Origin of the sequence: Allohoeflea poritis, assembly GCF_027889715.1 — a bacterium.
Classification (GTDB): Bacteria; Pseudomonadota; Alphaproteobacteria; order Rhizobiales; family Rhizobiaceae; genus Hoeflea_A; species Hoeflea_A poritis.
In genome coordinates, this window is sequence record NZ_JAPJZH010000001.1 from 228,542 (window position 1) to 602,168 (window position 373,627).

General features: G+C 59.5%; 382 protein-coding genes, 1 tRNA gene, 1 pseudogene and 4 riboswitches (1 of these 388 only partly in view). Of the genes and pseudogenes, 166 read left to right on the plus strand and 218 right to left on the minus strand.

The annotated features are described in order from the left end of the window. On the minus strand, positions 1-897 hold the start of the coding sequence (gyrA, locus tag OOZ53_RS01115) for a DNA gyrase subunit A (protein WP_425499074.1). Its footprint begins 1,872 nt before the window's first position; only the first 897 of its 2,769 coding nucleotides appear in the window; its start codon is at positions 895-897; the stop codon falls past the left edge of the window. 348 nt (positions 898-1,245) lie between these two features. Here gyrA and OOZ53_RS01120 point away from each other — a divergent pair, with 348 nt between their 5' ends. Beyond that, complete coding sequence (locus OOZ53_RS01120; protein WP_271087437.1) at positions 1,246-1,881, plus strand: MarC family protein; 636 nt, start codon at positions 1,246-1,248, stop codon at positions 1,879-1,881. A gap of 8 nt (positions 1,882-1,889) precedes the next feature. Here OOZ53_RS01120 and OOZ53_RS01125 read toward each other — a convergent pair whose 3' ends face one another. From OOZ53_RS01125 to OOZ53_RS01135, 3 genes are all read right to left on the minus strand, one after another. Next, positions 1,890-2,840 carry an AEC family transporter gene (locus OOZ53_RS01125; protein ID WP_271087438.1) on the minus strand — a complete coding sequence of 317 codons (951 nt, stop codon included), beginning with the start codon at positions 2,838-2,840 and terminating at the stop codon, positions 1,890-1,892. Positions 2,841-2,910: 70 nt separating this feature from the next. Then, positions 2,911-3,300 (minus strand): hypothetical protein, encoded by a 390-nt coding sequence (locus OOZ53_RS01130; RefSeq protein WP_271087439.1) that lies wholly within the window; start codon positions 3,298-3,300, stop codon positions 2,911-2,913. 98 nt (positions 3,301-3,398) lie between these two features. Then, the gene (locus tag OOZ53_RS01135) at positions 3,399-3,878 is read right to left on the minus strand and encodes a single-stranded DNA-binding protein (RefSeq protein ID WP_271087440.1); all 480 of its coding nucleotides are present in this window, start codon (positions 3,876-3,878) and stop codon (positions 3,399-3,401) included. A 321-nt stretch (positions 3,879-4,199) separates the two neighbouring features. Here OOZ53_RS01135 and uvrA point away from each other — a divergent pair, with 321 nt between their 5' ends. The 3 genes from uvrA to OOZ53_RS01150 all read left to right on the plus strand — a co-directional run bounded on the left by uvrA (position 4,200) and on the right by OOZ53_RS01150 (position 8,641). Beyond that, positions 4,200-7,118 carry an excinuclease ABC subunit UvrA gene (gene uvrA / locus OOZ53_RS01140; RefSeq protein WP_271087441.1) on the plus strand — a complete coding sequence of 973 codons (2,919 nt, stop codon included), beginning with the start codon at positions 4,200-4,202 and terminating at the stop codon, positions 7,116-7,118. A gap of 20 nt (positions 7,119-7,138) precedes the next feature. Continuing rightward, positions 7,139-7,945, plus strand: a complete 807-nt coding sequence (locus tag OOZ53_RS01145; protein ID WP_271087442.1) for a DUF72 domain-containing protein — start codon at positions 7,139-7,141, stop codon at positions 7,943-7,945. A gap of 69 nt (positions 7,946-8,014) precedes the next feature. Beyond that, on the plus strand, positions 8,015-8,641 hold the full coding sequence (locus OOZ53_RS01150; RefSeq protein ID WP_271087443.1) for an HAD-IA family hydrolase: 627 nt from the start codon (positions 8,015-8,017) through the stop codon (positions 8,639-8,641). A gap of 45 nt (positions 8,642-8,686) precedes the next feature. Here OOZ53_RS01150 and OOZ53_RS01155 read toward each other — a convergent pair whose 3' ends face one another. Both OOZ53_RS01155 and OOZ53_RS01160 read right to left on the minus strand, forming a co-directional pair. Then, positions 8,687-9,025, minus strand: a complete 339-nt coding sequence (locus tag OOZ53_RS01155) for a cupin domain-containing protein (RefSeq protein WP_271087444.1) — start codon at positions 9,023-9,025, stop codon at positions 8,687-8,689. Positions 9,026-9,065: 40 nt separating this feature from the next. Continuing rightward, positions 9,066-10,568 (minus strand): NAD(P)H-hydrate dehydratase, encoded by a 1,503-nt coding sequence (locus OOZ53_RS01160; protein WP_271087445.1) that lies wholly within the window; start codon positions 10,566-10,568, stop codon positions 9,066-9,068. 345 nt (positions 10,569-10,913) lie between these two features. Between OOZ53_RS01160 and OOZ53_RS01165 the strand changes: the two genes are divergently transcribed. Further along, positions 10,914-11,252 carry a P-II family nitrogen regulator gene (locus tag OOZ53_RS01165; protein WP_136661117.1) on the plus strand — a complete coding sequence of 113 codons (339 nt, stop codon included), beginning with the start codon at positions 10,914-10,916 and terminating at the stop codon, positions 11,250-11,252. A gap of 58 nt (positions 11,253-11,310) precedes the next feature. After that, a complete protein-coding gene (glnA, locus tag OOZ53_RS01170) occupies positions 11,311-12,720 on the plus strand; it encodes a type I glutamate--ammonia ligase (RefSeq protein WP_271087446.1) in 1,410 nt (469 codons plus the stop codon). 51 nt (positions 12,721-12,771) lie between these two features. Here the strand turns inward: glnA and OOZ53_RS01175 are convergent, their stop codons facing one another. Continuing rightward, a complete protein-coding gene (locus tag OOZ53_RS01175; protein WP_271087447.1) occupies positions 12,772-13,614 on the minus strand; it encodes an alpha/beta hydrolase in 843 nt (280 codons plus the stop codon). A 190-nt stretch (positions 13,615-13,804) separates the two neighbouring features. Beyond that, positions 13,805-13,901, plus strand: a riboswitch (glycine riboswitch). A 150-nt stretch (positions 13,902-14,051) separates the two neighbouring features. Here OOZ53_RS01175 and gcvT point away from each other — a divergent pair. Genes gcvT through gcvP form a run of 3 tightly spaced genes read left to right on the plus strand, consistent with a single transcriptional unit; the run spans position 14,052 to position 18,373 of the window. Beyond that, a complete protein-coding gene (gene gcvT, locus OOZ53_RS01180; protein WP_271087449.1) occupies positions 14,052-15,152 on the plus strand; it encodes a glycine cleavage system aminomethyltransferase GcvT in 1,101 nt (366 codons plus the stop codon). A 3-nt stretch (positions 15,153-15,155) separates the two neighbouring features. Beyond that, on the plus strand, positions 15,156-15,524 hold the full coding sequence (gene gcvH, locus OOZ53_RS01185) for a glycine cleavage system protein GcvH (protein WP_271087450.1): 369 nt from the start codon (positions 15,156-15,158) through the stop codon (positions 15,522-15,524). Positions 15,525-15,535: 11 nt separating this feature from the next. Next, on the plus strand, positions 15,536-18,373 hold the full coding sequence (gene gcvP / locus OOZ53_RS01190; protein ID WP_271087451.1) for an aminomethyl-transferring glycine dehydrogenase: 2,838 nt from the start codon (positions 15,536-15,538) through the stop codon (positions 18,371-18,373). Between the two features lie 25 nt (positions 18,374-18,398). On the opposite strand, the gene lpxB is transcribed toward gcvP, so the two are convergent. The 15 genes from lpxB to OOZ53_RS01265 form a co-directional block, all read right to left on the minus strand. Continuing rightward, entirely contained in the window at positions 18,399-19,598 is a 1,200-nt protein-coding gene (gene lpxB / locus OOZ53_RS01195; RefSeq protein ID WP_271087452.1) for a lipid-A-disaccharide synthase, read from the minus strand. After that, positions 19,595-20,494, minus strand: a complete 900-nt coding sequence (locus OOZ53_RS01200; protein ID WP_271087453.1) for an LpxI family protein — start codon at positions 20,492-20,494, stop codon at positions 19,595-19,597. The genes lpxB and OOZ53_RS01200 overlap by 4 nt, the downstream gene beginning before the upstream one ends. Before the next feature lie 5 nt (positions 20,495-20,499). Beyond that, on the minus strand, positions 20,500-21,312 hold the full coding sequence (gene lpxA / locus OOZ53_RS01205; RefSeq protein ID WP_271087454.1) for an acyl-ACP--UDP-N-acetylglucosamine O-acyltransferase: 813 nt from the start codon (positions 21,310-21,312) through the stop codon (positions 20,500-20,502). After that, positions 21,312-21,788, minus strand: a complete 477-nt coding sequence (gene fabZ, locus OOZ53_RS01210; protein ID WP_271087831.1) for a 3-hydroxyacyl-ACP dehydratase FabZ — start codon at positions 21,786-21,788, stop codon at positions 21,312-21,314. The genes lpxA and fabZ overlap by 1 nt, the downstream gene beginning before the upstream one ends. 67 nt (positions 21,789-21,855) lie before the next feature. Continuing rightward, positions 21,856-22,845: a UDP-3-O-(3-hydroxymyristoyl)glucosamine N-acyltransferase gene (gene lpxD, locus OOZ53_RS01215; RefSeq protein WP_271087455.1), complete on the minus strand. Its 990-nt coding sequence runs from the start codon at positions 22,843-22,845 to the stop codon at positions 21,856-21,858. 99 nt (positions 22,846-22,944) lie between these two features. After that, positions 22,945-25,269, minus strand: a complete 2,325-nt coding sequence (bamA, locus tag OOZ53_RS01220) for an outer membrane protein assembly factor BamA (protein WP_271087456.1) — start codon at positions 25,267-25,269, stop codon at positions 22,945-22,947. 247 nt (positions 25,270-25,516) lie between these two features. Further along, positions 25,517-26,650, minus strand: a complete 1,134-nt coding sequence (rseP, locus tag OOZ53_RS01225; RefSeq protein ID WP_271087457.1) for an RIP metalloprotease RseP — start codon at positions 26,648-26,650, stop codon at positions 25,517-25,519. A gap of 23 nt (positions 26,651-26,673) precedes the next feature. Then, positions 26,674-27,513 carry a phosphatidate cytidylyltransferase gene (locus OOZ53_RS01230; protein ID WP_271087458.1) on the minus strand — a complete coding sequence of 280 codons (840 nt, stop codon included), beginning with the start codon at positions 27,511-27,513 and terminating at the stop codon, positions 26,674-26,676. Beyond that, positions 27,513-28,208, minus strand: a complete 696-nt coding sequence (locus OOZ53_RS01235; RefSeq protein ID WP_425499077.1) for an isoprenyl transferase — start codon at positions 28,206-28,208, stop codon at positions 27,513-27,515. Before OOZ53_RS01235 ends, OOZ53_RS01230 begins: the two co-directional genes overlap by 1 nt. A gap of 88 nt (positions 28,209-28,296) precedes the next feature. Next, positions 28,297-28,857, minus strand: coding sequence for a ribosome recycling factor (gene frr, locus OOZ53_RS01240; RefSeq protein WP_271087460.1), 561 nt, complete (start codon positions 28,855-28,857; stop codon positions 28,297-28,299). 131 nt (positions 28,858-28,988) lie between these two features. Continuing rightward, positions 28,989-29,711, minus strand: a complete 723-nt coding sequence (pyrH, locus tag OOZ53_RS01245; protein ID WP_271087461.1) for a UMP kinase — start codon at positions 29,709-29,711, stop codon at positions 28,989-28,991. Between the two features lie 93 nt (positions 29,712-29,804). After that, positions 29,805-30,728 (minus strand): translation elongation factor Ts, encoded by a 924-nt coding sequence (gene tsf, locus OOZ53_RS01250; RefSeq protein ID WP_271087462.1) that lies wholly within the window; start codon positions 30,726-30,728, stop codon positions 29,805-29,807. Positions 30,729-30,836: 108 nt separating this feature from the next. Then, complete coding sequence (rpsB, locus tag OOZ53_RS01255) at positions 30,837-31,736, minus strand: 30S ribosomal protein S2 (RefSeq protein ID WP_271087463.1); 900 nt, start codon at positions 31,734-31,736, stop codon at positions 30,837-30,839. A gap of 249 nt (positions 31,737-31,985) precedes the next feature. Further along, the gene (locus OOZ53_RS01260) at positions 31,986-32,444 is read right to left on the minus strand and encodes an NUDIX hydrolase (RefSeq protein WP_271087465.1); all 459 of its coding nucleotides are present in this window, start codon (positions 32,442-32,444) and stop codon (positions 31,986-31,988) included. Between the two features lie 181 nt (positions 32,445-32,625). Beyond that, a complete protein-coding gene (locus OOZ53_RS01265; protein ID WP_271087466.1) occupies positions 32,626-33,441 on the minus strand; it encodes a cell envelope integrity EipB family protein in 816 nt (271 codons plus the stop codon). A gap of 133 nt (positions 33,442-33,574) precedes the next feature. Between OOZ53_RS01265 and OOZ53_RS01270 the strand changes: the two genes are divergently transcribed. From OOZ53_RS01270 to OOZ53_RS01290, 5 genes are all read left to right on the plus strand, one after another. Further along, positions 33,575-34,048 carry a RidA family protein gene (locus OOZ53_RS01270; protein ID WP_271087469.1) on the plus strand — a complete coding sequence of 158 codons (474 nt, stop codon included), beginning with the start codon at positions 33,575-33,577 and terminating at the stop codon, positions 34,046-34,048. Positions 34,049-34,054: 6 nt separating this feature from the next. Next, positions 34,055-34,807, plus strand: a complete 753-nt coding sequence (locus tag OOZ53_RS01275) for a glycerophosphodiester phosphodiesterase family protein (protein WP_271087470.1) — start codon at positions 34,055-34,057, stop codon at positions 34,805-34,807. After that, on the plus strand, positions 34,800-36,014 hold the full coding sequence (locus OOZ53_RS01280) for a GNAT family N-acetyltransferase (RefSeq protein WP_271087471.1): 1,215 nt from the start codon (positions 34,800-34,802) through the stop codon (positions 36,012-36,014). The genes OOZ53_RS01275 and OOZ53_RS01280 overlap by 8 nt, the downstream gene beginning before the upstream one ends. A gap of 43 nt (positions 36,015-36,057) precedes the next feature. Continuing rightward, positions 36,058-36,564, plus strand: a complete 507-nt coding sequence (locus OOZ53_RS01285; RefSeq protein ID WP_271087473.1) for a CAP domain-containing protein — start codon at positions 36,058-36,060, stop codon at positions 36,562-36,564. A 131-nt stretch (positions 36,565-36,695) separates the two neighbouring features. Further along, positions 36,696-37,463, plus strand: coding sequence for a YHYH protein (locus OOZ53_RS01290; protein ID WP_271087475.1), 768 nt, complete (start codon positions 36,696-36,698; stop codon positions 37,461-37,463). A gap of 36 nt (positions 37,464-37,499) precedes the next feature. Here OOZ53_RS01290 and OOZ53_RS01295 read toward each other — a convergent pair whose 3' ends face one another. The 6 genes from OOZ53_RS01295 to OOZ53_RS01320 form a co-directional block, all read right to left on the minus strand. Then, complete coding sequence (locus OOZ53_RS01295; protein WP_271087476.1) at positions 37,500-37,763, minus strand: hypothetical protein; 264 nt, start codon at positions 37,761-37,763, stop codon at positions 37,500-37,502. Continuing rightward, the gene (locus OOZ53_RS01300; protein ID WP_271087477.1) at positions 37,763-38,119 is read right to left on the minus strand and encodes a hypothetical protein; all 357 of its coding nucleotides are present in this window, start codon (positions 38,117-38,119) and stop codon (positions 37,763-37,765) included. The genes OOZ53_RS01295 and OOZ53_RS01300 overlap by 1 nt, the downstream gene beginning before the upstream one ends. Continuing rightward, the gene (locus tag OOZ53_RS01305; protein WP_271087478.1) at positions 38,116-38,478 is read right to left on the minus strand and encodes a hypothetical protein; all 363 of its coding nucleotides are present in this window, start codon (positions 38,476-38,478) and stop codon (positions 38,116-38,118) included. The genes OOZ53_RS01300 and OOZ53_RS01305 overlap by 4 nt, the downstream gene beginning before the upstream one ends. Before the next feature lies 1 nt (position 38,479). Further along, the gene (locus OOZ53_RS01310) at positions 38,480-38,686 is read right to left on the minus strand and encodes a hypothetical protein (protein ID WP_271087479.1); all 207 of its coding nucleotides are present in this window, start codon (positions 38,684-38,686) and stop codon (positions 38,480-38,482) included. Continuing rightward, the gene (locus OOZ53_RS01315) at positions 38,683-39,459 is read right to left on the minus strand and encodes a glycoside hydrolase family 19 protein (RefSeq protein WP_271087480.1); all 777 of its coding nucleotides are present in this window, start codon (positions 39,457-39,459) and stop codon (positions 38,683-38,685) included. Before OOZ53_RS01315 ends, OOZ53_RS01310 begins: the two co-directional genes overlap by 4 nt. 66 nt (positions 39,460-39,525) lie before the next feature. Beyond that, complete coding sequence (locus tag OOZ53_RS01320) at positions 39,526-40,416, minus strand: hypothetical protein (RefSeq protein WP_271087481.1); 891 nt, start codon at positions 40,414-40,416, stop codon at positions 39,526-39,528. A gap of 197 nt (positions 40,417-40,613) precedes the next feature. On the opposite strand from OOZ53_RS01320, the gene OOZ53_RS01325 reads away from it, so the two are divergent. Beyond that, entirely contained in the window at positions 40,614-41,588 is a 975-nt protein-coding gene (locus OOZ53_RS01325; protein ID WP_271087482.1) for a nodulation protein NodZ, read from the plus strand. Positions 41,589-41,597: 9 nt separating this feature from the next. Here the strand turns inward: OOZ53_RS01325 and OOZ53_RS01330 are convergent, their stop codons facing one another. Further along, positions 41,598-42,410, minus strand: coding sequence for a glycosyltransferase family 25 protein (locus OOZ53_RS01330; RefSeq protein ID WP_333780579.1), 813 nt, complete (start codon positions 42,408-42,410; stop codon positions 41,598-41,600). A 366-nt stretch (positions 42,411-42,776) separates the two neighbouring features. On the opposite strand from OOZ53_RS01330, the gene OOZ53_RS01335 reads away from it, so the two are divergent. Beyond that, positions 42,777-42,992, plus strand: coding sequence for a hypothetical protein (locus OOZ53_RS01335; protein WP_271087483.1), 216 nt, complete (start codon positions 42,777-42,779; stop codon positions 42,990-42,992). Between the two features lie 229 nt (positions 42,993-43,221). Here the strand turns inward: OOZ53_RS01335 and OOZ53_RS01340 are convergent, their stop codons facing one another. The 16 genes from OOZ53_RS01340 to OOZ53_RS01415 form a co-directional block, all read right to left on the minus strand. Continuing rightward, positions 43,222-44,121 carry a class I SAM-dependent methyltransferase gene (locus OOZ53_RS01340; RefSeq protein WP_271087484.1) on the minus strand — a complete coding sequence of 300 codons (900 nt, stop codon included), beginning with the start codon at positions 44,119-44,121 and terminating at the stop codon, positions 43,222-43,224. A gap of 46 nt (positions 44,122-44,167) precedes the next feature. Continuing rightward, on the minus strand, positions 44,168-44,491 hold the full coding sequence (locus tag OOZ53_RS01345) for a hypothetical protein (protein ID WP_271087485.1): 324 nt from the start codon (positions 44,489-44,491) through the stop codon (positions 44,168-44,170). Between the two features lie 8 nt (positions 44,492-44,499). After that, positions 44,500-46,326 (minus strand): hypothetical protein, encoded by a 1,827-nt coding sequence (locus OOZ53_RS01350; protein ID WP_271087486.1) that lies wholly within the window; start codon positions 46,324-46,326, stop codon positions 44,500-44,502. 1,907 nt (positions 46,327-48,233) lie between these two features. Further along, positions 48,234-49,121 carry a hypothetical protein gene (locus OOZ53_RS01355; protein ID WP_271087487.1) on the minus strand — a complete coding sequence of 296 codons (888 nt, stop codon included), beginning with the start codon at positions 49,119-49,121 and terminating at the stop codon, positions 48,234-48,236. After that, entirely contained in the window at positions 49,121-50,506 is a 1,386-nt protein-coding gene (locus tag OOZ53_RS01360; protein ID WP_271087489.1) for a hypothetical protein, read from the minus strand. Before OOZ53_RS01360 ends, OOZ53_RS01355 begins: the two co-directional genes overlap by 1 nt. Before the next feature lie 13 nt (positions 50,507-50,519). Beyond that, positions 50,520-50,942 carry a hypothetical protein gene (locus OOZ53_RS01365; RefSeq protein ID WP_271087490.1) on the minus strand — a complete coding sequence of 141 codons (423 nt, stop codon included), beginning with the start codon at positions 50,940-50,942 and terminating at the stop codon, positions 50,520-50,522. A 1-nt stretch (position 50,943) separates the two neighbouring features. Beyond that, positions 50,944-53,427: a phage tail protein gene (locus tag OOZ53_RS01370; RefSeq protein ID WP_271087491.1), complete on the minus strand. Its 2,484-nt coding sequence runs from the start codon at positions 53,425-53,427 to the stop codon at positions 50,944-50,946. After that, the gene (locus OOZ53_RS01375; RefSeq protein ID WP_271087492.1) at positions 53,424-54,011 is read right to left on the minus strand and encodes a phage connector family protein; all 588 of its coding nucleotides are present in this window, start codon (positions 54,009-54,011) and stop codon (positions 53,424-53,426) included. Before OOZ53_RS01375 ends, OOZ53_RS01370 begins: the two co-directional genes overlap by 4 nt. Positions 54,012-54,020: 9 nt before the next feature. Further along, entirely contained in the window at positions 54,021-54,287 is a 267-nt protein-coding gene (locus OOZ53_RS01380) for a spike base protein, RCAP_Rcc01079 family (protein ID WP_271087494.1), read from the minus strand. Then, complete coding sequence (locus OOZ53_RS01385; RefSeq protein WP_271087495.1) at positions 54,284-54,511, minus strand: hypothetical protein; 228 nt, start codon at positions 54,509-54,511, stop codon at positions 54,284-54,286. The genes OOZ53_RS01380 and OOZ53_RS01385 overlap by 4 nt, the downstream gene beginning before the upstream one ends. Positions 54,512-54,561: 50 nt before the next feature. Further along, complete coding sequence (locus OOZ53_RS01390; RefSeq protein ID WP_271087496.1) at positions 54,562-55,587, minus strand: major capsid protein; 1,026 nt, start codon at positions 55,585-55,587, stop codon at positions 54,562-54,564. A 42-nt stretch (positions 55,588-55,629) separates the two neighbouring features. After that, positions 55,630-56,073, minus strand: coding sequence for a hypothetical protein (locus OOZ53_RS01395; protein ID WP_271087497.1), 444 nt, complete (start codon positions 56,071-56,073; stop codon positions 55,630-55,632). 379 nt (positions 56,074-56,452) lie between these two features. After that, positions 56,453-57,253 (minus strand): hypothetical protein, encoded by an 801-nt coding sequence (locus OOZ53_RS01400; RefSeq protein WP_271087498.1) that lies wholly within the window; start codon positions 57,251-57,253, stop codon positions 56,453-56,455. 13 nt (positions 57,254-57,266) lie between these two features. Beyond that, a complete protein-coding gene (locus OOZ53_RS01405; protein ID WP_271087499.1) occupies positions 57,267-57,680 on the minus strand; it encodes a hypothetical protein in 414 nt (137 codons plus the stop codon). Between the two features lie 630 nt (positions 57,681-58,310). Next, on the minus strand, positions 58,311-58,526 hold the full coding sequence (locus tag OOZ53_RS01410) for a hypothetical protein (protein WP_271087500.1): 216 nt from the start codon (positions 58,524-58,526) through the stop codon (positions 58,311-58,313). A 6-nt stretch (positions 58,527-58,532) separates the two neighbouring features. After that, entirely contained in the window at positions 58,533-59,063 is a 531-nt protein-coding gene (locus OOZ53_RS01415) for a phage tail tip lysozyme (protein ID WP_271087501.1), read from the minus strand. 10 nt (positions 59,064-59,073) lie between these two features. Here OOZ53_RS01415 and OOZ53_RS01420 point away from each other — a divergent pair, with 10 nt between their 5' ends. Then, on the plus strand, positions 59,074-59,415 hold the full coding sequence (locus tag OOZ53_RS01420) for a hypothetical protein (protein WP_271087502.1): 342 nt from the start codon (positions 59,074-59,076) through the stop codon (positions 59,413-59,415). Between the two features lie 74 nt (positions 59,416-59,489). On the opposite strand, the gene OOZ53_RS01425 is transcribed toward OOZ53_RS01420, so the two are convergent. The 9 genes from OOZ53_RS01425 to OOZ53_RS01465 all read right to left on the minus strand — a co-directional run bounded on the left by OOZ53_RS01425 (position 59,490) and on the right by OOZ53_RS01465 (position 66,459). Next, entirely contained in the window at positions 59,490-59,984 is a 495-nt protein-coding gene (locus tag OOZ53_RS01425; protein WP_271087503.1) for a hypothetical protein, read from the minus strand. A gap of 277 nt (positions 59,985-60,261) precedes the next feature. Further along, positions 60,262-61,131, minus strand: coding sequence for a hypothetical protein (locus tag OOZ53_RS01430; protein ID WP_271087504.1), 870 nt, complete (start codon positions 61,129-61,131; stop codon positions 60,262-60,264). 78 nt (positions 61,132-61,209) lie between these two features. Then, positions 61,210-61,686 carry a hypothetical protein gene (locus OOZ53_RS01435; RefSeq protein ID WP_271087505.1) on the minus strand — a complete coding sequence of 159 codons (477 nt, stop codon included), beginning with the start codon at positions 61,684-61,686 and terminating at the stop codon, positions 61,210-61,212. 298 nt (positions 61,687-61,984) lie between these two features. Then, positions 61,985-62,896: a hypothetical protein gene (locus tag OOZ53_RS01440; protein WP_271087506.1), complete on the minus strand. Its 912-nt coding sequence runs from the start codon at positions 62,894-62,896 to the stop codon at positions 61,985-61,987. 67 nt (positions 62,897-62,963) lie between these two features. Next, positions 62,964-63,428, minus strand: coding sequence for a hypothetical protein (locus OOZ53_RS01445; protein WP_271087507.1), 465 nt, complete (start codon positions 63,426-63,428; stop codon positions 62,964-62,966). Positions 63,429-63,529: 101 nt separating this feature from the next. Then, positions 63,530-64,048, minus strand: coding sequence for a hypothetical protein (locus tag OOZ53_RS01450; protein ID WP_271087508.1), 519 nt, complete (start codon positions 64,046-64,048; stop codon positions 63,530-63,532). 309 nt (positions 64,049-64,357) lie between these two features. Continuing rightward, positions 64,358-65,302: a hypothetical protein gene (locus tag OOZ53_RS01455; protein WP_271087509.1), complete on the minus strand. Its 945-nt coding sequence runs from the start codon at positions 65,300-65,302 to the stop codon at positions 64,358-64,360. 73 nt (positions 65,303-65,375) lie between these two features. Further along, positions 65,376-65,879 carry a hypothetical protein gene (locus OOZ53_RS01460; protein WP_271087510.1) on the minus strand — a complete coding sequence of 168 codons (504 nt, stop codon included), beginning with the start codon at positions 65,877-65,879 and terminating at the stop codon, positions 65,376-65,378. Between the two features lie 61 nt (positions 65,880-65,940). Continuing rightward, complete coding sequence (locus tag OOZ53_RS01465) at positions 65,941-66,459, minus strand: hypothetical protein (RefSeq protein WP_271087511.1); 519 nt, start codon at positions 66,457-66,459, stop codon at positions 65,941-65,943. Between the two features lie 804 nt (positions 66,460-67,263). On the opposite strand from OOZ53_RS01465, the gene OOZ53_RS01475 reads away from it, so the two are divergent. The 3 genes from OOZ53_RS01475 (at position 67,264) to OOZ53_RS01485 (ending at position 69,294) form a co-directional block, all read left to right on the plus strand. Next, the gene (locus tag OOZ53_RS01475; RefSeq protein WP_271087512.1) at positions 67,264-68,421 is read left to right on the plus strand and encodes a patatin-like phospholipase family protein; all 1,158 of its coding nucleotides are present in this window, start codon (positions 67,264-67,266) and stop codon (positions 68,419-68,421) included. A gap of 396 nt (positions 68,422-68,817) precedes the next feature. Next, on the plus strand, positions 68,818-68,946 hold the full coding sequence (locus OOZ53_RS01480; protein WP_271087513.1) for a hypothetical protein: 129 nt from the start codon (positions 68,818-68,820) through the stop codon (positions 68,944-68,946). A 225-nt stretch (positions 68,947-69,171) separates the two neighbouring features. After that, positions 69,172-69,294 carry a hypothetical protein gene (locus OOZ53_RS01485; protein WP_271087514.1) on the plus strand — a complete coding sequence of 41 codons (123 nt, stop codon included), beginning with the start codon at positions 69,172-69,174 and terminating at the stop codon, positions 69,292-69,294. A 285-nt stretch (positions 69,295-69,579) separates the two neighbouring features. Here OOZ53_RS01485 and OOZ53_RS01490 read toward each other — a convergent pair whose 3' ends face one another. The 9 genes from OOZ53_RS01490 to OOZ53_RS01530 form a co-directional block, all read right to left on the minus strand. Beyond that, a complete protein-coding gene (locus OOZ53_RS01490) occupies positions 69,580-69,879 on the minus strand; it encodes a hypothetical protein (RefSeq protein WP_271087515.1) in 300 nt (99 codons plus the stop codon). Beyond that, positions 69,876-70,166 carry a hypothetical protein gene (locus OOZ53_RS01495; protein WP_271087516.1) on the minus strand — a complete coding sequence of 97 codons (291 nt, stop codon included), beginning with the start codon at positions 70,164-70,166 and terminating at the stop codon, positions 69,876-69,878. Before OOZ53_RS01495 ends, OOZ53_RS01490 begins: the two co-directional genes overlap by 4 nt. A gap of 101 nt (positions 70,167-70,267) precedes the next feature. Beyond that, positions 70,268-70,615: a hypothetical protein gene (locus OOZ53_RS01500; protein WP_271087517.1), complete on the minus strand. Its 348-nt coding sequence runs from the start codon at positions 70,613-70,615 to the stop codon at positions 70,268-70,270. Further along, positions 70,612-72,351: a portal protein gene (locus OOZ53_RS01505; protein ID WP_271087519.1), complete on the minus strand. Its 1,740-nt coding sequence runs from the start codon at positions 72,349-72,351 to the stop codon at positions 70,612-70,614. The genes OOZ53_RS01500 and OOZ53_RS01505 overlap by 4 nt, the downstream gene beginning before the upstream one ends. Next, entirely contained in the window at positions 72,348-72,560 is a 213-nt protein-coding gene (locus tag OOZ53_RS01510; protein ID WP_271087521.1) for a hypothetical protein, read from the minus strand. Before OOZ53_RS01510 ends, OOZ53_RS01505 begins: the two co-directional genes overlap by 4 nt. A 317-nt stretch (positions 72,561-72,877) precedes the next feature. Next, positions 72,878-73,567, minus strand: coding sequence for a hypothetical protein (locus tag OOZ53_RS01515; RefSeq protein ID WP_271087522.1), 690 nt, complete (start codon positions 73,565-73,567; stop codon positions 72,878-72,880). After that, on the minus strand, positions 73,560-74,294 hold the full coding sequence (locus tag OOZ53_RS01520) for an ankyrin repeat domain-containing protein (RefSeq protein WP_271087523.1): 735 nt from the start codon (positions 74,292-74,294) through the stop codon (positions 73,560-73,562). The genes OOZ53_RS01515 and OOZ53_RS01520 overlap by 8 nt, the downstream gene beginning before the upstream one ends. Before the next feature lie 219 nt (positions 74,295-74,513). Continuing rightward, complete coding sequence (locus tag OOZ53_RS01525) at positions 74,514-74,855, minus strand: hypothetical protein (protein ID WP_271087524.1); 342 nt, start codon at positions 74,853-74,855, stop codon at positions 74,514-74,516. Positions 74,856-75,048: 193 nt separating this feature from the next. Next, complete coding sequence (locus tag OOZ53_RS01530; protein WP_271087525.1) at positions 75,049-75,471, minus strand: hypothetical protein; 423 nt, start codon at positions 75,469-75,471, stop codon at positions 75,049-75,051. A gap of 83 nt (positions 75,472-75,554) precedes the next feature. On the opposite strand from OOZ53_RS01530, the gene OOZ53_RS01535 reads away from it, so the two are divergent. Further along, positions 75,555-75,773: a hypothetical protein gene (locus tag OOZ53_RS01535; RefSeq protein ID WP_271087526.1), complete on the plus strand. Its 219-nt coding sequence runs from the start codon at positions 75,555-75,557 to the stop codon at positions 75,771-75,773. A 137-nt stretch (positions 75,774-75,910) separates the two neighbouring features. Here the strand turns inward: OOZ53_RS01535 and OOZ53_RS01540 are convergent, their stop codons facing one another. From OOZ53_RS01540 to OOZ53_RS01575, 8 genes are all read right to left on the minus strand, one after another. Beyond that, positions 75,911-76,252 (minus strand): hypothetical protein, encoded by a 342-nt coding sequence (locus tag OOZ53_RS01540; protein ID WP_271087527.1) that lies wholly within the window; start codon positions 76,250-76,252, stop codon positions 75,911-75,913. A gap of 118 nt (positions 76,253-76,370) precedes the next feature. Then, positions 76,371-76,697, minus strand: a complete 327-nt coding sequence (locus OOZ53_RS01545; protein ID WP_271087528.1) for a hypothetical protein — start codon at positions 76,695-76,697, stop codon at positions 76,371-76,373. 78 nt (positions 76,698-76,775) lie between these two features. Beyond that, on the minus strand, positions 76,776-77,315 hold the full coding sequence (locus OOZ53_RS01550; RefSeq protein ID WP_271087529.1) for a hypothetical protein: 540 nt from the start codon (positions 77,313-77,315) through the stop codon (positions 76,776-76,778). After that, positions 77,315-78,598: a PBSX family phage terminase large subunit gene (locus OOZ53_RS01555; RefSeq protein ID WP_271087530.1), complete on the minus strand. Its 1,284-nt coding sequence runs from the start codon at positions 78,596-78,598 to the stop codon at positions 77,315-77,317. The genes OOZ53_RS01550 and OOZ53_RS01555 overlap by 1 nt, the downstream gene beginning before the upstream one ends. A gap of 21 nt (positions 78,599-78,619) precedes the next feature. Then, complete coding sequence (locus OOZ53_RS01560; protein ID WP_271087531.1) at positions 78,620-78,919, minus strand: hypothetical protein; 300 nt, start codon at positions 78,917-78,919, stop codon at positions 78,620-78,622. Between the two features lie 29 nt (positions 78,920-78,948). Beyond that, a complete protein-coding gene (locus OOZ53_RS01565; RefSeq protein WP_271087532.1) occupies positions 78,949-79,671 on the minus strand; it encodes a hypothetical protein in 723 nt (240 codons plus the stop codon). Between the two features lie 64 nt (positions 79,672-79,735). Beyond that, entirely contained in the window at positions 79,736-80,689 is a 954-nt protein-coding gene (locus tag OOZ53_RS01570; protein WP_271087533.1) for a hypothetical protein, read from the minus strand. A 255-nt stretch (positions 80,690-80,944) separates the two neighbouring features. After that, positions 80,945-81,772 carry an isocitrate lyase/PEP mutase family protein gene (locus tag OOZ53_RS01575; protein WP_271087534.1) on the minus strand — a complete coding sequence of 276 codons (828 nt, stop codon included), beginning with the start codon at positions 81,770-81,772 and terminating at the stop codon, positions 80,945-80,947. Between the two features lie 253 nt (positions 81,773-82,025). Between OOZ53_RS01575 and OOZ53_RS01580 the strand changes: the two genes are divergently transcribed. The 3 genes from OOZ53_RS01580 (at position 82,026) to OOZ53_RS01590 (ending at position 84,203) form a co-directional block, all read left to right on the plus strand. Continuing rightward, positions 82,026-82,673, plus strand: a complete 648-nt coding sequence (locus OOZ53_RS01580; RefSeq protein ID WP_271087535.1) for a hypothetical protein — start codon at positions 82,026-82,028, stop codon at positions 82,671-82,673. After that, positions 82,670-83,665 carry a hypothetical protein gene (locus tag OOZ53_RS01585; protein ID WP_271087537.1) on the plus strand — a complete coding sequence of 332 codons (996 nt, stop codon included), beginning with the start codon at positions 82,670-82,672 and terminating at the stop codon, positions 83,663-83,665. The genes OOZ53_RS01580 and OOZ53_RS01585 overlap by 4 nt, the downstream gene beginning before the upstream one ends. Before the next feature lie 160 nt (positions 83,666-83,825). Beyond that, positions 83,826-84,203: an iron chaperone gene (locus OOZ53_RS01590; protein WP_271087538.1), complete on the plus strand. Its 378-nt coding sequence runs from the start codon at positions 83,826-83,828 to the stop codon at positions 84,201-84,203. Between the two features lie 145 nt (positions 84,204-84,348). Here the strand turns inward: OOZ53_RS01590 and OOZ53_RS01595 are convergent, their stop codons facing one another. The 7 genes from OOZ53_RS01595 to OOZ53_RS01625 all read right to left on the minus strand — a co-directional run bounded on the left by OOZ53_RS01595 (position 84,349) and on the right by OOZ53_RS01625 (position 90,825). Next, positions 84,349-84,765 (minus strand): VOC family protein, encoded by a 417-nt coding sequence (locus tag OOZ53_RS01595; protein WP_271087539.1) that lies wholly within the window; start codon positions 84,763-84,765, stop codon positions 84,349-84,351. A gap of 299 nt (positions 84,766-85,064) precedes the next feature. After that, entirely contained in the window at positions 85,065-86,375 is a 1,311-nt protein-coding gene (locus OOZ53_RS01600) for a TRAP transporter large permease (protein ID WP_271087540.1), read from the minus strand. Then, positions 86,375-86,914: a TRAP transporter small permease gene (locus OOZ53_RS01605; RefSeq protein WP_271087541.1), complete on the minus strand. Its 540-nt coding sequence runs from the start codon at positions 86,912-86,914 to the stop codon at positions 86,375-86,377. The genes OOZ53_RS01600 and OOZ53_RS01605 overlap by 1 nt, the downstream gene beginning before the upstream one ends. A 29-nt stretch (positions 86,915-86,943) precedes the next feature. Beyond that, positions 86,944-87,957, minus strand: a complete 1,014-nt coding sequence (dctP, locus tag OOZ53_RS01610) for a TRAP transporter substrate-binding protein DctP (RefSeq protein WP_271087542.1) — start codon at positions 87,955-87,957, stop codon at positions 86,944-86,946. A 68-nt stretch (positions 87,958-88,025) separates the two neighbouring features. Then, complete coding sequence (gene leuD / locus OOZ53_RS01615) at positions 88,026-88,643, minus strand: 3-isopropylmalate dehydratase small subunit (RefSeq protein ID WP_271087543.1); 618 nt, start codon at positions 88,641-88,643, stop codon at positions 88,026-88,028. Further along, a complete protein-coding gene (leuC, locus tag OOZ53_RS01620) occupies positions 88,640-90,034 on the minus strand; it encodes a 3-isopropylmalate dehydratase large subunit (RefSeq protein ID WP_271087544.1) in 1,395 nt (464 codons plus the stop codon). The genes leuD and leuC overlap by 4 nt, the downstream gene beginning before the upstream one ends. After that, on the minus strand, positions 90,031-90,825 hold the full coding sequence (locus OOZ53_RS01625) for a GntR family transcriptional regulator (protein WP_271087545.1): 795 nt from the start codon (positions 90,823-90,825) through the stop codon (positions 90,031-90,033). The genes leuC and OOZ53_RS01625 overlap by 4 nt, the downstream gene beginning before the upstream one ends. Positions 90,826-90,969: 144 nt before the next feature. Between OOZ53_RS01625 and OOZ53_RS01630 the strand changes: the two genes are divergently transcribed. The 6 genes from OOZ53_RS01630 to OOZ53_RS01655 are packed head-to-tail and all read left to right on the plus strand — an operon-like array spanning position 90,970 to position 98,134. Next, a complete protein-coding gene (locus tag OOZ53_RS01630; RefSeq protein WP_271087546.1) occupies positions 90,970-91,530 on the plus strand; it encodes a tautomerase family protein in 561 nt (186 codons plus the stop codon). Then, positions 91,527-93,221 (plus strand): hydantoinase B/oxoprolinase family protein, encoded by a 1,695-nt coding sequence (locus OOZ53_RS01635; protein WP_271087548.1) that lies wholly within the window; start codon positions 91,527-91,529, stop codon positions 93,219-93,221. Before OOZ53_RS01630 ends, OOZ53_RS01635 begins: the two co-directional genes overlap by 4 nt. Continuing rightward, positions 93,218-95,275, plus strand: coding sequence for a hydantoinase/oxoprolinase family protein (locus tag OOZ53_RS01640; protein ID WP_271087549.1), 2,058 nt, complete (start codon positions 93,218-93,220; stop codon positions 95,273-95,275). Before OOZ53_RS01635 ends, OOZ53_RS01640 begins: the two co-directional genes overlap by 4 nt. 1 nt (position 95,276) lies before the next feature. After that, entirely contained in the window at positions 95,277-95,882 is a 606-nt protein-coding gene (locus OOZ53_RS01645; protein ID WP_271087550.1) for a cysteine hydrolase family protein, read from the plus strand. After that, positions 95,879-96,739, plus strand: coding sequence for an isocitrate lyase/PEP mutase family protein (locus OOZ53_RS01650; RefSeq protein ID WP_271087551.1), 861 nt, complete (start codon positions 95,879-95,881; stop codon positions 96,737-96,739). Before OOZ53_RS01645 ends, OOZ53_RS01650 begins: the two co-directional genes overlap by 4 nt. A 3-nt stretch (positions 96,740-96,742) precedes the next feature. Then, complete coding sequence (locus OOZ53_RS01655) at positions 96,743-98,134, plus strand: FAD-dependent oxidoreductase (protein ID WP_271087552.1); 1,392 nt, start codon at positions 96,743-96,745, stop codon at positions 98,132-98,134. A gap of 83 nt (positions 98,135-98,217) precedes the next feature. Here the strand turns inward: OOZ53_RS01655 and OOZ53_RS01660 are convergent, their stop codons facing one another. Beyond that, complete coding sequence (locus tag OOZ53_RS01660; protein ID WP_271087553.1) at positions 98,218-99,330, minus strand: AI-2E family transporter; 1,113 nt, start codon at positions 99,328-99,330, stop codon at positions 98,218-98,220. A gap of 255 nt (positions 99,331-99,585) precedes the next feature. Here OOZ53_RS01660 and OOZ53_RS01665 point away from each other — a divergent pair, with 255 nt between their 5' ends. Further along, the gene (locus OOZ53_RS01665) at positions 99,586-100,311 is read left to right on the plus strand and encodes an SH3 domain-containing protein (RefSeq protein WP_271087554.1); all 726 of its coding nucleotides are present in this window, start codon (positions 99,586-99,588) and stop codon (positions 100,309-100,311) included. Between the two features lie 264 nt (positions 100,312-100,575). Beyond that, the gene (locus OOZ53_RS01670; protein WP_271087556.1) at positions 100,576-101,667 is read left to right on the plus strand and encodes a Glu/Leu/Phe/Val dehydrogenase dimerization domain-containing protein; all 1,092 of its coding nucleotides are present in this window, start codon (positions 100,576-100,578) and stop codon (positions 101,665-101,667) included. A 104-nt stretch (positions 101,668-101,771) separates the two neighbouring features. Here the strand turns inward: OOZ53_RS01670 and OOZ53_RS01675 are convergent, their stop codons facing one another. Then, positions 101,772-102,191 (minus strand): Ros/MucR family transcriptional regulator, encoded by a 420-nt coding sequence (locus tag OOZ53_RS01675; protein WP_271087834.1) that lies wholly within the window; start codon positions 102,189-102,191, stop codon positions 101,772-101,774. Positions 102,192-102,709: 518 nt separating this feature from the next. After that, on the minus strand, positions 102,710-103,696 hold the full coding sequence (locus OOZ53_RS01680; RefSeq protein ID WP_271087557.1) for an AraC family transcriptional regulator: 987 nt from the start codon (positions 103,694-103,696) through the stop codon (positions 102,710-102,712). Positions 103,697-103,805: 109 nt separating this feature from the next. Between OOZ53_RS01680 and OOZ53_RS01685 the strand changes: the two genes are divergently transcribed. Continuing rightward, positions 103,806-104,258: a cupin domain-containing protein gene (locus OOZ53_RS01685; protein WP_271087558.1), complete on the plus strand. Its 453-nt coding sequence runs from the start codon at positions 103,806-103,808 to the stop codon at positions 104,256-104,258. 98 nt (positions 104,259-104,356) lie between these two features. Continuing rightward, positions 104,357-105,844, plus strand: a complete 1,488-nt coding sequence (locus OOZ53_RS01690; RefSeq protein WP_271087559.1) for a flavin-containing monooxygenase — start codon at positions 104,357-104,359, stop codon at positions 105,842-105,844. Positions 105,845-105,907: 63 nt separating this feature from the next. Here OOZ53_RS01690 and OOZ53_RS01695 read toward each other — a convergent pair whose 3' ends face one another. The 12 genes from OOZ53_RS01695 to OOZ53_RS01750 form a co-directional block, all read right to left on the minus strand. Next, the gene (locus OOZ53_RS01695; RefSeq protein WP_271087560.1) at positions 105,908-106,798 is read right to left on the minus strand and encodes a DMT family transporter; all 891 of its coding nucleotides are present in this window, start codon (positions 106,796-106,798) and stop codon (positions 105,908-105,910) included. Between the two features lie 170 nt (positions 106,799-106,968). Beyond that, entirely contained in the window at positions 106,969-107,610 is a 642-nt protein-coding gene (locus tag OOZ53_RS01700) for a hypothetical protein (RefSeq protein ID WP_271087561.1), read from the minus strand. 179 nt (positions 107,611-107,789) lie between these two features. After that, positions 107,790-110,114: a hypothetical protein gene (locus tag OOZ53_RS01705; RefSeq protein WP_271087562.1), complete on the minus strand. Its 2,325-nt coding sequence runs from the start codon at positions 110,112-110,114 to the stop codon at positions 107,790-107,792. Beyond that, positions 110,111-110,587 (minus strand): hypothetical protein, encoded by a 477-nt coding sequence (locus OOZ53_RS01710; protein ID WP_271087563.1) that lies wholly within the window; start codon positions 110,585-110,587, stop codon positions 110,111-110,113. The genes OOZ53_RS01705 and OOZ53_RS01710 overlap by 4 nt, the downstream gene beginning before the upstream one ends. 78 nt (positions 110,588-110,665) lie before the next feature. Next, positions 110,666-111,142: a hypothetical protein gene (locus OOZ53_RS01715; RefSeq protein ID WP_271087564.1), complete on the minus strand. Its 477-nt coding sequence runs from the start codon at positions 111,140-111,142 to the stop codon at positions 110,666-110,668. Positions 111,143-111,218: 76 nt separating this feature from the next. Next, positions 111,219-111,695: a hypothetical protein gene (locus OOZ53_RS01720; RefSeq protein ID WP_271087565.1), complete on the minus strand. Its 477-nt coding sequence runs from the start codon at positions 111,693-111,695 to the stop codon at positions 111,219-111,221. 137 nt (positions 111,696-111,832) lie between these two features. Then, complete coding sequence (locus OOZ53_RS01725) at positions 111,833-112,411, minus strand: DUF6362 family protein (RefSeq protein WP_271087566.1); 579 nt, start codon at positions 112,409-112,411, stop codon at positions 111,833-111,835. A 76-nt stretch (positions 112,412-112,487) separates the two neighbouring features. Beyond that, positions 112,488-113,582 carry an ABC transporter ATP-binding protein gene (locus OOZ53_RS01730; RefSeq protein WP_271087568.1) on the minus strand — a complete coding sequence of 365 codons (1,095 nt, stop codon included), beginning with the start codon at positions 113,580-113,582 and terminating at the stop codon, positions 112,488-112,490. 25 nt (positions 113,583-113,607) lie between these two features. Then, entirely contained in the window at positions 113,608-115,257 is a 1,650-nt protein-coding gene (gene bglA / locus OOZ53_RS01735; RefSeq protein ID WP_271087569.1) for a beta-galactosidase BglA, read from the minus strand. 24 nt (positions 115,258-115,281) lie between these two features. Further along, entirely contained in the window at positions 115,282-116,433 is a 1,152-nt protein-coding gene (locus tag OOZ53_RS01740) for a carbohydrate ABC transporter permease (protein ID WP_271087570.1), read from the minus strand. A 1-nt stretch (position 116,434) separates the two neighbouring features. Beyond that, entirely contained in the window at positions 116,435-117,445 is a 1,011-nt protein-coding gene (locus OOZ53_RS01745; protein WP_271087571.1) for a carbohydrate ABC transporter permease, read from the minus strand. A 157-nt stretch (positions 117,446-117,602) separates the two neighbouring features. Further along, positions 117,603-118,970 (minus strand): ABC transporter substrate-binding protein, encoded by a 1,368-nt coding sequence (locus tag OOZ53_RS01750; protein ID WP_271087572.1) that lies wholly within the window; start codon positions 118,968-118,970, stop codon positions 117,603-117,605. A 320-nt stretch (positions 118,971-119,290) separates the two neighbouring features. Between OOZ53_RS01750 and OOZ53_RS01755 the strand changes: the two genes are divergently transcribed. Continuing rightward, complete coding sequence (locus OOZ53_RS01755) at positions 119,291-120,319, plus strand: substrate-binding domain-containing protein (RefSeq protein WP_271087573.1); 1,029 nt, start codon at positions 119,291-119,293, stop codon at positions 120,317-120,319. A 1,166-nt stretch (positions 120,320-121,485) separates the two neighbouring features. Beyond that, the gene (locus OOZ53_RS01760) at positions 121,486-122,553 is read left to right on the plus strand and encodes an NAD-binding protein (RefSeq protein WP_271087574.1); all 1,068 of its coding nucleotides are present in this window, start codon (positions 121,486-121,488) and stop codon (positions 122,551-122,553) included. Between the two features lie 30 nt (positions 122,554-122,583). Here OOZ53_RS01760 and OOZ53_RS01765 read toward each other — a convergent pair whose 3' ends face one another. The 7 genes from OOZ53_RS01765 to OOZ53_RS01795 all read right to left on the minus strand — a co-directional run bounded on the left by OOZ53_RS01765 (position 122,584) and on the right by OOZ53_RS01795 (position 128,476). Further along, a complete protein-coding gene (locus OOZ53_RS01765; protein WP_271087575.1) occupies positions 122,584-123,393 on the minus strand; it encodes a class II glutamine amidotransferase in 810 nt (269 codons plus the stop codon). A gap of 87 nt (positions 123,394-123,480) precedes the next feature. Then, a complete protein-coding gene (locus OOZ53_RS01770) occupies positions 123,481-124,812 on the minus strand; it encodes a nucleotidyltransferase family protein (protein ID WP_271087576.1) in 1,332 nt (443 codons plus the stop codon). 147 nt (positions 124,813-124,959) lie between these two features. After that, on the minus strand, positions 124,960-125,646 hold the full coding sequence (locus OOZ53_RS01775; protein WP_271087577.1) for a glycosyltransferase family A protein: 687 nt from the start codon (positions 125,644-125,646) through the stop codon (positions 124,960-124,962). Beyond that, positions 125,637-126,392 carry a glycosyltransferase family 2 protein gene (locus OOZ53_RS01780; protein WP_271087578.1) on the minus strand — a complete coding sequence of 252 codons (756 nt, stop codon included), beginning with the start codon at positions 126,390-126,392 and terminating at the stop codon, positions 125,637-125,639. Before OOZ53_RS01780 ends, OOZ53_RS01775 begins: the two co-directional genes overlap by 10 nt. After that, entirely contained in the window at positions 126,389-127,444 is a 1,056-nt protein-coding gene (locus OOZ53_RS01785; protein WP_271087579.1) for a serine kinase, read from the minus strand. Before OOZ53_RS01785 ends, OOZ53_RS01780 begins: the two co-directional genes overlap by 4 nt. Next, positions 127,431-127,886: a PqqD family protein gene (locus OOZ53_RS01790; protein ID WP_271087580.1), complete on the minus strand. Its 456-nt coding sequence runs from the start codon at positions 127,884-127,886 to the stop codon at positions 127,431-127,433. Before OOZ53_RS01790 ends, OOZ53_RS01785 begins: the two co-directional genes overlap by 14 nt. Positions 127,887-127,948: 62 nt before the next feature. Then, positions 127,949-128,476: a hypothetical protein gene (locus OOZ53_RS01795; protein WP_271087581.1), complete on the minus strand. Its 528-nt coding sequence runs from the start codon at positions 128,474-128,476 to the stop codon at positions 127,949-127,951. Between the two features lie 63 nt (positions 128,477-128,539). Here OOZ53_RS01795 and OOZ53_RS01800 point away from each other — a divergent pair, with 63 nt between their 5' ends. From OOZ53_RS01800 to OOZ53_RS01815, 4 genes are all read left to right on the plus strand, one after another. Continuing rightward, the gene (locus OOZ53_RS01800; protein ID WP_271087582.1) at positions 128,540-128,839 is read left to right on the plus strand and encodes an O-fucosyltransferase family protein; all 300 of its coding nucleotides are present in this window, start codon (positions 128,540-128,542) and stop codon (positions 128,837-128,839) included. Positions 128,840-129,226: 387 nt separating this feature from the next. Next, entirely contained in the window at positions 129,227-129,844 is a 618-nt protein-coding gene (locus OOZ53_RS01805; RefSeq protein ID WP_425499094.1) for a HupE/UreJ family protein, read from the plus strand. Between the two features lie 34 nt (positions 129,845-129,878). Then, positions 129,879-130,448 carry a HupE/UreJ family protein gene (locus OOZ53_RS01810; protein ID WP_271087584.1) on the plus strand — a complete coding sequence of 190 codons (570 nt, stop codon included), beginning with the start codon at positions 129,879-129,881 and terminating at the stop codon, positions 130,446-130,448. Positions 130,449-130,642: 194 nt separating this feature from the next. Further along, entirely contained in the window at positions 130,643-131,056 is a 414-nt protein-coding gene (locus OOZ53_RS01815; protein ID WP_271087585.1) for an SRPBCC family protein, read from the plus strand. Positions 131,057-131,058: 2 nt separating this feature from the next. Here the strand turns inward: OOZ53_RS01815 and OOZ53_RS01820 are convergent, their stop codons facing one another. The 3 genes from OOZ53_RS01820 to OOZ53_RS01830 form a co-directional block, all read right to left on the minus strand. Next, on the minus strand, positions 131,059-132,375 hold the full coding sequence (locus OOZ53_RS01820; protein ID WP_271087586.1) for an aspartate aminotransferase family protein: 1,317 nt from the start codon (positions 132,373-132,375) through the stop codon (positions 131,059-131,061). A 209-nt stretch (positions 132,376-132,584) separates the two neighbouring features. Further along, complete coding sequence (locus OOZ53_RS01825; protein WP_271087587.1) at positions 132,585-133,100, minus strand: arsenate reductase ArsC; 516 nt, start codon at positions 133,098-133,100, stop codon at positions 132,585-132,587. Positions 133,101-133,111: 11 nt separating this feature from the next. Further along, positions 133,112-133,444 (minus strand): ArsR/SmtB family transcription factor, encoded by a 333-nt coding sequence (locus OOZ53_RS01830; protein WP_271087588.1) that lies wholly within the window; start codon positions 133,442-133,444, stop codon positions 133,112-133,114. A gap of 159 nt (positions 133,445-133,603) precedes the next feature. Between OOZ53_RS01830 and OOZ53_RS01835 the strand changes: the two genes are divergently transcribed. The 3 genes from OOZ53_RS01835 to OOZ53_RS01845 all read left to right on the plus strand — a co-directional run bounded on the left by OOZ53_RS01835 (position 133,604) and on the right by OOZ53_RS01845 (position 136,556). Continuing rightward, the gene (locus OOZ53_RS01835; RefSeq protein ID WP_271087589.1) at positions 133,604-134,326 is read left to right on the plus strand and encodes a glutathione S-transferase family protein; all 723 of its coding nucleotides are present in this window, start codon (positions 133,604-133,606) and stop codon (positions 134,324-134,326) included. Positions 134,327-134,443: 117 nt separating this feature from the next. Beyond that, on the plus strand, positions 134,444-135,637 hold the full coding sequence (locus OOZ53_RS01840) for a phytanoyl-CoA dioxygenase family protein (protein WP_271087590.1): 1,194 nt from the start codon (positions 134,444-134,446) through the stop codon (positions 135,635-135,637). Between the two features lie 37 nt (positions 135,638-135,674). Next, a complete protein-coding gene (locus tag OOZ53_RS01845; RefSeq protein WP_271087591.1) occupies positions 135,675-136,556 on the plus strand; it encodes a DMT family transporter in 882 nt (293 codons plus the stop codon). Between the two features lie 24 nt (positions 136,557-136,580). Here the strand turns inward: OOZ53_RS01845 and OOZ53_RS01850 are convergent, their stop codons facing one another. Next, positions 136,581-138,011: an MATE family efflux transporter gene (locus tag OOZ53_RS01850; RefSeq protein WP_271087592.1), complete on the minus strand. Its 1,431-nt coding sequence runs from the start codon at positions 138,009-138,011 to the stop codon at positions 136,581-136,583. A 201-nt stretch (positions 138,012-138,212) separates the two neighbouring features. Here OOZ53_RS01850 and OOZ53_RS01855 point away from each other — a divergent pair, with 201 nt between their 5' ends. After that, a complete protein-coding gene (locus OOZ53_RS01855) occupies positions 138,213-138,827 on the plus strand; it encodes a TetR/AcrR family transcriptional regulator (protein ID WP_271087593.1) in 615 nt (204 codons plus the stop codon). Positions 138,828-138,856: 29 nt separating this feature from the next. Here the strand turns inward: OOZ53_RS01855 and OOZ53_RS01860 are convergent, their stop codons facing one another. Continuing rightward, positions 138,857-140,428 (minus strand): hypothetical protein, encoded by a 1,572-nt coding sequence (locus tag OOZ53_RS01860; protein WP_271087594.1) that lies wholly within the window; start codon positions 140,426-140,428, stop codon positions 138,857-138,859. A gap of 222 nt (positions 140,429-140,650) precedes the next feature. On the opposite strand from OOZ53_RS01860, the gene nrtS reads away from it, so the two are divergent. The 4 genes from nrtS to OOZ53_RS01880 all read left to right on the plus strand — a co-directional run bounded on the left by nrtS (position 140,651) and on the right by OOZ53_RS01880 (position 145,985). Further along, the gene (nrtS, locus tag OOZ53_RS01865; RefSeq protein ID WP_271087595.1) at positions 140,651-140,881 is read left to right on the plus strand and encodes a nitrate/nitrite transporter NrtS; all 231 of its coding nucleotides are present in this window, start codon (positions 140,651-140,653) and stop codon (positions 140,879-140,881) included. 769 nt (positions 140,882-141,650) lie between these two features. Continuing rightward, the gene (locus OOZ53_RS01870) at positions 141,651-143,837 is read left to right on the plus strand and encodes a tetratricopeptide repeat protein (protein WP_271087596.1); all 2,187 of its coding nucleotides are present in this window, start codon (positions 141,651-141,653) and stop codon (positions 143,835-143,837) included. Positions 143,838-143,895: 58 nt separating this feature from the next. After that, positions 143,896-144,744, plus strand: coding sequence for an alpha/beta fold hydrolase (locus OOZ53_RS01875; RefSeq protein ID WP_271087597.1), 849 nt, complete (start codon positions 143,896-143,898; stop codon positions 144,742-144,744). An 80-nt stretch (positions 144,745-144,824) separates the two neighbouring features. Beyond that, positions 144,825-145,985, plus strand: coding sequence for a DUF3616 domain-containing protein (locus tag OOZ53_RS01880; protein WP_271087598.1), 1,161 nt, complete (start codon positions 144,825-144,827; stop codon positions 145,983-145,985). A 30-nt stretch (positions 145,986-146,015) separates the two neighbouring features. Here OOZ53_RS01880 and OOZ53_RS01885 read toward each other — a convergent pair whose 3' ends face one another. Then, positions 146,016-146,192, minus strand: a complete 177-nt coding sequence (locus OOZ53_RS01885; protein WP_271087599.1) for a lysozyme inhibitor LprI family protein — start codon at positions 146,190-146,192, stop codon at positions 146,016-146,018. 529 nt (positions 146,193-146,721) lie between these two features. Here OOZ53_RS01885 and OOZ53_RS01890 point away from each other — a divergent pair. Further along, positions 146,722-147,984: a hypothetical protein gene (locus OOZ53_RS01890; protein WP_271087600.1), complete on the plus strand. Its 1,263-nt coding sequence runs from the start codon at positions 146,722-146,724 to the stop codon at positions 147,982-147,984. 36 nt (positions 147,985-148,020) lie between these two features. Here the strand turns inward: OOZ53_RS01890 and OOZ53_RS01895 are convergent, their stop codons facing one another. The 13 genes and pseudogenes from OOZ53_RS01895 to OOZ53_RS01955 form a co-directional block, all read right to left on the minus strand. Beyond that, positions 148,021-148,449 (minus strand): GFA family protein, encoded by a 429-nt coding sequence (locus OOZ53_RS01895; protein WP_271087601.1) that lies wholly within the window; start codon positions 148,447-148,449, stop codon positions 148,021-148,023. Between the two features lie 23 nt (positions 148,450-148,472). Then, positions 148,473-148,700: a hypothetical protein gene (locus tag OOZ53_RS01900; protein WP_271087602.1), complete on the minus strand. Its 228-nt coding sequence runs from the start codon at positions 148,698-148,700 to the stop codon at positions 148,473-148,475. Between the two features lie 257 nt (positions 148,701-148,957). Next, the gene (locus tag OOZ53_RS01905; RefSeq protein ID WP_271087603.1) at positions 148,958-149,416 is read right to left on the minus strand and encodes a GNAT family N-acetyltransferase; all 459 of its coding nucleotides are present in this window, start codon (positions 149,414-149,416) and stop codon (positions 148,958-148,960) included. 90 nt (positions 149,417-149,506) lie between these two features. After that, complete coding sequence (gene kce, locus OOZ53_RS01910; RefSeq protein WP_271087604.1) at positions 149,507-150,445, minus strand: 3,5-dioxohexanoate:acetyl-CoA acetone transferase; 939 nt, start codon at positions 150,443-150,445, stop codon at positions 149,507-149,509. Continuing rightward, a pseudogene (locus OOZ53_RS01915) lies at positions 150,426-151,498 on the minus strand (branched-chain amino acid ABC transporter permease). Before OOZ53_RS01915 ends, kce begins: the two are co-directional and overlap by 20 nt. Continuing rightward, the gene (locus tag OOZ53_RS01920; protein ID WP_271087605.1) at positions 151,495-152,361 is read right to left on the minus strand and encodes a branched-chain amino acid ABC transporter permease; all 867 of its coding nucleotides are present in this window, start codon (positions 152,359-152,361) and stop codon (positions 151,495-151,497) included. The pseudogene OOZ53_RS01915 and the gene OOZ53_RS01920 overlap by 4 nt, the downstream one beginning before the upstream one ends. Positions 152,362-152,364: 3 nt before the next feature. After that, complete coding sequence (locus OOZ53_RS01925) at positions 152,365-153,069, minus strand: ABC transporter ATP-binding protein (protein WP_271087606.1); 705 nt, start codon at positions 153,067-153,069, stop codon at positions 152,365-152,367. Next, positions 153,062-153,790, minus strand: a complete 729-nt coding sequence (locus tag OOZ53_RS01930) for an ABC transporter ATP-binding protein (protein WP_271087607.1) — start codon at positions 153,788-153,790, stop codon at positions 153,062-153,064. The genes OOZ53_RS01925 and OOZ53_RS01930 overlap by 8 nt, the downstream gene beginning before the upstream one ends. A gap of 104 nt (positions 153,791-153,894) precedes the next feature. After that, positions 153,895-155,178 carry an ABC transporter substrate-binding protein gene (locus tag OOZ53_RS01935; protein WP_271087608.1) on the minus strand — a complete coding sequence of 428 codons (1,284 nt, stop codon included), beginning with the start codon at positions 155,176-155,178 and terminating at the stop codon, positions 153,895-153,897. Between the two features lie 43 nt (positions 155,179-155,221). Next, positions 155,222-156,145 carry a 3-hydroxyacyl-CoA dehydrogenase family protein gene (locus OOZ53_RS01940; RefSeq protein WP_271087609.1) on the minus strand — a complete coding sequence of 308 codons (924 nt, stop codon included), beginning with the start codon at positions 156,143-156,145 and terminating at the stop codon, positions 155,222-155,224. A 3-nt stretch (positions 156,146-156,148) separates the two neighbouring features. Continuing rightward, complete coding sequence (locus tag OOZ53_RS01945) at positions 156,149-156,946, minus strand: SDR family NAD(P)-dependent oxidoreductase (protein ID WP_271087610.1); 798 nt, start codon at positions 156,944-156,946, stop codon at positions 156,149-156,151. Then, positions 156,943-157,305 (minus strand): cupin domain-containing protein, encoded by a 363-nt coding sequence (locus OOZ53_RS01950; RefSeq protein WP_271087611.1) that lies wholly within the window; start codon positions 157,303-157,305, stop codon positions 156,943-156,945. Before OOZ53_RS01950 ends, OOZ53_RS01945 begins: the two co-directional genes overlap by 4 nt. Beyond that, positions 157,305-158,144: a cyclase family protein gene (locus OOZ53_RS01955; RefSeq protein WP_271087612.1), complete on the minus strand. Its 840-nt coding sequence runs from the start codon at positions 158,142-158,144 to the stop codon at positions 157,305-157,307. Before OOZ53_RS01955 ends, OOZ53_RS01950 begins: the two co-directional genes overlap by 1 nt. Positions 158,145-158,310: 166 nt before the next feature. Here OOZ53_RS01955 and OOZ53_RS01960 point away from each other — a divergent pair, with 166 nt between their 5' ends. Next, positions 158,311-159,072 carry an IclR family transcriptional regulator gene (locus OOZ53_RS01960; protein ID WP_271087613.1) on the plus strand — a complete coding sequence of 254 codons (762 nt, stop codon included), beginning with the start codon at positions 158,311-158,313 and terminating at the stop codon, positions 159,070-159,072. A 15-nt stretch (positions 159,073-159,087) separates the two neighbouring features. Here OOZ53_RS01960 and OOZ53_RS01965 read toward each other — a convergent pair whose 3' ends face one another. Next, on the minus strand, positions 159,088-159,789 hold the full coding sequence (locus OOZ53_RS01965) for a glutathione S-transferase family protein (protein ID WP_271087614.1): 702 nt from the start codon (positions 159,787-159,789) through the stop codon (positions 159,088-159,090). A 101-nt stretch (positions 159,790-159,890) separates the two neighbouring features. Beyond that, positions 159,891-160,799: a GlxA family transcriptional regulator gene (locus OOZ53_RS01970; RefSeq protein ID WP_271087615.1), complete on the minus strand. Its 909-nt coding sequence runs from the start codon at positions 160,797-160,799 to the stop codon at positions 159,891-159,893. A 108-nt stretch (positions 160,800-160,907) separates the two neighbouring features. On the opposite strand from OOZ53_RS01970, the gene bcoG reads away from it, so the two are divergent. The 6 genes from bcoG (at position 160,908) to OOZ53_RS02000 (ending at position 168,227) form a co-directional block, all read left to right on the plus strand. Continuing rightward, on the plus strand, positions 160,908-161,816 hold the full coding sequence (gene bcoG, locus OOZ53_RS01975) for a 3-dehydrocarnitine:acetyl-CoA trimethylamine transferase BcoG (protein WP_271087616.1): 909 nt from the start codon (positions 160,908-160,910) through the stop codon (positions 161,814-161,816). Further along, on the plus strand, positions 161,813-163,279 hold the full coding sequence (locus OOZ53_RS01980) for a carnitine 3-dehydrogenase (RefSeq protein ID WP_271087617.1): 1,467 nt from the start codon (positions 161,813-161,815) through the stop codon (positions 163,277-163,279). Before bcoG ends, OOZ53_RS01980 begins: the two co-directional genes overlap by 4 nt. Continuing rightward, the gene (locus OOZ53_RS01985; protein WP_271087618.1) at positions 163,276-164,436 is read left to right on the plus strand and encodes an acyl-CoA dehydrogenase family protein; all 1,161 of its coding nucleotides are present in this window, start codon (positions 163,276-163,278) and stop codon (positions 164,434-164,436) included. Before OOZ53_RS01980 ends, OOZ53_RS01985 begins: the two co-directional genes overlap by 4 nt. Before the next feature lie 3 nt (positions 164,437-164,439). Then, on the plus strand, positions 164,440-166,467 hold the full coding sequence (locus OOZ53_RS01990; protein ID WP_271087619.1) for an acetate--CoA ligase family protein: 2,028 nt from the start codon (positions 164,440-164,442) through the stop codon (positions 166,465-166,467). Further along, positions 166,460-167,245 (plus strand): carnitinyl-CoA dehydratase, encoded by a 786-nt coding sequence (locus OOZ53_RS01995; RefSeq protein ID WP_271087620.1) that lies wholly within the window; start codon positions 166,460-166,462, stop codon positions 167,243-167,245. Before OOZ53_RS01990 ends, OOZ53_RS01995 begins: the two co-directional genes overlap by 8 nt. A gap of 97 nt (positions 167,246-167,342) precedes the next feature. Beyond that, positions 167,343-168,227 carry a DMT family transporter gene (locus OOZ53_RS02000; protein ID WP_271087621.1) on the plus strand — a complete coding sequence of 295 codons (885 nt, stop codon included), beginning with the start codon at positions 167,343-167,345 and terminating at the stop codon, positions 168,225-168,227. 49 nt (positions 168,228-168,276) lie between these two features. Here OOZ53_RS02000 and OOZ53_RS02005 read toward each other — a convergent pair whose 3' ends face one another. From OOZ53_RS02005 to OOZ53_RS02015, 3 genes are all read right to left on the minus strand, one after another. After that, positions 168,277-168,738, minus strand: a complete 462-nt coding sequence (locus tag OOZ53_RS02005; protein WP_271087622.1) for a hypothetical protein — start codon at positions 168,736-168,738, stop codon at positions 168,277-168,279. Further along, entirely contained in the window at positions 168,735-169,148 is a 414-nt protein-coding gene (locus OOZ53_RS02010; protein ID WP_271087623.1) for a hypothetical protein, read from the minus strand. The genes OOZ53_RS02005 and OOZ53_RS02010 overlap by 4 nt, the downstream gene beginning before the upstream one ends. 61 nt (positions 169,149-169,209) lie before the next feature. Next, positions 169,210-169,518, minus strand: a complete 309-nt coding sequence (locus tag OOZ53_RS02015; RefSeq protein WP_271087624.1) for a hypothetical protein — start codon at positions 169,516-169,518, stop codon at positions 169,210-169,212. A gap of 158 nt (positions 169,519-169,676) precedes the next feature. Between OOZ53_RS02015 and OOZ53_RS02020 the strand changes: the two genes are divergently transcribed. The 3 genes from OOZ53_RS02020 to OOZ53_RS02030 all read left to right on the plus strand — a co-directional run bounded on the left by OOZ53_RS02020 (position 169,677) and on the right by OOZ53_RS02030 (position 172,308). Further along, positions 169,677-170,450 (plus strand): LexA family transcriptional regulator, encoded by a 774-nt coding sequence (locus tag OOZ53_RS02020; RefSeq protein WP_271087625.1) that lies wholly within the window; start codon positions 169,677-169,679, stop codon positions 170,448-170,450. Positions 170,451-170,486: 36 nt separating this feature from the next. Continuing rightward, a complete protein-coding gene (locus tag OOZ53_RS02025) occupies positions 170,487-171,287 on the plus strand; it encodes an aminoglycoside phosphotransferase family protein (RefSeq protein ID WP_425499095.1) in 801 nt (266 codons plus the stop codon). Positions 171,288-171,420: 133 nt separating this feature from the next. After that, positions 171,421-172,308 (plus strand): DMT family transporter, encoded by an 888-nt coding sequence (locus OOZ53_RS02030; protein ID WP_271087627.1) that lies wholly within the window; start codon positions 171,421-171,423, stop codon positions 172,306-172,308. 12 nt (positions 172,309-172,320) lie between these two features. Here the strand turns inward: OOZ53_RS02030 and OOZ53_RS02035 are convergent, their stop codons facing one another. The 7 genes from OOZ53_RS02035 to OOZ53_RS02065 all read right to left on the minus strand — a co-directional run bounded on the left by OOZ53_RS02035 (position 172,321) and on the right by OOZ53_RS02065 (position 179,192). After that, positions 172,321-173,253: a fatty acid desaturase family protein gene (locus OOZ53_RS02035; protein ID WP_271087628.1), complete on the minus strand. Its 933-nt coding sequence runs from the start codon at positions 173,251-173,253 to the stop codon at positions 172,321-172,323. Next, positions 173,250-173,669: an ester cyclase gene (locus tag OOZ53_RS02040; RefSeq protein WP_271087629.1), complete on the minus strand. Its 420-nt coding sequence runs from the start codon at positions 173,667-173,669 to the stop codon at positions 173,250-173,252. The genes OOZ53_RS02035 and OOZ53_RS02040 overlap by 4 nt, the downstream gene beginning before the upstream one ends. Before the next feature lie 33 nt (positions 173,670-173,702). Continuing rightward, positions 173,703-175,262, minus strand: coding sequence for a trimethylamine methyltransferase family protein (locus OOZ53_RS02045; protein WP_271087630.1), 1,560 nt, complete (start codon positions 175,260-175,262; stop codon positions 173,703-173,705). A gap of 20 nt (positions 175,263-175,282) precedes the next feature. After that, positions 175,283-176,317, minus strand: a complete 1,035-nt coding sequence (gene tdh, locus OOZ53_RS02050) for an L-threonine 3-dehydrogenase (protein WP_271087631.1) — start codon at positions 176,315-176,317, stop codon at positions 175,283-175,285. Between the two features lie 12 nt (positions 176,318-176,329). Beyond that, positions 176,330-177,532 (minus strand): glycine C-acetyltransferase, encoded by a 1,203-nt coding sequence (locus OOZ53_RS02055; RefSeq protein WP_271087632.1) that lies wholly within the window; start codon positions 177,530-177,532, stop codon positions 176,330-176,332. An 87-nt stretch (positions 177,533-177,619) separates the two neighbouring features. Next, entirely contained in the window at positions 177,620-178,210 is a 591-nt protein-coding gene (locus OOZ53_RS02060; RefSeq protein ID WP_271087633.1) for a helix-turn-helix domain-containing protein, read from the minus strand. Between the two features lie 79 nt (positions 178,211-178,289). Then, a complete protein-coding gene (locus OOZ53_RS02065) occupies positions 178,290-179,192 on the minus strand; it encodes a LysR family transcriptional regulator (protein ID WP_271087634.1) in 903 nt (300 codons plus the stop codon). A 198-nt stretch (positions 179,193-179,390) separates the two neighbouring features. On the opposite strand from OOZ53_RS02065, the gene OOZ53_RS02070 reads away from it, so the two are divergent. The 3 genes from OOZ53_RS02070 (at position 179,391) to OOZ53_RS02080 (ending at position 182,216) form a co-directional block, all read left to right on the plus strand. Continuing rightward, a complete protein-coding gene (locus tag OOZ53_RS02070; RefSeq protein ID WP_271087635.1) occupies positions 179,391-179,822 on the plus strand; it encodes a c-type cytochrome in 432 nt (143 codons plus the stop codon). Positions 179,823-180,008: 186 nt separating this feature from the next. Then, positions 180,009-181,148: a zinc ABC transporter substrate-binding protein gene (locus tag OOZ53_RS02075; RefSeq protein ID WP_271087636.1), complete on the plus strand. Its 1,140-nt coding sequence runs from the start codon at positions 180,009-180,011 to the stop codon at positions 181,146-181,148. Positions 181,149-181,271: 123 nt separating this feature from the next. After that, complete coding sequence (locus OOZ53_RS02080; RefSeq protein ID WP_271087637.1) at positions 181,272-182,216, plus strand: alpha/beta fold hydrolase; 945 nt, start codon at positions 181,272-181,274, stop codon at positions 182,214-182,216. A 22-nt stretch (positions 182,217-182,238) separates the two neighbouring features. Here the strand turns inward: OOZ53_RS02080 and OOZ53_RS02085 are convergent, their stop codons facing one another. The 11 genes from OOZ53_RS02085 to OOZ53_RS02135 all read right to left on the minus strand — a co-directional run bounded on the left by OOZ53_RS02085 (position 182,239) and on the right by OOZ53_RS02135 (position 192,772). Continuing rightward, complete coding sequence (locus tag OOZ53_RS02085) at positions 182,239-183,198, minus strand: TAXI family TRAP transporter solute-binding subunit (protein WP_271087638.1); 960 nt, start codon at positions 183,196-183,198, stop codon at positions 182,239-182,241. Positions 183,199-183,406: 208 nt separating this feature from the next. Further along, a complete protein-coding gene (locus OOZ53_RS02090; protein ID WP_271087639.1) occupies positions 183,407-183,841 on the minus strand; it encodes a PaaI family thioesterase in 435 nt (144 codons plus the stop codon). A gap of 29 nt (positions 183,842-183,870) precedes the next feature. Continuing rightward, positions 183,871-184,815 carry a 2-hydroxyacid dehydrogenase gene (locus OOZ53_RS02095; RefSeq protein ID WP_271087640.1) on the minus strand — a complete coding sequence of 315 codons (945 nt, stop codon included), beginning with the start codon at positions 184,813-184,815 and terminating at the stop codon, positions 183,871-183,873. Between the two features lie 68 nt (positions 184,816-184,883). Continuing rightward, positions 184,884-185,789 carry a hypothetical protein gene (locus tag OOZ53_RS02100; RefSeq protein WP_271087641.1) on the minus strand — a complete coding sequence of 302 codons (906 nt, stop codon included), beginning with the start codon at positions 185,787-185,789 and terminating at the stop codon, positions 184,884-184,886. 10 nt (positions 185,790-185,799) lie between these two features. After that, positions 185,800-186,225: a periplasmic heavy metal sensor gene (locus tag OOZ53_RS02105; RefSeq protein WP_271087642.1), complete on the minus strand. Its 426-nt coding sequence runs from the start codon at positions 186,223-186,225 to the stop codon at positions 185,800-185,802. Between the two features lie 3 nt (positions 186,226-186,228). Then, entirely contained in the window at positions 186,229-186,663 is a 435-nt protein-coding gene (locus OOZ53_RS02110; protein ID WP_271087643.1) for a hypothetical protein, read from the minus strand. Beyond that, positions 186,656-187,246 carry an RNA polymerase sigma factor gene (locus OOZ53_RS02115; RefSeq protein ID WP_271087644.1) on the minus strand — a complete coding sequence of 197 codons (591 nt, stop codon included), beginning with the start codon at positions 187,244-187,246 and terminating at the stop codon, positions 186,656-186,658. Before OOZ53_RS02115 ends, OOZ53_RS02110 begins: the two co-directional genes overlap by 8 nt. Positions 187,247-187,330: 84 nt before the next feature. After that, complete coding sequence (locus OOZ53_RS02120) at positions 187,331-190,444, minus strand: efflux RND transporter permease subunit (protein WP_271087645.1); 3,114 nt, start codon at positions 190,442-190,444, stop codon at positions 187,331-187,333. A gap of 5 nt (positions 190,445-190,449) precedes the next feature. After that, a complete protein-coding gene (locus OOZ53_RS02125; protein WP_271087646.1) occupies positions 190,450-191,556 on the minus strand; it encodes an efflux RND transporter periplasmic adaptor subunit in 1,107 nt (368 codons plus the stop codon). A gap of 97 nt (positions 191,557-191,653) precedes the next feature. Next, positions 191,654-192,040: an SH3 domain-containing protein gene (locus tag OOZ53_RS02130; protein WP_271087647.1), complete on the minus strand. Its 387-nt coding sequence runs from the start codon at positions 192,038-192,040 to the stop codon at positions 191,654-191,656. Positions 192,041-192,139: 99 nt separating this feature from the next. After that, positions 192,140-192,772 (minus strand): LysE family translocator, encoded by a 633-nt coding sequence (locus OOZ53_RS02135; RefSeq protein WP_271087648.1) that lies wholly within the window; start codon positions 192,770-192,772, stop codon positions 192,140-192,142. A 106-nt stretch (positions 192,773-192,878) separates the two neighbouring features. On the opposite strand from OOZ53_RS02135, the gene OOZ53_RS02140 reads away from it, so the two are divergent. The 8 genes from OOZ53_RS02140 (at position 192,879) to OOZ53_RS02175 (ending at position 199,227) form a co-directional block, all read left to right on the plus strand. Continuing rightward, on the plus strand, positions 192,879-193,538 hold the full coding sequence (locus OOZ53_RS02140) for a class I SAM-dependent DNA methyltransferase (RefSeq protein WP_271087649.1): 660 nt from the start codon (positions 192,879-192,881) through the stop codon (positions 193,536-193,538). An 88-nt stretch (positions 193,539-193,626) separates the two neighbouring features. Next, on the plus strand, positions 193,627-194,019 hold the full coding sequence (locus OOZ53_RS02145; protein WP_271087650.1) for an MAPEG family protein: 393 nt from the start codon (positions 193,627-193,629) through the stop codon (positions 194,017-194,019). A 326-nt stretch (positions 194,020-194,345) separates the two neighbouring features. Then, positions 194,346-194,446: riboswitch (guanidine-I (ykkC/yxkD leader) on the plus strand. Between the two features lie 124 nt (positions 194,447-194,570). Continuing rightward, the gene (locus tag OOZ53_RS02150) at positions 194,571-195,641 is read left to right on the plus strand and encodes a putative urea ABC transporter substrate-binding protein (RefSeq protein ID WP_271087651.1); all 1,071 of its coding nucleotides are present in this window, start codon (positions 194,571-194,573) and stop codon (positions 195,639-195,641) included. Between the two features lie 62 nt (positions 195,642-195,703). Further along, complete coding sequence (locus OOZ53_RS02155; protein ID WP_271087652.1) at positions 195,704-196,525, plus strand: ABC transporter permease; 822 nt, start codon at positions 195,704-195,706, stop codon at positions 196,523-196,525. Beyond that, the gene (locus tag OOZ53_RS02160) at positions 196,522-197,319 is read left to right on the plus strand and encodes an ATP-binding cassette domain-containing protein (protein ID WP_271087653.1); all 798 of its coding nucleotides are present in this window, start codon (positions 196,522-196,524) and stop codon (positions 197,317-197,319) included. The genes OOZ53_RS02155 and OOZ53_RS02160 overlap by 4 nt, the downstream gene beginning before the upstream one ends. Next, complete coding sequence (gene speB, locus OOZ53_RS02165) at positions 197,316-198,554, plus strand: agmatinase (RefSeq protein WP_271087654.1); 1,239 nt, start codon at positions 197,316-197,318, stop codon at positions 198,552-198,554. Before OOZ53_RS02160 ends, speB begins: the two co-directional genes overlap by 4 nt. A 4-nt stretch (positions 198,555-198,558) precedes the next feature. Further along, complete coding sequence (locus OOZ53_RS02170; RefSeq protein WP_271087655.1) at positions 198,559-198,996, plus strand: hypothetical protein; 438 nt, start codon at positions 198,559-198,561, stop codon at positions 198,994-198,996. A 3-nt stretch (positions 198,997-198,999) separates the two neighbouring features. Continuing rightward, the gene (locus tag OOZ53_RS02175; RefSeq protein ID WP_271087656.1) at positions 199,000-199,227 is read left to right on the plus strand and encodes a hypothetical protein; all 228 of its coding nucleotides are present in this window, start codon (positions 199,000-199,002) and stop codon (positions 199,225-199,227) included. A gap of 16 nt (positions 199,228-199,243) precedes the next feature. Here OOZ53_RS02175 and OOZ53_RS02180 read toward each other — a convergent pair whose 3' ends face one another. Beyond that, entirely contained in the window at positions 199,244-199,798 is a 555-nt protein-coding gene (locus OOZ53_RS02180) for a sugar O-acetyltransferase (RefSeq protein ID WP_271087657.1), read from the minus strand. A 113-nt stretch (positions 199,799-199,911) separates the two neighbouring features. Here OOZ53_RS02180 and OOZ53_RS02185 point away from each other — a divergent pair, with 113 nt between their 5' ends. Beyond that, complete coding sequence (locus OOZ53_RS02185; protein WP_271087658.1) at positions 199,912-200,496, plus strand: NAD(P)H-dependent oxidoreductase; 585 nt, start codon at positions 199,912-199,914, stop codon at positions 200,494-200,496. A gap of 15 nt (positions 200,497-200,511) precedes the next feature. Here OOZ53_RS02185 and OOZ53_RS02190 read toward each other — a convergent pair whose 3' ends face one another. Next, on the minus strand, positions 200,512-201,108 hold the full coding sequence (locus OOZ53_RS02190) for a LysE family translocator (RefSeq protein ID WP_271087659.1): 597 nt from the start codon (positions 201,106-201,108) through the stop codon (positions 200,512-200,514). Positions 201,109-201,178: 70 nt separating this feature from the next. Between OOZ53_RS02190 and OOZ53_RS02195 the strand changes: the two genes are divergently transcribed. Next, positions 201,179-201,985, plus strand: a complete 807-nt coding sequence (locus OOZ53_RS02195) for an AraC family transcriptional regulator (protein ID WP_271087660.1) — start codon at positions 201,179-201,181, stop codon at positions 201,983-201,985. An 18-nt stretch (positions 201,986-202,003) separates the two neighbouring features. On the opposite strand, the gene OOZ53_RS02200 is transcribed toward OOZ53_RS02195, so the two are convergent. Continuing rightward, positions 202,004-202,780: a VOC family protein gene (locus OOZ53_RS02200; RefSeq protein WP_271087661.1), complete on the minus strand. Its 777-nt coding sequence runs from the start codon at positions 202,778-202,780 to the stop codon at positions 202,004-202,006. Then, positions 202,773-204,068 (minus strand): chromate efflux transporter, encoded by a 1,296-nt coding sequence (gene chrA / locus OOZ53_RS02205; RefSeq protein WP_271087662.1) that lies wholly within the window; start codon positions 204,066-204,068, stop codon positions 202,773-202,775. The genes OOZ53_RS02200 and chrA overlap by 8 nt, the downstream gene beginning before the upstream one ends. Before the next feature lie 154 nt (positions 204,069-204,222). Here chrA and OOZ53_RS02210 point away from each other — a divergent pair, with 154 nt between their 5' ends. From OOZ53_RS02210 to OOZ53_RS02270, 13 genes are all read left to right on the plus strand, one after another. Then, the gene (locus tag OOZ53_RS02210; RefSeq protein ID WP_271087663.1) at positions 204,223-204,864 is read left to right on the plus strand and encodes a LysE family translocator; all 642 of its coding nucleotides are present in this window, start codon (positions 204,223-204,225) and stop codon (positions 204,862-204,864) included. A 17-nt stretch (positions 204,865-204,881) separates the two neighbouring features. Further along, entirely contained in the window at positions 204,882-205,391 is a 510-nt protein-coding gene (locus tag OOZ53_RS02215; RefSeq protein ID WP_271087664.1) for a GNAT family N-acetyltransferase, read from the plus strand. Positions 205,392-205,540: 149 nt separating this feature from the next. After that, positions 205,541-206,296, plus strand: coding sequence for a class II aldolase/adducin family protein (locus tag OOZ53_RS02220; protein ID WP_271087665.1), 756 nt, complete (start codon positions 205,541-205,543; stop codon positions 206,294-206,296). A gap of 259 nt (positions 206,297-206,555) precedes the next feature. Then, entirely contained in the window at positions 206,556-207,056 is a 501-nt protein-coding gene (locus tag OOZ53_RS02225) for an RrF2 family transcriptional regulator (protein ID WP_271087666.1), read from the plus strand. Further along, a complete protein-coding gene (locus OOZ53_RS02230) occupies positions 207,053-207,994 on the plus strand; it encodes an NAD-dependent epimerase/dehydratase family protein (protein WP_271087667.1) in 942 nt (313 codons plus the stop codon). The genes OOZ53_RS02225 and OOZ53_RS02230 overlap by 4 nt, the downstream gene beginning before the upstream one ends. A 96-nt stretch (positions 207,995-208,090) precedes the next feature. Next, positions 208,091-209,014 carry a bifunctional helix-turn-helix transcriptional regulator/GNAT family N-acetyltransferase gene (locus OOZ53_RS02235; protein WP_271087668.1) on the plus strand — a complete coding sequence of 308 codons (924 nt, stop codon included), beginning with the start codon at positions 208,091-208,093 and terminating at the stop codon, positions 209,012-209,014. 97 nt (positions 209,015-209,111) lie between these two features. Beyond that, positions 209,112-210,044 carry a VOC family protein gene (locus OOZ53_RS02240; RefSeq protein ID WP_271087669.1) on the plus strand — a complete coding sequence of 311 codons (933 nt, stop codon included), beginning with the start codon at positions 209,112-209,114 and terminating at the stop codon, positions 210,042-210,044. 89 nt (positions 210,045-210,133) lie between these two features. Continuing rightward, on the plus strand, positions 210,134-210,853 hold the full coding sequence (locus OOZ53_RS02245; protein WP_271087670.1) for a hypothetical protein: 720 nt from the start codon (positions 210,134-210,136) through the stop codon (positions 210,851-210,853). A 196-nt stretch (positions 210,854-211,049) separates the two neighbouring features. Then, complete coding sequence (locus tag OOZ53_RS02250) at positions 211,050-212,735, plus strand: L,D-transpeptidase scaffold domain-containing protein (RefSeq protein WP_271087671.1); 1,686 nt, start codon at positions 211,050-211,052, stop codon at positions 212,733-212,735. Between the two features lie 138 nt (positions 212,736-212,873). After that, positions 212,874-213,890 (plus strand): hypothetical protein, encoded by a 1,017-nt coding sequence (locus OOZ53_RS02255; RefSeq protein WP_271087672.1) that lies wholly within the window; start codon positions 212,874-212,876, stop codon positions 213,888-213,890. A gap of 144 nt (positions 213,891-214,034) precedes the next feature. Further along, complete coding sequence (gene blaOXA / locus OOZ53_RS02260) at positions 214,035-214,835, plus strand: class D beta-lactamase (RefSeq protein ID WP_271087673.1); 801 nt, start codon at positions 214,035-214,037, stop codon at positions 214,833-214,835. A gap of 164 nt (positions 214,836-214,999) precedes the next feature. Then, positions 215,000-216,193: an MFS transporter gene (locus OOZ53_RS02265; RefSeq protein ID WP_271087674.1), complete on the plus strand. Its 1,194-nt coding sequence runs from the start codon at positions 215,000-215,002 to the stop codon at positions 216,191-216,193. Positions 216,194-216,299: 106 nt separating this feature from the next. Beyond that, complete coding sequence (locus tag OOZ53_RS02270; RefSeq protein ID WP_271087675.1) at positions 216,300-216,959, plus strand: cupin domain-containing protein; 660 nt, start codon at positions 216,300-216,302, stop codon at positions 216,957-216,959. A 24-nt stretch (positions 216,960-216,983) separates the two neighbouring features. Here OOZ53_RS02270 and OOZ53_RS02275 read toward each other — a convergent pair whose 3' ends face one another. Further along, positions 216,984-217,919, minus strand: a complete 936-nt coding sequence (locus tag OOZ53_RS02275) for an alpha/beta hydrolase (RefSeq protein WP_271087676.1) — start codon at positions 217,917-217,919, stop codon at positions 216,984-216,986. A gap of 161 nt (positions 217,920-218,080) precedes the next feature. On the opposite strand from OOZ53_RS02275, the gene OOZ53_RS02280 reads away from it, so the two are divergent. The 3 genes from OOZ53_RS02280 to OOZ53_RS02290 all read left to right on the plus strand — a co-directional run bounded on the left by OOZ53_RS02280 (position 218,081) and on the right by OOZ53_RS02290 (position 220,213). Further along, positions 218,081-219,028: an AraC family transcriptional regulator gene (locus OOZ53_RS02280; RefSeq protein WP_271087677.1), complete on the plus strand. Its 948-nt coding sequence runs from the start codon at positions 218,081-218,083 to the stop codon at positions 219,026-219,028. Between the two features lie 158 nt (positions 219,029-219,186). Continuing rightward, positions 219,187-219,504, plus strand: coding sequence for a hypothetical protein (locus OOZ53_RS02285; RefSeq protein WP_271087678.1), 318 nt, complete (start codon positions 219,187-219,189; stop codon positions 219,502-219,504). A 127-nt stretch (positions 219,505-219,631) separates the two neighbouring features. Further along, complete coding sequence (locus OOZ53_RS02290) at positions 219,632-220,213, plus strand: hypothetical protein (protein WP_271087679.1); 582 nt, start codon at positions 219,632-219,634, stop codon at positions 220,211-220,213. A 19-nt stretch (positions 220,214-220,232) separates the two neighbouring features. Here OOZ53_RS02290 and OOZ53_RS02295 read toward each other — a convergent pair whose 3' ends face one another. Beyond that, a complete protein-coding gene (locus OOZ53_RS02295) occupies positions 220,233-220,904 on the minus strand; it encodes a GntR family transcriptional regulator (protein ID WP_271087680.1) in 672 nt (223 codons plus the stop codon). A gap of 280 nt (positions 220,905-221,184) precedes the next feature. On the opposite strand from OOZ53_RS02295, the gene OOZ53_RS02300 reads away from it, so the two are divergent. The 3 genes from OOZ53_RS02300 to OOZ53_RS02310 all read left to right on the plus strand — a co-directional run bounded on the left by OOZ53_RS02300 (position 221,185) and on the right by OOZ53_RS02310 (position 224,702). After that, positions 221,185-222,078: a dihydrodipicolinate synthase family protein gene (locus tag OOZ53_RS02300; protein WP_271087681.1), complete on the plus strand. Its 894-nt coding sequence runs from the start codon at positions 221,185-221,187 to the stop codon at positions 222,076-222,078. A 69-nt stretch (positions 222,079-222,147) separates the two neighbouring features. Continuing rightward, positions 222,148-223,407, plus strand: coding sequence for an NAD(P)/FAD-dependent oxidoreductase (locus tag OOZ53_RS02305; RefSeq protein WP_271087682.1), 1,260 nt, complete (start codon positions 222,148-222,150; stop codon positions 223,405-223,407). Between the two features lie 686 nt (positions 223,408-224,093). After that, positions 224,094-224,702 carry an NUDIX domain-containing protein gene (locus OOZ53_RS02310; protein WP_271087683.1) on the plus strand — a complete coding sequence of 203 codons (609 nt, stop codon included), beginning with the start codon at positions 224,094-224,096 and terminating at the stop codon, positions 224,700-224,702. Here the strand turns inward: OOZ53_RS02310 and pip are convergent. Both pip and OOZ53_RS02320 read right to left on the minus strand, forming a co-directional pair. Continuing rightward, positions 224,690-225,640, minus strand: a complete 951-nt coding sequence (pip, locus tag OOZ53_RS02315; RefSeq protein WP_271087684.1) for a prolyl aminopeptidase — start codon at positions 225,638-225,640, stop codon at positions 224,690-224,692. The genes OOZ53_RS02310 and pip overlap by 13 nt on opposite strands. Positions 225,641-225,788: 148 nt before the next feature. Beyond that, positions 225,789-226,268 carry a hypothetical protein gene (locus tag OOZ53_RS02320; RefSeq protein WP_271087685.1) on the minus strand — a complete coding sequence of 160 codons (480 nt, stop codon included), beginning with the start codon at positions 226,266-226,268 and terminating at the stop codon, positions 225,789-225,791. A 271-nt stretch (positions 226,269-226,539) separates the two neighbouring features. Between OOZ53_RS02320 and OOZ53_RS02325 the strand changes: the two genes are divergently transcribed. Next, complete coding sequence (locus tag OOZ53_RS02325; RefSeq protein ID WP_271087686.1) at positions 226,540-227,781, plus strand: MFS transporter; 1,242 nt, start codon at positions 226,540-226,542, stop codon at positions 227,779-227,781. A gap of 5 nt (positions 227,782-227,786) precedes the next feature. Here OOZ53_RS02325 and OOZ53_RS02330 read toward each other — a convergent pair whose 3' ends face one another. Beyond that, complete coding sequence (locus OOZ53_RS02330; protein WP_271087687.1) at positions 227,787-229,202, minus strand: amidase family protein; 1,416 nt, start codon at positions 229,200-229,202, stop codon at positions 227,787-227,789. Between the two features lie 199 nt (positions 229,203-229,401). On the opposite strand from OOZ53_RS02330, the gene OOZ53_RS02335 reads away from it, so the two are divergent. The 6 genes from OOZ53_RS02335 to OOZ53_RS02360 all read left to right on the plus strand — a co-directional run bounded on the left by OOZ53_RS02335 (position 229,402) and on the right by OOZ53_RS02360 (position 235,374). After that, entirely contained in the window at positions 229,402-229,863 is a 462-nt protein-coding gene (locus tag OOZ53_RS02335; RefSeq protein ID WP_271087688.1) for an Lrp/AsnC family transcriptional regulator, read from the plus strand. Between the two features lie 117 nt (positions 229,864-229,980). After that, positions 229,981-231,441: an aminotransferase class V-fold PLP-dependent enzyme gene (locus OOZ53_RS02340; RefSeq protein WP_271087689.1), complete on the plus strand. Its 1,461-nt coding sequence runs from the start codon at positions 229,981-229,983 to the stop codon at positions 231,439-231,441. 64 nt (positions 231,442-231,505) lie between these two features. Next, positions 231,506-232,507, plus strand: coding sequence for a TRAP transporter substrate-binding protein DctP (dctP, locus tag OOZ53_RS02345; protein ID WP_271087690.1), 1,002 nt, complete (start codon positions 231,506-231,508; stop codon positions 232,505-232,507). Between the two features lie 12 nt (positions 232,508-232,519). Then, positions 232,520-233,044, plus strand: a complete 525-nt coding sequence (locus tag OOZ53_RS02350; protein ID WP_271087691.1) for a TRAP transporter small permease — start codon at positions 232,520-232,522, stop codon at positions 233,042-233,044. Then, positions 233,041-234,333, plus strand: a complete 1,293-nt coding sequence (locus tag OOZ53_RS02355; RefSeq protein ID WP_271087692.1) for a TRAP transporter large permease — start codon at positions 233,041-233,043, stop codon at positions 234,331-234,333. Before OOZ53_RS02350 ends, OOZ53_RS02355 begins: the two co-directional genes overlap by 4 nt. A gap of 144 nt (positions 234,334-234,477) precedes the next feature. Beyond that, positions 234,478-235,374 (plus strand): cation diffusion facilitator family transporter, encoded by an 897-nt coding sequence (locus OOZ53_RS02360; protein ID WP_271087693.1) that lies wholly within the window; start codon positions 234,478-234,480, stop codon positions 235,372-235,374. Here the strand turns inward: OOZ53_RS02360 and OOZ53_RS02365 are convergent. Further along, positions 235,371-235,775 carry a MerR family transcriptional regulator gene (locus OOZ53_RS02365; protein ID WP_271087694.1) on the minus strand — a complete coding sequence of 135 codons (405 nt, stop codon included), beginning with the start codon at positions 235,773-235,775 and terminating at the stop codon, positions 235,371-235,373. The two genes, OOZ53_RS02360 and OOZ53_RS02365, sit on opposite strands and share 4 nt — an antisense overlap. An 81-nt stretch (positions 235,776-235,856) precedes the next feature. Between OOZ53_RS02365 and OOZ53_RS02370 the strand changes: the two genes are divergently transcribed. Together OOZ53_RS02370 and OOZ53_RS02375 are read left to right on the plus strand one after the other, a co-directional pair. Then, a complete protein-coding gene (locus OOZ53_RS02370) occupies positions 235,857-236,186 on the plus strand; it encodes a hypothetical protein (RefSeq protein WP_271087695.1) in 330 nt (109 codons plus the stop codon). 4 nt (positions 236,187-236,190) lie between these two features. Continuing rightward, positions 236,191-236,415 carry a GDCCVxC domain-containing (seleno)protein gene (locus OOZ53_RS02375; protein ID WP_271087696.1) on the plus strand — a complete coding sequence of 75 codons (225 nt, stop codon included), beginning with the start codon at positions 236,191-236,193 and terminating at the stop codon, positions 236,413-236,415. Positions 236,416-236,433: 18 nt separating this feature from the next. On the opposite strand, the gene OOZ53_RS02380 is transcribed toward OOZ53_RS02375, so the two are convergent. The 5 genes from OOZ53_RS02380 to OOZ53_RS02400 are packed head-to-tail and all read right to left on the minus strand — an operon-like array spanning position 236,434 to position 241,962. Continuing rightward, positions 236,434-237,426, minus strand: coding sequence for an ABC transporter ATP-binding protein (locus tag OOZ53_RS02380; RefSeq protein WP_271087697.1), 993 nt, complete (start codon positions 237,424-237,426; stop codon positions 236,434-236,436). Beyond that, positions 237,423-238,400 carry an ABC transporter ATP-binding protein gene (locus OOZ53_RS02385; RefSeq protein WP_271087698.1) on the minus strand — a complete coding sequence of 326 codons (978 nt, stop codon included), beginning with the start codon at positions 238,398-238,400 and terminating at the stop codon, positions 237,423-237,425. The genes OOZ53_RS02380 and OOZ53_RS02385 overlap by 4 nt, the downstream gene beginning before the upstream one ends. A gap of 4 nt (positions 238,401-238,404) precedes the next feature. Beyond that, positions 238,405-239,346: an ABC transporter permease gene (locus OOZ53_RS02390; RefSeq protein ID WP_271087699.1), complete on the minus strand. Its 942-nt coding sequence runs from the start codon at positions 239,344-239,346 to the stop codon at positions 238,405-238,407. After that, entirely contained in the window at positions 239,343-240,320 is a 978-nt protein-coding gene (locus OOZ53_RS02395) for an ABC transporter permease (protein WP_271087700.1), read from the minus strand. Before OOZ53_RS02395 ends, OOZ53_RS02390 begins: the two co-directional genes overlap by 4 nt. Positions 240,321-240,369: 49 nt before the next feature. Then, complete coding sequence (locus tag OOZ53_RS02400; RefSeq protein WP_271087701.1) at positions 240,370-241,962, minus strand: ABC transporter substrate-binding protein; 1,593 nt, start codon at positions 241,960-241,962, stop codon at positions 240,370-240,372. Positions 241,963-242,301: 339 nt separating this feature from the next. Between OOZ53_RS02400 and OOZ53_RS02405 the strand changes: the two genes are divergently transcribed. After that, positions 242,302-242,733 (plus strand): DUF4345 domain-containing protein, encoded by a 432-nt coding sequence (locus OOZ53_RS02405; protein ID WP_271087702.1) that lies wholly within the window; start codon positions 242,302-242,304, stop codon positions 242,731-242,733. 13 nt (positions 242,734-242,746) lie between these two features. On the opposite strand, the gene OOZ53_RS02410 is transcribed toward OOZ53_RS02405, so the two are convergent. The 3 genes from OOZ53_RS02410 to OOZ53_RS02420 form a co-directional block, all read right to left on the minus strand. Continuing rightward, positions 242,747-243,061, minus strand: coding sequence for a DMT family transporter (locus OOZ53_RS02410; protein WP_271087703.1), 315 nt, complete (start codon positions 243,059-243,061; stop codon positions 242,747-242,749). Positions 243,062-243,174: 113 nt separating this feature from the next. After that, the gene (locus OOZ53_RS02415) at positions 243,175-243,822 is read right to left on the minus strand and encodes a glutathione S-transferase family protein (RefSeq protein WP_271087704.1); all 648 of its coding nucleotides are present in this window, start codon (positions 243,820-243,822) and stop codon (positions 243,175-243,177) included. A 50-nt stretch (positions 243,823-243,872) separates the two neighbouring features. Next, positions 243,873-244,868, minus strand: coding sequence for an agmatine deiminase family protein (locus OOZ53_RS02420; protein WP_333780581.1), 996 nt, complete (start codon positions 244,866-244,868; stop codon positions 243,873-243,875). A 229-nt stretch (positions 244,869-245,097) separates the two neighbouring features. On the opposite strand from OOZ53_RS02420, the gene OOZ53_RS02425 reads away from it, so the two are divergent. Both OOZ53_RS02425 and OOZ53_RS02430 read left to right on the plus strand, forming a co-directional pair. Beyond that, a complete protein-coding gene (locus OOZ53_RS02425) occupies positions 245,098-246,051 on the plus strand; it encodes an MBL fold metallo-hydrolase (RefSeq protein ID WP_271087706.1) in 954 nt (317 codons plus the stop codon). Positions 246,052-246,202: 151 nt separating this feature from the next. After that, complete coding sequence (locus tag OOZ53_RS02430) at positions 246,203-247,135, plus strand: pirin family protein (RefSeq protein WP_271087707.1); 933 nt, start codon at positions 246,203-246,205, stop codon at positions 247,133-247,135. Between the two features lie 129 nt (positions 247,136-247,264). Here the strand turns inward: OOZ53_RS02430 and OOZ53_RS02435 are convergent, their stop codons facing one another. Next, positions 247,265-247,888 carry an NADPH-dependent F420 reductase gene (locus OOZ53_RS02435; RefSeq protein WP_271087708.1) on the minus strand — a complete coding sequence of 208 codons (624 nt, stop codon included), beginning with the start codon at positions 247,886-247,888 and terminating at the stop codon, positions 247,265-247,267. 76 nt (positions 247,889-247,964) lie between these two features. On the opposite strand from OOZ53_RS02435, the gene OOZ53_RS02440 reads away from it, so the two are divergent. Next, positions 247,965-248,936, plus strand: a complete 972-nt coding sequence (locus tag OOZ53_RS02440; RefSeq protein WP_271087709.1) for a LysR family transcriptional regulator — start codon at positions 247,965-247,967, stop codon at positions 248,934-248,936. Between the two features lie 201 nt (positions 248,937-249,137). On the opposite strand, the gene OOZ53_RS02445 is transcribed toward OOZ53_RS02440, so the two are convergent. The 3 genes from OOZ53_RS02445 to OOZ53_RS02455 all read right to left on the minus strand — a co-directional run bounded on the left by OOZ53_RS02445 (position 249,138) and on the right by OOZ53_RS02455 (position 251,105). Next, entirely contained in the window at positions 249,138-249,734 is a 597-nt protein-coding gene (locus OOZ53_RS02445; protein WP_271087710.1) for an H-type lectin domain-containing protein, read from the minus strand. A gap of 439 nt (positions 249,735-250,173) precedes the next feature. Next, entirely contained in the window at positions 250,174-250,383 is a 210-nt protein-coding gene (locus OOZ53_RS02450; RefSeq protein WP_271087711.1) for a hypothetical protein, read from the minus strand. Positions 250,384-250,619: 236 nt separating this feature from the next. Then, positions 250,620-251,105, minus strand: a complete 486-nt coding sequence (locus OOZ53_RS02455; RefSeq protein WP_271087712.1) for a MarR family winged helix-turn-helix transcriptional regulator — start codon at positions 251,103-251,105, stop codon at positions 250,620-250,622. Between the two features lie 115 nt (positions 251,106-251,220). Between OOZ53_RS02455 and OOZ53_RS02460 the strand changes: the two genes are divergently transcribed. Beyond that, complete coding sequence (locus OOZ53_RS02460) at positions 251,221-252,489, plus strand: flavin-dependent oxidoreductase (RefSeq protein ID WP_271087713.1); 1,269 nt, start codon at positions 251,221-251,223, stop codon at positions 252,487-252,489. A 16-nt stretch (positions 252,490-252,505) separates the two neighbouring features. Here OOZ53_RS02460 and OOZ53_RS02465 read toward each other — a convergent pair whose 3' ends face one another. Further along, a complete protein-coding gene (locus OOZ53_RS02465; protein WP_271087714.1) occupies positions 252,506-254,020 on the minus strand; it encodes a malonate--CoA ligase in 1,515 nt (504 codons plus the stop codon). Continuing rightward, positions 254,013-255,353, minus strand: a complete 1,341-nt coding sequence (locus OOZ53_RS02470) for a malonyl-CoA decarboxylase (protein ID WP_271087715.1) — start codon at positions 255,351-255,353, stop codon at positions 254,013-254,015. Before OOZ53_RS02470 ends, OOZ53_RS02465 begins: the two co-directional genes overlap by 8 nt. Before the next feature lie 201 nt (positions 255,354-255,554). Here OOZ53_RS02470 and OOZ53_RS02475 point away from each other — a divergent pair, with 201 nt between their 5' ends. After that, entirely contained in the window at positions 255,555-256,223 is a 669-nt protein-coding gene (locus OOZ53_RS02475; RefSeq protein ID WP_271087716.1) for a GntR family transcriptional regulator, read from the plus strand. Between the two features lie 6 nt (positions 256,224-256,229). Here the strand turns inward: OOZ53_RS02475 and OOZ53_RS02480 are convergent, their stop codons facing one another. The 7 genes from OOZ53_RS02480 to OOZ53_RS02510 all read right to left on the minus strand — a co-directional run bounded on the left by OOZ53_RS02480 (position 256,230) and on the right by OOZ53_RS02510 (position 264,138). Beyond that, positions 256,230-257,294, minus strand: coding sequence for an ABC transporter ATP-binding protein (locus OOZ53_RS02480; RefSeq protein WP_271087717.1), 1,065 nt, complete (start codon positions 257,292-257,294; stop codon positions 256,230-256,232). 13 nt (positions 257,295-257,307) lie between these two features. After that, on the minus strand, positions 257,308-258,591 hold the full coding sequence (locus tag OOZ53_RS02485) for an MGH1-like glycoside hydrolase domain-containing protein (RefSeq protein ID WP_271087718.1): 1,284 nt from the start codon (positions 258,589-258,591) through the stop codon (positions 257,308-257,310). Positions 258,592-258,594: 3 nt separating this feature from the next. Further along, complete coding sequence (locus OOZ53_RS02490) at positions 258,595-259,827, minus strand: carbohydrate ABC transporter permease (RefSeq protein ID WP_271087719.1); 1,233 nt, start codon at positions 259,825-259,827, stop codon at positions 258,595-258,597. Further along, a complete protein-coding gene (locus OOZ53_RS02495) occupies positions 259,824-261,107 on the minus strand; it encodes a carbohydrate ABC transporter permease (protein ID WP_271087720.1) in 1,284 nt (427 codons plus the stop codon). Before OOZ53_RS02495 ends, OOZ53_RS02490 begins: the two co-directional genes overlap by 4 nt. A 59-nt stretch (positions 261,108-261,166) precedes the next feature. After that, positions 261,167-262,510, minus strand: coding sequence for an ABC transporter substrate-binding protein (locus tag OOZ53_RS02500; RefSeq protein ID WP_271087721.1), 1,344 nt, complete (start codon positions 262,508-262,510; stop codon positions 261,167-261,169). 31 nt (positions 262,511-262,541) lie between these two features. After that, the gene (locus OOZ53_RS02505; RefSeq protein ID WP_271087722.1) at positions 262,542-263,573 is read right to left on the minus strand and encodes a LacI family DNA-binding transcriptional regulator; all 1,032 of its coding nucleotides are present in this window, start codon (positions 263,571-263,573) and stop codon (positions 262,542-262,544) included. Positions 263,574-263,691: 118 nt separating this feature from the next. After that, entirely contained in the window at positions 263,692-264,138 is a 447-nt protein-coding gene (locus OOZ53_RS02510; protein ID WP_271087723.1) for a DUF4396 domain-containing protein, read from the minus strand. 71 nt (positions 264,139-264,209) lie between these two features. Here OOZ53_RS02510 and cueR point away from each other — a divergent pair, with 71 nt between their 5' ends. The 7 genes from cueR (at position 264,210) to OOZ53_RS02545 (ending at position 270,059) form a co-directional block, all read left to right on the plus strand. Then, positions 264,210-264,623 (plus strand): Cu(I)-responsive transcriptional regulator, encoded by a 414-nt coding sequence (cueR, locus tag OOZ53_RS02515; RefSeq protein ID WP_271087724.1) that lies wholly within the window; start codon positions 264,210-264,212, stop codon positions 264,621-264,623. Positions 264,624-264,720: 97 nt separating this feature from the next. Further along, a complete protein-coding gene (locus tag OOZ53_RS02520; RefSeq protein WP_271087725.1) occupies positions 264,721-265,767 on the plus strand; it encodes a permease in 1,047 nt (348 codons plus the stop codon). A gap of 341 nt (positions 265,768-266,108) precedes the next feature. Then, entirely contained in the window at positions 266,109-267,341 is a 1,233-nt protein-coding gene (locus tag OOZ53_RS02525) for an MFS transporter (protein ID WP_271087726.1), read from the plus strand. Between the two features lie 189 nt (positions 267,342-267,530). Beyond that, positions 267,531-268,754: a sodium/glutamate symporter gene (gene gltS, locus OOZ53_RS02530; RefSeq protein WP_425499086.1), complete on the plus strand. Its 1,224-nt coding sequence runs from the start codon at positions 267,531-267,533 to the stop codon at positions 268,752-268,754. A gap of 122 nt (positions 268,755-268,876) precedes the next feature. Beyond that, entirely contained in the window at positions 268,877-269,209 is a 333-nt protein-coding gene (locus OOZ53_RS02535; RefSeq protein WP_271087727.1) for an ArsR/SmtB family transcription factor, read from the plus strand. Beyond that, a complete protein-coding gene (locus OOZ53_RS02540) occupies positions 269,202-269,627 on the plus strand; it encodes an SRPBCC family protein (RefSeq protein WP_271087728.1) in 426 nt (141 codons plus the stop codon). Before OOZ53_RS02535 ends, OOZ53_RS02540 begins: the two co-directional genes overlap by 8 nt. A gap of 126 nt (positions 269,628-269,753) precedes the next feature. Further along, the gene (locus OOZ53_RS02545; protein ID WP_271087729.1) at positions 269,754-270,059 is read left to right on the plus strand and encodes a hypothetical protein; all 306 of its coding nucleotides are present in this window, start codon (positions 269,754-269,756) and stop codon (positions 270,057-270,059) included. Positions 270,060-270,070: 11 nt separating this feature from the next. Here OOZ53_RS02545 and OOZ53_RS02550 read toward each other — a convergent pair whose 3' ends face one another. The 3 genes from OOZ53_RS02550 to OOZ53_RS02560 form a co-directional block, all read right to left on the minus strand. Further along, the gene (locus tag OOZ53_RS02550) at positions 270,071-270,736 is read right to left on the minus strand and encodes a tetratricopeptide repeat protein (RefSeq protein WP_271087730.1); all 666 of its coding nucleotides are present in this window, start codon (positions 270,734-270,736) and stop codon (positions 270,071-270,073) included. A gap of 4 nt (positions 270,737-270,740) precedes the next feature. Further along, positions 270,741-271,307 (minus strand): hypothetical protein, encoded by a 567-nt coding sequence (locus tag OOZ53_RS02555; protein WP_271087731.1) that lies wholly within the window; start codon positions 271,305-271,307, stop codon positions 270,741-270,743. A 231-nt stretch (positions 271,308-271,538) separates the two neighbouring features. Further along, positions 271,539-272,462: a LysR family transcriptional regulator gene (locus OOZ53_RS02560; RefSeq protein ID WP_271087732.1), complete on the minus strand. Its 924-nt coding sequence runs from the start codon at positions 272,460-272,462 to the stop codon at positions 271,539-271,541. Between the two features lie 116 nt (positions 272,463-272,578). Here OOZ53_RS02560 and OOZ53_RS02565 point away from each other — a divergent pair, with 116 nt between their 5' ends. Then, positions 272,579-273,010, plus strand: a complete 432-nt coding sequence (locus OOZ53_RS02565; protein WP_271087733.1) for a VOC family protein — start codon at positions 272,579-272,581, stop codon at positions 273,008-273,010. Between the two features lie 23 nt (positions 273,011-273,033). Continuing rightward, complete coding sequence (locus OOZ53_RS02570; RefSeq protein WP_271087734.1) at positions 273,034-273,792, plus strand: hydrolase; 759 nt, start codon at positions 273,034-273,036, stop codon at positions 273,790-273,792. Between the two features lie 70 nt (positions 273,793-273,862). Here the strand turns inward: OOZ53_RS02570 and OOZ53_RS02575 are convergent, their stop codons facing one another. Beyond that, positions 273,863-274,525, minus strand: coding sequence for a peroxiredoxin (locus OOZ53_RS02575; RefSeq protein ID WP_271087735.1), 663 nt, complete (start codon positions 274,523-274,525; stop codon positions 273,863-273,865). Between the two features lie 237 nt (positions 274,526-274,762). On the opposite strand from OOZ53_RS02575, the gene OOZ53_RS02580 reads away from it, so the two are divergent. Continuing rightward, positions 274,763-274,978, plus strand: a complete 216-nt coding sequence (locus OOZ53_RS02580; RefSeq protein WP_271087736.1) for a hypothetical protein — start codon at positions 274,763-274,765, stop codon at positions 274,976-274,978. Positions 274,979-275,036: 58 nt separating this feature from the next. Here OOZ53_RS02580 and OOZ53_RS02585 read toward each other — a convergent pair whose 3' ends face one another. Further along, on the minus strand, positions 275,037-275,672 hold the full coding sequence (locus OOZ53_RS02585) for a cation efflux transmembrane domain-containing protein (RefSeq protein ID WP_271087737.1): 636 nt from the start codon (positions 275,670-275,672) through the stop codon (positions 275,037-275,039). Positions 275,673-275,745: 73 nt separating this feature from the next. Between OOZ53_RS02585 and OOZ53_RS02590 the strand changes: the two genes are divergently transcribed. Continuing rightward, positions 275,746-276,159, plus strand: coding sequence for a MerR family transcriptional regulator (locus tag OOZ53_RS02590; protein WP_271087738.1), 414 nt, complete (start codon positions 275,746-275,748; stop codon positions 276,157-276,159). Position 276,160: 1 nt separating this feature from the next. After that, positions 276,161-276,472 (plus strand): cupin domain-containing protein, encoded by a 312-nt coding sequence (locus OOZ53_RS02595; protein ID WP_271087739.1) that lies wholly within the window; start codon positions 276,161-276,163, stop codon positions 276,470-276,472. Positions 276,473-276,507: 35 nt separating this feature from the next. Here the strand turns inward: OOZ53_RS02595 and OOZ53_RS02600 are convergent, their stop codons facing one another. Next, positions 276,508-276,849 carry an antibiotic biosynthesis monooxygenase family protein gene (locus OOZ53_RS02600; RefSeq protein WP_271087740.1) on the minus strand — a complete coding sequence of 114 codons (342 nt, stop codon included), beginning with the start codon at positions 276,847-276,849 and terminating at the stop codon, positions 276,508-276,510. Positions 276,850-277,869: 1,020 nt separating this feature from the next. On the opposite strand from OOZ53_RS02600, the gene OOZ53_RS02605 reads away from it, so the two are divergent. The 3 genes from OOZ53_RS02605 (at position 277,870) to OOZ53_RS02615 (ending at position 281,323) form a co-directional block, all read left to right on the plus strand. Then, entirely contained in the window at positions 277,870-278,790 is a 921-nt protein-coding gene (locus OOZ53_RS02605; RefSeq protein ID WP_271087741.1) for a LysR family transcriptional regulator, read from the plus strand. Between the two features lie 151 nt (positions 278,791-278,941). After that, on the plus strand, positions 278,942-280,324 hold the full coding sequence (locus tag OOZ53_RS02610) for an aminotransferase family protein (protein WP_271087742.1): 1,383 nt from the start codon (positions 278,942-278,944) through the stop codon (positions 280,322-280,324). 615 nt (positions 280,325-280,939) lie between these two features. Continuing rightward, positions 280,940-281,323 carry a glyoxalase superfamily protein gene (locus tag OOZ53_RS02615; RefSeq protein WP_271087743.1) on the plus strand — a complete coding sequence of 128 codons (384 nt, stop codon included), beginning with the start codon at positions 280,940-280,942 and terminating at the stop codon, positions 281,321-281,323. Between the two features lie 16 nt (positions 281,324-281,339). Here the strand turns inward: OOZ53_RS02615 and OOZ53_RS02620 are convergent, their stop codons facing one another. From OOZ53_RS02620 to OOZ53_RS02645, 6 genes are all read right to left on the minus strand, one after another. Then, positions 281,340-282,074 carry a proteasome-type protease gene (locus OOZ53_RS02620; RefSeq protein ID WP_271087744.1) on the minus strand — a complete coding sequence of 245 codons (735 nt, stop codon included), beginning with the start codon at positions 282,072-282,074 and terminating at the stop codon, positions 281,340-281,342. Positions 282,075-282,083: 9 nt separating this feature from the next. Next, positions 282,084-282,893 (minus strand): transglutaminase family protein, encoded by an 810-nt coding sequence (locus tag OOZ53_RS02625; protein ID WP_271087745.1) that lies wholly within the window; start codon positions 282,891-282,893, stop codon positions 282,084-282,086. Positions 282,894-282,905: 12 nt separating this feature from the next. Next, positions 282,906-283,829: an alpha-E domain-containing protein gene (locus tag OOZ53_RS02630; protein WP_271087746.1), complete on the minus strand. Its 924-nt coding sequence runs from the start codon at positions 283,827-283,829 to the stop codon at positions 282,906-282,908. A gap of 4 nt (positions 283,830-283,833) precedes the next feature. After that, positions 283,834-285,225 carry a circularly permuted type 2 ATP-grasp protein gene (locus OOZ53_RS02635; RefSeq protein WP_271087836.1) on the minus strand — a complete coding sequence of 464 codons (1,392 nt, stop codon included), beginning with the start codon at positions 285,223-285,225 and terminating at the stop codon, positions 283,834-283,836. A 176-nt stretch (positions 285,226-285,401) separates the two neighbouring features. Beyond that, on the minus strand, positions 285,402-288,635 hold the full coding sequence (locus OOZ53_RS02640; protein ID WP_271087747.1) for a 2Fe-2S iron-sulfur cluster-binding protein: 3,234 nt from the start codon (positions 288,633-288,635) through the stop codon (positions 285,402-285,404). Positions 288,636-288,640: 5 nt separating this feature from the next. Then, positions 288,641-289,090 (minus strand): MarR family winged helix-turn-helix transcriptional regulator, encoded by a 450-nt coding sequence (locus OOZ53_RS02645; protein ID WP_271087748.1) that lies wholly within the window; start codon positions 289,088-289,090, stop codon positions 288,641-288,643. Between the two features lie 171 nt (positions 289,091-289,261). Between OOZ53_RS02645 and OOZ53_RS02650 the strand changes: the two genes are divergently transcribed. The 3 genes from OOZ53_RS02650 to OOZ53_RS02660 are packed head-to-tail and all read left to right on the plus strand — an operon-like array spanning position 289,262 to position 292,879. Further along, complete coding sequence (locus tag OOZ53_RS02650; RefSeq protein WP_271087749.1) at positions 289,262-290,224, plus strand: 2-hydroxyacid dehydrogenase; 963 nt, start codon at positions 289,262-289,264, stop codon at positions 290,222-290,224. Positions 290,225-290,267: 43 nt separating this feature from the next. Beyond that, complete coding sequence (locus OOZ53_RS02655) at positions 290,268-291,557, plus strand: hypothetical protein (protein ID WP_271087750.1); 1,290 nt, start codon at positions 290,268-290,270, stop codon at positions 291,555-291,557. Between the two features lie 29 nt (positions 291,558-291,586). Continuing rightward, complete coding sequence (locus OOZ53_RS02660) at positions 291,587-292,879, plus strand: hypothetical protein (RefSeq protein WP_271087751.1); 1,293 nt, start codon at positions 291,587-291,589, stop codon at positions 292,877-292,879. Positions 292,880-292,885: 6 nt separating this feature from the next. On the opposite strand, the gene OOZ53_RS02665 is transcribed toward OOZ53_RS02660, so the two are convergent. After that, the gene (locus OOZ53_RS02665; protein WP_271087752.1) at positions 292,886-294,463 is read right to left on the minus strand and encodes an FMN-binding glutamate synthase family protein; all 1,578 of its coding nucleotides are present in this window, start codon (positions 294,461-294,463) and stop codon (positions 292,886-292,888) included. Positions 294,464-294,788: 325 nt separating this feature from the next. Here OOZ53_RS02665 and OOZ53_RS02670 point away from each other — a divergent pair, with 325 nt between their 5' ends. Beyond that, the gene (locus OOZ53_RS02670) at positions 294,789-295,331 is read left to right on the plus strand and encodes a DUF992 domain-containing protein (protein ID WP_271087753.1); all 543 of its coding nucleotides are present in this window, start codon (positions 294,789-294,791) and stop codon (positions 295,329-295,331) included. Positions 295,332-295,446: 115 nt separating this feature from the next. Further along, positions 295,447-297,846, plus strand: coding sequence for a heavy metal translocating P-type ATPase (locus tag OOZ53_RS02675; protein WP_271087754.1), 2,400 nt, complete (start codon positions 295,447-295,449; stop codon positions 297,844-297,846). A 30-nt stretch (positions 297,847-297,876) separates the two neighbouring features. On the opposite strand, the gene OOZ53_RS02680 is transcribed toward OOZ53_RS02675, so the two are convergent. Continuing rightward, entirely contained in the window at positions 297,877-298,410 is a 534-nt protein-coding gene (locus OOZ53_RS02680; RefSeq protein ID WP_271087755.1) for a PadR family transcriptional regulator, read from the minus strand. A 99-nt stretch (positions 298,411-298,509) separates the two neighbouring features. Between OOZ53_RS02680 and OOZ53_RS02685 the strand changes: the two genes are divergently transcribed. Both OOZ53_RS02685 and OOZ53_RS02690 read left to right on the plus strand, forming a co-directional pair. After that, positions 298,510-298,950: a nuclear transport factor 2 family protein gene (locus tag OOZ53_RS02685; RefSeq protein ID WP_271087756.1), complete on the plus strand. Its 441-nt coding sequence runs from the start codon at positions 298,510-298,512 to the stop codon at positions 298,948-298,950. Between the two features lie 37 nt (positions 298,951-298,987). Then, the gene (locus OOZ53_RS02690) at positions 298,988-301,021 is read left to right on the plus strand and encodes an NADPH-dependent 2,4-dienoyl-CoA reductase (protein ID WP_271087757.1); all 2,034 of its coding nucleotides are present in this window, start codon (positions 298,988-298,990) and stop codon (positions 301,019-301,021) included. A gap of 39 nt (positions 301,022-301,060) precedes the next feature. Here the strand turns inward: OOZ53_RS02690 and OOZ53_RS02695 are convergent, their stop codons facing one another. After that, positions 301,061-301,495, minus strand: a complete 435-nt coding sequence (locus tag OOZ53_RS02695) for a glyoxalase superfamily protein (RefSeq protein ID WP_271087758.1) — start codon at positions 301,493-301,495, stop codon at positions 301,061-301,063. 277 nt (positions 301,496-301,772) lie between these two features. Between OOZ53_RS02695 and OOZ53_RS02700 the strand changes: the two genes are divergently transcribed. Continuing rightward, positions 301,773-303,074 carry a glycosyltransferase gene (locus OOZ53_RS02700; protein WP_271087759.1) on the plus strand — a complete coding sequence of 434 codons (1,302 nt, stop codon included), beginning with the start codon at positions 301,773-301,775 and terminating at the stop codon, positions 303,072-303,074. On the opposite strand, the gene OOZ53_RS02705 is transcribed toward OOZ53_RS02700, so the two are convergent. After that, entirely contained in the window at positions 303,061-303,435 is a 375-nt protein-coding gene (locus OOZ53_RS02705) for a VOC family protein (protein ID WP_271087760.1), read from the minus strand. The two genes, OOZ53_RS02700 and OOZ53_RS02705, sit on opposite strands and share 14 nt — an antisense overlap. A gap of 299 nt (positions 303,436-303,734) precedes the next feature. Between OOZ53_RS02705 and OOZ53_RS02710 the strand changes: the two genes are divergently transcribed. Next, complete coding sequence (locus OOZ53_RS02710; RefSeq protein WP_271087761.1) at positions 303,735-304,715, plus strand: threonine ammonia-lyase; 981 nt, start codon at positions 303,735-303,737, stop codon at positions 304,713-304,715. Here the strand turns inward: OOZ53_RS02710 and OOZ53_RS02715 are convergent. The 4 genes from OOZ53_RS02715 to OOZ53_RS02730 are packed head-to-tail and all read right to left on the minus strand — an operon-like array spanning position 304,698 to position 307,284. After that, complete coding sequence (locus OOZ53_RS02715; protein ID WP_271087762.1) at positions 304,698-305,333, minus strand: thiamine phosphate synthase; 636 nt, start codon at positions 305,331-305,333, stop codon at positions 304,698-304,700. The two genes, OOZ53_RS02710 and OOZ53_RS02715, sit on opposite strands and share 18 nt — an antisense overlap. After that, positions 305,330-306,115, minus strand: coding sequence for a thiazole synthase (locus OOZ53_RS02720; protein ID WP_271087763.1), 786 nt, complete (start codon positions 306,113-306,115; stop codon positions 305,330-305,332). Before OOZ53_RS02720 ends, OOZ53_RS02715 begins: the two co-directional genes overlap by 4 nt. Before the next feature lies 1 nt (position 306,116). Then, entirely contained in the window at positions 306,117-306,314 is a 198-nt protein-coding gene (gene thiS / locus OOZ53_RS02725) for a sulfur carrier protein ThiS (RefSeq protein WP_271087837.1), read from the minus strand. 1 nt (position 306,315) lies between these two features. Continuing rightward, positions 306,316-307,284 carry an FAD-dependent oxidoreductase gene (locus OOZ53_RS02730; RefSeq protein WP_271087764.1) on the minus strand — a complete coding sequence of 323 codons (969 nt, stop codon included), beginning with the start codon at positions 307,282-307,284 and terminating at the stop codon, positions 306,316-306,318. A 157-nt stretch (positions 307,285-307,441) separates the two neighbouring features. After that, a riboswitch (TPP riboswitch) is annotated at positions 307,442-307,556 on the minus strand. Between the two features lie 224 nt (positions 307,557-307,780). Between OOZ53_RS02730 and OOZ53_RS02735 the strand changes: the two genes are divergently transcribed. Together OOZ53_RS02735 and OOZ53_RS02740 are read left to right on the plus strand one after the other, a co-directional pair. Next, positions 307,781-308,554: a ferredoxin--NADP reductase gene (locus tag OOZ53_RS02735; protein WP_271087765.1), complete on the plus strand. Its 774-nt coding sequence runs from the start codon at positions 307,781-307,783 to the stop codon at positions 308,552-308,554. Positions 308,555-308,743: 189 nt separating this feature from the next. Further along, on the plus strand, positions 308,744-309,982 hold the full coding sequence (locus OOZ53_RS02740) for a serine hydrolase domain-containing protein (RefSeq protein WP_271087766.1): 1,239 nt from the start codon (positions 308,744-308,746) through the stop codon (positions 309,980-309,982). On the opposite strand, the gene OOZ53_RS02745 is transcribed toward OOZ53_RS02740, so the two are convergent. The 4 genes from OOZ53_RS02745 to OOZ53_RS02760 form a co-directional block, all read right to left on the minus strand. Then, positions 309,948-310,811: an alpha-1,2-fucosyltransferase gene (locus tag OOZ53_RS02745; RefSeq protein ID WP_271087767.1), complete on the minus strand. Its 864-nt coding sequence runs from the start codon at positions 310,809-310,811 to the stop codon at positions 309,948-309,950. The genes OOZ53_RS02740 and OOZ53_RS02745 overlap by 35 nt on opposite strands. A gap of 16 nt (positions 310,812-310,827) precedes the next feature. Beyond that, a complete protein-coding gene (locus OOZ53_RS02750) occupies positions 310,828-311,604 on the minus strand; it encodes a hypothetical protein (RefSeq protein ID WP_271087768.1) in 777 nt (258 codons plus the stop codon). A 130-nt stretch (positions 311,605-311,734) separates the two neighbouring features. After that, positions 311,735-313,141, minus strand: a complete 1,407-nt coding sequence (locus OOZ53_RS02755) for an ATP-binding protein (RefSeq protein WP_271087769.1) — start codon at positions 313,139-313,141, stop codon at positions 311,735-311,737. Next, a complete protein-coding gene (locus OOZ53_RS02760; RefSeq protein WP_271087770.1) occupies positions 313,138-313,866 on the minus strand; it encodes a response regulator in 729 nt (242 codons plus the stop codon). The genes OOZ53_RS02755 and OOZ53_RS02760 overlap by 4 nt, the downstream gene beginning before the upstream one ends. A 211-nt stretch (positions 313,867-314,077) precedes the next feature. On the opposite strand from OOZ53_RS02760, the gene OOZ53_RS02765 reads away from it, so the two are divergent. Continuing rightward, complete coding sequence (locus OOZ53_RS02765; protein WP_271087771.1) at positions 314,078-315,094, plus strand: EF-hand domain-containing protein; 1,017 nt, start codon at positions 314,078-314,080, stop codon at positions 315,092-315,094. Between the two features lie 67 nt (positions 315,095-315,161). Here the strand turns inward: OOZ53_RS02765 and OOZ53_RS02770 are convergent, their stop codons facing one another. Continuing rightward, complete coding sequence (locus OOZ53_RS02770) at positions 315,162-316,388, minus strand: ROK family transcriptional regulator (protein WP_271087838.1); 1,227 nt, start codon at positions 316,386-316,388, stop codon at positions 315,162-315,164. Positions 316,389-316,783: 395 nt separating this feature from the next. Here OOZ53_RS02770 and OOZ53_RS02775 point away from each other — a divergent pair, with 395 nt between their 5' ends. From OOZ53_RS02775 to OOZ53_RS02850, 16 genes are all read left to right on the plus strand, one after another. After that, positions 316,784-317,809 carry a sugar ABC transporter substrate-binding protein gene (locus OOZ53_RS02775; protein WP_271087772.1) on the plus strand — a complete coding sequence of 342 codons (1,026 nt, stop codon included), beginning with the start codon at positions 316,784-316,786 and terminating at the stop codon, positions 317,807-317,809. Positions 317,810-317,980: 171 nt separating this feature from the next. Further along, positions 317,981-319,057, plus strand: a complete 1,077-nt coding sequence (locus OOZ53_RS02780) for an ABC transporter permease (protein ID WP_271087773.1) — start codon at positions 317,981-317,983, stop codon at positions 319,055-319,057. Further along, positions 319,054-319,830: an ATP-binding cassette domain-containing protein gene (locus tag OOZ53_RS02785; protein WP_271087774.1), complete on the plus strand. Its 777-nt coding sequence runs from the start codon at positions 319,054-319,056 to the stop codon at positions 319,828-319,830. The genes OOZ53_RS02780 and OOZ53_RS02785 overlap by 4 nt, the downstream gene beginning before the upstream one ends. Continuing rightward, positions 319,827-320,477, plus strand: coding sequence for a nucleoside triphosphate hydrolase (locus OOZ53_RS02790; RefSeq protein WP_271087775.1), 651 nt, complete (start codon positions 319,827-319,829; stop codon positions 320,475-320,477). The genes OOZ53_RS02785 and OOZ53_RS02790 overlap by 4 nt, the downstream gene beginning before the upstream one ends. Before the next feature lie 301 nt (positions 320,478-320,778). Further along, the gene (locus OOZ53_RS02795; RefSeq protein WP_271087776.1) at positions 320,779-322,020 is read left to right on the plus strand and encodes an ABC transporter substrate-binding protein; all 1,242 of its coding nucleotides are present in this window, start codon (positions 320,779-320,781) and stop codon (positions 322,018-322,020) included. A gap of 69 nt (positions 322,021-322,089) precedes the next feature. After that, positions 322,090-322,980 carry a carbohydrate ABC transporter permease gene (locus OOZ53_RS02800; RefSeq protein ID WP_271087777.1) on the plus strand — a complete coding sequence of 297 codons (891 nt, stop codon included), beginning with the start codon at positions 322,090-322,092 and terminating at the stop codon, positions 322,978-322,980. A gap of 13 nt (positions 322,981-322,993) precedes the next feature. Next, complete coding sequence (locus OOZ53_RS02805) at positions 322,994-323,872, plus strand: carbohydrate ABC transporter permease (RefSeq protein WP_425499096.1); 879 nt, start codon at positions 322,994-322,996, stop codon at positions 323,870-323,872. 4 nt (positions 323,873-323,876) lie between these two features. Next, the gene (locus tag OOZ53_RS02810; protein ID WP_271087779.1) at positions 323,877-324,977 is read left to right on the plus strand and encodes an ABC transporter ATP-binding protein; all 1,101 of its coding nucleotides are present in this window, start codon (positions 323,877-323,879) and stop codon (positions 324,975-324,977) included. Positions 324,978-325,006: 29 nt separating this feature from the next. Beyond that, complete coding sequence (locus OOZ53_RS02815; protein ID WP_271087780.1) at positions 325,007-325,771, plus strand: sugar phosphate isomerase/epimerase family protein; 765 nt, start codon at positions 325,007-325,009, stop codon at positions 325,769-325,771. Then, positions 325,764-326,897: a Gfo/Idh/MocA family protein gene (locus OOZ53_RS02820; protein ID WP_271087781.1), complete on the plus strand. Its 1,134-nt coding sequence runs from the start codon at positions 325,764-325,766 to the stop codon at positions 326,895-326,897. Before OOZ53_RS02815 ends, OOZ53_RS02820 begins: the two co-directional genes overlap by 8 nt. 29 nt (positions 326,898-326,926) lie before the next feature. Continuing rightward, a complete protein-coding gene (locus OOZ53_RS02825; RefSeq protein ID WP_271087782.1) occupies positions 326,927-327,982 on the plus strand; it encodes a sugar phosphate isomerase/epimerase family protein in 1,056 nt (351 codons plus the stop codon). Between the two features lie 8 nt (positions 327,983-327,990). Beyond that, positions 327,991-329,166: a Gfo/Idh/MocA family protein gene (locus tag OOZ53_RS02830; RefSeq protein ID WP_271087783.1), complete on the plus strand. Its 1,176-nt coding sequence runs from the start codon at positions 327,991-327,993 to the stop codon at positions 329,164-329,166. Between the two features lie 195 nt (positions 329,167-329,361). Beyond that, positions 329,362-330,312: an AEC family transporter gene (locus OOZ53_RS02835; protein ID WP_271087784.1), complete on the plus strand. Its 951-nt coding sequence runs from the start codon at positions 329,362-329,364 to the stop codon at positions 330,310-330,312. A gap of 276 nt (positions 330,313-330,588) precedes the next feature. Further along, entirely contained in the window at positions 330,589-332,913 is a 2,325-nt protein-coding gene (locus OOZ53_RS02840) for a methyl-accepting chemotaxis protein (protein WP_271087785.1), read from the plus strand. A 301-nt stretch (positions 332,914-333,214) separates the two neighbouring features. Continuing rightward, positions 333,215-335,287 (plus strand): putative bifunctional diguanylate cyclase/phosphodiesterase, encoded by a 2,073-nt coding sequence (locus OOZ53_RS02845; protein WP_271087786.1) that lies wholly within the window; start codon positions 333,215-333,217, stop codon positions 335,285-335,287. Between the two features lie 57 nt (positions 335,288-335,344). Continuing rightward, the gene (locus OOZ53_RS02850) at positions 335,345-336,514 is read left to right on the plus strand and encodes an amidohydrolase (protein WP_271087787.1); all 1,170 of its coding nucleotides are present in this window, start codon (positions 335,345-335,347) and stop codon (positions 336,512-336,514) included. Here OOZ53_RS02850 and OOZ53_RS02855 read toward each other — a convergent pair. The 6 genes from OOZ53_RS02855 to bhcA form a co-directional block, all read right to left on the minus strand. Continuing rightward, entirely contained in the window at positions 336,500-337,171 is a 672-nt protein-coding gene (locus tag OOZ53_RS02855) for a DNA-3-methyladenine glycosylase I (protein WP_271087788.1), read from the minus strand. The two genes, OOZ53_RS02850 and OOZ53_RS02855, sit on opposite strands and share 15 nt — an antisense overlap. A 13-nt stretch (positions 337,172-337,184) precedes the next feature. Beyond that, complete coding sequence (locus tag OOZ53_RS02860; protein ID WP_271087789.1) at positions 337,185-337,616, minus strand: DUF427 domain-containing protein; 432 nt, start codon at positions 337,614-337,616, stop codon at positions 337,185-337,187. 355 nt (positions 337,617-337,971) lie between these two features. Further along, a complete protein-coding gene (bhcD, locus tag OOZ53_RS02865) occupies positions 337,972-338,937 on the minus strand; it encodes an iminosuccinate reductase BhcD (RefSeq protein WP_271087790.1) in 966 nt (321 codons plus the stop codon). Between the two features lie 70 nt (positions 338,938-339,007). Next, positions 339,008-340,156, minus strand: coding sequence for a DSD1 family PLP-dependent enzyme (locus OOZ53_RS02870; RefSeq protein WP_271087791.1), 1,149 nt, complete (start codon positions 340,154-340,156; stop codon positions 339,008-339,010). 1 nt (position 340,157) lies between these two features. Next, entirely contained in the window at positions 340,158-341,138 is a 981-nt protein-coding gene (gene bhcB, locus OOZ53_RS02875) for a beta-hydroxyaspartate dehydratase BhcB (protein WP_271087792.1), read from the minus strand. 10 nt (positions 341,139-341,148) lie between these two features. Next, complete coding sequence (bhcA, locus tag OOZ53_RS02880; RefSeq protein WP_271087793.1) at positions 341,149-342,348, minus strand: L-aspartate--glyoxylate aminotransferase BhcA; 1,200 nt, start codon at positions 342,346-342,348, stop codon at positions 341,149-341,151. A gap of 194 nt (positions 342,349-342,542) precedes the next feature. Between bhcA and bhcR the strand changes: the two genes are divergently transcribed. Beyond that, positions 342,543-343,370, plus strand: coding sequence for an HTH-type transcriptional regulator BhcR (bhcR, locus tag OOZ53_RS02885; protein ID WP_271087794.1), 828 nt, complete (start codon positions 342,543-342,545; stop codon positions 343,368-343,370). A 63-nt stretch (positions 343,371-343,433) separates the two neighbouring features. On the opposite strand, the gene OOZ53_RS02890 is transcribed toward bhcR, so the two are convergent. Together OOZ53_RS02890 and OOZ53_RS02895 are read right to left on the minus strand one after the other, a co-directional pair. Next, positions 343,434-343,724, minus strand: a complete 291-nt coding sequence (locus OOZ53_RS02890; protein ID WP_271087795.1) for a DUF1330 domain-containing protein — start codon at positions 343,722-343,724, stop codon at positions 343,434-343,436. A gap of 64 nt (positions 343,725-343,788) precedes the next feature. Next, positions 343,789-344,610, minus strand: coding sequence for an AraC family transcriptional regulator (locus tag OOZ53_RS02895; RefSeq protein WP_271087796.1), 822 nt, complete (start codon positions 344,608-344,610; stop codon positions 343,789-343,791). An 86-nt stretch (positions 344,611-344,696) separates the two neighbouring features. On the opposite strand from OOZ53_RS02895, the gene OOZ53_RS02900 reads away from it, so the two are divergent. Further along, positions 344,697-345,953 (plus strand): MFS transporter, encoded by a 1,257-nt coding sequence (locus OOZ53_RS02900; protein ID WP_271087797.1) that lies wholly within the window; start codon positions 344,697-344,699, stop codon positions 345,951-345,953. A gap of 21 nt (positions 345,954-345,974) precedes the next feature. Here the strand turns inward: OOZ53_RS02900 and OOZ53_RS02905 are convergent, their stop codons facing one another. Continuing rightward, complete coding sequence (locus OOZ53_RS02905; RefSeq protein WP_271087798.1) at positions 345,975-347,468, minus strand: S8 family serine peptidase; 1,494 nt, start codon at positions 347,466-347,468, stop codon at positions 345,975-345,977. A gap of 107 nt (positions 347,469-347,575) precedes the next feature. Here OOZ53_RS02905 and OOZ53_RS02910 point away from each other — a divergent pair, with 107 nt between their 5' ends. Next, entirely contained in the window at positions 347,576-348,103 is a 528-nt protein-coding gene (locus OOZ53_RS02910; protein ID WP_271087799.1) for a sigma-70 family RNA polymerase sigma factor, read from the plus strand. Positions 348,104-348,105: 2 nt separating this feature from the next. Next, positions 348,106-348,852: an anti-sigma factor gene (locus tag OOZ53_RS02915; RefSeq protein WP_271087800.1), complete on the plus strand. Its 747-nt coding sequence runs from the start codon at positions 348,106-348,108 to the stop codon at positions 348,850-348,852. A gap of 54 nt (positions 348,853-348,906) precedes the next feature. Here OOZ53_RS02915 and OOZ53_RS02920 read toward each other — a convergent pair whose 3' ends face one another. Both OOZ53_RS02920 and OOZ53_RS02925 read right to left on the minus strand, forming a co-directional pair. Next, positions 348,907-350,493: an ABC transporter transmembrane domain-containing protein gene (locus OOZ53_RS02920; RefSeq protein ID WP_271087801.1), complete on the minus strand. Its 1,587-nt coding sequence runs from the start codon at positions 350,491-350,493 to the stop codon at positions 348,907-348,909. Between the two features lies 1 nt (position 350,494). Then, on the minus strand, positions 350,495-351,568 hold the full coding sequence (locus OOZ53_RS02925; protein WP_271087802.1) for a P-loop NTPase family protein: 1,074 nt from the start codon (positions 351,566-351,568) through the stop codon (positions 350,495-350,497). 328 nt (positions 351,569-351,896) lie between these two features. Here OOZ53_RS02925 and OOZ53_RS02930 point away from each other — a divergent pair, with 328 nt between their 5' ends. Next, the gene (locus tag OOZ53_RS02930; RefSeq protein ID WP_271087803.1) at positions 351,897-352,424 is read left to right on the plus strand and encodes a flavodoxin domain-containing protein; all 528 of its coding nucleotides are present in this window, start codon (positions 351,897-351,899) and stop codon (positions 352,422-352,424) included. A 49-nt stretch (positions 352,425-352,473) separates the two neighbouring features. On the opposite strand, the gene OOZ53_RS02935 is transcribed toward OOZ53_RS02930, so the two are convergent. The 3 genes from OOZ53_RS02935 to OOZ53_RS02945 all read right to left on the minus strand — a co-directional run bounded on the left by OOZ53_RS02935 (position 352,474) and on the right by OOZ53_RS02945 (position 356,728). Beyond that, complete coding sequence (locus tag OOZ53_RS02935) at positions 352,474-354,690, minus strand: methyl-accepting chemotaxis protein (RefSeq protein ID WP_271087804.1); 2,217 nt, start codon at positions 354,688-354,690, stop codon at positions 352,474-352,476. A 425-nt stretch (positions 354,691-355,115) separates the two neighbouring features. Further along, on the minus strand, positions 355,116-355,850 hold the full coding sequence (locus tag OOZ53_RS02940) for a DUF2306 domain-containing protein (protein WP_271087805.1): 735 nt from the start codon (positions 355,848-355,850) through the stop codon (positions 355,116-355,118). Between the two features lie 56 nt (positions 355,851-355,906). After that, positions 355,907-356,728, minus strand: coding sequence for a DUF1194 domain-containing protein (locus OOZ53_RS02945; protein WP_271087807.1), 822 nt, complete (start codon positions 356,726-356,728; stop codon positions 355,907-355,909). 223 nt (positions 356,729-356,951) lie between these two features. Here OOZ53_RS02945 and OOZ53_RS02950 point away from each other — a divergent pair, with 223 nt between their 5' ends. Then, positions 356,952-357,356: a VOC family protein gene (locus tag OOZ53_RS02950; RefSeq protein WP_271087808.1), complete on the plus strand. Its 405-nt coding sequence runs from the start codon at positions 356,952-356,954 to the stop codon at positions 357,354-357,356. Between the two features lie 273 nt (positions 357,357-357,629). Here OOZ53_RS02950 and OOZ53_RS02955 read toward each other — a convergent pair whose 3' ends face one another. After that, positions 357,630-358,550 carry a hydrogen peroxide-inducible genes activator gene (locus OOZ53_RS02955; RefSeq protein WP_271087809.1) on the minus strand — a complete coding sequence of 307 codons (921 nt, stop codon included), beginning with the start codon at positions 358,548-358,550 and terminating at the stop codon, positions 357,630-357,632. A gap of 279 nt (positions 358,551-358,829) precedes the next feature. Between OOZ53_RS02955 and OOZ53_RS02960 the strand changes: the two genes are divergently transcribed. The 5 genes from OOZ53_RS02960 (at position 358,830) to deoD (ending at position 363,941) form a co-directional block, all read left to right on the plus strand. Further along, a complete protein-coding gene (locus tag OOZ53_RS02960; protein WP_271087810.1) occupies positions 358,830-359,777 on the plus strand; it encodes a sodium-dependent bicarbonate transport family permease in 948 nt (315 codons plus the stop codon). A 2-nt stretch (positions 359,778-359,779) separates the two neighbouring features. Further along, the gene (locus OOZ53_RS02965) at positions 359,780-360,112 is read left to right on the plus strand and encodes a P-II family nitrogen regulator (RefSeq protein ID WP_271087811.1); all 333 of its coding nucleotides are present in this window, start codon (positions 359,780-359,782) and stop codon (positions 360,110-360,112) included. A gap of 125 nt (positions 360,113-360,237) precedes the next feature. Then, complete coding sequence (locus OOZ53_RS02970; protein WP_271087812.1) at positions 360,238-360,990, plus strand: tellurite resistance TerB family protein; 753 nt, start codon at positions 360,238-360,240, stop codon at positions 360,988-360,990. Positions 360,991-361,126: 136 nt separating this feature from the next. After that, a riboswitch (TPP riboswitch) is annotated at positions 361,127-361,247 on the plus strand. A gap of 76 nt (positions 361,248-361,323) precedes the next feature. Next, entirely contained in the window at positions 361,324-363,126 is a 1,803-nt protein-coding gene (gene thiC / locus OOZ53_RS02975) for a phosphomethylpyrimidine synthase ThiC (RefSeq protein WP_271087813.1), read from the plus strand. Positions 363,127-363,233: 107 nt separating this feature from the next. Continuing rightward, positions 363,234-363,941, plus strand: coding sequence for a purine-nucleoside phosphorylase (gene deoD / locus OOZ53_RS02980; protein WP_271087814.1), 708 nt, complete (start codon positions 363,234-363,236; stop codon positions 363,939-363,941). 90 nt (positions 363,942-364,031) lie between these two features. Here deoD and OOZ53_RS02985 read toward each other — a convergent pair whose 3' ends face one another. Then, a complete protein-coding gene (locus OOZ53_RS02985) occupies positions 364,032-364,838 on the minus strand; it encodes a DUF2189 domain-containing protein (RefSeq protein ID WP_271087815.1) in 807 nt (268 codons plus the stop codon). A 785-nt stretch (positions 364,839-365,623) separates the two neighbouring features. On the opposite strand from OOZ53_RS02985, the gene OOZ53_RS02990 reads away from it, so the two are divergent. Next, entirely contained in the window at positions 365,624-366,091 is a 468-nt protein-coding gene (locus OOZ53_RS02990; RefSeq protein WP_271087816.1) for a GlcG/HbpS family heme-binding protein, read from the plus strand. Positions 366,092-366,215: 124 nt separating this feature from the next. Further along, entirely contained in the window at positions 366,216-367,346 is a 1,131-nt protein-coding gene (locus OOZ53_RS02995; RefSeq protein WP_271087817.1) for a DNA alkylation repair protein, read from the plus strand. A 53-nt stretch (positions 367,347-367,399) separates the two neighbouring features. Here OOZ53_RS02995 and OOZ53_RS03000 read toward each other — a convergent pair whose 3' ends face one another. Genes OOZ53_RS03000 through OOZ53_RS03010 form a run of 3 tightly spaced genes read right to left on the minus strand, consistent with a single transcriptional unit; the run spans position 367,400 to position 370,174 of the window. Beyond that, positions 367,400-368,671, minus strand: coding sequence for a TRAP transporter large permease (locus OOZ53_RS03000; RefSeq protein WP_271087818.1), 1,272 nt, complete (start codon positions 368,669-368,671; stop codon positions 367,400-367,402). Continuing rightward, the gene (locus OOZ53_RS03005) at positions 368,668-369,171 is read right to left on the minus strand and encodes a TRAP transporter small permease (protein ID WP_271087819.1); all 504 of its coding nucleotides are present in this window, start codon (positions 369,169-369,171) and stop codon (positions 368,668-368,670) included. Before OOZ53_RS03005 ends, OOZ53_RS03000 begins: the two co-directional genes overlap by 4 nt. A gap of 4 nt (positions 369,172-369,175) precedes the next feature. Beyond that, on the minus strand, positions 369,176-370,174 hold the full coding sequence (locus OOZ53_RS03010) for a TRAP transporter substrate-binding protein (RefSeq protein ID WP_271087820.1): 999 nt from the start codon (positions 370,172-370,174) through the stop codon (positions 369,176-369,178). Positions 370,175-370,376: 202 nt separating this feature from the next. Between OOZ53_RS03010 and OOZ53_RS03015 the strand changes: the two genes are divergently transcribed. From OOZ53_RS03015 to OOZ53_RS03025, 3 genes are all read left to right on the plus strand, one after another. Then, on the plus strand, positions 370,377-371,513 hold the full coding sequence (locus OOZ53_RS03015) for an SMP-30/gluconolactonase/LRE family protein (RefSeq protein WP_271087821.1): 1,137 nt from the start codon (positions 370,377-370,379) through the stop codon (positions 371,511-371,513). Positions 371,514-371,647: 134 nt separating this feature from the next. Further along, a complete protein-coding gene (locus tag OOZ53_RS03020) occupies positions 371,648-372,067 on the plus strand; it encodes a hypothetical protein (protein ID WP_271087822.1) in 420 nt (139 codons plus the stop codon). 140 nt (positions 372,068-372,207) lie between these two features. Next, positions 372,208-372,417 (plus strand): hypothetical protein, encoded by a 210-nt coding sequence (locus tag OOZ53_RS03025; RefSeq protein ID WP_271087823.1) that lies wholly within the window; start codon positions 372,208-372,210, stop codon positions 372,415-372,417. A gap of 12 nt (positions 372,418-372,429) precedes the next feature. Here the strand turns inward: OOZ53_RS03025 and OOZ53_RS03030 are convergent, their stop codons facing one another. Further along, on the minus strand, positions 372,430-373,197 hold the full coding sequence (locus OOZ53_RS03030; protein ID WP_271087824.1) for an isocitrate lyase/PEP mutase family protein: 768 nt from the start codon (positions 373,195-373,197) through the stop codon (positions 372,430-372,432). A 266-nt stretch (positions 373,198-373,463) separates the two neighbouring features. On the opposite strand from OOZ53_RS03030, the gene OOZ53_RS03035 reads away from it, so the two are divergent. Next, positions 373,464-373,540, plus strand: a tRNA-Pro gene (locus tag OOZ53_RS03035). The last annotated feature ends 87 nt before the right edge of the window (positions 373,541-373,627 follow it).

A 373,627-nucleotide genomic window follows, 5' to 3' on the forward strand; every position in this document is an offset into this window, starting at 1 on the left:
ATCGGAGATGCCCTCGACGCGCTTCTCGCGCACGAGTTCGGCCATCTTCTCGATCATCGATGCCTTGTTCACCTGATAGGGTATTTCGGTGACGATCAGCGCCTCGCGTTCGCCGCGTATCTGTTCCACGTCGACGCGCCCGCGCATCATCACCGAGCCGCGGCCGGTGTCGTAGGCGGAACGGATGCCGGACCGTCCGAGGATCAGGCCGCCGGTCGGGAAATCCGGTCCGGGAATGATTTGCATCAGATCGGCAAGCTCAATCGACGGATTATCGATCAGGGCGATGCAACCATCGATGACCTCGCCGAGATTGTGCGGCGGGATGTTTGTCGCCATGCCGACGGCGATACCACCGGCTCCATTGACCAGGAGATTCGGGAAGCGTGCGGGGATGACGCGCGGTTCCTTGGCGGAGGCGTCGTAGTTCTCCTGGAAATCGACCGTGTCCTTGTCGATATCCTCGAGCAGCTCGTGGGCCACCTTGGCCAGGCGCGATTCCGTATACCGCATCGCGGCCGGCGGATCGCCGTCAATGGAGCCGAAATTGCCCTGCCCGTCGATGAGCGGCACGCGCATGGAGAAATCCTGCGCCATGCGTACCATGGCATCGTAGATCGCCTGGTCACCATGGGGGTGATATTTACCCATGACGTCACCGATGATGCGGGACGACTTCACATATTTGCGGTTCCAGTGAAAACCGCCTTCATGCATGGCGTACAAGATGCGCCGGTGAACCGGTTTCAGGCCGTCGCGCACATCCGGCAGCGCACGGCTGACGATAACGCTCATCGCGTAATCGAGATAAGAGCGCTGCATCTCCTCCATAATGGAGATCGGTTCGATGCCCGAAGGGTCGGATGGCGGAGTCAGGGAGTTATCGTGTTCAGACAAGAATTATGTCCGTTATATTTCATGGAATCAGCTGCGCTTCTTATAGACGATCAGTCCGGCAAAAGCCAACTGTGAAACGACAATTCTGAATTCATTTTCTGTATATTTATCAGATAGTTATAGGTGCAAATTTTCGTCACATGATATAAATGCGCGCCGATTTGGGCACGGGACCGAAAAATGCGCCGATTCGGCACCGGAGCACATCTCCCGACACCCGTTCCAGCGAGCTGGCGGTTCGTGTAATCTGTGGCAAATTCAGCCATCAGGCCGGTCCGGTTTGGCGGCGGTCAAAGGCTGTGATATCGGGCAATGGACCATTGTTTCGGCAACGGGATTTAAACTGCAATGGCCTCCTATGACGCTTTGCTCAATGCGTTCGTGACACTCCTGGTGATGCTGGACCCACCGGGAAACGCGCCGCTGTTTCTCGCGCTTACGGTCGGCATGAGCCGCGCCGATCGGATTCAGGTGGCCTTGAGAGGCTGCATAACCGCTTTCATTATTCTGACCGTCTTCGCGATCGCCGGCGCAGGTATTCTGAAGGTCATCGGCATCACCATACCGGCCTTTCGGGTTGCCGGCGGCCTGCTTTTATTCTGGATCGCCTTCGAAATGGTTTTCGAAAAGCGCCAGGAACGCCGCGAGGCAAGCGCCAAGAAGGTCGTCACCAAGGACCATATCCGAGACATCGCTGCGTTTCCGCTGGCAATTCCCCTGATCGCGGGCCCCGGGTCCATATCCGCCACGGTGCTGCTCTCATCGACCTATTCCACGCCGGTGGAGCGTATCGAACTGATCGCCATCCTGTTTGTGGTGATCGCCATCCTGTTTGCCGCATTCGTCATTGCCGGACGGCTCGACCGTCTGCTCGGCGAAAGCGGACGCGCGATCCTTACCCGGCTGCTTGGTGTGCTTCTGGCGGCGTTGGCAGTCCAGTTTGTCGCGGATGGTGTGAAGGCGCTTGCGGGCACATCGGGCTGAAAAGCTACTCAAATGCCCAATGAAAGAATCAGGGGAAGCAGAAGCAGACTGATCAGATATGTGGCGATGACCAGGCTCGACGCGACAACACCGTCGCATCCGTAACGGGCGGCGACGATTGCCGCGATCGCCCCGGAAGGCATAGCTGCCTCGATAAACAGCAATTGCCGATCGATTTCCGGCAACTGGAATAGATATCCGATCAGCAGGGCAACGATGGGCTCCAGAAGCAGTTTGAGCACGACAACCAGCACGACGAGCGGCAGCAGGTTGCGCAGGTTGACCGGCCGGAGCATGAGGCCGATAGAAAATGCCACAAGCACGTCCATGGAACCGCCCACGACCGCGAGCAGGTTGAAAAGCACACTGGCGGGAGCGGCGTGCGGATCAACTCCAAGACGCGAAACGGCGATCCCCAGTACCGCTGCGAGGATGACCGGCGCTTTCAAGAGGCTCGCTGCCGAATGGAGAAAGTCGTGCCGGCTGTCCGGTTCTTCTCCATAGTAGCGGGCAAAGGCCACGCCGAAGGTAAAGAGCGGCACGACGACGCCGAATTCACCCATGGTGACAACTTTCGCCATGATCGACTCGCCGCCGCCGAAAGCATGGCGGATCAGCAGATATCCGAGCGTCGACGAACTGCCGACGCCGGCAACCAAAACAAATGAACCGAGCACCGGGGGTGCCAGCCCGATCGCGGTACCCGTGACCCAGGCAAAAAGCGAGACCGTCGCGACCGTCGCAAACATCAGTATGGCGGGAAAAATCTGATCGACCGAGAACGGATCCAGGCTCAGCGAGGTGAACACGAGGGCAGGCAACGCGAAGTCGGTCACCAGCCGGGCAAAAACTTTTTCCTCGCCCCGCCCAATCGTGAACCGGGCGCGCAAGACAATGGCGATGACGGCGAGACCGATCAGTACAAGAAAGTCTTCAATTGTACGCTCGGTCAGAGTCAAACGTGTCGCCAGCCCGGTTCAGATATTTGTTTCCTAGCACAAAACCGGGGAAGTCGGACTCGCTACAGACCTAGTTGCCAAGATCGACGGTCATTTCCTTGCCGCCAAGGCCATGGACGCTGTCATTGCCGCGGATGATCACCGACGTAACGCCATCCGGGATAGCGACACCTGACAGCGAGCGTGTAAACGGCTGCTCGTTTACATGAGGATGCGCAAGCACGCGCTTGCCGTAGACCGTTCCATCCGGGCCGACCACATCCCAGCGGTCGGCATAATGGTCCCAGCCTTCGTCATCATGCAGCAAAGTGACTGAAAACCGCCACTTTCCGTCGGATTGGCGTTCCGCATCCACAGCCACGACGTCGACCTCTCCGGCCGAAACCAATGATGCGGATGAAAAAACTGCCGCGGTCAGAATGAGTCGAACGTATTGCCTTGCGAGCGACAAGCCGGACATGCGCACCTCCTGTTCGTCAGGCCGCCATCATGCATGCCCGGCAAGTTTAGGGAAATCACATGCGCGCGAGGCAGGTGGCAATGAAAAGTCCGCGTGGGTCAGAACGGGATCTCGTCGTCCATATCGCGTGAAAAGCCGCCTTCCTGCGCCGGCGCCGGCTGACCGTAATCCTGTTGATTGTCGCCAAATCCACCACCACCACCGCCGCCGCCGGCGCCACCTTCCGAACGGCCGTCGAGCATGGTGAGCGCGGAGTTGAAGCCCTGCAACACCACTTCAGTGGAATAACGGTCCTGTCCGCTCTGGTCCTGCCACTTTCGGGTCTGAAGCTGGCCCTCGATGTAGATCTTCGAACCTTTTCTCAGATATTGCTCGGCGATCTTGCAAAGACCCTCGTTGAAGATCACGACACGGTGCCACTCCGTCTTTTCCCGGCGCTCGCCGGTGTTGCGGTCACGCCAGCTCTCCGAAGTCGCGACCCGCAGATTGGCGATCGGCCGGCCATCCTGTGTCCGGCGGATTTCCGGATCCGCACCCAAATTGCCCACCAAAATCACCTTGTTGACACTGCCTGCCATCTTCCATCCTCACAAATCCGGGCATGCCGCCATCTGCCGAAAAGCCTATGCCCTCTTCAATCCGGCGCGACAATAAACCATCAGGACCGCCCGTGTCCGCTGTCAAAAAACTATCCACAGGAGGTTTTTTGTTCACATTATGTTCTAGTTGCACTATTGTGTCTTGTCAAATGATTCAGCATGGGTCATGTGTGTGTGGCAATGTGGCGTGCGTATCTCGACTTGGCGCGGATCGGCCCTAGATTCTGCATCGCATCCAATCCACGAATTGCTGTCTGAACGGCGCGGCGCGCATCATCGATCCGATTGCGGAAGGGGACCATGAGCGAACTCAAGACCATCTCGATCCGCGGTGCGCGCGAGCACAATCTGAAGAGTGTCGATCTCGACCTGCCGCGCAATACGCTGATCGTCATGACGGGGCTTTCAGGCTCCGGGAAATCCTCGCTCGCCTTCGATACGATCTACGCGGAGGGCCAGCGCCGCTACGTGGAAAGCCTCTCGGCCTATGCCCGCCAGTTCCTGGAAATGATGCAGAAGCCCGATGTCGACCAGATCGACGGGCTTTCGCCGGCCATCTCCATCGAGCAGAAGACAACCTCGCGCAATCCGCGTTCGACGGTCGGCACCGTGACTGAGATATACGACTACCTGCGCCTGTTATTTGCGCGTGTCGGTATCCCCTACTCACCGGCAACGGGGCTGCCGATCGAGAGCCAGACCGTCAGCCAGATGGTCGACCGGGTCATGGCTCTGAAAGAAGGCACGCGGCTCTACATCCTGGCGCCGCTGGTGCGCGGCCGGAAAGGCGAATACCGCAAGGAACTGGCCGAGCTCATGAAAAAGGGCTTCCAGCGGGTCAAGATTGACGGTGCCTATTACGAGATTGCCGACGCGCCGGCGCTGGACAAGAAATACAAGCACGATATCGACGTGGTCGTGGACCGCGTCGTGGTTCGCGAGGATCTGGCGACGCGGCTGGCGGACAGTCTAGAGACATGCCTGCGCCTTGCCGACGGACTAGCGGTGGCGGAAATGGCCGACAAACCGCTGCCGGAAGAAGAGACCTCCGGCGGCAGCGCCAACAAGTCGAAGAACGAGACCCACGAGCGGCTGGTGTTTTCCGAAAAGTTTGCCTGCCCGGTTTCCGGCTTCACCATCCCGGAAATCGAGCCACGGCTGTTTTCGTTCAACAACCCGTTCGGCGCGTGCCCGACATGCGACGGGCTCGGCACACAGCAGAAGATCGATCCGGCGCTGATCGTTCCCGAGCCCGGACGCACATTGCGGGACGGCGCCATCGCCCCCTGGGCCAAATCGAGCTCGCCCTATTACGGCCAGACACTTGAGGCGCTCGGCCGGCATTTCGATTTCAAGCTCGGCGACCGTTTCAACGAACTGTCGGACGCCGCGCAGGACGCGATCCTCAACGGCACCAAGGACAGGATCGATTTCCACTATGACGACGGTCTGCGTTCCTACAAGACATCGAAGACCTTCGAGGGCATCATTCCGAACCTGGAACGGCGCTGGAAGGAAACGGACTCGTCCTGGGCACGCGAGGAAATCGAGCGCTATATGGCGGCAGCCCCCTGCCCCAGCTGCGGCGGCTACCGGCTGAAACCCGAGGCGATGGCGGTCAAGATCGACAACCTGCATGTCGGCAATGTTACGGAGATGTCGATCCGTGAGGCCGGAGATTGGTTCGACGGGCTGGCGGATCGCCTGACCGACAAGCAGAACGAGATCGCCGGCCGTATCTTCAAGGAGATCAAGGATCGGCTGAAGTTCCTCAACGATGTCGGGCTGGACTATCTGACCCTGTCGCGCAATTCGGGAACCCTGTCCGGCGGCGAGAGCCAGCGCATCCGCCTCGCCTCGCAGATCGGCTCAGGTCTGACCGGCGTGCTTTACGTTCTGGACGAGCCGTCGATCGGCTTGCACCAGCGCGACAATGCGCGGCTTCTGACAACGCTGAAGCATCTGCGCGACATCGGCAATACGGTGATCGTGGTCGAACATGACGAGGACGCGATCCTGACCGCGGACCATGTGGTCGATATCGGACCGGCGGCCGGCATCCATGGTGGCGAGATTGTTGCCCAGGGCACGCCACAGGACGTCATGGCTTCGCCGACCTCGTTGACAGGGCAGTATCTTTCCGGCGTTCAGGAGGTCGCGGTCCCGGCCGAACGCCGCAAGATCGACAAGAAGCGCCAGATTACTGTCGTCGGCGCGAGCGCCAACAACCTCAAGAACATTACGGCAAGTATTCCGCTGGGCGTCTTCACTGCGGTTACAGGCGTTTCGGGTGGCGGCAAATCGACCTTCCTGATCGAAACGCTGTACAAGGCGGCGGCGCGGCGGATCATGGGCGCGCGCGACAATCCGGCCGCGCATGAACGCATCGACGGCCTGCAGCATATCGACAAGGTCATCGATATCGATCAGTCGCCAATCGGCCGCACGCCGCGTTCCAACCCGGCGACCTATACGGGCGCATTCACGCCGATCCGAGACTGGTTCTCGGGATTGCCCGAGGCGAAGGCGCGCGGTTACCAGCCGGGGCGCTTTTCGTTCAATGTGAAGGGCGGACGCTGCGAAGCCTGCCAGGGCGACGGCGTCATCAAGATCGAGATGCACTTCCTTCCGGATGTCTATGTGACCTGCGATGTCTGCCACGGACAACGCTACAATCGCGAAACGCTGGAAGTCACCTTCAAGGGCAAGTCGATTGCCGACGTTCTGGAGATGACCGTCGAGGAAGGCTGCGAGTTCTTCTCGGCCGTACCGGCTGTGCGCGACAAACTAACGACGCTGCGGCGGGTCGGTCTCGGCTATATCAAGATCGGCCAGCAGGCAACGACACTCTCCGGCGGCGAGGCGCAGCGCGTAAAACTTGCCAAGGAGCTTTCGAAACGCTCCACCGGCCGGACGCTCTATATTCTGGATGAACCGACGACCGGCCTGCATTTCCACGATGTCGCGAAGCTGCTCGACGTGCTGCACGAGATCGTCAACCAGGGCAATTCGGTCGTCGTGATCGAACACAATCTCGAGGTTATCAAAACCGCTGACTACATCATCGATCTGGGCCCCGAGGGCGGCGACGGGGGCGGCGAAATCGTGGCGACCGGCACACCGGAACAGGTCGTGGAGGAAGAGCGCTCTTATACCGGGCAATTCCTCAAAGACCTTTTGCAAAGACGGCCATCCAAGAACATCGAAGCCGCGGAATAACTTTTGCGAGGGACCTTGTAATGGCGCACACCGGCACGATCAGAACTGGTATTGGCGGATGGACCTTCGCTCCATGGCGGGGCACTTTCTATCCGAAAGGTGTGCGACAGAAGGACGAGTTGCACTATGCCAGCCGCCAACTCGCGACAATCGAAATCAACGGCACCTATTACGGCACGCAGAAACCGGAAACTTTCGCCAAATGGGCAAAGGACGTACCAGAAGGCTTTGTGTTTTCGGTCAAGGGCAACCGGTTCGTAACGAACCGGCGTGTGCTCACGGAAGGCGAAGAGTCGATGGAACGGTTCCTCGGCTCGGGCATAACCGAACTGGGCGATCATCTCGGCCCCCTTCTGTGGCAGTTCGCGCCGACGAAGAAATTCGATCCTGACGATTTCGGCGCGTTCCTGTCCATGCTGCCGCAATCGCGGGACGGAATTGCTCTGAAACATGCGGTTGAGGTGCGGCACGAAAGCTTCTCGTCTCCAGAATTCGTGGAGCTGGCGTCACGGCATGGAGCAGCCATCGTCTATGCGGAACATCTGAAATATCCCGAGATCGCAGATGTCACGGCACCTTTTGTCTACGCACGTCTGCAGAAAGGGCAGGATGACATTCCGACAGCCTACCCGGCCGAGGCGCTGGACCTTTGGGGACAGCGCGCAAGGAGATGGGCCGAAGGCGGCACGCCGGACGGGCTTTCCTATGCGGACCCGGATCGCTCGGCCGAGGTCACTGCACGTGACGTCTTCGTTTACTTCATCCATGAGGGGAAGGTTCGTGCGCCGCAGGCCGCGCTGGCGTTGCAGGAACGGTGTGCGACTTAGGAAGCGGACCCTCGAAACGCCTGTTTCACACGCTGCTTCTGCGTTGCTTGTGAAGGAACCAGATAAAGAATGCTCCAGCTCGATCGCGCCTATTCAGCCGTTCTGTTCGATATGGATGGAACGCTTCTGGATTCCCGGGCCGTGCTCGAGCGTGTCATGACAGACTGGGCCGTCGCCAACGAAATCGACCCCATAGCCTTGCTTGCGGTTTCACATGGCCGGCGAACCATTGACGTGGTTCGAGACCATGCGAAAGCCGGCATGGACTGCGAGGCCGAAGCCATAAAAATCGAAGAGGCGGAAGCCAGCGATGTCCGAGGCATCGTGGCAATCCCGGGCGCAGTGGACCTGTTGAGCCGATTGCCGCCAAAGCGCTGGGCCATCGTAACGTCCGCCGGCCGTGATCTCGCTGCCCGCCGGCTGGAAGCAGCCGGCCTGCTCGTTCCCGAGGTGCTGGTGACCGCAGAAGATATCGAACGGGGGAAACCTGATCCTTCCGGTTTCATCCTGGCCGCGGAAAGGCTTGGTACGAAAGCCGAAGAATGTCTGGTCTTTGAAGACGCGCCCGCGGGCATTCAAGCAGGACTGAACGCGGGAAGCGACGTGATCGCCATAGGATTTGCCAATCCGGATGATGCGGAGCCTGTTTGTCCGCTCATTGAAGATTTCCGTGAAATCGACTTCAGACTGAGCTGAAAATGGTGTCGCGCCGCATGTTGCCAAGGTCCTGAACCAGTGCGGTCAGCCGGCTGCCTCATAGTGAACCGCCAACCAGACCGTTGGCGGGCTTTCCTGTGTCCAGGTCACGCGGTGGCGGCAATGGGCCGGCAGGTGGATCCAGTCCCCTGCCCCTAATCGACGCTCATCGTCCTCGCCCTCGATCTTGAGGCGCGCGGCGCCGGCAATCACGACCACCCATTCGTCGTCGTCCTGGTCATACCATTCGCCTTCTGCGGTCACCTGCCCCGTCGACACAATGCGCTCGATGCGCATGCCCGGCCCCATCGCGAGCGTATCGAAGATTTCATCTTGAGCCGTCCCTTCGGGAAGGTCGCTGAGCAGATTTCCGGTCTTCCGCATCCGATATCCTCTCGCATGAGCGGCACAAAGAGTAACCCGCCTATTCGAACAGTACGCTAGGCGATAGAATACCATCCGCCAGATCATCGGCCGTCAGACCCTCGCCCAGTTCCATCCCGGCCTCGCCGTGCATATAGGCGGCAATCGCCGCAGCCTCGAAGGCCGGGACATGCTGAACCAGCAAAGCGCCGATGATCCCCGCCAGACAGTCACCGGAGCCGGCCGTCGCCAGCCATGGAGGCGCGTTGACATTGATCACCGCACGACCGTCGGGCGCAGCAATCACGGTGTCCGCTCCCTTGTAAAGAACGACAGCGCCCGAACGGTCCGCAGCCATTCGTGCGCGATCGACCTTTGAAAGCTCGGTGTCCGCCGCAAGATCAGGAAACAGCCGCGAAAACTCACCGGCATGGGGCGTCAGAATGACCGGCGCGGCGCCATCGGCAATCGCTGAGAACAGATCTTCGGCATTGTCCTTGAATGAGGTCAGGCCATCGGCATCCAGAACCAACGCACGATCAGTGGAAATGATCGTGCGCGCAAACCCACAGGTCTTTTCGCCGACACCGAATCCCGGCCCCAACACAAACCCGTTCATGCGCTGGTCTTGAAGCAATGCGTCAAGATCCTCGTCGCTGGAGACGTTTCGCAGCATGATGGCGGTCAGATGTGCCGCATTCGATGCAATAGCCGATGCGGGAGCAAGGACGGTGACCAGCCCGGCGCCGGCGCGGAGCGCCGAATGGGCGGCAAGCCGCGCGGCGCCGGTGTGGGAAAACGCACCGCTGAAGACGCCAAGGTGGCCCTTGCTGTATTTGTGCCCTGACAGTTTTGGTTCGGGAATCCTGTCGGACCAGATCTCCGGCGTGTTGAGCCAGAGATTCTGATCATGCGCGTCGATTTCACGCTGAGGAATACCGATATCGATGAGATGGACGTCACCGCAATAATCCGCGCCGGGCACGAGAAAGTGGCCCGGCTTGTAGGTCGCGAAGGTGACCGTATGTTCAGCTGAAAGCGCGACGCCCTGGACCTCGCCCGTTCTGCCGGAGACTCCGGACGGAAGATCGGCGGCGACGACCGGCAGTTCCGACGAGACAACCGTCATCATGGCCTCGGCGACCGCGCCCTCGACCGGACGGTCCAGCCCGGCGCCGAAAAGCGCATCGATGACGATTTCACTATCCCGCCAGTCCAGATCGGCCAACGAATGGATGGGTCCTTGCCAGTCGTCGCGCGCCGTTGCCGCGTCGCCCTTCAATCGTTCCGGATCCACCGAAGAATAGAGCCGCACAGGCATGCCGGCCTCGGCCAGGCCACGCGCCGCTACATAGCCGTCCCCGCCATTGTTGCCGGGGCCGCACAGCACGATGGCGCCGGTCGCTTCCGGATAATGCTCGAGCACGCACGCGGAAATTGCCGCGCCGGCGATAAGCATCAAGCGGTATCCATCAATGCCGGACTGGATGGCCGCGCGGTCCACCTCGCCCATCGCCTTTGGCGTCAGGATCGGATGGTGGCCGCGTATCTCGGAAACTGTCATGGTGCGCCCGCCTGATTGCGATTCACGTTGTCAGCGACAATACCAACGATGGAAAAATCTTGAACCGTCATCGCAGATTCGAGGTGATTATTTGATGTGCAATTGCCTAATTCTTATGCATTCATGGAAGGCTAAATTTTAGGCAGCCTTGCGCAATCGGAGTCATGTGGCATCCCCAAGGTTTTGAATCTTACCGCTTTTGCATCCGAAATTGCCGAAAACCGCCGGGCAACAAAAAAAGTACGGAGTTTGCGCCGGCGAATATCAAACTGGCACGGCATATGCATTGGCGTGTGAAGGTGGAGATAATTCCGCATTGTGGATCTAGCAGCGAGACATTCTCTGATGAAAAAGATCGAAGCAATCATCAAACCTTTCAAGCTCGACGAGGTGAAGGAAGCTCTTCAGGAAGTCGGCCTGCAGGGTATTACCGTGACCGAAGCCAAGGGTTTCGGCCGACAGAAGGGCCACACCGAGCTTTATCGCGGCGCTGAATACGTCGTCGACTTTCTGCCCAAGGTGAAGGTCGAGATCGTTCTTGCGGACGATACGGTCGACGCGGCCATCGAAGCCATCCGGAACGCTGCCCAGACGGGCCGTATCGGCGACGGCAAGATATTCGTCTCCAATGTCGAAGAAGTCATTCGCATCCGCACCGGCGAGACCGGTGTCGATGCCATCTAATCGGCACCGAACCTCACCGGTGCCCGACCACAACCACTCTGGAAACTAGGAAGATTAAATGACCAGTGCCTCTGATGTTCTCAAGCAGATCAAAGACAATGACGTGAAATTCGTCGACCTCCGCTTCACCGATCCGCGCGGCAAGATGCAGCACGTGACGATGGATGCGGCCGTGGTCGATGAGGACATGTTCGCCGACGGCATCATGTTCGACGGTTCCTCGATCGCCGGCTGGAAGGCCATCAATGAATCCGACATGGTCCTGATGCCCGACACGGACACGGTCCACACCGATCCGTTCTTCGCCCAGTCCACCCTCGCAATCATGTGCGACATCCTCGATCCGATCTCGGGCGAGCCCTACAATCGCGATCCACGCGGAACGGCGAAAAAGGCGGAAGCCTTTCTGCAGGCATCGGGCATCGGCGACACGGTCTATGTCGGCCCGGAAGCCGAGTTCTTCGTTTTCGACGATGTGCGCTTCACCGTCGACCCCTACAACACCGGCTTTATCCTGGACAGCTCGGAACTGCCGTCCAACAGCGGTTCGGAATATGAAGTGGGCAACCTGGCGCACCGTCCGCGCACCAAGGGCGGCTACTTCCCGGTCCCGCCGGTCGACAGCGCCCAGGATATGCGCTCCGAAATGCTGACGGTCATGGCCGAGATGGGCCTGACGGTTGAAAAGCACCACCACGAGGTGGGCGCCGCCCAGCACGAACTCGGCATCATGTTCGACACAATGACCCGCAACGCCGACAAGCTTCAGATCTACAAATATGTCGTCCACCAGGTCGCCAATGCCTATGGCAAGACGGCAACATTCATGCCGAAGCCGGTCTATGGCGACAACGGCACGGGCATGCATGTGCATCAGTCGATCTGGAAAGGCGGCAAGCCGACCTTCGCCGGCGACGAATATGCCGGCCTGTCGGAGACCTGCCTCTATTATATCGGCGGTATCATCAAACACGCCAAGGCCCTGAATGCACTGACCAACCCGTCGACCAACTCCTACAAGCGATTGGTTCCGGGTTATGAAGCGCCCGTGCTTCTGGCCTACTCCGCGCGCAACCGCTCGGCATCCTGCCGCATTCCATTCGGCACCTCGCCGAAGTCGAAGCGCGTCGAAGTCCGCTTCCCGGACCCGGCGGCCAACCCCTACCTTGCTTTCGCGGCCATGCTGATGGCCGGCCTCGACGGCATCAAGAACAAGCTGCATCCGGGCGATGCGATGGACAAGGATCTTTACGACCTGCCGCCGCAGGAACTGAAGGAAATCCCGACCGTTTCGGCATCGCTGCGCGAAGCCGTCGAAACGCTCGATGCAGACCGCGCGTTCCTGACACAGGGCGGCGTCTTCTCCGACGACCAGATCGACGCCTATATCGAGCTGAAGATGGAAGAAGTCATCCGCTTCGAACACACGCCGCACCCGGTCGAGTTCGACATGTACTATTCTGTCTGATCAGCAGACACACGAAATGGAAGAAGCCGGGCATATTGCCCGGCTTTTTTGTTACCCGGAACTTGAGAACATCCAGTTCAGCGTCTCGCGCCAGTCGACCATTCGGATCGGCGTTCCATGACTGCCGCTCTGAAACAGGACAAAGCGGATCGGATAAATCCCATCCGATGATGCGTAACGGATGCGTTCGTAGAGCGCGTGCTGCCCACGCCAGTCATAGACACTGTCGCGGCTGCCATGGGCGAGCAGCACCGGAACGCCCGCATGGAACGCGGCACTGCGCACAAATGTCTCGTCCACGGTGCCGCCGAGGATAACGATCCCGGCCAGGCGAGACGAAATACCCGGATCATTGCCGCCTCTCCAGCAAAGGGTGCTGCCCATTGACCCGCACGCCAGGACGACCGGTGCGTTCGGCGCGGAATGCCGGATATAGGTCACCAGCGTCTTAAGATGTTCGAGGCCCTTGCCGTCGAAACTCGGGATCGTCGGTGCATAGTAGACGCCGCCATTCCTGACGGTCAGGTTCTTCAGCCGGTTGAAATTACCGCCGAAAGTCCAGTCCTTCACGCCGAGGCGCCGGTCTCCACCGCGGCCATGAATGAAAATAACAGCAAATTTCGCCTTCCTGGTCGGGCCGACCTCATAGGCTTCCACGGCGGTATCGCCAGAGCGGATCGTGACGGTTCTTTGTTGGCGCTTTGGCCGCATCGAGACATAGTGCCTGTGAGCCCGCACCTCCGGCACCTGGTCCCTTTTGTCGATGTCGCGTTCCTTGCGGTAGTCGATTTTCAGAAAGGCACCGCCGTCGCGGCTTTCCAGCACCGACGGGTAGGAGAACAGTTTGTCCTTGTGGGGTCTGAGCGAGATCGATTCGCCGGCTGCCGATGTCATCAGGACCGCAAGGGCGAAAATCACGACTGTTGGTCGCAGGACATTCATCTCGTTACATGTTCACCCGTGTGAAAATCATCGAATCGATAACAGTCTAGTCAATGATCGGTGAATTTCTGGGACAATAGATGACAATGCACGGATATTCCACTAATCTGGCGCGGCCAGCTGGTGTTTCTCGGAGCACCGGATGACGTTTGCGGGAGAGAGCTCGGGTCCGCCGGATCCGTGGCCGCCGAAGGGGAAAATGCCCATAATCTCTCAGGCAAAAGGACCGTAGACAGATAGGCACTCTGGAAAGTCGGGACAGCCGTCCCGCGCCGAAGGTGTAAGCGTAACCGACAGAGTTCCGGTTGCGCGAGTCTCTCAGGCTCCAGACAGAGGGGCGCTAACTCCGCGCGAAAGCGCGGATATGCGCAACCATGTTTGGAGCCAGAATGGAAAAACAGCTACCACTCAAGCAGTTGCATGTTGCCGCCGGCGCCCGGTTCGGGCCGTTTGCCGGCTATGACATGCCGATTTCCTATCCGCTTGGCGTCATGAAGGAACATCTTCACACGCGGCAAGCGGCCGGACTTTTCGACATATCGCACATGTCTCATATCGAGGTCTGCGGTCCTCAGGCCGCGGATCTCATAGCGCGCGTTTGTCCCTATAACGCTTCGGCACAACCGCTGAGGACGGGACGCTACACCTATATGCTCAATGACCGGGCCGGCATGATTGACGACCTGATCGTCAGCCGTCTCGGCGACGAGCGTTTCCTCGTCGTGGCCAACGGCGCTTGCGCTGAAAAGGACCTGGCGCATCTGCAACAGGCTTCCGCTCAGTTCGATGCGAGCGTCACACATATCCCGCGAGTCTTCCTGGCGCTGCAGGGACCAAAATCGGCGGAGGCGCTGGCAAAACTCATCCCGTCCAGCGGCACACTTGTCTTCATGCAGGTAACGGAGCTGGATGACGGAACGTTTCTGTCCCGGTCGGGCTACACCGGGGAAGACGGATTCGAGATCGGGCTTTCGCCCGACAGCGCCGAGGCATTTGCCAAACAGCTTGCGGGGGACCCGCAGGTGGAATGGATCGGGCTGGGCGCCCGTGACAGCCTGCGCATCGAGGCGGGCCTGCCCCTTTACGGGCAGGACATGGATGAGGACACCGATCCCGCAACCGCCGGCCTGATCTGGGCCGTACCGAAAGAATTGCGGTCCGGCGGCAGTTATATCGGCGCCGAGGCGCTTTCCGATATTCTTGACAATGGCGTCAACCAAAAACGCGTTGGCCTGAAACCGCAGGGCCGCGCACCGGTTCGCGGCGGCTCGGTGCTGTTTGCCGGTGAAGCGCCGGATGCCGCCGAAATCGGCCTTGTTACATCCGGCGGCTTCGGGCCGTCCTGCGAACATCCGGTGACGATCGGCCGGATCGACAAATTGGCAGGTTCTGCCGGAGACATCGTTTTTGCCGAGGTCCGCGGCAAGCGACATGCCTGCAGCATCGAAAAATTACCCTTTGTAGAACACAACTATTTCCGAGGAGGCTAACCCATGGCGACAACCTATTTCACGGAAGATCATGAATGGATCCGCGTTGATGGCGACGAAGCAGTCGTCGGAATTACCGATCACGCACAGGAACAGTTGGGAGATATCGTTTTTGTCGAGCTGCCCGAAGCGGGTCAAAAGGTCAACAAGGGCGATGCGGTCATCGTCGTTGAATCCGTCAAGGCGGCATCCGACGTCTATGCGCCGGTTGCCGGCGAAGTCACGGCGGTCAACGACACGCTGGAGGGCGAGCCGGGACTGATCAACGACGCCGCGCAATCGGACGGCTGGCTCATGAAACTCAAGCTCGACGATGCGTCGCAGCTCGAGGGGCTGATGGACGAAGCCGCCTACAAGGCGATGGTTGGCTAACGGAGATTGTCATGACAGTTCACAACCGCAAGGCGCCTGCCGACAGCAGGGATGAGATCCTGCCCTTTGTGGCACGGCACAACGGACCTGGACCGGAAGATGTCCGCACAATGCTGGCGGCCATTGGCGTTCCGTCCGTCGACACGCTGATCAGCCAGACCCTGCCCGAGGCCATCCGTTTTGACGGAACACTGGATCTTCCACCTGCGGCGGACGAGCATGATGCGCTTGCCGAGTTGCGCGCCAAGATCGAGGAAAATGTGGAAGCGCGGTCCTTCATCGGACAGGGCTATTACGGTTGCCGGGTACCGGCCGTCATCCAACGCAACCTTTTCGAAAACCCTGCCTGGTACACGGCCTACACGCCCTATCAGCCGGAAATCAGCCAGGGCCGGCTGGAAATGCTGTTCAATTTCCAGACGCTGGTCAGCGAGCTGACCGGCCTTCCCGTGGCCAATGCATCGCTGCTGGACGAAGCAACGGCCGTCGCGGAAGCAGCAGGCATGGCCTATCGGCATCACCGCATGAAGCGCCATACCATTTCGGTTCACAACCGGCTTCATCCACAGTCGCGCACCGTGCTGGAAACCCGCATGGCACCGCTCGACATCAAGGTGAAAGACGGCGATCCGGACGAGGACACAGCGGCCGTGGTGTTTTCCTGGCCGGACACGTTGGGCGGTTTCGAAGATCCGGCCGAAGTCGTCAAGAAGGCCAAGGATGCGGGCGCGCTCGTCATCGTGGTGACCGACCCGCTCGCGCTGACCTTGCTTCAGCCGCCTGGCGAATGGGGCGCCGACATCGTTGTCGGCTCGGCTCAGCGCTTCGGCGTGCCCATGGGTTTTGGGGGACCGCATGCCGCCTATATCGGCGTTGCGGAAAGCCTGACGCGCATCATGCCGGGCCGCCTTGTCGGGCAGTCCGTCGATGCGAAGGGAAATCCGGCATACCGGCTGGCGCTGCAGACCCGGGAACAGCATATTCGCCGCGACAAGGCGACATCGAATATCTGCACCGCCCAGGCATTGCTTGCCAATATGGCGGCCGCCTATGCGATCTGGCACGGCTCCGAGGGCCTGCGGGCCATTGCGACGCGGGTGTCTCAATATGCCGATCGATTTGCAGGCAGCCTCAAGGCCGGCGGCTATACGATTGCCAATGACCGTTTCTTCGACACGCTGGCTATCGGGGTAAATGGCACAGCACATGATCTGGAGAAGAAGGCGCGCGCCGCCGGCTACCTGATCCGGGTTATCGACGAGGACACGGTCGGCGTTTCATTCGACGAGACGGCAAGCGACCAGGATTTCACGGAACTCTGCACAATATTCGGTGTCAGCGAAGACCCGGCCGGGGGCAAGACACACCTCCCCGCCGGGCTGCGAACATCGCCTTTCCTGACCCAGGGTGTGTTTCACTCCATCAGGTCGGAAACCGACATGATGCGCTATCTCCGGGTTCTGGCGGACAAGGATCTCGCCCTCGACCGGGCGATGATCCCGCTTGGATCGTGCACCATGAAGCTCAACGCGGCAGCGGAACTCGCGCCCGTCTCATGGCGCAAGATCGGCAACATTCATCCCTTCGCACCGGCGGAACACGTGACAGGCTATCGCAAGATGGTATCCGAGCTTGAGGACTGGCTGTGCCAGATCACGGGCTTTGCGGCCGTCAGCCTTCAGCCGAATGCGGGAAGCCAGGGTGAGTTTGCCGGGCTTACCGCGATAAGGCGCTACCATGAATCGCGCGGCGAAGGCCATCGCGATGTCTGCCTCATCCCCTCCTCGGCGCACGGAACCAATCCGGCCAGCGCCTCGATGTCGGGGCTGCGGATCGTCGTCGTGAAATGCACGGATGGCGGTGATGTCGATCTGGAGGATCTGAAGGCAAAGGCCAGCGAGAACAGTGCGAATCTTGCTGCGCTGATGATCACCTATCCGTCGACCCACGGCGTGTTCGAGCAGAAGATCAAGGATATCTGCGATATGGTCCACCAGCATGGCGGGCAGGTCTATTTCGACGGCGCCAACCTGAATGCCATGGTAGGGCTGTCGCGGCCTTTCGAAATCGGCGCCGACGTCTGCCACATGAACCTGCACAAGACGTTCTGCATTCCCCATGGCGGCGGCGGGCCCGGCATCGGGCCCATCGGCGTCTCGGAGCACCTGAAGCCATTCCTTCCCGGAAATCCGCTGGAAGACGGCAGCGGGGCCGTGGCGGCGGCGGCGTTTGGAAGCGCCTCGATCCTGCCGATCTCGTGGATGTATATCCGCATGATGGGCGCCGACGGGCTGAAGGCGGCATCGGAAATGGCAATCCTGTCAGCCAATTACCTGGCTGCGCGGCTTGGCAAGGCGTTCGACATACTCTATCGCGGCGACAACGGCCGTGTTGCGCATGAGTGCATCATCGACACACGTCCGTTCAAGGAGACAGCCAATGTCAATGTCGAGGATATTGCAAAGCGTCTGATCGACTATGGCTTCCATGCTCCGACCATGTCCTGGCCGGTAGCCGGAACGCTGATGGTTGAGCCGACGGAGTCTGAACCGCTGGCGGAACTCGACCGTTTCTGCGATGCCATGATCGCGATCCATGCGGAAATCATGCGTATCGAGCATGGCGAATGGAGCACGGACGACAATCCGCTGGTCAACGCGCCGCATACGGCCGAGATGGCCATTGCCGGCAAGTGGACGCACGGTTACGACACCATGCTTGCGGTCGCGCCGGGCGGTGCGGCGCAACTGACATCCAAATACTGGCCGCCGGTTGCCCGGGTCGACAATGTCTATGGCGACCGCAATCTCGTATGCACCTGTCCGCCGATCGAGCAATTGGCCAGCTGACGCGGGACCGCGGAGGCGGAAGTCTTCAGCCTTCGCGGTTCTTTTCCACGAGTTCAAGCACGACGCCCGCCGCAATTTCCGCCGGCGGGCGGCTGGCGCGCATGGTGCGGCGGACATAGTCGAAACCGTGCAGCATCTCGTGGCGTTCCGGGGACAGATGGAGCAGCCGCTCCAATCGACGTGCGATCAGGCCGGGCCGGATCATCTCCTGCATATATTCATTGATCAGGGGATAGTCGGCTATGAAATTCGGCAATGCCGCCGTCCAGGCCGTGATGCGGTGGACGATGAGTTTCGATAGCGCATCGACCCGATAGGCCGAGATACAGGGCACACCGATGAGAGCCAGTTCCAGAAGAACTGTCCCTGATGCCGCCAGCGCCACGTCCGCCTCTTCGAATGCCTGCCATTTTTCCTCGGCGGTCGCAGTGACGCGGACCGGTATCTGCCAGTCCGCGACCGCAGCCCTGACACGCTCCTCCAGACGCGGCAATGTCGGAATCTGGAACCGGACCTGTGGCATGCGCTCGGCCAGAACATGCGCCGTTTCCCTGAAGTCCGGAAGCAGCCTTTTGAGTTCTCCGCCACGTGACCCGGGAAGGATCAGGCACAAGGGAGCCTCCGATACCGGCTGTGACTGCGAAATACTGTGGGAACGCCGCGCCATCTGGCCGGTTGCCGCCGCAAGCAGAGAAGCGTCCGAGGCAAGCCGGTGACCGACATAGGTCAATGGCGGTCCGCCAAGCTTCGATACGACATCCGCCTCGAAGGGAAATATCGACAGCACGTGATCGACATAGTCCCGCATCCTGGGCGCCCGCTCCGGCTTCCACGCCCACACGGTCGGGCAGACATAATTGACGATCGGGAGGTTTGGCAGCACCTTGCGCACCCTGGACGCGACACGATGGGTGAATTCGGGACTGTCAATGATGACAAGCACATCCGGCTTCGCGGCTATGATCGCGTTGGTGGCTTTACGCAGATGGCCGAGCAGTCTGGGAAGCTGCGCTACGATCTGTCCGACACCGATGATCGAAAGATCGTTGTAGTCGAACAGGGATACGAGGCCCTGGGCGGTCATCGCCTCGCCGCCAACGCCCACCAGATCGATGGGCCGATCTCCGTTGGCGTTCAACGCGGCGATCAGGTCCGCGCCAAGGAGGTCGCCGGATGGTTCCCCGGCGATAATGGCCAGTTTGAGAGGCGGTGGAAGCTCCTTCATGTTGAGCTGTCCGTCGAGAGAGTGGCCGGGTTTTCCCGATCAATGCCGACGACGAACAAGCCGCGCCGATCGGCTTCCTCGATGACGGTTTCCCGTTCGAGAACAAACGCCCTGCCCGCATCGACAGCGATGCCCGAAAGCCCTGCGACGTCAGCGTTGCGGACCGTATCCGGACCGATCGAAGGCAGATCCGCGCGCAGGTCCTGTTGCGGCTTGCACAGTTTCACAAGGACACCCTTGCGCGTCGCGGAGATGCGCCCGTTTGCGCGCATCTCCGCGACCCGCGCCAGCATACCGTCCGTTCCCTCGGCCCCCTCCAGCGCCACGATGCGCCCGCCGACCGCCACCGCACCCTGGCCGACATCCAGCGCGCCGAGCGCATTGGCTGCCGCGCAGGCGGCGGTGATGTTCTTCACGTCATTGGCGCCGGGTTTGCGCTGCGTGATCGCTCCGTATTCGGCGAGCAGACCCGGAACGACCTCCTGGGCACCGACAACACGACAGCCGGCGGCTTCGATTATGGTGATGACCATGCGCAACAGCTTATCGTCGCCGCCGCTCGACAAGGCTCTCAGGATTGCCGGAAGGAAACGGACAAGGCGCAACGGTCCGCGCAGTTCAAGGAGTTCGGGGCGCCGGTTGACGCCACCCGACATGACAACCCGGTCAATCTTCTTTTCCTTGAGCAAGGCGTGGATCCGCGCGGCATCTCCCAGCCCGACGCTCACCTGTTCGAACTCTGGCGGAATGTCGTTCGCCTCTCCCACGAGGCCGATGATGAAGGGATCGTCTCCCTGGTCCCGCGCCGCCCTTGCAATATCGAGCGGCAGGCGCCCCCGGCCGGCGATGATGGCCAGGCGTGCCTCGTTCCGCTGCGACCGGCCGTCGGGCTTCATGGCGTCTACGCCCTTTTTTCCTTTGCCGCAGAAGCAAGTCCGCGATGGCTTTCACCATCCATGAATGAAAACAGATCCGCAAGAGCCGGAACGTTGTCGAATTCGTGCCGGATGGCCTCCAGATTTTGCCGCACAGTACCCTCGCCATGGAAAATCCGCTTGAAGGCACGCCGAACCGTATGGATTTCGGCCTTGCTCATCCCGGAACGCGACATGCCGATAACATTCAAGCCTCCGAGGATGCCGGGATTGCCGTTGAGCATGCCATAGGGAATCACATCCAGCGAACAGGCTGCAAGGCCGCCTACGAAAGCATGGTGGCCCACGCGGCAAAACTGATGTACCGCAGCGCCACCGCCCATGATAACACGGTCACCGACCGTCACATGTCCGCCCAGCATGACGTTATTGGACAAAATGACATGGCTTCCGACATGGCAATCGTGGGCCACATGAGAATATGCGAGGAACATTGAGTGATTGCCGACGGACGTCACGCCACCGGCGTCGGGCATGCCCGTGTGCATGGTGACACCCTCGCGGATTAGGCAATCCGTTCCGATGCGCAGTTCAGTCTCTTCGCCCTTGTAGTTGACGTTTTGCGGCTCCGCACCGAGAGCAGCGCCATGAAAGACGGCGGTGCGTTCGCCGATTGCGGTCTTTCCCGTGACGACCACGTGACTCATGAGCCGAACACCATTGTCGAGCGTCACATCCTTGCCGACGAAGCAGAAGGGTCCGATCCATACATTCTCGCCGATGCGGGCGCCATCTTCGATGACGGATGATGGATGTATGCTGGCTGATGCAGCGATCATTAAGCGGTACCTTCCTGTTCGTCTTTCACCAGCATCGCGCCCACATCTGCTTCGGCTACTTTTGTGCCATCGACGATGGCCTCACAATGAAATTTCCAGATGGTCCCGCGCTGTTTCAGCTTCTTGACGTGATATTCGACGCGGTCACCTGGAACGACCGGTTTTCGAAAGCGCGCGTTGTCGATCGTCATGAAGTACACGACGCTCGCTTTCGATTCCTGGGTGCGGGCGCAGATCGCACCTGCAGTCTGCGCCATGCCTTCAATCAGAAGCACACCCGGCATCACCGGATTATCGGGAAAATGTCCCGTAAAGTGCGGTTCATTGACGGTTACATTCTTGATGCCGACAGCGGAATTGTCCGCATCGATGTCGACAATCCTGTCAACCAGCAAAAACGGATAGCGATGCGGCAGCAGTCGCATAATCTCCGAAAGATCGACACTTTCCAGTACGGAGCTATTCTCGTCACTCATTTGCCGTACCCTTTTTCTTCCCTTTCTCGCCAAAAGGCTTTGCGTTCAATTCAGCAGATACTTTCGGTCACGCTCGGGCAGGACCAGCCGGATTCCCGCTCCACCTCGCGCCGGCCGGCACATCACCAGCCACTGTACTCATACTTGCTATCATCGCCTCGTCACCGATATTCAAGTGGCTGCCCACCCCTGTATTGCCTCCGATAACCACCCGGTCTCCGATCGATACATTGCCGGAAATACCAGCTTGACCGACAATTGTGCACAGGCGTCCGACACGCACGTTTTGACCTATGCGCACGAGGCTGTCGATCCTGGTTCCCTCGCCGACCACAGTATCGTCCAACGTTCCCCGTTCGACGGTCGTATTGGCGCCTATTTCAACGTTGTCCTGCACAATGACGCGTCCGATCTGCACAATACTATTCCCGCCCGAACCGCTTTGCCCACCGGACAAACCGCCGTGACCGATCCTCGCACCGCAATGCAGGATGACACCGTTGCCAATGAGGGCGTTCTGTACGCTCACACCGGAGCCGATGTAGCAGTTTTTGCCGACACAGCATCCAGGTCCAACAACAGAGCCCGATCCGACTATTGTTCCGGCACCGAGTCTCGCGTCGGCGCCGATGACCGACCCGGCCTCGACCGTCACCTCTTGTTCCAGATGGGCCTGTGGATCGATGGCGGCTTCCGGCGAAATCCCCTTAACGCCCATCGGCGGGACCGGCCGCAGCGCGTCCGGATATAGCAGCGCGGCTGCAAGTGCAAATGCAGCCGGAACATCATCCGCGATCAATGCCGAACAACCGGAAGGCACATGCACACGGAACCGGTCTGGACAGATTACGGCCGATGCTCTTGTGGCGGAAAGCAGATCCGGATGTGTGTCTGAGCCAATAGCTGAAACGTCACCCACCGAGGCTGTGGAAAGCGAAGCGGCTCCGGAGATGATCGTGCTATTGGATGCCGGTTCGGATTGCCGCGCTCCGATCGCGTCGGCAAGCTCGGATATACTGACTCCACTGTGGCGGGGGAAAAAGCGACTATCTACCATCTCTACAACAATTCAGGGCCCGTCATTCTGTGACAGGCCCTGCCGCTGGGTCGTGAACCGGGCGCTAGATACGCTGGATACCGGCCGATATGTCTACGATCAGAACCGTCCGGCCGTACCGAAGCGGAACACCTGTGTTTCGTCAAAGGACTCTTTGGCGACCGGGAAACCGAAATCAAGCCGGAACGGTCCGAATGGCGAAGACCATATAAGGCTGGTGCCGACCGATGCACGCCACTGCATGTCCAATCCGTTGACGACCGCGCCGCCCAGATTCAGGTCGTTGCCATAGAGGGTCGCGGCATCCGCAAAGACCGCTCCGCGCAGGCCAAAGTCGCGCGGAAGAACCGGTATCGGGAAACCGACTTCGGCAGTGGCATTGAAGTAGGTCGTGCCGCCAAGCGCATCCCCATTGGTATCGCGCGGACCAATACCCTGGCTTTCGAAGCCACGGATGGTCTCGCCACCGATAAAGAGCTGGTCAAATACCCGTAGATTGCCCGAAGTCGATGCGACATATCCGCCACCGACGCTAACCAGACCGATGATGTCGCCGTAGTCGGACAACGGACGGTAGTAGCTGCCTTTTGCGGTCACCTTGACGAACTGTGCATCACCGCCCAACCCGGCAAATTCACCGGTCATGCGGGCAAAGATACCTTCGCGCGGCAGCCTCTTGTCGTCAATCGTATCGTAGATGATCGAGCTCGAAATAGACGACTTGATCCAGGGGCTGTTGTCGATCGCATCCTGAATGGGCGCGGAGAAGCTCGCACCTGCTTCCGGATTGTATTCTTCCTGCGAATAGTTGTACGCAAGGACTGTCCTTACCCGATCCGTAATCGGCGCGGCCACGCGGAAGGTTACGCCCAGCGTCTCGATATCGTAGCCGTTTTGGGAGGTGTCCTCGGTTTTCGCAACATCAAAGCCCGCTGCCAGCCTATAGCCAAGGAAATAGGGCTCGGTGAAGGAGAACGTATAGGTTCTAGTATTCTCACCACCGCCCACGGCGACCTTGATGAACTGGCCGCGACCAAGGAAGTTGCGCTCCGATATCCCCAGCTCGGCTGTTGCGCCCGAAGAACCGGTCGAGTAGCCGGCACCGATGGAGAATTCACCCGTTGCCTGATCGCGAACGTCAACGACTATGACGACCCGGTCCGGTTCCGAGCCGGGCTGCGTGGTGATGTTGACCGACTGGAAATAGCCCAGCGCCTCGAGGCGTTTCTTCGCGCGGCGGATCAACACCTGATTGAAGGCGTCGCCTTCGCTTATGTCGAACTCGCGACGAATGACATAGTCGGCGGTGCGGGTGTTGCCGCGTATCTCGATGCGTTCGACATAGGCCCGCTGCCCCTGATCGATCAGGTAGGTAACCGAAATTGTCCGATTGACGAAATCGCGGTTTCCGCGCGGGGTAACCTGTGCAAATGGGTATCCATCCGCTGCCGCAGCTTCGGAAATGGATATGATGGATTCCTCCACCTTCTCAGCGCTGTAGACCGCGCCTTTCCGGCTGGCCAGATGCCGCTTGACACGTTCGGCGTCGATGCCGGCCACTGTGCTTTCGACTTCGATGTCACCGAAGGAGTAGCGCTCGCCCTCGTCCAGAGTGATGGTAATCACATAATCGTTGCTCTCGGGATCGAGATCGGCCGAAGTCGAAATGATTCGGAAATCCGCAAAGCCGCGATTGTAGTAGAACCGCCGCAGCAATTCTTCATCTGCCTGAAGCTTGTCAGGATCGTAGACGTCCTTTCGCGAAAGGAAGGAAAGGAAACCCGACCGCTTGGTGGCAATGACATCGGCCAGACGGCCATTGGAATAATATTTGTTGCCGACGAAGTTGATCGTCGCGATCTTGGTGCGTCCGCCTTCGTTTATTTCGAAGGCGACATTGACCCTGCCGCCGCTCAGATTGACAACCTGAGTGGATACTGTCGCCTCGCTGCGGCCGATGCGGTCATAGGCTTCCTTAATCGCTTCCGCATCATATTCGACAGTCGTTTCACTGTACGGCCCAAGCGGTTTGGACTGGACAAGCGCCTCAAGCTGCTTGTCCTTTATCTTCTTGTTTCCGTTGAAAACAACCTGGTTGATGATCAGGTTCTCATCAACGGTCACGATCAGGCGGTTTCCACGCCGATCGATTGTGACATCCGAGAACAGACCCGTGGCGAACAGGCGCTTCACGGACTCATCAATATCGGAGTTGTTGAAATTGACGCCGGGCCTGATGGTGATGTTGCCCCGGATCGTCTCCGAGTCAACGCGCTGGTTTCCCCGAACCTCGATCACGCTGACCACAGCGGCCTGTGCGGCCACCGTCGAGCCGAAAAAGGCTACCCCCGCCCCGCTCACGACAACACACATTGCGAGCGTTAGCGCGGTTACCGCGCCCAGTAACTTTGAACCGGCCTTCATTGGCGTCGTTTACCCTTTATCCCAATGTCCCCAGAGCGAACCGAAAGGCGATTCCTGCCTCCCCGCCGTTTTACAGTGTTTTGAGCCACAAGCAAGCCATTGAGTTGATTTCTGTTTACTATCTGTCAACAAGTGGCGAAATCGCAACGTACACACCGAAAAACATCTAACAAAATGTTACGAAGTTTTACGCCTGCGCGAGCGACTCAAAACTATTCGTCTAATAATAACAGAAACATGGCGATTGCTAGCCGAATAACATTGTAACGTCGTTCCAGGTGGCAAAAAGCATCAACATCAATACCAGGCTGAGACCAATCTTGAATGCCACTTCCTGGGCTTTTTCGCCAACCGGTTTCCCCCGGATTATCTCGATCGCATAGAACACAAGATGGCCGCCATCGAGCATTGGAATCGGCAGCAGATTCAGGAAACCGATGGATACCGAAAGCACTGCAGCCAATTGTAGCAGCGCGCCGACGCCAAGCGTCGCCACCTGACCGGAAACCTGCGCAACCCTGATGGGCCCGCCAAGCTGATCCGCTTTCTCGCGCCCGATGATAATATTGCCGATATAGCCAACCGATCTTGCAACGATGAACCAGCTCTCTCCAACGGCCGCTCCAACCGCCTGTAGCGGGTTCAGTTCCTGTCTGCGGAAATTTGCGACGGATGAGTCGGTGACCACGCCGATAAGGCCGACCTCCATCTTGTTGCCGAACTGGTCTTCGATCTCGGAACGCTGCGGCACTATGGGCACATCAAATGTGCTGCCGCCACGGTCGACCGTCAGGACAATCTCGACTTCGGGCCGGGGCGAAACATAGCGTCGAATATCCTCGAATGTGGCTACAGGCTTGCCGTCGATCGCGGCGATAATGTCGCCCGGCAGCAACCCGGCTTCCTCAGCGGCGCTGGCCGGTTGGACCTGTGCGACGACGGGGTCGGCTACCGGCCTGCCGTAGATGCTGAACATCACGGCAAATATGACGATGGCCAATATAAAGTTTGCCACTGGACCCGCGGCGACCGTAGCGACGCGCTTCCAAACATTCGCACCCAGGAATGATTGTTCGCGCTCCGAGTCAGACATTCCGGAAACAGCATCGAAGTCGGGAGCACTTGCGGCGTTTTCATCGCCATAGAACTTGACATATCCGCCCAGCGGGATGGCCGAGAGCTTCCATCGGGTTCCGTGTTTGTCGTTGAAACCGACAATCTCCGGTCCGAAGCCTACCGAGAAGGTCAGGATGCGGATGCCGCACCAGCGCCCGACCAGATAGTGCCCCATCTCGTGAACAAACACGACTAGGGTCAGCACGATCAGGAACGGCACGATGTAGCCGACCAGAAAGCCGTAGATAGATGCCAGATATTCCATGCTATGCGTCCGTCGCTAATATTTCAGGGGCCAAGCAGTTGCAAAGCGATACCGTTGCCTTCACCCGGCGACATTTCATTGCCGGGCAGCATTGCCCCGATGACATACGCTGCAAAGGCCGCAAAGATAACGCTGTCAACGCGATCCATCACACCGCCGTGCCCCGGTATTATCGCACCGGAATCCTTTACGCCAAATTGTCTTTTGAAATTGGATTCGAACAGGTCACCGACTTGTCCGGCCAGAGACAACAGCACTGCGAGCAAGGCGGCCCACACGATTCTCGTATCGGTCATAATCTTGGCAGCGACAACGCCGGCTACAACGCCGCCCACCAGACCACTGGCAAAGCCAGACCAAGTTTTCTTCGGTGACATTCTCGGCGCCAGTTTCGGGCCGCCGAAGCGGCGCCCACCGAAATAGGCAAAGGTGTCTGTTGCCCATACGACGGCAAACAGGAAAATCACCACGGCAAATCCATATGTGTGCGAATCCCGCAATTCGGCAAATGCCACCCCCGAAAAACCCGCATAGATCAATCCGGCTGCGGGCCAACCATCCAATCCATTCAGGGATCGCATCAGCAGGCAAAGGGCGGCGCCCGCCGCTGCAAGGGCCAGGCCAAGGCTGCCCCAACCTGCCAGAATGCACAGTCCCGTCGCGGCAATGGTGCAGGCGCCAATCGCCCACACCGCAGTGCTCAGCGACTTTGTCTGCACGATCCGAAACCACTCGAAGAAAACAAGCGCCATGAAGACGGTCGCGAGCAATTTGAAACCGAGGCCGCCGAACCAGGTAACGGCTAGAACCGCAAGCCCCAGCGTGACGCCAGATGCTATGCGGACCAGTAATTCTCTGCTCATCAGGAGCCCAGAGCCAGGTCTTGCTCGGCCACCGCGCCAAAGCGCCGTTTGCGACCTGCATATTGCCGTAGCGCCTCCTCAAAATCGGCGCGGCCGAAATCAGGCCAGAGGCATGGCAGGAAAACGAATTCCGCATAAGCGGCCTGCCAAATCAGAAAATTCGAGATACGCTGCTCGCCGCTGGTGCGAATGACCAGATCCGGATCGGGCACATCGGATGTGTCCAGTGCCCTGCTAAGGGCGTCCTCATTGATGCTGGACGGATCGATCTCTCCGCGCGCCGCCTGGATCGCAAGCAGTCGTGCTGCGCGGGTGATGTCATCCCGGCCTCCGTAATTAAATGCGATGATGAGCTCCTGCGCGCGGTTCTCGCGCGTCAATTCCTCCGCTTCTGTCAACAGCGACAGGATATCGGATTTGAGCGATTTCCGGTCGCCAATGACGCGGACACGCACATTCTCGCGATGTAGTTCCGCAAGATCGCGGCGCACAAAGATCTTGAGCAGGTTCATCAGATCATTGACTTCGTTCTGTGGCCGCCGCCAATTCTCCGACGAGAACGCAAACAAAGTCAGATATTTGATGCCCAACTCTCCGGCGGACTTCACAGCCTGCCGAACCGCCTCGACACCCTTTCGGTGACCGGATGTGCGCGCCTGGCCGCGTTGCTGGGCCCATCGTCCGTTACCATCCATTATGATGGCCACATGTTGAGGCGTGTTCAACGATCGACCTCTGCTTGATCCTTCTAGACGGAAAGGTGTCACGGAATCACGTGACACACTAAACCTGCATGATTTCCGCTTCTTTGTCACTGAGCAGCCGATCGACTTCAGCAATCATCTCGTCGGTCAACTTCTGCACCTCATCGGCCTGAGTATGACTCTCGTCCTTGCTGAGGTCCCCGTCCTTTTCAGCTTTCTTGAGCGTATCCATACCATCCCTGCGCACATGTCTGATGGCAATGCGGCCATTTTCCGCATAGTTGTGCGCCACTTTCACCAGTTCCTTGCGGCGTTCCTCGTTGAGCTCCGGCAAAGGAATACGCAACGTACTGCCATCGGTGACAGGATTGAGGCCAAGGTTGGATTCGCGAATGGCCTTTTCAACCGCCGCCACCATCGACTTGTCCCAGACGGATACCGTGATCATGCGCGGTTCAGGCACCGAAATGTTCGCAACCTGATTCAGGGGCATCTTAGAGCCGTAGGCGTCAACCGAAACCGGATCAAGGACATTTGCCGACGCCCTGCCCGTCCGCAAGGCGGATATGTCGCTTTTGAATGCCGAAATAGCGCCCTCCATCCGGCGCCTTAGGTCGGCAAAATCTGCACCATCACTCATGATCTGATCGTCTCCACTTTACTCCGAGTCGGCCGCAGCCGCCCGATAATACACCCAACAGGCCTAACAGTCCTGTCCGAACAAGTACAGAATGGCACAACAGGCCCCTATCGCAGGTGTACGAACAAACGTCAGCTGTCATTGACGACAGTCGCGCGCCCCGCGCCGTTCAGGATCGCGGTGAACCCTCCCTTTTCGTGGATCGAAAACACGATAATCGGAATCGCGTTTTCCCTGGCAAGGGCGACGGCGGCAACATCCATGACGGCCAGCCCCTTTTCCAGAACCTCGTCATGGGTCAGTGTTTCGTAGCGCTCAGCCTGCGGGTTCGTTTTCGGATCGTCGGAATAGATACCGTCGACCTGTGTGCCCTTGAAAATCGCTTGCGCGCCCATTTCAGCGGCGCGCAGGGCTGCTGCCGAGTCGGTGGTGAAAAACGGATTGCCGGTACCGCCCGCGAATATGACGACCCGCCCCTTTTCCAGATGGTGCAGTGCTGCGCGCTGCGAGAAACTCTGACAGATTTCCGGCATGGCTATGGCCGACAGGACTTCGGTCGCCACGCCAAGCTTGCGCAGCGATGTTGCAAGTGCCAGCGCGTTTATCACCGTCGCCAGCATGCCCATGTGATCGCCCGTTACGCGATCGCCACCCTTGGACGCAACGGCGACACCCCGGAAAATATTGCCGCCTCCGACGACGACGCCGACTTCGACACCCATCGTATGCGCCTCGGCTATATCAGCTGCGATGCGGTCGGCGACAGCGACATCAATGCCGAAGCCCTGTTCGCCCATCAGGGCTTCTCCGGAGGCTTTTAGAAGAACACGCTGGTAGGTGGGCTTTTGTGACATGGTCGATCCGTCGTTGAACTGAAAGCCGGATACACGAAGGGCACCGCGTTGTCACGCGATGCCCCGGCATTTTCACCTGTTATTGAGGCTTAATCAGCCATTGGCGGCTGCAGCAACCTCTGCAGCGAAATCGCTCTCTTCCTTTTCGACACCTTCGCCGAGCTGGAAGCGGACAAATCCGGCGACGGTGATCGGTGCCCCGGCATCGGCCTCGGCCTGTTTCACCGCGGCTTCCACGGTCAGATCAGGATTGATGACGAAGCTCTGAGACATGAGCGCAACTTCCTCGAAGAATTTGCGCATACGGCCCTCAACCATTTTTTCGATGATGTTGTCCGGCTTGCCGGATTCACGTGCTTGTTCGATGAAGATCGCGCGCTCGCGGTCGGCGACATCGGCATCGACATCGGCAGACGTTACGGCAAGCGGATTGGTGGCTGCGACGTGCATGGCAACCTGTTTGCCGATTGCCGCCAATGTGTTGGCGTCGCCCGATGATTTGAGCGCAACCAGCACGCCCAGCTTGCCAAGGCCTGTCGCGACGGAGTTGTGAATGTAACTGGCAACGACGCCCTCATCTACGGAAAGTGACTGGCTGCGGCGCAGGTTCATGTTTTCGCCAATTGTGGCGACCGCGTCGGTGATGCTGTCAGCAACTGATTTACCGGTCGCAGGGTATGTCGCGGCGGCCACGGCTTCCACCGTTCCGTCCGTGGACAAAGCGACCTCGGCCACACCGCGCACGAGATCCTGAAACGCATCGTTTCGTGCAACGAAATCGGTTTCCGAGTTGATCTCGACAACCACGGCCTTGTTGCCATCGGCGGCAACGCCCACCAGACCTTCGGCCGCTGTGCGACCGGATTTCTTGTCCGCCTTCGCGATGCCCTTGGCACGCAGCCAGTCGATGGCCGCTTCCATGTCGCCGTTGTTTTCGGCCAGCGCCTTTTTGCAGTCCATCATGCCTGCGCCGGACTTTTCGCGCAGTTCCTTAACCTGAGATGCAGAAATGCTCATCTTTGCCTCTTGCAAGAGTGCGGCGCACCGAACGCCGGTGCACCGAGTTATCATGGTTCCAATACAGATTCACATGACATTTGAATGACATGACACAGTTCGGATGCCTTACGAGGCCGGAGTTTCCTCAGCCGCGGCTTCCTTTTTCTCTGCGGCAGCTTCCTCGGACGGAGCCTCCTCTGCGGGCGCTTCCTCGACCACTGGTTCCTTGACCTCTGCTTCTTCCGCAGCAGGTTCAGCGGTCTCTTCCGCTGCCGCTTCAAGGGCCGGCTCTACCGGGGCTTCTTCCGATGCGCCGATGTCGACACCTGCGGAACCCTGCTGGCGGGCAATGCCGTCGATTGCGGCTTTTGCCACCAGGTCGCAATAGAGTGCTATGGCGCGGGCGGCGTCATCATTGCCCGGTACCGGATAGTCGATCGGATCCGGATCGCAGTTGGAATCGACAATTGCCACAACTGGAATGCCGAGACGCTTTGCCTCCTGAATGGCAATCGCTTCCTTGTTGGTGTCGATGATGAACATCAGGTCCGGCGTGCCGCCCATGTCGCGGATACCGCCCAGGGCCCGTTCCAGCTTGTCGCGCTCACGCTCGAGGTTGAGGCGTTCTTTCTTGGTGAAGCCCTGTGCCTCGGCGGCCAGCAGCTCGTCGAGCTTGCGCAGACGCTGAATGGAATGGGAAATGGTTTTCCAGTTGGTCAGCATGCCGCCCAGCCAGCGGGCGTTGACATAATATTGCGCACTGCGCTTTGCGGCATCGGCGATCAATTCGGACGCCTGCCTCTTGGTGCCGACGAACAGGACGCGTCCACCGCCCGCGACGGTATCGCTCACAAGCTGAAGCGCCTGCGACAGCATCGGGACCGTCTGACCGAGATCGATGATATGGACATTGTTGCGGTCACCGAAAATGTACTGCTTCATTTTCGGGTTCCAGCGGTGAGTCTGGTGACCAAAGTGAACACCAGCCTCAAGCAGCTGGCGCATGCTGAAATCAGGCAATGCCATGCCTTTTCTCCTTTTCCGGTTGTACCTCCGTGGTGCGTCAGCAGTTTTCCTGCCACCGGCGGACTTGCCCGGATTTCTCCCGCACAAGCCCATGCTCCACGTGTGGAATGGGCGGTTCCCTACATGCGACCGCGAAAAATATCAAGAGGGTGACAGAAAATCGGATCTGTCCCGACCAACGCGGTACCGCGTTTGATAGCTCTGCACGGATTTTCTTGCGCGGCAGCCCGGCGCGCTAAAATTGCGAGCCTAAGGAGTAAAAGCGCGAATCAGAGACCGAAGTTCCGGTTCGTCGACCAGCGTGGCTGCCTTTTTCTGGCTGAACCAGTGACGCTCCCGCTGATCTTTTTCGAGATAATCATCCTCCAGCCGGTCGACTTCCAGAGGGTAGACCTCGACATCGCACTGCAAAGACAAACCGCTATCAAGCAGCTTGCAGTACTCGTAGCTGCCGACAGGCTTCTTGCGGATCTCACCAATGACGCCCGCTTCCTCGCGTGCTTCCTGTGCCGCTGTTGCGGCTTTCGAAAGGCTCTTGATTGCCCAGCCCTTGGGAAGGATCCAGCGTCCGGTCCCTCGGCTGGTGATCAGCAGTATTTCAATCTTCTTGCCCCGCGCTCTGTGACACAGCGCGGCAAATTGCTGCGGCGCGGGCGCTCGATCCCTCAGATCAGCTTTTTCGTCTGCGGTTCTCTTGTTTTTCGTCAACGAAGACATTTTCTATCCATCGCAAGGTGGACTGCGGCCCTCGCTAATATACCGCATCGTCCGTGCACACACGTCAAAACCGCGTTCAACTTGCGGTGAACGTCAGCTCCATTTCCGGAAACCCGGCGTTTTGATGATTCGTATGCCTTATTTTGACTGATTTTGGAGCACGGTCAAATCGTCAACAGCCGTCGCCGTCAAATGTCTCCAAAGAAGAAAGCGTGCCTCTTAGCGCAAATTCTCCGTAATCCATGATCAAATCTCTCGTAATACCATTCTCGTATAACTTGAAAGAAATTCGATATACTGGTGTTTCTTCATCTTTTTTTGTCTCGTCAAAGTAAGCGATGGTAACCGGCCATGTAGGCAGGTTGGCAAATTCGCCCGTCGCATCTTTTTCCTGTTCGTCCACCGTTGCTACGCGCGGCGAACCGACAACGCTGGTCGTCAACATGACCTTGCTGCCCTCGTCGGAGCCATCGAACAGGTGCGACTGGAAAAACCGCTCCCCGTTTTTGGCGCGCTCTATGAGCGAAATCATCTGGGCGGTCGGAAATTGTGCAGGATCCAGTTCCAGTTTGGCCCGTCTCGGTATCGTCAGGTCGACCGATGTTCCCCGGCCGTCCGCCTTGGCGCTTCCACGCACTTCGAGATCAAGCTTCTGATTCACATATGATTTGGTGATGAAACGAAAGGTCTTTTCTTCGACATTCTCATAAGTCGTGGTTTGCTGATCGGTCAGACGCACCGCATTGCCGGTATCGACTTGTGTTACGAACCGGAAGCCGACCGTGTAGCCCGAGCAGGCGGAACCATTGAATTCGTAAACCATGCGTCCGAACATGGATTCGATCCCGGACCGTTCCGACGCGTCCTGCAACTCGAGATCATAAACCGCGCGGTGGGAAACAAGCGATTCCGCCGCGCCGGCATGGGCCTTTCCCGCCAGAACCAGCCCTAAAATGAGCAATGCAATTGTTCCAAATAACTGTCGCAACCGACATTTCCTTCCGCTGCTCAATGCACCATGTTACGAGGCAATGCGACGAAATGTTGAGACGCCGCCAATATCGACTCTCAACGCCTCGCAGGCCCGATATTATTAGTCAAGACATTAACGGAGTTCAAAGATGTCGGAGACGATCGCCTCACGCCTTGCTGCGCTTGGCATAGAATTGCCTGAAGCCGCGGCGCCGGCCGCAAACTATGTTCCCTACACCATTGTCGGCACGACGCTGTACATTTCCGGGCAGTTGCCGCTGCAAGGCGGAACTGTCATGCAAACCGGGCACCTGGCAAGTGACGCAGACATAGAGAGGGGGCAGGAAGCCGCACGGCTGTGTGCCATCAACATTCTGGCACAGGCCAAGTCGGCGCTCGGCGGCGACCTTGAGGGGATCGGGCGATTGGCAAAAATCCAGGGCTTTGTTGCGTCAGCGCCCGGCTTCGACAAGCAGCATCTGGTCATCAACGGTGCGTCGGATCTTCTTGTCGACGTGCTGGGCGAACGCGGCATACACGCCAGGGCGGCCGTCGGCATGGCAGCGCTTCCGCTCAACGCGTCCGTAGAGGTGGACGCCATTTTCGCAATCGGCCGGGATTAGAGGAAGATGCCGCATCGTTGGATCACGAAGAGGCCGATCGCCCATCGCGGCTATCACGACATGAACAATGCTGTTTGGGAGAACACGCCATCCGCCTTTGCACGCGCAATCGACGCGGACTTTCCGATCGAGTGCGATCTGCAGCTTTCGTCGGATGACGTTGCCATTGTCTTTCACGACTACGACACAAAGAGGCTTTGCGGCGTGGATGGCACAGTGCGGGAGATGACGGCAGAAGCGCTGACCGCCCTGCATATCGGCGGAACCAAGGACAGTGTGCCAACATTTCGCCAGTTGCTGGAACAGGTTGGCGGTAGGGTCGGACTGGTTGTCGAAATCAAGTCACCCGCACCGGAGGATATCGAAGCCTTTACCAATGCGGTTCTTCATGACCTGGAGGGCTATGATGGGGCAGTTGTTCTGATGTCCTTTGACACGGCATTGCTTGAGGCGCTGGCGGACAGCGGCACCAAGTGGCCGATCGGACTGGTAGCGGCCGAGTTCAATGAGGCGGAAAGACGGAAAAACGAAGCAGCTCTGAAACTGCCGATCAGTTTCATTTCGTTTTGTGTCGATCATGTGCCAAGCGACTTCATAACGCTGGCGCGCGACAAAGGCCTGACGGTTATCTCCTGGACAGTGAGAGATGCGGCCTCGGAAAAAATCGCGGCCGAACATACAGATCAGATAACCTTTGAAGGCTTCGATCCGATGGACTTGTCAGCCGGATCGGAGGCTTTAGATAAGGCGAATGACTAACCCGAAGGACATCGTTGATCAGACGGCCGATTGTGGTGATATCGACGAGTTCCGTATAAGGGTTGTCAATTCATTCAATGACATAGACCAGCTTCAGTGGTCGCGGCTGCAATATGCACGGTCGACGGAGGGGCAGCCCTACAACCCTTTTGTCAGCTATGACTATCTGTCTGCATTGGAATTTGCCGGATGCGCGACCGCACAGACCGGGTGGCTGGGACAACATCTTCTGCTGGAATCAGCATCGGGCACATTGCTCGGCGCCCTGCCCTGCTACGTCAAGAGCCACAGCCAGGGGGAATATGTTTTCGATCACGGATGGGCCGATGCGTTCGAGCGGGCTGGTGGCAGCTACTATCCGAAACTCCAGGCATCGATTCCCTTCACGCCGGCAACAGGCCCCCGCCTCCTGTTTACAAGAGAAAATCAGGGGGATGTCGTTCGATCGGCCCTTGCGGATGGGCTGCGAACGCTGACGGACAGGCTGTCTCTTTCCTCCGCGCATGTGACCTTTGTGCCCGAAAGTGAAATGGAACACTTTTCCGAGGCCGGATATCTGGAGCGTACGGATCAGCAGTTTCATTTTCGCAATGACGGTTACGAGAGTTATGCCGATTTTCTCGCCACGCTCGCGTCCAGAAAGCGAAAAGCGCTGAAACGGGAACGCCGGGGCGCACTGGAGAACGACATAACCATCGACTGGCTTACCGGCTCAGACCTTAACGAGGCTGTTTGGGACAGCTTCTACGCGTTCTACATGGACACAGGTTCCAGAAAATGGGGTCGCCCCTATCTGAACAGGGATTTCTTTTTGCGCATTTCGGAGACTATGTCCCGGGATATCCTGCTCATCATGGCGCGGCGCGGAAGCCGTTATGTCGCGGGCGCCATCAATTTCATCGGATCCGATACGCTTTTCGGCCGGCATTGGGGATGTATCGAAGATCATCCGTTTTTGCATTTTGAAGTGTGCTATCATCAGGCGATCGATTTCGCCATTGCACGAGGATTGCAGACCGTCGAGGCCGGCGCACAGGGCGAGCACAAGCTATCGCGCGGCTATATGCCGGTGACGACCCGTTCCGCCCACTATATCACGCATCCGGGATTGCGGAACGCCGTCGCCGACTATCTGAATCACGAACGCGATGACGTGGAGCGCATCGGCCGTTTGCTGGGCGGGCGCGGCCCTTTTCGCAAAGTGTGAGAGCAGTCGCTCCGCATCGAAACACTTCAGGATGAGGCGCGAGATGGTGAAGAATAAGCAGCGCGCGGCCAGAGTTGAAATTGAAATGATCCACCGGCGCACATTCTTGTCCGGAAGTGGTGGCGCTCTTGTTGTCGCGGTACTTGGCGGGCTCATTTCAACCCCGGCGGAGGCAGCAAACGGGAACATCGTTACCGGGCAGGCTTTGCGCAGCGTCAATGCCTTTCGCAAAGCCAACGGGCGTGGCGCTCTCCAGAGCGATTCCGCGCTCGGCCGGGCAGCGCTCGAACATTCGCTGTCCATGGCTAGGTCAGGCCGGCTGAACCACAGCCGGTTTCAGGCACGATTGAGAAATCACGGCATTCGCGGCGCCGCGGCGGAAAATGTGGCGCGCGGTCAACCCAACGTCGCCTCTGTCGTTGCGTCGTGGCAGGGATCGCGCGGTCATCGGCGCAACATGTTGGGCAATTTCAGCCGCGCCGGCGTTGCCGTGGCGCGTGATCCAGCTTCGGGAAACCGTCCCTTCTGGACGATGATCCTGGCGCGCTGAAGCCAGCGTCCCGCCGCAACTCCAAAATAATTACCGATATGTAATCGGGTCGTAACCCGCACGCCATGCAGCGTTACCCAGAATGACATCCGGATCGCGTTATCGCGCGGGATGTCTTTGGAGAGGGAGCCATGGCAAAGAGATTTCTGATTTTGGTGGCAGGCGCGGGCATGGCGGCCGTTGCCGGTTACGCGACCGCTGCAAGCAACTGGGTGGAAATCAGCGAACGGGGCAATCAGATCTGCATCCGCTCTAATTCCATTCCAAATCACACCACCGGCAGTTTTCCTAACCGCGGCAATCCGCACAGGATCCGGCCGCAAAACATTAATGTTTGCGTAACGGCCTCGCCAAGGAAAACGAACCGTGCGCGCGGTGCGGGCCCGGGTGCGATCGGCATCGCGCTGAATGGCGTGCTGATCCGCCCGGGAACGGCGGACTACTGGGACCCGCGCTCACCGCGCGGCCACAGCCGCGACAGAAGCTCCGGCTGGAATCTGGAAGGCATGGGATCGGCACGCACGCTCGGGATCGATTCCGCCAACGCCCATGTCGACAACCGCGGAACCTATCACTACCACGGCAAGCCGATCAGCGCGCTCAAGACCAGGGGCGGCACGCAGGTGGGGTATGCCGCGGACGGGTTCGAGATCCATTATGTCGGCGGGCGTGCCAAGTCAGGTTATCGGCTGAAAAGCGGTACCCGCCCTTCCGGACCTGGCGGAAAATATGACGGCAGCTACGTCGAAGACTGGGTCTATGTCGGCGGCGCCGGAACGCTCGACCAGTGCAATGGCGGCATGCTGAATGGCAAATATGTTTACTTCGCCACAAACACCTTTCCGTTCTACCCCCGTTGCTTTTTCGGCCGGCCAAGCCGCAGCTTTCGGGGACTTTGAGTTGCCTGTGCCAGCCACCGTTTGGTCTAAAGGCGTCTACTGCTCTACTGCCCGCAATATCCGCCTGAGTGTTTCATTCTGCTGTTGTTGAATGACCTCGATCGCCTTGAGGCGCTCACGGATATCCGCCGAACGTTGCTCAAGCCGGTCAACGCTTTCTTCGACCTCGCCAATATCGGTCGCATTGGCAGACACGTTGCTTTTCAATGTCGCATATCCGGCAACCAGGCTGGCCGCGACCGTACATACCCCCAAAAGTGTGCTCCAGGGCAGTCCTGACGGTTTTATGCCGTCAGCCATCAGACCGGCCTTCCGAACCATTCACGACTATCGCTGCCTCGCGCGACAACACAGACGAGTTTTCTATCCTGACTGTCCATCGAACGGTACAAAAGCAACCATTGGCCTTTTCTGTTGGTGGTCAGTTCCAGTGCGCCTTCACCGTTCTCATGCCGGCCGCGCCACACCCGATTCAGTTCAAGCTGCTCAATCAGCCCTTCGAACGCCTTGTTGTCGAGCCCGCAAACAGGAAGCGGTGCCGCCAGGATCGGATTGTGCTCCTGCGACAAAGCGGAACCTATGGACAACATGTAACCGATCAACGGAAGAAACAGGGCAAACAGGGCCCATCGAGCGTTTACATCGCGCTTTGTCATCGCGTGAACCTCCCAATCAGCGCTTTGCCGCCGTCCACGAGGAACAAAGACGAGATGATCCAGCCGGCCCATTGGTCGAGCGGTGCCGGCAGTGCCGCCACGTTCCACTCGAAGTGAAACAGGCTGTCGGCGACGACCGCCGAGAACCACATACCGAGCGGGATGACAAAGAACAGCTGAAACCACCAGGTGCGGCTGACCAGCAGGTTGGCCTGCACCTTCAGCTGCGTCTCGACAATACTTGCCTTGATCCTCTCGCGCTCAGTTTCGTTGTTCACCTTGTGGTCAACAGTGTCGAGAACGCGATCAAGCGTACCGCCGGTCAGCCAACCTAGAAGCGTTTTCACCAACCAGCCCATTTCAACCATCCTTGCCGCGCAGACCGATCAGTCCCAGGCCGAACGTGATCATTGCCGCAGGCGGAACTTCAGTCATTCTGGAAAGGATGTTGGCGGCCGGTGTAAGCATCGCGACCTCGCTGCCCGCGGCAATGACTGTTCCGCAAGCAACAGCAGCAAAGCCGGTCCACCAGCTGAGCGATCTCAGCTTGATATATTTTGAGTTCATGACTTTCCTCCAAAGATCCGTGACAGGAGCTTTATCAGGGCCTCCAAAACCACGCCCCCCGAAGCCGGAGACACGGATTTGTCTGTGAATGGAGTAGCGGCTTCGGTTGTGGATTCCTCGCTCTCCGATTGCTTCGGCTTTGGAACCGGAACGCTGTTGAGGGGGCGTTTTGGAACACCGCCCGCCTCCTCGATAGCGGCCAGAAACGAACGGTAATACCCGGCAATCAGGTCCCATTTGTCGGTGATATTGACGGTACGCCTTGCGTTGCGCAGATCGTCCTTGCCGGTGTCCGGCAGATAGTGCTGGATGCCGAACCCCTTGCCATTCCAGCGGCCATCAAGGAGGCCTTTTATGAGAATGCGAGCGCCCAGAACGGGATCGAGCGCCTTGTCGGGATATCTGACCAGGTCCACACCGGCATCCTTGCTGGAGCGCCGATAGTTCCGCTTCCAGGTGAGCTGGACCTGGCCCCTGCCATAGTAACAATGGCCATATGGCGGCTCGGGCTGCGCGTAGCGTGCGTGCTTCAACCGGCGTCGCGCCGTCTCGTCGTCCTTCGCAAGCGTCTCGCGTACCGGCACCATTCGCCGCGCCGTTTCGTGATAGGCTGTGGCCAATGCATAGGCGAGTGTCTTGCCCCGCCCGTCGCCATGGGTTGCAAAGGCATCGAGAATGCCCTCGATTCCCCTCACCTGCTGGTGTGACAAAGACGTGCCAAACACGCCACTCGAACGGCGCCGCAGCGCCGCGTAGAATGCCTTGCGGATCATTAGACTGTCCGTTGGTTGGATTGTAGCCCGCGCAAGCGCGCGGGAAAGACGTAAGGGCTTTACCCCTTATCTGTTCGATGAATTGGTCAGGTAGCCTGACAGTGCCGACAAGCGCTTGCGAATGGAAATGCGCCGCCTTGACATGCGGCTGCGCGGTTTATCCCTCTTTGCGTGAATCGGATAGTCACGCAGTGCTTCCCAGTCCACGCCATCGCTGCCATCTTCGGATGACGCCGGCTTCGGATACCAGGTCTCATAAACGGATATCCTGTCCACTTCAGCCAGTTTGCAGAGAATCGAGAAGCAGGCCTGGTCGTGGCGATGCTCGATAAAATCCGGATAGTTCGGTGATCTGGACGGCGTGTCATCGACAAGGCTGAAATCCTGCGAAAAAACCGAACGCCACTTGCTCACCAGGGCGACCGATGCGGGGCACTTGCGAAAAAAAATGGCACCGGACGCGATGGAGGGTGTATTGAGCACATCTTCATTGTCTCGTACCCCGAAATGATCGATGAGATCGCCTTTTGTCCAGACCGCCTCCATTAGTTTGTTGAATTTTACCTCGTCACGCAGCAGCGGACCACCGGGTGGAATGGCTTGAAATGCCAGAATACCCGATGAAGCGGCGTTTACGCGTTCGAAATAATCCTGCATGCGCTTTCTGCCGTGGGCATTGAGGTGGCACCCGGCGTCCAGATACAAAAGCGCGTCCCCCTCATCCATTTCATCAAATGTCTGCAGTATGATCTGCGGCTTCCAGCTCCAATATCCGTATCCGCGTGTGCCGGTCACAAGCTTGTCTTTGAATTCTCTTCGAAAGTTCGCGGACAAATCATCTTCGGTTCGTATGAAAACACGATCGAACACGTCCATTTCGACAGCTTGTCTCTCCAGGCGCTGGAGGTTGGCACGAAGTCCGTTATCGGCAAATGTCAGCAGAACACGTTTCGACAAACAAACAATCCCATCGGTAGGTCCATGTTCACAATTTCAGACGTGTTTTTTGCCTCTGAGTTGCGTACGGGTTGCGTCTGAACATGCCGTCTGGTTTGTAACATTCGACTTGTTTGCATCATAGGGCTCAAGTAAAGGCGTCGAGTTCCAACAGATGCCGCGAACTGTCTGGATCGGCGCAAAAGGAATACTCTTCGGTGAAAAAATATGTCCTTTGCCGCCCAAAAGGGGGATTGAACGACCTTCTGTGTCAGATTGCGATATGCTGGGACTATGCCGAACGATTTGCCCGGTCACTTGTCGTAGACACCAGGCAAACCTGCCTGGGCGATGATTTTTCTTTCTTCTTTTCTCCCATCGATCAATCCGCACTGGTAAGGTTTGACGCTGCGGATGACGTCATGGATTTACTCAACCGTTCAAGCTGTTACCCACCCGAGCTATATGGCCGGCTGCGTGGGTACCGTTCTGAGTATCGCCAGGATTGCAACTTCGTAGACGATGTCACCGGGCGGAGGCTTCGTTTTGATCTTTCGCGATCCTATGATGAAAGCGTGCTTGTGCACGAGCAGTGCGGTGGCGGTACAGATTCATTTCGGCTTCTCAGCAGGCTGAGACTGTCGAAGCACCTTGCCGAACGAGTGGGAGCCGTCCTCGCGAATATCGGCGATGGCTACGATGCCGCCCACATCCGCAATACCGACTATGAAACCGACTACACGTTCCTGTTCGGCAAGATCGCCCGGAAGACCGCCGGGCGAAAACTTCTGATCTGCAGCGACAATCCTGCTGTCGTCGAACACGCACAATCCTATTTCGCGCGGTGTGATGTATTTACCATCGCAAAATTACCGGACACGAATTCTCGACCACTCCACGATCGGGAATCATACGCGACTGCAAAGGAAATAAGGAACGCAGCGGAACTCTCGCTCATTGACCTGCTGTCGCTGGGCAATGCTGCCAATCTTTATTACACGGACACAAAAGACGGCTTTCCCTCCGGTTTCTCACGCCTTGCGGCACATCTGTGCACCAATCGCCAGTTGATGCAGTCTCTGCTTGGCGGACATCTCCCGTCGCCCCGCCGGCGCACGGACGGAAATGCGCACTATATTCGGCCGATTAGGACGAGACTGAAGAAGATAGTGCCGCGATTTTTACGGCAATAGCCTCCGATCCTAGTCATCTGCGTGCGCGATTTGTCCGAAGGATGATTTGCGCATCCACGTAAGGAGCCTCGGCCGCACGGATTTGCGGTAAACCCGGAAAAACTCCCGCTCGATTTTCGCGGGCCCGAAAGGCATTCGGTTTTTCTGTTTCGGAATGGAATGCCGTATTGTCGGCTGTAATCCACTTGAGCGCTTGGCGAACACATCCTGTACCGATATGGCGGGGTCGAGCTGCAGGATATTCAACTTGCCCGTCAGGCCCAACTCCGGGTTAAAGAGCACTTCGTCGATCGGATCGCAATAATCTTCAGTAAGCTTCAACAGGCGCGCCGCCGCTTTCCTGGACAGGAAATATCCGGCCGTACCGCGGTGGGCGGCTTTCAAATTTCGGAGCCTGAAACCTCCCTTTGCAGGTCGTGAATCAGCCGAAACCTCGGTATTGCCACGGGTCGTCTCCGCCTTGACGATATCGGCATCGTCAGGCAGCCAGTCGCTGTTGGAAAACAACTGCATGGCGCTTTTCGAGATATGGGCGTCATCTTCGGTCACGAATGCCCATTCGTCTCCGGCCTCAAGCATCCGGCTCCAGGCTCTTCGATGACTGAGAAAACAGCCGAGCACGCCGGCGGGCATCGGATAATCGCTTTTCTTCTGCTTCAACAGACTTGCCCGATTTGCAGCTTCCAAGGTAGTGCCGTCAACGGCTCCCACGCGCACGATCTCCCAGTTGGGGAACGCGTTGTTGGACACAAACCAATCCAGCCTGTCAGCGGACCGTTCAAGATTGATGAGGTAGCATTTCACTTTGGTCGGGCACCACACGCTTTACCAATTCAAAGCCGTCTACACCATTTTGAATTGAACTCAAATACAAACACGCCGCTTGGTTGACGAACCATTTGAACCATCCCTTGGGAATGGGCCGATTTGCTGACGGCGTTACTCTAGAATGCCACGGTATCGTATCGCAAAGAAATCCCTCAACTTAAGCACCAGACCACTTTATGGTCACTCAATGTCTTTGGCGTGTTTCACGAGCAATGCTATAGCACGCACCTTTCTTAGTGCATCAGGCGGATATGCTGCGACAGTTTATTTTCGTCTGTCTGATGCTCTGTGATCGAAGCTGACAAATGATCGGCATCCGCTTGCATTGCGCAGATCATCCTTGCCGGCGTCCGGCAGATAGTGCCGGATGCCGAACCCCTTGCAAATCCAGCGGCCATCAAGGAGGCCTTTTATGAGAATGCGAGCGCCCAGGACGGGATCGAGCGCCTTGTCGAGATATCTGATCAGGTACACACCGGCATCCTTGCAGGAGAGCCGATGGTTCCGCTTCCAGGTGAGCTGGACCTGACCCCTGCCATTGTAGCAATGGCCATATGGCGGCTCGGGTGCGCGTAGCGTGCGTGCTTCAACCGGCGTCGCGCCGTTTCGTGATAGGCTGTGGTCAATGCATGGGCGAGTGTCTTACCCCGCCCGTCGCCATGGGTTGCAAAGGCATCGAGAATGCCTGGATTCCTCTTACCTGCTGGTGAGAGAGTGATGTCGCAAAGACGGCTCTCATGACGACGCAGCGCCGCATAGAGCTTTGCGGTTCATTGGATTTCCTGTTTGGTTTAGTGCTGTTTGGTCAGCGGGTCATGAAATAGCCGGCATACGGATCACCGGTTGGCGGCCAGTCTTCAATTTCCTGCTTCAAAACTTCAAAGTGCGGCTGCGCGGACTCGTGCATGCCGTTTCGATCCTGCCAGACCTTCAACTCTGCTCTGGCCGCATCCACCCCATATGCATGCAAAATGAACCGGACACGGGACAACTCGATTAACGCGCGCCAAACGCCATCATATCGAGTGATGGAGCTCGCCAGGAGGTCCATCATCTCCGGCACTGTCATCTGTTTGTTCAATGGCTCAAACGCCTCAGGCGGCAGTCTATCGCGCAATATCCAAGCTGCGGTGCTGTACTCTATGCGCCTCGATAGCACCTCGAAATGATCAGCGAACCGTTCCATGAAAATATGCAGCCAATAGCACAAGACATGCACATAGTCCTGATGGGCGAGAATTCCTCCGACCTTCAGGTGAGGAAGGAAATGCCTGCAAACGTGATTGTGGTGATCCCAGTTCTGTGTGAAATCGACGAATAGGGCTTCAACCTCATTGCCGATCCACCGCTGCGTCGTGATGTCACGTTTGACAAGTCCTATACGATCACCCCAAGGCGAAAGCGCGTTCTCGACCCAAGAGAAAACATCTTTGCCATTGAAGCCGTCCATGCGCGACTTGTACGGCTCACACCATGGCCCGTATAAAAACAGATCATAACTGATGACCCGCGAGTCGCTGCCAGCTGCTTGAGCGCCGTCAGCAATACATGCCGCTGACGCACCCAGAAACGTGCCTAGATCGATAATCGTTCGGCCTTCACTCCGAGCACCGAGCCAATATAGAAACTGACGCTCCTCGTAGCCCAACATTGCCGGAAGCTCCGGCAGTACATCCTGGCTGATATCTGCCCATGGTTTGGCCATATCGCGCCATAGCAACGGGGCGTTGGCAGCGCAAGGCAGAATTGCGCTACTCTGAGGATTCAATCTGCTTTATCAGCCAACCTTGCGCGACCACGGTAAGGAGCCGGCAGTTTTCCGCGTGCTTCTTCAGAAGCGCCGCTTCTTCGATCTTCATATTGACCTCTCCCGTTGCCGTCACGATGGCATTCGCCAGCTTGTATCGGTCGTAAACATTTGTCTCTTGTATCTGGGCGACTTGCGGCGTCGGTGCCGGGTCCTTGTACAGAAGCGCCGTTATGGCAACCTGCTTGAATGTGATCGGCTCCTTTTTCTCATCCACTGCTGGATTGCCGAAAATATCCGTAAGCTGTTCATCAACCTTCACTTTCATAATCGCTCCTAGAAACAGGGAATATAGCGGGCAGTGCCGCCGTTGTTGAGAATTTCAAGCCATTCCTGCACCGTAGTGCTCGCGCCAGATGGCCCAACACTTGTAAGCGAAACCGAGACGGAACCGTTGGCTTCGAACGCCCCGGCATTGTTCAACTGCAGTCGCCCGTCCGTTTTCGCCGTGAGGACCGCAGCGTTGTTCGCTCGTAGCACCAGATCATGGTTGGTTAGTGCGCCAACAACCGCGCCACCGCCGACGTTGCCCATAATGATTGCCGGGTTGGTTTGCCCACGATCGCCTGCAACCATGAAGCCTTGTACGGTAAAGTCTTCACCATTGCTCGACGCACCGTCTGTCGTGTTCACCTGCATGCCATTGCTGTCAACGCGAACGCGCTGCGTTCCACCCGTCGTCAAGCCAAGGACATCTGCGGCTTGCAGAAACACACCGGTATTCGTATCCGTTGCAAATGACATTCCCGGCCCAGATGCTGAGCCGCCCGCACCGCGCGACACGCCGCCCTCAGTGACCTTATAAACGACACTTTCCGCCGAGTTCTCCAGGCGTATGAAGTCCGCGCCGCCCGGAGATGCATTCAGCCTTGCCGTATAAATGCCAACGGTGAAGACATGCTCAGGATTGAAATAGACACCGCGCGCCGCGTCAACGTCATTCCCGTCGTTGCTGTTGGCGCCGATAATGTAATCAATCGATGCGCCGGCGCCGGTTTGGTTGGAAAGCTGCAGAGCCTGGCAAGTTCCTGATGTAGACAAGGCGTTAACGCCGGCCACAATGCCGGTGAGGCTGCCAGTGTGGCCGCTTGCAGAGATCGCTCTGCCAGTGAGGCCCTTGGCGGCCCCCGCGCCGCCGATTGTTATCGCACCTATCGCGCCGTAGACATTGGCCCCGGCGTCTGACGCGGTGACCAGAACATCAAAATCGACGGCCTTGAAAATGCCCGTGCCAGAAACGTCGGAAAGAGTTGGCCGAACGCTGATGCCATGGAGTTCCTTACCGGTCGCGATGTCGGCGATTGTCCCATTGAGATAAATCGACGAAGCCACGACATTTGAGAACAGATCATATGTCTCGTTGAAGACCTTGGTCCATCTGCCAAGGGTGATGTCCGAAAATTCGGGCGTGTCTGTGGTGCCAAGACCGAGCGAACTGCGAACAGTCGCGCCGCTCTCAACGACCCATCCCGTCGCGCTTCCAACAATGAAATTGCCATCCGCGCTCGCAAGGCCGGCAATCTTCGTCAGATCGGCGTCGAGCGGCTGGTAAACGGCTGAAAGGCCGCTTATCTCCGTGTCAACATACGCCTTAACACTCTGTTGGCTCGGAACCTTCGTGGCGCTGTCGGAGGACATATGGTCCTCGTCGACGACCTCGACCGCACCAAGCGCGGCAACCGTCTTGTTTTCCAAAGCCGTCGCACCGGTGCTCCACCCAACAAAAGCGTCAGCGCTTGGCTCGGGAAAGTCGAACCCGCCGTTGGCCGAGGATTTCTTCATCTTGACCGCCCGGTCGAGCTGCTCCTGCAGGCGCTGCGCCTGGCGCGCATGGCGGTCGAACTGGCTTTCGAACGCCTGCTCGCGGAAGGTACCGACATCGTCGGCATCGGTTCCTTGAGTCAGCGGCTCGTTGCGGATAATCGTCACGGTCTCCGTCGCCGCCGGCGCGGCAATGAAGGTCACCGATCCGCCGCCGCCATTCCCCGCGCCCGAAACGGTGTAGTGCGTCGAAATGGTCTGCAGCGTTTCCGCCCCGCCGGCATTCGTCAGATAGACCGAAAGGTGGCCCGCATCCTCGAAGTAATAGGGAAAGGCAAACACCGTCGTGCTGCCGTCGCCCGCCGCGCGGACGCGGTTGGTCGTCGTTGAAATTGTCATATTGACCTCTGTTGAACGAAAGAGGGCTGCCACAAGGCACAGCCCTCACCTGGATAAATCTGCTCCGGGCAACCGCGCCTGTCGGCCGCCCGACATGGTGCTAGAAAACGGCCAACGCGCCGCAATACACGCATAACTTGAAATCCGACCCGATACGACGTAAGTCTCTGCCGGCCTTCGCTCCCACACACGCGCAGTACCGGGAGGCGTGCGTGCGTAGATCCGGCGCAGGAACGAAGCTGGCCGGTCCACCGAAGGTCACATGGGTTCGCAAGCCGCGTTCGGACTTGTGATGTCATTCTCCGGCTTAACTCAGCGACGCCTGCCGTATCCGGGACAATATGTGCGGCAGGACGAAAGAGAGCAGATCACCCGGGTTCTGCTGATGGATAGCTGACCATCCCGGAGTTTCCCGCTCCCACATCTGTCTTCTGGAAAAAGGAAGCTTTTGTGCGTAGGCCGCAGGGGCACACCACTTCTGCGGTTCACCGGGCCACCAGCGTTTTGCGACCGCCTTTGCACATTTGTCCTATCATCATCGAACACCCGCAAAACATGCTCTGCCGGCCCCGATCGCGAAGCTCCCACCTGCTCTCCATAATGGTATTTCTCAACAACATTTTCCCTTCTAAATTGCACCCGGCGCCGCTCCCACCCTGGCATCCTATACCGGGGGGTCAGGGTGCGTAGCCCACAGGGAAAGGCTATTCCTGTGACGCATCGGGGCCACCCGCTCCCATCGCAGCTATCCCATATGGGGGGTTCTGCGGTGCGTAGATTGCCATGTGCTCATGCGCCTGGCTTTCACCGGGCGGCCTTTGCTGGCATGGTATCGCTCAACAAAAGGGTCTATGGTGATGCCGGCTCCGGCTTAATCCAGCAACAGATTTCTCATATCCGAGATTCAAGTATGGGATTGACTAAAAGGGCAACATACTCGGGTGTTGCCGATGGATAGCTGACCATCCCGGAGCTTATTGTTTTCCCAAATCGACAAAGCTCCGAAATCGAATCTCAACCCTTTGGTGCATTGACCTTTTTCTGCGCAATCTCTACTTTGATCGCGGGACGGTGAGTACCTATACGGGAAACGGCGTAATATCTGTTTGGACGTTTGTTGAAGCGTCGTTATACGGCGACGCAACCTAGCTCTTCCTCCGTCCCACCTAATTTGCGGGCAACCAGCGCATCGAATTGAGTCGCGAAGTCGGTTTGATGGCCTCACATTTTGTGACTATATGTTCGCGGGCCCTACCCAATCCGTACGCGAAAGGGACTTCGGTCGGTGCCGGGCTTGCACCTGGGGCTCACTCTCACAAATCTACTGGAATTTGATTTTCTTCTTTCAATCTTTAAGTGCATTGACCGCCTGCTCTTCAATTCCTATGTTGCGAACGGGACGGTGTGCACCCCATGGGTTAGCCGAGCACCCCGTCGGGAAACGGAGTAACCTTCGTTTGGACGTAGGCTAAAGCGCCACTCTCGAAGTGCTGATGCAGCAGGGGCTATGCCCCGTCCCACCTAATTAGCGGGTGGTTTATTTTCGGCGTTTCAATATTGGCATGGAATGCGTCGGCAAAAAGCGCTATTTTATACTTGGCTCCGGCTCAAATTTGTCGGCACACGGCTATCTTCATACGTGACCGGGTTATGGGTATGTCGATGGCGATGAGCAGGAAACCGGTCCTGCTGGTGGGAGGCCGTCCACCCCGGAGCTTATTTTCTTTCAAATTGGCATTTCTTGCGGACCGTCTTGTGGCTATATTGTTTGTAGCCCCGCTCCCACTGCAGTTATCCCATATGGGGGGTTCTGAAGTGCGTAGATTATCAGGTGTTAATGCATCTGGCATTCACCGGGGCAAATCAACCTTTTGAAATCCAGTTAAAAGCCACGTTTCGCGGCGTCCGTGTCTCTCCAACCTTAAGTTGGCTTGGTAATCACCAAAGTCGAGTACAGCATTGCGTCTGCCCCTACCCGATCTCTCAAAACTCAGCTTACCCTTAGATAGTATTTGTGGGAGCAATTTGCCTACAAACGCTGTTCCATCAAGACCTTCAGCTGTTCGCTTGTCTTTTATGTGACTCAGGCCCCAACCACCCTGAAATCGCTTCTTTGGGTCTCCCGGCACTCCCAGATCAATTGTAATTTCTCCAAGATCCTCTCGAAACAGTCTGCCTCTAGAAGAGATTCCGGTTTCAAGGACGGAGGCAATTTCTTCCGAAAACTCCTTTGGCGACGATGTTGATCTTCTATGGAACGGTATACGCCGCCCGCCACCGCCAGACCTCAGGACAGAAGGATCCAAAGCGCGCCGGGCGCCCTGTGTTGCCGTGAGCCCTGTTCCAGTCCCGACGGCCATCCCGCCCAGACCAATCGCGCGATCCAGAAAACTCCGCTCATTTGCAGTTCGGTTGCCGACAATCTTTCCGTGTCTGTATACGTTGCCGGCGTCGTCTTCCGCAATGCCCGGTTCATCGAGCATGGGCAGGTTGTAGCGGCCCCTTGCGACATCACCGGGTAGCGTTATGGCATCCTTGGCTCCGGCCCATATGTCCGACAATAGGCGGGGTACGGCCAAGGACACCTCGCCAAGGCTGTCTTTTCGAATTGGCAGCACGTAACCCGTGTATCCGGTGGAAGACCGCACATAACGACGCAGCGCCGCGACGGCCTTCTCATGGTCAGCCGCGTCGACTTCGAAGCGTCCGCCCGGCGTTTCGATTTCGAATGTGGGCACTAGTCTTTTCTCCGGATGCGCATGCCGTTTTCGATGTCTTTCCAGCCGTCGTCTGCAGCGCCTGCATTTCGGTACGGTTCATCGGCACTTGAACCCGCGGCAAGCGATCCGTTTAGGCGGTCGTCCAGTGCAGCCAGCAAGGTCAGACGTTCGGCAAGCGACAGGGCGGCAAATCTCGGATCGGGCTCGGTGATCGCCACACTCTCCTGCAATCCAAAAGCCGCGCGCGCTGCCCTGGCCATTTGAGCCAATTCGTCCGAAGGGACTTTGCGCACGCGGCGAAACTCCAGCACTTGCCGGTCGTAAGTCTGAAGCGCGGGTGCGCCGCCCCCGTCGGCGGTCAGGACAAGCGAACGGTCCCCATCGGCGGGCCGGTCGAACAGGCCGATACCGCCTTCCGGCAGCAATACGAGGTCGCCGCGTCGGGGCTTGGTGGTGGCCGTTGCCCAATCGCCCAACCGATAGGCAAGGTCCCGATCAAGGTAAGCCGCCGTCGCCAGCGTCATGTCGCCTGCCTGCGTTGCCGTATCGGGCTGTCCGAAAGCCTTGAGCATGAACCGTTCGATCACGCGCGCAGCTTCATCGCCGCCGGTCAGTAACCGCGCGATAGCGCGCGGCCTGGTAAGCGGGCTCGGACCGCCCTCCCCGCCGGTGTCGGTTCCGTTGTCGTCGGCAACGAACCTAGTTCCGAGCATGCCGTCCATGAGCCGTTCCGGATCCTGCCCGGCAATGCGCGAAGCGGCGGTCCAGGCAAGCTCCTTGTCGAACTGCTTCGCCAGATTCCGGACGTGATCCGTCGGCAGCACGGAAAGGCCGAGCAGTTCGCCAAGCTCTTCCCGAGCGTTGACGAAGCTCTCCATGGAGAGGTCGACATCGTCCAGGATACCCGCCGCCAGGCGAACGGTCTCGGCCTCGTAGAAGCCGATCGACTGGTTGCGCTCGGTTTCCGCGGCCCGCTGCAAAACCGGTTCGGCGCGGGCAAGAATCATGTCCCTGACCGCCGGTTGTTCCTCCGGCGGAAAAGCAGCCACGGCCTTGGCGAGTTCCGGCTCCACGACCTCCTTGTTGTAGGTCTCGTAGAAGCCCGCACCATCTGCGTCGATGGTCTCACGGCGCGCGATGAGGCCCCTCTTCAGTGCAGTTTGCGCATCCAGTACGGTGCGGACCATGCTGAACGACTCGCGGGCGTGCCGGCGTTGTTCCCGCCGATTTTGCGGTGTGTTGCTGTTACGGTCTTTTTCCGTCTCCCGCCGAGGCAGCGAAGCGATGGTTCGTCCCAGCCCCTGAAGGGCCTTTCCGACATGGTCGTTGGCCTGCACGCGCGGCATCCCGCCACGATCCGTGTCGAGCGTCCGCTGTGCCGTATAAATCGGTATGCGTGGCATATGTCACCCGTCGTTATTTGATCGCTGCTACGCCCTCGATCAGAGGCGCCGCGAAGCCGAACGGCGCCGCAGCCATAATCGATCGTGCCCTTTCGCGGCTCTGCCGTGCACTGAACAGTTCGTTTGAAGCGCGGACCTCCGCTCCCTGGCGGATGGCACCGATATCCAGCGCCGCCTCTGCGGCGCTGTCGTCGATGACATTGCCCGGGCTGCCGGAGAGCTGCACGCCGGACGCCGCGTAGTTCGCCACCTGCCGGCCCTGGAGCCGTCGCGCCTTGTCGCTCGCCCGCGCGCCCTCGAAGGCGCCGCGCTGGCGCTCCATCGCCGCCTGCCGCTCATGAAACTGTGCCTGCGAGCGCGCCGCGGCGGCCCGGCTGCGCGCGCTGACCAGGCTGCCGATGCCCGTGATGATACCGCCGATAAGGGGTGTGCACATGTCAGGGTTCTCCTTCCACGGATGCGATGATGCTGCGAATAGTGGCCGGGTACGCCCGGTCGGAGCGGATGACCACGACCCCGCCATTCGACCAGTTGTCCTCGGCCGCGACGGATTTCACGCCGGTAAACAGTGACCGCTCGCTCTCAAGCTTCTCCGACGTTTCGCGAAACAGATATTCGAACTGCCGCAACGCGGACCCGGCCTTGATGTAGGCGGTCTCGAGAAGATCCAGCGCCACTGAAACAATACGCGCGCGCCGGCCGATCGCCGTGCCGTCCCGGTTGCCGGTCTGCGCCATGCGCAGCGTCTCGGCGACACTCTCGTAACGCAGGCCATAGGTGATCTTGCTTGCCGCGACCCCGCCGGGCAGCGTGAATGCGCCGCCTGAGACAAAGGCGTCGCCGATATCGACACCATCGGCAAAGACGCCCACCGTCTCACCTTCAAGATGCGAAGCATCGCTCACCGACGATACCGGGCTGCCATTGGTCACCGTTCTGGCGCTGTCGAGGAATAGGCCATCGGGAACGGAGCCGCCGTCAAACGGCATTTCAAGATATTCGACATAGCGCTTCGTCTGCCCGTTGATGGTTCGCCGGACGATCATCCAGAGGCGGTCGCGGCTCTCGACGGGAACCACGCAGGCGCTCTCCACGACGCCCGGTTGCGAAACGCTGCCGCCGGCAATGCGATGGCGCGAAATGCCGACAACCTTCTGCGCCCTGTCATAGGTCGTGGCGGTCAGCGTCCCATCGGCAAGCCCGCACCAGATGATGCTGTCCGGCGATTCCTGATAGGCCATGAATGAAATGCCCGGCTTGAAGGCGTGCGCCGACAGCACGGTCAGCTCCGGCGACAGGTAACCGTTGACGTCGAACGAGTAGGAGAACTCGTGCAGCGCCGCCTTGTGGAAACCGCCATAAATGACGGTATTGCCGATCGTGACCGGTGATACCGAAGCCGCGCCGGTCGTCGTCTGCTGGCGCTGCTGGATGTTGGTGGACGAAAACGCCTCGGCGTTCGAACCCGGTCCGAGCGTGCGCATCGACCCGCTTGTCCCGATCACCAGGTCGCCGCTTTCGCGGATAAAGGAGATGGCGTTGAGCCGGCCGCCGGTCATGGTGATCGACATGCCGTCGGATGCCTCGGAAGGTGTGCTTTCCCCGAAATTGTTGAAGTTGAGCGATTTCGACAGCCAGATGGTACGCGGCAACGTATCGTTGCGTCCGAAGGCCAGCCTTTCCTGATAGAACCCGACCGTGTGCGGCCAGCCGCTTTGATCGGACCAGGCGCCCATGGCCCAGAACGAGATCGGGTCCGTGTTCGGCAGCGCCTGGCCGTGAAGACGGATCTTCACCACCGTTGCCGACACACGCTCAGTTATCTCGGCCCACCGCCACCGCCCGTCGCTTCCAAGGAGGCGGATCAGCCGGCCCGTGTCGGATATCTGAAAGCCCGCGCCGCCATTGATGCCCGTCGTCGAGGAGGCCGTGAGATTGAACGGCGTCTGGTCGCTCGCCTTCTGGTGAAGCGCGAGTTCGGCCATGGTGCATACATTGCCGTCGGAACCGCCGCCGCCGGAGAATTTCAGCCGGTAATATTCGAATGCGGCATCGTTCTCCAATTCGTAAAAACGGGTTTCCGATCCGGACCAGCCGGTTTCGCCGTCCCGGCTGTCAAGCGTCACCCAGGTCGCGCCGTCATTCGAGCCCTGCAACTCCCATTGGGTGATGTAATCGGCATGCTGGGCGGCATCCTTGGGAGCCGTGAGCCAATAGGCGTCGACGACTTTCCGCGCGCTTGATGCGAAGCGGTACTGAAGCCAGCCCGAAGAAGTTGAATCGAGGTCGATGCTGTCGGCCTTCTCGCGATCGAACATCTTGTAGGCATTGGCGCTTCCGTTGCTCGCGCTGGCCGTTCCGCTTGGCGCCGTATTGCTCGTCATCTCTGGCGTGGCATGCCCCGTTTCGGCCGGCGTCAGCGTCGTCGCGGTGCTGTTCTCGTCCAGATAAGGCCCGTCCTCATAGGCGAATGTCGAGAAGGACCAGCTCGTCTCCGCCGTCCGGCGCAGCTCGCGTGGCGCGTAGGAGCCGTGCACCATGTAGAGCACATCGGCGCTTTGCGTGTGGTCGACGGCGGCGATATCGGCGAGGGCGAATGGCGACGCGATCTCATAGGCACCGCCGCCGCTTTGCACCTGTCCGTCAAGCGCAAAGAACCGGCAGTATTGGTCGCCATGCTCGATGGCATAGGCCTGGGTCTCGCTGAAGGCGAAGGGAAACAGCCGGCAGGCGTCATTGCTGTCCTTGACCTCGGCGACAAACACCGTTCCGGAGCGCCGCCGCAGGCCGCCCTGCTTGAGAACGTAGAAATTCTCGCACTTCGCAAGCCCCATCCGGTAGTGGTCGATATCGACGCGGCCATGCAGCACCGGTGCCAGTTCGCCACGGCTGAAGGTCGCCTGGATCGGATAGACGGTCATCCGCGCACCGCGATCACGTCGTTCGTGTCGGCGCGTTCGAGCGAGCCCTGCAGCCCGTCAATGCGCCGCGCGCGTTTCAGCTCATTGTCATAGCGGCCCGAAGCAAACTGGGCATAGCTGGCCTTGCCCGTCACCGCATGGGCGAGATTGGCGGCAAGGAACGAGGCAAAGGCCGTTACCGCCAGCGGCGACCACAGGCCGAGTTCCGCGACGCGGCGCACATAGCGGATCTTCAGCGGCGCCGGCGCGTCGGTCAGGATATGGCCGTTCTCGATTTCATGGGCGATATTCGCGCCGTCGAACAGGCCGCCCTCCTTCAACGGCAGCAGCCGCAGGCAATCGCCCGGCAGCAGGTACTTGTAGTCCCAGCCGAAAAACGGCGTGTCGGCGCTGGCTGCAAGGCTTGCCCGGCTCACCGCGAAGTTCCACGGATGGGCGGCAAGGAATGCGTCGCGCAGCGCGTCGAAATTGCGCTTGAAGCGGCGGGCATTCGGCTCGTCATCCTCGATCGAGGAAATCGGCCCCTCATGCAGAATGTCCAGCGCCATGTTGCAGACGCCGGTTTCGGTCATCGCTGAAGTCATGGAAGTTCCTTACAGAAGCGCCAGCAGGTTGGAGGCGGCAATGGTCGTATTGACAGAGAGCACCCGCGTTGCGGCAACGGGAAGCGTAGTGCCGGCGGCAAGGCCCTTGAATGTGGCGGTGCCGCCATCGGCAAGCACCACCGACACATCGCCCGCCGCGCCCGCATAGACGGCGCGGCTGGTGAAATCGAAATCGGCGTCCAGCGTCACGGCGTGGGCCGATCGGAACGGTGAGCGAACGTCGCCGCTCTTGCTCTTGAACGGGTCGATGGTCATTTGCTGCCCCCTGCCCTTGTCTTGCGCTTGGCCGCGCGCGTCGCAGCCGCGTGGTTCCTGCGGCCGATTTCGGCGACCTCATCATTGAGCTTGCTGCGGGCCTCGGCCTTGCCGTCATCGGCGGGAACGAGATGGGCAATGCCCTTCGGTCCGTCCGCCAGCCGCTTCAGGTGATTGCGGCGCACGACGTCGTTGCCATCGAGGATGGCTTTCCTGCTTGTCATATCCTGTCTCCGGAGTTGACGGGGGCCAAAGCCCCCGTCTGGTTGGCGGTTTAGCCGGCATTCACATCAAGCTGCGCGAGCTTGATGTTCTTGCGGTCATAGACCCGGTCCCAGTTGGCGGCGTTGGCGAGTTCGGCCTCCGTCGGCGAGATGCCGGCGCAGGACGCATCCGTCCATTTGACGCCGCGCGGGTGCAGCACACAGTGACGGCCGGTGACCATGTTGGTCTGCCCGCCGCCATTGCCCTTCAGCGGCGAGCGGTCATATTCGAGCGCCTGATCGGCATCGAGTGCCGCCGAGGCGTAGCCAAAGGCGCCGCGGCCGAAGAGGAAACAGGTGTATTTGCTGGCATTGGTGCCGGCCGTGACCGGCATCTGGTCGTCGACGATGACCAGCCGTCCCTTGTAGTACGGGATCTCCTTTTCCAGCTTCGAATCCTGCACATAGTCGATGTCGTCATTGTCCTGGACGGACAGGAACACCGACGAGTGCATGGCGATCGCCACAACGTCGCCGAGCCGGTCGCCCATCGTCTGGCAGGCCCGGTCGAAGGCCGAGCGCGAGAACTTGTTGGCGGCCGTGGGCGATGCGATGTCCTGGTAGACCGAATAGATCATGTCCGAGCTGTCATTGGCCGCATTGTCGGCGAAGACGCCGCGGCAGGCGGCGATCAGCATGGTCTGTTCGGCGCCCATCCAGTCCTCGGACAGGTGCTTGAGAACATGGCCCTCCGGGTCCTTGCGGTTGCCCGTTGCCATGACGCCGGCAATGTCCATGTGCGAATAGGCCTTGGCCCAATAATGCTTGACCGCCTGGTCCTTGCTCGCCGTGATCTTGCGCGGCGTGATCTCCACCGTGTCGTCGTCGGAGACTATGTCCGGCGCGCTGCGGGAAAGATAATCCCAGTACGGCATGTTGATCAGCCGCCCGCCGGCATTGAGCTGCGATTGCACCTCCTTGGGCGGGCTTTCGAGGATGCCGGAGCGTACGAAGATGTTCCGTTCCGGGAACTCCTCCTCCATATAGGCGAGGTAAACCTCCGGCGTGATGATGTCGGTTTGTTTGGTCGTTGCCATTGAAGTTCTTCCTTGATGGCTGCGCGCCTGACCGGTTCAGCGTCAAAGCTTGTAGGTCCGCGGGTCCTTGCCCGCGGCCCGGATCAGGTTGCGCGCGTGTTGCGGGTCATCGCGAATGATGGCGTTCTGCTCGCCCCAGTTCTTGCTGTCCTCGGCAAAGGGGTTCCTGCCGCCGCCCTGCCCGGTCACCATGTGGTCTTCGGAAAAGAGATCCCGACCGGCTTTCGCCAACGCGAGGACAACGCCCGGCATCATGATCTGGTCATGATTGTCTATGATTCCGGAGCTGTAGAGTTCATCCATCAGACCTTCGCCACCCAGCGCATTCACCGCTTTGTGGAAATATTCCTGATTGGCCTTGAACTCTTCGCTGTTCGGGTTGCCCCATTCGGATACAAGTGCCTGCGTCGTTGCACGCGCCTGATCCTGATGGTCCGATATTGCCTGCTGCCGCTGGCCCTTCAGCGGCCTCGCCGTTTCCAGCATCCAGGCTGCCCGCCGGAGCGGACCCTTCAGACATCGTCATGGGTATGTTCCTTGTGTTGTGCGCTTAGAAGCCGCACGGCTGAGGCCGCGCGGAAAACAGCAGCAGCACCGCGCGGTTCAGCGCGGTGCATGGCGGTACTGTTTTGTTTGAGTGAATGCGCCTTGTCGCCGACCGGTGAAAGCTCTCGGCGCGGGCGCAGTAAAGCGATGTTACGTTTGTTGTCTGCGTTTATAGGGAATTGGCGGTCAAACCGCGATCCCAATAGATGGCTGCGGAAGCCTTTTGCAGTCCGATCTGCATTACCGGCTTGTATTTGCTGCGTTTATAACTCTCGCAGCCTTCGACTGTTTTACCGAAATCCTTTTGACTGCGTGTCACTCACCGGCCAAACCGGTTGGCCGGCGGCCTGGCGATATCCTCCAGCCGCGTCGAGCCCTTTACTTGCGGCACAAGACTTGGTGGCAGGAGACGAAGATGATTTGGCAAATACGGTCGACGGTCGGAACCCAGCCTTGTCAGATCACCGGACAGAAGGCGCTTTGTGCTGCGCCTGTGTGGCTGTCTGCGCTCCTTATCGAGTGACCAGTTCTCCTGTTCCCATGCACGTGCCTCAAGCACTTTTTTCAGGAAATACGGCGTGCTCTTTAATTCTTTGTTCCGATAAGTCCTGTCATGGGCCATGCTGTTATACAGAGAATAGACATCCTCCGGAAATGGCACATCCAGCCGCTTTTCAATTTCGGAGAGCAGCTTTGCCGTTATGCGAATATTGTCATTCCTGTTGTGCCTGTCACTACCCGGTATCAGCGCTTCCCATGTCTTATCGACATTTCCTGGCAGGACCGTCGGCGAGCCCAGCGGGTTCAATTTGTCATACCAGCCTCTGGCCATCTCGGTGTAGATGACCGCTTTTACAAGGTCCGTGCCGACCGCAAACTCCTTTGCCGCCTTTTCGATAACCCCAGCATGTTCCCTGACAAATTTTCCGGCCCCTTTATTGGCTTGCAATGATAGCTTCACTGGAAGCCCGAACGGATTTATGTCGACCTCATTTTCAGATATCCCATATTTGAATTCTGGGATTTCATCTATTTCCTGGTGTTGGAATTGAAATTTCTGGTCTGTATTATCAAGAATTGCATCTTCTCGCTCTTTCTCAATAGTGAGATATTTCTTCAATGAACTTCTCCCCCTACCAGCACCTAAAATCCAGTCCCGCCGAATAGCCTGCATCGCTTATCTGCACAATAAGCCGGCCGCTGATGTAGTCGACAGACGTCTCGACATCTTCGTAAAACTCAACCTTCTTGGCGGATGAAAACTTTAAACTCTCAATCTTTCTGATCAGTTCCCGTTCTTGGCCCATCGCCCAATACTTATACACACGAACAGCGCGAAATCCGCATACCGAATCGTTTCCGGAAACGTAAATGTCGGACCCTTTTGCCAACATCAGATAGTAACCTTCCAAAACTTCTTCGACTTTATTAAGCTGCCTCGCAAATATAAAAAGATGTATATTGTTTTTTATGGGTGCCGCAAAAGGCAACAATATTACCACAATCAAAATTGCCAGATATGGAATTATTTTCTTTATTCTTTTCATTTTTTCTCGCCGAATGCCGGACTGATCGGTTCAGCATTACCGAGTGCAGTCACCGTTGGAAATTCATTTCCACCGACCGCCGCGTTGTTCTTTACTCTGCGGCTTTTTCATCGGATCTGTTCTCATCTTAAAGAGCGGCGCGGTTGAGTGTTGCAAGGCTGACTGGCGCATGAGCCATGGGCGCCGCTTCAATTAAACTTCAGCTTAAAATTGTGTTCCTATTTTGTTCTGATGTCAATTTCTACGGTCATTCGCGTTTGATCATTGGCGCAAATTAGCGGCGCTGGCATAGGAATGGGATGTTACGTTTGTTGTCTGCGTTTATAGGGAATTCGCGGACAAACCGCGATCCTATTAGATGGCTGCGGAAGCCTTTTACAGTTCGATCTGTATTACCGGCTTGTATTTGCTGCGTTTATTTCCCTTGCAGCCTTCGGATGATTTACCGGAAACTTCCAGATTGCCCAACGCTCACCGGCCAACTCGGTTGACCGGTGGCCGCGCGATATCCTCCAGCCGCGTCGCCCCCTTGACCCGCGGCACCCTGCCTCCCATCAGCATGCGCAGCATGTTCGGCGAAAACGGCCGGTTCTTGGGATCGAGCTTTGAAAGATCACCCGACAGCAGACGTTAGAGGTTGGGATCGAGGCCGAGCTTCCGTTTCCTTTTCGCCTGCTCGACGTTCGAGCGCTCAATGATGTCCGCGATGGGATCCGCTTCACCTACATCCTGAGTACCCTGCCCACCGTTTTTGCGCGCGTCGCGTGTTTTCTTGTCAGCTATCCCTTGTTCAGACCGGTCATCTATTCTGCGATCCGGCGTAGGTGGATTCTGCAGTGTCGTCATATCACCTCAAAGCGGACCATAATCTGTGGTGATCTTGTTGATGACGTCGCGTGGAATTACGCCTTTGCCCAGAGGGACCGGCGCTTGAAATCCGACCTTTGGATTCATCTCGATGTCGCGTGCAAGCGCATAGCGGCTCTTTAAATGAGGGATTCCGGGATACTCATACTTATCAGAGAACGCTTTTGCGGCTTCACTCGAGTTGTTCGATTTCTTCACGGCCGCCAGAGAGTATCTGTAATCGTTCGAAAGCTCATAAGCCAAAAATCCATAGTTCGCTTCATAAGAAGCCGGATCAAGACCATTCGTCTTTGCGTAGGCTTCAAACAGCTTTCGGCGTTTACCGGTCCATTGCGCATAACCGTATCCGCCGCGCGATCCGGCCACAACCGGAGATATTTCTTGCAACGTCTTGAAACCGGCTGATTCATGGGCCAAATTGCCCACGATTCCGGTGGCTTGCGCTCTTGTGAGGTCAAAATCAGCCATAAGGTCATTCATCAGTCGACCGGCTATTTTTTCGTCATATTTTTTCATGGGAGCCCCTATGAAGTGGATAATTCTTGCAGCGGCACCGCTGTCACAATCGGCCTTGGCAGCAGATCTCTGCGACGGGAACACCTACCGCTGTTGGCATTGGGACAATTGCTCGATGAACGGTGAAATTCAGCCCTGCGCCTACGGCAGTTCAAGCGCGGCGTCAGGCGAGTTGCTCTTCAAACACGGAACTTTCAATGTTACCTGGCATACGCCCGAGAAAGCCACCGTGCGCTATGGCCAAAACAACGAGTTTACCGCTCAAGCCGATGTGCACACAGACTCCACAGGCGTCGTGATGGTGCTGAACGACGGCACAACCATTCGCTATCCGGGAGATCGTGGCGAATAGACTGTTAGTGAACAGTCTTGCGCGGAGTTCATTTCTTTGGCATCTCGCTCGTTGTCATGGCGAATTGTCATACTTTAGATTTCCACAAGGTAGTAAAACTTGGTCATGTCGTGCTTCAGAAAAAAAATTACGCTTCTCCCGTAAGGGGTAAACGTAAAAATGACCGGGCTATATTCGATATCGTGCAGGGTAAGGTTTGCCTTATCCAGGCATGGTTTTGCGGCAATGATGGCGTGGTTGATACCCAACTTGACACTGTCTGGAAGTTCGCTGTCCGGGCTGTCCAGCGAGTGTGCAAATGAATGCGATTCCATCCACCGCTTGCCCAGACCGCGAAAGGATGCAAGTGCACTGCTCTCAAGAACCTGTTTTGCGGAAAGTTCCTGATGCACGTTGAAGGACGTCAGGAAGCAAGTCGAATTGACCTCGAAAACGTCCGTTGTGATTTCGACATTCGGCAATGCCGAGCGCACTCTTTTCAGCACCTCTGACTTTGAAACGAAGAAACAGCCAGAGATGGTCAAGGCGCCCAACAGTATCAGCGTCAAAACAAATGAACCCGGTCGCATTACGAATTTCCTATTTCCAGTTTGGTCAGGAATTCTACCACCGATTGTGTTCTATTTTTGTTCTGCCTGTCAATTGGGTTCGTGAAGCGCTGTTCTTTGTACGCGGGCGCAGAAAAGCGATGTTACGTTTGTTGTCTGCGTTTATAGGGAATTCGCGGACAGACCGCGATCCCATTAGGCTGCTGTGAGAGGCCTGTGCAGCCAACCGGGCCATATGGCCCTGATTTTAATTGTTTATTCCGAGAAATGCGTATCGGCGATTCGGCTTTTTATGCTTTCACCGGCCAAACCGGTTGGCCGGCGGCTTGGCGATATCCTCAAGCCGCGTCGCGCCCTTGACCCGCGGCACCCTGCCGCCCATCAGCATGCGCAGGAGGTTCGGCGAGAACGGCCCGTTTTCCGGATCCAGCGCCGAAAGATCGCCGGACAGAAGACGGTGCACGGTGCGATCCAGTTGAAGCGATGGCTGCCGTTGCGATCCTAGACTATTGGATTGCCCTTGGACTTTTCCGATGTTCTTGTCGGGGTCGAAATTGCCAAATGTCAATTCCTTTCCCGGCCCCTCGAACAGCATTTTCACATGATCGTAATTCTGATCGTCTCCAACCGCCCCATGAATAATCGTCGAAGCCAACGGTGGAATGTTGTCCGATCTATGATCGAAATTGTCTTCCTGGATTTCGATGCTGCCTTTTACACCGTAAAGCTTTCCGTCCTTGAACTTGAACACCGTGTCATCTGACATCTGAAAACGGACGGACCCAAACACGTAGGCGGCCTCTGGCCACGGAAGGTCGTTTGAGAGTCCGACATGATATCTTTTCCAGTATAGATTGCTTGGCATTGCGTGATCACCGAACCTGCCGCCATCTTCAGGCCGCCTCCCCTTTCGCGACAAACCCAAATCCTGAAGTTTTTTTAGCGAGTAGACACCGTCCGGTAAATCCACTCCGGATTTCTTGAGTCTCTTGACGATATCGAAATCAGTCAGTCGGACATATTTTCCAAATCCATTGGAGAGAACATCCTGGTTGTTGAATATGACGGTGGGCAATCCATCCAGGCCGGAATCATAAATATCGTGCCTGAACAATCCGGTATCATATGGTGTATATGGCTGCCCCCATTTGAGCAGATTGTTGAACATGGTCCCGGAGATTTCGGTCACGTCGTCAAAAATCCAGGCTTTACGGTCATCGTCATATCTGACTGTCATGGGCTATGCTCATCTTGAAGTGAAATGGTAAAATTTGGACATGTCCTTCTTGAAGAAAAACAGGACGCTAAGTCCGTGAATTGTGGTCGTTGCTATGATCGGCTCCGTGCCGAGCAATTCCAGGGTGATATCGTCATCCAGGTGGAAGCACTGCTTTGCGGAAAGTGCCGCTCCTGAAAGTTCGTGCGCAATGCCCGGACGGCCTTCCCTGTTCTCAGCGCTTATAAAGCCGCTGTACGATCGGTATTCACGCCATGTTTTGCCTAACTGTTGAAAAGAGGCCAGAGCACTGCTTTGCAAAACCTGGTCGGCGGTCAGTTCGTCATGGACGATCCAGGTCGTGAACGAACAATCCGGATCCAAGCGAAAGATATCGGACGTGATCTCGACATTCGGCAGGGCTGACTGCACGCGCTTTTTCACCTCTGACTTCGAGACGAAGAAACAGCCAGAGATGGTCAAGGCGCCCAACAGTATCAGCGTCAATACAAATGAACCCGGTCGCATTGTGAATTTCCCGTTTCCAGTTCGGTCGGGAATTCTACCAAAGATTGTGTTCTATTTTTGTTCCGCCCGTCAATTAATTTCGCAAAGCGCCGTACTTTGTTCGCGGGCGCAGAAAAGCGATGTTACGTTTGTTGTCTGCGTTTATGGGGAATTCGCGGACAGACCGCGATCCCATTGGGCCGCTGTAAGAGCCCTATGCAGCCAACCGGACCATATGGCGCTGATCCTTATTGTTTATTCCGAGAAATGCGTATCGGCGATGCGGCTTTTTATGCTTTCACCGGCCAACCCGGTTGGCCGGCGGCCGCGCGATATCGTGAAGCCGCGTCGCGCCCTTGACCCGCGGCACATTGCCGCCCATCAGCATGCGCAGGAGGTTCGGCGAGAACGGCCCGTTTTCCGGATCCAGCGCCGAAAGATCACCCGAAAGAAGACGGTGCACGGTGGGATCCAGTTGTAGACGCGGCGGTTCAGAAACTGGTTCCTGGCCTCGCAACGTTGTGGATTTGGGTCGTGTTTCCGGCTGCGCTTCCTTGGAATCCCCTCCCTCGCCTCTCCGTTTCCAGAGCTTGCTCTCGTAGTTGGCCGGAGCCAGAACCGGGTGCGCGCGCCAGCCGGTCGTGCGACGGATGTTCTCTTCCTTTGTATAGACACCCTCAACCCAGGGTTCGTTATAGTGCTTGGGCTTTTTGTAGTGGAACCTTAGATCTTTCTTGGGGTCTTTTATTTGACGTTCCCTTAGCCGCAAATCCCGCCTTATTCCGTTGACGATGTCGATCACGGCACCTTCCCGCTCTCTTATTTTGGAGAGAAAGTCACCGTAGGACCTGGACGGAAAGAGAGCATGCGCCACCTCATGCGCTATCGTCTCCTCAAGCGTCACGGTCCGATTGTGATTAAGCTCGGAATTCGCGACATTGTCATCAGATATGCGCCCCATAAGATTCCAGTTGACTTCTATTCTCCAGATTCGGTCCGGACCGTCACCGACCAATCTGGAACTGGCGGCATAGGAATTTGGAGCATAAGGATTTCGGGGTCCGTTTCGCCATATCAATTCGATTTTCTTGAAATTTCTATTCTTCCATTCCGGATCGTTGAAGAGTTCCCTAAACTTCTCTGACTTGTCGTATAGGTAGAAAAAACTGCGCAGCAAATCCTTGCTGCCGGTGATTTCCGGATCAGCCATTAAACTGTTTCCTTGTTAAGGGGGATTGAGACGTTTTGTTAAGGCCGGTGGCTTGCGCACCGAAACTTCAGTCGCTGGATGGACAACCAAAAAACTGAAGAACACCCTCGTCAGCGAAAATCAGAGCAATAAAGCAGCCATTTTCATAAAACGAGCCATGGTGCGCACTAAACAAAATAGGGAGTTCTGGTGTGCAGGTTTCGCATAACTTCAGAGCGGTATCCGCGGTTGTTGAGAGCGCTGGAAGGATGATCGAACCGAAATAGTTTTCGTCCGTGATTTCGTCGCGGTAGATTGAGGCGGGACAGGGTCCCTCAATTTTTTCGCTGCAATAGCGGATGATTGTGTATTCATGATTGGCTAACGGGACTCGACCGAATGACAGTTCCTCCTGCTTTGGACCGGCGGTTGGTACACCTTTTTTTAGCCTCGTGATTTGCTCGTAAAGCGGCAGATCAACAGGTGAGAATTTGTTGGTTGGCGAGGCCATGACCGCAAGGCCAATGCTGCTCGACCAAATGAGAAGAAGCATGGCAAGCGTTCCGACAAGACTTCGCCTGAGATAAATCAGTCGCATTGGCACCCCGAAGATTTACACTAGCGTCTCAGCCAATTCATCAGTGAGGCAGCCCATCAGTTGGGACAACTGGCACCAAAATTGAGCAACGCCGCGTTGTCGGTGAAATAGGCTACGGTGGAACAAGAGAACGTGCTGAGCGGCGGCGCCGGACTAATGAACCGAACTACATAAGGGATCCCACAGTCCCGACAAAAAAAGAACGACTCATACTCGCTGACCGTGATGCCCGGCAGTATCGTGGCAATATGCAGATTCTCGTCCGCGAATCCGCCACGATAAAACGAGGTCAAGCACTCACCGGGTTCGTCGGCGGGACAAAAACGCAATACTCGGTAGACATGGTTCTCGGACCGAAAATCCTGAACGGACAGATTCGCCACATCCAGATTGGACACAAAGACAGACCGTTGAAGCTTCTTGATTTGCTCAAAGGTCCCAGCATCCACAGGTTGAAAGCCGTTTTTCGGCTCGATCCAGAAGACAACCTGCGCGCCTGCAGCGGACGCCGACAAATATACACCGAGCGCAACAATCGCGACGAACAAAACACCTGCAATCCCATTGATCCGCATGGCATCTCTCCCATGTTCGAACGCATGCACATAGGCTCGAACCATTGCTACCCGCAATTGTGTTCTTATTTTGTTCTTACCAGAATATCGCTGGTCGTGGAAGTACCAAAGTCGATCGTGGCGAGCATTTGCGCGGGCGTGGTGATGCGATTTTCAAGCGGTCGAATGCGTTTATGGGGAATTCGCGGACAGATCGCGATCCCATTGGGCTGCTGTAAGAGCCCTATGCAGCCAACCGGGCCATATGGCCCTGATTATTATTGTTTATTCCGAGAAATGCGCATCGGTCATACGGTTGGCTTTTTGCTTTCACCGGCCAACCCGGTTGGCCGGCACCCGCGCGATATCGTGAAGCCGCGTCGCGCCCTTGACCCGCGGCACATTGCCGCCCATCAGCAAGCGCAGGAGGTTCGGCGAGAACGGCCCGTTTTGCGGATCGAGCGCCGAAAGATCGCCCGACAGAAGACGGTGCACGGTGGGATCCAGTTGTAGACGCGGCGGTTCAGAAACTGGTTCCTGGCCTCGCAACGTTGTGGATTTGGGTCGTGTTTCCGGCTGCGCTTCCCTGGAATCCCCTCCCTCGCCTCTCCGTTTCCAGAGCTTGCTCTCATAGTTGGCCGGAGCCAGAACCGGGTGCGCGCGCCAGCCGGTCGTGCGACGGATGTTCTCTTCCTTTGTGTAGACACCCTCAACCCACGGTTCGTTGTAGTGCTTGGCCCGCTGGAAGATATGCCGGAGGTCTTTCGGGTCTTTGATCCTGCGCCGCCTCAGGCGCAGGTCACGGCGGATTTCATTGACCTTTTCGACCACGGGCACTTCACGCTCATTGCCCCTTGTGAGCATTTCTCCAACGGAAGCGGCTGGATAGAGAGCGTGCGCCATCTCGTGGGCAATCGTCTCTTCGAGGGTCATCGGGCGCACATGATTCACCAGAGAATCTTCATCGGTCAACGGCGAATCCTCACCGGCAAGTTCTCTGATTTGTCCCATGAGGTGGCGGTTGATTTCCATCCTCCACGTCCGGTTATTGTCATCCCCAACCACACGTGACGTGGCAACGAACGGTGTCGGTTTGTCACCGCCAGGCCAGCGTGGGTATGTTGGGCCTTCAACCCAAACCAGTTCAATCTTCTTGAAGCGCCTTTTCTGCCATTGAGGATCGCTGAGGATCTTTCTGAAACTCGGCGACTTGTCATAAAGGTAGAAAAAACTGCGCAGCAAATCCTTGCTGCCGGTGATTTCCGCATCAGCCATACCTGTCTATCCTGTTGTTGTTTGACCTGTGTTGCGTGCCTATGAGCCGATTTGCCGCATGTGGCGGCCCCGGTCAGTATTTTGGACAGCCGAGATACTGGAGCACGCCTTCATCTGACACAATGATCGTAATCGAACATGCACTGTCTCTAAACCCGTCCTCATAATGAAAAGAGATCGGATGCGCAGGGGCGCAGTGCTCGCAGAGTTTCACCTGCGTTTCCCAATACGACGAAAAGGCAGGTAAAACTGCGGCTCCGAAAAAATTTTCGTCCCTGATTTCGTCGCGGTAGAAGGAGACAAGGCAATTCTCCGTGCTTATCGGCATGCAATAGCGGAGGATTGTATATATATGGTTGTGCGAACTATACTCCATGACAGACAGCTCTTCCTGCTTCGGCTGCGTCGTTGGAGTGCCTTTTTTCAATTTTTTGATCTGCTCGTACAGCGGTAGATAAACCGGCAGGAAGTTGTTGGCAGGTGTGGTCGTTAATGCCAGGGCACTCCCAGTCGACGCAAACATGAAGAGCGCGGCAAAGCAGCCAAGAACAACGCGCTTTGTGTTACTTGATCGCATATATGCCTCCTGCAATTTCCAAGTTGGTCATCCTGTTGGGCTATTGAAACAGAATGGTTGCTCAATTGGAGCAACCGGCGCCGAAGTTTAATGTCGCTCTGTCGTCCGTAAGGTAAGCTATTGTTGGACACGCGTAAGGAGACAACGGGCGATTTGGACTGAAGAACCATACCTGGTAGGACTCGCCGCAGTCTTTGCAAAAGAAGAAGGAATCGTATTGGGCGGCGGTTATGCCCGGCAGCCTCGTCGCCAGGAACAGGTTCTCATCGGCAAGATCGTCACGGTAGAACGACGTAAAACATTCAGTCGTATACTCATGGGGACAGAAGCGCAGCACGCGGTAGATGCGATTTTCGGACTTGAAGTCCTGGATTGCAATTTCGTCCTGCTTCAGTTCGGACACGAAGACGGATCGCTCCAGGCGCTTGATCTTTTCGAAGTCCTCGGCACTGACCGCTTGAAAGCCGTTTTTCGGCTCGATCCAGAAGACAACCTGCGCGCCTGCAGCGGACGCCGACAAATATACACCGAGCGCCACGATTGCTGCGCATAACACATCGGCAAACCGATTGACCCGCATCGCACTTCTCCCATGTTCGAACGGATGCATATAGGCTCGCGCCATTGCTACCCAAAATTGTGTTCTTATTTTGTTCTTATCAGAATATCGCTGGTCATGGAAGTACCACAGTCGATCGTGGCGAGCATTTGCGTGGGCGTGGTGATGCGATTTTCAAGCGGTCGAATGCGTTTATAAGGAATTCGCCCACAGACCGCGATCCCAATTGCTGACTGCAAGAGGGCGGCACAGTGCCGTCTCGCCTACCCTTTTGAATTCATTCCCATTTGTTGGCAAATGGAGATCTTCTCAAATTCGAATCCCGGCGAACCCCGCCCGAGCGGCGAACGGGGCTTGTATTGTAATCGAGCGTTGAGCTTCGCGGCGATCTCCGCGACACGCTGACCCTGATAGGTATAGGAAAGCGGCACGATGATCATGCCGGGGCGCAGCAGCGCAGCCTGTGCTGTGGCGATGGCGAGGAGTTCCTCCGTGCTGGGTCGCCGTCGACGACATGGCCGGGGCGACCTTGTTGACAAGCGCGCCCTTCATCCAGAGACCGCCCGTCCGGTCGACGAAGCTCTTCATCTGCCTCATCATCATCTTGGACTGCCGCAACTGCCCCTGTATCTGCCGGCCACGATGCGGAACTGAAACGACCCGGCCCGGGCAGTCAATTTATTGACATCGGTGACCGGGCCGCGAAGGAACTTCGGGTCTTGTACCGCTCATCCGAATCTTGGCGTATCATGGGTTGCAGGTTTTGACCCTGCTGATTCTCGCCATCTCCGGGAATCGCGGCCGGTACAAGAACGGGTGGTTACATTGCGACGGCTGATCCGCTTTATCACAACCATATTTGGGCTCCTGGCCCTGGCCGCCATCCTGTTTGTCGTCGTCGCTTACGTCTACAGCCGGCATCTGGCCGAATATGAATACGAGCTTGCTGCATGGCCGGCGGAATCGACCTTCCACGATCCGCTCAAGGTCGAGACCGCGGTGCCGCATCGCGCCCGCATCCTGGCCATTGAGGGGGGCGGCCTCGATGGGCTGGCCGATCTCGAAGTTCTCAAGGCCATCGAGCAGCGCTCCGGCAAGCGCATTTACGAGCTGTTCGATTTTGTTGCCGGCGCGTCCACGGGCGCGATCATTTCCACTTTGCTGCTCAACCCGGATGCCGAAACCGGTCAGCCGATGACCGCCGATGAGGCAATCGAAGCCTATGAGAAATTCGCCGGGCAAGTGTTTACCGGTCCGCGGCACCACACGATATTGACCGGCTTCGGCATGTTTGGTCCGATGCTGACCAACAAGGGCCGCATCGAAACGGCGCAGGAGGTCTTCGGCACGGCACGCTTCAGGGACTTTCTTCGCCCGGCCATGTTTCCGGCCTACTCGCAACGAACCAGCGGCCTGAAGGTTTTTCGCAATTGGAACCGCGAAGAAGCAAACCTTTACCTCTGGCCGCTGATCACGGCCGTCACCAGCGTTCCCACCATTTTTCCGGCGGTCATCCTGTCCGGCGACAAGCATGGCGATTATTTCTACGGCGATCCCGGCCTGATCCTCAACGCGCCGGGCGATGTCGCCTATATCCATGCGCGAAAGCACCTCCCCGAAGCGACGGAGTTCGTTGTCGTTGCGCTCGGCACGACGCGAGACTTCTCCATCACCGAGGACATCGGCATCAAGGGCGGAATGCTGCAATGGTTCACGCCCGCCTTTCGGCTGGTTTACCGCGGCGAGACCACGGTCAGCCGCGGAGCGCTGGAACAACACGAAACCTTTGACTCCGATATCGACATCAATCTGACGGTCCTGTCGCCGGCAATTCCGCCGGACAACAGCGCATTCGATCCCTCGCCGGAAAACATCGCGAATATCCGCAAGGCCGGCCGCGATTTCGTTCGCGATAACACCGATGGCATCGACAAACTCATCGGCGAATTGTCCGGATCGAGCTCCAAGGGCGGCCGGCTTTAGTCGGCATTCGCTGACGGTTCCTAAACCGGATCACGTACCGTTGCGCGCTGTTGCATATTTACCAAGATATCAAATATTCGGACTTGCCACTCAATTCATCACCTGTGCAAAAATTGACACATGTGGCGATTAATCGTAGTTGAATTTTGAGATAAGAACGATTCTGGGGGCAAGTTGTGAAAAAAGAGTACCAAACACCTAAGGTTGCGAAGAAAGGCAGCCTGGCGAATCTTACGGCGAGACCGCCTGTCTTCTCCGGTGTCAAGGTGCCCGACATCTTTGACGAAGAGCCGTGATCCTGGTTGAGCGGACCATGATCGCTTCAACAGTCCCTCAGTAATAGTGCTGAACAACGCCCAGGTTGAATGCCCGGTGCGCGTACGCAGGGAGTGTGAAATGAAGAAGACCTACGAAACACCGATCGTTTCCAAACGCGGCAGGCTGGCCGATCGGACAGCTGAGCTCGATCCGAAGATATCGGGGATCACTGTCCGCATACCCGACTTGGGTGACGAGCCGTCCTGATAGATGCAAGTCCAACACACTATAAAGACTAACCGGAGTGAAGCATGAAGAAGCCCTACGAGGCACCGGTCGTATCCAGACGCGGCAAGCTGGCCGAAGCAACAGCAAAAATCGATCCGAAAATATCGGGAATAACAATCAGAATTCCTGAAATCGAGTAGCCCGGCTCAACGGCCGATCAGGACCGGTCGTTTGCGATTTGTACAACGGTTTGGGGGCATCACCGTGAAGAAAGACTACGAAACACCGAAAGTCATCAAACGCGGAGGCCTTGCGCGGCTGGCCGGGCAGAAGGTCGAGCCAACGTTCTCCGGCGTAAAAGTTCCGGATATTTTCGACGACGTGTAAGTTCCGGCGGCGCAGCCTGAATTCTTTTCACAGTTGCGCGGGCGGTTCCGATCAGGGCCGGATAACTTAGCCAAGCATCCGCGAAGGGGCCAATTCTCCCGTACTCCGGGAAGGGTGGCCCTTTTTTGCGGCCTATTTTTGTGCTCCTGCCCTGCCGCCCGGATTGTCCATCTCCGGTAAGTTCAGCCATTTCCTGAGCACCGCACTTCAGCGTCGCGGCACACTGGCACATGCCAGGTACCTGATGAACCACTGTCGAGCTGAATGTCTTGATTGGCGGCTGCCCTATGAGGGCGTTTCCAGCCAAACCATCCAAATGATGGTTGTGGCAACGGAAATGAAGGACAGCCACATGAGCGGGTGATAGTGTCGTATTGCCACGATTGAAAGGACCACCATCAGGCCTACCGGCGGAAAGAAAAGGGCTGGCCCTAAAATCAAGGCGAGCGGTGTCCAACCCTCCGAGAGCAACACAAGAGAAGCAGGCGGCGAGATCCATGTCAGAAACGCGAGGGCGATGAACACCGCCTTGTGCTTGCCGAGGATCGAATTGGCCCGGTTGAACCGGTTTGAGACCGGGGTCATGGTGCAATCACCGAAAAATAAAATGTCAGGGGCGAATAGGTCACAAAAGGCGTGAATGCCAGCCACATCCTGCGGTCGTATCTGAAAACCGAGATTATACAGAGTATGAGCAGCGGGATCGTCATCGGAAAGACGTACATTACCCCCATAACAAAGATATCCATGGTTCTTGTCACCAACGCACTGAAGACCAACGGAAAAAACCAGCCCGCCGTAGCCATGACCGTGTAGATGTTCTTTTCCCTTGGCCGCGCCGGTGTGGGCGCGCCCTCAATCTTGTCTGTCATCAAACACTTCACCGCCGTTGAAGAAGTTTGACACGAATTCTACCCTGAATTGTGTTCTTATTTTGTTCCAGTGTCAATGCGGCCGATCCATTCGGCGGCGGTTACAACGTCCGGCCCTCCTCCCGCGTGGCGAGCGTCTCAGTGACGGCCGCACGATAGAGCGCCGAAAGATCGCCTTCGGCGCCGAGGCCGAGCCGGATGATGCGGGCGAGCACCCGGCGCATGGCGTTCGCCTCCCGCAGCGCCTCGCCGGTCGCTTCCGCATCTTGCGAAAAAAAGTACCCAGTGAAGGCCGAGAGGTCCGCCAGCACGACGGACTGGTCCTGGGGCGTCGCGCCCTTGCCGAAGAACAGCCGGTGATAGGCGCCCTGCAATTCGCTCATTGCGGATGCGTCGCGGCGCCGGCCGCCCGACTTGCCGGTGGACAATGAATGCATGGCTTTCGTCATTGCTGCAGCTCCGTTTCATCGACCTGTCCGCCAGTAGCGTCCTGGAGCATCGCCGCCAGGGCCTGCGGGTCGAGCGCTCCGTCCGGTCCGGTCGCGCCCAGCGCCCTGCCGCCCTCGGCCGCGGCCTTTGCCGCCTCGCCGCCGGCCCGAATAATGTCCATCGAACCCAGCAGTTGCTGAAGCTGTTCCGCCTTGGCGGAATCCTTCGCCACCTCGTCGGCCGGGCGGAAGATCGAGCGCGGTGCGCCATGAATGTCCTGTGCGATATCGAGCATTTCATCCATGTCGAAACGCTCCAGCACCTCGGGCTTGCCCATCTGCGCCATCAGGCCGGCAAGCTCCAGCACACGCTGCATGCCGACAATCTCGCCGGCGCGGCGCATCTTGTCGAGCGGGCCGGTGAAGGCAACGCCGACATCGCGTCCCTGCAGGCTTTCAGGCGCGGCAAGCGCGGCCCCGGGACGGAACACGCCCTTGCTTTCGAGGATCGCGAATTCCCGGTCGATCATCCGCGCCAGGCCTTCCTGCAGGGAAAGGCCGGAGGGGCCAAGAAGATCGCCCTTCTCCTGCGCGCGAATGGACGCTTCCGTTGCCGTCATTTGCGGGTTCTGGATGAGGATCTGCCATAGATTCACATAGAGGCTGTCGCGCAGCTGGTTCTGCTTGGCTTCGATCACGGCGCGGGCGAAATCCGGTCGCTGCTGGGTGATGATCGGCCGGATCAGAAGCTCGCCGGTCTCGCTCAACAGGCCGGGATTGGGCGCGCCGGGATTGAGATTCGGCGGGTTGGCCGCATCGTCGCGTTGCGCCGTCGGCGGATTCACCCATTGCTGGGTGGCGATATATTCCTGCTTCGACAGCATGTTGACCGACTTGATCTCGGCCAGCGCCAGCGAAACCGGCCCCTCGCAATAGGGCCCCTGGTGCTCGCGGTTCCAATGGAAGACGATATAGGGGAAGCTGCGATAGCCGCCCTGCCCGATCAGGTGCTTCTCGTCCTTCTCGAAATAGTAGGAAACGAAACGCATCGGGCGTTCGTTGCCCTCGGGATGCGGCATAACGGCATGGACCAGCGTGACCGGCTTTTCCTGCCGTTTGGGATCCTCGGCGGCCTTGCGGACCTTGTCGGAACATTTGTCGCCCCACCGCTCGACGCATTGGCGGGCGGTGCGCGTGAAAACGCGGAAATTCGTGTCCACCACGCCTTCGAAATTCGTCGCCAGATGGTTTTCGAGCAGCGGCACGTTGCGGTAGGAGACCGGCGAGGAAATACCGCGTCCCATTGCTTCCTCGAGATACATGACGCTGGTCCCGAAAGCCGCCCTGCCCTTCACCGCCGCCTTGCTGGCGAGTGTGAATCCGGAAACCGGGTTGTAGCGCATGCGAAAGGAGTAGCGGGTCAGGTCGTCGAACCAGCGCTTTTCCGCGTCATCCGGTTCGCCGGCGAACGGGTCGCTGCTTTTGAGCGTATGCCAGGTGGCGCTGGCCGGCATGACCAGCGATATTTCGCCCGCCGCCAGCCGGTCGATCGCCATCAGCGAGGTATGGTCGTAGATGTTGGGCGCCTGCTGAGCGCCATAGGGCCGCGACGCGCCACCAACCGCCTCCAGCATTTCGTGATATGCCATGTGCGGCGCGACATAGCGGGCGATTTCGCGCCAGTGGCTCTCCCAGGGCCGGCGCGCGTCCTCTAGCTGCGCCAGGCGATCGAGCAGTTTGTCGATGACGCCGCTCATGTGTTCGACTGCCCGAGCCGCGTCGCGCCGGAAACGACACTGCCGCCGAAGCCGCTGTCGCCGAGCGCAGAGGTGAAGATATTGGCACGTGCGCCCCGCGAACGCCGGCGCCGCAGCCGGGCCTCGACGCGCAGGTTTGCATCCTTGTCGCGGGCCACAGGCGGCGGCGCGACCGGCTCGGGGGTTTGAACCTTGGTGCTGAAGCACATGGGATCACCTTTCGTGGGTTGTAACGGGATTGTGGGCAACGGCCCTTGCACGGCACCCGGCAAGGGCAGCGTTCAAGGCAGGTTCGAAATTTGAGATACGCGTTCCGCCAAGTGCGGGCAGGCAACAAGCCAGTTGCTCTTGGCTGTGTTCTTCACACTAGGTAATCATCGCAGGTGAGGCCATTCCCAAATGGATGCTGTAAAGTGCCTGCGCAGCCGGTTTCGTTCCAATTGCCTGGAATTAAAGAACGAATTCCGCAGGGGGAATTCGGCCACATCCGTCGCGTTGTGCGAAAGGCGCCGTCTGCCCTGGATTTTCAGTCAATCGGGTCCAAAGGCTGTTTTGCGATATCTACAAGTCGTGTCACGCCTTTCACCCTCGGCACGGTGCCACCCATCAGCATGCGCAACATGTTCGGGGACAGCCGCCCGCCCCGGACGTCTCCCGGCTTCAACTGACCGGACAGAAGAGGGTGGATCTCCGGCCGCATGCGCAATGTCGACGGCGGGTTCTGTGTACCGCGCCGCTCATCGGCCAGTCTATTCTTCCGTTCCGCGTTCACCGTCCCGATCCTGCTTGTCTTGACCTGTTTTGGCCGGCTTGTTTTCTCGTAGAGCTTTCTGCCTTCAACACCTTTTCTCAGAGCTTCTTGTGCAAGGTCCTTTATCCGCTCACGATGTTCGTTTGACAGATTTTCCCCGACGTTCTTGTGCAGGTCCTGCTCCAGTCTGAATAATTGCTGTCTCAACATTTCGTTGGGTCGCCACAACAGTTGTGACTCTGTCAATGCACGGTCCACCGCTTCAAGAAATTGATTTGTCGACAGCAACGGATCAACGCGCTTGATAAAAGCATCAAACTGCTCGTTGCCGGTCGAAAATCCCTGCCTGTATTTACGCAGGATTTCTCCGTCTCTGTACGCTGACTGAAGGATATTGTCGGTTCGTTCCTGAAGGATCGTTTCACGTGTTCTTGGAATTCGCCATTGCCTGCTCCTCCTACTCATCTGCTACAAACTCCCTCTCGTTGGCAACTCGGAAAGATTTGAACGAGCGCTCCACACACTCCTCGTCGAGATGTCCCATAGCTACCTGCAGCCACATGTTTCTGACAGCGGTGTTGTCAGGGCCTGTCGGTTCAATTGCTTTCGGGTCGTTCGCTGAAATGTCATCCAAGAAGTCGTAGTAGGCTATGCGGTCATGCCATTCACGATCGCAGAAATCCATTATCAGGACGATGTATGTGGTCGTTCCATGTTCGAACCGTTCATCCAGTTGCGCACCATTCTCAAGCAAGGATCTCAAGACCCCAAAATGATCTTCCAGGCTCGAAAACGGCTCTCCGTCCGGCTTTGCGATGTCGTGCAAGTCCACCCCAAGCCCGGTAATGGCAGACGTAATCGTCGGTCGCTCGGAAAGGTTCAGCGCTGCGCCGCGCGCAAGCAGGTATTCGACCAACTCCAAGTACCCATAGCTGACAACACGATCCAGCAACGTTTCCCCGAACAAAGCCGTCGAATTGATGTCATATCCGCTTTCAACGAAGCAATGGATGACATCGTAACGCTTCCCCCTCAGTGCGCTCCGAATGGCGTCGCCGGCCTGCTGTACGGATTCGATTTCGCAGGTCGAAAGTTCAGCCTCCGTTGCCATCGCCCGGGGGGCGAAGAAAAGCAGAGGCGTCACGACCATCGCGGCTGCGATTTGCCATATTGTTGACCTGGCTATAGCCATTCCATCCGTTTCACATATTGACGCAATTCCCGAAGGGCGACCGATCGAGGGGTGGTCCATTCTCCACCAATGATTGTGTTCTTATTTTGTTCCTGCCAATATCTTCACCTGAGACCCTGCACCAGCTCTCCGACATCGTCTTTCGTCTTAGAGACATTGCCCCGCTTTGTCTCGATGCGTCAAATTGGCGATTGATAATACTGGTATGCCCGGACGGTATCACGGCCATTCCAATCCGAGTACATGTTTCATGCGTTTCAGCCCATCCCAAGACGGGCCTTTGTATTTGGGATCGACAAAGGACAAGACGCCCACGCGTGGATCTTCAAACTCGTTGAGGACCAGTTGCTTGGTGTTCACGGCATCCAGCACGAGATAGGCAATGGCTTTCCGCGGCAGACGGTTTTCCTTCGCATAGGCGGCGATCTGATTGCCGATGTGATTGTTGTACAAGTCGCGGTGCCCGTCCCGCCACACGCCATCCAGAGAGTATCTGTACTTGCCCCGAAGGGCATTCCATGAGCCACCCGCGAAGCTCTTGTATTCACGCAGCCCGCCCAAAACATTGGAATATCACAAATTGTTTTCGTATCTCAGAATGGCGGACGCATAAGCATGGGCGAATGCGTTTTTATGCTGATCTTTCTTCTTGGGCCCTGCTCATTTCGTATTTTGAATTTGTCAGACAAATTGTTGACTTCGTTATTCAATAATTTGATATCTGGGACAAAATTGCCCATTGTTGCTCTCCAATTTATGGGTCAAAAAACAGACGTCCAGGGTAGTTTTCCTCGGCGCCGAATATACGCAACTCAAAGCCTTCGCTCAGGTCTCGGCATGCCCAGTCATATTCGATCATTATGCGTGCCGGCACATTGCGGGGCGAATACACTTCGCATTGTCCATGGCGAAACAGGGCGATGGCCGATTGATTGAAAATGCCGCAGCCGTGGTCCGTAAATTCCGAACTATGCACGCCAAACAGACACAGGCGTTCGTGGCCGGCAAAGAGAGGATCGTCGCTTCTGATCGCGCCGCCGTCACGCAGTATTTCGATGTGTTCCTCAGCAAAAAGAGAGGGACGATCGTCGGCGGTATCCAAATAAATCCACACGGCCAGTGCGGCAAAGAACGCTCCAAAAAATCCCAAAAACAACCACAATTCCAGGTGCTTCATTTCGGTTCCTCTTTCCGTGCGCGCTCCCCAAAACATGGAACAATTCCTCAACCATAGATTATGTTCCTATTTTGTTCCGGTCAATGTCATTACCTAAGATTGCGCATCATTTCTACGACGTCATCTTTCTTCAGGACGCCGTGGCGTCGCTTGGCCTCTATCCGCCTGCGCGCAAGGCTCGGCGTTCCGCTGCCCGCATCCGGAAGCAGGATGCCCTTTTGCGAAAAGAGCCGGGTGAGCACGTCATGGACCGTATCGCGCGTGAACGTGCCGTCCTCGTCATAGAGTCGCGCCGCGCGTAGGTCCTTTTCTTGGGTTCCATGTCAATATTCCCTGGAGTTGAACTTCAGTCGATCGCTTGAATTGATCAGGCGCGCGCAGTTTTCCGGGCGTCTCTTTTGCTAAACATGCATGATTGGAAACTCTGCAGACGCCTTCCCTACCGGTGACGCCTATTTCCATAGCATTCCGGAGTATAGACCGGCTTTGTCAGGCAGCCGACAACCGGGAAACAAAGCATCTCGCCCAAATGCGAGCGCCGGGCCACATGCCGCCAGCTCCCATTCAGGTTCTCGGCGTAGTAGTCGGAATCAGCCAGGTACGAATCGATGATCAGTTTGTCGGTCTCGTCCATGCCGCATTCCTTGGCGATCGGCTTCAGATTGGCCGCGACCAACCGGTCCGGATAATCGTACCCACGAAACCACGCCAACAAGATGAAAATTGCGAAGACGGCAATGACGTCTATGAATATCCTGAGGGCCCATTTTTTTATCTTCATACGCTCCAATGGAAAGTTGCCGAGATTTCCAAGCCTGTCACCTGACAAGTGGATCGGCCAAAGCGGGCGGTTGAAAACACTTTTGATATTTCCTTGCTGGCGTCACTCAATGCGGCCTTTACTCCCGTGGCGCATAGCAGTCGGCGGTAAATAGCGGAGACGTAAGGCAACCGATCCCGGGGAAGCAGAGCAGCGAGCCCAAGAGGTTCCGTCTGGCGACGAGGCGGAAATCGCCGGTTGTATATTCGACGTAGTACTCTGAATCCCAGAGAAAATCGTCCATGTATATCATGTCGCCTGGCTTCAGATTGCATTGCTCGATCATCTGGTTTTTCTGGACGGCAATCAAACGCTCAGGCGGCATGAAAGTGCGCTGAAAAACAAACAGCAGCACGAACAGCGCCAGCAACAAGGTCAGACCAAGAAACGCTCTGAGGATCCACATTCCCAATTTTTTCCCATCAAAACACAGCCTTGTCTGGTACCTGAACGTTAACCGGTATCGCAACCCTATAGTGTGTTCTTATTTTGTTCTTGTCAATGCCGAACTGGAATCAGGCGTTGCTGAAAGCCATCGCTGAATGACGTGGTCCGGCACCTTTCGGCAGATCCAGGCATAAAGATAAAAGCGCTCGCCGCCCCTGCCCCAGTCCTCAAGCGTGCAGCAGCGTTTCGCGCCGGCAGCTTCCAGCCAGCGGTGCGCGCTCTCGTGGTTTTCAATGGTGCGCACCTCGATGCGCCGGATACCGGCCTCGAACCATCCCGGAACCACCTCACGAAAGACAAAGCGCGTTACCGAAGGAATGCAACGCTCGAAGCCGGGACGGCCGAACGCCCAGCCGTTGAGCACACCATCGCTGATCTCGCTGAAACCGAACGCGCCTGACGGCAGGCCGTTAAGGAAAGCCGTCCAGCTTTGCCCGCGCCCGATACAGAATGCGGCGATCTCAGCCGGCCTCGTTCCAGGAGCGACCTGGCAGAAGATCTCGTCGCGGTCGCATTCACGCATATTGGCAGCGATGAACGATACGTCACGCAATGTTGCCGGCCTGATCTCCACCATCACCAGCCCTCCAATGGATTGTAAGACACGTTGGCGGCACGCCTGAAGTTCGCCGCTGCATTCATACGCTCCGGGTGAACGGCTTCGGCGAATGTCAGCGCCAGCGCGTCGGCAAGATCAGGCGAAAGCAGGCCGCGTTTCTTCATGTCCTCTTTCTTTTCAATCTGGATACGATTGAGCGCATCGAAAGCGTAATTCGGAGCCTGCAGGTCGATGGCCAGTTCGTCGTCATCCGGAATTTCTCCGACATCACGCAGCCAGTCTCGCATCTTCGCCCACATCTCGGCGCGCTTGTTGCGGTAACGCACCGCATTGCCGGCGCGCGCGCCGCCATTGACGTCGATGACCTTCAGGCCCAATTGCCGCAGCCGGTCGACAACCCCGCCGCCAACACCGACGCCATCCACGAACAGCGCGTGCGGTTTTTCCCGCGCGGCAATCTCGCTGACGCGCCCGGCCGTCTGCATCAGGTCGAGCGCCGACCAGCGCCAGATACGGCTCACCTGATGCCCCGCACGCAGGAGAAGGACAGTCCTGTCGTCCCCGAAGCGCGCAACATCCAGCCCCATGATGCGTGGCCCCTCGCTCGGTTCGCTCTGCCGCTTCTGCGCCTCGCGGACCGTTTCGCGGGCGATGAACTGCATGTCCGACACATTCCGGTAACCGCCAAGCCAGACATGTTCGTATTTTGGACGGTCGCCAGCGCGGTCGCGCTCCATGTCGGCACGCAGCACGTCGGGAAAGAACGGATTGTCGACATAGTTCGCGCGCACGACGATGGCGCCGGCCGGTTTCTGTTTGCGCAGAAAGCGGTCGATCGGATCGGTGGGGCCCTCCGGGTTCCAGGAAAACCATAACTCGCTGTCCGGCATGCGGATCGTCGGGATGAGCAGGTCGAGGCTCTTTTGCGACACTGTCTGCGCTTCCTCCACCCACGCAATATCGAATCCCTCCAGCGACTTGATGCTCGCCGCGTTGTGGTTCTTCAGCCCGCGAAAGACGAAGAGGCTGTCGTTGGGCCCACGGATCTGCGTGTCGGTAATGTCGAAATAACCGGAAAGCCCGTAGGCGGAAATCTTGTCCTCGATGAGCTGCTTGACCGAATCCTTGATGGAATTCTGCACCTCGCGAAGGCACACCGCGCGTGTCTGCTGCTTCAGCGCACGCAGGCAAAGCAGACCACCGAAGAAATGCGACTTGCCGCTGCCGCGACCGCCCCAGGCGCCCTTGTATCGCGCAGGCGCAACCAGAGGCCGGAACACGTCCGGAAATTTAATGTCCATATTTCCTCGAAAAGATGGGTGTCAGTTGTCGATCGCGTCGGACCCGTTCGCGCTATCCGCAGCCACAAACCGGACCGAAAATTCAAGATTGACGGGCTGGCCCTTGCCGCCGGTCAGTTGCATCGGAAGCACCTTGCCGAGCAGCGTCAGAAATGCGCTTGGATGGGTTTCGGCCTGCTTCTTCAGATAGGCGACCATATCGCCGCCGCCGGCCTCCACCGCCGCCTGGATGATCGCGTCGCGGATGATTGGCGAAAAATCGGCGGCCGAATGGCTCATGGCGATACCTTCAGCGACCGCTTGCGCGCGATTGCGGCGCATTGACCGGTTCGCCGGAAGACCGGTCGCGCTCATTTCTTTTCGGCCAGTTCAGGATAGAGCTGTTTGTAGCCGGTCAGTTGCCCAGCGGCGTCAAAGCACGGGGATCCAAGGACCTTTTGTTTTGCGAGACTGTCAGAAACCTCGTAGCTTTGGCCGTCATCTCCATCGTACAAAACGTTTTTCGTTACGATCGCATCCCGGCTTAAGTTCGGAAATAGCTCGGGCTTCAGCGTCATCAAGGGGTTACTGAGCAGACTCTCTGCATCATATTCACGCAGGTTGAGACCGAGGCAGATGTTCTCGATCTGTCCATTCCGCATTGAATACTCCACCCGGTAGTGCATGGGCGTGCGTCCGGCCTTAAATGAAACAGTATATGTTTCGATCTTGAATGTTATCCGGCAACGGCCCGTCACGGTTGGGGACGGTTCCGCCATGACGCTATTGTTGCGAAGCAAATTCCGGGCAAATGCCTGATCGATCGCAATGATTTCCTTCTCAGACACATTTCTGTAATCAATGCTCTGGCGGGAGAAAACGGTTCCATCGTAGCGCATGAGCTCGAAGAAGGCGGCTTCATAGACGGCTTGCTGGTTTATTGCGCTGCATGCCGGACCGGCCGCTTCAAGCGGGCCCGCGGTCCCAAAATAGTGTTTGCCAATCGAAAAACAGCCGGTCAAAGCAAAACTTGTTGCTAGCACGCCAGCCAACAGAGTTGTTCTACGGCCAGCTCCTCTGCAAAATTTCACCAACAACACGTCTCCTTTTGGTTCGTGCACCCGGATTGCGCCTGGTAACGAAATGCCGTCCGAGCAATTATTGCCCGGTGCCCTGGTTCTGATTTGCGTGCGGCTTGTGATTGAGGCGCAACGGGTTTTGCCGGACAGCCGGGCTGCGCTGCGGAACCGGAACATCGATACCGCCCGGCTTGCCCAACCGCCTTTGCGATATGTTGAAATCCAATTGTTGAACAAGACCGGACGCCGACTGCGAACCAAAACTCCCAGATTCACCGATTGCGCCAAAGCCCAGCCTTCGGTTGGCCTCTTGCAGGTATCTTTTGGTAGCATTATCATCGAGTGCCCGGATGTGGGGCGATATCTTTTTCAATCCAGACGCCACTCCATTGTATCGAACAGTGGGGCTATCCGACGCCAGTGATCGTTCAATCGCATCGAATCCCTGAACCAGTGACTGTGTCCGCTGCGCGTAGTCGGCCATCTTCTTGTTGTGGAGCAGGACACGTTCCGCTCCGGGCAGCGAACCTTTCGTTGGAAGATCTTCGGCATCTGCGTTGCGGGAGAAATCAGAACGGAAAAGGTCGCTGCGCTTGAACCCCCATGCTTCCATAAGCGTTGCGGCGACACTGTTGCTGTTTTGCGAGAGAAGCCGGTAGTGCAGATCGCGCTTGTCGAGCTCATCTTTCAGCGAATAGACAGTCGCCATCAGGGCTTTCAACTCCACCTCGGTCAGGTTGTCGTATAGGACGCGTTCGTTTTTCTGCGGCCCAAGATCACCATTCTTGCCGAATATGTGGATTTTCAGCCGGTCGCTGCTGTCGAGCGGGGAGCCGATAGCCTTTTTGGCGCCGTGTTTGTCAGTGGCAAATCCGTTGATTTCCTCAAAAAGTTCGCCCTCGTTGTCGTAAATCAGGAAGAATGCATGATTGTATCCGGTCGGCAGATTCGCCGTGCCGGACCTTCCACGATTTCCGCCGGAAAGCTCAATCGGAAAATAGGCGAGCCTGAGCGTGTAGCGTTTCTCGGACATTCAACATTCCTCTGTGGACCAGCGGTAAAACCTCAATGTTGCAAGACACAATCGGAGCTATTGTTCCCTTTTTGTTCTACTACCAATAGGTTATTTCGAACAACATTGCAACTCCTCGATTTCTAATGGATGCACAGACATTTGGCCATGTCATTTGACGACTGCATGCCAAAGGCGCAGCACAAATTCGATGTAACCGTTTGAATTTTTTCAGATTAACCTGCGCCCGACATTCGGATCTCTACCGTGTAGCAGCTACCGCGTCCTGCTCTCCATCAGCCTCCTCGCTTCCGCATCCGGCAGCGCTTCCACCGCGTAGGTGAATGTGCCCCTTTCCCGCACCTCGTTGGCGGCGCGGATCAAGCCGCCGAGCGCGGCCCTGGCGAAGGAGCCGCCGACGCTGATGCGCTTGACGCCGGCCCTTTCGAGTTGCGCAACGGACCAGGTTGGCCCCGAAAGCCCCATAACGACGTTGACCGGCTTCGACACGGAAGCGCAGACCAGCCGGATTGACTCAAGATCCGGGAGGCCGGGCGCATAAAGCACATCGGCGCCCGCCTCCTCGAAGGCCTGCAGCCGGCGGATCGTGTCATCCAGATCGGGGCGGCGGTAAAGAAAATTCTCGGATCGTGCCGTCAAGAGGAAAGGCAGGTCCCTCGCCGCTTCGGCAGCGGCGGCAATCCGCTCCACTGCATGGGAAAACGCGTGGATCGGGCTGCCGGTCTCGCCCGTCGCATCCTCGATGGAGCCGCCCACAAGGCCGGCTTCACTGGCCAGACGAATTGTTTCGGCGCAGTCCTCCGGCCGGTCGCCGAATCCCCCTTCGAGATCGGCAGATACAGGCAGCTTGGTCGCCGCTACGATCTCGCGGGCATTTTCAAGAGCCATCTCGCGCGATATCGCCGCCGTTCCGTCGCATCGGCCCATTGCAAATGCAAGGCCCGCCGATGTTGTCGCCAGCGCCTCGAAGCCGAGTGTTTCCAATATGATGGCCGTGCCGGCATTCCACGGATTGGGGATCACGAAAGCCCCCTCTCCTTCGTGCAGCGCCTTGAAGGTTTCGAATTTTGCGTTCCTGTCCATCAGCTGATCTCCCTCGGCAACCATCAATGGAACATATAGTGAACATACGCAAGTGCCGGTTTTGGTTTTCCTGTCGTATTTCTGTAAATTTTTTCCCGTGAGTACAGCTGCAATGCCAGCAGGCCGTCGCCTGAATGTGTCCCAAAATCACTATGGCGCGGCATCCGGTCGGGCGGGCGCTTCCACCGCATTGAGTTTTTGCCGGAAATGAGCAAGCCTCTTTACGGCACCTGTAGTCGGACCGGGCGGTTTCATGGATTGGTTTGATATCATCACACAGCTTCGCGACATGATCGGTCGCGCCCTGTGGTTTGACCCGACCGTCTATGACACGGCGACCATGGACGACCGCACCCGGTTCGTTTCGACCATGGTCGTCTTTCTGGCGGGCATGTCGCTTTTGCTGGGCCAGTGCTTTGCGCTCTTTCTCGTGTCGGCATCGCCGGTCGGCTTTATCCTGGGTCTGATCTTCAGCGGCGTTTCGCTGACCGTGCGGCTCGGAACGTGGGTATCCTGTTCCGTGCTTTCCGCCGCCATCATATTCGGCGTCGTGACCGCACCATGGAATTTCATATCGGTCATATTCGTCGCCACCGCGCCGCTCGTCTTCGGCTTCCTGGCGGTCCTGCCGAGCATCGGCATCGTCATTTCGTATATACTCTACGGCTGGACGTGCCTGACCATGATGTACGGGCTTTTCTACGGCGCGCAGGTTCCCTTTCTCCCCGGCGCCGTGTGCATGCTTTCGGGCTGGGTTGCGATCTCGTTGCTTGAACGGATGTTCTTCACCAAAAGCAGCGCCGCGCAAAGCGGCGGCTTTCTCTTTGCCAGCCGTCAGCTTTCGCGCTTCACATCCGACCAGGTTCTGGAATTCGTCAAGCAAAGGGTCCGCAACCGATGACCGATATCCAGCAGTTGCTGTTCGGGGCGTTCCTCATTGCCAGCGTGATGCTGTTCGTCGCGTTGATCACCGCCCCTTTCGAGGCGATGACCTGGTGGTCGCGCTGGACCGCCGGGCCGGACGAGGATGTGGACGACGAAAATCACCGTGCTCGCGCGATGATGCCGGATGAAAGCCGCCTGGCGGAAACGAAAGCGGTGGTGTTTTACGTGACAGGCATCGGCACGATCACCGGCGAACGGCATCCGAAGCTGGAGCAGCATTTCCTCGACGAGCTCAAGCTTCGCTTGCCCTATGTGACCGTCATCGAGGATTTTTTCCCCTATTCGCCAGCCGGCATTCCGCTGACCGGTCAGCGTATCTTCGCCCGCTTCTGGCGGTTCTCCGGACGGCACCGTGCGTTCGTCACGCAAAACCTCATCCGCCTGCGCAACATGTTCCAGGTTCTGGTCGCTGCCGACGGGCGTTACGGACCGATCTACAGTGCCGGCACCTTCCGCATCATACGGGAGAAACTTCTGGAAAACGGCCATGCGCCGCAGTCGCACCAGCCCGTCATCCTGCTCGGCTATAGCGGCGGCGCGGAAATCTCGCTGGGCGCTGCGCCGTTCCTGCATGGCGCGTTTCAAAGCCGCCTCACGCTGCTCTCGCTCGGCGGCGTGCTTTCCTCGCACGCCGGCATCGCATCGCTCAACCGCATCGTCCATCTGGAGGGCTCGACGGACCGCGTTTCCCGGATAAGCGGCCTGTTCTTCGTCCACCGGTGGCGGATCTTTGGCTCCTCCTACTGGAACAAGGCGCGCAAGCAGGGCCTCATCTCCAAAATCCGCCTCAAAGGCATCAGCCATAACGGCCCCGGCGGCTACCTCGACGCCCACACGCGCACCACCGAAGAGGGTCCGAGCAATCTCGAACGGACGCTTGAGGCCATCAAAAAGGTCGTCGATCAGGAAATCGAGGCCAGCAGAACGGGTATAGAACCATCCGCCTGACATGGTTCGCCGGACATCGGCTTAATCCAAACCACAAAATGACCGCTTCGCGCGCAACACCGATTTACTTCGTTTTTTTGAGCTGAAGAGATGAGATATATACTGGCGGTATCTTAAGGGTACAGATTTGCCCACAAAAGGGATCAGACAAGATTGAACCATGCTGAGTGATGCGAAGACCCCATCTGAGTATATTGAGCAGCTTGAGAATGATTGGCGTTGCGAGAAATTGCAGGAAATCCGCGCCCTTATCAAAAAGCAGGCGCCGCAACTGGATGAGCGCATTCACTATAAGATGCTGGGTTACGGACACGGGGACAGATATGTCTTCCACCTCAACGCGCAAAGGCAATATGTCAGCCTCTATGTTGGAAATGCCTCCAAAATCGACCCGGATAATGCGTTGTTGCAGGGCCTGAATGTCGGCAAGGGCTGTATCCGTTTCACCAAGACGAAAAAGATAACGGAAACGCGGATCGATGAGTTCATTGCCCGCGCAATCGAGATGTGGCGCGCTGGCGAAGACGTCGATTGCTGAGAACAACGTGGTTCCCGACATGCATATGGAAGAAAACTCTCCCTTTTGAAGGACGGCTCTGTCCGCACAGCATTCGCTGAGGGCGAAGGGCATCCGACTGAGCTATGTACCAAACAAGGCGGTACGCCAGTTTCCGCAAAAGACCCTATCCGTCCCGTCCGGGTTCGTTCGGATCGTTTGAAAAGAGTGCGATCTTGTTGCCTTGGGGATCGCGAAGGTAGCCGACATAAAATTGGGGCCCATAGGCATCACGGAAACCCGGTTGGCCTTCGTCGCTTCCGCCTGCGGCCAGCGCGGCCGCATGAAGGTCGCGAACCTGCTTTTGACTGCGGGCCTGGAATGCGACCATGGTACCGTTGCCAGCCGAGGCCGGCCGTCCATCGAAGGTCGGCTTTACGTAGAAATCCGGCGGGGCGACGGACTGACCGGGTTGTATGGGCAGCGCATAGCTCAGACCCTCAGGCCCCTCCTCCAACCCGTAGTCGAGGGCCGGCAGGAACGCTGAATAAAACCGTTTCGCGCGAGCGATGTCATCGACACCGACAGTGACATAGGCAATCATACGGTGTGCTCTTTTCCGGTGTTTGCTTGTGGCAACGCGTTTGATGCGAGATGGTAGGCAAACACATGCCCCGGTTCAATAACGACCTCGGAAAACCTCTCTTGGCGGCCAAGGGCAGATGGTGGTGCGGTTTACACACTCGTCTTGTTCCATTGCTTCGCAGTCGCAACGCATACGCACCTTTCGGATTTCCGCCGTGCCACATGGCGTTGGATCGCCGGTATTTTTCGCGATTTCACCGAACTCGCCCGGGTGCCGAAGAGCAATCACGCCAATGACCAACGGGCAATCAGGAGGCCCTATCCGGCCTGCGGCAACCATGTGGCGATCGGTGGGAACATGATCAGGAGTGCGACCAGGATCAGCGAGCACAAAATAAAGGGGAGCGCCGAGAAGTAGATTTCACGCATCGTCGTGTCCGGCGGGGCCACGCCCTTCATGACGAAGAGCAAAAGCCCGAAAGGCGGCGTGGTGAAGCTGATCTCCAGCGCCAGCAGCATGATCAGGCCAAACCAGATGGGGTCGAAGCCGAGACTTGTGGCCAGCGGGAAGAAGATCGGCACGGTCAGGAGCATCATCGAGATCTGTTCCATGAACATGCCGAGGATCAGCAGCACACCGAACATGATGAGCAGCATGAAGATCGGGTCGAAGTCGAAGCCGGTCGCCCAATTGATCAGGCCGCGCGAGGCACCGGAAAAAGCCAGAAGCTGGCTGAATGTCGCCGATCCGAAGACGATCAGATAGGCCATCAGCGTGACTCTCAAGGCGCCGCGAATGGAGGCCTTGATCGCCTGCCAGGTCAGACAACGGTAAATGAGCGCCAGGATCAGGACGCCGAGCGCGCCGAAGGCGGCGGCTTCCGACGGGGTGACGATACCGTTGATCATCATCATGACAATCACCACCATCAGACCGATCATCGGAACAACGTCCGTCATCAGGAGTTTGATCTTCTCGGCAAAGGAATGCGGCGGCACCTCATAGGCCGGCGCGGCGGCGGGATCGAGTCTGGTCTGCAGAAAGATCGTGCCGATATAGAGCGCCGCCAGGATCAGGCCGGGAATGATGCCGGCGATCAGCAGTGCGCCGACGTCGATTTGCGCCAGTGTTGCCAACAGCACCGCCAGCGCGGAAGGCGGGATGATGATGGCGAGCCCCCCGGTGCCGAGAATCGGGCCAATCGACATATAGCGCTTGTATCCGCGCTTCGACATTTCCGGGACCATCAGCGAGCCGAGCAGCGCGGTCGAGCCCATGGAGGAGCCTGACAGCGTGGAGAAGCCGGTGCCGCCGAGCACGGTCACATAGCTTAACCGGCCGGGCAGCCTGCCGAGCAGCTTGTCGATTGCCGAGAACATGCGCCCGCCCAGGCCGGTATGGAAGAAGATCTCGCCCATCAGCAGGAAGAGCGGAATCGGCACCAGCGCGAACTTCGTCAATGCGCCCCAGCCATTGTTCAGGAGTGCGACGATGCCGCGCTCGCCACCCATGAAGATCCAGGCGCCTATGATGTTGGCCGCCAGGAACGCCAGCGCCACGGGCATCCCCATGGCCATCAGGAACATGATGCTGCCGATCAGCAGCGCGAGCGCCTCGTACCACTCCATTATTCGTGAATCCCCGCCTCGCCGGAATGCATCAGGTTGGGGCCGAAGACGAAACGGGAAAACTCCACCGCCATCAAGGAGAACGCGATGGGAAACGTGATCGTCAAAAGCCAGCGCGGGTAGAAATATGCGCGCACGTCATAGTCGCTGCGTTCGATATTGGTGAGGAACAGTTCCAGCCCGTACCAAGCCAGGATGAGCGAAACCAGGACGCATGCCGCCGCGACCGTCCGGCTGACAATCCGACGCAGATACGGCGGCAGCGCCGCCGTCACCAGTTCGATATGCACGTGTCCCTTTTCGCGCACGAGCCAGGGTGCGCCAAGCATCGTCATGTAAAGAAGACCGTATTCGGCGGATGTAAAAAGCCAGGCCCATGGCTGGACCCCGAAGTTTCGCATCGCCACGGACAGGACGACGGACACCATCAGCCAGACCAGCGTTGCCGCTGCGATAAGCGCCATGGAGTAAAGCAGCGCGTCATAGGCTCGGATCAGAATGCGCATGGTCGAACTGATGCTTGAAAAACCCCGGGACATCAATGCCCCGGGGATAAGGTTGACGTGGCTTACTTGTCGGCGTCCGGATCGTAGAAGAGTTCGATCAGGCGATCATAGTTGCCGGTGCCCATGGAATGTTCGGCCATCAGGCCTTTCATCCGCTCCCAGTTCTTTTCACGGGCGGCAAGCAGGTAGTTGGCTTTCGCCTCGCCTTCCAGCGACACGACGTTCATGCCTTGCGCGTCGAGCGCGGCGAAGTCCTCGTCACGCTTGGCGCGCAGCGCATTCACACTGTCGATCTCGTGCTGGATCGCCACATCCTGGACGATCTTCTGGGCCTCAGGGCTCAATTTGTTCCAGCGATCGAGATTGACGATCACGCCGAGGTCGGTCGAGAAGAAGCACGGTTCGATCCGGTAGTTCAGGAACTCGTTCCACTTCAGGTCGATCAGTCCGATTTGCGTCCAGCCGGTGGCGTCAACGACACCGCGCTGAAGTGCGGCGTAGACCTCTCCGGTCGGCAGGTCGATCACCTGCGCGCCGAGATAGTTTGTGAAAAAGGCGTTGTAGACGGCGTTGCCGCGCAGCTTGAGACCATCGACTTCAAGATTGCCGTCGGCATCGAAGCTCGGCGCGTCCCGTGTCCAAAGGTTGTAGCAGACGCCGCTGTCGAACCAGCCGAGATATTTGAGGCCCATCTTCTCCTGATGGATCTCGTCGATCAAAGCGATTCCGCCATTTTCACGGGTCTCAATCGCCGTAAGGTTGGAGGCAACGAGGGCGTCCTTTTCGGGCAATGCCCCGCCGTAGAACGAGCCGGGCGTATAAACCATATCGACGATCCCGTCGCGCACGGCGTCGGGCTGCTGGAACATGCCGATCGCTTCTGGCCCGCCTCGAACCTCGATCTGGACAACGCCCTTGCCTGCTTCATTCACCTTGTCGACGAACGACAGGAAGCTTTGCGTGTAAATCAGTGTTTCGGGGAAGGCATGGACGGCCGTGATGACCTCTTCGGCTTTGGCCACGGCCCCGATCGTCATGGAACCGGCGATGATACCGGCGGCGATTTGCATTTTCATGGGTTAATTCCTCCTATCCCAAGTGCCAGTGCCCTGGCTTTCGCTTTTGCGGGCGATACGCCCGATCGTCATCCGGCGGTTTGTCCCGCCGGAAATGCCCATGGCTGCGCCTTGGCGCGCCGGTCCCGGTATCGTGCGATGGCCGGGTGATGTTGTTCGGTCAGGTCGATATCGTCCCAACCATTGATCAGTTTTTCGCGCCAGGCGGCGTCGAGCGTGAAGGCAAGCTTTCGTGATCCGATTTCGATTTCACCGTGCTCCAGTTTGACCGTGGCGTGGACCGCGCCGCCGGCGAGTTCGTCGATCAGGGCATCGATTTCGGCCTCGTCGGCCTGCGCCGGCAGAAGCCCGTTGTTCACGGCGTTCGACGCAAAAATGTCACCGAAGCTGGGCGCGATGACGGTGCGAATGCCGAAATCGACAAGCGCATAGACGGCGGCTTCCCGCGACGAGCCGCTGCCGAAATTGCGCCGGGCCACGAGAATGCTGGCGTCGGGGACGCGATTGAGCGGGAAGTCGGGAACCGGTTGTTCCTCGCTGTCGAATCGCAGGTCGTACAGCAGAAACCGGCCATAGCCCTCGGCGCGCGGCGTTGACATGAAACGGGCCGTGATTAGCTGATCGGTATCGACACTCTCAAGATCGAGCGCGACTGCCTTGCCGGTGTGTCGGGTCCAGCCGCTCATGCCGCGGCCTCGCTGCCAAGCATCGGGCGCACGTCGGTCAGGCGGCCAGTGATGGCGGCGGCTGCAACCATGGCCGGAGACATGAGATGGGTGCGGGCGCCGCGGCCCTGCCGGCCACGGAAGTTGCGGTTGGTCGTCGAGGCGCAACGTTTGCCCGGTTCGACGCGATCGCCGTTCATGGCCACGCACATCGAGCAGCCCGGCCCGACCCAGTCGAGACCGGCCTCGGTAAAGATTTTGTCGAGACCTTCGGCCTCGGCCTGCGCCTGGACGAGACGCGAGCCGGGCGAGACGAGGCCGGGCACCTTCGCCCGGCGCCCTGACAGGACGGCAGCCGCTGCGCGCAAATCCTCGATCCGGGCGTTGGTGCACGAGCCGATGAAAACCTGATCGATTTCGACGTCAGCCAGCGCGCGGCCCGGCATCAATCCCATATAGTCAAGTGCTGCGCGGACCCGGCCCGCATCGGCACCGGAAAGGCGCGAGGGGTCCGGAACGGTGCCGGTGACGGGTAATGCGTCCTGCGGTGACGTACCCCAGGTCACGATCGGCGCGATATCGGACGCCTCAAGCGCAACCTCCTTGTCGAAGGCCGCATTGGCATCCGAGGAAAGCGTCTGCCAAAAGCCGATGGCGCGGTCGAGGTCTTCGCCACCGGGCGCGAAGGGTCGGCCGCTGACATAGTCAAAGGTCGTCTGATCCGGTGCGACCATACCGAAGCGCCCGCCGCCTTCGATCGACAGGTTGCAGAGCGTCATCCGCTCTTCCATCGTCAGGCCGCGCACGGTGTCGCCGGCATATTCGATGGCATGTCCTTGTGCGCCGTCCGCCCCGAGCATTGCGATCCAGGCCAGTGCGAGATCCTTGGCGCCGACGCCCGATGCAAGACGGCCGGTTACGGTGATCCGCATGCTCTTGGGCTTCTTCTGCCAGACCGTTTGGGTAGCCAGGACATGGGCAACCTCCGTGGCGCCGATCCCGAATGCCAGCGCCCCGAAGGCGCCATGGGTCGAGGTATGGCTGTCGCCGCAATTGATGAGCAAACCCGGCAAGGTCAATCCCTGCTCGGGCCCGATGACGTGCACGATACCCTGCCGCGGGTCGTTCAATCCGAAGCAGATGATGCCGTGGTCACGCGTGTTGTTTTCGAGCGTCTCGATCATCCGGGCGATTTCCGGGCTTGCGGCCGGCCCGCGCGTTGGCGCGTAATGGTCGACGACGCCGAAAGTAAGCCCCGGCTCGGCCACGGTGCCCCCACGCCCGGCAAGCTTGGCGAAAGCGTGATGCGAGCCTTCGTGCACAAAATGGCGATCGACCCACATCAGTGAAGCGCCGTCGTCGCGGCGATGGATCTCATGGGCGTCCCAGAGCTTGTCGAGCAGGGTTTTCATTCGTCCTGCGCCCCGATCACCGGTTCCCAGTGACGGGCCTCTCCGGCGCCAACCCGGTTCAGCGTCATCTCCAGACGGAACAGGTCCGGCCGGTATAGCGCCGACAGGTGCTCGACGCCCCGACCATCGGAATCGCGCACAACCCGGCGCAAGGCCAGGAGCGCCGATCCGACCGAAATGCCGAGCGCGTCAGCCACATCGGGCGTGGCAAGCGTTGCCGTTACGGATTGGTGTGCACCCTCGACCTTCACGCCGCTGCGTTCAAGCAGGCGAAAGAGCGGTTGCGTCGCCAGGTCCGCCTCATCGTAACTGCGCGCGATGTCTTCCGGGACATGGGTGGTCAGGTGGGAGAACGCCTGCCCGTCCGACAGGCGCACGCGAACGGCTGTCTGGACCTTGCCGTCCTCTGGCAGCCCCAGCGATCTGGCAACCGCGGAAGGTGCACGCTCGTATGAGAAAGACAAAAGCCGCGCGGTTGTTCGCTTGTCAAACTCGACCAACTGCGGGATCAGCGTGGCGAAGTTGGCGGCAATCTTGGAATCTGATCCGCTGCGTGGAACAACCACCGAGCCGGCACCGGTTCGTTTTTCGATCCAGCCGTCGGCGGCCAGTGCATCGAGCGCGCGCCGGATAGTGACGCGGCTCACGCCATAGCTGTCAGCGAGGCGGTTCTCGCCGGGCAGAAGCGAGCCCTCCGCGAACCGGTCATTGGCAATATCATCCCGCAACAACAGGTAAACGCGGCGGGCCTTGCCGCCTTCGGGTAGCGCCGTCTGCGTGTGAATGGTCACAGCCCTGCGTCTCCTGTTTTATGCCCCAACATGAAATTGACACCAGTCGGCCCAAGCCGACCTGACATCTCTTCCTTTGTTATTTTGATCTTTCCATATCCCAAAACCTGTTATATGAAAAGCACAGATTTTAGGAGAATGAGAATGCCGATCGTCGAGGCGCATATACTCGAGGGCTATGCGTCGGAGGAAAAATCCCGACTGACTGCGGCCCTGACAGACGCCGTACGGTTTGTCGTTCCCGCCCCCGATGAGGCGATCACCGTCATGCTCCATGAGTACCCGAAGGAGGCCTATGCCCGCGGTGGCGTGCATCGGGCGCCAGCGCCGGCACTGCCGAAACCGGACCGTCTGGTTCTCGATTATCTGGCAGCGATGGAAGCGCGAGAACTTGAACGCGCCGAGGCCATGCTGGGCGACAGCTTTGTGATGGCATTCCCCGGAACTGCGCCCATGACCGCACTCGCGCAGCTCGTTGACTGGTCGAAATCCCGGTACCGCTTTGTGAAGAAGAGCTACGAAGCAGTCGAAGCTTTTAACAGTGGCGGCGCCGCAATCGTCTATGCCCGCGGCACCCTTTCAGGTGAGTGGTTGGACGGGGCGGCCTTCGAGGGAATCCGGTTCATCGACAGGTTCGAAGTGGTCGGCGGCAAGATCGTCCGGCAAGACGTCTGGAACGATATTGCCGAGGTGCGCGCGCAATGAGTGAAGCGATCGACCCGATTACCCTCGCCGTCCTGGCGGGCCGAATGGAGCAAATCGCCGATGAAATGGATGCGACCCTGTTTCGCGCCGCATTCAACCCGATTATCGCCGAGGCGCATGACGCCTCGCACGGGCTCTACCACTCCGCAACAGGCGACACGCTGGTTCAGGGCAAGTCTGGCCTTCCGATTTTTGTTGGCGTGATGTCATTTGCCGTCAAGGCGGTGATCGACAAGGCGGCCGAAGCTGGCGACCTTGCCGACGGCGATATCTACATCTTCAATGACGCGCATCTTGGAGGGACGCATCTGTCCGACATGCGGCTGGTGCGACCGTATTTTCGCGACGGCGAGCTGTTCTGTTACCTCGCGAGCGTCGGCCACTGGCACGATGTCGGCGGCGCGGTGCCCGGCAACTACAATCCTTCAGCGACGGAAGCCTTTCAGGAGGCGTTCGTCTTGCCGCCCGTCAAACTGGCGCGCGGGGGCGTGGTCCAGCAGGACATCATCGACATCCTGATGCGCAACACCCGCCTGCCCCAATCGGCCATGGGCGATCTGAACGGCCAGCTCGGAGCTCTCGATCTGGGCGTCAAACGCCTCGATGAACTGCTTGACGAATATGGTTCTGGCACGGTCCGGGCCGCCCTGGATGCTCTCGGCGACCGGGCCGAAACGCTGATGCGGGCCGAGCTCGCCGGATTGCCCAATGGCCGCTGGGAGGCCGAGGACTATCTCGACAATGACGGGATTACCGACACGGCCCTGCCCATTCGGGTCGCGCTGGAAATCGACGGCGACCGGATGGTCCTGGACTTCGAGGGAACCGCACCGGTCACCGCCGGCCCTGTGAACATTGCGCTGCCGACCGCTGTCGCAACGGCCTATGTCGCGATCAAGCATATCTTTCCGGATCTTCCCGCCAATGCCGGCGTCATGCGGCCGATCGACGTTCGCGTTCCGGACGGCTCGCTCCTGTCGGCAGAGTTCCCGGCCCCCGTTGGCGGTTACACAGAGACGATTTTGCGGATGATCGACGTGATCTTCTCCGCTGCGGCGCAAGCGGCCCCGGACCGGGCCGTCGCCAACGCCTATGGGACCATCAATGCCTTGTCCATCGCGGGCAAACGCTCCAACGGCCAGCCCTGGGTGATGTTCAGCTTCTACGGTGGCGGCCATGGCGGCAGCATCGAAACCGACGGTTTGAACCATGGCAATGCTCCGATCTCGACGGCGACGATCCCGCCAATGGAAATTCTCGAGGCGGCCTATCCGGTGATGTTCCGTCAATGGGCACTCCGGCAGGATAGCGCCGGAGCGGGCCGGCATCGCGGCGGACTGGGCGCTGTCTATGAGATTGAATTGCTCGAAGAAAAGGCCGAGGCATTCTTGTTTGGAGAGCGTGGGCGGTTTCCCCCGCAAGGAGTCGCCGGTGGCGAGAGCGCCGCGATGAATGAATTCCGCTACGAGCAGACCGATGGCTGGCAGCAGCCGCCGCTTGCATCGAAGATGCTTGGCATCAAGCTGGTTCGTGGCCAGGCCGTCCGTCTGGAGACGCCGGGTGGCGGTGGTTATGGCCACATGGCTGACCGTTCGCCGAAGGCGATCGCGCGGGATGTGGCGCTCGGCTATCTGTCTCCAGAAGCCGCGACACAGACCTACGGCCCCGCCTGGAAAGAGGCGGCACAATGACGAAGATGATCGGCGTCGATGTCGGCGGGACGTTTACGGATGTTTTCGTGCTCGACGAAGCCGCGGGCACCGCGGAGGTGGCCAAGGTGCCCACCACGCGTCCGGATCAGTCCGGCGGATTTCTCGCCGGGATCTCGCGCCAGGTGGAGACGCTTTCAACGGTCGGCACCGTCATTCACGGCACAACGGCCGGCACCAACGCGCTCCTGGAGCGCAAGGGCGCCAAAATCGGGATCATCACAACACAAGGCCTGCGCGATGTGCTGGAAATGCGCCGTCGCGACCGGCCGCGCACGTGGGGACTGCGTGGGGATTTCCATCCTGTCGTCTCGCGCGATCTGCGGCTCGAAGTGCCCGAACGCACATTGGCGGACGGCTCGATCCGCACGCCGGTCGATCTGGATGCGGTGCGCGCCGCGACCACGCAGCTTCTGGACAAAGGCTGTCTGGCCGTCGCGATCCTCTTTGCAAACGCCTATACCAATCCGGAAAACGAGGAGAAGGCCGTTGCTCTCGTGCGCGAGCTCTGGCCCAATCCGCATGTCAGCGGATCGGCGGAGATCCTGCCCGAGATCCGCGAGTTCGAACGGTTCTCCACCACGGCGCTCAACGCCTATCTCCAGCCGGAACTGTCCGGCTACATCAAGCGGCTCGACGAGGCACTGAAGGATGCGGGCTTTGGCGGCGAGTTCATGATCGTTCAGTCGAACGGCGGCGTCATGGGAACTGACACCGCATGCCGTCTGCCGGTGCGCACTGCACTGTCGGGACCGGCGGCGGGTGTTATCGCGGCCGGGCGCATCGCACAAACAGCGGGCTTCGACAATGTGATCACCGGAGATATGGGCGGCACCAGTTTCGATGTCGCATTGATCGCCGATGGGGAGTCCATGTTGGCGCCACAGACCTCGATCGATTTCGGCATGGTTGTGCGCACACCAATGATCGAGATCACGACGATTGGTGCGGGCGGCGGATCGATCGCCTGGGTGGACAAGGGTGGCCTTTTGAACATTGGTCCGGAAAGCGCGGGCTCAACGCCGGGGCCTGTCGCCTATGGGCAAGGGAACACCCGGCCGACGGTCACCGACGCCAATGTCGTGCTCGGTCGGATTGACCCTGACAGCCCGATCGGCGGCACGCTTGATCGGCTCGACGTGGAGGCGGCTGCCAAGGCGATCGACGTCCATGTGGGCGAAAAACTGGGCCTGACGACAACCGAGGCAGCAGAAGCCATTCTGCGGGTCGCCAATTCGCGCATGGCCGGGGCCATCCGGCTGGTAAGCATCGAGCGCGGCTTCGACCCCAAGCGGTTCGCATTCATGCCGTTCGGTGGTGGTGGCGCGCTGCACACCGGCGCGATGCTAAAGGAGGTGGGCATCGGTCGTGCGATCGTGCCGAGATATCCGGGCGTGACCAGCGCGATGGGGTGTGTGATCGCCGACATGCGGCAGGATTTCGTGCAGACCATCAACGCGATGACCGGAGCACTCGACGTCGCAAGCCTGCGCGAGGTCATGCAGCATCATGTCGACGACGGGCTTGCCATGCTGGATGCGGCGCAGTCCCGCTTCGACGCCAGGGACACGGTGTTCGAGCTCGACATGGCCTATGTCGGCCAGACTCACACCGTGGCTGTGCCCTTCCCCGTGGCGGTTAAAGACGGCCGCGTTCAAGAAACCACGATATCGGAGATCGAGGCTGCCTTCGACGCCGCCTATGAGACGACCTACGGACGTCTGCTCAAAAATGGTACGCGACGTGTAATGAACTTGCGAACGGCTGTCATCGGCCGACGGCCGAAATTCGACCTGACCGCTCTGGCCCCTCAGGGCGGAAGTGTCGATGAGGCGCGACTGGGCACGCGCAGGGTCCACTTCGGAAATACCTGGCACGAAACGATAATCTATGACCGCCTCGCCCTGCCCGTCGGTGCGGAAATCCCCGGACCGGCCATATTGGTCCAGCCGGACACCACCGTTCTGATCGATCCCGGCCTGACAGGACGGGTCGATCGCTACGGTAACACGATTGTCGAGCCGGACGAGGACTGAGATGACCCAGACGATTGACCCGCGGCGCACCGCGCTGCTGACCATCGATCTCCAGAATGATTTTCTGCACCCTGAAGGTGCCTATGGACGGGCGGGCCACACCTCCGAAGCGATCTCTGCGCTCCCGGAGCGGATCCGGCCATTGGTGGACGCGCTACGCGCAAAGGGCGGCACCTATATCAGTGCCCAATTCACGCTCGTTCCCGGACCGGGCGACGAACCGCTGATCGCGCCGCATCTGAAAAAGCTGCGGCCTTTCCTTGGCAAGGGCGATTTCGCGCCGGGCGCCTTCGGACATGCGCTCGTCGAAGAACTGGCCCCAGCCGATTACACGGTCGAGAAGGTGGCCTATTCCGCTTTCTACCAGACGCGACTGGAGTACATTCTGCGTGCGATTGGCATCGACACGCTGATCGTAGGCGGTATTGTCACAAATGGCGGCGTCGCCAGTACGGTGCGCGACGCGCATCTTCGCGACATCCACACCGTGCTCCTGTCGGACGGATGCGCTGCGTTCAAATCACAAGTGCACGAAGCAACGCTGGTGTCGCTCGGTTCGATCACGTCAATCCGGTCAAGCGCTGACATGTTGGAAGAATTGACATGAGTCTGATGTCACGGCTGCGAGAGCCGAACATTCTGATCGCCCCCGGCGTCTACGATGGTTTAACCGCGGCGCTTGCTGCGGAGGCCGGTTTCGAAGCGCTCTATCTCTCTGGTGCTGCGGTTGCTTACACCCGCCTCGGGCGCCCGGATATCGGGCTGACGTCAGTCAGCGAGGTGGCCGAAACGATGGCGTTGATCCGCGACCGGGTGGATCTGCCGGTGATCATCGACGCCGACACCGGATTTGGAAATGCGCTGAATGCACAGCGTACGATGCGTCAGTTCGAGCGTGCCGGAGCGAACGCGCTGCAGCTTGAGGACCAGACCTTCCCGAAGCGATGCGGGCATCTTTCCGATAAGTCGCTTATCCCCGCAGGTGAAATGGCCGGCAAGATCGCGGCCATGGCCGATGCGCGCCAATCCGATGAAACACTGATCATCGCCCGGACCGACGCAATCGCCGTCGAGGGCATCGAGGCGGCGATGGACCGTGCCGAGGCCTATGTCGCTGCCGGTGCCGACATTCTGTTCGTCGAGGCCCCGCGGTCCGGCGACGAGTTGCGCCGGGTTGTCGACCGGTTTGGCGAGCGCGTGCCGTTGTTGGCCAATATGGTCGAAGGCGGCGCAACCCCCTTGCAAAGCGCTACGGACCTGGAGGCTCTGGGCTACGACATCGTCATCTTTCCCGGCGGGATCGTCCGGGCGCTGGCCCGGACCGCGGTCGATTACTACGCCAGTTTGCACACCCACGGGACGAACCGGCCTTTTGCTGATCGGATGTTCGACTTCGGCGGGTTGAACGACCGGATCGGAACGGACGAGATGCTCAAATCGGGCAAGCGCTACGAGTCCGGTTGACGCATGCGTGTACGCCCGACACCAGAGGCCCCTTTTGACCTGGAAGTACCCGTTCTGATTATCGGTGCAGGAGCCAGCGGAATGGTGGCGGCGCTGGCGGCCGCCGATTCCGGCTGCGAAGTCCTGGTCATCGAAGCCGATCCCATGCCTTCAGGCTCCACCGCACTTTCCGCGGGTCTGATCCCCGCCGCTGGCACACGCTTCCAGCGCGACGCCGGCATCGACGACGATGCTGAACTCTTTGCCGCCGATATTCAGGCCAAGGCCAAGGGCGAAAACGCGCAGGCCTTGGTTGACCTGCTCGCCCGGAACGCCGGGCCTGCGATCGAGTGGCTGGCCGACCGTTTCGACCTGCCATTTTCGGTCGTGACGGATTTCGACTATCCCGGCCACTCCCGGCGCCGGATGCACGGTCTGCCGAGCCGTTCCGGACGCGAACTCGTCGACCGCCTGCGGGCCAGTTGCGAGTCCCGGGGCATCGACATCATCTGCAATCGGCGGGCGGTAACATTGTTTCGGGATGAAGACCGTATCACCGGTGTCGAAGTGGAGAGCCCCGACGGAACGGAGAGCATCGGATGTGAGGCCCTCATTCTCGCCTGCAATGGTTTTGGCGGCAATCGCGACATGGTGGCCCGCTTCCTGCCCGAAATCGAAGGTGCCCTCTGGTTCGGTCACGACGGAAACAAGGGCGACGCGGTTATCTGGGGCGAGGCGCTGGGTGCCGACTGCCATCATCTTGGCGCCTACCAGGGGCACGGCAACGTCGCCACGCCGCATGGCATCTTGATCACCTGGGCCGTCATCACCGAGGGCGGAATTCAGGTCAACGTCAATGGTCGCCGGTTCTGGGACGAAAGCCAGGGCTATTCAGAGGCGGCACGGGCGGTTCTCGCACAGCCGGACGGCGTGGCCTGGACGATCTTCGATGCCCGCATCGCGGCCGTCGCGCGACAGTTTCAGGATTTCAAGGACGCGGAGGCAGCCGGCGCGATCCGCACATCGGACACGTTGGATGAACTATCGGCGATCTGCGGGCTGCCCGAAGGTGCTCTGACGCTGACGCTGGGTGCGATCCCGCACGCCGGAGCCGACAATTTTGGCCGCGTGTTTGGTCGCCCGCCGCTCGAACCGCGCTATTGTGCGGTGAAGGTCACCGGCGCGCTTTTTCACACCCAGGGCGGTCTGAGCATCGCTTCCGACGCACGTGTGGTCGGCAAGTCAGGTGACGTGTTTCCCAACCTCTTCGCCTCCGGAGGCGCAGCGGTGGGTGTCTCCGGAAGCGGTGACAGCGGATATCTTTCCGGCAACGGACTGCTCGCCGCGGTGGTCCTGGGGCTGATTGCGGGACGGAGCGCCGCGCAACAGACAACGAAAGAGCAAGCGGGCACCTGAAGAAACCACGGGCGTGCCGCCAACCGTCAATTGCGAATACGCATTGAGACGATAGACGTCGATGTTCGGATGCGCCGGCATCTTCAGCCCGAACTGACCGGCTGTTGCGCGCTCTTGTCGTCGGCGGTCCTCGCCCCTCGCCTGTTGTTGCCGAAATTGCCGTCCTGGGAAAGCAGGATGGAGATCGGCCGGGTCGGTTTGAATTCCGCCAGCACAATCACCACGACCGATGTCATCGGCACGGCAAGAATCGCGCCACCGATGCCCCATAGCGCATACCAGACGGTCAATGAAATCAGGACGACGAAGGGGCTGAGATTCATGGACCTGCCGAGCAGCCGGGGCTCAACGAAGCCGCCCATGAAGATCTGCGAGGCGCTCAAGCTGATCAGGACGATCAGGATTGCGTCGATCGAGCCGAACTGGGCCGCCGTCAGCAGCACGGGAAAAGCGACGCCGACCATCGAGCCCACATAGGGAATGTAATTCAACACGCCGATGAGAACGGCGAAGAAACCGGCGAAATCGACGCCAATGAGGCGCATGCAGACATAGCTGATCAGGCCGAGCAGAACATTGACCAGCGTCTTGACGGTCAGATAGTTGCCGATGCGTTCGTTGACGCTGCCGACGACTTCCATGATGCGCTTGGCGTCCTGCTGGGTTGAGGCGGCCTGTATGATCTTGCGGCTGAAATGCAGCCGCTCGGCCATCAGAAAGCTCGCGTAGAGAAAGACGACGAAGACCTGGCCGCCGAGAACCGAAACCGACGTCACGGTCGTGCTGATGATGCGCTGCAGATCGATCTGCCCCAGCACGAGATTACGGATCGTGCCCCATGAGGGTTCGTCATCGATGCCGAGCATCTTGGCGATGTCGCCGACGAAACCGAGAAGCGTCGCCTGGTACTGGGGCGCAAGCGCAATCACCTGCTGGATATTGTCGGCGAACAGCACGACCAGGAGAAATCCCAGGAAGATGAAAACGAGAAGCGCCGCAAAGTGGCGCAGCCAGAGCGGTGTCCATGAACCGATGATCGGCACCCGCCCCAGGCTGGTTGCCACCGTGCTCAGAACATAGACGGAGATGATGCCGGATATGATCGGAATGAAGATGGGTTTGCCGATCCGCAGGATGAAGCCCACCATGATCGCGAAAGCAAGGCCGTAGACGAGGTTACGAAAGCGGTTGTTCATACCGGTCTCCAATCTGCCACCGCCACCGGTGCGCGCCGAAGTGTTCTGCGAATAGGACTGTTTGGCAAGTCATATCCCGATTGTCGGCAATTGTCTTCGCTGCGTGATGCCGGCAGATGACGAAATGTCCGGTCTGCGGGACAGTACGCCGCCTTCACTGGTTTCTACTCCCAAAGTCGTACTTGCGGCCGCCACAATTGGTCACGACATGCGCGGCATGAAACCCGAAACATCAACAATCGAATCGAACCAACCATGATAAAACGGATACTTACGGGTCTTGTCGCTATCGTCGGCGCTTCCACGATTACGGGCGCCGCCCAGGCCGCAACATCCAGCTACACCACCGCCAATGTGAATTTGCGCGCGGGTCCGGGCACCAGCTATCCCGTCGTCGTCACCGTGCCGAACGGGACGCCGATCACGACCTATGGCTGCCTGGACGGTTACAACTGGTGCGACGTTTCCTGGGGCACGGAGCGCGGGTGGATGTCCGCGTCCTACATCCAGATCACCTATCAGGGACAGCCGCGCATCATAACCCCGGCCATTGCGCCGGCTGTCGGCCTCACTGTGGTTGTCTATAACCGTGCCTATTGGGACCGCTATTATTACGGCCGCCCCTGGTACAGGCATTGGGACCGCTACTACCGGCCGCCGCCCCACGCAGGGAAACCGCCGAGGGCCGTGCAACCCTTGCCGCCGCGGCCGCCAAAGGCCAATCCGCGCCCGCCGCAGGTCGTGCAGCCGATACAGCCGCGTCCGCCGCGTGCAACGCAGCCAAAGCCACGCCGTCCTCAGGCAGTGCAGCCCATACAGCCGCGCCCGCCAAAGGCCGCGCAGCCATCGCAGCCGCGCCGGCCACAGGCGGTCCAACCCGTCCAGCCGCGCCAACCGCGGGCAACGCAGCCCCGCATGGGCCAGAAAAGGGCCATCCAACCGCGACAGGGACAAGGTCAGCGCAGAAACCGGCGTGGTTAGAACGATCGCTTGAGCCTGGCCAATGGCGGTCCATGTTTCCGCCATTGGCTGCTCCGCGCGACCGCATCGCGGTGCGCCCAAGCTCATGTTTTGTCCGCAATATCTCCGGAATGCCGAGCCGCCGCCGATCAAATAACTGTGTGTATGCGCGGCTTTAAATCCACGGTGCCGAGGATCATATAAAATAGTACAAGCAGCGCCGATTCGCTTCGGCTACCAGTTGATATGGCACCGGTATCGCGTCGATATTCCGGGAGATTGTCGATGGAACTTACATCGAAGAACACACACGCACATGCCATGAATCCGTCCGGCTTCGATCATCCGGAATTCGACGGCCATGAGAAGGTCGTGTTTGGGCACGATGCCGGCGCGGGACTTTATACGGTCATCGCCATTCACGACACCCGACTCGGCCCGGCTCTTGGCGGATGCCGCATGTGGCCCTATCCGAACACCGACGAGGCACTCACGGATGCTCTGCGCCTGTCGCGCGGCATGACATACAAGAACGCACTCGCCGGGCTCGATTATGGCGGCGGCAAAGCGGTCATCATCGCCGATCCCAAAAAGGACAAGTCTGCCGATTTGATGCAGGCCTTCGGCAGAAAGGTCGATGCGCTTGGCGGTCTTTATATTACCGGCGAGGATGTCGGCCTGACCCCGGCGGATATGGAAGCGATCGGCAGCGCAACTGAACATGTGCGCGGCACCTCGAAAACGCACCGGGGCGACCCCTCGCCTTACACCGCGCTTGGCGTCTATTGCGGCATTCAGTCGGCGCTCGGACACCTTTACGGCTCACCCGATCTTCGCGGCCGCACTGTGTCGGTCCAGGGGCTTGGGAATGTTGGATTCACCCTGGCGCGCTTTCTTCACGATGCAGGCGCAAAGCTTGTCGTTTCGGACATTAATAGCAACGCGGTTGACCGCGCGGTCGCCGCGTTTTCTGCGAGGTCAGTCGATACGCGGGACGCCCACACGGTTGAGGCGGATGTGTTCGCGCCTTGCGCACTCGGTGCCGGTATCAACAGCACCACCATCCCACAACTCGGAGCTCCGATTATCGCCGGCTCGGCAAACAATCAGCTTGCCGAACCGTCCGACGGCAAGACCCTCGCCGAGCGCGGCATTCTTTATGCGCCGGATTATGTCATCAATGCCGGCGGCGTGATTGCGCTGGCCCGGCACGACGTGGAGGACGACGTGCTTGAGGCCGATGTCCGGGGCATCGGTGAAACACTCAAGCAAATCTTCGAACGGGCAAAAGTTAAAGGTGAAGCAACAGCGTCCGTGGCGGACCGGATCGCCGAGGAACGATTGTCTGCGGCCGACAACAAGAACGGGCGCACCTGACGCCCGTTCCTGATTTCAAATATCCTGCTGCATCTTGAAGCTCAAGATCCTCTCCTGAACCTTTCGGGCAGGTTCCGCAGCGCGATTCCGCGATCGGGAGCCGTTTATTTGCCGCGCTTATGGCCCAGCTTCATGTCCTTGGCGAGCTTGGATCGCTTTTCGGCATAGGCGGGTGCCACCATCGGGTAGCTCGCCGGCAGGTTCCATTTCGCCCGATAGGCCTCCGGCGTCAGGCCGTGATAGGTCATGAGGTGACGTTTCAGCGACTTGAATTTCAATCCGCATTCCAGGCAGGTGATCAGGTCGTCCTGCAGCGACTTCTTGATATTTACGGCAGGCTTCTGCTGCGTGTCGACCTTGACTTCTTCCGTCGCCGTTGTCGAGCCGAGTGCCGAATGTACTTCGGCAATCAAGTGCGGAAGATCGCTGGTTTGCACGACATTATTACTGACATAGGCCGCCACGACATCTGCGGTTAACTCAACAAGCCGGTCCTCGCGGCCTTGTTCCATGGTCTCATTCATTTTGCGCCTCAAAATTTTTGTTTGTTGTTTTCTGCAATCCACGGTTACCGCCACGAGATACCTGCATCGAAAAAGGTGAATTGCATCTCTCTGATTATAAGATAAGAAGTATCTGATCAATATAAGAATTGATTATGCGGCACCAATTACTTTTCAATATTTTCTATATTTAGTTTTTTGAATGCTTTGAGATATATCTCACACACAGACTTGAACACCCAATGTGTACATGAGGGCCTAAATGGCTTGATTTTCGAAGGAATGAGCCTTTTTGCATCCGATTGGCGATCCAAAAATATATGTCACACCAGTTTATCCGGCATTCCGACAAAAATTCGCATTCGCCTTTTTACCAAAATTCCACAGGTTTTATGGATAAAATCGATTTTTTAAATGCCGGGCTCAATATATTTTGGCAAATAGGCAAATAAGCTGAATCATGGCACCGCCACGTATTTCCCATCACTTTTGTATTTGGGGCTACGCTGGAAAGAAACCGGATTTGGTGACTGTTATTACTATTGCCTTAGTAATTTTGAAGCAGATTTTGTGCTGCTCGGAAGTTCGCCGTATTCTGCGGCGTAATACTGTGAGAACCGGCCGAAATGCGGCATTCCCCACTTGGCTGCGACCCGTGCGACCGTGGCGTCGCAATGGCCCGACGCAAGCTCCTGTCTGATTTGCATGAGCCGTTCTTTTCGAAGCGCCTGCATGGGGCTCATCGAAAGGCTTTTCATGAATTCATACTGCAATGCCCGCACCGAAACATCGGCCGCGGCGGCTATGTCGCTCAGCGCAATCGGGTGTCGGGCGTTTTCGGCGATAAAGCGCCGCGCCCGCGTGACATAGCCCGGCGCAAGGGACGCAGGGTCGTCGTGGAAAAACTGGCTTATGTTGCTCGGCTGCAAGCGCAGGAACATTGCCATCAGTTCCTCTTCGAGCAGCCGTTGCGCGTGGCCTGAATCGGCGGTGAACAAGCACCCTTCGTCGGCGGCGGAGTAGATCGCCATCACCCGCTTGCGCCAGTCCCGTGCAGCCTTTCGGGCAAAGGATATCTGCGGGTCGAAAACGAGCGGTGTTGTTATCGCTCGCCCGATCAGGCGTTCGGCAAACCCGGTCAGCGCCCGACGGTCGATGTAGATCAGCAGTTGCTCGCAACCGGAATACCAGACCATTCGCGTCGTTCGGTCCGGATTGAGAATTGTCCCGTTGCCGAGATCGGAATCGAATGCGATGCCGCCATTGGTAATCCGCGCGCCGCCGGCGATCGGGATCTGGATCAGGTAGAATTCCTGCAATTCACCGGGCTCGATCAACACCGTCGCCCCGTAGCGCATGTAGTTGATCGCCAGCATCGCACCGGGCGCGAAATGGTGGCACGCATCGAAAGCCGAGCGGTCGGCCAATGGCTCGAGCTTGTGCCCGCAGAACTTTCGCGCCACCATGTCACGTGCCTGTTCGGGATCGCCTGTTCGGAACAGCGCATATTGCGAAAGCGGTGTCATGGCATCGCATTCCGGTCGGTTTTTGCGCAAATCGGATAGACAGCGCGGCGGACCGGCTCCATCCTTCAAGCTTAAAATACATCTGGATACTGTCAATAGGGAGGAGACCATGACGCAAGATCTGGAAAAGGGCATCACCCGCACCGGAACGGGTTACGCCGACAAGACCTGGAACATTCTGGGCCAGACCTATTACCCGAAAGCCTGCTGCGACACGACGTTCGCCTTCGAGACCAATTCCGAGCCCGGCCAGTTCGTCCCGGTGCACGTCCACCCGACGCAGGATGAGTTCATTCTCGTCCAGGAAGGCGTTCTGGACCTGAAGCTGGACGGCCAGTGGGTCAAGGCCGAAGCCGGCGACCTGGTGCGCATGCCGCGCGGTATACCGCACGGATATTTCAACAAGTCCGACAAACCCGCGCGGGCCCTCTTCTGGGTCTCGCCGGCACGGCAGCTCGAGGAGCTGTTCAACAATCTGCACAATCTCGAAGATCCTGAAGAGGTGGTGAAGATCTCGGCCCGGCACGAGGTCGACTTCCTGCCGCCGGAAGCCAATGACTGACTAGGCGGACCGGCCGGACGCAAAGGCTCCGGCCCAATCAACAGCAACAATGACCGAGACCTGCCGGCGCCGCCGGCAGGCAATGAGGGAGATTTGCCATGGTCACGCGCAAGAAAGTGGCGATCATCGGGGCCGGCGTGAGCGGTCTTGCCGCCGCCAGGGTCTTCAAGGACAAGGGACACGACATCACCGTCATCGAGCGCAGCCACGATCTGGGCGGCGTCTGGGAGCCGTCGCGGTCCTATCCGGATGTGCAGACACAGAGCCCGAAGGATCTTTACCGCTTTACCGACAAGCCGATGCCGGACGCCTATCCGGAATGGCCCAAGGGGCCGCAGGTTCATGCCTATCTGGACGGCTATGCGGGCGATCACCGGCTGCGCGATCATATCCGGTTCAAGACGGCGGTCGTGTCCATGGCGCGGCGCGACGATGGTGCGCCGGGCTGGAAACTGGAAATTCTTCATGACGGCGAAACAAGCCATGAGGAATTCGACTTCGTCGCCGTCTGCACGGGACAATTCAGCGAGAAGAACATTCTGACGCATCCCGGCCAGGACGCTTTCGAGGAGGCCGGCGGATCGGTGATGCATTCCTCGGAATACACCGATCCCGAAACGGTCACGGGCAAGGACGTGGTGGTGCTCGGCTTTTCGAAATCGGCGACCGACATTGCCGTGCACGCCGCCAATAACGGCGCCAAATCGGTGACGATCGTCTATCTGGAATCGGTCTGGCGCATTCCCTATTTCATCGGCGGCCTCATCAACTTCAAACGCATCCTTTACATCCGCAAGCAGGAGAACATGTTCCAGGGCTGGGGCCTGTCGGCGATCGACCGGTTCAAATACGCCATTGCCGCGCCCTTCATCTGGGCCAATTGGCGGGCGCTCGAATCCCTGCTGACCATGCAGCTCAAGCTCAACAGGACCGGATTGCGGCCGAAGACCCGCATAGAGGACGGCGTCAACTGTTCGGTGCCGATCGTGACCCCCGGCTTCTTCGACCTGGTCGCTTCCGGGCGGATCAAGGCCATCCAGGGCACCTTCAAGGACTATGAGCCGGGGCATGTCAATCTGACCGGCGGAGAGACCGTGCCGGCGGATGTGGCGATCCTCGCCGTCGGATGGAAACTCGGCGTTCCGTTCCTTGCCGAAGAATATCGCAAGAAGCTGGTCGAGCCCGACGGCCAGTATCGCCTCTACCGCATCATCGCCAATCCGGATCTGCCGGATATGGGCTTTGTCGGTTTCAATTCATCCTTCTGCACCGTGTTGAGCGCGGAGATGGCCGCCAACTGGCTGGTGCGCTATGCCGACGGCATGCTGGAGAACCAGCCAAGCGATGAAGAGATGCGCGACAATATCGACATGATGCTGGACTGGCGGCGCAATGGCCGCCCGGCGGCGCAGGTCTATGGGGGCCTTTGCTCGGCGCCGTTCCACTTCATGCATTTCGACGAGCTGCTGGCCGATATGGGCGCCAAAACGCGCAAACGCAATCCGCTGGCCGAAAACCTCGCGCCGCCCAATGCGGATGCTTATGCCCGCTTCCTGGCGACGACCCCGGACTACACGGCCGCTTGAGCGTTTCGGCGGAGCGCCCTGCTCCGCCGGCCCGCCCGGCTGCGTGCAATGCGCGGCCCGTTGTCAGTTCATGAAGAGAAGGCCGCTTCCGGCGACGACGAGCGCAGCCCCGATCCACGCGCCGAGCGCCGGGCGCTCGCCGGTGGTGATCCACAGGACCGGCAGGATGAGCGCCGGCGATGTTGCCGAAAGGGTGGAGATAATTCCCACCTCCCCGCCCCTCAGCGCGAACAGAAGCAATGTCATGCCGAGCCCCATTCCGAGCATGCCGGAGACCGTAATCCAGCCGGCAAGGCCAAGGGTCAGCTTGCCGCGCTGGCGGAACCCGTGAAGCGGAAGCTGCATCAGCACGGTCAGGCAAATCGCCGCGACACCGACCCTGAGCGCCGAGGCCGCAACCGGGTCGACGCCGCTTTCCATGATCGGACGGGCGATGATCGAGCCGACGGACTGTGAAAGCGCGGCAATGAGGCCCAGCAGCACACCGGCCCAGACCGGCCCGGAGATGTTTTCCCAATGGTGGAGCTGCGAGCGCCGTTTTCCGAAGACGATGGAAAGGACGACCCCGGCGATCACCAGCGCGATACCGGCCAGGGCGCGCGCGGGCAGCGCCTCGTCGAGCAGCAGCCAGCCGAGAACGACGGACATGGGCGCGTTGGTGGCGAAGAGGATCGCCGTGCGCCGCGGGCCCATGCGGTTGAGCGTCAGGAACAGCGCCGTATCGCCCAGGAAGATCCCGATAAAGCCGGAAATCACGAGCAGCTCGATATGGTTGCCGCCGATGCTACTCCATCCGCCGGTCAGCAGCGCATAGGCGCTCAGAATGACGAAAACGATCGCCATGCGCGCCCGGTTGAAGGCAACGGCACCCAGTTGTCGCGACGGCGACGCGGATACAAGGCCTGCAACGGCCCAGCACAGCGCCGCGCCGAGGGCCGCCGCTTCATAAAGCATGACGGACGATCCGGCTGCGGTCGTGGTTTCGGCATGAAAAATGCGCGGCTGGTTTGTAGGCCATCCGCGCATTGTTAGAGCATCGGGCGACAATATTGAACCATTTGACCGGCTTGCCCGATGCGCCATATCGCGTCTCGCCGATTCGGCGAGCGCTGACTTGATGATCGCTACATGCCGGTCAGACGGACATTGTCCTCAAAATCCGCGAAGGCGCCGGCAAACGGCAGCATCGGCCATTTTCTGACGAGATTCTGGCCGTAGCGGTCCGTGAATTCGACATGCATGTGCAGCGCCTCGCCGGACTGATCCGAAAAGGCCCGCACGAGCGCATCGGCCGCCGGTCCGGAGAAACTGCATTCTCCGTTTTCGAGGCAGATGTCCTTGTCCAGCCGCCAGACCGGAAAATCCTCACGCGCGAGATAGAAGCCGCCGCTTTCGAACGCCAGGCCGTTCTCCATGTCAAAGGTGATGCGCAGCCCGTCGCCGTCCTGCCGGATGGTGGCGGCGATCGCGCCGAAGCGGTCATGGGCATCGGACCCCTCGGAGGGGCCGAAGCGGTCGATCAGGCGCAGATAGCAGCGCTCCGGGGCAGGTTCGCTTGTCCGGCCGGCACCCTGCCCTTTATTGGGCACACTGACCTCACAGATCGATTCCCACGGTCCGAACCGGCTATGTCGGGTGGTCGACCATTCGCCGCCTGCCACTTCGGTCAGCCCTTGTTCCGCATCGCCGGTGATCGCCGGGGTAAAGAAACCAAAAGCCAGCCCTGAGGCCACCAGCGCAGCGGCGGCCACGGTCATGTTTCGCATTGTTCTGCTCCGTTCATTCGCACGGAAAACCTTTTCGGGTCAGGCTGTTAGCCGTTTTTTCCCGCAGGTGTCTTATCCGGCGAAGTTACAAATTTCGATATGGTCATCTTTTCGTGACGAACAAGTCTTGATGAAATAAATGTGAGAGTTTTCCCACACTCGGCCGAATTTGCCGCAAATCAGCCCTTGATGCGTCGGGCCGACGGCACCGGTCCTGTCTGTGGCAGCGGCCGATGCGGCCTCGGCCGGGGGATGGGCGCGATGGCGGGCAGCGCCGGCCTTGCCGCCTGAACTGGCCTGACAAACCGGTTGGCGGCTTCCTGTCCGCGGCGCAGATAGCCCGGTTCAAAGCCGCTGCGCTGCAGCACATAATCCTCCGGCGACGGCAGGTTGCTGCGAAAAATCCAGTAGAAGGGCTGGCCCTCGTTCTTCGCAAAGGGCCTGCCGCCGCGCATATTGCCCTTCGCATCCGGAAACTGCACCGCCCGCCGGAAGACATCGCCGAGCGCCGCATCCGCGCCGTTGTTGAGAATGAACCGAAGGCCGGCGCGGGAGCGCCCCGCGCCGCCTTCAACCGGCTTGCCGGCGCGGTCCAGCAACTGCATGTTGACAAAACGGTCATAGACCTGATCGGCGGGCCTGCCGGTCGAGGCGCGGATCACCTCGCCCTTTTCATTGCGCAGCACCCCGTCCCTCAACAGCAGGTCCATGATCGGAACCTTGCGGAATCGCGGCTGCCGACTGCCCGAGGTCAGGCTGGCATCGTTGTCATCCGGGAAATAGCTGACATCGCCCACATCCGGGTCGCCATCGACCACGTCACCCGCCCGCATAGGCGTGCCGAAGAAGTCGATCTTCATCTCCGGGTCGTAATGCGGCGAGGCCGGCGCAAGGAAGTCCGGCGGTGCCGGCGCGGGCGCGGGAACGGCCCGGCGGCCATTGGCGGCTTCGCCCTTGCGCGGCGCCGGATAGACGCGCGGCACATAGGCATAGATCCTTCGGGATTTGAGAGAATAGAAGAATGTGCCGTCATCGATTTCGATGCGCTTGATGGCATGGCCGTCCTCGCGCACGACCGGGGCCGATTCGATCGCCGTGTGGTCCACGGCGATCTGCCATTCGCCGCCCAGACCGTCGCGGACATCGAAATAGTGCGAGTCGTCATCGACGAAATAGGACGGGTCCGCCGGGTCAACGGCAAAGCTGCGCAGGGTGATGATGCTCGGCCTGCCACGACGCAGCCGATCCGTCTTGTCTCCCGATTGCGCGGTTGCTCGCAGGCGACCGGTCTTTTGCGGGTTAAACACTTCATCGAAGCGGCCCGGTTCGACGCCACGCGCGGCGGTAAAGCGCCGGGCTTCCCGCTTCAGCAGGTCGAAGGTAAACGCTTCCTCGTCGTGGCGGCTGGCCATGTAACGGGCGAAATCCGCCGCCAGTTCCTCGGCCGGCTCGCCGACGGCGAGGCTGCCCGCAACACCGCCCACCAGCGCCGTCGCCAGCAACACCCAGGGGCCAACCGTGACGCCGGCCGTACCGGCAGCGATCGCGGCGGTCGCCGCCGCCGCCGCGCCGGCCGCGCTGCCGCCGGCGGTCTCGGCCGCAAAGCGGGCGATCGTCTTGAAGGCTTCATCCTCTCTGCCCGCATCCAGATGCCCCTTTACTTCCTTGTAAACGAGGCCGATTTCCAGCGCATTGGCCGGACCGCTCAATTGGCGCATGCCTTCCAGCAGGACACCGCCGCTGACCCCGCCAACGATTGCCGCATTGCGCATCTCCTTGGCGGTGAACACGTATTTGCCGTTTTCCTTGCGCGCCGCCTTGTGTGCGCGCTCGACATAATCCTCCAGCAGCTTCAGCTTGAGCTGCTCGACCCGCTGCGGTTTCTTGCGGGCGGTCTTCTTGTTCATCTCCGCCTGCAGCCGGTCCTTGATTTCGGACAGTCCGAGGCCGTATTCGTCAGGCAGATCATGCACCGACATGTGATCGAACAGGCCCGCGAGCTGCGCCGTGCTCATTCGGCCGTTAAGCACTTCCTCGACATAGATCGGCGCGAGACCCACATAGGAGTGGTGCCTGGAATTGACGAATTCGGGTTTGACCTTGGTTCGATAATCGGCCCAGTCGGCGTCCCGCCCGACCAGCGCATACTGCCGGCCGTCCCCGCGCTTCCGGTCAAGATAGACAAACATCGCGGTGTCGGATCCTTGTTTGGATTGCCGCCGCGCGCCTTTTTGGCTGACGAGATATTTCCGCTTGGCCGCCGCACGGGCGGCATCGTTCTCTATTTGTTCTTCTATGATTTCAACGCCATTGGTCTTCAGCCATGTTTCAATGGCCTCCTGTTTCCATGTGCCTCTCACCTCGTTAAGCGTATCCTGGAGGACGACGATAGCCGACCCTTTCGCCCTGAACGGCGCAAGGACATCGATACCGCCCGGCAGACCTTTGAGCTGGGAGAGCTTGTAGAGTTCCTCAAGCGGATTCTTGTCGAGAAGGTAGATCATTCGTCACCTCTCTGGATATATGGGTTTTTGTGCATATGGTCGATGGCCTGCTGTCCGAACAGAGCGTCAATTTTGCCTTGAGCGTACATCTCGATAACGGCACCTGGACTCGACAGTGCAGGTCTCGGTACATCAGGATGAAACTTGAACCGGTACCAATTTGTAAACCAGCGCCTGAGCATATGCCGGTTGTCATCCTCCTCCGAGGGCTCATAGCCTGCTGCCTCCTCTTCGTCGGTCGGAAGGTACATGTTCATGAACGCGTCCCAGACCTCGGGCATCGACTGGGCGGTGCGGATATAGCGGAAGCAGTCCTCGACCGTCAGCTTCTTGTCCGGGTCGGGCCTCAGATAGTATTTCTCGTCCTTGCCCTCGCGCAGGGCGCGTGCCTTGCGCTCCTCAACCATGCGGTCCAGCTCGTGTTCCCACGGATACAAAGTCCGCGGCGGGTCGTCTTCTTCGTCTTCACTCATCATGTGGTCCTCTGAAAGAAGTTCAGGTGCGGGAGGGCTGGTGGAGTTCCTCAAGCGGATTCTTGTCAAGGAGATAAATCACTTGTCGCCCCTCACAAACTCACTGTCTTCAAGCAAGTAGTCGATGGCCTGTTGACCGAACATGTCGTCAATCTTGCCTTGAGTGTACTTCTCGATAACAACGCGTGGAGCGAGGAACGCAAAAGCACCGACATCAGGATGAAACTTGAACCGGTACCAATTTGTAAACCAGTTCCTAAGCACATGCCGGTTGTCATCCTCCTCCGAGGGCTCATAGCCTGCCGCCTCTTCCTCGTCGGTCGGAAGGTACATGTTCATGAAGGCGTCCCAGACCTCCGGCATCGACTGGGCGGTGCGGATATAGCGGAAGCAGTCCTCGATCGTAAGCTTCTTGTCCGGGTCGGGCCTCAGATAGTATTTCTCGTCCTTGCCCTCGCGCAGGGCGCGCGCCTTGCGCTCCTCAACCATGCGGTCCAGCTCGTGTTCCCACGGATACAAAGTCCGCGGCGGGTCGTCTTCTTCATCTTCACTCATCGGTTGGATCCTTTAGGAAATCAGGTGCGGGAGGGCTGGTGGAGTTCCTCAAGCGGATTCTTGTCGAGGAGATAAATCACTTTTCGCCCCTTTGTATGTACTCGCTCTCAAGCAAATAGGCGATTGCCTCATCTCCGAATAAATCGTCAATCTTGCCCTCTGAAAACATCTCGATTACGGCGCCTGGAGCAAAGAGTGCCGATCCATTGACATCGGGATGAAACTTGAACCGGTACCAGTTGTCGAACCAGTTTGATAACACATGCCGGTTGTCGTCCTCCTCCGAGGGCTCATAGCCTGCCGCCTCTTCCTCGTCGGTCGGAAGGTACATATTCGTGAAGGCGTCCCAGACCTCCGGCATCGACTGGGCGGTGCGGATATAGCGGAAGCAGTCCTCGACCGTCAGCTTCTTGTCCGGGTCGGGCGTCAGGTAGTAATCCTCGTCCTTGCCCTCGCGCAGGGCACGCGCCTTGCGCTCCTCAACCATGCGGTCCAGCTCGTGTTCCCACGGATACAAAGTCCGCGGCGGGTCGTCTTCTTCATCTTCACTCATCGTGTTGTCCTCTCGGGGGGCCATCGGCCCGGCGCGGCTGAATTGCCCGCGCGAAAAAATTCAATCCTGAATTGCAGGCGCAATATGGAAGGTTCTCTTGTCACAAGCAAGAAAAAAGAACAAATATGGAACATTTTTCAAATCAAGCGCGTCAGTGTGCGCGACGGTGGCAGGGATGGATCGATTTCGGGCCGCGCGTCCGGTGTGCGCCAATGCGTGCTGTATTTCGGCGTGTCAGCGCGCTTTCCGGCTTCGACGCCGGAGCCCCTCGCCGGCTCAGCCGGACCGCCTTGCCACGGAACGTGCGCGTGGTTGAGTGAAGCGGCGATTGTGGTGCAGATGCGCGTGATTTCCCGCCGCAGCGTGCGCCCGCTCACGCCCTTGAGTTGTGCCAGCGACCGCAGCGAGCGGCCGCGGCCGCATTTGGCGCGCGCCCAGCCATACAGAAGCTGGCGCTCCGCCTCGTCCTCAAGGGCGTTGATCCAGGTCCAGCACGCTTCCATGCGGTCGATCGCGCCGGCGGACGGGCGGCGCCGGTAGCGCGGCGCATTGGACGCATAGGCGTCGATCTGGCGCCGCAACGGTTCCGGCATCGCATTGCCGAACGCCTTCGGGCCCAGGGCGCGGGGGCACAGCGCAAGTGTCTCCGCCGCTTCTATGATGCGATGTTCGACGGCTTTTGCCGTCCAGTCCTCAAATCGGGGATTGGCGCTCATGGTCTTCGATATTCCTGCTGATTGTGTGCAGGAACATATCACGAACACGACAGGCCGATAATCCCTAATTCGGCGCTCAGTTCAAATGGCGCAGGGATATCCCGGAATCATTGAACAGGTGCAGCTTGTCCGGGTCCGCATCGAGCGACAGTTGCTGACCACGCTGGATGTCCTTGTTGCCCGGCAGCTTGACGATCATCGGTTCGTCAGACCCGGTGCCGTCCATATATCCCAGCGTCACCTCACCCAGCGATTCCGTCATCGAGACCGTACCGTGCATCAGGCCGCCACCCTCATCCGCCAGGCGCAGATCCTCCGGGCGCACACCGAAATGAACGGAAGCCCCCTTCATGGCATCCGCCGAGGCGACGGGCACTTTGACCTGGTCGCCCGATTGCAGCGACACCACCGTCTGCGCGCCGGTCTGCTCGATCGTTGCCGGAAGGATGTTCATGGCGGGCGAGCCGATGAAGCGGGCGACGAACAGGTTATGCGGGTCCTCGTAGAGATCCATCGGCGCGCCCACCTGCTCTATGTAACCGCCGGAAAGCACGACGATCCGGTCCGCCAACGTCATCGCCTCGACCTGGTCGTGGGTGACGTAGATCATCGTTGCGTCGGGCATGCTTTCCTTCAGCTTGGCGATCTCGATACGGGTCGCGACGCGCAGGGCCGCATCGAGGTTCGACAACGGCTCGTCGAAAAGGAACACCTTGGGATCGCGCACAATGGCGCGGCCGATGGCGACGCGCTGCCGCTGACCGCCGGAGAGCGCCTTCGGCAGCCGTTCCAGATATTCGGTGAGCTGAAGCTTTTCGGCGGCCGCGCGCACCCGCTGGTCGATCTCGCCCTTCGAGGCCTTGGCGATCTTCATGCCGAAGGCCATGTTGTCGTAAACTGTCATGTGCGGATAGAGCGCATAGGACTGGAACACCATCGCGATGCCGCGCTTGGACGGCGGCATGTCGTTGACCACGGTTCCCTCGATTTCCATCGAGCCGGAGGTGATCTCCTCCAGACCCGCGATCATGCGCAGGAGCGTTGATTTGCCGCAGCCGGACGGTCCCACAAAGACGATGAATTCGCCCCTCTTGATGTCGAGATTGACATCGTGAAGCACTTCGACATCGCCATAGGCTTTCTTGGCATTGGCAATTTTGAGGCCCGTCATCGTATTCCTCCCTCCTCGGATCGTTCTAACCTACGAGGCCGAAATAGGCATCGATCGGCGGAATGGTGATCGTTTTTCCCGCTGACGTTCCGCTAAAGCCGCTGCCCCGCAGCGTGCTCACTTCCTCGTCAGCCAGGTCGATGGTCTGTGTTTCGTCAGACATGTTGAATGCGCAGATTATTGTCTCGTTGCCGTGCCGGCGGCGGAAACAGAACACCTTGTCGTTCTGATGGTCGAGCTCGACCGATCCCTTGACGAGCGGCAGGTGCTGCTTTCGGAAACGGATGAAATTGCGGTAGTGCGAAAGCACCGAGTCCGGATCGGCCTCCTGCCGGTCGACCGCCAGGGCAAGATGTTCACCCGGAACCGGCAGCCACGGTTTGCCGGACGAGAAGCCGCCGCTCTTGTCATCCGCGCTCCACACCATCGGCGTCCTGCAGCCATCGCGGCCCTTGAATGTCGGCCAGAACTGGATTCCATACGGATCGCGCAGATCCTCGAAACTCAGTTCGGCTTCCGGCAGCCCCAGCTCCTCGCCCTGGTAGATGCAGACCGAGCCGCGCAAGGTCAGCAGAACACCGGCAAGCAGTTTCAGGTGCCGGGGTGTATCGCCAAAGGTTTCCGACCAGCGTGTGGCGTGGCGGCGCACGTCGTGATTGGAGAAGGCCCAGCAGGCCCAGCCGTCGGTGACGGTGGTCTCGAAGTCGCTGACCACCTTGCCGAGATGCCCCACGGTCGGCGGCGTTGCCGACAGCAGGTCGAAGCTGTAGCACATATGCACCTTGTCGCCGCCGGACGTGTAGTCGGAAACGATCTGCAGGCCGCGCTGCGCGTCGCCCACCTCTCCAACCGCGGCCGATCCCGGATAAGTCTCGAGCAGCGCGCGCAGCCGCCTCAGAAATTCGAGGTTATCCGGCTGGTTCTTGTCGTAAAGATGATCCTGGAAATTGTAGGGATTGACGTCCGGCGCGATGCTGGCATTGCGCAGCTCCGGCACCAGCGGCGGATTGTCCCGCAGTTGCTGGTCGTGGAAATAGAAATTGATGGTATCCAGCCGGAAACCGTCGACGCCGAGGTCCAGCCAGAAGCGCACTGAGCTTAGCAGCGCGTCCTGCACTTCGGGATTGTGCAGGTTGAAGTCCGGCTGCGAGGCAAGGAAATTGTGCAGATAATACTGCCTGCGTCCCGTTTCCCACTGCCAGGCCGAGCCGCCGAAGATCGACAGCCAGTTGTTGGGTGGCGATCCGTCCGGCTTCGCGTCAGCCCATACATACCAGTCGGCCTTGTCGTTTGTTCGCGAGCTGCGGCTCTCGATGAACCACGGGTGCTCGCTCGACGAGTGGGACAGGACCTGGTCGATCATCACTTTCAGGCCGAGCGCATGTGCGTTGTCGACCATTTCCTTGAAGTCGCCGATCGTGCCGAACATCGGATCGACGTCTTCGTAGTCTGAAACGTCATAACCGAAATCGCGCATCGGCGACTTGAAGAACGGCGACACCCAGATCGCATCGACGCCAAGCGAGGCGATGTGCGGCAGCCTTTCGGTAATGCCCTTCAGATCGCCCGTGCCGTCGCCATCCGTGTCCTGGTAGGAACGCGGATAGATCTGGTAGATGACCGCGCCGCGCCACCAGTCGGTGTCGACCGGGGAGGAAGAATCACGCTCAGACATCAGTTTCCTGTCCACAATTGTCATTTAGCCACCCTTGACCGAACCGGCGAGAAGACCGCGCACCAGATAGCGCTGCAGCGCGAAGAAGACGATGAGCGGCACGATGATGCTGATGAAGGCGGACGCCGTCAGGATTTCCCAATTGCCTCCGCGCGATCCAAGCAATTCGCGCAGCCGGCCGGTCAGCACAAGCTGATCGTCGCCATTGCCCAGGAAGACCATCGCCACGAGCAGGTCGTTCCAGACCCACAGGAACTGGAAGATCGCGAAGGAAGCGAGCGCCGGAAAGGACAGCGGCAGGACGATCTTGATGAAGATGTCGAAGTCGCTGGCGCCGTCGACCTTGGCCGATTCCATGATCTCGCGCGGCAGGCCTGCGATGTAATTGCGCAGCAGATAGATGGCGAGCGGCAGACCGAAACCGGTATGCGCCAGCCATATGCCGACATAGGTCTTGGCCGGCACGCCGAGGATCAGGCCCGCCTCGTTGTAAAGGCGAAGCAGAGGAATAAGCGACATCTGCAGCGGAACGACAAGCAGCCCGACAACAGCGGCGATGAGCAGCGCCCTGCCCGGAAACTTCATCCAGGCCAGCGCGTAGGCGGCGAAGGCCGCGATCAGGATCGGAATGACCGTTGACGGGATTGTCACCGTCAGCGAGTTGATGAAGGACTGTGCCAGTCCGTTGGCCCGCAACACGTTGGCGTAGTTTTCCAGCGTGAAGCGCGGCGGCGCCGTCACCGTGTAGAAAATGCGCTTGCCGCGCGAGCCGGTCCAGGGTTCGTCCGAGACGAGCCGGTAATCGCCATTGGCTTCCACCGTCATCATCTCGCCCCTCGGCATTTCCGCCGTTGCGCCGGCATCGAATGCGGAGGGCTGCTGCGAGCGGACGCCGAATTTGGTTATTTCGCCGCTCTCGCCTTCAAGGACATTGCCCTCGAGCACATATTTGCCGTTCTCTTCGACCTGCGTATCGGGGGCGCCGGAGCGGCCGATCTTGCGCTGCTCCGATGGTGTCAGTGCCGTCCACCAGCCTGAAACGGCGAGCTGGTCCTTGTCGCGAATGGAGGACACGAACAGGCCGAAGGTCGGCAGTGTCCAGATGACCACCAGGAACAGAACGCCGGCATGGACGGCCCAGGTGAGCGGTGACTTGGCGGAAGCTGCGGCAGCCATATCAGCGACCCTCCATTTCGGCGTTGGCGCGGCGGATGTTCCAGACCATGATCGGGATCACCAGCACCATGATGACGATGGCGATGGTCGCGCCGCGGCCGAAATCGCCGCCGCCGCGGAACATCCAGTCGAACATGAGATTGGCGAGCACCTGCGTGTTCCACTGCCCGTTGGTCATCGCCAGCACGATGTCGAAGACCTTGAGCACGAGAATGGTGATGGTCGTCCAGACGACGGCAATCGTTCCCCAGATCTGCGGAACCATGATCTTGAAGAAGATCTGCAAACCGTTGGCGCCGTCGATCACCGCCGCCTCGATGGTTTCCTCAGGGATACCGCGCAGCGCCGCCGACAGGATGACCATGGCAAATCCGGTCTGGATCCACACCAGGATAATCATCAGGAAGAAATTGTTATAGAAGGGCACCGTGATCCAGGCCTGCGGCTCGCCGCCGAAGAAGACGACCAGCGCGTTGAGCAGGCCGATCTGTTCCGCCCCCTCCTCGCGGTAGTCGTAGATGAATTTCCAGATGACGGCGGCGCCGATAAAGGAAATCGCCATGGGCATGAAGATCAGGCTCTTGGCGATATTGCCCCACCACACCCGATCGGTCATCGCGGCGATGACCAGCCCGAAGAATGTCGCGGCAGCCGGAACAAAGACCAGCCACAGCATGTTGTTGAGCATGGATTCGTGAAACTCGCCGTCCCCGAGCATCCAGGTGTAGTTGGAAAGGCCGACGAACTCTTCTCCCGAGCGCCCGAAGAATGAGAGCTGCAGCGATGAGACGACGGGAAAGAACAGGTAGACACCGAGCGCCAGCAGCGCCGGCGCCAGAAACAGCCAGGGCCGGATCGTATTGGCGAGCCTCAGATTGCGGATCGCCCGCTCTCCGTCGCCCTCCTTGGACGGCAGGATGGCATCCAGTATCCAGTTGGAGGCCAGGAAATAGGCGGCACATCCGGCGACGCCGAGCACCATCGTTATCGTAGCAAAAACCAGCTGATTCATCGCTCTGCCCTTTCAAGCTTCCCCTCGCAGAGAAAGGCGATCGTAAAACGGTGTTGAGTAGACACCTCCCGTGCGCCCCGAACGAAAGGTTCGGGGATCCAAGGCCCGGACCGGGAGGACGAGCCCGGGCCTTACGCAGTCGCAGCAGGTGCTGGCGTTACTTGAGTGCGTCCCAGTTTTCCTGGATTTCCGCCGTAACGTCGGCAGCCGGCTTGCCGCCTGCGTAGTCCACCATTCCCGTCCAGAAGGCGCCTGCGCCGATCTTGCCGGGCATCAGGTCCGAACCGTCAAAGCGGAACGTGGTCGCATCGGTCAGGATCTGTCCCTGCTTCTTCAGGGTCTCGTTGGCGTAGGTGTCCGGATTGACGCCCTTATGCGGCGTCAGGAAACCGGAACGGGCCATCCAGACCTCGTGGGCGATCGGTGATTTCAGGTAGTCGATGAATGCCCGCGCGCCCTTGGAGTCTGCCGTAATCGCGAAGAGCGTTCCGGCACCCAGAACCGGTTTGCCGAGATCCTTGCCTGCATAGGCCGGGAAATAAAAGAAGTCGGCATCCTCGCCAAGCACAGTGCCTTCAGGGAAAAAAGACGGAATGAACGACGCCTGGCGGTGCATGTAGCACTTCGGCGGCGAGGCAAACAGACCTTTCGGGCTGTCACGGAAATCGGTGGTTGCCACCGCCTCTGCGCCGCCGTCGACATAGTCGTCATTGCGGGCAAATGCGCCGAACTCCTCGATTGCCGCGATCACGGCCGGATCGTTGAAGGGGATCTCGTTGCGGACCCATTTGTCGTAAACGTCCGGTGCCTGGGTGCGCAGCATGAATTCTTCGACCCAGTCGGTCGCCGGCCAGCCGGTCGCGCCGCCGGAACCAAGACCGATGCACCATGGCGTGCCGCCATCGGCAACGATCTGGTCGGTCAGTTCCTTGAGCTCTTCCATTGTCTGGGGAACATCGTATCCGGCGTCCTCGAAGTTCTCCGGCGAGTACCAGACCAGGGATTTCACATCGGCCTTGAACGGAAATGCAAAGTAGCCGGGATTGCCGTCCTTGTCGGTATAGGTTCCGAGATCCACCCAGGACTGGCCGGCCGCATAATTCTCGGCAACCCAGTCGCGGGTCTCATCACCAAGCGGCGTCAGAAGCCCTTTGGCCGCGAGGTCGGCTGCAAGGCCGGGCTGTGGAAAGACCGCAATATTGGCGGGGCTGCCGGCCTGCGTGTCAATGACGATCTGCTGCTCGAAGGAATCCGATCCGGTGTATTCCACGTCGGCGCCAGTGGCGGCTTCGAAATAGGCGATCATGCCATTCACCAACTCGAGGTCAGCGCCGGTCCACGGGCCGAACACGGTGATCTTTTCGCCTGAAAGGTCCATGCCCTTCAGGGCTTCGTAGCTTGCCCAATTGAAGCGCCCGTCCTCACCGGGCTTGAACACGAGTTCCTGCGCTTGGGCTACTCCAGAAAGCGCGGTGCCCAGACCGAGCGCGCATACAAACGCCGCAACAGCGGTGCCTTTTTTCATGACGATTCCTCCCGAATAGCGTTGTGCGGTTTGCCCGCACCGGTAATAAATTCAGTCTTCAATCCGAAAAATTCAAAGCGGTTTGAATTCCAATCAAAATGCCGCTATCGGCAGACCTTGTCAACGCGATTGTCGGCATTTTCTGATAACGCGGCAATCGAATTCAACTAGCTGTTGTTTTTGTTATATTTTTTTCAACAGGCTTTTTTAATCGATTTAATTTCATGCAGGCATTAACCCCATTACCCGATGGGCGTATTGCCAATATCCGTAAAATATGACTAGCTGTGCGCCTGTTTTCAAATCGCTTTGGATGTCCGATGAGCGTGAACCTCAAACAACTGGCCGAGGCACTCGGCATTTCGCAGACGACTGTAAGCCGCGCGTTGAACGGCTTTCCGGAAGTCAGCGAGAAGACCCGGCGCAAGGTTCTCGACATGGCGCAGCAGCTGAACTACTCGCCCAGCCCGCATGCGAAGAAACTGGCGACAGGGAAATCGAAGACAATCGGCCATGTGGTCCCGCAATCCGACCACATGATGATCAACCCCCTCTTCTCCGATTTCATCGCCGGCGTTGGAGAAGTATACTCCGGGGCGGGCTATGACATGCTGATGTCCATCGTTCCCCGCGCGCAGGAAGAGAACACGTATCACAAGCTGATCGCCAGCAAGCGCGTGGACGGCATGATGGTTCACGCACCGCTCGTCAACGATACGCGCATTGCCCTGCTGCAGAAACTGAAGATGCCGTTTGTCGTTCATGGCAGAAGCGCCGATGACGATGACAGCTACTCCTGGCTGGACATCAACAACCGCCGCTCCTTCGAACGCGCGACCCGATTTCTCGCCGATCTCGGACACCGGCGCATAGGACTTCTGAACGGTCTTGAATCCATGACCTTCGCGCAGCGCAGGCGCATGGGCTACATGGACGCTCTGAAGGAGGCGCAGATCGACGCCGACCCGCAGATCATGTTCTCCGAGGATATGATGGAACCCTACGGATACCGCTGCATGCATAAGATGCTGGCGCTTGCCAACCCTCCGACGGCCGTATTGTGCTCCAGCATCTTGCCGGCCCTGGGCGCCTTGCGCGCGATACAGGAGGCAGGAATGGAGCCGGGTCGGGACATTTCGATCGTCACCCACGACGATATGCTGTCTTTCCTGTCGAACAGCGGCGACATTCCAATGTTCACCGCCTTGCGGTCCTCAATCAAGGCAGCGGGCAAGCGGTGTGCCGAGATGCTGATCGACGCGATCGAAAATCCCGGCATGGAACCGTCGCATGAACTTTGGGAGACCGAGCTGGTCATCGGCGGTTCGACGGGACCAGCCCGGAGCTGAAGTAAGTCTTGCGGGCAGCCTGACGGGTTGCTGCATCTGCCACCCACACGATCATGATCTTTGTGCAACAGCAACAATCAAACACCCGGCGACAATACCTGCATATACTCTTCTCAATATCGCTATTCTTGATGTTTATTTTTAATTGTAATTTATATTTATCCGTTTCTCATTTTTTTAGCTATTGGTAAAATATTTATTCTTTTTATATTTCAGGCAATGGATTTGCTTGCGACGATTTGGCATTTTGATGTCCGGACGGCCAAATACGAAGCCTGGACTATACGAGCCCCTCCAACGGCGCTGCGCACTCCGTAACGAAACCTCAAAAACCCCCATAGTTCAACGCATACCGAGGGGTTCGCCACTGGCATCGCCTGCAGATTTGTAACGCGCAATTCCCGCTCGCTTTCTTTCCGGGTGGGATCGCGGCAGGTCGACAATTTTATGAGTTTGAAATGAAAGTTTTGTTTCGCCGGTTATATTGATAACAAACCGTCGGGATTGATTCTCAACTGGCGCTTTCCTCTGACTCACCGGCGGAGCCGGCATTCATCAATTAAATTTTATGGATTTTTTATTTGTCTAATATTGCTATAATGGCGCACAACCGAGAGAGGCAGGAAGGCGCAGAGTCACCTGCCTTTGCAGAGAACAATGGGAACCGTGCAGATCCGTCGAATGCGGCTTATGTCAAAGGACTGACAGGCGACGTCACTTTTGCACAAGGCGAGGAGTGAAATATTTCCAGCAAAGCTTGCATCGCCAATTGAATTGCGGTTAGTTAGCCGACGGTGTAATTCGGATTATGCATTTTGTATAGTTTTAGTTTTGACTGAATGAGAAATCTCGACTGATCTTGAGAAAAAGCGTATAAAATGCAATAATTTGTTGAGGAAGTGCGACTACAGGAACCGAAAGCCAGGATTGCATAATATGCATAGAGGACATGCTGGCTTTCTAGGCCCCGCAACGTCTTGTGATCCGCCCATCGCAACCGTTGCGGGGCTTTCTGTTTTCGCGTGAGAGACGCGCCCCTGGGCACGCTGAAATATAACCAGAATATTGGATGATCGGCGCTTGCCGACCACCCGACACTGCCGTAGGGATGCTCCAAACGGCACGACACGCTTGGCGACCATTGGAGCAAATCGGGCGATTCCGGCATGGACATTCAAAAACTGCAGCGCTTCAACAGCGCGTATGTGGGCGACTTTCCGTTTTTAAAGGATCTGGTATCCGAATGGGCGCAGACCAGGCCGCTTGAAGGGATACGAATCCTCCACAACATACCGCTTACGCGGGAAACGATGCTGAAGCTCGAACCGCTTTACCTCGGCGGGGCGGATGTGACCGTCACACATCTGGATTTACCCGGCCTCGAGCCCAAACCGGAATGCGTCAACCTGCTGGAAGAAGCAGGTGCAACGTTGGAACTGAATCATCGGCGGATCAGCGGCACTTTCGATATTGCATTGGATTGCTGCGCGCAGGTTCCAGCGATGGAAAACGTTCGAATTGAGCGCGGTTATGTGGAACTGACCCAGTCTGGAACGCCTGTCTACAGTAATCTCGAGACCGACCTGCCGATCTACAGCCTCGATCTTTCGAAGCTGAAATGTCTGGAGGGCATGTTCGGAACGGGAGAGGCCTGTGTGCGCGCGCTCAAGCAATTTGTCACCCCCGACCTCAAGGACAGGAAGATCGTGCTGTTCGGCTATGGCAAGGTGGGCCGCGGTATTGCCCGCTACCTGTCCGCCGAAGGCGCTAACCTTACTGTCGTGGATATCAGGGATGACTATCTGGAAAGCGCTGCGTCTGCCGGTTTTTCCGCTCTCAGAAGCACCAGAAGCCCTGAGCTGCTTGACGCGATCAATGGGTCCTATGCGGTTATTTTTGCCACGGGATTCAGTGGATTGTTGCAGTCGCTCTTTAGTCCGTCAGAGATCAATGATGATGTCCTTCTCGTCAATATGGGCGCGGACGACGAGTTTGGCGACGACTACCCGCCGGAACGAGTCGTGGCGAACAAGGCACCCCTGAATTTCCTTCTGGATTCTCCCACGACGATGTTTTTCATCGATCCCATATTCACCGCGCACAACCGGTGTTGCGAGAACATTCTGTCCGGCGGCACGCAAGGCTTTTCAGCCCTGCCCGCCGAACTGGATCTGCCTCTTGTCAACGCATGGAGCCAGCGCTACGGCATCGATGTCAGCGACATCTACTTCTGAGCACGATGCCGCGAGGCCGACAACCCAACGTCAGGATGACACCCTTGCGACCTCTTCGCCTTCGCGCAGCGCGATAACCGTGCCCTCCTCCAATGGTACCCACCCTTCCCCTGTAAGCGGTACGCTGGCAACGAGTATTCCGGCCGTCGCGGTCACAGGCCATTTGATTTCCATTCCTTTGACCAGATCGCGGGTATAGCCGAGGCACAGCCCCGGGGGCCTTGGTTCGCCGAATTCCCCGTCAACATCGAAGCGCCGCCGATCTGCATGGGCGAACAGGACGTCCCCGTCGGCATACAGGAAATTGGCGGCGCCCTGCCGACGTAAATCGGCAGCCGTTTGCACGACCACATTCAACCGGTCCGCAAGCGCCGGCGCTTCGGTTGCCGATGCTTGCCATAGGGGCGCCAGGCGCTGAAGCAGGATGCAAAACGCATATTCGGAATCGGTCTGCCCAACCGGTCGGAACTCGCTGGATTCAAAAGGTAATTTCTTCTCAATCGACGACAGGGTGCCATTGTGGGCAAATACGTGCATATGGCCGCCCAGTTCCCGACGGAACGGATGCGTATTGACGATCGACGGCGCGCCCACGCTCGCATAGCGCACGTGGCAGATTGTACAATTGCTGGTCAGGCCGTGACTTTCGAGAAAGCCGATCCAGGGGCTTTGAACGGCCGGAAGCGCCTCGCGTATGAGAAGGACATCATTGTCCTCGTAATAGGCCACGCCCCATCCGGACCGGTTAACGTGCGACCCACCGCCGTGCTTGGCGAACTCGTCCAGGCTGCAATACAACCGAACTGGTTCCGAGGTCGAGACACCGAACAGTTCGCACATCCGAAAGCTCCTTCCAGCATCGCTTTTGCCACAAGAGTAATACACCGGTCAGCATCGGAAACTATGCGGCTTCCGGCAAGGGTGATGCTAGTGGAAGCGGCATGACACCATGCGGAATTGGGCTGCTGCATACAGAGCGTCTTCATCGCCCTTGTATCCGCCGGAAAAGCACTTGCTTGGCCGCGCATAAAGAACCAGGGGGTCATCGCCGGAAGGCAAATCATGCGGCAACCGACATGAACCGGAAAGCATCAGTGTCTTTTGCCGTCCCGCATGCCGGCAGACGAAGCGGGCTATGTGCCTTTGACCCGAATTCAGCTCGAACACATATCTTCGACGCATCGGCCCTGTTCGCACAGCGATGGTGAATGACACCGAGTTTGGCCGACCATCCGGCAATGGGAATGCAAATGTGTGCTCCGGCTGAACGTCACCAGCAATGGGCCGCTCCTTGCGCGTCCGCCGCAATCGGATATCGGAAAGATAGGGCGATGCCCTGCGGTCCTCTGAACGGGTGCGGTAGAGCCGCCATTGCTTGGAAATTGTCCGCCCAACCAACCCGAACGCATTGTGCTGCCGTTTTGGATGCGATTGAAAAAGTGCACTGAACAAGGCGGGTTTTGACGCCCTTCCCTCGGAAGCGACTGCCTCGATCACATCAGCCGGAATGGCCGACTGCAGGCGCTGTGCCAGGAACGTCAGGGCAATCGCCGCGTGCGGCATAATTCCATACTGTCGGCACTGGCTCAGAAAAAGATCCCAGTCGATTTGGTTTTCCGCGACAAGCATCGCGCTGTCGACGATCCAGTCGCTGTGATTGTGTCCGTCCAACCCGCCATGGGCAATGGCGATCACCAGAGCGTCCGTTGGATCGGAAATAAAGGCTTCTCCCCCCAGAAACGAGACCTTGCGCGCCCGGCTCCAGATCTCGGATTCCGCCGGGTCCAGAACCGTGTATTGGTGAAGCACGCGCTGGTGCAGATCGATGTCCCCATATCTGCCGCGAAAAAGGTTGATTCCACGGATGGATGGCGCAACGGCCTGGCAATAGACTGCTGAACATCCGTTGGAGGGTTGCCAGCCATCATTTGTCAGGAGTTTTAGCGCATTCGGGAAATGGTCTCCCTTCACCAGTATGTCGACATCATGCGCAACGCGGCCTTTCAGCTCATTCATGTTGACCGCGGCGCGTGCCGCGCCCTTGAAAACCAGGACATCGATCCCGGCTCCGCGTAGCTTGTCAAATGCCGGTTCGGCAGCCTTTATCGCCAGTCGGGACTTCGACCAGAGCATGCGTTGGATGCCTGTCAGGCGCGCCCTGTGCGGAACTTCAACGCGCTCCTGCGGAAACCGCGCGGCGATCGCCAGGAGCAGGCGCTGTTCGGCGTAGGTAACATCGTCGATGTCCGTTTCAGCCATCCATTGTCGAAATAGGTCCGCGGCGCCCCGTTCATCCGTCCAGGCGGCGGCACGGATCAATGTTTCTGTGCTTCCGCGCGGCCAGGCCCAGCTGTAGTTGGGGAAATGGCGACTTTCGGAAAACCGCTCAGGGGAAGCCATCGACTGTTAGCCCTGGCGTTTTGCCGCGGCGCGCCTGCGAAGAATCGCTTCGCGGGCGACAAATACGTAGCCCTTGTTGTCGATCCCGCGTCTTGAGAAGGTCATGCTTCCCGGGCGTATCCTGCGCTCCACGAGAACATCAGGCATGAGATCCAGTTGAACTCCATTCTCGCGCAGCCGCGCGATCCAGTCGACCATATCGCCAAGTCCGCCAGGCGGCTCGATAAGATCGCCATTTGCAATGGCATCGGCCGATTTGATCAACATTGCGGAGCGGCCCCAGATGTCCTGCGCGTTCTTGTATTCCCTCTTTCCGGCGATGTCCCTGAAGGTTATCCCCCGACAGAAGACGGCCCCGGTCTGCGGATTGTTGTAGAGATGCCGCAATTGCATCGCCATCTTGTCCGGCTTCCAGATGTCGTCAGCATCGAGCGCCGCCAGAAGCGGTGTGGCGACGGCTTTGAGCGCCGTATTTGTCGCGGCGGCCACGCCGCTGTTTTGCTGCTTTATCAGCTTCACCTTGCTACCGAAGACGCCAACCGCGCCGGCAGTGTTGTCGGTGGACCCGTCATCAACAATGATAATTTCTTGCGCCGGAACGGTTTGGGCAAGGATTGACTGCACGGCTTCGCCGATCGTGTCTTCTGCGTTGTAGGCGGGAATGATGACCGTGTAGTTGTCGCTCAAATCCAAGTTGCCGCCTCCTCGTCCTGCAATACATCGAATATGTCGTTCGGCAATCGGTAGTTGCCCAGCAACTTTCTGCGTTTGGTCGCCTTGAGCATTGCTCGGGCAAACTCGCGAGCCGCTATTTGTCTATTCCTGGTCATGCTTCCGGGATGCCTGCGATAGTAGTGTGCGATAGAGTCGCTGACGAGATATTTGGGTGATGTTTCCAGTATTCGCAATATGAAATCCGTGTCCTCGGCCTGTTCGAATTCCTCGTCGAACAGGCCAACGCCCTTAAGCAAAGAAAGCCTGAACATCCCCGAACTCAAGTGGATGGAACGGCTGACGAGCGTGCGACTGTCGGAGGATGGTACAAAGGCGCCGGGATCGGAGTGTTCGAAATAGCACAATTTCGAATAGATCATCGCGAGATCGGGATCCCGGGCAAACGCAGCGCAATCCCGTTCGATCCGGCCGTCGGCCATCAGGTCGTCGCCGTCCAGGAATGTCACCAGATCCGTGTCCGGCCGAAGAGCCTCGAGTCCGCGATTGCGCGCCCGCGTTACACCCCTGTTTTCCGTGTCGATCACGCGGATTTCGGGAAAGGCACGCGCCATGTCCTGCAAAACCGTTTCAGTACCGTCGTCGGATCCGTCATTGACGACGACAATGTCCAATTCAGTGCTTTCGCTTTGCCGAAGCACAGAATGAAGCGCGTCTTCAATGAAAGGCCTGTCGTTGTGTACGGCCATCAAAATGGCGACCTTCATGCCGACAGCCTTTCCATGAACTCAGAAATCGTTTCGGAGATTTCCCGCGGATTGCCGCCGAGTTCGACATGGTAGGCCGGCAGATGGCGGCAGATCTCGGCGGACATTTTCATGGTGTTCGTCCAGCCACCCTTGAGTTGGTAGAGACTGCTCGGAGCGAGCGCCAGCAGGGCCTCGCGGCCGTTGGCCGGGCGGAGCTCGGTCCTCGGAGCATGTGCTATGCACGGAATCAATATCGCCCGCAAATTCAGCGATACGGCCGCCGAACCGGGCACAAGGGCATCGTAATCAAAGACATATTTATTTTGCCAGTTTACGTCGCCAAAATCGCCCGAACCGGTATCGAGGCCGGCCCTGGCGAGACCATCGGCGTCTTGCTTCATCAACCGGACCACCGGGCGCGCGGTCCAGGTCTCGCCACTCCTGCCAACAACGACATAATCATCGCCGCAGGTTTGGAGCCTATTGAGGATGCCGGCGAGGACCGTACCGGACTTGCCGGCCCCGCCAGCGCCGGCCAGCAGGATTCCGGATCCATTCAACCCAAGCGTGCCCGCATGGGCCAGCAGCATGTCAGAGCGTTGATAGGCCCAGTGAACAAACTGTCTCAGCGGAAACGCGGCTTCCCAGGGCGGGTATGCATCCGCGGTCTGCATGAGCTGGATGCAGGCGCCGTCATCAGCACGCAGGAACTGCCAAAGCCTGTAGTCGAACTCGAAAACACCCTCGAAACCGTTGCTTTGCAGCGTATCCGCCATACGCCTGATTGAAAATTCCGGCTCGTCCCACAAGGCTGACGGAAGCGATTCTGACGACTTTCGATTGACGACGGAAACAGTTATCTTCCGCTCGTTGGCGCTTCTGGAAGCCGGCTGGTCAGCGAACGCCGTTTCGCAAAGATCAATGTATTTTCGGTCCGTCGACCGGACTTCGACATTCAGGTCCGGCAGCCCGAAACTGCGGTGTCGGTTCGGATCAAGCTCTATACGGCTTGCTGTGTCGATGGCATCGCTGGCGAATTCATGGACATTGCCGATGTTAATCTGCCGCACCGTTTGGCACCGGCTTACGTACTGGCCAGCCCTCCGCCTCATCAACCTCATGGATCGGGTCGGCCATCATAAGTTCGGCCAAATCGTCAAACATCGTGGTCTCCGGCGGCAGTTGCTTCGATCGGATGGCCTGTGCCAGCGCCAGCGGCAGGGCGATATCGGAGCGGTCCGTTGTGGGCACAAGAAGACCGTAGGACTCCAGCTGGTCGCAAAAGCCGTAGATAGTCTCCGGAACAAAATGACCTGCATCTTCGCAGGCAGCGGCCAGGTGGTTTGGCGATGAACCTTCCGTCAGCGCCTTCCAAACAATGGCAGCCGAGCCATCCATCGAATAATATCGGCCGTTGTTCAGATCGAGGACAACGAACTCGCCATCGAACTCCTCCGACGCGACATCCTTATTCGCCAGTCGGTAGACACACTCGTACTTGTTCGACTCCAACATTGCCCCCATTGAGCTTGGCCGTTATGCAGCGGTATATATTACACAATCTGCTCATTTTGCTAGCGACTATCAAAGAATTGGTTATTTTTGGCCGGTGTGTTTTCAACTTGTGAATTGACCTGATGCTGACCATTGAACCGGAAGGCGGTATTGGCAACCGCTTGCACGCCATGCACAGCGGCATCGCGCTTGCACGCGATATCGGTCAGCCCGTCCGGCTGGTTTGGGTCAAGAACCGGGATCTGGGCTGCAATCTTCAGCAATTTCTGGAACGGCCACCGGAATTCCGGTCGGTTCTGACATTTTCGAAACTCGATTGGTCCAAGAGGGTCAAGATCAGATACAACTACGAGCGCTACTGCCGATTTGACTATCTCAGGCCGGATTATCGCGGCCGGGAAATCGAAGCACTGATGGAAGGCGATTTCGATTTCAGACGATTTGCCGAAAGAAGACGCACCCACATCAAATGCTGGCGGGCATTCTACCGTTCCGACGAACCGTTCTACAAATTTCGCCCAGCGGCGCATTTGCGGCCGAGGATCGACGCAATCACATCCCGGTTTGACAATACGGTTGGTGTTCATGTTCGCCGGACCGATCACCTGCCGTCACGGGACTACAGTCCGACACACATGTTTTTGGAGCGGATGGACGCCCTGGTGCGCTCCGATCCGACTGTCAATTTCTTTATGTCGAGTGATGATCCCGCTGAAGAAGAAGCCGTACGTGCTCGATTTGGAGACCGCATCCTGCCGTCGCCACGCAGGATCATTGGCCGATTGACGGACGAAGCGCTGGAGGCTGCAATCGTCGATCTCTTTTGCCTTGCGGCAACCCGAAAAATCATAGGCAGTTTCATGTCCAGCTTTTCAGGCAGCGCAGCAAGGATCGGAAACATCCCTTTTGAGGAGATATTGTGCGAAGATAATCCCGTCGTGCGATGGTGAGAAACCGGCCAGCCTTCAAACTTGTTCCAGCATCGTTTTCGTTCAACGCTCGCGGAATTCGGCTCGTTCGACATCATGGTCTTCAGTTTGAGAAGATGTCATTTTCAACAGTGAAAACAACGATTACGCTATGGAGTTTGTTGGTGGGAATGTCGTGCTGACGCGAATTGCAATCATGCGTCTCCCATCATGAGCAAGTGGATTTGACGTCTGAAAAAATCATGTTCCGAACGCGGGTTGTTTTCGAAAATCCTGCAATCGCCAGCAAATTTCCCTTACCGCTTGCAGCGTCACGGGCTTTGTATAAATATGCCCGCAATTGCCACTCGAAATCCGTAACTTCACCCTTCAGGCGGCATGCGCCGCTCAACCGTCAGAAGATAGATGATGATCCAGAACCGCAGCATATGCCTGAGGACAAGCACGCTATGCGCGGCCGTGATCTTGCCCCTCCTTCTATGGGGGCAACCGGCCGCCGCGCACACTGAAGATCCGGGATTTGTCGGCGGCTTCATGTCCGGCTTTTCGCATCCGTTTTACGGCTGGGATCACGTCCTGGCGATGGTGGCCGTGGGTCTCTGGGGCGCCTTCCTGGGAAGGCCCGCCATCTGGATACTGCCGATCGTCTTTCCACTCATAATGGCATTTGGCGGTGTCCTTGGAATCGCCGGCGTTCCGCTGCCGGCGGTGGAGGCCGGCATCGCTGCCTCCTCCGTCGTCCTCGGCGTGCTCATCGCCCTGGCCCTGCGATCGCCATTGTGGATCGCCATAATCGTGGTCGGATGTTTCGGCATCTTTCACGGACATGCGCATGGCACCGAACTGCCGTCCGCGAACAGCCCGATCACCTACTCTATCGGCTTTGTTCTGGCGACGGGTCTTCTGCACTTGTTCGGCATCGCCTTCGGCCTGCTCATTGGCGTTCCCGGCGGCCGCCTGGCAGTCCGCACCGCCGGGGCAGCCATCGCTGTGGGCGGCCTGTCGTTCCTGCTCGGCGTTTGGTAGGTTCGTGCGGGCTGTTCAGGTCATTGTCCTGGCCGTGCTCGTTCCTGAAATTGCCGTCGCACATGATTCGGTGACTGCGGCGGCCGGCTTCAATGCCGGACTGCTGCACCCTTGGTTACCCGCAGAACAGACCATGTCACTGCTCGCGGCGGCCCTGCTGGCCGGCCGATACTGCGGTGACCGACCTATGCGGGTGCTGGCCGCATTCTCCATCGCATTTGTCGCCGGGCTGGCAATTCCGCCTTCGACATTCACCCTGTCCACGATCGGCCTGTGCCTGATGGGTCTCGCCTTGGCTGCGAGCGCGCTCGTTGCGTTGAACGCTTCCCTGCCAGCAGTGGCGGTGGTTGCCTTTACTGCCGCCGCGGGTCTTTTGGACGGTATAGCCTCCGCCCCGGATCCGGATCATTGGGATGTCGTGGCCGCGTTTGTCGCCGGCAACGTATTGAGGGCTGCGCTCATCTTCAGCATACCTTTAGTGGTCGCCGACTGGTTCATCCGTGAAAAGAGATGGCAGTGGGCAAAGATCGGCATTCGAATGGTTGCCGCCTGGATAGCTGCTATCGCCCTGCTTATGCAGGCACTCATCCTGGCAACGCCCTGACCGTTCGTTGAACCCGAGTTTGCGACACAATTTCCCGCAAGTTCCACCGATGTGAAATCGGGGATGCTGTGTCCAAACATTCTCAAGAGCGTTTCAGAACGTTAGAATTTGTTAACTCCGATTCGTGCCGCGTCTTGCTATGAACCGACATCGGCCCTCATTTGGGCACACTGTTTTGGCAGTGAAAGAAGTGCATGAAGATAGACAAGAGCTACGAACTGCCGTTCCCGCCTGACCGGGTTTTTGCGGCATGGGTTTGCCCGGAAACGGTCATTCCTCCAGCCACCAGGATGGAGATCAATCCAACGGTTGGCGGACATTATCGCCTTTTCATGGAAAGCGAAGACCGCTGCAACCGCGCCGAGGGTCTGTTTTTTGCCGTCGAGCCGGATAGGCATGTTCGTTACACTTGGGAGTGGGACCGGGACGGCGAAATTACCGAAATCGATGTTCTGTTCGAGCCGGCCGACGACGGCACCGCGCTGCATATCCGGCATACCGGCTTTCGAAAAACGGAAAGCCGGGACATGCATGACAGCGGCTGGGACAGCTATGTCGAAAAACTGTCTGCATTGCTCGAAAAGGACGGGGAAACCGCCTCGAACTGACGTCAGACTGCTTCGAGCGCTGAATCGAGTTTGGTCACAAGTTCATCGATCTGATTGTCTTCAATGATGAAAGGCGGTGCCAGGAGCACGTGGTCGCCACGGGCGCCATCGATTGTTCCGCCCATCGGGTAGCAGATCAGGCCGGCTTTGAAAGCCGCCGCCTTGACCCGCTTATTGATATTTCGATCCGGGGAAAAGGGTGCTTTGGTCGCCCTGTCTTCCACCAGTTCAATACCGCGAAACAGCCCTCGCCCGCGAATGTCGCCAACATGCGGATGCTGCCCGAAGGCCGTGTGCAGCGCATCCGACAGACGATCGCCCTTCTCTTGCACCCGCGCGATCAGATCGCGATCCAGCATCGCACGCAGCACCGCCAGGCTCGCCGCGCAGGCGACCGGATGTCCGATATAGGTGTGGCCGTGCTGGAAAAAACCCGAACCATTTTCAATTGCTTCGTAAAGTTTCGCCGTACACAGCATCGCACCGACAGGCTGATACCCGGCTCCAAGCCCTTTGGCGATGGTGACAATATCGGGTGCGACATCCTCCTGCTCGCACGCGAACAACGTCCCCGTCCGCCCCATACCGCACATCACTTCGTCAAGGATCATCAGAACGCCGTATGTATCGCAGATCTCCCGGATGCGCCTGAAATAACCTTCGACCGCCGGCACGGCTCCGGCCGTCGCGCCAACCACCGGCTCCGCAATGAAAGCCATAACCGTCTCCGGTCCAAGGCGCAGGATTTCGTCTTCAAGCTCGCCGGCGGCGCGCTGTCCGTATTCAAAGGCCGTCTCGCCTTCCCTCCGGTTCCTGTATTCGTAGCAGGGCGCGATGTGGGATGTCTCGATCATGATCGGCGCGAATGGCCGGCGCCGCCATTCATTACCGCCTGCTGCCAGTGCGCCAAGCGTATTGCCGTGATAGCTTTGCCGGCGGGCGATCAGCCGATGACGCTGCGGTTCACCGGTTTCGATAAAATATTGCCGTGCAAGCTTGATCGCCGCCTCAACCGCTTCCGACCCCCCCGAAACGAAGAAGACGCGATCTATGTCCGCAGGCCCGTTCTCGGCAAGCAGGTCGGCCAGCATCTCCGCCGGTTCGGATGTAAAGAAACCCGTATGGGCAAACGCCACTTTCTCAAGTTGTGCTGAGATGGCCGCAGCGATTTCGGGATCCCCGTGGCCCAGGCAGGAGACAGCCGCACCGCCGGAACCGTCCAGATACTTCTTTCCGCTTTTGTCAAAGAGATAACAGCCTTCACCTGAGGCGATCACGGGCAAGTCCGACTTGGTATGTCGTGGGAAGACGTGTGACATCGTGTAATCCGGTCAAATCTGTCCGGGCGCGGAAAACAACGCGACACCTGCGACAATGTCGACCGCTGCAAGGACAATCGATCTTTGGAAACATATGTATCACAAATTTCCGCAAGTAAACGCATTTGTTTCAAATTCGGTCACGGATCACCCGATGAAAGCCGGCACCGACAGGTGCACGGCCAATCGTGAGGGCCGGCCTCCCGTTCCTAAGCGGTCTCAGGCGTATCCTCACTGGTGCCGATTTCAGCGAGCTGTTCGTGCAACGCGAGCCGGTCGATGCTGGAGAGTGGCAGGTTTGTGAAGATGGTTATGCGGTTTCGCAACATCCGGTAGGCATTGGCGAATTCCTGCCGAATCGATGCTTCGTTTCCGGTTGCCGCAGCCGGATCGGCCACGCCCCAATGCGCTGTCATCGGTTGCCCGGGCCACACCGGGCAGCTTTCCGCCGCCGCGTCGTCACAGACGGTGAAAACGAAGTCCATTTCCGGCGCTCCGGGCACCGCGAATTCGTCCCAGGATTTCGATCGCAGATCGCTGGTGTCGTATTTCAGGTTGGTCAGCAGATCCAGAACAAAGGGGTGCACCGCTCCCTTGGGATGCGAGCCGGCGGAATAAGCGTTGAAACGACCGGCGCCATTACGTGTCAGAATGGCCTCGGCCAGAATCGACCGCGCGGAATTTCCGGTGCAAAGAAACAGCACACTAAAGACGGTTTTCGTCATGTTGCTTCCCCTCAGCAAGCAAATGCGATTTCATCAAGCAGCGGCCCGCAACGCTCCGGCTGCCCGCCACAGCAATCTTCCAGAAGAAAGGCAAGCAACGAACGAATGCCCTCGAAATCGGCGAAATAGCGTACGCTGCGGCCCTGCCTTTCATTGCGGACAAGCCCGGCATTCAACAAAATCGCAAGGTTCGTCGACATGGTGTTCTGACGAACACCCAGAACTTCGCCGATCTCGCCCGACAACATTCCCTCATCGCCTGCCCTGACCAGCAACCGAAAGACTTCCATTCGTGTCTGCTGCGATAGTGCCGAGAGGGCGTTCAATGCAATTTTCATATCCATTATTCTTGATTACTCGACACATCTGTCACAAACAAGCCCCGGCAAGGAACCCCAGCGGCCTCGGAAAATGCAACCTCGGAGACAATGTGACTTGCACCTTGGGATGACTGACGCCAAGGATTGATTCAGCAAACTAGCGTCGGTCTCGCCGGCCGCGCCATGCAATCCGATCAAGGTGCCGATTTGTATACGCTCTACTACGCTCCGGACAATGCTTCACTGGTCATCCGTGTGGTGCTCGAGGAAATCGGCGCGGCGTACAATACCTGGCTGGTGGACCGGACCGCGCGAGAGCAGGAAAGCGAGGCTTACCGAAAGCTCAATCCGGCCGGACTCATTCCGGTATGCATCATCGATGGCGAGCCGGTGTTCGAAACGGCGGCCATTGCACTTACTCTTGCGGATCGTCACGGACAGCTTGCGCCCGCGCCCCAATCTTCCGATCGCCCGGCTTTCCTCAAATGGCTGTTTTTCCTGTCCAATACCTTGCATCCGGATTTGAGGCAGCTGTTCTACCCGCAAAAATTCATCGATCCCGATCCGGCAACCCTGTCGATGCACGCACGAAAAACCCGCAATCGGCTGGAGGCCCATTTCGGGATCCTCGAGGCGCTTTATTCCGGCTTCGATCATCCTTTCCTGCTTGGCGCCGAACCGACGATATTCGACATCTATGCGGGTCTCTGCCTTCGCTGGCCGCAGCTCTATCCGGCAGGCTCACCTCCAGCCTTTGTGCCCGCGGATTACCCGGTCCTGTCACGCATGCTTCAAGCACTTGAAGTGCGCCCCTCCTTCAAACGTGCCTTTGAGGCGGAGGGAATACCGGCACCGTTCCTGTCGGAAGCGCGGCCATGCGACGGATCGCTTGGATCACCGGTCTGACGACCCCGCACTACCGGACAAATACGCAATCGTCTTTGCATGGAACTCGCTGTCGCAAACGCAGGCAATTGCGCCTACCATGCGGACACGCAGGGCATAACGCGCCGGGAGGACCTGATGGACTCAAGAACATTTGCCGCTGAACGCGCGCGCCGCGTGTGGCTGAAGGTTGGTTCGGCCAGCTTCGATACATTTCGTGACCTGGTCAGCCAGACCACCGACGCCGCGCAATGGCCGTTCGCAAACACGGTTGAGAGCAATGTGTTGATCTATGCCGGTGACGACGTTCGCTCGCTTGCGCAATCCGACACCGGTCGCCTGGAATTGATGGCGGAATGGGCTGAAGCTTTTTTGAGCGGTCCCGGCGTGATCGTCATTCGCAACGCCATTCGCGACCACGCCGTGATCGATGAAGCCACGGCGATTTTTGAAGGCATAATCGAGGAGCAGAGGGCCACCAATGCGGGCGGTGGCGATCATTTCGCAAAACCCGGCGCCAATGACCGCATATGGAACGCTGTTCAGAAACATTGTATCGCCGCACCGGATAACTTTGCCCGATACTACGGCAACATCGCCATTGACCTTGCCAGCCGCGCCTGGCTGGGAGACGGCTATCAGGTCACCGCACAGGTCAATCGCGTCAACCCGGGCGGCGAAGCCCAGACCGCCCACCGTGATTATCACCTCGGCTTCATGATCCCCGCGCGGCTTGAAGCCTTTCCGTCACATGTGCACGGTTTGTCACCCGCCTTGACGTTGCAGGGCGCTATCGCGCATTGCGATATGCCGGTCGAAAGCGGGCCGACCCTGCTGCTCCCGTTCTCCCAGTCTTTCCACGAGGGCTATATCGCCTTTTCAGACCAGCGGTATCAGGACTGGTTTGACCGCCATCATGTGCAGTTGCCGCTGAGCAAGGGCGATGCGGTTTTCTTCAATCCGGCAATGATGCATGCCGCCGGATCGAACGTTTCGAATGACATCTATCGTATGGCCAATCTTTTGCGGGTGTCATCGGCATTCGGCCGGCCGATCGAAGCCGTTGACCGCACACGGCTTTGCGCCCTGCTTTACCCCGTGCTGCTTGCCGCGCGACAGAACGCGACGATGACCGATGTGGAGATATCCTGCGCACTGGCCGCCGCTGCCCAGGGATATGCGTTCCCGACAAATCTCGACACGGATCCGCCGGTCGGCGGCCTTGCGCCAAAATCGCAATCGGATCTGATGTCTGAGATGCTTCTTGCGAGTGTCGCTACCGAAGAAGCGCTGGCTGCATTGCGTGACCAGGACGAAAGAAAGCAGCCTTGATCGAATAAACGGCATTCAACAACAGCCGGGAGCCAGCATGCGGGACCGCAGCACATCCATGCCATTGCTCTTCGGTTTCCTGGCGGCGTTTTGCTGGGGAACCCACAGCGTTATCGTCCGCTATCTCACCGGCGATATGCAGGGCATCACAATTGCGACGCTCCGGCTCTATATCGCCGCCGCAGCCTTGTTTGTCCTTATGAAATTGCTGCGTTTTCCGGTGTCAGGCAGGCTGACCGACCGCAACCTGCAAATCGCCGTCGGCTCGACTGTGATCAACTATATCTGCTTCCACATCGGTCTTGAACACACAAGTGCCTCGAATGCGATGATGCTGGAGAATACGGCGCCGTTCTTCGTGCTGCTTATCCTGTTCCTGCTGGCCGGCGAAACCGTGAGGCGTCGGGATATCTTCGCCACGCTGGTTGCGCTGGCGGGCGTATTCCTGACTGTCATTCATGACATCGATATCGGAGGCGAAGGGCTACAAGGCGATATGCTTGAGATCGCCGCCGGCCTTAGCTGGGCCGGCTTCATCATCGGCAGCAGCCGGGCGCTGCGCGCCTCAGCCAGCACGGCCGAACGCGTCAATTTCCTGCTTAATGTGTTTATCTGTTCGGCGATCCTCCTGACCCCGCTCATGCTGATCTATCCGGGATCGGCGACGTCGAACGACATTATGCTGCTTGTGTTGCTGGGCCTCTTCCCGACGGCGCTCGCCTACTATCTGTGGTACGAAGCGGCCGCGCGCGTGTCGGCCGTTTCAGCCGCGCTGCTGTTCATCCTCTCGGTGATCTTCACCTTTATCAATGCCGTTCTGTTTCTTGGCGAAAACCTCTCGGCCAATATTCTCATTGGTGCTGTTCTCATCGTTGCCGGCGTCATCATCACCTCCACCGGTAGCGCGAAATCCTCATAACGGCCGGTGTTGATGACTGTAGACCTAGCGAGTGGAGGTCGCCTCCGACCGGAACAGTCCCCAGCGCAGACCGTGAATGCGCCGCATCTGGATCATCAGATAGACGGCCAGGGCCAACATCATGATTTCAGCCAACGGACCAGCGAGCCAGATTCCCTGTTCACCGAAAGCCAGCGGCAGAATGAAGGTCAGCGGCAGGCCGAACACATAGGTGCGCGACAGGCTCATGGCCGCCGAGCGCCGCGCATCCCCGGTTGCCTGGAAATAATAGGCCAGTATCATCGACGGTCCGAACAGGAAGAAGAGCGCCATCATGTAGGGCAGTATGCGGCCTGTTTCGCTGGCAATTGCCGCGTCATCAACAAAACCGTAGCCAATTACATCGGCATAGGTCAGGAATCCTGCCTGGACGATTACGCAGTAGAACAAGGCGGACAGCAGCGCGAGTTTGAGGCTGGCGTCGGTGCGTACCCAGATCCTTGCCCCGAAATTGTTTCCCAGCACCGTCTGAAAAGCCATGGCAAGGCCGAGCAGCGGCAGGAACGAGAATGTCATCAGCCTCGTCGTGATGCCATAGGCACCGACCGTTGCCTCATAGCCATCGCCGCTCCACAGCTGAAGGCAAAAGATTACCGCCGCAGACGACAGGGATACACCCAGATATCCGAGGCTGGGCGGCACGCCAAGCGCCAGATAATCCCGCCAGTAGCGTGTCATCCGGTCGTACGACAGGGCACTGAAGCTAAGAATGGACGGGCTGAAGAAGCGGTAGATGATGACGGCAAGCCCGGCGACGAACTGGGCAGCGATCGTACCGAATGCCGATCCGGCCACGCCCATATCCAGCTTCGCAATCAGAATGTAGTTGAAGACAACGTTCAGCAGGATCGTCGACAGCGAAGCCATGGTCATGAAAGACACCCTGCCCTCGCAGCGAAGCAGGTCGAACAGCAGCATCTCCACGAAGGTGATCGGCGACAGCAGCACCAGGATGGCGATATAAAGATATCCCTGCTGGGCGATTGCCGCAGAACCGCGAGCGACTAGACCGACAAGATCGCTACCGAAGAGGAAGAACAGCCCGATCAGCACCACACAGAAGATAAGCGACAACAGGATCGCGCCGGCAAACGCGTTGCCGAGCACGGTCTTCGGCTCGCGCGCGCCCAGCAGTCGGGCCATGACCGAGGCAAACCCGTTGGTCACGATCGTTGCCATCGCAATCAGCATCATGAAAAGCGGAAACATCAGGGTCACCGCTGTCAACGCCTCGGCACCGACGAAGACGCCGAGGAACCATGCATCGACGAGGTTGAACAGGCCATTGACGAGCATGATGAGGATGATCGGCGCGGCCGTGCGCGCGAACACGATCCAGAGCGATCCCTTGAGGAACACATTGTCCGGCAGGTCCGCGTTCCGGGAACCGGAGCTTTCCACCTGGTGACTTTCCATTTCGCGCATGTCCGGACTACCCCATCCCTGCGGCCGCCGCATCTGAGACAAGGGCAAGACGATCCCTCAGCGGCATTTCGGCCGCTTATCAGATTGCGCCACAAATGTACTCAGCAAGCAAAACCCTTGCAGATGCGAAAGTGATGCGTTACCATACTTGACACTGTCAATTGACGTTGTCAATCGTACGGAACTCGATCATTGAACAAACCGCTTACCGGCGACGAAATCACCGAAAAACGCACAATGCTCCTCGACTGCGCGATGTCCATTCTGGAGAATGAGGGCGCCGGGGCGTTGACTGTCCGGCGTCTCGCCGAGTCGGCCGGCGTAAGCCGGCAGACTCCCTATCTCTATTTCAAGGACAAGGCCGCGCTCGTGGACGCCATGCGCATTGCTGGCCTCAACCGTCTGACGGAAACCGCACAGGCCGCTGTCGCGGGCGCTGAACAGCGCGACCTTGTCGAACAGCTTCGCCTGATCGGAGAAGCTTATGTCCGCTTCGGTCTGGACAATCCGGCACTCTACAAGCTGGTCTTCACACCCATACGCCCCGACGAGCCCCCTACCCCGGAACATAAAGAAGCGATCGAAGCCAATCAGAACGTCGCCGAAGCGCGCATGAAATCGGCGTGGCAGGAAGGGTTGCTCGCGATGCCGCCCGACCGTCTCAACAACGTATTCTGGGCCGCCCTGCACGGCCTGATCTCACTGCGCAACGAGGGACTGATCGCCGATGGCGAGATCTTCGAGCAGATACGAGCGGATATGGACTACGTTCTTGCTTGCGGCTTCATCAACCGGGGAGAAAAATAATACCGTCCGCGGTAACGGCCGCTACGCGTTTATTTGTCCAGAAGATTGATCGCTTCGCGCAGCTTGTGGATGTGGTACGGCACCGCCCAGTTGTCGCCCGGTCCGGTCCTGACACGCATGTCCCAGTATTTGGTATGCGTGAAGAATGGAATCCTGCCCTTCGACTTGTCTTCCTGATCACGCTCGGGCAGCACCGGAATGTCCAGGATACCCTGGAGCCTTGCAACGGGGGTGGCCAGATCGAAGTGCCCCGCCAGCGGCCCGGAAATGATATCGCCCCACAATATGTTGCTTGATTTGGAGTAGATGTTGGTCCACCGCGTGAAGGCAAAATGCGCGGCATGGTGCGGGAGCCGGAAATATTCGCCATTGGCGGAATTGCTGCCGTGTTTATAGGTAAAATGCTGCTGCTTTGTCCGCGAATCCCATTCAAGGGCCGGCGGGCAAGTCGGAAGGATGCGTCCCTCCTGCTGGTCCCTTAAATCCTCCTCGTCATGGGCAAGCAGGAACTCGGCATGTGTCAGCGGTGAGCCAAGCGTGATGAAGTCGCTCACCAGCCATGGGCTGCCGTCGGACTTGAGTTCCTGCCAGGCCAGATTTTGCAGATCGCGGTAGCGCTTCACATCAAGCGTTCCGGATGTATCGATGGCATATTGAAGCATCTTTTCCAGTTCATGCCGGTGCGGCTGCTTCTTGCGGGCCTGCCCGCCCCTGTTCAGATAGCGGTTGATACGGGCAAAGCTCTCCTTGAGAATATCGTAGGCGATCACCGTGCCCAATGAATGGGACACGACAATAATCCGGTCGTATTCGGTGTCCCATTTCGGATAAGGCGCGCCCTTCTTGTGCTTGGAGGGATCGAAATCACGCACGCCCATGAGCGTCTCGAGCAATTCGACGCCCTTTTCGCGAATTTCCTGCCGCCGCGCGACGTTCAGCGGTGTCGCTTTGACGTAACGTGCGACATCGCCGAAATACTTCAGCAGATAAACATTGATGAACGCACCGGCGACGACCGAGAGCACTGCGCCGACCACCGGCCAGATCCAGCTCCAGCAAAGGCTTGAGGTGTTGCAGGCCGTGTCGTCGCATTCGCCGGCGAAACACTGGCGCAGGTCGCCCAAGGGAAGTGTCGAGGCCAACAGCACCACCGCCACGACGACCGTTACGGCCCAAAGCGCAATCCACGCGCTGAAAACATCCTGCGGCACCCGCTTTGGTGAACGCCACAGCAGATCCGCAAACCACGCCTTGAAGTGCTCCCAGGTCGTACCGTGCATAAGGTGCGCCCAATAGAACTCGTAGAAATCCGTGCGAACGCCGTTTTTTGCTTGTTCGGTCGTGATACGCCGCAGTTCAAAGCTGCGATTGCGTCGGTCCGGTTTGCTCCACACGGGATTCTCGACGCGTTGCTGCCCACTGTTGGGGTCGGGACGTGTTCTCGGAACCAGTCCCTCATCGGTCACCCAGGTGGTGTCAACGAAACCGCGCAGCGTGTCCATCGGCACCTGTTCCCCCATGCCGTGGATCACCAGTACCGCCTGCTTCCACTTTTCCCCCGTGGTCTTGTTGGAACGCTCTACATTCTTTTCCGTAGCCACAACGAAGCCTTGTTTACACCAATACAATGAGCAGATTTTGCAGCAATTTCAATTAAAAAGCAAAACTGTGACAACTGTTTAATCGAGACAATCGCGGGCAGGAAACCATATCCGGCCTTTCATTGTTTGCCGCCTAACGTTCGGCCCTGCTCTCGGCAAAGTGCGTTGATCGCAGTCGCAACACTCCATAGCATGCGGCAAAATCTTCGACGGGATACTGATTTGTCAAACACGCTCAGACTTGCCGTGCGTGCCGATATCGCCAAACGCTCATTCTTCGTTGCGCTGGTCGTCGGCACTGTCCTCAATCTCATCAACCAGGGTGATGCGATCATCGGCTCCGAAACATTCAGCATGACGAAGTGTATCATGACATATCTGGTGCCCTATTGCGTGGCTACCTACGGTGCTGTTGGCGCGCTTAACGCGAAGGATTCGGCCAGCACAGGCTGATGCCTTGCCAGCTGTCGGACGGAACTTCATTCCCAGAAGGAATGTTCTGGATAACCCGCTGAAACGAAGCAGCGCGCCTGTCATCAAACCGTCACAAACGGTATGATTTGAAAGGCGTTTGGTGTGGAGTTGCGTGTCATGCCGGAAGGGTTTCGCTGTGCCGCTTTCGTGTGGCACAAAGCCTTGGATTCTGAGCTATGCGTTGAAATTCCAACGCTCCTTCTCGACGCGCCCACTGCGGAAATTCACGCACCCGATTTCACAAAAAAAAGCGGGACAAGACCGCTGGATCATGCCGCGGACGCACTTGGTTTCGTCTGCGGCTACCGCGAGCCGGGACCGGATTGCAGAGTGAGCGGTTTTATTTTCGCTCACACCATAAATTTCGCAATTTTCCCCCTTACCGGATTCGCTATACTGCTTCTTGCGTTCGCGCGCCGACCTGCTGTGCAAATGACAATAGCGGCCAGATCGGCGACGGGCGCGCGGCAAACTTTACGCCCGGATACAAAAAATGGCGGCGACCACGGTCACTCTCGCTTGAGTGCTCGCGCGACCAGTTGCGCCAATCGTGTTGTGCATGCTTAGGGAGGTTCAATAAAACATGGTCGGCGTCCGACATTTCTTTTCTTCGCCATCCCTTCAACCAAACAAAATTGTAGCGGCGTGGTCGCGACGAGCAGCGGGAATTGGAGAGATGGCCAGGAGGAAAGTTACGTTGGTCGCTGTGTGCCTGCTTTCTTCAGGGACAGTGGCTGCGGCATTGCCATTGGGCGACGCACACGGCGTCACTGGCGCAGGGCAACAGAACTGCGCTGAATGTCCGCGTCGGAGCGGTCCCGGTCTCCTGATTGCCGCGAAATTTGAACGGGAAGCGGACAATCAATCCGGGGACGGCTTCCCGCTGGAGCCCGAAACCGCCTTTGATTTCAATGAACGGGGCAACTACTACCTCCAGCAGGAAGACTTCGACGCCGCGATACGCGAATACACACGCGCAATCGAGATTGACCGATTGTTCGGGTTTGCCTTTTTCAATCGCGGCACCGCCTATGGCAACAAGGCTGACTACGAGCGCGCAATCGCCGATCTCAATCGCGCTGCCGAGCTTCTCCCGCATGATTTCGAAACGTTTCGGCGGCGCGGCGAAATCTACTACGACTGGGGAAAAAACGAGCTTGCGCTGGACGATCTGAAAGAGGCAATCCGGCTTAATCCAAAGGATTATCTCGCCTTCAACATGCGAGGATTGGCCTATGGCAGGCTTGGACAGGACGAAAGAGCGGTGCCGGATTTCGCGCGCGCGGTCATGCTCGAACCTGACTATTATCCTGCCTTTGTAAACCGTGGGAACGCCTATCAAAGACTGGGGCATTTCGACCGGGCTTTCGCTGACTACGCCAAGGCAATCGAGATCGAAGGCGGCGATGCCCTCAACTACTATTTCAGGGCGGAAGCCTACCAGTCTGCCGGTGAGGCCGAAAAGGCCATTGCCGACATCAGCGAAGCCATCAGGCTGGACCCTTGGGATGCCGATTATTTCTTCCGGCGTGGTCTGTATCACCAGGAAATGCAGGAACTGCAAAAGGCGGCGGAAGACTACAAGGCTGCCCTGAACCTCAACCCCGTCTCGTCATCGGCCCTCAACAATCTTGGCAACACTCTCCACGCAATGGGCGAAACGTACCAGGCGCTGGTTTTTTACAATGAGTCCATCCGCCTCGATCCGGACGACAATATTGCGCACGAAAACCGCGGCCTGGCCTATCAGTCGCTCGGACAAGGTCTTCTCGCGCACGTCGATTTTTCAGCGGCGATCGAACTGGCGCCGGACGAAACCAGCGGTTACGTCAAGCGCGGCTACAATCTTCAGGAACTGGGGCGCTATGAAGAAGCGCTTGAGGATTACAACAAAGCCATCGCCTTCAATCCCTCAGATCCCGATGTTTATTTCTATCGCGGCCTGTTGCTCGAACTGATGCAAAAATTCGGCCGGGCGGCGAGAGATTTCAGCTTTGTCATTCGGCTCAACCCCGGTGATGGCCTTGCCTACTACAATCGCGGCACGATGTACCGACAGGCCAATCGTTATTCAGCCGCCATCGCCGATTTTCGCGAGGCAATCGCCCTGATGCCCGAAGATGCCGACAGCCATCTGAGTCTCGGTATCTGTCTGGAGAAGATCGGCCGCTGGGATGAAGCATCGGCCGCCTATAGCGCAGCGTTGAGCATCGAGCCCGACAATGCGGCCGCCTTGATCGGACGCGGCAACGTCAAACTGAATTCCGGACAGTACACAAAGGCCGTATCCGACTTTAATAGCGCGCTCTCACTCGACCAGCACAACGTCACCGCACTTTTCAATCGCGGCATCGCTTATGGACAGGTGGGAAACAACGACCTTGCGCTGGCAAGCTACCGGGAAGCCATAAGACACGATCCCGATCACAAGGATGCCCACCTGAATATCGGGCACATCCTGCATTCGCGTGGCGACCTGCAGCAGGCTGTCAGCCAGTTTCGCCTGGCGGCCCGCATCGACGGGGCCGATCCGGAACCGCATCTGTATCTCGGCCAGCTCTATCTGGAAATGAGGCGGTATGACGAAGCGTCTCTTCATTTCGACCGGGTGATCGACAGCGACTCCGGTTGGGCGGAGGCCTATTTCGGCCGTGCTCTCATCAAACGCAAAAGCGGTCTGCTGGTCGAAGCGGTCGAAGACTTTACCTCGGCAATCGAGCTGGAGGACGATTTTGTCGAAGCCATATTCGAGCGGGCAAACACGCTCTTCCGTCTTGGTCAGTACCGGCACGCCATCGAGGGCTATTCGCGGGCGATTTCAATCGCGCCCGACAACGCTGAATTCTATGCCAGCCGCGCCGATGCCTACGACAAATTGCATATGCGCCGCATGGCTGAGCAGGACCTGATAAAGGCAGCATCCTTCAAGAAATAGGGCTTGGCGCGGACTTGCGCGAATTGCACAACGCGACAAATCCTTTATGCATGTTGTTATGGTTGTACGCCGACAATCGCTGGTCACCGGTGACGGTGTCTCATTGAGTTATCTGACAGGCGGCTCGGGTCAGCCCCTGATCATGCTGCACGGATGGTCTCAGTCAGCCAATCTGTTCTCCGGCCAGTTCGAGGCTCTGTGCGCCAGCCGCTCCGTGTTCGCCCTGGACTGGCGTGGACATGGCGAGTCCGAAAAAACGCCTGACGGCTATCGCATTGCCCGCTTTGCCAAGGATCTCAATGATTTTCTGGACGCGCTTGGGATAGACCGGTTCGATGTGCTTGCCCATTCGCTGGGCGCATCCGTCTTCTGGGCCTATCTGATGTTGTTCGCCCGCCAGCGACAGCCGCAGAAGCTCATATTCGTTGACGAACCGTCGGCGCTACTGGCGCGGCCCGACTGGAGCGAAAGCACGCGTCTGAAGGCGGGCGCAATAATCAAGTCAATGCAGGACCTTTCTGCGTTCAGATCTGCCGTCAGCGGCGCCGACACTCCAGAAAAGCACGCGGACCTCATGCGGCCCATGTTCACCGACACTTTCGACGAACAGCGATTACGGAACATTGCAGCGGAAAACCTGAAACTGCCGCGCACCCATGCCGCCGCGTTGCTGGAGGACAATTGCCTGCAGGACTGGCGGTTTCTGATTCCGTCGATCCGCAATCCCGTGCTGGTCGTCGGCGGTGAAGCAAGCGTGCATCCGCTTGAATCACAACAGTGGATTGCGGAACAGATTCCCGGCGCCTCGCTGGACGTCGTGTCCGGGTCCGATGGCGGAAGCCATTTCATGTTCGTTGAAAATCCGGGGGTCTTCAACAAAACCGTGCTGCGTTTTCTCTCAAGCTAACAGCACGCCTTAAACAATCCCAAGTTGTGTGTCACAATTGGTTTTCGATTGAAGGTGATACCCGTCGGAGGAGTTGAGTCATGTTTGTCGCCGCAACACGGTTCAGACTGCACTGCGTTACCGCGCTCATCATTGCCACGGCAGCACCGGGCCTTGCCAGTGAACCTGTTCCCATCGCACCGTCCGGCGAAGAACTGTTCGCCGATTATGACGATGAGGCCAAGGCCTTTGAGAACGTCAGCGGCGCCACCTGCTTCGAGGATGGCACGTGTCTGCTGGTCGCCGACGAGATGATTGCCGTCCAGCGCATTGAACTCGATCCCGACGGCAGCGCACCGACATTCGAGGCAGGCCGCACTTACGGCCTCATCTTCGAGGATCATTGCGAAGACATCTCGAAAGAGGACGATTGCGAGGAAGTCGACCTGGAAGCCGTCGCACGCAACGGACGCGATATCCTGATCGCCGGTTCAATGGGCAACGCCAGCCGGAGTGGGAAGAAGAAAAAGGAGCGCTGGTACCTGGCGCAATTTACCGTCGGCAAGAAAGGAAAAGCCGAAAAGGGCGATGTCATCGTGCAATCCGACAAGGATGTGCTGAAGCAACTGTTCAGCGGCCATGGGGAACTCGATCCCTATCTGGAAGAACCGCTGCAATGCGGCGGTCTGAACATAGAAGGCATGGCGCTGTCGGGCGGGAACCTCTTCTTTGGACTGCGTAGTCCGGCAGACACCGAAACCGGCGAGGCATTTATAGTCCAATCGCCCTCCTCCGTGTTGACCGCCGACAAGAAATCCGATGTCGAAGCGACGGTTCTGCATCGCCTGTCATTCAAAACCGATGGCAGCGAGCCCATGCGGAACGTTGGTATCCGTGCGCTCGAACCGCTCGATGACAGGCTGCTGATCGCCACCGGTGACGCGGGCGTCGCTCCACCGGATGATGAAAGGCGCGAAAAGATGCTTGAGCGCTGCGAGGACGTTCCGGATGGCGACAAATTCTTGAATGTAGCGGGCTCCGAGCCGCAGGTACCCGCGATCTGGATTTGGGACCCGAACTCCAAAGAAGATCCACAATTGCTGACAGTGTTGAGCGGGCCTTATGCGAGCGAAAAACTGGAAGGCATGGCGGTCCTGCCAGCATCATCCGGTAACGGAAAAGTCGATCTTCTCCTGACAATCGACGGCCAGGACGAAGTCCTGGCCCTGGCGCTGCTTCGCGGCCTTAGCGTTCCGGACTAGGCTTTGGTGACGATCTAACTTATGCGCCGGCTACTGGGCATTGCAGTAGTTCTTGACCGCCCAGTCGATGTTCTTCTGCAAGGTTGAGATACGGTCATTGTAAAGACTGGTCAGGCAGGCCGTGTCCGATCCGCAGGCCGCGCGCGACTTCAGGAAGGCCTGCGCCTCGTCCTGCCGGTTGCCGCTTGCACCCATCAGTAGAGGCATTGCCTTATATCCGTACCAAAGTCCGGCCATTTCGGAATCGAGAGATGACAGGTTCGCATTGGAACATATTGCTTTCTCATCGGAGCTTGTTGCCTTTGCGCAGTCGAAACTCGCAGCATTTGCCGAGCTCACCGCGCCTAAACATGACAGGGCAATCAGGAGCGACAAGACACGCATAGTATTCCGGAACCGGTTTTTCATCGATTGATCCTCCAATTCGGCCGTTGCCTGGCGAGTGCGTTGGGAGCCATCCCCTTTTAGTCCGCCAACGATTGGCCGCAAACGGCACACACATGACGGTCTCGGGAGACGGTGTCTGCCGCGACACGGCAAAACGGCCTTCCGCGATTTGTATAACTGCAGTACACTTTGTCGCAATATTGCCCGCTGCCGTAACTCGTTGAAACAAGAGACTGACAGCATGGAAGATACTCAGGATATTTCCGACCGCAGCCGCCGTATTTTGGCAGTTCGAAGACATACGGAACAATCGATATTCAAAGAGAATTCACCGCAGAAAAACAAACTCATGTCGGCCATTCCTAATGCCGCTTCCGGTTTGTGCGCGTGCGTTGTCGCCGGATTGTTGGTCGCGGGATGCAGCAACGGCCAGCATCTGAAACTGTCCGATACGCCAATTCCGACGTCGCGGACGTTGGCGACTCAAGACGGCGCGGCGCAGCCTGATCTTTCCTCGAACGCTGCTTCAGCCGATATCGCTGAAAATTCGCAGGAGCAAGTTGCAGAAGCGCCACAGTCATCGGCGGATGGCGGCGGCAGCACCCCGGAATCGTCTGATCCGCAAGAGGTTGCGGACGTTACGGAAGCACCGGTTCCGGCGACTGCGCCCAGAACGGAAACACACGCCGTGGTCAAGACGATCACTGTTACGGAAAGGCCTGCGGGAACGACCGAAAGCGGGCAGATTATCGAAACGCCCACGCGGATCATCGAGCGTGAAGAGACCGTCGAAACAACACAGCGGGTCGTCGACCGGGTCGTGGTCGACGACGATGCCGGACGCGCCGTAGAACAGGTCGAAGTCATCGAACGCACGCAAAGAACCGTCGATACGGTCGAGATTGACAAGGCAACGGGTGCGGCGGTCGAGACAATCGTGCGCTCGGAGCCGGTCGAAAAAGAGATGGAAGCGGTCACCGTCGTCTTTGAGAAAAAAGCCAGCGAAGCAGCCAGGGATCCGTCACGCCTGTTTGTGGGGCCTGATTTGGCCAACGCCACGGATTTTCAAGGCTATGGCATTGTTGCGATACGCGCGGACACGCCCCCGTCGGAGCGTCAGCGTCTGAACCTTATCTGCGAGGCCTTCATTGCACCGCTGCCTGAGCGAAGCGACGGCGAAACGACCGGCATGGCGACCGTCTGGCCAGTTGTTTCGAGTGCGCGCGCCGACGAACTCAACACAGCGCCCCGAGATCGGATTTGCGGCGCGGCGGTCGAGCGTTACGGTCTGGCAGAAGGACGAAAGGCGATCATCGACACGGAACGAACAGGCTGGATTCTGGACAACCGGGGTCCGTATCTTTTGGCCTGGTCGCCCCCCGGTGCCAAGGGTACAGCCGGCGCGCTGGTCCTGCTCGTCGACCTTTCCGGCGTGACCACGGCGGAAGCGGCCCGGGCCATCATGCAGCGCTGGTCAAGCGACATCGAGCGTAACAATGCACTGCGGTCTGCCGATGGATGGAACGTGGATGTGCTGAGGCCGATCATAGCCAACTGGCGCGAGGCGTTCGGTGCACGCACACTGATGTTGCTCGGACCGGTCGGCGGCTGAACCGCAGTTCCGATATGGCGGCTGATGCCGCCGGGCCTATTCGCTCGCCGAACCCGGCATGCCGGCGAAGCAATCCACGCCTTTCGGCACAGACAGCCATTCCGGCTTCGAACGCATGAAGACAAAGCGCTCGGGCTCGTACCAGAATGTCGGCGGATCGAACGTGCCTCCGGCCATGCCCCGGTGGCCGGGAAGAAACTCCAGGGTCCATGTCAAGGCCGTACCGCAGTTCTCGCAGAACTGGCTTTCTATCCACCGGCCGGCATCGGAAGTCAGACGGTGTGATTTCAACTTTCCGCTCAGAAATTCGACATCTTGTTCAGCGAAGTACACGGAAACCCCGAGCGCGCTACCGGTCCGCTTGGTGCACCAGGTGCAGGAGCAAAGGCTGACACGTTTCGGCTTGCCGGTTGTCCTGTATCGAACCTGACCGCATACGCAGCCGCCCTCATGCAGGTCTTCCATCGTGTGTCGTTCCTCGCGGTCGGTCACGGTTCCGCACTTTCAAACTTGTCATCGCGTTCTTCAAGCGCAGCTTCGTCGGTGGAGCAGTCGACCACATATTCACGGCCGTCCCAGAGGATGTAGCACTCCGTCGCCTCGACGACTTCCTCGTCGGCGACGTCCTTGTTGCCGCAAGCCTTGGGAATGACAACGAGTATGACAAAGGCCAGCAAGGATGCCGTAAACGCATTCTGCCAGCCCTGATTGAGCATTGTACAGTCCCTTGCCGAGCAAACCGGCCTCTTGTGAGATCAGCGGCCAGTGTCGTGCACTGTGTCTGATATTGCAATAACAAGCTAAGTCCGATTGCCGGGCGGCGGCTCGGTCCGGTCCCAGGGCTGGGCTTCGCATTGACGTGTGGGGAACTTGCGCGATCTCCAAGGCGTATCATGAAGCCAGACCGAAGCTCACAAAATGAGTCCGGGCCTTGCGCTATGCTTCTGAATTGTAGGCACAAATATGTGCGCGGCTATCCGATCTCCAGCGTCATGAAGACACTGTTCGGGTCAAGAACATAATCCGCGAAAGGCGGGCAAAGCGAAAACCCGTACCGTGCGTAGAGCTTCCTTGCCGGCGCAAAGGCGTCCATGGATCCCGTTTCGAGGCTGACACGCCTGTAACCGCGCCGCTTTGCTTCGGCGAGCATCGTTTCCACGAGCATTGCGGCGACGCCCCTGCCCCGCGACGCTTCAGCCGTGTGCATCGATTTTATCTCACCGTGATCGCTGTCGATTTCCTTCATTCCGCCGCATCCGAGGAGTTCACCGGCATCCCAAACCGTCCAGAATGTGACATCCGGTGCCCGCAGCGATTCCAGATCCAGCGCATGGGCGCTTTCCGGCGGCGACAGACCCGCCATCGTGTCGAGATGTACCTGCAGAAGGGTCGCGATTTCCGGGCCGCGCAAATCGTCAATGCGTATGTCCATACAAAGCCTCGCCAACAACCTGCCTCGGCTCATGGCGTAGCAGAATTGCCTCATGCACAACAGCGTTGGGGATTGCCGGAGCCGGCTGGATCAGAACGCGGTCCGGTCTCCGCCCTTGAGATCGAGCATCTCGCGGGCCTCCTCGGGCGTTGCGACCTCGCAACCGAGTTCCTCGACAATATGGCGGATCTTGGTGACCTGTTCTGCGTTGGATTTTGCGAGCTTGCCGCGCGCGATCATCAGGCTGTCCTCAAGGCCGACACGGACATTGCCTCCGAGCTGGGTCGCGGTCGTCGCAAACGGCATTTGCACGCCACCCGCCCCGAGCACGGACCATTGGTAATTATCGCCGAACAGCCTGTCGGCCGTGCGTTTCATGAAAATCAGATTGTCGATATCGGGGCCGATGCCGCCGAGGATACCGAATATGAACTGGATGAAGACCGGCGGCTTGAACAGCCCGCTGTCCATGCAGAATTTCAGATTGTAGAGATGACCGACGTCATAACATTCGTGCTCGAACTTGACGCCGTGCCCCTCGCCGAGTTGTTCGGCCACATAGGCGATGTCGGCAAAGGTGTTGCGGAAGATATAGCTGTCCGAATTGCGCAGGTAATCCTCTTCCCAGTCGAATTTCCACTCCGTGTAGCGGTCCGCCAGCGGGTGCATGGAAAAGTTCATCGAGCCCATGTTGAGCGAGCACATTTCCGGCGAGGCCCATTTGGCCGGCGCAATGCGCTCTTCCATTGTGTTGAGCAGACTGCCGCCTGTCGAGACATTGATGACGGCATCGGTTGCCTGCTTGATCACCGGAAGGAAGCGCTTGAAGTGTTCCGGATCAATCGACACGGAACCGTTTTCCGGGTTGCGCGCGTGCAGATGAAGAATGGAAGCGCCGGCCTCGGCGGCCGCAACGGCCTGATCCGCGATATCCTCCGGGCGGTACGGCAAGGCGTCCGACATGGTCGGCGTGTGAATGGCGCCGGTGATCGCGCAGGTTATGATGGTCTTAAGTTGCCTGCGGCTCATGCCCGTTCTCCTTGTTTTTGTTATCCCGTCCAGCCGGCTCGGACCGCGCGACGACACGACGCGACAGGGCGAACAGGTCAAGGTCCGTGCGTTCGCGAATGAAGCCCCAGATGCCTTTCGGCGCGCGCAGCATGATGACGATGGCGACAAGACCGAGGATCATCAGATAGACGGCACCGAGGTCCGCCAGGGTCTCGCGCAGCAGGAAGAACACGATGGTGCCGATGATCGGCCCCTCGATGGTGCCGATCCCGCCGATAACGACAATGAAAATCACGAAGGCGGTCCAGTCGTTGACACTGAATGCGGCGTCCGGCGATATCCGCAGTTTCTGCAGGAAGATCAGCGCGCCGACCGCCGCCGTCAGCCCGGCGGTGATCACGTAGACGAAAAACTTGGTTCGCCAGATATCGATGCCCAGGCTCTGCGACGCCAGTTCATTGTCGCGGATGGCGGTCAGTGCGACACCGCGTCTTGAGCGCAGGAGGACGCACACCAGCGCGAGAACGAGAACCACCATGCCCACGCCATCCAGTAAGTGGTCGCTTCCCGCATGGCGCGGCTGTCCGCGATGGATTTGACGATTGCGACCGGAAGGCTGGTGCCGGAACCGCCTCCAAGCGCCGAAACCTGCGCGGAACCCAAGCGGAAGACTTCAGCAATCACCCAGGTACCGATTGCGAAATAGGCGCCGCGAAGGCGGAAAATCAGGATGGCAACCGGAACCGCGATCATCGCGCCGGCCAGACCGGCGACCGGAATGGCCGCCAACGGCGACAACCCCAGAAACATCGTGAAGGCAAAAAGACAGTAGCCGCCGAAGCCGACAAAGGCCTGCTGACCGACGGAGACGAGCCCGGCATAGCCGGCGAGCAAATTCCAAAGGCTGGCCAGCGCCATATAGAGGAAAATCTCGCTAAGCAGACGCATATCGGCGCGTCCCGCCCACCAGGGCGCAAGGGCCAGGGCGATGAGAACCAGGATTGCGACGGCGGCGGCGATGCGGCTTGCCGGCGAGAAACGGACGACAGTGTATTGAGCGGTGGCATTCATCCGTCGATCCTCGGAAAGAGCCCGCGCGGACGCACGGCCAGAATGACCAGGAAGGCGATATGGCCGGCAAGAAGCTGCCAGCCGGGGTTGATCTGCGCGCCGATATTCTGCGACACGCCAAGGATGATCCCGCCGGCAAGCGTGCCCCACAGATTGCCGAGACCGCCGATGATGACCGCCTCGAAGCCGAAGATCAGCCGACCGGGACCGGCGGACGGGTCGAAACTCGTGCGCACGCCGAGAAAAATTCCAGCCACGGCGACGACGACCAGCGACAGGGCCATCGCGAGGCCGAAGACATGGCTTTTGTTAAGGCCCATAAGCTGGGCAATGTCCTGGTTGTCTGATGTGGCGCGAAACGCCCTGCCCCAGGCGGAGCGGTAGAAAATCCACTGCAGCGCACCGATTATGAGAACAGCAGTCACGAACATCAGCAGCGGCAGAATGCCGAGATTGAGCCCGCCTGGCAGAGCGACGCTGGCCGTCTCGATGGCCCCGGCGCTCATCTTCTGCGGATCGGCGCTGTAAAGTTCAAGCAGCCCGTTCTGGATGATCACTGACAGTCCAAAGGTGACCAGCAGCGGCGGCAGGATGTCGTCCCCAAGTGTGCGGTTGAGCACTACCCTTTGCAGCACGTAGCCGATAAGGCCCATGACCGGCGCCACGATGGCGATGGACAGCAGCGGGTTTATGCCGAGTGCTGTCGTGACCGTCAGACCGAGAAAGGCGGCAAGCACGATAAGATCGCCATGGGCGATGTTGACCAGCCGCATAACACCGAAGATGAGAGACAGACCGGCCGCAAAGAGCGCGTAAAGCCCGCCAAGCAGAATGCCCTGAATTATGGCGTTTACCCAGTCCATGCGTCAGACCCCAAAATATGCCTTGCTGATTTCTTCGCGCGAGACCTCACCGGACTTGCCTTCGAGCGACACGCGTCCCTCCTGCAGGCAATAGACACGATCGGATATGTCCACCGCCCGCGTGATGTCCTGCTCCACGAGGACAGCGCTCATGCCGGTGCCGATCACATCCGGCAGCGCCTCGTAGATGGTCTTGATGATGATCGGCGCCAGTCCCAGGCTGATTTCGTCGAACAGCAACAGTTCGGGATTGGACATGAGCGCCCGCCCGATCGCCACCATCTGCTGCTGGCCGCCCGACAGCGACGTTGAAGCCTGATGGCGTCTTTCCTTGAGGACCGGAAAGAGCGAATAAACGGCATCGAGCGTCCATTCCCCCGGACGGCCCGCCTGCCCGCCGATGATGAGGTTCTCCTCCACCGACAGCGACGGAAAGAGCTGCCTGCCCTCCGGAACCATCGCAATGCCCATATGTGCGATCTGGTCGGCGCGCAGCGCCCCGATCTGCGCAGTTCCGAAGCGGACCATTTCGGGACGGTTGGTCAACAGCCCGGTGACGGACCGCATCAGCGTGCTCTTGCCGGCGCCATTGGCGCCGATCACCGCGACAACCTCGCCCCTTTCCACCCGCATGGAGACGCCGAACAGCGCCTGGAAATCGCCGTAGAAGCTGTCGAGACCATCGATTTCCAAGACAGCTTCAGGCACCGGCTTCGATCCCAAGATAGATTTCCTGGACTTCGCGGCTTGCCATGATTTCGTCCGGCTGCCCTTCCGCTATCTTCCTGCCGAAATCGATGACGATCAGCCGGTCGACGACGGCCAGCAGCGCATGGACCACGTGCTCGATCCAGATGATCGAAACGCCCGAGGCGCGAACATCGTTGATGGTGGCGATCAGTGACTGACATTCCTGCTCGGTCAGGCCGCCGGCGATCTCGTCAAGCAAGAGCAGAGACGGCCGCGCGCCTAGAGCACGAGCGAGCTCAAGCCGTTTGCGTTCCAGCAGCGTCAGACCGCCGGCCGGCGCATTGGCGCGGGCCATCAGTCCCGTCTGTTCCAGAATGTCGAGGCACAATTCATTGGCGGCATGACCGCTTTCACCGGCGCCCTGCGTGGCGGCGACGAGGACATTCTCGAACACACTCATCGCCCCGAATGGCTGCGGGATCTGAAAAGACCGCGCAATTCCGGCGCGGCAACGGGCGGCCGCCGACAGCTTGGTGATCGGCTGCCCCTTGAAATAGACGTCTCCCGATTGCGCCTGGACCGTGCCGGTGATCAGATTGAACATCGAGGTCTTTCCGGCGCCATTGGGACCGATGACGCCGAGTGCCTCGCCGTCTTCGAGCGAGTAACTCAAGGCGTCGGCGACAATGATCGCGCCGTAGGACTTCCTCAGATCTTTCAGTTCAAGAACAGCAGTCATGGTTCCGCGATCGTGGCAAAGCTATCGTGTCGGTCGGATGGTGCGTTTCCCGGACAGGCAAGTGCTCGCCCGTCCGGTTTTCAATCAGGGCGTTGCGCGCCCTCTTAGAGAAGCAGCAACTCGCCGCCGACCGGAATTTCCGTTGCAGTCGAATTGGATGTGATCACCAGTTCGAAATTGCCGGCGCCGCCCTGCCACTGTCCGCCGACCAGCGGTGTCTTGGTGACATTCTTGACCGGGCCGTTCGCCCAGTTCACCGAACCGACAATCGTGTTCAGATTGGTGGTCTTGATCGCCTCGACGATGGCCATGTTGTCGCTGAGATCCTCGGCGCGCCGGATTACATCGGCCGTAACCTCGAAGAGCGCGTGTTTGAAGCCGATCGGCTGCGTCCAGGGGCGGTTCGTCGCCTTGCTGTAACCCTCGGCGAGTCCGCGGGCGCTCTCGCTTGTCAGGCTGGAGTTGAACGGGTGGTTCGGCGACCACCAGACTTCCGATGTCAGCCCGTCGCCGCGTTCGCCGAGCGAATTGATGACGGACGGGAAAAGCAGCGCCTTGCCGATCGTGACGACTTTCGGGCTGAAGCCCTGCTGCGCGGCCTGCGACCAGAAATTGGCGAAATCCGGCGGGATCATATTGCCGGTGACGATCTCGCAGCCGGCTTCCTTGAAAGCCGAGATCTGCGCAGAGAAGTCTTCGGTCAGTGGCTGGTAGCGGCCCGGATCGACCAGCGTATAGCCGGCATCCTTCAGCGGCTTGGGGAAACCGAGCTCCGGATGGCCCCAGGCGTTGCCGTCGGCATCGTTCGGGAACAGACCGCCCACGGTCTTCTTGACGCCGCTCTTGCCCCAGAGATCGAGGAAGACGGCGATGACGTCCTCTAGCCCCCAGAAGAAGTGGTAGGTGTATTCAAACCCGGTCTCCGGATTGCCGTTTCGGCCGAAGAAATAAGGCTGCCAGGGACAGTCCGTCGTAATACACGGCACCTCGTTGACCTCCGCCTGGTCGGCGACGGGATTGGTTGTATCCGGTGTGGAAGCCGCGACGATAATGTCGACTTCGTCGCCGAGGATCAGGTCGGCAGCGACCTCGGCCGCACGGTTCGGGTTGGACTGCGAGTCCTTGGAGATGATCTCGACACTGTAGTCCTTGCCGTCGCCATTGTTGCGCAGGCCGCCGGCGAATGCCGCCTTGATGCCTTCGAGCACAAAATCGTCCGCCTCGGCGAAACCGGCCAGCGGGCCGGTGCGCGGGCTCACGTGGCCAACCTTTATGGTGGGGTTTTGCGCATAGGCCCGGGTGTGGCGCAGGACCGCCGGGGCGGCGATGAGGGCAGCTCCGCCCTTGATCATGGTGCGGCGTGTGATGCCTTTCGTCTTGATCTGCATGTCTTCCTCCCAATATTGCCGGCGCGAAGCCTCCGCCGGCGCGCTAACCCAGGATGGTCTCAAGCTTCCTGAGATGATCGGACACACGCTGTCGCAGAGCGTCTGCGTCTTCGGGTGTCCATTCGTAGAATCCCTCTCCCGATTTCATGCCCAGCCGCCCCCCAGCGACGAGCTTCTCGAGATAGGGTGACGGACGGCCGCTGGCCTCCAGGTCCGACAAGACGTTCTGATGGATCGCCAGCGTCAGATCGGTGCCCACCAGATCCGCATTCGCCAGCGGCCCCAGCACGGAAAGCCGCCGCCCGAAACTGGAATTGATGACAGTGTCGACGGCCGATGCATCGCAGATGCCGTTTTCGACGAGGCTGATGGCCTCGCGCCACAGCGCGTGCTGCAGGCGGTTGCCGATGAAACCCGGCACGTCCTTTTCGACGCGCACCGGCGTCTTGCCGATCGAGGTCAACAGGTCCATGACGCCGCCCATCGCATCTTCCGATGACCATTCGGTGCGAATGACCTCGACCAGCGGGATCAGATGCGGCGGGTTCCACCAGTGCGTTCCAAGCGCCCGCTCGCGGTGCTTCAGCCCGCTGACGATCGAGGTGATCGGAATGACGGAGGTATTGGATGCAAGAATGCAGTCCCGCTGCGCCGCTGCTTCAATGTCGGTAAATATCTGCCGCTTCAGCTCCAGATCTTCCGGTGCGGCCTCGATCACGATGTCGGCGCCGGCAACGCATTCCGCCAGATCGCCCTGCGCCTCGATAAGACCCAGCGCCGCATCCCTTTCAGGCGCGGTATGGCCAAGCTGTTCCAGGCTGGCCGCCGCGCGGGCCGGCAGTGCCTTCAGGCTGTCGGCAAAGGCGTCATAGACGCGAACCTTGTGCCCCGCACGGGCAAAGGCCACCGCGATGCCGTGCCCCATGAGGCCGGCGCCGATGACGGATATGTTTTTCAATCCGCTCACCCGCTAGCCCGCCGTATAGCCGCCGTCGGCATACAGGATGTGCCCGGTATAGAAGTCCGACGCCCTCGAAGCCAGGAACAGGAGCGGTCCTGCAAGATCCTCGGGCTCTCCGAGGCGACCCTTCGGAACGCGACTGAGGAATCCCGTGCGAACCGTCTTGGCGTGGTCAGTATCCTCGAACATCCAGGCGGTGAGCGGTGAGCGGAACACGGTCGGCGCTATGGCATTGACCGTGATGCCCGTTTCGCCCAACTCGCAGCCGAGGGCCTTGGTGATGCCGTCGACCGCGGCCTTGGAGGCACAGTAGGCGGTGTAGCCGTTCGGATGGCCCAGCAGGCCGCGCGCGGAAGAGACGAGCACGATCTTGCCGCCGTCGCCCTGTTTCTTCATCTGCTTCGTCGCGACCTTCGCCAGAATCCAGCTATGCGTCACGTTGGCATCCATGACGCTGGTGAAATCCTCCAGCGGCATTTCGTCGATCTTGGCGACCTTGTTCATTCCGGAGGCAACGACGAGTATGTCGAGCCGGCCATGGGCGGCCACCGCAGCATCGACCATGGCCTGGCACTTTTCCTCGTCGTCCGGCCGGCTGTTCACGACCGTGACACTTGCCGACAATTCACTGCACGCGTCCGCGATCTCCTTGAGGGATTCCGCGTTTCCTGCGGCGAGCACCAGATGACAGCCGGCGTCCGCCAGCGTGCGGGCGGCAACCTGCCCGAAAGCGCCCGTCGCTCCGGTGATCAGCGCGACCCTTCCTTCCACGTCAAAGAGTGAATGGGGATTTCCGAAAGAGCTCATGATTTGCCTCCCGGCGCTGCGCCCGGCGGATAGGGCATGACGACGATCATGGTCACCACGTCATTGCCCTCGTTGCGGATCTCGCGTTCCTCGCCGCCCGGAATGAACACCGTGTCCATCGGACCGGCCACTTCGATCTTGCCCTCGGCCTTCACGGTCAGCTGACCGGAAAGCACGACGTAGACTTTCTCAAGGGGCGAGGCATCGGGCCCCGCCCCTCCGCCAGGGAGAAAATGCGAGCAGCCGACCCAGTAATTCTCGGGGCCGACCTCGGAGAACCCCGCGAGGCGCAGCGATGTACAGGCCTGATGGTTCGGCGCTTCATAAGGCTCGGCTTCGTTAAAGCGCTTGATAAGCATCAGAACGACTCGCCGGGCTCGATCCGGTATTGCTGGCCGCGGTCGATCATGGCAACCAGCCGGATGATGCAGCCGTCGCCGCGATCCCAGTTCCACGGAAAGAACGCGAAGGTGCAGCGCTTGCCGGTCACCGCATCGAGATCGCCGCCGACATTCTCGATGCCCAGGATGCCGGCCTTGAAGATCTTGTTGTGAACCGGCTCCCACTCGGGAAACGCCTCGTCCCAGGCAATGCCGCCGGACCATTCCTTGTACTCATCCGCCAGATGGGGCAGCAGCGGGCCATTGCGGTGCGGGCCGATCGCGGTTGCCAGCGGATGGTCGTTCGCCTGCGTGTCATGGCCGACCACCTTGACGCCTTTTTCAATCATCCAGTCGGCTGCGGAAGGCACCAGTCCGGGGCAATATGGGAAGTAGTCGCCATCCTCATAGTGTTTGTGCCAGCCGGTATTGATGATCAGGACGTCGTTCTTGCGGATCGCGTGGCCGCACGCCTTCTCCAGATCATCGCCGGTGATCTGTTCCCACTTGTTCTTGGGGATGGAAACGACGAGGCCGGTGCCGAAGAAATGCGGCAACGGCACCTCGTCGATGAAGGGCGTGCCCTGCACCACGTGGGCCGGCGCATCAATGTGAGTGGTCACATGCATGGTCGTCGTCAGTGTCTGCGACAAGACGCCGGATTTGGCCATGTAGTGCATGCGCTCGATGCGCACGTCCCGGAAATACGGCCAGTTCGGGCACTGATAACCGTAACGGTGCGAAAGATTATAGAACTCGAGCCCCATATCGTTGTTCAGGTCTTCCTGAAAATCGATGCCGCGGATTGTCACCGTCATGGATAGCCTCCCAAAGCCATTCAGTTGTATTGTTATATGATACATATGCACCGTATTGCGGTCAATACGGATTCGTGCAACAATTCCCTCCAGATGGTAGAAAGATGTGAAAGGGCCGAATCGCCAATGCGGCAGCAGGCCGTTGGAAATCAGCCGGACATGAGAAATGAACGTTCAGACAGTTGAAAAACCGCAATCCAGTCAAGGTGTTCAGGTCATATCCCGCGCCGCGGACATTCTTCGCGCCTTGAAGGATCAACATAAGGGACTGAGCCTCGGCCAGATCGCCGAGCGGGTCAGCCTGCCCCGCTCTACGGTACAGCGCATCGTCAACGCGCTGCAGGCCGAACGGTTTGTCATGGCTTCGTCGGCGGAAGGCGGCTTCCGTCTCGGGCCGGAGCTCCAGTCGCTGGCGGAAGCCGGTCGCATCAATATGGCGGAGGTCATTCGCCCGGTGCTGACGGAGCTTGCCAAACAGACCGGAGAGACGGTTGATCTTGCGGTCTATCGACAGGACCACATGGTCTTTGTCGACCAGGTGGTTGGCACGCACAGGCTGCGGACGGTCTCGGCGGTCGGTGAGACCTTCCCGTTGTCGACCACCGCGAACGGCAAGGCGGCGATGGCACTCTTGAGCGACGATGTGGCGGCAGGCCTGATCGCACGCGAACTCGGCAGCCGGGACGACAAGAAGCGGGTTCTGTCGGACGTCATTCGCGAGGTCGAGGAAATCCGCGAAACCGGAATGGCGTTCGACATCAACGAGCATACGGACGGCATCTCTGCCGTCGGCGCCGCCTTCAGGGACGTCAACGGCCTTGTCTACGCCATCTCAATTCCCGTCCCGTCACACCGCTTCGACGGAAAAAGGGACAAGCTTTGCGCGGCCCTCTCCGATGCGATGGACAAGGTCCGCGCCAGTCTCTGAAAAACCGGCTTATCTCTATTTGTCTGAACGCAAAAGGCTGTCCGCCGACTGGTTGAAGAGCACGTTGTTGTTCTGGGCGTTGTGCTCGCCGCGGTTCTGGCTGGCCTTGTGCAGATCCACCGCCTTGCGCACGGCCGGCCGTTCTTTTATGCGGCCACGCCAGGCTGTCACGTTCGGAAACTTCTCAAGCGACGCGCCGAGCGGCTTGGCGATCAGTACCCATGGAAAGCTGATCATGTCGGCGATAGTGTAGTCACCAAGGATGTAGTCCCTGCCTTCAAGCCGGTTCTCAAGCACAGCGAGATTGCGGTCATACTCGCCGAGATAGCGTTTGAACCCGTAATCCTGTCCCTGCGGCGCGTAATTGCGGAAATGGCTGAGCTGGCCGGCCATCGGCCCCTGATTGCCGGTCTGCCAGAACAGCCATTCCAGCGTTTCCTTTTCGCCGAGCGGCCCGGACGGCATGAAGCGACCGGCCTTGCGCGCCAGGTAGAAAAGGATCGCACCGCTTTCGAACACGGAGACCGGTTCGCCCTCGACATCATTGTCAACGATTGCCGGCATCTTGGCATTGGGGCTGATCTTCAGGAAATCCGGTTCGAATTGCGAACCGCCCGCCAGATTCATGAGATGTGTCTCATAGGGCAGCCCGCACTCCTCCAGCATGATGGCGACCTTCCAGCCGTTGGGGGTCGGCGCATAGAAAAAATCAATCATGATGCGGCTTTATCCTGTTTTGCATTTCCGGGTCCGAACGTTGAAAAACCCGGACCGGCCATATCGGCAGATTACCATCAGATACAAGGGCCCTGTGCAAGTCACACCGCGTTTCGAATGTCCCTTGGGGTCAGCCCGAACTCGGCTGCAAAGGCCCGTGTCATGGCGCTGGGGTTCTCGTAACCACAGCGCAAGGCAATTTCGCTGACAGGCAACCGAGTCTCGTCGACCAGCTTACGGGCGGCCAGAAGGCGGATGCGGCGATAGACGGTTCGCGGCGCGGCACCGAGCTCGCTTCTGAATCGCTGTTCAAGCGCCCGCTGGGTCAGACCGACGCGGCGGGCGACCTTTTTCATCGGCAAAGGCTCTTCCACATGTTCCTGCATGGTGCGCATCGCTCGCTGGACGGCGGGGCTCCGCGCCGCGGCAATCGGTGCGTCACCGGCGGACGCGCTGCCCTGCATCAGAAGCCAGCTGACTTCCAGCCGCAGCGCTTCGCCATGATGCCGGCCGAGCAGTTCGCTCATCAGGTCATAGGTCGCCATGGCGCCGCTGCAGGTGATCCTGTCACCGTCGATGACGAAGCGCTCGCGCCGCGCTTCGACCTCTGGAAAGCTCTCGGAAAACCCTTCCAGCTCCTCCCAGTGGATCGTCGCCGGCCGGCCGTCCAGCAAGCCGGCGGCGGCCAGCAGCCAGCTACCCGTATCCAGGCCGGCAAGCGTTCCGTAACGCTGAGCCGCCGATCGCAGAGCAGCGAGACTCGCCGGCTTTGCCAATGTGCGAAAACCGTAGCTCGGGAGCAGGAACAGGATCTCGCCGCCGGCACCTTCGCGCAGCGACGCGTCAGGCGCGACCGACAGGCCGCTGGAGGCGTTCACCGCCTCCCCGTCAAGCGTCAGAAAGTGCCAGTCGTAAAGTTTGCGTCGCGCCACGTCATTGGCCGCCCGCAGCGGCTCGACGGTGTTTGCAAGGCAGTAATTGGAGAACTGCTCGAAAAGCAGAATTCCCACGCGGCAGGTTCCGGTCTGTGTTTTGAACCAATCTGGCATGATTATAGTCTAATTCTGCATGATGATGAAACGCAAGCGGCGTAGCCTCATGGGAGGAGGTACCACGCCATGCCGCTCGAAATGAATCGCGACGTCTTCATTACCTGCGCCGTCACCGGATCGGGCAGCACGCAGGACCGAAGCCCCAATGTTCCGCGCAGCCCCAAACAGATCGCTGACAGCGCGATCGCGGCCGCCAGGGCCGGGGCTGCAATCGTCCACTGTCACGTGCGCGATCCGGAAACCGGCGCTCCGGCGCGCGACCTTCATCTTTATCGCGAGGTGACCGAGCGGATCCGCGCTTCCGAGGTCGATGTCGTGCTCAATCTGACAGCCGGTATGGGCGGCGACCTGGTTTTCGGGCACCCCAACGCGCCGCTACCGCTGCAGGAAGGCACGGACATGGTTGGCGCGGAAGAGCGATTTGCCCATATTCTGGAGTGCTTTCCTGAGATATGCACGCTCGACTGCGGAACGATGAATTTCGCCGAAGCGGACTACGTCATGACGAACACGCCCGGCATGCTGCGCACGATGGCCGCGATGATGACCGGACTTGGCGTAAAGCCGGAGATCGAAGCATTTGACACCGGCCACCTCTGGTTCGCCAAACAGCTTGTCTCGGAAGACATCATCAAGAGCCCTGCCCTCGTCCAGCTCTGCATGGGCATTCCCTGGGGCGCGCCCGACGATCTCAACACCTTCATGGCGATGGTCAATAACGTGCCTGCAGACTGGCACTGGTCGGCCTTTTCCATCGGCCGCAACGAAATGCCCTATGTCGCGGCAGCCGTTCTTGCCGGCGGCAATGTGCGCGTCGGGCTTGAGGACAATCTCTGGCTCGACAAGGGCAAGCTCGCGACCAATGAAGCGTTGGTGGAACGCGCCGTGACGCTGATCGAGGCGATGGGCGCCAGGGTGATCGGCCCGCAGCAGGTGCGCGAGCGTCTCGGCCTGACCAAGCGGCTTCCCAAATGACCGATACGGCAGCGATCATCGGCGGCGGCGTCATCGGCGGCGGCTGGGCGGCGCGCTTCCTTCTCAATGGCTGGAACGTTCGCGTATTCGATCCGGACCCGCATGCGGAGCGCAAGATCGGCGAGGTGCTGGCCAATGCCCGCCTTGCCCTGCCGCAGCTCTACGACGTCGCAATGCCGGCCGAAGGCGCCTTGTCCTTTCATCCATCCATCGCCGAAGCGGTGGAAGGCGCGACCTGGGTCCAGGAATCCGTACCGGAACGCCTCGACATCAAGCACGGCACCTATCGGGAAATCCTGTCCCATGCCGAACGGGATGCGCTGGTCGGATCGTCCGCTTCCGGCTTCAAGCCGTCCGAGCTGCAGGAAAGCGTTGAACGGCCCGGCCCCATTATGGTCGCGCATCCGTTCAACCCGGTCTATCTGCTGCCGCTTGTGGAACTGGTGACGACCGACGCAAACAGCAAAGAGGACATTGAACGGGCCGAGGCGATCCTGCGCGGCATCGGCATGGCGCCGCTCCACCTGCTCAATGAGATCGACGCTCATATCGCCGACCGGCTCCTCGAGGCTGTATGGCGCGAGGCGCTGTGGCTGGTGCGCGACGACATTGCCACCACCGAGGAGATCGACGATGCGATCCGCTACGGTTTCGGTCTCCGCTGGGCGCAGATGGGCCTGTTCGAGACCTACCGCATCGCCGGCGGGGAAGCCGGCATGAAACATTTCATTGCCCAGTTCGGGCCGTGCCTTCACTGGCCATGGACAAAGCTGACGGATGTCCCGGAACTCACCGATGAACTGATCGAAAAAATCGCATCCCAGTCCGACAAACAGTCGGGCGCCCTTTCGATCCGTCAGTTGGAGCGGCTGCGCGACGAAAACCTCATAGGCATCATGCGTTCGCTGAAAGACCGTGACAGCGCCGCAGGGGCGCTGATCAACGCGCATGAACGACAGATCGCAAGGCCGCTTGCCGGCCACGACGGCGAAGTCGCCGCGCCATTATGCCTTTGGGAAGCGACGGTTCTGCCTTCTTGGATTGACTATAACGGCCACATGACCGAGTACCGCTATCTTCAGGTATTCGGCGACACCACGGACGCACTCCTGCGCATGATCGGCGTAAACCGGGACTACGTCGCCGGCGGTCACAGCTACTACACCGTCGAAAGTCACCTGATGCATCTGGGCGAAGCAAAACTCGGCGACCGACTGACCACCACAACGCAGATCCTGTCCTCGGACGAGAAGCGCATCCATCTGTTCCATACGATCCTTGCCGGCGAGCAATCCGTTGCAACGGCCGAGCAGATGCTGCTGCATGTCGACAACAAGGAAAGCCGTGCCTGCCCCGCCCTGCCCGATGTCAGCGCAGCCATCGCCAAGATCACGCAAAAACATGCCGGAATGCCCCGACCCGATACCGCCGGCCGGCACACCGGCCAAAGGAGGTCCGCATGAATTTCGGTTTGACCGACGAACAGGAGATGATCGTCTCCACGGTGCGCTCCTTCGTCGAAAAGGAAATCTATCCACACGAGGATACGGTCGAACGCTCAGGCGAAGTGCCCGAAGAGATTGCCCAATCGATCAAACAGAAGACGATCGATCTCGGCTTCTATGCCTGCAATTTTCCCGAAAGCGTCGGCGGCGCCGGTCTCTCGCATGTGGATTTCGCCATGGTCGAGCGTGAGCTCGGTCGCGGCTCCATGGCACTGACCCATTTCTTCGGCCGCCCGCAAAACATCCTCATGGCCTGCCGGGATGAGCAGATCGAACGCTATCTGCTGCCGGCGGTGCGCGGCGAAAAGATGGATGCGCTGGCGATGACGGAGCCGGATGCCGGATCGGACATCCGCGGCATGAAATGCACCGCGATCCGCGACGGCGACGATTGGCTCATCAACGGCACGAAGCATTTCATCTCCGGGGCAGAACACGCTGATTTCATCATCGTCTTTGTCGCGACCGGCGAGGATCAGACGCCGAGCGGCCCGAAGAGGCGCATCACCACCTTCCTCGTGGATCGCGGCACGCCGGGCTTCACGATCCGCGAGGGATATCAGTCGGTTTCGCATCGCGGCTACAAGAATATGGTGCTCGATTTCGACAATTGCCGATTGCCGCAAACACAGGTGCTCGGCGACGTGGACGGCGGCTTCGCGGTCATGAATGAATGGCTCTACGCCACTCGGCTTACGGTGGCTGCGATGGCCGTGGGGCGGGCGCGCCGTGCCTTCGATCTTGCGCTTGAGTATGCTGCGGAACGCAAACAGTTCGGCCAGCCGATCGGCAAATTCCAGGGCGTATCGTTCCAGCTCGCCGACATGATCACGGAGATAGACGCGGCCGATCTTCTGACGCTGAACGCAGCCTGGCGGCTCGACGCCGGTCTTCCGGCGAACCGGGAGATCGCCAGTGCCAAGGTCTATGCCACCGAGATGCTCGCACGGGTGACCGACGCGGCCATCCAGATCTTCGGCGGCATGGGGCTGATGAACGATCTGCCGCTGGAGCGGTTCTGGCGCGATGCCCGTGTCGAGCGGATCTGGGACGGCACGTCCGAAATCCAGCGCCACATCATCAGCCGCGATCTGCTGCGGCCGCTGGGAGCCTGAGGGGTGTCGCAGATCCAGCGTCTGTTGCGTCCGCGCTCAATCGCCGTAGTCGGCGGCGGTGCGTGGTGCGAGGCGGTGGTGACGCAAAACCGCAAGATGGGCTTTGCAGGAGACATCTGGCCCGTTCATCCGACGCGCGACACGGTGGGCGGCCTGCCCGCCTATGCGGCCATCGGCGCCCTGCCGGGTATTCCCGATGCGGCGTTTATCGGCGTCAACCGCCATGCGACGATCGAGACCGTTCGGGCGCTCAATGCAGCCGGTGCAGGCGGCGCCGTCTGCTTTGCCAGCGGCTTTCGCGAGACGGCGGACGGGGTCGATCTCCAGTTAGAACTTCTGGAAGCAGCCGGCGATGTAACCCTGCTTGGCCCGAACTGCTACGGCTTCGTCAACTATCTCGACGGCGCGCTGCTCTGGCCGGACCAGCATGGAGGCGCACGAGTATCGCGCGGTGCCGCGATCGTCACGCAGTCCTCCAATATCGCCATCAATCTGACCATGCAGAAACGCAGCTTGCCGCTTGCCTATGTGATTACCGCCGGCAACCAGGCACAGATCGGGCTGGCCGAAATCGGCAGGGCATTGCTGGAGGACAGCCGCGTCAGCGTCCTCGGCCTTCACATCGAAGGGATCGAGGATGTGCGGGCCTTCGAGGCGCTGGCTGCATCGGCGCGAAAACTCGGCAAGCCGGTTGTCGCACTCAAGGTCGGCGACTCCGAACACGCGCGCGCGGCTGCCCTCACCCACACGGCTTCACTTGCCGGTCATTCGGCGGGCGCAACCGCCTTTTTCCGTCGGCTCGGCATGGGTCAGGTCAACACGCTTTCCGAGTTTCTGGAAGCACTGAAACTGCTCCACGCAACCGGCCCGCTGGCGTCGAGACGTATCGCATCGATGAGCTGTTCGGGCGGCGAAGCGGCGCTGATCGCGGATGCTGCGCATCGCCACGGCCTCGAATTCCCGACTCTTTCCGCCCAGCAGGAAGCAAGGCTGCGCGACCTGCTTGGCCCGCTGGTGACGCCGGCGAACCCGCTCGATTATCATACGCAGATCTGGCGCGACGAGGCGGCGCTCACCGAGACATTCTGCACCATGGCGGAAGGCACGCACGCACTGACGCTCCTGGTGCTCGATTTTCCGCGCGGAGACCGGTGCGATCAATCGGACTGGGACCGGCTGGTTTCTGCCACTCTGGCGGCGCGCGACAGGGCCGGTCGCGATTTCGCGGTCGTTTCGAGCCTTCCCGAGAATATGCCGGAAGACATCGCAAATCGGCTTCTGAGCGGCGGCGTTGTACCGCTGAACGGTCTGGAAGAAGCCTGCGCGGCCATCCGCTGCGCGGCGGACGCCGAAACAAAACCCGAATACGCGCCCGTGCTGACCGCACCCGCCCCGTCTTCCCCGCGAACGCTGAGCGAGGCCGATGCAAAGGCCGAGCTTGCACGGTTCGGAATTGCCGTCCCGATGGCACAGTCGGCGAAAACGCCTGAAGAGGCCGCGATTGTGGCCGACGAATTGGGATTTCCCGTCGTTCTGAAAGGCGAAGGTTTCGCCCACAAATCCGAGCAAGGTGCCGTTGTTCTCGGCCTTTGGACCGCGGCCGCCGTCGAAGATGCCGCGAAAAATATGTCAGCCGAGCGATTTCTGGTCGAGCAACAGATTCTCGGAGGCGTGGCCGAACTGCTGATCGGCATCGTGCGGGACGATGCGCACGGCTTTTTGCTGACCATCGCCGCCGGGGGGACGCTCACGGAGCTGCTCAAGGACAGGCAATCGCTGCTTGTTCCGGCATCGCCGGAGATGATTGGGAACGCGCTTGATGCGCTAAGAATTGCGCCGCTGCTCAATGGATACAGGGGCGCGCCGGCGGCGTCCCGTTCGGCTATCGTCTCGGCGATCATGGCCGTTCAGGACTATGTTATCGCCAACGCCGACGGGCTTGCGGAAGTCGAAGTCAATCCGCTGCTTTGCGGCCCGGACTTCGCCATTGCCGCCGATGCGCTGATATCAAGGGAGGATGCCCATGTCTGATGCTCCAATCAGGACCCGCCGTGAGGGCGGCATATTGGAAGTGACGCTCGACCGGCCGAAGGCCAATGCCATCGATCTCGCCACCAGCCGCATCATGGGCGATGTGTTCGCGGAATTCCGCGACGACCCGGATATGCGCGTTGCCATAGTCACCGCCGCAGGTGAAAAATTCTTTTGCCCGGGCTGGGATCTGAAAGCGGCGGCTGGTGGCGACGCCGTTGACGGAGATTATGGTGTCGGCGGCTTTGGCGGCCTGCAGGAACTGCCCGGTCTCAACAAGCCGGTCATCGCGGCCATCAACGGAATTTGCTGCGGCGGCGGGCTGGAACTGGCGCTTTCCTGCGACATGATCCTCGCAGCCGAACACGCCACCTTTGCACTGCCGGAAATCCGCTCCGGAACCGTTGCCGACGCCGCATCGATCAAATTGCCGAAGCGCATCCCCTACCACATCGCCATGGAGATGCTCTTCACGGGACGCTGGCTCGATGCCGAAGAGGCGCATCGCTGGGGTTTCGTCAATCGCATCACCACAAAGGAAGCCCTGATGGACGAGGCATGGAAACTCGCGCGGCATCTGGAAGCGGGGCCTCCGCTGGTCTTTGCCGCCATCAAGGAGGTGGTCCGAGAGGCGGAAAACATGAAGTTTCAGGATGCGCTGGACAAGATCACCAGCCGGACTTTCGAAACGGTCGACACACTTTACGGTTCAGAGGATATGCTTGAGGGCTTCAATGCATTTTCAGAGAAGCGCGATCCCGTCTGGAAAGGCCGCTAGCGCAGAACGCTTGCCATGGCGGCAATCATCGCGCAGTTTGGCTTTTGCTCATTGAGGGGCCCGAGGGCTGCCGTTCGGAGCAGTACGGATTGGGACGATGGGCGGTAAGCTTTCACCGATTGATTATATGATGGGCGTTGCCGTTGCGCTTGTCTGGGGCATGGGCGTCGTCTTTGCCAAGGCCGCCATCGACCAATTCCCGCCCATTCTCCTGATGGCGTTCCGCTTCGCGGTCACCGCGCTGGTGCTTGTCTGGTTCGTCAAACCGCCGGTCGGTCAGTTTTTGAAGATCTTCTCGATCGCTCTCGTCTCGGCTGCCATCCAGTACAGCCTGACATTCACCGGCCTTGTCGGGATCGACGCATCGATCGCCGCTCTTGTGGTCCAACTCGAAGTGCCATTTCTGGTTCTGGTCGGCGCAGTCGCATTCCGGGAGAAAACCAGCCTGCGCAAATGGTTCGGCATAGCGATTGCCTTTTCAGGCGTCGGGCTCATTGCCGGTGAGCCGAAGCTTGGCGCTGCCTGGCTTTCGATCCTGCTGGTGGTTGGCGGCGCATTTTCCTGGGCGCTGGGTCAGGCCATGGTCCGGACGCTTCGCGACATGAACGGGATGGCGGTCACCGCCTGGGTGGCCGTTTTCGCAACGCCCCAGCTTCTGGTCATGTCACTCATATTCGAGGGCGGGCATTGGGAGGCCGTCCAATCGGCCGACTGGATTGTCTGGACGGCGGTGCTTTATCTCGGTGTGGTCATGACGGTCATCGGCTACAGTCTGTGGTATTCGCTGGTGCGCCGGCATCCGCTCAACCAGGTCGCTCCCTTCCTTCTGATGCTTCCGGTGTTCTCGATTGCCGGCGGCGCCCTGTTCCTGGGAGAGCGCCTGACATTTCAGGTCATGATCGGCGGGGCCGTCGTCATCGCCGGCGTCGCCTTCATCCTCACCGAACGATCGCGCCCGGAACCGGTGACTGTCGAACGCTGAAGGACGGGCGTTTCACCGGCCGCGCCGCGCCTCGGCGCGAAGCGCGCATTCAGGAAACCGGCGAGAGTTCCGTCATGAGAAGAACCCGCATGATATGCGCCGGCGGCAATCCGCATTCCATCGCGTGGGCATGGCGCCGCAATGCGGCGAGATCGATCTTGTCGAACGCCTCGAAAAGCTCTGATCCGCGCTCGATGAGTTCCGGATGATGTTCAAGAAGTGATGAGATCGCGGACAGCGTGTCGGCATAAAGCTCAAGCGCATTGCCGTCAGTTTCGACGATCAGCCGCAGGACGAGGGCCAGATGCGCCTCGCCCAGCGCCCGCCCGATACGCCTGAGCGTGCCGGGTGAGAAACACTCTCCCGGCCGCCGCCCCTTTTTGTAGATGCGTGCACCATTAAAAAGCCTGACGCCACACTGCCGCGCCACCTTGTAGATGTCGCACGGTTTACGCCGGGCGCAAGCAATTTTCGATCGCGGCGGCTGCCCGTCCTCGTTTAATGCCGTCATTTGGATTCGAGCAGTCCCAGTTTGCGGGCCGCCTGGATGCGGCTGAACCCGCGGACAAGGAGGTCGACATAGCGCTGCTCCAGGTGGCCGGGCACATGAAAACCACGCCACGCGAACTTGAACGCCGTCAGGTGACTGTTGTTGACCGACTTGCGTGCGGTTTTCGTCCGGGGTCGCGCAGGGACGGCAATGGCGCCCTTTCTGATGCCGTGGCGGCTGGCCAGTTTTCGGATGTAGGTTTCGTCGACGTCAAACCAATCCGCTAAAGCTGATGTCGGCTCCCCGCCCGCATAGCTTCTGAGCAATGCCTCCTTCTGCCGCATGTCCAGCTTGCCGCGCCGACCGCGCGGTTTCGCGTTGAGATCCAGTATGGTGGTGGGCAGCGTCTGCGGTTGCCGGTCATTGTGCATTTGGCGTCCCTGTCTTGGAGTTCTGATGAATGGTCATTGTGGGAAATCTCTTGCCGCCGGCTCACTCCTTCCGTGCTGGTCCATCCAAAATCGATACCCTCGGCACCGACACGCGTTTGCGGCCCCAGCCCTCTTCGCCAGTACCGGATGAGGGCTCGCCGAAATCGACAACTTCGCGCCACACCCTGTCGATCCCGAGCACAGGCGCCAATCGTTTGCGGGCTTCGCCGCACCATTTTGTTCTTGTTTTGTTCTCATTGTTATCGAAGTACGACATGCCGGCCGCCTCAGCCATACCATCGATCCGTTCCGGCAGTGCTGTATTGTCTTCCGGCTGGTCCGGAGCGTAAGGAAGGTGGGGGCGCGACATCAGTTAAACCTATATTTTTAATATATAATTTCGACCGGGTTGTAATTTATGTCATTTTGGTATAATCGTCAATCCTAAATACCGAAATGGTTTTTGTTGAGCAGACCAAAATGGAATATATCAGTAGATGCGGCACGGCATCGGACTTTGAAGAACGCATGAACAGTATCAGGCAGCGGCGGGAGGCGTTGGGGCTTACGCAGGCACAGCTCGCAGAGCGCGTGGCTACGTCCCAACCGCAAATCAGACGCCTCGAAGCGGGAGAGCGGCAGCTTACCAAGGAATGGGCGGAGCGGATTGCACCGCATCTGGGCTTGAGCCCGTCGGAACTGATGTTCGGAAGCGCATCCTACGACCCGCCATCACCGACCGGCCCACCGGCGGGCGCTGCGGAACACAACCGGAACAAATCTGCGCCTGACAAAGAGATACTGGTTGCAATGACGCAGCAAATACAATCAAATACGGCTGGAAGCGATGTGCCGATGCAGCCTCTGCCGGCCAACGCACGGCTGGGCGACGAACTGCCTGATCCGCATTTGAGAATTCCGGTATTTGGACAGGCAGTCGGCGGTGTTGATGGTGAGTTCGTGATGAATGGCAACAGGCTGGATGATGTGTTTTCGCCGCCAAGTCTTTCTTCTGTTGCCGGTGCATACGCCGTCTATGTTGCCGGTGAATCCATGGAACCGCGTTATTTCGATGGCGAAATCGTCTTCGTCAATCCGTCCAAACGGGCGCGTCGCGGAGACTTTGTCGTCGCCCAGATACAGGCCGAAGAACACGGACCTGCCCTTGCCTATGTCAAACGTTTCGTTCGCTGGAATGCCGAGGAACTTGTCCTGGCGCAATACAATCCGGAAAAGGAACTGCATTTCCCCGCCGGCCAGGTGATTTCCGTTCACCTCGTTGTCATGGGCGGCGCCGTCTGAACCCGGAAATCTGAAGAGCAGCGCCGCACCTTCATGATGTTCGCAACCTATCTGCAACGTTGGGATCTGGCCGCCGATGGCGATCCGATCGTCACCGCGTATAGTCGCTTGCTGCCCGTCCGGATGCGCGATAGCCAAGAGGCCATGCTGAAAATCGCATTGATGCCGGAAGAGCGGCATGGCGCATCTGTCCTGGCCTGGTGGGGCGGGAATGGTGCCGCGCGTGTCATTGCCCGTGAAGGCGACGCCCTGCTCCTCGAACGGGCCCAATCCGGTCCGTCGCTCGAACAGATGGTCAAAGACGGCCGCGACGACGAAGCAACCCGGATCATCTGCGCCGTTTCCGACACGCTGCACAGGAAAGCCGATAAACCGCCGGCAGGGCTTATCCCGCTCGAACGTCGTTTCGACAGCCTCTTCGCGGCCGCGGACACCCATGGCGGCATATTGCATCAGTCGGCGGACATGGCGAGGGAGTTGCTCGGATCGCGGACGGATAGCCATGTCCTGCATGGCGATCTGCATCACGGAAACATCCTTCACTTCGGGCCGCGCGGCTGGCTGGCCATTGATCCCAAGGGAATCATCGGCGAACGGTCGTTTGAGTATTGCTGTCTTTTCGGCAATCCGGATCCACAAAGTGCACTTCGGCCCGGACGGCTCGCACGGCAGGCGCGGATCGTGTCGAACGCGGCGAGCATCGATCAACGGCGTCTGTTGAAGTGGATTTTCGCCTGGGCCGGATTGTCCGCGAGCATGATGTTTGACGACAACGCGGCTGGCGTGAACAGCCGACTCGAATTGGCGCGTCTTGCGGCTGCCGGGCTGGCTGCTTGAGCGCGATGCCGGCCTAAACCCGGACGCGTTGACGCTGAACAAATTCAACCAAACGCTGCAAAAAGCGTAGCCCACACCAAACATTCATGTTAGTCACATTTGATAAGCAACGCGCCGGAGACCTTTCCCGACCATGCCAATCCTTGCCGCCTCCGCTGCCCTCGGCGCATCCTGTTGCTGGGCGGCGGGTGCCCTGCTCGCTCACAAGCCGGCAACCCTTCTTGGCCCTTTTGCACTAACCCGCATGCAGCTTGCCTGGTCGGCTGCGCTGCTGATTGTCGTCGTTTCCCTTATGGGTGGTTGGCAAAGCGTCGCATGGGATCAGTGGCCGGCCTTTGTCATAGCAAGTGTCCTTGGCGTGGTTGTGGCAAATATTTCCATGTTCGCCTGCATGCGGCGCGGCGGACCGCGCCGGTCGCAACTGCTTCTGTCGATGAACGGCCCGATGGCCGCCCTGCTCGGCTTCCTCATGCTGGGCGAAGTCATTAGCGGCCAGAAGCTGCTCGGCTGTGCGATCGCGCTGACGGGAACGGCATTGGCGATTCTGTATGGGGGCAACAAACAGGACGGGCTCGAGCATGTCCGCGGCTCCATGGCGATCATGGTCGGGCTGGGGTTGCTGGCCGCCCTGTCCAATGCGATCGGGCTGGTCTTTCTGAAGCCGGCCATGCTCGCTGGAACCGATCCCCTCGCGGCGAACGCGCTGCGCACGGCCGGCGGAACACTGGTGATCATGATCATAGCGCTTTGGAACGCCCCGATGTTCGCGGCGCCTGAAAAACCCGGGCTTGGCCTGACGATACACGCCATAATTCCGGGCGTCCTGGGTCACGTGGTTGCTGTCAGCCTGCTGCTTTATGCCGTGCGCTGGATCGACACGGGTGTGGCCGTCGTGCTCGGTTCTGCGGCTCCCGTCATCATGCTGCCGATGATCTGGGCCCTGACCGGTGTCCGCCCCAGGCTTCTCGCCTGGCTCGGCGCGCTGCTGGCAGTGTGCGGCACGGCGCTCATCCTGCTTTGAAGGCGATCCTTCTCACCCGCTGAGCGAGCGCGCATACCGGCCGGTGAAACGGACATAGCCGTCCTCGGTCTCGCGCAGATACGATTTCGTCAGACGGTGAAATTCGGGAAGCCGGTGAAACGGCACACCCGGAAACGCGTGATGTTCGGCATGGTATGGCATGTTCCAGGCAAGCCTGCGGACCAGAAGATTGGTGAATGTCGTGCGGCTGTTTTCAAACATGTTCGCGACGAAAGCGCAGCGGCCATGCTCTGCAAGAAGATAGAGCCGCAGGAATGGCTGGCCGAGGATCGCGGGAATGATCCACACAAAAAGCAATAGTGTTGATCCTGCGGCCGCCGAAATTGCCGCGAGAACTACATAGGCTGCCAGCATCCGCCGCGCCTCACGCGTGATCGCCGGACGCGCGGCCTGCGGTACGAAATCATCCCTGGTGCCGCGGACCGCGTGCCGGATCAGTGTCGCAATCTGGCTCTTCCAAACAGGCAGCCCGGAGACATGGATAATATACTGGACGACGGTTTCCGGCTTCGGGTGCGCAAGTTCCGGGTCGCGTTCGGGATCCTGCGTATGGCGGTGATGGGCGAAATGGAAGTAACGGAACCACTCGGCCGGAAGCAGGATCAGGAAACCGCATATGCGCGCTACAATGTCGTTGATCCAGGGTGTCGCAAAAGCCGTGCGGTGGATCGTCTCATGCAAAGTCGTGAAAAGAAAAACGATTGCAATGCCCTGCGGAACCATCAGCAGCGGCCAAAAGGGAACCTTAGCTGCGATCAGCACGGCGAGCGCAACAATCGTGCCTGTATGGAGCGCCAGGGCCACAATGCCCCTTGCATCCGATTTTTCGGTCAGCCGCTTCTTTTCCTGAGGCGAAAGCGAAGCAAGGAATTCCCAGTGGTTCGATACCGGCGATTGAACCTCTTTCGTCCGCTGCCCCGTCACTGCAGCAGTCCCAATGTCTCAAGCAGCCTGTACTTGTCCCAGTCAACCCAGCTTTCGATGATCTTTCCGCCGGCCATGCGATCGATCTCGACGCCCGTCCAGACCGCCGTCTTTCCCGTCGGCGGGTGTCCGACATAGTCGCCCGTGTGCCGGGCTGTGAATTCCCAGCGTGTCGCGACCAGATCGTCCTCGGCGATCTGCATGATGATCCGGACGCGGGACTCGCTAAACGCCGCATGATAGCCGGCGACCAGGGCCTTCCATCCATCGAGATCGAGGTCCTTCACATTGCCCTCGATGCTCGGCTCCTGATGATTGACGTAGCGTTCTGAAAACACCTGTGCGGTGTCGTCATTGTTGTCGCTCGACCAGAACTCCAGCGCCCGGCGGGCCAGTTCTTTGTTTTCGTCAGTCATCACGCATTTCCTCGCTGGGCGGCATTCCACCCGCTAGAAATCCGTCGGCACGCCGCCTTCCTGTTTGCGGCGCTCGACGAATTCACGCAGTTCTTCGGCGATCCCGGAATCCAGGGCGGGACGCTCATATTCGGCCAGACGCTGCTTCCATACCGCATTGGCCTTTTGCATCGCCGTCGGCTCGCCGGCCTCGTGCCAGGTCTCGAAATTGCGCCAGTCGCTGATAATGGGCGCGTAGAATGCATCCTTGTATCGCGCCTGCGTGTGCGGCGTTCCGAAGAAATGACCGCCGGGGCCCACATCGGCGATCGCATCGACGCCCAATTCGTCATCGTCGAAGTTCAGCGGCGTGCAGAACTCGGACACCATCTGAAGCAGGTCGATATCGAGAATAACCTTCTCGTATGAGCAGCACAGACCGCCCTCCATCCAACCGGCGCCGTGCTTGAGCATGTGGCCGCCGCTGTTGACGGCGCCCCAGAGCGAAAAGACGGACTCATAGGCCGCCTGCGCGTCAACCGTGTTGGCGGCGCAGACATTGGACGTCCTGTAAGGCACATTGTAGCGCCGCGCCAGTTGCCCGCCGACATATTGCGCCTTCATATATTCGGGCGTGCCGAATGCCGGCGCACCCGATTTCATGTCGACATTCGACGTGAAACCGCCATACATGGCCGGCGCGCCCGGATTCACCATCTGGCTGAAGGCAAGCCCGGCCAGCGCCTCGGCATTCTGCAATACCAGTGCTCCCGGAATCGTCACCGGCGCCATGGCGCCCGACAGCGTGAAGGGTGTGATCACCACCGGCTGCCCCATCGACGACATGTCGATGATTCCCTGCATCATCGGTATGTCGAGTTGCAGCGGCGAGTTGGTGTTGATGATCGTGAAGACTGATGGCTGGCGCCTCAGGTCATCCATACTGATGCCATGCGCTATGCGGGTCATTTCGATGGCGTCGGCAATGCGCTCCTTGCCGAGCGAGTAGACGTTGAATGCCTTGTCGGTCAGCGTGATGTAATCGGAAATGCAGTCGAGATGGCGGATCGAGGCATGGATATCGACCGGCTCCACGGGATAGCCGCCGAGCAGATGGATGATCGGGTGATGCTGTGCAAGTTTCAGGAAATTCCGATAGTCGTCCTGGTTGCCGCTGCGCCGGCCCCGATCCATGCACGAGGCGTTGGGTGCGCTGGCCATCAGGCAGAACGCCATCCTGTCGCCGCCGATCAGCACATTGTGATCCGGATTTCTTGCATGCAGAACGAATTGCCGCGGCACCTTCGCCACGTGCTCCAAGATCATATCGGGATCAAAGCGGACACGGGTATCGTCCGCAGTTACATCCGCTCCCGCCTTCTTCATGATCGCACGCGCACCGTCGTGCAGAACATTGATGCCGGTCTCCGAAAGCACCTGAAGCGACGCTGTGTGGATACGCTCAATGGCGTCTTCGGAGGCAAGATCGATCGGAGCATGCGGCCGTGTCGGCTGCACGAAAGGCCGCGCGACAACGCCGGCGGAGCCGCGTTTTCGCTCGCGTCCGCCGCGTCGGCGTTGTGGTGCGTCGCCTCCCGAAGATACGCTTGCCATGATTCGAATCTCCTCTTCGGTCAGGACGCTTCGTGCAGGTCGAGGATCACCTTGCTCGCCTGACCGTTTCGCAGCGCTTCAAAGCCCTTTTCAAAATCCTCAAATGCAAAGCGGTGTGTCAGAACCGGAGAGATGTCAAGACCGCTTTCAAGCATCGCCAGCGCTTTGTGCCAGGTATCGAACATCTCACGACCGTAGATGCCCTTGAACTGCAATCCCTTGAAGATGGCCTTGTTGAGATCGATCGTCACCTGACCGTGGAATATGCCGAGCAAGGCGATCTGGCCGCCATTGTTGAGGTTTTCGATCATGTCCTGCAGGGCGGCCGCGGAACCGGACATTTCAAGTCCGACATCGAAGCCCTCCTTCATGCCGAGTTCGGCCATGATATCGTCGAGGTCTTCCTTGCCCGCGACCACCGCTCGCGTCGCGCCCATTTTATTCGCAAGCTCCAGGCGCTTCGGATTGATATCGGTTATGACGACATGGCGCGCACCGACATGGCGGCACACGGCGGCCGCCATCAGACCGATGGGTCCCGCTCCCGTGATCAGGACGTCCTCACCGACAAGATCGAAGCTGAGCGCTGTGTGCACCGCATTGCCCAGCGGATCGAGGATCGACGCATACTCATCCGGAATATCGTCCGGAATGGGGTAAACATTGTGCTCGGGGATAACGAGATAGTCGGCGAAGGCACCCGTCCGATTGACGCCGATCCCCCTGGTGTCGCGACACAGATGTTCGCGCCCGGCACGGCAGTTTCGGCATTGGCCGCAGACGATATGGCCCTCTCCGGACACGCGCTGGCCCGGTTCGAAACCGCCGATGCCCGGACCCAGCTTGTCGATATGGCCGACAAATTCATGGCCGATGGTCATCGGCACTGGAATGGTCTTCGCCGCCCAGTCATCCCAGTTGTAGATATGAATGTCGGTGCCGCAGATCGAGGCGCTGTCGATCCTGATACGGATCTCGCCCGGTCCGGGCTCCGGAATCTCCACTTCCTTCATCGTCAGCCCGGGGGCGGCCTTTTCCTTTACCAGTGCACGCATCGGACACCCTCCCTAACTGATCAGGCCGTGTTCAAGCCCGGCCTGGGTAAACGCCGCCACCGCGCGCCCGACATGTTCCGGCGTGTGGGCCGCGGACATTTGCGTGCGGATGCGGGCCATGCCCTTGGGAACCACCGGATAGGAAAAGGCGATGACATAAACGCCGTGCTGGAGCATCGTGTCGGCAAGTTTTGCGGCCAGGGCGGCATCGCCGACCATGACCGGAATAATCGGATGATCGCCTTCGATCAGCGTGAAACCAGCCGCCGCCATGCCGGCCCGGAACCTGGCGGCATTGTCGTGCAACCGACGGCGTTCATCGACCGCAGCCTCGGCCATCTCGATCGCCTCAATGGCGGCGGCGCAAACCGCCGGAGCGACGGCGTTCGAAAAGAGGTACGGCCGCGCCCTCTGGCGCAGCAGGTCGACGATCGGTCCCGCTGACGCGACGTAACCGCCCGAAGCCCCGCCAAGCGCCTTTCCGTATGTGCCGGTCAGGATGTGCACCCGGCCCTCGACACCGCGCAGTTCCGGCGTACCGGCGCCACGCTGTCCGAGGAAACCGGTCGCATGGCAGTCATCCACCATCACCAGGGCGTCGTGCTGTTCCGCCAGATCGCAGATCGCGGGAAGGTCCGCGACGATGCCGTCCATTGAAAAAACACCATCCGTCACGATCAGGCGGTGCCGGCAGTCCTTTGCGGCAACAAGCTGTTTTTCGAGATCAGCCATATCGTTGTTGGCGTAGCGGAACCGCTGCGCCTTGCACAGCCTGATGCCATCGATGATCGAGGCGTGATTGAGGCTGTCCGAGATCACGGCATCGGCATCGGTCAGCAACGCCTCGAACACACCGCCATTGGCATCGAAACAGGACGGAAAGACGATTGCGTCTTCCATGCGCAGATAGGCAGCGGTCCGCTCCTCGAGCGTTCGGTGCAGGTCTTGTGTCCCGCAGATGAACCTCACCGAGGCCATACCGAAGCCATGGCTGTCCAGTGCCTGTTTCGCGGCATTGATGAGTCGGGGTTCATCGGCAAGCCCAAGGTAATTGTTCGCGCAAAAGTTCAGCACCTCGTTCTCCACGCCCTCGGAATCGCGAGTGCGGATTACGGGCGCTTGCGGCGAAGTGATGATGCGTTCCCGCTTCAGCGTCCCGGCCTCCTCGATTTCAGAAAGTGCGTTCCGCGCTGAGTCGATCAGAGTTCCGGACATGATTTTCCTGTATGTTGTACAGATTCCAGTATATTGGAATAATTGCGGATGATGTCAATCGAAAGGCAAAACGCCTGGCGATTGACATCACATCATAACAGATTTTGCCCGGTACTGATCGGGCTGCGCAACCAGCAGCAATGCCTGCGTTTCACCATCGGCCACATTGTCAATGCGATGCGGTGCATCGGCGCGGTAACGCAGCGTGTCGCCGGCCTGAGCGTATACGGTCTTGCCGCCGACAGACACGGAAAGCGAACCGGCGAGGCAAGTCAGGTGTTCGAAGGTTCCGGCGGCGTGGGCCTTCGATTCCAGGCACCCTCCCAGCTGCATCACGAGATGATGCCATTCAACCGGCAAAACAGTTCGCACCGGGCTCAGCATAAAGAGCTCGCACTTTCCGTCCGCGCTTCGCCTTAACGGCGTCGAATAGTGGTGCTGATGCTCGATCGGTTCATCCTGCCTGGCCGCACCTTCAAGTGTCGCCAGATCCAGACCGAGCGCCTGCGACAGTGCCCAGACGATCGAGAATGTCGGGTTGGCGGTGCCGCGTTCAATCGCGGACAGCATCGAGCGCGATACACCGCTGCGCTCCGCCAGCTGTTCCAGTGTCAGATCAAGCGCCTTGCGTTTCGACCGGACGAGCTTGCCGATATCGGGTGTCGGCGCGACATTCATGCACTGCTCCATGACGGTTCAAGACCGCGCCCCTTCTAGCGCAGATTCCAGTATATAGGAAATCGGCCCCGGCCCTGCATCATACGCCTGCGCCTTCCAGCAGCGCGGATTTGGCGCGCAACTCTCGCGTCACGAATTCATTGAAGGCCTTGACCCTGGCAGCCCCTCGGATGTCCGAGTGTGTCAAAACCCACAACGACGTATCCATTTCGCTTATCGGGCCCGTCAAGCGCACAAGGCCTCGGGATGTATCGCCCAGACAGCACGGCAACACGGCAATGCCGATTCCGGCGAGAGCACAATCTCGAACGGCAACGAATGTATCGGCTGTCATGGCGATCTGTCCAGGCGCCACATTGCGCGACATCCATTCGCCAACCGGCGATGCCGACAGGGCCTGGCCAATCCCCACCCAGCGTGAATTTCCGAGTACCTGGCCGCGATCATCTGAAGTTCCGTCGGCAAATACAGCTGGTGCATAGACAGCGAAGACAAGACCCGACACGCGTTGTCCAACCAGCGTATCGGGTGGCATCTTGGAAGCCCGGATCGCAATATCGGCATCCTGCTTCGGCAGGTTCAAGCGGCTGTTGGTCACCGAAACGTCCACCCGGATCCGGGGATGGTGTGCAGTGAAGACCTCGATCAGCGGCGCCAGAAGCGAGACAAGCAGAGAATCGGTCGTGGTGACGGCAAGCCGACCCTCAAGGCGCAGATCGCGTCCAAGCAGATCGCGGTTGATCGCCATCACGTTCTGTTCGATCTTGCGCGCTTCTTCGACAATCGTCGCGCATTCCGCCGTCGGCCGATAACCCGACTGACGTTTTTCAAAAAGCCGCACACCGTTGTCGGTTTCGAATTTCGCAATTTTGCGCAGCACCGTACTGGCATTGACGCCGAGGCGCTCCGCGGCGGCCACTGCCGACCCGCTGTCCACGACGGCGATGACATAGCGAAATATGTCCCAGTCCGGGTTCTGCATAATTGCAGATTGAATATGCAAAACTGGTCGTTGTCGAGCGTTTTCGCATTTCCTACAGTTTTCCGGTCATTGTACGCACCCTGGGACAAGGTTTTCCGCGCGGGAACGGAGTGACATATGCCTGGTTGCGGGCAGATGGCGGACGGCTTGAGGTCGTCACGACTGCAGTTTTCACAATGATCCTCACGGGAGTACGTTATGAATCGCACAATCGCACTGGCAGGAATTCTCTCAGCCGCCCTTATCGGCGGAAGCTACGCGGCTGACGATCCTTCAGCGGACCGGCAGAATCTGATGAAGAATGTCGGCGCGGCCACAGGGGCCGGTGCCAAGATTGCCAAGGGTGAAATGGAGTTTGATCCCGTAACCGCACAGTTGGTCTTCAACACGCTCAACGCTGCGGCAAACGGTTTCGGATACATGTTCCCGGACGGGTCAGAGACCGGAAACAACACGGAAGCCTCTCCGAAGATCTGGGAAGACCGGGCCGGGTTTAACGCAGCGGTCGCCAAGTTCATCACCGACACGAATGTCAAGATCGCTGACCTCGATGGATTCCGTGCGGCTTTTGGCGCGGCGACCAAGAACTGCGGCAGCTGCCACGAAGGCTACCGCGTCAAGAAAGAATAGGGTCAGCACCGGCAATCTGCACCGGCGCTTGACGCCGGTGCGGTCAAATCAGACCATCGCAAAACTTCAGTAAATTTCGACGAATTCCTGGCGGCAAAGTTTATGCGCGCCGGGGCTTGAGGCCGTTTTTTGATTACGTTATAGCATTACGAACCAGTGTTACAACATAACAGAAGCGGTCCTTTCATGCGCAAATCTCATTCCGTACTTCTCGCGTCCGCCGTATGGCTCGGCGTTTCGGCGGCCAGCTACGCGGCACCGGCCGTTGTGACGTCCATCAAACCCGTTCATTCCCTCGTCGCTGGCGTAATGGATGGTGTCGGCACACCGGAAATCATTGTCGATGGCGCAGCTTCGCCTCATACCTACAGCCTGCGGCCGTCCCAGGCTCAAAGTCTGGAGAAGGCGGATCTCGTGTTTTGGATTGGACCCGATATTGAGACTTTTCTCACCAATCCTCTTGAAACGATCGGCCAGAACGCGACCGTGGTCGAGCTTGGTGACGCGCATGGTTTGACGCGTCTGCCGTTGCGCGAAGGCGGTGCCTTTGAAGGCCATGACCATGATCATGGCGATCATGAAGAACACGCGGGCCATGACGACCACGATGACCACGATCACGAGAAGCATGCGGACCATGATGATCGCGACGATCACGATCATGAGAAACACGCTGATCATGACGATCATGATCACGACGATGAAAAACATGCGTCACATGATGATCACGACGATCATGATAAGCACGCTGATCATGATGATCACGCGGACCATGACGATCACGCCGGACACGATGCACATGGCGAATTCGACCCGCATGTGTGGCTGGACCCGCAAAACGCCAAGCTGCTTGTCCACGAGATAGAGGAAGCCCTGACGAAGGCGGACCCGGAAAACGCCGACAAATATGAAGCCAATGCGGAGAAACTGGAAGCTCGCCTCGATCAGTTGATCAGTGAAGTCTCCGCCGTCATCGAACCTGTCAGGGGCCGCCCGTTCATCGTCTTCCATGACGCGTATCCCTATTTCGAGAACCGCTTTGGCGTGACTGCCGCCGGATCAATTACAGTCAGCCCGGAAGTGGCCCCAGGCGCGGCGCGTGTCGCTGAAATCAGAGAAAAGGTGGAGTCACTCGAAGTGACCTGCGTCTTCTCCGAACCGCAGTTTGAACCGAAGATCGTCGAAGTCATCACAGAAAACACCAATGCCAAATCCGGTGTGCTCGATCCGTTAGGCGCGAACCTTGATAACGGTGGGGAGCTGTATTTCACGCTCATACGCACACTGGCCGACAACATGCGTGAATGTTTGTCGGAAAATAGCTGAGCCTAAACATCGCCCCAGGCCAGCTGCGCAAAGGACCGCATTCGCGGTCCTTTGTGTCTTGTGGGGTATGGGCTGCTTTCATAAGGTCCCTGTGAGGATTCAACTGCGATCCAGGGACAATTCATGGATTGGATCATAGGCTTAATTCTGTTAGGCGGACTCGCCATCGCACTTGGCTGGTTTATCGCCGGCTTCCGCGAAAAGCCCCTTACAAATGAAGAGCGCAGGGCGAATGCTCCGGGGCAAACGGTTTCTCTCGAGGCCGGTGATCTTTACTACACCAGACGTGGACCGAAAGACGGACCCGTTGTTGTCATGGTGCACGGATTTAGCACTCCGCAATTCGTCTACGAACAAAATGCGGCGGCTCTTGCCGAAGCCGGCTATCATGTGGTCCTTTTCGATCATTTCGGCCGTGGATGGTCGAGCCGTCCCAAGGCGCGCTACGACGCCGAATTCTTCGACAGGGAACTTGCAGGATTGCTTAACGCGCTCGGGCTGAACGAACCTATAGGTCTCGTTGGCTATTCAATGGGCGGCATCATTTCGGCAGAATTTGCCGCACGGCACCCCGAGCGGCTGTCGGCATTGGTCCTGCTTGCGCCCGCCGGACTTGCACTTGAGCCATTTCTGGGCCGAACGTTCGGGCGCCTGTTGCTTATTCCCTTGCTTGGAGACTGGCTGTGGAGAATTTGCGGCCGCGCTGTGCTGCTTGGCGACCCGCAGATAAAGGACCATCCGGCTGATGACTCACGCTGCATGCAGGGCGACGATACCGAACAAATGCGGTATCGGGGCTACTTTCCGGCGGTGCTGCAAACCTGGCGGCACCTGCCGATGAGAAACCGTGACGACGTTTTCGCTGCTGCTTCAAAGGTCGTGCCGATGATGGCCCTGTTCGGCGACTGCGATCAGGTCATTGGCCTGGAAAGCGCCGCTCGCCTCAAACGGGCGGCGCCGCATGCGCGCGTCGAAATCATGGAAGGCGGCACACACGGCCTGCTCTACGAGATGCACGATACCGTCAACCCGATACTGATCGACTTCCTGCGCCAAGAGGCCAGCTGAACCGACCTGCCCTGTGCCGGATTTACCGCTGGTCTTCGGCGATCGGAAACCTGACCTCATTGTAGAATTTCAGTGCGCCGGGATGAAGACGACCGGTGATGTTGACCATCAATTCGTCGTCGACCCCTTCCCACCACGCGGCAGACCGGGCCATCACCTTTTTCTGCGCCCAAAAGGTTTTCGTCAGGAGATAGGCGGTGTCATCGTCCATTTCGGTTGTCGTGTAGACCACCATCGGAACCGATGTCGTTGTGATGGCATCATCTTCGCCGGCATAGGTGCCGCCCGGTATGACCATGCGCGTGCGCTTGGTTTTCTTGACCTCTTCGCCGTCCATGGTCAGCAGATTGATTCCGGTTTCCTCGGACACTTCGACGACCATGGGCGCGGGCCAAGAGCCCGCCATGACGAAACCGTCGACCTTGCCGCTTTTGAGGGCCTCAAGCGCACCCGACAATTCGGTATCGACGACCGAGACTTTGCCCTCCAGGCCGAAGAGTTTGATATATTTGGCGCCTTCCCGTGCGGCGAACGTACCGTTGTCCATGAGAAGCGACTTGCCGTCGAGATCGGAAAAAGTCAGCGATCCCGCCTCTTGCGCCATCACGAAGTGCATGGTCAGCGAGGGGATCGGAAACAACGCCCGAATGCTGCCGAAATCGCTGTTGTCCTTGTCGGCAAACATGGCCTTGCCCTGCTGTGCAAGGCTGACGAGCACCGGCGGCGAGGTAAAGATGTAGTCATCTTCTTGGCTCTCGGCATCCAGGATGTTCTGGACAGAACCGGCGCTTTCTCCGAGCGTCACGATAATCTCGCCCTGCGAGCCGGCCTTGAGCGCTTGCGCGAGCTGTTCACCCATTTTGTAGTAGGAGGAGGACGGTTTTGCCGATTTCAGGGTAATCTGTACTTCCGCCCGAGCTGGCCCGGCAGCCAGCAACAAAGACGCAATACACATGCCCAGAAATTTCGTCGGCAAATTCATGTCACATTCCTCCGATGATGACACTCATGACTTCAGGCCAACCGGGCAACATCGGCCCCGCGCGCGTTTCCACGCAGCGGTATGGAGTCAGGAAAGCCGATTCCTCTGATTCTTTCCAGTTCCTGTTCTTTACGCCAGCTGCATAATTGAATTCGGAAATAGACGCAATGTTATGTTATGCAAATGTTTTTCGGCGATGGTTTACAACTCAAATTTCCGGCCTCGGCCACAATATCATCTGCGTGCACCGGAAATGCGCCATGGGTTTCCCCGAATTCTCCGAAATCACCTCGGCATCCCAAACCTGCGTTGTACGGCCCTTGTGCAGCGGTTTTGCCCTGCAGACCACATCGCCTTCTCGCGCCGTTCCCAGAAAATTCGATGTAAGATCGATGGTCGTGAAACCGCTGGCGCCGTCAGGCAGCGATCGCAACGTGCCGTATCCGCAAGAGGTATCGGCCAGCGAAACCACGGACCCGGCATGCAGGAAACCATTCCATGCCATGAGCGACGTCCGGACTGAAAATCGTGCAACGACCAGGTCCTCTTCGACCTGCTGGAATTCGATGCCCAACAGCCCCGGTAGATAGTCCTCGCCGCGTCTGTTCCACTCATCCACGCTCTGCGGAATGGTCATTTTCATCGGTGCCTTCCCCTGCTCATGGTCCCGTTTCAATAGCCCCTCGCCCGGTCCACGCTGCCGGGAATCCGATCGGTTTCGAAATAGGCTCCGATATTGGCAGCGACGATGGCAGACGCGGTTGTCCGGTTCGTCGGCCCCGATATGTGCGGCAGCACGGTTACGGATGGATGCGCCCACAGCGGACTGTCCTGCGGAAGCGGTTCGCGGTCAAACACATCGAGGACGGCATGGTCCAGGTGCCCGCGATCAAGCTGCTTCAGGAGCGCATCGGAATCGACAATGGGGCCGCGGGCGAAATTGATCAGGCTCGCGCCGGTTTTCATCGCCGACAGCCGGTCGGTGTTCAGAAGGCCGCTGGTTTCCGGCGTCAACGGCATAAGCACGACGACAATATCGGATTTTGCCAGCACATGGCCGAGCCCCCCGGGACCGCTGAACGTTTCGACACCATCCATCAGGGTGCCGGAACGGCTCCAGCCACATACGGCAAAATCCTGTTGGAGAAGCTTGCCGGCGGCAACACGGCCGAGATTGCCCAGACCCAAAATGCCGATGGTTCTCTGTGACGGCAGCGGCAGGTCGTGCATCTTCCAGATACGGGCGTCCTGCTGACGTCGGTAGCGCGGCATATCGCGGTGCAGGTAGAATGTCCAGGCAAGCACCGCTTCGGCCATGGTCTTTGCCATCTGCGGATCCTCGAGGCGGACGATCTTCGGCCCGTCGACCGGAAGCTCCGACACGATCCGTTCGACGCCGGCCCACAGGCTGTGAATCCATTCAAGATTTGGCAGAAGCGTCAGATCGGCGGGATCCGGATCGGCAACGATCGCGACACGTGCTGCACCACGCTCCTCTGCATTCAAATCGGAAAACGGCCTGATCCGATAGGCGGGCATTGCAGCACCAAGCGCCTCCAGCCATGCCCCGCGGTCGTCTTCATCCGTGCGTGCGACAAACGGAATCGTGGTGGTCATTCAGCCGGAACTCCTGATTTGCTCGGTGTCGAATGCTTCATTTCAAGGCGGTCCGCGTCGTGGTGCCATTACTTTCGTCCGACACGATAGACCCGCCCGTTGTCCAGCCCGAGAAAGAAATGCGGGCTATCCGTCACGCTCCCGTGCAGCACCGGCTCGGTAACCCTGGCCGGCAGTGCTATGGCGGCATGTTCTTCGATACCGCCCGAACCCAGCCCGACGATCCGCAACGCGCGCCGGTCGGCGGACGGCAAGGCGATTTCGACCAGCCCGTCACTATCGATGTCAGCGACCGCCGAAAGCCGCATTTCAGGCGATCCTATGGCGTGGTTCGAGAATCCGTCCAGTGCCGCGATGCGGTTCAGCCCGCCGTTCCGGTAGGTGTGAACGATCAGCGTCCCGCCGATATGCGGCGTGCGGACATGGGCGATCTCCAGACCGGGTTTTCCGTCGAGGTCGGCGATCGCGGCAATGTTCAGCCAGCGGTTGGTACGCCCGATAAAGTCCGTTGTGGCGCGCTGTCTAAGCTTGCCGGCTTCCAGTCCGTAAACTGTCACCGCCGCGCCCTCCGACAGAGCCGAGCGGATCGTAATGATCTCGGTGCGCCCATCACCGTCGAGGTCGGCAAGCCGCGGCGTCCGGTCCTCAAAGACCTGCGATTGCGGCAGCCTGAATGTGACAACATCGCCCTCGGCAGTTCTGACGTTAAGTGCACCCGCTTCGATCGCATCGCCAAGGATCGCATGGCCGTAACGGCGGGTGGGCTCGCTGTACCAGGCCTCCGAAACATCGCCATGCCGCGCGGTCGCGATCAGACCGTCGGGCAATCCACCCGGTGCCGGTCGACCGGTTTCGGAAAAGCCGCCGGGCGGCAACGCCGATTTCGACACCTGTTCGATGCGCCACGCATCCGCAGCCGCCACATCTTGTATCGCAAAGACCGACAGGATTATCAGTGCAAGCGCTGAACGCATCGTGGACCCCTCAGTTTTCATCGGCGATTTGTGCACGCTGGTTCGCGGGCAGTTCCAGGATCGCTTCGATTACCTCTTCATGCACCGCCAGGACAAGCCCGGAGGACTGCTCGGTCATGTCGCCAAGCACCGTGTCAATCGCCGCGCGATCCGGTTCGGATGCGGCAAGGAGGCCGCGCAGGCGGCTGTAATTTTCGCGGCGCGCCTGCAGGCTCTCTTCATATTGCGGGGTTACCGCGTCCAGCGCGCCAGCGATCTGAAGGCGGGCCGGCTCGTCGAGATTCTTCGTCAGCCGATGGCTGACACCGCGCAGGATACCGCCCTGCCGCTTGGTGTCCGGCTCATCCAGCATGCGTGTCGCGGCAAATCCGATGAAAAACGCGTTTGCCAGCAACGATACGACAAGTGTTCCAATCAATAGGCGCTGTCTGCTCATGATCTATCCGCTCCGTGGTCCGGCAGTGCTGTCACCAGAGCCGAGCAACAGTTCGTCAAAGGCGTCGTTTTGCGCAATATCCTGATCCGGGATGATCTGCCCGACCCCGATGCCGAGACCGCAGGCGACCACAATGCCGGCTGCCAGGCGGCTGAGGCTGCGCCACGAGAAAGCACGACGCCTCTGCGCCTGCGCATCGATCCGATCGAGGAGAGCTGCCTGCATCGCCGATGAACTGGTGCGCATGGCCGTGCTGTCATCCAGCGCGGAGGCGAGTGCCGAAAGGGATTTGTCCACGCGTCTGGCAGCATCCAGCCTGCGGCGGAACTGTGGATCGCTCATCGCCGCCTGGCGGGCCTCCTGGGCAAGCTCCCGGTCCGGCCAGGAATTCAGATCCGCACCGTGAAGGTCGATGAGTTGTTCTAATCTGTCATCCATGGTCATCATCACCTCCTTTTTCCATCTCCGCCCCTTCGAACTTTTGCCTGAGGGCACGCCGCGCTCTTGCCAGAAGCGATGAATAGGCATCCACACCCAGTTCCATTGTTTCGGCCGCTTCGGCGTGGCTGAGACCTTCGAAATGCGCCAGCACCAGCGCCGTTCGCTGGTTTTCCGGCAAGGCCGCCATCATCTCGGCCAGCCGCGCCAGATCCTCGCGTTTTTCGAGTTCGGCTTCGGGTCCCTGCCCCGGATCCAGCAACCGGTCGAATTCAAAGTCTTCGACCTGGCTTTGCCGCTTGCGCAGTAAATCGATGGATTTGCGTGTCGCAACCGTGCGCAGAAAGGCGCCGACCGTTGATTTTTCCTGCCATTGCGGCGCTGCATTCCAAAGCGCGAGCAGCGTTTCCTGTGCCACATCCTCGGCCTCGTCGAGGCGGCCGACAATGCCAAGCGCCAGTCTGGTCAGTCTCGGGGCTTGCACGTCCATGATCTGGCGCAGCGCACCGGTATCGCCCGCGGCGATGCGGCGCATCAGTTCGCCGTCCTTGCGAACCGAGCCGTCCGACTGGAATGGGGACATGTATGGCCTTCCGCCTCGTGCCAGATGAGCCGTCAGGCTATCAAGCCGTCCCCTTCGCAGTCAAACGTGTCGCGGGACTTTCCGTCAGGCTGCGCCGGTCTCCTTTCCGCTGGTTTCAAGTTCTTCGATCAGACGTTGCTCGTCTGCATTGCGCGACTTGCTCAGCCCGGCGAGAAGGTTGTAGGCGACCGGCGTCAGGAACAGTGTCGATACGGCCGCAAAGCCGAGGCCGCCGACGATGGTCCACCCCAGCGCCGTGCGCGCCTCCGCACCGGCGCCGAAGGCCAGGATGAGCGGCAAACCGCCGAGCACGGTCGAGATCATGGTCATCATGACCGGCCGCAGCCGGCGCATGCAGGCGCCCTCGATGGCCTCGCGCACGCTCAGCCCCTGTTCGCGCAGCTGGTTGGCGAATTCGACGATGAGGATGCCGTTCTTGGCCATGATCCCGACAAGGAGGATGATGCCGATCTGGCTGTAGACATTGATCGTTCCGCCGGTCAGGCCGATTGCCATGACCGCCGCCGCGACGCCCGAGGGGATTGTCAGCAGGATAATGATGGAACTGACAAAGCTCTCGAACTGCGCCGCGAGGACAAGGAACACGATGACGATGGCGAAGATGAAGACGAGCCCCATGCCGGTGGAGGTTTCCTCCAGCAAGGCGGCTTCCGACAGCAAGGTCACCTCGACACCGGTCGGCAAGACTTCCTCGGCGGTTTGCTTCATGTCGGCAATAGCGCTTTCCAGGTCGTAGTCCGCATCCAATGGCACGGAGATCGGCACAGCGCGCATACGCTCCTCGCGTGTCAATTGCGGTGCCACCGCCGTGTCTTCGATCTCGACGACAGTCGAGATCGGCACCATCGTCCCATCACGGGTACTAACGAAGAGGTTCTCCAGGTCGCTTGGATCGTAGATGGCGCGTTCGCCGAGCGAGAGCATCACCGGGATGGCATTATCGTCCTGGTGGATCTCGGCAATCTCGCGTCCATCCAGGGCGATGGAAACGAACGACGAAAGATCGTCGAGATCGATGCCGAGCTCGCGCGCCCGGTCGCGATCGACCCGAACCGACAGTTCCGCCTGGGTCGTGTCGTATCCGATATCGAAATTGCCCAGCCCCTCAAACCGGTCCGCCATGGCGCGCGTCAGATCGTCGGCCGCATCGGACAGAACATCGTAGTTCGAACCGGTCAGCGCAAAGCGCAGTCCGCTGCCGCCGCCACGAAGGCCCAGCGTGTTCGGCTGGCGCGCAAAAGCGGACACGCCCGGTATCTCGGCCAGTTGACGATTTATGTCGGCAACGATCTCGGACTGGCTGCGGTCGCGGGCATCCCAGTCGACCAGACGGAAGATGATGAAACCGCGGTTCGATGCCTGCATGCCGACAATGCTGAACAGTGAGTCGACCTCGCCCGCCGCCATCAGGTCTTCACCGATCGCCTCGATCTGCTTCATTTTCTCATTGGCGATCTCGAGGTCGGTTCCCTGCGGCAGTTGCACGACTATCGGGATGCTCGCACGGTCCTCACGCGGGGTGATTTCCTGCGGCAGGTTATTGAACAGATGGTACGAAAAGCCGGAAAAGATAATGCTTATGACCAGCACGATCATCGGGGCGGCCATGGCCGCGCGCAGCAGCATACGGTAGCCATTCGCAAATACCGAACCGACCCGCTCCAGCCAGGTGACACGATCATCGTCCGCTACATTCGCGGCAAGGCGGGAGGCAAGCATCGGCACCAGGGTCAGCGCCACGAAGGACGAGATGGCTACGGCAATGGCAAGCACGAAGCCGAATTCCGAAAAGAGCTGGCCGACGGTGCCCGGCAGGAAGGATATCGGGATGAAAACCGCCGCCAGGGTCGCCGTCGTCGCGAGCACGGCAAAGAAGACCTCGCGGGTGCCGCGAACGGCGGCCGCGCGCCCGCCATCGCCCTCACGCCGCCGGCGCACGATATTCTCAAGCACGACGATGGCGTCATCGACGACCATGCCGGTGGCAAGCAGCAGCGCCAGAAGCGTCAGTATGTTTAAGGAGAAACCGACGAGCCAGATGGTGGCAACCGTGCCGATCAGGGCAACCGGTATCGTCACCGCCGGAATAATCGTCGCGCCGGCCGTCCGTAGGAACAGGAAGATCACGGCGACAACGATGGCGGTCGAGATCAGCAGTGACTTGATGACCTCCTGTATGGCGGCGCCGATGAAAACCGCATCGTCCGACGTCACGCGCAGATCGACATCGTCCGGCAAAACCGGCTGCAGTTCCGCAACCGCCTGTTCCACGCCCTGAGAAATCTCGATCGTGTTGGACTGCGCCTGGCGGACGATATTGATGCCGATACCGGTCTTGCCATCGGCGCGCAGATAGAATGTGCGCTCGTCCGGTCCGTAGGAGACATCCGCAACATCGCCGACCCGCGTATGATCGTCGATACGCAATTCCTCGATATCGGCTACCGACCCGACGTTCAGATCGGTGCGCACGAGGATCTCCGTGCCTCCGGTGGAGAGCGAACCTGCGGGCGTATCGGCCGTTACGCGTTCGATTGCGGATCGGACATCAGCCGCCGAAAGGCCACGGCTTGCCAGCGCCATGAGATCCAGATCAATCTTGAAGACCGGCTGCCGGTCGCCAAAGACCGTGACGTCGCCGACACCGGGAACAGCCGAAAGCCGGTCGATGATCTGGTTGTCGACAATCTGAGTCAGTTCCTCGATCGGCAAACGATCGGTGGTCGCGGCCAGCCTGATGATCGGACTGTCATCATCATTGGCCTTGATGACCAGCGGCGTGTCGGCGGTGTCCGGCAACAGCCGTTCCGATCGCGCAATGGCATTGCGCAGGTCGTTGGCCGCGGTGTCGACATCGACGGATGGCGAGAATTCGACGGTTATGCGGCTGGAACCGAAGCTTGAACTTGAGGATATCGAGGCAACACCCGGCGTGCGCGCCGCGGCGCCTTCAAGGACGGAGGTCACCGTGGTGTCGACCGTCTCGGGCGTCGCGCCGGAATAGGTTGTTCGGATGGTGACCACCGGGCGGTCGGTGCTCGGCAGTTCGCGTATCTCCACAGCCGTGATGGCGGCGAGACCGGCTATAATGACGAGGAGATTGATGACGATTGCGAACACCGGACGGCGCACGCAGAATGCCGGAAGCCCCCTCAGCTCTTCTGTAATCCTGGACATGGCTATCACGCTCCCTCTGCCGACGCAGGTATGCGGAACGGTTGATCCGGGCGGACGGAATTGGTGCCTTCGGTGACGACATCGTCTCCGGCCGCAATGTCGCCTTCGACCAGAACCTGCCCGTCCTTGCGCGCGACGATGGATATGGCGGTGCGCTCCGCAGTGTTGCCGTTCGCCTTGAAAACATACGATCCGTCGCGGTCCCACTGGACGGCCAGGGCCGGAACGCTCGGATAGCTGTTTCCGGCAAAGGAAAGCGCTACCTCAAACGACATGCCCGGCCGGATCAGGTCATCGTCATTGACGACCGTTCCCTGCACCGTCAGCGTGCGCGACACCGTGTCGATGCGGCTGTCCATACCGCTGACGGTGCCTTCCAGGTCAATTCCCGGCAGAGCCGGCGTCGAGAGCGACATGGACTGACCGTGCTCGATCTGATTGGCAAAGCGCTCCGGCACGCGGAACTCGATCAGCAGTGTCCGGCGTTCGTCGAGCGTCGTAACAGGCGTCGTCGTCGTCACGAAATCGCCGATGCCCACATCAATCAGTCCGATCTCTCCGGAAAAGGGCGCGACGAGCGCACGCCTTGCCAGCGCGTCCTCGGCCTCCCGCAAGTCGAGCCGGGCGTTGGAAAGCGCAAGCACCGCTTCACTCAATTGAACATCCGAGACCGTATTGCGTGCGGCAAGCGCCTCGAAGCGCTCGACCTGTGCCTCGGCGTCATCGACCGCCAGGCGTGCCCGGTCAACCGCAAGGCGCTGAACCTGATCGTCGAGCTGGACGATGACGTCACCCTGTTCAACCCGCTGGCCGGCATCGGCATGGACCTGAGAAACCCGTCCGGAGACTTCCGGATAAAGCGTCGCCTGTTCGATCGCACGGGCCGTTCCGATTGACTTCACGGCGTCATCCATCGTGCCGGCTTCCACAGGGGACAGAACGACAAGCGGCGCAAGGCGCTCGCGTGTCTGTCCGCTGCCTGGAATGCCGGCAGTGGCGGTGTTTGATGAAAGGCCGGGGATCATGTTCGGCCCATACGAGAACAGGACAAAGCCGATGGCAAAAACCATCAGCAAAATCAGAGATATAACAGTCTGCTTCCAAAAGGCCATGTCGCCCGTCTCCAAGACAAATCTGTCCTTAAAACGGGCGGGCAGAGACTTCTGGTCGCGCGGAACGCATTAAACTTTTGTAATGAAGGCGAACGGGTTACCCCGCGATGATCTTCACATATTTGCCGAACACCCATCCGGTCGAGCCGGGTCCGTCATAGGGTCTGTTGCCGCGGATTGGCGAACAGGAGATGTTCGGAGAACCATAGGCGACGCCGAACCAGCCATTGTTCTCGTCGAAAATCCAAACCTCGTCGTCCGTATGGATCTTGTCGAGCATGCGGTGCCCGGTCCCGGGCCCTGCCCGCACCGCCAGGAAATTGTCGCCATTCGGATCAAGGCCGGTGACGGCGCCGAGGCTGCAGGTGTCGAGGTCCCCGTCCGACCACATCATGACGGGCACATCCAGTTCATCGCCGGCAACCGCAAATCCTGCGGCAAGTGCGCCAGTGGCAAGCAGCAAACCACAAAGCAATTTCTTCATCTGTCTGCCTCCTCAGAATTTTTCCTGTTTTATCACAATGGGGATCAGATGCCGCTTCCTGCCGAGCATACGAGGATCGGAATCTTGCGCCACGTGTCCCTAGGGCGACACCGGATTGCGGGCGTCGGCAAGGATGCGCCCGCCAATGGCGATGAAACACACGCCGGCGGCGCGCTCTATCCAGTGCCGGGCGTTCTGAAACCGCCGCATCACCGGCGCCGAAGACATGAAGAGGCTGACCAGCGCGTACCATAGCAACGCACTGAAAAAGACAAGCGCAATCATCGCCATCATCAGCCAGGCCGGCGTGGCAGCGGTAACGGCGGTTGCGAAGACGCTGGCAAACAAAACGATCGCCTTCGGATTGGTCAGCGTGACGAGGAAACCGAACAGGAACGGGCTACCCTTTTTCCTCTCCAGGCCTTCGGAAACATCGATGGTTTCGGGTTTCGCAAACAGCAATCTCAGGCCGAGCCAGGCAAGATAGCAGCCACCCAATATCCTGACGGTCCAGGCAAGCCACTGGTAATCCACGAGAATGGCTGAAAGCCCCATCAGGCTTAGCGTTGCGTAGAATGCGAGTCCTGTCGATACGCCCAATGTCGTCATCAGACCCGCGCCCGTTCCGTGCGTCATCGACGAACGCACCACGGCAATGAAATCCGGCCCCGGCAGCACCAGCGCCGGCAGGAAGATCGCGAAAACCGCCGCCAGAACCAGCCACTCACCCATCACTGCATTCTCCCATCGCCAGGCAATTTGCACCGCCTGTGAAGATAAGGCTATCCTCATTTTTCCAAAGCGGGCAAGGCCCCGACCAGAAACCGCGGAGTGTCGCATGAGCAGGAAATCGAAATCCGATCACGAGGTTGTCGACGCGGCGCTCAATCTTGACGGAAATCCGGAGACCATCCGGGACTTCTACGACACCTGGGCACACAAATATGACGATGATGTCGTCGACATCGCCTATGCGGGGCCGCGCATCGTCGCCGACCTTGTCGACAGGCACGCGGACCGCCTGCAGGCGGCGAGCCGCGATGCATTGCGGGTCCTTGACGCAGGTTGCGGCACGGGCCTTTCGGGAGAAGCCCTTTTCAAGAAGGGGTTTCAGGACATTCACGGCTTCGATCTGTCGCCGGAAATGGCGCAGCGTGCGGAAAAACGCGGCTGCTACAGAAGCGCCACAGGCGGCGTTGACATGATGACGGCAGACAAGCGCTATGAACGCAAATCGTTCGACGCGATCATATCCGTGGGCGTGTTCACGCTCGGCCATGTGCCGCCGGAAGCGCTCGAAATCCTGCTGAACCTCGTTAAGCCCGGCGGCCTGATCGCCCTGTCGACGCGTGTGCAGTATTTCGAGGAATCCAACTACCGCGACGTCGTTGGCAAGCTTATCGCCGCGGGCCGCATGCAGTTGCTCGAGCAGGTTGAAGACGCGCACTATACAAGCGACGGCGCTGGCCACTTCTGGGCCTATCAGGCGGCGCTTTAGGAATGCCGCTTCGAGCAAACGCCGGTAATCCGATCTGGCCTGTTGTTCGTAATGCAGAGGCGAACCGACCACGGGAGCCTTTGCCGCGATGTATGTCACACCTATTTTTGCCGGCGGCCTGACCCTGTTTTACGTGTATCTGGCCGTCCGCGTGATCACGACCCGCAGAACCGCGCGAGTGGGGCTTGGTGACGGCGGCGATACACAAATGCTGCGAGCCATCCGGGTCCATGCGAACTTCGCCGAATACGTGCCGCTCGGACTGCTGCTGATGGCCCTGGCGGAGCTGCAATCGGCACCGCCATGGATCGCCGCAATCATCGGCCTGATCCTCGCCGCCGGCCGGCTGATCCACGCCTATGGCGTGAGCCGGCAACCGGAGGTTCCGGGCTCGCGGACGCTCGGCATGGGCCTGACCTTCACCGCCCTGATCATTGCGGCCATGCTCAATCTGGTCCTCGGCCTCTATCAGTCCCTGTGAAGGGAACGGATCACCAAGCCGTCGCCATGATCCGGTATTCACCGGTGCATTGCGGGTTGTAGTGGCGAACGGCCGCGTAATGGGTGCCGGGCCGAAGTCGGGCAGCGATGCGTGAGTTCTGACCGGTTGTACGCGAGCAATCCCACGGATGCGCTTGCCGAACTGACCTGTTTCAAAGGCGCGCTGGTTTTTTGGGGGCGCTGCGCATAAATTGTGCAAGGCGGTGATTTTGCACAATCGCTGACCAGAGTGGCGGCTGAAAACCGCCCATTCCCTCGATATATCAGCTTTCTTTCATCTGGCACGCTGCTTGCTTTTCTAATTTCGTGCAGCGCGCCTAGGGTTCCGGTTTCGCATCGAAACGCTGGTCCGAGAGGCGCAAGCCGGCAAGAAGCCGGTGACACGGCGGGCCAAAATCCCGGGAGACAACTGCACAGGTTTGCGCACGCAAACCTCCTCCCGGTCGTGCGCAAATCCTTCATCAACCAACCGTTTCGCAAGAAGCGGTGGCCGCCACGCCGGCGGCTTGAAAAAGGAAAGGCGCAAAACCGATGTTAAAGAGACTGTTCCGTTGCCTGTGCGTGGCTTCTGTCGTGGCGCTGCCGCTTGCGCAGACCCCTGCCCTTGCCGAGGAGAAATCCGACTTCAAGGTCTGCTGGTCCATCTATGTCGGCTGGATGCCCTGGGGCTACCTGCAGGACAGCGGCATCATGAAGAAATGGGCGGACAAGTACGGCATCAATGTCGAAATCGTACAGATCAACGACTATGTCGAATCCATCAACCAGTATACCGCGGGCGCGTATGACGGCTGTTCCATGACCAATATGGACGCCCTGTCGATCCCGGCCGGCGGCGGCGTCGAAACGACCGCGCTGATTGTCGGCGACTACTCGAACGGCAATGACGGTATCGTCTTGAAAGACAAATCGGCACTTGCCGACATCAAGGGCCAGAACGTCAACCTCGTCGAACTGTCCGTATCCCACTATCTGCTTGCGCGCGCGCTCGACAGCGTCGGCCTTTCCGAAAAGGACGTGACCGTTGTCAACACGTCGGATGCCGACATGGTCGCCGCCTACGCGACAGCGGATGTCACATCCGTGGTGACCTGGAATCCGCTGCTTTCCGAGATCGCCGCACAGCCGAACGCCAATCCTGTGTTCGACAGTTCCGGCATTCCCGGCGAGATCATCGACATCATGATGGTGAATACCGAAACGCTCAAGGACAACCCGGCCTTCGGCAAGGCGCTTGTCGGCGCCTGGTACGAAGTGCTCGAACTGATGGCTTCAGGCACAGCCGAGGGCAAGAAGGCGCTTGAGGAAATGGCGGCAGCTTCAGGCACGGATCTGGCCGGATACGAGGCGCAGCTCGGCACGACCAGGATGTTCTACACACCGGCCGATGCGGTTGCGTTCACAAAGTCTGCGGACCTTCCGAAGACGATGAAGTTCGTTGCCGAGTTCCTGTTCGACAAGGGCATCCTCGGCGAAGGAGCGCCAAGTCCGGAATTCGTTGGCGTCGCATTCCCCGACGGCAGCACCTATGGCGACACCAACAATGTGAAGCTGCGTTTCGACACGAGCTACATGCAAATGGCCGCTGAAGGCGCGATGTAACGGTCAATCGCAGTTGCCCGCCGGTCCGGCCGGCGGGCAGCGCTCAACAAGGCGTGCCACCTATGCGCATCATCAATCGAAACCCCTCCCGGCTGACCAATTTCTACCTCGGCCTGCTTCCTTTCGCAGTGACCGCGGCGGCCTATATGATCGCCAGCCACTACCGGCGGCTGGACAATCCGTCGGACAAGTTGCTGCCCTCGATCGGTGATATGGGCGCTAGCTTCTATCGCATGGCATTCGTGCCGGACCGCCGCTCCGGCGACTTGCTTTTATGGATCGACACAGCCGACAGCCTCTGGCGTCTCGGGTTCGGCATGGCGCTTGCTACGCTGTTCGCGCTGAGCATCGGACTTATGATCGGCTTCATTCCGCACGCACGAAGCGCGCTCGCTCCCTATATTGCGACGTTTTCACTGATCCCGCCGGTCACGGTGCTGCCCATATTGTTCATAATTTTCGGACTCGGCGAGGCCGCCAAGATCGCCCTCATCGTTATCGGCACCGCTCCGGTGATGACCCGGGCGACCGCGCAGGCGGTGATGGATATTCCGCGCGAACTGATCATCAAGGCCGAAACGCTCGGCGCCAGCGTCCTGCAGATGCTGTTCCGTGTGGTACTGCCACAAACGCTGCCGCGCCTGATCACATCGCTTCGGCTGGCGCTGGCGCCGGCCTGGATCTTCCTGATATCGGCCGAAGCCATCGCTTCGACGACCGGGCTCGGCTATCGGATATTCCTCGTCCGCCGCTACCTGGCGATGGATATCATCCTGCCTTACGTCGTCTGGATCACATTGCTCGCTTTCATCATCGACCGGCTGCTGCGGTGGCTTTCCCGCCGCGCCTTCCCCTGGGATCACCTGGAAGGAGACAGCCTGTGAGCGATGTCCTGATCTCCGTCAGAAACGTGTCAAAGGCATATGGCGAAACGCTGGTTCTTGAGCGGGTCAATCTCGATGTCGAATCCGAAACGTTCTGCACCATCGTCGGGGCGTCGGGCTGCGGCAAGTCCACCTTCCTGCGCATGCTGCTGTCGCAGGAGCGGCCGACGGGTGGGACGATCAAGATCGCCAATGAGCCGATCGCCGATGAGCCGACACCGGACCGGGGCATCGTCTTTCAACGCTATTCCGTATTCTCCCATCTGACGGTGGAAGGGAATCTTCTTCTGGCTACGGAGTTCCAGCATGCCCCACTCACCGGGCGCCTTATGGGCAAGGCCCGTGCATCGGCTCTCGAAGCGATTGAAGACACGCTTGAAAAAATCGGCCTGTCGTCCGCGAGAAAGCGCTATCCCGCGCAACTTTCCGGCGGCATGCAGCAGCGCCTCGCGATCGCCCAGGCGCTTCTGAAAAAACCGAAGATCCTGCTTCTCGACGAGCCTTTCGGCGCGCTCGACCCGGGTATCCGTTCGGATATGCACGCGCTTCTCAGGCAGCTCTGGAAGGAGTTGGGCATGACCATATTCATGGTGACCCACGACATCCATGAAGCCTTCAAACTCGGAACGCGCATGCTCGTTTTCGACAAGGTGCGCCACGACCCGCATCAGCCGGACGCCTTCGGAGCAACAATCACCTACGACCTTTCCCTCAAGGACGACAACACCAACGCGCCGGAAGCCGATGAGCTGTTTCCGGCGCGGCCGGACCAAACCAAAGGACCCCTCACATGAAAGACCTGTTTGCATCCAGACCGGACCGCATCACCAAGCATGCCGGCATAAGCTCGAAAACGCCCATTCAACGCAATCACCATCCTGATTTCGACAAGCTGCAGTTGCGCGGCTGGAAATCCGCCGAGGCGGAAGCGAACCTTCCTTCGGCGGCATGGGAAAAGGAAAAGCAGTGGGCGCTGCGCATGGGCCTGACCGGCGCGGAATCGCTGACCGACAAATCCATTCCGACTTTTGCGCGCGGAGAACTGCCGCACTATGCCGGCATCAATACCTTCCTCAAGGCACCCTATATCGAGGATGTCACCAGGGTCGGCGCCTACGACGCGGCGGTCATCGGTATTCCCTTCGATGGCGGCACGACTTACAGGCCCGGCACGCGGTTCGGCCCGCAGGGCGTACGCAAGATCTCGGCGCTCTACACGCCCTACAATTACGAGATGGGTGTCGACCTCCGCGAACAGATGACCCTTTGCGATGTCGGCGATGTCTTCACAATCCCGGCCAATATCGAAAAGACATTCGACCAGATTACCCGCGCCGTCAGCCATGTGGCATCGTCCGGCGCCCTACCCGTCATGATCGGCGGCGACCATTCAATCGGATTTCCCTGCGTACGCGGCATTGCGCAATGCACGTCGAAACGCATCGGCATCGTCCATTTCGACCGGCACATCGATATCCAGGAAAAGGACCTCGACGAGCGCATGCACACGACCCCCTGGTTCCATGCGACCGACCTTGCCAATGTTCCGGCCGTCAATCTGGTCCAGATCGGGATCGGCGGCTGGCAGGTGCCGCGTGAAGGTGTTGAGGTCGCCCGCGAACGCAACACCAACATCTTCACGATGCGCGATGTCGAGGAACTGGGCCTTGCCGAAACGGCAGCGCGTGCTCTCGAGCTGGCATGGAAGGATGCCGATGCGGTCTATATCTCGTTTGACATCGACAGTGTCGATTGCGGCTTCGTGCCGGGCACGGGCTGGCCGGAACCGGGCGGCTTCCTGCCGCGTGAGGCGCTCGAACTCGTCTCGCTGGTTGCAGCCGAGGGGATTTGCGGTCTTGAGGTGGTCGAGGTATCGCCGCCCTATGACCAGTCCGAGATCACCGCGCTGCTTGCAACGCGTGTGATCGTGGACGTGCTGGGTACGCTCGTCTCACACGGCAAGATGGGCGCGCACCGGTCGATCATCGACAAGCCGGTCAGCATTCCGGCCGGCCCGGAGGTGGCATAATCCGATGACAAGGGAACACACACATCACCATCACGGGCCGGGGCACAATCACACCCACCACGATCATCTGCACTCCCATGTGCATGGCGGCGGCGACCAGGAAAGGCTGGAAGAGCTCAAGGTGCTGACAACCGCCTTTCTGGACGGCTTCCGGCGTGCCGAAGACAAGACAAGCTATCTGCGCATTTCCGGCATTCCGTTTCACCGCCGGGGAACCGACGGCCTGAAAATGCACCTTGTCGACGTAAACATCACCTCGAACTGGCAGATCGGCACAGGATCGCCGGCCTTCGGCTCACGGGAACTGGTGTACCTGCCTTATCCCGGCGAAATGGTGAGCGCACGCGAAACCATGACATTCACCTATGTGTCGCTCACGGAGCGCGCCGATATCGATCTCTCCACGATGCTCAAAGACAGAACGCACAAACAGGAAGGATAAATCATGCGTAATTTCTCAAAACATGCAGTGACCGTTTCGACGGTGCTGACCGCGCCGGTGACGGCCTTTGCCCATCCCGGTGGCCATACCGGCTTCGACGCTGCGGGTGCTTTCGCGCACATCGTCTCGTCGCCGTTTCATCTGGCTTTGCTGCTTGTTGCCGTGTCTGTTGCGGGCATCGGCTTCGCACGGTTTGTATTGCCGGCACTGATCCGGAACCGGCGGCGCTGACGCTCACACGCCGAGTTCAACTCCTCTCAACCGGGCGGGCCGGATTGCCGACAACGGTGGCACCGGCCGCGACGTTGCGGGTCACGACGCTGCCCGCCCCGATGATGGCGTTGTCGCCAACCGTGATGCCAGGGAGGACGATCGCGCCGCCACCGATCCAGACATTCTCGCCGATCGTGACCGGCTTCGCGACTTCCAGTCCCGCGGCACGCTCGGCGGCATCCTTGCTGTGTTCGGCGCAGTAAATATGAACGCCCGGCCCCAGCATGGTTCCGGATCCGATGCGTACCGGGGCGGTATCGAGGATGACGCATCCGACGTTCATGTAGACTCCAGTCCCCAGGAAAAGGTTGATTGCGTAAGCACAGTGAAACGGCGCTTCCAGGCGAATGCCCTCGCCCGCCTTGCCGAGCAGCGATTTCAGTTCGGGCGCAATGTCACCGCGTTCCTGCGGGCTCATCATATTGTGATTGTGAACGGCGGCATAGGCACGCTGGCGAAGGCCTTCGAGCTCGTCGTCCACGCAGCAGTACATTTGACCTGCCTGCATTTTTTCCCGTTCCGTCGCCATGAAGCCTCCCGGTTCCCTTCATCACAAATTTCGTCAAGCTTTGCTCTGGGTCAAGAACGCGCCGGCCTTTGTCCTGTAGGAATTTCATCCGAAACCCGAGAAGGCGAATGGACATGGCGAAGATCGCAATCATTCAGGGGCACCCCGATCCGGCGGAAAACCGGCTGTGTCATGCCCTTGGGGAAGCCTATGCGGACGGTGCCCGCGATGCCGGACACGCGGTCACGACCATCGCGGTCGGTCAACTGCAGTTTCCGCTGCTGCGCAGCCAGGCGGAATGGGATACCGGCGCCGACGGCACGCCGGAGGGTCTCCGGGATGCGCAAGGAAACTGCCTCGAAGCGGACCATTTGGTGATCATCTATCCGCTCTGGCTCGGCACCATGCCTGCGCTTCTCAAAGGCTTTCTCGAGCAGGTCCTCCGACCGGGCGTCGTCATGAGCCAGGGCGAGGGTTTTCCAAAGGCACAGCTGAAAGGCAAATCAGCGCGGATCGTCGTCACCATGGGTATGCCCGCGCTGGCCTATCGCTACTATTTCATGGCGCACAGCCTGAAGAGCCTGCAGCGCAATATCCTTGGTTTTGTCGGCATCAAGCCGATCCGCAGCACCCTTTTCGGCATGGTCGAGCAGGCAAGCGACGCCAAGCGGCAAGCCTGGTTCGACAAGATGCGGAAGCTCGGCCGCGCGGCACAATAGATCTCCGGGCGCCGGCTAACCGGCAAGTACGGCGCTCGCTACAGAAAATACGAGCAACAGCGCGAATGTCACGTTGATGGCGCGGCCGGCCCTCGGGTTCTTCAAGGCGGCAGAAAAGGCGGAGCCAAGGGCCAGCCAGGTCGTATTCACCAGAACGATCACAAGGGTGAGTGCGACCAACTTGGCGATCGCGTCGAGAACCGGTTCCGCCGGCACCAGCCCGTAGCCTGAGTAAACCGCGCCGATTGCGGCAAAGGCCTTTGGGTTCGCCACGGCAAGCGCAAGTCCGCCGCGAAATCCGGGCGGCTTGCCCGTCATCCCTTGCTCGGAAATGACCGGGGCGGTGGCGATCCGATAGGCAAGGTACAGAATATAGATTGCGGCAGCGGCTGTTATCAGGTGAACCAGAACCGGGCTGGCAAGCAACAGGCCGGTCACGCCGGTCGCGATCAAAAACAGGACCAATGTCGTTCCGGCGACGATGCCGTAAAGATAAGGCAGACCGCGCCGCGTGCCGAACGCAGCGCCGGTCGCAGCCAGGCTCAGCGTTGCGGGGCCTGGACTGCCCATCAAGGGAATCGCCGCCAGCAAAAGCAGGATCAGTTCGCGCACCGTTGCCTCCGTACGAAATCACGGCGAGAATAACGCCACCGCCACCATGGCGTCTTGAACGATCGTGCAGATGAGCGCAGGACAAAAGCAGAGTGTTTTCAACTTGTTCGCCGGCTCGCCGGGCATCGAGCACGCGCGCGCCTTTTTCCGTGACATCGCGTTTTCGCCCCACCGTCACGACACCTATGCCATTGGCTACACGACGCACGGGGTCCAGACATTCCGGTACCGTGGTACCGGCCACCACGCACGGCCGGGGGACGTGTTCGTTCTTCATCCGGACGAACTGCATGACGGGCGACAGGGAGACAGCGGCGGTTACGGTTATCGCATCGCCTATATCGACCCGCAACGGATCTCCGATGCGCTGGGCGGTGGCGCGCTGCCCTTTGTCTGCGGCGCGGTTTCGGCGGACGGAAAGCTGGAGCGCGCGATCAAGGACTTTTTTCCCGATACGGCCGAAAGCGGAGATCCTCTGTTCGAGGCGGAGGCTCTCACGCATCTCGCCGATGTATTGCGGGAATGTTCGGATTGTGCCCGTCCGTCCTCCGACAAAACCGACAGGCGGCTTATGCGGCAGGTCCGGGATCATCTGCTCGAGATATCGCCGCACACCGTTTCCATGGCCGAACTTGAAAAGGTTCACGGCATCGGCCGGTTCGAACTGGCCAGGCAATTCCGGCGGGCATTCGGTATTTCGCCACACCGGTTTGTGACGCTGCGGCGGCTCGACGTCGCGAAGAGCCATATCAGCGCAGGCAAGCCGCTGGCCGACGCGGCACTTCTGTCCGGTTTTGCGGATCAGAGCCACATGACACGTCAGTTCCGCGGCGCTTTCGGCCTGTCGCCCGGTTTGTGGAGGGCCTTGCAGGCCTAAGCAAGACCAGCCGCTCGGTCACAGCCAGTTGCGCATGTCCTCCGGGCCGAGATATCGGATTTCGGAGCCGTCGCGCCAGCCAAAAGCTGCAAATCCCGGCTCCTTGCCATCGACCGCAGGCGCTCTGACATTGCCGGCGAAGACATGCTGCAATTCCAGCAGCGTGTAGGGCCTTGCCCAGAGCCATTCGCGGTTGGCGACGGCTTCCAGGTCCGGTTCCGGCAGCGGCTCTCCGCTCCAGCAAAAGAAGTAAAGGCAGAAGCCATATTCGGTGACCGGCTGAACCGAGATCAGCCGCATGCCCAGGCGGCCTTCCAGGTCGGCCCGGGCCGCGGCGATGTCATTGATCCGCAGCGTAATGTGCGCCAGCGTCGCCTGCCCGCCAACGGCGTGGCCGGTGCCCACCGCTTTCGCCCTGCCCTCAAAGCCCTGCTGCAGCAGCTCGATGACGAAGCCGGCCGGGTCCGTCATATGGCTCATGTAACCGATGTCGGCGAACTGCCTCGGTTCCGTCACTGCTACGCCCTGCCGCTTCAGGTAAGTCACGGCATGATCGAGATCGCGCAGTGTGATGCCGATCTTCCAGTAAAGATCGTCCGCGCGCGCCGTGTACGTGCCCGGCGTACCGCCCTCGAACTCCAGCAGGCACTGTTTTCGGTCATAGCCGAGCAGCGGCTTTTCGGCGGAACCGAAATCCCGCATGCCCAGAATATCCCTGTAGAAATCGACCAGTTCCTCGGCATTTGCGACCCGGAGACGGTGCCGGGCAAAAGTGCGCAACGAGGGATCAGACATGGCTCAACACCAGGCCGCCGATTGCCGCTATGGCCAGCACCCGCAATATGTCCCAGCGCAGCCGAAGCAGAAGCACGCCCGACAAAAGCGCCAGGACAATGACGCGCCAGTCAAGGGACAACAGTTCCGGCTGCCAAAGGGTCACGGGCCCGTAGCGTTCCGCAGTCACCTGCCTAAAGGCCACATGCAGCGCGAACCAGATCGAAAGGTTGAGAATAACGCCGACGACGGCAGCTGTAATTCCTTCAAGCGCGCCGCGCAGGCGCGGCTGTGCGCCGATCCAGTCGATATAGGGTGCGCCGGCGAATATCCACAGGAAGCACGGCGCGAAGGTCGCCCACAGCGTTACCACCGCGCCGGCAATCCCGAGCGCCAAACCGCCCTGCCCGTACGCGGAAAGGAAACCGACAAATTCGGTGACCAGGATAAGCGGACCCGGCGTTGTTTCAGCAAGGCCGAGCCCGTCCATCATGGCGCCGGCGGAAAGCCAGCCATACTGGTCGACGACATCCTGTGCCATGTAAGCCAGAACCGCGTAGGCGCCGCCGAAGGTCACCACCGCCAGCTTGGAAAAGAAGCGGCCGAGTTCGGCGAGGATCGGTTCACCGGAAAGCGCGCCGACGGCAAGCAGCGGCAACCACCAGATGGCAAGCCACAGAACAATGGTTCGCAAGGTGCCCATGGTCGGCACCCGTCCGCTCATCGCTTCTGTGTCATCGGCCTCGTGTGAACCCGCGATGAAACCGTAGAGGGCGGCCGCCAGAATGATCAAGGGAAACGGCAGGCCGAGAAAGAAAATGCCGATGAAGGCAAGCGCCGCGATCACCCAGTGGCGTGGCAGGTGAAGCGCCTTCTTCGCAACGCGCAGCAGCGCCTCCACAACGATCACCAGGACAGCCGCCTTGATGCCGAGAAACAGCGCGCTGACCAGCGGTACGTCGCCGACGAGCGCATAGATCACGGCAAGCGCCAGCATGATGGCCGCGCCCGGAAGGACAAACAGCAGGCCGGCAATCAGGCCGCCGGCAACCCCATGCAGACGCCAGCCGGCATAGGTGGCAAGCTGCATGGCCTCGGGACCGGGCAGCAGCATGCAGAAGCTCAGTGCATTGAGATATTGCCGCTCCGTCAGCCAGTCCTTCTCTTCCACCAGCACCCGATGCATGAGCGCGATCTGCGCCGCCGGTCCGCCGAAGGACAGGATGCCGATACGGGCAAAGGCGGCCGTTACGTCGGCAAGCGACGCGCCGGCCTTGGCAGCACTCCCGGGCATTTCGGACGCCGTCATGAATTCGCTTCCCAGCCAAAGTTGCATCGAGGCTCCGCTCCGTCGGCGTCGGTATCGACGGGCGGCAAAAGATTTCCGCAGGCATCTCTTGCCAGCATTCGCTGGCTATGGCAACATTGGAACATAATGTGAACATTTATACGGTGACCTGCCCATGGAACAGTTTTCGGATTACCTGCCCGGCATTCTGCTGGCCTATTCCGCCTTTCTGCTGGGCATCGCCAGTCCCGGGCCGAATGTACTGGCCATAATCGGCACATCCATGGGTGTCGGTCGCCAGTCCGGCATAGCCCTCGCCTATGGCGTTTCGCTCGGATCGCTTTGCTGGGCGCTGCTGACGGCCTTCGGTCTTTCAGCCATTCTGGCGACCTATGCGTCAGCGCTGTTGGTGATCAAGATCGTCGGCGGGCTTTATCTGCTGTGGCTCGCATACAAATCGTTCCGTGCGGCCGCATCGCACCAGGATATGTCTGCAAGGGCGCTCAATGGCGGCAGCCGCTCGCCGGCAGGCTATTTCGTGCGCGGGTTCACCATCCAGATGACAAATCCGAAAGCGGCACTTGCCTGGATCGCGATCATCTCGCTTGGCCTCGGGCCGGAGGCCCCGCTTTGGGTGGCGTTTGCGATCGTTGCCGGGACAGCCGTTCTTTCGCTGACCTTTCATTTCCTTTACGCGGTTGCCTTTTCAACCCCCTTCATGGTGGCCGTTTACGCACGTGCAAGACGCTGGATACAGGGTGTGCTCGGGACATTCTTCGCCTTTGCCGGATTCAAGCTCCTGCTTGGCCGCAGTTAACCTGACAGGACGATGACGTGCCTGGCGGTCAATACAAGTTCCGGCCGGTTTCCAAGTCGGACTTTCCGATGCTGCGGCGCTGGCTGCAAACACCGGACGTCGCGCAATGGTGGGGCGACCCGGACCATGAACTCGGGCTGATCCGACAGGATCTCGAAGACAGGAGTGTGGTCGGTCTTATCGTTTCATTCGCCGATACTCCGTTCGCCTACGCGCAGCATTACGACGTGCATGACTGGCCGCAGGCGCATATGCGGCACCTGGCGCCTGGAACGCGCGCGGTCGACACCTTTGTGGGCGTGCCCGCCATGCTGGGCGCCGGTCACGGCGCAGCCTACCTGCGAGCGCTTGCGATCAACCTGCTTGAAGACGGTGCCACCGGTGTCGTGATTGACCCTGACGTCAAAAACGCGCGCGCAAGACGCGCGTTTGAGAAAGCGGGTTTCTCGAAGATCGAAGAGCATCAGTCAAAGGATGGAGCGGCCATCGTGATGCACTTCGTTCCGGCTGATGATAACGCCCATTAAGATCTCTTCAGCACACAAGCCTGAAATGCGCGATTCGTCGGCGCCATGAATGGCTTGTTGCGTTGCCATGAATTTCTCGTTTGCAAAATTGCGCCGGCACGGCAAATCTGTTGCCGATCGCATCAGCAAAGATCTATTGGGAGGATGACATGGCCGTGCACAGCCTACATGCCGCAGACGAACATGAGTGGCAGCTTCGCGTGGACCTGGCGGCCGCTTTCCGCCTGGCCGTGCATTTCGACTGGCACGAATCCGTGGGCAATCATTTTTCTGCGGCGGTCAGTGAAGACGGAAAGACATTCCTTTTGAATCCGCGCTGGCAGCATTTCTCGGCAATCCGGGCAAGCGATCTTCTGTTGTTACACGCGGAAGACAAGGAAACGATGGAACGGGAGAATGCGCCCGATCCATCCGCCTGGTGCATTCACGGCTCGGTCCACGCGGCGGTCCCGCATGCACGGGTGCTGTTGCACTGTCACCCGCCTTACGCGACCGCGTTGTGCGGCCTGAAGGATCCGTCGCTCAAGCCGATCGACCAGAACACGGCGCGGTTCTTCAACCGTTGCGCTATCGACCTCGACTTCGGCGGCATGGCCGACGAGGCCGAAGAAGGGCGGCGCATTGCTCGCGCCTTCGGAAACCACAGCATCATGATGATGGGCAATCACGGCGTTTCGGTTGCCGGCGAGACCGTGGCGAAGGCCTTCGAGGATCTTTATTTCCTCGAACGTGCCGCAAAGACGATGGTGCTTGCCTATTCAACGGGTCAGCCGCTCAACGTGATGGATGATACCCTCGCGGAAAAGACCGCCGCGGCATGGGACGATTATGCCGGCGCGGCCGACGCCCATTTCGAGCAGCTCAAACAAATGCTCGACCGCACCGATCCTACTTACAGGGACTGAGTGCACTGGCGCTGCTCTGCAACCGATCCAACCAAATCTTCATCGGCAAATGGCCGACGGCTGTTTCGATGCGCCGGTCCGCGACGCATTTGCCATCGGCACGCGATGACCGCAGGATTCGTCCGCTGAGGATTTGAGGCGGGACGATTGCTCCTCCGGCTGATAACGGGTCGGAGCTGTCGCATCAGGAAATACGCACCGCTTTATTATTGACAATGATTATCGTGGATATAATTTATCCACGATATGGAGATTTGCGATGAAGATGAGTGACGGGGTTGAATGGGCCATACACTGCGTCATGCTGTTGGGAGCCTTACCACCATCGGCAACGCTCTCAGGAAAAGCGCTCGCGGAGTTTCACGGCATTCCGGAAAGTTACCTGCTCAAGCATCTCAAGATGCTGGTTACCAACGGGATACTGGAATCCGTACCGGGCCCGCGCGGCGGCTACCGGTTGGCGCGGCAGACCAAGGACATCACCCTGCTCGACATCGTCCAGGCGGTGGACGGCAAGCGCCCGGCCTTCCGCTGCACTGAAATCAGGCGACGTGGGCCGTGCGCCCTCGGCGATGGCGCCTATCCGCGCTGCTGCGGCGTCAACCGTGCGATGATGCGGGCGGAACAGGCCTATCGCGATGCGCTGGCCGAGGCGACGATGAAGGACATCACAGACGAGTTCATGGCCAATGCCGACCCCAGAATCGTTCCGCTCGGCGAAAACTGGCTTGAAGAAAATACAAGGACACCGAAATCATGATCGTCTTTGTCACCGGAGCCACGGGGGTTCTCGGCCGGCCCGTCATTCATCGGCTGGTCCAGAACGGCCACCAGGTGCGCGCGCTCTGCAGATCGCAATCGAACCTTTCGGTGCTGCAAAGCGCAGGTGCCATCCCCCTGGATGCGGACCTTTTCGACCCGGTCTCGCTGGGCTCTGCCGTCCAGGATTGTGACACCATTCTTCATCTTGCCACGCGCATACCAACTGCTTCGGAACTAAAAAATCAGGCTTTGTGGGCCGAGAACGACCGAATCCGAAGCGACGGGATGAAAAATCTGATCGCGGCCGCCGAAAACACCGGAAGCGTCAAGGCAATCGTCTATCCCAGCATTTCGTTCTTCTACGGCGACGCCGGAGCCGACTGGATTTCGGCGGACAGTGCCGACTGCGCTCCCTGCGGCGTTCTTCAATCGACACTCGATGCGGAGGCACAGGTCAAGTCATTTGCGGATGACCGCACCGACAGACGCGGTATCGTGCTGCGTTTCGGCGCGTTCTACGGGCCCTCTTCACCCGACAGCGTTCAAGTAATCGAGATGGCACGCAAAGGCCTTGCCATGTCGATTGCCGCGGCGCCGAGCTACAAGTCCATGATCTGGATCGATGACGCTGCGGCCGCCGTGGTGGAAGCAGCCGAGAACGCGCCGAGCGGCACCTATGATGTTGTGGAAGATGATCCAAGCACACAACACGAAGCCATCGACGCGCTTGCTGCCGCGGTCGGAAGAAAACGGCTGGTTCGCCTCCCGCGTTTCCTGCTGCGGCTTGCCGTACCGCCGGAACTGCGCGGAATACTCTCCCGCAGCCAACGGATTTCCAATGCGCGGTTCCGGGAGGTTACGGGCTGGCGACCGGAGGTTCCGTCACAGCGCGAGGGCTGGCGACGCATGGTGATGGCCGCTGAAACGACGAAATAGGCGGGTGCGGATAAAGGCAATTGCCAGCGCTCAATATAGTTGTATTATACAACTAACATGACAGCACCAAACACACAATCGGGAAGTGAAATAGAAGTGATCCGCTCGGCGTCACGTACGCTGGTGCGCGAACTCGGCTTCATGAACCGGAACCTTGCCGAAAGCGATCTCTCCGCGTCCGGCGTTCACGCGCTGCTCGAGATCGAACAAGGCCGTTGCGTCACCGCAAAACAGCTCTGCGAGAGCTTGCTGCTGGAGAAGTCGACGGTGAGCCGCCTTGTACGAAAACTCGTCGGCCGCGGTGAAATCTCCGAGGTTGAGGCGCCGTACGATGGCCGGGCAAAGGTGCTCCAGTTGACCGATAGAGGCCGAAAAACCCTGATCGACATCCATCGCCACGCAACGAACCGGGTAATCGGAGCGCTCGACCCGCTTGAAACACGCGGCCGCAGAACGATCATCGACGGCCTGACTGCATATGCCGATGCGCTGCAACGGGCACGATTGGACGGGAAAAACAGAGACGCGGACTGGGCGTGCGATATCATCGCGGGATACCAGCCGGGCTTAGTCGGCCACATCTCAAAAATGCACAGCCTCGCCTATCACGAGCTGGAAGGCTTCGGTGCGTCATTCGAGGCGAAGGTCGCCGCAGGCCTTGCAGAATTCACAACACGTCTTGCCAACCCGAAGAACCAGGTCTGGACGGCGCAATCGGCAGGGCACGTGCTTGGATCGATCGCCATTGACGGGGAGAGTCTCGGCGAAAACACCGCGCATTTGCGCTGGTTCCTGGTCGACAGAGCCGGCCGTGGAAGCGGCATCGGCAAACGCCTTCTCGATGCGGCCCTGGAGCATTGCGACCTGCACGATTTCGATGCAATCAGATTGTGGACCTTCAAGGGCCTCGATGCGGCCCGTCATCTCTACGAACGGAACGGTTTCATTCTCGAGCAGGAATATTCCGGCAATCAGTGGGGAACACAGGTGACCGAGCAGATCTTTGTGCAACGGCGGTAACGCGCGCCAGCCGAACACTCTTCCACCTTGGCGGTTTACGCTCACCGCTCCATAATGAAGTCTTTGAATACCGCAAAATTGCGATAACGGGGGCGATATGAAGCGACACATCAAAGGTCTTCATCACATCACATCGCTGGCGAGCGATGCCCTGCAGAACAACGGTTTCTTCACGCAGGTTCTCGGCCTTCGCCGTATCAAGAAGACGGTGAATTTCGACAGGCCCGAAGTTTATCATCTCTACTATGGCGATGCGGTGGGAACGCCCGGCGCGGTGATGACCTATTTCCCGATTCCGGACATCAAACGCGCGCATGCCGGAACGGGGGAAGTCGGAACCACCGTCTTTGCGGTGCCGGAGGGCTCGCTGCCCTATTGGCAGGACCGGCTGGAGGGTCTGGGCCTGGATGGTCTGACCGAGGCGGTCCGTTTCGGCGAAAGGCGACTCGGTTTTCGCGGCCCGGATGGCGACGGTTTTGCGCTGGTTGAACAGCCGGGCGACAACCGCATCCCGTGGGAAGGCTCCGATGTGTCAGCGGACGACGCGATCCGGGGTTTCCATTCCGCCACGTTGCGGCTGGCCGAGCCCGGTCCGATGGCCGAGTTGTTGACGCTCATGGGCTACGCGCCAGCTGAGAGTGAAGGCAACAACCAGCGCTTCAGACTGGCCGATGGCAACGGAGCGGATATCATTGACATTTCGGCAATGCCCGGTGCGGAGCCCGCTGTCGAAGGGGCCGGCTCGGTGCACCACATCGCCTTTGCGGTTGATAACCGCGAACAGCAACTGGAGGTGCGTGAGGCTTTTGTCGATGCGGGCTACTCGGTGACGCCGGTGATCGACCGGGACTATTTCTGGGCCATCTATTTCCGCACTCCCGGCGGCGTTCTGTTCGAAATCGCCACTGCTGAACCGGGCTTTGACAGGGATGAGGAACGTGACCATCTCGGCGAAGCGCTCAAACTGCCCCAACAACATGCGCATCTTCGCGAAACGCTTGAACGCGACCTGCCGCCCATTATCGATTAGCATGTTGTTTGCAAAGAATATTATTTTTTACCGCAGCCATCGTAAAACTGCGTTACAAGTGCAGAAACGATGGGAGGCGATTGAGAAGCATGATGCATCGATTGCAGGTGTGCATACTGCTACTGGCGACATGGGCTCTGTGCGCGCCGGCGCTGTCTGACTCGGCAACGCTGTATGAGGGTCCCCTGCCCGTCAAGATCAAAGACAAATCCCTGGAACTTCCGGTCGTTCTGAGCGGCCAGACGGCAGCGGGTGATGATGACATGCTGTTGCTGCAAGTCGCGGCAAGAACGCAGGACCTTGCGCCGATCCTGAAGGAACAGCTTCAGTCGCTCGCCGACGATAATATCAGCGCCTGCGAGTTGCGCATCAAAGTGCCGGAGGCGGCTGTCGGCGCGAACGGCCAGCTTCTCGTTCTGGCGGCGACCGTCAGCGCCGAAGCCTGGGTCTGCACCTCATTTTTGAAAACGCGTCTCGGGTCCGAAACGGCCACGATCACTGCTGGTGTTACGCCCGAGATTCGGGACGGTCGCCTTTACCTGGAGCCCGACACGCTGACGATTGACGGCATCGGCGACCTGATCGCGTCGATCGGCGGCGACCGCGTGATGCAGAACCTCTATTTTCAGGCGGTGGACCGTTTCAACAAGGACCCGAAGCTGACGGCATTGCCCGAGAAGCTGTCAACGGCCGGTTTTGCCTACCAGTCGGTGGGGGTCGAAGCCGCCAGTCCCCAGCGGCTGACCGTTACGATCGCCGGCCCCAACGATCTCGCCAATCTGGCGAAAATTATAGCGGGCATCCAGTGATGGAGCGAACCGGAGCGTGGATGCCATAGCCACCCGTTTCCGCATCACATTACCCGCACGACAATCTGACGGCGATGTCATTTGACATCTGCGACGCTTTGGTGTCGCCTTGGATTCGAAATTTACGAGGGTGGACAAGAGTTTCGGGCACGCGCTGCTGGCGGCAGCATGCTCCGGGCCACAGGGAGAAGAGACCGTGAAGAACACGATCCTTTCCGCTTTTCTTGGCGCGTCGGTCGCCGTCTTTGCGGCGGTGTCGGTTCAGGCGCAGAATTCAGAGGCACAATCCGAGGATGAATCGACCACTGTCGAGCAAGTCATCCGCAAGACCGGCATTAATGAGCGAAGCGGCTCGCCGGAGTGGTATCTGGCGATGCAAACGCGGCTATATGTGCCGGAGACAGGCACGGGCGCGGACGCAAGGCGCCTTGAGCAGATCGCGCTGTGGTACGAAGAACGTGACTATGAGCCATTGTGGATCCGCAACGGCAAGGCGACCAATGACGCGAAGGAAGTGGTTTTTGCGCTGCTGAATGCCCATGAAGACGGGCTGATTCCGTCGCGATACGCGGCCGACCGGATCTTTCCCAAGCTGCAGCAGGATGCGGAAACCGGCCTCGCCGATTTCGAGGTTTCGCTTTCCAATGCCGTGACACAATACGGTCAGCATTTGCGCAGCGGCCGTGTCAGCCCAAACGACGTCAACCGTGAACTTATTCTGTACCCGAAAGAGATTTCCGCGGATGTGCTGCTTCAGCGCGTGGCCGACGCTGCCGACCCGATGGATGCGCTACGCGGTTTTGCGCCCGGAACCGACCGCTATGACCGGATGAAGGATCATCTGATGCATCTGATCGTCGTGCGCGCGACGGGCGGGTGGACAAGCGTTCCGGAGGGCCAGACATTGAAGCCCGGCATGAGCGATCCGCGCGTGGCGGACCTGCGCCAGCGGCTGATGGAATCCAAGGACCTCGAAGAAAGCGCGCATACGGGCGACGTCTATGACGGGGCGCTTGTCGAAGCTCTGGAGCGCTTCCAGTTCCGTATGGGACTTGAGACCGACGGTGTCGTGGGTCCGGCGACGCTTGAGCAACTCAACACGACGGTCGATCAGCGTATCCGGCAAGTGGAACTCAATCTCGAACGCCGGCGCTGGATGCAGGCCGACTTCGGCGAGACCTATATCTTCGTCAACCTGGCCGATCAGGTGGTCAAATATGTCCAGGACGAGAAAACCGTCCATGCGGCGGTGACGCAGGTCGGCAAACCCTATCACCGAACGCCCGTCTTTACCGACGAGATGGAATATCTGGAATTCAATCCTTACTGGAACGTACCCTATTCCATCGCCACGAAGGAATATCTGCCGAAACTCAAGGCCAATCCCTACGCGCTCGCGTCACAGAACATCCATGTCCTGGCCAACGGCAAACGCATCGATCCCGGAGGCGTCGCCTGGAGCCGCTATTCGCGGTCCAGTTTTCCGTTCCGTCTGCGCCAGGAACCGGGGCCGAAAAATGCGCTCGGCCGCGTCAAATTCATGTTCCCCAACCAGTTCAACATCTACATCCACGACACGCCCTCGAAATCGAACTTCGATCGGGCTTCGCGTTACTTCAGCCATGGCTGTATCCGCGTCGAGGATCCGATGAAGCTGGCGGAAGTCATTCTCCAGGCGCAGGGCATGTCGCGCCCGGAAATCGATGCCATCGTCAATTCCGGCAAGCGGCGGGTCGTGCGGCTTGAGACCCCGCTTCCGGTCCACGTCGTCTATCTGACGGCCTGGGTCAACAAGGACGGATCGGTGCACTATCGCCGCGATGTCTACGGGCGCGACGAAATCCTGTCTGCAGCGCTCGGCGTTGAACCGGTGATACGGTGATCGTGTAAACGGGATCGAGTACGTCACTGTTGTCTGAAACCGGCCACGTGATCGCGCGGCAGAGTTCAACTTTCGGTTTTATTTATTCCTGAATTTGCGTACACTTCAACCGCTCATTTGATGGGAAAGAGGTTGGTCATGCGCATCTGTGTTTTGCTCATTGTGGCATTTCTCTGGACGTTCGGTGCATTCGCAGATGAGATACCGGGCACCCAGTTTTCCCACGGCGCCTGGCGCGGCGCGGGATATGTCAGCGCATCCAGCGGACGATTCACACATTGCGCGATCGCTGCCGAATATGTAACCGGCGACACACTTTTTATGTCGGTAAACTCCGACGCCACGATCTCCATTGCCGTTGCGAATTCCGCGTTTCAATTCAAGGAGGGCGAGACGTTTCCTCTAACCCTGACAGTAGACCGGCGGAAGAGTTTTGCCGGTCGCGCGGTCGCCGAGGATACGGACATGTTTGTCATTCATCTGGGTGATTTTGAAGAACTCTTCACTGCGCTGAAACGCGGCAATCGATTGTATGTCACCGGCGATACCGTCCAGGGACGGTACAGCCTGCGTGGAACAAGCAGAGCCCTGGACAAGACCTTGAACTGTGCCTCCGAAAATCTGCAGCACGCAAGCAAGCCACCGAGCGTCGCAAGCCAGTACGACCGATCGTTGCTCTATCAGATAGCAACCGGAATGATAGCAGAGACAGGCGTGACTGATTTCGTCTTTCTGTCGGAAAAGGAAGTCGACGGATTGGGCGCTGAAAATGCGGTCGTCTGGAAATCTTCATCAGCCGGCCTCATCGGCAGTGTATTTCTGAGTTCCACAGTTGAAGGACAGGCCCTCAGGGATAATGATTCCATCGATATTGAGGAACTGACCCGGCAATGCTCCGGCGATGTCATATCCGGCACGCGTGCGATTGAGAGCGCCGAGCTTCCAACACGGGAATTAAGGGTTATCTGCGCCGAAAAGGATGTATCGATCGAAACAATCGCATCCAAAACAATGCTTGATGGCGTGATCCTGTATACGACACTGGCCTTCATCGACACAGAACGGCGGGAAGCGATGGAGGGCCAGAACCGCCGTGAAATCAGCGATGATATCCGTCTGCGTGCAGCGTCGTTCATATTACCGGACGCACAATAGAAGCGGCGACCCCGAAATCCCGCATTTTTGCACCCAAAATAATGGTTGCCCCCGCAATCAGTCAGCGTGGCGTCTGTTGCAAAACTATTTTTGACATGATTGACCGGCAATAGGCGTACGACATCCCTACTTCGGAAACACGCGATGAACCGAATGTACTTCTTCTTGTTATTCCTCCTGGCGATCGTTCCACCGGCATTCGGCGACGACGCCTATCCGGTTGTCGATCATCCCGATTTGGAGGCCCTGTTCGCCGAACAGAATGTTGCGGGTGCGTTCGTGCTTCTCGATCCTGTCACCGGCGCGGTGCATGCCGTCAATCCGTCAAGGATCGAAGAGCGCCGCATTCCCGCATCGACGTTCAAGATCGCCAACAGCCTGATCGCTCTGGAAACCGGCGCCGTCCGCGACGAGGATGAGGTCATCCCCTATGGCGGCGAGCCGCAGCCGATCAAGGCCTGGGAGCGGGACATGGACATGCGGGAAGCCATCAGGGTTTCGAACGTTCCCGTGTTTCAGGAACTTGCCAATCGCATCGGCGGCGAGGCCTATGCGGAATGGCTCAAGCGGTTCGACTACGGAAACCGCGCGACTGCCGACAATGCCAAAGCCTTCTGGCTTCGCGGCCCGCTTGCCATCAGCCCGCAAGAACAGATTGCGTTCGTCGCCCGCCTGGCCGCCGGAACGCTGCCGGCCTCGCAAGAGAACCAGGATACGGTCCGGGACATGCTTCTGATCGAACGGCGCGGACCGGCCTCGCTTTACGGAAAGTCCGGCTGGAGCGTATCGGCGGAACCGCAAATCGGATGGTGGGTCGGATGGGTCGAGAAGGATGGTGCGGCCTTCGTCTTCGCGCTGACGATCGACATGGAAGGCCGCAAGGACGCCGACAAGCGGGAAATCCTCATGCGCGCGCTGCTGAAGGAACTGGGTGTCTATGGCTGATCAGCGCATGCGAGGTTGCATACCGGATGGCATTTGAAGCGAAACCGCCGCCCCCGCGGCCTTGACCGGTTTCGCCCCGACACGCTATGGCCGCAGCATATCTCGCTTGCAGCACCGATTCGTCGACAAACGACCCCTTTGCCTGGAGACCTTGAGCCGTGCGCATGGCAGTCCGGCCTGACCGGCAATCATTGCTGATCCTGATGCTTGTCTTCATGGGCGGGCTGAGCGCATCCTCGCTGGTGCCCATGATGAGCCTGTTCATCGTCGAGGGGCTGGGCAGAGAACCCTGGCATGTAAGCATCTATTCCGGCATCGTCATCGCACTGACGATGACCGTCAACCGGTTGTTCGGCGAGCGCATCGATCGCGGAACCAATGTGCGGCAGCTTCTGCTTGTCTCAATCGTCTGCTTTCTGGCCGGAACGACAAGCCTCGCCTTCGTCCAGTCCTATGTCCTGCTGGTGACCGGCGGAGCGCTCTTTCTCGGCCTGTCCAATGCAGCGCTGTCGACGACCTTCACCTATGGGCGGCTGCACGCGGAACAGTCGGGGCTGGACACGACGATCTTCAATTCCTGGCTGCGGATCGCCGCCTCCCTTGCCTGGATGATCGGTCCGGCGCTCTCCTTCACGATCATAGGGATCTGGGGTTTCCAGACCACGTTCATTGTCTCTGCCATCCTGGGACTTGTCTGGCTCGCGGTCTGGAATTTCGCGGTGCCGAAGGATTTCCGCTCGCCGCCGCGCCAGGCAAAAACCGAAAAAGGCGGCCTCGGTTCGGATCGTTTGCTGCTGATCGCGGCGGCGGCGTGCCTGTTCTTCTCGCTGACCAATTCTCTTTACATCATGGCGATGCCGTTGTTTTTCGTACAGGAAGTCGGCCTGCCCTACTACGCGCCCGGCCTTTCCTTCTCGACCAAGTGCTTTGTCGAAGTGCCGGCGATCTTCGCGGCCGGCCTGCTTGCAAAGCGCATCGGCGAACGCAACGTCCTGTACATCGCTGCCATCATAGCCGTGGCGACATTCATGGCGATTTCGGAAATCAGAACAGTGCCGCAAATGATTGCGATCGCCGCCTTCGAGGGCCTGTATTACGGCCTGTTTGCCGGTGTCGGCATCACATTCGTCCAGAGTTTTTCCGGCGGGCGGACAGGCAGGGCGACTTCGATGTATGTCAACAGCCTGTTTCTCGGCGGTGCCATTGGCGGCATCTCGATGGGTTTCGTGGCGACCGGCTTCGACTACCGGGCCGTTGTCTTCGTCAGCGCCGGCTTTGCGTTTTGCGCACTCCTAACCCTTTTTGCCACACGCGGAGCGGATTCCCGCCGCGATGCCACCGTCACCGGCACGCGTTGACTGAGATGGTCGCGCATCCGATGCGGGGCGCCTGCCACATTTGACCTGCGTTCCCTATCCGCTAATTGTTTGGTTCCGATGATGGCATCATGACGGGGAGAAGCGCATGCGCATTCGTGACGATTTTGCAAGCCGGGCGGTGGTGCTGCCGGAAGACTACGAATGGGTGCATTCGCCTGCAAACGGCGTCGATCGGATGATGCTCGACCGCATTGGCGATGAGGTGGCCCGGGCAACAACCATTGTGCGTTTTGCCCCCAGCTCCTATTTCGACGCGCACACCCATGGCGGCGGCGAGGAATATCTGGTTCTGGACGGCGTGTTTTCCGACGAGAGCGGCGACTACGGAGCCGGGAGCTATGTGCGCAATCCGATCGGCACCAGCCACAAGCCGCATACCGAAAATGGCTGCACCATATTCGTCAAGCTGCACCAGTTCGATGAAGCGGACCAAGAGCAAAAACTCGTGGACACGGGCAGTGCCGACTTCCAGCCCGGCCCTGCAGAAGGCATCTCCGTTCTTCCGCTGCACCAGGTGCCCGGCGAGACCGTCGCGCTGTGGCGTTTCGAGCCCGGTTCAAGCGCCGGTCTGCACCAGCATCCGGGCGGCGAGGAAATCCTCGTGCTGGAAGGCACACTGCAGGACGAACACGGCAGCTATCCGGCCGGAAGCTGGATCAGGAACCCGCATCTGTCCGAGCATACGCCGTTTTCCGACGAAGGCTGCCTGATTTACATGAAAAGCGGACATCTGGCTCCCTCCTGACCGGAAGGAGCCAGACATGCGATCTCAGGCGAGACCGGCGAGCATGTTTGCAAGTTCCGCCGGCTTGGCGAACATGACCTCGTGGGACGACTCGATATCGATCAGGTTTGTTTCCTGCGACGGCCAGGCCGCGTTCATGTCCGCGACAATGGCGGCGCCGGTGGACGGCACCACGGTCTGGTCCTGCGTGCAGCGAATATAAGTCCGCTTGATATCGGCAAAGCCATCGGAGAACTCGGCTGCCTCGCCATAAATCGATACGGGCGCATCGGGTGTCAGCAGATGCATCACGGTGGCAAGCAGGCCGTCGTCCACATCGGCGGCCAACGCTTCCTTCAGCAGTGCAAGGTATTTGGGATCGGTGGATCGCGTATCGATGCGCAATGCACCGATGACCGCCGGATCCGCCACGAGCGCCGGGCCCAGCTTGCTGTTCTTCGCCTGATCTTCAAGTTGAAGATAGGCGCCGGCCGGCTTGCCGGGCACCGGGGCGAGCGCGGCAACATAGACCAGCCCGTCGAAGAGCTGCGGAGAACCGGCGGCGGCAAAGGTAATCGGAACGCCGCCCATGGAATGACCGACCGCGATCACCTTTTCGGCACCGGCGGCCCTTGCCCGTTCGGCGCCGACAACCACTGCCGCTGCATAATCGGCAATGCCGATGCCGGCCAATGGTGACGGATCGGTCGCAAAGGCAGCCGCATCGAGCGGCCGGGCACCAAACGTTCCAGGCAGCCGGGCGTTCAAGCCATGTCCCGGCAGATCGATCGCCACCGTCATGTGACCGGCGTCGTTCAGGATCGGCTCAACCTGCCCCCAGCACCAGCCGCCGTGCCATGAACCGTGCACGAAAACGAAGGCTGTCTTTGATCCAGCCTGTGCCTTCGCTGCTACCATGCCTGATGCGGCAGCCATTGCCGAGCCGGCCGCTGCAACCTTCAGAAATCTGCGCCTGTCCATCTTCTCCTCCATATTGTGTCCTTGGCGTAGGCATCATTATACTCGCGAAAGGCCCGCACCGTTATCCGCGCAGCGGCGGCAGCAGGTTCGGATGACGACTTAAAAAGGACTTTCTTTCAGTGAGTTACGCGCCGGATTGCCCTGAAAACGAACATCAGCTTATGGTGAGTGACCAGCGGTTCGACGATTTCGATGCGCAGTCCGAACAACTCAGCGGGCACGATCAGGAATATTGTCAGCTCTCATTTGGCGCCTTCCGGGGCCGATTTGTTTCCGCTTTCCTGGACAATGGCATCTCGCTGCATCTTGAAACGGCCAACCAGGCACTCGAGCAGCGCATCGGCTGCCCGAAGGATGCCGTCAGCATTGGGCTTGTCATCAATGGCGACCGGCCGTTCATGGTCAATGGCCAGGAACTTGACCAGTCGGGCCTGTTTCTCACGCCGCCGGGCGCAGAGCTCAGCATGTTCAGCCCGGCCGGCGCGACTATTCTGGCAATTTGCCTCGAGCATAAGCATGTTGCCCAATGGAGCGAGGGAGAAAACCTGCCGAGCCCGATTGAAACGACTGAAGGCCTGTGTGTCCAAACCGCGCCATCGCTGGCGGACAGTTTGCGCACCAGCGCCATGCGCATACTTCGCAGCGGGCTGACAGCCGATCGGGACGGCGCTGAAGACCTCGGAGGCATTCCGGTCGGCCGGCATTTCATATCGGCTGTACTGTCGCAGCTTTCGCTGCATCAGGCGCTTGCCGCCTGGAGCCGACCCGAAGCGGCAGATGGTTCAGCGCTGTTCGAACAGGCCCGGACGCTGCTGCTCGAACAACCCGATGGAGAGATCGACTACGCATCGCTCCGCGCCCGATTGGGTTGTAGCGAGCGGACGATCCAGAAGGCTTTTTCGAGGCACACCGACATGAGCCCGACACGCTATCTGCGGACGGTAAGGCTCAATCGTGTACGCAGGATGCTGCTTTCCCGGACTCATATAGACAGTTCCATCGGAGATCTGGCGGCGCGCAGCGGCTTCTGGAACTGGAGCCGCTTCTCCGGATTCTACAAGCAGCAATTCGATGAACTGCCATCGGAAACGCGCCTGAGGCTGCAATAAAGCCAGGCGCTCCAGTCCGTATTGCCCAATTGGCATTGCCTGAATATACCAAATCGGTATAAATCGATCAGCATCCATCTACATCAACCGTTCCACGGTGCCGCGACTTGTCGCGGTGAAGATGTAATTGTCCTCTCTGCAAACCGACAGGTCGTTTGATGATCGATACCGAGTTTTCATTTGAAGAATTGCCGCTCGCTCTTGGTGATACGGAGGTCGCGCTATGCAACGGTACGGCGCTGCTGGTGGGCGAAACGGGCATTCATGATTATGGCTTCGAGGTTACAGGCATCGTACTTGAGGGCAATCTTGTGGGAAGCTACCGCGACAAGCGCGCCGTTCACCTTTCCGGCGACAGCAGCGATCCGTTCTGTGCCCTGCTCTTCCGTCGTCTTGCCGACCGCATTGAATCCGACAGCGCAGCAGCCGATCACTTCTATCTTGCCAGACGGGACCGGCTGGAACCGGCCTTTTGAAACAGTTGACCGCATCCAATCGGGCATGATCGTTTTTTGCCGCGTGCGCCAAAGTCACGCCGCAAAGGGCTGAAACTATCGCGCGTATTAGCTGTGATAGCGCCAGCCGCACAAGGGAGAGGACCAAATGCGCAAGATATTGTTGTCGACGATTACACTGGCATGCTCCGTAGCGGCGGTGTCCGCTTTGGCCCAGGCGCCGACACCGGCGCAGCAGCAGGCTATAAGATCAAGCTGTGTTTCCGACTACAGGGCCAATTGCTCCAGCGTGCCGACGGGCGGAATGGATGCGCTGATCTGTCTTGAACAGCATGAGGCGAAACTCTCACCGGCTTGCAAGTCCGCCGTAGAGGCCGTCGATCACGGCTCGGGCTCCAGCGCATCGGCTTCGTCATCGGCCGGCACACCAGCCGCTGGCGGCACCGAGAAGGCAACCGAGAACGCTGCGAAGACAACTGAAGCGCCGAAAACCGAAGCCGCAGCGCCTGCCGCAACGGCCAGCCGGACGCCGGCGTCAGGCAAGCCCGCCATGTCGCTTCGGCAGGAAATGCGCCTCGCGGCACGCGCCTGCCAGCACGACTACCGTGTCCTTTGCCCGAACCTTCCGGTCGGTCAGGGCAACATCCTGTTTTGCCTGAAGGTCCACGAGCAACGGCTTTCGCCGCCTTGCCGCACCGCGCTTATCGAAGCGGGCGAGGTTCTGCAGTAGCAGCCAGCCGAAGAAACAGTCACGCGTCGTTTGCGCGCGTTTCCAGGAAAGCGATCAGCGTGCGCTTGGCTCCCTGAATATGTTGACGCGTGCATTCGGCAGCGCGTGAGGCATCGCCAGCTTCACAGGCCTCCAGTATTTCAAGATGTTCCCGGTTCGCCCGATCCAGACCGTCGGTCATGAGGAGCTGCGCGCGCAGGTAACGCTCAACCCGGTCGAGCGCATTGTCAATGACCTTCAGATGATAGGTGAGCCCGCTGTCGCGATAGAGTGCATAGTGAAAGCGCCGGTTCAGTTCGCCCCATTCGAGCGGATCGTCGCTGTCCATGAAGTCCTGGAAGTGCCGCCGTGCCTCCAGCAATGATGCCGGCGTCATCCTCGAGACGGAGGCGGCGATAACTTCTCCTTCGAGCAGACTTCGGAAATCGAAGATTTCAGCAGCTTCGTCGACCGATATGCCCGCGACCACGGCGCCGCGATAACGCCGGTTTTCAACCAGCCCATGCTGCTCCAGCCGTGTCAGCGCCTCGCGGACCGGAATGCGGCTGGTGTTGAACAGCGCTGCGATTTCATCCTGGCGCAGCGGGTCGCCATCATCCAATTCGCCTTCGATAATTGCCTGACGCAATGAATCGAAAACGATGGAGGCGGCCGACGTGGTCTTGCCGATATCAACAGACCGCAGCTTCAACAGTTTTCTCCGGTTTCTTCGGCTAATATCTACTTTTGCGCCTTTTTTCCAAGCTGAACCAAGCCGGGATCGCGATGGGCGTTGATGTATTCGTAGCATACTTTGCCACAATAGGATATTGAATATTGGATCCAATCTTGATATTCCGTTGATCTCAAGGGTTGTTTTCCTCTCAGTGTGCGCTGCTGATCGCGAAACGCGATCCCTTGTGACTTTGCGGAATGGCCGCGCTCCCCGTGAAGAGCCGGCACGGTTCCAGTCAGCCAGGAAAGGGTTCGATATGTGGCAGGGTGTCATTCCGGCGGTTACGACCAAATTCAAGCAGGACGGCGGCCTCGACCACGCCGAGATGGAACGCTGCTTCGCCTATCAGATGGATGCCGGATGTCATGGTCTCGTGGCCTGCGGCAGCCTCGGTGAAGGCAACATGCTGTCGCATGAAGAACGCCTCGAAGTTCTGAAACTCTGCAAACAGGCGACCGCGGACAAACCGGCTCTCTTGACCATTTCGGAGCCCGGCACACGCGAGGCCTGCGAATTGGCCAAACGGGCCGCAGGCGCAGGCGCGGACGGAATCATGATCGTCCCCTCGCCGATCTACCATACGAGCCGGTCGGAGACGATCGCCAATCTGAGGACCATCACGCAGGCCGCCGATCTGCCCGTCATGATCTATTCCAACCGGGTGGGTTACCGCGTCGATGTCACGCCGGACATGATGGAGGAACTTGCCGACGATCCGCGTTTCGTGGCGATCAAGGAAAGCTCCGACGACATCCGCCGAACGACCGAGATCTTCAACCGGCTTGGCGACCGCTATGCGGTCTTCACCGGCGTCGACAATCTCGCCTATGAAGCGCTGACTGCCGGTGCCGTGGGCTGGATTGCAGGCCTTGTCGTCGCGTTCCCGAAAGAAACCGTTGCCATATACGAGTTGATCCGCCGGCAACGATACGAAGAGGCCTTGGCGATCTACCGTTGGTTCCGGCCGCTTCTCGACCTCGATGTGTCGACCTTCCTGGTTCAGCAGATCAAACTCGCCGAGGTCATCGAGATCGGCTCCAACGATCGCGTGCGCATGCCGCGCCAGCCCCTGTCCGGCGAACACAGGAAAAATGTGGAGCACACAATAAAAGTTGCAGTTGAAAGCCGCCCGTCTTTGCCGCAATTTTGACGCGGGGCAGGAGAATAGTGCGCCGGTTTCCGCGACGGAGCGCGGAAAGCGGGGATAACTGGGCGAATTATGAACACTGCAGGCGACGGCCGGCCGGATATCATTGTCATTGGGGCCGGCATTGTGGGGCTTTCATCGGCTTTCTCTCTACAGCAAAAGGGTAACTCCGTCCTGATCCTGGACCGCAAGGGACCAGCGGCCGAAGCCTCCCGCGGCAATGCGGGTGCATTTGCATTTTCCGAGATCATCCCGCTGGCGACACCCGGCATCATGCGCAAGGCGCCCCGCTGGTTGCTCGATCCGCTCGGCCCGCTATCGATACCGCCGCGATACGCCTTCAAATTGCTGCCCTGGATGGTGCGCTTCTGGCGCGCCTGCCGGCCCGAACGGGTCGAGAGCGGCATATATGCGCAGTCGGACCTGATGAACCTTTCAAAGCACGCGCTGCTGCCGTTTCTGAGAAAGACCGGCACCGGCAGCATGCTTCGGCGCGACGGAAATCTGCAACTCTATGAGAGCCGCTCCGAATTCGAGGAATCCCTGCCCTATTGGAACGCCAGGGAACGCTGCGACATTCCTTTCGAGCATATCCACGGATCCTACGCCATTTCGCAATATCAGCCCGGCCTCGACAAACGCTTTGTCTCCGCCACGTTCTCACCCGAGTGGTATTCGATTTCGGACCCTCTGGAATACGCGCTGACCATAGCCGACATTATCGACAATCGTGGCGGCCGTATCGAAACGGCAGAAGCCGTCGCTATCGAGCCGCAGAGTAACGGTGCCAGTGTCAAATGTGCGGACGGCAGACAATTCAGCGCCGACAAGGTCATCGTGTGCGCCGGCGCATGGTCGCACAAGCTCGCCGAGACGTTGGGGGAGCGGATTCCACTTGAGACCGAGCGCGGCTACAACACGACCTTGCCTGACAGCCGATTCGAGTTACGGACGCAACTGACCTTCGGTGCCCACGGCTTCGTTATCTCGAAACTGAATTCAGGCATACGCGTGGGCGGTGCCGTCGAACTCGGCGGCCTTACCGCGCCGCCGAATTTCAAACGCGCCGAGGCTTTGCTCGCAAAGGCCAAGTCCTTCCTGCCTGATCTGCAAACGGAAGGCGGCACCCAGTGGATGGGCTTCAGGCCTTCCCTACCCGACACCCTGCCGGTGATCGGCCCCTCCACGAAAAGCGACAATGTCATCTACGCTTTCGGACACGGTCATCTGGGCCTGACACAATCTGCCGGCACGGCAATGCTGGTTTCGCAATTGGTGGATAACGAGGATGCGTCAATCGATCTGCGGCCGTTCAGGGCGGATCGATTTTAGGATGGAAATGGGCAATCGGCCGCAGGTTTGCTGTCCCCAAAAAGAGGAAAGACGCTGGCCTCGGCCAGCGCCCCCCTGTTCAAACGTGGTCGCCAATCAGATTTTCCGCGTCGACCGTTAGGCCTCTCGCGAACACTGCTTAACGCCCGCGTCCGCTTGGCCGTTGCCCCGTTAGACGGCGCTTCCGGCCTGTGCGGCTCTACAGACCGGAAGGTCCGCTAACCGCTTGCTGTTGTCGCACATGCATCCGCTTTTACAGCGCCCTGCGTGCCTCACGGTTTTCCGGTCGGGGCGTCAGAGACGTTCCTGGCCGGGCCGCTCACAGGATGTTGGGCTGTCCGATCAATTGTCTCCCAATTGGCGGTCGGGAATTGTCCGGACCCAACGCGTACATATTGGGCCGGATGGGCCGGATGTGTCGAGTCGAAGTATTCCACAGTGGATAACTCAGGGGATAATTCCACGCCCGATTTCCTATGCTATTGATAGGATTGAAAATAAGATTTTCCCTCGGTGTACGGAACCGCACCAATGCGTCTTCGCGTACCCATCCAACGCATATCCGGGCGACGGATTTATTACGTTTCCTTGACATTGCCGCGAAGGAATTCGGCGACGCCAGCCGGAAGTTGACTTGGATCGCCGGGCATGTTCCCACATGCCGTCCAGCAAAAGGGATTCCTGCAATGAAAATCGGCAACAGGATGCGGCTCCAGGGCACGGAGACGCTTCACCAAGGATGGTCGCGTCTGACTCGTGGAACATTCGACTATCAGCGCAGCGACGGAAGCTGGCAAGTCGTGTCACGCGACGTTTTCGATTGCGGTCACGGCGCGACCGCCCTGCCTTATGATGCGAAGAGGCGAAAGGTCATCCTCGTTCGCCAGTTCCGCTACGCCGCCTATACCGCCGGATACGACCAGTCCCTAATCGAGACGCCTGCCGGCCTGCTGGACGATGCTTCGCCCGAACAACGCATTCGCACCGAGACGGAAGAAGAGACCGGGTACCGCATTTCATCCGTCGAGAAAGTGTTCGAGGCTTTCATGAGTCCGGGCGCGGTCAGCCAGAAGATCCACTGCTATGTCGCGGCCTACACGCCGCAGGACCGGGTATCCGACGGCGGCGGGCTTGCCGAAGAGGGCGAGGACATCGAGGTGCTCGAACTCGATTTTGACGAGGCCTATGCGATGATCGGCGACGGGCGGATCCAGGACGGCAAGACCATCATGCTGCTGCAATATGCGGCCATCAACCTGTTTTCAGGTCCCGCACGAGCAAATCAGGTGGTCTGATCGGCGAACCGGTCGGTCGCAAGGATCGTCTGGTGAAGAATGCCCGGCTCATTATAGGCGTGCCCTGCCCCATCCACGATCTGCAGATCCGCCTCCGGCCACGCCCGGTGCAGGTCCCAGGCGGTCCGCGCCGGTGTGACGACATCGTAGCGCCCCTGAATGATCACCCCCGGAATATCCTTGATCCTGTGTGAATCACGCAGGATCTGCGCGTCCTTGAAAAACCCCTTGTTGATGAAATAGTGGTTTTCGATCCGGGCTATGGCCAGCGCAAACTCGTCGGAGCCGTGCAATTCGCTCAGTTTCTTGTCCGGCATCAAGCGGACCGTCTCACCCTCCCAGAGGCTCCAGGCGCGGGCGGCTTCGAGGCGTGCCGCCTCGTCGGTACCTGTCAGACGCTTGTGGTAGGCGGCAATCAGGTCGCCGCGTTCTTCTTCCGGAATGGGCTCGATGAAACGCTGCCATTTGTCCGGGAACAGCCAGGACGCACCGTCCTGGTAGAGCCACAAAAGCTCCGACCGCCGGGCGGTGAAGATGCCACGCAGAACGAGTTCCGAAACCCGGTCCGGATAGGTCTCCGCATAAGCAAGCGCGAGCGCGCTCCCCCAGGATCCGCCGAGCACCAGCCAGCGGTCGACCTCGAATTTCATGCGCAACGATTCTATGTCGTCGACCACATGCCAGGTGGTGTTGGAATCGAGGCTCGCATGGGGCGTCGACCGACCGCAGCCGCGCTGATCGAACAACAGGACCCGGTATCGATCGGGATCGAACAGCCGCCGATGATCTTCCGTGCAGCCGGCGCCCGGCCCTCCATGCAGAAAGATTGCCGGCTTACCTGCCGGATTGCCGCACAATTCCCAATAAATCTCATGTCCGTTGCCGACATCGAGCATTCCCGAATTATACGGCTCGATCGGCGGATAGGCCTTGCGCAATTTCCTCACCCCCTGCTGCGTCCGGCTTAAGCCGGTGCGTTGCAAATCCCGTCTTACACAGGATTCTACAATTCGCATATTGCAACATACTTAAAGCGTCGCCGTCGCGCAAAACGGCGGGGATGAAGGCGCTAAAGAGCTCTGGATATCAGCGCATTATCTCAAGAAACGCAAAACCGCCCGCGGTCAGCGCCGCATAGGAGCCGAAGATGGCCGCAACTGAAGCGATCATGCAAAAGCGTCCCCATTGAGACAGAAATCGGGATTTCGCGCTGTCGTGGATGAACGGCTCTTCGAAATCGACCGTCTGCTCGTAAAGGGCATGCGCATGCAGATATTGTCTCAGCCAGGACAGGCCGGGAACCATCACGCACAGCAAGACGGCGGCAAAAAACCAGGCGAGGACAATGGCCAGGTCACCCAGCGTGGCACCGGCCTGCGCGTGATTTGCCGTGTAGAACACCACCGCACATGCGGAGCCCACTGCCGCTGCAAGCGCGGGTGCCGCAACCGCCGACATTTCCAACAGGCCGATACGTTCCAACTGCTCGCGCAAATTGTCGGTGTGCCTGATCTGGGCGTCCTTGCCGCCCTCGAGTATTAAAGCCAGTTCGCTACCATTGGCCACAGTCTTACTCCCAACACTACGTTCCCACTGCATGTCCCCACGCATGGAGGGTGGCCGGCAATAAGGGCGTGGATGTGGTTCCCTTGCCCGCGGCGGATCAAACTTGCTTACAGTGTTAAATATTTCGGGCGCGAACGCTGGGCGCTTCAACCGCCTGCTGGCGGTATGGCCGAGGCGCACGGTTTTCGACCCGCTTTCGCCGATTTCAAACTATTGGCGCCAATTCGAGCACTCTGCGCTACTATTGCCGGCAAAGAATTGAGGGATCCCCATGTCGCCTATCGCTAAGTTTGCCCTCCTCGCCGTCGTTTTCGTCGATCTGATCGGCCAGGGGCTGGTCTTTCCGATCATCAATGAACTCGTCATGGATCCGAAACTGACGTTTCTGCCGGTCTCGTCTTCGGACGCCACACGCCATTTCGACTACGGCCTTGTCATCGGCATATTTTTCCTCTGCTGGTTCTTCGGTGGCGTTTACGTCGCGAAAATTTCCGACACAATCGGCCGCAAGCGTGCCATCATGATCTGCCTTTTCGGCGCGCTGGCCGGTTATGCCATCACCATTCTCGCCCTGTTCGCCGATAGCCTGTGGCTGTTGATCCTCGGCCGCGGAATAACCGGCTTCACGGCTGGAAACCAGCCGATCGCCCAGGCGGCGATGATCGACGCCAGCCGCACCGACGAGGAAAAGGCGCGCAACATGGGCTACATCGTGACCGGCATCAGCGCCGGGCTGGTCGGCGGACCGATCATCGGCGGCCTTTTATCCGACCCGGCGATACTCGGAAGCTTCGCCAGCATCAAAATGCCGTTCTACGGCGCTTTCGTTCTTGTGCTCGTCACGATCCTGCTGGTGCAGTTCACCTATCGGGATGTGAAGACGACCCGGGAGAAACTTGAAATCAGGCCCATGGAGGTTTTCACCCAGCTGGTCCGCATCCGCGAGAAGCCGGTCGTCATGCGGCTATACACCGTGTTTCTGAGCTTCATGGCCGCCAATGTGACCTTCTATGTCTTCATGGACAATTATCTGAGCAGCGAATTCCAGATCGGCCTTTTCGGAACGAACATGGCGATGATGGTTCTTGGCGCGGCGCTCGCCACATCGAGCACATTCCTGGTCACGCCCATCCTCAGTCGCTTCGGCAAATTGCCGGTGATCGTGACGGTGACCGTAACCATGGCATTGAGCGGAATCCTGTTCGTACTGACCCCGATACCGGCCCTTTGTTACGTCTTCATCGCCACATTCTATTTCGGCTTCGGCATCGCCTACCCGGCCCTGCTCGGTCTTTTCTCTGCAAGCGTGTCGGATGAGGAACAGGGTTGGGTCATGGGCATCTGCACGGCCGCCTTCACGCTTGCGGCCGGCGTTTTTTCGCTGGTCGGCGGCCTGATGATGGCGGTCGATCTGCGTCTGCCATTTTACATTTGCGTGGCCGCCGCACTGCTTGCGCTTGTGCTCATCCGCACCACTTGGCGACATCCGGATATCGATGCGATTGTCAGGTAAATCCGTTATCCGCGCTCGAAGAGCCGCTCGGCCATGACGCCAACGCGCTGCTCGACAGCTTCGCAGGCATCCAGGATGAGGTCTTCCCGGAAGCGCCGCCCCACGATCTGGATGCCGACGGGCAGCCCGTCATTGTAGTTTGCCGGCACATTGCCGGCGGGAAGTCCGACGAAATTCATGGAATAGCCGTAGACGGACGAACCAAGCGCGTCGACAACGCCGTCAACGCCCTTGGTATCGCAGTCCCAGGAATAGGTCGGGTGCGGCAGGAAGGGTGTCAGGACCAGCGGATACTCCTCAAGGAACAGCGACCACTCGCGCGCGTAGTGCGAACGCCTGGCGAGGCCGCGCAGGAGATCGTCTCCCTCATAGGCACCGAAATATTCGAAATAGTCCTTGAAGATCGCATTGATCGTATCGCTGCCATAGGCGTCGATATCCTTGGCCATCAGGGCCTTGACCTCGCCGAACAGACACTTGCCTGCTTCATGGGCAATCTCGCGCACCAGCGGCGGCTCGACTTCGAAGACCTCGTATCCGGCGTCAACAAGTGCGTCGCGCGCCGTATCAAGCGCCTTTTCAACAGCCGGATCGAGATCGAACTCAAACGTGTTCTTGGTGAACGCCACCCTGACCGGGCCTTCCAGCGGCGCAGCGTCAAGCGGCAGCGGCACCATCCAGGGATCGCGCGGATCGGGCCTCACAAGCTCGCGCATGGCAAGGCGGACATCGCGCACCTCGCGGGCAATCACGCCCTGCACCGACATGAGCTGTGCCAGCAATCCGCGCTCGGCGGGGGCAGACGGATTATAGGCCGGCACACGCCCGAGGCTCGGCTTTACCGACGTCGCACCCGTTGCCGCCGGTGGAAAGCGCAATGAGCCGGCGATGTCGTTGCCATGGGCTAGCGCGCCCATGCCGGACATGACCGCCGCGGCCGCGCCGCCGGACGAGCCTCCGGCCGTCGCCCAATCGTTCCACGGATTGAATGTGCGACCGTGCAGCTCATTGACCGTGGTCACACGGAATGAGAACTCCGGCGTGTTCGTGCGTCCGATCACAATCGCACCGGCTTTCTTGAAATTTGCCGCGACCGGAGAATCGGCAGGTGCTATGACGTCCTTGAACGCGGTGACGCCGTTGGGGGTCGCTTTGCCTGCCTGGTCGACATTTTCCTTGATCGTCACCGGCACGCCGTGCAACGGACCAACTGGTCCGGATTGACGCAATTGCATGTCCATCGCCTCGGCTTCGACAATCGCCTCGTCGCCGAAATCGTCGACAACGGCGTTGATCCCACCGTTGCGCTCACGCATGCGATCAACGGCGGCGGTTACCGCCTCCTTCGACGATATCGTGCCCGCCGCGATCGCATCTGCAAGATCGCAGGCGCTCATCTGCCACAGTGGACGTTCGGTCATTGATGGCCTCCCAACAAGCGTTCCGGTGAATTCAGGAGCTTTTGCGTATCATTCCTGGGGCGCCGGGTGAATTCCCCGCCAACTGAATCAGAGGAATGTGAACTTCCAGAAGACAAAGGACCAGGATCGATCCAAACAATCGGGTGCCGGGGCAAAACATCTTGCGCTTCGCCGCCTTGTCCGATCATATGATAGCACCATGGACGAAAAATTAGATCAGATTGACAAAGACATCATTGCGGCCATGCAGTCCGACGCGGCGCTTTCGCAGCGGCGGCTCGCTGAAAAGATCGGCCTGTCGCAAAACGCCTGCTGGCGGCGGTTGCGGCGTCTTTATGCGGACGGCGTGATCACCGGATCGACAATCCGGCTGGACCGGCAGAAGCTCGGGCTCGGGCTGGTCGTTTTCATGATGGTGCGGACGCGGCATCATTCCTCGGACTGGCTGAATGAATTCCGCCGGATCGTCCTCAACCTGCCGGAGGTGGTGGACTTCTTCCGGATCGGCGGCGAATACGACTATATGATCAAGATCGTGACGGAGAACATGGACAGCTACGACAAGGTCTATCAGCGATTGATAGAACAGATTGAACTCGACTCGGTCACCTCGCATTTCTCGATGGAGTCGATTGCCGAACAGCGACCGTTACACGTTTAAATGATCGCTTCTTTGAGCTTTTCTGGGTCATTTGATCGAAATTTTCCGCAAACGTGTGACGATTCGGATCAATCTCGCGCCATCTCCGTGTTATTTTCGTGTCCGGGAGGAACCGCAATGGCGCTGGACGCGTTTCGCAAATCTCTACAGTCCAACAACAACATTCTGGCCGCAATCCGCGATGGCGTGATCGGCGACGGCGCCCGGATACCCGGCCTGTTCGGCGATGTCGCACTGGTCTATGCCGATTATGTCGCATCGGGCCGCGCGCTCACCCAGGTCGAGGACTATATACGCGACGCGGTTCTGCCTTACTACGCCAACAGCCACACCGAGGCGTCCTATTGCGGCGCCTACATGACCCGGATGCGCGGTGCGGCGCGGGCCGAGATCGCGCGGCTGACCCGGGCCAGAGGATGTTCGGTAATATTTGCGGGTTCCGGCGCAACGGCGGGTGTGAACCGCCTTGTGCATCTGTTCGGTGTGAACACGGCCCGCAAGGCGGTTGTTTTTGTCGGGCCTTATGAGCACCATTCCAACCTTCTGCCGTGGCGCGAGAGCCGGGCGCGGGTCATCGAGATACCGGAAGGCGAAAGCGGCGGACCTGATCTGGCAGCATTGGAAGATGAACTGCGCGCAAATGCCGACGCCGACCTAAAGATCGGCGCGTTCTCGGCCGCCTCGAACGTTACCGGGATAATCACCGACACAGAAGCCACGACGCGGTTGCTGAAGCGGCACGAAGCGCTAGCGGTCTGGGATTATGCCGGTGGCGGCCCCTATCTTCCCATCGATATGGCCCCCACGCCCGAAACCATGAAGGACGCGGTTGTCGTCTCGCCCCACAAGTTTCCGGGCGGACCGGGCGCAAGCGGCGTGCTGATCGTTCGCGACCGCGCCGTTGTCCCGGGGCGGCCCTCCTGGCCCGGCGGCGGAACGGTGACGTTCGTATCGCCCTGGGAGCAGGTCTACAGCGCCAGCCCGGTGGCGCGGGAAGAAGCGGGAACGCCCAACGTGGTCGGCGATATCCGCGCCGCTCTGGCCTTCATCGTCAAGGACGCGATCGGAACGGAGGCAATTGCCGAGCGCGAAGCCGCGCTCAACGCCATGGCTGTCGCGGGATGGGCGTCTAACAGGCAGCTTCGTCTTCTCGGCGCTGAGCACGCCAACCGTCTGCCGATCTTCTCGTTCCTGGTGTGTCGGGCTGACGGGCGGCCCTTCCATCACCAGCTCTTCACACGCATGCTGTCCGATGTCTGCGGCATCCAGGCACGCGGGGGCTGCGCCTGTGCGGGCCCCTATGCACATCGCCTTCTGGGCATTGACGAGACCGCGTCCAGAGCGCTCCTGGCTGATCTGCACGCCGGCAGGGAGTTGCGCAAGCCCGGTTGGGTGCGCCTGAATTTCAGCTATCTCCTCAACGATACGACCGCGCGCTACATTATCGACAGTGTCAACGCATTGTCGACAAGGCTTGACGCGCTGGAGGTTTATTACGATACCGACCCGACGACGGCACGCTTCTCGCCGGTGGCCACCCTGCCCGAGGCCGGGATGGCGGCCGCATCGCCTATGTGAGGCACAGTCGATTGGAGAATGTTCGTGCGCAGTGCCGATAACCGATAAACAAGGAGGAACATGAATGCGTAACATCACTTTTGCCCTGACGATGGGCCTTGCTGTTGCTGCCGCGCCGGCGGCGGCCGAGGAATGGCGGCTCAACAACTTCCTGCCGGAAACCCGTCCGGAATCGGCCGAACTGGAAAAATTCGTGGCCGATGTGAACGACAAGACCGGCGGCGAGCACACATTGAAGCTGTTCAGCGGCGGTTCGCTTGGTCTGCCGAACACCGACACCTTGCGGTTCCTGCCGCGCGGCGCGGTGGAAATGAGCCTGATGTGGGCCAACTATCTGGGCCGTGACGCCCCGGCTCTGAGCTCGGTCGTGGTGCAGGGCACCATCGGGTCGATCGAGGAATTCGAGAAAGCCATCCCGGTGGTCCGCGAGATTTACGAGGAGGAATTCGCCGATTGGGGAGTCTCCTCGGTGGGTTATGTACCGATCCCGATGCTCTCTGTCTCGGTCTTCTGCCGGGACGAACCGGTCAACACGATTGCCGATCTGAAAGAAAAGAAACTGCGCGTCTGGGCGCGCGATCAGGTCGAAACATTCACGCGCCTCGGCGTTGCCGCGCAGATCATCCCGCAAGAGGAAATGTATGTCGCGATGCGCACCGGGGTCGTCGACTGTGCGCTCTATCCGGCGCTTTACGCCCACACCGTATCGCTCCAGGAAGTGTCCAAATACGCTTCCTTCCTCTATCCTATGGCGTCCGGTCCTTACGTGATCGGCGTGGCAACGGATAAGTGGGAAGCCGCCGATCCCGCGCTGAAGGAGGCGGTCGCTGCCGCCGCGGAAGACCTCTGGAACCGGACGAACCAGTACGAGAACGATTACGCCCGAGAGCTGGCGGCCCGCGAAAAGCTGGTTGAACAGGGTATCGTCTGGGGTGACGACTTTCCGGACGAAGACCGTGAGGCCTTCGTTGCCACCGTCACCGAGATCTGGGCCGATCTGGCTGAAGAGGCAGGTGGCAAGGCACCGGACTACCGTCAGCGCGTCCTCAACGCTCTTGGCCGCTGATCGGCGGTGGCGTTGAGACACAACATTGCGCAAGGGCTGCATGGTCTGGCCCTTGCCTGCGCCGCCGCGGCGGCCCTCTGCATGGTGGCAATCGTGGGGATCATCTCGGCCGGCGTCGTCATGCGCAGGCTTGGGACACCCCTGCACATCACCGAAGAGGTCGTCGGGCTGCTGCTGAGTGTCACGCTGCTTCTCGGCCTTCCGATGGTCACACTCAAATCCCGGCACGTGCGGGTTGCCATTGTGGCCGACAATGTGCGTGGCGCATGGGCCATCGGCCTTTCGGTCGCTGCACTTATCCTTGGCGTTGCATTCTTTGCCTGGCTGGCGATCGAAACAATACCCTGGTTCGAGTTCGCCTATGACCGTAACCTCAAAACCCTGACCACGCGTATTCTGCTTTATCCCTGGATGGCCGTCATGCCGCTGGCCCTGGTGCTGTCGGGTACAATCCTCATCGCCCGTCTCGCCGGGATCATTCCGCAGAAAGGCGAAGTCCCACCTGCATCCTCACAGACAGGCGGAACCGGCACGTGAGCTTCTGGGTGCTGCTGATCGGCGGGCTGGTCTCGACAGCCGGCACCGGCATGGCGCTTGGCGCCGCGCTCGGCCTGACCGGGCTTGTCATTCTTTATGTCTTCTCGAACGGCGCCTCGGCGCTGGCCGTCGATGCGATCTGGAACGTTTTCAACTCCTTCACGCTCAGTGCCGTTCCGATGTTCATTCTCCTGGGCGAAATCCTCCTGCGCAGCGGCATCAGCGAGCGGGCCTATACCGCCTTCTCTCCGGTTTTTCGCCGTGTACCGGGCGGGCTCCTGCACACCAATATCGCCGTATGCACGCTGTTCGGCGCGGTCAGCGGGTCCAGCCTTTCGACTGCCGCCGCGGTCGGGTCCGTGGCCTATCCGGAGATGTCGCGACGCGGCTACGACCGCGACATGGTGGTCGGCAGCCTCGCGGGCGGCGGAACGCTTGGTCTTCTGATCCCGCCAAGCCTGTCATTCCTGATCTACGGTGCGCTGACCGAAACCTCGATAGGCCGCCTTTTCGCAGCAGGCATCGTACCCGGCCTGCTCATTGGCGCGCTCTTCATGGTCTACATTCTGATCCGCGCAATGCAGACACCCGCGCTCGCACCGCGCGATCCGCAAGGCCTGCCCCTGCGCCAGATACTGGCCGGCTTCGGACAGGTCTGGCCCATCGTGCTGCTGATCCTGGCGGTCATCGGCAGCATCGTCGGCGGTTTCGCAACGCCCACGGAAGCAGCCGGTCTGGGGGTCGTCATCGCAGCGGTGGTCGCGACAATCTGGGGCGACCTGACGCCGCGCAAGCTGGTCAGCGCAATCTACGATTCCGTCCTGCTTTTCTCCTCGATCGGCTTTCTTGTGCTCGGCGCGACAGTGCTGGCGCTGTCGATCAGCATATTGGGTGTGCCGCAACAGATCCTTGAGGCGGTCGCCGACAGCGGTTTGGGAGCCCACGGCATCCTGCTCATCGTCGTTTTGATCTATCTCGTTCTTGGCTGTTTTTTCGACGGCCTGTCACTGATGATCATGACCCTGCCCGTCACGTTTCCACTGCTGACGGGACTCGGCTTCGATCCGATCTGGATTGGCGTTCTCATCACCATCGTGATCGAAATCGGCCAGGTCACGCCGCCGGTCGGGCTCAACCTTTCGGTCATCACGGCGCTGACCAACGGCGAAGTGAGTCTCGGGCGTGTCGCCATCGCCACCGTGCCCTATTGGGTGATCCACCTGTTCGCCATCGTCGTTCTCACGCTGTTTCCCGCACTGGCTCTGTTCCTGCCCGATCTTCTGTTCTGAACCGGCAATACGCTCACGCGAGATCCGGCGCCGTCTTGCGTCAGGGCATCCGCGACGGGTAGTTTGTCGACAGTGGCCGCAGACGCATGCACCACCGAAAAACCGCCTTGAACCTGCCGATCCGAAGGACACGGTGCAAAGAATTTGAGCAGCAAACACCGCATAGCCAATCTCGCAGGCTGGTCGATCGCAGTCGCCTGCGCCGTGCTTTTCCTGAAGATCCTCGCCTGGTGGATCACCGGTTCCGTCGCGCTGTTTTCGGATGCGCTGGAATCCGTCATCAACGTGGTGACAGCCGCCCTCGCCTGGCTTGCCATCCGCATCAGCCACGTCCCCGCCGACAAGAGACACCCTTTCGGCCACTACAAGGCTGAATATTTCTCAGCCGTTGTGGCAGGCGTCCTGATCGTTGTGGCCGCCCTTCTCATTTTCAGCGAGGCGATTTCCGCGCTGGCCGCGCCGCGCGATCTGAATGAACCGTTGTCCGGAATGGCTGTCAATGCCGTCGCCGCCATCATCAACGGCCTTTGGGCATGGCGCCTGATCCAGGAGGGCCGACGGTCGCGGTCTCCCGCGCTGGCGGCCGATGGCCGTCACATCATGGTCGATGTCGTTACCTCCGCCGGCGTCCTGGTCGGGCTCGGTCTTGTTCTCGCAACGGGCTGGCTGTTTCTCGACTCGCTGATTGCCATCGGCGTCGGCATCAACGTTCTGATCGAGGGCTGGAAAGTGATCCGGTCTTCCGTCGACGGATTGATGGACAGCGCCCTGGACGAAAACGAGACTGAAAGGATACGGCAGACGATCCTCGCCAGCGCAGCCGGCGCACTGGAGGTCCACGATATCAAGACACGCCGCGCCGGACACGTATCCTTCATCGAGTTTCACCTGGTGGTCGATGGCACAATGAGCGTCGCCGACTCCCATGCGATCTGCAATCGCGTGGAGGCCGCACTCGCCGAAGCCATTCCCGGATCGAACATCACGATCCATGTCGAACCGAACGAAGAGAGCAAACGGGACGGGCTGGCGATTAGCTAGCCAGTTGATTGCGGAGCGTTGCCCAAAAGTCCCTGCAGTAAGGCGCAGCCCGGATCGTTCGACCGGCAACTGGACACCAGCACATCAAGTTCGCGCTCAAGGGCTGACAGTTCTGATATTTTTTCCCGCACTGCTTCAAGATTCTTGCGCGCAATCGACTGCGCTCGGTCGCAAGGCGTCTGCTCGACCGTCAACATAAGCAACGCTTGCGTGTCACGGATTGGAAATCCCAAATCCCGGCACTGCCTGACAAAACGCATACGCACGATATCATCCTTGGTGTACACGCGCCGGCCATTTTGCTCTCTCTCCGCTCGCGGCAATATGCCTTCGCGTTCGTAATACCGGATCGTCTCGACATGAATACCACTCAGTTTCGAGGCTTGGCCGATCGTGTGCATATTGTTGGTCCTTGATCCTGTAGCCGCTACAGCATGTATAAATGCTCACTGAGCACAAATCACGGCCATGGGTATTAGATATTGCAAGGAAACGGACTCTCAAAGGCGGGACTGCTCGGTTCGATTCTCGCGCTGTTCACGGCCGCCTGTTGCGTATTGCCGCTTGCACTGATGTTGGTTGGCCTTGGGGGCAGTTGGGTCGCGGTCCTTGGCAGCATAGCCGCGGCCGGATACTACGTCGGCGCTGCATCGACCGCACTTATTGCGCTCGCGTGGTTCGTCGCAATACGGAGTCATGCCAAGCCAGGTGTTTACGGCAAACTGGCTGCCGGCACCGTTATCATGCTGGTCGCTTGGCTCGTCCTGATGAATGAAGGCCTGATAAACAACTATCTGATCGGGCTTATGTAGCACGATGTCTGAAGCCTGTCCCATCCTCGAATCGGAAATCACGTGTCCACGTTGCGGCCATGTCGCGCGAGAAACCATGCCGACGGATGCCTGCCAATGGTTCTACGACTGCAAGGGCTGCGGCGCGCTTCTAAAGCCGAAAGCAGGCGACTGCTGCGTCTTCTGTTCCTACGGAACCGTCCCCTGCCCGCCCGTTCAGGATGGTTCGGACTGCTGCAGCAATGCCTGAGTCACACTAACCGGCGGATCAGGAACGGCCTTCATCAACCGCGAAACACGCCGTTTCCGTCGTTCCGTGCAGCTTCAGTTCCGGCTTCTCGCTCTTGCAGCGTTCGTTGGCCAGCGCGCAACGCGGGTGAAAGGCGCAGCCGGTCGGCGGATCGATCGGGTTGGGAATCTCGCCCTCGACCGGCTTGCGGGCGCGCCCGGTCATCTCCAGGTCGGGAACGGCGTCCAGCAGCATCTTGGTGTAGGGATGCTGGGGATCCTTGAACAGCGTCTTGCCTTCCGCCACCTCGACAAGACGGCCGAGATATAGCACGCCGATGCGGGTCGCCATGTGCCGCACGACCGAAAGGTCATGGCTGATGAAGAGATAGGTCAGACCGTACTCGTCCTGCAGGTCGCGCATCAGATTGAGGATCTGCGCCTGCACGGAAACATCGAGCGCCGAGGTCGGCTCGTCGCAGACGATGAATTCCGGTTGCGCCGACAAAGCGCGCGCAATGGCGATGCGCTGACGCTGGCCTCCGGAGAATTCGTGCGGGTATTTTGCGCCGTCCCCGGAGGAAAGACCGACGGTTTCGAGCAACTCGTCGACGCGCTTCTGCCAGTTGACCGCTTCTCCCTCAAGGCCGAAGGTCCTGATCGGCTCGGCGATAATGTCCTTGACCCGCCAGCGCGGATTGAGGCTGGCGAACGGATCCTGGAAGATCATCTGGAAGCGGCTTCGAAGCTGCCGCATCGACGAACTGCCTTGTGTCGCGACATTCTTGCCGTCGAAGCTGATCTGCCCGCCGCTCGGGCGGATCAGGCCGACAATCAGTTTGGCGATGGTCGATTTGCCGGAGCCGGATTCGCCGACCAGCGCAAAGGTCTCGCCGCGCCTTATCTCGAACGTCACGTCGTTGACGGCGACAAGAAACTTTTTCTCATCCCGTTCGAGCACGCGGTTGAGCCACGGTTTGGAGACGTCAAAGACCCGGCTTAGATGTTCGACATTGACCAGTGCCTCGGTCATGGCCGCGCTCCTTCATCGTAAAGCAGGCAGGCGACTTCGCGGTCCTCATGTGCCTTGCAGGAAGGCTGCTCTGCGAAACAACGGTCAAATGCCTTTGGACAGCGCGGACTGAAGGCGCAGCCGGGCGGGATGTCCGTCAGGCGCGGCATGGAACCCGGGATCTGCGTCAGGCGGTCGGAGTCGTGCATCAGTGTCGGGATCGAACCCATCAGGCCTTTGGTGTAAGGGTGACGCGCATCCTGAATCACATCGCGCACCGGACCGATCTCCGCCAGGCGGCCGGCATACATCACGGCAACGCGGTCGGCCGCCTCGGCGATGACACCCATGTCGTGGGTGATCAGCATCACGGAACTTCCGTGTTCGGCGCACATGTTCTTCAGAACGTCGATGATCTGCGACTGGACCGAAACGTCAAGCGCCGTCGTCGGCTCGTCGGCGATCACCAGTTCCGGCTCGGCGCACAGCGCCAGCGCAATGACCACCCGCTGGCGCATGCCACCGGAGAACTGGTGCGGGTAATCGTCAATGCGCCGCGAGGCCGCCGGAATGCCGACCTCGTCAAGCAGGCCGATCGCCCGGGCGCGCGCATCGCGTTCGCTGAGTTTGAGATGGGTGCGGATCGTTTCGATGAGCTGTTCGGCGATCGTATAAAGCGGGTTCAGCGAGGTCAGCGGGTCCTGGAAGACCATGCCGATCCGCTTGCCCCGCACCTTGCGCATGGCCTCCAAGGGAAGGTTGTCGATCCGCTCGCCGGCCAGTTCGATCGAGCCGCCGGCGATATGCCCGGGCGGTTCGATGAGGCCGATGATGGCGGAGCCGGTCATGGACTTGCCGGCGCCGGACTCGCCGACAACGCCGAGGACCTCGCCGCGGCCGATCTCGAAACTGACCCGGTCGACAGCCGTCAATATGCCCTTGCGGGTCGGAAACTCGACCACCAGGTCGCGGACCGTCAAAAGTGCGTCACTCATGGGATCACCTCAGCCGCGGATTGAGCGCATCGCGCAGCCAGTCGCCAAGCAGATTGACGGCGAGCACGAGGATGGCCAGCGTGATGCCCGGGAATATGGTGATCCACCATTCGCCGGAGAACAGGAAGTCGTTGCCGATGCGGATCATCGTCCCGAGCGATGGCTGGGTCGGCGGTATGCCGACGCCAAGGAACGAAAGCGTCGCCTCGGTGATGATGGCAAGCGCCAGATTGATCGTCGCGATGACGAGCACAGGTCCCATCACGTTGGGCAGGACATGCCGGGCCATGATCTTGATCGGGTGCAGCCCGATCAGACGCGCGGCCTGGACATATTCCTTGTTCTTCTCCACCAGCGTCGACGAGCGGACCGTGCGCGCATACTGCACCCAGAAGGACAGGCCAATCGAGATCACCAGCACGTAGAAGGCCGATTGCTCCCGGTCGATGCCGCCGAGCACGCTGCGCACCGAACCGTCAATCAGCAATGCGATCAGGATGGCCGGAAAGGTCAGTTGCACGTCGGCGATGCGCATGATGATCGAATCCGTGCGCCCGCCCGCATAGCCGGCCAGAAGACCCAGCGAAATACCGAGGATCGCCGCGAAAACCACGGAGGCGAAGCCGACGGCCAGAGAAATGCGCGATCCGTACAGGATTGTCGAAAGGATACCGCGTCCCTGGTCGTCCGTGCCGAGCAGGAAGCGCGGATCACCACCCTCCTCCCAGGCCGGCGGCGTCAGCGAATCGAGCAGCGAGAGCGTTGCCAGATCGAACGGGTTATGCGGCGCGATCAAGGGCGCGAACAGCGCGCTCAGGAAAATGATCATCGTCACGATTGCCGCGACGATGGTTATCTTGGAGCGCTTGAAGGAATGCCAGATGTCGGATTCGAACGCGCGGGCCCAAAAGCCGGGGCGCGCAATTTCCTGCGTGTCGGTGCTCATGCCTCAGCCCCCCCAATGCGGATGCGCGGATCGACCACGACATAGAGCATGTCGACAATCAGATTGATGGCGACAAACAGGAAGGCGATCAGCAGCAGATAGGCGGACATGATCGGAATATCGACGTTCTGCACCGCCTGCAGGAACAGCAGACCCATGCCCGGCCACTGGAAGACCGTTTCCGTAATGATGGCAAAGGCTATGATGGAGCCAAGCTGCAGACCGGTGATGGTGATCACCGGGACAAGCGTGTTCTTCAGCGCGTGGCCGAAATGGATCGCCCTGTCTTTCAGCCCGCGCGCCCGCGCGAATTTGATGTAGTCGGTGCGCAGCACTTCAAGCATCTCGGAGCGCACCAGGCGCATGATCAGCGTCATCTGGAAGAGACCGAGCGTGATCGATGGCAGGATCAGCGCCTTGAGGCCCGAAGCCGTCAGGAAGCCGGTCGTCCACCAGCCGAGATCGACCACCTGGCCGCGCCCGAAGCTCGGGAGCCATTGCAGGTTCACCGAGAAAATGAAGATAAGCAGGATGCCGATAAGGAATGTCGGCAGTGAAATGCCGATCAGTGAAACGGTCAGAAACAGTTTCGACAGGATGCTCTCCCGTCGCAAGGCGGTATAGACACCCATCGGAATGCCCGCCAGCAACGCGAATAGCGCGGACACAAAAGACAGCTCCAACGTCGCGGGCAAGCGTTCACCAAGCAATACGGAGACCGGACGCTTGAACTGGTAGGAAACCCCCAGATCGCCCTGCGCGGCCTTTGAGACGAAATTCCAGAACTGCACCGGCAGCGGATCGTTGAGGCCGAGCTGTTCGCGCAGCTTGGCGCGCTCTTCGAGGGCGGTTTCAAGACCGACCATCTGGTCGACAGGATCGCCGACAAAACGGAACATGACAAAGGCAATGAGACTGACAACCAGCATCACCACCACCGACTGAACAAGACGTCGAATTACAAAAGCAAGCATTGGGAAATAGTCTTAGGCCCCGGCTTTCGCCGGGGCCCGAAGAAGGCTCTTATTTCGTGTTTACGTGATAGAGCATAAGCACGTTGTCAGCGCGCTGGACAACGTCGAAGCCGTCCGAAACACCCCAGGCGAGACCCTGCTGGTGAAGCGGAATATATGCCGTTTCACCGGTGGAGATCTGATAGGCCTGAGTGATCAGGTCGAGACGCTTGTCCGGATCGTTCTCGACCAGGATCTGTGCGGTCAGCGCATCGACATCCTCATTGCAATAGCCGCCGAGGTTGAACATGCCGCCATTGCCGGCCTCGTCACGGCAGCCATGCAGGTTGCTCAGCACGTTCCAGCTATCGAAGGAGCCAGGCGTCCAGCCAAGCAGGTAGAAGGAGGTATCAAAACCGCCCGAAGCCAGCACCTTGGCGAAATACTGCGCCTTCGGCTGTGCGTTCAGGTTCACCTTGATACCGACACGCGCCAGCATGGCCACAACGGCCTGGCAGATCGCCTCGTCATTGACGTAGCGGTCGTTCGGGCAGTCCATGCCGACCTCGAAACCATCCGCATAGCCGGCTTCCTTCAAGAGGTTCTTTGAAGCTTCCGGATCGTAGCCTAGACGGGTGATCTTCGACGCGTTGTCGAACATGAAGGGCGAGATCATGATTGCCGACGGGGTCGACAGGTTGCGCATCACCTTCGCCTTGATCGCCTCGATATCGATGGCGTGATAGAAGGCCTCGCGAACGCGCTGATCCTTGAACGGATTCTTGCCCTTGACGTTCGAATAGAGCAGTTCGTCACGCATCTGGTCCATTCCGAGGAAGATGGTGCGCAGCTCCGGACCGGTCAGCGCCGAGGTTGCGCCATTGTCGTTGACACGCTTGATGTCCTGAACCGGGATCGGGTAGACGAGATCCATTTCGCCTGAAAGCAGTGCGGCAACGCGCGTTGCATCCGATGCGATGGTCGCGAATTCAATCGTATCGACATTGTACTTCTTGTTGGCGTTGTCCCACCAGTCCGCATTGGCCGCGAAGGTCGTCTTCACGCCGGCATCATGGTTGGTGATCTTGAACGGCCCGGTGCCATTGGCCTGCAGCGAAATGGTCGTCGCCGCCTGATCGGAGGCCGATGTCACGCGAACGGAATCGTTTGCCTCGGACCATTCCTTGTCGACAATGCCCCAGGTGTCCCACTCATAATGCAGGATCGGGTTCGGCGAGGTAAGCACCACGTCAACCGTGTGATCATCGACGATCTCGAACTTGGCGTCAGCCGGGATGCGGGTCTTCAGGTCGGAACCTTCCGAACGCACGCGGTCGGCCGAGAAAACGACGTCTTCAGCGGTGAAATCGTTGCCGTTGTGAAACTTGACGCCCTTGCGCAGATTGAAGCGCCATCGGGTCGGCTCGATCACTTCCCAGCTCTCGGCAAGTGCCGGCAGGATCTGAAGATCCGGTCCGCGTCGCGTCAGCCCCTCATAGACGTTGTTGAGCGTTCCGAGTGTAAAGGTCTCATTGAGCGAATAAGGATCAAGAGACTTGAGCGTGCCCTGGAATGCAAATTTGAATGTGTTCTCTGCATAGGCCTGCGTAACGAGCAGGCCGGAAAGAAGCGTTGCCCCTAGTAAGCTTCTACGAAGTGACATGAAAAACTCCCGTTTTTTTTGGTGGCTCGCATTACCCAATCGCGAACCTTGGCGGGAGTATAGACACGAAGCCGGAATGAAATCCAGATTATTCGTCGGGCTCGGTTAAACCGTTCTACAGTCCGCAATTTTTGTAGAATTTGGTTGCTGCGCGGGACCGTTAATTGCTCAACCGACGCCCCGGCACTCATTTGATTGCGCTGACCGCAAAAAGGGGGCCTGGCGAGGGTCGCACCGGTCAGCGGCGCCGGATCCGGCTGCACACAATGTCTGCCGCCGGCACTTGTGAGGGGCCCGGACATTGTCTAACGATTCTTCAGCTCAGCCCGGAGAGATCCCATGATTTCCCTGAAGACACCCATATTGCCGCTTCGGATCATTCTGGCACTAGTCGGGATCGTGATTGTCGTTCTCGGTTTCGACGTTGCGTTCGGAGGCATACGCACCCTTGGCTGGCTCGGCCCGACGGATTTCATCGAAGTGGTCAACAGTTCCGATTTCAGGGTCCAGGACAGCCATTTCCGGTTCCTCGGCGGCGTATGGATCGGCATCGGATTCGTTTTCATCGCCGGCGCATTCGCCCTGCAACAGCTGCGTCTCGTACTGATCGTGCTGTGCGGGCTGGTGTTCATTGGCGGCCTTGCCCGTTTCACCGGGCCCAGCTTTGCGACGCTTTTCAATCTTTCCGTATTGCCGTCGCTGCTAGCCGAGCTGTTTGTCTTTCCGTTGCTCGGCTACTGGATTGCCAGATCAGGCAAGGACCACCCCTGATCAATCAAGCCAGTCACGTCGACAGCTTGAGGCCGACGATGCCCATCATGATCAAACCGATGCAACCCAAGCGAATTGCCGTGGCCGGTTCGCTGAACAGGAACATGCCGACAATAACGGTTCCCATCGTGCCGATGCCGGTCCAGATCGCGTAGGCGGAACCGAGCGGAAGCGTCCTCAGGGCCAGCCCGAGAAGCGCGATGCTGGCGATCATTGCCGTCACCGTGATGACCGTGGGAACCGGCAGCCGAAAGCCGTCGGTATATTTGAGCCCGACCGCCCATCCGATTTCCAGAAGACCGGCGAGAAAAAGGAAAATCCAGGACATACCTATCTCCTTACAGGCGATAAGGTCGTCCTCATCATGAATGTTGTTAAAAAGCGCGGCCGTCCGCAATCCCAAGGTGGGTATCTGCCGCTACCGATTCAAGGCCGGTCCGGTTAAAAAGCCATTCTCCCGTACAGCTCGTCAAACGGGATCATGACATTCTCGCGATATCCGTCGCGCTGCTGCAGCCGCTCATACCATGCTGATACGCTGGGAATTTCGGGCCGCTTGAAGTCCAGATTGAAATAGCGGTAGAGATGCACGCCCACGGTGATATCGGCCAGCGTCAGCGCTTCGCCGAGAAGATTGCCGCCGTCGGCGAGCATTTCATCCAGCAATTTGAAATGCGCACCGCACCGCTCGACGCTCTGGTGGATGGACCTCCAGTCCCGCTGCTCCTCCGGCGTCCGATAGAAACCCCAGAAGACGCCGCCAATGAAATCGGACTGCAATACGGTTTCCGACCATTCCATCCACTGATCGACTTGCGCCCTCTCGGCCGGCTCATCCTTCCAGAAGCCGGTGTCCGGATGCCTGGCTGCCAGGTAGCGAAGGATTGCATGGGACTCCCAGACCACATGATCGCCGTCTTTCAGAACGGGGACCTTGCCGTGGGGGTTCATCATCCGAAATTCCGGCGTATCGAGCCCGCCGAAGGCCCCGCCGAGTTCAATGTGGCGGTGCGGAACCTGGAGTTCGGCCAGAAGCCAGGCCACTTTCTGAACATTGATTGAACTGCGACGGCCAAGAACGGTCAGCATCGTGCGTCCTCCTTTGCGGACTGGCGGACTGTGCGGTCACTATAGCCCGGTTACGAAACCAATGGCTGCTGTTGCGTGGCGCAGTGAATGCCGCCGCCGATTTCACCGACCGGATCGACATCGAGCATGACGATCTCGCGCCCGGGATAAAACTGCCTGAGCAAGCGCTCGGCTTCACTGTCCGTTTCGCTGTCGCCGAATTGCGCGGCGATGACCGCACCGTTGCAGACATAGTAGTTGGCGTAGGAGGCGACGAATTCATCGTCCTCGACACGAATATCCACGGGCTCCGGAACGACCGTCAGTTCCAGAGACCGGCCCGCGCTGTCCGTTGCACCGCGCAAGATGTCGTATGTTTCGAAGGCCGCCGCTGACCAGGGGTCATCGGGATCAATGGTTTCAGGCAATTGAATCAGTACACTGCCAGGCGCGACAAAACGCGCAAGCGAATCAATGTGATAGTCGGTGATATCGGCGCCTGCGATCCCCGGTGCCCAGATCATCTTTTCAGCGCCGAACGCATCCAGCAGGCGGCGTTCGATTTCCTGTTTCGAAATACTGTTCCGGTTGGGATTGACCCAACTGCTTTCGTGGGCAAGGAGCGTTCCCTCGCCATCGGTTTCTATGCCGCCGCCCTCACCGACGACACCGGAATCGATCACCGACAGACCCAACCGTTCCGCAACCCTTTGTGCGACCAACCCGTCATTGTCGTGTACCTGCCTGTTGCCCCAGCCGTTGAAATTGAGTTGACAGACCGCGAGGCCTCCCTCTCCATCGGTCACGAACAGCGGCCCGCTATCGCGGCACCAAAGATCATCTGTCGGAACGGTCCAGATTTCGACGGCCGCGCCCAGCATCTTGCGGGCCGAGATTTCGTGTTCCGGCGGCATCATCATGACCACGGGTTCGAACTCGGCAATCGTGTTTGCAATGTCGGCGATCGTTTCCTGAAGCGCCCCGAGGAAGTGCCGGTCCGGATGAACCGTGCGGTTGACCGGCCACTGCATGAATGTACGCAGATGCGGCTGGCTTTCCTCAGGCACGAAAAAGTTACCTGTCCCATCGGGTTTGCCCGTGGCTCCCCCAGCCGCGAAAGCCGCGGGTGCGAATGTCACGGCCGCGGCCGAATCCAGAAACGTGCGCCTCATCATCACAAATTGTCTCCCACAAAAACTACAGTGTTCCGGCCCTTGCCTGAGCCCTTCGCAGCACTAACTGCCAGTTTGATGCTTCACCCGCCCGATGCAATAGCCTCAACTGAAAGGGAACACTATGTCTGAAGTCACGATTACCCGGCGTTCAGCCCTTCTCGGCGCAGCCGCATTGCCGGCGGCCGCCGGCCTGGCGGGAGCTGCTCCGGCGTTCGCCGCCGCCCCCATGCAGTCGGGCGGCGGTACACCGTTCGCACGTTTCAAGGTCGGCGGCTTTGAAGTCAATACATTGCTCGACAACTCGCTGACCCGGGAAGACCCGCAAAATATCTTCGGTAAGAATGTCTCTGCCGAAGAGTTCAATTCGGTATCTGCAGAAAATCTCATTCCTGCCGACAAGACGCGCTTTTTCTTCACACCGACCGTCATCAACACCGGAAGCGAACTTGTTCTCTTCGATACGGGTCTCGGTGCCGGCGGCGGCGGCAATATCGTTGGCGCATTGGCGAGCGCGGGCTACACGCCCGACCAGATCGATGTGGTTGTCATCACGCATATGCACCCCGATCACATCGGTGGCCTTATGGGTGAAAGCGGACCGACCTTCCCCAATGCCCGCTACGTGACCGGAGAAACGGAGTACAATTTCTGGACAACCGAGGGCGCGGAAGGCGGCGCGGGGCCTCTTGTCGCGAAGAATGTCGTTCCGCTGGCGGAAAAGATGACCTTCCTGAAGGATGGCGGAACGGTGGTCAGCGGCATCACGGCGATGGCGACCTTCGGGCACACGCCCGGGCACATGGCGTATATGATTGAAAGCGACGGCGGCCAGGTCCTGCTGACGGCAGACCTTGCCAACCACTACGTCTGGTCTGTCGCCTATCCGGACTGGGAAGTTCTGTTCGACATGGACAAGGAAAACGCCGCCGCGCAGCGCCGCAAGGTGCTCGGTATGCTGGCTTCGGACAAGATACCCTTCGTCGGCTACCATATGCCCTTCCCCGCACTTGGTTATGTGGAGACCCGTGCCGACGGTTTCCGTTACGTGCCGGCCTCCTACCAGCTGCAGCTTTAGACAGCCCCGCAAATCGGCGGAGGGCGTACCGGTGGTGGGCCCTCCACCAGATCCAACTCATACAGTCGCGGTACAGGATGAACACTGCGTCACTTGACGGCAATATTGAACCGCAACCGTTCGCGCATATGTCGTGCGAAAGGAGAAAATCATGAGCTGGAATCCCGCGCTTGAACCGAATTGCCCGGCGGCGGGCAATCTCGACAGTATCGAAACAGTAATCATCCCCCGTGCCCGCGATCTCGGCGGCTTCGAGGTGCGGCGCGCCCTGCCGGCACCGCGGCGGCAGATGGTCGGACCGTTCATCTTCTTCGACCAGATGGGACCGGCCGAATTCGTCACGGAACAGGGGATCGACGTGCGCCCGCACCCGCATATCGGACTGGGCACGGTGACCTATCTGTTTCGCGGCGAATTTCAGCACCGCGACTCGCTTGGAACAAACCAGATGATCTATCCGGGCGAGGTCAACTGGATGATCGCCGGCAACGGAATTACCCATTCGGAGCGTACGAGCGCCGAGACGCGACGGGCACCGAGCAGTCTTTTCGGAATCCAGACCTGGGTCGCGCTGCCCGAAACCGACGAGGAAACGGACGCAGCCTTCGAACATCACGGGAAGGATGCGTTGCCCATGCTGAAGGGGGAAGGCAAGGAAGTACGGCTCATCCTCGGCAATGGCTGGGGCGAGCGTGCACCCGTCACCACATTCACCAACATGTTCTACGCGGATGCGGTGATGGAGGCCGGATCGCTCCTGCCTTTGCCCGACGACCACGAAGATCGCGGCATCTATGTCCTGGATGGATCCGTCGAGATCGCCGGCGATACATTCGAAAGCGGTCGCATGATGGTGTTCCGGCCAGGCGATTCCATTACCGTCAAGGCAGGGCCGACCGGCGCGCGGATCATGCTTCTTGGCGGCGATACACTTTCCGGACCACGCTATATCTGGTGGAATTTCGTTGCCTCCTCGCGGGGCAAGATCGATGCGGCCAAGGAAGCGTGGGCGGCGGGCGACTGGGCACACGGACGCTTTCAGTTGCCGCCCGGCGACACGGACGAGTTCATTCCGCTTCCCTGACCGCCTGACTTCGCAAAGAAAAACCGGACGCCCAAAATGGCGTCCGGCTGCCCAAAATCAGGCGAGAGGCGCGCACTCGCATAATTGTCAGCGGGCAAAAAGAGTTGGCGAGGATCCCCGTGCACGTTTTCATCTTGCCAGAGCGAAACCGAATTCGCGCCCGAGGTCCCCCTTCATGGCACTCCATATCCACAGCATGGCGAGCGGCTCGAGCAGCCGCGCCTGCGTCAGCGGACCGGCGTTCTGGGCATCGAATCCCACATCCCTTACCAGAGCCAGCGCGACCGACTTCGCCTGTTCGGAATCGCCGGCCACGAACATGACCGGCTGAGGCGACAGCCTGCCGGCATCGGCCATGAATTCCGCACCGATCTGATTGAAAGTCTTGACCACATCGGCCTGCGGCAACAGCGCCTGGACACGCTCGCCGCCGGACGTATCGAAACCCAGCGTCAGCCCAAGGCCATCCTTGCCCATGGCGACCGGGTTCGTGCAGTCGATGATGATCTTGCCTGCCGCCGGACCGATGGAGCCGGCGACATCCTCCACCGCCGACCAGCCGACAGCAAGGATCGCGACCTCGCAGGCAGTTACGGCATCGGAGGGTCCGGCTATCCTGTAGTCACGCGCCAGATCCGCATATTTTTCGGCGTCCGGCTCGCGCACTCCAAAGCAAATATTGTGGCCGGCACGTTTCAATGCGCCGGCCAAGGCTTTGCCCACGCTTCCGGCGCCAACGATTGCAATATCCATTGTGGCTGAATTTCCTATTCCCCATCCGGTTACCATGATAAAGCACGAATGAATGCGAAAAAATCAAATTCGCCTCATGAGTGATATTGATCAAAATAAACTCCGTAAGATCGACCTGACGCTATTGCTGGTATTTCTCGGCCTGATGCGCCATCGAAAGGCGGTTTTGGTGGCCGCAGAGCTGGGCCTGACCCAGTCCTCCATCAGCCATTCGCTCAGGCGACTGAGGGAAATCTTCGAAGACCCGCTGTTCCTGCGCCGGGCGCATGGGCTCGAACCGACGGCCGTCGCGGGCGCGCTTGAGCCGAAAATCCGGCAGATCGTCGAAACGCTCAACCAGACCCTTTCCGCTCCGGGTAAGTTCGAACCGGAAAAGAGCGAGCGCATAATCCGTATCGCCGGACGGGATAATGTCCTGTCGCGGCTGGTTCCGCCGCTCATCTCCCGCCTCGATATCGCGGCGCCTCAGATGCGCCTTTCCAGCCTCGAACTCGGACGCGATGCGGCCATGCGCGCGGTTTCCGACGGCGATATCGACTTTGCCATCGGGTACTATTGGGAGTACGGCAAGGAGCTGATGTCCGACATTCTTTACACGGAAGAATACCGGGTCATTGCGCGTAAGGGGCATCCACTGTTCCGGGAAGAACTGACCGTCGAATCCTATATCGACGCGCGGCACATCCTCGTTTCGGAGGTCGGCGACATGAGCGGCATTGTCGACATGACCCTGGAAAAGACCGGTCTGTCGCGGCGCGTCGTCGCGTCAGTGCCGCTGTTCTTTCCGGCGCTGGCCACGGTTGCCCAGAGCGATCTGATCGGGACGCTGCCAAAGAGCCTTGTTGAAAAATTCGCTCCGGTATTCGACCTGGAATGGCGCACGCCGCCGATCGAGATCCGGACATTCACCATCCAGGCGCTTCGACATCGCCGGGATGAGAAGAACCCGTTTCATACCTGGCTGCTCGATATTCTCAAGCAATGCGCGGAAATCGACCGGACGCCCCCCGCGGAGCGCCCGGCCTCCCACCAGCGAGATCAGGTGTAACGCGCAAGACCTAATGGCATAGAGCGGGATTAGGAGGGAATTGCTGGGAAGACGTTGTGATCCGACGATTTGACCTATTTAGTCTGATTTTAAGTCAGGGATCAGGTCAGAATTGTGGAGAGGTTTCGCATTGCGCCGAGGTGATTGTCGTTTCCAAGAGCATTGATGTTTGAATGTTTTAGAACAGGTTTGAGCGACCGATCATTCGCTTGAACGAAGTTGTCGAAAAACAGAATCAATCGCCATCCAATGGATCCGTGCATTGCTGAAGCTGTCCATATAAGCGGACGAAACGACCAGTTCGAAACCGGCTCGATCAAGTTTTTCAACAGAAGTTCTATAGGTTGTTGTCGTTGATCGGTGATAGGCTTCGATTGATGTAACTGATAAAAAAACCTGCGGTTGCGTTTTGAAATTGCTTTCAAAAGCCACCTTTTCGCGAAAGACTTCCTGCCATTGGTCGCCAGTTTGTCGCCTTTTGTGAGGGATATCCACTTTGCCGGTTTCGATGTTACCAAGCCCCGCTAGTATTTCTTCGTAGTTGGGTCCGATTAGCCGTTCAAAATCGGTACGTATCGTGCTGTTGATCGCAGCTCCAACTTGGCCGTTGATTTCAGCTTCGATGCGGTTGGGAATGTGCCTAAAATCAAAGTATCCAATTGAAGCCAAAATCACAGCACCGGCCAAGATGAAAGCAAATGCCGAAGTAGCGAAACGCGAGCTGCTTAGCTTGGATTCAAGTTTGAATTCAAGGGCATGAATCCGCTTGTCCAGATCATTGATTTTTTCTTCTGACATCGCTTGTTGAACTTTCTACAAACATTAAATCCGATAAATGCAAATCAGATTTTTTACTAAATCAGTATGCCTATACTCTATTGCCAAACGCTAATGGCTGACTGAACTGCCGAAATCCTTCTCATAGGTTAGTTTACAACGGTGAGGACCAAGTTGTGGCCTGATCCGAACACCGTGTTTTTCAGCCTACTTCCATCCACCCAAACCATAAGCACGATGATCCCCGATCAGATTGGCATCAGGGAAAGTTAACCTATCTCTGGTAGAGTAAATGTGACATTTGCCACATGACCGGGTTACTTAAGCTGGAGCCAACCGCGCGGCCTGCTTCGCTTGCGCTACGCAATGGCTCCGCTCAGCAGGCCTTGACCTCAATCAGACTAACGGAAAGAAACAGGAACGGATTCCACGCCTGAACGGCCCGGATCACGGGGCTGGGTCAGCTGTTTTTCCGGCGCTGGCCACGGTTGCCCAGAGCGATCTGATCGGGACGCTGCCAAAGAGCCTTGTTGAAAAATTCGCTCCGGTATTCGACCTGGAATGGCGCACGCCGCCGATCGAGATCCGGACATTCACCATCCAGGCGCTTCGACATCGCCGGGATGAGAAGAACCCGTTTCATACCTGGCTGCTCGACATTCTCAAGCAATGCGCGGAAATCGACCGGACGCCCCTTGCGGAGCGCCCGGCCTCCCCACCAGCGTGATCAGGGCGATGATCACACCGGCTCTCCTGCACGGTGCATCCGGAAGACTTCACGCACCGTGAGCCCTGCTATCGGAACAAGAGATTTCAAATGATATTCGGGCAACAAATCCCCCTTGCTGAACGAGGAGATTGTTGTCACAGGCTTCATGAATAGCGCCTGAACGGTATTTGCGCCGGTTAGCTTTCCAGCTCCGCCAACTGTTTCAGGGACGCGATGAGGTCCTTGCGCTGTTCTGTGGTCAGCGACCTTGCAAAGCGGTCTTCGCAATCGGTGATTTTCGGCCGGAGGCCGGCAAACCAGCGTTCTCCCTCCGGCGATAGCCGGTAGCAGATGACGCGACGATCCTCCGGCGACGGCTCGCCGATGATCGTGCCCGCCGCGAGCAATGGCTTCAGTGTCGTGGTGACCACGGACGCGGCCGTTCCCATCGCCGCGCAGATGGCCGAATGGTTGACGCCGGGATTGCGCGCAACCAGTTCGAGGATCATGAACTGAAGCGGCGTGATATCGTCATCCGCAAAGACATCCGCGAAAACGGCCTGACCGCGATTGAACGCGTGGCGCAGCAAATGGCCGAGCAACTCATGCAACAGCCCGGTGTCCAGGCACGCCTGCGGCCGCCTTTCGTGCGCTTCGACTATCCCGTTATTGCCGTGTGGCATGACCGCCTCGTTCGTTTATGTCATAAACTGATATTGACAATTGTTTACCACATAAACTAACTTTGACGCAACATCGCGAGACTGAAACAGGGAACGGACACCGTCCGCAGACATCATGACCGTATTGATTGCCGGCGCTGGAATCGCTGGCCTGTCCCTGGCGCTGACCTGCCAGCAGATCGGCGTTGCTTTCAAGGTCTTCGAAGCGGTTCCAGCCCTCAGGCCGCTTGGCGTCGGCATCAATCTTCAGCCCAATGCCGTGCGCGAACTGTTCGATCTGGGTCTTGAGGCGGAACTGGCGGACATTGCCGTTGCAACTCAGGAATATGGCTTCTTCACCAAGCACGGCCTGCGGATCTGGACCGAACCGCGCGGCAAATGGGCGGGTTACAACTGGCCGCAATATTCGGTCCACCGCGGCGCTTTGCAGATGCTGCTCTATGAGACCCTGATACGACGGGCAGGACCGGGGTGCATCGAGGCCGGCTGGCGCGCGGCTGCCTATGAAAACACCTCCGAAGGCCCCCTCCTGCACCTTGTCAACTCGGCGGACGGCTCAAAAAGAACCGAAAAGGGAACGTTGATTGTCGGCGCCGACGGCATCCATTCCGCTCTGCGCGCGCAAATGGAGCCCGACGAAGGCGAACCCATCTGGGGCGGCGCCGTCCTGTGGCGGGCCACGTCGCAAGCAATGCCGTTTCGCACCGGCGCGTCCATGGCCCTGATCGGCCATGCAACGCAGCGTCTGGTCGCCTACCCCATCTCGGAACCCGACCCTGAAACAGGGCTCGTGACCATGAACTGGATCGCGGAACTTACTTATGATCCGGAAGCCGGCTGGAACAAGGAAGACTGGAACCGCGAAGCCGACATCAACGATTTTTATCCCGCATTCGAGGATTGGGCCTTCGACTGGATCGACATTCCGGCGCTGATCAAGAGCGCTGAAAAAGTGTTCGAATATCCGATGGTCGACCGCGACCCGATCGAACGCTGGAGCGATGGTGCGGTCACGCTCATCGGCGATGCGGCGCATGCCACCTATCCCGTCGGGTCGAACGGCGCCAGCCAGGCGATTGTCGACGCGCGCAAAATCGGCCGCGCGATGCTCGACCACGGCGTGACACCCAAAGCGCTTGAAGCCTATGAGGCCGAAATTCTACCCGCGACGCGCAATATCATCCTGGCCAATCGCGGCAGCGGCCCGGATGCCGTGCTGCAGATGATCGAAGACCGCTGCGGCGGTCGTTTCGACAGGATCGAGGACGTCGCCAGCCATGAAGAACTGGCGGCGCATGCCGAGAAATACAAGAAGATCGCCGGGTTCAGCATCGAGGCGCTGAATGCCCTGCCCCAAACGATCCCCGACGGCGCACGCGTCTGAACAGCCGGGCGTGCTTCTATCCGGCCAGCAGATCGCCGAAACGGTCACGCAGCACGTTCTTCTGCACCTTGCCCATCGTGTTGCGCGGCAGTTCATCGACAACCACAAGCTTCTTGGGCTGCTTGAAGCGGGCAATCTGCCCGCCGATTGCCGCCATCACGGCATCCGCGTCGGGTTCCCTTCCAGGCTCGGCCACGATGACACCGACAACGCCCTCGCCGAAATCCGGATGCAGCACACCGATCACGGCGGATTCGAGCACGCCGTCCTGTTCGTCGAGCAGCAGCTCGATCTCTTTGGGATAAATGTTGTAGCCGCCCGAGATGATCAGATCCTTCTGCCTGCCGACGATGTGGACATAGCCGTCTGCGTCGATCCTGCCGAGGTCGCCGGTAATGAAGAAGCCGTCGTCGCGGAACTCCTCCTTCGTCTTTTCCGGCATCTGCCAGTAGCCCTTGAAGACATTCGGGCCGCGCACCTCGATCACGCCGATCTCGCCGTCGGCGAGCCTTTCGCCGGACGACGGCTCGGCGACCCGCAGTTCGACGCCCGGCAGCGGAAAGCCTACCGTGCCGGCGCGCCGCTCGCCGTCATAGGGGTTCGACGTGTTCATGTTCGTCTCTGTCATGCCGTAGCGCTCGAGAATGCGGTGACCGGTCCGCTGCTCGAAAGACACATGGGTCTCGGCGAGAAGCGGCGCGCTGCCCGAAACGAAGAGGCGCATATGGCCGGTCAACGCGCCGGTGAAGCGCTGATCGTCCAGTAGCCGCGTGTAGAAGGTCGGCACACCCATCATCGTGGTCGCCTTCGGCATGTTGGCGATCAGGTCGTCGGTGTTGAAAGCCGGCAGGAAGATGACCGAACAGCCGGCAAGCAGGCTGACATTCATGGCAACGAACAGGCCATGGGTGTGGAAAATCGGCAAGGCGTGAAGCAGCACGTCGTCGGACGAGAAGCGCCAGTAATCCACCAGGGTTCTGGCGTTGGAAAGGAGATTGTCCTGTGTGAGCATGGCTCCCTTGGAGCGTCCCGTCGTCCCCGATGTGTAAAGGAATGCCGCAAGGTCGTCGCCGGCCCTCTCAGCAGTTTCGAAATCCGCCGGCTTGTCCCGCGCGGCGTCCGAAAAACTTCCCGAACCGTCGGCGTTGAGGGTCATGAGCGCGGCTTCGTTTTGCGCGGCCACCGGCGCCAGCGCATCGGCCGAGACCGCGTCGCACAGAAGCAGCCTGGCGCCCGAATTGCCGACGAAATAGTCGATCTCGGCCGGCGTGTAAGCCGTATTGAGCGGCAGGAAAATCACGCCGCTGCGCACACAGGCCGCATAAACGGCGAGCGCTTCCGGCGATTTCGCCACCTGTACGGCGAGCCGGTCGCCGGCCGCAAGCCCCGTATCCGTGATCACATGAGCATATTGGGCTGCCTTGCGCAGAAAGGCTTCATAGGTCACATGGCCGCCATCCTTCAGGTAAAGGAACGGGCCGGTATTGTCGGCGTGCGGCGCAAAGAGCGCATCGTAAAGCGGGTTAGCCATTGGCGGTTTTCCGTGTTTTTCTATCGGGGAAGCCGGCGCGCAGGACCGACTGGATCGTGCGCGACTGGGCGACCGTTTTGTTGGTTGCGAATTCTTCGTGGTTCTGCTCGACCTTCGACAGGTCGTAGAGATAGTTCACCATGACCCCGCTGGACTGTTGCAGCCCGTTCTGTGAGATGTCGGCAAGCGCGTGCACGTCGTGGATCAGGGCGCCATTGCCGAGGTGAAAGCGCGCCACCGGGTCGAGTGGCAGACCGTCCGAACGCTTCTGCTCGACCAGATACTGCGTCGCCAGGTAGCGCAGATCCGCCGCGTAATGATCGAGCGAAGCCGCATCGCCGCTCTTTTCCGTATGGTCCACGGCAGACAGAATTTCGGCTATGGCGCTGTCCGGCTGTCCGTCTTTCAGCCCCTGGAGCCAGCGATTGAGACCCGGTATCGGCGACAAGGTCACGAAGGTCTTGAGATGCGGCAGGTCACGGGAGAGATCCTCCACCACCTGTTTGATCAGCGAATTGCCGAAGGAGATGCCGCGCAGACCGCGCTGACAGTTGGAAATGGAATAGAAAACCGCTGTATCCGCCTGGGTTTCGGAGAGAATTTCGCGCTCTTCCGCAAGCACCTCCTGCACCGATCCCGGCACGCCTTTGGCCAGCGCCACCTCGACGAAGATCAGCGGTTCATCGGGCATGACCGGGTGGAAGAAGGCGAAGCAGTGCCGGTCCTCCGGCTCGATCCGGCGGCGCAGATCGTCCCAATCGTCGATGGCGTGAACCGCCTCATATTCGATGATCTTTTCGAGGATGTTTGCCGGCGTGTCCCAGTCAATCCGCCGCAGCACGAGAAACCCTCTGTTGAACCAGGACGTAAACAGATGGGTGAAGTCCAGATCGGTGCGGCCGAACCCGGGATTTTCCTTCAAGAACCCGAGCAGATCGAGCCGCATGGCCACAAGCTGCGCCGTTGCGCCCGGCACCTGGTTGATGCGGCGCAGAAGCTCCTGGCGCACCGGTTCCGCCGATGCGACCAACTCTTCCAGGTGACGGGGCGTGCGCTCCGATCCGTAGAGGCGGGCGCTCGCTTCGACCGCGTCGGTGTCGACATCAAGCTCCTCGGTCAGAAAGCGGAAGAATGCTCTTTTCTCATCCATGTCCATTGCGCCGTAGCGGGCGATGATCGTTCGCGCCAGCTTGAGGCCGGACACTTCGCCGGCGCCTGTCAGGAGCGCGCGGCAGAGCTCGTCAGTGGGCCGCTTGTCCTCGGCAGCCGAGGCGGAATAGCGGCGCTCGAATATGGTCGAGAGAATATCGGATAGAAATCGTGACCGGTTCATCAATCAACTCCAATAGCCGTGGCGGGCCGACAAAAGCTCTGACGCACAAAAATGGCCGGAGCGCAACAATCCAGTCAGATAGCGAAGCGGCCCCTGCCCGCAGCGTTGCCGACGCTAGTCATTTCGCATTCCATGTCAAGATTTTTGTATACAAGATTTGCAGTATTGAATTTTTAATCCGATGGCGCTTATTATTTGCAGATGGAACAGAGACGCGCAGACAATATCCGCCAGACCCTGGAACAACTCATCATCACCGGTGCGTTTGCCGATGGCGAGCGGCTCGACGAAATCCGCCTGTCGCAACGCTTCAGCGTATCACGGACACCGCTTCGCGAAGCCTTCCAGATGCTGGCGGCGTCCGGATTGGTTGAACTGGTGCCGCGACGCGGCGCCTATGTGCGCCACCCCGGAATTGTCGAGCTCGTCGAAATGTTCGAGGTCATGGCGGAGCTTGAGGGCATGTGCGGACGGCTGGCCGCACGGCGCCTGACCGATGACGCCCTAAACGAAATCAAGCAGGCGGCGTCGGACTGTGAAACCGCGCTCGAAAGCGGCGATTCAGATGCGTATTACGATGAGAATGAACGCCTCCACAATTTGCTCTACGCGGCAAGCGGCAACAGCTTCCTTGCCGCCGAGGCCCGCAAGCTTCAGCGCCGCCTGCAGCCCTTCCGTCGCATGCAGCTGCGCGTGCGCGGCCGCCTGATGCAGTCGATGGATGAACACAGGGCAATCGTCGCCGCACTTGAGAATGGCGATGCCGAGGCGGCGGAGCGCGAATTACGCAGCCACATCGCCGTGCAAGGCGAAAAGTTCAACGATCTGATGGCCCACTACAATCAGTCGAAGCTGAAGCGGGCCGTATAGGACGGCTCAGGCCGCGCTGACCGACCGTCCCTCGCCGTTGAACAGGTGGATGTCCGGCTCATTGAACTTCAGACCGACCGTTTCGCCGTGCCTGACGGTTTCAGCGCCCGTCCGTCGCACCACGATCGTATCCAGTCCCGCGCAATTTACGTACAAGTAAGTGTCGGCACCCAGATATTCGGCAACCTCCACGGTGCCCGTGCAATGCGCATCTTCGCCGCTTGCAAGGGCAATGTGCTCCGGCCTTATCCCGAGGCTCGCCGTCACGTTGGCCTCCTCGCCCAGCGTGTGGGTTCCGCTGCCGTGCCCGGAAACGGTGAACCGTTGGCCGTCGGCGCTTGCGGGCATGATGTTCATCTTGGGGCTTCCGATAAATTGCGCGACGAACAAACTGTTCGGATTCTCGTAAAGTTCGCGTGGCGTGCCGACCTGCATGATCAGCCCGTCCTTGAGCACAACGATGCGGTCCGCCAGCGTCATCGCCTCCACCTGATCGTGGGTCACGTAGATCATTGTCGTCGAAAGGTTCTGATGCAGCCTTGCGATTTCGAGGCGCATCTCGACACGCAGCGCTGCATCGAGATTGGAGAGCGGCTCGTCGAACAGGAACCCCTTCGGCTCGCGGACGATCGCCCGGCCGATGGCAACGCGCTGACGCTGTCCGCCCGATAGCGCCTTGGGCCTGCGGTCAAGCAGCGCATCGAGTTTGAGGACACGCGCCGCCTCATCCACCTTGCTGGCGATCTGCGCCTTGCCCTCGCCGGCCGTCTTCAGGCCGAAACCCATATTCTCGCCGACGGTCATGTGCGGATAGAGCGCATAAGACTGGAAGACCATGGAGAGCTTGCGCCCCGAAGGAGGCTCGGCCGTCACGTCGACATCGTCCAGAAGGATCCTGCCCCGGCTGGTCTCCTCAAGCCCCGAAATCATGCGCAGCAAGGTCGACTTGCCGCAGCCCGAAGGCCCCACGAAAATGACGAACTCTCCGTCAGCGATGTCGAGGTCGACCCCCTTGATGACCTGCACGTCGCCGAACCACTTCTCAACATTTTCAAGCCGTATGGATCCCATTTGTCCGATCCTCTCACGCCGCCCGGGAGTTGGTCGAACCGCTGCCCCAAACAAGGTGCACCGCTGCGGTCCAGGTAAAGTCTGAACCGCCGATGCCCTCGCCCGACTGCGGATCGAAATATTCGAAGAAGCCGGCCGTCTCGACCAGCCGCCGCGTATCGTCACGAATACGTTCCGCCAACTGCGTTTCGCCGGCCTCGTTCAGGCCATCGACAATAAGAAAGTTGATGATGGCCCAGACCGGACCGCGCCAATAGCGCTTCGCTTCAAAACGCGGATGCGCCGGATCGAAACTCGGAAAGCCGAACGCGACCTGATCCAATATGCGCGCTGCGTGAACGGCCATGGCCGCGCGCTGCTCGTCGGTGCCGGCACCGGCGTAAAATGCCAGCATCGAGGCGCTGGTGATGCCGTCCGAGAATTCGCCGGTGCGCAGGTCGCGCGCGCAGAACGCATTGACTTCGGGGTTCCAGAGCAGCTGGCATCCGGCGGACGCCCGTTCGAGCCAGCGGCCTATCTGCTCTTGCGCGGCGGTCTCGCCCAACAGCTCGGCCAACCGAAGCAAGTCCCGGTCGGCACGCATCAGGATGAACTGCACGCCCGGGTCACCCATGAAAAACGGACCGTTGCGCGCCATCTCCACATGATCCCAACCGCATTCGCGGCCGAACTTTATGATCGTAAGGTAGCGGTCGTATTGCGCGGTGCTTGGCCGTTCGGCCGGATCAATATGTTCAGTGTCACGACGCTGATAGGGGCCGAGGTCATCCGGCACCGCGATCCGGTCCATGCCGATATCCCAGTCGGGACAATTGTCCCGTCCGGATTCCCACGGATGGACGATGCCGACCAGACCCGTACCGTCCGGATCGCGCATTTCGTGGTACCAGCGATGGAAGGCCAGCATCTTTGCAAATAGCGGGCGGGCACGTTCGAGATCGGAAGCGTCGCCGCCCTGCACCATCCTCAATACGACACTTGCCGTGACCGGCGGCTGAGAGTGCCCCGACGATGGCGGCTCGGTATTCGATTGCCATATGGCAGGTCCGGGAAAATAGTCCGGGTCGTTCTGACGGAAAACGATGTGCGGGAGCATGCCGTCGGGCCACTGCGCTTCAAACAGCGTTTCGATCTCACGCCACGCGCGATCGCGATCGAACTCCGCGAAACCCAGCGCCGCAAATGCCGAATCCCAGTTCCACTGATAGGGGTAGAGCCGCGCCGTCGGTATGGTAAAGCCGCCGCGGTCGTTGGCCTTGAGTATTCGGATTGCCTCCTGGTCGAGACGAGATTCCATTTCCTATCCTTTGACGCTGCCGGCGGTGAGCCCGGAGACCAGGAACCGCTCGAACCACAGAAAGATGAAGAGCACGGGCACGGTGGCGACCACTGCCCCGGCCATGAGGTGCTGACGCGGCACCTCGGACGAATTCAGAGATACGACACCGCGCGACAGCGTGAAGATGTCGATATTGTCGAGGAACATGAAGGCGAACAGGAACTCGTTCCAGGCGATCATGAAAACATAAAGGGCGACCGACGCCAGCGCTGGCAACGACAATGGGAGTGTGATCTTCATGATGACACCGACACGGGTCAGCCCGTCCATCAGCCCGGCTTCCTCGAGTTCGGCGGGCAGACCGCGGAAATAGCCCTGCAGCATGTAGAGCGCCACGGGAATCGTCGTCGCGGGATAAACGATCATCAGGCCCGTCAGCGTGTTGCGCAGGCCGAGTTGCGAGAACACCGCATAGAGCGGAATCACCAGCACGATGGCCGGCACCATGTAGATCAACAGGATCGAGCGCGACAGGAAGGCCTGGCCCGGGAAGCGCAGCCGCGAGACCGCATAAGCGCCCGGTATGGAAAAGGCGAGCGTGATAATGACGGTGGCAACGGACACAATCGCCGAATTGATCAGGAAGGTTCCGAAACGGAACTGGGTGAACAGCTCGATATAGGAACGGAACAGCGACTCGGCGCCCTGGCTGAGATCGATGGAGAAATCGAGCGGGTTGGCAAGCAGCGATTGCTGGCTCTTAAGGCTGGTCATGACCATGACGTAAAAGGGCAGCGCGACGATCACGGTAAAGACGACGAAACCCAGGCCCTTCATCAGGCGAATGAACATGAGTTCGAGCTGGTAGCGCGGCAGATGCCCGCCGGAGAGGTCGCCAATGACCAGCTTGTTTGAAAGCCAGATCAAAGCGATCAGGATCGCGACGGCCGCAAGCTGATAAACCGGGACCTGAGAGAGCGGCAGGCCCAGCGGCGCGCCGAGCGTCAATCCGCCAAGCAGGATGATGATGGCGGCGATGCTTGCCATCTGGATGCCCGGCGTCCTTTGCGGCGGCGCCACGGCGGCAAGCACGGCGGCGCTCACCGCACCGGCAATCAGCGCCATGCCGACGGGCGGACGCGTAATGGCGCCCGACACCAGCATGAAGATGACGGAGATGACGATCATCCAGCAGGCGCCCCATAGGGCCCCGGAGACCACTGCCGCGATAAATCCTATGCCCGGCCGCGTCATGCCTCATCCTTCGGTGAAAAGGTGAAAAACAGCAGCGAAAAGGTCAGGAGGACAATGAAGACCACGACCGCCACCGCAGCACCGGCTCCAAGATTGGACACGGCGAAGGCCTGCTCATAGACATCGACCGTCAGCGTCCTGGTTCCGGCGGCACCGCCCGTAAGCAGAAAGATGTCGTCGAACTTGTTGAACGTCCAGATGAAACGCAGCAGGAAGAGAACCGCCAGAATTCCGGCAAGCTGCGGCAGCGACAGGTACCAGAATTGCTGTAACGGCGTTGCACCGTCGATTTCGGCGGCCTCGTACATTTCCGTCGATATCGACTGCATGCGCGCGAGGATGAACAGGAAGGACAGCGGGAAGTAGCGCCATGCCTCAAAGGCAATCACCGTGCTCAAGGCAACCGGAAAATCGAATTGAAGGCCGAACAGGTTGATGGTCACCGACCGCTCGCCGAAGAAATTGACCGGCGATTCGATGAAGCCGATCTGCTGGAGGATCGAGTTCAGCGTTCCCGAAAACGGATCCAGCAGCACGACCCAGGTGAAGGCGACCGCAATGACCGGCGCCACGTAGGGAAACAGGAACAGGCCGCGCAGGATCCCGCGTCCGGCAAAGGTCGTGTTCAACAACTGGGCGGCGAAGAGGCCCAGGACAAGCGCGCCGGCCGTGCCGAAAATCGTATAGTACATGGACACGCGAAACACGTGCCAGAACTCGGATGACGAAAAGACTCTGCGGAAGTTCTCGAGCGAAAACTCGAAATTGGTCAACACATTGTCCGCCGAGCCCGTTATCTGCGGCCTGCTGTCGCGCGGATTGAGCGCGTTTTCGAGATAGCCCGGCTCCACCGTAGCCTCGATACGGACGCGGTCGCGGAAACCGCCTTCGATATCGCCAATTTCGCAACTCAGAAACTGTCCCGTAAGCGCACAGCGTTCATCGAGCTCGGTCGGCGCGAGGCCATCGGGAATCATGTCGGTGAAACCGGCGCCGGTTATGACATCGTCGCGCGAGGAATTTCGGATTCGGTATTCGATGGTAACCGCGTCGCCCGCCTTTTCGGCATCGCCGCGCAGGCGTTCATTGGCGATCAGCGATGCCGGACGCAGGTCGCCGAGCTGGACCGGCTTGAACGAGATCCAGAAATTGGCGAGCAGCGGGCCCATCACAATCGCCAGGACGATTGCGAAGGTGGGAAGAAGCATCACGTAGGCGAGCTTCATCTCACGCTTCGCCATCGGGCCGATCCCCTTGGGAGGTGTGGATTCAGCAGTCATCTTGTTGCGCCGATCAATAGTGCCCGGCCGCGCCGCCCGTGGCGGCGCGGTCCATCGCCTCAGTTCACCTTCGCGAGCTCTTCATTGAGCTTCGCAACGGCCATCGGCGTATCGATTTCACCATCAATGTGCTCACGCACGATGCGGTTGATCGCCTGGCTGTTGATGATCTTCGAGGCAAGCGCAAGCTGGCCTTCCTTCACGCCCCAGCGGTTGCCGCTCTCCAGGCCGGCCACGATCCGGTCGATGGTCTCGGCCGGATAAAGATCGGACAGCGGCGCCTTGCGATCAACGCCCACCGGCAGTTTCGACCATGCCTCGACGAATTTGTTGGGCTCGTCCTTGGTGCCCTTGCGCACCGGGAACTTTCCTTCCGGCGCAATCGACAGGGTGCTGGTGTAGCCGTCATCCATCGAGAATTTGATGAAATCAGCTGCAATATCGGTATTCGCGTCGGCCGTCACGCCGAAATAGCGCACATCCGCCCAAGCGGCGCCGCCTGGGTTGGAGGGACCGGAAAAAGCCGTGACGACATCTGTCTTGCCCGCAAGTTCGCGTGATGTCGGATCGTCATTGATCGTCGGCGGCGCGGAATCGCGCAGACCGGCAAGCTCGTCAAGGATGAAGGGCGACCAGATGATCATCGCCGCATCGCCCGCGAAGTAGAGTTCGCGCGACTGCTTCCAGAACAGTTCGCCGGGCGGTGAGGCCTTGGCGATCGCCTTGTAGAAATCGAGCACCTCGCCGGTCGCCTTCGGGTCGAGCGGTTTGAAACCATCGGAATCGACCGGCGACACACCATTTGCCAGGAACACGTGCTCAAGCACCTGGCTCATGAAGTTCTCGTCGATCTTGGTGGCCGCCACGAAACCGTACATTTCCGGCGGGTTGTGCAGTTTGTCGAGGGCCGCCTGGATGGCACTGAACGAGGTCGGCGCGTCAAGCCCGGCTTCATCGAACAGGTCCTTGCGATAGACCACCATCTGCGTCCAGCCATCCACCGGAACGGCGGCGGTCAGTCCCTCGGACTGCGCCATTGCGACGGCACCGGGCGCGAATGTATCGACACCGAGTTCCTGAACGATTTCATCGTTGGTTTCGATATCGAGGATGCCGGCTTCCGCCCACGGCAGGACATATTGCAGCGTGTGGTAGATCACATCCGGAAGATCGTTCGCCGCGAAGGCTGCAGTCGCGCGTGTGCCGAGTTCGGACTCCGAAACCGGAATGACCTCCACCTCGTGACCCGTCTTTGCCTTGAACTCGGCTGCCATCTCCTGCTGCTTGGCGAGCCTTTCGGGCTGCTCTTCCGTTGTCCAGAAACGGATCGTATCGGCCTGCGCCAGCGTCACCATTGACGCGGAAAACAACAGTCCGGCGGCTATCTTGCTGAATGGTCTCATTTTTTCCTCCCGTTTGATTTTTCCTGGATCCTCAGTTCCTGTCCGCCACGGGCGGCCCGTCGGTCTCGCGCCGCTCCAGTGTGGCGCTCCAAAGCTCCTGTTGCTGCTTCGGGTCTGCACCGTCGATGACAGCCAGCAGCATGTCGCCGATCTTCCTGCCCGCGGTCTGCAGCGGTTGCGCCATCGTGGTGAGCGGCGGATCGGTATGCTCGCCCAGGGGAAGGCCGTCATAACCGATGATGGACACCTCCCTGCCCGGCCGCCAGCCGCGCTCCCGGATCGCCTTCATGGCGCCGAGCGCCACGCTGTCGGAAACGCACACCACGGCTGTCGGCGGGTCCTGCAGCGACAAAAGGTAACGCATGGCGCGGTAGCCGCCGTTCTCGCTCATGTCGGACTTGGCTTCCAATTCCGGAAACAAATCTACTCCGTGATCGAGCAATCCCCGGCGGTAGCCGGCATGGCGGCTGGCCGCGAAGTTGTATTCCAGCGGACCGCGAATATGACCGATGCGCGTGTGGCCGAGTTGGCAGAGATGGGCGACCGCCTCGCGAAAAGCGGTGTAGTTGTCGATGTCGAACCAGGCGTGGGCATCCGAATTGGCGGTCCGTCCATGGGAGACAAAGGGGATGCCGATTTCGCGCATGTGATCGACGCGCGGATCATGGGTCAGCGTGCGCGATATGACGAGGCCGTTGACGCGCCCCGACTGCGCCATGCGCGAAATGATCGCAAGCTCATCCTGGGCTGAACGGGAAACCGCGAGCGTGAGATCCCAATGGCGCTCCGAAAGCGATTCGCTCAAACCGTCCAGAAGCTCGCCCAGGAACGGCTCGGACAAATGGCCCAGTTGCCAGGACATGACATAGCCGACGCATTCAGCGTTTCCGGTGGCCAGCCTGCGGGCGCTCGAATTGGGGCGATACCCCATCTCCTGCGCTGCGGCGCGCACGCGCTCGCGCGTCTTTTCCGAGATATCGGAATAATTGTTGAGCGCACGCGAAACCGTGCCTTCCGTGAGACCGAGCTTTTCCGAAAGCGCTTTCAGGCTGACTTTGGACATGTCAAAAGAGTATTCCGAAAGCGCTTTCGGAATCAAGTGAAATTCTTCCGTCAAGATGCGGCGGCGCCACGAATCCGCATCAATTTCTCAAACTAAGATTATGATATTAATTCGTTTTTTAATGACAGGCTTTGCCGAGCGCCTTAAGGCGCCAGTAGTTATAGGGCAAGGGCGCGAGAAAACCGGCCAGCCACATGATCGGCAAGACCCACAAGGTCAGCTTAGCACCGCCCATTATGGCGACATCGACCGCATTCATGGCCGCTTCCATTGCGATCATGGAAATCAGCGACATGCCGCAAGCGGTCTTGAAGGCAAGCGAAAGATGCATCTGCCGCGACAGGATCATGGTCTCCAGAGCGATCGAGGTCAGCAGTCCATTGGCAATGGCCAGCGCCATGATGGCCAGTGTCGGCCAAGGGATGCCGGTCAACTGAAAGAACAGGATGGTGCCCATGTCACCGATGGAGCAACCCGCCAGGCACCACAACGTGTTGATGGAGGCACGCCGCCAGGTGTGATTGCAGCGCCAACTGATGGCTGAGACGGCACCTGCCAGGCTCATCGCACTATTCCTTTGATTTGATTTGCCTGATCTGTAATCCTTCCAGCTACTGGAAGGTCAAGGAGAAACTCATGCTTACCATCGGCGATGTTGCGCGCGCCTCGGGTCTGCCGACCAAGACGGTGCGATATTATGCGGATATCGGCCTCGTCCAACCGGACGCAAGGTCGCAGTCCGGCTATCGCCTTTACAGCGATACGGAGGTGCGAAAGCTGATCTTCGTGCGCCGGGCGCGCGCCTTCGGCTTTTCTGTCGAGGAATGCCGCGAACTCCTCGACCTTTACGGGAACCGGGACCGGCCAAGCCGCGACGTGAAAAATCTGGCCCTGCAACGCATCGCGGAAATTGAACGCAAGATGCTTGAGCTTGAGATGCTGCATAAGGAGCTGTCTCATCTCGCCGATGCGTGCCGGGGCGATGACCGGCCGGACTGCCCGATCCTGTCCAACCTCGCCGACGATTCGGTTTCACCGACCGGTTCCTGAAACGCGGCAATAAAAGCCGCTTGACGATCATCTTTTTTCGATATAACTAGATTTATAGTTTTATTGGTCGCAAGATACGCTTTCGGGAGATGACGGTTTGTCCGACATTACGCAACAAGCACCGCACACGCCGTCACCGGATTACCGCCAAATTCTCGCGCGGCTGAAATCGCCCTGGACGGTCGTTGTCGTCGCGCCGCTGCTGGTATTTTTCTTCGACCGGGCGAACACGCTGCCGGTCATCGAATTCGCCGTCCGGGCCTTCGTCGGCACCTTGCCCTTTATCTTCGTGGCCGTTCTGATGATCGCCTGGCTCAAGGCGGCCGGCGCGGAGGCCTATGTCGCGCGCGCCTTCGAAGGCCGTGAAAACCGGATGATCGTTCTTGCGGCCCTGCTGGGCGGCCTTGCACCGTTTTGCTCCTGCGAAGTCATTCCGTTCATCGCTGGCCTGCTGGCTGTCGGCGCGCCGCTTTCCGCAGTAATGGCGTTCTGGCTTTCGTCACCGCTCGTGGACCCGCCGACGCTGATAATCACGGCAAGCGCGCTGGGCTGGCCCTTTGCGGTCGGAAAGGCTGTGTCCGCGGTTCTGCTCGGTCTGCTGGGCGGATATGCAATCAAGGCCGCGCTCGCCATGGGCCTGTTTTCGGATCCCTTGCGCCAACGATCTCAGGGCGGCTGCGGCTGTGGCCCCTCTTCGTTCGAGGGCAAGCCGGAATGGGCTTTCTGGCGTGAAGACAGACGGCGCGGCGTGTTCCGATCAGAGTTTGCCTCCAACGCCATGTTTCTCCTGCAGTGGTTGGCCCTTGCCTATGTGTTGGAGGCTCTTCTTGTCACCTATGTCCCGGCTTCACTGATCGCGGCGGCGGTCGGCGGAGACGGGATCGGCTCCATTGCGACAGCCGCGGTTGTCGGCATGCCGGCCTATCTGAACGGCTATGTCGCTCCGCCGCTGCTTGCCGGCCTGATGGACCAGGGCATGAGCGCGGGCGCAGCGATGGCGTTCATGGTCGCGGGCGCGGTGAGTTCCATTCCTGCAATGGCAGCCGTATGGTCGCTGGTAAAGCGCGGTGTCTTTGCAGGCTATCTCGCATTGGGATTGCTCGGCGCGATCGGATCGGGCATCATCTTCCAACTCATCGTATGAACCGGGTCCGGCCCGGCCTGCTTGGAGCGCGATACCGCCTGAGCAATTTTGGGTTAGATTGGAACATTTGATGGAGGAAAATCGGTTCACTCGGCTAGGCGCGTCGCGCAGCGCGATGCAGCGCACCGGGCAAGCAGCGCAACGACGCCGATGGGCCGATTTTCTCCACCCTCGAAAGAACGATCGTGTTGAGAATCAAAGATGAATGGGCCGGGCGATCTTGGCCTCTGGCGTCGTTGGCTCGCGCTTGTGGTGGGTTGGCACCACGGCGCGCAACCCGCCTGGCCAGTGACCAAAATCGCCACGGTCAAATGATCCAATCCAACACAGATTTGCTCTAGATGAATTCACCCAGCGACTACGGGGAAGCCGTGCAAGGCCGATCCCGCCTGGCCGTCTGGATGCTGGCGGCCGGGCAGACGATTGTCTGGGCGGGGCTGTTCTACAGCTTCGCCGCGCTTCTGCTGTCCTGGGAAGAGGGCCTTGGTTGGGCCAAGACCGATCTGGCGCTCGGCCTGACCGCCGCCGTTCTGGTTTCTGCGGTGCTGTCGCCCGTCGCGGGCCGGATCATCGATGCCGGCAAAGGCCGGATACTGCTCACAGGCGGCAGCCTGGGCGGCGCTGTCCTGCTGGCGCTTCTTGCCGGCGCGGACAGCAAGGCATCCTTCATCGGACTTTGGGCCCTGATCGGCGTGGCTCAGGCGGCGAGCCTTTACGAGCCCTGCTTTGCATTCGTTACCCGAACCCTGGGTAAATCTGCGCGCGGCGCCATCACGCGCATTTCGCTCTGCGCAGGCTTCGCCTCGACCATCGCCTTTCCGTCAGGCGCCTGGCTGGCCGATGTGCTGGGCTGGCGCGGGGCGGTGATCGTCTTTGCCATAGCCGTCGCGACGGTGGGCGCACCGCTGATGTTTGCCGGCGCGACCATCCTGCACCGCGGCGACCGCACGGAGCACAAGCCGGAGCATCACGCGACCAACCAGGCCGCTGTTCGGGCTGCCATGGCCCGTCCGGCTTTCTGGCTTCTGGCTTTTTCCTTTCCGATGATCGGGCTGAACCATGGGCTGCTGCTCAATCATATCATTCCGATCCTCGTGGACCGCGGACTTGAACAGGCGCTTGCCGTATCGGTTGCCTCCGTTATCGGACCGATGCAGGTCGCCGGCCGGCTGGCAATGATGCGTGTCGAACACCGTGTCAGCGCCCTGACGATGACGGTGGTGTGTTTCGGCGGAATCGCGGTGGCTTCGCTGCTGCTGCTCAATGCCGGCGCCTCACCAATGCTTGCCTTCGGCTTTGCTGCCCTTCAGGGCGCTGCCTACGGGCTGACCAATATCCTGAAACCCGTGGTAACGGCGGAGACACTGGGCCATGCGGGCTTCGGCTCCATCTCCGGCCTGCTTGCGGTGCCCTATCTGGCCAGCTTCGCCGTCGCACCCTTCGCGGGCGCACTCTTGTGGCAGCTTGGCGGTTACCACCTTGCCATCGCAGGCGCCGGCTTGATGGCCTTTTTGGGTCTTGTTGCCGTTATTTTATTGGCCGCCCTTTATCGACGGTCCATGTATGCCGCCTAGAACAAGATATGCCAGGCAGGTTCCAGTCTCGTAACGGACTGCTTTGATCATGGCGGCCGGCGCGATCGCCTGGTGTTGCTTTTCAATCAGTTCCACGGTGTCAGGCAATACGAAATTCGAGGTCCGCCTTTGCATTGACGCTGGCGTCTGGCAATAGTCCGCCTGACAAATTGCGGATGGAGCCCACAGGTGACGAACGGTCCAATGCACATGATCACGGTTCCCGATTTTCCTGCCGTCACGGTCGGCATCATCGTTTTCTTCCTGGGCGCGTTCCTGAACCGCCGTGTCGCCTTCCTAAAGAACTACAATATCCCTGAACCCGTCGCCGGCGGACTGGCAGCGGCCCTGCTGACCTGGATGGCGTTTGCCTGGCTCGATGTCGAAATCTCGTTCAACCTGGACACCAGGGACGAATTGCTGGTCGTCTTTTTCACGACGATCGGGCTGAACGCCCGTTTCTCCGATCTGATCGCCGGCGGGCGAATGCTCGGTATCCTGCTGGTGACCACGATCGCCTTCATCGTGATGCAGAACTGTATCGGGCTGCTGGGCACCTACGCGTTTGACCTGCCGGCGCCGCTTGCAGTCCTGCTGGGATCGGCAGCGCTGATTGGCGGCCACGGCACAGCCATAGCCTGGGGACCGACGGTGCAGGAAATGACCGGATTTGCCGCGGCAAGCGAAATCGGTATCGCCGCGGCCACCCTCGGTCTTGTCAGCGCCGCGCTGATCGGCGGACCGATCGCAAAGCTGCTCATCGACCGCCACAAGCTTGAGGCAAGGGCTTCCAGCGGACCGATCGTCGGTCTGCCCTATCGGACGGACAACAAGGAGTCCGGCGCGGTCAACCACATAAGCCTCATGCGATCCATCCTGGCGATCTATATCGCCATTCTGATCGGTTATGCGGTCAATGAGGTCATTGTGGCAGCCGGGTTCAAACTGCCGCTCTTCGTCTCCTGCCTGCTTGTTGCAATCGTCATGTCGAACACGGTTCCACTGATCTTTCCCAACCTTCCCTGGCCGGCACGCACGCGTGCGCTTGCCGTGATCTCCGATTATTCGCTGTCCATCTTCCTGGCCATGTCGCTGATGAGCATGCAATTGTGGACACTTGCCGGCCTCGGCGGGCCGCTTCTTGGCGTGCTTGTGCTTCAGATCGTCGGCACCAGCCTGTTTATCGTTTTCGTGTTCTTCAGGATCATGGGCCGCGACTACACAGCCGCTGTGCTCAGCTCCGGCTTTGCCGGCTTCACGCTGGGCGCAACACCGACGGCCATCGCCAATATGTCCTCCGTCACGAAACGCTACGGCCCGGCGCCCCTCGCCTTCATTATCCTGCCGATGGTCTCGGCCTTTTTCGTCGATTTGGCCAATGCGGTTGTTATCCGGTTCTTCGTGAGCCTCTAGCCGGTCGGCTGTCCCGCAAGCGTTGCCGTTGACATAATACCCTTTGGTATTATATTAAATGATACCCTTTGGTATTATTTAGGAGCGAAACATGTCAATCAACCAATTGCGGGCACAGCGTCATGAGTGATTCACTTCAAGGCGCCTTCAGGGCGCTCGCGGACCCCACGCGGCGGGACATACTGCTCCACCTGAGCAGCCGCGACATGACAATCGCCGAGGTTGCCGATCACTTCTCGATCACCCGTGCCGCGGTCAGGAAACATCTGACCATCCTCGAGGAAGGCCGCCTCATCACGGTTCGCGCCGAGGGGCGTGAACGTATCAATCACCTGGAGCCCGTCGGCCTCAAGCCGGTCGCCGACTGGGTCGGCTACTTCGACCGCTTCTGGGACGACAGGCTGCTCGAACTGCAGCGTGCGGTGAAAGATCATGAAAGGACCAAAGATGACTGACGCAGCAATCACCAAGACCGTCTTTCTGGAGGCATCGCGCGAAACCGTCTGGCATTTCCTGACCGACAGGGACAAGCTGGCAATGTGGTTCCACCGGGCGGACCAGGATCTGCGCGATGGCGAGGACTATGCCCTGCTCGGCAAGACGGACGACGGCGCGGATATGAAACTGTGCTGGGGAACGGTGCTTGAGATGGACAGGCCGTCCAGGCTGGTCTGCTCATTTACCGTGCAGCCGCTCAATGGCGCGATGACGACCGTCACCTGGACACTGGACGAGGTCGGAGACGGTACGCGGCTGACGCTTCAGCATACCGGACTTGCGGAGGTCGATGCCCCCTTCAGCCTGATGATGGCCCTGGATGCCGGCTGGGACGAGCACTTTGGCGCCCTGCGCAAAGCCATGAAACCTCAGTAGCCTCGAAACGATCCGCCAAAGAGCCTCCTGACATCGTCTGTCAGGAGGCACCGGTCACCAGCCTGATGCGACTTGCCAATCAGAGGGGTTGTTATTTAATATTTTTGTTAAACAATGGAGGATATCATGCGCGGAATAACCATCACCTATAAATATTCCGGTCCTGAGGAAGACTGGCGAAACGCCATGGAAAGCTTCATCTCGGCGATCGACAACGACAGCGAAATCGCCGGCAAGTTCACCTATCAGGTCAGTGTCGCCGATGACGGCGAGACCCGCATCCATTGGGGCCGCTGGGACAGCCAGGATACGCTCAAGGCGCTGCAATCCCGCGATTATTTCTCGGCCTTCGCCGCGAAGGTGAAACAATTCGCAGGCGGGCAGCCGCAGACCACCGGCGCCGACATACACTTCAAGACGCAGGGCTGGTAGGCCCCGACACCTCAGTTTTTCGGTGCGATGCGGGTCTTGGACTTGGCGCGCCGGTCGATCTGGATCTGCTGGCGCATCAGCACTTTCTCCGTGCGCTCAATCAGATCGAGATAGTAGGCCGCTTCCTTGGAGCCGAATTGTTCGCTGGCTATTTCCAAGTGGGTGCGCGCGTCATCGAAACGCTGCGTCAGGAAGTAGACTTCGCCAAGATTGCTGTGGACGGCGCCTTCCGTATAGGTATCAGTTCCCTTTGTCAGTTTCGCCGCGAGTAGCAACAGCCGCTCAGCCCTCCCGAGATCACCGTTCTTCAGGCTAACCCAGCCGGCCGTGTTGACCAGCGTGAAATCGTCGATCTGCTGTTCCTTGCGTATGCGCAACGCATTGTCGAATGCAGACGTGGATTTCTCGTAGTCACCCAGCTCGTGATAGGTCAGACCGAGATTGAAGTGGGCCCGGTAATAGTCGGGCTTTACGGAAATGACCTCCTCAAGCACCTGCGCAGACCTTTTGGGGTCGTACTTGTCCTTCTGATAGGGCAAACGCATGAGACGCGCCTGCAGCACCATCTTTTCCAGACGGGACGGAACCTCCTGGCCGAACTTGTCCAGGGCGACGGCCGGCCCGCTGAGCAGCAGTGCCAGGACCAGCGCGGCGGCCCGAAAGAAACTGGTTTTCATGCCATCACCCACCGCTCAAGATCCGAATGGCGCTGACAGGCGGCGGCGGTTCGGGTCTGGCGGCCACTGGCTCATCGTCTTCCGGCCGGCCCGGTGCCCCGGTCGTTCGCCGCGCGGAGTTGATCACCGTGAGCTGCGCCTGAATCTTGCGAATTGCACCGGCGACCTTTTCTGCATTGAGCTGGATCTCGTCGTTCTGACCGTAGGTGCCGCTATAGGGATTGTTGATAAGCTCGTGAGTCTGGCCCTTGTGAACGAGGAGAATGTCGCCATAGCCCTGCTCCCACTCCGGATGGGTCATCGTGATGTGGAGCTCGACCTCCTTGACCGATGTGTAGCTCTCCAGCGCCAACGTCACCCATTGCAACGGCCCGGCGCACAGCATGAAAACCAGCGCGATCTTGAGGAAGAACCGGCTCAGCCCGACCGCGGCTTCATTCGGATCGGGCTGGGTCACGATCTGTTTGACATTCATGTAGCCGAGCACAACGAAGATGGTCGACACGCCGAGAAAGCCGAATCCGAGGATCGTCGCCGCGTTTTGAAAAAGTCCCTGCACTGCACTATCCATGGCCGCCCCTTTACAAACGCAATGTTTTCCGGCGTGTCGGTTATTTTGTATACAGCCGGTTACTTTTGGGCGAATGCCAGTAAGTCATTTTTATTTATATTGTTATCTTACTTTCCTAAATTTCGGAGTAATCGGTTTCGCCCATTTACAACCGGCACTATAGCGAAAAATACATGGGCGACATAGTGCACGATTTAGGAATTGCATTGTGAATTCTGGGAATCGGTCGCTTCATCCGGTTGTGCCGGTTGCCGGCAGGCCGCCGCACCGATCAACCAGAAAGTCGACAAAGGCGCGCACCTTTGCCGCCAGATGTACCCGGCTCGGATACAGCGCGAAGACGCCGATCGGCTCTTCTTCGTAGCGCGTGAGAATCGGAACAAGAGCGCCGGAAGCGATCTGCTTCTCACATGCCATGCTCGGCAGCCTGGTTATACCTGCGCCGGCCAGCGCCACGGACAGTTCGGTTTCCGCGCTGTTGCAGACCAGTCTCGGTGCCACGGAGACCGGAATTCTCCGGCCGCCGTCACCCTTGTATTCCCATGTCGTCGCCGTTCTGCGATAGGAAAAATCAATCAGTGTGTGGCCGGCCAGTTCCGCCGGTGTTTCGGGCATGCCGTGACGGGCAAGATAGGCCGGCGAAGCAACAGTCAGAAGACGTGTTGTCATGAGCCGCCTGGCTATGAGCCCGGTGTCGTCGAGCCGCCCCGCCCTGACAACGACATCGAAACCTTCGGCAACAACATCCGCCATCCTGTCGCTCGCCTCGATGTGGAGCCGCACACTGGCATAGGTCTCCATGAACTCCGGCAGCCATGCATCGAGATAGTTGCGTGCAAAACTGACCGGAACGCTGACGCGCAAAAGACCGGCAGGCTTGTCGCCGACCGCCCGGATGCGATTGCGGATCTCGCGGGCATCCTCGACGATCGTCCGCGCCTGCTCGTAGTAGGTCCGGCCGATTTCCGTCAGGCTCAAGGTTCTGGTTGTGCGGTTCAGAAGGCGCGCGCCGAGACGCTGCTCGAGGCGCGCGACCTCCTTGCTGATATGGGATGCGGAATGACCGAGGCGTTCAGCAGCGGCAGCAAATCCGTTTTCATCGACCACCGCACAAAAGATGACCATGCCATCAAAGAGATCTCTATTATTATCCATATAGAAATAATAACCTTCTTTATCCTCTATTAAAATGAGATTCGAAGCGAATTAGATTTGCTCCTGCCGGGTTGCAAGCCCTCGCCTGCCCCGCCAACCCGAAACAGGAGCGTGCAATGCTGAAGATAAGGAATGTGGACCACATCGGCATCCGCATCAGCGACCGGGAGAGGTCCGTCGCCTTCTACCAGTTGCTCGGATTTGAGCTTGTCGCCGATGGCGGCTTCGAAAACGGCCACCCGCTGGTCATGGTTCATCCGAGCGGCATCAACTTCAACCTGCTCGGTCCTGCCAATGCACGCGCGGGCGAGAACGTCCTGATGGATGAGGACGCCAAATATCCGGGCATCACCCATGTCGCGCTCAAGGTCGAGTCGGCGGAGGCGTTTGTTTCCGAAAACGGCATTGCAATCACCGGCAGGCGCGATTTCCGCGGAACCAGGACGATCTTCATCCGCGATCCCGACCGCAACGTGCTCGAACTGGTCGGACCCGGCCCTGCCGTTTCCGAACTGATCAGGGAGCATGTTGCGGAAAACAAAAGCTGATCCTCAAGAGAAAGGCCAGAACAATGAAACTAGCAACCATGATGTCAGCCGGCGCGTTTGCCTTGGCAACCGCACTCACGCCACTGCAGGTCGGTGCGGCCAATGCCGTCGAGATCAAAACCGTCAATGGTGTCGCGTCCTACCCGGAAGGCTATCAGGGAACGCCGCACCGGGCCGCCGACGAGGACCCGTTCCTGTCGCCGTCCAACGCGGCGCTTATCCTGATCGACTACCAGCCGCCGATCCTTCAAGGGGTGCACAGCATCGATCACGATGAGCTGATCAACAACACCACCGGTCTCATCAAGACCGCGGTGATCTACGACATACCGATCATCTTTTCACATGTCGCCGTCGGTCTGAACGGCTACGCCCCGATGATCGAAGAGTTGCGGGCGCTTGCACCCGACGCGGTCTTCGTCGACCGCACCAATGTCAATGCCTGGGAAGAGCCGGAATTCGTTGCAGCCGTCGAGGCGACCGGACGCAAGAAGCTGATCATGGGCGGGCTGTGGACCGATGTATGTCTGGCCTATCCCGCGATCGAAGCCGAAAAGGCCGGCTACGACGTCTATGTGCCCGAAGATACGGTCGGCAGCATTTCGCAGATGTCCCACGAGAACGGCATGCGCCGGATGATCGAAGCCGGCGTGGAGCCGATCACCTGGAATGTGGTGCCGGCCGAGTTGCAACGCGATCACGCACGGACAGACCGGCTGAAGGAAGTCACACGGGTCTTCATGGAACACCTGTTCAAGGTCGACCCGGATTCAACCTGGTAGACGCCGCAGCCCGGCCGGGAGACGGACGGCGCGATCAGCGCCGCCGTCTCACCATGTCGCGTGATCCGAATTACTTTGGCTGCGGAACAACCCGCAGATACGGCTTGAGTGTCTTCCAGCCACCCGGGAATTTCTTCTCGGCATCCTCGTTCGATACCGCCGGTACGATGATGACGTCGTCGCCGTCTTCCCAGTTCACCGGTGTTGCCACCTGGTGTTTTGCAGTCAGTTGCATGGAATCGATGACCCGCAGGATCTCGTTGAAATTGCGGCCCGTGCTCATCGGGTAGGAAATCATCAGTTTGATGGACTTGTCCGGCGCGATCACGAACACGGTGCGGACGGTCTGATTGTCGACTGCCGTGCGCCCTTCGGACGTTTCGCCGGAACCGGCCGGCAGCATGCCGTAGAGCTTGGCGACATTCAGGTCCGTATCGCCGATCATCGGATAGTTGGGCATGAAGCCCTGCGTCTCCTCGATATCGGCAGCCCATTCAGCATGATTGTCGACAGGATCGACGCTCAATCCGATGATCTTGACGTTTCGCTTCTCGAATTCGGGATTGATCCTGGCCATGTATCCCAGTTCGGTGGTGCACACCGGGGTAAAATCCTTCGGGTGCGAAAACAGGACACCCCAGGAATCGCCAAGCCATTCGTGAAACCTGATCTTTCCCTGTGTGGTTTCCGCCTCGAAATCGGGCGCCGTATCGCCAATTCTCAGATTCGTCATACCCTGAACTCCTGTAAGGATGCGGCAAAGTCGGAACGACAATTGCCCACTTTTGGTGCACATGCCGGCGTCAGTGAACACCAACGAATACAGACATTCAACTCATATGGTGCGGCCGCGTGGCTATTGCGACCATGTGCGCACCCTGCAAGGATGGAATGGCCAATGCGACGGTCGCCCTGCGATTTCAGCGCAAGACCCGGCGCCGAAACGCGGTTGACGAAGAAAGGAAATGCCATGGCAAAGAAGCGGCTGCCTCTTCCGAAACGTTTCTCGGCCGGACTGACGGAATCGGCCTATGCCCGGCTGCGCGCGCTCAACGCGGATTGGGGGCTCGGCAACAACTATCTGCTTGTCGTGCTGCTCGAAAATCTCGACCGTTACGCGGACCAGGACAAGCTGGACGATGTCTTCCGCGCGTTCATAGAAGAATACGGCGCACCATCGAAATAGGCTGCGGCCAGCGCCGCCGGATCGGCGCTATCGCAGCCATATGTGAGCCGCTTCGCCGTCATGCCGGCTCTTCCATGAAACGCGCGGCCCGCCGTTCTCGGAGTCCCTGGCGGACGATCTGCACCGCGGATGTCAGGAAAAGCCCGGCCATGATTGCCGCGACCAGAAGATCCGGCCAACCGGTCCGGGTGCCCCAAACACCAATGGCCGCGAACATGACGGCGATGTTGCCGATCGCGTCATTGCGCGAGCAGAGCCAGACCGAGCGCACATTGGCGTCGCCGTCCTTGTAGCGCACCAGCAGCAGAACGCTTGCGATGTTTGCGGCCAGAGCCAATGCACCGACGACGCCCATGACGTGCGCCTCGGGCAAACCGACGAAAAACACATGCCAGGCGGTGGAGCCGAAGACCCAAAGCCCCATCAGCAGCAGGCTGATCCCTTTCGCCAGTGCGGCCGTTGTGCGAACCGCCACGGATGAACCGATGACCGCCAGTGAAATCCCGTAGGTCGACGCATCGCCAAAGAAGTCGAGCGCGTCTGCCTGGAGCGCCTGCGACCCCGCCATTTGCCCCGCCACGATCTCCACGGCGAACATGATCGCATTCAAGCCGATGACCAACCAGAGCCTGCGCTTGTAGTCATCGGACATGCCGTCAAATGCTTGGTTGTCGTTGCCGCAGCAGGTGCCCATTGCCAGTCCCTTGTTTAACTGTCGGCACAAATGTAATCTCTCTAGCGGCTATAGCTTCAAGGGGTCATCGAACGTGTTCTCCATCGGGCAGATCGCACGCCGCACCGGCGTGAAAGTTCCCACCATCCGCTACTATGAGCAGATGGGGCTGATAGAGGCTCCGGAACGCTCGCAAGGCAATCAGCGCCGCTACTCGAAAGCTGAGCTCGAGCAGCTCGGCTTTATCAAACATGCGCGTGACCTGGGGCTATCGATCGACGCAATCCGCGATCTGCTTCGGCTCAATGCGCATCCCGAAATGCCGTGCGCGGAGGCGGACCGGATCGCCAGTGAACACCTGGCAAACATACGCGAGCGCATCGAACGCCTGCAAAGGCTGGAGAGCGAACTTTCGCGCATCGTGAAGTCCTGCAACGCAGGCACCGTCAAAGACTGTTATGTCATTCGCGCCCTTTCGGACCATTCACTGTGCAGGGACGAGCATTGAGATGAGCGACAAGACAAAACCAGGCAGCGCCCAGGCGACAGTATTGATCGACAATGAACGCACACGCGTGACGGAATGGCGCTTTCCGAAACGCGGCGACAATACCGGCTGGCACCGGCACCGGTGGGACTATGTCGTCGTACCGCTTTTCGATGGCGTTCTGGAAATCGACAATGGTGGCGGAGAGATTGCCAAAGCCGGCATGTCGAACGGCGTGCCGTACTTTCGCAAGGCCGGCGTCGAGCACGATGTCATCAATGGCAATGACTTCGAATGCGCCTTTATAGAAGTGGAATTCCTGGATCGGGAATAGTCAGACCCGGCGGGACCGCACAGTCCTGCCGATGCCTACCCCGTCGTCAGATACACGCCCGCATTTGTACGCTCGACGGCAAGATCGGTGCATTCTGTACCGAGCGCATCATACTGTTCTGAAAAGTCCCGCAGGAAATTCAGGAAGTCCTCGCGGGACTGCCAGTAATCGCCGGTGCGATACCGCGTCGGATCGTCCGGATCACGCAACAACTCGGTTCTGACATAACCTTGCGCGCGTTGAAACAGTTCCGCCCATTTTCCCTGCGCGCCGTAAAACGCCTCAAACGCCGCAGCGTTGTGGGGCTCCACCTTGTACTCCCAGAAGAAGGCGCAATGGGCTTCGTTCCAGTCGCGACCGTTGGTATCTTGTGTCATATGGTCCGCCCGCCATTTACACCCGTTGTCACCGCGAAGAATGGTCCGTCACACATTAAATTTGGTTTAACTGGCGTTGCGATCTTTCACCCGCTCCGCGGCCGTCTGAACCTCGGCTGTGCGGAGAACCCGTTTCGTATGAGCGCCTGGACCAAAGGATTGATCTTTGATGTCAGCCCGGTCTGCCGACAGAGCCGTCACCTCCGGCACAACCCGCAACAACCTTCGAACATACCCCGACGAAGGCGCGTATCGCGGGGTCTGGCGAATTGCGGGCCGATTGGTCCGCATGGCGGTCGTGGCTTGTGCCGGAGGACGTGATGGCGACCCGCTTTCCGGATGCCACCGTTTCGCAATCTGCGCCGGACTCGGGATTCGCGGGTCTGTTGCACCTATTACCTTCGCTGACGGACAACATCTGTGATGTGCCGTCTCGCGACAATTTCGGACCGAAGTCCTCAAGGTCTGTTGCCGCTCCCCTTTCGACAACCATGCACGTCTGTGCCGGCTGTTCCGATGGAACCTGCCGCACGGCATGGTTGCCGAGCCGGACACGCAATCCAGTGACATCGACTGTCCTGCCCCAGGCCACAGGGATCGATCCCGCAGAGCGATCAATCGGCTCGAATATCCCCGCATTACGCGCGTTGATGTCCGTGTGTCCGAAGGAACGGCAACAGTGGTCGACTGCAGCGTTGAGTGGAGCAGTTTCAACAGAAAGAGTCGCATTTGTTAAAGATGCGCCCGCTCCGCCGCGGATTGATTGCGCGACGGGGTCAACGGCACCGCCGGAATACGTGACGAGAAGGTCGGAAGCGCATCGCCCTGCATTCTCCCGAGCTTTTGCCTCGCCCAACTCCTGGCCTGTGCCGGCTAACAACACACCTTTACCACCAAGCTCCATCTGTGATCCTGATCGGTCTCAGACTCAACATCGCAGCCGCCCGATTCGAGAGTAGTTGGCCCTCCCGGAACAATAAATTGCTCGACGGGCAGTATATTCGTGCATATTGTGCAGCAATGGACCTGGAGACACTCAAACTGTTTGTGGATGTCGCAAAGCGAAACAGTTTCGCCGGCGTCGCCCGCGAAAACAATCAGGATCCATCAACAGTCTCCCGGGCAGTGGCGAACCTTGAAACCGAACTCGGCATCCGGCTGTTCCAGAGGACGACCCGCAGCATGACGCTGACGGAAGCCGGCGAAATCTATCTCAACCGAATGGAAGCGCTGATCGAATACATGGACAATGCCCGCGAGGAAGCGCTGGCCGTCAGCGCACGGGCCACCGGCAGCATGCGCATAACAGCAAGCGTTGCATTCGGTCAGATCTGCCTTGCACCGCTTTTGCCACAGATGCGCGCCGAATTCCCGGATTTGCGAATAGAACTTCATCTGACGGATTCCCAGGTCGACCTGGTGGCCAACCGCATCGATCTCGCAATTCGCCTCAGCCGCCGGATCGAGGGCGACCTGATCGCGACCAAATTGTTCAATACCCGGTATATTGTCTGTGCAAGCCCCCGTTACCTCAAGTCACACGCACCAATCAAACACCCGTTGGACCTCGCGGATCATCGATGCCTGCTTTTCCGCGCACCCGCCTACAATCAGAACTGGGTAGCGATGGATGCGGAGGGCAAGGAATTCAATATCCCTGTCGATGGCGATATCATCATATCGTCGGTGCAAGCCCTGCAGCAATGCGCCTGCGACGGGCTCGGCCCAACACTGCTGGCGGAGTGGATGGTTCAGGCCGATATCAACGCGGGAAGACTGGTCAATGTGCTGCCCTCGTTCGAAATGGCCGGCGGCCACGCGCAGGCCGCCGCATGGCTGGTCTATCCGAGCCGGCGCTACCTGCCCTACAAGGTCCGGGCCGTCGTCGACTTCCTGAAACGGCGCTTCAGCGACGGCTGGTTCGCCCCCGAACATCACTGAGCCTGCGCGCGGCCGATATCTGGCGTCATCAAGCGCTCGGAACTGGGGCTATCGCCGGACCGTGCTTGCATGGGATTGTCGCCGGAAATACGAGACTGAGCGATCGGTGACACGGCGTGGTCAACCGATCAGCCGCTTTTGGAGCAAGACCATGAACCTGACACCGGGCAACAATGATTTCAGCGAAGCCATCGAGAACGATCGCACGCATGTCTGGCACCATCTGAGCCAGCACAAGCGTTATGAAACCAGTGATCCGATGGTCGTCATCGAAGGCAAGGGTATGCGCGTATGGGATGCAAGAGGAAGAGAATTTCTCGATGCAGTCTCCGGCGGTGTCTGGACCGTCAATGTCGGGTATGGGCGCGAGACAATCGCCGATGCCGTGCGCGAACAGCTGGTAAGGCTCAACTACTTCGCAAATACCGCCGGCAATGTGCCGGGCGCACAATTCGCCGGAAAGCTGATTGGCAAAATGCCGGGGCTGAGCCGCGTCTATCTGTCCAATTCAGGCTCGGAGGCAAATGAAAAGGCCTACAAGATCGTCAGGCAGATCGCGCACAACAAGTATGGCGGCAAGAAGCACAAGATTCTCTATCGCGAGCGCGACTACCACGGCACGACCATTACCGCGCTGAGCTCGACGGGCCAGATTCAGCGCAAGGGCCAGTACGGCCCGTTCACGCCGGGCTTCGTCGAAGTGCCGCATTGCCTGGAATACCGCTCGCAATACGGCGATTGCGCCGACTACGGAGAAAAGGCCGCGCGCGCGATCGAGGACGTTATCCTGCGCGAGGGCCCCGATACGGTCGGCGCCATTGTACTGGAGCCGATCACCGCCGGCGGCGGCGTCATAACGCCGCCAGAGGGCTACTGGCCAACCGTCCAGGAAATCTGCCGCAAATACGATATCCTTCTGCACATTGACGAGGTCGTGTGCGGTGTCGGCCGCACTGGCAAATGGTTCGGCTATCAGCATTACGATATCCAGCCCGACATCGTGACGATGGCGAAGGGCGTTGCTTCCGGCTATGCGGCGATCTCGTGCACCGTGACAACGGAGGATGTGTTCAACGAGTTCAAATCCGATCCGGCGGATCCGATGAGCTATTTCCGTGACATATCGACCTTCGGCGGTTGTGCCGCGGGTCCGGCGGCAGCGCTGGAAAACATGCGCATCATCGAGGATGAGAACCTCCTGGAGAATACAACCGCCATGGGCGGTTACCTGCTGGATCGACTGCACATGCTCAAGGAGCGGCACGAACTCATCGGTGACGTACGCGGCAAAGGCCTGTTTTGCGGCGTGGAACTTGTGAAGGACCGGGCATCGAAAGAGCCCGTCGATGAGAGCACGGCCCAAGCCATCGTTGCGGACTGCATGTCCAATGGTGTGATCATCGGCGCGACGAACCGGAGCTTCGACGTTTACAACAACACGCTGTGCCTTAGCCCGGCGCTGATATGCACCAAGGACGATCTGGACGCGATTGTCGACGCCATTGACAATGCGCTCGCGCGCGTAAGCGCCTAACCGGCACGGCAGACCGGGACGGTGGGCTCCTTTGAGGGCCCATCGGGCTCAAATCGCCCATACACTCAAATATCCAGTTATTTTGATGTAAACAGTCGTATTTTTACTATTCGGTCAATATGTATTTTTGCTCGTTCATGGCTAAAATTCATACATCCACACCCATTCGGACGCTCCCGCAATACTTTATTTTGTCAAATAGACTGAATTTGTCAGATTATGCTCCACAGATCTGCAAATTTCCGCTTTGCCGGATTGCATGAACCGAAGTTTTTATTGTTAATACTCAGGAAGACAATTCCGGTGCCGGCGCATAGGCTCAATTGGCCCATTGACCTCCTTTGGCGATGAGCGGTGTTCCGGCGCACTGGAATGCGCTTCCTGTACGGTTGGCCGTAACGGCTGGACGGGAAGGCTCGGTTCCTTGCGAGAACTCACCCATCCCATCACTCGCGGGTTCCGGCGGGCAAGAATCGACGGTTCTTGCCCGCTTTTTTACGGCGAAGTCACCGCAGTTCATTCTCGCCACCGGGCAAAACGATACCGGTTATGCCAAATGTGCCGCTCCGGGCTATAGTTTCGCCGGAAGCTTCAAAGAATCAGGTTGACTGCCCAATGGAATTCTCGACTCGCATCGAACGCTGCACGCCCGTCATACGGGTCGCGAGTTTCAAACAGGCGATGCCATTCTATCGAAGCATCGGATTTTCCGAGGATTGGCGGCGGCAGGTGGATCCCGCCTTTCCGGTCTTTGCGGCTTTGAGCCGCGACGGTGTGGCGCTTTATCTGTCAGAACACGCCGAGGACGGGGCTGTCGGCATAAGGCTGATGCTTGACGTTGCGGATGTGGACCAGTTTCACGCCGAGTGTACCCGCAACGGGGTGCACATATTCGAGCCGCCGCAGGACACGATCTCGGGCACGCGTCAAATGAGCCTGCGTGATGTCGACGGCAATATCCTCACTTTTGTCAGGCCGCTTTCCCAGCGTCTGTTCTGATCAAAAAACCGGACGCTCAAAATACGTGCGGAAGATCGTGAAACGCGGAATTCAACGCCTGTGACCATGCATCGGAAAGCCTTCCGAAATCCTTGTCGTCCGGTTCGATGCGGCGGCGTTCGGAAATTTCATAGGAATCCGTTTTGATAATGGCGAGATCGAGCGGCATGCCCACCGAAAGGTTGCTGCGCAAGGTCGAATCCATGGAGACACAAGCCGCCAGTTTTGCCTTTTCGAGCGGCGTTTGCGGCGTGATCACCCGGTCCAGGATGGGCTTGCCGTATTTGTGCTCGCCGATCTGGAAAAACGGCGTGTCGGCGGTCGCCTCAATGAAATTTCCGGCGGAGTAGACGAGAAACAGCCGCAGCGAACCGCCTTTTCTCTGGCCTCCGACCAGAACGGTCGCGTTGAAAGCGGTGCCCTGTGCTTCCATGCCCTCGCGGTGCCTTTCCTGGACCTGGCGCATGGTCTCGCCGACGATCTGCGCGACACGGAACATGCTGTCGGCATTCAGGATGGTCTCCACCTCGGGATCGACCGCCGTCATTTCGATCTGTTTTTCCAGCCGGGTGATGACCCCTTGCGTGATCGAAAGATTGCCGGCTGTCAGGAGCACGATCGCGCGCTCCTGCGGCACCTCCCAGCTGTGCATTTTGCCGTAGCGGGAGATATTGTCCATTCCTGCGTTGGTGCGCGTGTCGGAGAGCAACACCAGACCGGCGTCCAGCTTGATGGCAACACAATATGTCAAGCAAAGTTCCTACTGCTGCTGATTGTCGGAAACCGCGACATCCGCCGAGAGCGTGATTTGCGATCCGCCGACCACATGGCCTTTTATCGGAGTCGCATCGTCGGCGTCCAGCCCACAGGCGATCCGAATGTAATGATCCGTCGGCGAAATGCCATTCGACGGATCGAGCCCCACCCAGCCAAATTGCCTGATGTGAGCCTCCACCCAGGCATGGGTCTCGAGCAGCTCGTCCTCGTCATCGGCCGCCTTCAGGTAACCGGTGACATAGCGCGCCGGTATATCGAGCGCCCGGCAGGCGGAAATGAGGACATGGGAATGGTCCTGGCAGACGCCTGCGCCGATCGCCATCGCCTCGGCCGCTGTGGTGGTCGCCGTGGTGGCTTCAGGCCGGTAGTCGATCGCTTCGCGCACCGCCAGCGATAGCGCATGCGTGGTCTCGAGCGCATCTTCCTTGCGCGCGGCTTCCGCCAGCGTGCGGATCGCTTCGTCCGCGCGTGTCAAATCCGTATCGCGCAGGAATATCGAAGATGGCGGCTTTTTCGGGAGATCACGCACCACCCCGGACTTGTCTTCGGTTGAAACCACGCCATTCGCCAGAACCTCGACCCGGGACACAGCGCCTTCGCTTTGCCACAACGCGATTTCGTCGCCATAGCCGGTGATGTAGATGGGCGCGACCGGATCGCCATTGACCGTCACGGTCCAGCCTTCGACCGACTGTCCGTCATAGACCGACGGAAACAGCTTGAGCCGCAGCGAGACGCGCGCTGCCGCGGGTTCGTAACCGTATTCGGAACGGTGACGCACGCTCAGCCGCATCAGCTTTTCCCGTCAGAAGTGATAAGCATCCGACACCTCCTTGCTGATACGCGCGGTCGTGGCGATCTGATCGTTGATGAATTCATGCAAGCCATCGCTGAAGACGGCGTTGATGTCGAGGCGGGTCAAACGTCCCAGTTCCGTCTGCGCGGTACGCTGGCATTTGTGCGCGCCGCCGTGGTTCTTGTCGAGCCTGTCGAGACAGCCGTGGATCTGGCTGTAGCTGAAAGCGACGGAGCGCGGGAATGTCTGATTGAGCAGCAGGAAATCGGCGATGTTCCAGGGTGCGTAGTCGCCGCCATAGTGGTGGTGATAGGCGCGCAGGCCGGACACCGCGTGCAGCATCGACATCCACTGGTGATGGTCGCGGCCGCCGCCCACGACCTCGGTTTCCGGCAACAGCAGGAAATATTTCACGTTGAGGAGCCGCAATGTCATGTCGGCCCGCTCGATATTGCTGCCAAGGCGCAGGAAGAAGTAGCCCTCGTTCCGCAACATGGCCGTCTCAACAGCGCCGCGGAAGACCGCCGCCCGCTTGCGGATCCATTCCAGCAGATGATCGAGCTGGCGGCGGGCGGCCTGCGTGTCCATCGATTCCAGATAGCGCCAGTCTTCGTTGAGGCTCTCCCACATCTCCTGCGTCAGCGCCGTGCGGACGGCGCGACCGTTTTCCCTGGCCTTCGAAAAACAGGCCTGTACCGCTGATGGGCTGACAGGATCGAGAATGAGCTCGGCCACGATATCGGCCTCGGTGACCGGCCGGTCCTCAGGCGCGGGCGCACCGGTTGCCTGTAACAGGGAGGTCCATTCGGACTGCCCCATGCTGCCCGGCAGCGTCGCCATGCGCTGTCCCATCGAAATCATTCTGGCGGTCGCCTCGGCACGCTCCATGTAGCGGCCCAGCCAGAACAGGTTTTCGGCGGCACGGCTCAGCATGGCATCATTCCCGCAGCACCCATGTGTCCTTGACGCCGCCGCCCTGGCTTGAATTGACGACGAGCGAGCCGGCCTTCAGCGCCACCCGGGTCAGACCGCCCGGCACCAGCCTTATGTTCTTGCCGACAAGGCAGAACGGCCTGAAATCGACGTGCCTGCCCATGATCTGGTTGCTTTGAAGCGTCGGCGCCGTGGACAGGTCGAGCGTCGGCTGGGCGATGAACTCGGCGGGATCCGCGATGATGCGTTTGCGGTAATCCTTGATCTCCTGCTCGGTGCTCTTCGGCCCGATCAGCATGCCATAGCCACCCGAGCCATGCACTTCCTTGACCACAAGCTCTTCGAGATTATCCAGCACATGCGCAAGTTCATCGTCCCGGCTGCACTGATAGGTGGGAATGTTTTCCAGCACCGGCTCCTCGCCGAGATAAAATCGGATCATCTCCGGGACATAGATGTAGATCGCCTTGTCGTCCGCAACGCCGGCGCCCGGAGCCGAGCAGATATTGACGTTGCCGGCCCGGTAAGCATCGAAGAGACCGGCAATGCCGAGCATGCTGTCGGGCCGGAATGTCAGCGGATCGATATAGTCGTCGTCAATGCGCCGGTAGATGACATCGACCCGTTGCGGGCCGCGCGTCGTGCGCATCCACACCTTGGCTTCATCGACGAACAGGTCCTGCGGCTCGACGAGTTCTATGCCCATCAGGTCGGCCAGGAAGGAATGCTCGTAATAGGCGGAGTTGAGCGATCCGGGCGTCAGCAGAACGACGGTCGGCTCGCCCGATGCGGAAGCCGGCGCCACTTCTTTCAGCGTGCGCAGCAGTTCGTCCGGATAGTGATCGACCGGCTGCACCGGCCCGCCGCTGAAAACATCAGGGAACATGCGCGCCATGATCTCCCGGTTTTCCAGCATGTAGCTGACACCCGAGGGCGTGCGGCAATTGTCTTCCAGAACCTGGAAGCTGCCGGGTCCGGTACGCACGATATCGATGCCGACGATGTGGCTGTAGACGCGGCCGGGCGGTGCGAACCCGACCATCTGCGGCAAGAACGCGGAGTTGCAGTAGACCAGACGGCCGGGAATGATGCCCGCCTTGATGATCTCGCCGCGGTGGTAGATGTCATAGAGGAAGGCGTTCAGCGCCCGGGCGCGCTGACGTATGCCGCGGTCGAGTTGCGCCCATTCGGTTGCTGAGAAGGCGCGCGGTATCAGGTCGAACGGGATCAATCTTTCCGGGTCGCCCCCTTCGCCGTAGACGGCGAACGTAATTCCGATTTTCCGGAAGATTGCCTCCGCCTCGTCATTGCGGCGGCCAAGAAGCTCGGTTCCCGTTTCTTCAATCCAGTCGGCAATACGCCTGTAAGGGGCGCGAATGCCGTCCGTCTCTTCCATCTCGTTAAAGGGCACGCCGAGCCTTTTTTACTGTTTCCCCTCCGCACTTTTTCGTGCGTATCGGGAAAGCCTAGCAAAACTCTTTGCAATCAGGAAGATGTGGTCCTGCATGAATATTGGGCAGACGTTTAACCCATCAATGTCGAATTTCTAGGCCGATCGAGGTAAGGCGGGAATTACAGGTCCACCTTTACCACGCCGCCTTTCTCCTGCGCGCGTGAACAGCACAGGATGATCTTTTGCTCCCGCTCCCTCGCAGACAGGACGTGGTCGCGGTGTTCCACGTCTCCGGTGACAAGCGGCGCGGAACAGACGCCGCAAAGGCCATCGCTGCATTTCACATCGACGGCAATGCCGGCGGCATTGAGCGCATCGGCGGCGGTTTCGTCCGCGGGCACCTTTATGGTGCGACCGGATTTCGTGAGCTCCAGTTCAAAATCAAAATTGACATAGTCCGGTGCCTCTGGAACGGAGAAGTACTCCTTGAGAAGCGCCTCTTCCGGCCAGCCCTTGGCCCCGGCGGCCTCGAATACGCCGTCCATGTAGCGGTCAGCGCCGCAGGTATAGAGCCGGAAACCCTCCCGGTAGCCGGGTATCAGCTCGGGCAAGTTGGCGCGCTTGCCGTCGGCGGAGAAATGGAAGAATACGCGCTCGGACCAGGGCATTGCCTTCAGTTGACGCGCGAAGCCGGACTGCTGTTCGGATTTGGCGCTGTAATGGAAGATGAACTCACGTCCGAGTGCGTGGAGCCGGTGCGCCATGGTGATCAGCGGCGTGACCCCGATGCCGCCCGCCATGAGGATGGAAAAAGGCGCTTCCTCGTCCAGCGGAAAATGATTGCGCGGCTCGGAGATAAAGACCCGCCTGCCCTCCTTGAAGACACGGTACATGAGGAGCGATCCGCCGCGGCCCTTTTCCTCTTTCTGAACGCCGAGAACATATTTGCTGTTGTCCGAGGGATCACCGGCGAGCGAATACTGGCGCTGATATTCGGGCGCGATGACGACGTCGACATGGGCACCTGCATCAACCGGCGGCAACAGCTTTCCATCGGCCCGCGTGAGTTCGAAAAGGACGATGTCATCGGCAAGGTCCTCACGTTTCGAGACGATCACCGGAAAGACCGGCGGCGGCCCGTCCAGCGAGCGCGCCTTCGGCGTCAGGCCCTCGGTATCGCCGGCTGCGAGTTTTTTGCGGTAATCCTCCGGCGTCAGCATGGTGCGGTAGCGCTCAATGCCCTCTTCGCGGTTGAGCGGATGCGTTACCGGATAGGGCAGCGGCATGACATCCGCCGGATAGACGGCAAGCGTCTGGTCCTCATATCTGACGTCGAGTTGTTTTGAGAGCCCGCGCCGGTTTGCCGACTCTGCCTGCACATAACGGCCCTGTTGTGTGTCGAGTTCGACGTCCCACCACCATGTCTTGACGGGATTGATCTCGCCGCGCCCCAGCGCGTCATCCATTGCCGCCAGCGTTTTGGCGCTTTTCGGCGCGTTGATCGCCAGCCAGCGAAACGCCTCGTCGGCAAAGAGGCCCTCCAGGTTCCAGGGACAGGTCTTCATGCAGCGCCCGCACATGCCGCCGGCCGTATTGGTGATACGGTATCGGGCGCACTTCTCGGCATCGGATTTCCAGATCTCGTAGCCATTGTACATCAGCTTGGGGCCGGCCGTGATCGCACCGGACGGACATTCACGGGCACATTTGTTGCAGGAGTTGCAGAAATGCTGAAGACCGAAATCGATCGGCTTGTCGTGGGTCATCGGCATGGATGTCGTCACGACACCGGATTTCAAACGCGGGCCGAGAAACGGATTGAGGATGACCTCGCCGATCCGGCTCACCTCCCCCAGACCGGACAGCAATAGGAGCGGCGGCTGCAGGACGTCGCCGTCAAGCACCGAATGAACCCGGGCGGAGTAGCCCAGCCGGCGTATCTGCTCGCCAATCACGCCGCCAAGCAGCGAAAAACGCAAATAGGCACGCATCGATTGCGCCACCGAGATCCAGTCGTCGCCGCTCGCGCCCTCCATCGTCTCGAAGCCCTGGTCGAGCAGCAGCGAAACGCCATTGTCGTGGTAGGGCTGCAGCGGATTGCCGCCGGCATCGTGCGAATAATAGGCCCATTCGGGCACCCGGCTGAGACCCACCGCATCGGCGGACAGATAGTAGGAGGCGGCCTTGAGATTGTCGGCGTTGCGGGCCGGGTCCGTCGCCTGCGGCGAGACCGGTCCCCGCGCCTCGCCGAACTGAAGAAGCAGCAGTGCGCCGAGCGCCCGGCGCGCGCAGGCGCCGATTGGGCTTTTCATGACATACATGCCGCCCTTGGCGCCTTCCTGGACCTGTTTGCCCATATCGCCGAAAAGCGCCCGGGCAAAGAAATCGGCCCGTTTGGGAAAGCGCGGCACACGCTCCTCGTCGATGAAGGTGGTCGGCTCGTCGCGGCGCTTGATCGTCTCGAAGGGGTGCGGCCCCATGCGGAAATCGCGGTCGCGATACGGAATGGCTGTCGCCGCCCGCCGGTCCGTTCCCCGGCCCATCCACCAGTCCGGGCCGTGGGACCGCCATCCGGCACGGCCGCCATGCTCGCCGAGCGGCGCATCCGGCACCATCTCAAGCGTTGTGGTCACCGCGGCGAGCCCGAACCGCGGACCAACAAAGGGATTTGCCAGAACAACGCCGTCCTCACCGCGCTCCACCGAGCACAGACCCGACGACACGCCGAGCCGGTTCAGATCGACATCCGACGTTGTCGCCGTATGGGCACGGGCCTCGTAACCGAGCATCCGCAGATAGTTGGCGATCACCACGGCGACATTGGAGGTCAGCAGTGCGGCGCGCTCAGCCTGAGTGTCAACGAACCACTCCGTGCCCGGCTCATCCGGGCGCGGGTCGCGCGTATGCTCGACAAGAAAGACCAGCGCATATTTGTGGTGATCGACCGGCCCAAGCTCCACGCGGGTCGATTCCAGCACGTCGGCATAGATCGCATCGATGCCGGAGGCGAAACTTTTCGGCTGGCCGGCTTCCAGCTCCGCCTTGATGTCGTCGATCATCGGGTTGCGGAACGGCTCTGCCAGGAAATGTTCTCCCTCAAGACGCGCGATACCGACCATGGAGGCATCGAAATAGTAGCCCGCTGCCTTGAGATGATTGGAGCGTTCCTGGAGATCGTCCGGAATCTCCGCTTCGCCGTGGACGATCTTGCCGTCGCGCACGGTGTCCATCATGGCAAGGAACCGGGCCATGGCATGGGCCAGCGATTCCTGCGGATGGCGCGCGAAATCCATCGGCCGCATTGGCGCGATATCCGAGAGATCCGGATCGGCCGTTGACCGGTTCAGCCTTTCGAGCGGAAAGGGGCCAAGATGGAAGGGGCGTTTTCTGGTCGAGAAGAGATTGACGTTCATGGCTTTTAAAGGCGGACCAGCTCCCTCGTTTCGCCGGCCGACAAAGCGTCGATCAGGCGCAGCACGGCATCAAGGTCGTCCTTTGCGATCTTGCCGGCATATTGATCGTTGAGCTGTTCAACCAGCGGGCGGCATTCTTCCATGACCGCCCTGCCCTTTTGCGTCAGCCTGATCTCGACGCCGCGGCCGTCGCCATCGACCCCGCAACGCCGAATCAAATCCATGTCTTCCATGTTCCGCAGGGCGCGCGAAACCGCCGAACGCGCAATGCCGACATAATTTGCCAGCGCCGAAGGCGTGTTGACATTCTCCAACCCCACACCGCTCAGGATGCACCACATCAGACGCGTTATGCCGAGCGGGCTGATCATCTCCTCGAGCTCGGTCTCCATCAATCGGGCAAGGCGGGAAACCTTGTATCCGAGCCTGGAGTGCAGCCGGTAGCCGCAATCCATTGCAAGTTCCTCCGGACATCGCTGGTTCGTCCGATATGGTTACCGACGTTAATTAACAATGTCAATTATTTACTTGCGATGTTAATCAACACGGCACACCGGACGAAAACTTTGTCTTCAAGGATCGGCCCGATCGAACTAAAAGAAATCTCCAACAACGGGACCCAAACGATGCAGAAACCTGAAATCCTGATCGCCGGCCGGCTGATGCCGGCTGCGCTTGAAAGCCTCAAGCACGCCTTCACCGTGCACGAGGCCTATGAGACGGATGCGTTGGAAGCCGTGATCCAGGCGTCCGGCGAACGCATTCGCGGCGTCGCTAGCAGCCCGTTTCGAAGCGTGAACCGAGATCTGATCCTTCGTCTTCCCAATCTGGAAATCATTGCGAATTTCGGCGTCGGCTATGACAATATCGACGCCTCGCTCGCCGCAGAAAATGATGTCATCGTGACGAATACGCCCGATGTGCTGACCGACGAGGTGGCCGATACGGCGATCGGCCTCCTGATCATGACGGCCCGCGAACTCTCCGCGGCGGAACGTTGGCTTCGCGCCGGCAACTGGCAAAAAAGCTACCCGCTCACGCGCGGTACATTGCGCGACAAGAGGCTTGGCATTTTCGGCCTCGGGCGAATCGGCCGCGCGATTGCCCATCGGGCACAGGCCATTGGCATGGAGGTCTGTTACCACAACAGATCGCGCTTGCGCGATGTAAACTATCCATACATTTCAAGCCTGCGTGAACTGGCGACCCACTGCGACGTGCTTTTGTGCGCCGCCCCCGGCGGAGAAGCCACGCGCGGCCTGATCGGTCCCGACATCTTCGAGGCACTGGGTCCGGACGGCATATTCATCAATATCGGTCGGGGTTCCACCGTCGACGAGACCGCCCTCATCAAGGCGTTGAAGGACGGGACCATCATGTCGGCCGGCCTCGATGTCTTTGAAGACGAACCCAATGTCCCGGCGGAATTGCTGGCAATGGATCACGTTGTTCTGCTGCCGCATGTGGCCTCCGCCTCACAGCATACACGCAACGCGATGGCGCAGTTGCAGGTCGACAATCTGACCGGCTGGTTCGAGAAAGGCGCACCTGTAACGCCGGTCGCCGAAACGCCCTGGCCACGTTCGTGACAAGTTGAGGCAAGCCAGCATCCGGAACTTGCGCAAGAGCAATATGGGCACACAGCAGGTAAATCCAGACGAGAAGCGCAATCTGTCGGTCCTGTTCGGCCAGCGCGCGCTTCAAACCGTTGGCTGGTCCATGTCCAACCCGGCCGTTGTGCTGTCCTATCTGGCAATTTCGATGGAGATGCCGATCTTACTGGCGGGCCTGCTTGTCAGCGTGCGGCGATCCGGCAATGTCGGGATGGCCGTGTTCGGCTCCAGCGCCGCGGCCCGCCTTGTCAACAAGAAAGTCGTCATCGCCCGGACGGATTTCATACTCGCCCTGTGCGCCCTTCTCGCTATTGCCTCGGTCCTGACGACGTCTACAGCTGTCGTGACAGCCACGTTTTTCTTCGTCGTCCTGATGATCGGCATGGTCGAGGAATATCAGAATCTCATCAACTGGGATTTCCTGGCCGATGTGCTTGAGTCCCAAAACCGCCAGCGCCTGATCTACGCGGCCATGGGCATCGGCGGCACATGCACGATCGCATTTACCTGGGCCGTGCATGTCGCAACGCAGGAATACCCGGCCTTTGCCCGGCACGCGGCGGTTGTCGCCATCGCGGTCCTCAGCTTCTCCATCGCGGCATTGTCCGTGTTGCAGGTTCGCGACCTGAGAGTTGCAACAAACGACAATCGCGCGACAGGTGAGCGCCGAAACTTTCCACAATCGGCCCGGCTCGCCCTTCTGGATTTTGTCTCCAAATTGCGGGACCTGCTGACCATGCCGTGGTTCCGCCGGTTCCTGATGATCCGGCTGGCGCTGCAGACCGTCGAACTGTCCATACCGTTTTTCGCGATCCTTGCCGCCATTGCCCACAGCGCCTCGCACAAGGGATTGACTGCGCTGATTATCTCTTCCGCGGCTGCACTGATGCTTGCCGGCCCTATCTGGCGTTCGATCGGTCGGCTGTCGAACGGGATGGTCATGGCCTGCGGCTCTCTGCTTGCGGCGGCGAGCGGAGCCGCGCTGGTCCTCAATCACTATGTGCCCACAGTCGACGATACCATCGCCCACTCGGCCGCGCTGTTCGCCGTCACGGTCGGTGTTCAGGGCGTTACCAATGCCCGGGCGCTTTGGTATCTGGACAACGCGCCCAAGGCGCATCGGGTGGCCGGCCTTGCAACATCCAAAAGTGTCGTCAAGGTATGGAGCGTCGTGCTTGCGGCCCTCATGGCGGCACTGGCGCACGCACAGCACATTGCCCTGGCAGTTTCCCTTGTATCCTTTCTTAACCTCTGTACGGCAATATTCATCCTGTCGATCTCGGGCCGCGCGAAAGCTGCAGCGGCCTAGGTTGTAAATTGCGATGGCACAGCATTGGTATGAACGACACTCAGTCTCTAACTGAAAAACGCAACCTGTCCGTCCTGTTCGGCCAAGGGACGTTTTCGACCACAGCCTGGACAATGGCCAATCCGTCCGTTGTCCTGACCTATCTTGCAATCTCGCTGGAACTCCCCGTCTTGCTGGCCGGTATGCTCGTCACATTCGGTCAGGCTGCATGTCTGATGACGGCGATTTTTGCGACGCCGATCGCGGCACAAAGACCGCAGAAAAAAAGAGACCTGGCGGCAACCGATATTGTTCTGGCGGTTGCATTCGCCGTGGCATTGGCTGCCGCCGCTTTCGGAACACCTCTTGTGGTCGGGATCTGCTTCGTTTTTGTCATACTCGTTGTCAAAGCGACGTCCGAGTATCAGGCCATCATAACCGCCGGGTTTTACGGGGAAGTTCTCAATTCGCGGTCGCGTACACTGCTGATGTATTCGGTCATGACCCTGGGCGGAATCGTAACCGGTACGTTGGCCTGGTCGGCGCATCGGGCGTTCTTTGACGATCCGCCCTTTGACCGCCATGTGGTGCTGGTCACGATCGGTGTTGCCTGTTTTGTTGTCGCGAGCGCCGTTATCCTGCTGGTCCGCGAATTCGAGAGGGTGGCGCGGGAGACACCGGCCTCCGTCGATAAAGCAGTTCACAAGTTCTCGATTGCCGCACAAACAAGCGAGGCCATTGACAATTTGCGCCTGCTGATCGGGATGCAGTGGTTCCGTCGCTACCTGCGCGTCCGGCTGGCATTGCTGACCGTCGAACTTTCCATCCCCTTCTATGCCATCCTTGCCGCCCTGGCACACCACACGTCGCCCAAGGGCCTTGCCGCGCTTATCCTGTCATCGGCGACCGCGCTCATCGTTTCCGGACCGCTTTGGGGATTGGTGGGAACCAAATCGACACGAACCGTCATGACGGCAGGTGCAAGCCTGGCAGCCCTGGCCGGTGCCATTCTGGTTGCGAACTTCTTTTATCCGGTCATCGACTCGCCCTATATCCACGCGATCGCGTTGTTCATCGTGACCGTTGCGGTGCGAGGCGTATCGACGGCGCGCTATCTCTATTTCATGGATGTCGCGCCGGAAGAATACGCCGTCATCGGTATCGGCGTCTCCAAGGTCGTGGTTCGAACCGTTGGAATCGCTTTGTCCTTTGCCATGGCGTCCGTTGCCCATCTGCAGCATGTGATCTGGGCGATCCTGGCGCTGGCGCTGATCAACGCCATCACGGCGGCGCTCACCTATCGCACGGCCGGCAATCCCGACACGAAGACTCAGCTGATATAGGCTTTATCAGAAGGCTTCGGCGCTGGCCTTCTGCCAATGATGCGCGAAAACGGGGTTGATATCCTTGCCGAGAAGTTCTCCCGGTTCGAGGAACGGGTAGATCTCGTTGTAGGTGCGCTCGGTTTCATCCGCGACACGCTGATAGATCAGGTCCGGCGTCAGTTGCTCGGGCGATTCGAGACCCATTGCACCGACCAGGTCAAGAAAACTCTCAACCGTTGCATCGTGAAAATTCGCGACCCGGACCTGCCGCGATTCAATGTCCACCGCCTTGGCCCGCTGCCGGTCCTGCGTGGCGATGCCGGTCGGGCAGGTGTTGGTGTTGCAGCGCACCGCCTGTATGCAGCCGAGCGCGAAGAGCATCGGCCGCGCCATGTTGCACATGTCGGCCCCAAGCGCCAGCTTCTCCACCATGTGGAAACCGGTGACGACCTTGGCGCTTGCAATGAGGCGCAGCTTGTCGCGAAGCGATGCGCCGACAAGACAGGAATGCACGAAGGACAGGCCTTCATTGATGGGCACGCCGAGGCGATCGGTGAATTCCAGCGGCGCCGCACCGGTGCCGCCTTCCGCACCGTCAACGGTGATGAAATCCGGCAGGATCTTGGTCTTGAGCATCGCCTTTACGATGCCCATGAACTCGTGACGCCGGCCGACGCAGAGTTTGAAGCCGACCGGTTTGCCGTTGCTGACCTCGCGCAGGCGCGCTACCCACTCAAGCAATCCTTCCGGCGAGGAAAAAGTCGTATGCGCAGGCGGTGAGATAACGTCCTTTCCCACCGGAACGCCGCGGATCCGGGCAATCTCCTCATCCACCTTCGCTGCCGGCAATACGCCGCCATGGGCCGGCTTGGCGCCCTGGGAAAGCTTGATTTCAATCATCTTCACCACATCGCGGTTGGCGATTGCGATGAACTTGTCCTCGTCAAACGTGCCCTCCGGGGTGCGGCAACTGAAATAGCCGGTGCCGATCTGGAAGATGATGTCGCCGCCGCCAGCCAAGTGGTAGGGGCTCAGCCCGCCCTCGCCCGTATTGTGCGCGAAGTTGCCGCGCTTGGCGCCGGCATTCAGCGCGTGGATCGCCGTCGGGCTCAAGGCTCCGAAGCTCATGGCGGAAATATTGAGCCTGGATGCCGAATAGGGCTGCTTGCATTCCGAACCGCCGACGACAATACGCGCCTCGTCGCGCGAGACTTTCCTGGGCGCCAGAGAGTGGCTGCCGCGGGTGAAACCCACATCCATGATGTCCCGCTGCGTGCCGAAAGGCTGGGTGTCGACGGTTCCCGAGGCCCGGGCATAGACAAGGTTGCGATGGATCCGGTTGTAGGGCTTGCCGTCCTCATTGTTCTCGACGAAATACTGCCTGATTTCCGGACTGATGAACTCGAAAGCGTAGCGCAGGTGGCCGATCACCGGATAGTTGCGCAACACATTGTGGTCTGACCAGTGAATGTCGTAGAAACCGACAAGTATCAGCGGCACCACGATCACCAGTGCCCATACAAAGGGCGGCCACGCCAGGGCGATCAGCCAAACGGCGAGCAGTGCCACGACCGACACGACGTAAAAGACTGTTCGCATCATAAGGCGCATCCTCCGCGATCCTGCGCAGTTCGGTACTGCGCGATAAGGCCGCCGTAGTTTGCGGCTTAGAGCGACTCTAGCTTTCGCCCAATTGCACGATCAAGAATTATTGTGAAAAATTCGCGATGTAGCGGTCTGTGCATCCACGGCGCGCCGACCGGAGACTGCCAGGGAGCGGCACAGGATTACCCGACAAGCAACACAATCTCGGCCCACTTTGGCCGCGAATCCGCATTTTGTATTGGCCTCCGGCAAATACCCGCACCGCTGAGACAAGGGTTGCGGAATCGAACCGGACCGAGATTTTGTGAGCAGGAGAGTCACGATGAAATCAACAAACCCGGCAGTTGCCCTGGTGGCCGCAACGACAGCAATCCTTGTTGCAGCAACACCGATTCGGGCTGCCGATACACCGCCGGCTGAAATTCCGGAGGCAGCGGCCCCGAAACGCCACTTTACCAAAATCGGCATGCTGAGCTGCTCCAGCGATGGCGGCTTCGGCTACGTCGTCGGTTCGTCCAGTGACCTGAGCTGCACATTCTCGAACCGCCACGCCGGGCAGGCCCACGAATATTACAGCGGATCCATCACCAAGGTCGGCCCGGATATCGGCTTCAAGAGCCGCGAGAGGCTGATCTGGGCCGTATACGCGCCGAGCTACCAGGTTCCGCAGGGCCGACTCGACGGCACGTATGTCGGCGTGTCGGCCGCCGCCGGTCTCGGCATCGGGGTCGGAGCCAATGTCCTGGTCGGCAATCTGAAAAACAACCTCAACCTCGTTCCGGTGAGCGTCAGCGGCAATATCGGTCTGAACGCGTCTGCCGGCATCGGGGCACTGACACTCTCCAGCGAAGCGGCATCACGCTGAACATCCTTCCGGCGCCCGGCTGTTGAATTGCGGCGGCCGGGTGTCGCACCGCTGGTAATTTTAGTTAAAGATTACATATTATAAGCTGCATTTGCGCGAGCCAGCGGAGCCATGAATGCGTGAAAAGACAGATGCGGCGCCGGCACATACCCCTTGCGGGGATGTGCCGAACAGCAACCAGGACGATGTTTTGACAGCCGTTGAGGAAACGGCGGAGGAGAACGGTCCGCCGACCGACCCGGTCTGCGGCATGCAGGTCAATGTGACAGAGCACACGCCGCGGTCGCAATTCGGTGGCGAGGATTATGTGTTTTGTTCGGCGAAATGCCACGAGACGTTCGACACGGACCCTTATTTCTACGCCTCCGGAAACGCAAAGCGCATCAAGCAGGTGGCGCATGCCGATGCCACCTACACCTGCCCCATGCATCCCGAGATCATTCGCGATGAACCGGGCTCCTGCCCGATCTGCGGGATGGCTCTCGAACCGGTCGGCGTCGTGCCGAATGGCCCCAACGAGGAGTTGGTCGATTTCACACGCCGGCTGATCGTCAGCCTCATATGCGCCGTTCCCCTGCTCGTTCTGACCATGGGGCCGATGGTCGGGCTTCCCGTTCGCTCGCTCTTCGGCGAGCGATTGGCGATCTATATCGAATTCGTTCTGGCCAGCCCGGTTGTGCTCTGGGCGGCCCTGCCCTTTTTCGAGCGCGGCGTGCAATCGATCCGCACGCTGAACTTCAACATGTGGACGCTGATCACGCTCGGCGTGTGCGCCGCTTACGGATACAGCGTTGTCGCCACCTTCGTGCCGGGACTGTTTCCCGACCGGTTCCAGATGGACGGTGGTCATGTGCCTGTCTACTTTGAGGCCGCTGCGGTCATTATCGCTCTGATCTTCGCGGGCCAGGTGCTCGAATTGCGGGCGCGCGAGCGCACAGGCGATGCCATCAGGGCCTTGCTTGATCTCGCTCCCAAGTCGGCCCGGCGTATTCTTGATGACGGCTCGGAATACGACGCGCCCCTGGAGAACGTTCTGGAGGGCGACCGTTTGCGCGTAAGGCCGGGCGAGCGCGTTCCTGTCGACGGGATTGTGATCGATGGCCGCAGCGCCGTCGACGAAAGCATGATCACGGGTGAACCGGTGGCGGTTGAGAAAACCGCCGGCGATCCTGTGACAGGCGGAACGCTGAACAAGAACGGCAGCCTCGTCATGGAGGCAAGGCGAGTCGGCAGCGAAACGACGCTCGCGCAGATCGTTGACATGGTGTCGAGCGCGCAGCGCTCGAAGGCATCGATCCAGGGACTGGCCGATACCGTCGCGTCCTATTTCGTCCCGGTTGTGATCGCGGTTGCCGTGATCGCATTTTTCGTATGGCTTGCGGTCGGCCCGTCTCCGGCGTTCATTTTCGCGATGATCTCGGCGGTTTCCGTGCTTATCATCGCCTGCCCCTGCGCGCTTGGCCTCGCGACGCCCATGTCCATCATGACGGCCACCGGACGCGGTGCGCAGGCCGGCGTGCTGGTCAAGGACGCCGGAGCCCTGGAGAGCCTCGCCAGCGTCGATGTGCTCGTCGTCGACAAGACCGGAACGCTCACCGAGGGCCGTCCGAAACTGACCAACGTCATCAGCCTCTCGCGGCACAGCAAGGACACCATCCTGAAGCTAGTCGCCACGCTTGAAAAAGGATCCGAGCACCCGCTCGCCGAAGCGATCGTTCAGGGCGCGGAAGACGCAAAGCTGACACTGGAAACGATGATCAATTTCGAGGCAATGACCGGCAAGGGTGTAGCGGGCAAAGTGACCGGACGCGAAGTGGCGCTCGGCAATGATGCGATGATGGAAGCACTGCAGATCGACCTGTCGGCGGCCAGGCCGGTGGCGGACGGCCTGCGACAGGAAGGCAAGACCGCGATGTTCGTGGCCATAGAGGCCGAATTCGCCGGCATCGTAGCGGTCGCCGATCCGATCAAGGCCAATGCGGCCGAGGCCATCCGGGCCTTGCACGAACAGGGCCTGACCATCGTGATGGCGACCGGTGACAACGAGACGACCGCCAACGCGGCCGCAGCGCAACTGGGAATCGATCAGGTCAATGCCGGCGTTCTGCCTGCCGACAAGAAGCAGCTTGTCGATGACCTGAAGTCGCAGGGCAAGCGTGTGGCCATGGCCGGCGACGGCGTCAACGACGCACCGGCGCTTGCCGCCGCGGATGTCGGCATCGCCATGGGAACCGGCGCGGATGTCGCTGTCGAAAGCGCGGGCATCACTTTGTTGAAGGGCGACCTTTCGGGGATCGTGCGGGCGCGCAAGCTGGCGCGCGGCACCTTGCGCAATATCAAGCAGAACCTGTTCTTCGCGTTCGCCTACAATACGGCGGGCATTCCCATCGCCGCAGGCGTACTCTATCCGCTGACCGGCAGCCTGCTGTCGCCGATGATCGCCGCGGCTGCCATGAGCCTGTCATCGGTTTCGGTCATCACAAATGCGCTGAGACTGCGGACGATCAAGCTGTAGAGGCTCAAACCGGAAAATGGTCCGGCTCGCTCAAGTACCCTCCAACCGCTGCAGCACGCCTTCGCACCATGCGATCCAGCCTTGCTCATACTGGATGCCGAGTTCCAGCCCCATCAGCTTGCCCAGGTCTTCGGGCGCTGGCTTTCCGTCGCTGAAGCGCACGTCGCGGATGTGATGATACTGCCCAAGCTGTTCGCGATGTGCAGCAAGGCGCGCGCGGATCTGCTCGCGCAGGGCATCCTTGTCGACATATTCGATGGCCTGCAGCCGCACGAGCAGATCGTCCTTGATCAACGGCAGGGCGACCGGCTCGCGCGACCAGTCCTTCAGAGCCTGCTTGCCCGCATCGGTGATGCTGTAGACAAAGCGGTTGGGCTTGCCGGACTGAACCTCCTCGGCCGATGTCACATAACCCTGCCCGCCGAGCTTTTTCAGTTCGCGATAGATCTGCGGATGGGTGGCCTTCCAGAAGAACGCGATTGACGTGTCGAAGAACTTGGCAAGGTCATAGCCCGACATCGGGCGCTCGGTCAGGCATACGAGAATGGCGTGTGAGAGGGCCAACTTTAGAACGACTCCATTTTCTCTTGTCTTTTTTATTGAACATAGCATATATGTGTCAATGCACATATGAATTGCTTTGCAGCAGACGGGAGGACGCTGATGACACCTTTACCGGGATTGAGTCCGGCAGCGCAGGAAACGCTCGAGCGCTGGCACGGCATGCTCCTCAATCGGGATACCGGCGGCCTTGCCGAACTCGCATCCGACGAGATCATCTTCCGCTCTCCGGCTTTCTTCAAACCCTATCCCGGTAAACAGGCCTTCGTCTTCATCATCACCACGGTGTCCGGAATTTTCGAGAATTTCCGCTACGACAGGCAGTTTGCAACGGCCGACGGTTCAAGCGCCATTCTCGAGTTCTCCGCCAATATCGGAGACAAGTCGCTGAAGGGTATCGACATGATCCGCTTCGACGATGAGGGAAAGATCGTTGAATTCGAGGTGATGATCCGCCCCGCCAATGCACTGGCCGTGCTCGCACAGAAGATGAGCGAGAAGGCCGGACCGTATCTGATGAAAACGGGCGCCGCCACCGCCTGACATCTCAAGCCAGATCGCGTTTCCAGAGGGATCGACCATGAGCCAGTATCCGCACATCTTCACGCCGCTTGACCTTGGCTTCACCACCCTGCCCAACCGCATCCTAATGGGCTCCATGCACACGGGGCTTGAGGACCGCAAGGCGCATGATCGCGTCGCCGCCTATTTCGCGGAACGTGCCCGCGGCGGCGTCGGACTGATGGTGACGGGCGGGGTCTCGCCGAACGAGGAAGGTGCCGCCCTGCCCGGCGCCGGCAAGCTTTCGGTCATGGAAGAAGTGGCCGAACATGTTCCGACAACACAGGCCGTGCATGCCGAAGGCGGCAAGATCGCCATGCAGATCCTGCATTCGGGTCGCTATGCCTATCATCAGGGCGGCGTTTCGGCATCGGCGATCAAGTCACCCATCTCACCCTTCGCCCCCATCGAACTGGATGAGGCCGGCATCGAAAAGCAGATCGCCGATTTCGCCAACTGCGCGACCCTTGCCCGCGAAGCCGGTTATGACGGCGTCGAGATCATGGGCTCGGAAGGCTATTTCATCAACCAGTTCCTGGTCACCCACACAAACAAGCGCGAAGACGATTGGGGTGGCGCATACGAGAACCGCATGCGGCTGCCGATCGAAATCGTCAAACGGGTGCGCCAGGCGGTCGGCGAGGATTTCATCATCATCTACCGCCTGTCGATGATTGATCTGGTGCCCAACGGCTCCACCTGGGACGAGGTCGTCCAGCTTGCCAAGGCCATCGAGGCCGCTGGCGCGACGATCATCAACACCGGGATCGGCTGGCATGAAGCGCGCATCCCAACCATCGCGACATCGGTGCCGCGCCGCGCTTTCACCTGGGTGACGAAGAAGCTGATGGGACAGGTCTCGATCCCGCTGATCACTTCCAACCGCATCAACGCGCCTGAAGTCGCCGAACAGGTGCTGGCGGATGGTTGCGCCGACATGATCTCCATGGCGCGCCCTTTCCTTGCCGATGCGGAATTCGTTAAAAAAGCCCAGGAAGGTCGCGCCGACGAGATCACGCCCTGCATCGCCTGCAATCAGGCCTGCCTCGACCACACCTTCCAGATGCAATTGTCGACCTGCCTCGTCAATCCGCGCGCCTGCCATGAAACCGAACTGAACTACCTGCCAGCGGACAAGCCGCGGCGCATTGCCGTGGTCGGCGCCGGCCCGGCCGGGCTTTCAGCGGCGCTTGTCGCGGCCGAACGCGGCCACGAGGTCACGCTCTATGACAAGGCACAGGAGATCGGCGGCCAGCTCAACATGGCCAAGCGCATACCGGGCAAGGAGGAATTCGTCGGTCTCGTCGACTATTACAGGCGCCAACTCGAACTTAAGCAGGTACGCACGGTGCTCGGCACTGCCATCGATCCGGACTCACTGAAAGATCAGGGCTTCGACGAGGTCATCGTCGCCACGGGCGTGCTGCCGCGCGACCCGCAGATCCCCGGCCAGGATCACCCCAAGGTGCTCAGCTATATCGACGTCCTTCGCGACAAAAAGCCGGTGGGCAAGAAGGTCGCGGTCGTCGGTGCCGGCGGCATCGGCTTCGATGTTTGCGAATATCTCGCCCATGAGGGTCATTCGCCGACCGAGGATCTCGATTTGTGGAAGAAGGAATGGGGTGTTGGCGATCCTTCCGAAACGCGTGGCGGGCTCAGTCCGGCGGGCGCGCAACCCGACCCCTCGCCGCGCGAGATCACGCTGCTGCAGCGCAAGGCAAAAAAGCACGGCGCCGGCCTCGGCAAGACCACCGGCTGGATCCACCGGGCGGCACTAGCCATGAAACAGGTCAAGATGCTCGGCAATGTGAACTACGAGGAGATAGGCGACCAGGGCCTGCGCATCTCCTTCGGCGAGGAACGCCGCGATCCCCAATGGCTGGACGTCGACACGATCGTCATCTGCGCGGGGCAGCTCTCCGAGAACAGCCTGGCCGAAGCACTCAGCAAGCGCGGGATCGACAGTCAAACCATCGGCGGCGCCTTCAAGGCCGGCGAACTGGATGCAAAGCGGGCGATCGACCAAGGCAGCCGTGTCGCTGCCGCGCTCTGACAATTGCGCCTGCCGCACCGGGGTGCGGCAGGCCTTGCTTCACAAATGCAGTTGCAAATGCGGGTTTCCGTTTGACGTCTTCTGCTGCGTGGTGCCACGCGAGTCGATGATCGCCTTGACCCTCTGCCGGTAGGCGGAGAAGCTGTCGAAGGTCACCACGTCGACGGGCTCGTCGAAGTGCAGCGTGATCCGAAAACGGTCATGGGCCGGCAGCGCGTAGATACCCAGCACCCGCCCCGTGAAGGGCTGGCCGAGATAGGTTCCGCTGACCGCCTCGCCCACATATACGGGCGCAAGCGGCGGCGTGTTGGACGCCCGCGCGCTGATGGTATTCCAGTCCTTGAAGCCGTACTGATGTGCAACGGCTTCCAGCGCCCTGGAATGGCTCATGGACTGACCTTGGCGCTCCAGCGACTTGCGCAGCCGGCGTGCCTGGTCTTTCAGTGTTTCAATCGTCGGTAATGCGTCGTTCATTCTTCGCCTCATACGAATAGCGCATCACGGTAAATGAAGGTGCTCGCATTGCCATCGATCCAGATGCTCTGAATTGGCGTTGAATGTCTGTTGGAGGGCTTCACCATGGCTTTCGCCAGCGAGCGGCAGGCGCCTCTTGCCGAGGAACGCTAGATGGCGACGCGGGGCTTGATTGTCAAGCCCGGTGCACGGGCCAAACATGAAAGCCTTTCACATTCGGCGCTTGAACGAACCTCGCGGGATACATAACTGCAATGAGCAGCATTGCGGAGACTCAATGAAAATCCTCATCCTGACAATCGGATCGCGCGGGGATGTGCAGCCCTATGTCGCCCTCGGTAAGGGATTGAAGGCAGCGGGCCATGAAGTGACGCTTGCCACCTGCGAGCGGTTCCGCGAATTCATCGAAGACCACGGCTTAACCTACGGTCATATCAGCGACGACCTGATGAAGATCGTCGATTCCGATGAAGGCAAGGCGCTGATGGAGGACACGACCAATATCGTGCGAACCGTTTCGGCAATGATCCGCATGCGGCGGCAGGTGGCGCCGCTTCAAAGGCAGGCAATCGAAGACAGCTGGGCTGTCGCGCAGGAATTCATGCCGGAGCTGGTCATTTTTCATCCCAAGGCCGTGCTCGGTCCGGCGATCGGCGAGAAGCTGGGCATTCCGTGCATCCTTGCATCCCCGATCCCGATGATTGTTCCGACAGGCGAATTTCCCTGTGTGGGCTTCGCCGATCTGGGCCTCGGCGGTTGGTACAACCGCCTCGGCTACAGCATCGTCAATTTCTTCATCAAGGTGTCGGCGGGAAAGGATGTGCGCGCCTGGCGCGAGGCGACGAACACGCCCGTCAAACGCGTCAATCTCGATTATCTTGCCGACCAGGACGGCAATACGATCCCTGCATTGCATGCGATCAGCGAGCACGTGCTGCCAAGGCCCGGCGACTGGCCGCGAACCGCGATCATGTCGGGATACTGGTTCCTGGATGCTGAAGACGACTGGCGGCCCTCGCGGGAACTGAGCGATTTCCTTTCAGGCGGCTCCCCGCCCATCTATGTCGGCTTCGGTTCGATGGCCGGTCGAAATCCCGAGCGGCTCGCCGCCGCCGTCATCGGCGCGCTCCAGAAAACCGGACAACGCGGCCTTCTTGCAAGCGGCTGGGGCGGTCTCAGCGCCAGTGACCTTCCGGATAATGTCTTCATGATCGACCAGGCGCCGCATGACTGGCTCTTCCCGCAGGTCGCCGCCGTTGTTCACCACGGCGGCGCCGGCAGCACTGCGGCCGGCCTTCGCGCCGGAAAACCGACGCTTGTCTGCCCGTTTTTTGCCGACCAGCCTTTCTGGGGCAAGACCGTTCGACGGCTCGGCGCCGGCCCGGAGCCGATCCCGCAAAAACAGGTCACGGCCGACAAGCTGGCCAATGTGTTCGACCAGTTGATCTACAATGAACGCATGCGCGAACGGGCAGCGGCCATCGGAGAACGGTTGCGGTCCGAGGATGGTGTCGCGACTGCCGTCTCCTTCGTTGAGAATATCGCTGAGCGCACCGCGCAGCCAACTAAGGCAGCTTGAATTCGGGGTTGTAAATAAGCCCGACGACATTACCCCACGGGTCGCTGACGCCGGCGACCACGATCTCACCGCCGACATTCGTCGGTTTCTCGACAACGCTCGCGCCCAGCGCCACGAAATGCGCGACCGCCTCCTCGATATTTTCTACGCCCCAGTAGGTCAGGACCGTGCCGGCTTTGCCGTCCGCCGGCGTTTCATCCGGCATCAGCCCCAGCTCGTAGCCCGCTACGTTGAAGCCGACATAGGACGGTTGGTCGAAATAGGGCTTCGTGCCGAAAGCGTCGCTGTACCAGGCCTTGGCCTTTTCCAGATCGGCTACCATGTAGATCGTGGTTCTGAGACCGAGGATGTTCGATGACATGATCAATGCTCCTGACGTTACTGATGTTTCGGGGCGGATATCCTGTTGCCGGCCGATTGGCCTGGAAAGCGTCACTGCCCGGAATTGATTCTCCCTACAATCTGTTCTCATACCGGTTTCGCGAACCGGCGAACACAAACGAACGCCGCGCTCCTGACATTCCTGTCAGGATCAAAACCGGCCCTGCAAACATTGCTCCCGAACGGCGGCTACCCAATATTCGATTGTCGTTGTGCGCGGCATTGGAACGTGCTGTAGGTTCTCCACGCCGTTTGGCCACGCTAACCAATTGATCGACGATGCAAGACGACATTCCAAATCAAGAAGATATCCGCAATGCCGCGAAAGCGATCGAAGGCGAAATCATCCGCACGCCAATGCTGCCGCTTCGACAGGACGCGTTTGCCGACCTTTTCGGCGATGCGCGCTCGGTTTCCATGAAGCTGGAGCTGTTCCAGCATGCGGGATCCTTCAAGGCGCGCGGCAATCTTCTCGGCATCGGCGCGCTCTCGGCTCAGGAACGGGCCGCCGGCGTAATCGCCGCCAGCGGCGGCAATCACGCGCTCGCCGTTTCCTGGGCGGCCGCCAAGCAGCATGTCCGTGCGACGCTGGTGATGCCGAAGGCGACGGATCGGCTGCGTGTCGATGGCTGCCGCAAGACGGGCGCCGAGGTAATTCTCGTCGACGACATCGCTGCCGCATTCGAGGAGATGAACCGGTTGTCCGTGGCCGAAGGCATGACGGTCATGCATCCTTTCGAGGGGATACACATGACTCTCGGGGCAGCCACGCTGGGGGCGGAAATCATCGAGGACCTTCCCGGGCTTGACTGTATGATCGTCGCCGTCGGCGGCGGCGGGCTTATCGGTGGTGTCGCCGCCGCAATCCGGCAGAATAAGCCCGATTGCGAAGTCATCGGCGTCGAGCCGTTTGGCGCCGACAGCCTGTCACAGAGCTTCGAACGGGGCGAGCCGGTCCGTATCGGCAAGGTCGACACGATTGCGGACAGCCTCGGATCGCCCGCCGCCCTGCCCTTTTCCTATGCGGTCGCCCGGAATTTCGTCAGCCGCATCGTGCGCATCGAGGACGGCGCGATGCTTGATGCCATGGCGCTGATGCGCGATGGGTTGAAGCTCGTGGCGGAGCCCGCCTGCGCCGCGGCCCTTGCCGCCGCCACCGGGCCGCTGCGCCGGCAGCTTGCCGGAAAGAATGTCTGCGTTCTCGCCTGCGGCTCCAATATCGGCGCGGCGCGCTACAACGCCTTACTGGATGGCCGGTGATACGGACGTACTGCCGATCAACCGCCGGGTCCTTTCGATCCATTCCCTGGTGCGTCCTTCCGGATCGTCATTCAGCGTGATGTCGGTCACGACGGCCGCACTGTCGGCACCTGCTGCAAAGACACCCGGCAGACGCTGCGGATCAAGGCCGCCAATGGCAACGAGCGGCAGTGGCGCGGCTTGTTTTTTCCAGTCGGAGATGCGTTCCAGCCCCTGCGGCGCCCAGCGCATCTTCTTCAACCGCGTCTCGTAAATGGGGCCCAGGGCGATGTAGTCGGGTACTGCCGAGAGCGCCGTTTCAAGTTCCGCTTCGTCGTGGGTGCTGATGCCGAGGCGGATACCGGCGGCGCGGATATTGCGAAGATCGGCCGCGGCAAGATCCTCCTGCCCCAGATGGACAAAGTCGCAATCCAGTTCGATCGCAAGTTGCCAGTAATCGTTGAGGATGAGCTGGCAGCCATGGCGTTCGCAGACGGTCTTGGCTTCGGCGATCTCGCGGCGCATCGACATCTCGTCCATGTCCTTCATGCGAAGTTGCACCAGGCGCACGCCGAGCGGCACAAGACGGCGAATCCAAGCGGCGCTGTCGACTATGAGGTAGAACGGATCGAGCTTCACTGGAATGTCGCCATGCCGATGACCGGTGTGGATGGAACGGCAAAATCGCGTGGCTCGAGCAACCCGGCGTGCCAGGCGGTCCGTCCGGCCTTGATCGCGCCGGCAAAGGCTCGGGCCATATAGACCGGATCGCCGGCGCGAGCCACCGCGGTATTCAGCAGCACCGCGTCATAACCCAGTTCCATGACGGTCGCCGCGTGGGACGGGCGACCGATACCGGCATCGACAATCAGGCAGATATCGGGGAAGTGAGCGCGCATTGAACGCAGCGCGTCGAGGTTCACCGGTCCCCTCGCCGAACCGATGGGAGCGCACCAGGGCATCAGCACGCGGCAACCGGCATCGAGCAGCCGTTCCGCGACGACCAGGTCGTCGGTCGTGTATGGAAAGACGTCGAACCCCTCGTCACACAGGATCCTTGCCGCCTCCACCAGTTCGAACACGTCCGGCTGCAGCGTGTCATGATTGCCGATGACCTCCAGCTTGATCCAGTTGGTGCCGAAGACATCCCGGGCCATCTGCGCCGTCGTGACGGCTTCGCGCGCCGTGTGGCAGCCGGCCGTGTTCGGCAGCACCGGCACGCCGAGCGATCGGACCATGGACCAGAATATTCCGCCCGGGCCGGCCGCTGCAGTATCCTGCGCGCTCTCGCGCCTCAGCGATACCGTTACAGCGCACGCGCCTCCGGCCCGGACGGCTTCGCCAATCATTTCTGGCGAAGGATATTGCGCGGTTCCGAGGATCAACCGCGATGAAAGCTTTTTGCCATAGACCTCCAGCATCTCAGCCTCCTTGCATTGGCGAAAGGATCTCGACGCGATCGCCCGGACGAAGCGCATATGCAACTCGGTCGTCGCGCCGGATGACGACACCGTTCACCGCCGTCGCCAGCCAATCGCCGTCATAGGAAAGTTCGGTCAGCAGCGTGGCCAGATCACGCGAAGCGACATTGGCGGGCTGCCCGTTGACGATCAGGGAAATCTCACGCATGCGCCGCCTCCCCTATTTTCAGGGCCATGGACGCCGCGTCGACGGCCAGCGCCGGGGCCAGCAGAAATCCATGCCTGTAGAGGCCGTTAATGCTGATCGTATCGCCATTGCGGGATACGCGCGGGAAATTATCGGCAAATGCCGGTCGAACACCGACACCGATCTCGACAATTTCCGCATCGCCGAAAGCCGGATGCAATGCATAGGCCGCATTCAGCAGTTCCATGACGGAACGCGCGCTGGCGCCGCCGTCGGATGTGCTCTCGACCATCGTTGCGCCGACCATGAAAAAGCCGTTGCCGCGCGGCACGACATAGACCGGGATGCGCGGGTGCAGCAGCCGTACCGGCCGCGACAAATGAAGGCCGACGGCCTTGAGGATCAGCATTTCGCCGCGCACGCCCCGCAACCCGCGGACCGGGCTTGCCATGCCCGTGCAATCGATCACCGCATCGAAGCCGTCCATATTGGCGTCCCGGTTGTCGAGGTGGAACCGACAACCGCTTTGCACCAGGCGTTCCTGCAGCGACCGCATGGCCGCGCGCGGATCCAGATGCGCTTCGTTTTCGAAAAAGAGCCCGCGTCGGAATCGGCCGGCCAGAACAGGTTCCAGCACCCCGATCTCCCCTTCGTCCACCGGTTTGTGGCCGCAAGTCCGCACGGCGAACCGGTCCAACTCGGCGCGGTCACGCACCGGTGCGACCACAAGCGTTCCCATTCGTTCGACATGACCGTGCGCCGCCTCGGCCCACCAGTCTGCCGCCCCGATGCCGAGCCGGGTTACTTTTTCATCGGCATTTTCGCCTTCGCACCAGGGTGCCAGCATGCCGCCCGCGTACCAGGAAGCCGCGCCGCCGACCCTGCCGCAACGGTCGGTGACCGTCACATCCGCTCCGTGCCGGCACAGCTCCCGGGCCGATGCCAGACCGGCGACGCCCGCACCCTTGATCAGAACTTTCATGGTCTGTCATCCCGGTCGGATGCTTCATCCGCATCGAGGCGTGTCAGCGGCAGCGTGCAAATCAAATCGGCCTCCATCGTCCCAATCGACGTGGATCCAGAAATGCCGGAACAGGTATGGAATTTGCGCTGCCATTGTCCGCCGAACGGCTGTCTGCCCGCAACGCTCGCACCATCCCTACGCCAGCATGAACTGGATCAGGTTCAACGGGTCACTGCGCCGCTTGCGCCAGCAGTATCTCAGCCCCTTGCCGGGACCCCCCTGGTGAATGTCAGAAGAAGAACAACATGGAGACGCCTTGTCAAGCCAATCCCTGTCCGGCGGCAAAGCTTCGCAGAACTGTCTTATTGTTGCGGAGCGATGGTGTTGCGCCTGCGACATAGAAACGCAATCTCCAAATTGCCCCCAATTTGGAACTTTTAACGCTTTCATTCGAATGTCCGCCTGATATTTTCCGCAGCCGGATGACACTCTTGGCGTTTCTGACGGAGTATTCATGAAAGGCTTCAACGAGGAGACCGTGCTGTCGGTCCATCACTGGAACGACACACTGTTCAGCTTCAAGACGACGCGGGATGCGGGTTTTCGCTTCCGCAACGGCGAATTCACCATGGTCGGGCTTCAGGTCGAAGGCCGGCCGCTCATGCGTGCCTATTCGATGGCCAGCGCCAATCATGAGGAAACGCTTGAATTCTTCAGCATCAAGGTCCCCGACGGTCCGCTGACCTCAAGGCTGCAGCATCTCAAGGAAGGCGAATCCGTGCTGATCGGCACAAAGCCGACGGGTACGCTTGTCACGGACCACCTCCTGCCGGGCAAGAACCTCTACCTTCTTGGAACAGGAACCGGCCTGGCACCGTTCCTGAGCCTGATCAAGGACCCGGGGGTTTATGAAGCCTTCGAGAAGATCGTGCTGGTTCACGGGGTTCGCTTCATCAAGGATCTGGCCTATCAGGGCTACATCACGCACGAATTGCCCAATCACGAATATCTGGGCGAGATGGTCAAAGATCAGCTGATCTACTATCCGACCGTCACACGCGAGCCCTTCCGCAACAATGGCCGCATCACCGAGCTCATGGAAAGCGGAAAGCTGTTCGACGATATCGGTCTGCCCCCGATCGACAAGGAAAACGACCGGGTGATTCTATGCGGCGGACCGCAAATGCTGGACGACACGCGCAACTTCTTCGAAAAACGCGGCTTTACCGAAGGCACGCGCTCCCAGCTGGGCAGCTATCTGATCGAAAAGGCGTTCGTGGAAAAGTGACGCGATGCGCAGGTCATTCGGCCTGCTTTTCGCGTTTTGTCTTGCTTGGAACCAACTTCATTTCCGGCACATTCCCGAGATAATCTTGTAACGGCGCTCCTGCGAAACTGTGAGCGTCGTTATTTTGACCGCATATGATGCTACAGAAGGCGCGACGATCTTTTCAACATTGACGGACCTGCGGCGGGCATGCCCGAAAAAACTGATAGCGACCCAAACAGCCGGCCCTTCGTGCGCTGGATGCTGATTCCGGCGCCGCTGGCCGTCGTCGCGATCGCGCTACTGGTCTATATGATGGCGCCCTACCTGCCGCGGCTCATCTATGAAGGCTATCCAGCGCAGCACTGGCCGGCATCCGGGTCTTATGCGACCGTGCGCGGCACAGCGGAACCGAAACCTCACTGGATCGCCGCATCCAAGGCATTGAACGCGCGGGCGCAAGACCTGTTCGAGCAAAATGGCGGCACCGCGTTGCTGGTGTGGCAGGGCGGCCTGTTGCAAGCCGAGCACTATGCACCCGGTTTCGACACGAAAACGCAATTCAACTCGTTTTCGATGGTCAAATCGCTTGTTGGCGCCCTCGTTTTGCGGGCCCATGCGGAAGGCCGCATAGCCGAACTTTCCGATCCCATCGGCAACTATTTGCCCAATATCGGCAACGCCCGCTTTCGCAGCGTCCCGGTTGAACAATTTCTGACCATGCGGAGCGGAGTGGTTTTCGACAGGAATGGCTCCAAGGCCTTATCCAGCAACGAACCGAAGCATGTCGACAGCAGATCATTGAATCCGTTCGGCCCGAATGCACGGCTGCATATGCAGGGCCTTGATGCACTGGCCACCAGCCTGCGCACGGATGCAAGCCGTGCCGGCCAATATGACTACCAGAATGTCAACACGGCCGTCCTCGGCCGGCTTTTGTCGGCCATCTACGATCGGCCGCTCGAGGACATCCTTGCAGACCAGATCTGGCGACCGAGCGGCGCGGCCAATGCCCATTGGCGCCTGGCCGGTGAAGGAAAGCCCGTATCGGCCTATTGCTGCCTCTTTGCGACGGCACGTGACTGGATAAGGGTGGCGATCTTCCTCTCACACAACGGCAAGCCGAATGAACCGTTTCTTCCACCGGACCTGTGGCAGCAATATTTCGGACATGCGGTGACACAAGCGCAGCGCCGGCTGGGGCACTACGGCACCCAGATTTTTCACAATGTTCTCGACCGGCAAGGCGAACCGCTGCAAGGGCCGTTCACTTACATGCTGGGGCGCGGCGGCCAGACCACCTACATGATGCCGCAACACGATCTTGTTGTCGTGCGGTTCGGCGAACGCATACCGCTTCTGCACTCAACCCTCTATGCGGCCTGGGACAGCGTAAGCACGGGCATGTCGCAATCTAGTTCTCAACGGTCAGCCAGCTCTTCGGAATAATGTCCGGGTTGGATTTCTCCGGATCGGCAAACCATTTTTCCGGTGCGACCACGATCTTGCTTTCGGACGGGTTGAGCCAGGCGCCCCACCAGGAAAAGGAACTGTTGGCAACGATATGATGTCTGCACGCGGACATCAGTCGCATGTCCTCGAAATTGCGATCGCCGCTGTTGTGATCCACGACACGGATGTCAAAAGGCAGTTCAAGGTTGGCGGCGGCCCATTGCGGCTCATCGGAGAACACGTAGAAAACCGGATTTTCATCCATGCGTTCCGCTATAAGCTTTGCCGCCCTTTTATAGTAAGCCAGTGAACAGGTGCCATGCAGGGCATTGGCCTTTGGATTGGTGACGTAATCACCACGCCTGATGTGCAGTGAGACCGCCGGCTCCGCTCCCATCTGCCGCAACAAGGCGGTATTGGCTTTATCGGGAGGCGTTTTGACCGAAAGCTCCTGCCGCAGCCTTTGCGCAAAGTCGCAAAAATAACGCTCAGACTGCCAGTACCCGTGCAGGAAGACATCGCCCGGCAGTGCAATGACCTTCGGGTCGAAGGCCATGCCCTGCTCGCGGACAATTCTCGGCGGAAGTTTCAGCGCACGCCACACAAGATAGCGCAGGCGTTGCTTTTTTGACGGAGGCAATTTCCCGGCAGCAACCTTGCCGGAAACAACATTCAGGTGGTGCAACCCCGGCTCCTGGCCAGGCCCGGCAAAGAAATCCCGTTCGTCCAGAACAAGTTCGTTGCCGGTGCGCAGCGCCAGCGCCCGCCCACAGGCATACTGAAACATCTGATTGCCGAGCCCGCCGAAAATGCGCGTAATGACCATGCAAGCCGCCGGTTATCTAGTCGTCATCGACGTCATTTGCTTTGCCGCCATCTGCTTTGCCCGAGAGGTAAGGTTCAAGCCGGGAATTCCTGCCCCGCAGTGTCTTCCATACCAATGGCGCGTGCTTCCCGGCAAATGTTTTACGCGCGTCGTCATAGTCGGGGCGATCGGGCACGACCCGGTGGTCGTGGGCTGTCAGGTTCTTTACCTCTCCCTTTGAAACCGTCCGGGCAACACGTCTCAGCCTCTGCCGATCCAATTTTTCGCTGAAATGCGCGCAAAGCGAGGAGAACTCCCGCTCCAAGTCCTCGCGCATGCGATCGTAACACAGCACCGTCTTGTGCTGCGTGAATGTTTCACTGAAAATCCACTTGTCGAGATGGCGCGCATAAAGATCGCTCCAATGCACAATGCGCGAAACATCGTCGACATTCTCGCCATGATAGGACAATTGCGAGAATATGGTGGCTACCGGTTCGCGATAAAGATAGACAACGTTTCGCCGTTCGACATCAAGATCGTGATCGTGCACATGGCAGGCGAGAAAATCGGATTTTTCGGGATAGTAAAACGCCCTGACAAGAGACGGCCGCCTGAAATAGAGTTCCATGAGCAGCCGCAGCCAGTGACTGCCGGTCCGCGGAAAGCTGACGATAAACGGATTGTCGGGATTTTCGGTGAACGACCGCACGAACCGGTCTTTGTACACAAAGCCCTCATTGCGGCTTTTTGCCTTCAGCGCGGCCTTGATGAGATAGATTCGCCGTGCGAGCTTGATGGGGTTGAATGTCATAGCATCGCTTCGTGCCGGCGAGACATCAAGCCGGCTGCCGCACACACTGATGTTCGCCCGTCGCCCCTTCCACAGCTTAGCTTATCAGCGGCATGCGTGAAAGGCGGTTCTCACGCGCAAAGACGACCCGTCACACTGTCTCGCGCGGCAGCACCACCTTTGCCGAAAGTCCACCTGCTTTGCGGTTCTCCAGCTTTAGCGTTCCGCCATGGGCCTGAATATTGGACCGGGCGATGGCCAGTCCGAGGCCGATGCCGCCGGTTTCCTCGCTGCGCGAATCCTCAAGCCGCAGGAACGGTTCGAAAACCTCTTCCAGTTGATCTCCCGGAATGCCAGGCCCGTTGTCGGAGATGGTGATCGTCACGTTTTTCGGGTCGGCGGCATATCCGATCGATGCTTCCTTGCCGTAGCGGACCGCGTTGTCGATCAGGTTGCGCAGCGCCCGTTTCATGGCGATGGGGCGGCAGGCGACAACGACCCTGTGTGCGCCCTGCCCCGGTCCGTCCTCCAGCCGCACCGGCTGATCCATGTCCTGGTAATCCGCGACGATGGCGTCAAGGAACTCCCCGAGATCGACCCGGCTCTGTTCTTCGCGCCTGGCCTCGTCGCGCGCCAGTGCCAGTGTGGCCTCCACCATGCGCTGCATTTCATCAAGCGTCATGATGATGCGGTTGCGGTTTTCCTCGTCCTCGATGAATTCGGCACGGATGCGCAGCGAGGTTATCGGCGTTCGCAGGTCGTGACTGATGGCGGCCAGCATGCGCGTCCTGTCCTGTACGTAACGCATCAACCGCTCCTGCATGACGTTGAATGCGTGGATCGCGCTTCTGACCTCATGCGGCCCGGCCTCCTTGACACTCAGCCCCTCGGCGCCGCGGCCGAGCTGGTCGGCGGCTTCCGCCAGATTGCTCAATGGCTTCGTCAGGCGGCGAACGGTAAAGGCGACGATGACAATGACGGCCGCGCCCATCAGTGCGATGGAGACAAAGAGGCGCGGCAGCGAGTTCGGCTGCATGTCCAGGCTGGACGCCATATTGAGCCAGCGGCCATTGTCCAGTTGCACCGACATGGCCACGACCAGCGGCACCAGTCGGGTTGCCGGCTTTTTCTTGGCCTGATCGGCCCGCTGACGGGCATGACGGTAGCGCGGCACCTCGACATTGCGTCCGACCTGCGTGCGCACCGCCCGGTCGGTGCCGATTTCCTCGGCGAGCGCCTGCTGGATACGCAAATCCGTGCGGCTGGTACCGCTCTTGGAAAGCGCCGGCCGGTTCGATATCCAGAAATAGGAAACCGGGCTGGATGCCGCCCTGCGGATCTGCTCGTGCAGTTCGGGCGGCGTGTCGTCGAGCAATTCGACGAGCGCGGCCGTGCGCGACACGACGCGGCCGCCGGCAAGTTCGAGCAATGCGCCGCGTCGCTCATCGGTGAAAAGCCACAGCGTGAAAATCTGCGAGACGACCACCGCCACAAGGATGAGACCGATCAACTGTCCGGCGAGGCTTCGCGGCAGCAGGCTGAGATGCTTCCAGCTCATGCGTCAGGATCCCTGACCGGCGCGGTGAATGTGTAACCGCCGCCCCAGACAGTCTTGATGAACTCGGGCTTCTTCGGATCGGGCTCGATCTTGCGGCGCAGGCGGCTGACCTGGTTGTCGATGGAGCGATCGAAAACATTGGGCGTGCGCCCCGTGGTCAGATCGAGAAGCTGATCACGCGACAGCACCATCTTCGGGCGCTTCAAAAACGCCACCAGCAACTGGAACTCGCCGGTCGACAACGGCACGATCACGTCGTCGGGTCCGATAAGGTGCCGTTGCGACAGGTCCAGCACCCATTTGTCGAACGCAAGGCGCTCGCTGGAAACGGGATCGCGTTCCTTCGGGACAAGGGAGGTCCGCCGCAGCACGGCGCGAATCCGGGCAAGCAGTTCGCGCGGATTGAAAGGCTTTGTCACATAGTCGTCCGCGCCGATTTCCAGACCGACCACACGATCGGTGTCTTCGGCCATCGCCGTCAGCAGGATGACGGGCGGCCCGCCCTTCTCGACCAGATGCCGGCACAGCGACAGCCCGTCCTCACCCGGCATCATGACGTCGAGCACCACAAGATCGATGGACGAGGCCGCCAGGATCTTGCGGGCCTGCGCGGCTCCATCGGCCATCGAGGAGCGCAGGCCGCTCTTGACGAGATAGCGGGCGAGCGTCTCGCGAATATCGCGATGGTCATCGACAACCAAAATATGCGCACTGATCTCATTCATCGCCAGGAACCTGAAATTGGCAAAGCATTGCTCCGATAATCAGAGAGTTAGCGGTTCATTGTCCAATGCGAAAATTGAAATTGTATCAATTTGTATCACGCGCGAGGCTGGCGACAGTTGGTGACACATTCGTGCTTTTTCAACCGTAGTTTTGCGACAAGTGCGAACTAGCTTCTGGTCATCGCAGCAAAAAACCGAAAGGACAGGAGCGATGAACAGAACGCAGAAAATCGCCGTATCCCTGCTGGCCACGACATTCCTTGGCGCCAGCGTGTTGCCCACGCTCGCCCAGTCGGCATCCGTCGACAACAAGCCGGTTGCCGAGAAACGCATGGCGCATGCCGGCGGCAAGCAAGGAAAGCGCGCCAAACGCGGAGACCGAGGCATGAAGCGTGCCTTCGAGCGGTATGATGTCAACAAGGACGGCGTCATCACACAGGAAGAAGTCGAAGCCGTGATCGTCGAGCGTTTCAACGCATATGCCGGCGAGGATGGCGTCATCAACCTGGACGACTTCCGCACCGCCTGGGTCGAGAATTCGCGCAATCCCATGGTACGCGCCTTCCAGCGGCTTGACCGCGATGGCGACGGCGCCGTGACCGTCGAAGAATTCGACACCGCGTCCGAGCGCATGTTCAATCGCCTTGACCGCGACGGAAACGGCGAGCTGACACGCCCCGCCCATGGTGAAAAGGCCGGTGCCAAGAAGGACGGCGCCAAGAAAGAAGGCGCCAAGTCCGGACAGCGCGGCCACGGCAAGAAAATGGCCAAACGTGGCGGATCGCACCGCGGCGGGCCCGGTGCGAGCCAGCTCATGGAGCGCTTTGACACCGACAAGGACGGCAAGATCACCCGGGCCGAATTCGACCAGGTTCGCACGGCGCTGTTCGGCAATGCCGATGCCGACAACAACCAGTCCGTCTCGCTCGAAGAGTTCGCAACCGTCTGGCAGGACATGAACAACGAGCGCATTGTCCGCGGCTTCCAGCGCTACGATACCAATGGCGACCTCAGCATCACGCTTGAGGAATACACCGCCGGGAACATCGACTTCGTCAAGAACCATGACCGTAACGGCGATGGTGTTGTGACCAAGGCGGATGCCAAGCGCGGCAAACATCACGGCAAGCGCTCGGATCACCGCAAGCACAAGAAAGGCAGCGAGCGCGCTTCCGCGCCGAAGCAGCTCAAGCCGGTTCAGCCGATCCAGCCGGAAGAAAAAAGCTGACTGCGGCTTCGGACCAACAAGACAAGGGGCCGGTACCGACCGGCCCTTTTGCATGAGCGGCGATCGATCAGACCGGCTCCTTGATCAGCACGTTCTGATCGATCATGAAGCGATTGAAAATCGGCAGGCTGGCGCCACCGATCACACGGGCTTCCGCACCGACTTCGGCTTCGACGATCCGTGGCTCCTGGATACCCTGCCGGTCAAGCTTCTCGAATTCCGACCTGACGGCCTCGACGAGCCGCTTGCGGACATCTTCCGGAAATCCGCCGTCGATGAGGACCGCCTCCGTGTCGATGATTGCAGCAATCGCCAACGCGGCGATCGCGATGTTGCGCGCGGTTTCGATTATCCATTCCGAGAGGATATCCCCGAAATCCGGCCAGTCGTCAGGATTGAGCCAAAGGGGCGACGGATCGAGCCCAGCCTCCTTCAAACGGTTTTCGAGCACAAAGATCGATGCCTGGTTGAGCAGTTGTCGCGGCCTACCGTCAGGCCCCGGGACCGGGATCGGGCCGAATGCACCGGCATTGCCGGTTCGGCCGGTGAAGACGGCATGATTGAGGACCAGGCCGCCGCCGATGAATGAGCCGACATAAAAATAGGCGAAATCGGCAAATTCGCGTCCGCGTCCGAACACCAGTTCGGCGCCGCAGGCCGCCGTTGCATCATTCTGCACAATCACGGGAAGGTCGGTCACGCGGGCGAACGCCTCGGCGAAATCAAATTCACGCCAGGCGTCCATCTCGTCGGACGGCGCGCCGACCTGATCGAGCCAGTTCCACAATTCGAATGGCGACGCTATGCCGATGCCGGTTATGCGGTTTCGCGCGGCCTCGTCGAGCTCGGCGCGAAATCCCTCGAGGCCGCTTTCGGCAAACTGCATGATCTGGTCCGGCAGCGGATAGGCAAACGTCTCGCGCAGTTGGCGGCGCACCCCACCAACAAAGTCCATCAGCACGAGATCGGCACTGCGGCGGCCGATCTTCAGGCCAACCGAGAAGACGGCATCCGGGTTGAGCGCCATCGGAATGGATGGCTGTCCGACACGGCCGCGCACCGGATCGCCGCGTATGAGCAGCGAGTCTTTCTCCAATGCCCGCATGATGACGGAAACCGTCTGGGGCGAAAGTCCGGTGCGGCGCGCGATCTCGGCCTTGGCCAGGCTTCCGTGACGGCGCACCAGCGACATGACGAGCCGCTCATTATGCGCCCGTACGCGCGTCTGGTTCGATCCGCCGCTCGGATCCTTGATCCTGGGAGCGTCATCCCGGGCCGCGCTGTCCGGCTGCATGTTCAACAAGGTCCTCCCGGGCGTTCGTCGGCGTGTGTTGGTTATTCTATATGCGCAAGATCACGTTTTCTTCGCCCCATTCAACTTTGGCACAGAAAATAAATAAATCAAGTGGATTTATTTATTGACAAGCGCAAGGTTTGCGTGTGTGATTGACCATGAAGCGGTGGTCGCCCGCACCTGAACCGGCGGACCGTCATGCAGGTGCGGTTCCGCTTCAACCAAAACGGACCATATGGCCGGACCCGGCCACATGGTCCCCGTAAGCCAATGCGACGCGGCGGATGCTTAATCCGGTCGACTTCCTCCGGGTGGTCTCTGCGTCATGGTCACCATGGACGTCCGCCGAACGCGGACGCCGGGGTGGCGAAATCGGATGAATCGGGAGGATCATCATGAAGCGTACACTCATCTCAGCAACCCTCGGCGCGCTTGCACTCGGCGTGGCCGGGATCAGTACGGCGCAAGCAGAAAACATCGGCGCCTGCCTGATTACCAAGACCGACACCAACCCGTTCTTCGTGAAAATGAAGGAAGGCGCGACGGCCAAGGCCAACGAACTCGGCATCGAACTTAAATCCTATGCCGGCCGGATTGATGGCGACTCCGAAAGCCAGGTCGCGGCAATCGAAACCTGCATCGCCGACGGTGCGAAGGGAATCCTGATCACGGCATCGGATACGAAAGGCATCGTCCCCGCTGTCACTCAGGCGCGGGATGCGGGATTGCTTGTCATCGCACTCGACACGCCCCTTGAGCCGATCGATGCTGCCGACGCCACGTTCGCGACTGACAACTTCCTTGCGGGCGAGTTGATCGGCCAATGGGCAGCCGCGACGCTTGGCGACGAGGCCAACAACGCGAAGATCGGGATGCTTGATCTTGCCGTCAGCCAGCCGTCCGTCGGCGTATTGCGCGATCAGGGTTTCCTGACCGGCTTCGGTATCGACGTGAAGGACCCCGGCAAATGGGGCGATGAGGACGATCCGCGCATCGTCGGCAACGACGTCACCGCCGGCAACGAGGAAGGCGGCCGCACCGCCATGGAGAACCTCCTGCAGAAAGATCCTTTCATCAACGTCGTCTACACGATCAACGAACCGGCCGCCGCCGGCGCCTATGAGGCGCTCAAGGCCGTCGGCCGCGAAAACGACGTGCTGATCGTTTCTGTCGACGGCGGGTGCCCGGGCGTTCAGAACATCGTCGATGGTGTTATCGGCGCGACCTCGCAGCAATATCCGCTGCTCATGGCATCTCTCGGCATCGAGGCTATTGCCGCCTGGGCGAAGGATGGCACCAAGCCGACCAACACCGAGGGCAAGGACTTCTACGACACGGGCGTCGCGCTGGTTACGGACAAGCCCGCCGACGGCGTGCCCTCCATCGACACCAAGGAAGGCATGGACAAGTGCTGGGGCTGATCCCGGCCTGACAGCCACAACGCCCGGGCAGCCAACTGCCCGGGCCGCGGCCGACATTTACAAAGCCGCACACGTCCACAACAATGCTTGACAGACGGCGACGCAGCCAACGGCGATCCATGAGAACGGATCGGGCCGGCCGGCACCGCCAACACAAGCGGGGGAAATACAATGCCCGAAACGAATGAAAAAGCAGGGCAGGATTTCGAACAGGTCCTGGATCAAAGCGCGACCGAGGTCGCGTCGTTCGATCACCGTGACCGCTCGCCTGTGGAGCGGGTGCAGCACACGCTGCACTCCAACCCGGCCGCCGTACCGCTAATCGTGCTTGTCATGTCGCTGATCGTGTTCGGCTTGATCATCGGCTCGAAATTCTTCTCGCCATTTGCCATGACACTGATCCTTCAGCAGGTGGCGATTGTCGGCTTCGTCGGCGCGGCGCAGACACTGGTCATCCTGACCGCCGGCATCGATCTTTCCGTCGGCGCAATCATGGTGCTGTCCTCGGTCGTCATGGGCCAGTTCACCTTCCGCTATGGGCTGCCGCCGGAACTCGCCGTTCTGTGCGGTTTCATTGTCGGCGGCCTGTGCGGCTTCATCAACGGTGCGCTCGTCGCGCTTGTGCGGCTGCCGCCCTTTATCGTCACGCTGGGTATGTGGCAGATCATCCTGGCATCCAACTTCCTTTATTCGGCCAACGAGACCATCCGCAGCCAGGACATATCCAAGGCCGCCCCCCTGCTTCAGTTCTTCGGAAACAAGATCAATATCGGCGGCGCGGTGCTGACCTTCGGCGTCATCACCATGGTGCTGCTTGTCCTGTTACTCAATTATATCCTCAACCACACCTCCTGGGGCCGGCATGTCTATGCCATCGGCGATGATCCGGACGCGGCAGAACTTGCCGGCGTGCGGGTCAAGCGCACCCTCATTTCGGTCTATGTCTGCGCCGGTCTCATCTGCGCCCTTGCCGGCTGGGTGCTGATCGGCCGCATCGGCTCGGTTTCACCGACAGCCGGACAATTCGCCAATATCGAATCCATCACCGCCGTGGTGATCGGCGGCATATCGCTCTTCGGCGGGCGCGGCTCGATCCTCGGCATGATGTTCGGTGCGCTGATTGTCGGCGTCTTCTCGCTCGGCCTGCGCATGATCGGCACGGACCCGCAATGGACCTATCTGCTCATCGGCGTGCTTATCATCTCGGCGGTCGCAATCGACCAGTGGATAAGGAAGATTTCAGTATGACCGAGCCAATCCTGACCGCGCGCAACCTCGTCAAACGCTATGGGCGGGTGGTTGCTCTGGACCACGCGGATTTCGACCTTTATCCGGGCGAGATCCTGGCAGTCATCGGCGACAACGGCGCCGGAAAGTCGACCATGATCAAGGCGATATCCGGCGCGGTCGTACCCGATGAGGGCGAGATCATGCTGGAGGGAAAACCGGTTCTTTTCAGCAATCCGATGGAGGCACAGCAGGCTGGTATCGAGACGGTTTACCAGAATCTGGCGCTGTCCCCTGCCCTTTCCATCGCCGACAACATGTTCCTCGGCCGCGAATGGCGCAAACCCGGCATCGCCGGACGGCTATTCCGCCAGCTCGACCGGCCGGCCATGGAGAAATTCGCCCGTGACAAGCTGAGCGAACTCGGCCTGCTCACCATCCAGAACATTGGCCAGGCCGTGGAGACATTGTCCGGCGGTCAGCGCCAGGGCGTGGCGGTGGCAAGGGCGGCGGCCTTCGGCTCCAAGGTCATCATCATGGACGAACCCACGGCAGCCCTCGGCGTCAAGGAATCACGGCGCGTCCTTGATCTCATTCTCGACGTCAAATCGCGCGGCCTGCCGATCGTGCTGATCTCGCATAACATGCCGCATGTGTTCGAGGTTGCCGACCGTATCCACGTTCACAGGCTCGGCCGCAGGCTTTGCGTCATCGACCCGAAAGAGCACTCGATGTCCGACGCGGTTGCCTATATGACGGGCGCCAAGATGCCGGAACAAATGGAAGCCGCATGAGCGCAATTCCGCCGCGGGACCTTCTGGATACCGTCGTGGTGGCGGCAGACCGGCGCGCGCGCGTGATCGTTGCCATTGCCGGACCGCCGGGCGCCGGAAAATCCACCCTTTCCTCCAGCCTGGCGCAGCAACTCACCACGGCCGGCCACAGCGCCGCGGTGGTTCCCATGGACGGCTTTCACCTCGACAACGACACGCTTGACCGGCTGGGCATGCGCGACCGAAAGGGCGCGCCCGAGACCTTCAACGCCGACGGTTTCATCGCCCTGGTCGAACAGTTGCGGATCAATGCGGGTGACGTCGCGGTTCCGGAATTCGACCGCGCCAGCGACAGCGTCCGTACGAAGGGCGGCGTTGTTTCAAAGGATTGCAGGTTTGTGCTGGTGGAGGGCAATTACCTCCTTCTTGACGACGAACCCTGGAGCCGGCTGCGCCCGCTCTTCGACCTGACGGTGTTCCTCACCGCGCCAATGACAGACTTGCGCGAGCGCCTGATCGCACGCTGGCTTGAACACGGCTATGACCGCCGCACGGCGGAGGAAAAAGCCGGCGGCAACGATATCCCGAATGCCCAGCTTGTGCTGTCAGGTTCCCGCACAGCCGATGTGATCGTGCAATCGGCGGGTGCAGCCGTCCACAGCCCATAATGCTTCGTCTCGAGGCAGCCTCGTCGGCGCTCAACCATTCGAAACCGTTGATTCCACTAAACACTTTTCGGCCCGCCTCAATTTTCCCCGTTCGCACATCAAGCGGGCCATCGGACTGCCTCCGACGGATTGGCGGGAAGCCTGAATTAATAACTTGACAGACTGGAGCGGAGCACGCATCCTTACGAATGTAATCGATTACAAAGTGACATACCGCCTTATGTAATCGATTACTTATGCATCAGTCTTTTAAGACTAGCCGGGCGCACCGGGAGAAATGCGCCCCTCATGGGAGGATCAAATGGATCGCATCAGGACAGCTCTTGCAGCAACGACAATCCTTGCCGGTTCGGTCGCAGCCTCTGCGACGGAACTGGAAGTCACACATTGGTGGACCTCGGGCGGCGAAGCGGCCGCGGTGAAGGTTTTCGCCGACGCCTTCAACGCCAGCGGCAACACCTGGGTCGACGGCGCCATTGCCGGCGGCGGCAATGCGCGGCCGATCATCATCAGCCGTATTTCGGGCGGTGACCCGATGGGCGCAACGCAGCTCAACACCGGGCGCGACGCCGAGGACCTGGTCAAGGCCGGCCTGATGACCGACCTGACCGAACTTGCCGAGAAGGAAGGCTGGGCCGATATCATCCGCCCCGCCAAGCTGCTCGATGCCTGCCGTTACGAGGGCAGGATCTATTGCGTGCCGGTCAATATCCATTCCTTCCAGTGGATGTGGCTGAACCGGGGTGTCTTCGAAGACAACGGCATGGCCGTTCCCACCAACTGGAATGAATTTGCAGCCGCCGCGCCGAAACTGCGCGAAGCCGGCGTTATCCCCCTCGCCGTCGGTGGCGAGCCATGGCAGATCAACGGCATGGCCGGCGTCTTTACGGTGGCACTCGGCGGCGTCGACCTTTACCGGAAAGTCAATGCGGACAAGAGCGCGGAAGCCGCCGCCAGTCCCGAAATGACGCAGGTGTTCGAAGCGATCGCCGCTGCCCGAGACATGGTCGATGACGGCTATGTGGGCCGCGCCTGGAACGACGCCGCCAACATGGTGATCACCGGCAAAGCCGGCGCACAGATCATGGGCGACTGGGCCCAGGGCGAGTTCGGCGTGGCCGGTCAGACCGCCGGCAAGGAATATGACTGTCTTCCCGGTCTTGGCGTGCACCCGGTTCTCGACACCGGTGGCGATGCTTTCTACTTCCCGAAACCGGCGGACGACAATCCCGACCTCGTCAAGGCACAGCTTGATCTTGCTTCCCTGCTGGTCTCGAAGGCCGTCCAGGTCGATTTCAACCTGAAGAAGGGCTCACTGCCCATTCGCGGCGACATCGATCTGTCGGCAGCCAATGACTGCATGAAGAAGGGCCTCGCCATCCTCGAGAAACCGGAAAACATCCTGCCCTCGGGCGAGCAGACCTGGTCGCCCGACACGCAGGGTCAGTTCGAGGATCTTTGGGTCGAGTTCTTCAACGATCCGGGCATGACGCCACAGGAAGCCCAGGAGCGCTACGTCGAGATCGTCGCAAACGCCGACTGATCGCGACCTATACGCCCAGCATATCCCGGGTGCCGGCCACCGCCGGCATCCGCCTCCCGGAGCAAAGCCATGGCGAACCAGGACCGACCTAATCCCTATTTTCGCAATATGAATGCCAAGGTCGCGGCGACACCGATGATCCTGACGACAATGATCGTCTTCGTCGGATGCTCGCTGTGGACCGTCATCTATTCGTTCTCGGCCTCACGGGCCCTGCCCGTCAACGAATTTGTCGGATTTGCCCAGTACGACCGGCTTTTCAACACGTCGCGCTGGAACAAATCGGTCGAGAACATTGCGTTCTACGGGATCTTCTCACTGGTCTTTTCCCTGGTCGTGGGCTTTGTTCTGGCAGCCTTCATGGACCAGAAGATCCGCTTCGAAAACACGTTCCGGACCATCTATCTCTATCCCTTCGCGCTTTCCTTCATCGTGACGGGTGTCGTCTGGCAGTGGATCCTCAATCCGACGCTGGGCCTGCAGGAGGCGGTGCGCAATCTCGGCTGGGAGAGCTTCACATTCGACCTCATCGCCGACCGCGACACGGTTATCTACGCGCTGCTGATTGCAGGCATCTGGCAAGGCACCGGCTTTGTCATGGCGCTGATGCTCGCGGGCCTCAGGGCTGTCGACGATGAAATCTGGAAGGCCGCGCGCGTCGACGGCATCCCGAAATGGAAGACCTATATTTTCGTGGTCATTCCGATGATGCGGGGCGTCTTCGTCACGACGCTCGTCATTATCGCATCCGGCATTGTGCGCCTCTACGACCTCGTGGTCGCCATGACGGCGGGCGGGCCCGGCATCGCCTCGGAGGTTCCGGCGAAATATGTCTACGACTTCATGTTCGCGCGCGCCAATGTGGGCCAAGCCCTTGCCGCATCCACCGTCATGCTGACGACGGTTCTCATCATCCTGATCCCCTGGATCTATCTCGAATACGGCAAGAAGAAAGGGTAGCGCCATGACGACCATGGAAGCCATCGGCCCGCGTCCGAAACGCGCCCTCGACCCGGCAAGGATCATGATCTATTCGGTCCTCATCGTCGCGGCCCTTTACTACCTCCTGCCGCTTTACGTGATGGTCATGACCTCGCTGAAGGGCATGCCGGAAATCCGCCTCGGCAATATCTTCGCGCCTCCCGTTGAAGTCACGTTCGAGCCCTGGATCAAGGCCTGGGATACAGCCTGCACCGGCCTTTACTGCGAGGGCCTGAAGGTCGGCTTCTGGAATTCGGTGCAGATCCTGATCCCGAGCGTCATCATCTCGATCGCGATTGCCTCGGTGAACGGCTACGCCCTCTCCTTCTGGCGCTTCCGCGGCGCCGAGGTGTTTTTCACGATCCTTATCTTCGGCTCGTTCATTCCCTACCAGGTGATGCTGTATCCGCTTGTCATCATCACCCGGGAGCTTGGCATATTCGGATCGCTCGCCGGTGTGATCTTCATTCACACGATCTTCGGAATGCCGATCCTGACGCTGCTGTTCCGCAACTATTTCGCGTCGCTGCCGCAGGAACTGTTCAAGGCGGCCCGGGTGGACGGCGCGGGCTTCTGGGGCGTCTTCCTGAAGATCATGGTGCCGATGTCGCCGCCGATCTTCGTCGTCGCCATCATCCTGCAGGTCACCGGCATCTGGAACGACTTCCTGTTCGGCGTCATCTTCGCCGGCACCCAGAACTTTCCCATGACGGTCCAGCTCAACAACATCGTCAACACCACGCAGGGTGTGAAGGAATACAACGTCAACATGGCCGCAACGATCCTGACGGGCGGCGTCCCTCTGCTCATCTACTTCCTGTCAGGCAAATATTTCGTCCGCGGCATCGCGGCGGGTGCGGTGAAGGGCTAATCCGATGACAGCTACCGACAAAAGCATCGAAATCAAGAACCTTTCCTTGAACTTCGGCGATTTGAAAGTTCTCGAAGACCTCAATCTGGAGATTACCGACGGCGAGTTCCTCGTGCTGCTCGGGGCATCGGGCTGCGGCAAGTCCACCCTGCTCAACTGCATTGCCGGGCTGCTCGATATCTCGGACGGCCAGATCTTCATCAAGGGGAAAAATGTCACCTGGAAGGAGCCGAAGGACCGCGGCATCGGCATGGTCTTCCAGTCCTACGCGCTCTACCCGCAGATGAGCGTCGAAGGCAATCTGTCCTTCGGGCTCAAGAATGCGGGCGTTCCCAGGGCCGAGATCGCGGAACGGGTGGCGCGCGCCGCCGCGGTCCTGCAGATCGAGCCGCTGCTCAAGCGCAAGCCTTCGCAGCTTTCGGGCGGCCAGCGCCAGCGCGTCGCCATTGGCCGCGCCCTGGTGCGCGAGGTCGATGTCTTCCTGTTCGACGAGCCGCTTTCGAACCTCGACGCAAAGCTGCGCGCCGAGCTGCGCGTCGAGATCAAACGCCTGCACCAGCGTCTCAACAATACGATGATCTATGTGACCCACGACCAGATCGAAGCGCTGACGCTCGCCGACCGCATCGCCATCATGCGCGGCGGCAAGGTTCAGCAGCTCGACACGCCGCATGTGATCTACAATCACCCGGTCAACAAATATGTGGCCGGCTTCATCGGCTCACCCGGCATGAACTTCATGCAAGGCAAATTCAATGGCGGCGACAAGCCCCTGTTTGCGACCGGCGGCCTCGACGTCGACCTGTCGCGGTACAATTTCGAGAACGGCCATGCGCTGGAGGGTTCCGAGGCCTGGCTCGGCGTGCGGCCCGAACACGTTTCCGTCGGTCAGGACGCGGCCCAGAAGGCCTTCTCGCAGGAGATCCAGGTCGAAGTCGTGGAGCCGATGGGATCGGATACACTCGTGTGGACCACCCTGGCCGATCAGGAATTCCGTTTCCGCATGGACGGGCAGAAGAATGTCGAGGTCGGCGAAACGCTGAATATCGGATTTGATCCGGTCAGTGCTTCCGTGTTCGACGTGCAGACAGAAAACAGACTTTAAAACAAACGCTTATTTTGATTGGATCACGCATGGAACTGTCGTTTCAACTTTACAGCGCGCGCAATTTTCTGCCATGGGACAAGGTGCTCCCGACACTCTCTGCACTCGGCTATACGCAGGTTGAAGGGTTCGGTGGGGTCTATGAGACGCCGGAGGCGTTTCGTGACCTGATGGACCGGAACGGTCTGACAATGCCGTCCGGCCATTTCGGCATCGAGACCCTGGAAAATGATTTTGACGGTGTGATTGCCCGAAGCGAAACACTCGGCATCCGGTCGATCTTCTGCCCCTATCTCGATGAGGACCAGCGGCCATCGGACGCGGCCGGCTGGGCAGCATTTGCCCACCGCCTTTCCGCGATCAACGAGAAGGTCCGCGCCACGGGCCGGCGGTTCGGCTGGCACAATCACGACTTCGAGTTCAAGCAGCTGGCCGACGGCACGGTACCGCAAACGGTGATCCTCGAGGAAGCGCCGGATATCGACTGGGAGGCAGACATTGCCTGGATTTTGCGCGGCGGCGCGGAGCCCCTGGAGTGGATCGGGCGCTACGGTCCACGCATCACGGCAATCCATATCAAGGACATCGCGCCTGCCGGACGTTGCGAGGATGAGGATGGATGGGAGGATGTCGGTCATGGCATCGTTGCCTGGAGGAATATCCTCAAGGCGTTGGATGCGCATGCGAATGTCACTCACAATGTCGTGGAACATGACAATCCGAACGATTTCGACCGTTTTGCGCGGCGTTCCATCGAGGCTCTGCGCAATTTGAACGAGGTGCAGCATGCCTGAACAGATTGGCGTGGGAATCATCGGCTGCGGTAACATCTCCGCTGCCTATATGCGGCTCGCACCGTTGTTTCGCGGCTTTGAAATCAGAGCCTGCGCGGATATCAGCGAAGAGGCGGCAAAGGCGCGCGCGGAGGAATTCGGCTTGCGCCCCGAGACCGTCGATGGCCTGCTGGCAGCCGACGATATCGACATTATCGTCAACCTGACGATCCCGGCAGCCCATTTCGAAGTCTCCGAAAGGATCCTGAATGCCGGAAAGCACGTCTATTCCGAAAAGCCTTTTGTGCTGTCTGTCGAAGAGGGCCATGGACTGGCCGATCTGGCCCGTTCCAGGGGCCTGCGGATCGGTTCGGCTCCCGATACCTTCCTTGGCGGCTCACACCAGCTTGCGCGTCACCTGATCGACAGCGGCGCGATCGGCAAGGTGACGAGCGGCACGTGCCATGTTCTGAGCCATGGCATGGAGGACTGGCATCCCAATCCGGATTTCTTCTTCAAGCCCGGCGGCGGGCCGGTCCTTGATATCGGCCCCTATTACATCACCAATCTCGTCCAGTTGATCGGACCGGTAAAGCGTGTTGCGGCGATGTCCGCGACACCGTCGCCGGAGCGCACGATCACCTCGCAGCCACGCCATGGCGAGAAGATAACGGTGGAAACGCCGACGACATTCCAGGCCCTGCTGGAGTTCGAAAGCGGCGCCGTCGTTACGCTCGGCGCGAGCTGGGACGTGTGGCGTCACGGACACGCGCCGATGGAGCTGTATGGCGAGGACGGTTCGCTTTTCCTGCCGGATCCGAACTTCTTCAGCGGCGCGCTGCAGATGACGAGGAAGTCCGAATTCACAAATGATCTTCCGGCGTGGGAGCACCCCATGAGCATCGTCAATGAGGGCGATGGCGACAATGGTGTCGCCAACTACCGGGCTTCGGGCCTCGCCGACATGGCACAGGCCATAACCGAGGAGCGGCCGCACCGATGCTCGCTCGAGCTTGCGCTCCACGTGGTCGAGATCATGACGGCAATCCTGCAATCGGGTGAGGACGGGCGCTTCAGAGCCTTGGAAACACGATGCGAGCGCCCGGACGCACTGTCGCCCGCCGATGCCGCGGCACTGATGGCCTGAACCGCCGAGGCGGTTTTACGGAGATAAAAATGGCAACCAATATCAAGGGGCCGGCAATATTTCTGGCCCAGTTTGCCGGCGATGACGCGCCGTTCAACTCACTTCCTGCAATGGCCGGCTGGGCGGCATCACTGGGCTATGAGGGCATCCAGATACCGAGTTTCGACAACCGTCTCTTCGATCTTGTACTGGCATCTGAATCAAAAATCTATTGCGACGATATCAAGGGCCAGTGCGCCGAGGCCGGTGTAGAGATCACCGAACTTTCGACCCATCTGCAGGGCCAGCTCGTGGCCGTCCATCCGGCCTATGACAGCCAGTTCGACGCCTTCGCGCCGTCCGAAGTGCATGGCAATCCCGTCGCCCGCCAGGAATGGGCCGTCGACCAGATGAAGCGCGCCGCAATCGCCTCGCGCAATCTCGGTCTGGATGTCTCGGTTTCGTTCACCGGCGCCCTCGCCTTTCCCTATCTCTACCCCTGGCCGCAACGTCCGGCAGGCCTTGTCGAGGAAGCGTTCGGCGAACTGGCCCGCCGCTGGCGGCCGATTCTCGATGTCTATGACGAGCATGGCGTCGATGTCGGCTACGAGATCCACCCGGGTGAAGATGTCTTCGACGGCGCCACTTTCGAAATGTTCCTTGACGCGCTCGGCGGCCATCGCCGCTGCACGATCAACTACGACCCGTCGCATTTCCTGTTGCAGCAGCTGGATTATCTGGGCTTCATCGACATCTATCACGAGCGCATCTCGGCGTTTCATGTGAAAGACGCCGAATTCAATCCAACGGGACGCCAGGGCGTCTATTCCGGCTATCAGGGATGGATGGAGCGGGCCGGACGGTTCCGATCACTGGGCGATGGCCAGGTGAATTTCCCGGCGATCTTCTCGAAGCTTGCCCAGTACGATTACGACAGCTGGGCCGTGCTGGAATGGGAATGCTGTCTGAAGCATCCCGAACAGGGCGCGGCGGAAGGCGCACCCTTCATTGCCGACCACATCATCCGGGTCACGGAAAAGGCGTTCGACGATTTCGCCGGCGGCGAGACGGACCGCAATCAGATCAGGCAGATGATGGGGCTTTAGGAGACATCATGGTCAGCGCATCGAATTCCGGTCCGGTCCGCCTGGGAATGGTCGGCGGCGGCCAGGGCGCGTTCATCGGCGCGGTGCACCGCATCGCCGCCCGGCTGGACGGTGACTACCAGCTTGTCGCCGGCGCCCTCTCCTCCGATGCGAAGCGCTCCCTGGCATCCGGGATTGAACTCGGTCTCGACCCCGACCGCTGTTACGGCTCCTTCAAGGACATGGCCAGGAGCGAGGCAGCGCGCGCCGATGGTATCGAGGCGGTTTCGATCGTCACGCCCAACCACATGCATTATCCTGTGGCCAAGGCGTTCCTGGAAGCCGGCATTCATGTCATCTGCGACAAGCCGCTGACCTCGACGCTGGACGACGCCAAAAAACTGGCGAAACTTGCAAAACGCTCCGGAAGTCTCTTCATCCTGACGCACAATTACACCGGCTACCCGATGATCCGTCAGGCACGGGACATGGTGGCGCGGGGCCGTCTCGGCCCGATACGGCTCGTGCATGTCGAATATGTTCAGGACTGGCTCACCGAAGCGGAGGAAGACAGCGGCAACAAGCAGGCCGAATGGCGAACCGATCCCGCGCAATCCGGCGCGGGCGGCTGCGTCGGTGACATCGGAACCCATGCCTGGAACCTTGCCACATGCGTCAGCGGGCTTGAGACGCACAGCCTCGCGGCCGATCTCGACAGCTTTGTGGATGGACGGCGTCTGGACGACAATGTGCATGTGATGCTCCGCTTCAAGGCAAAAGGCGATGAAAAGCCTGCAAAGGGCATGCTGTGGTCGAGCCAGGTGGCGCCCGGCAATGAGAACAGTCTGAAACTGCGCATCTACGGCAGCAAGGGCGGCCTGGAATGGCAGCAGGAGGAACCGAACCGGCTCTGGTTCACACCCTTCGGCAAACCCAAGCAGTTGCTGACCCGCGGCGGCGCGTCGACAGGGGCTGCGGCGGCGCGGATGACACGGGTACCGCCCGGCCATCCGGAAGGCTATCTGGAGGGTTTCGCCAATATCTATGCCGAGGCCGCACGCGCCATCCGAGCGCGCCGGAAGGCCGGCGGCAAAATCCCGGCGGATGTCCTTTATCCGACCGTTGAGGACGGCCTCGACGGCATGCGTTTCATCGACGCGTGTGTGCGCTCATCGGAAAAGAATGCGGCATGGGTGAAACTCTGAGCGACGCCGACCGGGCCGCAATACGGGCACCAGCCCAAAGGCCGGCATCGAACCGGCTCCTTTGCGAAGCGCTTGGCCGCTGATGACATGTTGCTGACGCCCCTATTTGCTTCTGGCGCGGAATCCGTCATCTTCCGAAAACCGCGCTCGGGCGGTGCGGGGGATTGGGCGGCAAAAGGCGGGTAGCACAGCGCGATGTCACAGTTTCAGGGCCTGGTGGAAGCTCTTATCATTCTTGTCGCCCTGTGCGGGGCCGCCATATGGCTGCGCAGCCGCAATACGATTCTGCCCGAGGAACAGGACGTATTCGGCCGGCTGGTCACCGACTTCGCCCTGCCGGCCGTCATCCTGCTCAGCCTGAGCAAAGTCCCCTTCTCGCTTCAGGCGCTCTTGCCGGCGCTTCTATTGTTCGCCGTGAGCATCGCGATCATGGTTCCGGCGTGGATGATCGGAAATGCGCTTGGACTGAAGCGCAAGGTTCTCGGATCGATCATTCTCGTATCCGGCTTTGGCGGATCATCGACCCTCGGGCTGTCGCTCATCCGCCGTGCATTCCACGACGATTCCGTAGTCATGCGTGACAGCGTGCTGATGGGCGAATATGGCGGCTTGTTGTCCGTCTTCACGCTCGGTGTGGCCGTTGCCATCTATTTCGGTCGGGACGAAGACAAGGAAACCAGCCTTTGGGAGGCGTGCAGACCCTTTTTCGTCTCGCCGATCTTCATTGCCATGATCCTCGGCACCGCGATCTCCATGATCGGCCTGCCGCAAAACAACATGTTGGTCCACATCGTGGAAGATGCGCTGCGGGTCGCCGGACGGTCCCTCATTGTGCTGGTCGCCTTCAGCATCGGCCTTTCGCTGCGTCCGATCGCGCTTCGTGAACTGGCGGCCCTGATCATCGTCGCCGGGTTGCTGAAACTGATCGCGGAACCGCTGTTTGCCTGGTCGTTGTCGCTTTCGTTCGCGCTGCCCCACCTTGAAGCCGAGTTGCTCGTCCTCCAGGCCGCCATGCCATCCGGCGCGATATCTGCCGTACTTGCAAAACGCTATGGCTGCGACGGCGCGGTCGCTTCCGCGCTGGTGCTCGCAACGGCTGTGCTCAGCCTGGTCTCTCTGCCGCTGACCCTTTATCTCGGCGGCTGATACCCACCACATTGCCGCGTGCGAAACGACTTCGATCTATCGGAAAATGCATCGCTTTAAAGATCTCTTAAGCCGGCTCAGTGATATTCGGACCCGGCAGTACGCGAACTGAGTCGACCGCCTTCCCATGAGTCGATGATCGCCTGTCTGCATGACGCATCCCTGCCAGCCCATCGGGCATGTCCAGCGCCCGTCCATTCGGACGGTATCCCTTTTTCAATAGGTCAGGATTACCGGATGCAAATTTCCCGCAAATTGCCTTTGGCCGCAGTCCTCATGACTCTGTTTGCCGTCGCCGCCACCAGCATGGGCGGGCTTTATGTTGCAGCACAAGCCAACATCTCGGAAGTGGAGGACAAGCTTACGGCCCTGGCGATCGGCAAGAAAAATGAGCTTTTTCAATATTTTTCCAGCATCAACAAAGACATCGAATTCGTTTCTGAAAACCGCACGACAATCGAGGCGCTTGAACTGATCGCGTTTGAGTACAGCCTGTATGAGGGAAAAGCTCAGGACACGCTGCAGCAGCGCTACATCACGGACAACCCGAACCCGGATGAACTGCATCTCCTGACCAATCCGGACATCGATGTGTATGACAACGTCCATGCGCACTATCACGACTATTTTTCCCGTTTTGTCGTCGACTACGGATATAGTGACATACTGCTTGTCGAGCCCGGCGGAGAGGTGGTCTACTCGGTCTCGAAGCAACCCGATTTCGCGACGAACCTCGTCAATGGCGACTGGAAGAGTTCCGGTCTCGCCGAAGGCTTCTCCGCGGCAATGAAACTGCCGAAAGGCGAAAACGCAGCGTTCGTCGATATGAAACGTTACGGCCCGGCCGGCGGCGCGCCCGCGGCTTTTGTTGCCCGACCGGTTTTCAAGAAAGACAAGCCAATCGGTGCCGTGGTGCTCAGCGTACCATCATTGAAAATCGCGCAGATCCTGTCCGGCCGGGAAGGCCTTGGGAAAACCGGGGAAACCATCCTGCTCAACCGGGACGGATATATGCTCTTCGATTCTGCGTATACCGAGGGCGACGATACGCTGACGCACCAGGTAACGTCCCCGCTTCTGGCTGAAGCTCTGGCCGATGGTACGGCGACCGGTGCATTTGACGGTTTTCGAGACGGTTCGGTCCGCGCCGCAATCGTGCCCTTTGATCTCGGCGGCCAACACTGGTTCGTCGTGGCACAGATCGACGACAGCGAAGCTTTCGCGGGCCTCTCGCGCATGCGGCAGGTCATGCTGCTGCTCGCAGCCATGGTTTCGATCCTTTGCCTCATCATCGCCATCCGATTTTCCAAAACGATCTCCGGCCCGATCAATGAACTCGTCGAAAAGATGCGCACGCTTGCCGATGGCGATACGCATGTCGAACTGGACGACAAACGGCCCGACGAGATCGGTGCCATGGCACGCTCCGTCGCAACGTTCCGGGATGCCGCCATCGAAAAACACCGGCTCGAGGAGGAAGCCGAATCCAGCCGGTTGATGTCCGACCAGGAACGCGCCGACCGCGAGGCAGCAAAGCGGAAGGACGAAGTTGAGACACGCGAGGCCGTTGGAGCGTTGGCGGAAGGGCTGGAACGCATGGCAAATGGCAATGTTTCAGAGACGATCGACACGCCTTTCAAGGAAGATCTGGAAAGTCTGCGCCAGAACTACAACAACACCGCAGCCAGGCTGCGCGCGACGTTTTCCTCGGTTCGCGACACGACGGCATCACTGCGCGGCAACGCTGAGGAGGTTCATGTCGCAGCGGACAATCTGGCGCGCCGCACGGAACAGCAGGCAGCCTCGCTTGAACAGACATCAGCAGCGCTGGAGCAGATCACGGTTACGGTCAACACCGCGAGCGAGAGAGCCGAGGAAGCAAGCCGCATGGTCGCCGGGACCAAGGAAAGTGCGGAGCAATCGGGCGAGGTTGTCGCCAGCGCGATGAGCGCGATGGAGCGTATCGAGACCGCCTCGCAGGAGATTTCCAACATCATCAACGTGATTGACGAGATTGCCTTCCAGACCAACCTGCTGGCGCTCAATGCAGGCGTGGAAGCGGCCCGCGCCGGAGAGGCCGGCAAGGGTTTCGCAGTTGTTGCCCAGGAGGTGCGCGAACTGGCACAGCGTTCCGCGACGGCGGCAAAGGATATCAAGGCGCTTATCACCAAATCCGGCGAAGAGGTGAAATCCGGGGTGGAACTGGTCAACGCCGCCGCATCGTCGCTTTCCCGGATCGGCGAGGACGTTATCCGCATCAACGACCATGTCGACGCGATCGCGACGGGTGCGCGCGAACAGGCGCTTGGCATTCAGGGCATCAATGCCGCAATCGGTCAGATGGATCAGACAACCCAGCAGAATGCCGCCATGGTTGAGGAGAACAACGCCGTCAGCCAGATGCTGGCGGATGACAGCGGAAGCCTGGCGCAGATCGTCGAGCAGTTCAAAATCGCGGCCGATAGCGTGCAAAAGCTTGAGGATGCCCGCGCGCCGGAAACCGGTCAAACGGCGCCGCCGAGCAAAAAAGCTGCAGTACAACCAGCACCGGTCGTAGGCAATACCGCACTTGTCCAGGAAGAAGACTGGACAGAATTCTGAACCGGATCTGCTAACGTCGCGGGCCGGAAACACCCGGCCGGCGGCTGTAAGAAAAGCGATTACTTACATCCGGAAAGTGTTTGCCGCGTTTACTGCAATAAAACCGCGCCGCTATTTTCGGTTGATTAAGATTCATTGTTTAAAGTCCCGCAATGGTAGGGGCGCCCTGACGGGTGGCCATGGCGGGGTTTTATGCGCAGGTATACGGTGAATCCGAGGGGCGTCAGTCCACAATACGGAATATGTTCGCTTGGAGTTGGGCGGTCCGTGATCCCGAGGCGCGCGATTTCGGTCAAGTGTCATGAGCCGTTTGTTTAGCAATATTCGGAAGGATCCCGAGCGGCGGATCCGAATAGCATACCGTTTTGTCCTGATCGCAATGGCCGGGCTGCTGGCAACGTCCTATTTCACCCTCAATCATGCAATCGAACGCGGCCGGCACAATGCCGTTGCATTCAAGGATCTGAACAGCGAGCGTGTTCTGTCCCAACGCGTGGTGCTGCTCAGCCAGCAAATGTTGAATGCTCACGGCGAGGAGCAGCGCCAGAACCTCCTGGATATGCTCAACGAGGCCCTGACCGAACTGGAACAGATACACACCGACCTGGTGAGCCAGATACAGCGCGACGCAAACAGGGACGCGTCTTCAAAACGTATCAGTGATATTTTCTTTTCCTGGCCCGAGCAGCTCGATTATCGGATGCGCTCGCTGATCAGCAACAGCCGTCAGTTGGCGGACCTCGCCAGCACCTCTCCGGAAATGGCCGCCGTCTATCTGGCGCCCATGGAAGGAGCGGCTGCCGAGAAGGTGCTTCCGGCGCTGGACAGGATTGCGGACATCTACCGCCTGAACACACGCAATTCCATAACGCAGTTCGAGCGCTCGCAGCAGGCTATGCTTGCCCTTTCGTTTGCGTTGCTAGCCGTCATCTGGCTGTTTTTGTTCCGGCCTCTGGCAACACAGGTCGGTCGGCGAAACCGGGAGCTCGAATCGGCCCGCGACGAAATGCAATACGCGGCAACGCATGATGGTTTGACCGGGCTGGCAAACAGAAACTATGCCCTGCAAAGAGTACAGGAAGCGACGGAGCGTCTCGATAGCGGTGAAAAGGTCAGCATGGCACTCCTTCTGCTTGACCTGGACGATTTCAAGAACGTCAATGACAGTTATGGCCATCTGAGCGGCGACCGGCTGCTTTGCGTTGTCGCCAACCGCCTCAGATCCGTTCTGGGCAAGGAAGGCATCGCGTGCCGGATGGGCGGCGACGAGTTTCTGGTCATTGTCGAGGACAAGGATGCACTGGCCCTTTTGCCGCGCGTTGCGGGCCGGATCCTGGAAAGGCTGAACGCCACGGTGACCCTGTCGAATGCGACCACTTTGGTGCGGTCGAGCATCGGCATTGCAAGGTACCCGATGGACGGGACCGATGCCGAGCAATTGCTGGCGGCGGCCGATCTCGCCCTTTATGCCGCAAAAAGATCCGGCAAGGGCACATTTCGTTTTTTCAACGACGAAATGCAAAAGGAACTCAACGCGGCAAAGGCTCTGGAAAAAGATATCGACGACGCCATTACGCTCGGCCAGTTCAAGCCGGTTTTCCAGCCCCAGATGGATGCGCTGACCGGCCGGATCATCGGGGTCGAGGTGCTGGTCCGCTGGCATCATCCGCAACGCGGCATCCTGCTTCCCGGCGATTTCCTCGATGTCGCGGCGAATCTCGGGCGCATGCCGGAGATCACGCGCCTCGTTCTCGACCAGGCATTCCAAGCTGCCTCGGAATGGAAATCGCAGGGGATCGATTTCGGAAGGATCGCCGTCAACTTCTCCGGTCACGACCTGATGTGGAACGGTTTTTTCCGCAATATCGCTCAACTGGCGCATGAACACGGTCTTGCTTGCGATCATATCAGCGTCGAAGTGGTCGAATCCGTGGCGATCAGAAGCGACAACGAGCAGTCCGCGCGGGCACTGTACGAGCTCCGCAAACTCGGCATTCGCATCGAAATCGATGATTTCGGAACCGGTTTTGCGTCCTTGTCGCACCTCAACCGCAATCTTTTTGACCGGGTCAAGGTCGACCGTCAGTTCATCGCCAATATCGACACCTGCGAACGCAGCAGGATCATCGTCGATTCAATAATACGCCTCGCGTCGGCGCTGAAACTCGAAGTGGTCGCGGAAGGCATGGAACGGCAGGAAGAGATCGACACGCTGCTGCAACTCGGTTGCACGCAATTCCAGGGCAATGCCATCGCGCCACCCATGCCGCGGACGGTTGCCAAAGACTGGCTGGCCACGCATTGCGGAACCGGCAGGCTTCCGGATGCACTGGTCGTTGAAACTCATCCGGGGGCTTTGCGCACCGGCTCTTGACTTGCCGAAATAGAGGCGACAGCGTTCGGCCGGAACCGAAAAAGACGGCGGACGGATATGCGGCTTACGCAAGAGCAGATCGAAACACTCATCTCCATCAGGCATGACCTGCACAGGCAGCCGGAACTGTCCGGAGAGGAAGAGCGCACGGCGCAGCGGATCGGCGGCCATCTGAAGCAAATGCAACCCGACGCGATCATCCGCGGCCTCGGCGGTACCGGCGTTGCGGCGGTTTTCGACAGCGGCCAGCCCGGCCCGTCCGTCATGATCCGCTGCGAGCTGGACGGCTTGCCTATCCGCGAGACGGGAACCGCAGCCCATAGATCCGAAATCGATGGGAAAGGCCACCAATGCGGCCATGACGGCCACATGACGATGGTGCTGGGTGTCGCCATGCTTTTGCGGGAGCGCCCGCCGCGCGGTCGCGTCGTGCTGTTGTTTCAGCCCGCCGAGGAAACCGGACAGGGTGCGCGGGCGGTCATTTCCGATCCGCGTTTCGAAAACATCCGATGCGATTTTTCGATCGCCCTACACAACCTGCCCGGCTACGAGGCCCACCGGATCATTCTCAAGGAGGGGCACGTCAATTGCGCGTCGCGGGGCATGCGCATTCGCCTTGAGGGCACGACCGCCCATGCGGCGCAACCCGAGGCAGGCGTGTCTCCGGCACAGGCGCTGGCCGATATCATCCGGAACCTGGATGCGCTGACCAACGCGGCCGGCAGCGGAGAAGATTTCAGCCTTGTCACCATCGTTCATGCCAATCTCGGGGAGAAAGCCTTCGGTGTCTCGCCTGCGGAAGCCGAGCTTTGGGCGACATTGCGCACGGAAACCGACGATAAAATGCTGGACGTGATCTCCCGGGCGGAGGCAACAGCAGCCCGGGCGGCGGAGGCAGCCGGCGTCACTCTTGAAATTTCATATGACGACATCTTCAATGCCTGCGAGAACGATGCCCATGTTGTCAGCCATATGCGCGAGAACGCGGGCAGCCTGGGACTGGATGTCGAGGATCTGCGACAGCCGCTTCGCTTTTCCGAGGACTTCGGCGAATTCGGAAAGCAGAGCGCATCGGCCATGTTCTTTCTGGGTGCCGGGCATGACATGCCCGCCTTGCACAATCCCGATTACGATTTTCCTGACGCGCTCATATCAACGGGCGTCAGCATGCTGAATGCAACGATGGGCGGGCTGATCGGCCGGAATACGCCGTCAGGCGTCGATTGAGCAGGCCAGGACCCGGCTGACATGGGTCAGCGGGCGGCCCGACTGACTGCACCAGCCATTGAACGCTTCCTGGACGCGCTCCATGTCCTTTTTTGAACTCGGAGACTTGTCGACAACGCCCTCACGGATAAGCGCGGCGGCGACATCGCGCGACAGGACAAAGCTGTCGACACCCATGAATCTGAGAAAATACATGGCGCTGTTGCCGCCAAGTCTGTTGGCCCGTTTCTTCAGCAATGCCAGTAGGCCGACATAGTCCTCGGCCGGCCACTCGGCGAACACCTTTGCGGCTGTTCCCCTTTCTTTCGCAAGCCCGGCAAGGAACTGCGCGTTGTCGCGGATCGCGGCGATTTTCTTGCCGTGGCGGATGACCTTGGGATTGCTCAGATGTTCTCCCATTTCCTCGTCGGTCATGAAGCCGGCGCGGCCGATATCGAAGCCGTGGAACGCTTCTTCAATGTCCGGCCATTTGTTCTCGACGACCTTCCAGTTGAAGCCGGCCTGGAAGATGCACTTGCTCATCTGCGAGAGCCAACGGTCGTCCGGAATGGCCGCGAGTTCCTCTCTGGACTTCGGATGCGACAGTGTCGCTTCGAAGGCTTTCTGCCCGCCCTTCCGGTCTGCGGCTATTTTGTAGATCGCATCGAAATCGCGCATGGTTTCGCCCCTGTCAGCCGGCAGCCCGCCGGGCTTTTGCCGCCTCGATCGTCATCGAGACGCGGCGCGGATCAAACGCAACATAGCCCGTGATCTGATCGGCGAATTCGAACGGTTCTTCGTATGACCAGCCGATCTCCGCAGCGAGTTCTTCTCCGCCATCATCGACGATGCTGAAGTAGCTCGCCTGGCCCTTGAGCGGGCAATGGGTCGATTTTTCGGTCCTTTGCAGGATTACCGGAATGTCCTCACGCGGGATATAATATTGCGGCTGGTAGATCTTGCGGCCCACTTCCTGCAGTCTCAGCACCCGGCCGCTATCGGCAATAGGCAATTCACCGAGCGTCACCCGCACTCTCTGATCCATCCGGTCGACCTGCATGAAATGCTGCGGATGGGAAGGATTGTGTATCGCGCCCTCGATCATGTCCGGTCCCCATGTCATCAAACGATCGCTACATTGATGAAATGGGGCCGGTCCGTCAAATGCCGATTGCGATCTAGAGCAATTCTGAGTTAGCTTGGAACATTTGATGGAGGAAAATCGGTTCACTCGGCTAGGCGCGTCGCGCAGCACGATGTGGTGCATCGGGCAAGCGGCGCAACGACGCCGATGGGCCGATTTTCCCCACCCTCGAAAGGACGATCGTGTTGAAACTTAAAGATAAACGGGCCGGGCGATTTTGGCCCCTGGCGTCGTTGGCTTGCGCTTGTGGTGGGTTGGCACCACGGCGCGCAACCCGCCTAGCCAGTGACCAAAATCGCCACGGTCAAATGATCCAATCTAACTCAGAATTGCTCTAGAGTCCGGCCTGTTGCGCCAATCCCTGTTCTTCAGCCTTTCTGGCAACGGCAGAGGCGACGGCAAGGTCCTGAAGCCCGACGCCGGTGCCGTCGAACAGCGTTATCTGGTCTTCGGAAACCCGCCCAGCCTGCGTGCCGTTGATCACGTCGCCGATGGGCGTGATCGCGGCTTCGGACAGCAAGCCCTTCCCGACCGCGTGCTGCGCCTCGCCGATCGATACCGACTGCGCAATCTCGTCCGTAAAGACGGCGCAAGCGGCAACAAGATCCGGGTCGACCTCCATCTTGCCCTTGGTGTCGGTTCCCATGCACGCAAGATGGGTGCCGGGCCGGATCCACTCCTTCATCAGGAGCGGCTCGTGGCAGGAGGTGATCGTGATGATGACGTCGGCGCGGGCGGCCAGTTGTTCCGGCTCCACACGCTCGAATGTCAGGCCAAGGCCGGTGACGGTCTTTTCCAGGCCGTCCAGCATTTCCGGGTGACGGTTCCAGGCAACGACGCGCTCAAAATTGCCCTGTCTGACCGCAGCGCGCACCTGGAAATGCGACTGGTGCCCGGCGCCGACCATGCCGAGGGTCCTTGAAGCCGGCCGTGCCAGATGCTTGATCGACACGGCACTCGAAGCGGCGGTGCGTATGGCGGTCAGATAGTTGCCGCCGACGATCGACGACAGCCTGCCGGTGTCCGGATCGAAGAGGAACACGGTGGACTGGTGGTTCGGAATGCCCTTTTGCGCATTGCCGGGCCAATAGCCGCCTGATTTCAGACCGAGCGCAAGCCCTGCCCTGTCAAAACCGGATTTGAAGCCGTAAAGCGCATCCGCGTGGCCGATTGCCTCGCGGATGACCGGAAAATTGTAAGCATCGCCATGCGCCATGGCGGCGAACACGGCCTCGACGGCGGCAAAGCCATCTTCTTCGGTCAGGACGGTCCTGACGCATTCTTCGGAAACGATGATCATGGGAATGTCCGTGAATTGAAGGAAAAGGGCGGCGCGGACGCCGCCCCGTACCCGGAGGCTGCCGCGTCTATCAGAGGCACATGCCGCGCGCGGTCACCGGCCAAAGCGCCTCTACCTTGCCGTCCCGCACGCCGACATACCAGTCATAGACGTTGCAGGTCGGGTCGCAGTGACCGGGTATCAGCTTCAACTTATCGTTCAATTTCAATATGTTCTGCGGATCGGCGATCACGCCGTGCTCGTCCGAGCACTTGATGTACTCGACATCGTCACGGCCGAAGATCACCGGCAGGCCGCTGTCGACGCTCTGCGCCTTCAGGCCGGCGTCGCAGATCGCCTTGTCGGTCTTCGTTTTCGACATGATGGATGTGTAGATGAACAGGCTGTTTTCGAACTCGTGGATGAAATCGCCTTCCCTGTCCTTTACCCGCTGATAGTCGGCGTCCATGAAGATGTATGAGCCGCACTGCATTTCGTTGTAGACGCCGCTGCCGCCCTCGAAATAGTAGGTGCCGGTTCCTGCCCCGCCGACGATATCGCAATCAAGGCCTTGCGCCTTCAGCATGGCCACCGTGTCCTCGACCATCTTCACGGCCTTGTCGATCTGCCCTTTGCGCTCCTCAAAATCATGCACGTGCTGGGCGGCGCCCTGATAGGCCTGCAGGCCCGAGAATTTCAGTCCGGGCGCGGCGTCGATCGTCTTGGCAAGCTCGACCACGGGTTCACCCCACTGGACACCGCAGCGCCCCGCGCCAACGTCGATTTCGACCAGGCATTCGAGTGTCACGCCCTGGCGATTGGCGGCTTCCGACAGATCATCGACATTGCTGCGATCGTCGACGCAGACCAGCACGCGGGCCTTTTTCGCCATTGCGGCAAGGCGGTCGATCTTCTTCGGGTCAACGACCTGGTTGGAGACGAGAACATCCTTGACGCCACCGGCAACCAGCGCTTCGGCCTCGGACACTTTCTGGCAGCACACGCCGCAGGCCCCACCGGCCTCGATCTGGTAAAGCGCGATATCTGCGGATTTGTGCGTCTTCGCATGCGCGCGATGGCGAATACGCTTTGATTCAATAAATTCGCGCATTTTCTTCACATTGCGCTCGAAGGCATCGAGATCGACGATCAGGGCGGGCGTGCCCACATCCTTCAGATCCATCCCGACGACGGCCGGAACGTTGAGGCCGACAACCGGCGCTGTGCTCATTGCATTCATCCTATTCTCCCGCTGATTTTTCCAGACCAAGTCCCTGCATCCAGGGAAGTTTCGTCAGGTCCACATTGCCTCCGGTGAAGATAACCCCGACACGCTTGCCGTTGAAAATGTCACGGTTCCTGATAACCGCTGCCATGGCTACCGCACTGGAGGGTTCGATGACGATCTTCATGCGTTGCCAGACCAGGTACATTGCCCTTGCGATCTCATCTTCCGACACCAGAAGAACGTCGGCCACATGGTTGGAGACGAAATGCCACGTCCGCGGCCGCATTGACACTTTCAGCCCGTCGGCAATCGTCTGAGGGGCATCGTCCTCGACGATCCTGCCCTCGCGCAGCGACCGGTAGACATCGTCGGCGTTTTCCGGCTCGGCCGCATAGATCTTGGTATGCGGCGAGATGTTCGACATGGTCAGGCAGGTACCTGAAATCATGCCGCCGCCGCCGATGGGCGCTACCACCGCATCGAGCGGGCCGACCTCCTCGTTCAGCTCCAGGGAACAGGTTCCCTGGCCGGCGATGACGCGGTGATCGTTGTAAGGATGGACGAAATCCGCGCCTGTCTCGTCAACCACGTCCTTGAGCATCGCTTCACGCGCCGCCGTCGAAGGCTCGCACTCCAGCACCATTCCGCCATAGCCGCGCACGGCGTCTTTTTTCGCATCGGGTGCGGTGCGGGGCATGACGACGGTCACATCGATGCCGCGCCGGCCGGCGGCGTAGGACAGCGACAGCGCGTGATTTCCCGAGGAATGACTTGCGACGCCATATTTGGCCTTGTCCGCGCAGAGACCGAACACCGCATTGGAGGCTCCCCGGACCTTGAAGGCGCCGGCCTTCTGGAAATTCTCGCATTTGAAATAAAGGTCGGCGCCCGTCATCGTGTTGAAAAAGGTGCTGGTGAGCACCGGCGTGCGGTGCACATGCGACCGGATGCGTTCGTGTGCGGCCTTCACATCGTCGAAAGTGGGTATGTACATCGATCCGACCTCAGGCCGCGCGCGACGTGCCGACACCGCCGACATGTCTGGTGTTGCGATAATAGTCCTGTGCGGCTGCGACACCGGACCCGAGATTGATCGGGTAGTCGAGATCGGCCATGACCATCTCGGCGGTGGCAATGCCGCTCAGGGCCATGACATCCGTCATCGATCCCAAATGGCCGATGCGGAAGACCTTTCCGGCGACCTCGCCCAGACCGACACCGAAGGCAACGCCGTATTTGTCCGCCGCGTGGCTGACGATCTTGTTGCTGTCGAAGCCAGGGGGCACGCAAATGGCCGTTACGGTTTCCGAATAGAGACGCGGATTTTTTGCGCAGATCTTCAGGCCCCATGCACCGATCGCGGCGCGAACACCCTCGGCGATGCGGTGATGGCGCGCGAAGACGTTCGGCAGCCCCTCTTCCTGCAGCATTTCGAGCGAAACCTGCAGGGCGCTCAGGATGTTAAGCGGCGGCGTATAGGGAAAACCGCCCGTCGCGTTGGTCGACAGCATGTCACGGAAGTCGAAATAGCAGCGCGCGCACCGGGCTTCTTCCATGGCGCTCAGCGCCTTCTGGCTGATGCCGACAATGGCGGCGCCGGTCGGCAGCATGAAGCCCTTCTGCGAGCCGGTAACGGCAAGATCGACGCCCCACTCATCCATGCGGAAGTCCATCGACGCGATCGAGCTGACACCGTCGACATAAAGCAGCGCCGGATGCGCGGCCGCGTCAAGCGCACGGCGAACAGCGGCGATGTCGCTGCGGACACCGGTCGCGGTCTCATTGTGGGTGACAAGAACCGCCTTGATCGCATGTTGCCTGTCTGCCGTCAGCGCCTCCTCGATCCGGTCAGCCGGAACGCCATTGCCCCACTCCTCATCGATGATATCGACATCGAGGCCGTGGCGCTGGCAAAGATCGATCCAGCGGTGCGAGAACATGCCGTAGCGGGCCGACAGGACCTTGTCGCCCGGCGAAAGCGTGTTGGTAATCGCCGCCTCCCAGCCACCGGTACCGCTTGCCGGGAAGATGACGACCTCGCCGCTGCGCGTTTTGAGCACGGCCTTCACGCCGTCGATCACAGGTTTCAAGATCGTCGCGAACTGATCCGACCGGTGATCCATTGACGGAACGTCAACCGCCCGGCGCAGCTTTTCGGGAATGTTCGTCGGCCCGGGAATAAACAGCGGGTTCTGGTCGCTCATGGTCCATCCTCAATTCCAATCGCCGACAAAATGGCAAAAAGACATGCGGAAGACAATTTTTCCGAAAAATTTTTCCATTTTTTAGATTATAGATTATCTTATTGTTTTTACGCGTTTATTTTAATCCAAAAATCACTTTCAAAATTTTCTTCCAACACTTGCATAAGATATTCGATACGCCATACTCGGCTTTTATGAGCGATACGGTCTTTACAAGAGCGCGCGGCAGGCCGCGTGGCCGGCCGACCAACAAGCCGGTTTCGAATGTCAAGGCGCTGGAGCGGGCCCTGGTCCTGCTGCGGACCGTGGCCGAGGCAGACAGCATGAGCCTGACCGACCTGTCGCAAAGGGCCGGCATGCCTGCATCGACGGCGCATCGGTTGCTCATGACCCTTCAGAATTTCGGCTACCTGGAGTTCAACGAGGACACCCAGCTGTGGACGATCGGCGTCGAGGCATTCCGTATCGGCGGATCTTTCGTGCGCCGCATCAAGGTGGTCGAGGCCGGCCGGCCGATGCTGCGGACGCTGATGGAACAAACCGGCGAAACGGCCAATATGGCCGTCGCCGACGACGGCGACGTTGTCTTTGTCTCGCAGATCGAGACGCATGAACCGATCCGCGCCTTCCATCGGCCGGGCACCCGAGCCCACATGCACGCGTCGGGAATCGGCAAGGCTTTGCTGGCCCATCTCGATGATGCCGGGCTCGATGGCTGGATGGCCAAGAAGGGCCTGCCGATCTATACGCAAAACACGATCGCCAATCCGGAGAAGTTACGCGGCGAGATGGCTGCCATACGCGAGCGTGGCTGGGCCATCGACAATGAGGAACGCACGCTCGGTATGCGCTGCGTCGCGGCACCCGTCTACAACGAATATGGCGAGGCCATCGCAGGCGTTTCAGTATCCGGTCCCACCGTCCGCATCCCGGACTCGGTCCTCACCGAATACGGCATTCTGGTACGCCAGAGCGCCGATGAGATCACCCGGAGCATCGGAGGTACGGCGCCGGCGCGGTAGATCAGTTTTTCGCAGGATTCGGGGGCAGCCGGCTGCCGGAAACTCGGCACGGCCCCGATGCCGTTACACCCCCTCGACAATCACCAGGGAACATTGGGCATTGGCATGCCGAATGGCCTTGATCGGAGCATATTCCTCACTGTCGACGAAATCGCGGGCGGTCTGCATGTCCGGAAATTCGACGATCACGATCCTTGAAGGCGACCAGAGTTCGCTTTCGACCACGTCCATCTCGCCGCCGCGCGCGCGGTATATGCCGCCATATTTTTCCGCGACCGGCCGGGCCTGCGCCTTGTAGGTCTCATATTCCTCCGGATTGCTGATCTTGGTGTCGACGATAACATAGGCGCCCATAAGGATACCTCCCCGTTCAAGTTGGATTTTTCGCAGCGCATGCTGCGTTTAAAATCCGGATTTGTCACGCGCTTTCGTCCGGTCGCAAAGCCGGCGTAGCCCGATTGCCTTGAACCGCAAGCGCCGATGGCGGCATGCCCATAGCCCTTCGAAACGCGGCAGTGAATGCACTCGGGCTGCTGTAACCGTGTTTGTGCGCCACCAATGATACGGGTTGGCCGCGTGACAGGGCTTCCACGGCACTTTGAAACCGCACCCGCTGCCGCCACGCGTTGAAGCCCATGCCCAGGTCTCGCTCGAAAAGCCTGGCCAGGGTGCGCGCCGAAGCCCCCGATTGATGCGACCACTGCTCAAGCGTGCGCCCATCCGACGGATCGGCAAGCAGCGCCGCGCACATGTTCTGCAAGCGGCGGTCCGCCGGCAGCGGCACGTGGAGCGCAAGTTGCCGGGCCGCCTCTATTTCCAGCTCGATCATGCGTGCAATATGCGCCGCCCTGCTGCCGGCTGTGTAAGCGATCGGCTCCTTGCTGAGCGCAAGGATCAACTCTCGCATCAGGCTGGTGACGGCAATCACGCAGAGCGGCTGCGGACGGGCGCGGACCGCAGCCACATCGATGTAGAGCGTACGCATCTCGACATCGCCAAACATCGTAACCGTGTGATCCGTTCCACCGGGAATGCAAATCGCGCCGTCAGGCGGCACCAGCCAGGCGTGATGCATCGTCTGAAGGCGCATGATCCCACCGACGGCATAGAGCAGTTGATCGCGGGCGTGATTGTGCAGCGGGATCGTGTGCCCGTCATCGAACCGTTTGGACATCACCACGATCGGTTGGGGCACATTCTGGTAGTCACGTGGATCGGTACTGCGGTGCAATCCGTCCATATGTTGCGTCCTTTTGGCGTCATTTTGTCTGTTTCTCGACGAATAATGGCATTACATCTCAATATCGCCAAGTTTAGATTGACCCCATGACACGGGACCGACTGCATTTCCTTCTTTTGAACATCGGGCATTTCCTCGATCATTTGTTCACGCTCATCTTCGCGACGGTGGCGGCGCTGGCACTGATCCGGGAATGGGGTGTCGGCTATGCCGCGCTGCTCGCCTACGCCACGCCCGGTTTCCTTGCGTTCGGCGCTTTCGCGCTTCCGGCCGGATGGATCGCAGACCGCTGGAGCCGCGACGGAATGATGTGTGTCTTCTTCATCGGCATCGGCATCGCCTCGATCCTCACGGCCTTTGCACAAACGCCATTGCAGATCGGCTTCGGCCTGTTCGCGATCGGTGTCTTTGCAGCGATCTACCACCCCGTGGGCCTGGCAATCCTCACCATGAAGTGGCGCAACATGGGCATGCGCATCGCCGCCAACGGTGTCTGGGGCAATCTCGGCGTCGCCTGCGCCGCACTAATCACCGGCTTCCTGATCGACCATGGCGGCTGGCGCCTGGCGTTCATTGCCCCCGGTCTCGTCTCCATCGTCATGGGTTTCGCCTATATGGCCCTGCGCTGGCGGGCAATGCAGGCTGACCATCGCCCTGCAGCGCCCCAGGAAGCGCCTTCACACCCCTCGCCCGACAAGCGGGCGGTCGTGCTGCGGGTTTCGCTGATTGTCTTCCTGACGACGGCGGTTTCCTCCATCATCTTCCAGTCGACCACTTTTGCCCTGCCGAAAATCTTCGACGAGCGGCTGCAAGGCCTGGCGGAAGCACTTTCCGAGTGGATGCAGGCGGTGGCCGTGGCCGGGAACAGCGACGTTGCGACCGCTGTCGGCACACTGGCCTTCGTCGTTTTCGCGGTCGCCTCGATCGCCCAACTGGTCGTCGGTGCGCTGCTCGACCGGATCGGCCCGCGCAATGTCTTCCTCGGCGTCGCCGCAATGCAGATGGTTTTCTTCTCGATCATGCCCGGCCTGACGGACGGGATTGCGCTCGCCGTCGCGCTCGGTTTCATGCTTGGTGCGTTCGGCCAGATCCCGATCAACGATTACATGATCGGGAAAATGGCGAGCGGTCCGTTCCGCGCGCGCATATATGGCGTGCGCTATGTGGTGAGCTTTTCCGTGCTGGCGGCAACGCTCCCGCTGATCGCCATTGTCTACGACCGCTGGGGCTTCGATACGCTGTTCCGCATCCTTGCCGGCGCCGCCCTTGTGATCTTTCTGGCGGTTGCGGCGCTTCCGAGCCGCCTGCCCGTGCCTCAGCGTGCAAACGCGGCCGCGGAGTAGCACGGCGGCCAGTACACAACCTTATCCGCAAAGCCCCGCTGCCTGCAGCAGGCCGTGGCCGTAGACGTCGTCCCTGCCCGGCTCGCCAAGATCAAGGGCCGCTTGCGCCAGCGCCGCAAGAACCTCGTCATGGCTGGCTGAGCCTTGCCCGTCCAGCGCCAGGGCGGTTGCCGCCGTTATGAACGGCACGGCATAGGAGGTTCCGGTGGCAAAGCGCGCGCCGCTGATCGACGCGGCAATCCAGACCTCGACGCCCGGCCCGGATATGTCGATATGTTCGCCGCGACCGGCACGGCGATAGATACGCCCGCGATGATCCACGGCGGTCACGGCGATCACGCCGGGATAGGCGGCCGGATAGACCGGCTTCGCATTGGGACCCATATTGCCGGCCGCCGCGACAATCAGGACATTGTCTTCTTCCAGGTTTGCTATCGTTTGCTCAAGCACCGTATTCGGCGGTCCGGAAAGGCTCATATTGATAATGTCGACATTGCGCTGACTGACGAGATCGATGGCCTTTACAAGCGTGAAGAGATCGCTGCGTTCATCGTTGCCCTTGCCTCTGTAGAAGGCGTCCACGGCAATCACCGTTGCTTCCGGCAGCAGGCCGGGCGTACGGCTTTCGGCCGAACCGATCAGGATGGACGCAACCGCCGTGCCGTGCCGGCGCGATGATTTGCGCACGCCCTCACCCTCCACCGGGCTGTCGATCACTTCCAGCCGCCCACCCTTGAATGCAAGATGTTCCGGATTGATGCCCGTATCGACCAGGCCGATGCGGGCGCCGGCGCCGCAACCCTCTCGTGCGCCGGGCGCAATCGGCCAACCGATCAGCTTTCGAGCAGCGCATCCCGGCCCGGAACAATCGGTGCCGGATGGGCTCGGAGCCGGGGTCACGGGCGCGCTGGTGCGGTAGTAGTGATTAAAATCCGCTCTGGCCGTCGCGCTGATGCCGCTCACCTCCGCCCTGGCCTCGTCGAGGGTGATGCCGGTTCTGATTCTGAGGCGCGCCAGCGTTGAGACCGGCGCTTGAAGCTGCTGTCGGCTCAGTACGGAGTAGCCAAGTTCGACAAGACGGGCGATATCGTCATCTTCGAGCCCGGTGGCAACAATTTCCCCTGCCGCTTCGGAAGCCCTCGGGGCCTGTCGCGCGCGCGGAGCAGCGGGTCGACTGGGGGTGGATCTGTCGAAAATGTCCAACAGTCTCCTGACACCCGACCGAGCCGGGCCGTCATCATCGTCATCATCGTCGTCGTCATCATCACCGGCGTCGTCACCATCGTCGTCAGCGCCGCCATCGTCTCCATCGTCACCACCGCCGTCTCCGCCGTCGCCATCTCCACCGTCGCCACCGTCGCCCCCCTCACCTTCGTCTGCATAGGCGGCGAAAGTCCATCTGCCATCGCAATCGACCGATGCCCCGGCGCTCAAGAAAAGCGCAGAGAAAACAAAAACGCTGATGCGAAACGGAGACATGGTTTGCTCGCGCCTGTGGTTCTTGAAATTGGCCATGCTTGTGTGCTCACTTGTTTTTGCAGGCGTTGCCTTCCAACATATCGGGACGTAAACGCATCGGCGATGCAATTATTCCCCAGCTTCTGAATAGGGTCCAATCGCAAATGGCGGACGAATTCGGCCAAAACCTCATCGCGCTCCTGCCAAATCTGCGCCGGTTTGCCATTTCCTTGTGCAGATCACGCGAGATCGCCGACGACCTGGTCCAGGCGACCTGTGAGAAAGCGCTCGCCAACCGGGGCAGTTTCCAGCCGGGAACACGCATGGATGCCTGGCTGTTCAGGATCATGCGCAACAGCTGGATCGACCGGACCCGCCGCGAGCGCACGGAAGGCGTGAAGACGGATATCGATGACGCGCAGTTCCTGATCGGGCAGGACGGTGCCAAGGTAACGGAAGCACGCCTCATGCTCAACGATACGGCACGGGCGATCGCGGCGTTGCCGGACGAGCAGCGCGAAGTGCTGTTGCTCGTGAGTGTCGAAGGGCTTTCCTACAAGGAAGCAGCGGATGTGCTGGGCGCGCCGATCGGGACGGTCATGAGCCGGCTTGCCAGGGCACGCAAAAAAATAATTGAAGATGTGGGAATAGATGGCTCCGCCGAACGTTCTCGTGACAGGGAAGGTTTTTAACGATGATCCGGAAGCGCTTCAGCGATGAAACTCTTATGGCCTTTGCCGACGGCGAACTGACGCCGCGGGAGCAGGAGGCTGTCGAGCGCGCCATGGAAAACGATCCGGCGCTTGCTGAAAGGGTCGCGGCATTTCTCGATAGCCGCGCGAAGGCGCAGGACGCGCTGGGTCCGCTGCTCGACGAGCCCGTCCCGGAGGCGCTGACGGCCCGAATTCGCGCGCTGGCGAATGAAGGAGGCAATGTAACCGCCTTCCCGCAGAAACAAATCAGCATCCGCAGGCCCGGCCCACGCTGGGCGCTGCCCCTGGCCGCATCCATAGCCCTCATTGCCGGCGGCTTGGGCGGTTACTTCGCCGGCAATACCGGCCAGGGGCAGCAAAGCCGCTTCGGCGTCGCCGAGATCTCTCAGCCCGCCGTTACGGCCGCGCTCGATACGGTTGCTGCGGGAAGCGAAACCGGTCTTTCCGTGGGCGAGCGTTTTCGGGCAATCGCAAGCTACCGCGACGCGGACGGCACGTTTTGCCGCGAATTCGAGGTCGATCGCAGCGACGGTTCGACAATCGTGTCCATCGCATGTCGCCCCGAAACGATCTGGAAACTGCAGTTCACCGTGATTGCAAGGCAAAGCAGTACCGGCTATGCGCCGGCTTCTTCGCTGGAAACGCTTGACGCCTATCTCTCGGCAGTCGGCGCCGGGGCGCCGATGTCGGCCGAAGAAGAGCGCGCCATCCTGCAATCGCTTGAATAAAATTTCCGCGGAAAACTCTCAATCCTGGACTGCTGCCGCCTTGACCCCGGCGGGTCAGGCGACCCGTCGTTGCGAAGCATCAAAATCGATGATCCTGAAGCGGCGGCTGAGCCCTGCCGGCAGGGGCGCGGCAACGACAATCGTGGCTCCGCTTGCATGTAACTCGCCGAAAAACGCATCGGACAAAACCTCGTCCGCCACCAATTCGCGGTCGGCGATCAGCACGAGTCCGCTTTGCCGCATGACCGCCCGCGCCGCGCGAATGGCCGTGACGGGCGCGCCGACGCATTCCCCATCCTCGCCGATTGCCATCGCCTCATGCCCGGGCGGCAGGCCGAACCGGGCCAAGACCCGCTTCAGTTCTTCATCGTCGCCGGAACGCGCGCCGAGACGGGCATTGACGGCGACGCTGGCCTTGATCAGACGGAGATGCGGCGAAACGATAGTGACCTCGCGCCACCAGTTTCGCGCGCGAATGTCCACGGCATCACATCCGTCCAGGAAGACGCAACCGGCACCGACACGCTTCAGTCCGCCGAGCTTCATCACAAGATCGGTCGCCTGGTCTTCGGTCAGGCCGGAAAGAGCCACGGCCTCTCCCGCGACGGCGCTGAAGTCCACCTGCCGGTCTCCGGGCTCCAAACGCAAACCTCTCGCTTCAATCGCTCGTCCTGCTTCGCGCTTCTGCAATCGTTGACCGGCATCCGGGTCGATCGCCGGCAGGCGCAACACCGCCTCGATGCGATCCAGCGCAATCCGGTATGCCAGCCGATACTCAAGTCCAAGAGCGACGGCGCTGAGATGGGTCGCGGCCAGCGCGGCCATCACGACGAGCACGCCGAGAGAAACGGCGCTGAAGGCTTCCGTTTCGAATATCAGCCGCCCGCCTGCAGCGAACAGAACGACGGCGGGAAAGACAAGATCGCCGCTTGACCGCAGCAGTCCCGACAGCGTGGCGCGTGCAACAAGTGCAGCATTCAGGTGATCCGATTTCTTCTTCAATCCGCGCACGGTCGAGCCATGGCGTCCAAAGCCGAGCAAAGTCAGGCGCGCCGCAAGGATGCCGCCGGCCCGCGCGGCAATGCGCCCGCGCTGGCGGCGGCTTTCGCGGATGCGCCGTCTTAATGGTCGAAGGCAAAGGACAACGGGTACGGCCCACAGGGCGAACGCGAATGCGAGCACGATCGCAATCCCCGGCTCGAAGATGATAAGCGTCGCCGTCACGGCCGACAGCGCCGCCACAGCCACGACAATCGCGACCAGCCCACTGGCGAGCCAGAGCTTTATCGCAGAAAGATCGTTGACCACGCGGGTCATCACAAGGCCGGTGCGCGGCGGCCGCGAATCCGCGGGGATGCGGATAACGTGACTCATCAGCGCAACCCTTAACTCCGTCACATAGCCGAGTGCGAAGGCTTCAGCGAACCGGCGTTGCGCCACCCGCACAACAATCAGAACCATCGCCGCGGCGATGACCGTTCCTGTCAGCCAGTGCTGGGAGGGAGCGTCTTCGACTTGCGTCAAAAGGCGGCTGCCGGCGGCCGCGACGGCAAGCGCCGCGCCCGCCTGGGCGACACCAAGACAGGCAAGACCCGAAAGTTGCAGTAGCCGCCGCCGGGTCCACAGGGCCGGAACGGCCATGTTACTGGCCCGCCACTGCCGCAAAACGCCCGCCTGCAAGCGCCGCCCAGTCCGCAATCGCTTCGGGGTCTGTCAGATCACTGAGGGCGAAAACCGGCAATCCGGACGCCTCGGCCGCTTCCCGGCTGCCAAGTGGCGAGCGGGTCAACGCACCGGAGATACCCAGGACACGATGCCCATTACAGACAAGATCCCGAACGCCCGAGACCGCTCCCATTGCATCGCCGGCGGCAAAAAATGTTCCCGTCAGCATGGAACGCAAATCGTCCATGCCGGCAAGGACCGCCGTTTCCTTCTGGTAAAGACCATCCGCGACTTCAATCACGGCAACCGAGCAGCCGTGTGCGGCAAGTGCATAAAGCATGTTTTTCGCGCCCTGCAGGATCGTTTCCGGATCGACGTTGAACGTGCTTGGCAAGCCCGCGTCGCTGAAATCCAGGGCATCGGCCGCACCATAGTCGCGCATCAGCCAGGGATCGCCGCCGGCCGCGGTACCAGTAATCTTGGCGGCCCCCACCCGGAAACCGGCATCGCTGAAACCCTTGATAAGCGTTGCCGCCGTGATCGTCTTGCCTGCGTTCATCGACGTTCCGAAGACAGCAAAGACGGCTTCCGGCATGGGTCCGGGAACAGGCTTGAGTGCAAAATCGCCAATATTGATCGGTTCATGACGGGCGCAGCCCAGCAGGCCGACGGGTTCAATTTCGGTCGGGCCGCTCAAACGATCGTGCCAGCTTTCCGCCCGCGCGGCTATGCCGCCGGCGGCAACCAGATGACACGGTCCGAGATCGCCCGGAACATAAGCCTCGTACTGGTCCGGAGCATAACGGTCCCCATAGGCGACAATAATCTCGTCACCGGGATTCATCATTGCCCGGCGACCGCTCGGAAGCTCTATGCGCTTGTGCGACCCCGGCTTGCCGACCCGGGCAAGAACCAGATCGCCGGCTCTCGGCCGCCGTGCCGCACCAATCAGAGTCTTTATCTCCTCAAGCGGCACACGCCGGCAGGAATATGCCCGCCTGGCTCGGTTGACAACATTCCGGTCGAGTATCTGCATGGGTCCACCTTTCATTCAAGACCAGTCGCCCCTCGGCGACATGGGAGAAACGAAAGTCGTCGAAACTTATTCCGGTATGCGCCAAATAAATTTTGGAGAAGGTGTTTCCAAAGCGTCCGCGATCAATGGATATCCTCAATCGCGGACACGACTTCACACCGGCATACACTGACTGACCCCGGTAAATTCAAAAGCCGCGCCATCGCATTTTTCGACTTCGCCCGCCAGCGCATCTGCATGCCCTCCCGAAGCCCTTGATTTAGAGCAAAGCGGCAAACGTGTCCGGGAAGTAGCCTGCTTGAGGAAAAATGACGGCCGGCAACCGGGATGAAGGAGGCAGACCATGCGTTTTTTGCTCATTTACGGCACGACTGAAGGGCAGACACGGAAGATTGCGGAATATTGTGCCGAAAGGCTGAAACAAGCCGGCCACGAGGTCGACATAGGAGACAGCCGCCGCCGCATGCTCGACCTTGTGATCCCATCCTACGATGCGGTCATCCTTGCCGGTTCCGTGCATCAGCAGACGCACCAGGAGACTCTCCTCAACTTTACGGTCGCGCACCGCAAACAGTTGAAGGAATTGCCGACGCTGCTGATCTCGGTCAGCCTCTCGATCGCGTTCGAAAACGGCGCGGAAGAGGCCCGGCGTTATGTCGACCGGTTCATCGAGGATACCGGGTTCGAGCCGCGCGCGATCGCGCTTGCCGCAGGCGCTCTGAAATACGACCAGTACGACTACTATATGAACCAGATCGTCGAGCATGTCGTTCTGGAAAACAGGGCGCCGATCACCGAGGATCGCGAGTTTACCGACTGGGATGCACTCGGCAAGGAGCTGGACGCGTTCGTCCAGTCCTGCCAATCGTAGCAGCGGCGGCTCGCCCCTTATGAACCGCAAGAAGCGGCGGATCGCGTCATCAACCGGCGAGCGCCGTTTGCCGGTCGTCGGCCTGGCCCGGATAGTGTTGCCCACCGGCAACCGGACCGGTCGATGATTTGTCGGTGACAAACTGACCGATCAGGTCGACAAGCTGATCACTCTCGTCCGAAAGCATGCGCGTGGCGGCCGTCGCCTGTTCGGCCATTGCCGCATTCTGCTGCGTTGCCTGATCAAGCTGGTTGATCGCCGAGTTGATCTCGTCGATGCTCGTTTGCTGATCCTCGGCTCCCGAGAATATGTCGGTGACAACCTCATCGACATCGCCGACTTCCTTCACGATGGCTTCCAGAACCGTGCCGGTGCGACGGACCAGATCGGCTCCGTTCTCGATGCTTGAGGAGGAGTTGGAAATCAGTTCCTTGATCTGGCTCGACTCGTCCGCGGACCTTTGAGCGAGCGCCCGGACTTCCGAGGCGACGACCGCAAATCCCTTTCCTGCGTCGCCGGCGCGCGCCGCCTCGACCCCCGCATTCAACGCCAGCAGGCTGGTCTGGAAGGCAATCTCGTCGATGACGCCGATGATCTCGTTCATCTTGTTGGCCGCATTCTCGATATCCTGCATCGAATCGATGGCCGAGCCGACCACCTTGCGCCCTTCGGTCGCCCGGTCCTTGGCTCCCTCGGCGATCTCTCGGGCCTTCGTCGCGGAGCCGAGCGTGGCTTTCATGTTCTGTGAAATCTGGGCGACGGCTGCGGCCGTCTCCTCCAGGGACGCTGCCTGGCTCTCGGTCCGTCTGGACATGTCCTCAGAGGCCTGGGCAATCGCTTCCGTGCTGGAGCGGATTTCGCGCGCGGATGATGCAACGGCGCCGAGTGCCTCGTGCAGCCGTGCCGCCGCCACGTTGAAGTCCTGTTTGGTCTTGTCGTATTCGGCGGCAAGCTCAGCGCCGATGTGCGCCGTCAGGTCACCCTCGGCAAGGCGCCCGAGGGCCGTGCCCACCTGCTCGACCGCGTGGGCGAGCTGATCGGAGATGCGCTTGCGTTCCTGCTCGGCTTTCAGGCGTTGTTCCTCGGCGTCCTTTTCCAGCTCGATCTTGTCGATCGCAGCGTCCTTGAACACCTGCAGCGCACGGGCCATGACGCCCAATTCATCCTTGCGCTCAGCGCCGTCTATTTGCACGTCGTTATTGCCCTCCGAAAGCTCTTTCATTGACTCGGTCAATGACGCCACCGGCGCGGTTATGGATCGTGAAACAACAAGCATCATGAAGCCGCCCAGCACCAGGACGATGATCGTCAGCAGCGTATTGATCGCCAGCGCAACCCATGCGGACCAGATCAAGCCGCTGACGACTTGACCCATGGAAACGACAAGGGCGTCCTCCACTTTCTTCATCAGGTCAATCCGGTCCGTGGTCGCAGCGAACCATTGCTGTGCCGTAACGCCCTGCATATCCGCTGTTTGAAGCGAGTCGATGGCGATCTGGCGCATGCGGTCCACCTCCTGGACCACCGGGCCGCTCACCACACGATCGTTCAGCGCCTGCAACTCTGCCGACGCAAGATTCTTGAAGTTTCCGAAATAGATGTTCTGGGATTGTATGAAGCGGATCAGGTTATCGTAAATTGCCGGCGCGAATTCACCGGCGCCGAACCCGACAGCTCCCATTGCACGCTCGCGGCCGGCATATTCTTTACCGAACAGGAAGTTGTAGTACGAAATCATGGATTTGCTCACCTGATCATTGTGGCTTGCAAGCTCCAGTTCGTGGGCGATTTCGAGCAGAGCGACAATTGTGCCGGTATAGTATTTCGCCATCTGCGGCACGGTCAGCGAAAAGCCGTCGACCGAATTTCTCACACCAGCCAATTCGGCCAGCATTTTCCGGCTCTGCTGCACGCTTTCTTCCAGCGACGGCTCGAAACGGCCAAAGCGAAATCCATCAAGCGCATCCACCGTGTGCTTGAGTACGCGATCCGTCTCCACACGCTGCTCCGGAAGAGCGTCGGCGAATGATGCGCCCTTCGACGAAATGAAACCGGCGGAGCGACCGCGCTCTTTCTGCAGCTCGTGCACGAGTTGCCCGACCTCCGGCATCAGGGAGACGAGATCACCCGCCTTGCGTAGCTCCGTGACGTTTCCGAATTGCTGATAGGTCAGTTGCGCCGCAAACAGCAGCAGTCCCAAGGCCGTAACCACGGTTCCAACCATGAGGCGGGCCGATATATTCAGGTTGTTGAACTTCTCGATCATTGCAGTGTCCCCCGACCACCCGATGCGTTCAGTTCGCGTCGCGCAGTCCTCATTCCATTTTTTGGGTGTGCGGAAGGATTTGTGCAGTTTGAGCCGTTCGTCCGGCGGACGACGTAACGAATGCACCGTCGCTCCAATTACATCCCACAGACCGGGCCTATTCCGGGTCGGCCGGTTTGCGTCATGCCGAGGACCATCAGGCCCTATCCTGCCGTAGCGCTCAGTCTATCTTCAATAGTTTTAGGGATCGGTTAACAATTACTACCATCGCGATTGGGTTTATATTTATACGGCATATTCTGCGCGTTTTGATTGCAAGTATTACAGATGGAAGTATTGAACGGACCAACACGGCCTTTTATCCGCCGACCGCCTGGCGGTTCGCCTCTCGCCTCGCGGACAAGTGACCCGCACAAATGAACCGCCTAACCGGCCGCCGCCGGCTGTGCGGTCCTGACCGGCCGGAGGCGGAAGTAGATTTCAAGACCGATCAGATAGGGGACGTAAAACGCAAAGAGCTGGAACAGGTCGAAGGGTCCGGTGAAGCCCGGCGCCATCCACAGACCACCGGTCGCCAGATACCAGATCTGGTAATGGAGGCGGTAAAGCCATGAGCCGATGGCAAGCACGAACATGCGCAGAGCCCAGCGCCGATGCCGCTCGAAATTCCGCGCGCGGGCGAAGCGGACCGTCTGGACGGCGGCGGCAAGCACACAAAGACCATATCCGGCAAATGCAAAGTCCATCAGCGGACCGCCTATCGTCTGGCGCAGCCCGATATAGGCAAGCCCGCCGACAGCGGACAGCACCGCGCAAACACAGACAATGTAACCGATCCACCGGTGAAAGCGCGGGATACGTTCGCGTATCTGCGGCAATAATTGGAGCGGCGCGAGAAGCGTAATGACGGCGCCGGCAAGCATATGGCTGAAAATGGCGGGATTGGAGACCAATGCGCCGGGGCGATAGAGATGGGTTCTGGCCGAGAGATTCGAGAGCAGACCTTCAATGCCAAAGCCGAACGCATGGAAAACGAACGGCAGCGCCAGCGATGCAAGCAAACCGACTGCGAACATCTGCAGGATCGTCTGTTTTTTGCTGCGCCGCACCGGCAATACCGGCTCGCGCAGGTCCGGAGCATCGTTTCGCACCCCTGGCATCGAAAACCTGTTTTCCGGCATATTTCTCCGGTTTCTCGGTTCGGGCATGGTCCCGCTCAAGGACCGATGAACCGCTGCCAGATCTTCTCGCCGATCAGGCAATCATAGCCGGCATCCGTCAAGCCGGTGTATTGCGCCTTGTGAACCGGCATCACTTCTGTCCCCGCCAGCTCGAGAACGAGCTTCCTGCGCACCGCCTCGGGAAACTCGTCCCAATCGGTAACGGGAATAACGAAGGACCCCGGACCGCCAATGACGCAATTGTGGTAATAGTCATCGAGATCCTCCAGATGAAACCGCGCCCCCATTCCCTCGCGGGTCATCAGTGGCAGGCCGTTGATGATCATGCCCCGAGCAAGCGCGGCATCGCGTGCGCCGGTCACCGGCCCACCTTCATTGTTCGGGCCGTCACCGGAAATATCGATCACCCGGCGCAGCGCTTCAAAGTTGTTTGTGTCGATACTGTCCGCCGCATAGGTGATCGCACTGGAGATTGAAGTCCGGCGAAGGACGCCGTCAAAATTCGCGGTTATCTCCTGCGCGAATGCGGCGAGGTCCGCCTCGTTTTCGATGACGCGCCAGTCAACGACGACCCGCTGCCAGAAGGCGCCGCCCCATTCCACATAAGTCAATGCGATCCTGCCGATCAGGCCGTTTTTAATCGCGGTAGCGACGGCCTCGCTATTGAGCGCCTCGGCATAGCCGCGCCGCTGAATTTGCAATTCCCGCTCGGTCATCGAGCGCGACACATCCACGGCAAGAACCAGTTCGACATCGACTTCCATCGTGCCGGTCGTCTGCGCCGTGATATCCGAAAGAGGCGCGGCCCACAAAAACAGTGCCAATGCCAACGCTGCTGGAATATCCGTTCGCTTCATGGGTTTCCGCCCTGTTGCACATCCGGCGGGTGCACCCCGCCCTTCAACGCGCCTCAGCCGCCATTGTGGCACAATTTAGGGCAGCACGGTCTGTTTTTCAGTTCAGTTCCTGGCATTGTGATCCGATGCGCGACCGGTTAGATAGAGGTAACCTCCCACCGTGTTGCTACAGGCGCAATCGTTGCGGCAACCGGTTATCCACAATGCTGCCCTGGAGCCGCCCATGCCTCTTTCCACACTCGACCACGTCAACATCGTCACCTCCAATCTTGACGAAATGGTGGAGTGGTACACGGACGTGCTGGAGATGACAGTCGGTGGCCGACCGTCCTTTCCGTTCCCGGGCGCCTGGCTCTATGCCGGTGACAATGCCATTGTCCATCTCGTCGGCACGCAGGAAGAGCGCAAATCAATCGAGCCGAAAATCGAGCATTACGCTATCACCGCCACCGGCCTTCCAGAATTCATTGCCCGGCTGGAAAGTCGCGGCATCCAGTACGGCATGAACACGGTGCCCGATTTTCCAATCATCCAGGTCAACATATTCGACTGCGACGGCAACCACATCCACATCGATTTCTCCTCGGCTGAACTCAACGAGGATCTGGCGGCGCGCCTGACCGATTAGGCTTTGGTGACCATTTAACTTATGCGCCGGCGTGTCACAGTTTGTTCCTGGCAAGGCGTGAAATGCGCCGCAGTGTGCGCCACTTCAAGCATTTCATAACGATGTCCAGGGACAAACTGTGCCGCGTCCCAAAGGGATTTGCCCGGATTTGCCCATGATCGGCCCATTCGTCGTCGAATATGCACCAGCATGTCCTTCCTTCTCATAAACCGATCCTGAACAAATCCGGACAAACCGGCACACAAGTTAAATGGTCACCAAAGCCTAGGGCGATCACCGGGTGACGGTGATGTCCGGAAGTTTGCGTTCCGCGGTGGTGCGGATGAGATCGGCGATCTCCTTGAACAGCGCTGCGTGTACCGATCGCTTGCGCCAGGCGAGCCCCATCTGCCTGAAAAGATTCGGCATGTTGATATCGAGGATTGCGATTTCATTGCGGCCGTCGATTTCCGAGCGCACATAGAGCGCCGGCAGGAAGGCAAGACCGACGCCCATTCCAGCCATCAAACGCAGCGTATCAAGGCTGGTCCCCTCGTAATCACGCAACAGCGTTGCGTTGAAATCCTCGCATAGCTGGCTGACCTGCTCGTGCAGGTGGTGCCCGCGCTCGATCGCAAGGATGCTCTGGCCGGCGAGATCCGAACTCAGAATCCGCTGTTTGGACGCCAGCGGATGATCCGGAGCGGCAACGACCCTCAAGGGCTCGCGGAACAGCCGCTCCACCTCGAGGTCCCCATGGGCGATAGGCATGGGCGAGATGACAAGATCAAAGCCGCCTGACTGTAGCTGCCCCTGCAGCTCGACCGGCTTGCCCTCGCGCACATAGAGCCGCAGGTCGGGATACTTGCCGTGCAGATCAGGCACGATATGAGGCAGAAGATAGGGCCCGAGCGTCGGCGGCACGCCAAGGCGGATCGTCCCGTCGAAGCCGTGCTGGGACGAGGCCGCCAGATCGGCAATGTCCTGAACGTCGGACAAGACCCGCCGCGCCCGCTCGGCGATTTCACGGCCAAGCGGCGTCAGCGTGACACGCGAAGCACCACGCTCGACCAATGGCGCTCTCAGCCTTTTTTCAAGCTCCTGAATCTGGGCGCTCAGCGTCGGTTGCGTGACATTGACGCGTTCGGCGGCCCTGCGGAAGTGCAGTTCTTCGGAAAGCGCAACCAGATAATGCAATTGCCTGAGTGTCGTCATTGGTTCTCACATTTCTTTGGCCGGAGATTTCGCCGGTTCGCATCTCCGGTTTCCTTGATAGCTAAAATCTATCGAATTCTCTCAAATTAACAATTTGGAACTTCGGATTAAATAATCAATGTTGCGCCGCAACATCCCGACCGGAGCGACTCATGCCACATAAAGAATGTTTCTCTGGCAGGCACGCGATGTCTGGCGCGCGTTCCTGCCCAGCAATCAAGGCCGACTGCCTGAAATCCACATGCTCCGAAGCGACCCTCCCCCGCAAGGGATGCTGACATGGAAAGCCTGCTCTCTCCTGTCATCCTGTTTTTCGTGCTTGGTGCGCTGGCGGCCTTTGCCCGCTCCGATCTTGCCTTTCCCGAACCGATATCGAAGGCGCTGTCGCTGTACCTCATGTGCGCGATCGGCCTCAAGGGCGGCATTCTGGTCGCCGGCAACGGCTTTACCACAGACCTGCTGCTCGCTGCGGTCGCCGGTCTCGCCCTGAGCTGCCTGATCCCGATCGGAACTTTCTTCGTACTGCGCGGTTTCGGCAGGCTCGACGCAACGAATGCGGCCGCCGTGGCGGCTCATTACGGGTCCGTCAGCGTCGTGACATTCATCGCCGGCAACCAGATCCTGACCGATTCGGGAATTCCGCCGGCCGGTTACATGATTGCGGTGCTGGCGCTGATGGAAACTCCGGCAATCGTTGTCGGTCTCATTCTCGCCCGCGGCGGCACGAACCTCAAACTCCAGTCAGGGAACGAGCTTCTGCGCGAGACCGTGCTGAACGGGTCAGTGGTCCTGCTGACAGGCAGCTTCATTATCGGGCTGATCATCGGCAAGGACGGATTTGAACCCGTTGCACCGGTCTTCGAAACCGGCTTTAACGGCCTGCTGTGTCTCTTTCTACTCGATATGGGTCTGCTCGCCGCGCGGCGTATCCGCCTGGCGCGCAATCTCACCGCCCGCCTCGTTTTGCTGGCCATCGTCTTTCCATTAGTCAACGGAACGATCGGCTGCCTGGTCGGCGCCGCCATCGGCCTGGATGTCGGCACGACGACCGCTCTCGCAATCCTGGCGGCCAGCGCATCCTATATCGCGGTGCCGGCGGCCATGCGCCTGGCGCTTCCGGAAGCGGATGCGGGCCTGTATCTTTCGCTGTCGCTGGCGGTGACGTTTCCGTTCAACATTACGATCGGTATTCCTATCTATACCTATCTGGCCAAGCTGATGGTGTGAACATGGTGATCAAATCGCACTGCAAGAAGATCGAAATACTTGTCGATGCACCGCTGTGGCGGCGCATACGCGACCAGGCAATGGAAATGGCGTCCGACGGATATACGCTCCAGCCGACACTGGGCGGTGAAGGCGCGCGCGGTCGCTGGTTCGATGATCAGGTGACCGGCGGCGCCGGCAGCAAGGTGGTCTTTACGACGGTCCTTGAAGAAGAAGCCGCCAGCCGTTTCCTGGATGCGCTCGAACCCATGCTCGAGGCCTATGGGCTGATGGTGACCGTTACAACGGTCGAAGTGGTCCGTGCCGTATCGGGACCGTCTTCAAATTCAGATTGACTTCCTTTCAATCAATAGTTTTTTTCGATTGATCCGATGAGCGGAAACAATTGGCAATCCTGATGGTGCGGCAACACCTCAAGGACATGAACCCAATGCCGTGAGGCGTAATCGGAGAATAATTCATGAGCATCAACCAGCTTCTTGGTCAATTTCTCGGCGGAAACAACGCCGGTCAAAGCGGATCGCAATCAAGAGGTGCCCTTGCAGAACTGATGAACCCGGCCGGGCTCGGCGGCGGCCTTGCGGCAGGTGGCCTGCTCGGGCTGATCGCCGGAAACAAGAAGATGCGCAAGAAAGCCGGCAAAATCGCCGGCACGGCCGTTGGAATCGGCGGCGCGGCGGCCCTTGCCGCCATCACCTTCCGGGCATTCCACAACTGGCAGAGCAATGCCGGCAACAAGATCGAGGTCAAAGGCGACGCGACCAATACGCCCGGCTGGCTCGAGACGCATACCGCCGGCATGCCCTCGCTTGCGCAGTTCAATCCCGAAACCGCCGTTGCGGCCGATGGGCAGCCTTTCCAGCGCGCACTTGTAAAGGCGATCATTACGGCGGCCAATGCCGACGGGCATATCGATGACGGAGAACGGCGCGCGATCGAGGACACCATTGCCAAGCTGCGCTTGGATACCGAGTCCAACATGCTGATATTCGACACGCTGAACGATCCGCCCGGCGTCGAGGAAATCGCCGGTTATGCGAACGGCCTGGAACAGGCCAGCGAGATATACCTGGTATCGCGGCTCGTGCTGGACCCGGAGAATCCGGCCGATGTGACCTATCTGAAAAAGCTGGTGCACGGCTTGTCCTTGCCGCGCGATCTGGTCATGCACCTTGAAGACGAATTGCGTATTCCGGCGTCAGAGGCCGCTTGACCGTAAACAAACGGTTTGCACTCCCCTCATGCGCATCTGGCATCTGACGCCAGGGCGGCCGGCTGTGACCGGTCGCCCTTTTTTGTTTGCGAACATGCCGCTTGACAGACTTGCGATGCGGCGATCTTAATAGAGACCTTGATACCTGGGGAGCTCCGGCAAGGAGCTGAGAGGCCGCTGGTGCTTCGGCACGGCGCGGCGACCCGTCGAACCTGATCCAGTTAACGCTGGCGTAGGGATGGTACAGTCGCTGCAGGGCCAATTCAGGCCCGAAGTGTCCTTTCGTATCCCAAAAGCCGTGCCGAAACTTGGATCCCCAAAAGGGAGATTCAAATGAACGCCGTAACCCCGAAAGTAACCCAAGGTCCCCTGCCCGCTTCCTACAAGGTCTACAAGCCTGGAAGGATGCACCCGGATATTCGCGTGCCCATGCGGGAGATCGCGCTGCATCCGACGGCCGGCGAGCCGCCGGTGACTGTCTACGACAGTTCCGGACCCTATACGGACCCGCAAGCCGATACCGATATATCCGCCGGTCTGCCGCGCCTGCGCGAAGCCTGGATAAGGGCCCGCGGCGATGTCGCGCCCTACGAGGCCCGGCATGTGAAACCGGAAGACAACGGTTTTGCCACGGGCGATCGCCTCACGCCGGAATTTCCACGCCATAACAAGCCGCTGCGCGCGACAGGCGGAAAGGCCGTTACACAGCTTGCCTATGCCCGCGCCGGCATCGTCACACCGGAAATGGAGTTCATCACCATACGCGAGAACCTCGGGCGCATGGAGCTCTGCAAGGACATCGCGCGCGACGGGGAGAGTTTCGGCGCCGCCATTCCCGACTTCGTCACGCCGGAATTCGTGCGCGACGAAGTGGCGAAGGGGCGTGCCATCATCCCGGCCAACATTAACCACCCGGAAACGGAGCCGATGATCATCGGGCGCAATTTCCTGGTCAAGATCAACGCCAATATTGGCAACTCGGCCGTCACGTCATCGATGGCGAACGAGGTCGACAAGATGGTCTGGGCGATCCGCTGGGGTGCAGACACGGTCATGGACCTGTCCACCGGCCGCAACATCCACAATATCCGCGAATGGATCATCCGCAATTCGCCCGTGCCGATCGGCACTGTCCCGATCTACCAGGCATTGGAGAAGGTGGGCGGCATCGCGGAAGAACTGACCTGGGAGGTCTACCGCGATACGCTGATCGAGCAGGCCGAACAGGGCGTCGACTATTTCACCATCCATGCCGGCGTCCGCCTTCACTACATCCCACTGACCGTGGACCGCACCACCGGGATCGTATCGCGTGGCGGCTCGATCATTGCCAAGTGGTGTCTGCATCACCACAGGGAGAGCTTCCTTTACGAGCATTTCGCCGAGATCTGCGACATCTGCCGCGCTTACGACGTGTCGTTCTCGCTCGGTGACGGCCTGCGGCCGGGTTCGATCGCGGACGCCAATGACGCGGCGCAGTTTGCCGAACTCGAAACGCTCGGCGAGTTGACGCAAATCGCCTGGGAGAAGGACTGCCAGGTGATGATCGAGGGGCCGGGCCATGTGCCGATGCACAAGATCAAGGCCAATATGGACAAGCAGCTCGACACATGCGGGGAAGCGCCGTTCTATACGCTCGGGCCGCTGACCACGGATATCGCGCCGGGCTATGACCACATCACCTCCGGCATCGGCGCGGCCATGATCGGCTGGTTCGGCACGGCGATGCTGTGCTACGTGACGCCCAAGGAACATCTCGGCCTGCCCGACCGCGACGATGTGAAGACGGGTGTCATCACCTACAAGATTGCCGCCCACGCCGCCGATCTCGCCAAGGGTCATCCGGCGGCGCAGATCCGCGACGATGCGTTGTCGCGGGCCCGTTTCGAGTTCCGCTGGGAAGACCAGTTCAATCTGTCGCTTGATCCGGAAACAGCCCGCGATTTCCACGATCAGACCCTGCCCAAGGAGGCGCACAAGGTGGCGCATTTCTGTTCGATGTGCGGACCGAAATTCTGCTCCATGCGTATCTCCCATGACATCCGCGCCGAAGCGCAGAAGGAAGGCATGGCGGCCATGGCCGAGAAATACCGCGATGGCGGCGATCTCTATATGCCGGCCGATCAGCAGGACTGAGGCGACCGTCTGCGACCCGTGTGGCGTGTGTTGCGTTCAATCGAAAGATTTGAACGCAATGCGCCGCCACGGTTATAGTCGTTGCGACAGCCTAGGGGGAGCAGGCCATGACACCGCACAACGAAGCCGAGAAAGGCGATTACGCCGAGATCGTGCTGCTGCCCGGCGATCCGCTGCGGGCGCAATGGATCGCCGAGAATTTTTTCGAAAGCCCGCGCCAGGTCAATGGCGTGCGCAACTGCCTCGGCTTTACCGGCAAATGGCAGGGAATACCCGTTAGTGTCCAGGCCACCGGCATGGGCCAGCCGTCGACAGCCATCTATGTGCACGAACTGCTGAATGTCTATGAGGCCAAGACGCTGATCAGGGTTGGAACTTGCGGCGGCTTGACGACAAAGGTCAAGGTGCGCGACGTTGTTTTGGGTTCGGCGGCTTCCACCGACAGCGCCATCAACACGCCGGTATTTGCGCCCTACACCTTCGCGCCGGCCGCCGATTTCGAGCTTCTTAAGGCCGCCGACGATTACGCGATCGCGCAGATGCTCGAATATCATGTCGGCGGACTGGTCTCCTCCGATACATTTTATCTCGAGGATCCTGCAAAGTCGTATGCGACCCTCGCAAAGCACGGTGTTCTTGCCGTCGAGATGGAAGCGTCGACCCTCTACACGCTCGCCGCCCGTTTCGGTGCGAGGGCGCTGGCGATCTGCACGGTTTCGGACTGTCTCGTGACCGGCGAGGAGATAGGGTCGGAAGACCGCCAGTCGAGCCTCGATACGATGGTGGAAATGGCGCTCACCGTCGCCACGCAATAGCGCTTGCAACAGACGGAGCCGGCCGGAGCCCTGCCGTGCGGTTGACCCGGCGCCGCAGGCGCCGGCGTTTGTCCGGGCCAGTGAAGACCGCTATTTGTCCGCCGGGGGCACGACGACCTTGCGGTAAAGATGCCAGGTGGCATGACCCAGCACCGGCATGACAATGGCGAGCCCGACCAGGAGGGGGATGGAGCCGACCATCAGGGCGGTGGCAACGATGAGACCCCACAGAGCCATCTGCATTGGATTGGCGGCGACGGCCCGAACGGAGGTTTCTATGGCGGACAAGCCGCCCACATCGCGGTCGAGCATCAAAGGAAACGCGATGACCGTGGTGCACAGGACAACCAGCGCAAAGACAAAGCCGACGGCATTGCCGACGATGATCAGGGTCCAGCCCTGCCGCGTCGACAACACGTTTCCAACAAATGCCCAGATCGAATCCGGCGCAGCCTGCCCGTAGAGGCTCTGATAGATCGCCTGGGCGGCATACATCCACATGACGAACAACACGACGAGCAGCGCGCCAACCGCCAGAATGGCGGGGATCGCAGGCGAGCGGGTGACGTCCAGGGCATGTTTCCATGATGTGTCGAGGCCCTGTTCGCGGCGGCGGCTGATCTCATACAGGCCAATCGCGGCAATCGGTCCGAGTAGCGCGAAGCCGGCCATCAGCGGATAGACAAGCTGCAGCGCATTGCCGCCCGACGTCCAGGTAAGCAGCACCACGCCGACGATTGGATAGATCAGGCACAGGAACACATAGTGGGAAGGCTTTTCCCGGAAATCATCGAGCCCCTTGCGAAGCGCGTCCATTACATCCGCATTCGAAATCCTGCGGATTTGCGGATAAGCGATGTTTCCATCAGAACCGGCGGCGACGTGTGTGTTGGCCATAACCATTCCTCCCTCATTCGGGTTCGGTCTGGTCGCGGCCTGCATTGTCGTATTCGGCTCGGCCGGTCACGCGAACCGCGACCTGCACGGTTTCCACTATAGCCGCCCTGCTCCACCGTGTCGCGTCCGGGCGGCGGGAATGCGCCGTCCCTTCCGACCGGCATTGTCCCATGATCAGCCTTCCTAAACCCACTACCGGCCGGGATGAAGAGCTGAAACAGGCGGATCGTCGGCTGTCCGTTACGTCTAAGGGAAAATGTTTGCTTTTTCCCGGATTTGCGGCCTCGCAGGGGCCATTTGTGATTTTTCGGGAACGTCTCTCGCCATCCTGAAATCTCGAAATTAAATCATATAATCAAATAATATCGATATTATTGCAATTTGAAATCATGCCCCTTATGATCGGTCGAACCAACAGATCAGCAATTCGTGATCGGGCGTTACCGCCAGTCATCGATTATTGGGAGGATCCGGCGACGTTGCGACCATCACCGCTCACCGGTGCATCGGCGGATGCCGGCGCGCGGATCCCGACAACATGAATGAGCGCAGACCCAAGGTTTGTCTGACGCGATCCAGCACTATGCTGAGGGGGCCAGGGCGCAACGAGGCCTCCGCAGCTCGCCGGAACCGACGGTGGAGCATCACATCGGTTCCGGCAACCCCTTCCAACACACTGACGGCGGGCGATCCGCCAACGGCATGCCACGACAAGCACGGAATTTCAGGAATCGTCGCCTCGCTTCCGGACTCCATGCGCAACTGACAGACCGGAGAGCCACGCGATGCGTATCAAGACCTCAATGCCTCTGGCGATTGCCGAACGGATCGTCGACGGCGCACTGGCCGCCGGACGCGCCGAAACCATGCACCCCCTCACCGTCGTTGTCCTCAACGCAGGCGGTCATATCGTCGCCAGCAAGAGCGAGGACGGCTCGGGCATTCTACGCTTCGATGTGGCGCGCGGCAAAGCCTGGGGTGCGCTCGGCATGGGCATGTCGAGCCGCCTCCTGCGGGACCGTTTGAGCGAGCGCCCCGTTTTTCAGAATGCGCTGGCGGCCGCCTCGGACGGCCGTTTCGTCCCTGTCCCCGGCGGCGTGCTGGTTCACGACGACGAAGGAAACACGATCGGCGCGATCGGGATCAGCGGCGACACCTCCGAGAAGGACGAATATTGCGCCATACAGGGCGCGCGTGCTGCGGGGCTTGCATGCGAGCCTGCCGAGCCCGATCCTGACTGGCGTGGCGCATAGCGCTCCGGCAACGCCGAAGGCGACCGATATATCTGAAAATTTTCTAAATTTTCAAACCCTCCTGACAGGCGGCTGTCAGGAGAGCTATGGTCTATTCGGGCCCTGGATATGGGGAGATGCGACGATGCCCGAACCGTTCAAGAATTTCTTCAACCCGGAGCTCATAAAGGCAATGGCCGGACATTTGGCGCGGCAGTCGACACGTTTCGATGCGCCGCGTTTTCGCGAGCATGCGCTGAACGGCCTGGATGCGCTGGAACTGAAACAACGCTCAAATCAAATAACAGATGCCCTGTGCATCAGCCTTCCGGATGATTTCCGGTCGGCCTGTTCAATCCTGGTCAACGCCCTTCATCCCGAAGATGATGTCGACCTTTCCGAATTGACGACCGATGCGCGCGGCCTGCGCGGCTGGGCGATCATGCCGATGGCCGATTTTGTTGCGCGCAAAGGTCTGGACGATTTCGACCACGGCATGGATGTGCTGAAAGAGATGACGAAGCGGATGAGTGCCGAATTCGCTGTGCGTCCGTTCATTGCAGCCGATGCCGAACGCGCCATGCGTCATGTGAAGCGCTGGGCACGCGATCCGAATTATCACGTTCGCCGGCTCGCCTCCGAGGGCTCCCGCCCCCGGCTGCCCTGGGGTCTGCGCCTCAATGAGTTCGTCGCCGATCCGGAACCGATCCTGCCCGTGCTCGAAACGCTTCGTGACGATCCAGAGGAGTATGTGCGCCGATCCGTCGCCAACAGTCTGAACGATATCGCCAAGGATCATCCGGATCTGGTCGCCGAAATCGCGGGCGATTGGCTTTCCGGCGATCCGGGCAAGGAGCGCCAGAGACTGGTCCGGCACGCGTGCCGCTCACTGATCAAGGCCGGCCATCGGCCCACGCTGAAGGCGCTGGGATACGGTCAGGCTTCGGTTGCGCTGGAGAACCTTTCCATCAACAACGAGACGATCCGCGTCGGCGAAGCCTTACGGATCAGGGCCGAACTCCGGTCAACCGCGACGTCGGACCAGGATCTGATCGTCGACTACGTCGTTCATCACCGCAAGGCGAATGGCGGCACATCGCCGAAGGTGTTCAAGTGGAAGGCAGTACGGCTTGCCGCCGGGGAAAGCCTGGTGCTGGAGAAAAGCCACTCCATGCGCCCGGTCACCACCCGCACCTATTACGGCGGCCAGCATGTGATCGAGATACAGGCCAACGGTAAGCGGCTTGGGGAACAGGCCTTCACCCTGGTTCTGTAACGCCCCTTGTCCGCGACCTCTGCTCATATTGAAAGGACGGATCGGGGCGACGCCTACATCCCGTAGGGTATCCACAGCGCCAGCCCCTTCCAGAACCATAAAAGCACAGCCGTCGCCAGCAATATGCCGACAAAGGGAAGCGCACCACGGACCACTTCCTGAAGGTCCGCTTTGCCGACGCCCTGGAGGACGAAAAGGTTCATGCCGACGGGCGGCGTGATCAGGGCCGTCTCGATCAGAACGACGAAGAAGATCCCGAACCAGATCGGATCGATCCCGACCGCCACCAGGGCCGGAAACAGCACCGGCACCATGATCAGCAGCATGGAAAGCGATTCCAGGAAAAGGCCCAAGACAAGCAGGACCAGGCCGACGGCGAGCACAAACAGCCCGGCCTCGCTGATGTTTGCCGCAAGCATGGACGAGATATCTTGCGGTATCCGGTAAATGGTGATCGCATAGGAAAAGACCTTGGCGCCGGCGACAATGAGAAAAATCATCGCGGTCGTCTTCATGGCATCGTGGACCGCCTGCTGCAGCAGCGCGAATGTCATGCGGCGCATGGCGGCGGTCATGGCAAGTGCCAGAACGAAACCGACGGCCGCGCTTTCCGAGGGCGTCGCGATGCCGAGATAGATCGATCCGATCACCGCGACGGCAAGTGCCACGGTCGGCAACGCCATCAGCGTCGCACGCAAGCGTTCCGGCCCGGAGGCCGGGTCGGAGCGTTCGAATTTGTCGCCGAGACTGGCACGGGCAAACCCGTAGAGGATGAAAGCAAGGCAAAGGAAAAGCCCGGGCCCGATGCCGGCCAGGAACAAAGTCGGGATCGACGTTTCGGTTATGACACCATAGAGGATCAGCGGAATGGAGGGCGGGATCAGGATGCCGAGCGTGCCGCCCGCAGCCAGCAAACCGAGAACAAAGGAACGGTCATAGCCGCGCCGCGTCATTTCCGGCATGGCGACCGTGCCAATCGTCGCCGCGGTGGCGACGGACGAACCCGACACGGCGGAAAACAGCCCGCAGGAGAGAACCGTCGCGATACCGAGCCCGCCCGGCCAGTGCCCCACCCAGCTTTGCACGGCGGCAAAGAGATCGCGCCCGATATTGCCTTTCAGGAGCACGTTGGACATTAGCAGGAACATCGGCACCGCGAGCAGTTCGAAACTGTCCATCGTGCCGAACAGCCGTTGCGGCACGGCATTGAGCGGCAAGGGATAGATCCACAGGAGAAAGACGCCAAGACCGCCCATCGCAAAGGCAACGGGCACCCGAAGGACAAGCAGCAGCAACAGTCCGCAAATGATCATCGCGGCCGTCATCCCTTTTCCTCCCGGCTCGATCGGGGCGACCACAGCCGGATGAATTCGGCCCCCGCCTGGACGGCCAGAAGCGCAAAGCCGAGCCACACGGAGGCATCGGTGAACCAGGCCGGCAAAGCGAGGACGGTATCGGTCGTATGGCCGCGCAGTGTTGCATCAAGCCAAAGCCCGAAACCGTAATAGACCGTCACGCAGCAGAACAGGCCGATGACGAGCAGCGCGAAGGTCTCCGTCAGCTTGCGGGCCAGCGTCCCAGGCTTGCGGAACGCGACATCGATGACGATGAGTTCCCGGTGCTTGAGCGCAAAAGCGGCCGCCAGATAGGTGGCCCAGATCTGCCCGATCCGGGCGGTTTCATCCACCCAGATGGTCGGCGCGGTGAAAACGTAGCGCAGCACCACCTCATAGGTGATGATCAGGCCGATTGCGAAAAAGACCCAGGCGGCAAGGCGGCCGGAAGCCTCGGAAAGCCGGTCGGCGAAGCGGACGAAAACGCCCACGGACCTACCGGCCCTCCTCTTCCAGACCCGCCTTGACCACAGCCTCGCCGGTCGGCCCGATTTCGACCATGAAACGGTCGATGACGGAACTGGTGGCGGCGCGCCATTTGTCGCGATCCTCTGCGGTCAGGTCGACGACAGTCATCCTGGCGCGCAACGCTTCGACGGCCTGCGCCTCCTGCGCATAGATCGCGTCGCGCAATTCCTCCTCGACGGTGGAGGCCGCATCGAGGATGAGCTGCTGGTTCTGCGGCGACAGGCCTTCGAAGAAATCGTTGTTCATGACGGCGACGAATTCGATCACGCTGTCAAAGGTCAGCGTCATGTAGGGCATGACCTCGTAGAGCTTGCGGCTTTCAACTGCGGACGCACCGGTCATGCCGATATCGACGGCACCCTGCTGGTAGGCGAGGAACTGCTGCGATCCGGACATGATCGTCGGAGCGCCGCCGAGCGCCTCGATTGTCCAACTCTGGACCTTGCCGTAGGAGCGGACCTTCTTGCCGCGCACATCATCCGGCAGGCTGAGCGGCGCATCCTTGCTGAGGTAGACGTTGCGGCCGAAGGCCTGCCACCAAAGAACGCGGGCGCCGGTCTCCTCCAGGATCGCCGTGTCCAGCAATTGACGCATGGGCGATCCGCTCGAAATCGACAGTCTCAAGGCGGCCTCATCCTTGAAGAAGAATGGCAGCGCCACGACATCGACTGCCGGCACCGATCCGGTGAACCGCCCGAGAAACGCCGATCCGGCCTCTATCGCGCCGGAGCCGACGGCCTCCGGGACCTGGTTGTCCTTGTAGAGCTGGGCGGACGGAAAGATCTGCAACTCGAGTTCGCCATTGCTTTCCCGCTCGACAATCTCCTTGAACCGGTTCCAGTTCTGGCCCAGCGAATGGGTTTCGGGCAATTGCAGCGTAACGCGTATGATCGTTTTCGCCTCGGCAACCGGAAGGCCTGACAGAATCAGGCAGAAGCACAGCAGTGCGAAAAGTCTGTATTTCATCGTCGTTTTTCCTCCGTCGCCATTCCAGCCCGAAATGCCGCACAATATGCGCCCGTTTCCGGCTCCGATAGGGTTCAACTATTGTTTTGCGCCGCAATAATTCACAGTTTTGCGGGCCATCTCCGCGCTTTATCATTGCGGTGGGAAAGAGCGGCCCGATACACTGTTATCGTCCTTCGCTTGGGGTGGAAAGCAAAGACGCATGAAATCGATCCTGTCACTAGTTGCGCTTATTGCAGTCGCAACCGTCGCATACCTTACGCTTTGGCCGGTTCCCATCGAGCCGGTGGCCTGGAGCGCGCCGAAGGATAGCGGCTTTGCCGGCGCGTTCAGCAGGAACAACCGGCTGGCGGACCTGAAATTTGTCGATCTCGCCGGACATGCGGGACCCGAGGATGCGGCGCTCGGACTGGACGGCAGGATTTACACCGCGACCCATGACGGCTCCATCGTCCGCATCGATCTGGAGAGCGGATCATCGGAGCGTGTTGCCTCGACCGGGGGGCGGCCCATGGGCATCGAGTTCGGCCCGGACGACCGGCTGTTTATAGCCGACGCGCTCCGCGGCCTCATGGTCATGGAGAAGGACGGAAAGATCATTCATCTGTCGGACCGGACAACCGACGGAACGCCCATAACCTACGCCAACGATCTCGACGTCAGCCGCACGGGTGTGGTCTACTTCACGGATTCCAGCCACAGATTTACCGCCAACGAGGAAGGCGATGCGTTTGAAGCACCCCTGCTCGATACGCTCGAACAGGGGCGCACCGGCCGAATCCTGAGATATGATCCGGCAAGGGGCGAAACGGTGGTCATTGCCCGTGGGCTCAGTTTCGCCAACGGCATTGCCCTGTCCGATGACGACAGCTACCTGTTGGTCACCGAAACGGGGACCTACACAGTCTGGCGCCTTTGGCTGACGGGTCCGAAGGTCGCCACATTCGAGCAGGTCGTCGTCAACCTGCCGGGGTACCCGGACAATCTTAACCGCGCCGGCGACAACACATTCTGGCTTGGACTTGCAAGCCCGCGCTCGGGCTCGATCGATGCGCTGTCCGACCAGCCCTTCCTGCGCAAGCTCGTCCAGCGACTGCCCGGGACCATGCGGCCGCAGTTGGAGCGATACGGCATGGTCGTGCGCATCGACGGCAACGGCAATGTGCTCGAGACGCTTCAAGATCCGGACGGCGAGTATGCGCTCAATACGGGCGCGCTCTCCGGTCCGAATGGCGAACTTGTGGTCACCAGCATGACGGAACCGCGCCTCGGCTATCTGGAGCCGGGTTGGGACAAGTCAAATGAAGACGCATCCGAAACGGCCGCGCGCGGCGGCTAGGACTCCGACCTAGCCAAAAGTCGCATAAACCTGCGCTAGAATTCGCCACAATCTGTCACCAGATCATCCTCAACGGGACATGCCTGCATCAATGCCGCTCACGCGGCAAAAACGAACGTGCAAGGAGTGCCCGGATGAACCACACGATGCCCGCATCTATCCCTGTCCGTATTTCCAATCGGGAAAGAGGACGCTGGCTGCGCCAGAAAATGCGGCTGATGGAGCTGCTCGGCCAGTTGGAGTGTCCGCCGGACCGGGTGCAGACGGAACTGATAAACCGTCATTTGCTGCGGCCGATCCTCAAACTGTGCCGGCGCCGCGCAGGAAAGCACGCCTATCCCGCAGCCCTTCAGTTTCACGCCAAGGCCGCGCGGGTCTGCCTTGACAAGATCGCCAACGGGAACCCGGGCATAGCCCGCATGGAATTCCAGCGCCTCAAAACGCACTTCCATGCCTGCGTCAGCATGATCGACGCCATGCTGGAAACCGCCGAACCGACGGCGATCGACGAATTCGTCCGCATCTTCTCCGGGCGCGTGCCCAATTTCACCTGACAGCCGCTGTCCAGAAAACCAGACAATAAGGGACAGCGATACGCCGGTGGCAGCCCAATTCGCGCCGGGCCGCCGCCGGACACGCCGAGCGCCGACCCGGGCGCTCGGCAACCCATCATAGCTTTGAGAAAGGAAACGCCATGACACCGTTAGAAAGAGCTGAACTGATCGAAGAAGAACTGCTTAGGGTACAGCGCGAAATCGACCGGCGCCGGCCGCGCCGCAATGAAATCCTGCGCTTCAACGATCTGAAAAGGATCGATGAACTGCGCGCCCGCAAGAACCGCTTGTGGATCCTGCTTCAGGAAACCCTGTCCAGCGGCACCACGAACCAGCCGTCGACCGTCTGAGTTCGCTGCCGTTTACCCGGAGCGGATCGCCGAAAAGCGATCCGCAATGGCCTTCACCGCTTCGCGGTACGGCCCCGGCCCGTAACTGATGCGCGCGACCCCGAGACCGGCGAGATCCGGGATCGGCGGAACACCCGCCATCATCATGATGTTCACCGGCAGCGGGCTGGCCTCGCAGATGGCCCCAATCAGATCCGGATCGACAAGGCCCGGTGCGAAAAAGCCGCTGGCACCTGCCCCCGCATAGGCCGCGGCTCGTTCCAGTGCCTCTTCCACCAGGTCTGCATGCCTGTCGCGGTCCTGTTCCTTCAGGAACAGATCGGTGCGCGCATTGACGAATAGGGGGACACCCGCCGCTTCTCCGGCCCGGCAAACCGCCATTACACGTGCGGTCTGCGCCTCGATATTGTGCAGCCCTTCCCCACCGACGACCTGATCCTCGAAATTCACCCCGACCGCGCCCGCGGCGATGATGCGCGCGGCGTTTTGTATTAATTGCTCCGGCGTTTCGGCAAAGCCGCCCTCGAAATCAACGCTTAGCGGAACATTCACTGTCGCGGCTATGCGTTCGGCGACAGTGACCAGAAGGTCCAACGGCAGGGCTTCGCCGTCACTGTAACCCTGGGCAGCGGCGACTGACCAGCTGCCCGTCGCAACAGCAGCCGCTCCGGCCTTTTCGACCGCACGCGCGCTGCCCGCATCCCAGATATTGTAAAGCAACAGCGGATCACCCTTGACGTGAAGGGCGGCAAAGATTTTCGCCTTATCGGCTTGCGACATTGTCAGAATCTCCGTGCGAGGGGTCCGTTGGGGACGATTGAAACTCCAAAGGTACGGGTGTTGTCTGGCTGTACCGCTCTCTCATTGCCGTGGTTCCTTCAGCAGCAATCAGGGCTAATTCGCATCTGACTGATTGTCTGTCCACCCGATTCATGCGACCGGCGGCAATGCGGGCAAAACCTGTAAGGTCGAGGCACCAACGGCCAAAATTCCGCTTGCGCTGCGTGAATCAGAGGTCTAATGAACTCAAGCCCCTTCGGGCAGGTCGGAGCGTAGCGCAGCCCGGTAGCGCACTACACTGGGGGTGTAGGGGTCGTGGGTTCGAATCCCGCCGCTCCGACCAGTATCCCAATTGTCCGACCCGGAGACATAGGTAACGGTTTGTACCGGAGACATGGGTTACAACCTCGTGCCGAACGGGTTGTCGATT

What these genes read in the sequence shown, in the direction of transcription:
- OOZ53_RS01120 (WP_271087437.1), top strand. Translation starts at nt 1,246, where the DNA reads ATGGCCTCCTATGACGCTTTGCTCAATGCGTTCGTGACACTCCTGGTG.
- OOZ53_RS01130 (WP_271087439.1), bottom strand. Translation starts at nt 3,300, where the DNA reads ATGTCCGGCTTGTCGCTCGCAAGGCAATACGTTCGACTCATTCTGACC.
- OOZ53_RS01135 (WP_271087440.1), bottom strand. Translation starts at nt 3,878, where the DNA reads ATGGCAGGCAGTGTCAACAAGGTGATTTTGGTGGGCAATTTGGGTGCG.
- uvrA (WP_271087441.1), top strand. Translation starts at nt 4,200, where the DNA reads ATGAGCGAACTCAAGACCATCTCGATCCGCGGTGCGCGCGAGCACAAT.
- OOZ53_RS01145 (WP_271087442.1), top strand. Translation starts at nt 7,139, where the DNA reads ATGGCGCACACCGGCACGATCAGAACTGGTATTGGCGGATGGACCTTC.
- OOZ53_RS01150 (WP_271087443.1), top strand. Translation starts at nt 8,015, where the DNA reads ATGCTCCAGCTCGATCGCGCCTATTCAGCCGTTCTGTTCGATATGGAT.
- OOZ53_RS01155 (WP_271087444.1), bottom strand. Translation starts at nt 9,025, where the DNA reads ATGCGGAAGACCGGAAATCTGCTCAGCGACCTTCCCGAAGGGACGGCT.
- OOZ53_RS01160 (WP_271087445.1), bottom strand. Translation starts at nt 10,568, where the DNA reads ATGACAGTTTCCGAGATACGCGGCCACCATCCGATCCTGACGCCAAAG.
- OOZ53_RS01165 (WP_136661117.1), top strand. Translation starts at nt 10,914, where the DNA reads ATGAAAAAGATCGAAGCAATCATCAAACCTTTCAAGCTCGACGAGGTG.
- glnA (WP_271087446.1), top strand. Translation starts at nt 11,311, where the DNA reads ATGACCAGTGCCTCTGATGTTCTCAAGCAGATCAAAGACAATGACGTG.
- OOZ53_RS01175 (WP_271087447.1), bottom strand. Translation starts at nt 13,614, where the DNA reads ATGACATCGGCAGCCGGCGAATCGATCTCGCTCAGACCCCACAAGGAC.
- gcvT (WP_271087449.1), top strand. Translation starts at nt 14,052, where the DNA reads ATGGAAAAACAGCTACCACTCAAGCAGTTGCATGTTGCCGCCGGCGCC.
- gcvH (WP_271087450.1), top strand. Translation starts at nt 15,156, where the DNA reads ATGGCGACAACCTATTTCACGGAAGATCATGAATGGATCCGCGTTGAT.
- gcvP (WP_271087451.1), top strand. Translation starts at nt 15,536, where the DNA reads ATGACAGTTCACAACCGCAAGGCGCCTGCCGACAGCAGGGATGAGATC.
- lpxB (WP_271087452.1), bottom strand. Translation starts at nt 19,598, where the DNA reads ATGAAGGAGCTTCCACCGCCTCTCAAACTGGCCATTATCGCCGGGGAA.
- OOZ53_RS01200 (WP_271087453.1), bottom strand. Translation starts at nt 20,494, where the DNA reads ATGAAGCCCGACGGCCGGTCGCAGCGGAACGAGGCACGCCTGGCCATC.
- lpxA (WP_271087454.1), bottom strand. Translation starts at nt 21,312, where the DNA reads ATGATCGCTGCATCAGCCAGCATACATCCATCATCCGTCATCGAAGAT.
- fabZ (WP_271087831.1), bottom strand. Translation starts at nt 21,788, where the DNA reads ATGAGTGACGAGAATAGCTCCGTACTGGAAAGTGTCGATCTTTCGGAG.
- lpxD (WP_271087455.1), bottom strand. Translation starts at nt 22,845, where the DNA reads ATGGTAGATAGTCGCTTTTTCCCCCGCCACAGTGGAGTCAGTATATCC.
- bamA (WP_271087456.1), bottom strand. Translation starts at nt 25,269, where the DNA reads ATGAAGGCCGGTTCAAAGTTACTGGGCGCGGTAACCGCGCTAACGCTC.
- rseP (WP_271087457.1), bottom strand. Translation starts at nt 26,650, where the DNA reads ATGGAATATCTGGCATCTATCTACGGCTTTCTGGTCGGCTACATCGTG.
- OOZ53_RS01230 (WP_271087458.1), bottom strand. Translation starts at nt 27,513, where the DNA reads ATGAGCAGAGAATTACTGGTCCGCATAGCATCTGGCGTCACGCTGGGG.
- OOZ53_RS01235 (WP_425499077.1), bottom strand. Translation starts at nt 28,208, where the DNA reads ATGGATGGTAACGGACGATGGGCCCAGCAACGCGGCCAGGCGCGCACA.
- frr (WP_271087460.1), bottom strand. Translation starts at nt 28,857, where the DNA reads ATGAGTGATGGTGCAGATTTTGCCGACCTAAGGCGCCGGATGGAGGGC.
- pyrH (WP_271087461.1), bottom strand. Translation starts at nt 29,711, where the DNA reads ATGTCACAAAAGCCCACCTACCAGCGTGTTCTTCTAAAAGCCTCCGGA.
- tsf (WP_271087462.1), bottom strand. Translation starts at nt 30,728, where the DNA reads ATGAGCATTTCTGCATCTCAGGTTAAGGAACTGCGCGAAAAGTCCGGC.
- rpsB (WP_271087463.1), bottom strand. Translation starts at nt 31,736, where the DNA reads ATGGCATTGCCTGATTTCAGCATGCGCCAGCTGCTTGAGGCTGGTGTT.
- OOZ53_RS01270 (WP_271087469.1), top strand. Translation starts at nt 33,575, where the DNA reads ATGTCGGAGACGATCGCCTCACGCCTTGCTGCGCTTGGCATAGAATTG.
- OOZ53_RS01275 (WP_271087470.1), top strand. Translation starts at nt 34,055, where the DNA reads ATGCCGCATCGTTGGATCACGAAGAGGCCGATCGCCCATCGCGGCTAT.
- OOZ53_RS01280 (WP_271087471.1), top strand. Translation starts at nt 34,800, where the DNA reads ATGACTAACCCGAAGGACATCGTTGATCAGACGGCCGATTGTGGTGAT.
- OOZ53_RS01285 (WP_271087473.1), top strand. Translation starts at nt 36,058, where the DNA reads ATGGTGAAGAATAAGCAGCGCGCGGCCAGAGTTGAAATTGAAATGATC.
- OOZ53_RS01290 (WP_271087475.1), top strand. Translation starts at nt 36,696, where the DNA reads ATGGCAAAGAGATTTCTGATTTTGGTGGCAGGCGCGGGCATGGCGGCC.
- OOZ53_RS01295 (WP_271087476.1), bottom strand. Translation starts at nt 37,763, where the DNA reads ATGGCTGACGGCATAAAACCGTCAGGACTGCCCTGGAGCACACTTTTG.
- OOZ53_RS01300 (WP_271087477.1), bottom strand. Translation starts at nt 38,119, where the DNA reads ATGACAAAGCGCGATGTAAACGCTCGATGGGCCCTGTTTGCCCTGTTT.
- OOZ53_RS01305 (WP_271087478.1), bottom strand. Translation starts at nt 38,478, where the DNA reads ATGGGCTGGTTGGTGAAAACGCTTCTAGGTTGGCTGACCGGCGGTACG.
- OOZ53_RS01310 (WP_271087479.1), bottom strand. Translation starts at nt 38,686, where the DNA reads ATGAACTCAAAATATATCAAGCTGAGATCGCTCAGCTGGTGGACCGGC.
- OOZ53_RS01315 (WP_271087480.1), bottom strand. Translation starts at nt 39,459, where the DNA reads ATGATCCGCAAGGCATTCTACGCGGCGCTGCGGCGCCGTTCGAGTGGC.
- OOZ53_RS01340 (WP_271087484.1), bottom strand. Translation starts at nt 44,121, where the DNA reads ATGGCCAAACCATGGGCAGATATCAGCCAGGATGTACTGCCGGAGCTT.
- OOZ53_RS01345 (WP_271087485.1), bottom strand. Translation starts at nt 44,491, where the DNA reads ATGAAAGTGAAGGTTGATGAACAGCTTACGGATATTTTCGGCAATCCA.
- OOZ53_RS01360 (WP_271087489.1), bottom strand. Translation starts at nt 50,506, where the DNA reads ATGCCACGCATACCGATTTATACGGCACAGCGGACGCTCGACACGGAT.
- OOZ53_RS01365 (WP_271087490.1), bottom strand. Translation starts at nt 50,942, where the DNA reads ATGTGCACACCCCTTATCGGCGGTATCATCACGGGCATCGGCAGCCTG.
- OOZ53_RS01370 (WP_271087491.1), bottom strand. Translation starts at nt 53,427, where the DNA reads ATGACCGTCTATCCGATCCAGGCGACCTTCAGCCGTGGCGAACTGGCA.
- OOZ53_RS01375 (WP_271087492.1), bottom strand. Translation starts at nt 54,011, where the DNA reads ATGACTTCAGCGATGACCGAAACCGGCGTCTGCAACATGGCGCTGGAC.
- OOZ53_RS01380 (WP_271087494.1), bottom strand. Translation starts at nt 54,287, where the DNA reads ATGACCATCGACCCGTTCAAGAGCAAGAGCGGCGACGTTCGCTCACCG.
- OOZ53_RS01385 (WP_271087495.1), bottom strand. Translation starts at nt 54,511, where the DNA reads ATGACAAGCAGGAAAGCCATCCTCGATGGCAACGACGTCGTGCGCCGC.
- OOZ53_RS01390 (WP_271087496.1), bottom strand. Translation starts at nt 55,587, where the DNA reads ATGGCAACGACCAAACAAACCGACATCATCACGCCGGAGGTTTACCTC.
- OOZ53_RS01395 (WP_271087497.1), bottom strand. Translation starts at nt 56,073, where the DNA reads ATGCTGGAAACGGCGAGGCCGCTGAAGGGCCAGCGGCAGCAGGCAATA.
- OOZ53_RS01405 (WP_271087499.1), bottom strand. Translation starts at nt 57,680, where the DNA reads ATGAAAAGAATAAAGAAAATAATTCCATATCTGGCAATTTTGATTGTG.
- OOZ53_RS01410 (WP_271087500.1), bottom strand. Translation starts at nt 58,526, where the DNA reads ATGACGACACTGCAGAATCCACCTACGCCGGATCGCAGAATAGATGAC.
- OOZ53_RS01415 (WP_271087501.1), bottom strand. Translation starts at nt 59,063, where the DNA reads ATGAAAAAATATGACGAAAAAATAGCCGGTCGACTGATGAATGACCTT.
- OOZ53_RS01420 (WP_271087502.1), top strand. Translation starts at nt 59,074, where the DNA reads ATGAAGTGGATAATTCTTGCAGCGGCACCGCTGTCACAATCGGCCTTG.
- OOZ53_RS01425 (WP_271087503.1), bottom strand. Translation starts at nt 59,984, where the DNA reads ATGCGACCGGGTTCATTTGTTTTGACGCTGATACTGTTGGGCGCCTTG.
- OOZ53_RS01430 (WP_271087504.1), bottom strand. Translation starts at nt 61,131, where the DNA reads ATGTTCAACAATCTGCTCAAATGGGGGCAGCCATATACACCATATGAT.
- OOZ53_RS01440 (WP_271087506.1), bottom strand. Translation starts at nt 62,896, where the DNA reads ATGGCTGATCCGGAAATCACCGGCAGCAAGGATTTGCTGCGCAGTTTT.
- OOZ53_RS01445 (WP_271087507.1), bottom strand. Translation starts at nt 63,428, where the DNA reads ATGCTTCTTCTCATTTGGTCGAGCAGCATTGGCCTTGCGGTCATGGCC.
- OOZ53_RS01450 (WP_271087508.1), bottom strand. Translation starts at nt 64,048, where the DNA reads ATGCGGATCAATGGGATTGCAGGTGTTTTGTTCGTCGCGATTGTTGCG.
- OOZ53_RS01455 (WP_271087509.1), bottom strand. Translation starts at nt 65,302, where the DNA reads ATGGCTGATGCGGAAATCACCGGCAGCAAGGATTTGCTGCGCAGTTTT.
- OOZ53_RS01460 (WP_271087510.1), bottom strand. Translation starts at nt 65,879, where the DNA reads ATGCGATCAAGTAACACAAAGCGCGTTGTTCTTGGCTGCTTTGCCGCG.
- OOZ53_RS01465 (WP_271087511.1), bottom strand. Translation starts at nt 66,459, where the DNA reads ATGCGGGTCAATCGGTTTGCCGATGTGTTATGCGCAGCAATCGTGGCG.
- OOZ53_RS01480 (WP_271087513.1), top strand. Translation starts at nt 68,818, where the DNA reads ATGAAGAAGACCTACGAAACACCGATCGTTTCCAAACGCGGCAGGCTG.
- OOZ53_RS01490 (WP_271087515.1), bottom strand. Translation starts at nt 69,879, where the DNA reads ATGACCCCGGTCTCAAACCGGTTCAACCGGGCCAATTCGATCCTCGGC.
- OOZ53_RS01495 (WP_271087516.1), bottom strand. Translation starts at nt 70,166, where the DNA reads ATGACAGACAAGATTGAGGGCGCGCCCACACCGGCGCGGCCAAGGGAA.
- OOZ53_RS01500 (WP_271087517.1), bottom strand. Translation starts at nt 70,615, where the DNA reads ATGACGAAAGCCATGCATTCATTGTCCACCGGCAAGTCGGGCGGCCGG.
- OOZ53_RS01505 (WP_271087519.1), bottom strand. Translation starts at nt 72,351, where the DNA reads ATGAGCGGCGTCATCGACAAACTGCTCGATCGCCTGGCGCAGCTAGAG.
- OOZ53_RS01510 (WP_271087521.1), bottom strand. Translation starts at nt 72,560, where the DNA reads ATGTGCTTCAGCACCAAGGTTCAAACCCCCGAGCCGGTCGCGCCGCCG.
- OOZ53_RS01515 (WP_271087522.1), bottom strand. Translation starts at nt 73,567, where the DNA reads ATGAGTAGGAGGAGCAGGCAATGGCGAATTCCAAGAACACGTGAAACG.
- OOZ53_RS01520 (WP_271087523.1), bottom strand. Translation starts at nt 74,294, where the DNA reads ATGGCTATAGCCAGGTCAACAATATGGCAAATCGCAGCCGCGATGGTC.
- OOZ53_RS01530 (WP_271087525.1), bottom strand. Translation starts at nt 75,471, where the DNA reads ATGAAGCACCTGGAATTGTGGTTGTTTTTGGGATTTTTTGGAGCGTTC.
- OOZ53_RS01535 (WP_271087526.1), top strand. Translation starts at nt 75,555, where the DNA reads ATGTCATTACCTAAGATTGCGCATCATTTCTACGACGTCATCTTTCTT.
- OOZ53_RS01540 (WP_271087527.1), bottom strand. Translation starts at nt 76,252, where the DNA reads ATGAAGATAAAAAAATGGGCCCTCAGGATATTCATAGACGTCATTGCC.
- OOZ53_RS01545 (WP_271087528.1), bottom strand. Translation starts at nt 76,697, where the DNA reads ATGTGGATCCTCAGAGCGTTTCTTGGTCTGACCTTGTTGCTGGCGCTG.
- OOZ53_RS01550 (WP_271087529.1), bottom strand. Translation starts at nt 77,315, where the DNA reads ATGGTGGAGATCAGGCCGGCAACATTGCGTGACGTATCGTTCATCGCT.
- OOZ53_RS01555 (WP_271087530.1), bottom strand. Translation starts at nt 78,598, where the DNA reads ATGGACATTAAATTTCCGGACGTGTTCCGGCCTCTGGTTGCGCCTGCG.
- OOZ53_RS01560 (WP_271087531.1), bottom strand. Translation starts at nt 78,919, where the DNA reads ATGCGCCGCAATCGCGCGCAAGCGGTCGCTGAAGGTATCGCCATGAGC.
- OOZ53_RS01570 (WP_271087533.1), bottom strand. Translation starts at nt 80,689, where the DNA reads ATGTCCGAGAAACGCTACACGCTCAGGCTCGCCTATTTTCCGATTGAG.
- OOZ53_RS01575 (WP_271087534.1), bottom strand. Translation starts at nt 81,772, where the DNA reads ATGGACAGGAACGCAAAATTCGAAACCTTCAAGGCGCTGCACGAAGGA.
- OOZ53_RS01580 (WP_271087535.1), top strand. Translation starts at nt 82,026, where the DNA reads ATGGATTGGTTTGATATCATCACACAGCTTCGCGACATGATCGGTCGC.
- OOZ53_RS01585 (WP_271087537.1), top strand. Translation starts at nt 82,670, where the DNA reads ATGACCGATATCCAGCAGTTGCTGTTCGGGGCGTTCCTCATTGCCAGC.
- OOZ53_RS01590 (WP_271087538.1), top strand. Translation starts at nt 83,826, where the DNA reads ATGCTGAGTGATGCGAAGACCCCATCTGAGTATATTGAGCAGCTTGAG.
- OOZ53_RS01595 (WP_271087539.1), bottom strand. Translation starts at nt 84,765, where the DNA reads ATGATTGCCTATGTCACTGTCGGTGTCGATGACATCGCTCGCGCGAAA.
- OOZ53_RS01600 (WP_271087540.1), bottom strand. Translation starts at nt 86,375, where the DNA reads ATGGAGTGGTACGAGGCGCTCGCGCTGCTGATCGGCAGCATCATGTTC.
- OOZ53_RS01605 (WP_271087541.1), bottom strand. Translation starts at nt 86,914, where the DNA reads ATGTCCCGGGGTTTTTCAAGCATCAGTTCGACCATGCGCATTCTGATC.
- dctP (WP_271087542.1), bottom strand. Translation starts at nt 87,957, where the DNA reads ATGAAAATGCAAATCGCCGCCGGTATCATCGCCGGTTCCATGACGATC.
- leuD (WP_271087543.1), bottom strand. Translation starts at nt 88,643, where the DNA reads ATGAGCGGCTGGACCCGACACACCGGCAAGGCAGTCGCGCTCGATCTT.
- leuC (WP_271087544.1), bottom strand. Translation starts at nt 90,034, where the DNA reads ATGAAAACCCTGCTCGACAAGCTCTGGGACGCCCATGAGATCCATCGC.
- OOZ53_RS01630 (WP_271087546.1), top strand. Translation starts at nt 90,970, where the DNA reads ATGCCGATCGTCGAGGCGCATATACTCGAGGGCTATGCGTCGGAGGAA.
- OOZ53_RS01635 (WP_271087548.1), top strand. Translation starts at nt 91,527, where the DNA reads ATGAGTGAAGCGATCGACCCGATTACCCTCGCCGTCCTGGCGGGCCGA.
- OOZ53_RS01640 (WP_271087549.1), top strand. Translation starts at nt 93,218, where the DNA reads ATGACGAAGATGATCGGCGTCGATGTCGGCGGGACGTTTACGGATGTT.
- OOZ53_RS01645 (WP_271087550.1), top strand. Translation starts at nt 95,277, where the DNA reads ATGACCCAGACGATTGACCCGCGGCGCACCGCGCTGCTGACCATCGAT.
- OOZ53_RS01650 (WP_271087551.1), top strand. Translation starts at nt 95,879, where the DNA reads ATGAGTCTGATGTCACGGCTGCGAGAGCCGAACATTCTGATCGCCCCC.
- OOZ53_RS01655 (WP_271087552.1), top strand. Translation starts at nt 96,743, where the DNA reads ATGCGTGTACGCCCGACACCAGAGGCCCCTTTTGACCTGGAAGTACCC.
- OOZ53_RS01660 (WP_271087553.1), bottom strand. Translation starts at nt 99,330, where the DNA reads ATGAACAACCGCTTTCGTAACCTCGTCTACGGCCTTGCTTTCGCGATC.
- OOZ53_RS01665 (WP_271087554.1), top strand. Translation starts at nt 99,586, where the DNA reads ATGATAAAACGGATACTTACGGGTCTTGTCGCTATCGTCGGCGCTTCC.
- OOZ53_RS01670 (WP_271087556.1), top strand. Translation starts at nt 100,576, where the DNA reads ATGGAACTTACATCGAAGAACACACACGCACATGCCATGAATCCGTCC.
- OOZ53_RS01675 (WP_271087834.1), bottom strand. Translation starts at nt 102,191, where the DNA reads ATGAATGAGACCATGGAACAAGGCCGCGAGGACCGGCTTGTTGAGTTA.
- OOZ53_RS01680 (WP_271087557.1), bottom strand. Translation starts at nt 103,696, where the DNA reads ATGACACCGCTTTCGCAATATGCGCTGTTCCGAACAGGCGATCCCGAA.
- OOZ53_RS01685 (WP_271087558.1), top strand. Translation starts at nt 103,806, where the DNA reads ATGACGCAAGATCTGGAAAAGGGCATCACCCGCACCGGAACGGGTTAC.
- OOZ53_RS01690 (WP_271087559.1), top strand. Translation starts at nt 104,357, where the DNA reads ATGGTCACGCGCAAGAAAGTGGCGATCATCGGGGCCGGCGTGAGCGGT.
- OOZ53_RS01695 (WP_271087560.1), bottom strand. Translation starts at nt 106,798, where the DNA reads ATGCTTTATGAAGCGGCGGCCCTCGGCGCGGCGCTGTGCTGGGCCGTT.
- OOZ53_RS01700 (WP_271087561.1), bottom strand. Translation starts at nt 107,610, where the DNA reads ATGCGAAACATGACCGTGGCCGCCGCTGCGCTGGTGGCCTCAGGGCTG.
- OOZ53_RS01705 (WP_271087562.1), bottom strand. Translation starts at nt 110,114, where the DNA reads ATGATCTACCTTCTCGACAAGAATCCGCTTGAGGAACTCTACAAGCTC.
- OOZ53_RS01710 (WP_271087563.1), bottom strand. Translation starts at nt 110,587, where the DNA reads ATGAGTGAAGACGAAGAAGACGACCCGCCGCGGACTTTGTATCCGTGG.
- OOZ53_RS01715 (WP_271087564.1), bottom strand. Translation starts at nt 111,142, where the DNA reads ATGAGTGAAGATGAAGAAGACGACCCGCCGCGGACTTTGTATCCGTGG.
- OOZ53_RS01720 (WP_271087565.1), bottom strand. Translation starts at nt 111,695, where the DNA reads ATGAGTGAAGATGAAGAAGACGACCCGCCGCGGACTTTGTATCCGTGG.
- OOZ53_RS01725 (WP_271087566.1), bottom strand. Translation starts at nt 112,411, where the DNA reads ATGAGCGCCAATCCCCGATTTGAGGACTGGACGGCAAAAGCCGTCGAA.
- OOZ53_RS01730 (WP_271087568.1), bottom strand. Translation starts at nt 113,582, where the DNA reads ATGACGGGCCTCAAAATTGCCAATGCCAAGAAAGCCTATGGCGATGTC.
- bglA (WP_271087569.1), bottom strand. Translation starts at nt 115,257, where the DNA reads ATGTCTGAGCGTGATTCTTCCTCCCCGGTCGACACCGACTGGTGGCGC.
- OOZ53_RS01740 (WP_271087570.1), bottom strand. Translation starts at nt 116,433, where the DNA reads ATGGCTGCCGCAGCTTCCGCCAAGTCACCGCTCACCTGGGCCGTCCAT.
- OOZ53_RS01745 (WP_271087571.1), bottom strand. Translation starts at nt 117,445, where the DNA reads ATGAATCAGCTGGTTTTTGCTACGATAACGATGGTGCTCGGCGTCGCC.
- OOZ53_RS01750 (WP_271087572.1), bottom strand. Translation starts at nt 118,970, where the DNA reads ATGAAAAAAGGCACCGCTGTTGCGGCGTTTGTATGCGCGCTCGGTCTG.
- OOZ53_RS01755 (WP_271087573.1), top strand. Translation starts at nt 119,291, where the DNA reads ATGAGCGTGAACCTCAAACAACTGGCCGAGGCACTCGGCATTTCGCAG.
- OOZ53_RS01760 (WP_271087574.1), top strand. Translation starts at nt 121,486, where the DNA reads ATGGACATTCAAAAACTGCAGCGCTTCAACAGCGCGTATGTGGGCGAC.
- OOZ53_RS01765 (WP_271087575.1), bottom strand. Translation starts at nt 123,393, where the DNA reads ATGTGCGAACTGTTCGGTGTCTCGACCTCGGAACCAGTTCGGTTGTAT.
- OOZ53_RS01770 (WP_271087576.1), bottom strand. Translation starts at nt 124,812, where the DNA reads ATGGCTGAAACGGACATCGACGATGTTACCTACGCCGAACAGCGCCTG.
- OOZ53_RS01780 (WP_271087578.1), bottom strand. Translation starts at nt 126,392, where the DNA reads ATGAAGGTCGCCATTTTGATGGCCGTACACAACGACAGGCCTTTCATT.
- OOZ53_RS01795 (WP_271087581.1), bottom strand. Translation starts at nt 128,476, where the DNA reads ATGAACACCAACCGTATTGTCAAACCGGGATGTGATTGCGTCGATCCT.
- OOZ53_RS01800 (WP_271087582.1), top strand. Translation starts at nt 128,540, where the DNA reads ATGGACGCCCTGGTGCGCTCCGATCCGACTGTCAATTTCTTTATGTCG.
- OOZ53_RS01805 (WP_425499094.1), top strand. Translation starts at nt 129,227, where the DNA reads ATGATCCAGAACCGCAGCATATGCCTGAGGACAAGCACGCTATGCGCG.
- OOZ53_RS01815 (WP_271087585.1), top strand. Translation starts at nt 130,643, where the DNA reads ATGAAGATAGACAAGAGCTACGAACTGCCGTTCCCGCCTGACCGGGTT.
- OOZ53_RS01820 (WP_271087586.1), bottom strand. Translation starts at nt 132,375, where the DNA reads ATGTCACACGTCTTCCCACGACATACCAAGTCGGACTTGCCCGTGATC.
- OOZ53_RS01825 (WP_271087587.1), bottom strand. Translation starts at nt 133,100, where the DNA reads ATGACGAAAACCGTCTTTAGTGTGCTGTTTCTTTGCACCGGAAATTCC.
- OOZ53_RS01830 (WP_271087588.1), bottom strand. Translation starts at nt 133,444, where the DNA reads ATGGATATGAAAATTGCATTGAACGCCCTCTCGGCACTATCGCAGCAG.
- OOZ53_RS01835 (WP_271087589.1), top strand. Translation starts at nt 133,604, where the DNA reads ATGCAATCCGATCAAGGTGCCGATTTGTATACGCTCTACTACGCTCCG.
- OOZ53_RS01840 (WP_271087590.1), top strand. Translation starts at nt 134,444, where the DNA reads ATGGACTCAAGAACATTTGCCGCTGAACGCGCGCGCCGCGTGTGGCTG.
- OOZ53_RS01845 (WP_271087591.1), top strand. Translation starts at nt 135,675, where the DNA reads ATGCGGGACCGCAGCACATCCATGCCATTGCTCTTCGGTTTCCTGGCG.
- OOZ53_RS01850 (WP_271087592.1), bottom strand. Translation starts at nt 138,011, where the DNA reads ATGGAAAGTCACCAGGTGGAAAGCTCCGGTTCCCGGAACGCGGACCTG.
- OOZ53_RS01875 (WP_271087597.1), top strand. Translation starts at nt 143,896, where the DNA reads ATGGTTGTACGCCGACAATCGCTGGTCACCGGTGACGGTGTCTCATTG.
- OOZ53_RS01880 (WP_271087598.1), top strand. Translation starts at nt 144,825, where the DNA reads ATGTTTGTCGCCGCAACACGGTTCAGACTGCACTGCGTTACCGCGCTC.
- OOZ53_RS01885 (WP_271087599.1), bottom strand. Translation starts at nt 146,192, where the DNA reads ATGCCTCTACTGATGGGTGCAAGCGGCAACCGGCAGGACGAGGCGCAG.
- OOZ53_RS01890 (WP_271087600.1), top strand. Translation starts at nt 146,722, where the DNA reads ATGTCGGCCATTCCTAATGCCGCTTCCGGTTTGTGCGCGTGCGTTGTC.
- OOZ53_RS01895 (WP_271087601.1), bottom strand. Translation starts at nt 148,449, where the DNA reads ATGGAAGACCTGCATGAGGGCGGCTGCGTATGCGGTCAGGTTCGATAC.
- OOZ53_RS01900 (WP_271087602.1), bottom strand. Translation starts at nt 148,700, where the DNA reads ATGCTCAATCAGGGCTGGCAGAATGCGTTTACGGCATCCTTGCTGGCC.
- OOZ53_RS01905 (WP_271087603.1), bottom strand. Translation starts at nt 149,416, where the DNA reads ATGGACATACGCATTGACGATTTGCGCGGCCCGGAAATCGCGACCCTT.
- kce (WP_271087604.1), bottom strand. Translation starts at nt 150,445, where the DNA reads ATGAGCCGCAGGCAACTTAAGACCATCATAACCTGCGCGATCACCGGC.
- OOZ53_RS01920 (WP_271087605.1), bottom strand. Translation starts at nt 152,361, where the DNA reads ATGGACTGGGTAAACGCCATAATTCAGGGCATTCTGCTTGGCGGGCTT.
- OOZ53_RS01930 (WP_271087607.1), bottom strand. Translation starts at nt 153,790, where the DNA reads ATGACTGCTGTTCTTGAACTGAAAGATCTGAGGAAGTCCTACGGCGCG.
- OOZ53_RS01935 (WP_271087608.1), bottom strand. Translation starts at nt 155,178, where the DNA reads ATGCAGATCAAGACGAAAGGCATCACACGCCGCACCATGATCAAGGGC.
- OOZ53_RS01945 (WP_271087610.1), bottom strand. Translation starts at nt 156,946, where the DNA reads ATGAGCTCTTTCGGAAATCCCCATTCACTCTTTGACGTGGAAGGAAGG.
- OOZ53_RS01950 (WP_271087611.1), bottom strand. Translation starts at nt 157,305, where the DNA reads ATGCTTATCAAGCGCTTTAACGAAGCCGAGCCTTATGAAGCGCCGAAC.
- OOZ53_RS01955 (WP_271087612.1), bottom strand. Translation starts at nt 158,144, where the DNA reads ATGACGGTGACAATCCGCGGCATCGATTTTCAGGAAGACCTGAACAAC.
- OOZ53_RS01960 (WP_271087613.1), top strand. Translation starts at nt 158,311, where the DNA reads ATGAACGTTCAGACAGTTGAAAAACCGCAATCCAGTCAAGGTGTTCAG.
- OOZ53_RS01965 (WP_271087614.1), bottom strand. Translation starts at nt 159,789, where the DNA reads ATGATTGATTTTTTCTATGCGCCGACCCCCAACGGCTGGAAGGTCGCC.
- bcoG (WP_271087616.1), top strand. Translation starts at nt 160,908, where the DNA reads ATGCCGCTCGAAATGAATCGCGACGTCTTCATTACCTGCGCCGTCACC.
- OOZ53_RS01980 (WP_271087617.1), top strand. Translation starts at nt 161,813, where the DNA reads ATGACCGATACGGCAGCGATCATCGGCGGCGGCGTCATCGGCGGCGGC.
- OOZ53_RS01985 (WP_271087618.1), top strand. Translation starts at nt 163,276, where the DNA reads ATGAATTTCGGTTTGACCGACGAACAGGAGATGATCGTCTCCACGGTG.
- OOZ53_RS01995 (WP_271087620.1), top strand. Translation starts at nt 166,460, where the DNA reads ATGTCTGATGCTCCAATCAGGACCCGCCGTGAGGGCGGCATATTGGAA.
- OOZ53_RS02000 (WP_271087621.1), top strand. Translation starts at nt 167,343, where the DNA reads ATGGGCGGTAAGCTTTCACCGATTGATTATATGATGGGCGTTGCCGTT.
- OOZ53_RS02005 (WP_271087622.1), bottom strand. Translation starts at nt 168,738, where the DNA reads ATGACGGCATTAAACGAGGACGGGCAGCCGCCGCGATCGAAAATTGCT.
- OOZ53_RS02010 (WP_271087623.1), bottom strand. Translation starts at nt 169,148, where the DNA reads ATGCACAATGACCGGCAACCGCAGACGCTGCCCACCACCATACTGGAT.
- OOZ53_RS02015 (WP_271087624.1), bottom strand. Translation starts at nt 169,518, where the DNA reads ATGTCGCGCCCCCACCTTCCTTACGCTCCGGACCAGCCGGAAGACAAT.
- OOZ53_RS02020 (WP_271087625.1), top strand. Translation starts at nt 169,677, where the DNA reads ATGAACAGTATCAGGCAGCGGCGGGAGGCGTTGGGGCTTACGCAGGCA.
- OOZ53_RS02025 (WP_425499095.1), top strand. Translation starts at nt 170,487, where the DNA reads ATGTTCGCAACCTATCTGCAACGTTGGGATCTGGCCGCCGATGGCGAT.
- OOZ53_RS02030 (WP_271087627.1), top strand. Translation starts at nt 171,421, where the DNA reads ATGCCAATCCTTGCCGCCTCCGCTGCCCTCGGCGCATCCTGTTGCTGG.
- OOZ53_RS02040 (WP_271087629.1), bottom strand. Translation starts at nt 173,669, where the DNA reads ATGACTGACGAAAACAAAGAACTGGCCCGCCGGGCGCTGGAGTTCTGG.
- OOZ53_RS02045 (WP_271087630.1), bottom strand. Translation starts at nt 175,262, where the DNA reads ATGGCAAGCGTATCTTCGGGAGGCGACGCACCACAACGCCGACGCGGC.
- tdh (WP_271087631.1), bottom strand. Translation starts at nt 176,317, where the DNA reads ATGCGTGCACTGGTAAAGGAAAAGGCCGCCCCCGGGCTGACGATGAAG.
- OOZ53_RS02055 (WP_271087632.1), bottom strand. Translation starts at nt 177,532, where the DNA reads ATGTCCGGAACTCTGATCGACTCAGCGCGGAACGCACTTTCTGAAATC.
- OOZ53_RS02060 (WP_271087633.1), bottom strand. Translation starts at nt 178,210, where the DNA reads ATGAATGTCGCGCCGACACCCGATATCGGCAAGCTCGTCCGGTCGAAA.
- OOZ53_RS02065 (WP_271087634.1), bottom strand. Translation starts at nt 179,192, where the DNA reads ATGCAGAACCCGGACTGGGACATATTTCGCTATGTCATCGCCGTCGTG.
- OOZ53_RS02070 (WP_271087635.1), top strand. Translation starts at nt 179,391, where the DNA reads ATGAATCGCACAATCGCACTGGCAGGAATTCTCTCAGCCGCCCTTATC.
- OOZ53_RS02075 (WP_271087636.1), top strand. Translation starts at nt 180,009, where the DNA reads ATGCGCAAATCTCATTCCGTACTTCTCGCGTCCGCCGTATGGCTCGGC.
- OOZ53_RS02080 (WP_271087637.1), top strand. Translation starts at nt 181,272, where the DNA reads ATGGATTGGATCATAGGCTTAATTCTGTTAGGCGGACTCGCCATCGCA.
- OOZ53_RS02085 (WP_271087638.1), bottom strand. Translation starts at nt 183,198, where the DNA reads ATGAATTTGCCGACGAAATTTCTGGGCATGTGTATTGCGTCTTTGTTG.
- OOZ53_RS02090 (WP_271087639.1), bottom strand. Translation starts at nt 183,841, where the DNA reads ATGAAAATGACCATTCCGCAGAGCGTGGATGAGTGGAACAGACGCGGC.
- OOZ53_RS02095 (WP_271087640.1), bottom strand. Translation starts at nt 184,815, where the DNA reads ATGACCACCACGATTCCGTTTGTCGCACGCACGGATGAAGACGACCGC.
- OOZ53_RS02100 (WP_271087641.1), bottom strand. Translation starts at nt 185,789, where the DNA reads ATGCGTTCAGCGCTTGCACTGATAATCCTGTCGGTCTTTGCGATACAA.
- OOZ53_RS02105 (WP_271087642.1), bottom strand. Translation starts at nt 186,225, where the DNA reads ATGAGCAGACAGCGCCTATTGATTGGAACACTTGTCGTATCGTTGCTG.
- OOZ53_RS02110 (WP_271087643.1), bottom strand. Translation starts at nt 186,663, where the DNA reads ATGGATGACAGATTAGAACAACTCATCGACCTTCACGGTGCGGATCTG.
- OOZ53_RS02115 (WP_271087644.1), bottom strand. Translation starts at nt 187,246, where the DNA reads ATGTCCCCATTCCAGTCGGACGGCTCGGTTCGCAAGGACGGCGAACTG.
- OOZ53_RS02120 (WP_271087645.1), bottom strand. Translation starts at nt 190,444, where the DNA reads ATGTCCAGGATTACAGAAGAGCTGAGGGGGCTTCCGGCATTCTGCGTG.
- OOZ53_RS02125 (WP_271087646.1), bottom strand. Translation starts at nt 191,556, where the DNA reads ATGGCCTTTTGGAAGCAGACTGTTATATCTCTGATTTTGCTGATGGTT.
- OOZ53_RS02130 (WP_271087647.1), bottom strand. Translation starts at nt 192,040, where the DNA reads ATGAAGAAATTGCTTTGTGGTTTGCTGCTTGCCACTGGCGCACTTGCC.
- OOZ53_RS02135 (WP_271087648.1), bottom strand. Translation starts at nt 192,772, where the DNA reads ATGGGTGAGTGGCTGGTTCTGGCGGCGGTTTTCGCGATCTTCCTGCCG.
- OOZ53_RS02140 (WP_271087649.1), top strand. Translation starts at nt 192,879, where the DNA reads ATGAGCAGGAAATCGAAATCCGATCACGAGGTTGTCGACGCGGCGCTC.
- OOZ53_RS02145 (WP_271087650.1), top strand. Translation starts at nt 193,627, where the DNA reads ATGTATGTCACACCTATTTTTGCCGGCGGCCTGACCCTGTTTTACGTG.
- OOZ53_RS02150 (WP_271087651.1), top strand. Translation starts at nt 194,571, where the DNA reads ATGTTAAAGAGACTGTTCCGTTGCCTGTGCGTGGCTTCTGTCGTGGCG.
- OOZ53_RS02155 (WP_271087652.1), top strand. Translation starts at nt 195,704, where the DNA reads ATGCGCATCATCAATCGAAACCCCTCCCGGCTGACCAATTTCTACCTC.
- speB (WP_271087654.1), top strand. Translation starts at nt 197,316, where the DNA reads ATGAAAGACCTGTTTGCATCCAGACCGGACCGCATCACCAAGCATGCC.
- OOZ53_RS02170 (WP_271087655.1), top strand. Translation starts at nt 198,559, where the DNA reads ATGACAAGGGAACACACACATCACCATCACGGGCCGGGGCACAATCAC.
- OOZ53_RS02175 (WP_271087656.1), top strand. Translation starts at nt 199,000, where the DNA reads ATGCGTAATTTCTCAAAACATGCAGTGACCGTTTCGACGGTGCTGACC.
- OOZ53_RS02180 (WP_271087657.1), bottom strand. Translation starts at nt 199,798, where the DNA reads ATGGCGACGGAACGGGAAAAAATGCAGGCAGGTCAAATGTACTGCTGC.
- OOZ53_RS02185 (WP_271087658.1), top strand. Translation starts at nt 199,912, where the DNA reads ATGGCGAAGATCGCAATCATTCAGGGGCACCCCGATCCGGCGGAAAAC.
- OOZ53_RS02195 (WP_271087660.1), top strand. Translation starts at nt 201,179, where the DNA reads ATGAGCGCAGGACAAAAGCAGAGTGTTTTCAACTTGTTCGCCGGCTCG.
- OOZ53_RS02200 (WP_271087661.1), bottom strand. Translation starts at nt 202,780, where the DNA reads ATGTCTGATCCCTCGTTGCGCACTTTTGCCCGGCACCGTCTCCGGGTC.
- chrA (WP_271087662.1), bottom strand. Translation starts at nt 204,068, where the DNA reads ATGACGGCGTCCGAAATGCCCGGGAGTGCTGCCAAGGCCGGCGCGTCG.
- OOZ53_RS02210 (WP_271087663.1), top strand. Translation starts at nt 204,223, where the DNA reads ATGGAACAGTTTTCGGATTACCTGCCCGGCATTCTGCTGGCCTATTCC.
- OOZ53_RS02220 (WP_271087665.1), top strand. Translation starts at nt 205,541, where the DNA reads ATGGCCGTGCACAGCCTACATGCCGCAGACGAACATGAGTGGCAGCTT.
- OOZ53_RS02225 (WP_271087666.1), top strand. Translation starts at nt 206,556, where the DNA reads ATGAAGATGAGTGACGGGGTTGAATGGGCCATACACTGCGTCATGCTG.
- OOZ53_RS02230 (WP_271087667.1), top strand. Translation starts at nt 207,053, where the DNA reads ATGATCGTCTTTGTCACCGGAGCCACGGGGGTTCTCGGCCGGCCCGTC.
- OOZ53_RS02240 (WP_271087669.1), top strand. Translation starts at nt 209,112, where the DNA reads ATGAAGCGACACATCAAAGGTCTTCATCACATCACATCGCTGGCGAGC.
- OOZ53_RS02245 (WP_271087670.1), top strand. Translation starts at nt 210,134, where the DNA reads ATGATGCATCGATTGCAGGTGTGCATACTGCTACTGGCGACATGGGCT.
- OOZ53_RS02255 (WP_271087672.1), top strand. Translation starts at nt 212,874, where the DNA reads ATGCGCATCTGTGTTTTGCTCATTGTGGCATTTCTCTGGACGTTCGGT.
- blaOXA (WP_271087673.1), top strand. Translation starts at nt 214,035, where the DNA reads ATGAACCGAATGTACTTCTTCTTGTTATTCCTCCTGGCGATCGTTCCA.
- OOZ53_RS02265 (WP_271087674.1), top strand. Translation starts at nt 215,000, where the DNA reads ATGGCAGTCCGGCCTGACCGGCAATCATTGCTGATCCTGATGCTTGTC.
- OOZ53_RS02270 (WP_271087675.1), top strand. Translation starts at nt 216,300, where the DNA reads ATGCGCATTCGTGACGATTTTGCAAGCCGGGCGGTGGTGCTGCCGGAA.
- OOZ53_RS02275 (WP_271087676.1), bottom strand. Translation starts at nt 217,919, where the DNA reads ATGGACAGGCGCAGATTTCTGAAGGTTGCAGCGGCCGGCTCGGCAATG.
- OOZ53_RS02280 (WP_271087677.1), top strand. Translation starts at nt 218,081, where the DNA reads ATGGTGAGTGACCAGCGGTTCGACGATTTCGATGCGCAGTCCGAACAA.
- OOZ53_RS02285 (WP_271087678.1), top strand. Translation starts at nt 219,187, where the DNA reads ATGATCGATACCGAGTTTTCATTTGAAGAATTGCCGCTCGCTCTTGGT.
- OOZ53_RS02290 (WP_271087679.1), top strand. Translation starts at nt 219,632, where the DNA reads ATGCGCAAGATATTGTTGTCGACGATTACACTGGCATGCTCCGTAGCG.
- OOZ53_RS02300 (WP_271087681.1), top strand. Translation starts at nt 221,185, where the DNA reads ATGTGGCAGGGTGTCATTCCGGCGGTTACGACCAAATTCAAGCAGGAC.
- OOZ53_RS02305 (WP_271087682.1), top strand. Translation starts at nt 222,148, where the DNA reads ATGAACACTGCAGGCGACGGCCGGCCGGATATCATTGTCATTGGGGCC.
- OOZ53_RS02310 (WP_271087683.1), top strand. Translation starts at nt 224,094, where the DNA reads ATGAAAATCGGCAACAGGATGCGGCTCCAGGGCACGGAGACGCTTCAC.
- OOZ53_RS02325 (WP_271087686.1), top strand. Translation starts at nt 226,540, where the DNA reads ATGTCGCCTATCGCTAAGTTTGCCCTCCTCGCCGTCGTTTTCGTCGAT.
- OOZ53_RS02330 (WP_271087687.1), bottom strand. Translation starts at nt 229,202, where the DNA reads ATGACCGAACGTCCACTGTGGCAGATGAGCGCCTGCGATCTTGCAGAT.
- OOZ53_RS02335 (WP_271087688.1), top strand. Translation starts at nt 229,402, where the DNA reads ATGGACGAAAAATTAGATCAGATTGACAAAGACATCATTGCGGCCATG.
- OOZ53_RS02340 (WP_271087689.1), top strand. Translation starts at nt 229,981, where the DNA reads ATGGCGCTGGACGCGTTTCGCAAATCTCTACAGTCCAACAACAACATT.
- dctP (WP_271087690.1), top strand. Translation starts at nt 231,506, where the DNA reads ATGCGTAACATCACTTTTGCCCTGACGATGGGCCTTGCTGTTGCTGCC.
- OOZ53_RS02365 (WP_271087694.1), bottom strand. Translation starts at nt 235,775, where the DNA reads ATGCACACGATCGGCCAAGCCTCGAAACTGAGTGGTATTCATGTCGAG.
- OOZ53_RS02375 (WP_271087696.1), top strand. Translation starts at nt 236,191, where the DNA reads ATGTCTGAAGCCTGTCCCATCCTCGAATCGGAAATCACGTGTCCACGT.
- OOZ53_RS02380 (WP_271087697.1), bottom strand. Translation starts at nt 237,426, where the DNA reads ATGACCGAGGCACTGGTCAATGTCGAACATCTAAGCCGGGTCTTTGAC.
- OOZ53_RS02385 (WP_271087698.1), bottom strand. Translation starts at nt 238,400, where the DNA reads ATGAGTGACGCACTTTTGACGGTCCGCGACCTGGTGGTCGAGTTTCCG.
- OOZ53_RS02390 (WP_271087699.1), bottom strand. Translation starts at nt 239,346, where the DNA reads ATGAGCACCGACACGCAGGAAATTGCGCGCCCCGGCTTTTGGGCCCGC.
- OOZ53_RS02395 (WP_271087700.1), bottom strand. Translation starts at nt 240,320, where the DNA reads ATGCTTGCTTTTGTAATTCGACGTCTTGTTCAGTCGGTGGTGGTGATG.
- OOZ53_RS02400 (WP_271087701.1), bottom strand. Translation starts at nt 241,962, where the DNA reads ATGTCACTTCGTAGAAGCTTACTAGGGGCAACGCTTCTTTCCGGCCTG.
- OOZ53_RS02405 (WP_271087702.1), top strand. Translation starts at nt 242,302, where the DNA reads ATGATTTCCCTGAAGACACCCATATTGCCGCTTCGGATCATTCTGGCA.
- OOZ53_RS02410 (WP_271087703.1), bottom strand. Translation starts at nt 243,061, where the DNA reads ATGTCCTGGATTTTCCTTTTTCTCGCCGGTCTTCTGGAAATCGGATGG.
- OOZ53_RS02415 (WP_271087704.1), bottom strand. Translation starts at nt 243,822, where the DNA reads ATGCTGACCGTTCTTGGCCGTCGCAGTTCAATCAATGTTCAGAAAGTG.
- OOZ53_RS02425 (WP_271087706.1), top strand. Translation starts at nt 245,098, where the DNA reads ATGTCTGAAGTCACGATTACCCGGCGTTCAGCCCTTCTCGGCGCAGCC.
- OOZ53_RS02430 (WP_271087707.1), top strand. Translation starts at nt 246,203, where the DNA reads ATGAGCTGGAATCCCGCGCTTGAACCGAATTGCCCGGCGGCGGGCAAT.
- OOZ53_RS02435 (WP_271087708.1), bottom strand. Translation starts at nt 247,888, where the DNA reads ATGGATATTGCAATCGTTGGCGCCGGAAGCGTGGGCAAAGCCTTGGCC.
- OOZ53_RS02440 (WP_271087709.1), top strand. Translation starts at nt 247,965, where the DNA reads ATGAGTGATATTGATCAAAATAAACTCCGTAAGATCGACCTGACGCTA.
- OOZ53_RS02445 (WP_271087710.1), bottom strand. Translation starts at nt 249,734, where the DNA reads ATGTCAGAAGAAAAAATCAATGATCTGGACAAGCGGATTCATGCCCTT.
- OOZ53_RS02455 (WP_271087712.1), bottom strand. Translation starts at nt 251,105, where the DNA reads ATGCCACACGGCAATAACGGGATAGTCGAAGCGCACGAAAGGCGGCCG.
- OOZ53_RS02460 (WP_271087713.1), top strand. Translation starts at nt 251,221, where the DNA reads ATGACCGTATTGATTGCCGGCGCTGGAATCGCTGGCCTGTCCCTGGCG.
- OOZ53_RS02465 (WP_271087714.1), bottom strand. Translation starts at nt 254,020, where the DNA reads ATGGCTAACCCGCTTTACGATGCGCTCTTTGCGCCGCACGCCGACAAT.
- OOZ53_RS02470 (WP_271087715.1), bottom strand. Translation starts at nt 255,353, where the DNA reads ATGAACCGGTCACGATTTCTATCCGATATTCTCTCGACCATATTCGAG.
- OOZ53_RS02475 (WP_271087716.1), top strand. Translation starts at nt 255,555, where the DNA reads ATGGAACAGAGACGCGCAGACAATATCCGCCAGACCCTGGAACAACTC.
- OOZ53_RS02480 (WP_271087717.1), bottom strand. Translation starts at nt 257,294, where the DNA reads ATGGGATCCATACGGCTTGAAAATGTTGAGAAGTGGTTCGGCGACGTG.
- OOZ53_RS02485 (WP_271087718.1), bottom strand. Translation starts at nt 258,591, where the DNA reads ATGGAATCTCGTCTCGACCAGGAGGCAATCCGAATACTCAAGGCCAAC.
- OOZ53_RS02490 (WP_271087719.1), bottom strand. Translation starts at nt 259,827, where the DNA reads ATGACGCGGCCGGGCATAGGATTTATCGCGGCAGTGGTCTCCGGGGCC.
- OOZ53_RS02495 (WP_271087720.1), bottom strand. Translation starts at nt 261,107, where the DNA reads ATGACTGCTGAATCCACACCTCCCAAGGGGATCGGCCCGATGGCGAAG.
- OOZ53_RS02500 (WP_271087721.1), bottom strand. Translation starts at nt 262,510, where the DNA reads ATGAGACCATTCAGCAAGATAGCCGCCGGACTGTTGTTTTCCGCGTCA.
- OOZ53_RS02505 (WP_271087722.1), bottom strand. Translation starts at nt 263,573, where the DNA reads ATGTCCAAAGTCAGCCTGAAAGCGCTTTCGGAAAAGCTCGGTCTCACG.
- OOZ53_RS02510 (WP_271087723.1), bottom strand. Translation starts at nt 264,138, where the DNA reads ATGAGCCTGGCAGGTGCCGTCTCAGCCATCAGTTGGCGCTGCAATCAC.
- cueR (WP_271087724.1), top strand. Translation starts at nt 264,210, where the DNA reads ATGCTTACCATCGGCGATGTTGCGCGCGCCTCGGGTCTGCCGACCAAG.
- OOZ53_RS02525 (WP_271087726.1), top strand. Translation starts at nt 266,109, where the DNA reads ATGAATTCACCCAGCGACTACGGGGAAGCCGTGCAAGGCCGATCCCGC.
- OOZ53_RS02535 (WP_271087727.1), top strand. Translation starts at nt 268,877, where the DNA reads ATGAGTGATTCACTTCAAGGCGCCTTCAGGGCGCTCGCGGACCCCACG.
- OOZ53_RS02540 (WP_271087728.1), top strand. Translation starts at nt 269,202, where the DNA reads ATGACTGACGCAGCAATCACCAAGACCGTCTTTCTGGAGGCATCGCGC.
- OOZ53_RS02545 (WP_271087729.1), top strand. Translation starts at nt 269,754, where the DNA reads ATGCGCGGAATAACCATCACCTATAAATATTCCGGTCCTGAGGAAGAC.
- OOZ53_RS02550 (WP_271087730.1), bottom strand. Translation starts at nt 270,736, where the DNA reads ATGAAAACCAGTTTCTTTCGGGCCGCCGCGCTGGTCCTGGCACTGCTG.
- OOZ53_RS02555 (WP_271087731.1), bottom strand. Translation starts at nt 271,307, where the DNA reads ATGGATAGTGCAGTGCAGGGACTTTTTCAAAACGCGGCGACGATCCTC.
- OOZ53_RS02560 (WP_271087732.1), bottom strand. Translation starts at nt 272,462, where the DNA reads ATGGATAATAATAGAGATCTCTTTGATGGCATGGTCATCTTTTGTGCG.
- OOZ53_RS02565 (WP_271087733.1), top strand. Translation starts at nt 272,579, where the DNA reads ATGCTGAAGATAAGGAATGTGGACCACATCGGCATCCGCATCAGCGAC.
- OOZ53_RS02570 (WP_271087734.1), top strand. Translation starts at nt 273,034, where the DNA reads ATGAAACTAGCAACCATGATGTCAGCCGGCGCGTTTGCCTTGGCAACC.
- OOZ53_RS02575 (WP_271087735.1), bottom strand. Translation starts at nt 274,525, where the DNA reads ATGACGAATCTGAGAATTGGCGATACGGCGCCCGATTTCGAGGCGGAA.
- OOZ53_RS02580 (WP_271087736.1), top strand. Translation starts at nt 274,763, where the DNA reads ATGGCAAAGAAGCGGCTGCCTCTTCCGAAACGTTTCTCGGCCGGACTG.
- OOZ53_RS02585 (WP_271087737.1), bottom strand. Translation starts at nt 275,672, where the DNA reads ATGGGCACCTGCTGCGGCAACGACAACCAAGCATTTGACGGCATGTCC.
- OOZ53_RS02595 (WP_271087739.1), top strand. Translation starts at nt 276,161, where the DNA reads ATGAGCGACAAGACAAAACCAGGCAGCGCCCAGGCGACAGTATTGATC.
- OOZ53_RS02600 (WP_271087740.1), bottom strand. Translation starts at nt 276,849, where the DNA reads ATGACACAAGATACCAACGGTCGCGACTGGAACGAAGCCCATTGCGCC.
- OOZ53_RS02605 (WP_271087741.1), top strand. Translation starts at nt 277,870, where the DNA reads ATGGACCTGGAGACACTCAAACTGTTTGTGGATGTCGCAAAGCGAAAC.
- OOZ53_RS02610 (WP_271087742.1), top strand. Translation starts at nt 278,942, where the DNA reads ATGAACCTGACACCGGGCAACAATGATTTCAGCGAAGCCATCGAGAAC.
- OOZ53_RS02615 (WP_271087743.1), top strand. Translation starts at nt 280,940, where the DNA reads ATGGAATTCTCGACTCGCATCGAACGCTGCACGCCCGTCATACGGGTC.
- OOZ53_RS02625 (WP_271087745.1), bottom strand. Translation starts at nt 282,893, where the DNA reads ATGCGGCTGAGCGTGCGTCACCGTTCCGAATACGGTTACGAACCCGCG.
- OOZ53_RS02630 (WP_271087746.1), bottom strand. Translation starts at nt 283,829, where the DNA reads ATGCTGAGCCGTGCCGCCGAAAACCTGTTCTGGCTGGGCCGCTACATG.
- OOZ53_RS02635 (WP_271087836.1), bottom strand. Translation starts at nt 285,225, where the DNA reads ATGGAAGAGACGGACGGCATTCGCGCCCCTTACAGGCGTATTGCCGAC.
- OOZ53_RS02640 (WP_271087747.1), bottom strand. Translation starts at nt 288,635, where the DNA reads ATGAACGTCAATCTCTTCTCGACCAGAAAACGCCCCTTCCATCTTGGC.
- OOZ53_RS02645 (WP_271087748.1), bottom strand. Translation starts at nt 289,090, where the DNA reads ATGGATTGCGGCTACCGGCTGCACTCCAGGCTCGGATACAAGGTTTCC.
- OOZ53_RS02650 (WP_271087749.1), top strand. Translation starts at nt 289,262, where the DNA reads ATGCAGAAACCTGAAATCCTGATCGCCGGCCGGCTGATGCCGGCTGCG.
- OOZ53_RS02655 (WP_271087750.1), top strand. Translation starts at nt 290,268, where the DNA reads ATGGGCACACAGCAGGTAAATCCAGACGAGAAGCGCAATCTGTCGGTC.
- OOZ53_RS02660 (WP_271087751.1), top strand. Translation starts at nt 291,587, where the DNA reads ATGAACGACACTCAGTCTCTAACTGAAAAACGCAACCTGTCCGTCCTG.
- OOZ53_RS02665 (WP_271087752.1), bottom strand. Translation starts at nt 294,463, where the DNA reads ATGATGCGAACAGTCTTTTACGTCGTGTCGGTCGTGGCACTGCTCGCC.
- OOZ53_RS02670 (WP_271087753.1), top strand. Translation starts at nt 294,789, where the DNA reads ATGAAATCAACAAACCCGGCAGTTGCCCTGGTGGCCGCAACGACAGCA.
- OOZ53_RS02675 (WP_271087754.1), top strand. Translation starts at nt 295,447, where the DNA reads ATGCGTGAAAAGACAGATGCGGCGCCGGCACATACCCCTTGCGGGGAT.
- OOZ53_RS02685 (WP_271087756.1), top strand. Translation starts at nt 298,510, where the DNA reads ATGACACCTTTACCGGGATTGAGTCCGGCAGCGCAGGAAACGCTCGAG.
- OOZ53_RS02690 (WP_271087757.1), top strand. Translation starts at nt 298,988, where the DNA reads ATGAGCCAGTATCCGCACATCTTCACGCCGCTTGACCTTGGCTTCACC.
- OOZ53_RS02695 (WP_271087758.1), bottom strand. Translation starts at nt 301,495, where the DNA reads ATGAACGACGCATTACCGACGATTGAAACACTGAAAGACCAGGCACGC.
- OOZ53_RS02700 (WP_271087759.1), top strand. Translation starts at nt 301,773, where the DNA reads ATGAAAATCCTCATCCTGACAATCGGATCGCGCGGGGATGTGCAGCCC.
- OOZ53_RS02705 (WP_271087760.1), bottom strand. Translation starts at nt 303,435, where the DNA reads ATGTCATCGAACATCCTCGGTCTCAGAACCACGATCTACATGGTAGCC.
- OOZ53_RS02710 (WP_271087761.1), top strand. Translation starts at nt 303,735, where the DNA reads ATGCAAGACGACATTCCAAATCAAGAAGATATCCGCAATGCCGCGAAA.
- OOZ53_RS02720 (WP_271087763.1), bottom strand. Translation starts at nt 306,115, where the DNA reads ATGCTGGAGGTCTATGGCAAAAAGCTTTCATCGCGGTTGATCCTCGGA.
- OOZ53_RS02730 (WP_271087764.1), bottom strand. Translation starts at nt 307,284, where the DNA reads ATGAAAGTTCTGATCAAGGGTGCGGGCGTCGCCGGTCTGGCATCGGCC.
- OOZ53_RS02735 (WP_271087765.1), top strand. Translation starts at nt 307,781, where the DNA reads ATGAAAGGCTTCAACGAGGAGACCGTGCTGTCGGTCCATCACTGGAAC.
- OOZ53_RS02740 (WP_271087766.1), top strand. Translation starts at nt 308,744, where the DNA reads ATGCCCGAAAAAACTGATAGCGACCCAAACAGCCGGCCCTTCGTGCGC.
- OOZ53_RS02745 (WP_271087767.1), bottom strand. Translation starts at nt 310,811, where the DNA reads ATGGTCATTACGCGCATTTTCGGCGGGCTCGGCAATCAGATGTTTCAG.
- OOZ53_RS02750 (WP_271087768.1), bottom strand. Translation starts at nt 311,604, where the DNA reads ATGACATTCAACCCCATCAAGCTCGCACGGCGAATCTATCTCATCAAG.
- OOZ53_RS02755 (WP_271087769.1), bottom strand. Translation starts at nt 313,141, where the DNA reads ATGAGCTGGAAGCATCTCAGCCTGCTGCCGCGAAGCCTCGCCGGACAG.
- OOZ53_RS02760 (WP_271087770.1), bottom strand. Translation starts at nt 313,866, where the DNA reads ATGAATGAGATCAGTGCGCATATTTTGGTTGTCGATGACCATCGCGAT.
- OOZ53_RS02765 (WP_271087771.1), top strand. Translation starts at nt 314,078, where the DNA reads ATGAACAGAACGCAGAAAATCGCCGTATCCCTGCTGGCCACGACATTC.
- OOZ53_RS02770 (WP_271087838.1), bottom strand. Translation starts at nt 316,388, where the DNA reads ATGCAGCCGGACAGCGCGGCCCGGGATGACGCTCCCAGGATCAAGGAT.
- OOZ53_RS02775 (WP_271087772.1), top strand. Translation starts at nt 316,784, where the DNA reads ATGAAGCGTACACTCATCTCAGCAACCCTCGGCGCGCTTGCACTCGGC.
- OOZ53_RS02780 (WP_271087773.1), top strand. Translation starts at nt 317,981, where the DNA reads ATGCCCGAAACGAATGAAAAAGCAGGGCAGGATTTCGAACAGGTCCTG.
- OOZ53_RS02785 (WP_271087774.1), top strand. Translation starts at nt 319,054, where the DNA reads ATGACCGAGCCAATCCTGACCGCGCGCAACCTCGTCAAACGCTATGGG.
- OOZ53_RS02790 (WP_271087775.1), top strand. Translation starts at nt 319,827, where the DNA reads ATGAGCGCAATTCCGCCGCGGGACCTTCTGGATACCGTCGTGGTGGCG.
- OOZ53_RS02795 (WP_271087776.1), top strand. Translation starts at nt 320,779, where the DNA reads ATGGATCGCATCAGGACAGCTCTTGCAGCAACGACAATCCTTGCCGGT.
- OOZ53_RS02800 (WP_271087777.1), top strand. Translation starts at nt 322,090, where the DNA reads ATGGCGAACCAGGACCGACCTAATCCCTATTTTCGCAATATGAATGCC.
- OOZ53_RS02805 (WP_425499096.1), top strand. Translation starts at nt 322,994, where the DNA reads ATGGAAGCCATCGGCCCGCGTCCGAAACGCGCCCTCGACCCGGCAAGG.
- OOZ53_RS02810 (WP_271087779.1), top strand. Translation starts at nt 323,877, where the DNA reads ATGACAGCTACCGACAAAAGCATCGAAATCAAGAACCTTTCCTTGAAC.
- OOZ53_RS02815 (WP_271087780.1), top strand. Translation starts at nt 325,007, where the DNA reads ATGGAACTGTCGTTTCAACTTTACAGCGCGCGCAATTTTCTGCCATGG.
- OOZ53_RS02820 (WP_271087781.1), top strand. Translation starts at nt 325,764, where the DNA reads ATGCCTGAACAGATTGGCGTGGGAATCATCGGCTGCGGTAACATCTCC.
- OOZ53_RS02825 (WP_271087782.1), top strand. Translation starts at nt 326,927, where the DNA reads ATGGCAACCAATATCAAGGGGCCGGCAATATTTCTGGCCCAGTTTGCC.
- OOZ53_RS02830 (WP_271087783.1), top strand. Translation starts at nt 327,991, where the DNA reads ATGGTCAGCGCATCGAATTCCGGTCCGGTCCGCCTGGGAATGGTCGGC.
- OOZ53_RS02835 (WP_271087784.1), top strand. Translation starts at nt 329,362, where the DNA reads ATGTCACAGTTTCAGGGCCTGGTGGAAGCTCTTATCATTCTTGTCGCC.
- OOZ53_RS02840 (WP_271087785.1), top strand. Translation starts at nt 330,589, where the DNA reads ATGACTCTGTTTGCCGTCGCCGCCACCAGCATGGGCGGGCTTTATGTT.
- OOZ53_RS02845 (WP_271087786.1), top strand. Translation starts at nt 333,215, where the DNA reads ATGAGCCGTTTGTTTAGCAATATTCGGAAGGATCCCGAGCGGCGGATC.
- OOZ53_RS02850 (WP_271087787.1), top strand. Translation starts at nt 335,345, where the DNA reads ATGCGGCTTACGCAAGAGCAGATCGAAACACTCATCTCCATCAGGCAT.
- OOZ53_RS02855 (WP_271087788.1), bottom strand. Translation starts at nt 337,171, where the DNA reads ATGCGCGATTTCGATGCGATCTACAAAATAGCCGCAGACCGGAAGGGC.
- OOZ53_RS02860 (WP_271087789.1), bottom strand. Translation starts at nt 337,616, where the DNA reads ATGACATGGGGACCGGACATGATCGAGGGCGCGATACACAATCCTTCC.
- bhcD (WP_271087790.1), bottom strand. Translation starts at nt 338,937, where the DNA reads ATGATCATCGTTTCCGAAGAATGCGTCAGGACCGTCCTGACCGAAGAA.
- OOZ53_RS02870 (WP_271087791.1), bottom strand. Translation starts at nt 340,156, where the DNA reads ATGAATGCAATGAGCACAGCGCCGGTTGTCGGCCTCAACGTTCCGGCC.
- bhcB (WP_271087792.1), bottom strand. Translation starts at nt 341,138, where the DNA reads ATGTACATACCCACTTTCGACGATGTGAAGGCCGCACACGAACGCATC.
- bhcA (WP_271087793.1), bottom strand. Translation starts at nt 342,348, where the DNA reads ATGAGCGACCAGAACCCGCTGTTTATTCCCGGGCCGACGAACATTCCC.
- bhcR (WP_271087794.1), top strand. Translation starts at nt 342,543, where the DNA reads ATGAGCGATACGGTCTTTACAAGAGCGCGCGGCAGGCCGCGTGGCCGG.
- OOZ53_RS02890 (WP_271087795.1), bottom strand. Translation starts at nt 343,724, where the DNA reads ATGGGCGCCTATGTTATCGTCGACACCAAGATCAGCAATCCGGAGGAA.
- OOZ53_RS02895 (WP_271087796.1), bottom strand. Translation starts at nt 344,610, where the DNA reads ATGGACGGATTGCACCGCAGTACCGATCCACGTGACTACCAGAATGTG.
- OOZ53_RS02900 (WP_271087797.1), top strand. Translation starts at nt 344,697, where the DNA reads ATGACACGGGACCGACTGCATTTCCTTCTTTTGAACATCGGGCATTTC.
- OOZ53_RS02905 (WP_271087798.1), bottom strand. Translation starts at nt 347,468, where the DNA reads ATGGCCAATTTCAAGAACCACAGGCGCGAGCAAACCATGTCTCCGTTT.
- OOZ53_RS02910 (WP_271087799.1), top strand. Translation starts at nt 347,576, where the DNA reads ATGGCGGACGAATTCGGCCAAAACCTCATCGCGCTCCTGCCAAATCTG.
- OOZ53_RS02915 (WP_271087800.1), top strand. Translation starts at nt 348,106, where the DNA reads ATGATCCGGAAGCGCTTCAGCGATGAAACTCTTATGGCCTTTGCCGAC.
- OOZ53_RS02920 (WP_271087801.1), bottom strand. Translation starts at nt 350,493, where the DNA reads ATGGCCGTTCCGGCCCTGTGGACCCGGCGGCGGCTACTGCAACTTTCG.
- OOZ53_RS02925 (WP_271087802.1), bottom strand. Translation starts at nt 351,568, where the DNA reads ATGAAAGGTGGACCCATGCAGATACTCGACCGGAATGTTGTCAACCGA.
- OOZ53_RS02930 (WP_271087803.1), top strand. Translation starts at nt 351,897, where the DNA reads ATGCGTTTTTTGCTCATTTACGGCACGACTGAAGGGCAGACACGGAAG.
- OOZ53_RS02935 (WP_271087804.1), bottom strand. Translation starts at nt 354,690, where the DNA reads ATGATCGAGAAGTTCAACAACCTGAATATATCGGCCCGCCTCATGGTT.
- OOZ53_RS02940 (WP_271087805.1), bottom strand. Translation starts at nt 355,850, where the DNA reads ATGCCAGGGGTGCGAAACGATGCTCCGGACCTGCGCGAGCCGGTATTG.
- OOZ53_RS02945 (WP_271087807.1), bottom strand. Translation starts at nt 356,728, where the DNA reads ATGAAGCGAACGGATATTCCAGCAGCGTTGGCATTGGCACTGTTTTTG.
- OOZ53_RS02950 (WP_271087808.1), top strand. Translation starts at nt 356,952, where the DNA reads ATGCCTCTTTCCACACTCGACCACGTCAACATCGTCACCTCCAATCTT.
- OOZ53_RS02955 (WP_271087809.1), bottom strand. Translation starts at nt 358,550, where the DNA reads ATGACGACACTCAGGCAATTGCATTATCTGGTTGCGCTTTCCGAAGAA.
- OOZ53_RS02960 (WP_271087810.1), top strand. Translation starts at nt 358,830, where the DNA reads ATGGAAAGCCTGCTCTCTCCTGTCATCCTGTTTTTCGTGCTTGGTGCG.
- OOZ53_RS02965 (WP_271087811.1), top strand. Translation starts at nt 359,780, where the DNA reads ATGGTGATCAAATCGCACTGCAAGAAGATCGAAATACTTGTCGATGCA.
- OOZ53_RS02970 (WP_271087812.1), top strand. Translation starts at nt 360,238, where the DNA reads ATGAGCATCAACCAGCTTCTTGGTCAATTTCTCGGCGGAAACAACGCC.
- thiC (WP_271087813.1), top strand. Translation starts at nt 361,324, where the DNA reads ATGAACGCCGTAACCCCGAAAGTAACCCAAGGTCCCCTGCCCGCTTCC.
- deoD (WP_271087814.1), top strand. Translation starts at nt 363,234, where the DNA reads ATGACACCGCACAACGAAGCCGAGAAAGGCGATTACGCCGAGATCGTG.
- OOZ53_RS02985 (WP_271087815.1), bottom strand. Translation starts at nt 364,838, where the DNA reads ATGGCCAACACACACGTCGCCGCCGGTTCTGATGGAAACATCGCTTAT.
- OOZ53_RS02990 (WP_271087816.1), top strand. Translation starts at nt 365,624, where the DNA reads ATGCGTATCAAGACCTCAATGCCTCTGGCGATTGCCGAACGGATCGTC.
- OOZ53_RS02995 (WP_271087817.1), top strand. Translation starts at nt 366,216, where the DNA reads ATGCCCGAACCGTTCAAGAATTTCTTCAACCCGGAGCTCATAAAGGCA.
- OOZ53_RS03000 (WP_271087818.1), bottom strand. Translation starts at nt 368,671, where the DNA reads ATGACGGCCGCGATGATCATTTGCGGACTGTTGCTGCTGCTTGTCCTT.
- OOZ53_RS03010 (WP_271087820.1), bottom strand. Translation starts at nt 370,174, where the DNA reads ATGAAATACAGACTTTTCGCACTGCTGTGCTTCTGCCTGATTCTGTCA.
- OOZ53_RS03015 (WP_271087821.1), top strand. Translation starts at nt 370,377, where the DNA reads ATGAAATCGATCCTGTCACTAGTTGCGCTTATTGCAGTCGCAACCGTC.
- OOZ53_RS03020 (WP_271087822.1), top strand. Translation starts at nt 371,648, where the DNA reads ATGAACCACACGATGCCCGCATCTATCCCTGTCCGTATTTCCAATCGG.
- OOZ53_RS03025 (WP_271087823.1), top strand. Translation starts at nt 372,208, where the DNA reads ATGACACCGTTAGAAAGAGCTGAACTGATCGAAGAAGAACTGCTTAGG.
- OOZ53_RS03030 (WP_271087824.1), bottom strand. Translation starts at nt 373,197, where the DNA reads ATGTCGCAAGCCGATAAGGCGAAAATCTTTGCCGCCCTTCACGTCAAG.